We start from the raw sequence: 461,373 nt of genomic DNA on the forward strand, positions 1-461,373 counted from the left end.
CGCCACCGATAGCTTTCCCCGGTAATACCTGGCATAAATTGCCGTCTTTCGGATTCCAACCTTGCTCACGCGCCTGCTTTTTCGTGATATAAAAATCCGGCAACCGGTTGTTTTGTTTTAGGTATTTCACCACTTTTTCATGCTGGGTCAGTTGGTCGATAGAGTCAGTTCGGCTGACTTTATTACTCTGCTGATGGCTACGCGTCTGCTCCTGACTATCGGCCTGCGCTATCACCGGTGTTGACGTCGGCACAGAGGCCGGCGCTGTTCCCCGCTCGTTTCCCTGAATGACCGCGACAATTAATACCACCGCCGCCGCCAGAATTCCCACCAGACGTTTGTTCATGATTTTCCAAATCAATTTGCTCGGCTAAAAAAGAGAGCTGACGCCGATGAGCGCCAGCGCTTTTCCGTTGATTTATTGGCTATAAATTACCTAAATGTAAGGTTTTCACTTCCATAAACTCATCCAAACCCAGCACCGAACCTTCACGACCCAAACCAGATTCTTTCACACCGCCAAAAGGCGCTAATTCAGTAGAAACCGAACTATCGTTAATGCCGATCATGCCGCTTTCCAGCGTCTCGGACACGCGGAATACTCTTTTCAAATTTTGAGTATAGAAGTAAGCCGCCAGACCGAAAGGTGTGTTATTCGCGCGCTCAATCACCTCTTCTTCGGTCTTGAAACGGAAGCAGGCTGCCAGCGGGCCAAAAGTTTCCTCACTTGCTACTTTCATCTCTTCGGTAGCCTCGGCAATGACAGTAGGCTGGAAGAAGTTGCCACCCAATGCGTGACGTTCACCGCCCGCCAGCAGACGCCCGCCTTTCGCCAATGCGTCCTTGACGTGATCCTCAACTTTTTTTACGCCAGCAGAGTTGATTAGCGGCCCCAGGTTTACCCCTTCATCCATCCCGTTGCCGACTTTAAGTTTTTTCACTTCGGCAGCCAAACGGGTGACAAACTGTTCGTAAATACCATCCTGAATATAGAAGCGATTGACGCAGACGCAAACCTGACCAGCATTGCGGAATTTGCAAGCCATAGCTCCGGCAACTGCCGCATCCAGATCGGCATCGTCAAAGACGATATAAGGCGCATTTCCCCCTAATTCCATCGAGATTTTCTTCATGGTTTCTGCGGCGTTGCGCATTAGGGTTTTGCCAACCTCGGTGGAGCCGGTAAAGGAAATTTTACGCACTTTCGGGCTGGCCATAATGACATCGCTGATGGCGTGAGTGTCGCCAGCAACGCCATTTAACACGCCGGCCGGCACACCGGCTTTCTCTGCCAGAGCCAGCAGTGCGAAAGCAGAAAGCGGAGTGTTATTGGCAGGTTTAATCAAACCGGTACAGCCCGCGGCTAACGCAGGACCCAGCTTGCGAGTTAGCATCGCCAGCGGGAAGTTCCACGGCGTAATCGCTGCGACTACGCCCACCGGTTCACGAGTGGCAAAGATACGCGCGCCGGTTTTTGCCGGAGGAATAATTTCACCGTTGGCACGTTTAGCCTGCTCACTAAACCACTGAATGAAGCTGGCGGCATAATCTACTTCACCCAAAGCTTCTTTCAAGGGCTTACCTTGCTCTGCGACCATTAATTCGGCCAGATACTGACGGTTTTCGACGATAAGCTGATACCAGCGCTGTAGAATCTCGGCACGCTGTTTGGCCGGCGTTTTACGCCAGGCAGGGAAAGCCTCATGGGCTGCTTTGATCGCCGCCTCGGTTTCACTTTTACCGGCTTTAGCCACCTGAGCCACCAATTCACCCGTGGCTGGGTTCAATACATCAAAGGTTTCTGCGGCCTGATACCATTTTCCACCGACATAGTAGCCAGTTTTAAACAATTCATGTTTCTGTAACGGATTATCCAGATGTGTTGAAGCGGACATCTTTAGGCCTCCTGATCGGCAAAGGGCTGCCCACAATAGGCAACGAGGAAGGGGGGAGCGTGAGTTGAGTATAGCCCTTGATGGTGGCAGGAAAACAGGCTCCCTGCCGCCAATAGCTTATTGAATGAGCGCGTGCTGGTATCTGTGCAACATATCTGCAAGACGTTTGACCGTTTGAGTAACAGAGACAGGAGCATGATATTCAACCAGTTTTTGCTGGTAATCACTTAATTCCTGTAGCAGACGGAAAAAGTAGTGGCGTCGCTTTTGCTCGTTTTTCGACGTCATCACCCGATCGGCGGTATGGCGAATCTGTTTATGGAAGGCGCTTAACTCGGCGTTGACTGGAATCTCGGTATTATTCAGCCTTTGATGAGCGACAATCAGCAACAGAGCCAAACGGTACTTGGCGATATCACCGGGGAACATCATCAGCAATTGGTTGAGCTGCTGATATAACGCTGGCAAATGGTTATCGCTGCGGCGGGCTTGGTTAGTGGTCAGAGCCGCCACCGCGCTGTACACAAAACGGTTGAGCAACGTTCTACCGGTACGCACTTTAGCGTTATCACGAATCAGCAGCAGCACGATCAGAGAAACAAAACAGCCGACCATCTGGCCGAGGGCGCTATCCAGAAACAGGCTAACGTTGAATTCCATGGGGTTGCTGAGCACCAAAATGTTAATAGTACCCGCCAGCGTGCCCAAGGAGCCCAGCCGCCGTTTCTGCACTTCCACGCCGATAATAAATGCCAGTAACCCCAAGCTAATGCATAACAGCAGTAAACTTTGCTGAGTCGAAGGCAGAATAAACATGAAGTACAGCGCTCCCATCGGCAACGCCATTAACATACCGATGAGAAAGTCCATCGCCACCATGCGCGGATTGGGCGTTCGCATCGCCAGAGAGGTTACAACCGCTATCATGACCATACAGCCCGCCCCCGATGTCCAGCCGGTCCACAACCAGAACAGGCCGCCGATCGCAGTAGCAATACCGGTGCGTAGGCCATTGATCATCGCGTGATGGCCCTCCGCCGAGGTGTGTTTTATTTCAGGCTCGGTGGTTAACAGCTCTTCTTCAACGCTGCTAATACTGCTGTTGGTATGAATGCCCTTCGCCAGCAACAAATAGCGAGTGGCGGCACCAACCCAGCTACTGATGGTCAAAGGCACGGCACTACTGTGACTACCCGCGAAATGCTGACGTAACACTTTCATTTGCTTATGAATATCGCCGCAGTTATCTGCGGGTGTACTCAGTAGCGCTTTCAGTTCATCGGTTAGATAATCAGGATGATTAATCAAAATCAAATAGGTTTCACAGGCCTGAGTAATCATAGCGAGGGATTGGCCGTGTAACGCCTGTAAGCGGCGATCGCAGCGCTGCCAGCGTGAGGATTCCATCATCAGATAGCTACGCATCCCTTTCAATGCACTGGTATTTTTCACCAAATCATTCCACGCACGGTCGATATCTTCTTTATCCGCAGAGTGGATGCACAAATGCAGCAGGTGATACTGATCCACCAGCAGTTTATCGATCAGTCGATCGATATCCTGTTTGATGGATCGCGGAGAAAACAGCAGATCCGCGATCACCGCACAGACGATCCCCAGCACAATCTCGCTACAGCGTTCCACCGCAAACTGCGGCGTTAGCAACGGCGTTTCTCCGGTAGTCACAATGATGATCAATGCGGTGTAGCCAGCTAGACCGAAAGCGTAGGAATTCTCGACTTTCACCAGCGAGGAAATCCAGGTACAGACACCAGCCCAAACACAGCACAGTATTAGCGTCAGTACCGGTGCTCTTATGGTCAGAACGATAATGATCAGGCCACCAATACAGCCAATGAATGTGCCAATAATCCGCAGCCAGCCGCGGTGACGAATAGCGCCGGAAAAAGGTTCGCCACCGGCAGCAAAGGCTGGTCCAGCAGCAACAATCGCCGCCGTCATCACCGACCAACGCGGAGTTTCCAACTGAAAATGGAAGCCCAGAAACAGCGCCGCTATAATGGCAAAGCTCAGTTTGAACGCAAAGCGATAGCGGATAAACCTTTGGCTAGTGAACATACTTCCCCTTAGCCGAACTCACGCAGGCGATGCATTAGCTGAATCAAACCCGAAGCATGGCTTGGCTCGCGACCATTCGGCCCGGTAATCACTACGGTGGCAGTGGTGCCCGCAGGATACGGATGCTGTTGATCTTCCTCATCTAAACGAACTTTTACCGGCACACGCTGAGCTAAACGAACCCATTCCAGATTATTATCGATCGTCGCCAGCCCCTTACTATCGGCCTTGCTGCTGCTGTTAGTCACCCCTGCGGATACGCTATCGACGGTGCCGTGCATAATACGATGACTACCCAACGGGGTGATTTCGACGCGATCCCCTCTGCGTACACCTTCCAGCTTGGTTTCTTCCAGATAGGCCAGTACGTAAAACGTGTCTTTTTTCACTAGCGCTACCGCAGTAGCGCCTCGGGTAATAAATTCACCAGCATGAACATTCAAGTTAGTGACCCAACCCTGAGCTGGCGCACGCACCGTGGTTCTTTCCAAATCGAGTTTTGCCAGATCGCGCACCGCGATGGCTTTTGCCAGTTGGTGTCTGACGGTTTGCAACACGTTGGTGGACTGATCGATTTCTTCCTGTGACAAAGCCTGCACCCCTAAACGCAGACGACGGCTGGACTCACGCTGTTTCTCCGCCGCTAATGTTTGATAGTAGGCCACATCGGCTTCGGCACTGGCCAACGCCTGCTCGTAACGGGGACGATCGATAACAAACAATACCTGACCTTTTTCTACCAATTGGTTATCCACCACCGGCACATCGGTAATTAAACCGCTGACGTCGGGCGCGATGGCGACCACGTCGGCGGTAAATTTGGCATCACGAGTCCAGGGGGATTCGGTATAAAACGCCCAGATTTTAAAAATGGCCATTACGGCCAGCAGTACCACAACCAAGGTGATACCGATTCGGATTATTTTTATCAGAAATGTACTCACGGTAACCTCAGGAAAAGAAACGAGACGTTAAATAAAAAAGGCAACAGAACAGCGCCGTATTAAACAAAGCCGGGTGCCAGACAAATTCATAAATACCCGTCGGCTGTAAAACCCGACGCAGCAGAAAAAACAGCGCCAGAGAAATCAGCAACTCGAGAAATATCGGTGGAAAAGACAGACCGAAAACAACCATCACCGGAAGCAAACTCATTCTTTTATCCTTATTTTTTGGGTACCGGTTGGTTTACCCTACCGCTGGATTTATACCGTCGAGTGAAAGGTCACCGTTCGCTCGACCGATCGCGGCACTAACCTGAAATAACTATCAGGTGCCTGAAGTGTTAAACTTGCTGGTATCTGTCAGAGGAAGGTGCGAGGACAACTGAGGCGGTGCGTATTAACACCGAAGGTTATTTCTCCCGACCCCTTATATTAGCCTGCTTATTATCAACTGATCTACAATCTGTGATCTAAATCACTTTTAAGCCAGAGTTAACAATTCATTCAGAGAGAACAATGGAACGATTAAAACGGATGTCGGTTTTTGCCAAAGTCGTCGAGTGTGGTTCCTTTACCGCCGCCGCCCGGCAGTTAGGCATCAGCGTTTCTTCCATCAGCCAGACCGTATCCAAACTGGAAAATGAGCTACAGGTCAAACTGCTTAACCGCAGCACGCGTAGCATTGGGCTGACCGAAGCGGGTCGTATCTATTATCAGGGCTGTCGCCGCATGCTACAGGAAGTGCAGGAAGTGCATGAGCAGCTCTATGCTTTTAATAATACGCCAACCGGCACATTACGCATTGGCTGCTCCTCAACCATGGCACAAAACGTGCTGGCAACCATGACCGCAGATATGCTGAAAGCTTATCCTGGCCTATCGGTCAATTTGGTTACCGGGATTCCGGCTCCGGATCTGATCTCCGACGGGCTGGATGTGGTGATCCGCGTTGGGGCTTTGCAGGACTCAGGCCTATTCTCTCGTCGTCTGGGATCGATGCCGATGGTGGTTTGCGCCGCAAAAAGCTATCTGGCTCAACACGGTACGCCGGAGAAACCCGCGGATATGGCGAATTTTTCCTGGCTGGAATACAGCGTTCGCCCTGATAGCAACTTCGAACTGACCGCACCGGAGGGAATTTCCACCCAGATATCGCCGCAGGGACGTTTTGTCACCAATGATTCGCAAACCATGATTCGTTGGCTCAAAGCCGGAGCCGGTATCGCCTATGCGCCGCTGATGTGGGTTATTGATGAAATTAAACGGGGAGATGTGGAAGTGCTGTTCAACCGCTACCATTCAGAACCACGACCGGTTTACGCTTTGTATACCGAAAAAGACAAAATGCCGCTGAAAGTGCAGGTATGTATTGATTATTTGACGGAATACTTCAAGCGCGTGGCTGAAATTTATCAAGGATACCGCTGAGTAAATCTGGCCTCCACAAGCGAGGAGGCCAGCGAAAATCAGGCCGTGCCGCCGACGGTCAGATTATCCAGTTTCAGCGTCGGCTGGCCGACACCCACTGGCAGACTCTGCCCTTCTTTACCACACACGCCCACGCCTTTATCCAGCGCCAGATCGTTGCCAACCATCGAAATTTGCTGCATCGCCTCAATGCCCGAACCAATCAGCGTGGCACCTTTCACCGCGTTGGTGATTCGGCCATTTTCGATCATGTAGGCTTCCGAGGTAGAAAACACAAACTTACCGGAAGTGATATCAACCTGCCCACCGCCAAAATTCGGCGCATACAGACCGTATTCCACGCTAGCGATGATGTCTTCCGGCGTGGATTTACCAGCCAGCATGTAAGTATTGGTCATACGTGGCATTGGTAAATGCGCGTAAGACTCACGACGGCCGTTGCCGGTCGGCGCGACACCCATCAAACGTGCGTTCAGCTTATCCTGCATGTAGCCTTTCAGAATGCCGTTTTCAATCAATACGTTGTATTGACCCGGAACGCCTTCGTCATCGATAGCCAGTGAGCCACGGCGGCCTTGCAGAGTGCCGTCATCCACCACAGTGCATAGCTCTGAGGCCACGAGCTGCCCCATTTGACCGCTGAATACCGAGCTGCCACGACGGTTGAAATCGCCTTCTAGACCGTGACCAACCGCTTCGTGCAGCAGCACGCCCGGCCAGCCTGCGCCCAATACAACCGGCATAGCGCCAGCCGGAGCCGCCACAGCGAACAGATTCACCAAAGCCATACGAACAGCTTCTTTGGCATAGGCGTCGGCACGGACATCCCCATCAACCGGTTCTAAGAAATAGTCATAGCCGAAACGACCGCCGCCGCCGCTGGCACCGCGTTCACGTTTGCCGTTGTCTTCCACCAGCACACTGACAGACAAACGCACCAGAGGCCGCACATCGGCGGCCAGCGTGCCATCTGTAGCCGCAACCAGAATCAATTCATATACGCCGGTCAGACTGGCGCTCACTTCCTGCACCCGCGCATCTGCGGCGCGCGCCACTTTATCGACCCGATGCAATAGCGCGATTTTTTCTTCACGCGGCAAGCTTTGCAGCGGATCGAGCAGAGGATACAGCGAAGCGTGGGCAATCTCGCCCAAGGTGTGAACTTTACCGTTCCCATTATCACGCACAATACTGCGGGCAGCCTGCGCACTTTGGTGTAAAGCATTCAGGGTAATTTGGTCGGCATAGGCAAAACCGGTCTTTTCACCGCTGACCGCACGCACGCCAACCCCTTGATCGATATTGTAAGAGCCATCTTTGATGATGCTGTCTTCCAACACCCATGCCTCGTGATAGCTGGACTGGAAATATAAATCCGCATAATCCAGGCGGCGTTCAGCCAACTGACCCAGAACTGAGGAAAGATCCTGATGGGTCAGTTTGTTAGCAGCGAGTAACTGCTCACTGACAAACGAGAGGCTCATATTATTTTCACTCTTTATTGGATGAAACTTCATTGAATGGCGGCACCAGACTTGGCTGGAAGCGATTATGCTGCATCACCGGCATCTGCTTACGTATTTTTTGCAGGCCATTAGCCTCGACCCTCACTTTCAGGGCAGAAACGTTATCTGGATTCTCGATTAATACCTTGCCCCAAGCGTCAACGGCCATCGAATGACCCCAGGTTCGACGGGTTAACCCATGGCTGCCAACCTGTGCCGGCGCCAATATCATACATTGGTTCTCAATAGCCCGCGCCCGCAGTAACACTTCCCAGTGAGCTTCACCGGTAACCCGGGTAAATGCCGCCGGAACGGAAATAATTTCCGCCCCTTGCGCGCGCAACGCCTGGAATAACCCAGGGAAACGCAAATCGTAACAAATGGTCATGCCCAAACGCCCAACCGGCGTATCGACTACGGTTAGATGCTCTCCCGGCTGATAGGTATCAGACTCACGATAGTGTCCGTGTGTATCATTGATATCCACATCGAACATATGAATTTTGTCGTAGCGCGCCTGCAATTCACCCTGATCGTCAAACAGCAGGCTGCTCGTGGTAATGCGATCCGGAGACTCACGGCTAATCATCGGCATCGAGCCAACCAGCAGCCAGACGCCGTAACGGCGCGCCATTTCACGGATGGCCTGCTGTAACGGGCCATCATTGTGACGCTCGGCCTGTTTACGATAAGCCGCAGAATCGGCAAATAACAGCGCATTTTCTGGCGTCATCACCAATTTAATGCCCGAATTCAACTGCTTAATCTGTTGCTCTATCTGAGCTAGGTTAGAACGGGTTTGCTCACCGCTACAAAGCTGTAAAAGTGCAACATTGGCATTTTTCATGGTGCCTTATTCTCCTTTAGCTGGCGTAACACCTCATGGATATCCGGCTGATCCAGACTACCGGTTATCTGATATCGAATCAGAGATATTTTACTCCACAACGGCCCGAGCACTTTGGTGGCCGCAAAAACCGCCGCCCCAATCACCGGGTTAATCACAAATGCCGTAGCCACACCGACGGTCGCGGATATTTCCGGCGTAATAACGGCTTCCATGTTGATTTGGCGTTTCACCAAATCAACACTGCCGTTCATGGCGATATCTGCCGCCAGACCGTCGATCAAAAGATCGTTAGTATGCACCACGCCAGATTTCACGCTGGCGGTGCCGCGAATCGAATCAAAGGCAAAGTCACGGCTGAAGGTATCGCTGAAATCCAGCTGTAGTTTACGCAACAATGCGTCGAAGCTGACCAGCCGCAGCAGTTGCCCGGCGCGGCCTCCGCCCAGATTCACCATGGCACCTTTGCTTAGTTTGGCGCTCAAATTGCCATTAAGGGTTTCAATTCGCGGCTGCCAAGGCACGCCCTGCCACGCCAGCGTTGCGTTGCCGTCAAAAGGTGCATCTTTGAGCGGCGTGCTAATACCGAAGAATGACAGAGTGTCATCGATTTTACTGCCAGAAACCTTCATCCTAACCGACGTGTTATTGCCTTCCGCACTTTGCTGCCATTCGCCGTTAACCGCCATGTGAGCCTTAGCGACCTCAATCAGGCCATTCTTAAGACTTAACACTTTGTTGTTATGGGAGATATCGGCGCTCACTTTGCCAATATTCTGCCCCATAACCCAGCATTCTTGACAGCGAAGCTGCAACGCTGGCCAATCGCGGAACGAAACATCATGACTTAGTGGAGAATCTTGCAACGCCGCTTTTGACAAAGGTTTATCAACATCTTGCGCCGTCCACTGCGGGTTGTAGTAGAGATAGCGAATATCTGCCCGCCACGGCCCGCTGCTGGCTACGCGCACGCTGCCATCCACTTCGCGCCCTTTGGCGCTAATATTTGTCCCATTCAGCTGCGGCTCAATCCGCAGGGTCAGATTATGCCAAGCCTGGCCGCCCAGCAGCAGTTCTGGCGTTTGTAGCTCAATGCGAGAAGGTAATGTGAACTGGCTCTGGCTGGCAGATTTTTTACCGATCATGGATGACGCCTGCGGAGAGGCTGATGCTAGCGCAGGGCCAATTAGCGCCAGCCAACGTTCCCCATCCAAAGGGGGCAAATTCACCACCAACCCTTTTTCAGCAGGTAATGGCGGGACTTTTTTGCTGTCGGTTTGCCAGACCGCTTTACTCAATTCGACTTTCTGATCTTTTAACAACCATTGACTGTTAAAATGATTCGTTCCTGCCGCTGAACCAGAAAGCGTGAATCCATTGAGGCCACCTTTGGCCTGAACGCTCACCGGCAAAGATTCACCGCCTTGAGTATCTAGCGGCGGCGGTAAGCGACTGCTCACTTTCTTTAGGTCTGCGTTGACATCTACCAGATAACTTGGCTCCCCGTGCTTCGGCAACTGCACCGCAACTTTGCCCTGCCAACCGAAGCTACCCTTCAGCTGTTTGGCTATTTCAGCGGGAATCTCGGTGATTTTGGCTGGAATCCAGTCACCGCGCAGGTTAACCCCAACCTGAAAGTTGTCTTTTTGCTCTTCCGTGGTGAAATTTACCGTCAGCGGCTGACCAAACCAGTTAGCCGATATTTCATCGCTCGACAGATTGCCATCGCTAAAGCGGAATTTACCGCTGACATTTTCCAACTGACTTTGCAGTGGCTTAATCAATAAACTGTTGTTGTGCAGCGTCACTTCACCGGTAGCGTGCGTGATATTGCCTTCTACCAAGGGAATATCCAGATGTAAGCGCCCACTTACACCCCCACCAACCTGGAGTTCATCCAATGCACTCCCCACGGAATCATGTAGCGGCGTATCGTTAAAGTAATCATGAACATCCGAGCCTAGCCCCGCTACCTGCGCATCAACAAACAGGCGTTCTTTCAGATAATCAGGAATATTGGCGCTGATATTGGTGCCGGTGACGTTCCCCAGCATTGCCCGCGGTGCATTCATCCACAGGCCGTCATTGAGGAAATTCAGGTCGATAGCCAGATTTTCCAGCGCTGGCCATTCCGGTTGGAACTGGAAGGTCGCATTACGCAACGGAACATAAACCTGGAATTGACCCTCGTTATGGGTATAAGGGAAATAATGTGGATTACCGTTATAGACCAACGTGGCGTTATCCACCTGCCCGCCCTGAATCGCGCCGGTCAGATAATCCACCAACGCTTTCCCCATCAAAGGCTGAGGGAAGTAACGCCAGGCATCTGCGCCGTCATACAGGCGGATACCGGCCAGAATATTCAGCCACGGCTGGCCTTTTTCCGGCTGTTGATAACGGAAACTACCGTTTGCCCACAAAGACTTGGCTTTTACATCCAGCTTATCGCTCCACAGCTCCCAGCCTTTATCATCCATGCGCCAGTCAATGTCGCCCTGAGCGCTGCTGACTTCCAGCGGTGCGCCAAACATGTCACCGTAAGGCAAAATGCTGTCGTGCAGATTTACCGCCAGACGCCCATGGCTGACGGAACCGCTCAATGTGCCAGAGAAATGATTCACGCCCGGTAAGAGTTCCCAATGCTGCCAGCTGACATCTTGCCATTTAGCCTGAAAACGGGTCAATTCTGGCTGTTTTAGAGGAATATCCAGCGCCAGCGCATTCAAATGCCCCTGCGGTTTTAAATCTCCCCAACGGGCCAGTAAATCCGGGGTAAACAAAGAAATGGTCGGTAACAGCGGCCCAATTCGCTCTAACTGAAGGTCTTTGGCACGAAGGCGTAATTCTTCCGGCTGATCCGGGCCCAGCAGTTTATTATTTTCCGGCAACCACAGCGCCGACAGGCTCCCTTGCGGCCACGCCTGGCCGTCAGTGGTTAAATTCAGCTGTGGGGCATCAATCTGCCAGCCATTTCCCTGACGACGCGCGTCCACTACCAGTTGATCGACAGCGAGCTGATGGGGTTCACCTTGAGTAGTCCAAGCGGCTTGCCCTTGTTTTAGCAGCACATTCCCACTGTAAATATCGCCGCCTTTGAGCGTCAGCCAAGCTGCCAGACTAAATTCGGCGCTGTCTAATCCGGTATTATTATGCAACCAGCGGCTGATCCAAGGCTTCACGTCAATATTATCAGCCTGCATATATACAGTGCCGTTATTCAGAATGCCCTGATCGTCGTGTAAATCCATCCGTACCTGAACCACGCCGTGCTGGCCATTAATCGTCGATAGGCTGATCTGCCCTTCGGCGCGATGGCGGTTACGCGAGTTAAGCCAGGTTAACTGAGGAATTTCCAGCTCGGCGCTGGAACCAGAAGGGGTAAGAAATGAAATGCGGCTGTTACGCAGATCGAAATGATCCAACTGACGCAGAAAAATATCGGTGAAGTGGCTGGATTCAAAAGAACGGTTCTGATCACCCGGATTAATCAGCGGACGATCCAAATCCAGCTGTAGCTGATGGAACGTCATATCCCGTAGCTGCCAGCGCCAGTGCAGCAAAGATTGCCAGACATCCAGCGCTAGCGTGATGCGCTGAACCTGCAATTTGGTATCAGGCAACTGGGCGCGCAGATCCCGTACTTCCAGCGTCGGGCCAAAAGTTTCCCAACTGCCTTGAATAAAACCAATTTCCAGCGGAATTCCGCTGACGGCCTGAATCTTAGCCTGTAGCTGCGCACGATAGTCGTTGAGCTGCGGCAACATCAAACGAAGCCCACTCACCAACAATGCCACCACAACAATCATTGTGGCGCCTGTCGCTAACAAAATCCTGGGCAGTCGCCTCACGCATCTCTCCTTGCTTCCCGCTGCAAGGGGCGCAGCGGAAATTTATTACATCATCACCACGTCAAACTGCTCTTGGCTGTAGAGCGGTTCAATTTGAACTTTTACCTGCTTACCGACGAAAATTTCCACTTCGGCCAGCGCATGGGATTCTTCGCTCTTCAGCGCTTCCCCTACCGCAGGTGAGGCATAGACCAGGAATCTGTCGGTATCATAGGCATGGTGAACCCGCACGATTTCTCGCAGGATTTCATAGCATACCGTTTCGACGGATTTGACCGTGCCGCGACCGTGACAAGTAGGACAATCATTACACAGCACGTGCTCAATACTTTCGCGGGTGCGCTTGCGGGTCATCTCCACTAATCCTAGCTGAGAGAAACCGTTAATACTGGTTTTCACTCGATCTTTGCTCAGCGCCTGCTCTAATGAGTGTAATACACGGCGACGGTGCTCTTCATTACTCATATCAATAAAATCAATGATGATTATCCCACCGAGGTTACGCATTCGCAGCTGGCGAGCAATGGCCTGAGTGGCTTCGATATTAGTATTGAAAATGGTTTCATCGAGGTTACGGTGGCCGACAAATGCCCCAGTGTTGATATCGATGGTGGTCATAGCTTCAGTTTGGTCGATAATCAGGTAACCACCAGATTTCAATTCAACTTTACGCTCCAGAGAACGTTGAATCTCGTTTTCTACATCATACAGATCGAAAATAGGTTGTTTGCCGGAATAGTGCTCCAGCTTATTGGTCATTTCTGGAATATATTCGCGGGTAAATTCGATCAGTTGCTCATAGGTCTGGCGGGAATCGACCCGAATGCGATCCAAGGCCGCGCCCGCAAAATCCCGTAGAATTCGCTGCGCCAGAGCCATTTCGCCGTACAGTTTGCATTTAGTTTTATCACGTTTTTTACGCAGCTGTACTTTGGCCCACAGACGTTTTAAAAACGCCGCGTCCGCGGATAACTCTTCTTCACCAATACCTTCGGCGGCGGTACGGATAATAAATCCGCCCTGCTCATCGCAATAGCTGGCCACTGTATTTTTCAGACGATCGCGCTCAGCTTCGCTTTCAATACGCTGAGACACACCAACGTGCGCCGCTCCGGGCATCAACACCAGATAACGAGAAGGCAGCGTGATATCCGTAGTCAGGCGCGCGCCTTTGGTGCCCAGCGGATCTTTGACCACCTGCACCATGAGATCCTGCCCCTGACGTACCAGTTCAGCGATATCACGTACATTGAAATTCTTTTGCTCATCCCCAGCCACGCATTCGGTGTGGGGCATAATGTCTGAAGCATGAAGGAAAGCCGCCTTATCCAGGCCTATATCGACAAAAGCCGCCTGCATTCCAGGCAAAACCCGGCTAACGCGACCTTTGTAAATGTTACCGACGATGCCTCTTTTCGCTTCACGCTCAATGTGAATTTCCTGCAGGATGCCACCGTCGATGTAGGCAACCCGCGTTTCAGACGGTGTAATATTGACCAGTAATTCAGCTGTCATGTATTCCTCTCACATCACGTAGCGCGAAAAAATGACTCAGTAGTTCATGGGTTTCTACCAACGGCAGGCCGACAACGGCGTGATAACTGCCTTTAATCGCCCTGACGAAACAACCACCCTTGCCCTGAATACCGTAAGCGCCCGCTTTGTCCATCGGTTCACCGGTAGCAATATAGTCACTGATTTCTTGTTGAGATAACACGCGGAATGTCACATCTGTCACGACCATTGTGCCGAGTAAATCCTGTTTATCGGCTAATGCAACGGCGGTCATCACCTGATGCTGCTGCCCGGACAACGCACCCAACATTTGCGCGGCATGAACAGCATCTCGCGGTTTTTCCAAAACCTGTCCATTAAGCACCACAATGGTATCGGCACCGAGTACCGGTAAATCCCACTCGGCAACCGCCACTCCGGCGCGCGCTTTATCTTCAGCCAAACGTCGGACATAGTCCTCGGCGGCTTCCCCCGGATTACGCTGTTCCTCCACTTCCGTTTTCAGTATTTCAAACGGTAAATCGAGAAGCGCGAGCAGTTCACGCCGACGGGGAGAACCTGAGGCCAGATAAAGGGCTGTCATTGGAAAAATCCTTATTGCACCGCAAACTTACGGCGAATCTTACGCATTAATAAGAATAGCCACGGCCATAAGATACCGTTAATTAAACTACTCCAGAAAACTTCAGGTCGGAACGAAACGTTAATCACTAAGAATTCTGACCAGAACACCACAACATCCATCGTTAGCGACAGAAGCATCACGATTAATGCCTGCTGCCACAGCGCCATATTGCGGAATAACTGAAACTTAAAGGCCACCAGATAGGCAATGATGCTCAATGCCAACGCACGCACGCCAAGAGTTGAACCTAAAATCAGATCCAAAATCAGGCCGAGAATAAAGCCGCTGCCAACGTTAACCCGATGAGGCAATGCCATAACCCAGTAAATCAGGATCAACGTCAGCCATGACGGGCGGAACATATAAATTTCTTTTGGCCACGGCATCACCTGTAGCACCATTGCAATCAGGAATGATAGCCAGATAACCCAGCGCCCATTACTGGTGTAACGGTTCATGGCGTCGCCCTTACCGCTGGCGCGTTCGCCGGAGGCGGATTCAAACTGGCTGGTGCCGGTGGGCCGACCATTTCGCTGGCGCTTGGCAATACCTGAGGCATCATCTGCATCAGACGCTCATTAGCCACCCGATGTACTTCATTCGGCGGCAACGGCAAATCGCCATTGCGATCCGCGCCCCACAGCAACAGCAAATAACGCAGACGCTGTAAATCGGCCATTGGACGAGCCTGAATAACGGTATAGGCGCGCTGATTATCGACTTTAACCGAAGAAACCACCGCCACCGGATAACCTTCTGGGAAACGTCCACCGAGGCCAGATGTCACCAAAACATCACCAACACGAATATCAGTATTGCTTGGCAAATGTTCGAGCAATAAGTCGTCGCTACAGCCGCCACCGGCAGCAATAACGCGAATGTCATTACGCAAGACTTGAATCGGTAGCGCGTGGGACGCATCGCATATCAACAGCACGCGGCTGGTGAATTTGCTGACCGCCACTACCTGCCCGACCACGCCTTTATCACTGATCACCGGCTGGCCTTCATACACGCCATTATCGGTGCCCTTATCGATCACCACCTGATCGCTATAAGGATCGGTGCCGCTGGAAATAACCTGCGTCACCATTTTTTGTTCGTCCTGACGCAGCGGAGAGCCGAGTAACTCGCGCAGACGTGAGTTTTCCTGCTTAAACTGGCCAAGCAACTGTAGATCGGTATTTTTAAGCAACAGTTCCTGACGTAACGCACGATTTTCCAGCTCAAGCTGTTGGCGCGTTGCGATGGTTTCTGAAACGCTGTCTAAAACTTTACGTGGCCCATTGGCCAGAAAATAGAAGGGGCTAACTGCGGTGTCCATATAGGTACGAATTTTAACGAACGTACCGAGCCGGCTATCGACAATAACCAGCGCAATGGCTGCAAGAACGGCGAAGAAAAGTCGCAGTTGCAGGGATGGACCCCGGCTAAAAATCGGCTTCATAAATTATGCGTATTCCTCGACAACAAAAAGGAGGCACTAAACCTGATGATGCAATACCTTCATCCGATCCAGCCCTCCTTTTTTGGCTGACTATTCTTCGCTGAACAAATCGCCGCCATGCATGTCGATCATTTCCAACGCTTTGCCACCGCCGCGAGCTACGCAGGTCAGAGGGTCTTCTGCAACCACAACCGGAATGCCTGTTTCTTCCATTAACAAACGATCCAGATTACGCAGCAATGCGCCGCCGCCGGTTAACACCATGCCGCGTTCGGAGATATCGGAGGCCAATTCTGGTGGACACTGTTCCAGAGCAACCATAACCGCGCTAACGATGCCGGTCAGTGGCTCTTGCAGAGCTTCCAGAATCTCGTTGGAATTCAGAGTAAAGCCGCGCGGAACACCTTCTGCCAGGTTACGGCCACGGACTTCGATTTCCAGCACTTCATCACCCGGATACGCCGAGCCGATGCTGTGCTTGATACGTTCAGCCGTTGCTTCACCGATCAGAGAGCCATAGTTACGACGCACATAATTAATGATCGCTTCATCAAAGCGGTCACCACCGATGCGTACAGAAGAGGAGTAAACCACACCGTTCAGTGAGATCACCGCCACTTCCGTAGTACCGCCACCGATATCCACAACCATTGAACCGGTTGCCTCGGAAACCGGCAGGCCAGCACCGATTGCAGCCGCCATTGGCTCTTCAATCAGGAACACTTCGCGAGCACCGGCACCCTGGGCTGATTCACGAATTGCACGACGTTCTACCTGGGTAGCACCGACTGGCACACACACCAATACGCGCGGACTTGGGCGCATAAAGCTGTTGCTATGAACCTGTTTGATAAAATGCTGAAGCATTTTTTCGGTCACGAAGAAATCGGCGATAACGCCGTCTTTCATCGGGCGAATCGCGGCGATATTGCCAGGAGTACGCCCCAGCATCTGCTTGGCATCATGACCCACAGCTGCAACGCTTTTGGGGGAACCGGCACGATCCTGGCGAATAGCAACCACCGAGGGTTCATTCAGTACGATGCCTTGTCCTTTTACATAAATCAGGGTATTGGCGGTACCCAAGTCGATGGACAAGTCGTTGGAAAACATGCCACGAAATTTCTTAAACATAACGAAAGGATAATCCTGCAAGCTGGGGGCGAAAAATAAAATCCGCCTACTTTACCAACCACACGGAGCAGCGACAAGGCGCAAAAACGTCCTACTCCGGTGAAAAAGTGGCTACGTTATTCCAATCAAGTTCCGCTGAATAAGGTATATGCACTAAAACCCTTGAATAAAGGCTCATTATACCCCCCAGTCGACGCGTCGAACGGTGTAACACAGCACATAAAATCTAACATTTAACCTGATTTACCGCCGGAAGTAAGTGCCTACCAACGGTCTACGGAAATGGCTGGGACATTCTACGTTAATTTTTGCTCAACGATCAGGCTAAACATGGCCCTGTTACGAATATTTTTTCTGCTCTGGGTTCAAAAGCATCGGCGCAGCAAAAAAATTGCCCTGTCCGCCATAAACCCCTTTCTGTAGCAGCGTTTCCCATTCTTCCCTGGTCACCACTTCTGCGGCAAAAACTTTAACATTCGTACCGGCACAGGCACCAGTAAGACTTTGCACAAATAGCTGATTTTCAAGGCGGACATCAATACTTCTTACCAATCCCGGATGTAACTTAATCATTTCCACCCGTAAAGACTTAATATATGAGGTACTGACCACCGTCAATCCGGCCTGCGAAACCATCAATCTACAACCTAACCCTAACAACAATCGAATCACAGGGCGTAGGGCCTCAATATGTTGGCAGACATCCGCCTCAGCCAGCTCAAAGATAATCCGCTGACGGTAACTTTTCCGGCACTGTAATAAGGTATCCCGTAGCCAACGCTTAAAGGAACGTTGCAATAATGAATCAACGCTTATGGAAAATGCCAGCGTTTCATCCGGCCACAGCGCCAACAAAGGAATTATCCGACCTATTTTCTGTCGATCATAACGTTCGGCCAACCCGAGCAAACGTACCAACGGAGTAAACTCCGCCGCTATCAGCTCTTGTTCGCCATCAAATATCCGGCTGATGATTTCACGGTGATGAATTTTTCCATCACAGGTAATGACCGGTTTCTGATACAACCTAGGGCCACCGTTAACCAGCGTTTTTTCCAGCAATGTTCGCCACTTAACGCTACCGCGTCCTTTCTCCGGCACCTGATTGTCATAGACATACCAGCTATTGCCTCCATACAACGCCGCATTTTTGGTAGCTTGTCCAGCATTATCCATAATTTGTTCCGCCGCCTGCCCGTGGCGATAGGCCACGATACCAATATTGAGCAAAGCGTCGCGATCGATAATCTGCGGCGCTGGCATGGCACCCGCCACATGAACCAACTGTGCCGCCATCACATCGGCGTCTTTCAGAGTTTTATGCGGTAATAAAATGGCAAAATCGCTGTTGGCGTAGTGAGCTAGCAGTGCGGAAGGATAACGGTCGACAAAAGTGGAAAGCAGATTCACCATCGAATGCATCAATTCCTGCACCCGTGATTTGTCGTAAACCTCACTTAACGCATCAAAATCGGGTAAGTGCACCATCATCACTACGCCGTGGGCACCGGGTTCTTCAAGCTGGGTAGTCAGCTGATTATCAAAAAACAGCGCGTTATTCAGGCCGGTTTTAGCGTCCTGTGCGGCATAGGAGCGAATCAAAGTATCCAATTGGCTGCGTTCTTCACGCATTTCCGCCAAATCCAGCAGCAAACGGTCGAGAGCATGGCTGGCATAAGGCGGCCACTCATGAGTTTCACCGCGCAGTACATTCTCACGCTCGCCGTTGAGAATACGTCGCGCTCGGTTCTCCAGTTGCTCCTCACCTGCCGTTTGTTCCCGCAGCCAGCGAAAACTTAAAAACAGAATGACCGCAATCATCGCCACCGCCAACGACAAAATCACCGCTGCATACATTGAACGAGTGTAACTGGTGAGCGGATCGATATAAGTCAGGCGCATCGAACTGCCGGGCTGCTGTAATAATGGAAGAGACAGTTCGCGATAGCCGCTATTGGTATCCCAGGCGGTATAAGTAGGAAGGACTTTCAGATAAAACAATTGATGCTGCGAATTTTCAACGCTGATTTCAACCACGCCAATAGCGCCCATCATCAACGGCAACCAGCTACGCGGAACTTCAGGTGGATCGGTTAGTAAGGATTGATCGTACGCGGTCACGATAGTATTAAGGCGATGTTCCATTTTTTTCTGGCATAAGTAGAAAAAACTGAACGTACTCCCTAACAACATTAAACACATGGCCAATACGACCAGTAATGCCATAAACGCAGAAAGTTTGGTTGTAAATCGCATCCCTCAGCCTTGCCTACCGCAGTTAAATGGAAAGTATTCCTCACTCCTTTAGGGCAGGTACTATATGATAAAACCGACCACGGACGCTGGTTTTTTAATGTTTTATACGACAAAAACGCAATTTTTTACGAAATTCGCATCCATTGCCTCATCCTTACCCTGCATAAAGCATAGTCACTGATATAAGCATCGAGGCCAAATTTGTCCTCGGTCAGCCTTCGAACTTGATGTTTCCGGTATAGTCACCCAACCTGATGAATACGAAATTTTCGATCGTTATTAGTCGATCGTTCGTTATTAGTCGATCATTGTTAACGGCACTTCTTAGGGAGCCTCTAATGCGCGCACTGTTACTCGAACAGCACGATGGCAAAACCTTGGCCAACGTCCGTGATATTTCACCGGAACAACTGCCTGCGGGTGAAGTCACGGTTGATGTCAGTTGGTCTAGCCTGAACTACAAAGATGCACTGGCGATCACCGGTAAAGGCAAAATCATTCGTCAGTTCCCTATGGTGCCAGGCATTGATTTCGCCGGAACCGTTCACAGCAGCGAAGATCCGCGTTTTCACATTGGCCAGCGGGTATTGCTGACCGGCTGGGGCGTAGGCGAAAACCATTGGGGCGGGCTGGCAGAACAGGCGCGAGTACAGGGTGAATGGCTGGTTCCGCTCCCCGCAGGTTTGGATGCGCGCAAAGCGATGATTATCGGTACCGCCGGTTTCACTGCGATGCTGTGCGTGATGGCGCTGGAAGAAGGCGGAGTCACACCAGAAAGCGGCGAAATTGTGGTGACCGGTGCCAGCGGCGGCGTGGGCAGTACTGCGATTGCTCTGCTTTCAGCTCTGGGCTATCAGGTAGCCGCTATCAGTGGCCGTGAAGCGAATAACGACTATTTACTGTCACTCGGAGCCAAACGGGTTCTGCCGCGTAGCGATTTCAGCGATGCATCTCGTCCGTTGGAAAAACAGCTATGGGCTGGCGCTATTGATACCGTCGGCGACACTTTACTAGCCAAGGTGCTGGCACAGATGAACTATAACTCTACCGTCGCCGCCTGCGGTCTGGCCGGGGGTTATAAACTGCCAACCACGGTAATGCCTTTTATCCTGCGCAACGTGCGTTTACAAGGTGTAGATTCTGTCATGACACCGCAACCGCGCCGTCGGGCTGCCTGGGAGCGTCTGTTGAAAACGTTGCCAGAAAGCTTCTATCAACAGGCTGGACGTGAAATTACGCTAGAACAGGCTCCTGCGGTAGCAGCCGAACTGATGGAAAATCAGGTTACTGGCCGAACCTTGGTTAAAGTTCGCTAATTAGCCCATTAAAATAGAGTCATTTCATTGGGCGGATGTTTCGTTCGCCCAATCTCAGAAATTTCATATTTTCTGCTAACCTCTCGCTTTTACAGCCTTTTCACACCATGCTTTATTCCATTACGGTCAGTATGACTTTCTCTGCCCGATGGAGTAATCACATGAGCAAACAACGCAAATTAACCGAATCTGACGTCACGCCGGAAAGCGTGTTTTATCAACGCCGTAAGGTGCTGCAAGCGCTGGGTATTACCGCCGCCAGTCTGGCATTGCCGGTTTCGGCTCAGGCTGACCTACTGTCTTGGTTTAAAGGTAAAGATCAGCCCAAGGCACCGGCAGGCAAGCCGCTCACCTTCAGTAAGCCACCAGCCTATCATCCTGACTGGGAACTGACGCCGGAAGACAAAGTGACTGGCTACAACAACTTCTACGAATTCGGTCTGGATAAAGCTGACCCGGCCGCTAACGCCGGTGGATTAAAAACCGGCGATTGGCAGATTCGTATCGATGGTGACGTCGCCAAACCAATGACGTTGAGCATCGACGATTTGCTCAAACGCTTCCCGCTGGAAGAACGCATTTATCGTATGCGCTGCGTGGAAGCCTGGTCGATGGTGGTGCCTTGGATCGGTTTCGAGCTAGGAAAACTGCTAAAGCTAGTCGAACCCACCAGCAACGCGCGCTATGTGGCATTCCAAACCTTGTACGATCCGGATCAGATGCCGGGACAGAAAGATCGCTTTGTGGGCGGCGGGTTGAAATATCCCTATGTAGAAGGTTTGCGATTAGATGAAGCGATGCATCCGCTGGCCTTTATGACACTGGGCGTGTACGGCAAAACGTTACCACCACAGAACGGCGCGCCGCTGCGTCTGATCACGCCGTGGAAATACGGTTTTAAAGGCATTAAATCTATCGTTCATATTCGACTCACTCGCGAACAGCCGCCAACGACCTGGAATCTCAGCGCGCCGAACGAGTACGGTTTCTACGCTAACGTGAATCCCAATGTGGATCATCCGCGCTGGTCGCAGGCTACCGAACGCTTTATCGGTTCCGGCGGGATTTTAGACGTTAAGCGCCAGCCAACCCTGCTATTTAACGGCTATGCCGATCAGGTGGCTTCGCTATATCGCGGCATGGATTTGCGGGAGAATTTTTAATGCGTCTGAGCCTGAAACAGGTCAAAGGGTTGAAAGTAGCAATCTGGCTGGCCGCCTCATTGCCCTTCTTCTGGCTAATTTTATCCGTCGATCAGGGCTGGTTCAGCGCCGATCCGTCCAAAGACATTCAGCATTTTACCGGGCGCATGACTCTCAAGCTGCTGCTGGCCACCCTGTTGGTGACACCGCTGGCTCGCTATGGCAAGCAGCCGTTGCTGATGCGCTGTCGCCGCCTGTTGGGAGTATGGTGTTTTGCCTGGGGAACCCTGCATTTAGCCAGTTATTCAGTGCTAGAGCTGGGGCTGTCCAATATCGGTTTGCTGGGGAAAGAATTAGTTACCCGCCCCTATTTAACTTTAGGTATTATTAGCTGGCTATTACTGTTCGCACTAGCAGTTACATCGACACAGTGGGCACAGAGAAAAATGGGACCTAACTGGCAAAAATTGCATAATTTCGTTTATCTCATCGCCATCCTGGCACCGATTCACTATCTTTGGTCGGTCAAAACTTTATCACCCTTGCCGATAATTTACGCAATCGCAGCAATTATTTTGTTAGCACTGCGTTATAAAAAATTTCGCCAATGGTGCCGCTAAATGCTGGGACTTCACCCTCTTCTACCCCAGATAATCCGTTAGGCTTTGTATAGTTCACCATGTTTCTTATTGAATATCTTCGCTGATAAGACCAGTATTTAGCTGCTAATTGCTACGATATCATTATAATGCTCCACCTTAGTTCCGATCGTAGTGGGAATTTCACCGTTAACAGGTGACAAATCGGTGGCATCAGGCTATTTTTGACGATGACGAACTAATTGCCGGAGATACCAGCATAATGGCGGACAAGTTTCACATTTTGCTTCTGAACGGCCCGAATTTAAATCTGCTTGGCTCTCGCGAGCCAGAAAAGTATGGTTACACCACGCTGGCAGAGATTGTTAACGGGTTGGAGACACAGGCTCAGAATTTGGGTGTTGCGTTATCCCATCTGCAATCCAATGCAGAACATGCGCTGATAGACAGAATTCATCAGGCACGGGGCAACACTGATTTCATCCTGATTAACCCGGCGGCGTTTACGCATACCAGTGTCGCTTTACGCGATGCTCTGTTAGGCGTTCAGATCCCGTTTATCGAGATCCATCTGTCTAACGTGCATGCTCGGGAGCCTTTCCGTCACCATTCATATCTCTCCGATATTGCGGTTGGCGTGATCTGCGGACTCGGCGCAGACGGCTACAACTTTGCTTTACAGGCAGCGGTCAATCGCTTGTCAAAATCCAATTAATTGCAACGCAAAAGAGTACGGAATCACACTCATGGATATTCGTAAAATCAAGAAACTGATCGAACTGGTAGAAGAATCTGGCATTTCCGAGCTGGAGATTTCAGAAGGTGAAGAATCAGTACGTATCAGTCGTGCTACAGCCGCACCAAGCTACCCAATGATGCAACAGCCTTATGCTTTTGCCGCGCCACAGCAGCCAGCATTGGCTAACGCTGTAGCACCGGCACCGGCTGCTGAAGCCGCTGCACCCGCAGCCATCAGTGGTCACATCGTGCGCTCCCCAATGGTCGGTACTTTCTACCGCACCCCGAGCCCAGATGCTAAAGCCTTCATCGAAGTAGGTCAGAAAGTTTCTGCTGGTGATACCCTTTGCATCGTTGAAGCGATGAAAATGATGAACCAAATCGAGGCAGACAAATCCGGTACTATCAAGGCCATTCTGGTCGAGAACGGTCAACCGGTTGAATTCGACGAGCCTCTTGTCGTCATCGAATAACGAGGCGTTCCATGCTTGATAAAATCGTTATCGCTAACCGCGGTGAGATCGCGCTACGTATTCTGCGAGCTTGTAAAGAGCTGGGCATCAAAACCGTAGCCGTTCACTCCTCTGCGGATCGCGATCTGAAACACGTTCTGTTGGCTGACGAAACCGTGTGTATCGGTCCGGCAGCGTCAGTCAAAAGCTATCTGAACATTCCTGCAATCATTTCAGCAGCAGAAATCACCGGCGCGGTGGCTATTCACCCTGGTTATGGTTTCCTGTCCGAAAACGCAGACTTTGCCGAGCAGGTAGAGCGTTCAGGTTTCATCTTTATCGGTCCTCGCGCCGAAACCATTCGTCTGATGGGCGACAAGGTTTCCGCAATCAGCGCCATGAAGAAAGCCGGTGTACCTTGTGTGCCGGGTTCTGACGGCCCGCTGAGCGACGACACCACGCAAAACAAAGCTTTCGCCAAACGCATCGGTTATCCGGTGATCATCAAGGCGTCCGGCGGCGGCGGCGGTCGTGGTATGCGCGTAGTGCGCAACGACAAAGATCTGGAAGAATCCATTAACATGACTCGTGCGGAAGCCAAAGCGGCTTTCAACAACGACATGGTTTACATGGAAAAATACCTTGAGAATCCGCGCCATATCGAAATTCAGATTTTGGCAGACGGTCAAGGTAACGCGATTTATCTGGCTGAACGCGACTGCTCTATGCAGCGTCGTCACCAGAAAGTGGTTGAAGAAGCGCCAGCACCGGGCATCACCAGCGAAATGCGTCGTTATATCGGCGAACGCTGTGCAAAAGCCTGTGTGGAAATCGGCTACCGCGGCGCAGGTACTTTTGAGTTCCTGTATGAAAACGGCGAGTTCTATTTCATCGAAATGAACACCCGTATTCAGGTTGAGCATCCGGTTACCGAAATGATTACCGGCGTCGATTTGATCAAAGAACAGCTACGCATCGCGGCAGGCCAGCCTCTCTCCATTAAACAGGATGAAGTGAAGGTTCACGGCCATGCGGTCGAGTGTCGTATCAACGCTGAAGATCCAAATACCTTCCTGCCAAGTCCGGGTAAAATTACCCGTTTCCATGCGCCGGGTGGCTTTGGTGTTCGTTGGGAATCTCATATCTACGCTGGCTATACCGTGCCTCCGTACTACGATTCCATGATCGGCAAACTGATCACTTACGGTGAAAACCGTGACGTGGCAATTTCCCGCATGAAAAATGCTCTGGCAGAGCTGATCATCGATGGCATCAAAACCAACGTTGAACTGCAACAGCGCATTATGAATGACGAAAACTTCCAGCACGGTGGCACCAATATCCACTATCTGGAGAAAAAACTTGGGTTGCAAGAAACCTGATTTTATTTCGCCTGAAAATCAAGGCCGGTTAATACCGGCCTTTTTTATTTTCTGATCAAACAGGGCTAGGCAAACGCCGCGCTTGCCGTAAAATCCCCTACCCTTGTTAAACTCAGAACCGTCAATACCCACGGGAGAATGAATGGACACGAGATTTGTTCAAGCCCACAAAGAAGCGCGCTGGGCCTTTGGTCTGACTCTGGCCTATCTGGCAGGCTGGTTATTGTGCGCCTATTTTCCTGGCGATGTGCCGGGGATGACCGGGTTACCCGCCTGGTTTGAAATGGCCTGTCTGGCCCTGCCACTGCTATTTATTGTGCTGTGCTGGCTGATGGTTCGCTTTATATTCCGCGATATTCCGCTGGAGGACAGTGATGCAAACTGATGTCGTCCTGCCATTAGTTGCCTATCTGGCATTGGTTTTTGGCCTTTCTATTTACGCATACACCCGGCGACAGACCGGTAATTTCCTCAACGAATACTTCATCGGCAACCGTTCGATGGGAGGGTTCGTATTGGCGATGACTCTGACCGCCACCTATATTAGCGCCAGTTCATTTATCGGCGGGCCGGGAGCTGCTTATAAATACGGCCTCGGCTGGGTATTACTGGCGATGATTCAGTTGCCAGCGGTGTGGCTGTCGCTAGGCGTACTGGGTAAGAAGTTTGCGATTCTGGCGCGTCGTTATAACGCCGTAACTCTGAATGACATGCTGTACGCACGCTATCAAAGTCGTTTACTGGTGTGGCTGGCCAGCCTGAGCCTGTTAGTCGCCTTTGTCGGTGCCATGACGGTGCAGTTTATCGGCGGAGCGCGTTTACTGGAAACCGCTGCGGGTATTCCCTACGATACTGGGCTGCTGATCTTTGGCGTTAGTATCGCGCTCTATACCTCCTTCGGAGGTTTCCGCGCCAGCGTATTGAATGATGCGCTGCAAGGGCTGGTGATGCTGGTAGGAACCATTTTACTGCTGGTTGCGGTGGTTCACGCCGCCGGCGGCCTGCATAAGGCGGTCGATACGCTACAACACATCGATCCGGCGCTGGTTTCCCCGCAAGGTGGCGACGGTATCCTCGATTTGCCGTTTATGGCGTCATTCTGGATTCTGGTGTGCTTCGGCGTCATTGGCCTGCCACATACAGCAGTACGTTGCATTTCCTATCGAGATAGCAAAGCGGTTCACCGTGGCATTATTCTGGGCACTATTGTGGTGGCGATTTTGATGTTTGGTATGCATTTGGCTGGCGCATTGGGCCGGGCGATCCTGCCAGATCTGAAAATTCCGGATCAGGTTATTCCTACGCTAATGATCACTGTGCTACCGCCGTTCGCCGCAGGGATCTTCCTCGCCGCGCCTATGGCGGCCATTATGTCGACCATCAATGCTCAGCTATTGCAGTCTTCCGCGACTATCGTCAAAGATTTGTACCTGAATTTCCGTCCGGAACAGATCAAAAACGAGCGTAAGCTGGCTCGTATTTCCAGCATGGCCACGCTGGTTCTCGGCCTGCTGCTATTGCTGGCAGCCTGGCGTCCGCCGGAAATGATTATCTGGCTGAATTTACTAGCCTTTGGCGGTCTGGAAGCGGTATTCCTCTGGCCGCTGGTTCTGGGGCTGTATTGGGAACGCGCTAACGCTCACGGTGCTCTTAGCTCAATGATCGTCGGTGCGGTATGCTATACGCTACTTGCCAGTTTCGACATTAAGATCGCCGGATTGCACCCGATCGTGCCGTCACTTGTGCTGAACTTGCTGGCGTTTTATATCGGTAACCGGTTTGGCGACAGAGCGCGGGCGCGACAGCCTGTCGTCGCCAACGCTGAATAAATCGCTATTTAACGGTATTATTTACCGAAACCTTATTGACAAAAACCGGTCCAAAAACGCAAGTTGCGGAGCGGTTTTAGAAGAGAAAAGCTATGCCTTGGATCCAATTAAAGTTAAACACTTCCGGTAATCAGGCCGAATCCCTCGGGGACGCGCTGGTTGAGAGTGGCGCAGTATCCGTCACCTTCCAGGATACCCACGATAATCCGGTATTTGAGCCGCTGCCGGGGGAAACCCGTCTGTGGGGCGATACTGATGTGATTGGCCTGTACGATGCCGAAACCGATATGGCTGAAGTGATCGCTGTGCTGGAATACAACCCGCAGTTAGGCAAAGGCTTCGCCCACAAAATTGAACAACTGGAAGACAAAGATTGGGAACGTGAGTGGATGGATAATTTCCACCCAATGCGCTTTGGCGAGCGCCTGTGGATTTGCCCAAGCTGGCGCGATGTGCCAGATCCAACCGCCGTTAACGTGATGCTCGATCCCGGTTTGGCCTTCGGTACCGGTACTCATCCCACCACCTCTCTTTGTCTACAATGGCTAGACGGGCTGGATTTGGAAGGTAAAACTATCATCGATTTCGGCTGTGGCTCCGGCATTCTGGCCATTGCGGCTCTGAAGCTGGGTGCCAGCCGCGCTATCGGCATTGATATCGATCCGCAGGCCATTCAGGCCAGCCGCGATAATGCGCAGCGTAATGGCGTTTCAGAGCGTCTGGAACTGTATCTGCCGAAAGACCAGCCGACGGATCTGTCTGCCGACGTCGTTGTCGCCAATATTCTGGCTGGCCCACTGCGCGAACTGGCTCCGTTGATTAGCGTGCTGCCGAAAGTCGGCGGTCATTTGGGTCTGTCTGGCGTACTGGCGACTCAGGCTGCCAGCGTTGCTCAGGCTTATGAAGATAAATTCGCGCTGGACCCAGTGGCAGAGAAAGAAGAATGGTGCCGCATTACCGGCGTCAGAAAATAATCCCCACGCTATTTATCCCCGCTTACGGCCTCACTACGCCGCTGGCGGGGTTATTTCCCCCGTCGTCATACCCAAGCCCGCCTTTTACACTTAATCGCTGTGTGAGCTTTCTGCTGCGTTAACATGTCTTTGTTGCAGCTGATAGCGACGCGTCATGTTTTTTCCTCAAAGTGAGAGCTTTCTCACAGGATTTATGGGGTTATTACTGTGGTTTAACGCAGTTTTGCTTACTAAATCAGCAGTATCGATCGGTGTTAAAAGAAGTTTCCAGTCAATAATCAGGGTGTTTAGCAGAAAATATTGTCGTACATAAAACAACCAATAATTTATAACTGCATGTTTAATATGAATAAATAATTATTATTACAAGATTAGCTGGCTATTTATTGCTATTTTTAAGCCAATTGGTCAAAGTTTGGCCTTTCATCTGAACGTAAAAATGCGTAATATACGCGCCCTTGCGGACACAGTATGGTCATTCTTTGTCTATGCACATTGGACACTTCCAGCTTAAAAATTGCCTGATTGCCGCCCCGATGGCCGGTATAACAGACCGACCCTTCAGAGCCTTATGTCATGCGATGGGGGCTGGGATGGCTGTATCTGAAATGCTCTCCTCCAATCCGGAGGTGTGGCGGACGGATAAGTCGCGTCTACGCATGGTCCATAGCGATGAGCCCGGTATTCGTACCGTGCAGATAGCCGGTTGCGATCCGGATGATATGGCAGCGGCCGCCAGAATTAATGTGGCGGGCGGCGCTCAGATCATTGACATCAATATGGGGTGCCCGGCCAAGAAAGTGAACCGTAAGCTGGCAGGATCTGCATTGTTGCAGTATCCCGATCTGGTTAAACAGATCCTCTCCGCAGTCGTTAATGCGGTAGATGTGCCTGTCACGCTGAAAATTCGGACTGGTTGGGCTCCGGAACACCGTAACTGTATAGAGATTGCCCAATTGGCCGAAAGTTGTGGTATACAAGCCCTGACAATTCATGGCCGAACCCGTGCTTGCCTGTTTAATGGTGAAGCGGAGTACGACAGCATTCGGGCAGTTAAGCAGAGTGTTTCCATTCCGATTATCGCGAATGGCGACATAACTGACCCGCATAAAGCCAGAGCGGTACTTGATTACACTGGGGCTGACGCCCTGATGATAGGCCGTGCCGCTCAGGGGAGACCCTGGATCTTCCGGGAAATCCAGCATTATCTGGACACTGGGGAACTGCTGCCACCGATGCCACTTGGCGAAGTGCAGCGTTTGTTAAACGGGCATATACGGGAATTGCACGACTTTTATGGTCCAGGCAAGGGATTCCGTATTGCACGTAAGCACGTATCCTGGTATCTCCAGGAGCACGCCCCAAACGACCAGTTTCGGCGCACATTCAACGCCATTGAGGATGCCAGCGAACAGCTGGAGGCGTTGGAGGCATATTTCGAAAATCTTGCGTAAACAGAAAAAAGAGCTGACAGAACTATGTTCGAACAACGCGTAAATTCTGACGTACTGACCGTTGCAACCGTAAACTCACAAGATCAGGTGACTCAAAAGCCTCTGCGTGACTCGGTTAAACAAGCACTGAAGAACTATTTTGCTCAACTGAATGGTCAAGATGTAAGTGACCTGTATGAGTTGGTACTGGCTGAAGTTGAACAGCCATTGTTGGACATGGTGATGCAATACACCCGTGGCAACCAAACCCGTGCTGCCCTGATGATGGGCATCAACCGCGGTACGCTGCGTAAAAAATTAAAAAAATACGGCATGAACTGATACTAGTCAGTTAGGTTGTTGTTTAAAAAGGCGTACTCCACACGGAGAACGCCTTTTTTATTGCCTGTAAACTGCCCGCTGTTCTGAGATAAGGAGAACAACCTCGCAAAAAACAAATGATTCCTTCACTAATTAAATGGTCAATCATACTTATACAATCACAACCCTTCGTAGTAAGGTATTTTTTAGAAAAAGTTATCGCAATGTTCTGATTTTATTATTTAAATTGGTAAATATCATGTATTCTTTGTCGTCCCCGCCCATCGGGCAACCTGATAGTGCTGTATCAATCTTATCGATTCACTCAATCACTTTTCAGTCATTCAATAAGTTTCTGGTTATTAACGAGCTATATTAATTACAGCCCAAATTCTGCCTATAGCGCGGACTATCGAATATAAGGTAGATACTATAAATAATAACGCCGGTGGTTGGACTATTAATGAATCGCTGAAGGCCTGTGAATTACCTGCAAATATCAAAACAGGTTTTGCTGGCGTGACTAAAAACCTGGTTGGAGCGGAATGCGTTCCGGTATTATATGCTGCCAAGCAGAGAGGCAACGGTACCAACCCTACGCTGATTTGTGTGCAACCCCTTTCAGAAAAAGGCACGAGCAAACATCTTGTGACATTTATCCTTCAGGAATCCTTGGATAAAAAGTCAGCAGCGCCCTATCACGCCTATCGTTAAATAATTCAGTTTATTGATGGAGTTAAATAATGGAGTTAAATAATGCAGGTAAATAACAGAGATAAATAATAGAGATAAATAATAGAGATAAATAGTCATTTTTATATTTTCAATTTGATTACCGCAACTAAATACACCCGCCCCTCGACAATTATTTTTGTCGGAATGGCTGCTTATTTTATTTATTAATGAAAAATCACTGCAACGACAGTCTCTTAGCAAATCAGACAACGTCATCCTAAATATCCTGCAATGGGTAGAACAGAACGTTATTTCCCCTTGAGTTTGATTAATTAATCTCTTTATTTCACTCAGGAGATATATGTTATACTTGCCCAAAGAGCCGCTTCTCGCCTGCCAACTGCCTCCGATTGAGACCCGAAACACCGCGCGATCCCCGCTTTTAATGTAAAGATTCTGTCAATTATTGGTTTGATGAAAACGATAAGCGACAACTGGTGTCTTAAATAATGTACCGCTAACGAGTTATTTCCTTATGCGTTACACATTCGCTCCTAACGCATAATGATTGAGTTAACATGATAAAACCCCAAAAGTTCCAGCTTTCGCTGCTTCATCCTCGCTATTGGCTAACCTGGTTTGGTCTCGGCGTCCTATTTTTACTGGTTCAGTTACCTTACCCACTGCTGCAAAAGCTCGGCGTGTGGCTGGGCCGGACTTCAATGCGTTTTCTGAAACGCCGCGTCTCCATTGCCCGCCGCAATCTGGAACTGTGTTTCCCGGATATGGATAAGCAAGTGCTGGAACGCACCATTGTCGGCAACTTTGAATCCCTGGGCATGGGGCTGATGGAAACCGGAATGGCCTGGTTCTGGCCTGATTCGCGGGTTAAACGCTGGTTCACCGTTTCAGGCCTGAATCACCTGAAGAAAGCGCAGGAAGGCAACCGAGGCGTGCTGGTTATCGGCGTACACTTTATGTCGCTGGAACTCGGCGGCCGCGTGATGGGCCAATGCCAGCCGATGATGGCGATGTATCGTCCGCACAACAACAAAGCAATGGAATTTGTACAGACCTGGGGTCGTATGCGTTCGAATAAAGCGATGTTGGATCGTAAAGATCTGCGCGGCATGGTACATGCATTGAAAAAAGGCGAAGCCGTCTGGTTTGCACCTGATCAGGACTACGGCCCGCGCGGTAGCGTATTTGCCCCGTTCTTTGCCGTCAATCAGGCCGCGACTACCAGCGGTACTTTCATGCTGGCTCGTCTGGCCAAACCGGCGCTGTTACCTTTGGTGCTACTACGCAAACCCGATGGCAGTGGTTATGACCTGCTGATTCAGCCAGCGCTAGAAGATTATCCGATTGACGATGAGCAAGCCGCCGCCTGTTATATGAATAAGGTGCTGGAAAAAGAGATCTTGCGTGCGCCAGAGCAATATCTATGGCTGCATCGCCGCTTTAAAACCCGCCCAGCGGGTGCGCCTTCGCTGTATTAGCACCATCTGAATAGCAAAAAACCGGCGGAGCCGGTTTTTTATTGTCTGAAGAACGCCAAATCGCGGCTACTTCGCCGTTTTATCTTCTACGCGATAGTCCGAAAGCGATGAGAACGTGCGGGTTGCTTCATCCAGCACATCAATAGAACCGGTTTCAATATCATAAACCCAACCGTGTAAGCGCAAACGCCCCTGCGCTGTCGCCAATGCCACCGACGGGTGAGTTTTAATATTCGCCAGCTGCGCAATCACGTTCTCACGTACCAGAGAATTCAGCCGATCTTTGGGTGAAACATGCGGCAACGCGGCATTGACCAGCTTGGCCGAATCCGCATGACGCAACCAGGCTGCGACCGCAGGCAGATGATCCAAACACTGACACTCGGCAATCGCGCTCATGGCACCACAGTTTGAATGCCCGCAAATTACCACATCGGTAACGCCCAGCACTGCCACAGCATATTCTACCGTCGCGGAAACACCGCCCGGCTCAGGCCCGTAAGAAGGCACAATATTTCCGGCATTACGAATGACAAACAGCTCTCCCGGCTCCCGTTGAGTCAGCAGTTCCGGCACCACGCGGCTATCAGAGCAAGTCACAAACAGCGCGCCGGGACTCTGTGTATCGGCCAGCTGTTTAAATAGCTCAGAACGCTGTGGAAACACTTCTCGTTGGAACTTCAGAAAACCGTCAATAATATCTTGCATCATATCTCTCCTCGCCCGTTCAACGCTGGCCCACGCCAGCACGCTGGCAAGTTTTGTCGCTTACCATAATAAATATCCTATCAGCGGCGCGCCTATTACGGTAATAATTCCAGCCAACATCATGACTAGGCTAGCGACTACCCCTTCCTGTTGCCCCATTTCATAAGCTTTGGCCGTTCCTGCACCGTGGGAAGAGGCGCCCAAACCGGCACCTTTTGCTAAACCGCTACGCACCGATAGCCGCAGAAACAGCAAATCGCCTACCGCCATACCGAATACGCCGGTAATCACCACAAACAGTGCGACCAAATCGGGCTGTCCACCCAACTGTTTCGCCGCTTCCAGCGCAAAGGGCGTGGTGATAGAGCGCACCGCCAGACTGCGCTGCACCTCTTCCGAGAGCGTCAGCAGCTTCGCTAGCCATACCGAACTGGCTACCGCAACGGTAATCGCAGTTATCACTCCTGCGCTGAGAGAAAGCCAGTGGCGACGAATAATCGACAGATTCTCATACACCGGTACCGCAAAGGCGATAGTGGCTGGACCAAGTAGCCATAACAACCAATGGGTTTCTCCAATATAATCCTGATAGGAAATATGAGTAACCACCAGCAATAACACCAAAATCATGGGTGTCAGCACGAGTGGCATGAGCAGCAAGGAACAGCGACGAAGATAGAGTTTCTTATTGGCAAAATAAAGCCCCAGCGTCGCCAAAAAGCACAGGATACTGATAATAAAGTCATTCATGATGAGCTGATTTACGCCGCTGTAGCCAGATTTCAAACCGATAGACTCGATCGACCACTAACCCGGTAGCGGCCAGTGTCAGCATGGTACTCACGGCGATAACGGCAAAAATCTTCCAACCCTCAACCATTAATAGCTGGGAATAATTCACCACGGCTACCACCGCCGGAACAAAGAACAGCAGCATTTCTGCCAATAACCAGCGAGAACCGGCTTTAACCCAGCCCATCGGCATAATGCGTAATACGATCAGCGTCAGTAGCAACAACATACCTACGATATTGGCTGGCAGTGGCAAATGGAAAACCCGAACTAATTGATCGGCAATCACAAAGAGCCCAACGTATAACGCCACTTGAACCGGCACCTGTATGCGTTGGAGGAAAGACGGCGCAAAACTGCGTAACGCCAATGACATGAGTGAACCCCAATGGGAAAGATTTTACAGCATCCAGTATAGGCGCGCGGAAAGCTTGCCAAAAATGAATTAAAATTATCTTAATCATGCCAAATTGGCATACTTAGGGTGATGCTCAAGCTACCAGCCAATTTTTGGGGAATACAGATGGATATCCGTACCTTACGCTACTTTGTCGAGGTCGTACGCCAGCAGAGCTTCACTCGCGCCGCAGAGAAGCTGTTTGTCACTCAACCAACTATCAGCAAAATGCTGCGCAATCTGGAAGAAGAGCTGGAATGCAGTCTGTTGATTCGCGAAGGTCGCCGCCTGCATTTAACCGATAGCGGTCAGGCCGTTTATCAGCGCGGTGTCGCCATTTTGGATCAGTTTCAGCAGTTAGAAGCCGAGCTGGAAGATATTGGTTCGCTGAAAAAAGGCCGCCTGCGCCTGGGCATACCGCCGATGGTCGGCACCCAAATGGCGGTATTAATCAGCGAATTTCGCCAAAGTTACCCCGGTGTAGAACTCCGTATTGCCGAATTCGGCGGCCTGACCGTCCAGCAGGCAGTGCTTTCCGGCGAGCTGGATTTAGCGCTTACCGCCCTGCCCGCCAATGCCGATTTGCCTCTGACTTCATTACCATTATTCAGCCATCCACTGTGCGTGGTGGTGCCGCGCACGCCCTTTTGGCTGAACCGAACCACCATTAGTATTCCCGAATTGGCAGAACAGTCGATCCTGATTTATAACGAGGATTTCGCGCTTTATCGCCAGTTGATGGACGCATTCTCCGCTAACGGATTTTCACCGAAAATTGCCGTTCGCAGCGGTCAATGGGATTTTCTGGCTGCGATGGTGCAGGCCAATATCGGCATTGCCATTTTGCCGGAGCCTATCTGTCAGCGGTTGGATAAGAGTACGTTACTGTGGCTTCCGCTGGAACCTTTACTCCCTTGGCAACTGGGGCTGATTTGGCGCCAGGGCAGCTATTTGTCCCACAGCGCGCAGGCGTGGATTGCCCGTTGTCGAGAATTCTGGCCCAACGGCTCGTTATTAGGAAAAAAACGGGAGAGTTAATGCGAGGCTGAGTGACGGGAGAAACGAGCGGAGCCTGACGACTCCGCTCATTAAGGGAATTAACCTTCTTTTTCTATCAGCAAGGCTTCCAGCAAATCCAAATCGTGCAGTAGCTTTTGCAGCGTTTCGTTGCTAATTTTCTGCGTCGCGCGCAAATGGTAAAGCTCGCCGCGTTCTGCCCGTAACGCGGTTAAACGGAAGCGACGCTCCAGATTCTCTATCAGCAAGGTATTTTCGATTTCGTCTTTACTGCCAGTGCGCCGCCGCAAAGTCCCGATTACCCGCGAACTGACCTCCTTCAGCAATTGCTCGTCAATATTCTCTTCCGTACTGGCCGCCAGACGTTCTTCCATCTTATTCAGGCTAACAATAGCCACTTCGGCCATTGCGGCCTTGGCGGCGCGAATTTCTTCACGGCTGACGCTTTTATCCCCAACCACGACGCCGCGTAGCAACAGCGGCAAGGCAATTACCCCCATAATCAGCGAGAAGAGAATGACACCGGTTGCGATAAATACCAGTTGGTAACGCGATGGGAACGCGGTGCCATCGCTCAGTAATAACGGAATGGACAACACACCGGCCAGCGTAATCGCCCCACGCACGCCAGCAAATGAGGCGACCCATAACTCACGGGTGGTGTACTCACTAAACAACAGCGGGCGTTTTTTCATGACTCGCTTACTGATGCGTTTCATCAGCCACAGCCAGCTAAAACGCAGCATCAGCAGCGCCACATAGATAATGGCGACGTCGGCAAACAGGTTCCAGGTTTGAATAGTTGGATCCAGCTCGGCCTGTAGAATCGAGGTTTCCAGAATCCCCGGCAGTTGCAGACCCAACATGATAAACACCATGCCGTTGAAGACGAATTCCAGCATCGACCATACGCTATCCGCGCGCAGGCGCATTGCCAAAGGCGCATTACGAATGACGCCGGACTGACTGATGGTCATCCCCGCAGCAACCGCCGCCAGAATCCCCGATACGCCAATATGTTCAGCAATCAAATAAGAGGCAAACGGCAGTAATAGCAGGAAAACGATTTGCGTCGCTGGATCGTCACCGCTCCAGCGGCTCATAATACGCAGCGATTTACTGTACAGCCAGGTTACGGCCACACCGGCCAACAGCCCGCCAATCGCCACTTTCAGGAACTCTAGCGTAGCGCCAGAAACGCTGAAGATCATGGTGCCCATCGCCACGGCAATAGCAAACTTCAACGCCACCAGACCAGAGGCATCGTTCATCAAGGCTTCGCCTTCCAGCACGCCCATGATGGATTTTGGAATGCGCCCTTTGCCCACAATACCGGACAGCGCCACGGCATCGGTTGGCGAAAGCACGGCAGCCAGCGCGAAGGCGGCAACCAGCGGAATCCCCGGAACCATCCAATAGATCAAATAGCCAACGCCAACGACCGTAACCAGTACCAACGCCAAGGCCAGACCGAAAATCTCCCGACCGTGATGAATAAACTCGCGGGTAGGCGTTTTCCAACCGTCGGCAAACAGCAACGGAGGAATAAACAGCACCAGGAATAGCTCGGGATCGAAATTAACGTGCAACCCAAAGTGGGGCCAGGCGAGCAAAGCACCACAAACGATTTGCATCAGAGGGAGAGGGATTTGAAACGGCAACATCCGGGTGACAACACCTGAGAGTGATACCACCAAAATCAGGATGAGGATTGTAAAAAAGATTTCCATGCTTTCCTTAGACTCAACGCGACTTAAGTTCTGATCTTACCCACACTCTTCAAGGGGCGGGGGGCCTGATAGGTGATAGTAGATCACTTTTTTCTTCGCGGGGAAAAAACCTGTTACTGACAGCAGCAAAAGCATAAACAGCGGGGAGTTTGACTAAAAATAGCGGTAAGGAGAGGCGATTACCGCTCCTTACCAGCCAGATGAAACAGTTAAATCAGATAGCCCAGCCGCCGGCATAGAATGCCACCAGCGCGATGGCAATAATCACGGTGCCGATATTCAGCTTACGCCATTCGCCAGAGAAAATACGGCCAATCACCAGAGAGCTGAAGCCCAGCATAATGCCGGTAACGATGTTGCAAGTCAGTACGATAAACACCGCACACAGCAGGCCAGACATCGCATCAACAAAGTCGCTGAAATCCAGTTTGGCTACGTTGCTCAACATTAATAAACCGACGTACATCAGAGCCGGTGCCGTAGCGTAGCCAGGAACCAGATAAGACAGCGGAGACAGGAACAGAATCAGCAGGAATAAAATACCGACTACCGTTGCCGTCAAACCTGTTTTGCCACCCGCAGCGGTACCTGCCGCAGATTCGATATACACCGCCGCCGGAGCCGCGCCGACCAAACCGGCAAAAATGCTGCTCACCGAGTCAGACGTCAAAGCTTTACCGCCGTTGATAATCTGCCCGTCTTTATCCAACAGATTAGCCTGCCCCGCCACCGCCCGAATCGTACCGGTGGCGTCAAACACCGCCGTCATCACCAGCGCCAGTACGCTTGGCAACACCACGGGCTGCAAAGCCCCCATAATATCCAGACTGAAAATCAGCGAGTCGCCGTTGGCATCAGCCAGACTTGGCATCGCAAACAGACCTTGGTAAGTCACGCTTGGATCAAAAATCAAGCCAATGATTGAAATGGCGATAATCACCAGCAGAATGCCACCTGGCACCCGCAGTTTCTCCAGACCAAAAATCACCGCCAGACCCAATAACGTCATGATCACCGGGAAAGAGGTGAAAGCGCCCAACGCCACAGGCAAACCTTCCAGCGGGTTTTTAATGACCAGACCGACACCGTTGGCAGCAATCAGCAGTAAAAACAGGCCAATACCAATCCCTGTACCGTGAGCGACGCCCATCGGCAAATTACGCAGAATCCAGGAACGAATGCCCGTTACCGAAATAATGGTGAACAGTACCCCCATCAGGAATACCGCGCCTAAAGCCACGGGAATACTGATGTGTTGACCGAGAACCAGACTGAACGCGGTAAAAGCGGTCAGAGAGATGGCGCAGCCAATGGCCATCGGCAAGTTCGCCCATAAACCCATTAACAGAGAGCCAAGCCCGGCCACCAGACAGGTTGCGACAAATACTGCCGTCGGCGGAAAACCGGCTTTGCCTAACATGGCTGGCACAACTATGACCGAGTAAACCATGGCCAAAAAGGTTGTCAGACCGGCCAGAACTTCTTGGCGCACATTGGTATTGCGTTCGCTCAGTTTAAAAAATGCATCCAACGCGCCTTTCGGCTTTATACCGTCGTTCGCTTGAGGATTGGTGCTAGACATGGTTATGTCCCCTGTGTGTCAACAAATAGCCTGCACGCGGTTCCGACAAAATCGCTTTCATTACTGAGCATCCATCGAGCTATTTCCCCGAAATAGTCACGCTGGAAAGAAAAGCAAACGATTAGCTGGCTGCGCGCATAACCGAAAAAAAGTAAGGTTTATTCAAGGCAAACGATTATCTAGCCATCCATAGTGACTAATCAACACCAGATAGCGACATTTAATGCATTTTATGACATTAAATAGCCATTCTCAGAAATGTGCGGGGGATCTCATCCATAGAACGCCATTTTTATGTCGTTAAAATTGGGCAAAAGCCTGGGTGAGAATAATAACGAAAATGCCAAACGGCACGAGCGGGGAATAATCTGGATCACCGGTTTCCACAAAGTTCGGCCAAAGCCGCCAAGGGGAAACCGGTTTTTTATCACTGGCTGACGAAACGGCTCTAGCGAACCAGTTCGAATTTACCGCCACGCTCTACCGCACGTTGGTATGCTGGCCGGCGGTGAATCCGCGCCAGAAAATCTTGCAGTTTCGGGTAGCGGGATAGCCCTTTTCCTGCATCGATAGCCTCAATGGGGAAACTCATCTGCACATCTGCCGCACTAAAATCTTTGCCAGCAAACCACTTATTGGTACTCAAGTGCTGTTCCAGATAATCCAGATGCGTGGCGATCTGCTTATCCAAATAATTTTTCTGCACTCCTTTGCCGATTGCTCCCGCCACCGGACGCAGTAACCACGGCATCGGCGGGTGTCCCAGACGACCAAAGATCAACTTCATCACTAACGGCGGCATCAGTGAACCTTCGGCATAATGCATCCAGTAACGATATTGTTGGCGGTCGTAATGATCCGTCGGCTTGAATTCACCTTGAGCATCATATGTTTCCTGCAAATACTCAATAATGGCTCCCGACTCCGCCAAAGTCATATCTCCATCGGTAATCACCGGCGCTTTTCCCAGCGGGTGAACCTTTTTCAACTCACGCGGAGCCAGCAGGCTTCCCGCATCACGCTGATAGCGTTTTAGGTCATAGGGTACTTGCAGCTCTTCCAGCATCCATAAGATACGCTGAGAGCGAGAATTATTCAGATGATGAACTATGACCATAAGAAAACTCCAGAGTAGAAAAGCAGAGATCGGAAAAACTGAGTATAGCCGAGGATAATCGCCAACTTTTATTACCTTGCTAATCAGCTGATAAAAGATTGTTCAGCCAGTCGGCCATAAAGGAACGCCACAGGCCAATATTCCGCTTCAATGTTATATCAGAGAGCATCGCTTTGCGGTAAACGGATTCGCCATGAGAATAAATAGGCGTTGGCGATATTTTACTTAGAGGAAGGAAGATCGATAAACTCTTGCTCAATCAGGTATTTCTTGTCACTTAGCATGGTTAGCGCGCCCTGAAGCGTTGCTGATATCCCAACCAGATCACGCCATTCCACCAGACTGTTTTTCCAGATATATTTCCACCCTTTCTTGCCTTTGATGTAGGTTAACTGGAGTAGCTCAATCTGCACCTTATCTACCGAAGCGGCTGATAAATAAATGCGCCGACCTTTCAGTTCATAAATCAGTTTAGCCCTAAGCCCAGCCGACAAATCCGCATTAAAGCTGGCGCAAAACGATGCCAGTATCCCTTCAAGATCATCTAATTCCTCCATACCGCTAATCATCCGCACTCCCCTTGCTTAACCTGCATGATTGAAAGCCTGTTTGCATCCTATCCTTGATGTTATTGAACTCCCGGTCTTCATCGGTCCTATCAAGATAGGGATCCTGAATACACCCGAGATGATGTTGGCCTGTTGTTATCTCTATAGTGGTTATGTCAGCCAGAGCCGCCTGAGGGTGTTATCATTGCTCAAAACTTATCATGACATCCAGCCCGATAAATGGAGTCCAGCGACCAATGACTGACGATTTTAACCGCACCGCCAAGGTATTATCCGTATTTGACTTTGACGGCACGCTGACACACCACGATAGTTTTATCCCTTTTTTGCAGTTTGCTTTCGGCAAAAGATACTTTGTCCGTCGTCTGGTAAAACTGGTATTACCTACCATTAAGTGTCTTCGACGAGAACTTACGCGGGATGAGCTGAAAGAAGTGCTGATCAAAACCTACCTGACCGAGGTTGAGGATACATGGGTCCGGCAAAAAGCCGAAGAGTTCTGTTCTCTTTACTGGAGCAAATTAATGCGCCCTGCCGGGCTGCTGGCAGTAGCCACGGAAGTGAACTCCGGAGCCGAAGTCACGCTATGTTCCGCTTCACCGGCAATGGTACTGCAACCTTTTGCCGACAAACTCGGCGTTAAACTTATCGGTACTCAGCTTGAGGTAAAAGACGGTTTACTGACCGGGCGCATCAGCGGCCATAACTGTCGCTGCGCGCAGAAGATCAAACGTCTGGAAAGTGTGTATGGAAATCTGGCTGATTATCACCTGAGAGCCTGGGGAGACACCCGAGGCGATTACGAGCTGCTGGCCGCCGCTCAGGAGCCGCACTGGCGGCATTTCCATCCAGTCTGGTCTAAAAAGAAATCTCGACTGGCGAAATTACGCCAGACCAGCTTAAACCCGCCGCATCAGTAATAGCTCATACCTATCAGATAATGCGTAATGCGCCCCGACTCAGGGGCGCCCAAAATTATAGAATGCGCTCAGCAACAGCGGCATCGTGCCAGTCCTTAAACTCCTCTAGGAGCAGGTCATAAAGCCGGTCTTCTTTTAACGTGGCAAAGTTATCGATAGCAAAGAAATGGGTGTTATCCATCCGACGCTCAGTAAAGCTATCCAACTTTTCCAGAATTCCGTAATTTGTCCCCCCCAGCCCAACGAACTTCCAAAAAATCGGGTAATTGGCCGAGCGTCGTATGGCATTCTTGATTTCTCGGGTTTTACTGATCCCACCGTCAGTAATAAAAACCACATACACCGGCAGCTCACTGCTTTTAAAGAAATCGACAATTTCTTCCATTACCGGTGGCTCATTGTTGACGCCGCCCAATCCAGGCAAATTCTCCCACGTCGTACGTTTAGATGTATTTTGAATAGAATCAATATAACCATCGAGATTATCTAGCGTGACATCCGGATATTTACGGTGCCGCTCAGCAAATCCCCAAACATCCATCGAGCCATCGTCGTCAAACTGTACGGCTAATACCGCGATACGATCTAGCACTGCCTGGACATTTCCTCGATTAAATTGCCCCTTCATCGAACCTGATGCATCCAGCACAAAAGCCACTTTTGCTTGCACTGATTGTAGTTTGTATTTATTCAGGCTAACGACGGCATTTTTTGCCAGATTGACCAAACGAGGCGCTTTTTGTTCGAGCTTTTTCTCCAGGCTTACTGTTGGCGTTGAGGTTGAGGTTGAGGTTGAACGAGCTGGCGGTGGTGTCGTTGCGATATCAACGCCAAAATTGATCGCCAGCGGTTCCAGCCCACCGTTGAATCCTTGCCCAAGTGCTCGCAGCTTCCAATGTCCGCTATATCTGTATATCTCCGCCACGATCAGTGCTTTTTCGCTACGCCCGGAGGTTTCTACAGTAAATAAAGCTACATTGTCAGTCTCTGTCTCAGCGGAAAAATGTAGTTGTTGAAGGCTGGCAATGGAGTCCTGCCCATCAATAACCAATGTAATGGCGACCTTGCTGATTTCGGCATCAATCTTGGAAAGATCCAACGTGATTACGCTGTTTTGCGCTGCACTTTGTAAAGTCAGACTCCCATCCGCCGCTACCGGATGATTGAAAAAGAAAAAATCATCATCTCCTCTCACTTTTCCGCTGGCGGTCAATAAAAAGGCTGAGGTATCAACCTCGCTTCGGAAAGAAGGAGTTGTTGGGTAAGAAAGTGTCAGTTTGAGTGAGTTCTGAGTTAACGCGATGTTCTGGCCAGCCTGAAGATGCATATCTAAAGTCCTTGGTTCCATATCAAACTACAGTGGTCATTTTCCTATTATTTACGGGTTTTACTCATAAAAAACCCCGGTAATCACCGGGGTTTTTTATCACTGCGGAAATTAGACGTTTACGCCGTGCTGGGAGGCCAGCGCAGATAAACCGCCAGCAAAACCCTGGCCTACCGCTTTGAATTTCCACTCGGCACCGTGACGGTACAGTTCGCCGAAGACCATCGCCGTTTCGGTAGAAGCGTCTTCAGACAAATCGAAACGAGCAATTTCAGCGCCAGAATCGTTGTTGTAAACACGCATGAAGCTGTTGCTCACCATACCAAAGTTTTGTTTACGACCTTCGGCATCGTAAATAGTGACGGCAAAGACCAGTTTCTTCACGTCAGCCGGAACTTTGGCCAGATCGATTTTAACCTGCTCATCATCGCCGTCGCCTTCACCGGTGCGGTTGTCGCCCTGATGTTCAACGGAAGCACAAGGGCTGAGTTTGTTATTGAAGAAAATGAAGTGAGCGTCAGACAGCACTTTACCGTCTTCACCGACCATAAATACGGATGCATCCAGATCGAATCCCTGACCGTCGGTCACACGAGAATCCCAACCCAGGCCAACCATAGCGATGTTCATGGTGGGTGCTTCTTTAGTCAGGGATACGTTGCCGCCTTTAACGAGAGAAACTGCCATTTTAAAGCTCCTGCTTATAATTGGATTATTGGGCAACGACTTGCTGCCCAAGTATTAAACGGTGGCGATTAGAACGCGTTAATACCGTACTGTGCGCAGACGGAAGCCAGACCGCCAGCGTAACCCTGACCTACTGCACGGAATTTCCACTCTGCGCCGTGACGGTACAGTTCGCCGAACAGCATAGCGGTTTCGGTGGAAGCATCTTCGGTTAGATCGTAACGAGCAACTTGAGTCTGGTTGTCATCATTGACCAAACGGATAAATGCGCCAGAAACCTGACCAAAGTTCTGACGGCGAGTTTGTGCGTCATGAATAGTGACTACGAAGACAATTTTGTCTACGTCAGCTGGAATATGATCCAGCTTGATTTTCAGGGATTCATCATCGCCATCGCCTTCACCGGTACGGTTATCACCGGTGTGAACCACCGAACCATCGGCAGATTTCAGGTTGTTATAGAAAATGAAGTCTGCGTCGCCGCGTACTTTTCCGTTTGCAGCCAGCAGAAATGCTGATGCATCAAGGTCGAAATCCTGACCATCGGTAGAACGTGCATCCCAACCCAGTCCAATCAGGACATTCTTCATGGTTGGAGCCGCTTTGCTCAGGGAGACATTACCGCCTTTAGATAAAGAAACGCTCATGTGAGTAACCTCTTGAGTTGATATTTTTCGAATTCAAATTCAGGAATCGGGGATCAGTTCCCCTTTTCTTCCTCAGGGTCCGGTTTGCCAGGGAACATTACGCTGGCAATGATACCTACCGCCAGCACACCCAGAACCACAAACAGACTCGTGGTGGCTGAAATGTTGTAACCGTGGTGCCAAATGTGATCTGTTGCATTCAAACCCAGTTTCGCGGCGATGAAGAACAGCAACGCAACAACGGCCTTTTCGAGGTGAACCAGATATTGTTTCAATGCTTCCAAAACAAAATACAGCGTACGCAGACCCAAAATAGCGAACATCATGGCGCTGTAAACAATCAGAGGCTCGCGGCTGACGGCAATAATTGCCGGTACGGAATCGAAGGCAAACATCACGTCAGACAGCTCGACTACCGCAACACACAGCATCAGCGGGGTTGCGTACAGTGCGGCTTTGGTTCCACGCCCTACGGTAACGTCCTGATTTTCCGGCTTCGCCAGTTCTTCATCAACTTCTTTCTGATTCAGCAAGAAAGCATGACCTTTCAACTTCGGCCAAATCGGGAAGAAGCGTTTTACCATGCGATAAGCCAGATGCTGCGAATAATCTTCAATTTCATCGCTTTCGCCGCCGCTTCTCAGCATCATCACCGCTGTCCAGGCCACAATCAGCGCAAACACGATTTCAACATAAGGCCCAAGGCTCAATAGCCCGGTACCGATAGCGACGAAAATGCCACGGAAGAAGATTGCCCCGATAATCCCCCAATAGAGAACCCGGTGACGGTAACGGTCCGGCACCGAGAACCAGGAGAAGATCGCCATCATGACGAACAGGTTATCGACCGAGAGGACTTTCTCCAACGCATAACCCGTAACGAACAGGCTGGCAACTTCCGCGCCGTGATGAAGATATAGGAAGCCGGCAAACACCATCGCCACAAAGATCCAGAAAATAGACCATAAAGCGGCGCTTTTCAGCGAAATAGGCTTGTCATGGCGGTGCATGAACAGGTCGATAAAAATGGCTCCCACAGACAAAGCAATAAAGACAATGACTGTTTCAGTTGGGAAGCCGATATGCGTGGATACCATATATAACCCTTACCAAATACTTATATTCAGAGGCCGAATTCAGCAGGCTCAAAGCCCAGTGCGACGGCGATTTCACGAACTGCCTGTTGTTCATTCTGGTCAAAGTCACCGTCACTTTTCGCGACGGCAATCCCGACTCGAATCGCCAACTGAGCGGCTTCAGGCTGATCTTTCAGAGCAAGAATGTGCTTCATGGTTTCCCCTTTGCCAATTTCGAGATCGAAATCGAAGCTGGAAACCAGTTTGTTAAAGAATTCAATAACCTCAGAGGTATCAAACACACTTAACTCATCGGATGCGCGCAGAAAACCAATCATCTTCTGTTTTTCTTCCGCGCTAACGCCGTCGCTGGAAACCGCAATACGTGCACACACGGCCACGGTACCTTGCATGAATTTTTTATTTTTGAAGCGACTAACCTGCTTAGTCAGCTCCGCACGACCCGTATTGAATGCGCCTTTAACTTTGTTGAAAAAACTCATTCTGTATTCCTTATTATTGTCTGAAATTACTTTGAACCCGCTTTCCAACGGAATCCCCAGCCAAGCGCTTTATCCATATCGCTGTGGTCTTTAAAGAACTGGTTGATACGTTCAACTTTGATCGTTCCCTGCTCGTTGACCAACCGGGCAATGGCACACATGTTGCGGCTGTTTTTCCCCTCGGTCATACGCGTTTCTATCGGCGGTTGATCTGGAATATGGATAGTGACGACGCCGTCGGTATTATCCCAGCTCGCGACACCTTCGTAGATAAAGGCGAAAACCAATACCTGACGAATATTCTTCCATTCCCGACCGTTGATATGCAGCCATTCGCCCTCTGATACATCCCCGGTACGATCGTCGCCCTGCAATTGCACGAAAGGTTCCTGATGGTACGAACCAAAGCCGTTCCCCAAAGCCTGAACCACCGACTTATGGCCATCATCCAACTCGACGAAAGCGCCTAAATCCAGATCAACACCTTTCTTCGCGCTAAACATGCTGCGCAGGCCGGAGGAAGAGCTGCCGCGATGCCAGTTCAGGTTAATGCGGATTTCGCCAAAGTTGTCACGCTTCGCGAGGCTTATCGCTGGTTTATCTTTGGTGAGGGAAACTTTGCTCAGGTTGATCTTAGCCGGAGCGGGCGTGGGTGCTGGAGCCGGAATCGGCGCAGGTGCAGGTGCAGGAGTATCCGCAATATCGACGCCAAAATGCTCAGCCAATGGCTTAAGACCGCCGTTGAAGCCCTGCGCGATGAAGCGGAATTTCCATTCGCCGTTACGGCGATACAGTTCGCCCAGAATCAAAGCGGCTTCCTGACGGCCAGTCAGTTCTACGTTGCCGCAGATCAGCACGTCGTTTCCATCCTCAACCTGCACCGACAAACGTTGCAGACCAGAAACGGTCTGATTGCCATCGCAGGTCACCGTAAACGCCACTTTCTCAACGTCTGAACGCAATCGCGTGACATCCACGGTAAACAGAGTGTCGTTGCCTTGAGCAACCAAACTAACGGTGTTGTCGTTATTAACAGGCTGACCGTAAAACACCATATCGGCGTCACCCTGCACTTTTCCGTTGGCAAACAGCCGAAATGCAGAGGCATCGACGGGTGCGCCGGATAACACTCTTACCGTCAATGACTTAGAAGGTACGGGGGCATTGCCCCCTGGAGTCATATTCATTAGCGCACCACGGTAGCAACAATATCCGAATGCATATCGTCAATAGTCCGACCGCGGCAGGCGTGACCATGAGCGGTAAAGTCCCATTGCCCGTTGTTACGGCGCAGTGACGCAATAACAATACCGGTATGAGCCCCCTGGTCGGTTAGCTGGTAACGAGCCATTTCTTTATTATTTCCCCGATCCACGACGCGGCAGAATGCGTTATCTACGTCATTAAACGTCTGGCCGCGAAAGCTGTTAACGGTGAACGCGAGGTATTCAACCTGATGTGGTAAGCGGTTCAAATCCACGCGAATGACTTCGTCATCGCCGTCGCCTTCACCAGTCAGATTGTCGCCGGTATGAACAACGGAGCCGCAAGACGACTCTAATTTACGGAACCAGATAGTATCGATGGTATTACCGGATTTATCCATTAATACACAACCCGCATCAAGATCAATGGAATTATTTCCGCCAAAAAGGCTGCCTAATAACCCTTTTTTCTTAATTGGATCCCAGCCTAAACCAAATTGAAGTTGGCTAAGAGAAGAAGATTGTTTACTCAGTGAGACCGTCTGGTTTTTGCTTAATGAAACCATATTTTATATTCCTTCAACAGGATATGAAAAATAACCACATTTTTTACATTAAAGTCGTGAATCCAAAAATCATATCATGATGAAGTTCTTGAACAAGTTAATTTTTAGTCATTATCGTTAACAAATCATTTATTTGAATGATATATAAGATATTTTATTTTTATACCCTTAGCGGAATAAGCTTTTTTGCCATCTAAAATCTTTTCATATCTTTACATTATAAACACAAAAAATATAAGTCATAATATGATTGACATACAAAAATAACGTCCATAGACTCTCGGCTATTTAATTCGCCTGTCGGCCCTGCGTGGAAATAGATATCAATGGCACATAAAATTTGGCTTATGGAAGGTTTGTCCTCCCAACGGGATATTATTCAGGGCATTAATACTTTCGCTAAAAATAAAGATACGGACATTTTCGTTATTGCTTCCCACCGTAATGAACGTAATGAAATTCTGTCGCAGGCGGACTTGGCAGTACTGGAGCCAAAAGAAGAAGAACAGCGCCTTTCTTTTATTCTCTCACTGGTTAAAAGACTTGATATTCAGGCCATCCATACCGGGCGCAATTCCCTATGGTTCGAATCCCATCGCAACGAAATTGAATGTTCCGGCGTAAAACTCACTACCGGAGCCCATAGCGTGGCGCGGCTTGAACTGGCGGATGACAAAGTGAGTTTTGCCCAGTTTATGGAGCAGCAAAACCTGCCGGTCGTGCCTTCTATTCGCGTGGAATCACTGTCCGAATTATTCCATTTCATCACCCACTCTCCCTTTGGTTTAAAACCTTTGTGCGTAAAACCGGTAAAAGGGATTTATGGCATGGGATTCTGGCGCTTCGATGACAAGGTTTCGGCTATGGCGGCGTTTACGCATCCGGAAAACCGCAGGGTGAATCCGCACTTGTATCTTCGCGCCCTCGAAGAATCGGATAGTTTTGAACCGCTGGTGTTGATGCCCTATCTGCCTGGCCCGGAGTACTCCGTTGATATGTTGGTTGAGCGAGGAAAAGTGCTGGCGGCGGTGGCTCGTCGTAAAGAAGGTGCTCTTCAGTCTCTGGAAAACGCAGGGGAAGCTTACGAGCTGGGGAGAGCCTGTGCCGAGGCCATGCAGGCTGACGGACTGGTCAACGTCCAAACCCGCCACAATGACAGCGGCAAACCCGAGTTACTTGAAATCAATATGCGCCCTTCCGGCGGCATCGGCTACACGCGATTCAGCGGCGTCAACCTGCCGGGTTTGTTTGCCCTGCGCCAACTGGGATTAATGAGCCAGCAAGAAGTGATGGACGAACTCCGTAGCGCATTCACCCCCGCTATCGTTCGATCCATTACCGACGTTGTGCGTTATAGCCCAACCTTGACCAACCTACTCCCGCAGGAATAGTCACCATGAATAATCACTCTGGCCTTCAGATATACCGCAGAGAGCTTTCCTGCGGCACTCTGAGTGTGACGCCAACCGGAGGCATCACCACCTTCGACGACCTGTTCGAAATAGCAGAAAGGCGTAATCCTAAACGGGCATTTCTTTTTGTCAGCAAAGTGCTTGGCAGACATATACCGGTTTCGCCGACGGTAATGCGTTCGGTTTACCGTCAGTTAGGGGAACAAATTCCCTCCCTGACGACAGGGCCGGTGCTGTTTATTGGCATGGCTGAAACCGCCGTTGGCCTAGGAGCCGGAGTGTTTGATGAAATTCGACACCGTGTGGCCGAGCCGGTCTATCTCACCTCAACCCGGCATCCGGTAGAGGGCGAGTTACTGTGTGAATTCAAAGAGAACCATAGCCACGCCACCGATCATTTGATTTACCTGCCGCAAGACGCCGAGCTGCGCCGCCGGGTATTACAAGCCAAAACCGTGGTTTTAATCGACGATGAAGCCACCACCGGAAATACCTTTATTAACCTGCTCGCGGCATTAAGAGAGACTGCGGGTCTACACCATATTCAGCAGGTGATTACGGTCACACTGACCGATTGGAGCGGTAGTTCCATCGCGGAACGCTGCCCGCTGCCGGTGCAAACCGTTTCCTTGGCGCAGGGAAACTGGCACTGGGAGAAAAATCCTGACGCACCTGTGCCAATCATGCCTTCTGTGAATATCACCGCTTCCGGCAACGTCCCGATAACCGGTAAACAAAGCTGGGGACGGATCGGAATGAATGAGCCTGAGAATGATCTTGGGCTATCCATTCAGACGACGGAAGGAGAAAAGCTATTGGTATTGGGAAGCAGCGAATTTGTCTGGGAACCCTTCTTACTGGCGGAGCGGCTGGAAAAACAGGGAGCAGAGGTCAAATACAGTTCAACGACCCGCTCACCGATTGCCACCAGCTTCGCGATCGAATCGGCCATTGCCTTCACCGATAATTACGGATTAGGCATCCCTAACTTTGTCTATAACGTGGCTCATCAGCGTTTTGACCGAATCTTGCTATGTATCGAAACGCCGACAGAAAGCGTCGATCCCGCACTGCTGGAGGCGCTGAAAAAAGTGGCTCCCTCCGTTGAGGTTATTTCCTATGAATAAGCCGGTTATTTTTTCCGATCTGGATGACACCCTGTTTCAAACGCGCCGCAAGATGGTGAATGAGCTGGATTTGCAGCCTTACCGCACCGGTGCCTTGGATCGCAGCCTGGAACCGCGCAGTTTTATGACGGAAGAACAGACCATGCTGGTGGATTGGATGCTAGAGCATGCCGAGCTGATTCCCGTCACCGCGCGAGGAACCGAGGAAATCGCTCGGGTCACTATTCCGTTTCGTTCATGGGCCGTGACCACTCATGGTGCCGTGATTCTCGATCCTCAAGGCCAGCCGGACGAAGGCTGGAAAACGCAGATGCTGGCGGCTTTACAGCCTTACGCAGAAAAGCTAGTCACTATGCAGCGTCAAATGACCGAACTCATGGAAGCCAGAAATATCAACGGCTGGGCGCGGCTCAATTACGAATATAACCATACGCCGATCTATCTGGTGATGAAGCATCGGGACAGCACCAAACTGGATGAGCTAAACGCGATTGGCGATGAAATTGAACAGATTTTCTCAACCGACGGTTTCTATATTCATCGCAACAGCAACAATATTGCCTGGCTACCGGAGCCGGTAGAGAAAGGGTTGGCGGTCACTTATTTACTGAACAAACTGCGGGAGGAACGGGGCGTATTTCCGGTTATCGGGCTCGGTGACAGCCTGAGTGACCACCGTTTCATGAAACTCTGCACCTGGTATGGATTGCCTCGCCAGAGCCAGTTTGCTGAAAGCATCGCCAGCAAAATCTTTGGAGAAAAATAATATGCATGATTTCATCCCTTTTTCCGGTTCCTATCTACCGGAAGACGTTCATTTCCTGCTGAAACCGGTCGAAATCGAAATGACACCGGTGGAACAAAAAGAACGGTTGATTCAGTCTGGCGCACGCCACTATTCGGAAATGCTGAGTCAGGAACCGGAGCCAACCTCTTGGCACTTAGATTTATTCACCCGCGCTCTCGATAACGGCGCAGATCGTCTTGCCAAAGAAGTGGTGATGCTGGCTAAGGCCTTGATTCAACGTTTCGGCGATACGCCGATTGTATTAACCAGCCTGGTGCGGGCAGGTGTCCCTCTGGGCGTTATGCTCCACCAAACGCTGCGGGCAATGGGAAAGGAATCTCATCATTACGGCATTAGTATTATCCGCGACCGCGGTATTGATACCGTTGCGTTAGATTGGATTGAAGCTCGCCACGGTACCGAAGGCATTGTTTTTATTGATGGTTGGACGGGGAAAGGAGCGATTACCGGCGAGTTAGTGCGTTCGCTAAAAGATCGGCCAGGCTATCCAGAACAGCCTCGTTTAGTGGTGCTGGCCGATCCCTGCGGATGTTCGTGGCTTGCCGCCAGCGACGACGATTGGTTGATTCCTTTCGGCATCATGGGCGCACCGGTTTCCGGCTTAATCTCTCGCTCGATCTGGTCGGCAGAAGGGCTGCACGGCTGCGTTCAATGCGATCACCTCAGCCAATATGAATGTAGCCGTAAGCTGGTGAATACCGTAGCGGCATCTCGCCAGACCTTAGATCTTGCCGCCATCCCCGCCAGCGATTGGGATTCTCAGCAAAAAACCTATCTAAAGCAGCGCAGCGCACAAGTTATCAGTGCGCTGGCAGAAAAATATCAGATTTCCAGCGTCAACCGTATTAAGCCCGGCATTGCCGAAGCCACGCGCGCTGTATTACGTCGTGTGCCTGATCATGTTCTGGTGCGCTCCGTCAATGACCCTGATGTCGCTTTGCTGGTTTATCTCGCCCGCGAGAAAGGAATAACCATTACCGAAGTCGGTGACGAGATTGGTCAATACCGCGCAGTCACAATCATTAAAAAGGTACTCTGATGAACAAACGGCTCTCCCCTTGGCATTTGGGCGCGACATTGTATATGCCTGCTACCCGCACAGACATTGCCGAGGCCATCTTACATAACAAAATTAGTGGGTTACGCTCGCTGGTTATCTGTCTGGAAGATGCGGTAAACGAAGCTGATATTCCCACGGCTTTAATCAATTTACGTGAGCTGCTAGCGGTTCTCGCTCAGGCCAAGGCTACTGATGGCAATAGCCATTGGCCGCTGGTTTTCATTCGCCCAAGGCATATTGAAATGGGGCAATGGCTAACGGAAAGTCTGGATCTCAGCCCGATCGATGGGTTGGTATTGCCTAAATTCACTTTGGCGTCATTGCCCGAGTGGTGGGCAATCATACGAGATAGCCATTTATGCATGATGCCCACGCTCGAAACCGAAGAGGTTTTCGACGTCGTTCAAATGCGCCAGCTTGCCAGTGAGCTACAAGCTCATCCTTGCCATCAGCGTATTATTGCTTTGCGTATTGGGGGCAACGATCTGATGAATGTGATTTCTTTGCGACGAACGCGTGATTTCACTTTGTACGACGGCCCTATGGGTTATGTGATTAAGATGCTGGTGGCCGTTTTTTCCTCGCGGGATTTTGCCCTAACAGCGCCGGTCTGCGAACACATTGATGACCATCAGGTGATGAATAAAGAGCTGGCTCTTGATATGGCTCACGGTCTGGTTGGGAAAACAGCCATTCATCCTAATCAAATCAGTAAGATAGAACAGGCCTTAATGGTATCACCCACGGATTATGCCGATGCATTACGTATCCTGAACTCAACCCAGGCCGTATTTAAATCTCAGGGATCAATGTGTGAACCCGCAACCCACCGTCGCTGGGCCTCCGGTATCCTCGCTCGCGCTCAGGTTTATGGTATTAGTGCGGAACCGGGGCAAGACGGCGTACGTCTCATGACCGTGACTCAGAACAGCTGAAGGGAACAGCATACTGATTTATCTTAAATTTAGGATCTTCCTGATATTATACACGCCGCAAAGATCGAAAATACCGAGTTGGTTGGCCTCCTGTGGCACAAAAAAACAGGGGAAACCATCTTGGCTCGAAACAGGATTATCTGTTGAGGCTGGCCGGAGTCGTCATTTATGCACTACTCTTTGAAGCGGTGAACATCTCAGGATTAACCAAATGCATCAGCAAGATAACGGGAAACCATCTGGTTATCAGGAAGATGTCCACCGTCTTTATCTTCCCGGCAATAGAATTCTTGACCATGAATGCAGGCGGTAACTAACTATGCAACTCAGCACAAAACAGGCTCGAATCTTCACACTGGCAAATATTCTGGGTTCGGGAAAACCAGTCTCTGCCATTCGAATTATTTCGTCCCTTGATTGTTCAGAGCCTACGCTGACCCGCGCGCTAAAAGAACTGCGTGAATCCTATTCAGCTGAAATAAAGTACAGCAAAGCCACTCATTCTTATCAGCTGGTTAGCCCCGGGAATCTGGATAAAAAAGCCTTACGTAGTATGGCCAAAGTACTAACCGCCCACGCGGAGTCAAAAAACAACGAGGTGGTTAGTCGAGTGTTTCTTGATAAGGATAAAAAGCGAGCGGTGTCGCTTTCGCTCAAAGGATCTATCTTACGTAAAATAGATAAACTGTCCCGATTGATCGAATCCACCCGTAGCGAAGCCGTAGAAATGCTTGCCAATAACTGCATTGATGATTTGATCCGTCATCTCCAAACCGCCAAAAAAGAGAAATAATTGCCGGTTTCTCAAAAAGAGGATGAATTAGTCTTTGAAGGCCAATTCATCTCCCCGGTACGCCTGTAATCTGCCCGTAACCTCTAGCGCCAAAACCAAGACTCTAAAAAAAGTGAAAGCGTATTGCGGCATTTCAGTCAAAGCCCGTATCCGATTGCAACTGCCAGAAACGAAAAAACCCAGCGATTACGCTGGGCTTTGATGTTTTATCTGTGTTTAGATGACGCCGATAAGAACCCGAGGATCAGAACGGGATATCGTCATCAAAATCCATTGGTGGCTCGTTGCCGCCCTGCTGCTGTGGCGCTGGAGCAGACTGCGCCTGACGTGGAGCCTGGCCGCCGCTGAACTGATTGCCACCCTGAGGTTGCTGAGGCTGACCCCAACCGCCCTGTGCGCCATCGTTGGAACCACCCTGCGCGCCGCCAGCAGGAGCACCGCCGCCTTGACGACCACCCAGCATTTGCATGGTGCCGCCAACGTTAACAACCACTTCCGTGGTGTAACGTTCCTGGCCGCTTTGATCCTGCCATTTGCGAGTTTGCAGTGCGCCTTCGATATAAACCTGTGAACCTTTACGCAGATATTCACCAGCCACTTCTGCCAGCTTGCCGAACAGCACTACGCGATGCCACTCGGTTTTCTCTTTCTGCTCGCCGGTTTGCTTGTCACGCCAGCTTTCGGAGGTGGCCAGTGTGATGTTGGCAACTGCCCCACCGTTCGGCATGTAACGGACTTCCGGGTCTTGGCCCAAATTCCCGACCAAAATCACTTTGTTTACGCCTCTGCTGGCCATGTGAACTCTCCTGATGAAGTAAATTTGTACAGTATAAACGAGTAAGTTTAACACGCTAGAGCCTAAACGGCACTGCCGATCGTTACTGCGGGACACATTCCAGTTTAGCAAAACAATCAGCCTGAATTGCAGCCATATACTGGATATTCATTCAGGTTTTTTTGTGTCATAATTATCCGTTTCGTACTGGCCGTGTCCTTTTTCTGGCGTTGCAAAGTGCATTTTTTACATTAGGCTGCGCAATAAAGGACACGGTGAGAGGCTCAGTTTAATCCGGGAAATGTTTGTATGGATAATATCGAAGTTCGGGGCGCTCGCACCCATAATCTCAAGAATATCAACCTGATTATCCCGCGCGACAAACTGATTGTTGTCACCGGCCTGTCTGGCTCTGGTAAGTCTTCACTGGCGTTTGATACCTTATATGCCGAAGGCCAGCGCCGTTACGTTGAGTCTCTTTCCGCCTATGCGCGCCAGTTTCTGTCATTGATGGAAAAACCGGACGTTGACCATATCGAAGGTCTGTCTCCGGCCATTTCTATCGAACAAAAATCTACGTCTCATAACCCGCGTTCCACTGTCGGAACCATTACCGAAATTCACGATTACCTGCGCCTGCTGTTCGCTCGTGTTGGGGAGCCGCGCTGTCCGGATCATGATGTTCCGCTGGCGGCACAGACCGTCAGCCAAATGGTTGATAACGTGCTGGCACAGCCGGAAGGTCGTCGTCTGATGTTACTGGCTCCGGTGGTGCAGGATCGCAAAGGCGAACACACCAAAACGCTGGAAAACCTGGCGACACAAGGCTATATCCGCGCGCGCATCGACGGCGAGGTTTGCGATCTTTCCGATCCGCCGAAGCTGGAACTACAGAAAAAGCACACCATTGAAGTGGTCGTGGATCGTTTTAAAGTGCGGGAAGATCTGGCTCAGCGTCTGGCAGAATCCTTTGAAACGGCGCTAGAGCTATCCGGCGGCACCGCGATCGTGGCCGATATGGACGATGCAAACGCCGAAGAACTGCTGTTCTCCGCCAATTTTGCCTGCCCAATCTGTGGCTACAGCATGAGCGAGCTGGAACCGCGCCTGTTCTCCTTTAACAACCCGGCCGGTGCTTGCCCGACCTGTGATGGCTTAGGCGTACAACAATTCTTCGATCCGGATCGCGTGCTACAAAACCCTGAGCTCTCGCTGGCTGGTGGTGCAATTCGCGGTTGGGATCGCCGCAATTTCTATTATTTCCAGATGCTGCGTTCACTGGCAGAGCACTATAAATTTGATATTGAAGCCCCGTTCAATTCCCTGAGCGCGGAAACGCAAAAAGCAGTGCTGTACGGCTCCGGCAAAGAAAGCATCGAATTCAAATACATGAACGATCGTGGCGATACCACGGTACGCCGTCATCCGTTTGAAGGCGTGTTACACAACATGGAACGCCGTTATAAAGAAACGGAATCCAGCGCAGTTCGGGAAGAACTGGCGAAATTTATCAGCAACCGCTCCTGTGCTTCTTGCCACGGTACTCGCTTACGTAGAGAAGCGCGCTATGTGTTTGTGGAAAACACCACGCTGCCGGAAATTTCCGAATTAAGCATCGGCCACGCTCTGACCTTCTTCCAGAATATGAAACTAAGCGGCCAACGCGCCCAAATTGCGGAAAAAGTCCTGAAAGAGATCGGCGACCGGCTGAAGTTTTTGGTCAACGTCGGTCTGAACTACCTTTCCTTATCGCGTTCCGCCGATACGCTATCCGGCGGCGAAGCCCAGCGAATTCGCCTAGCTAGCCAGATTGGAGCCGGTTTAGTCGGGGTCATGTATGTGCTGGATGAGCCGTCCATCGGCTTGCATCAGCGGGACAACGAGCGCCTGCTGGAAACATTGATTCACCTGCGCAATCTGGGCAATACCGTCATTGTGGTCGAGCATGACGAAGATGCGATTCGCGCCGCAGATCATGTGATTGATATCGGCCCAGGCGCTGGCGTTCACGGTGGGCAAGTGGTGGCAGAAGGAACCGTCGATGACATTATGGCGGCTCCAGAATCCTTAACCGGCCAGTTCCTTAGCGGAAAGCGGGAAATTGCGGTTCCAGCGCAGCGTGTTCCCGGCGATCCGAGTAAGGTGTTGAAGCTAATCGGCGCTACCGGCAACAACCTGAAAGACGTGACCTTAACTCTGCCGGTTGGCCTGTTTAGCTGTATTACCGGCGTATCCGGTTCGGGCAAATCAACGCTGATTAACGACACTTTGTATTCCATTGCACAGCGTCAATTAAACGGCGCTACCATTACCGAACCAGCACCATACCGTGATATTCAGGGTTTGGAACATTTCGATAAAGTCATAGATATCGATCAAAGTCCTATTGGCCGGACTCCACGTTCCAACCCGGCAACCTATACCGGTATCTTTACGCCTGTGCGCGAATTATTCGCCGGGGTTCCTGAATCTCGCACCCGCGGCTATAACCCAGGCCGTTTCAGCTTTAACGTGAAAGGTGGGCGCTGCGAAGCCTGCCAGGGCGATGGCGTAATTAAGGTGGAAATGCACTTCCTGCCAGATATTTACGTCCCTTGCGATCAGTGCAAAGGTAAACGCTATAACCGTGAAACGCTGGAAGTGAAATACAAAGGCAAAAACATTCACGAAGTATTGGAAATGACCATCGAAGAAGCGCGGGAATTCTTTGATGCGGTACCTGCGCTGGCGCGTAAGCTGCAAACCCTTATTGACGTTGGGCTATCCTATATTTGTCTGGGGCAATCAGCGACGACGCTGTCCGGCGGTGAAGCGCAGCGCGTGAAACTGTCGCGCGAGCTATCCAAACGTGGCACAGGGCAAACCCTGTATATTCTTGATGAACCGACTACCGGCCTGCATTTTGCCGATATTCAGCAATTGTTGGCGGTATTACACCAGCTGCGCGATCAGGGCAATACCATCGTGGTAATTGAGCATAATCTGGACGTGATTAAAACCGCAGACTGGATTGTGGATCTCGGCCCGGAAGGGGGCAGCGGCGGCGGTGAGATTTTAGTATCAGGTACACCGGAAACCGTTGCTGAGTGCGAAGCTTCTCATACCGCGCGTTTCCTGAAGCCACTTTTGACGCGTAAATAAAAGCGCAATAAAACGTGCTATCGGGGGGCGAGTTCATCGCCTCCCGCTCTGCTGACTCTCTAAGATCAAGCGCGTAATTCTTGCCGAATCTGTTCCGATAAACCTTGTAATACCAATTGATAAGAGCCATCAATCAACGCATAGAATTGAGAATTTGGCAGCTTTCCATCCAGAAACACCGTGTTCCAGTGCGCTTTATTCAAGTGATCACTCGGCACGATCTCCGGATGCTTTCCACGCAGTTGTTCTGCTAATTCCGGACTACTTTTCAATGAAATAGCAGGACGCCCCCGTACCTCGCTAACCATGGCAAACATCACATCGCCAACCTTAATCTGATTCGCCTGCCACTCTTCATGATCGCTTTGTTCCGCTCCCGGTTTAGACATACAGTATTCGAGTAATGTCGAATTATTCATTCGCTTATCTCCTGTTATCTGGCCGCATTCAGCCATAAAAACCGACTATTCCAAAGACGGATTTCCTCAGAATAGTAGCCAGAGAGCGTTAGATTTTCGCTATCCGGTTTTCTGATCATGCAGTAATGCCGTGAGATTTACTGTGATCGATAGATAGCCCTGACATTCCTGACATTAATGATGACACCTACTATCAGTATATTCTTTAATCATCCCACCACAACCCACGCATCAGGAATAGGCCATCACCTTCTGTTCCTCAATAGAAAAGGGCGATATCTCTATCGCCCTTAGGTACCCAACACAATCAGATCAGATCAGCGAAAATTCACTCGCCATCTGTTGAGTATTTAAACAAAACGGATTTACTGCACGGCGGCAAACGCAGCGGCTACCTGCTGAACATTTTGGTGATTAACCCCAGCCATGCACACACGGCCACTCGCGATCAGGTAAACACCGAATTCTTCTCGCAGACGATCCACCTGCTGTTCAGTAAAACCGGTATAGCTAAACATGCCGCGTTGAGTCAGCAAATAATCGAAGTTACGCTGCGGCAGCGCTACTTTCAGTGCCGCGACCAGAGTGTTACGCATTTCCAGAATACGGGTGCGCATTTGCTCGACTTCATTGCGCCACTGGCTGCTTAATTCTTCGTCATTCAAGACCTTAGCCACAACCTGCGCACCAAAGTTCGGTGGGCTGGAATAGTTGCGCCGAACAGTAGCTTTGAGCTGCCCCAACACGCGGCCTGCGGCTTCTTCGCTTTCACATACCACGGATAAGCCGCCAACACGCTCGCCGTACATTGAGAAAATTTTAGAAAAAGAGTTGCTGACTAAACACGGCAAACCTTCCGCGGCCATCTGGCGAATGGCATAGGCATCTTCATTCAGACCAGCACCAAAACCTTGATAAGCAATATCGAGGAATGGGATCAATTCCCGTTCTTTGGCGATCCTGATGATCTGATCCCACTGATCGTTAGTCAGATCCGAGCCGGTCGGGTTATGGCAGCACGGATGTAACAGCACAATGCTTCTTGCCGGTAACTGCTGCAAAGTGGCCGACATTGCCTCGAAATTAACGGCTAACTTTTCATTATCAAAGTACGGATAGGTGTTCACCTTAAAACCCGCACCGCTGAAAATTGCAATATGATTTTCCCAGGTTGGATCGCTGACCCACACTTGAGAATCCGGGAAGTAGTGGTACAGGAAATCAGCCCCTACATTCAACGCGCCAGACCCCCCTACGGTTTGAATAGTGGCTATACGACTTTGTTCCAGCATCGGGTGATCTTGCCCAAACAGCAAATGCTGAATAGCAGAACGATAAGCCTGCAAACCTTCCATCGGTAAATAGACCGACGCAGCCTGTGGCTGAGCGCTCATTTGCGCTTCCGCTGTGGCTACCGCCTGCAATTGCGGGATCACACCCTGAGCATCGTAATAAAGCCCAATACTCAGGTTAACTTTATGCTCTCTGGTATCGGCTTTAAAACTTTCCATCAGCGAAAGGATGGGATCACCTGCATAGGCATCTACATTCTGGAACACGGCATTACTCTCCTTAATTAGGTGCAACCAAAATAGCACTAACTTACCCTGCCAGGCTACTCAGGAATAAAAGCGTTTACTGAAAGTAATAAATAACTTTACCTCATGTTTTATAATGTAATTATTAGGATTCTCTCTCTAAAAAACTCAGGAATGAGAAAATAATAATCAGTGAGGTATTCGGCTCTGACTAAAACGAAAAAGGCGCACATATCGCTATGCCGCGCCTTCAGATGACTTGCTAAATCATGCTCGGTGAAACTATTCGCCGATATATTCCATTGATACGCGAGACGTTAGTTTGGTAATCAATTCATAAGCGCTGATACCGGTAGCGATAGCCACTTTTTCCACTGGCAAATCCGCTCCCCATAGCTCCACTTCATCACCCACTTTATCCCTAGAATCCGGGCCGAGATCGACAGAAATCATATCCATAGAAACTCGTCCAACGAGCGGCACTTCGCGACCATTCACCCACACCGGCGTGCCGGACGGCGCGCTTCGCGGATAGCCATCGCCGTAGCCCATCGCCACTACGCCTAAACGCGTATCCCGCGGGCTGATCCAGGTTCCACCGTAGCCAACCGGTTCACCGGTTTTATGCTCGCGTACCGCAATCAGACTGGATTTCAGCGTCATCACCGGTTGCAGACCAAAATCGGCTCCGGTTTTCTGCTCCATCGGGGAAACACCATACAATATAATGCCTGGGCGAACCCAATCGCGATGGGATTCCGGCCACAGCAAGATTCCGCCGGACGCAGCAATTGACTGTTTACCCGGTTTCCCAGTGGCAAACTCATCAATGCACTGAATTTGCAGTGTTGTTGCCGAGACTTCCGGTTCATCTGCGCGGCTAAAGTGGCTCATAATATTCACCGGCTGAACCACATTCGAGCAAGCGCTCAGGCGCTGATAAAACGCTTCGGCCTCCTCCGGACGCACACCCAGACGATGCATTCCGGTATCCAGTTTCATCCAGACATTAATCGGATAAGGTAAATCTGCCTGTTCTAATGCTTCCAATTGCTCAACGCTGTGGATGGCCGTTTCGATATGATTGACCACTAATACCGGTAAATCCTCAGCGGAAAAGAAACCTTCCAGCAATAAGATAGGTTTCACGATCCCGCCGGAGCGCAGCATAAGTGCCTCTCCGATACGAGCGACGCCATAACAATCAGCATCTTGTAACGTGCGCGCAGTTTCTAACAGCCCGTGGCCATAAGCGTTTGCTTTCACAACGGCAATCAGGCGGCTTTGCGGCGCCAGACGCCGAACCTGTTGCAAGTTATGTCGCAGAGCGCGGCGGTCGATTACTGCGGTTGCCGCTTTCATTTTCTATCCTTAATTATCAATATGTACCCAAGAAAATTGGAGCTTCAGCTCAATTGAAGACGAACCACCCAATAAGCTGAATTAAGCAAGAAATTCATGTAAATGAACGTTAACTAACTACCTTAAAACTCCAGATTCGCTGGGGATTATTCGTCGTCGTATTGCGGACCGGCATAATTATCAAAGCGCGACCACTGACCGTTGAAGGTCAAACGAACCGAACCGATCGGACCATTACGTTGTTTACCCAAAATGATTTCTGCGATGCCCTTCATATCGCTATTTTCGTGATAAACCTCATCGCGATAAATAAACATGATCAAGTCGGCATCCTGCTCAATCGAGCCAGATTCACGTAAGTCGGAGTTCACCGGCCGCTTATCGGCACGCTGCTCCAGGCTTCGGTTAAGCTGAGAAAGCGCCACCACCGGTACCTGTAGTTCTTTCGCCAACGCCTTGAGGGAGCGAGAAATTTCCGCAATTTCCAAAGTACGGTTATCAGAAAGCGCAGGTACCCGCATCAATTGCAGGTAGTCGATCATAATCATGCTCAGGCCACCGTTTTCACGGTAAATTCGCCGCGCTCGCGAGCGCACTTCCGTCGGCGTCAGGCCCGAAGAGTCATCAATATACATATTGCGTTTTTCCAGCAGAATACCCATGGTGCTGGAAATACGCGCCCAATCCTCATCATCCAACTGACCGGTACGAATGCGGGTTTGATCGACGCGAGACAGGGACGCGAGCATACGCATCATAATCTGGTTTCCGGGCATCTCCAGACTGAAGATAAGCACCGGTTTGTCCTGCATCATTGCCGCGTTTTCGCAAAGGTTCATGGCGAAAGTGGTTTTACCCATCGACGGACGCGCCGCCACGATGATCAAATCTGATTTCTGTAAACCCGCGGTTTTCTTATCCAAATCCTGATAGCCGGTAGAAACGCCGGTCACGCCATCATGCGGGCGCTGATAAAGTTGCTCAATACGCGCAACGGTATCTTCCAGAATCCGGTCGATACTTTTCGGACCTTCATCTTTATTGACGCGGTTTTCCGCAATCTGGAATACCTTGGATTCGGCCAGATCCAGTAGATCTTCACTGGTACGCCCTTGAGGATCGTAACCGGCATCAGCGATCTCGTTTGCGACCGAAATCATTTCGCGTACTACTGCACGTTCACGAACAATATCGGCATAAGCGCCGATGTTCGCCGCACTTGGCGTATTTTTTGACAACTCGGCCAGATAAGCAAAACCGCCGACGGACTCCAGATCCCCTTTCTGTTCCAATGATTCGGAAAGAGTGATCAAGTCGATCGGCTTGCTCATTTCCAGCAAGCGTTGCATTTCAGTAAAGATCCGGCGATGAGGGCGACTGAAGAAATCGTTGCTGGTAACTCGTTCGGAAACGTTGTCCCAGCGTTCGTTATCCAGCATCAAACCGCCCAACACGGACTGCTCTGCCTCCAGCGAATGAGGCGGGAGTTTCAGCCCTTCCATCTGGCGGTCTCGTGGCTCTGTCGTATTGTTGGTTGGTTTTTTTCCTGCCATGAAGAGTGTTCTTTACCCGGTTGAGAATAGAAAATATAACGACCCAGTATACGCGATGATAGGCAGCGAGTAATTATATACCCGTTGAATTAGCTATCGCATATCGGTATTAGCCTCATGGTTATAAAGGTGGAACCGCCAACATCTTAGCTGTAGGGTTAAATGACTTCCATTATGAGGATTTCACATGGCCAAGCGTATTCAGTTTTCCACAACCGGCGGTCCCGATGTGTTGCAATATATTGATTTTACGCCAAAGGATCCGGAAGAACATGAGGTGCAGGTGGAAAATAAAGCCATCGGCATTAACTATATTGATACCTACATCCGCAGCGGTTTATACCCGCCAGCCCAGCTTCCAAGCAGCTTGGGAACCGAAGGGGCGGGAGTTATCAAAAAGGTCGGTTCGGCGGTGAGCACTTTAAAAGTAGGTGATCGCGTGGTGTATGCACAATCAGCCCTTGGTGCTTACAGTGAAATTCATAATGTTCCAGCCGAAAAGATCGCTCTGTTGCCAGATAACATTTCTTTTGAGCAAGCAGCGGCCTCATTTCTGAAAGGGTTGACGGTGCAATATTTGCTACGTCAAACCTACGAAATCAAACCAGGAGAAACCTTCCTGTTTCACGCTGCCGCCGGTGGCGTCGGGCTGATTGCCTGCCAATGGGCAAAAGCGCTGGGAGCCAGACTGATTGGAACCGTAGGCTCTGACGAAAAAGCCGAGTTGGCAAAAGCGGCAGGAGCCTGGGCCACAATAAACTACGCTAAAGAAAATATCTCGCAACGGGTTATCGAGCTGACTCAAGGGGAAAAAGTAAAGGTTGTTTATGATTCCGTCGGAAAAAGCACTTGGATTGATTCACTCAGCAGCCTGCAAAAGCGCGGCTTACTCGTAAGTTTCGGTAACGCTTCCGGCCCGGTTACCGGCGTGGATTTAGGTATTCTCAACCAGAAAGGCGGACTTTATGTTACTCGGCCATCGCTAAATTGGTATGTTACCAATCGGCAGGAACTTGAGCAGGCCAGCAGCGAGCTATTCTCACTGATTGCCTGCGGCGCGATTAACGTCGATGTAGCACCAGAGCAGAAGTTTCCACTGAGTCAAGCCCAACGGGCGCACCTGATGCTGGAAGGCAGGAAAACCACCGGCTCCAGCCTTCTCATTCCTGGAAACTAACGATTAACTGACGTTTATTTTCGGCAATTATCCTGATTTCAGCCAGTAAAAAAGGGTTCCCGCAAAGGAACCCTTTTTTATAACGCATTGATACAGTGTAGGGGTACAGCAGTGTATTCCGACGGAAAAGAGTGCGGCTTATGCCACTATTGTTATTCCCGGCGAAGATGAAAATATTGATACAAGAAACTATCGATTCGCATCCTAGCAGCCAGTTCAGGCAAAAAAAACGCTTTAACCGCAAATTAGCGGATAAATGTTTCAAGCTGTGATCACAACCGCAAAACCTCTGTTCAACTTTTCTTCAGTTGCATTTATTTCATGTGGTTTACACAAGAAAAACTTATCTTAACATTTTGTTCTTTCTGCCATTTAGCCGACAGAAGCCGATCGATATTCCATCAATTATATTAGTAGCGACGAATAGTCGGATTCTGCATAGCGCGCCAGATCCATACAATCGCAACGGCTAAAATCAGCCACGGTAATAACTTAATCATCATCACAAATAACCCACCGACCATCATAAAAGCAGCCGCAACCAGCAAAGCACCTAAAATGCCCAGCAGGGAAATACCGGTCACCATCAGCATGATGAAAAAACCGATAACAAAGAAAATCTCTAACATGGTTGGCTCCTCAATAATTGTTATCATCCAAAATATTGGATAATGCTGATTGGGTATTACAAGAAGCGTGCCAGCTTATAGATAAGGGCTAATTGACTGAATTAAATAGAGATGAACAATTGTAGCCCGCTAAAGAACATAACGGGCTTGGTCATTTTGACTAACTTATAGTGAATTATGTTGAGGCTGTTTCACTAATGATAAGGCTTTCTCTACCACGGAAACATCGGCGCCAGGCTTATGAGCATTCTCGCTTAAATGGCGGCGCCACTGACGCGCACCGGGAATGCCCTGGAAGATGCCCAGAATATGTCGGGTGATATGGCCTAAATAAGCCCCACGCGCTAATTCTTGCTCAATGTAGGGATAGAGAGCCTCTACCGCCGCTACACTATCCGTAATCGCCGCCTGTGGATCGAAGAGTTCGCGGTCTACCTGCGTCAAAATACTCGGATTTTGATATGCCTCGCGGCCAATCATCACGCCATCGAGATATTTGAGGTGTTCTTTCGCTTCATCCAAGGTTTTCACGCCGCCGTTGATGGCGATGGTCAACTCGGGGAAATCACGCTTTAGCTGATAAACTCGCGGATAATCCAGAGGTGGCACTTCACGATTTTCCTTCGGACTCAAACCGGATAGCCAGGCTTTACGCGCATGAATAGTAAACATATCGCAACCGCCCTGCTCTGAGACTTTCTGCACGAAATCACACAAAAACTCGTAGCTGTCCTGATCGTCAATGCCGATTCGGGTTTTAACCGTTACCGGTATGGAAACCACATCGCGCATCGCTTTAACACAATCGGCAACCAGCTCCGCTTCCCCCATCAAACAGGCACCAAAGCGACCGTTTTGCACCCGATCGGAAGGGCAACCAACATTCAGATTAATTTCGTTATAACCACGCTGTTCCGCTAGTTTCGCGCAATGGGCTAACGCCTGCGGATCGCTGCCGCCCAATTGTAGCGCTACCGGATGATCTTGCTCACTGTAAGCCAGATAATCAGCCTTGCCGTGGATAATGGCACCAGTGGTGACCATTTCCGTGTAAAGCAGCGCCTGTTTGGTCAGCAAACGGTGGAAATAGCGGCAGTGACGATCCGTCCAATCGAGCATCGGCGCGACGGAGAAACGTTGTAATGGGTAGCCTGAATGACCAGTTTGGGCGTTAGATACAGTCTGATTTTCGTGCATGTGCGGTGAGTTTCATCGGTTGTTATTACGTCAATTCCCGCTGTTTTGGTTGCATAGCAAATCATCAGTGGGCTGGAATGCGGGATTATACCATAGAACCTAAGGACGCATTCCAGCGCAATAATCTTACGACTTAACCTATTGATCTATGCGGAAATGTGACGCGGATAGAGGTAACTCACGGCGCCTATCGGCGATCACGCGGAGATATGTTAAAATTGCACAAATAATAATGTTGCGGGACGATTATCATGACTTCAATCAACCAAGAAAAGCTGCTTGCTCAGGCCGAAAGCCTGTGTAAACAACGAAATGTACGGCTGACTCCGCAACGTTTGGAAGTTTTGCGTCTGATGGCACAGCAACCGGGCGCAATCAGCGCTTATGATCTGCTGGATTTATTGCGGGTTTCCGAGCCTCAGGCTAAGCCGCCAACCGTCTATCGCGCTTTGGATTTTCTTTTAGAACAAGGATTTATACACAAAGTTGAGTCGGCAAACAGCTATGTGCTGTGCCATCATTTTGAGGAGCCGCTGCACACCTCAGCGCTGTTTATTTGCGATCGCTGCGGTTTGGTAACGGAAAAAACCACCGTTGGTATTGAAGAAGCCTTAGCTTTGCTGGCGAAACAATCAGGTTTTGCGCTGCGTCACAGCGTGGTAGAGGCTCACGGCCTTTGCGCCACGTGCGGCGAAGTCGAAGCCTGTGATAGCCATGAACATTGCGATCACGACCATAGTCTAGTGGCAAAAAGAAAGTAACCTTGGAAAAGTAACCCCTGGTGCAGAAATCATTTCTGTCGTCATACGGCGGCAGAAATAAAATAAAAAATGGTTTGTCGTCATGACTCACTGTATTAATTAACATTGTATTGATTGACATTAATTATAACCAACACTGGAAGTGTCAGCACCTCCTTGTGCTTGCAACATCTTAATATAAAACATGTAAACTTGATGATATTAAATTATATTTTAATAAATAACTCTATTTATAAAATATCGACACATTTAATAACACCGTGGAGGGAGGTAAGTTTTATATTCATATATTAATACCAACTCAGGTTACCAGCGATATTTGGTATGATCTTCCCAAGCTTTCACTTCTTTTTCCGCAGCTTCCTTCTGATAACCGTATTTTTCCTGAATTTTACCTACCAGCTGTTCGCGTTTCCCTTCTATCACCTTCAGGTCATCATCCGTCAGCTTGCCCCATTTCTCTTTAATTTTCCCTTTAAACTGCTTCCAGTTACCGTCGGCTTGATCTTTATTCATAATATCTCCGTTAACTTTTGTTAGCTCAGTTTATTTAATTCCTATTAATATATAGGCTAATATAATTACCAGTAAATTAATAAGACAATCTTAAATTGAATCGTTGTCTTATTCTTACCGTGAAATAACTATAGCAGAGCATTCTGCCGATGGCTAAATTAGTACTATGGAATAGTAATGAAATAGTAGGCAGGCTAAGAAAACCTCATATTATTCTGTATTTAAATCAGCAAGTAACTCGTTATTATCGGATAGTTCTCAATATTACTAAAACACTGTCATGTGAGTGATTAACCAATATATATGCCTTCATTTCTGATGAGATACAGGATTATTTGAGTCGTAGCACACATAATAAAACCCCAATGAAGGGGCTTTATTTAAGGGATAAAATCAATTGCTATTAACGCTAACTACCGCAGGTAGGAATACGTGGTTCGTTAAATCCAGTCGCCATTGCGGATAACGCCAACGGCTAAACCTTCGATAGTAAATGTTTGCTCGCGCAGATCGACGACGATGGGCTGAAATTCACTGTTTTCAGGCAGCAACTGAACAATATTACCTTGTTTTTTCAGACGCTTAACAGTAACTTCATCATCAATACGCGCCACCACAACCTGCCCATTGCGCACATCCTGAGTTTTATGAACCGCAAGCAAATCACCGTCCAGAATACCGATATCTCTCATAGACATACCGTTTACCCGCAGCAGAAAATCAGCATTAGGCTTAAACAGCGAAGGATCAACTTTATAGTGACCTTCAATATGCTGCTGCGCTAACAGCGGTTCGCCCGCAGCAACCCGGCCAATCAGCGGCAGGCCTTCTTCGTCTTCCATTAATAGGCGAATACCACGAGAAGCGCCGGAGACGATCTCAATCACCCCTTTACGCGCCAACGCCTTTAGATGCTCTTCTGCGGCATTAGGCGAACGGAACCCCAGACGCTGCGCGATCTCGGCACGTGTCGGTGGCATGCCCGTTTGCGAGATGTGATCGCGAACCAAGTCGTAGACCTGTTGCTGTCTGGTAGTAAGTGCTTTCATTCCGCCCCCTGTTTGTTTATACAGTTTAGCTGTGAGTATATACAGCCAAACCCCTATTGGGAACCGAAGAGTGAATAAAAACAGGGATTAATGGCTGTATTGTTCTTCACCACTATTTGCTCTTTCCCTGAACTATGCCAAATTCAAGTATTGCCACAGCACAGTAGCCCAAATAAATACCGCCAGCAGGATAGTGATGAGCACTGCGGCGGACCCCATATCCTTTGCCCGACCTGAAAGGTCATGCAGCTCGCTGCCAATCCGGTCAACAACCGCTTCAATCGCACTGTTGATAATTTCAACCACCACCACCAAGACGACAGATCCGATCAATAAAATTCGCTCTATGACTCCCACATCAAGCCAGAAGGCCAGTATGATAGCGATGACGGCCACCACGGCCTCCTGCCGGAAAGCGGCTTCATTTTTCCAAGCAGCGGTTAACCCTTTCACAGAATAACCTGCCGCTTTATAGATACGGGTTAGTCCTGTTGATTGATTAGCCATGAGTTATGTACCTTTTTATTGGATTGATAATAGTTTCGCTGCTTCCATCAGTCTGATCACCACAGATCTCAAAACGAGTTTCTGGTATCCTTGCGGCGAATTGCTAACAAGAGGCTTCACGTTGTTATGTCAGGTTGGCGTAAAATATATTATAAGTTACTGAATTTACCACTTAAATTGTTGGTAAAAAGCAAGGTAATCCCCGCAGATCCTGTGACTGAACTGGGGTTAGACCCGTCACGTCCAATTTTGTATGTTTTACCTTATAACTCTAAGGCTGATTTGCTGACATTGCGAGCGCAGTGCCTGGCACAAGATCTTCCCGATCCGTTGATTCCACTGGAAATAGACGGTGCACAGCTGCCAAGTCACGTTTTCATCGATAATGGCCCACGGGTATTTCGCTATTATGCCCCGAAGCAGGAATCGGTAAAATTATTCCACGATTATCTGGATCTGCATCGCAATAATCCTGAGCTGGATATTCAGATGCTACCGGTATCAGTAATGTTTGGCCGCTCTCCGGGCCGGGAAGGTCACGGTACACCACATCTGCGCGTACTGAACGGCGTACAAAAATTCTTTGCCGTACTGTGGCTGGGTCGCGATAGCTTTGTGCGATTCTCGACTACCGTTTCCCTGCGCCGCATGGCCAGTGAGCACGGCACTGACAAAACCATCGCCCATAAGCTGGCCAGAGTCGCGCGTATGCACTTCTCTCGTCAGCGTTTAGCTGCCGTTGGCCCAAGTCTGCCGGCACGTCAGGAGCTATTTAAAAAGCTGCTGGCGTCAAAAGCTATCGAAAAAGCGGTGGCTGATGAAGCGCGTACCAAGAAAATTTCCCACGAAAAAGCGCAGCAAAATGCCATCAATTTGATGGAAGAGATTGCGGCAAACTTCTCTTATGAAGCCGTGCGTTTATCCGATCGCGTGTTGAGTTGGACCTGGAACCGTCTGTATCAGGGCATCAATGTTCATAACGCCGAGCGCGTGCGCCAATTGGCACAAGATGGCCACGAAATCGTGTATGTCCCCTGCCATCGTAGCCACATGGACTATCTGTTGCTGTCCTACGTGCTTTATCATCAAGGCCTGGTACCGCCGCATATTGCTGCCGGTATCAACCTGAACTTCTGGCCGGCTGGCCCGATTTTCCGTCGTTTAGGTGCCTTCTTTATTCGCCGTACCTTTAAGGGCAACAAGCTGTATTCCACCGTGTTCCGTGAATACCTAGGTGAGCTATTCACCCGTGGTTATTCCGTTGAATACTTTGTGGAAGGTGGCCGTTCACGCACCGGTCGGCTGCTGGAACCCAAAACTGGCACCCTGTCGATGACAATACAGGCCATGCTACGCGGCGGCTCCCGCCCTATTACTCTGGTGCCAATTTACATCGGTTACGAGCACGTAATGGAAGTTGGGACATACGCCAAAGAACTGCGCGGCGCGACCAAAGAGAAAGAAAGCCTGATGCAAATGCTGCGCGGTCTGCGCAAACTTCGCAATTTGGGTCAGGGCTATGTGAACTTTGGCGAACCTTTGCCATTGACTACTTATCTCAACAACAACGTGCCAGACTGGCGTGATGCTATCGATCCAATCGAAGCTCAGCGCCCAAGTTGGCTGACTCCGGCGGTTAACGATTTAGCCGCTAAAATTATGGTTCGTATCAATAATGCCGCAGCGGCTAACGCAATGAACTTATGTTCTACCGCGCTGCTGGCATCGCGTCAGCGTTCATTGACTCGCGAGCAACTGTTGGAGCAACTCGATTGCTACCTGCAACTGCTACGCAATGTGCCTTACGCCAAAGATGTGACCGTACCGGATAAAACGCCGGAAGAGTTGCTGAACCACGCGTTGAAAATGAATAAGTTCGAGGTAGAGAAAGACAACATCGGTGACATCATAATCCTGCCACGTGAGCAGGCGGTGTTAATGACTTACTACCGTAATAATATTCAGCACTTGCTGATGCTGCCTTCACTGATTGCTAGCATGGTGATGTACCATCGCCGTATTACTCGTTCCGAGTTATTACGCAAGATCGGTATGATTTACCCAATGCTGAAAGCCGAGCTTTTCCTGCATTATACCAAGGAAGAACTTGCGCCAACGCTGGATACGCTGGTTAACGAACTGGCGCGCCAACAGTTGATTTGCGATAAAGGCGATGAATTAGTGTTGAATCCAGCGCGTATTCGTCCGTTGCAGCTGCTGGCCGCTGGCGTGCGTGAAACTCTGCAACGCTACGCAATTACGCTCTCTTTGCTCAGCGCAAACCCAAGCATCAATCGGGGCGCGCTGGAGAAAGAGAGTCGCATCATGGCGCAGCGTCTTTCCGTACTGCATGGTATTAACGCGCCGGAATTCTTTGATAAGGCCGTATTCTCCACGCTGGTTGCAACTCTGCGCGAAGAAGGCTATATCAACGATATTGGCGATGCGGTGCAGGAACATACGCTGGAAGTTTACAATATGCTAAGCAACCTGATGACGCCGGAAGTGAAGCTGACGATTGAAAGCGTCAGTATGCCTGCCGAGACAAATCAGTTACCTGCTCCAGATAAACCAGCAGAATAATTTCCAGATAGCTGAATAAGCAAAGGGCCAGATAATATCTGGCCCTTTCTATTTGTATCATTTGGGGTTTAATTCAATGACCAATAGCTCAACAGAATCCCAAGGAACAGAACCAAACCAACGTAATTATTATTCAGGAAAGCCTGGAAACAAGGTTCACGCTGACGTTTAGCAATCATTTTCTGCTGATGAATAAATAGAGCGCCGGCTAATAAAACGGACCAATAGAACGCCCCGCCTAAATGCATCAGATAACCGATAATCACCATCAATAACAACGTAGCCAGTTGCAGCAACCCGACGATGAGGCGGTCATACTGACCGAATAGAATAGCCGTGGATTTGACGCCAATTTTTAGGTCATCGTCCCTATCTACCATCGCATACAGCGTGTCATAAGCGACGGTCCAGCAAATATTCGCCAACAGCAACAACCAACATACCAGCGGCAGGCTTTCGCTTACTGCGGCAAAACCCATTGGAATCGACCAGCCAAATGCCGTGCCTAACACCACCTGCGGCAAGTTGGTTACCCGCTTCATAAAGGGATAAATCCAGGCCAGTGCCAGCCCCACCAGAGATAGCCAGATGGTCATACTGTTTAAGGTCAGAACCAGCCCGAACGAGATCAGCACCAGTACGCCAAACAGGATTTTGCTTTCTTTTTCGCTCACAGCGCCACTGGGCAATGGCCGTGAAGCGGTGCGTTTTACGTGTCCATCGATTTTACGATCGGCGAAATCATTCACCACACAGCCTGCGGCACGCATCATAAACACGCCCAGCACGAACACGATCAGAATTTTTGCATCAGGAATACCGCGTCCTGCCAGCCATAACGCCCATAATGTTGGCCACAGTAACAGCAGTGAACCAATAGGCTTATCAATTCGCATCAAACGGCAATAGGCGCGCCATTTGCTTTGAAGAACACTTCCATCCAATTTATTTATCTCCCAAATCTTTGCTCATAGTCACACCCTGGAAAGCTGATATAACGGCGACGCTGGCAAGAATACTTCCGTCAGTAACAGGGGTTTCCCAGACAGGCGTAAAAGTGAACGGCGCGCCCAAAGCTTTTCCTGTAACCCCGTTTGGATATAGTCTCGCGTCAGAGCATCGCCACTGAACAGATAGCGCCCTAGAGGCACCGTTCCCAGATCCACCAGCGCACGATCGGAGCCAGAAAGGGTTTCTTCTGGCACCACCGTCCGCCCCAATAACCAAGGCTGAGCATCACCGAACAAAATAACTTCTCTCAGCCAATAACGCTGGCTTATCGGCAAATGTTCCGCCTCTTCACCCAGTTCATCGCGAGTAATAAAACATTCCAGCTTTGGTTCGATATGTACCCGTTGGCAATGTTGCTCAAAACGGCGGGTCATTGACCCCAGCTCCATCAACCAATCGGCAATATCGGCACTGAGATTAGGCTGATCAATAGATCGCCATTGAATAGGTTTTAGAATTGATACCTCGCCGTATGACATTCGGCTCGCTCCCGCCGGGGATACATCTGGCTCCCCGCAATTGGTCAACATGGGGCTATTGTAGCGCAGAAAGCCCTTGGGGTAACACGTCGAGTAGCATCTGATGATCATAACGACAACAGTGAGTTAACTGCGTCACATTTGCAGAATGCATTAGGTAAATTGATCTAATTAAGAGAAATAAGGTTTAGAAAGGGAAGAACGCGATAACCATCATAAATCATCGCCAAAGATGTCGCAGATAAAATCAGTCGGGGTATACATTCGTACGTAAACCAAAATCCACACGCGCAGTAGCCGCCATAGATCACAAAGAAAAAAGGTGCGCCACGGCGCACCAATCATCCAGCCACATTCGGCAGCGCTGGGTATCTAGCCCTTGCCTTTGACGCTGCCAATAAAGGTTTGACGCGCGGAGGTTGAGCCTAGTTTTTCCGCTTCATTCAGCAGTTTCAGCGCTTTATCCACATCGCCCGCTTTTACCGCATCTTTGATCGCCTGATTGAAATAGCTTTCGGTATCGTTAAGCATTGGCTCGGTCGGTTTACTCACCGTAGCCGGTGCGGCTGCCACTACGGGCTGAGTATTTCCGACCACGACAGGAGCGGGCGCGGCTGGCTGAGTGAAACCAATCATAATGTTGCCCATGCTTTGTTCCGCAGTGGCTTTGATTTTCAGCACACCAGTCGGAGCATGGCTGGCGATAGGATCGGGAATATTTGGTACTGCGTTACCTACGCCTTGGGCATAGGCTTTGGCCGGATCGAGCAGTTGAGTCGTTTTTGCCAGATCCTGTTTGGTGGTGTACACCAGCAGGTAGATTTGTTTTTGGCCTAATGCTGGAGTCAGTTTCAGTACGCCTTCAAGACGATCGAAACTCATGATGCCGGCTTTTTCGTAGGTAAAATAGCTGGCTGGATAGTAGGCCGCCGGGCGCATTTGTTCGTCCAGCACCACGACGCTTGGAGAGTAGAGTTTATTATCCACCACCTGACTACTCAGCGTGACTTCCATCGAACCGCGATCGGCTGGCAACGCGAAAGCGGCTACCGCACCTTCAATTTCACCCTGAGAAATATGCGGGCTGGCGTTGGTCAGTTTGATTTCCTGCGACGCCGGTGGAACTAACGGTTGCCACGGCAAGCTTTGTAAAGTCGATGGACTAATGCTCGGTGCAACCGAAACATTGGCCGGAGAAATAGTAGAAGCGGCCTGCACTGCCAGCGGCGCAGTCAAACCCAAGGCCAGAGACAAACAGAGTGACAGCAGATTCTTTTTCATTGTTATACCCTCATAGATTGAGCGTCAGCGCTAACTCCGCACGGGCAAGGTCGGCAAAGTTAACCAATCCATAACCCTTTATGTTTCAATCGGCTTTAAGGTGGCGATTTGAAATTTATCGGGTTATCACTTGATCTTGCTTTAAAAAATCAAACAGCCGCCCCGAAGGACGGCTGCGTCACTGCTGTTACCACCAGGCTTCGAATTGTGCGCCGAAGGTTACTTCGTTGTTTTTACCACGGCTATCGGTGCCGATAGTGCCGTTCTGCGCCAGCCCGAGGTCAGGACTGCCCTTAACGTTATCGTAGCCCCATTTCTCATCCCAGTTTGCATAGGTTGCAAACACGCGGATGGCCGGACGAGACCAGATGCTATCCCCCGCCTGCCATTGTTGAGCCAGAGTCAGTTTGTACTGGCCGTTACGGTCGCCGGTACGCTGAGATTTCACGTTGTCGTAGCCTGCTTCCAGTAAGGTGCTCATGATCGGCGTCCATTTATACATTGGGCGCACGCCCACACTGTACCAAGTGGTGCCGTTTTTGTTATCCCAATCGGTATCCTGGTATAAAGCGACGTACATCATGTCCCATTTTTCAGCCAGATTAATGGCACCGTGGTCAATAATACGCAGCATACTGCCGTTGTTATTCACCAGAGAGCCCTGTGAATGGCCGCTGTTCCATGAGGTCATCGAATCGGTGGCGTACTGAACCACAAATTTGTTAAAGCCGCCGAACATGCTTTGAGTATGTTCCGCCGTCAGCAAGACGCCGTCTTTGGTCGCATCTTGTGCCAATGCATAACCGTCCTGAGTATTAGCGCGACCGTAGTCCACACCGAACTCAAGCGTACCGCCTGGGTTGGTTTCCAATCCGGCTAAACGCACGTCAAACACGTCATTAATGGTTTTATCTGCATCTTTACGCTGATTATCGATCCAGGCGCTGGAGCCACCGGCTTCAGAGTTACGGGTTGCGGCCAAAGACAGCTTGCCGAAGCCCAGATCGATGTTTTCCAAACCTGCACCTGGGCCGGAGATATCCCAGTAGTAGAAGTCGATCATGTGAACGTCATGACGTTGATAGAAGCGTTTACCTGCCCACATGGTGGAACCCGGCAACCATTCGATCAGATTCTTACCCTGCACGTTGGCTTCACGGAAAGCGGGATCCGTTGATTCCCAATCGTCACGCTGTGATACGGAATAGGCTACGTTGGTATCGAAGTAGAAGCTTTTATCCCCTTCTTTCCACAGTTCCTGGCCTAATTTGATTTCCGCATAGGTTTCACATTCGTTGCCCAAACGGTATTTAGTTTGAGCGCCGGTGGTTTTGAAACATTGTTGCTCACCGCCGCTCCCTGTCCAACCGATACCAGAACGTGCATAACCGTGGAAATCTACGGCCATCGCTTGTGTTGACAGAACACCAGCGGCAACAGCCAGTGCTATCGGTAACTTGCGCAGAGTAGTCATCAGAAATCTCCTGTTTAATTTGCCTAACGGCGTGCGTGCTTTACATTCACTGTCAGTAGACGCCCGGCTCTTGATGCAGCCGTTGACACGCAGAGCCATCTTCACGGAACAGATGACAGCGATATGGCGGCAGCCCGATGGCGAATGTTGCACCTTCTTCTACCAGCACCACGTCGTTCTGGCGGTAAACCAGGTTCTGACGTATTGCGGGGATTTGGATATGAATCTGTGTTTCATTGCCCAGTTGCTCTACTACCTGAATCGGGCCTTCCAGCGTGACTTCCGATTCGCTGCTTGGCAGCAGATGCTCCGGTCGAATACCCAGCGACATATTGGCGCCGACCTGTACGCGATCGCCTTCCACCGGTAGCCAGACCAACTGGCGGTTCGGTAGCTCGATTTGTACCTGACGAGGCTCAACGGCGGTCACTTTCACTGGGAGGAAATTCATTTTTGGCGAACCGATAAAACCGGCGACAAAGCGGTTGGCCGGGTAGTGATATAGCTCCAGCGGTTTACCCACCTGCGCCACGTTACCGGCATCCAACACCACGATTTTGTCTGCCAGCGTCATGGCTTCGACCTGATCGTGCGTAACGTAAATCATGGTGCGTTGCAGGCGCTTGTGAAGTCGGGAAATCTCAATGCGCATCTGCACCCGCAGCGCGGCGTCCAGGTTGGATAAGGGTTCGTCCAGCAGGAACACATCCGGTTCAGCCACCAGCGTACGACCAATAGCGACTCGCTGACGTTGCCCGCCGGACAAGGCTTTTGGCCGACGATCCAATAGGTGCGCCAGTTGCAGCACTTCAGCGACCTGATTAACTCGCTGGTTAATTTCAGTTTTTTTGGCACCGGCCAGCTTCAGGCCGAAAGACATGTTTTCCGCCACCGACAGATGGGGATAGAGCGCATAAGACTGGAATACCATGCCGATGCCGCGTTCTGCGGGCGGCACTTCGTTCATCCGTTTACCGCCGATCAACAACTCGCCAGCGGTAATATCCTCAAGACCGGCTATCATGCGCAGCAGCGTTGATTTCCCGCAGCCTGACGGACCGACAAACACCACAAATTCACCATCTTCGATCTCCAGATTGACGTCTTTGGAGATCACGACCTCACCAAAGGCCTTATAAACGCCGCTTAGCGTTACGTTAGCCATGCGTTACTCCTTTGCTTGCGCAAACAACTTTTTCATGTGAATCCGATTGAAGAAAAATGGCGGAAGCAAAACCCGGCATAACCCAGCGATGACTCCCAGCACTCTGATGACTTTCTCTCTGCGCGCCGTGCCGCCATGCCACTGGCAAGGTTGCCTCGGACGGCGTCGCCGTCTGAGTATAAGGCTGCAAATTGATCAGCGCTTCAACACATTGATCTTGCTGGGTAATAAATAATCTGATTACGCCGTTCTGCTGGCTGATTTCAGCCAGTTGCCCTTGTTGAATCACCGGCTGACGGCGTAGAGCCAACAACGTTTGGCAAAAGCGCAGGGTGGAATCAGGATCCTGCTGCTGGCGGCTGATGGCCATAGCGCGATGTTCAATAGCCACACGCTGATACCAATGAATCTCTCCGGACGTAGCCTGCTCTGGCGCTTCGTGCCACGGCATCGGCGTCTGCGCACCTTGTGGTTCCTGTAGCGAAGCGGCGTGAGGCAAGCCCAGCTCTTCCCCTTGGTACAGCGCTATAGGCGCGGGCAATAGCGCCAGCAAGGTCAGAAAAGCGTCTGCGGAGCGAAGATCGCCCTGCCCCCAGTTGCTCACTACCCGTGGCCGCTCGGCGTCGCCGGTGCTCCACACGGACTGAGAAAGCGTGGCCCGACGCTCGGCTAATACCGACACCAGTTTTTCCGAACTGAACGGCACCACCTGCTGAGCCAAGGCACCTTGCAATAGCGGTTGCTGTAACGCCTCGGAGCCTGCGTTGCTCTGTGGGTTAATCCACACCGCCAGGCCTTGTTCGGCTAACCGCCGAGCCGTCTGCTCGCAGGGTTGCATATCCTGTGGCACAACCAGCCCATCAATCGATAAGGCGTTCAGATAAGTCAGTGCTCTCAACAGGCCGCGATAATCCCCCATGCCGTCGCCGTTTCCGTCACGGAAACTGATCGGGTGAACCCGATACAACGTAGGATGAGGAACGGCACGCGCTGGCAACATAGTCCTGGCCCTGCAAACTGTGGTTAAAATTGATGCTGCTGATACTGCGGGAATGCCGCAATTTGGTAATCATCCGTAACAAAGTTTTTCATGGGGGAGGAGATGGGAGGATGAGAGAGGTAAGGGGGTAAGCGAAAGTTCCCACCGAAAGACAAATTCGTGATCCTGCTTACAAATTTCGACCGGTATTTTTGTGGCTAACCCCACAGAATAGGCAGCAGTGTTAACTGGGTCACAATAACCTTGTCGGGGGCGTAGACGGGGGGAGGATGAGACTGTGTCCGGTTGTGACCCAATATGACAGCGTACTAAATTGCAGCGCACCCACATTATGACGCTGTCGCTGCCACCTCGCACTGTGACTCACAGCTACCCGATAAGCGGCTATTGATTCACACGAAAGTCGGTGCCCACAAAATTGGATAAAAGGATTGGATTATGACTCACAGTTTCATGAAGTCCGGCGTTGGTAAGACCGCTCGAGTCCTGGCGCTTTCCGCGCTGACCACGCTGGTACTTTCCTCTTCCGCTTTTGCCAAGATTGAAGAAGGTAAGCTGGTTATCTGGATCAATGGCGATAAAGGCTATAACGGTCTGGCAGAAGTGGGTAAAAAATTCGAGAAAGATACCGGTATTAAAGTCACCATCGAACATCCCGATAAACTGGAAGAGAAATTCCCGCAGGTTGCGGCCACCGGCGACGGCCCTGACATTATCTTCTGGGCTCACGACCGTTTCGGCGGCTACGCGCAATCCGGCCTGCTGGCCGAAGTCCATCCATCCAAAGCCTTCCAGGACAAACTGTTCCCATTCACCTGGGACGCGGTGCGTTTCAACGGTAAGCTGATCGCCTACCCAATCGCGGTGGAAGCGCTATCGCTGATTTATAACAAAGACATTATTAAAGACGCGCCAAAAACCTGGGAAGAAATCCCAGCGCTGGATAAAGAACTGCGGGCCAAAGGCAAAAGCGCCATCATGTGGAACCTGCAAGAACCCTACTTCACTTGGCCGGTTATTGCCGCTGACGGCGGTTATGCCTTCAAGTTTGAAAACGGCATCTATAACGTGAAAGACGTCGGTGTTAACAATGCCGGAGCCAAAGCTGGCCTGCAATTCATCGTCGATTTGGTGAAAAACAAGCATATCAATGCCGATACTGACTATTCCATCGCTGAAGCCGCCTTTAACAAAGGCCAAACCGCGATGACCATCAACGGCCCGTGGGCGTGGTCAAATATCGACAAGAGTAAAATCAACTACGGCGTCACGCTATTGCCGACTTTCCACGGCCAGCCGTCTAAACCTTTCGTCGGAGTATTAAGTGCCGGTATCAACGCCGCCAGCCCGAATAAAGAGTTAGCCACTGAATTCCTGGAAAACTACCTGTTGACCGACCAAGGCCTGGCTGAAGTAAATAAAGACAAGCCGCTGGGCGCCGTGGCGCTGAAATCCTTCCAAGAGCAGTTGGCGAAAGATCCGAAGATTGCCGCCACCATGGATAACGCCACCAAAGGCGAAATCATGCCGAATATCCCGCAGATGAGCGCATTCTGGTACGCCACGCGCAGCGCGGTATTGAACGCAATCAATGGTCGACAAACTGTAGAAGCCGCATTGAACGATGCCGCGACTCGTATTACCAAGTAACGGCTCTGCTCGTTAAAGGGGCACGGATTCCGTGCCCTGATAAATTCTTCACGTCAGATCGCAGTGCTGTAGTCGCTACAGAATGGCCAAATAGTCACAAAAGGGACCCGTTATGCAGTTATCCCAAACCGAAAGTTATGGACGCAAAAAGAAAGTCGCCTGGTGGCAGAGTGATGCGCTGAAGTGGCTGGCTATTGGCCTTATCAGCCTGTTTACCTGCTATCTGATCATATTAATGTATGCGCAAGGTGAATATCTTTTTGCCATAGTGACGCTGATTCTGGTTAGCCTTGGGCTGTACGTGTTTGCCAACCGTCGCGCCTATGCCTGGCGCTATGTTTACCCCGGCGTGGCCGGTATGGGGCTATTCGTCCTGTTCCCGCTGATTTGTACCATCGCCATCGCCTTTACCAACTACAGCAGCACCAACCAGTTAACCTTTGAGCGGGCGCAATCCGTATTGATGGATCGTCAGTTCCAGACCGGAAAAACCTACGGCTTCGGCCTCTATCCTGCGGGCAATCAATGGCGTTTACAGCTCACCACGCCGGATAGCGATCAACTTTTGATATCTGAGCCTTTCAGCCTCGATGGGCTGAGCGAGCAGCGAGTTAACGTCGCTCCGGCCAACACTGAAGCACAGGGTGAACGCGCCTCTTTGCGAGTGATTACTCAAAACCGTCAGGCGCTAAACCAATTGGTCGCGGTATTGCCTGATGGCGGCGAACTGCGCATGAGTTCACTGCGCCAATTTGCCGGAACCAGCCCGCTGTATGCGCTTGGTGCAGACGGCAGGGAGCTGATTAATAAGCAAACAGGCGTTATTTATCGGCCCAATATTGCAGAAGGCTTTTATCAGGCCGTCAACGCCGATGGACAGTGGGAAAATGAAAAACTCAGCCCCGGCTTTACCGTCACTATTGGCTGGAAAAACTTCCTGCGCGTGCTGCACGATGAAGGCATCCAAAAACCGTTTATCTCAATCTTTGTCTGGACCATTATTTTCTCGGTTCTGAGCGTGACCTTTACTGTCGCCGTGGGCATGGTGCTGGCGTGCGCAGTACAATGGGACGCATTGAAAGGCAAAGCTATTTACCGAGTGATGCTGATTCTGCCCTATGCGGTGCCGTCCTTTATCTCCATTTTGATTTTCAAAGGGTTATTCAACCAAAGCTTCGGTGAAATTAACCTGATGCTGAGCCACCTGTTTGGTATCAAACCGGCGTGGTTTAACGATCCTCTGACCGCCAAGAGCATGATTTTAATCGTCAATACCTGGCTGGGTTATCCCTACATGATGATTCTGTGCATGGGATTATTGAAAGCCATCCCTGACGATTTATACGAGGCTTCCGCAATGGACGGTGCCGGGCCGTGGCAGAACTTCACCAAAATCACCTTCCCGCTGCTGATCAAACCGCTCACGCCGCTGATGATCGCCAGTTTTGCCTTTAACTTTAACAATTTCGTATTGATTCAGTTATTGACTAACGGCGGCCCGGATATGATCGGCACCACAACGCCGGCAGGGTACACCGACTTGCTGGTCAACTACACCTACCGAATCGCTTTTGAAGGCGGCGGCGGGCAGGACTTCGGCCTCGCGGCGGCAATTGCCACCCTGATTTTCATATTGGTAGGCGCGTTAGCGATACTGAATCTGAAAGCCAGCAAAATGAATTTTGATTAAGGAGGAGAGGCAGATGGCCATGGTTCAACCTAAATCCCAGCGTTTGCGTCTATTGGGTACCCATTTTCTGATGCTCTGCTTTATCGCGCTGATTATGTTCCCGTTATTGATGGTTATTGCCATTTCACTGCGACCCGGCAACTTTGCTACCGGTAGCCTGATTCCAGACCAGATTTCCTGGGAGCACTGGAAGCTGGCATTGGGGATGAGCGTGACTCACGCCGATGGCAGCGTGACGCCGCCGCCGTTCCCCGTGATGCTGTGGTTGTGGAACTCGATTAAGATCGCGGTGATTACCGCCGCCGGTATTGTCACCCTTTCCACCACCTGCGCCTATGCCTTTGCGCGTATGCGTTTCAAAGGAAAAAGTAGCCTATTGAAAGGAATGCTGATTTTTCAGATGTTCCCTGCAGTGTTGTCACTGGTAGCGCTGTATGCGTTGTTTGACCGACTCGGCCAATATTTACCGTTTATTGGGCTGAATACCCACGGCGGCGTGATTTTCGCCTACATGGGCGGTATCGCGCTGCACGTTTGGACCATTAAAGGCTATTTTGAAACTATCGATAACTCGCTGGAAGAAGCAGCCGCGCTGGATGGTGCGACGCCCTGGCAAGCATTCCGATTGGTGCTGTTGCCGCTGTCGGTACCGATTCTGGCGGTGGTGTTTATCCTGTCGTTTATTGCCGCCATTACCGAAGTACCGGTGGCCTCTCTATTGCTGCGAGATGTGAACAGTTACACGCTGGCGGTCGGTATGCAGCAATACCTCAATCCACAAAACTACTTGTGGGGTGACTTCGCCGCGGCGGCAGTCCTGTCGGCCATTCCAATTACCGCGGTGTTCCTACTGGCACAGCGCTGGCTGGTGGGCGGATTAACCGCTGGCGGGGTGAAAGGTTAGTCAGAATCGTTTTGCTGGTACAGGTGTCTGTGTCGGGTGACTGCACCAGTTGGTTACAAAGCATGCCACTGCTTACTTTGCTGTAATTTACCCTGGTACTGTGTCTTTATGGCGGCCTATATGGCCGCCATTTTTTATGCCTATTATTGTTTACTCGCGTTTTAGTCGCTCGGTATTGGCCAGATATAACGTCACCACCAGCAGCAGAATCGACGCCGAATACACCAGCGTATCAATAGGGTTCTCGTGATCGACAATAATCAGCCGGATAATGGCAGTTATTCCGATATAGATAAAATAGCGTAGAGGGAAGTGATAACCTGACTCAAAGTACTTCACTATCAATGCGATAAACTCGAAGTACAGGAAGTAGATCACTATTCCTTCGATCAACTTATAGGATGAGGTTTCCTGATTATTGGTAAACAAAACCTGCCCAAGATGAAACGTCTCTTTAATCAGAAAGACCACCAAAATAGCGGCCAACGCGATCAAGCCAACGTTTAATAAACGCTGTAGATTTTTAGCTACCCATTGAGAACGCGAATTTTTCGCCATAGATACACCCAGAGAAAGAGGGGGAAACAGTCTGAGGCTAACACAAGGCCAAGCCTCAGACCGAAAAAAGGCCCCTTACATCAGTAAGAGGCCAATAATAAGCACGGATCAAAGAGCTTTAGCTCTCTAGCTTAACGCCAGTTCTTGAAACGGTTAATCAACGCATTGGTTGAGCTATCGTGGCTGGTCACCGGCGCATCATCCGCCAGCTCAGGCAGAATGCGGTTAGCCAGCTGTTTGCCCAGTTCTACACCCCATTGGTCGAAGGTGAAGATATTCAGGATTGCGCCTTGAGTAAAGATTTTGTGCTCGTACAGAGCAATCAACATCCCCAGGCTGAACGGAGTAATCTCGCGCAGCAAGATGGAGTTGGTTGGACGGTTGCCTTCAAAGACTTTGAACGGTGCAACGTGCGCCACTTGCTCCGGCGTTTTACCTGCGGCGGCAAATTCGGCTTCCACTTCTGCCCGCGATTTACCGAAAGCCAAAGCTTCGGTTTGCGCGAAGAAATTAGACAGCAACTTAGCGTGATGGTCGCTCAGCGGATTATGGCTGATAGCTGGCGCGATGAAATCGCAAGGAACCAATTTAGTGCCCTGATGAATCAACTGGTAGAACGCATGCTGACCGTTGGTGCCCGGCTCGCCCCAGATGATTGGGCCCGTTTGGTAATCAACCGGATTGCCATTACGATCCACATACTTACCGTTAGATTCCATGTTGCCCTGCTGGAAGTAAGCCGGGAAACGATGCATATACTGGTCATACGGCAGAATCGCTTCGGTTTCTGCGCCGAAGAAATTGTTGTACCAGATGCCGATCAGTGCCAATAGAACCGGAAGGTTTTTCTCTGCTGGAGTTTCGGCAAAATGACGGTCCATAGCATGGGCACCGCTCAGCAACTGCTCGAAATTCTCGAATCCAACGGACAGAGCAATAGACAGGCCGATAGCAGACCATAGTGAATAACGGCCGCCTACCCAGTCCCAGAACTCAAACATATTGTCGGTATCAATACCAAACTCGGCTACGGCTTTACCATTAGTAGACAGCGCAGCAAAGTGTTTTGCCACATGCGCTTCGTCCTGTGCAGCAGCCAGGAACCAGTCGCGAGCGCTGTGCGCATTGGTCATGGTTTCCTGAGTGGTGAAGGTTTTAGATGCGACCAGGAACAGCGTGGTTTCCGGGTTCAGCGGTTTCAACGCTTCGGCCATATGGGTGCCGTCAACGTTGGAAACAAAATGCATATTCAGATGATTTTTGTACGGCCGTAGCGCTTCGGTCACCATGTAAGGGCCAAGGTCTGAGCCACCGATACCGATGTTCACTACGTCGGTAATCGCTTTACCGGTGTAACCTTTCCATTCGCCGCCGATCACGCGGTCACAGAACTGTTTCATTTTAGCCAGCACCGCGTTCACTTCTGGCATTACGTCTTTACCATCGACCAGAATCGGGGTGTTGCTGCGGTTACGCAGGGCAACGTGCAGTACGGCGCGATCTTCGGTACGGTTAATTTTTTCACCGGAGAACATGGAGTTAATCGCACCGGCCAGATCGGTTTCTTTTGCCAGTGCCTGGAGTTTTTCCATAGTTTCAGTGGTGATGCGGTTTTTTGAAAAATCTACCAGCATCTGGTCGTCAAAAGTGGCAGAAAATTTCTCAAAACGCTGCTTGTCCTCGGCAAACAGATCGCGGATTTGCACATCTTTCATCTGTTCAAAGTGTTGTTCTAACGCTTTCCAGGCAGCGGTTTGACTAGGATTTACATTTTTCATAGCGACGCTCTTCTAGGCTTAAGGATAATGAAACGAATGCGTTAATTGTATCCTGTTAACCTGTGATTGAGATCTCTTTTCTTGCGATAGGTAATAACTCTCGATCAGAAAAGATCCCCATTCCCTTTTTAAGGGCAAAATTCCTATACTTCAGGATAACAACCTGTTACTGAGGTTGTGTAACTGTCACAGGTATGTGGCAGATTAAAACATACCCACTTTTGCTTAAGATTAAAAAGGTTGTCGCTATGGAATTATCTCCCCCGCTAATGTTGGTGGTGATTGGTCTGAGTTCATTATTGGCGCAGTGGGTCGCCTGGTTATTACGCTTACCGGCGATTCTTCCGCTGTTATTGATGGGTATTGTACTTGGCCCGCTGGTGCACTGGGTGCAGCCCGATTTGCTGTTTGGCGATTTGCTGTTCCCGCTTGTTTCCCTGTCCGTTGCCATCATTTTATTTGAAGGCGCGTTAACTCTGCGAGTGGAAGAGATTCGCGGTTTGGGCGGCGTGGTACGCAATCTGGTTACCGTGGGAATGTTGGTGACATTTTCGGTTATCAGCGTGGCCTGTTGGTGGCTACTGAATTTCCCTCCAGAATTGGCCGCGCTAATCGGAGCCGTCACAGTGGTGACCGGCCCGACGGTTATTGCTCCGTTAATGCGAGTGGTGCGCCCAAAATCTACGATTAATCAGGTGCTACGCTGGGAAGGGATTGTCATCGATCCGGTTGGGGCGATATTCACTCTGCTGGTTTTTGAATTTATTGTCCTGAAACAGAATGCAGAATCTTACACTCACCTGTTCTGGACGCTGGGTATTACCGCCGCGGTGGGTTTGATCGCCGGCGCGCTATTTGGCTATTTATTAGGATTGGCGCTGCGCCGCGTCTGGCTACCTCGCTATTTGCAAAACCTGGCGGTACTGGCAATTATGTTGGCCGCGTTTGGTATTTCTAACGCCATTGCCGATGAGTCCGGCCTGCTTACCGTCACGGTAATGGGCATCTGGCTGGCAAATATGCGCGATGTCGATACCAGCGATATTCTGGCTTTCAAGGAAGAATTATCTGCGATTCTGATTTCCGCTCTGTTTATTATTCTGGCGGCGCGGTTGGATATTCATGCTCTATGGAACATGGGTTGGCCGCTACTGATTTTACTGGCGGTAGTGCAGTTTATTGCCCGTCCGCTGTGTATCGCCGTTTCGACCTGGCGATCCAGTCTCCATTGGCGCGATCGTCTGCTGTTGTGCTGGATCGCTCCGCGAGGTATTGTCGCGGCGGCGGTCAGCTCATTATTTGCCCTAACTTTACAGCGTAATGGCTACGAAGGAGCGGATAAGCTGGTTACGGTGGTTTTTGCGATTATTATCGGCACCGTCGTGCTGCAAAGCCTGACCAGCGGAATGATGGCGCGCTGGCTGAGGGTTCAGCAGCAGAAGCCGCGCGGCGTACTGATTGTCGGGGCCAATAGCGTGGCGCGCATGCTGGCGCAGGCGTTGCTTAAACTGAATATTCCAGTGCTGGTCACGGATAGCAGTTGGGAATATTACCGCCTGGCGCGTATGGAAGGCATTCCGGCCTATTATGGTCACGCTTACTCAGAACATGCTGAAAACTATCTCGATCTGAGCGAAACCGCGCAGGTTTTGGCGCTATCTCCCAATCGCCACCAGAATGCGCTAGCGGTGTACCATTTTGGCCATATCTTTGGCGATAGCCATGTGTTCGCCATTCGTTCCGGCACGCTACAAAAAGGGCGAACCAATGCGGAAAGTAGCCGATTCCGCCGCCACGAAGTGCTGTTCGCGCCAGAAGCCACTTATGGCCGCTTAAGCAGCCAGATTGCCAAAGGTGCCACCATCAAAGCGACCAAACTCAGTGAAAACTTTGGCTGGCTGGAATATCTGGAGAAACATCAGGGCATTATTCCACTATTTTATCAGCGGGAAGACGGCACTTTGCAGCCAATTAGTGCCGGCGTGGCTCCCGCTGTGCCCTGCACTTTGATAGCCTTGGTACAGGACGATAATTCATCGGCAAGCCGCTGATTACCCAAGAAATCACTTCAACCAGAGGGAAGGCCAGGCGTCTTCCCTTTTTATTATAAAATTGACGAATAAGCGCTCGGTCAGAAAAAATTTTTATTGTTAACAATTGGTGACATCGTTGGAAAAACCGCTATTTTGCAGATAATCCCAATACATTGCCCTCGCCACGCCACAGATTCCCCCACTAGGCTGAAAACCGGCAGTATGAAGGTGAAAAAACCTCATTGTGCCGCCGTTGACAGCGGCCCGAGAACCCGTTATTCCTAAACACCTACTTACGCAGCATTGCGTAAGCCAGAAGAGGTGCGTCGCCCAGGTAGAGTGTCGGAGGAGCCGTAATCCGCTGAAGACATTTGAGGGGGAGCGACGCCGAGACGTGATGACTTCGGCTATCACCACGTCGACTACAGGGGCTGAATCCCCTGGGTTGTCACCGGAAACCGTTCATTTAGAATGGTTAGCAAGGTGGAGCGCTTCTGGGTGTACCCTAGCGTAACTCTTATGCTTGTGCCCCCTGTCTCCCGCTCTTCCCTTGTGCCAAGGCTTATGTATTTAGATGACCACCCTGCGCGGTGCATCCCTGACACGAGGTTTTTTAGATGATTCATGCAGCATCCCAACAGGCTACCGTCGTCGCCAAATTTGGTGGAACCAGCGTCGCCGATTTTACCGCCATGAGCCGCAGCGCTGACGTGGTTCTGTCTCATCCCGATGTTCGCCTGGTCGTTCTCTCGGCCTCCGCCGGTGTTACTAATCTGTTGGTCGCCCTTGCCGAAGGTTGCGAGCCAGAACAGCGCGCCTTTCATCTGGATGAAATTCGCCATATTCAATATGCCATTCTCGATAACCTGAAAGAATCCAGCGTAGTACGTGATGAAATTGACCGTATGCTGGACAATATCGCCATGTTGTCCGAGGCCGCCAGCCTGGCGACATCCACGGCGCTGACGGACGAATTGGTTAGCCACGGCGAACTGATGTCTACGCTGCTGTTCGTTGAAATCATTCGCCAACGCGACGTTGCCGTGGAATGGTTCGACGTGCGTAAAGTGATGCGCACCAATGATCGCTTTGGTCGAGCAGAACCCGATACTCAGGCATTGGCCGAACTGGCTCGAGCCCAGCTGGCGCCGCGTCTGGCCGAAGCTATTATTGTCACCCAAGGCTTTATCGGCAGCGAAGCTAAAGGCCGCACCACCACTCTTGGCCGGGGCGGCAGTGACTATACCGCCGCATTGCTAGGTGAAGCTTTGAGCCTCAGCCGCGTTGATATCTGGACTGACGTTCCAGGCATTTACACTACGGATCCGCGCGTGGTGCCTCAAGCTCAGCGCATCGATAAAATCGCTTTTGAAGAAGCCGCTGAAATGGCAACTTTTGGCGCTAAAGTCTTGCATCCCGCCACCTTATTGCCCGCCGTTCGCAGCGATATTCCCGTGTTTGTTGGTTCGAGCAAAGATCCGGCCGCCGGTGGCACCTTAGTCTGCAATAAAACCGAAAATCCGCCGCTGTTCCGCGCGCTGGCATTACGTCGTAAACAAACGCTGGTGACCCTACACAGCCTGAATATGCTTCACGCTCGCGGTTTTCTGGCGGAGGTTTTCAATATTCTGGCGCGCCATAATATTTCCGTTGATTTGATCACGACCTCGGAGGTCAGCGTGGCGCTAACGCTGGATACCACTGGCTCCACGTCAACCGGCGAAAGTCTGCTGACCACGTCTTTACTGACCGAGCTATCCTCCCTCTGTCGGGTGGAAGTCGAGGAAAATCTGGCTCTGGTGGCGATTATCGGCAATCAGCTTTCTCAGGCTTACGGCGTTGGGAAAGAAGTATTTGGCGTATTAGATCCATTCAATATTCGTATGATTTGCTACGGTGCCAGCAGCAACAATCTGTGCTTCCTGGTTCCTGGCGACGATGCCGAACAAGTAGTCAAAACCCTGCACCATAATCTGTTCGAATAGATAATAACAATCAGCCGGGTGGATACCGCCCGGCACCTTCTCTGCACAACATCACCAGATAACAGGACATCGCATGCTTGCCAAAGTCACTCGCTTGTTCCCGCTCTGGCCGGTTTTACTGTCTATCGCTGCCTATTACACTCCCAGCACCTTTACGCCGATCGGCCCCTATATCGGGCCATGACTTATGCTAATCATGTTTGCCATGGGCGTAACGCTGCGGTTAGAAGACTTCAAACAAGTGCTTTCGCGGCCTGCCCCGGTGGCTGCGGCAACTTTTTTGCATTATCTGATTATGCCGCTGGCAGCCTAGATACTGGCAATGCTATTCCGCATGCCGCCGGATCTTTCCGCTGGAATGGTTTTGGTAGGTTAGCGGAACAGCATCTAACGTTATGATTTATCTGGCCAAAGGTGATGTGGCTTTATCTGTCACTATCTCTGCGGTTTCAACGTTGGTTGGCGTATTCGCTACGCCGCTGCTCACCCGTTTATACGTCGATGCCACAATCAGCGTAGACGTAATGGGTATGCTGAAAAGCATCCTGCAAATCGTAGTCATTCCGATAACTGCCGGATTGGTTATCCATCACTGTTTTACCAAGACAGTTAAACGTATCGAACCCTACCTGCCCGCTCTCTCGATGGTATGCATTCTGACCATCATCAGCGCTGTAGTTGCGGGTAGTCAGGGACATATTGCATCTGTTGGATTCGTGGTGATTATGGCCGTTATTCTGCATAACGGTATCGGCTTGCTCAGTGGCTATTGGGGCGAAAAACTATTCGGCTTTGACGAATCAACCTGCCGCACATTAGCTATTGAAGTTGGTATGCAAAACTCTGGGCTAGCGGCCACATTAGGCAAAATCTACTTCTCTCCATTAGCTGCGTTTCCGGGGGCTCTTTTCTCCGTCTGGCACACTCTTTCCGGTTATCTCCTCGCCGGTTATTGGTCAGGACGAGCAATCAAAAAAGCAGCATCAAATGATAAATTAACTAAATAAAGTTGTCGTACCCGATAAATTTCAGGTGCGTTCTCGATCTAAATACAAAGACTTACGCGCGTTTACCTTAAATGTCCTCTACGAAATTTCACATTCCCATCTGCACGGGTTGTCAGCTATTACCATTTCCCCTATTATCCACCCCATAGAAATGAGTTAGGATTCTTCTGACTACAAAGAATAAGATTAATAGTAAAAACAAAATTAATCTTTATAAGAAAAAATAATACTTACTTTTCAATTTTTATAAATTTTACAAACACCATGGAATTAACCCTTCTAAAAAGAGTCATTCCATTTAGTCATTCTACGCATTTAATAAGTCATTAATTATCTGCGCCAACATCGCAGATAAAGGCTACCTGAAAAAGGTGAACTGACGCTTCAAGCCATTTGAGGCTTCTCTGTTATTTGCTATTTAACCTTTTCGAGCAAGAGGTAGTCTTGCCCCGACGCATTAAATAAAGGACAGAAACAGTACCAACGTCTTTATATGGCGTGACAGACTGTCTCTCATAATAGGATTAAATGATTAAAAGATACTCCGCATTTTTATTGCTTTTGAGCGCCAGCGCTCAGGGGAATACTTTGCCTAATATGGGTGACTTCTCCCCTATGAGCGAATCTCGTCGTGCATTGCAGGATAGCTCGCGTACCGTTCACGAAATAATGGATGAACGTCGCTACCAACAGTTAAAGAAACAAAACCTGTTGGATTCCGAAGCTGAAATGCATCACATGGCTTTACCTATGTCGGCGCAATGTTTACCGATCAATGGCGTTTATTTACGCGGCGTCACTCTATTAAAAAACAGTGACTTAGAATCGATCGCTACTTTACCTGAAAATTGCATCAGTAGTAACGATATTAATCAACTTACCCGTGAAATCACGCACTTATATATAAGCAAAGGTTACGTTACTGCCAGAGTTCAATTTATCCAGCCTAATCAGGATGGTGAACTGGGTATTAATGTCACCGAAGGTTTTATCGAGAAAATTATCGGTGGTGACCACTGGGTTAATAGTGATTTATTATTTCCTGATTTAGTCGGAAAACCGCTTAATCTGACACAGCTTGATCAAGGATTAGATCAGGCGAACAGGCTGCAATCCAATACAACTAAATTAGATATTTTACCCGGTAAAAAAGACGGTGGTTCTATTGTTCGATTGAACAATGTACATACCAAATCATGGCTTTTATCTGGAAGTATGGATAATTACGGCCAGAAAAATACCGGAAAATGGCTGGCTCGGACTTCTGCCAGTTATGATAGCCCATTGGGTTTATCTGACTTCGTTAGCTTAAATGTCAGTAGCACATTAAAAGATCCGCAGCAGCGCTATAGCCGTGCCTACACCATGCTGTATTCCATACCTTACGGTGCCTGGACATTTAGCGGATTTGCCAGTTTCTCTGATTATTTAAATCATCAGAAACTAGCGATTAATACCGTTAAATTAGACGGAAATACAAAACAATACGGCCTGCGTACGGATTATGTGTTTCACCGGGATCAAGACCAAATTGACTCACTGAGCGCACAACTTACCTACAAAAACGTTAATAACTATTTTGAGTCATCCAAGCTACATATCAGCAGCCCAACGCTGACGGTGCTGGAATTGGGTGCCAGTCATATGCAAATTCTACCGCGCGGCCTGCTTAGCCTGAATGCCACGGTAGAGCAAGGCATGCCGTGGTTTGGCTCAGAGCGGAGTAGTGGCCGCAAACCTGCCGGTTATCCGGACGCACAGTTTACCAAAGCCAAGGTTTTCGCCAGTTTAAGCCAGCGCTTTACCCTGTTTGATAACCCGTACCAATTGACTAACTCGTTCTACGGCCAGCACAGCAAAAACTCTCTACCGGGCGTGGAATGGATCAGCCTGACTGACCGCAGCGCAGTACGCGGCTTTAGTCATAGCACCCTTTCCGGCGATAACGGTTGGTATCTGCAAAATACGCTGTCTCGCACAGTTCCAGTGGGCAATACCACTTTTACTCCACGTTTAGGGGCAGATGTAGGGCGAGTACAGGCACGTCTTAGTCAGCAAAGCTGGCAAAGCAGCGCAGGCCTCAGCGCCGGAGTGACCTTCCGTTATCAACGGTCATTAATTGATGTGGAAGCCAGCCGTGGCTGGATTCTTTCCGAGCATAAAACCCCCGTTGATCCGGTACAGGTTCTGGCCCGTTTCTCGTACACCTTTTAACGATCCTTTTATTGATTAATAACACCAGTAGTTAACGTTATAAAAACGGAAATATCTAGGAGATACACGGATGAAAACTAAAAAATTCAAACTGTCACCCGCAGGAAAACTGGTTGCCTCTTTGGCGATTATTTTCGCCTCATTGGGTGCAGCCTACGCCGCCGATATCGTCGGGGCCGGTGACGCAGCCCATAACCCAACCATCAGCAGCGCTGCCAACGGCGCTGCGGTAGTCGACATTGTTGCTCCTTCAGCATCAGGTTTGTCTCATAACCAATACGATAGCTTTAACGTCAATAAACCCGGCGCAGTGCTAAATAACTCCTTAACCGACGGCACCTCTCAACTGGCCGGTCAGCTTAATGCCAACGCCAATCTGGGCAGTAACGCTGCAAAAATCATTCTGAATGAAGTGATTAGCCGTAATCCTTCTTTACTATTAGGGAAACAGGAAATCTTCGGCATGGCCGCTGATTATGTGCTTGCTAACCCGAACGGTATCACCTGTGATGGCTGCGGTTTTATCAATACCAACCGCTCTTCGTTGGTGGTAGGGAATCCGCTGGTTGAAAAAGGGGAGCTGAATGGCTTTAACACCTTCAACAATACCCATGCGCTCTCAATAGGCAAAGGCGGACTGGATGCGGATAGCGCTCTGGATCTGATTGCACCACGCATCAGCGCCGAAGGCCATATTTCCTCACCGGAGCAGGTTTATGCTCTGACCGGCGAAAACCGTGTCTCAGCCAAAGGCGAGATTCTGGAAAGCAGAAACACTCAAAAAGCGGGCGCATTAGACAGCTACTACCTTGGTAGTATGCAAGCTGGCCGTATTCGCCTGATCAGCACAGCCGAAGGAAGCGGTGTCAAAATCGGCAATGAAATCGATACCTTTCGTTTAGCTAACGGTCAGGTCACCGTTGGGGATATCGATGTTGCATCGAAAGGCAATCTCGAGTTAGAGGCAGCCAAATTAAAAGGCGCCGATATCAGATTAACGGGTAAAAACATCGTATCCAAAGGCAAAATCATCTCCGATAGTCACAGCCGTAATGATAGCGATAACTACGATACCTGGTGGAGCGGCAAATACGTTAACAACCGCGATAGCAGCCAGCGCCTTCAGGAAACCAGCATTTCAGGTAATGATATTTCGATTGTTGCCAAGCAAAACAATACGCTGACCGGCGCATATGTCCAAGGCCGCGATGTCACTCTGCAAGGCGCTAACCTTAAGCTAGATGGGCAAAAACTCACACAAACCGACGGCCATACTGATAATCGGGATCGTGGTGCCTGGCGTCGCAATACCAATAAAGAAAACGAGAAAGTTGAACAAGTTGGCACTGAGATTCATGCACATCGAAATGCAAAATTAATGGCTGACGAAGGCGATATCGTGATCAGCGGTAGCCAGGTCTATGCCAACAACGATCTCAGCATCAATGCAAAAAACGATCTGCATCTATCGGGTTTAACTGAATCACAAACCGTCCGCGAAAATGGCAAACGTAAAAATGACACCAGCAAATTACTGACGGGTAGCTGGTCCAATAGCACTACGACGGAAAATCTTAAAACCGCAAAACTCAACGCCGTAACCGGTAATTTAGGCCTCTCCGCGGGCGGTAATATCACCAGTAAAGGCGCGGAAGTTCGAGCTAAAAAAGACCTGATTGTCACCGCAGACAAACAAATCAATATCGATGTACAGAAAACAGCCAACCAGAAAACCGTGAAGAACGATATCGTGGTTTGGGGCGGTATCGGCGGCGGAGATGATAAGGATAATGGCAATAAGAAAGAAGTCAGCCATGCCTCTGATTTTTCTAGCAATGGGAAACTTCTGGTATCCGGTAATCAAGGCGTTAAGGTTACTGGTAGTAAAGTCACCGCCAAAGAAGGCGCATTCGTTGAAACCAAGAATGGCGGTCTGGTCATTGATAACGCCATTAGCTTAACCACCGAGAAAGTGGATCAACGCACCGGTACCGTTTTCAATATCACTAAAGATTCGAAGAAAGCGAATAACTCTACCGAGCAATCTACCGGTAGCGAACTGAAATCTGATGCAGATTTAAAACTGTTTAGTCAGCAAGATACGACTATCGTTGGCAGTCTGGTCAATAGCGCCGATGAGTTAGGGATTAAAACGCTGGGCAATCTGAATGTTAAATCAGCCGTTGAACAGCAAAAGATTGACGAAAAAACCACATCGCTGAAAGTCGATGCCTATGCCAAAGAACATAGCGATAAACAATATCGTGCCGGCCTGCGCATTGAGCATACCAGCGAAACAGAAAAAACCGACAGCACCAAGAATAAAGCGGCAACCCTCAGCGGCGGCAGCGTAAAAATCGAATCCGATAAAGACGTTACCTTTACTGGCTCGAAACTGGAAACGACCAAAGACGACGCTAAAATCAGCGGTAATAACGTTGCTTTTCTGGCTGCAGAAGACAAAACCACCAGCGACAAAACCAGCACAAAAGTTGGCGGCGGCGTTTACTACACTGGCGGTATTGATAAAGCGGGCAGCGGTGTAGAAGTTGGCTATGAAAATAGCAAAACTCACACTGACGCGAACAAAGCCGCGGCATCCAGCTCCAACGTAGCGGGAAACTTTACCGTTGAGGCAAAAGGCGATCTGACCAACCAAGGCACTCAGCATAAAGTGGGGGAGAAACTGACGCAGGAAGCAGCGAATGTGAATAACCTCGCAGCTAAAAATACCAAAAACAGCAAAACTGAAACGTTAACAATCGGTGCTGAAGTCGGCGCTAACGTTGATTACAGCGGCATTACTCGTCCGGCAGAAAAAGCGATTGATAAGATTGCTAAACTGGACATTCTCGGTGCCGCTAACGATTTGGGTGATATTGGCCTGCCGAACCTTGGTATCGATGTCGGAGCCAACGGCAGCAGCAGCGATGTCACTAAAAACAGCTCAAAAGCGCTCGTTACTTCCGTTCAGGCTGGCAGCGTTGCCACGAAAACCACAGGCACAGTGAAAGATCAGGGCACGCAATACGAAGCCACTAAAGGCGGCGTAACCATTGAAGCCCAAAGCCACACCAGCGAAGCGGCAGCCAATACTGAAACCGTTAATAGCCGTGAGACCAAAGGTAACGCAGATCTACGTGTTTATACCTCCACTGGCAGCGATATCAGTGCCGATGCTAAAGGCGAAGGCGGTACTACCCGTAGCGAAAAAGACGCCAGCAACGCGGTCACCGGCAAGATTAAAGCGGCCGATGGCATTAGTATCAAGGTCAAAGAGGACGCGACTTATCAGGGCACCTCTCTGGACGCAGGCGCGGGTAAAACCAGCGTCAAAGCCGGCGGGGACATCAAATTCGATCAGGCCACGGATACCAGCAGCGAGAACCATAAAGGCTTTAACGTTAAGCTTTCTGCCAAAGGCGGCAGCACGCCAGAGAGCAACAACTTCGGCATTGGTTTGGGCGGCGGTATAGACAACGGCAGCAGCAGCACTTCCGATGCCAAAGTGAGTCAGTTGGCGGGTAAACAAGGCGTAGAACTGGATTCCGGCCGTGATTTAACGCTGAAAGGCAGCCAGATTGGTAGCAAAGAGCAGCCAACCGGCAATGTCACGCTGAAAGCCGCGGGCAAGGTTGATTTGCAAGCAGCTGAATCCACCAGCAGCAAGGAAAATACCAAGCTGTCTGGCAACATCAATGTCGGCACCAGCAGTACCGATTCTGAAACCAAGAGCGGCGGTGGTTTCAATCTGGGCGGCGACGTTAACTTCGATAAAGTTGATGAATCAGCCACGACTCGTCAGGGTAGTAAAATCGACAGCAAAGGGACGCTGAAGATTGAATCCGGCAGCGATGACAAACAGGCTATCCATTTGCAAGGCACCGAAGTCACCAGTAAAGCAACGGTTCTGGATGCTAAAAAAGGTGGCATAGTGCTGGAGTCAGCGCAAAACGAAGAGAAGAAAAACAACTGGAATTTGGGTCTGAAAGGCAGCGCAGGCATTTCTCAATCTTATGATAAGAATGACAAAGGCGTAGTCGACAGCGAATCTGGCAAAGACTCTCATAACGTTAGCGCGGGTATCAACGTCGGCGTTGAGAAAAAAGATGCGGTTAAACAACAGAATACCAAGATTAATACCGGTAATCTGACGTTGAACAGCGGAAAAGACACCACGCTGGCTGGTGCCACAGTGACTGCGGATAAAGTGAGCGGGGATGTAGGTGGCGATCTGCGTGTCGAAAGCCGCAAAGATCGTGAAACCGGTGTCAACGTTGGCGTGGATTTAGGTTTAAGCCACACCAATAAAAAAGAAGATAATCTGGTAACTCGCGTTTCTGATGCCAGCCCGGTAGGGAAGGAAAAAATCAAAAACGCCTTGGAAACCAAAGCTAACAAAGCCTTTGATAAGGTTGAAGATAAGTACAATAAGTTCGCTCACAAAAACGACCCTAAGCAAGACACCACCAATGCCGTGAGCTTTAGTAAAGCCAACGATAAAGTGACCTTGCCAGAGAAATTGGTTGAGGAAAAAACTGACAGCGCGGTTTGGGATAAAGGCGCTCGTTGGGCGGGTAACAAAGTGAAAAACAAAGTCGTTGGCCCGGCAGAAGAAATTGGTCTGGATGGTCACTTCAAAGTTAACGCTAACGTGGTAAATAACGATGCCATTAACGAAACCTCAGCGATCAGCGGTAAAGAAGGCGTAACGCTGAACGTGAAAGGTAACACCTTGTTAAACGGCGGAAAACTGAGCAGTGATCAAGGCAAAGTTGAACTGAAAACCAAAGCTCTTGAGTTACAGGAAGTCAAAGGTAACAACTATCAGGGCGGCGGCGGCTTTAACCTTGCGCCAACCGTTTCTGGTTTGCTCACCGGCGGTGCGAAAGATGTATTGAGTGGCAACACTCCGTTTATTCAGGCCCATACCAAGTCTGAAAACCGTGATGTAAAGGGTGGAATTGAAGAAGGCAAAAAGGATGATAAGGCTGAAGAAACCGAGTAATCAAAGCTGAATCAAAGGGGTTTTAGGGACATTATCTGCGCCTAAAACCCCACCTGAACATGAAAAACCGGCGCTGCCTATCTGGCACGCCGGTTTCTTTTAGCACTCACACTCATTTATCAATCTGCATCGTAACCCAGATTAGGGGCCAGCCAGCGCTCGACTTCGGCTATCGGCATCCCTTTTCGCGCCGCGTAGTCTTCTACCTGATCTCGCTGAATCTGCGCTACGGCAAAGTATTTGCTTTCTGGATGGCTGAAATACCAGCCTGAAACCGAGGCTCCTGGCCACATGGCGTAGGATTCAGTCAGTTTCATTCCGGTGTGAGTCTCCACGTCCAGCAGCTTCCAGATTTGCCCTTTTTCCGTGTGTTCCGGACAGGCCGGATAACCCGGAGCCGGACGAATCCCCTGATAGTTTTCCCGCACCAATTCTTCATTACTCAGGTTTTCATTTGGCGCAAAGCCCCAGTACACCTTGCGCACCCGCTCATGCAGATATTCGGCAAAAGCCTCCGCCAAACGATCGGATAAGGCTTTAATCATGATTTTATTGTAATCATCATGCTGAGCATCGTAAGCCTCCGCCAGAGCATCTTCCTCCAGTCCACCGGTCACGGCAAAAGCGCCGATGTAGTCAGCTTTACCGCTGGTTTTTGGCGCAACGTAATCCGCCAGACAATAATTAGGGAAGTCATTTTTTTCCGTTTGCTGCCGCAAATGGTGGCTCACCAGCAGCACGTCATCGCGACGTTCATCCCGATAAATCTCAATATCATCACCCACCCGATTGGCAGGGAACAGACCCACCACGCCTTTAGGATGCAATGATCCTTCTGATGAGAGCTTATCCAGCATCTGATTTGCATCAGCAAACAGACGCTTAGCCTCTTCTCCCACCACTTCATCTTCCAAAATGCGCGGATACTTGCCGGCCAACGACCAGGTCATAAAGAATGGTGTCCAATCGATATAATTTCGCAGTGTTTCAATGCTGGCTTCGACCTGCTGAACCCCAAGCTTATGGACTACCGGCGGCGTATAATTTTCCCAGTCAATCACCGTAGCGTTATCCCGCGCAGCTTGCAGGCTGACCGGCGGCGTCCGCGGTTTTTTACGCGCATGCTGAATACGGACGGTTTCATACTCTTTGCGAGTTTTAGCAATAAATTCGTCCCGTTGCGCGTCCGAAAGCAACGCCGATACCACCCCAACACTACGAGAAGCATTAGAAACGTAAGTGGTTGAGCCGCTGTAGTTTTGCTCAATCTTAACCGCCGTATGCGCTTTGGACGTGGTTGCGCCACCAATGAGCAACGGCAAGGTAAAGCCCTGGCGTTCCATCTCTTTGGCTACGTTAACCATTTCATCCAGCGACGGGGTAATCAGACCGGATAAACCGATAATATCGACTTTTTCCTCTCGCGCAGTGCGCAGGATTTTCTCGGTTGGCACCATGACACCCAAATCGATAATTTCGTAGTTATTACACTGTAGAACCACGCCAACAATGTTTTTACCGATGTCATGCACATCGCCTTTAACCGTCGCCAGCAGGATCTTGCCGGCGGTGGTGCCTTTCTGCTTACTGGCCTCAATATAAGGTTCCAAATAGGCCACGGCCTGTTTCATCACCCGGGCGGATTTCACCACCTGTGGCAGAAACATTTTGCCCTCGCCAAACAAATCACCCACCACGTTCATGCCGGCCATTAACGGGCCTTCAATCACTTCAATCGGTCTGTCGGCTTCCTGACGAGCCTCTTCGGTATCCAGTTCGATAAATTCGGTAATGCCTTTCACCAACGAATATTCCAACCGTTTCACCACCGGCCAGCCTCGCCATTCCGCCTGCTGCACCGCAACTTCATCACTTTTGCTGCCACGAAACTTTTCGGCGATATCCAGCAGTCGCTCGGTGCTGTCATTACGGCGGTTCAGAATCACATCTTCAACCGCATCACGCAATTCATCGGATAAATCGTCGTAAATTGCCAATTGACCTGCGTTGACTATCCCCATATCCATGCCGCTGCGAATGGCGTAATACAGGAAAACCGCATGGATCGCTTCACGTACCGGGTCGTTGCCACGGAACGAGAAAGAAACGTTGGAAACGCCGCCTGAAATGAGGGCGTGAGGCAGCTCGCCTTTAATATCCGCACAGGCCTCAATAAAATCAACGGCATAGTTATTATGTTCTTCAATACCAGTAGCAACAGCAAAGATATTTGGGTCAAAAATAATATCTTCCGGCGGGAAGCCGACGGTTTCCGTCAGCAGCTTATAGGCGCGACGACAAATCTCGATTTTGCGCGCGCGAGTATCGGCCTGCCCAGCTTCATCAAAAGCCATCACTACCATGGCCGCACCGTAACGACGTACCAATTTAGCGTGATGAATAAAGGCTGCCTCGCCTTCCTTCATCGAAATCGAGTTAACAATTCCTTTGCCCTGAATGCACTTAAGCCCCTTTTCGATCACGTCCCATTTCGAGGAATCGATCATGATAGGTACGCGGGCAATATCCGGTTCACCGGCAATCAGATTCAGGAAACGCACCATCGCCGCTTCCGCATCCAACATGCCTTCATCCATATTGATATCAATGATTTGCGCACCGCTTTCTACCTGCTGGCGAGCCACATCTAAAGCTTCAGCGTATTTCTCTTCCTTAATCAGCCGTTTGAAACGAGCAGAGCCGGTCACGTTGGTTCGTTCGCCCACGTTGACAAATAACGTATTGGCATCAATGGTTAAGGGTTCCAACCCAGCCAGACGGCAGGCGACCGGAATCTGCGGTAATGCGCGCGGCGGCATGCCAGCGACGGCTTTTACCATCGCGGCAATATGACGCGGCGTAGTCCCACAGCAGCCACCAACGATATTCAGAAAGCCTGATCGCGCCCATTCAGCGATATGCTCAGCCATTTCTTTGGCGTCCAGATCGTATTCACCAAAAGCATTCGGTAAGCCAGCGTTGGGATGAGCACTAACGTAACACTCTGAAATTCTGGATAACTCAGCCACATACTGGCGTAACTCATCCGGCCCCAAAGCGCAGTTCAGGCCGAATGACAGCGGTTTTACGTGGCGCAATGAATTATAAAAAGCTTCGGTGGTTTGCCCGGAAAGCGTGCGGCCAGAGGCATCGGTGATGGTGCCAGATACCATTACCGGCAGCACCACGCCCAAGGCTTCAAATTCGGTTTCTACCGCAAAAGTTGCGGCTTTGGCGTTCAGGGTATCGAACACCGTTTCAATCATAATAATATCGACGCCGCCCTCCACCAGCGCTCGGGTGGATTCGCGGTAGGCTTCCACCAATTGATCGAAGCTAACGTTACGGAAAGCCGGATCGTTAACCTTGGGAGAAATAGAGGCAGTTCGGTTAGTCGGGCCAAGCACACCGGCAACGTAGCGCGGTTTATCCGGCGTTCGGGCGGTCCATTCATCGGCGCAGAGTCGGGCTAGTCGGGCGGCCTCGTAGTTAATCTCTGCCGAGAGCGACTCCATTTGATAATCCGCCATAGCAATGGTGGTGGAGTTAAAGGTATTGGTTTCAAGAATATCCGCACCGGCTTCAAGATAAGCATTGTGAATGGCGGTAATCACTTCGGGCTTGGAGAGAACCAATAGATCGTTATTTCCTTTCAGATCGCTCGGCCAATCCGCAAAACGTTCTCCGCGATAATCGGCTTCTTCCAGACGATAGCTCTGGATCATGGTGCCCATGCCGCCATCTAATACTAAAATACGTTTTGCCAGCTGCTGGTGCAGTTTTTCTACTCGATTTGTCACTGTCGCCTCTTCGCCTCGATGCCCTGCCAAATATCATCCCAGCCCATATTTCAGAGCCGTTTAACCTATCGGAACTGCTGCAAAAGCCAGCAAGCCATCCTAGCACAAGTTATAAGGCTAATGAGTCGACGGGAAGTTGAGACTTTTTCAGGTAGAAATCTGCACACATCGGATGAGCGTTTTGGCCCATTAGCATGCATAATTATAAAACGAAAATGAATTCCATTATATTTCCAGGGAGCTGATTTATGACGATACCGATTCCCATTAAACGGGGAAAGAAAACAAAGGCTAGTGGAGCTACATCAGCAGCGGCTACCGGTCAGGTTCAATCATTGACTCGCGGCCTTAAATTACTGGAATATATTTCCGAATCCCAAGGTCAGGTTGCTCTGACGGATCTGGCACAACAGGCCGGTTTACCTAATTCAACGACTCACCGCTTGCTGACTACTATGCAACAGCAGGGCTTCGTACGTCAGGTGGGAGATTTAGGGCTGTGGACCATGGGCGCGCAAGCGTTTGTCGTTGGCAGCAGCTTTTTACAAAGCCGCAATCTACTGGCCATGGTACATCCGATTCTGCGGCGTTTGATGGATGAATCCGGCGAAACCGTCAATCTGGCGGTATTGGATCACAGCGATTATCAGGCGATCATTATCGATCAGGTGCAATGTACCGCGCTGATGCGTATGTCTGCTCCTATTGGCGGTAAGCTTCCCATGCATGCTTCCGGTGCAGGAAAAGCGTTCTTGTCGACTCTGTCAGATGAAAAGCTGGTGCAGCTACTCCATAAAAAAGGTCTGCACGCCTACACCCAACACACCCGCACGAATCCGGTCAGTTTAAAAGAGAATTTGGCGCAAATTCGCAAGCAGGGCTATTCCTTCGATGATGAAGAACATGCGCTGGGCTTGCGTTGTATCGCTGCCTGTCTGTATGACGAACATCATGAAGCCTTCGCCGCTATCTCTATTTCTGGGCCGGTTTCACGCATCACCGATGACCGCGTGACCGAGCTAGGGGCGCTGGTTATTCACGCCGCCAAAGAAATTACGCAATCCTACGGCGGCGGTAATCGCTAAGTAAAATGCCTCACTCGCGCGCCGCTAGTGGGGCAAAAATCACCCTATAATCCGTTGTGAGAAGCGCTGCTTACGCCGATAGGCGAAAACATCCTCCACATGCCCATGACGAATACGCTGTTGCAAACCGCGCCAGTATTCAGCGTGGAATAAATCCTCGTGCATCTCTTCAAAGCAGGCTCTGACTTGCGGATCGCTGCAAAGAAAATGGCGGAACTCTTCAGGAAAAACATCATTTGGAGAAACGCTGTACCAAGGCTCGCTAGCCATTTCGTCCTCCGGATAGCGCGGCGGAGGAATATCACGGAAATTCACTTCGGTCATATAACAAATTTCATCGTAATCGTAGAAAACGACGCGTCCGTGGCGCGTGACGCCAAAGTTTTTAAACAGCATGTCGCCGGGGAAAATATTTGCTGCGGCTAGCTGTTTTATCGCATTGCCGTATTCTTCAATCGCGTCCCATAACTGCCGCTCATTAGCCTGCTCCATATAGATATTCAGCGGTATCATGCGCCGCTCCATATACAGATGCTTAATCACAATTTGGTCGCCTAAATCTTCCAGTTTTTCCGGCACTTCCAGCCGTAGCTCGGCCAGCAGTTCCTGACTGATACGATTCTTATCGATAACAAAATTTTCAAATTCCTGAGTATCCGCCATGCGCCCAACGCGGTCATGCTCTTTAACTAACTGATAGCACTCCTGCACTCGCGCCTGGCTGACCTCTTTTTGCGGAGCAAACTGGTCTTTAATCACTTTGAATACCCGATCGAAGGACGGCAAAGTAAATACCAGCATGACCATGCCTTTCACCCCTGGAGCAACAATAAACTGCTCATCGGATTGATGCACATAGGTGAGATATTCGCGGTAGCTTTCGGTTTTTCCGTGCTTTTGACAGCCTATCGCCATATACAATTCGGCGGTAGATTTGCCCGGTAAAATTTCCCTTAGCCATTCCACCATCGCCGCTGGCAACGGGGCATAAACCATGAAATAGGAGCGAGCGAAACCAAACACAATACTGGCCTCGGCTTTGCTGGTCAGGCAGGTGTCAATAAATAATGCTGCCGATTCATTGTGATGAATCGGCAGTAAGAACGGATGTACTCCGTCAGACAATCTGAGCTTTCCCACTAGCCACGCCGCTTTATTACGATAAAACAGTTCGTTGGCAATCTGGAAGCGAGCGGTAGCCAGTTGCTGCGGGCTAAATGCCTGTTGGAGCGCAGCAACGATATATTCAATGTCTCTGGGCAGATTTTCCCAAGGTAAACGAAGGGGTAAATCATTCAATATCGTCTGCAACATCGCAGATAAACCCTGCTCTGGCGTAAAATCCCGCGCCAATGGCCGTGGAATATCGCGAAAACGTCGTTCCGGCTGGGAGCTGAAAACAAAGAGCTTGTCCTGAGTTAACTCACGGTGTTTAAACAGGCGGCAATAAACCGAGTTAAAAAAGCTTTCGGCTATTTCGAAACGTGGATAATCCGGCAATAGATCGGTATAGATAGCTTTTACCCGCGCCAGAAATTCGGCGTCAAAACTTCCGCTGCCGGTAATGCGTTTTAGTTGCTCCACCACCAGTCCAACGTGGTGATCATAGAGATGAATTCGCTTTTTCATGGCTTGCTGAATCGCTTGCCAGTCGGCCTGCTCAAAGCGCTGCTGAGCGCCTGCGGTCACTTCCAGAAAGCGGCCATACTGTGCATCAAAACCCTGCAAAATAGTTTGGGCGATTAACTGCTCTAAGCTTATTGCCATGCTCACCTCCCGCTACACGGAACAGAGCCTGCATACGCAGGCTCCGGTTAACAATGATTGCTAGTTCGGCAGTAGGATTAGAACTGCTGCTCTTCTGTCGATCCGGTCAGCGCCGTTACTGAAGATTCGCCACCCTGAATGATATTGGTCACTTTATCAAAGTAACCGGTCCCTACTTCCTGCTGATGGGAAGCAAAGGTATAGCCACGATCCACCGAGGCAAATTCAGGCTGTTGCACTTTCTCTACGTAATGCTTCATTCCTTCGCCCTGAGCATAGGCGTGCGCCAGGTCGAACATGTTGAACCACATGCTGTGAATACCGGCCAGCGTAATAAACTGATATTTGTAGCCCATTGCAGCCAGATCTTCCTGGAAGCTGGCAATTTGCTTATCGCTAAGATTCTTTTTCCAGTTAAAGGACGGCGAGCAGTTATAAGCCAGCAATTTACCTGGGAATTTAGCGTGAACCGCATCGGCAAAACGCTTCGCCAGCGCCAAGTCCGGCGTAGAAGTTTCGCACCACACCAAATCTGCATAAGGGGCATAAGCCAGACCACGGCTAATCGCCTGCTCAATACCGGCGTGAGTGCGGAAGAAGCCTTCGGCGGTACGTTCGCCGCTGATAAATTCACGATCGTAAGGATCGCAGTCGGAAGTCAACAGATCCGCCGCATCAGCATCGGTACGAGCGATCAATAAGGTCGGTACACCCAATACGTCCGCCGCCAAGCGCGCAGCAACCAGTTTCTGAATAGCTTCCTGAGTTGGTACCAATACCTTGCCGCCCATGTGCCCACATTTCTTCACTGCCGCCAGCTGATCTTCGAAGTGAACGCCCGCTGCACCGGCTTCAATCATGGCTTTCATCAGTTCAAAAGCATTTAACACACCGCCAAAACCAGCTTCCGCATCAGCCACAATCGGCAGGAAATAATCGGTATAACCTTGAGTACCCGGCTCGATATTATTCGACCATTGGATTTGGTCAGCTCGGCGGAAACTGTTATTAATGCGTTTAACTACGGCAGGAACCGAATCTACCGGATATAAAGACTGGTCCGGATACATGCTGGATGCGGTATTGGCATCTGCCGCGACCTGCCAACCGGACAAATAAATAGCTTCCACACCGGCCTTAGCCTGCTGCAAAGCCTGACCGCCGGTTAATGCGCCCAAACAGTTGATGTAGCCTTTACGAGCGCCACCATGCAATAAATCCCACAGTTTTTGCGCACCGTGCTGCGCCAGCGTGCATTCCGGATTGACCGAGCCGCGCAATTTAATCACTTCTTCAGCGCTGTAAGGACGGGTAATCCCTTCCCAGCGCGCTGATTTCCAGTCTTGTTCCAATTGCTTGATTTGTTGAGCACGAGAGGTAGTCATTGTTCTTATCCTTATTATTAATTTGTAGGGTTATGCCAGCAGCGCGTAGCCAGGCAGGGTCAGGAAGTCGATCAGCTCGTCTTGTGTTGTTATACGTTCCATCAACTGAGCGGCTTCTTTAAAGCGGCCGGAATCAAAGCGTTCGGAACCAAGCTCTTGCTTAACAACCTGCATTTCTTCACTCAACATTGTGCGGAACAATTCTTTAGTGACTTTTTTCCCGTTACTCAGGGATTTTTGGTGGTGAATCCATTGCCAGATAGAGGTACGGGATATCTCAGCCGTCGCAGCATCTTCCATCAGTCCATAGATAGGTACGCAGCCGTTACCGGAGATCCAGGCTTCAATGTATTGCACCGCCACGCGGATATTGGCGCGCATACCTTCTTCGGTTCTTTCACCAGAACAGGGCTCTAGCAATTCAGCGGCGGTAATAGGTTTATCCTGTGCACGACTCACTTCCAATTGATTCGGACGATTCCCTAATACGCGATTAAATACTTCCATCACCGTATCTGCCAACCCCGGATGCGCAACCCAGGTGCCATCGTGGCCATTAGTGGCTTCCAATTCTTTATCGGCTCGGACTTTATCCAACACCCAAGCGTTCTTCTCTGCGTCTTTACTCGGAATAAAGGCCGCCATTCCCCCCATAGCCAACGCACCGCGCTTATGGCAGGTTTTTATCAGCAGGCGAGAGTATGCGCTGAGGAAAGGTTGAGTCATGGTGACGGATTGACGATCGGGCAAAACGCGATCGCTATGATTCTTCAATGTTTTGATATAGCTGAAAATGTAATCCCAGCGTCCGCAGTTAAGGCCAACAATGTGGTGACGCAGGTGATATAGGATTTCGTCCATCTGAAACACTGCAGGCAATGTTTCGATTAATACCGTGGCTTTAATGGTTCCCTGCGGCAAACCAAAGCGCTGTTCCGTAAAGGTAAAGACGTCGCTCCACCAGGCAGCTTCTTGGTAGGACTGCATTTTGGGCAGATAGAAATAAGGGCCACTACCATTCGCCAGCAGGTGTTCATAATTATGTAAGAAATAAAGGGCGAAATCGAACAGACCACCAGAGATAGCTTCTCCCTGATAAGTCACGTGTTTTTCAGGTAAATGCAGGCCGCGCACTCGCGCAATCAAAACCGCCGGATTTGGTTTTAGCTGGTAAATCTTGCCTGATTCATTGGTATAAGAAATAGTTCCTTTCACCGCATCATGCAGGTTAATTTGACCTTCAATCACTTTATCCCAACTCGGTGCCAGCGAATCTTCAAAATCTGCCATGAAGACTTTCACATTAGCATTCAGCGCGTTAATCACCATTTTGCGCTCTACCGGGCCGGTTATCTCAACCCGACGATCCTGTAAATCAGCAGGGATATTCTGAATTTTCCAGTCACCATTGCGAATGGAAGTGGTTTCCGAAATAAAGTCCGGCAATCCGCCATTATCAATGCCATGTTGCCATTTCTCGCGTGCAGCAAGGAGTTGACAGCGACGTTCTGAGAATTCAGCAACCAATTCCGTTAAAAACTCGATGGCCTGAGCGGTCAATACCTGACGCTCCGCAGTGGAAAACTTCTGCGTGAAGACTAACTCCGTGCCTACTAACTGTTGTGTCATTACCCTTTCCTCATCCCAATCTGACGGCATATACACCAACGCACAAGCGGCGTACTTACCGCCTGAGACGCATTTTATGAGTCATTGGCGGCAAGATTTTCTGGTCGTTTTTCACCCCAACAGAATTAAGAATAATCAATTAATCATGAAAATCAAAAACGATTTCCATTTTTATATTAAATATTTATTTAATCTTTATTTATCAATTGATTAACACAAATAACAAAATACACACTTCAGGAAAGGCATTCCATAAATGACAAAATTCCGTTGTAACATATTGTTTAATATAGAGATTAGACCAGTTGGAAAGGGATTGTTTATGCAGAATAGCAGAAGAAATGGTTAGGCGGCATCGATTCAGCCGCCATATAAAGATGAAATCAGTCGAGAGTCGGGTTCATTTGACGTAGATCGAACGGCGTAATCTGATAGACATAATAATTGAGCCAATTGGCAAATAATAAGTGTCCATGGCTACGCCATGAGGCTAATGGGCGCTGCGTAGGATCATTCTGTGGGAAGTAATTCAGTGGGACAGCAGGTTCCAGACCCGCAGCCCGATCCCGCGCATATTCCCCTGCCAGCGTATCCACATCGTATTCCGGATGGCCGGTAACGAAAGCGACTCTTTTATCCTTACTGGCAAACAGATAAGCACCGGCCTCATCGGAAGCCGCCAGAATATCCAGATCGGTGTATTGCTGCAAAATCTCAATCGGAAAATCTGCATAACGGGAATGAGGGGCAAAGAAGCTTTCATCAAAACCACGGGTCAATAACGCCAAAGGTTTCAGGGTTTGATGGCGATAAATCCCAGACAATTTTTCCTTACGAGTTAGTTTGGGAATCCCATAGAGAATGTTTAAGGCGGCCTGCACTGCCCAGCAGACAAATAGCGTTGATGTCACATGATCCTTGGCCCAGGTGATAATGCGTTCTATCTGCGGCCAATAGGCAACATCGCTGAAATCCACTAACCCAAGAGGAGCGCCGGTTACGATAAGTCCATCAAAATTCTGATTTTTAATCTCTTCAAAATCGCAATAGAAGTTATTCAGATGCTCCGCTGGCGTATTTTTCGATTCGCGGCTATCCACTCGTAGCAATTGAATATCCACTTGCAGGGGCGAGTTCGACAGTAAACGTAAAAACTGATTTTCCGTTTCTATCTTCTTAGGCATTAGATTCAGCACCAATACTTTTAGCGGTCGAATTTCCTGAGTTTTAGCTCTTGATGAAGTCATCACAAAAACATTCTCATTACGCAAGAAACTCACCGCAGGTAGTTCATCAGGGACCCGAATTGGCATGCCTACATCCTCAATATATCCGTTTATACGTTTAGACTTCCAGACACCTGAAGATAACTTTTTCCAAATACAAAGTCGAGTGATCAACAACAACCTGAAAATGTTTCATTGCGGTATTAAACCAATGCGCTGCTGTCCTTTACTTCCGCAGCGCGGCCTCGCATTTAGCCTGATTGCAAAATCACCCTCAATGATAGGAACAAATAACCAAAAAACATAAATATTATTTAGCTATTGGCGCACCAGTGAAATTGGTTAACATCGTATAAAGCTGACTAATCATGCATATTAACAACAATAAATAGACAAAATCAGTGAGTTATGGTGATTATGTTGGCAATATTGCATCATCAAAGGCGATACAGCCACTCAATATCCTAGCACCGGATTAATTAAAATAATTAATGCAGTTATTCTGGGCGCCAGAGAGTGACTCGTTACTTATAAAACCAAGGAAGTATTAAGATCTCACCAATGGCTCTATTTTATAAAGGTTTATATTTATAAGGTTGCTAGATTGTGGCGACAAGTGACGCCGATAAATCGAGGAAACTACTCAGAGAGTACTATATAGATTTAGAGAAAGTTAAAATAGGTGCGTATTACTGCTGATATTTTGACAAATTTCAGATACAAAAAAGGCCATCCGTTAGGATGGCCTCGTTTGTTTATTTGATACCTGGCAGTGTCCTACTCTCGCATGGGGAGACCCCACACTACCATCGGCGCTACGGCGTTTCACTTCTGAGTTCGGCATGGGGTCAGGTGGGACCACCGCGCTATTACCGCCAGGTAAATTCTTTTCTAAGTGCCGAACTTAAACCCATATAACTGGTGCTGATACCCAGAGTCGAACTGGGGACCTCACCCTTACCAAGGGTGCGCTCTACCAACTGAGCCATATCAGCACAACTAAATTTGATGCCTGGCAGTGTCCTACTCTCGCATGGGGAGACCCCACACTACCATCGGCGCTACGGCGTTTCACTTCTGAGTTCGGCATGGGATCAGGTGGGACCACCGCGCTATTGCCGCCAGGCAAATTCTGTTTCAATCAACCCGCCACGTGATTTACACCACACAGCCAGTCAATCCAATCTGTTAACAATGCTGAAAATCAAAACGCTCTCTAAAACACCTTCGGTGCTGTAAGGTTAAGCCTCACGGATCATTAGTACTGGTTAGCTCAATGCATCGCTGCACTTACACACCCAGCCTATCAACGCCATAGTCTTTAACGTTCCTTCAGGGGGCTTGAAGCCCCAGGGAAGACTCATCTTGAGGCAAGTTTCGCGCTTAGATGCTTTCAGCGCTTATCTTTTCCGCATTTAGCTACCGGGCAATGCCATTGGCATGACAACCCGAACACCAGTGATGCGTCCACTCCGGTCCTCTCGTACTAGGAGCAGCCCCTCTCAATCTTCCAACGCCCACGGCAGATAGGGACCGAACTGTCTCACGACGTTCTAAACCCAGCTCGCGTACCACTTTAAATGGCGAACAGCCATACCCTTGGGACCTACTTCAGCCCCAGGATGTGATGAGCCGACATCGAGGTGCCAAACACCGCCGTCGATATGAACTCTTGGGCGGTATCAGCCTGTTATCCCCGGAGTACCTTTTATCCGTTGAGCGATGGCCCTTCCATTCAGAACCACCGGATCACTAAGACCTACTTTCGTACCTGCTCGAGCCGTCACTCTCGCAGTCAAGCTAGCTTATGCCTTTGCACTAACCTCACGATGTCCGACCGTGATTAGCTAACCTTCGTGCTCCTCCGTTACTCTTTGGGAGGAGACCGCCCCAGTCAAACTACCCACCAGACACTGTCCTCACCCCAGATTATGGGGCCGAGTTAGAACATCAAACATTAAAGGGTGGTATTTCAAGGTTGGCTCCACGCAGACTGGCGTCCACGCTTCGATGCCTCCCACCTATCCTACACATCAAGGCTCAATGTTCAGTGTCAAGCTATAGTAAAGGTTCACGGGGTCTTTCCGTCTTGCCGCGGGTACACTGCATCTTCACAGCGAGTTCAATTTCACTGAGTCTCGGGTGGAGACAGCCTGGCCATCATTACGCCATTCGTGCAGGTCGGAACTTACCCGACAAGGAATTTCGCTACCTTAGGACCGTTATAGTTACGGCCGCCGTTTACTGGGGCTTCGATCAAGAGCTTCGCCTTGCGGCTGACCCCATCAATTAACCTTCCAGCACCGGGCAGGCGTCACACCGTATACGTCCACTTTCGTGTTTGCACAGTGCTGTGTTTTTATTAAACAGTTGCAGCCAGCTGGTATCTGCGACTGGCTTCAGCTCCGAGAGCAAGTCTCTTCACCTAGCGCCAGCGTGCCTTCTCCCGAAGTTACGGCACCATTTTGCCTAGTTCCTTCACCCGAGTTCTCTCAAGCGCCTGAGTATTCTCTACCTGACCACCTGTGTCGGTTTGGGGTACGATTTAATGTTACCTGATGCTTAGAGGCTTTTCCTGGAAGCTTGGCATCAACTACTTCTGCACCGTGGTGCATCGTCATCACGCCTCAGGGTTGATGGTTTTCCGGATTTACCAGGAATACCCCCCTACACGCTTAAACCGGGACAACCGTCGCCCGGCTAGCCTAGCCTTCTCCGTCCCCCCTTCGCAGTAACACCAAGTACAGGAATATTAACCTGTTTCCCATCGACTACGCTTTTCAGCCTCGCCTTAGGGGTCGACTCACCCTGCCCCGATTAACGTTGGACAGGAACCCTTGGTCTTCCGGCGTGCGGGTTTTTCACCCGCATTATCGTTACTTATGTCAGCATTCGCACTTCTGATACCTCCAGCAGTCCTCACAGACTACCTTCAACGGCTTACAGAACGCTCCCCTACCCAACAACACCTAAGTGTCGCTGCCGCAGCTTCGGTGCATGGTTTAGCCCCGTTACATCTTCCGCGCAGGCCGACTCGACCAGTGAGCTATTACGCTTTCTTTAAATGATGGCTGCTTCTAAGCCAACATCCTGGCTGTCTATGCCTTCCCACATCGTTTCCCACTTAACCATGACTTTGGGACCTTAGCTGGCGGTCTGGGTTGTTTCCCTCTTCACGACGGACGTTAGCACCCGCCGTGTGTCTCCCGTGATAACATTCTTCGGTATTCGGAGTTTGCATCGGTTTGGTAATCCGGGATGGACCCCTAGCCGAAACAGTGCTCTACCCCCGAAGATGAGTTCACGAGGCGCTACCTAAATAGCTTTCGGGGAGAACCAGCTATCTCCCGGTTTGATTGGCCTTTCACCCCCAGCCACAAGTCATCCGCTAATTTTTCAACATTAGTCGGTTCGGTCCTCCAGTTAGTGTTACCCAACCTTCAACCTGCCCATGGCTAGATCACCGGGTTTCGGGTCTATACCTTGCAACTAGACGCCCAGTTAAGACTCGGTTTCCCTACGGCTCCCCTATACGGTTAACCTTGCTACAAAATATAAGTCGCTGACCCATTATACAAAAGGTACGCAGTCACACCACGAAGGTGCTCCCACTGCTTGTACGTACACGGTTTCAGGTTCTATTTCACTCCCCTCGCCGGGGTTCTTTTCGCCTTTCCCTCACGGTACTGGTTCACTATCGGTCAGTCAGGAGTATTTAGCCTTGGAGGATGGTCCCCCCATATTCAGACAGGATGTCACGTGTCCCGCCCTACTCATCGAGTTCACAGCATGTGCATTTTTGTGTACGGGACTATCACCCTGTACCGTGCGACTTTCCAGACGCTTCCACTAACACACAAACTGATTCAGACTCTGGGCTCCTCCCCGTTCGCTCGCCGCTACTAGGGGAATCTCGGTTGATTTCTTTTCCTCGGGGTACTTAGATGTTTCAGTTCCCCCGGTTCGCCTCGTTAGACTATGTATTCATCTAACGATAGTGCAACGAATTGCACTGGGTTTCCCCATTCGGGTATCGTCGGTTGTAACGCTTCATATCAGCTTACCGACGCTTTTCGCAGATTAGCACGCCCTTCATCGCCTCTGACTGCCTAGGCATCCACCGTGTACGCTTAGTCGCTTAACCTCACAACCCGAAGGTGTCTTTCGACATCATCGTGCTGCGATTATTGAGAGACTCTACCTGCAGGTGACTCCTTGTCTCGGTAAATCTACGGAGAGACAAGTTTTAGCTGCAGTGTTTCAATTTTCAGCTTGTTCCAGATTGTTAAAGAGCAATATTTCACAACATACTGTCCACCTTGCGGCAGCAATATATTTTGAAATAGTTTTATATGGTGGAGCTAAGCGGGAGCGAACCGCTGACCTCCTGCGTGCAAGGCAGGCGCTCTCCCAGCTGAGCTATAGCCCCATATAAAAAGCAAATACCTTATTGCTGCAACTCATGTCCAGACAAGGCGCAGACACGCACGTTTATTGTTATAAACGAATGTGACGGTAACGCACTACAGGGATGAGTTGGTGGGTCTGAGTGGACTTGAACCACCGACCTCACCCTTATCAGGGGTGCGCTCTAACCACCTGAGCTACAGACCCAACAAGGTACTAAAGCCCGACTAATCTCTCAGCCCGGCCTTATTTGCTCGTTACTTTCTATCAGACAATCTGTGTGGACACTGCGCAATGCGTATCATTAGGTAAGGAGGTGATCCAACCGCAGGTTCCCCTACGGTTACCTTGTTACGACTTCACCCCAGTCATGAATCACAAAGTGGTAAGCGCCCTCCCGAAGGTTAAGCTACCTACTTCTTTTGCAACCCACTCCCATGGTGTGACGGGCGGTGTGTACAAGGCCCGGGAACGTATTCACCGTAGCATTCTGATCTACGATTACTAGCGATTCCGACTTCATGGAGTCGAGTTGCAGACTCCAATCCGGACTACGACAGACTTTATGTGGTCCGCTTGCTCTCGCGAGTTCGCTTCACTTTGTATCTGCCATTGTAGCACGTGTGTAGCCCTACTCGTAAGGGCCATGATGACTTGACGTCATCCCCACCTTCCTCCGGTTTATCACCGGCAGTCTCCCTTGAGTTCCCACCATGACGTGCTGGCAACAAAGGATAAGGGTTGCGCTCGTTGCGGGACTTAACCCAACATTTCACAACACGAGCTGACGACAGCCATGCAGCACCTGTCTCACAGTTCCCGAAGGCACCGAAGCATCTCTGCTACGTTCTGTGGATGTCAAGAGTAGGTAAGGTTCTTCGCGTTGCATCGAATTAAACCACATGCTCCACCGCTTGTGCGGGCCCCCGTCAATTCATTTGAGTTTTAACCTTGCGGCCGTACTCCCCAGGCGGTCGACTTAACGCGTTAGCTCCGGAAGCCACGCCTCAAGGGCACAACCTCCAAGTCGACATCGTTTACAGCGTGGACTACCAGGGTATCTAATCCTGTTTGCTCCCCACGCTTTCGCACCTGAGCGTCAGTCTTTGTCCAGGGGGCCGCCTTCGCCACCGGTATTCCTCCAGATCTCTACGCATTTCACCGCTACACCTGGAATTCTACCCCCCTCTACAAGACTCTAGCTTGCCAGTTTCAAATGCAGTTCCCAAGTTAAGCTCGGGGATTTCACATCTGACTTAACAAACCGCCTGCGTGCGCTTTACGCCCAGTAATTCCGATTAACGCTTGCACCCTCCGTATTACCGCGGCTGCTGGCACGGAGTTAGCCGGTGCTTCTTCTGCGAGTAACGTCAATCACTTCACGTATTAGGTGAAATGCCTTCCTCCTCGCTGAAAGTGCTTTACAACCCGAAGGCCTTCTTCACACACGCGGCATGGCTGCATCAGGCTTGCGCCCATTGTGCAATATTCCCCACTGCTGCCTCCCGTAGGAGTCTGGACCGTGTCTCAGTTCCAGTGTGGCTGGTCATCCTCTCAGACCAGCTAGGGATCGTCGCCTAGGTGAGCCATTACCCCACCTACTAGCTAATCCCATCTGGGCACATCCGATGGCGTGAGGCCCTAAGGTCCCCCACTTTGCTCTTGCGAGGTTATGCGGTATTAGCTACCGTTTCCAGTAGTTATCCCCCTCCATCAGGCAGTTTCCCAGACATTACTCACCCGTCCGCCGCTCGCCGGCAAAGTAGCAAGCTACTTTCCGCTGCCGCTCGACTTGCATGTGTTAGGCCTGCCGCCAGCGTTCAATCTGAGCCATGATCAAACTCTTCAATTTAAGATTTGTTTGATTTGCTACCGAAGTAGCGATGCTCAAAGATTACTTTCTGCAAATATGCATTCGAACCGAAGTTCAAATGTTCACTGCTTTGGTCACTCTTCAAGACTTGATATTTCTTCTGCCTGCCGAAACAGGCTTTGATATCGTCTTGCGAGTGCCCACACAGATTGTCTGATAAATTGTTAAAGAGCAGTGAGTTAGCAACCTTTCGGTGGGTAACTCGAGGTGCGCATATTACGCTTTCCTCACTCAGAGTCAACTACTTATTTCGTTGAATTTCTCTGTTCTCTTTGCCGGCCACTCAGTTACTTGATTCGCTGTGTGCCGTCTCGATGGATGCGCATTATAGGGAGTCGAATTTTTTGCACAACTCTTTTTTCGCCTTTTTCTACTGTTTGAATACTTTTCGCTCCTTACGGGTAGATCTTGCACGATCTCCGCCATTTTCGGCTCGATCCAACCGGCTGTCTGGTTGTAATTCCACCAGCAAAGGATAGTATTGCCAGTAAATTATGATCTTATTACGGGGCTTTGTTATGTCTGATTCTATTCGTCGTTACCTAAATTACACTCCGATCCTTGGCCAGAAGGTAATGATCGATAAATCGAGCGTAGTGATCGGCAATGTTTTGCTCGGTGATGACGTCAGCGTGTGGCCGTTAGTTGCTATTCGCGGCGATGTAAATCAGGTCAAAATTGGTGCTCGCACCAATATTCAGGATGGAAGCGTCTTGCATGTCACCCATCAGTCCGAATACAACCCTACAGGTCATCCTCTTATCATCGGCGAAGACGTGACCGTCGGACATAAAGCGATGCTTCACGGCTGCACGATTGGTAATCGCGTATTAGTCGGGATGGGTTCGATTCTGCTGGATGGCGCGGTTATAGAAGATGATGTGATGATTGGCGCTGGCAGTTTAGTTGCGCCCGGTAAAAGATTAGTCAGTGGTTACCTTTATATGGGAAGCCCGGCTAAGCAGATTCGTCCGTTAACCCCCGCAGAGCTGGAAGGATTGATTTACTCGGCAAACAACTATGTACGTTGGAAGGATGATTACCTGGCTGAAGAAAAGTAATACCCCCCTTCTTGTTCTCTATCTATATAGAGGGAAACAATAGACTCCCTCTATATAGACATATATCTGATGCCTAAATAAAACGACACCTATGCCAATCAGTGGCCGAGTTCTTCGCTCAAAAGCGCTAATACCGGCGTAATCTCCGGCATCACGCCATGCCAAAGATAAAACGCATGCGCCGCCTGCCCTACCAACATTCCTAAACCATCAGCATACTGCGTTGCTCCCAACGCGGAGGCCCAAGTAAGGAAGGGCGTATCTCCCTGTTGATAAAACATATCGTAACAACGAGTGTTTGGGGCAATAAGAGAAGCAGGGAGTGCGGGAACGTCGCCATGAATGCCCGAAGCTGTAGCATTAATAACAAGATCGAAGCACTGCCCTTCAAGATCTGCCATTTCTACTGCTTCTATTTCGCCAAGGTGCCTAAACACTTCGGATAACTGCTGCGCCCGACTAAAAGTTCGGTTAGTAATAACAATCTTACAACCAAAAGAAAGCAGAGGCAGGATAACGCCACGCGCAGCGCCACCGGCACCGACCAGCAGGATACGATCCTGCGGCTTGATCAGCTCCAAACGTTCCAGATCGCTGAGCAAACCGATACCATCGGTGTTATCTCCGAGTAAGCGGCCATCTTCCAAAACCTTTAAGGTATTCACCGCACCGGCAAATTCGGCACGCTCAGTTAACTCCGCCGATGCTGCATAAGCCCGCTCTTTAAATGGCGTGGTGATATTTGCACCTTTCGCCCCCTGAGCAAAAAACGTAGCCAGCGTTGTTTCGAACTCATCATGAGGAGCCAGCACCGTTCCGTAATGATGCTCAATACCCGTTTGGGCGGCAAAAAGGGCATGTATTCGCGGCGACTTACTATGGGCTATCGGATTGCCAAAAACTGCAAACGGTTGTTCCACTCTCTTTCCTTAACCTTGACGGAAACGCTCACCGGTGAGGGCATCACGAATTTCAGATGGATTTAAACGCCCGCCCACCAGCCCGGACAATACTGCCAGATCGGTTCCAAGCTGCTTTCGAACCTCTTCTTCCGTACGGCAAGGCTCTAACCCACTGAGGTTCGCGCTGGTTGAAACCAGAGGCTTTCCATAATAGGTACACAACTGTTGCACTAAGGGATGGTCGCTAACCCGAACGGCCAGAGAGTCAAAGTGCCCCGTCAGCCAACGAGGCGTCGTTTTCCTGGCTGGAATAACCCATGTCACCGGACCGGGCCAGCTGGCAAATATTGTTGCGCGTTGCGTTTCATCTAACTGCGAGTCATCAATATAAGGCAAGAGTTGCTCATAATTTGCTGCAATCAGAATCAGCCCTTTCTGCCAGGGACGCTGTTTTAACGCCAGCAAAGCATTTACCGCTTTTTCACTATCGGGATCGCAACCCAGGCCGAATACAGCCTCAGTTGGATAGGCAATAACGTCTTCTTGCTGCAAAGCTTGCAGTACACCTTCAAAAAGGGAGATATCTTCTTTACACATGGGTTCTTACTCGATTGCCACTGGTTTCCCACATAATTTGCTAGCACAAAAACGCTTCACGCCCTGCGCAGTGCGTTTTTCCATTAGAAGCGGGTAGTGGCAATGGGCACATTCTCCGGCTATAGGTTGCTGATTAAGCGCAAATTGGCAGTCAGGATAGCGATTACAAGCGTGAAAAACCTTTCCAAAACGGGATTTACGTTGCAACAGTTTTCCCTTACCGCATTGTGGGCAAGTAATAGATGTTTCATCTGGTTTATCGATAACTTCGGTATGGTCACATTCAGGATATTTGCTACAGCCAATAAACATACCGTAGCGCCCTTGTCGTAACACCAATACCGCCTGACACTTCGGACATTCCTGCCCTTCCAACACTTTAACTATGTGTCCGTCCGCCTGCGCCTTTAACGGCCGCATATATTGGCATTCGGGGTAATGAGAACAACCAAGAAACGGGCCATGACCACCGCGGCGGATCACTAATGCTGACCCACACTCAGGGCAGGACCCATTATCCTTCGCAGTTGCAGTTTTTGTCATAACGCTTTCTCTAATCGATTAATCTGCGCCGATATTACCACCTAGTGCAGATAACCCTCATTAACTTCAAAGAGCAATTCTTCCATCTGTTGATAGGCATTTTCATATTCAGGCACGTTGAACAGCACCATCAGCACCACCCATTTAAGATCTTCCAGATCAAACTCGGCTGAATCGAGCGCCATAATACGATCAATAACCATTTCGCGGGTATCGAGTTTTAGCACATTAATTTGTTCGAGGAATAGGATAAAACCACGGCATTCGACGTCCAACTTCATGATTTCTTCAGGAGTATAGATACGAAGCGCCAAAGGATCGGCACTGTACTGATAAGGCGCTATTTCACCTTCCTGTAAATCAGCCAACGCCTCCAGCCAATTCAAGGCGTTATAGATGTCTTCACGATAGAAACCCGCATCCGCTAGATCGTCAGTAATTTTGTCCTGATCGGCGAGCATTTCGGTGTCGTTATGCATGTATGTTTCAAATAGGTACATCAAAACGTCGAACATGGCCTGCCCTCCTTATTCGGACATAGCCGCCGGGTACAGCTGCGATCCACCCTGCTAACTCCAGCTCGAGTAATTTCACTACGATTTCTGGCACAGTATGGCCGGCACGTTCGGCGACGACATCAATGGGTGTCACCTCATATTCTACGTTAGCCAACACATCAGGAAATGGCAATTCAAGTTGCGGTTCTGGCGCAGAAATAATTTCTTCCATAGGCAAAGGTAGCCAATGTAAGGAACTCCCCAGCTGCTCAATGACCTCCCGCGGATGGCAAACCAGGTTCGCTCCTTGCTGAATCAGCCAGTGTGTCCCTTCACTCCCAGAGCTATCGAGTGAGCCGGGTAGAGAGAAAACTTCCCGGCCTTGCTCCAAAGCATACCGAGCCGTAATCAAAGAGCCACTTTTACGCGTTGCTTCAATGACGATCACCCCCGCGCTTAGCCCACTTATAATTCGGTTTCTCCGAGGGAAATGAGCGGCAATAGGTAATGCCGTAGATAAAAACTCAGAAACCAGCGCACCGCCATTTGCCTCAATTTCTTGCGCCAATCGTCCGTGCCGCTTGGGATAAATATTGGCAAGCCCACTCCCTAGAACCGCAATAGTTTTACCACCGCAACCCAATACTGCCTGATGGCAAATACCATCAATTCCTAACGCCAACCCGCTAGTAATCGCCAGGCCACTTTGAGCAAGTTCAGCAGCAAAATAACGCGCCCAACGCTCTCCGTAATGGCTGTAACTCCGACTGCCAACCATCGCTATCTGCGATGCAAGTAATAGCTCTTTATTTCCAGAAACAAACAACAGCAAAGGGGGCGATAAAATCGCCATTAACTGCGCTGGATAGCCAGGCTGACCATAGACCAGTAAATGGTGGCCAGGTTGTTCCAGCCAGGATAACGTCTTCTCGATATAACGCGGGTTTAGGCTCCAAAATTGTTGAATTTGTTTATCATAAAGCCCCGATTTCCGTAGGGCTTCTGCGCTGATATCACTGAGTTTTAGCAACCCAATCCCTAGTAAGCGACTTTTGCTGGTATCAAGCCCCTGAACTCCATTGATCCTTAGCCATAGCTCCGTTGCTAACATTCCCCCTCCCTGGCGGATTTGTCTGTCAACACCAATTTGTTCAATTGGTAGTCGATGCTGTCAATCGGAGCCAAAAATGTCTAGAATAGAGACTGAATATCATTCACCAATCGGACGCAGATCTAGATATTTATGTCAGTATTACAGGTGTTACATTACCCAGACGACCGGCTGCGCAAAGTTGCTGCGCCGGTAAAAGAAGTCAATGCAGAAATCCAACGCATCGTGGACGATATGTTCGATACCATGTACGCAGAGGAAGGCATTGGGCTTGCCGCTACGCAAGTAGATGTCCATCAGCAGATTATCGTTATCGATGTTTCTGAAAACCGCGATCAGCGCCTGGTCTTAATCAACCCTGAGCTGCTGGAAAAAAGCGGTGAAACCGGTATTGAAGAAGGCTGCCTCTCTATTCCTGAGCAACGCGCCCTGGTTCCTCGCGCAGAAAAAGTCAAAGTCAGAGCCTTGGACCGTGATGGGAAACCTTTTGAACTGGAAGCAGACGATCTGTTAGCGATCTGTATCCAGCACGAAATGGATCATTTGGTTGGCAAACTGTTCGTGGACTATCTGTCGCCTCTGAAGCGTCAGCGTATCCGCCAAAAGCTGGAAAAACTGGCTAAGCTCAACGCGCGCGCTAACTAATCCTTTTTTATGCAGGAAACCAAACGTGTCTGATTCATTGCGGATTATTTTTGCCGGAACGCCTGATTTTGCAGCGCGTCATCTTGACGCGCTACTTTCTTCCAAGCACCAGATTATCGGGGTTTTCACTCAACCCGATCGCCCTGCTGGCCGAGGTAACAAACTCACTCCAAGCCCGGTAAAGGTTTTAGCTGAGCAACACGATATTCCTGTTTTTCAGCCAAAATCTCTGCGGCCAGAAGAAAATCAGCATCTGGTAGCCGATCTTAACGCCGATATCATGGTCGTGGTGGCTTATGGCCTCATCCTGCCAAAAGCGGTGTTGGATATGCCACGTTTAGGTTGTATTAACGTACACGGTTCTCTGCTGCCCCGTTGGCGTGGAGCTGCGCCAATCCAGCGTTCACTCTGGGCTGGGGACAAAGAAACCGGTGTCACTATTATGCAAATGGACGTCGGGTTAGATACCGGCGATATGCTGTATAAAATTGCCTGCGATATACAGCCGGAAGATACCAGCGCGAGCCTATACGACAAACTCGCTGAACTTGGGCCACAGGGTATGCTGGCCACGCTACAACTGTTAGCGGAAGGTAAAGCCAAACCGGAAGTACAGGATGAAAGTCTGGTGACTTATGCGGAAAAACTGAGCAAAGAGGAAGCCAGACTGAACTGGTCACTTTCTGCTGCTCAGCTAGAACGCTGCATTCGCGCCTTTAATCCCTGGCCGGTTAGCTATTTTGTCATCGACGAACAGCCGATAAAAGTTTGGCAAGCTCATGTTCTACCCGCGGCATCTAATACTTTACCCGGCACCATAGTACAGGCGGATAAACAGGGTATTCAGGTGGCGACGGCTGACGGCGTGCTGAATATTACTCAGTTGCAGCCAGCAGGGAAGAAACCGATGTCGGCGGCAGATTTGCTCAATTCGCGACGCGAATGGTTTACCGTCGGTAATCAGTTGGCATAACCGACGAATTTTAACAACGACTTCATCGCCCGATACTTCACTATCGGGCTATTCTTTCCCTTTATTTTGCTGACATTTGTCAGCTTTTTTGGCTATGAAAAACACATATAACCTCCGCAGCATCGCTGCCAAAGCAATTAGCCAGGTACTGGATCAAGGGCAATCTCTCAGCACCGTCCTTCCTGGTCTCCAGAAAAATATCTCCGATAAAGACCGCGCGCTGTTGCAGGAGTTGTGTTTTGGGACTTTACGCGTGCTGCCGCAGCTGGAATGGTGTATTCAGCAGCTAATGGCACGTCCGATGACGGGTAAACAGCGGGTCTTTCATTACCTGATCATGGTGGGCATTTATCAATTGCTGTACACCCGGATCCCACCTCATGCGGCTTTGGCTGAAACGGTAGAAGGCGCCGTAGCCCTAAAGCGACCACAGCTTAAAGGTTTGATTAATGGCGTATTGCGCCAATTCCAACGCCAGCAGGTAGAGTTGTTGGAACGCGCAGCCAATCATGACAGCCGCTATTTGCATCCAAGCTGGTTACTGGCTCGAATTAAAAAAGCCTACCCGGAGCAATGGCAGCAAATCATCGATGCCAACAATCAAAAACCGCCGATGTGGCTGCGCGTTAGTCGCTTACACCATAGCCGAGCAGATTATCTGGAATTGATGCAACAAGCGGGTATTGAAGCGGAACCTCACGCTGAATACGCCGATGCCGTTCGTTTGATCACTCCATGTGCGGTAAACGATCTGCCTGGTTTTGCTCAGGGTTGGGTGACGGTGCAAGACGCCTCAGCTCAAGGCTGCGTTGATCTGCTCGATCCGCAGAACGGCGAACAGATCCTCGATTTATGCGCTGCACCCGGCGGTAAAACCACCCATATTCTCGAAGCCGCTCCCAAAGCGCACGTATTGGCGGTAGATATTGATGAACAACGTCTTAGCCGCGTAAAAGAAAATCTGCAACGCCTGCAACTGAATGCGGTGGTTAAGGTCGGTGATGGTCGTACACCTGATGACTGGTGCGAAGATAAGCTATTCGATCGTATCCTTTTGGATGCGCCTTGCTCTGCCACCGGCGTGATTCGTCGTCATCCAGATATCAAATGGCTGCGCCGTGACAGCGATATTGCCGATCTTGCCCAATTGCAGTCAGAAATTCTTGAGGCTATTTGGCCTAAGCTGAAGAAAGATGGCGTGATGGTTTACGCAACCTGCTCAATTTTGCCGGAAGAAAACCAACAGCAGATCGCCGCATTCTTGCAGCGCCATCCGGAAGCGCGTTTAGTAGAAACAGGCTCAGCGGCTCATCCCGGTAAACAAAACCTTCCTCACCCGGAAGACGGTGATGGCTTCTTTTACGCTAAGCTAATTAAAAGCTAATCAAACCTCAGAGTAGCGGTTATTGTTAGGCCTTCGGGCCTACTTTCAGGGTAAACAGAGAACGCGATGAAAATAATTATTCTCGGTGCGGGACAGGTTGGCGGGACGCTGGCAGAAAATTTGGTCGGTGAAAACAACGATATTACCGTTGTGGATACCAATACCAATCGGCTTCGTCAATTACAGGACAAGTTCGATCTGCGCGTAGTACAAGGTCACGGTTCGCACCCACGGGTGCTGAGAGAAGCCGGCGCAGAAGATGCAGATATGCTGGTTGCTGTCACTAACTCCGATGAAACCAACATGATCGCCTGTCAGATCGCCTACTCATTATTTAATACACCTAACCGTATCGCTCGTATTCGCTCTCCTGAATATATCCGTGAATCTGAGAAGCTTTTCCTACCGGAAGCTGTCCCAATTGATCATCTTATATCGCCGGAACAGTTAGTAATCGATTATATATATAAGCTGATTGAATATCCTGGCGCACTTCAGGTAGTTAATTTTGCCGAAGGTAAGGTCAGTATTGCCGCAGTAAAAGCTTATTACGGCGGTCCTCTGGTGGGCAATGCCTTATCTTCACTACGCGAACATATGCCGCATATTGATACGCGAGTCGCGGCTATATTTCGTCAAGACCGACCTATTCGTCCACAGGGTTCAACTATTATCGAAGCCGGTGATGAAGTCTTTTTTGTCGCCGCCTCCCAGCACATTCGCGCAGTAATGAGTGAATTACAGCGACTGGAAAAACCCTATAAGCGAATTATGATTGTTGGCGGTGGTAACGTCGGCGCCGGATTGGCATTACGATTAGAAAAAGACTACAGCGTAAAATTAATTGAACGTGACCAGCAGCGAGCGGCTGAATTAGCGGAGATGCTACACGACACTATCGTATTTTACGGTGATGCCTCAGATCAGGAATTATTAGCCGAAGAACACATTGAGCAAGTCGATGTATTTATTGCCATCACCAATGATGACGAAGCTAATATTATGTCTGCCATGCTAGCCAAACGTATGGGGGCCAAAAAAGCCATGGTGCTCATTCAACGCAGTGCTTATGTAGATTTAGTGCAAGGCAGTGTAATTGATATTGCCATTTCACCACAGCAAGCCACGATTTCCGCACTGCTCGGCCATGTGCGCAAAGCAGATATTGTTAGCGTGTCTTCACTGCGACGCGGCGTAGCAGAAGCTATCGAAGCTGTCGCTCATGGTGATGAAAGTACATCTAAAGTAGTAGGACGAGTGGTTGAAGATATTAAATTACCGCCGGGTACTACGATTGGCGCTATTGTACGTGGAGATGAAGTGCTTATCGCTAATAGCAGCTCGGTTATTCAACAAGGTGACCACGTTGTAATGTTTATTACCGATAAAAAATTCGTTCCTGACGTTGAACGCTTGTTCCAACCAAGCCCATTCTTCTTATAAGGCTATAATCTTAATTTCAGGGACGAGTGAATTAATTAAAACTATTCCCATGGGAAAGGATGAAAAATTTCCTATAATTCTTGAGGTACAGGGATTTCTGTTAGTTAAGATTGTTTCGTTTAATTTTGAAGGGGTGTTGCTATGAGCTTTATGAAAGAATTTCGTGAATTTGCCATGCGTGGGAATGTGGTTGATTTGGCGGTCGGTGTTATTATCGGTGCCGCTTTCGGGAAGATTGTTTCCTCGCTGGTCGCAGATATTATCATGCCACCTCTAGGACTGTTATTAGGCGGCGTGGACTTCAAACAATTCCATTTCGTACTACGTGAAGCCCAAGGTGCGATTCCTGCAGTTGTCATGAATTATGGTTCATTTATTCAAAGCATTTTTGATTTCGTTATCGTTGCACTGGCAATCTTCTCTGCAATTAAGCTGATGAATAAAATGCGTCGCGAAAAAGCAGAAGAACCAGCGGTACCACCGGCACCAACTACGGAAGAAAAGTTATTAGCCGAGATTCGTGATTTATTAAAAGAACAACAAACTAAATAATCACGATTTCAGTACGTCAAAAGCCATCGTAAGATGGCTTTTTTTATTCCTTAAAACCAGAAGGCCAGTGGTAAAGAATCTGCTGATTGTTTGCCACTGGCCTCCCAGTTACCGCCTTTCGCGTGTTTTGTTTTACGCTGATAGCTGCCTTTCCCTTTACTATTTTTCTCTATTCGCTGCCTGAACAGTGGGTCATGTAACAATGCTTCCAGAGCATTATCTTTAATTTTGCCTTTAGTGTGACGGTAAGTAGTCATGGTAGATCCTCATTGTAATAAACATTGTTTGAAAAACGTTCGAATCATACTGCTGTTCGTCCAGTAATGAAATAACTAGGCAAACAAATTTAGTTTCGCGAGGTTTCGTCCGTAGCGCCTTGCTCCAGCGCTTCTAAGATCGAACAGTAAGTGCTGGTATGGTGGCTACCGCAACAGGCATCGCTTAAACGTTTGAGAGATTCCCGCATTTTCTGCAATTCTTTAATTTTCCCCTCAACTTCACTGAGTCTGGAATCGACGATCGATTTGGATTCCTGACATGTATGATGCTCAGGATCGACTCGGATCGATAATAGTTCCGCGATCGTCTCCAGAGTAAAACCTAACTGTTTGGCATATCGGATAAAGCGTAAACGCTGTAAATCCTGTTCATTATATAAGCGATAACCGCCTTCAGTACGAATGCCATGTTCCATCATTCCCTGTTTTTCATAATATCGCACCGTATCAGGTGTGACATCGGCCAGCTTGGCCAATTGACCTATTTTCAACATCCTGATTCTCCAGACAGTTTTTCGGATAATGGCAGCTGATAATCACCGTGCAAAAAATCGGTATTCAATCCCGCTTGTTTCAACTTCAGTTCGAGTAAACCCAGCCGCTTCGATAATTTCTGATACTCCGCTTCATTGTGATCTAATTGCGCGAGTAGATGAATAATAGTCAGTGCTTCTTGCCGATCTTGTAACTCGACGGGAATATAGCCAGCATTCTTCAGAATTCGATAACTGACCCTAAGCTCAGTAGGAATATGAGTATCATCATCAAGTTCCAGGGGCACACCAAAACCGGGCAAATTTTCAAGTTCACCTTTTTTTGCGCATCCATTATGTGCCTTTCAGCCCATTCATCAATTAATGACATACACGTAGTTCCCAGCTTTAACCGATATACATAGCATAACGCATTAGGATGCAGATAATAAGCGAGGGAAATAATCACGAAGAACGGCTAAGACGGTCTTATTTTGGGCAGGGCTGTCAATAGACGTAAAAAAACCGGGCAAGCCCGGTTTTTTTACGCGTTCACAGATTACTCTGCAGCTACTACTTCTGCTTCAGACGCAGCACGATCAACCAGCTCGATGTAAGCCATCGGAGCGTTGTCGCCTGCACGGAAGCCACACTTAAGAATGCGAGTGTAACCACCGGCGCGGCTCGCGAAACGCGGGCCTAGCTCGTTAAACAGTTTTGCCACGATCTCGTTATCACGAGTACGGGCGAATGCCAGACGACGATTAGCAACGCTGTCGGTCTTGGCAAGAGTAATCAGCGGCTCAACAACGCGACGCAGCTCTTTCGCTTTCGGCAGGGTCGTCTTGATGATCTCATGACGAACCAAAGAGCCGGCCATGTTACGGAACATAGCCTGGCGATGGCTGCTGTTACGGTTCAGTTGACGACCACTCTTACGATGGCGCATGACCTTATCCTTCTCAGTAAAACCTTAACCTGTGATCCGGTTACTCGTCAGCAATACTTGCTGGCGGCCAGTTTTCCAGGCGCATGCCCAGAGACAGACCACGTGACGCAAGCACGTCTTTAATCTCAGTAAGAGATTTTTTACCCAGGTTCGGCGTTTTCAGCAACTCAACCTCGGTACGCTGTACCAGATCACCGATGTAGTGGATAGCTTCTGCCTTGAGGCAGTTAGCAGAGCGGACAGTCAATTCCAGATCGTCAACAGGGCGCAGCAAGATCGGATCGAACTCTGGCTTCTCTTCTTTGACTTCCGGCTGACGTACATCACGTAGGTCAACGAAAGCTTCAAGTTGTTCAGCCAAGATAGTGGCCGCACGGCGGATCGCCTCTTCAGGATCGATCGTACCATTGGTTTCCATCTCGATGACCAGCTTGTCCAAGTCGGTACGCTGTTCTACACGCGCTGCTTCAACATTGTAGGCAATACGCTCTACAGGGCTATAGCATGCGTCTACTAACAGACGACCAATTGGGCGCTCATCTTCTTCCGAATGAATTCGGGCAGAAGCCGGCACATAACCACGACCGCGCTGAACTTTGATACGCATGCTAATAGATGCGTTTTCATCGGTCAGGTGGCAGATCACGTGTTGCGGCTTGACGATTTCGACATCACCATCATGGGTGATATCGGCTGCAGTCACAGGGCCAATGCCAGACTTATTCAGGGTAAGAATAACTTCATCTTTTCCTTGAACTCTCACCGCCAGCCCTTTCAGGTTGAGCAGGATCTCCAGGATATCTTCCTGTACGCCTTCTTTGGTGCTGTACTCATGCAGTACACCATCAATCTCAACCTCGGTCACCGCGCAACCCGGCATAGATGAAAGCAGAATACGGCGCAGTGCGTTGCCGAGAGTATGGCCAAAGCCACGCTCTAACGGCTCAAGGGTCACCTTGGCGTGCGTCGAACTGACTTGCTCGATATCTACCAGGCGCGGTTTTAGAAACTCTGTCACAGAACCCTGCATTGTGTCCTCTCTTTGGTACTAAGCTTTACTTGGAGTAAAGCTCGACGATCAGGTGTTCGTTAATGTCCGCAGACAGATCAGTACGTTCAGGAATACGTTTGAACACACCTTCCATCTTAACAGCATCAACTTCCAGCCAAGTCGGCTTTTCACGCTGCTCAGCCAGCTCCAAAGCTGCCTTCACACGAGACTGCTTTTTAGCTTTCTCACGGATGCTGACTACGTCATTCGGAGATACCTGATAAGAAGCGATGTTAACAACGCGACCATTTACCATGATAGCTTTATGACTAACCAGCTGACGTGATTCAGCACGAGTTGCGCCAAAGCCCATACGGTAAACTACGTTGTCCAGACGGCCTTCCAGCAATTGCAACAGGTTTGCACCTGTGTTGCCTTTCAGACGTGCTGCTTCTTTATAGTAGTTACGGAATTGACGCTCCAGAACACCATAGATACGGCGAACTTTTTGTTTTTCACGTAACTGCACACCGTAATCAGACAGACGCGGTTTACGCGCACCATGCTGACCAGGTGGTTGTTCAATCTTACACTTGGTGTCAATCGCGCGAACGCCAGACTTAAGGAACAGGTCTGTGCCCTCACGACGGCTCAGCTTGAGCTTAGGACCCAAATATCTTGCCATTTTCTCTCTCCAACAAACCTAAAAGCAACGTTATACGCGGCGCTTTTTCGGCGGACGACAACCGTTATGAGGAATCGGAGTCACATCAGTAATATTAGTGATGCGGAAACCAGCCGCGTTTAACGCGCGAATAGTTGACTCACGACCAGGACCAGGTCCTTTAACCATAACTTCCAGGTTCTTAATACCGTATTCTTTCACTGCTTCTGCGCAGCGCTCTGCTGCAACTTGCGCTGCAAACGGAGTAGATTTACGAGAACCACGGAAACCGGAACCACCGGCTGTTGCCCAACCCAAAGCGTTACCCTGACGATCAGTAATGGTAACGATGGTGTTGTTGAAAGAAGCATGGATATGAGCCACACCGTCAGAGACTGTCTTTCTTACACGCTTGCGTGCACGAATAGGTGCCTTTGCCATTATTCAATCACCCCGATTATTTCTTGATCGGTTTACGCGGACCCTTACGGGTACGTGCGTTGGTCTTAGTACGCTGACCGCGAACTGGTAGACCACGACGATGACGCAAACCACGATAAGTCCCAAGGTCCATCAGACGCTTGATGCTCAGGGTCACCTCACGACGCAGATCACCTTCTACAACGTACTTGGCAACTTCGTCACGCAGCTTCTCGATTTGCTCTTCAGACAGCTCACTGATCTTAACATTTTCAGCAATACCCGCAGCGACACAGATAGCCTGTGAACGGGTCTTACCGATACCGTAGATCGCGGTTAAAGCGATAACAGTATGTTTCTGATCAGGAATGTTAATGCCTGCTATACGGGCCACTATGCACTCCTACTATTTTATACGGCAATACCATTCTGAAAAGCCCGTTTTCAGGATACTCAAATAGCATTGCTGTCACATACAAAAGATTGGCTGGCTAATCTAGCCAGCTCAACCCAACTTTGCAAGAAAAATATGCAAGATAAATCAGCCTTGACGCTGTTTATGCTTTGGTTCGGCACTGCAGATTACGCGAACGACACCGTTACGCTTAACAATTTTGCAGTTACGACATAATTTCTTGACGGAAGCACGAACTTTCATTTTTACTCTCCGTAACTTCTCAAACATATCTGATTAGCGATTATAGCCTTTCAGATTTGCTTTCTTCAATGCAGACTCGTACTGACTCGACATCATTAGAGTTTGCACTTGAGCCATAAAGTCCATGATGACCACAACTACGATTAGTAGTGAGGTACCACCAAAGTAAAATGGTACTTTCATCGCGTCACGCATGAACTCCGGGATCAGGCAGATGAAAGTAATATACATCGCACCAATTAAGGTCAGACGCGTCATTACTTTATCGATGTACTTCGCCGTTTGCTCTCCCGGACGAATTCCTGGCACGAATGCACCGGACTTCTTCAGGTTATCTGCTGTTTCACGCGGGTTAAACACCAACGCCGTGTAGAAGAAACAGAAGAAGATGATTGCAGACGCATAGAGTAACACATAAAGCGGCTGTCCCGGCTGCAAATACATCGAAATAGTCGTCAGCCAGTTCCAACCTGTCCCGCCCCCAAACCATGATGCAATCGTGGCAGGGAACAGAATTATGCTGGAAGCGAAGATTGCGGGAATAACCCCAGCCATATTCACTTTCAACGGTAAGTGTGTGCTCTGTGCTGCATAAACACGACGACCCTGTTGACGTTTCGCATAGTTAACGACGATACGACGTTGACCACGTTCAATGAAAACAACGAAGAAGGTTACTGCAAACACTAATACTGCAACCAACAGCAACAGGAGGAAGTGCAGGTCGCCTTGCCGAGCTTGCTCGATGGTATGACCAACTGCCGGCGGGAGACCCGCGACAATACCAGCAAAGATTATGATTGAGATACCGTTACCGATACCGCGTTCAGTAATCTGTTCACCCAGCCACATCAGGAACATAGTCCCGGTAACCAGGCTCACAACAGCGGTAAAATAGAAGGCAAAGCCTGGATTTAATACCAGACCTTGCATCCCAGGCATATTCGGCAGACCGGTAGCAATACCGATCGACTGGAATATAGCCAATACCAACGTGCCATAACGGGTGTACTGGCTAATCTTACGACGGCCAGCCTCCCCTTCTTTCTTTATTTCAGCTAACGCTGGATGAACCACCGTCAGCAGCTGGATAATAATTGACGCCGAAATATACGGCATAATACCCAGGGCAAAGATCGAAGCACGACTGAGAGCACCACCAGAGAACATGTTGAACATTTCAATGATGGTGCCTCTCTGCTGCTCGAGCAATTTGGCAAGCACAGTGGCATCGATACCAGGAATCGGAATAAAAGAGCCGATACGGAAAACAATAAGCGCACCGATAACAAACAAAAGTCTGCGCTTCAGTTCGCCTAATCCGCCTTTAGCACTTTGAAAATCTAATCCTGGTTGCTTAGCCATCTGCTACTTATTCCTCAATTTTACCGCCAGCAGCTTCGATAGCAGCACGAGCGCCTTTGGTGACACGCAGACCACGCAGAGTTACCGGACGAGTGACTTCGCCTGAAAGCATAACTTTCGCGAATTCAATCTGGGTACCAACAACGTTAGCGGCTTTCAGCGTGTTCAGGTCGATTACGTCGCCTTCCACTAAAGCCAGTTCAGACAGACGAACTTCTGCCGTGATCATTGCTTTGCGAGAGGTGAAGCCGAATTTCGGCAGACGACGATATAACGGCATCTGACCACCTTCAAACCCACGACGTACGCCACCGCCAGAACGTGAGTTCTGACCTTTGTGACCACGACCAGCGGTTTTACCCAGGCCAGAACCGATACCACGACCTACACGCTTAGGCGCATGCTTGGCACCATCAGCCGGAGACAGAGTATTTAAACGCATCTGTTACTCCTCAACTTTAACCATGTAGGAAACCAAGTTGACCATACCACGCACAGCAGGAGTATCCTCACGCTCTACAGTATGACCAATACGACGCAGACCTAAACCGAGTAGAGTTGCCTTATGCTTTGGCAAACGACCGATGCTGCTTTTTGTTTGAGTTACTTTAATAGTCTTTGCCATGGTTATTTCCCTAGAATTTCTTCGACGGACTTACCACGCTTGGCAGCGACCATTTCTGGGGATTTCATATCTTCCAGAGCTGAAATAGTTGCACGAACCACGTTGATCGGGTTAGTGGAACCATAGGCTTTGGCCAATACGTTATGAACCCCTGCAACTTCCAGAACGGCGCGCATTGCACCACCGGCGATGATACCGGTACCTTCGGAAGCTGGTTGCATGAATACGCGAGAACCCGTATGAGCACCTTTAACAGGGTGCTGCAGAGTGCCGCCATCCAGAGCAACGTTAATCATAGCGCGACGGGCTTTTTCCATCGCTTTTTGGATCGCTGCTGGAACTTCGCGTGCTTTGCCGTAGCCAAAACCAACGCGACCGTTACCATCACCAACTACTGTCAGTGCGGTAAAGCTGAAAATACGGCCACCTTTTACGGTTTTAGATACGCGGTTTACCGCGATCAGCTTTTCCTGCAGTTCGCCAGCTTGTTTTTCGATGTGTGACATCTTACACCTCTACCTTAGAACTGAAGGCCAGCTTCACGGGCAGCATCTGCCAGTGCCTGGACTCGACCATGATATTGGAAACCGGAACGGTCAAAGGATACTTTAGTAATCCCTTTTTCCAATGCGCGCTCAGCAATAGATTTGCCTACAGCTGCTGCGGCATCTTTGTTGCCGGAGTACTTCAATTGCTCATTGATAGCTTTTTCTAAAGTAGAAGCTGCTACCAAAATTTCAGAACCGTTTGGTGCAATAACCTGCGCGTAAATATGGCGTGGGGTACGATGTACCACCAGGCGAGTCGCACCCAGTTCTTTGAGCTTGCGGCGTGCGCGGGTCGCACGACGGATACGAGCTGCTTTCTTATCCATAGTGTTACCTTACTTCTTCTTAGCCTCTTTGGTACGCACGACTTCGTCGGCGTAACGGACACCCTTGCCTTTATAAGGCTCAGGACGACGGTAGGCACGCAAATCTGCCGCAACCTGACCAATCACCTGCTTATCTGCGCCTTTCAGCACGATTTCAGTTTGGGTCGGGCACTCTGCAGTGATGCCAGCCGGCAATTCATGGTCAACTGGATGAGAGAAGCCTAAGGCCAAATTCACCACATTGCCTTTAACTGCGGCACGGTAACCTACGCCTACCAGTTGAAGCTTTTTAGTGAAGCCGTCGGTAACACCAATAACCATTGAGTTCAGCAGTGCACGAGTGGTACCCGCTTGGGCCCAACCGTCTACAGCGCCTTCGCGTGGAGCGAAAGTCAGTGTATTTTCTTCTTGCTTAACAACAACGGAGCTATGGATGGTACGAGTCAGCTCGCCGTTTTTACCCTTTATCGAAATAACCTGACCGTTGAGTTTTACCTCTACGCCGGCAGGAATGACGACGGGTGCTTTTGCAACACGAGACATTCTTTCCTCCCGAATTAAGCTACGTAGCAGATAATCTCGCCACCAAGACCAGCCTGGCGAGCTGCACGATCGGTCATAACACCTTTAGAGGTAGAAATAACAGCGATACCCAAACCGGCCATAACTTTTGGCAGCTCATCTTTTTTCTTATAGATGCGCAGACCTGGACGGCTGATACGTTGAATGCTTTCTACCACTGCCTTGCCCTGGAAGTACTTAAGTACTAAGACCAGTTCAGGCTTGGTGTCGCCTTCGATTTTAAAATCTTCAATAAAACCTTCTTCTTTCAGAACCTTGGCAATTGCCAGTTTCAGTTTGGAAGAAGGCATGGTGACCGCTACTTTGTTCGCGGCTTGACCGTTACGGATACGGGTCAGCATATCCGCGATCGGATCTTGCATGCTCATCTGTATTTACTCCCGTGATTCAATTGGTGAAATTACCAGCTAGCCTTTTTAAGGCCCGGGATTTCACCGCGCATTGCGGTTTCACGGACTTTAATACGGCTCAACCCGAACTTCCGCAGGAAACCATGCGGACGACCAGTTTGGTTGCAGCGGTTACGCTGACGGGACGGGCTGGAATCACGCGGCAGAGACTGCAGCTTCAGAACAGCATCCCAACGTTCTTCATCGGATGAGTTCACACCAGAGATAATAGCTTTTAATTCCTCGCGTTTAGCGCGGTATTTGTTAGCTAGTTTCACGCGAACGACTTCGCGTGCTTTCATTGATTGCTTAGCCATCAGTAACCCTACCTTACTTGCGGAATGGGAAGTTAAAAGCAGCCAACAATGCACGGCCTTCATCATCGGATTTCGCAGTAGTGGTAATGGTAATATCCAAACCACGCACGCGATCGACTTTATCGTAGTCGACTTCCGGGAAGATGATCTGCTCGCGCACGCCCATGCTGTAGTTACCACGGCCATCGAATGACTTAGCGGACAAGCCACGGAAGTCACGGATACGTGGAACAGCAATGGAGATCAGTCGCTCTAAGAATTCCCACATGCGTTCGCCACGCAGGGTTACTTTACAGCCGATCGGATAGCCCTGACGGATTTTGAAGCCTGCAACAGATTTGCGGGCTTTGGTGATCAACGGTTTTTGACCGGAGATTGCTGTCAAGTCAGCTGCTGCGTTATCCAGCAGTTTCTTGTCAGCGATCGCTTCACCAACACCCATGTTCAGGGTGATCTTCTCGACCCGAGGGACTTGCATGACAGAGTTGTAGCCAAACTGAGACATCAGTTGTTTGACCACCTCGTCTTTGTAGTAATCATGCAGTTTCGCCATCGTATTACTCCAAATTACTTGATAGTTTCGCTATTAGACTTGAAGAAGCGTACTTTTTTGCCGTCTTCGAATCTAAAGCCTACACGGTCAGCCTTACCGGTTGTCGCGTTGAACAGCGCAATGTTAGAAACCTGAATAGCAGCTTCTTTTTCAACAATGCCGCCTGGTTGGTTCAGGGCCGGAACCGGCTTCTGATGTTTTTTAACCAGGTTGATACCTTCAACAATGACCTTACCAGCAGACAGGACATTCTTTACTTTACCGCGCTTACCTTTGTCTTTCCCGGTTAGCACGATAACTTCGTCATCACGACGGATTTTCGCTGCCATGGTTCGCTCCTTAGAGTACTTCTGGTGCCAGAGAGATAATTTTCATGAACTTCTCATTACGCAGTTCACGAGTTACCGGCCCAAAAATACGCGTGCCGATTGGCTGCTCGCTGTTATTATTTAAAATAACGCAAGAATTGCCATCGAAGCGAATGACAGAACCGTCCGGGCGACGTACACCCTTCTTGGTGCGCACCACTACCGCCTTCAGCACATCGCCTTTCTTCACCTTGCCACGAGGAATTGCTTCCTTAATGGTGATCTTGATGATGTCGCCGATGCCTGCGTAGCGACGGTGCGAGCCACCTAGAACCTTGATACACATTACGCGACGTGCACCGGAGTTGTCGGCCACGTTCAGCATAGTCTGTTCTTGGATCATGTTAGTGCTCCGCTAATGTCAACTACTACTTTAGGACCCAGAATAGGTCGTTTAAAAGCCCCACTAATGAGGGCGCGGCATTATAACACCGGTTCCAAATTATGGGTAGAAAAAATAAACGGCTCACTTTCTGAGCCGTTTATTCTATGCGAGTTGGCTACTCTATTACAGAATCGCTTTCTCTACAACGCGAACAAGGGTCCAAGACTTAGTCTTTGACAATGGACGGCATTCGCGGATTTCTACCACGTCACCGATTCCACATTCATTGTTCTCGTCATGTACATGCAATTTCGTCGTACGACGGATGAATTTCCCATAAATAGGGTGTTTCACCACACGTTCGATAGCAACAACCATGGATTTCTCCATTTTGTCACTAACTACGCGACCTTGCAGAGTACGAGTTTGGTCAGTCATTACGCACCCGCCTTTTCAGTCAGTAAAGTCTTAACACGTGCGATATTACGACGCACTTGTTTCGACAGGTGAGTTTGTTGCAGCTGGCCACTAGCCGCCTGCATGCGCAAATTAAATTGCTCACGCAGCAGGTTGAGCAGCTCAGTGTTCAGCTCTTCAACGCTTTTTTCACGCAGCTCTTGTGCTTTCATTACATCACCGTCTTAGTTACAAAGGTGGTTCCGACAGGCAGTTTTGCTGCCGCGAGCTTGAATGCTTCGCGAGCAGTTTCTTCCGGCACACCAGCCATTTCAAACAACATTTTTCCTGGCTGGATCAGGGCAACCCAATACTCTACGTTACCCTTACCTTTACCCATACGCACTTCGAGCGGCTTCTCAGTGATCGGTTTGTCCGGGAATACACGGATCCAGACCTTACCTTGACGCTTAATTGCACGTGTCATCGCACGACGGGCTGCTTCGATTTGACGAGCCGTCAGGCGGCAACGGCCACAAGCTTTCAGGCCGAACTCACCGAAGCTAACATCCGTACCCTGCGCCAGGCCACGGTTACGGCCTTTGTGCATCTTACGGAATTTTGTACGCTTTGGTTGTAACATCAGCGATTCTCCTTACTTGCGGCCTTTACGCTGCTGCTTTTTAGGTTGAGCAGCCGGTTCCGGTTGTTCAACAGCAGCCATACCACCCAAGATCTCACCTTTGAAGATCCATACCTTAACGCCGATTACACCATAAGTGGTGTGCGCTTCAGATGTGTTGTAATCGATATCCGCACGCAGAGTATGCAACGGAACACGACCTTCACGGTACCATTCGGTACGCGCGATTTCAGCACCGCCAAGGCGGCCGCTTACTTCAACTTTGATACCTTTAGCGCCAAGACGCATTGCGTTCTGTACAGCACGCTTCATAGCACGACGGAACATAACGCGACGTTCCAGCTGTGAAGTGATGCTGTCAGCAACCAATTTTGCGTCCAGTTCCGGTTTACGGACTTCGGCGATGTTAATCTGCGCAGGAACGCCAGCGATATCCGCTACGACCTTACGCAGTTTTTCGACATCTTCACCTTTCTTGCCGATAACGATGCCAGGGCGAGCAGTGTGAATAGTCACACGGATACTCTTCGCTGGACGTTCGATAACGATGCGAGAAACGGAAGCTTTCACCAGTTCCTTAGTCAGGAATTGGCGAACTTTAAAGTCGCTGTCCAGGTTGTCAGCGAATTCTTTGGTATTCGCATACCAAGTAGAGTTCCAAGGTTTGACAATACCCAGGCGAATACCGTTAGGATGTACTTTCTGACCCATTGCTAGTCTCCAGAGTCTCAGCGATCGGACACAACCACAGTAATGTGGCTGGTGCGCTTCAGGATGCGATCTGCACGACCTTTTGCACGAGGCATAATGCGCTTCATGCTTGGGCCTTCGTCTACGAAGATCTTCGTGACTTTCAGATCATCGATGTCAGCGCCATCGTTGTGTTCTGCGTTAGCAATGGCAGACTCCAGTACCTTCTTAACCAAACCAGCAGCTTTCTTGTTGGTATAGGCCAGAGTTTCCAGAGCTTGCGACACTTTCTTACCGCGAATCAGGTCCGCTACCAAGCGAACCTTCTGAGCAGAAGAACGAGCGTGGCGATGTTTAGCGATAGTTTCCATCTCTTCCTCCTACCTTAGCGCTTTTTAGCCTTTTTATCGGCCGCATGGCCGCGATAAGTACGGGTCGGCGCGAATTCACCCAATTTGTGACCGACCATTTCATCGGAAACAAAGACAGGAACGTGCTGACGACCATTATGGACAGCGATGGTCAAACCGATCATATTTGGAAAGACCGTTGAACGACGGGACCAAGTCCGAATAGGCTTCTTGTCTCCGCTTTCCACCGCTTTCTCTACCTTCTTCAGCAAGTGCAGGTCAATGAAGGGACCTTTCTTGAGAGAACGTGGCATGGCTTATCCTCTAATTATTTTTTACTACGGCGACGTACGATGAACTTATCAGTACGCTTGTTGCTACGGGTCTTCTTACCTTTGGTTTGAACGCCCCACGGGGTTACCGGGTGCTTACCAAAGTTACGACCTTCACCACCACCGTGTGGGTGATCTACCGGGTTCATCGCAGTACCGCGAACGGTAGGGCGAATACCACGCCAACGACTTGCACCTGCTTTACCCAGCACACGCAGCATGTGTTCAGCGTTACCGACTTCACCTAAGGTGGCGCGGCAATCAGCTTGAACCTTGCGCATTTCGCCGGAGCGCAGACGCAGAGTAACGTAGGAACCGTCACGAGCAACGATCTGAACGTATGCACCAGCAGAACGAGCCATCTGGCCGCCTTTACCTGGTTTCATCTCTACGTTATGAACCGTTGAACCAACTGGGATGTTGCGCATAGGCAGGGTGTTACCTGTCTTGATTGCAGCATCAACGCCAGATTGGATCTGGTCACCAGCTTTCAGGCCTTTTGGCGCCAGGATGTAACGGCGTTCGCCGTCTTTGTACAGAACCAGCGCGATGTTCGCGGAACGGTTCGGATCGTATTCCAGACGCTCAACCACTGCAGGGATACCATCTTTGTTGCGTTTGAAGTCAACCAGACGATAATGCTGCTTGTGGCCACCACCGATATGACGGGTGGTGATACGGCCATTGTTGTTACGACCACCGCTTTTGCTTAATTTCTCAAGCAGCGGGGCATAAGGTTTACCCTTGTGCAGCTCAGGGTTAACCACTTTAACAACGTGGCGACGACCCGGAGATGTAGGTTTACATTTAACAATTGCCATTGTTTACTCCTCCGACTTACTCTGCGCCGCCGATGAAGTCCAGATTCTGGCCTTCTTTCAGGGTGACGTAAGCTTTTTTCCAGTCGCTACGACGACCAACACGCTGACCGTGACGCTTACTCTTGCCTTTAACCAGCAAGGTGTTAACGTCTTCAACTTCGACTTCAAACAGTTTCTGCACTGCAGCTTTAATTTCTGCTTTGGTCGCGTCGATGGCAACTTTGAGAACGATGGTGTTACTTTTTTCCATCGCAGCGGACGCTTTTTCAGATACATGCGGCGCGCGCAGTACTTTCAGCAGACGTTCTTCACGAATCATGCCAGCATCTCCTCAACTTGCTTCACAGCATCAGCAGTCATAACCACTTTGTCGAAGGCGATCAGGCTAACTGGATCGATACCTGCTACATCGCGAACATCAACCTTGTACAGGTTGCGAGCTGCCAAGAACAAGTTCTCGTCAACTTCACCAGTTACGATCAGCACATCTTCCAGAGCCATATCTTTCAGTTTCTGTGCCAGCAGCTTAGTTTTAGGCGCTTCTACAGAGAACTTCTCGACAATGATCAGACGATCTTGACGTACCAATTCGGACAGGATGCTTTTCAGCGCGCCGCGGTACATCTTTTTGTTTACTTTCTGACTGTGGTCCTGAGGCTTCGCAGCAAAGGTCACACCACCTGAACGCCAGATCGGGCTCTTTACAGAACCTGCGCGTGCACGGCCGGTACCTTTCTGGCGCCACGGTTTTTTACCGGAACCAGTCACTTCAGCGCGGGTCTTCTGAGCGCGAGTACCTTGACGGGCACCTGCTGCATAAGCAACAACAACCTGATGTACCAGCGCTTCGTTGAAATCACGACCGAAGGTAGTTTCGGAAACAGTCAGCGCGCCTTGCGCGTCTTTCAATACTAATTCCATTGCTATCCCCTTACGCCTTCACAGCTGGTTTAACGATCAGGTTGCCACCGGTTGCGCCCGGTACAGCACCCTTAACCAGCAGCAGGTTGCGCTCAGCGTCAACACGTACTACGTCCAGGCTTTGAACGGTTACACGCTCGTCACCCAGGTGGCCAGCCATTTTCTTGCCTTTGAACACTTTGCCCGGAGTCTGGTTCTGACCGATAGAACCCGGAACGCGGTGAGACAAGGAGTTACCATGGGTAGCATCTTGGGTACGGAAGTTCCAGCGCTTAACAGTACCGGCAAAACCTTTACCTTTAGATGTACCTGTAACATCGACTTTCTTAACGTCTGCGAAAATTTCAACGCTAATTTCTTGACCAGCAGTGAATTCTTGACCTTCTGCAAGGCGGAATTCCCACAGGCCACGGCCAGCTTCTACGCCAGCTTTAGCGAAGTGACCCGCTTCCGGTTTGGTAACGCGGTTAGCTTTTTTAGCACCGGTAGTTACTTGAACGGCACGGTAACCGTCGTTCTCCAGGTCTTTGACCTGAGTTACGCGGTTTGCTTCAATTTCGATAACGGTTACTGGGATTGAAACGCCATCTTCAGTGAAGATACGAGTCATGCCCACTTTTTTACCGACTAAACCAATCATTGTTTCAACCTCTCAATCGCTCAATGACCTGATTAACCCAGGCTGATCTGCACGTCTACACCGGCAGCCAGATCCAGACGCATCAGAGCATCAACGGTTTTCTCGGTTGGCTCAACGATGTCAACCAGACGCTTGTGAGTGCGGATTTCGTACTGATCGCGCGCATCTTTATTGACGTGCGGAGAAACCAGAACGGTAAAGCGCTCTTTGCGGGTCGGCAGCGGGATCGGACCGGTGACCTGCGCACCAGTGCGCTTGGCAGTCTCGACGATTTCCGCAGTTGATTGATCGATCAAACGATGATCAAACGCTTTCAGGCGGATACGGATTCTTTGGTTCTGCATGAGACCAGAGCTCCAATTATTTATAAACATAAATGATTACTACTCAGACCCATTTCGATTGATGGGAGAGTGTAATCGTTCAACATATAACCCCCAAATCGGGAGTATTGTTCGGAAGTATCATTTAGCTACTCCCGACAGATCAAATTCAATCTGACCAACCAAGATTAGGTAGGCACGCGCATTATACGTAAATTCGGGCAGTAAGCAAGTCACTGTTGAAAATCTATGCGAGAACTTACGTATTTAGCCATTCATCTCAAGTTTTAGTGAATTTACTTATTATCACACTACGTTACTATAGGTGAGTAACAAATATTGACCAATACAGGGAGAGGGAGAGTTGGTCATCCATATATTCGCAAAAGGGACTATGCCATGGCTCATAATTGCCGGAGTATTCTACTACTTGTTATCGTATGTTTCATGACTCAAGCAATAGCGAGTACGCGCTCGATTTTTCCCCTGCAGGCCTACAACCAAAGCCCTACCTATTGGTTTCCACCCAACGCCCCCGATTATACTAAACCCTTAGTTTCCGCCAAACTTCAGCAGCAAGCTCATCAAAACCTACTCAAACACTATTTCGGCGGCAGCCCTACCTCTTCTTCGCCTTGGGATGAGCACTATGTTCAGCAAAAGCTATCGGATAAAGGAACGGATAGTATCGCTTCTTCTATAAAGAAAGTATTAGAGCGCTTTGACAATGTAGATGCCAAGGGAGATAGCATTAATTACGGCAGTAATTATCGTCCCTATACACAAACATGGATTGATAGCATTCGTACCAATGTGCCGCTAACTCAGTTCAAGAAGCTACATTTTCACGCTGCACAGAGAGGAATAACCGTAAGTCAAACGATGGTTAGAGTGCTCCCTACCAATGATCCTAGCTTTTATAGCGATGCTATCGCGGGTGAAGGTTACCCTTTCGATAACCTGCAAGAATCGCGGCTACACATTGGAACGCCCATTTATGTCATTGGGCATAGTGCCGATACTCTGTGGAGTTTCATTATGAGCCCAGACTTACAGGGATGGGTGCTGTCTAATTCTATTGCCTATGCCGATGAGGCTTTTATCCAACTATGGCGAAGTGCGGCAAAAAAAAAGATGGCGGTAATAACCGACTTCAACGTAGCGTTGACTGAGCCACATCAATCTCGTATTTATGCCAGTGATGACATGGGGAGCATTCTCCCACAGCTTGACGCCCAACACCTGATGATTCCGGTGGTTAACAATCGGCAACAAGCTGTTATACATATCGCCAGAGTAGCGCCCGACAAAATAAGTACCCTACCGCTCGCTGCAAGCCGTAAGAATTTTGCGTTACTGATTCAGCGTTCACTAGGTCGCCCTTACGGATGGGGAGGCTTGTACGGCTACAACGATTGTTCGAGCGAATTAAAAAATCTGATGACCGCATTCGGGTTTTGGCTCCCCACTCACTCTTCAAAACAAATCACTCAGGGAAAAACCGTTGATTTAAGCCAATATCCGCCAAACGAGCGCCTAGACTTTCTGGCTAAGCATGGTCGGCCTTTTATGACCCTCATTCATATTCGGGGACATATTATGCTGTACGTAGGAAACACTGATGAAGAACGGCCGATGACCTTTCAAAACATATGGGGCTTAGGGCCGAAAGATCGTAGCAGGAGATCTATTATTGGGCAGGCAGTTCTGTTCCCTCTATTGCTTTCTTATCCAGAAGATCGCTCTCTGGCATCTTTGGCGGCAGGCCCTATATTTCAGATCAGTTATCTCGACCAGCCTAGCTATATCGATAAATCTTAGTGCACAGTGTATATAGTGCTGGTAAGTAAGTACTGCGCCACCCTCAATTGAATAGACAAAAAGTGAGCACCGTTGAGATACTCACTTTTTTGTTATCCCAGCATTGTGGCACAACAGCTTAGTTAAGCTTCCCTAGCTGCGCCTGAGAGTAGTTCTGTATACCTAAACGTTCTATCAGGCTCAGTTCAGTTTCCAGCCAATCAATATGTTCTTCTTCATCGGTCAGAATTTCTTTAAGCAGATCGCGAGTAACATAATCATGTATCGAATCAGCATAAGCGATGCCTTCACGTAAATCTTTGGCGCCGCTTAATTCAAGAGCCAGATCCGACCTGAGCATCTCCTCGACGTCTTCGCCAATATTGATTTTGCCTAAATCCTGTAGATTAGGAATACCCTCGAGAAACAGAATCCGCTCAATGTAACGATCTGCATGTTTCATTTCATCGATGGATTCGTGGTATTCCTTATCATTCAGACGGATAAGTCCCCAGTTTTTAAACATTCGCGCATGCAGGAAGTATTGATTGATAGCAACCAGCTCGTTTCCGAGTAGTTTATTGAGATGAGAAATTATTTTTTTATCGCCTTTCATAGATAAGCCCTCCGCTTCCAGTACTAAAAGTGTAGTACCAGATGGCAAAGAGTGGGGAATCTTATCCCACCTATGTTTTAAGCAACGTCATTCATTTCTGGAATATTCGCACACTCCTCGATCAAAATTTCTCTCGCCTGCCGGATACATTTTCCGCAATCAGTTCCGATTGGAACCAGTTGGCGTAGTTGCTTCAAAGTATGGGGATGATGCTGGCGAACAGCATTGCGGATGACTTTATCAGACACTCCATTACACAAACATACGTACATATAAGGCTCACTTCTTAACCAATGCCGTAAGTGTAAATGGGAATGCTTTTTATTTCAATTAAGATTATTTTCTTTTGATATAAAAAAGGGCGCCGGAGCGCCCTTCTAACTTAATCAGTAAAGAAATTAAGAGATTACTTTAGCAACAACACCAGCGCCTACAGTACGGCCGCCTTCACGGATTGCGAAACGCAGACCGTCATCCATCGCGATTGGGTGGATCAAGGTAACTTTCATGTTGATGTTGTCACCTGGCATTACCATCTCAACGCCTTCTGGCAGTTCGATAGTACCGGTCACGTCAGTTGTACGGAAGTAGAACTGTGGACGGTAGCCTTTGAAGAACGGAGTATGACGGCCGCCTTCGTCTTTGCTCAGAATATAAACTTCTGAATCAAAGGTAGTGTGTGGTTTGATAGAACCTGGTTTAGCCAGAACCTGACCACGTTCGATATCTTCACGCTTAATACCACGCAGCAGAACACCAACGTTCTCACCAGCACGGCCTTCGTCCAGCAATTTGCGGAACATTTCAACGCCAGTACAAGTAGATTTAACAGTATCTTTGATACCAACGATCTCTACTTCTTCACCAACTTTAACGATACCGCGCTCTACACGACCAGTTACAACAGTACCACGGCCGGAGATGGAGAATACGTCTTCGATAGGCAGCAGGAACGGCTTGTCGATAGCACGTTCTGGTTCTGGGATGTAAGAATCCAGGAAGCCAGCCAGTTCGATGATTTTAGCTTCCCACTCAGGAGCGCCTTCCAGTGCTTTCAGCGCTGAACCGCGAACTACTGGGATATCGTCGCCTGGGAAATCGTAAGTAGACAGAAGTTCACGAACTTCCATTTCTACCAGTTCCAGCAGCTCTTCGTCGTCAACCATGTCGCATTTGTTCATGAATACGATCATGTAAGGAACGCCAACCTGGCGACCCAACAGGATGTGCTCACGAGTCTGTGGCATAGGGCCATCAGTTGCAGCAACAACCAGGATAGCGCCATCCATCTGCGCAGCACCGGTGATCATGTTTTTAACGTAGTCGGCGTGACCTGGGCAGTCAACGTGCGCGTAGTGGCGAGTCGGGGTGTCATATTCAACGTGAGAAGTGTTGATGGTGATACCACGAGCTTTTTCTTCTGGCGCGTTATCGATCTGATCGAATGCACGAGCGTTACCGCCGTAGGTTTTAGCCAATACGGAAGTGATTGCAGCAGTCAGGGTAGTTTTACCATGGTCAACGTGGCCGATAGTACCGACGTTTACATGGGGTTTGGTACGTTCAAATTTTTCTTTAGACACGACTATATTCCTTACTCTTGTGCTCTCCCACTTATGAGAGAGCACTGGATCATTGTTTTAAACCCGAAAGCTTATTTGCCACGGGCTTCGATAACGGCTTTAGCGACGTTGCTAGGTGCTTCAGCATACTCCAGGAATTCCATGGAGTAAGAAGCACGGCCCTGAGTCTGAGAACGCAGGTCAGTAGCATAACCGAACATTTCAGACAACGGAACCTTGACGCGAACGGTTTTACCGGTAGCAGTATCTTCCATACCTTCGATGATACCGCGACGACGGTTAAGGTCGCCCATTACGTCACCCATGTAATCTTCTGGGGTTTCGACTTCAACCTTCATGATTGGCTCAAGCAGAACTGGTTTAGCTCGTTTGAAACCTTCTTTAAAGGCGATAGAACCGGCTAATTTAAACGCCAATTCTGAGGAGTCAACGTCATGGTAAGAACCGTAATGCAGACGAATCTTAACGTCAACAACCGGATAACCTGCCAATGGACCAGCTTTCAGCTGTTCCTGGATACCTTTATCAACGGCTGGGATGAACTCTTTAGGAATAGAACCACCAACGATTTCGTTGACGAATTCATAACCTACGCCACCCGGTGGCAGCGGAGACATGTCGATAACAACATGACCGTACTGACCACGACCGCCTGATTGTTTAGCGTGCTTACCTTCCACGTCCTTAACGGTGTCGCGGATGGTTTCACGGTAAGCAACCTGAGGTTTACCGACGTTTGCTTCCACGTTAAACTCGCGGCGCATACGGTCAACCAGGATATCCAAGTGCAGCTCACCCATACCAGCGATGATAGTCTGACCAGATTCTTCGTCAGTCCAAACGCGGAATGATGGATCTTCTTTTGCCAAGCGACCCAGAGCCATACCCATTTTTTCCTGGTCGGCTTTGGTTTTTGGTTCAACAGCAACAGAGATTACTGGCTCTGGGAACTCCATACGTTCCAAGATGATAGGATTAGCTGGGTCACACAGGGTGTCACCAGTAGTCACATCTTTCAGACCGATCGCTGCTGCGATGTCGCCTGCGCGAACTTCTTTGATCTCTTCACGTTTGTTGGCGTGCATCTGTACGATACGACCCAGACGCTCACGCTGTGAACGCACTGAGTTCAACACGGTGTCGCCGGAGTTTACAACGCCAGAGTACACGCGGAAGAAGGTCAAGTTACCAACAAACGGGTCGGTAGCAATTTTGAACGCCAGTGCAGAGAATGGCTCGTTGTCAGATGAATGACGAACAGCCGGGGTATCTTTACCATCGTCCAGAATACCGTTGATAGCTTCAACGTCAGTTGGAGCCGGCAGGTATTCGATAACCGCATCCAGCATCGCCTGTACGCCTTTGTTTTTAAACGCAGAACCACAGGTTACCAGAATAATTTCGTTGTTCAGAACGCGTTGACGCAGAGCTTTCTTGACTTCAGCCTCGGTCAGCTCTTCGCCGCCCAAGTATTTGTCCATCAGCTCATCTGAAGCTTCAGCTGCAGATTCAACCAGGTTCTGGTGCCATTCTTTAGCCAGCTCAACCATGTCAGCAGGGATATCTTCGTATTCGAAGGTAACGCCCTGATCTGCATCGTTCCAGTTGATGGCTTTCATTTTCACCAGATCGATAACGCCGGTGAATTTCTCTTCTGCGCCGATTGCCAGTTGCAATGGAACTGGATTCGCGCCCAGACGAGATTTGATCTGACCAACAACTTTCAGGAAGTTAGCACCCATACGGTCCATTTTGTTAACGAACGCGATGCGTGGAACTTTATATTTGTTAGCCTGACGCCATACGGTTTCAGACTGCGGCTGAACACCACCAACAGCACAGTAAACCATTACAGCACCATCAAGAACACGCATGGAACGTTCTACTTCGATGGTGAAGTCAACGTGTCCTGGGGTGTCAATGATGTTGACGCGGTGTGGCTCAAACTGCTTAGCCATACCAGACCAGAAGGCCGTGGTTGCAGCAGAAGTGATGGTAATACCACGTTCCTGCTCCTGTTCCATCCAGTCCATGGTGGCTGCGCCGTCATGAACTTCACCGATTTTATGATTTACGCCGGTGTAGAACAGAATACGTTCGGTAGTGGTGGTTTTACCGGCGTCGATGTGAGCACTGATACCGATATTACGATAGCGCTCAATGGGTGTTGTACGAGCCATTTGATTCCTCTATTCCTAGGGCGTTCAAGTTCAGTTAACCCATGCGGGTTGGCTAATTGAAGCGCCCGCATGGTTAGCATTACTACTGCGTGGTAATTACCAGCGGTAGTGGGCGAACGCCTTGTTGGCTTCTGCCATGCGGTGAACGTCTTCACGTTTCTTAACAGCAGAACCTTTGTTCTCTGCTGCGTCAGACAGTTCATTCGCCAAGCGCAGAGCCATGGATTTATCACCGCGTTTACGAGCAGCATCAACGATCCAACGCATTGCCAGGGCATTACGACGAACCGGACGAACTTCTACTGGTACCTGGTAGGTTGAACCACCAACGCGGCGAGACTTAACTTCTACAGTCGGGCGCACGTTATCAAGAGCAGTTTCAAACGCTTCCAGGTAGTCTTTACCAGAACGCTGAGCCAGGGTTTCCAGCGCGGTATAGACGATTGCTTCTGCAGTAGATTTTTTACCATCTACCATCAGGATGTTTACAAATTTGGCCAGTAACTCAGATCCGAACTTAGGATCTGGCAAGATTTTACGTTGACCAATAACACGACGACGTGGCATGGAAATACTCCGTTGTTAATTCAGGGTTGTCCAAAACTCTAAGAGTTTATTTTGACATTAAAGTGAAAATGTTTGGCCTTACTTAACGGAGAACCATTAAGCCTTTGGCTTCTTCACGCCGTACTTAGAACGAGCTTGCTTACGGTCTTTAACACCTGAGCAGTCAAGCGCGCCGCGAACGGTGTGGTAACGCACACCTGGCAAGTCTTTAACACGACCGCCACGGATCAGGATCACGGAGTGTTCCTGAAGGTTATGACCTTCACCGCCGATGTAGGAGGTGACTTCAAAACCGTTAGTCAAACGCACACGGCAAACTTTACGCAGTGCGGAGTTTGGTTTTTTCGGGGTGGTGGTATATACGCGGGTACATACACCACGTTTCTGCGGGCAGGCTTCCAGTGCAGGAACGTTGCTCTTAGCAACCTTCATGCTACGTGGCTTGCGAACCAGCTGGTTAATCGTTGCCATTATTAAAAAAGCTCCTGGGTTTTTGCTTCGTAAACACGTGATAAATCCCCCTCGTATGCACTAAGGGCAGAGTACGAGGACGCAGAATTTTATGGCTGACTACCTAAGGTGTCAAGAAATATACAGCATTAGTCGTATTACCATGCCAAGTGTTGACGATGTTTAGTGGTTAAATCGACGAAGTGAGTATAGCCGATCGCTAGTATTTTGTCTGAATTTTGACCAACCAAACCACGCGCAGCCAGATCATTTTCCAGAACATAGAGAGAAGCTAAGTTATTTAACAATATGTTAAGAACATCGGCGTCTTTTAACGTCGCTAGCACTCCATCCTGCAAAAACAGAATGGCATCTTCGTCGGTGGTCAGTCTCAGCAGCGCGGATAAATCGCATTGAAAAGGTGAACGGCTGAAGGTATACAACATATTTAGTATCCTGATACGGTCAAAATGTCAGCACAACGTCGTAAGCGGCTAACTGTTGGCGTAACTTTTCAGGCGCTAACACTTCAACATCCAACACCCAATCTTTGGCCTGAGCCAGACCGCGTTGCCGTAATGCCTCTGCGCACATATAACACTTTTCTACGTCATAAAGTGGTAAGACACCGAAAGTGGCAATATAGTTTCTGGCCAGAATTTTTTCCGGCTGTTGTTGCGGAAGTAACTGGAATACGCCATCCGAGACAAAAAACACGCCGATATCTTCGCTGAGAGCCGAAGCCGCCAATAGCGCGTCTAGTCCTTCCCGGCCACTCGCGTTTCCGTGTGGGCCTTGAGTGAAAACAAAAGCGATAGATTTCATGCCCATCTCTAAAATTGCGCGATCAAAATTGAACAACGCGGTCACAGGTCAGCGCCGCTTCGGCCAGCGAACCCAATCCGCTCAGAGTAAAACCGGGCTGTAGATTGGCGGCGGCCAGATCAAGCTGCTCCGCCTCATGCCGATCGCAGATTCCTCGCCGCAACGCCGCGGCCACACACACATTGAGCTCAATCCCATTCTGCTGCGCCAGTTGTTGCCACGCGCGAACCAGATCAAACTCATCGCTGGCAGGCGAAGTCAGTTGATTGGCGTTCAGCACCCCTTCCCGATAGAAAAAAATGCTGACCAATTGATGGCCCGCCGCCAGTAACGCCTGAGCAAACTGATAAGCACTGCTGGCCTGCTGAGTACCATAGGCAGGGCCGGTAACCAATAGGCAGTAACGCAGCATTAGCGCTCGTGCCCGATAAGATCGCCGCTTTTGAACTGGCGAATATACAGATAAACCGTATGCTTCGAGATATTCAACCGCTCCGCCACTTGGTTAATGGCATCTTTAATATCAAAAATACCCTTCTCATAAAGATTGAGCACCACCTGGCGATTTTTCGCATTGTTAGACACATTGCGATCCGCATTCACCTCTTCAATGGTGAATTCCAGCGTTTGCGCCACCAGATCATCCACCGATGACGCAAAGTTGACGGAAGAAGGAACTTCCTGCGTTTCCGGTGGCATAAATGTCTGAATAATTTGTGAGAAAGGCACATCCAGATTCATGTTGATACACAGCAAGCCAATCACTCGCTGAACGCGATTACGAATAGCAATAGTGACGGATTTCATCAATACGCCGCTTTTTGCGCGAGTGAAATAGGCGCGAGAGACGCTACTGTCCGCACCGGCCATATCGTGCAGCATACGCAGCGCCAGATCGGTTATCGGCGAACCAATCTGACGGCCAGTATGTTCACCGTTGGCAATTCTGACGGCTGAACACTTAAGATCTTCCAGCGAATGCAGAACAATTTCACAATGTCCGCCAATCAACATGGCCAAGCCATCAACGACGGCCTCGTATGATTTCAGTATTTCATAATCTGTTTGACTGAACGGACGTTCATCCAGTAAATCCAGTTCACTGGTTTCGCCAGTTAAAAGCGAATTAGACATCGAAGACACCACCCTCTAGGTAGAGCCTGTCTCAATAGCAACGGGCAGACTCATAACTCAATATCTTGGAATATAAGCTTAGCAAATATGCCAAAGCTAAATCCTTGCGTTTGTGCGTGGTATTGACGTTAAGCCCACAACCCATAAGCGTCAAGTTATCCAAGAGCAGAAGCGCAAAATGAATCAGCAGAATACAAAAAAAAACCGCCGCGAAAGCAATTCGCAACGGTCTGTGCTGTTCGCCAAAGCGATACTAAGCTATTTCCGAATTATTTTTGGGCTTTTGCTTCAGCTTCTGCGGCGGTTTTTTCAGCAGCGACGTCGGCTTTAGGAGCAGCTTTCACATCCAGCAATTCCACGTCGAATACCAGAGTGGAGTTAGCGGGGATCCCCGGAACGCCGGTTTTACCGTAAGCCAGTTCTGGTGGGATGACCAGAGTGATTTTGCCGCCTTTCTTGATTTGTTTCAGACCTTCAGTCCAGCCTGGAATAACGCCGTCCAGACGGAAAGACAGTGGCTCGCCGCGTTTGTATGAATCATCAAAGACGGTGCCGTCAGTCAAAGTACCTTTATAGTTAACTACTACGGTATCACTGTCTTTCAGCGCGTCACCAGCACCTGGTTTTTCAACTTTATACAGCAGGCCGCTCGCGGTTTTCTTCACGCCTTTTTCTTTAGCAAAAGTATCGCGGTACTTGGTGCCTTTATCTGAATTTTCTTTCGCATCTTGCGCCATCTTGGCCTGAGCCGAGGATTTCACACGAGCTTCAAAACCTTGCAGAGTTTTTTCAATTTCTTCGTCAGTCAGCTTAGATTTATTGGCAAAAGCGTCCTGAACACCGGCGATCAACTGGTCTTTATCCAGTTTGATTCCCAGTTTTTCTTGTTCTTTCAGCGAGTTGTCCATATAACGACCTAAGGATGCACCCAGTGCATATGCAGATTGCTGGTCGTCATTTTTGAACTTGCTGTTAGTCGTTGCTGCCGCGTCAGGAGTTTTTACCGCGTCAGCAGCCATAGCCTGAGTTGCATTCAGGGTCAATGCCATGGTTGTAGCCAGCAAGGTTACTTTAAACAATGATTTCATCCATTTCTCCAATGGCTCAGGGCTTCTTACCCCAAGCAACGATTGTGTATGTTTCAGTACTATAACTGCCGGAGCGAAGACAAAACAATCTCCGAATCTACAGTATGCAGTGATATTTCGACTTTTTTTATCACAAGAAGTTTCCTTTTTATTGTTCTCACTCTCTGCGCAAGGCATTCCGCGGCGTTTACAGGTAGAATCTCTGACATCGCTGTCGCTCCGGCATGCGGCCATCGCGGCAGGAATCGATGACAGAATCGTCGTTAGCAGTTATGAGAGGAAATACTATGGAAGCGTCTTTGTTCGAACAACGGCTTGAAATGCTGGAAAGTCGTCTGGCGTTTCAGGAAGTGACAATTGAAGAATTGAATTTGATTGTGACTGAACACCAGATGGAAATGACCAAACTGCGGGAACACCTGCGTTTGCTGACGGATAAATTACGGGCCTCCCAGCCTTCAATGTTGGCATCACAGGCAGACGAAACGCCCCCACCTCACTATTGAGGTTTATTTGCGGCACAAAAAAGCCAGCCTTGCGGCTGGCTTTTTCATTGACGATCGTGATGCCTTAGTGGCAACCACAGCCGCCTTTACCGCAACCGCCGCCCTGTTGAGCGTGGTCATGGCCGTGGTCATGGTCGTGATCGTGGTCGTGACCGCCGCAGCAGCCGCCGCCGTGTTCATGGTGATGATCGTGCTCACCGTGTACGTGGCCGTGTTGCAGTTCTTCTGCAGTCGCTTCGCGAATGGCAACAACTTCAACGTTGAAGTTCAGATCCTGACCAGCCAGCATATGGTTACCATCAACCACAACGTGCTCGTCTTCCACTGCGGTAATTTCTACCGGTACTGGACCCTGATCGGTGTCAGCCAGGAAGCGCATACCGACTTCCAACTCGTCAACACCCATAAATACGTCTTTCGGTACGCGCTGAACCAGATTTTCATCATAGTTGCCGTAACCGTCATCAGCACTTACACGCACATCAAAACGGTCGCCCGCTTCGTGGCCTTCCAACGCTTTTTCCAAACCGGAAATCAGGGAGCCGTGTCCGTGCAGGTAGTCCAACGGCGCACTCACCGGAGACTCATCAACTAACACACCGTCTTCTGTACGTACCTGGTAAGCCAGGCTGACCACTAGGTCTTTTGCTACTTTCATGACATCTCCTACCCTTGGAACAAAAATTGGCACAGATTGTAGCGGAAATCTGAACCCCTGTACCCTTCAGCATAAAAAATCGCTGAGGATAACGCTACTTTGGATCAAAAATACCGATAACTTGCTCTTTCGGGCGGACATGCTGATTGACCTGCTCGTCAGTTTGACGCTGATGATGGCCACACTTCACACATTCCACGACTTCCACCTGATCTTCACGCCATAAAGCGAGAGTATCCATAGCCTTACACTGCGGGCAGGTAGCGCCGGCAATAAAACGTTTACGGGTTACAGACATGCTGATTTCTCCGGTTTACTCGTGTTCATCCCAGCCATCAAGCTGCCTGCTTTCATGCAGCATTTCTCGTTGGAAAATATCTTCCAGCTCGCGACGGGCCTCTTTGACTCTGGAAATCTGCGCCACATCGCCATGGTGCGGCGGCATCAGCTCACGCAGCATACGCATATCCAAACGACGGAAATGCTGCTGCGCCCGATAAGCCTGATGCGGGTGCATACCCAGTTGTCGTAATGTTTTACGCCCCAGTTCCAGCGCACTGGAGAAAGTTTCGCGGGTAAAATCCTTCACGCCGCTTTGCAATAATTCATGTGCTTCCACGCGGCCTCTGGCGCGGGCCAGAATATGTAAATTGGGGAAGTGTTGCTGACATAAATGCACCAATGTCATGGTGTCTTCCGGCTCATTACAGGTAATCACTATGGCTTTGGCTTTCTCCGCGCCGGCGGCACGCAGCAGTTCTAGTTCGGTTGCATCGCCATAATAAACCTTATAACCGTATTTGCGCATCACGCCTACGGCGCTAACGTCCCGTTCCAATACGGTAATACGCATTTTGTTTGCCATCAGCAGACGGCCAATAACCTGCCCGAAGCGCCCAAAACCTACAACGATAACCTGCGGATCGTTGTCTTCCACGAAAGGTTTTTCGTCGCTTTCTTCCGGAGCGTTATAACGGCGAGACAGAATACGATCGATACCTTGCATCAATAACGGTGTAGTCATCATTGATAAAGTCACGACCACCAGCAGCAGCGCGAGTTGATCGACACTTAATACATGCTGACTAAAAGCCGCAGAGAATAGTACGAAGGCAAACTCACCGCCCTGACTCAGCACACCGGCAAACTGAAGCCGCACTGAACGCCTCAGGCCAAAGGCTCTGGCCAACCCATAAAGTACCGTGGCTTTGATGGAAACCAGCGCCAATACGCCAAGTAATACTTCCAGCAGATGGGTAAAGATAACGCCAATATTCAGCGCCATCCCCACTGAGATAAAGAACAGGCCGAGCAATAAGCCTTTAAAAGGCTCAATAGCGATTTCCAGTTCATGCTGAAATTCACTTTCCGCCAACAGGATTCCGGCGATAAATGTCCCTAACGCCATCGACAGGCCCAGCGCATCCATAAATATTGCCGAACCTAGCACGACCAGAAGCGCGGCGGCGGTAAACACCTCACGCACGCCGGAGGCAACAATATAACGAAATAACGGGCGTAGCAGGTATCGCCCTCCGATGAGCATGCCAGCAAAAGCGGCCACTTTCAGAGCGATTCTCGCCCAATCGTTAGCGCCCCCACCGCCGCCCGCCAAAATGGGAATCAGCGCCAATGCGGGAATAACAGCCATATCCTGAAATAACAATACGGAGAAACCAAGTTGGCCGCCTTCGTTACGGTTCATCCCTTTTTCACGCATAAGCTGAAGTGCCATTGCGGTTGAGGACATGGCTAAACCGATGCCACCAATGACCGCGGCCTGCCAGGCAAACTGAGTGAAATAGAGCAGCGCGCCCAAAACCGTCGCGGTGATGATCACCTGCCCCGCTCCGACGCCAAAAATAGAGCGCCTCAATTGCCAGAGTTTGGCTGGATTAAGTTCCAGACCAATGATGAACATCAGGAAAACAACGCCTAGCTCAGAAAAATGCAGAATCTCATCCACATCGCGAATAAAACCCAGCCCCCACGGGCCAATGGCGATACCGGCAATCAGGTATCCCAATACCGCTCCAATACCCAATCGTTGTGCGATAGGTACCGCAACGACAGCTGCAAACAAAAACAGTAAAATTGCGGTTAATAGCGCCGAGCCTTCCATAATTATGGCCTCCCTTGTGGCAACGGAGAAGCTAACCACTCGGCGTAGGCCTGCGCATGGTTGGACAACACTTCCGGCTTTTGCCGACGCGCCCAGTAAACAATCATCGGATTTATCCAATGCATATGACACATAGACGCAGTCAATTCGAACGGGCGCAGAATGTCATCCATCGGATATTGGTTATAGCCGCCGACTCGATATGTCCCTTCCGGTTCGCCGGTGGTAATCACCGAACGCCAGTATTTTCCCCGCAGAGCATGGCCTCCGACGCCATTGGCAAACCCGCGCGCCAGTACGCGATCCAGCCATTCCTTTAATAAGGCCGGGCAACTATAGGTATAAAGCGGATGTTGGAAGACAATGACCTGATGCTCACGCAGTAGCTGTTGCTCGTGATGAACATCAATAAAGAAATCCGGATAATGTGCGTAAAGATCGTGCACAGTGACATGCGCTAGCTGCTTTACCGGTTGCAGTAAAACCCGATTGGCGACCGAGTCCTGTGATTCCGGATGGGCATACAGCAGCAAAACCTTCGGCGGCTGTGACATCATTCCCCTCCAAAGCGTCGTCAGGGTGCGGGTTTTCCGTTACCATGCGTCGCAAGACTTAAAATAGGGCGTTTAACGCCCTGTTTGTACCCAAAGTAGAAGTAGTGGGTATTGCAGATTAGGCTAGAAACTAATGCCTCTGCGACCTCAGGTACTAAGGGTTACCTTAATATAATGACAATTTAACATACTCTAAACATACGGCACTCTATGATTGTTTTCTCTTCGCTTCAAATTCGACGCGGGACTCGCGTCTTGCTGGACAATGCTACAGCGACCGTCAATCCGGGCCAGAAGGTCGGGCTGGTAGGTAAAAACGGCTGTGGCAAATCGACCCTGCTGGCCTTGCTGAAAGGCGAAATGAGCGCCGATGGGGGCAACGCCACTTTCCCCAATAACTGGGCGCTGGCCTGGGTTAATCAGGAAACCCCGGCGCTAGATATGCCAGCGATAGAGTATGTTATCGACGGCGACCGTGAATTTCGTCAGTTGGAATCCGAATTACAGGCCGCCAACGAAAAAAACGACGGTCATGCTATTGCTACGGTACATGGGAAACTCGATGCCATTCAGGCCTGGACCATTCAGTCTCGCGCAGCCAGTCTGCTAAATGGCTTAGGCTTTTCGCAGGATCAGTTGCAGCAGCCCGTTCATTCTTTCTCTGGCGGCTGGCGAATGCGCCTTAATCTGGCACAGGCTCTGGTATGTCGTTCTGATTTGCTGCTGCTGGATGAACCGACCAACCATTTGGATTTGGACGCCGTAATCTGGCTGGAAAAATGGCTGAAAAGCTATTCAGGTACGCTAATCCTGATTTCCCACGATCGGGATTTCCTCGATCCTATTATCGATAAGATTCTGCATATTGAACAGCAGTCGCTAAATGAATATACCGGCAACTATTCATCTTTCGAACGCCAGCGTGCGACCAAGCTCGCTCAGCAGCAATCGATGTATCAACACCAGCAGGAAAAAGTCGCGCATCTGCAACACTATATTGACCGTTTCCGCGCTCAGGCGACCAAAGCCAAGCAGGCACAAAGCCGAATTAAAATGCTCGAACGCATGGAAATGATTGCGCCAGCGCACGTTGATAACCCGTTCCGCTTTAGCTTTCGCACGCCGGAAAGCCTGCCCGATCCGCTATTGCGAATGGAGAAAGTCAGCGCCGGCTACGGCGATAAAACCATTCTGCAATCTATTAAGTTAAATCTGGTTCCCGGCTCCCGTATCGGTCTGCTCGGACGCAACGGGGCAGGTAAATCTACGCTAATCAAATTGCTGGCTGGCACGCTGGAACCACAAAGCGGTGAGATCGGTTTGTCGAAAGGCATCAAACTAGGTTACTTCGCTCAGCATCAGTTGGAATTCTTACGTGCGGATGAATCCCCGCTCCAGCATATGAGCCGTTTGGCGCCGAAAGAGCCGGAACAGCAACTGCGGGATTATCTGGGCGGCTACGGTTTCCAGGGTGATCAAGTCACAGATCCGACCGCTCGATTCTCCGGTGGAGAGAAAGCGCGTCTGGTATTGGCGCTGATTATCTGGCAGCGCCCTAACCTATTGCTGCTGGATGAACCGACCAACCATCTGGATTTAGATATGCGGCAGGCACTCACCGAGGCGCTAATTGATTTTGAAGGCGCATTGGTCGTTGTTTCCCACGATCGTCACTTATTGCGTTCTACAACTGACGATTTGTATCTGGTTCACGACGGCAAAGTCGAGCAATTTGACGGCGATCTGGAGGATTATCAGCAGTGGCTGGTCGATTTACAGCGTCAGCAGTCACAGCAAGGTAGCCCGGAAAAAGAAGTCTCTGGAAATAGCGCCCAGCAGCGTAAAGACCAAAAACGCCGCGACGCTGAGTTCCGCACGCAAACCCAGCCACTGCGTAAGCAAATCATGACGCTGGAAAAACAAATGGATAAGTTGAGCGCCGAACTAGCCGCCGTGGAAGATGAATTGGCAGATTCTGCGCTGTACGATATCTCCCGCAAGAGCGAGCTAACCGAATGTTTGCAGCGGCAAAATCAGGTGAAATCCAAACTGGAAGAAACCGAAATGAATTGGCTGGATGCCCAGGAGCAATTAGAGCATCTGACTAAGGAATTTGAAGAAAATTAAGCGTTTCCAAGCTGAAAACTGCCGCTATTCATGGATGATCGCGGCATGGAAAAAATTGATATCAGCATTATTGTGCCGGTGTTCAACGGCGAAGCCTATCTTGCCACGCTGCTTGATTCATTGAGCAGTCAGTCAGGCGTATCTTTCGAAATCATCGCTATCAATGATGGCTCCAGCGACGGCAGCGCCGCCATACTCACGGATCGCGCCCGCCGTCACTCTTTTCTGCGCGTCATACATCAACCCAATCAAGGTTTATCCATTGCCCGTAATCAGGGCATTGCTCAGGCAAAAGGGCAATGGGTCGCATTTGCCGATTGCGATGACTGGCTAGCGCCGAACGCACTGCAAATCTGGCTACAACAGGCCACAGAACAGCAGTTGGATCTACTGATTGGCAACGGCTATCGTTTCTGCGGCGAACCCACTCAGCAGAGCGTCAAACCTTTATTACCCGAACAACGCTGGCAAAAGACGCTCACCGGAAAACAATGGATTATCCACAGCGTCGCACAAAACAACTGGCTGCATTTTTGCTGGCTACAACTGATCCGTCGAGAGCTAATCCAGGCGCATCAATTAACTTTTACGCCTCATCAGCTCCATGAAGATATTTTATGGACCACTCGGCTGGCGTTAGCCGCACAGCGCGTAAATTACTGCCCTGAACCGCTTTATGGCTATCGCACCGCGCCCCACTCCATCACCAGAAAACACTGTTTTCATCTAAGAATGTTACGAGCAGCGAGTTATCTCGATATTATCAGCGAATTAGTCCGTATTGCGGCGCAATCAGAGCCAGTGCTGAGCAAGGCACTGCTACGCCACGCTAATCGAGAAAGCGGCCAGCTATTAGGCTTAACCCGTTGGCAAACCAGAACCTGCGCAGAGCGTAGCCAGCTTGCCAGACGTTTCAAAGAATTAGGATTGGAAATGCCCTTAATCCGGGGAGCGATCGGCCTGCGGGATTTCTGGCGGGCGCTACGTTGCATTATCATTTTCCGCCGCTACGCCAGACAAAAACCTTCACTTAAGGCCGATAAAAGGGTTTGTCACCGAGGATCGTGGCCCGATGCATAATCCGACGCTCCGGCAAATAATCCGCATTGGCGTAATGCTGGGTAACCCGATTATCCCAAATAGCCACGTCATCCTGCTGCCAACGCCAGCGCACCTGAAATTCGGGTTTCGTCGCGTGAGCAAACAGGAATCCCAACAAAGCCTCACTTTCTTTAGCGCTTAATTCATTGATTTTTGTCGTAAAACCTTCATTAACGAATAACGCCTGACGGCCACTGACCGGATGGGTGCGTACCACCGGATGCAAAAGCGGCGGATTCTTCTCTTTCGCCAGCAGCCAGCGTTGGTGATCTTCCAGCGTAGCCCGATGCTTATGCTCAGGGAATGATTTAGTAAAATCATGCTCGGCCTGCAATCCCGCCAGAAGCTGCTTAAACGGGGCAGATAGCGCCTCGTAGGCCGCGATGCCGCTGGTCCATAGAGTGTCACCGCCGGTAGCAGGTAGATGCTTCGCCGCCAGAATGGCACCCAACGGCGGATTGGCGATGAAAGTCACATCCGTATGCCAGTTATCATTATCCGGCGGATTATCATCGTGAGTATCCAGTACGATAATTTCCTCACACTCTTTGACGTGCGGATAAACTGGATGAATATGCAGGTCGCCAAAACGCCCCGCCAAATCTCGCTGCTGCAACGGCGTTATCGGCTGATTACGCAGAAAGAGCACCTGATGTTTGAGCAACGCATGATAAAGCTGCTCAAATTGACTATCGCCCAATGGGCGGGAAATATCGATATTTTCGATTTGTGCGCCGATATAAGGCCCAAGGGGATTAACCACTAAACGTTCGTTCATTGTTGCACTCCGTACCAAGGGGTTAAGCGGCGCTGAATGGCCCGAAGCCCTAATTCCATGCTGAAAGCGATTATTGCGATTACGCCGATACCGGCGATAACCACATCCGTTGCTAAAAATTCACCGGCAGACTGCACCATAAATCCCAGACCTCGCGTGGCTGCAATCAGCTCGGCGGCGACTAAAGTAGACCAACCCACGCCCAGACCAATGCGGATGCCGGTCAGAATCTCGGGTAAGGCACTCGGCAATACCACATGTCGTAATACCTGCCAACGGTTGGCACCCAATGCTTGCGCGGCTCTGACTCGCACCTGCGCTACGCTGCGCACACCGGCTACCGCAGCCAGAGTAATAGGCGCGAAAATGGCTAAATAAATCAGCAAAATCTTGGATGTCTCACCGATGCCAAACCAAATCACCATCAGCGGTAAATAAGCCAAAGGAGGTACGGGCCGATAAATTTCAATCAGCGGATCCAATATGCCGCGTACCGTCGGACTTAATCCCATAGCAATGCCGGTTGGGATTCCCAGCGCGATTGCCGCTAATAAAGCCAGCATAATCCGCCCAAGGCTGGCGGCTAAATGCTGCCACAGCGTAGCGTCCATAAAGCCTTGTGGGCTGGCAATGGTCATGAGCTGATGCAGCACTTGCTGCGGCGCAGGAAGAAAGAGCGGGCTAATCAGTTGCAGCGCCGTAACGCTCCACCAAATCACTAATATCAGCGCTAACGTCAGCAAACTTAACCCTAAACTGCGGGGCAATAACTGCCCGATAGAGCGAACGAATCGGCGGCTAATTCGCCCTGAAGATGCCGTATTCGGTGCCGAAGAACGCAATGTGCTGTGCAGGCTCATATCAAAGCCTCTCGCTGCTGGAATACTTTACTCAGCACATATTCACGCTGAGCAATGAATTCTGGATCTGACTTAATTGAGCGGCAGGCTTCGCCATTGGCATATCGCTGACCAAAATTGAGCGTCAACCGTTCCACCACCTGCCCCGGCCCTGACGATAACAACAGTAGCTCGCTGGCTAAAAAAACAGCTTCTTCAATATCATGGGTAATTAACAGCACCTGCTTACCGGTATCGCGCCAAATATTCAGTAACAGTTCTTGCATCTGCTCACGCGTGAATGCATCTAGCGCACCGAAAGGTTCATCCAACAGCAGCAAGCGCGGATCAACCGCCAATGCACGAGCTATTCCGACGCGCTGGCGCATACCGCCAGAGAGCTGCCAGATAAAGTGATGCTCAAAACCGCTTAATCCGACCTCGCCCAGCATTTTCAACGCCGTTTCACGTCGCTGCGAGGGATCCATGCCAGCCAGTTGAAGACCGAATTCCACGTTGCTAATCACATCTCGCCACGGCAGCAATCCTTCATGCTGAAACACCACGCCGCGATCGGCACCCGGCCCAGTAATCGGCACACCGTCTAAAGTGATACTTCCCGCCGAGGGTTGAATAAAGCCGGCAATCAGGTTCAATAACGTGGTTTTTCCGCATCCTGATGGCCCAAGCACCACCACCAGTTCGCCGGAGGCTATATTTAACGACACATTTTTTAATGCCGCTTTTCCCTGATATTCCGCACTCAGGCCGCTGACGTTTAGCATCTGGCCTCCTAAGACTGCGGCGCTGCTTGTACCGCTTTAACAAAGCGGTCGGTAACGTAATCGCTGTAATCCTCAGCAACCTGCGGAATTTTCCCCTGCGCTTTCAGGAAGGCGGCAGTATCGGCAATCGCCTTATCCACGGGTTTGCTCAGTTGGGTAATTTGCTCGGCTACCGGTAAATAAGTATTTCCCTTCACTAATTCGGGAATCTGAGCTTCCGGCACGCCGCTCAAACGGGAAAGCTGTTGTAGATTTTGCGCGTTTATCAGCCATTGGTTCGGTTGAGACAAATAAGCCTGCTGCGCATCCAGCGCGCTACGGGCAAAGGCGGTCACAACTTCAGGATGCGCCTTGGCGAAATCTTTTCTCACCACCCATACATCCAGCGTTGGTGCCCCCCAGCGCCCGACTTCCGCCGAATCGGTCAACACTTTGCCTGTTTTCGCTAATTCATTTACCGCAGGTGCCCAAACATAAGCGCCATCAATATCTCCGCGCTGCCACGCCGCCGCAATGGCCGGCGGTTGTAAATTCAGGATAGTGACCTGATCGGGCTTTATCCCCCAATGTTTTAACGCCGCCAACAGGCTGTAATGCGTTGTAGAGATAAAGGGAACCGCAATGCGTTTGCCGATCAGTTCCTGCGGCGTTTTGATGTCTTTTTTCACCACTAAAGCTTCGGAACTACCGAGTTGAGAAGCCAGCAAAAACACTTCAATGGGAACCTGCTGACTGGCAGCAACTGCCAATGGGCTGGAACCCAAATTGCCAATTTGTACATCGCCAGAGGCCAGTGCGCGCACCACGCTGGAGCCACTGTCAAATTTGCGCCAATCGACCTTGGCTCCGGAGAGTTTGGCAAAACTGTTTTCTGCCTGTGCCACTTTCGCCGGTTCCGCAGCCGTCTGGTAGGCCACGGTAACGTCCACCGCGTGGGCAGCAGTCGTTGCCAGCGACAACACCAATAAACTCAAAGAGAAAGGTTTGAACGCCATGGTTTGCTCCACTTGGATAAAGTTGCCATTCAGTGACATCACTGCAGCAGGAGCGCAAAGACGCTCGGTATCCACAGTTGTACCCAAGAGAGATAACGACATAAAAGAATAAAAAAATATTTTTTATTCTTTTGATGAATAAGAGATAAATAAAACGGCAGAGTGAAGCTCGAGCCAATAAGAGGATCTGGGGTGAGTATCGCTGTCACAGACCCGGAGGGAAATAACCTATGAGTCTGATTCAGCGCATAAAAATCGAGATATTAATTACAACACAATTGCGCCTTGCAGAAATATCTTGGCATAACCGGCAATCACCGTGCGATCGCCTTTCAAGGTACAGAAAAGCTCGCCTCCCCGATGCGATATTTGGCGGGCATGGAGACTATTTTTACCTAAACGCGCGGCCCAATATGGCATCAAAGTACAGTGCGCCGAGCCGGTCACCGGATCTTCATTTCCACCCAACGTAAAGAAGCGCGAAACGAAATCGACTTTATCGCCGGGGGCGGTAACGATCACACCACGCCCCATTTTTTCGATCAGTTCGCCAATATCAGGCTGCAAATCATGTACCTGCTGTTCCGACGCCAATACTACTAATAGTGATTTAGCCTGCAACACCAGCTGAATGTCCACGTCCAGCAGCTTAGTTAAAATGTCTGGTGTAGCAATAGCTTGCGGCGGTAGAGAAGGGAAATTCAAGGATAACAGTTCAAAATCTTCGGCTTCGCGCTTCACATAAAGCTCGCCGCTGGCAGAACGAAAGACAATGTCACTCAAGGCCGGATTGACATGGCTGAACATCACATGCGCCGCTGCCAGCGTTCCGTGTCCGCACAAATCCACTTCCCGCGTTGGCGTAAACCAACGAATCGCAGTTTGATCCCCATCATCCCAAATAAAACTGGTCTCAGGTAAATGCAATTCCGCAGCAATGGCTTGCATGTGCTCTGTCGTTAACGGACGTTTTAGCAGGCAGACGCCAGCCGGATTACCCAGCAGACCCTCGCCAACAAAGGCATCTACGTGAAAATAGTTAAAATCGCTCAAATCGATATCCTATAGCAGCAAAGTATTGATGTGATTAATGCCAGATCAGAAGCACACAGGCCGCCGTCAATATCCCCATCGAGACATTAAAGGTAAACCAGGCGCGGCGGCTACGCAGCATTTGGCCGATCACACTACCGAAGCCCAACCAGACGATACCGCACACCAGATTGACCAAAAACATACCCAAGCTAATCATCACGATGGAATGATCATAGGCGGCACCGGCCAGACTGAAACTAGCAACCGAGCCTAATCCCATCAACCAAGCCTTTGGATTAAGAAATTGTAGCAGCCAGCCTTGATACAGACGCATCGGTTTAGGCGGTGCAACGTCGGTTTCGAGTTTTTGATAGGCAGAAGTGGCAACTTTCCATGCCAACCACAGTAAATAGAGGCTACCCAGAACTTTCAATGCCAGATGCAGCGAAGGGTAAATCAAAATCAGGCTGCCCACGCCGAATGCCACGAACAACAACACACTTTGCATTCCCAGCATAATGCCCAACATCAGCCAAATGGAGCGAGTAAAGCCAAAGTTAGCGCCAGAAGCAGTCAACAACATATTATTTGGACCAGGCGTGATTGCGGCAACCCAAAGAAAACCTAACATCGAAAGAAATAAACTTAGCTCCATGAAACGGGTGCCTCTCACCCTTGAAATAGATGCGATATATCATTGAAGCTAACAGTGTGATATTGATCATACAAGAGCAATAGCATGATTTAAATTCATCTTATGTATGAGATCTTTCGCCCGCTAGCCGGTGCCAGTAACCCACATTTACAGACTCTGTTACCCCGCCTGATCCGGCGTCGAATACGTCTCCAGCCGTTTTGGCAGCGCCTAAACCTGCCCGATGGAGATTTTGTCGATCTCGCCTGGAGCGAAGATCCAGACCTCGCCAGAGAAAAACCCAGAGTCGTACTGTTCCACGGTCTGGAAGGCAGCTTCTACAGCCCTTATGCTCACGGCCTGCTGCATGCCTGTCGAGAACAGGGCTGGCTCAGCGTAGTCATGCATTTTCGCGGCTGTAGTGGAGAACCTAATCGTAAATCCCGCATTTATCATTCCGGCGAAACGGAAGATGCCCGTTTTTTCCTACAGTGGCTGAGGGACAGCTATGGTCAGGTACCAACCGCTGCCGTCGGCGTCTCTCTAGGCGGCAATATGCTAGCCTGCTATTTGGCGCAACAGGGGGAAAATAGCCTATTGGAAGCTGCGGTCGTGGTTTCCGCTCCACTCATGCTGGAACCTTGTGCCTACCGTCTGGAACAGGGATTCTCACGGGTCTATCAACGTTATTTGCTCGATCAACTCAAACTTAACGCGACACGTAAATTATTAAGCTATCCCGGCAGCCTACCGCTGGATTTATCCCAGCTAAAAAACTTACGCCGGATACGCGATTTTGATGACGTCATCACCGCACGAATACACGGTTTTACCGATGCGCTGGATTATTATCGCCGCTGTAGCGCCCTACCCCTATTACCGCAGATCCGTACACCGCTGCTGATTATTCACGCTAAAGACGATCCTTTTATGACGCCAGACGTTATTCCCGTTCAAACGGCATTACCGTCGAATATTGAATATCAGTTGACGGAACACGGGGGTCACGTTGGTTTTGTCGGCGGCTCTATAAAACAACCGAAAATGTGGCTGGAACAGCGTATTCCGGCCTGGCTATCCCCTTATCTGGAGCAAAAATGATTATTCCATGGCAACAAATAGACAGCGCTACGCTGGAAAATTTGATCGAAGCTTTCGTGCTACGCGAAGGAACCGACTATGGCGAACAGGAACGATCGTTGGAACAAAAAGTGGCCGACGTACGCCGCCAGTTAGTCAGCGGCGAAGCCGTATTGGTGTGGTCGGAACTGCATGAAACAATCAATATTATGCCTAAAGCGCTATTTCGTGCCGGCTCAGAAGAGCAAGAATAATCCGTCACTCACTCTGTTATTTCACCGTGGTGTCCAACGCGATACCACAGTGAAACAAGATGACAAAACCGCCGCTTTGCCCTAAAAGTAACTATCAGCTATTTTTCTTCGGCCATTATCCCCAGCTCATTACTGGCAGATAAATCATAATAATCCTTTGAAAAATATAACAATAACTCAGTACCCTACGGAGCAGAACCCCTATGTCAGCCAAACATCCGGTGATTGCAGTAACAGGCTCAAGCGGTGCAGGAACCACAACGACCAGCCTGGCTTTTCGTAAGATATTTCAACAACTAAACATACGAGCAGCCCAAATCGAAGGGGACAGTTTCCACCGCTACACACGCCCGGAAATGGATGCAGCGATCCGCAAAGCGCGGGATCTTGGCCGCCACATTAGCTATTTTGGGCCTGAGGCGAATGATTTCGGTTTACTGGAGCAAAGCGTGTCTGAATACGGCGAGCACGGCCGAGGACGCTCACGCAAGTATCTGCATACTTACGACGAAGCCGTTCCCTACCATCAGGTGCCTGGAACTTTCACTCCTTGGGAGCCACTGCCAGAACCCACCGACGTTTTATTCTACGAAGGTTTACACGGCGGCGTAGTGACCGAACACCATGATGTAGCTAAACATGTCGATCTGTTGGTTGGCGTTGTCCCAATAGTGAACCTTGAGTGGATACAGAAACTGGTTCGGGATACCGGTGAGCGTGGCCATTCACGAGAAGCAGTGATGGATTCCGTGGTGCGTTCGATGGATGATTATATTAATTACATCACACCTCAGTTTTCCCGAACTCATATCAACTTCCAGCGGGTGCCAACTGTAGATACATCCAATCCTTTTGCAGCCAAAGCTATTCCGTCTTTGGATGAAAGTTTTGTGGTGATCCATTTCCGCGGGCTGGATCAAATTGATTTCCCTTACCTTTTGGCGATGCTGCAAGGTTCATTCATTTCAAATATCAATACATTGGTTGTTCCCGGCGGAAAAATGGGGCTGGCAATGGAATTAATCATGGCGCCTTTGGTACAACAATTATTAGAAGGAAAGAAAATCGGCTGATTCCGGCAGAGCCAATCAATACGTAACCTCTAATAAATGAAGACGGCTATCATTTGATAGTCGACTCTTATCAGTGAATAATCCATATAAAAATAATAAACAAAATCATAATTAAATACATCAACAAATTAATCACTTTTATTTAAAATAAAACAGTGCTAGTTTTTATTCGCCCATTACTGTTTCATACCCAATAAGCCATGCTGGAAAAACTTAAGGAGTGTATAAATGGAAATAGCGGATATTGGCCGTACTGCACTTATAGAGACCGATAGATTAAGAAGAAATGGAAGCTGCGTATTTTCCACATGTGAATATAGCAACCCGACTGGCAGCCATACAGATAGAATATTCATTCATGCAATAAATGAATTGGAAAACAATATTATCTTCTTTCCCACGGGCTAAAAGATAATGGCTCAATTGCGAAAATTGAGTACGCAATCTTGCCCCTAGCTCTAATTACCGTTTTATTATGCTTTTCAATTTAGTTATCGGAAGCAGTGGGTTAGCAACCCCCTCTCCGGCTCAGCGTTTTATCGGTATTCCCAACATGATTCTCTGTGCTATTGGTACAGTTCTATACATCACAGTATCAAAGAAGGTGTTTCTATATGGCTGGCACACCCATGAGCGCCTAACGCTAAGGAATATCATTACATGACTAATCGCCGCTATTTATTTAAGCAACAATAGAAATTTATTACTGATAGATAAATATCACGCAGCACCTATTTCTAGGCTTATTATCGTAGAATATATTTTTGTTTTTTATCTTATTCAGATAACCATGTTCTATTTAACAGGTATTCAGGTGTCGCTAAATTTATTAACACTACCTATTTTCACATTGTTATTGTCGTACCTCGACGAACGTATTCTGATTTCATCAAGGAGTATTTTTTCATTAAGGTTCATACTGGCAATGTTGCTGTTTATGTCCGTTTATAAATTAAAGACCATTCGATAACATGGAGTTAAACATGATTAAAGTCGTCATTGTTGATGGTTTTTCTTCCGGAAAATTTCTGGCGAAGGAACTATTTGATGCGGGTTGCTTGCTATTACACATTTCGTCTAGCGCTGATTTACATGATTACTACTATTATGGGTTTGATTATTCGATCTATTCGTCGCTACTCACCCATCAAAACTTATCCGATACCAACCAGGATGTTGCGCTATTCGCCCCCGATTACATCATTGCCGGAGCTGAAAGTGGCCTTTTGCTCTGCGACGAACTCAATCATCGCTTTGGTTTGCCTTTTGCCAATGACTATAACCATAGCGAAGCCCGCAGAAACAAATATGCCATGATTGAAACCATTACCCATGCCGGTTTAGCTGCCGCACGACAAACCACCGCCAGCGAATGGCCAGCCGCCGAACGTTGGATTAAATCTCATCACGGCTACCCCGTCGTACTAAAGTCGTTGGCCAGCGCAGGCTCTGAAGGCGTATTCATTTGCCATTCTCAGGCAGAGGCTGAAGACGCATTTGTTCAAATAATGGGTAGCTACAGCAAATTAAATGCGGTTAATCAGCAGGTGTTAATTCAGGAATATCTCGAAGGCGCGGAATACGTGGTGAATATGGTTTCACTGATGGGCAGACCGCTGGTAACTGAAGTTGTCCGTTACACCAAACTTCGTCTTGCTTCAGGGCGGATTCTTTATGATATCGATGAAATTCTGGATGCATCCTTCGAGCATTATCAGGCGCTGGTTAGTTACACTCGCCAGGTAATTGAGTCATTAGGAATTCGCAATGGCCCTAGCCATGCAGAAGTGATGTTAACAACGTCGGGGCCTAAATTAGTCGAGGTGGCCGCCAGAACGGACGGAATTCTGCGTCCTACCATATCGGCGCGTACCACCGGATTGGGGCAAATTTGTGCCACGGTTATGGCAATCACCGCACCGACGCAGTTTCTGTCATTTACCGAATGCCATCCGTCATACCAGCTACAAAATTACTCTTACAATATCGGCCTGATTAATAGACATAAAGGTATCTTCCATCAGCAGGATTTTTTATCCGAACTTCTTACTTTACCGTCTTTTTCACTGGCTGATTTTTATGTAGAAGAAGGTGATGCTATTGGGGTCACTCAGGATGTTTTCAGCCAGCCAGGTGCTATTTATCTGGTTCATTCTGACGCAGAAACCATTCGCAATGACTATCTAACGATCAGGCGCCTGGAAAACGACGGCGTTTATCTTAAAAATGTATAGGAATAAATACGATAACAGCCTGATAGAAAATCAAAAAATTGAACCGCGGCGATTGACTGCGAAATATGAATCGCGGTGAGTAAGGGAACAGCGGGGGATTTAACGATTTAAGATGTTTGAGTCTTTGAGTCTTTGAGTCTTTGAGTCTTTGAGTCTTTGAGTCTTTGAGTCTTTGAGTCTTTGAGTCTTTGAGTCTTTGAGTCTTTGAGTCTTTGAGTCTTTGAGTCTTTGAGTCTTTGAGTCTTTGAGTCTTTGAGTCTTTGAGTCTTTGAGTCTTTGAGTCTTTGAGTAGCAGTTTCCGGATAAACAGGCAGTGATACAAGCAATTCTGTACGTATATGAATCCTATAAATACAACGCCCGGAGCGAATAAACCGGGCGTTGATAAATATGGTCAGGTTAGAGAGCGAATTTCAAAACTGTGGGTGATTTTGGCAGCCTTACCCAACATCAGGGCTACCGAGCAGTATTTCTCCGCGGAAAGCTCAACGGCTCGCTCGACGGCTTTTTCGGTCAAATCTTTACCACTGACGACAAAATGCAGGTTAATCAAGGTAAACAGGCGAGGGGCTTCCTCCCGACGCTCGGAGGTCAATTTTACTTCGCAGTCGTGCACATCGTTGCGCCCTTTTTGCAAAATGGACACCACATCGATAGCGCTACAGCCACCGGCCGCCATCAGCAACATTTCCATCGGGCTTGGGGCTTTATCTCCGGCGTTACCATCCATTAAAACCTGATGACCAGAGGCGGATTCACCCAAAAAAGTCAGACCTTCAACCCATTTTACTCGTGCCTGCATACCCGTCACTCCCTATTAGCTTTTCCGAATCAGACTACTCTTTCATTCATAAAGTGGCAATGTAACCAGACCCTCATCATGCTGAAGCGATACAACACAAGACACTGGCCTCATCCTGTGCTACAAACAGAGCCGAAGAGATGTTTCTTAGAATAAAAAGGGTAGAGATCAAGACTCAGTGAAGGGTCTCTATCTGAGATGTATATTGGCTATACCTTTCGGTAGTTGAGCAAATTAATATGCTAATAGAAAGTGTATTTTATAAACACGCCGTACAGGGAACTCTGAGCCCTGTTAAGTTAGGCAGCGATAACAACAGAGGATAACAGCGAATGGTTCTCGGCAAGCCACAAACAGACCCAACTCTCGAATGGTTCCTGTCTCATTGCCATATTCACAAGTATCCATCGAAGAGTACGCTGATTCACCAGGGTGAAAAAGCCGAAACGCTTTACTACATCGTGAAAGGTTCCGTTGCGGTTCTGATCAAAGATGAAGAAGGTAAAGAAATGATTCTCTCCTATTTAAACCAGGGGGATTTCATCGGTGAGCTTGGATTATTTGAAGAAGGCCAAGAACGTAGTGCTTGGGTTCGTGCAAAAACCGCCTGTGAAGTGGCTGAAATTTCTTACAAAAAATTCCGTCAGCTGATTCAGGTTAATCCAGATATCTTGATGCGTCTGTCTTCGCAGATGGCGAATCGCCTGCAAATTACATCCGAGAAAGTGGGCAACCTTGCTTTCCTTGATGTGACCGGGCGTATCGCGCAAACGCTGCTTAATCTGGCAAAACAGCCTGATGCAATGACACACCCAGATGGGATGCAGATTAAGATTACTCGCCAGGAAATTGGCCAGATTGTTGGCTGCTCCCGCGAAACCGTCGGTCGAATCCTGAAAATGCTCGAAGATCAAAACCTGATCTCTGCGCATGGTAAAACGATTGTCGTTTACGGCACCCGTTAATTACCTAAAAAAACCGGTTCCCTGTGCTTAACATGGCACCGGTTTTTTCTTTGTCTGCATATGGACGACGGATATTGACCTGATGTGGCGTCGGCTGATTTACCACCCTGAAGTAAACTATGCATTACGGCAAACGCTGGTGCTGTGTTTGCCTGTGGCTATCGGTTTGTTGCTCGGTAATTTGCAGCTTGGCCTGTTATTTTCCTTAGTCCCTGCCTGCTGCAATATCGCTGGCCTAGATACCCCCCATAAGCACTTCACCAAACGCTTAGTCGTTGGCGGAACTTTATTCGCCCTCAGCAGTTTTCTGATTCAACAATTCCTGCTGTGGCATATTCCCCTCCCCCTGATTATGTTTGGCCTGACTCTCATTTTAGGCGTTAACGGAGCCATCAGCCCCCTGCACGCCCGTTTATTGCCCGCTGCGCTAGTCGCTGCGATATTCACACTAAGCATGATTGGCCGCTTCCCAATTTGGCACACTCCGCTACTTTTCATCGTTGGCACCGCCTGGTACGGGCTATTTACCGGCCTGTGGTTCCGCCTGTGGAAAGAACAGCCGATGCGAGAAACCCTGAGCCAGCTATATCGCCAGTTAGCCGATTATTTAGAAGCCAAATACAGTTTGCTGACTCAACATATCGATCCGGAAACCGCATTGCCGCCGTTGCTACAACGCCAGCAGGGCGTAATGGATTTAATAACCCAGCTTTATCAGCAACTTAATATGCTTCCTCATACTCATAAAAGGGAGCAAAAGCGGCTACGATTAATGTTTCAGGTGGCGCTGGATTTGCAGGAGCACATTACTGTCAGTCTGCACCAACCGGAAGAAGTGCAAAAACTGGTGGAACAAAGCCATGCAGAAGCGGTCATCCGGCGGAATGCGCAGGTCATTGCTCATCGTTTGCGGGTCGTCGCTGATAATCTTCTGTATCACCGCCATGAATTACAGCGTTTTACCATGACCAACGAGCTGGCAGCGCTGGAAAAAATCGCCGGACAGCACCCGGATAATCCGGTTGGCCAGTTTTGTTATTATCATTTCCGTCGCATCGCGCGCTTGCTGCGTAACCAACGGCCGCTCTATCGGCGAGATTTAATGTCGGACCAACACCGGTTGCCGTTCTGGCCAGCGCTCGCCAGTTATCTTTCGTTTAAATCCGTCGCGCTGCGTAATGCCGGCCGTCTGGCCGTTACGCTAGCCGTCGGCAGCAGTTTGGGAATGGCATTTAATCTGCCTAAACCCTACTGGATTTTATTGACCGTGATGTTGGTCACCCAAAACGGTTATAACGCGACGCGGGTAAGAATTCAGCACAGAGCCTTGGGAACGTTGGTCGGGCTGGTTATTGCAGCCGGTCTGCTGCAACTTCAGCTTCCACAAGGTACCACGCTGACCATTATGCTGTTTATCACGCTAGCCGCGTATTTGGTTCTGCGGAAAAACTACGGCCTGGCGGTCATTGGGCTGACTATTACCGCCGTGTATACGTTGCAACTGCTGGCACTCAATGGCCTGCATTTTCTGGTTCCGCGCCTGATTGATACTCTGATTGGCTGTGCGCTGGCCTTTGGGAGCACCATCTGGCTGTGGCCGCAATGGCAAAGCGGTCTGCTGCGTAAAAACGCTCATCAGGCACTGGAAAGCGATCAAAATATCCTGCAGTTATTACTCAAAAAGACGCCTAACCTTGGCGAGCTGGCAAATGAACGAATGCAGGTTAATCAGGCACATAACGCGGTGTTTACTTCCCTTAATCAGGCAATGCAGGAACCGGGCTTTAACTCCCGTTATCTGGCCGATATGCGTCTGTGGGTGACTCACAGCCAGTTTATCGTCGAGCATATCAACGCGATGACAATTCTGGCGCGGGATCATTACATGCTGACAGAGAAACTGGCGGAAGAGTATTTACAGCGCTGTGAAATTGCGTTGCAAAGCTGTCAGCAGCGGTTGGAATACGACGGGCCGAGCAGCGAAAATAGCTTTATGCGTCCACCAGAGCTACATCCGGATATGCCAATCACCGAAATGGAACGCCATCTCAGGCGCATTTTGTCCCATCTAAGCGTGATGCACACCATCTCGTCTTTAGCCTGGCGACAACGACCACATCATGGCATTTGGCTGAGCAGAAAGCTTCGGGATAGCTGAGTGTTTAAAAAAACACTAGCGGAACATAATTGAGGAATAAATTACCGGGCTGATGAGGCGTCCTAATTACAGGACGCCACTGACTAACTTTTGGAGATGCACATCTTGCAGTTGCCCAACGCCAAGCCGATTCATACTGTCTCTGTGATGACCACGCAACAAAGCGGCGACTTGCCGTTATTCAGCGTCTAGAACTGCGGCAACAGCCTGCGCAAATCGCGCCATACCCTGCTCGATGTCTTCTAATTCAATCACTAACGATGGTGCAAAACGCAGCACATTCGGCCCGGCGTTTAAAATCATCAATCCGTTGGCCGCTGCTGCGGTCAGGAAATCACGCGCCCTCCCATGATACTGTGGCTTCAGCTCAGCGCCGATAAGCAATCCCATCCCGCGAATATCGGTGAACAGATCGTATTGCTTCCCGATAGCCGTTAATGCCTCCGCAAACAGGTCGTGACGCTGCGCTATGCCATCTAACACCTGTGGGGTATTAATCACATCCAGCGCCGCTTCTGCCACTGCACAGGCCAAAGGATTACCCCCGTAAGTCGTACCGTGGGTGCCAACGGTCATCACCGAGGCAATTTCCTCCGTTGTCAGCATTGCGCTGATTGGGAAACCACCACCCAGCGCCTTCGCCGTGGTCAGGATATCCGGCGTAATGCCGTAGTGCATATAGGTGAACAGCTTGCCGCTGCGTCCCATGCCACTTTGAACCTCATCGAATACCAACAATGCCTGATGACGATCGCACAGTTCACGCAGCCCCTGCATGAATACCGGATCCGCTGCGGTGATGCCGCCTTCTCCCTGAATCGGCTCCAATACGACGGCGCAGGTATGGTCGTCCATCACCGCTTTTACTGCGGCTAAATCGTTGAAAGGCACGTGGATAATATCAGCGGGTTTTGGGCCAAAACCGTCGGAATATTTAGGTTGCCCACCGACGGATACGGTGAACAACGTGCGTCCGTGAAAAGCATTATGGAAAGCGATAATCTTGGTTTTATACGGACTATGGCGCTCAATGGCGTAGTGGCGCGCCAGTTTGAAAGCGGCTTCATTGGCCTCGCCACCGGAGTTGGCGAAGAACACCCGATCGGCAAAGGTAGCGTCAATCAGCTTCTCAGCTAGGCGTAATGCGGGTTCATTGGTGAAAACGTTGCTGGTATGCCACAAGGCTTCCCCTTGCTGATGCAGCGCAGCAACCAACGCTGGATGGCAATGGCCTAGAGCCGTGACCGCAATTCCGCCAGCAAAATCGATATATTCATTGCCTTGCTGATCCCAGACCCGACTGCCTTTTCCTTTAACGGGAATAAACTGAGCTGGTGCATAAACCGGTAGAATCACTCGATCAAACGTGCTCCGATTTACCGCTGATTTTTCTGTCATTCCGCTGTCCGCCTTGATGATACGCGCTGATACCGCTCGCCATTAGTGAAAATATAATCACAAAATATGCATAAAAAATCACAAACAGGCAAACAAAAAACGCTACGAACACGAAAACAATCGTAATGCATTAATTTTTAAGGAAATTATCCAGCAGCTGATGACCTTGCTCGCTGAGGATGCTTTCCGGATGAAATTGCACGCCTTCCAGCGGAAGCGTGCGGTGGCGTATCCCCATAATTTCATCGAACGCACCGTTTCGCTCGGTCCACGCCGTCACTTCAAAGCAATCTGGCAGCGTTTCTGGCGCGATAACCAGAGAATGGTAGCGAGTCACAGTAAGTGGCTGATTTAATCCACGGAAGACACCCTGGTTATTATGGTTAATAGCCGTGGTTTTCCCGTGCATAACCTGACGCGCTCTCACGATGCTGGCACCCAAAGCTTGCCCCAGCGCCTGATGCCCCAAACACACGCCTAGAATCGGCATTTTGCCGGCAAAATGACCGATCGCCGCCAGCGAGATACCGGCTTCGTTCGGCGTACAGGGGCCGGGCGAAATCACCAGATGGGAAGGAGCGAGTTCTTCTATATCAGAGAGTTGCAGTTCATCATTACGCTTTACCAGCACCTCTGTACCCAATTCGCAAAAGTACTGGTAAAGGTTGTAAGTAAACGAATCGTAGTTATCAATCAGTAATAGCATTTTCAATCCAACCTAAATCATGACCCTGCCATCTTACTGATTTTCACGTCATTCGTTGATGAGTTTGTCGCAAAACCTAGCGTTTACGGCCACCGGTAATCGAACCCAATACACCGCGCAAAATTTGCCGCCCCAAATCTCGCGCCATGCTTTTAGCCGCAGTTTGGACAATACCATCACGCTTGCCGCCGCGCGGGCCGGTAGAACCAAACAGCAAATCGTTCAATCCAGCCATCAGCCCACCGCCAGCTGCCGGTTCATTAGGCGATGACGGCACAGTTTTGCCCGCTTCGGCAGCCTGTCCAACCGTAGAAAAACCGTCTGCGGCCAGTTTTTCATAGGCGGATTCACGATCCACCATTTCCTCATAACGACCGTACAATGGCGAATGATTCAGCGCATGATTTCGAGCGGCATCATCTAAAGCACCCATTTTCGATTGCGGCGCTATCACCATCGCCCGCTCCACGACGTTTGGCCGTCCCTTTTCATCGAGAAAAGAGACTAAAGCATCACCCACGCCCAATTCGGTTATGGCTTGTTCCGCGCTAAAAGCCGGATTGGCTCGCATCGTTTGCGCTGCCGATTTTACCGTTTTCTGATCGCGAGGAGTGAACGCGCGTAAAGCGTGCTGCACCCGATTACCAAGCTGGCCGAGAATTTTATCGGGAATATCTAGCGGATTTTGCGTAACAAAGTAAATTCCCACGCCTTTTGAACGAATTAAGCGCACCACCTGTTCAATTTTGTCCAGCAACGCCGTTGGCGCATCGTTGAACAGCAAATGAGCTTCGTCAAAGAAGAACACCAGCTTTGGTTTCTCTACATCACCCACTTCTGGTAACTGCTCAAACAGTTCCGCCAGCAACCACAGCAGGAAAATGGAATAGAGTTTCGGCTGATTAATCAGCTTATCCGCAGCCAGCAGGTTGATAATCCCCCGCCCATTGCTATCTACTCGCATTAAATCCTGAATATCCAGCATGGGTTCACCGAAGAACTGGTTCGCCCCCTGCTGCTCCAAGGTCAATAAACCGCGCTGAATCGACCCGATAGAAGCCGGCGAGATATTGCCGTACTGAGTGCGGAAATCTTTGGCGTTATCTCCCACAAACTGCACCACGGCGCGCAAATCTTTCATATCCAGCAGCAATAAGCCTCTGTCATCGGCAATTTTAAATACCAATTGCAGCACGCCGCTTTGCACATCGTTCAGATCTAACAAACGGCCTAGCAGCAAAGGCCCAAGATCGGAAATCGTTGCCCGAACCGGATGCCCTTTTTCACCAAAGATATCCCACGGAATAATCGAGCAAGCCTGCGGCTCCCAGTCATTGACGCCAATCGCAGCCAAACGAGCCAAGAGTTTTTCAGATCCCGCGCCTTCGGCACCAATACCGGACAAATCACCTTTCACATCGGCTAAAAATACCGGTACGCCAATGCGGGAGAATTGCTCGGCCATTTTTTGCAATGTCACCGTTTTACCGGTGCCTGTAGCGCCGGTAATCAAACCATGCCGGTTGGCCAAAGCCGGCAAAATCGCCAGCTCACCGGTTGCAGAAGCGGTTCGGCCTCCAGTTTTAGCAATGACTAACGGCTGCTCACTCATTTGCCTTCACCTTTTTTATTCTGAAACGATTTTATTCAGAAACGATAGCTTTATGCCGAAATTATAGGCGCGAATCTCAGTAACATCCTCTGTTTGCCAAACTGCAGCCCCCCGCTTGCGAGTAAAGTATCTAGCTATAAAAATACCGTACCACATGGAAAAACACCGGAGCGGCAAAACATAAAGAATCAATACGATCCATCATGCCACCGTGCCCTTCAATCATGGCGCCGAAATCTTTAATTCCGCGATCTCGTTTGATCGCCGACATACACAAGCCGCCGGCAAAGCCCAATAAGGTAATCAGCAACGAGATTAATCCGGCCTGCCAGAAGCTAAACGGCGTCGCCCACCATAAACTGGCGCCAATCAGGCTGGCGCTGAGAATTCCGCCGATAAAACCTTCTACAGTTTTATTCGGACTTAATTTCGGCACAATAGGACGTTTGCCAAAAAGCTTACCGAATACATATTGCAGAACGTCCGAAAGCTGCACCACTATCATCAAAAACAGCAGCAGTTTGATATTTTGATTTTCATAGCCGGGAATATTCAGCATCAGCAGCGCTGGCGCGTGGCTAATACAGTAAACCGCAATCATCATGCTCCACTGAATTTTCGCCGTTCGCTCGAGGAAATGCTGGGTATCACCGGATAAAGCAATGCGGGTTGGAATAAACAGAAAAGCGTAAACCGGGATAAATACCGCAAATATCCCGTAGGCTTCCATACCAACCAATAAATACTGTACCGGCAGCATAATGAAGAAACACCAAAACAGCGCTTCATGATCGCCGCGTCGGGTTGGCGTAAGAGTGATGCATTCTCGCAGGGCAAAAAATGACATCAGAGCAAATAACACCACAGAACCAATAGTGCCCAGCGCCATCGCCAGCACGGAAATAATACACATCAACCACCAGGCTCGAATGCGGGCATTCAGGTTTAAAATAGTGCTACGTGCCGCAGGAGAAACGTTCACGCGGGAAAGAATAAAGCCAATCAAACTGGCGATCGTCAATAAACCGAATAAACCGCACAGCAGCAATTTTAATTCATTATCAAACGCCATCATGGTGCCATTTCCTCTAGTGCCGCTTTAATTCGCGCCAGAAAAGCCGCTTTATCTTCTCCCGCCTGCAAGCCTGTCACCGGTACGCCAAAGGTCGCTGAGCAAATAAAAGGCACCACCAGTTTGGAACCTTTCGGTAATACGCGATTGAGGTTTTCCAGCCACACGGGAACTAATTCGACGTCTGGGCATTGGCGAGCCAAGTGATAAATCCCACTTTTAAAGCTTTGAATATTTTCTCCATCACCGCGCGTGCCTTCAGGGAATAAAATTAGCGACTGATTGTTCTCCAACGTTTCCAATAGCGGCGTCAGCGGATTTTTACGCGCTTCAGCGCGACCCTCCACCGTACGGCGCTCCACCAGCACCGCGTGAAAAACATACTTCGCCAGATAACGGCGTAACCGTGTTTTCGACCAATAATCCGCTGCTGCCACTGGATGAACCTGACTGCGCAAATGGCGCGGCATGCTCGCCCAGATCACCAGCCCATCTAAATGACTGGAATGATTGGCATAGTAAATTCTGACCTGTTTATCTGGTAACGGAGCAAGCCAGCGAGCTCGAATTCCGGTCAGCAAACGGCATAAAGACACCAGAATGGTCGCCACCAGTTTGCTACTGAGAATAAAAGGAAATTTAATCATTAGGTGGCAATTCCTTCCGCTGGAGTTCATTCATTACCGCGCGGGTACGTAAAATCGCGGTAACAATGGTCCCGAGGCCAATAATCCACAGGCAGAGATATAAAATCCATTGGTTATAGGCAGGCACAACTGCGGCAATCACTGTGCCGAGGGTTAACAGAGCCATGCGGTGTTGCTTAGCCATTGGCCCACTGAATTGTTGAGCTAAACCGCAGCTACCGCCCAAAACGCGGACATAGGCCGTCATTGCGGCGAATAGTGCTGCGGCCCAGCTTAGCGTTATTGCATCGGTAAAAGCGGTTAAACCGTAGCCCACGCCAATTAAAATCAAAGTATCGGAGATGCGATCCGGTAAATCGTTATATACCGCGCCCACAGGGCTTCGTAATCCGCCTTCTACCGCGACCATGCCGTCTAATAAATTGCAGATTAACCGAGCCTGAATCATGAAAGCCGCGGCGATAAGCAATAGGCCGCTGACCAGCGCTGAATCCTGACGAAAAGCGCAGAAGAAACTGAGCCCAGCCAATGCAGAAAAGAGAATGCTAAAGAGGGAAATGCCGTTGGGCGTTGCGCCGCGCTGTTGTAATACTCTGGCGAAGGTCGTCGCCCACGCTGTATTTCTGGCACGTATTGGCCGACGATCTTTAATATCCTGATTCATAGTCAATTAACTACCTTGTCACCGCAGAAAATAATCCATACAACCCTGCTCGGCTAATTACTCAGATACTATTGTGGTGATTCCTGGGCTATCCCAATATGGATTCTATTCCGGCCAACGTTATCCCTAACCAAGTTGGGTTAATATACAGCAAAGATGTGGCAATAATGAGGACTAAAAAAGCGGTGAGAGTCGCGCTTAATTCGATGCTAAGAAAGGGATGATTGGACGGAATTAACGCTGAGAGTAGTGAAAACCCCGCGGCTAGTTATTACAGCAACGGGGTGTCGAGAACTAAGGTAAAACTTTGGCTGACAGGATGGTAATAGGTTTAACCGGCACGTTTTGGTACGGCCCGATATTTTCCGTTTGCACTTGCGATATTTTATCGACGACATCCATGCCTTTTACTACCTTGCCAAATACCGCATAACCAAAATCACGTTGACCGTGATCGAGGAATGCATTGTCCGCCACGTTCAGGAAGAACTGACTGGTTGCGCTGTCTTTATCGGCGGTACGTGCCATAGAAATGGTGCCGCGCAGATTACGCAAGCCGTTATCCGCTTCGTTCTTGATTGGCTGATTGGTCGCTTTTTGCTGCAAATCCGCAGTAAAGCCACCACCCTGCACCATAAAGCCTGGGATTACACGGTGGAAAACCGTGTTGTTGTAATATCCGCTATTAACATAATTAACAAAATTCTGGGTGGAAACCGGTGCCTTCTGATTATCGAGCGCTAATTCAATATTCCCTGCCGAAGTGGTCAGCAATACATGGGGAGCAGCGGCTGCAGAAGCGGCTGGAGCCATGGCAGTCAGGGAGATCAGCGTAGCGAAGGTCACTAAAGTACGTTTAAACATTACGGTTCCTTTCTCTTAGAGACAAACAACGGAAAAGCGCCTTGATTCTAAAGAGCTGTCCCCCTCAGCGCTACCCATTTACCAATATTTACTTAACACAACGGACATTTCTGATAAAAACTCGTGTAATTGCGGTTAATGCCCGAAATAAGCCGTTTATACATCCAATATAAGTGAATAGTTTTGCAGGCCAGATCACGCCTTGCCCACCCATTTTCATTTCATCCGCCGTTTTTGCGAGCTTCATCTCGTTTTGATTTTGGTTAATCGTTAATCATCTACAAATGAGAGCGCTCTCATTTTGAATTTACCTAGTCAGAGTTACGCGATGAGGGACATGGCGACAGGATGATTAGTGCGGAATCTCTGTCGGTAGAAAACAGTAGCTACCCATAGACATTGGCCGAAAACCTCCTCGTAGCTTCCTCTGATACATACATGACGAAAAACCGGCGAGCGCAGCGGATACAACTCGATTAGATACAACTCGATTAATAGGTATGACCGAGGAAACGGCACATTGCTTATCGCTTTGGTTTATACCCGGCAACATTTATCAATGCCTTGGTCATGTGGGATTCAATCTTTACGTGATCGAACTTTACCCTCGCCAGAGCCGTTTGGAGGCCAACAGTGAAAAAGTTTAAAATCGCCATTATTGGTGGCGGCAGCAGTTATACGCCGGAGTTAGTTGACGGTTTAATTCAACGAATCAATGAGTTACCGGTGACAGAATTAGCACTGGTTGACGTCGAACAGGGCCGTCAAAAAGTCGAAATCATCGCCGCACTCACCGAGCGCATGCTGGCACGCCACGGCCTGGAGCAGGTTAAGGTCAGCGTACATTTCTCACTGGATGACGCCATTCGCGATGCCGATTTTGTTCTGACCCAATTCCGTGTCGGCCAGCTCCCTGCTCGCGCCACGGATGAACGTTTGGGATTGAAATACAACCTGATTGGGCAGGAAACCACTGGCGTCGGCGGCTTTGCTAAAGCGCTGCGCACCATTCCAGTGATGATGGACATCGCTCATCGGGTTGAACGTTTGGCGCCCAATGCCTGGATCATTAACTTCACCAACCCGGCCGGCATCGTCACCGAAGCGGTTTCCCGCTATACCAAAGCTAAAATCATTGGCTTGTGTAATGTACCAATCAGTATGCATCACATGATCGCCAATCTGCTTCACGCGCCTTACGAAGATATTCAACTGCGCTTTGCCGGACTGAATCATATGGTTTGGGTGCATGAAGTGCTGCAACGGGGCAAAGATGTGACCGCCGACGTGCTGAAAATGCTGTGCGACGGCGCGTCTCTAACCATGAACAACATTAAAGAAGCGCCGTGGCCACCAGAATTCCTGCGAGCAATGGGCGCAATTCCTTGCCCATACCACCGTTATTTCTACCAAACGCAGGATATGCTGACCGAAGAAGTGGCGGCAGCGGCCGAGCGCGGCACCCGTGCCGAGCAGGTTATGCAGGTGGAGAAAGAGCTGTTCGAACTCTATGCCGATCCAGAGCTGGATACCAAACCGGAGCAACTCAGTTTCCGCGGCGGTTCTTTCTATTCGGAAGTTGCCCTAGAGCTAATTCGGTCGATTTATAATAATCTGGGCACACAATTAGTAGTGAATACTGCAAACCGTGGTGCAATTCGCGGTTTAGCAGACGATGCTGTGGTAGAAACTAACTGTATCGTTGATGCTCAAGGCGCACATCCGCTGACATTTGGTCAATTACCTGACTCAATGCATGGATTAATTCAGCAGGTGAAAGCCTATGAGCGTTTAACGATCGAGGCTGCGGTCCATGGCGATCGCGGCAGCGCATTGCTGGCTCTGGTCACCAACCCACTGGTCGCCAATGCCAGTATCGCTCAGCCTCTATTAGAGGAGGTTTTGGAGGCCAATAAGCCTTATTTACCTCAGTTTAAATGATGTAAAGGGATAACAACCCGCTTTCAACCGCCAGTTTTGCTGGCGGTTGAAGTTTGGAAAAACAGGAGCAGCACATGGTTACGCTGGAAGACGTCGCGGTACTGGCCGGGGTATCCCGAGCTACGGTTTCCCGCGTGGTCAACGGTGATACCAACGTCAAACCCCTGACCCGAGAAAAAGTCGAGCAAGCGGTGGCCGTATTGGGCTATACCCCCAATCCTGCGGCGCGCGCATTGGCATCCAGTCACTCTAATACTCTCGGGTTAGTCACCACCTCTTACCGTGGTGGATTTTTTGGCGCGTTGATGGATTTTGTACAAACCGAAGCCGAATCTCACGGCAAACAATTACTGGTGACCCAAGGGCGAGATAACGCCGAGAAAGAATGGCAAGCTATTCAACGACTGTTTAACCTACGCTGCGATGGATTAATTCTGCACGTTCGCTTCCTCAGCGATGAGCGGCTCAGACAATTGGCGGCCACCCAGCGCCCTTTTGTGTTACTGGACAGACTGGTAAGCGGTCTGGAAGAACGCTGCGTTATCTTTGATCATCGCCGCGCCAGCCAGATTGCCACACAGGTTTTGATCGACGCCGGTCATAAACGTATCGCCTGCATCAGCGGCTCCGCTGAACGTCAGTCTAGTCAATTACGATTACAAGGTTTTCTGGATGCGATGGCCGCAGCCGACTTAACGCCGGTCGCCTGTCTGCAAGGGGTTTACGATCTGGAAAGCGGCTATCTGCGGGCGGATGAAGCGCTGCGCCAGTCTCAAGCTCCGACGGCGATTTATTGCTGTAATGAAGAAATGGCTCTGGGCGCATTGCTGGCTATCAATAAGCATCATTTGCAGGTTCCGCAAGATATCTCTCTGCTGTGCTACGACAGCGGCGAACGCGCGCCTTTTGTTTCTCCGGCACTCACCAGCCTACATTTTCCAATTGTCGAAATGGCTCAGTACGCCACGCGTTTGTTGATTAACCCGCAAACGCCCGCCATGAGCTTCGTCCCCACGGTGATAACCCGCGAATCCGTATTACCGCCGAAATAAGCCTCAGGCGTGACGGCAACCAAACCGCCACGCCCTTGGTTATCTATGCGTTTCTATCAGAAAGTGACGTTGAGCTTTGCCCAAATAGTTCGCCCAGGCTCATTCACCGGAGTATTGGCTGAATAGCCAAAGCCGCTATTACCCGCCAAATTAAGGTGCTCGCTGTAATCCTTATTCAGCAAATTATCGATACCAGTACTCACTTTTATCTGCGGGTTAAACTTATAGGCCACGTTGGCCGAAAGTACGCCAAAACCGGCGCTGCTGGCAAAATCCTTCCCAACCACGTTACCTTCGTTAATTGCGACCCGGTGCTGGCTACTGACCAAACGCCACAGCGCGGTGCTGCTCCAATTACCGTTCTCATAAGTCAGTCCAAATCGGGCTTCTAATGGTGAAATCTGCGGTAATGGTCGGCCGTCGGTATTATTTTGCCCACGGGCATAAGCCAGACTGGCATCGGTTTTCCAACGGTCATTAAAGGCATAAGCCATCCCAGCCTCACCGCCCATAATGGTGGCGTCGATATTGTCTGCCTGACTGATCCGCAGATTCTTAGGATCGTATTTGAACAGGATGAAATCATTAACCTTCCCAGCGTAGGCCGAAACCCAGGCGTTAAACTGCTCACCGCTATACTGACCGCCGATATCCAATTGGGTGGTTTTTTCACTTTTCACACCGTCAAAAGCGCTGGCAGAACCGGTAGGCCCAAAGGTCGGGGAAAATAGCTCCCAGAAATCGGGGAAACGTTCGGTATGACCGATGCCTGCATACAGCATCACCGGCGAATCAGCCAAATTATGCTCAAGGCGGATAAAACCGGCGGGTAGCGTGGCAGTGCGCTCCGGTTCATCAGCGCGTTTATAGTTAGTGACTGAATGATGATCGAGGCGAGCACCAACGATCGCTTTATCCTGCTCATTCATTTCCCAGGTCAACTCACTAAACACGCCGTAATGAGTGAAACTGGCGTTTTTGCTCCAGTGGGTTTTATTGTTTTTACGATGAGTATCGGTTTGCGCATCGCCTCCGGCCTCTAGTTTGATATCCTGCCAGAGCCAGGTTCCCATCATGCGCCCACCGAGGGTGCGGCGATCCAGATTACTGGACATCGCCATATGCGGTGGCGTACGTAAGGTACTGTTATCCATCACATGATTGACATAGTTGTAATAGATTTTGGCTTCAATTTTATCCAGCACTTCGCCAATATGATTTTTCTCAAGACGTAGCCCCAGGCTTTCTCGTTTAAACTGAGAACCATCCATACCGCGTCCGGCGTACCGCGCCTCGCCATCGCCTTTACCCATCGTCATTTCCAACAGCGTATCTTCATCCGGCGTCCAGCCTAGGGCAAGATCGGCATTCCACTTATCCCAGCGGGATGGCACCCGATTGCCTACACCGTCTTTATAGTCGCCAGCTTGGGATTGATTGCCCATCATGCGCAAATAACCCTGATCGCCGCCTAAACTCAGGTCGAGATTTTTGTCCCAACGGCCGTTGGAACCCACCAGCAGACTCCCATTACCGGTCACGCCGGTTTGCTCAAAGCGTGGTCGTTCACGTTCAAACAGCACGGTTCCCGCAGATGCTCCCGCGCCCCACAGTACCGACTGCGGCCCTTTTACCACGGTCAGCAAATCGTAGCTTTCTGGCGAAATATAAGAGGTTGGCGCATCCATTCTCGATGGACAGGTGCCAAGCGTCTCCGCACCGTCGGTTAGGATCTTCAAGCGGGAACCGAACATCCCGCGAAATACCACATCACCATTGGTGCCGCCGTTACGAATCTGAGAAAAACCGGGAATGGTTTTCAGATAATCAGCACCGTCGCTGGCCGGAACCGGTTGGCGCGGCGTTTTAGGCGATGTCACTATGGTTAATGGTGAATACTGCGGCGCGGTGACGGTAATCACTTCGGCATCATTCGGTTGATTCACAACATTCGACGCAGGCTGATGGCGAACGTCAGACGCACTGATAGCGCTGAAAGCCAATAATGAACAGGAGGACGCTATGGCGTAAGCCAGTTTGTTTTTTTTGCAGGTGTTATATTTGTTAGACATTATTATTCCTAAAACGAAATAGGTTCATCCGGCAAGGTTTTATCCATGCCATTAGAATGGTTATTTGGTTATTTTCACTATCAGGAATAAAAAACTGGCGGGGCGCGTGGCTGTAATTTGGAATAAACGTCTTTGGTGACAATAGGTTCTGAAATAAACAAAACCGGCAACGTCGCGGCCAATAAAGACACGCTGCGAATATCAGGTTTATCCGTCGCATTCAGTAACGGCAGATGGATCAGCAGCAGGCAATAATCACAGGCCGCATGGTTCATCATCGGCGAATGATTCGACATCGGCATAACGTCGGAATGATTCATTGCCGCCATCGCTACCGAATCATGATAAGAGTTGGATGGGTGTGAATGATAATCAGACATGGCCGAATCATCGGTGTCGATGTTCGGTAGCAGTGCGGCTGAATCGGCGTTTTGAGCAGAGGCCAGCGTTATAGACACCATCGGCGCTATAAACAGCATTAATATTGCGAATATCCCCAACCAGGCAGAAAAACGCCGTCGCTGATAACCTATCCGGCTCAACGTCACGCGCTGCCCAAGGGTGTCAATCCCTTCACCAAAACAATCCCTTTATCCAGATGAATAATAAAATATCGATATCATGGCCTCAGAGCATTCCAACCCTGAGTTTTCCCGCACTGAAAAATAGCGCTGACACGAACCATAATAAAGGCAAGAGCTTACTGGAGATAAGCTCATCCGGTGGTTATTAACGCATTTTATTTGTGATGACTCGCCATTTTTCATCACTAATTTTCATGTATTGCACTAAAATTCGGATACAAGTCACAAAAACGAGCCATGCCTGTGCTAGGATTCGCCGCCTTAGCGCTGAAAACCGGTTTGGTTCCGTTTTAGCCCTATGCCAGTTAATCCTAACTCGTCTTTTATTACTGACACGCAGGCCCTATCTATGAACAACAGCAATCGCATTCGGCTCACATGGATCAGTTACTTTTCTTACGCGCTGACCGGTGCGTTAGTTATCGTCACTGGGATGGTGATGGGCAACATCGCAGAGTATTTCAATCTGCCAATTGCCAGCATGAGTAACACTTTTACCTTTCTGAACGCCGGTATTCTGATCTCTATCTTCCTGAACGCCTGGCTGATGGAAATCATCCCGCTGAAACGTCAACTTATCTTCGGCTTTATTCTGATGCTGATTGCCATCGCTGGCTTGATGATTGGCCATAGCCTGATGATATTCTCCGCGAGCATGTTTATTCTCGGGGTGGTCAGCGGTATTACCATGTCTATTGGTACCTTCCTGGTAACCCATATGTACGAAGGCCGTCAGCGCGGTTCACGCCTGCTGTTTACCGATTCCTTCTTTAGTATGGCGGGGATGATTTTCCCGGTGGTCGCGGCGATGCTGTTAGCTCGCAGCGTTGAGTGGTATTGGGTTTACGCCTGTATTGGTCTGTTGTACCTGGCTATTTTTGTGCTGACTCTTTTCTCCGAATTCCCGGTTCTGGGCCACAAAGCGACCGACGCGGGCAAACCCGTAGCGAAAGAAAAATGGGGCATCGGCGTTCTGTTCCTGGCGATTGCGGCCCTGTGCTACATCCTGGGCCAGCTCGGCTTTATCCAGTGGGTTCCGGAATACGCGACCAAAACCTTCGGCATGGACATCGGTCAGGCTGGCCAGCTTGTCAGTAACTTCTGGATCTCTTACATGATCGGGATGTGGGTATTCAGCTTTATCCTGCGCTTCTTTGACCTGCAACGTATCGTTACCGTACTGGCCGCACTGGCTACCGGTGCCATGTACATGTTTGTGTCTGCCGAAAGCCCGGAGTACCTGAGCTACTACATTCTGACTCTAGGCTTTGTTTCCAGCGCGATTTACACCACCCTGATTACTCTGGGCTCACTGCAAACCAAAGTTTCCTCACCGAAACTGGTTAACTTTATCCTGACCTGCGGCACCGTGGGGACCATGCTGACCTTCGTGGTCACAGGGCCTATCGTGGCAGAGAAAGGCGTTCACGCCGCGCTGGCAACGGCTAACGGCCTGTATCTGGCCGTATTCGTGATGTGTCTGGCTCTGGGCTTCTTTACCAAGCACCGTAGCCACGGCCATGTGACTCACTAACCGTCGGTAATAAACTCATTACCCTCATCATAAAATAGTCACCATTATTACCGCCTTCCCAGCCAGCGCCGTGGGAAGGCGGTTTTATTTCTCGCGACGAAAATCAATAGGTTCTTCATTTCCCACATATATCCGGCTTTGCGCTGGCAGCGTCTGCGCGATAATTTCCCCCGCACGCAGAGAATAGCGCACCGGTACCTGCCGCCTCACCGCTTCAAACCCATTTTCAGCCGGAAGAATGATCAGATTAGCCTGATGCCCAATGGCTAAACCGTAGCCGCTTAAATTCAGCGTTCTGGCGCTATTGTGAGTCACTAGCTTCAGCCCGTCATTAATTTGCCCGTAGCCCATTAGCTGGCAAATATGCAGACCCATATGCAGCACCTGCAACATATTGGCAGTACCTAGCGGATACCAGGGATCAAAAACATCGTCATGGCCGAAACAGACATTAATCCCTGATTCCAGCATCTCTTTAACGCGCGTAATCCCCCGCCGCTTAGGGTAGGTATCAAAACGACCTTGCAGATGGATATTGACCAACGGATTGGCAACAAAATTAATGCCGGATAGCTTTAATAGCCGGAATAAACGCGAGGTATAAGCGCCATTATAGGAATGCATGGCGGTGGTATGGCTAGCAGTGACCCGAGCGCCCATCCCTTCTTTATGAGCCAGCGCCGCAACGGTTTCCACAAACCGCGACTGTTCATCATCGATTTCATCGCAGTGTACATCCACCAACCGCTGATATTTTTGCGCCAGTGCGAAGGTCTTATGCAAGGATTCCACGCCGTATTCGCGGGTGAATTCGAAATGCGGAATCGCACCCACCACATCGGCTCCCAAACGCAATGCTTCTTCCAGCAAGGCTTCGCCATCGGGATAAGATAAAATCCCTTCTTGCGGAAAAGCCACGATTTGCATATCGACCCACGGGCTAACTTCTTGCTTTATCTCCAGCATGGCTTTTAGCGCGGTCAGGGTGGGATCGGAAACGTCCACGTGGGTTCGCACATGCTGAATACCGTTGGCTATCTGCCATTTCAGCGTTTGCCAGGCACGCTGTTTAACATCTTCGTGAGTCAACAACGCCTTGCGCTCTGCCCAGCGTTCTATACCTTCAAACAGCGTGCCGGACTGATTCCACGCCGGTTCTCCCGCCGTTTGCGTGGTATCTAAATGAATATGTGGCTCAATAAAAGGTGGCAGAATCAGCCCGCCCTCCCCATCCAGCACCTCATCGCCGGAAGGCGGTTGAGTTAGCTGCTCATCAATGCCGATAATCTTGCCCTGCGACAGGTTGAACTGCCATAAACCGGGGCGATCGACGCGCCGCACACTGTGGATAATTCGCACCTTCTTCCCAGTCATCCTTCCTCCTGCTGCCCTAACCGCTTTGACGGTAAAAAATATCGCTTTCCTTTAGCTTACCTAACTCGCTTCCCCACGTTGCCTTTTATTTATTTAAGGTAAAAAAACCACAGAACTGACACCATTCAGCTAAAGATGAATAAAATCCACAACTTATCAAAAAACGTTATAAATCATCAATCTACCACCTTAGAGGTATATGAGGGGCAAATTGATTTGCATCAATAAGCGCAATAGCGGGGAGATTAAGGTAAGCGTAGAAAACTAAAAATTGAGGCAAAAATGAGCAAAGTCAAACTTGCCGTCATCGGCAACGGAATGGTCGGGCATCGCTTTATTGAAGATTTACTCGATAAAGCAGACAAAGACGCATTCGACATCACTGTATTCTGCGAAGAGCCTCGCATCGCTTACGATCGGGTTCATCTCTCGTCCTATTTTTCTCACCATACCGCTGAAGAGCTTTCTCTGGTGCGGGAAGGATTTTATGAGAAACACGGTATCAAGGTATTAGTAGGCGAACGGGCTATCACTATCAATCGTAAAGAGAAAGTGATCCACTCCAACAGCGGTCGCACTCTCTATTACGACAAACTGATCATGGCCACCGGCTCTTATCCGTGGATTCCACCGATTAAAGGCAGCGAAGGTCAGGATTGTTTCGTCTACCGTACTATTGAAGACCTGAATGCAATCGAAGCCTGTACCCGCCGCAGTAAGCGCGGTGCCGTGGTCGGCGGTGGTTTGCTGGGTCTGGAAGCCGCTGGCGCGCTGAAAAATCTGGGCGTTGAAACTCATGTAATTGAATTTGCTCCAGTATTAATGGCCGAGCAGCTTGATCCTATGGGCGGGGATCAACTGCGGCAAAAAATTGAACGCATGGGCGTTCGGGTTCATACCGGTAAAAACACTCAGGAAATCGCTCATAGCGGCACCGAATGCCGTAAAACGATGATTTTCGCCGACGGCACCTCGCTGGAAGTGGACTTTATCGTCTTCTCTACCGGTATTCGCCCGCAGGATAAACTCGCTCACCAGTGCGGTCTGGCTACGGCGCGCCGCGGCGGGATTGCCATCAACGATTACTGCCAGACCTCCGATCCCGACGTTTATGCCATCGGTGAATGCGCATCATGGCAGGAACGCACCTTCGGTCTGGTTGCTCCGGGCTACAAAATGGCGCAGGTTGCCGTCGACCACCTGCTAAACCGGGAAAATGCCTTCCAGGGCGCGGATATGAGCGCCAAGCTGAAACTGCTGGGCGTAGACGTCGGCGGCATCGGTGATGCTCATGGACGCACCGAAGGCGCTCGCAGCTACGTGTATCTGGATGAAAGCAAAGAAATCTACAAACGTCTGGTGGTCAGCAAAGACAACAAAACCCTACTGGGTGCGGTGCTAGTGGGCGATACCAGCGATTACGGCAACTTGTTGCAGTTGGCGCTGAACAAAATCACTTTGCCGGAAAACCCGGACAGCCTGATTTTACCGTCTCACGCAGGCAGTAAACCGGCTATCGGCGTAGACTCTTTGCCGGAAACGGCTCAGATCTGCTCCTGCTTCGACGTCACCAAAGGCGATATTATTCAGGCAGTCAATAATGGTTGCCATACCGTGGCAGCTATCAAGTCGGCGACCAAAGCCGGTACCGGCTGCGGCGGTTGTATCCCACTGGTCACTCAGGTACTTAATGCTGAACTGAGTAAGCAGGGGATCGAAGTTAATCACCATCTGTGTGAACACTTCGCTTATTCCCGTCAGGAGCTTTATCACCTGATTCGCGTTGAAGGGATTAAATCCTTTAGCGAACTGCTGAGCAAATACGGTAAAGGCTACGGTTGCGAAGTGTGTAAACCGACCGTTGGCTCGCTACTGGCATCATGCTGGAACGATTATGTGTTGCAGACTGAATTAACCCCGCTGCAAGACACTAACGACAACTTCCTTGGCAATATCCAAAAAGACGGGACTTACTCAATCATTCCACGCTCCGCCGGCGGGGAAATCACTCCAGAAGGTCTGGTCGCTATCGGGAATATCGGGCGGGAATATAACCTGTATACCAAAATTACCGGTTCACAGCGTATTGGCCTGTTCGGCGCACAGAAAGACGATTTACCCGCAATTTGGGCCAAGTTAATCGACGCTGGCTTCGAAACCGGCCACGCCTATGCCAAAGCCTTACGTATGGCAAAAACCTGCGTGGGTAGCACTTGGTGCCGCTTTGGCGTCGGTGACAGCGTAGGCTTCGGCGTGAAGCTGGAGCATCGCTATAAAGGTATTCGCACTCCGCACAAGATGAAGTTCGGCGTTTCTGGCTGTACCCGTGAGTGTGCTGAGGCGCAGGGGAAAGACGTCGGTATCATTGCAACGGAAAACGGCTGGAACCTGTATGTGTGCGGTAACGGTGGCATGAAACCACGCCACGCCGACCTGCTGGCCGCCGATCTGGACGAAGCCACGCTGATGCGTTATCTCGACCGCTTTATGATGTTCTACATCCGCACCGCCGACAAACTGCAACGCACCTCGGTGTGGCTGGAGAGTCTGGAAGGCGGCATCGCCTATCTGCGTTCAGTCATTATTGACGACAAACTCGGCATTAACGATCAGTTAGAGGCCGATATTGCCCGTCTGCGCGAAGCTGTCATCTGCGAGTGGAAAGCCACTGTGGAAAACCCTGCGGCTCAGGTACGTTTCGCTCACTTTATCAATAGTCCATTACGCGACCCGAACGTTCAGGTGGTTAGCGAACGCGAACAACACCGCCCTGCCCGCCCTGATGAACGCATTCCGGTGCGGATACTTGAACTGGAGAATAACCAATGAGCCAGTGGATCACTGTATGTCCATTAGAGGTCATTTTAACCGGCACCGGCGTCTGTGCGCTGGTCGGGGAAGAACAGGTGGCGATATTTCGCCCTTACGAAGATGAGCAGGTTTTTGCCATCAGTAACATCGATCCTTTTACCGAAGCTAGCGTGCTGTCTCGCGGATTGATAGCCGAACATCAAGGTGACCTGTGGGTCGCCAGCCCGTTGAAAAAACAGCATTTTCGTCTACATGACGGCTTCTGTCTGGAAGATGAAAGCCGCTCGGTACGTCACTTCGACGTTCGGGTTCGCGACGGCATGGTGCAAGTGAAGGCTTAAGCGATCTGATGCGGCGACACGGTAAAAATTATCGCGTCGTCGACGATCAAAATAATTATTTTTATCTTTTGGATCAATTATGTACGCAGATACTTTGAATAAATGTGCCGCTAATGCAGCGCGCATCGTAAAACTGGCAAAAGAAAGCCCGCTGGGCTTTTGGATTAGCTCGGCAATGGCGGGAGCCTATGTTGGGCTAGCCATCATTTTGATTTTCACCTTAGGCAACCTGATCGATCCGGCGCTGCGGCCTTTAGTCATGGGGGCAACCTTTGGTCTGGCGCTGACATTAGTCATTATCGCTGGCTCAGAGCTGTTCACCGGTCACACCATGTTCCTGACTCTCGGCGTCAAAGCAGGCACCATCAAATCCAGCCAGATGTGGGCCGTATTACCGCAAACATGGCTAGGTAATCTGCTGGGCTCGGTATTTGTCGCCCTGCTTTACTACTACGCTGGCGGCAGCCTGTTACCGGTAGATACCAGTCTGGTTCACGCTGCGGCATTGGCTAAAACCACCGCCCCAGCCATGGCCTTATTCTTCAAAGGTGTACTGTGTAACTGGTTGGTTTGCCTGGCAATCTGGATGGCAATTCGCGTTGAAGGCGCAGCCAAATTCCTCGCTATCTGGTGGTGTTTGCTGGCCTTTATCGCTTCAGGCTACGAGCACTCCGTCGCTAACATGACTCTGTTTGCTCTGTCCTGGTTTGGTAATCACAGCGAGGCTTACACCATGAGCGGCATCGGCCACAACCTGCTGTGGGTCACTCTGGGTAACACTCTGTCCGGTGCGGTCTTTATGGGTCTGGGTTACTGGTACGCTACGCCGAAAGATCAGCGTCCGGCAGCGGTCAGCGCCACTGCGCCACAAACCGCGAAGTCATAATTGCGACGGCCAGCCCTACTTCGGGGCTGGCATATGCCGCCACAGAATTAAGGATTGCTGATGGATTACCTACCGATTTTCTGCCAACTGCACCACAAAGACTGCCTGCTGGTAGGCGGTGGCGATATTGCCGAACGCAAAGCGCGCCTGCTGTTAGACGCTGGCGCATGGGTGACCGTCAACGCCTGTGAGTTTTCGCCCCAGTTTCACCTGTGGGCAGAACAGAACCGGATAACGCTGGTGCATGGGGAATTTGCCCCAGAATTATTGGCAGAAAAGTGGCTAGTGATTGCCGCCACGGATCGGGTTGAGGTTAATGCGCTGGTGTATCAAAGCGCCAATCAGCAACGAATTTTCTGCAACGTGGTGGACGATCCTAAACGCGCCAGCTTTATCATGCCGTCGATCATCGACCGCTCGCCGATCATGATTGCAATCTCCTCCGGCGGTAAAGCGCCAGTTTTGGCGCGCCTGCTGCGTGAAAAACTGGAAGCCATGCTGCCACAGCATCTCGGCCAGCTCGCTCGTATAGCCGGTAATCTGCGTCAGCGAGTCAAACGGCAGTTCTCCGCCATGACCGCCCGCCGTCGTTTCTGGGAAAAACTACTGTCTCACGACCGGTTGGCACAGTCTCTGGCCAATGACGATCAAACTCAGGCTAATCAATTAGTCGAGCAGCTCTTTAGCACGCCATTAGAAGATCGCGGCGAAGTGGTTCTGGTCGGCGCAGGCCCCGGCGACGCTGGTTTACTGACGCTGAAAGGTTTGCAGCAAATCCAACAGGCCGATGTAGTGGTTTATGATCGGCTGGTTTCCGATGAGGTGATGAATCTGGTACGCCGTGACGCCGAGCGCATTTTTGTTGGTAAACGCGCCGGACATCACTGCGTACCGCAAGATCAAATCAATCAAATCCTGCTGGAACAAGCGCAGCAAGGTAAACGCGTGGTGCGGCTGAAAGGCGGCGATCCCTTTATTTTTGGTCGCGGCGGCGAAGAGCTGGAAACCCTGTCCGACAGCGGCATTCCTTTCTCAGTGGTTCCGGGCATTACGGCCGCATCCGGTTGTTCAGCTTACAGCGGTATTCCTCTCACTCATCGGGATCACGCTCAGAGCGTACGTTTGGTTACCGGTCATGCCAAAGCCGACGGTCAGTTAGATTGGGCTAATCTGGCGGCGGAGGAGCAAACGCTGGTGTTTTATATGGGGTTATCGCAGGCGAGTGAAATTCAGCGGCAGCTGATTCGCCAAGGTATGAGCAGCGAAACGCCGGTCGCTCTGGTAGAAAACGGAACCTCGCGTCGTCAGCGTGTCGTCAGTGGGGAACTTAGTCAATTAGCGCTGCTATCTCAGCAGGTTAGCAGTCCAAGCCTGATTATTGTCGGCAGCGTGGTCAGCCTACGGGAAAAACTGAACTGGTTTTCATCCCAAGAACAAACCAACCCAAATATGCAGCAGGAACAGGCTGAACAAGCCGGTTAATCCTGATAGTTATAAAAATTGACCATGAAAAAAGGGACGAGCTTATCGTCCCTTTTCTTATTGATGCGATTCAGTGAGAAAACGCTCTTGAATCGTTACCGCTTACGGATGAGCGACAAAACCAATGGCTTCATACACTTTCGCCAACGTTTCTTGCGCACGCGCACGCGCTTTAGCAGCGCCATCACGCATTACTGACTGAAGGTAAGCCTCATCATTGCGATATTGATGATAACGCTCCTGAAGCTCGCTCAGCATGCCAGAAACCGCTTCTGCTACCGCACCTTTCAAATGACCGTACATTTGGCCTTCAAATTGTGCTTCCAGCTCAGGAATAGACTGGCCGGTCACGCCAGACAGAATATCCAGCAAATTGGAAACCCCGGCTTTTTCCTTCACGTCATAGCGAATTACCGCCGGTTCATCGGAATCGGTCATGGCGCGTTTGATTTTCTTAACCACAGATTTGGTGTCTTCCAACAGTTCGATAACGTTATTACGGTTATCGTCGGATTTAGACATTTTCTTGGTCGGATCTTGCAAAGACATCACTCGCGCGCCGGCTTTAGGAATAAAAGGCTCTGGAATCTTGAAGATGTCACCGTAAATCGCGTTGAAACGACCGGCGATATCGCGGCTTAACTCCAGATGTTGTTTCTGATCTTCACCCACCGGCACCTGATTGGTTTGGTACAGCAGGATATCCGCCGCCATTAGCACTGGATAGTCAAACAGACCGGCGTTGATATTGTCCGCATGGCGCAGTGACTTGTCTTTAAACTGAGTCATGCGGCTCAGTTCGCCAAAATAGGTATAGCAGTTCAGCGCCCAGCCCAGTTGAGTGTGCTCGGGTACGTGGGACTGAACAAAAATGGTACTTTTTTGCGGATCGATACCGCAGGCCAGATACAGCGCCAGCGTATCCAGCGTTCTTTTTCTCAGTAAAGTCGCGTCCTGACGGGCAGTAATGGCATGCAGATCCACGATGCAATAAATGCAATCATAGTCATCCTGCATCTGTACCCACTGACGCAGAGCACCCATGTAGTTGCCAATGGTCAGTTCACCGGACGGCTGAGCGCCGCTAAATACAATGGGTTTACTCATTTTACGCTTCCTGATTTTTTAAAGATGACAGCCCAATCGTGGGCAACAGATCGGCAAAGTGCGTTAAAACGCGATCCGGATGACTCGTGGCAATAGATTCGCCATAGTTATATCCGTAGGTCAGCCCTACGCAAGGGCAACCGGCGGCCTGAGCGGCCATAATGTCATTGCGGGAATCTCCGACAAACAGCAATTCGCTGGCGCGCAGCCCCAGTTTTCCCAGCATCAGATACAGCGGAGCCGGGTGAGGTTTCTTCTCGACAACATCATCCCCACCAATAACCAGTGAGAAATAATCTGCGATACCTAAAGAAGCCAGCAGCGGCGCGACAAACGGCGTCGGTTTGTTGGTAATCAGCCCCATCGGCAGACCGGAGGCGGCTAACTGTGCCAACGTGTCTTTTACCTGAGGAAACAATTGGCTACCGCGCTCAACTGTCTGGGCGTAGTAGCCATCAAAGAGTACGCGAGTGCGCTGGCAAATCTCATCCTGAGGCTCTACGCCAGCCCAACGCAGCGCGCGCTCAACTAAGACGTCGGCACCGTTGCCGATCCAGGTGGAAACTCGCTCCAAACCTGCTTTAGGCAACCCCTGATGCTCTAATGCCATATCCATCGCGCTGGCCAAGCCCGGCGCACTGTCAACTAAAGTGCCGTCCAGATCAAAAGCCAGACCGCGGATAGAGTTAAATTCAGTCATGAGCCGCCATCGCCAACTCGCTGCGCATTGCGTCAATCACCGCAGCGTAATCAGATTTACCGAAAATAGCCGAACCGGCAACAAACATGTCTGCACCTGCGGCGGCGATTTCACGAATATTATCGACCTTCACGCCGCCATCGACTTCCAGACGAATGTCATAACCGCTGGCATCAATACGTTGGCGCACTTGACGCAGTTTATTCAAGGTTTCAGGAATAAACGACTGACCGCCGAAGCCTGGGTTAACGGACATCAGCAAAATCACATCCAGTTTATCCATGACATAATCGAGGTAGCTCAAAGGCGTTGCAGGGTTAAATACCAAACCGGCCTTACAGCCGTGGTCTTTAATCAGTTGCAGAGTGCGATCGATGTGTTCGCTGGCTTCAGGATGGAAAGAAATATAGCTGGCGCCCGCTTTGGCAAAATCTGGAACGATGCGATCAACAGGTTTAACCATCAGATGCACGTCAATCGGCGCGGTAATACCATAATCACGCAGCGCCTGGCACACCATGGGACCCATCGTCAGATTGGGAACGTAATGGTTATCCATCACGTCAAAATGAACCACATCAGCGCCCGCAGCAATCACCTTCGCGGTATCTTCACCTAACCGGGCAAAATCTGCCGACAGAATGGACGGGGCAATCAAAAACTTTTTCATCCGCTTCTCCAAACTTTTTATCTGCCCCACAAAGCTCACATAGGCTTCGGGAAGCACGAGGGTTTGTATCCTTACCAGGCGGGAAATCCCACTTAGCTGTACAGCGCCAAAAGCTCGTTCACTTTGCTACGACCAAGAATATTACGGCTGATAGTGCGGCGCGCTTTCACCACATGTAATGACGCCTGATGATACCAATCTCGCGTCAATTCAGTATCGTGATTAGAAATAAGCACTGGAATCCGGTTTTCAGATGAAAGCTGATAAGCCAGACGAGCCAGATTTTTTTGATCTGCAATGCCAAAGTTATTGGTGTGGTACGCCGTAAAGTTCGCCGTTGCAGATAGCGGCGCGTAAGGCGGATCGCAATAAACAACGGAGCCGGAAGCTGCTTTTAGCAAGGTTTCCTGATAGTGCTCGCAGACAAAAACCGCATTTTTAGATTTTTCCGCGAACCAATACAACTCGGCCTCAGGGAAATACGGTTTTTTGTAACGCCCGAAAGGTACGTTGAACTCACCGCTCAAATTATAACGACACAGACCGTTATAACAATGACGATTCAGATAGAGGAACAACAATGCGCGCCGGTAAGGATCTTCACAGGCATTAAACTCATGCCGAATCAGGTAAAACTGATCGGAATTGTTGTACTCATCGGTAAATAAAAGACGAGAGTCACGCACAAAATCATCCGTGCGTAACTTCACTATGTTGTAGAGGTTGATTAGGTCGCTGTTGATATCGGCCAAAATATACGATTCATACTCAGTGTTCAAAAACACTGAACCCGCACCTACGAATGGCTCAATCAAGCAGTCTCCCGCTGGCAGATGGCGTCGAATGTCATCAACCAGCGGATATTTCCCACCAGCCCATTTTAAAAAAGCGCGGTTTTTCTTCATGCCGTCAGTTAGCTACTTAATAATTCAGAGCCGCAGATTGTACTCTGTTTCAGACAGCACATCAGCGCACAAATAAAAATGATTTATTTTTTCAGGTCTTGCTGCACTTGGTGCACAGGTTTGACCCACGGTTTTTTCGCCTGAACGTCGGCTGGCAAACTCGAAATCGCCTTCTTCGCTTCCGCTGAAGTAGCATAATTTCCACTGACCAACACGTACCAAGGCTTACCATCACGTTTAGTTTCGTAAACCTGATAGTGAGTTAATTTTTGCTGTTTCGCATAGGCATTCAGCGTATCGGAACGAGAGGCGCTGCTTAACTGTAAGGTAAAGTGGCTACCTGGCGCGTTCTTCAATGCCCCACCGCTGCTGGCTGGTGCTGCAGTATTTTTGGCCGCTGTACTACCAGTACCCGCTGCTTGGGTATTTTTATGCGCATTAGCCACAGGTTTAGCGGCAGTTTTCTGCGCGGGACGCGTGGTGTTATCACGTACTGCTGGCGTTTTGATCTCTTTTGAAGAAGATACGGTAGCCGGTGCCGTTGGCAACGTCGATGTCACCGCGCCATTCATATTCTGTGAAACCGAATCCACCTGCCCCTGCTGCTGAGACAGTGCATCAGACATGTTTCCCGGTAAATCAACGCGCTGGGTTGGCGCATTACCATTCGCCATTGGCTGTGCTTCAGTAGGGGTGGATGAAACCGGCGGAGCCGTCAACTCTTGCGGCTGGCCACTATTCTGTACGCCGTTGCCGTCATGACCATCGCTGGTGTTGCTCGCCGTACCCGGCTGAGCGCCACTGCCGTTGGTCAGTGAAGAGGAATCAGAAAGATTGATATCTCTGGCCGCAACGTTAGGATTCTGCTGAGAAGCTTCATGCTGCGTTGGCGCTTTTAACGCGGAACCGATAGCAATGATGATCAACAGCAACACCAAAATACCAATACCAATCATCAAATGCTGGCGTGAGAGAGCAATTTTGGGGCCGTTCGAAGTCTTGCGCGAACGCGTAGGACGGCGATCGCTGGTATCAGGCTTCAGATCGTCTTCCGGTTTTAACTCATCCATCTAAACCCTCCAACTCGAGGCAAAAGCCTACCGTTGCATACAGCGACGGTCCGGCAGATTAAGTTGACTGACAACAAAGAGACCAGAACGGACCTTTGCGAAGAATATGATGTTTATAGCATACAACATCATAATACTTATGCCATTTACCCTGCCAGACACTCGGCAATAGAAGCAAGGACTATCTCGTGAGAGATGCCGCCGCGTACCTCTGATTTGCCAATAGCAGTAGGCAGTACCAGCCGGAGTTCACCCGCCAATACTTTTTTATCGCGCATCATGTGCGGCAGATAAGATTCTGGTGCCATCTCCTGCGGGCCGCTGACCGGTAAACCGGCACGAACCAACAGTCGTTTAATTCGTTCAATATCACTGGAAGAGAACTGCCCGATTAATCGGGCGGTTTCCGCAGCCATAACCATACCTGCGGCAACGGCTTCGCCGTGCAACCACACTCCGTAGCCCATTTCGGCTTCGATAGCATGGCCATAAGTATGACCTAAATTGAGTAGCGCACGCAGCCCATTCTCTTCTCGCTCATCGGCAGCAACCACTTCGGCTTTCAGCTCGCAGCAGCGGCGGATGCAGTAACCCAGCGCATCCATATCCAGCGCCAGCAACGCGTCGATGTTGTTTTCCAGCCAGACAAAGAATTCGGAATCAAGAATGATGCCATATTTGATCACTTCGGCCAGGCCAGAAGCAAGCTCACGAGATGGCAGGGTTTTCAGGCAATCGAGATCAACAATGACCGAAGCGGGTTGGTAAAACGCTCCGATCATGTTTTTGCCTAACGGGTGATTAACCGCAGTTTTTCCGCCCACAGATGAATCCACCTGAGAGAGAAGTGTGGTAGGGACTTGAATAAAGCGGACGCCACGCTGATAACAGGCAGCGGCAAAACCGGTCAGGTCGCCTACTACACCACCGCCTAAAGCAATAAGCGTAGTATCACGACCGTGCGGTTTTTCCAGAAGGGCAGAAAATACCTGCTCCAGAACGCTGAGAGATTTATACTGCTCGCCATCAGGCAGAATCACCTGATCAACTCGAATACCGCCTTCCTCCAGCACTGCCCGGATAGAATCCAGATAGAGAGGAGCAAGCGTTTGGTTGGTAACCAGCATTACCTGATCACCCGCCTTCAGCGGTTTAAAAGAGGCCGGATCGTTAAACAATCCTGCGGCTATCGTAATAGGGTAGCTACGCTCCCCTAACGTGACAGTAATCTTCTCCATGTCGCGCTCAGTGACCTTCTTAACGTAACTTAACTGACACCCGAAGGCATAAGTAGAATGCTAAAATCAATTACTTTCCAGCATGTTGATGATCTGGTTAGCAACAACTTTCGCGCTTTGATCGTCAGTGCGGATGGTGACATCTGCAATTTCTTCGTACAGCGGATTACGTTCTTTTGCCAGTGCTTCAAGCACTTCACGTGGAGGCGCATCAACCTGTAACAACGGACGTTTTTTGTCGCGTTGAGTACGAGCCAGTTGCTTCTCGATCGTGGTTTCCAGGTACACCACAACGCCACGGGCTGACAAACGGTTACGGGTTTCCTTAGACTTCACAGAACCCCCACCGGTCGCCAGAACAATGCCCTGTTTTTCCGTTAGTTCATTAATAACTTTTTCTTCGCGATCGCGGAAACCTTCTTCGCCTTCCACGTCGAATACCCAGCCCACGTCAGCTCCGGTACGTCGCTCAATTTCTTGATCGGAGTCGAAGAACTCCATATTGAGTTGCTGAGCTAACTGACGACCAATAGTGCTTTTGCCGGCACCCATAGGCCCAACCAGAAAGATATTGCGTTTCTCTGCCATGTTTTTGGTATTACTAAGACTATTCGTTAATGATAACCCGCCCCGCCAATCACACCAGCGGCGGGACCTAAACTGAAACCTCATAAGCGATAGTGCGAGATCAGACGGAAAATTATCTCAGCACTTCTGGTAGTTTGGCAACCGAATAAATCGTTGTACACGTCGTGGGAGGGAAACCATACGTTTTTATCGGCGTATCAACGTTACTTAAAACCTCGGAGCTCAATTCGGTAACCCTTGTAAGCTAAATACGTCGCAGCGTCAAACTTAGAAGTCCCCAATCACACAAAAAGTTGTAGATCATCATCAAGAATAGACTCTTTTTATCTATTGCCTACCCAAGTGCGCTAAGTGTTAATTAATCGGGGTGTGATGAAAATGACCAACTCCCGCCTGCTCTGCGCGTTGGCATCCTGTTTAAACAAATTGCCCAGCAGAGGGATATTGGACAAAACCGGCACTTTATTTGCACCCTGAGTATTTTTTTGCTGAAAGATACCACCCAGAACAATCGTCTCACCGTCATGAACGGTAATTTGCGTTTTAATTTCCTGTTTATCGATCGCCAGTGCCTCACCTTCACCGCGTTTAATCGCCATTCCGGGCATATTCTGGCTAATTTTTAATTTCAGGGTAATTTTTCCCGCAGCCAAAATTCTCGGCGTGACCTCCATTCCCAATACGGCTTCCTTAAATTCAATAGTGGTTCCCCCGTTTTTGCCATTGGTGACATGATAAGGAATATCGGTACCTTGTTTGATGCTGGCGGTTTGCTGGTGAGAAGTCATCAGCCGCGGGCTGGCAATGATTTCCACCTGATTTTCTTGCTCCAAAGCGCTTAGCTCCAAATCCAACAGGCGGCCACTAATACGCGCCACGTGAAACCCGGCGGTCAACGCGCTGTTTTGAATAGGTAAACCGACGTTAAAATTATTTATTTTGAGTGGGGCACTTTGCCCTTCACTGGCAGGTAGCCCCCAGCGAACACCCAGTTCATGCAGGCTTTCACTGCCGATGGTGACGATATGGGCAGCAAGTTGCACCTGCTGTAGTGGCGAATCCAATTCTGCCAGCCAAGATTTCATAACTTCTATCGATTCTGCGGTATCACGAATCAGCAATCTATTGGTACGTTTATCCGCCATTACCCGCCCCTTATCGGACAGTAATCCGCCCTGCCCGTTGTTCAGGCTGGCGGCAACATCTTCTACGTTGGCATGCTGCAAAATATGCGAATAATTGCTGAGTAAATCAGGTTGCACTGCTTTTCTGGCCTTAGCCGCAGCTTCATCAACCATTAACCTTTCTGAAGCTTCCTGTCTGGTCATCACCAACAGGACATTCCCTTCCTGTTCGGCAACCAGATTACCCATGCGCATGACGGTTTTTAACGCCTGCGACCATGGAACGTTTTCCAAACGTAAACTCAGGCTACCGCCGACGCTGGCGGACGTCACCAGATTCATATATTGATAATCGGCTAAGGCTTGCAATATGACGGATACCGGGGTCTGTTGAAATGTCAGAGACACCGAGGGTTCACGAGCTTCACTGCGTGTTAATAAGCAGAGGATAAATAGCAGAGATAGCCCCGCCCAACGCAAAAATGTTATTAAATACAACGTGGTTAAATACAATATTGGTAAACACATAGGCAAACATCCTTTTAATACCGTTGTTTCATCCTTTATTACCCGGTTCCATTAGAAACCAGGATACCGGCGGTGACATCATCTTGCAGGAACCGTCCATTCCGCTGTAACTCATATTGATTTGCCGCAGCCCTATGTGCGTTACGCGCCAGTGACTCTGAATAAATTCGCCTTCAGCCAAACGACGCCATTCGCCATCCGACTTTTCCAACCAGACACGATATTCACCCGGTGCGCCGACTATCCCTCGCAGCGACCATTGGCTCATAGCAGCATCAGCACGCTCTCGGCAGGAAAGCGTGATGACCGGTTGGAACGGATTACGGAGTGGAACAAACTCAGAAGTGGCTCGACTGACCGCCATCATCGATGCCATTACCATCACCGACGCTATTAATAGTAAGTTTTTCTGACCGTTTCTTGTCATTCTCATCCTCCTCGTACTGCCCTCTTAACCTCAGTCTGAGGTTTAATCCCGACGCTTCCGCAGTAATATGTAAATGCTCTATCAAAAAGGGGGGATAAAGAGCTTTGAGGCTCCCCAGCAAGTGAATGGCTCCAGAGTAATCCATACTGAGAAGCCCCTCCCATTGCGATACTCCTACCTTATTTTTGTTTTTTACCTCTAACTGTTGCCATCGTAATACCTGGCCACCGGTTGCAACCACCCACTCCCCAATATGGCTGATTAAAGATTTAGTCGGGTTTTCAGCCGTTTTTAGTTGCTGATACAAATGCCACGCTTCGCGCTGCTGTCCAAGCTGATCCAGCGTGGGCATCTGGGCGATATCCTGTTGCCGCTGCGCCAGAGAAATTCGTTGCGTTTCAATGTGTTCCCTTTCGTTGACTCTGAGCAACAGCTCCGGTCTGATGAGCACGGCGTAGCACGTAAAACCGATAAATAAGGTTGTAATGATTAGCCAGAGATAAAGCACCCCGCCCGATTGACTCATCCAGCGTAGATAATAATTATTCATCGACCAGACTCCCCGAAATCCAGCGAACCTTGATCGCAAAACCCCCATTGTTTTCTCGCTGCTGTATATCGTGAACCTGCGCGTTATCCCAATGGTTTGCGGTTTTCTCCTTTGTCTCCGTTAATTTTTCATATAGCTGACCAATTGCTGGATAGTCACGACAGATGGCATCAAAATCCGTCGTTTTTTGGTCATGTACTAATTGTGTGATCCAACAATCTGTCGGCATGGATTGAGACAGAGTATTCAACAACACAAGATAATGCTGAGTTCGGCGGGAGATTTGCCTATCGCGATGGTGATGTTCTTTGAGTTTTTGCAACTCAGTCACCCGTTTTTGAATTCGTTGATGCAACGAGTCCAGCGCTGATTGACGATGGGATAATTTGCCGATCTCCGCCCCACGCTCAACCCTTTCATAACGCAACAAAAAAGTAATACATGCCAATATCAAGGCTGTCATCGCTAAATGTCCTATCAGCAAATTTCGCCATAAACGATAGCGTGCCTGTTGTCGGCTAACGCGCCAGGGCAAAAAGTTAACTTGATACATCGGTGTCCTCCGGGCGAATAGCCAACCCTCCCGCTAAAGCAAAAGCTCCGGGCAAAATAGGAAGTGGCGGCTGTTGCTGTCTAAAAGCAATAAAAGGAGACCAGGGAAGCGTATTCTCAGGGATAGGTTCATCGCCAATACTGCTGTAATAAACACCGAAAGCTGGCTCACCGGTTGGCGGGTTCAACCGATGTAATTCCGTCAAAATAGCCTTGGTATCGCTTCCCTCCTGCGCCGTAATCAAACCATAGCGAAAAGGCATATCCGCAGAGGTAGTCCATAGCCATTCCCGCTCAATACGGTGAAGTAGTAGATGTCGAGGCGGTAATTTGGCGGCTACGGCCATATAACGAAGCGCGCAGGGTGAAATATCAATCGCATCAGGCATGAAGTTTGCCTGCTGCAGGCAATCCTGCCAGCGAGAAATATCCTGCTGGCGAGCCGCAGTGATTAACAGCTGCCGTTCATCGGCGCTATTTGTGCGGTAATCCAACGCCAGAGTTTGGCCACTCAAAGGAAACTGCCGAGCGGCGGCGTTATAAATAAACTGGCTGCGCTCAGGTTCTCTCAGCCGTTTATCCGGGCGAGGAAAGCTTTGCTGTAATATGCGCTGAACCGGCAAGGCAATACGTAAAGAAATATGTCTTGGTAATTGCCGGCGTAAATGCGAAAGCAACTCGCTCAACGCCTCTAAATGTTGTAAATTCCCATTCAGTAAAACGCCGTCCGGTAATGGCTGTTGCCACCAATGGCGCAGTTGCCAGCCATATCGTCGCCTCAATACCGCTAACGCCCGGACGCAGTTCATTTGAATATCCAGCCCAACCTGCCATATTTTCTGTGCGCACATCTTCATCGACCTCCATATCGAGAGAGCATAAAAGAACGTATCCACGGTGCATGGCTTGCCTTTATACTACGGCGCGGTTGTTTATAAACTGCCCAAATGACATTGAATGGGAAATCTCAGGTGAAGTTCGTAAAGTATTTTTTGATCCTTACGGTGTGTTGCATTTTACTGGGAGCAGCCTCGATATTTGGCCTGTACAAATATATTGAGCCTCAGCTACCCGACGTTGCCACGCTGAAAGACGTCCGGTTACAAACACCTATGCTGGTGTATAGCGCCGATGGCGAATTGATCGCCCAATTTGGTGAGAAACGCCGAATTCCGCTGTCTTTAAAGCAAATTCCGCCTGAAATGGTGCACGCCTTTATTGCGACGGAAGATAGCCGTTTCTATGAGCACCACGGCGTTGATCCGGTCGGTATATTGCGTGCCGCATCCATCGCTTTAGTTTCTGGCCGCGCCTCTCAGGGAGCCAGTACCATCACCCAGCAGCTGGCGAGAAACTTCTTCCTTAGCCCGGAACGGACTTTGATGCGTAAAATCAAAGAGGCCTTTCTGGCAGTGCGTATTGAGCAGTTACTGACTAAGGATGAAATTCTTGAACTGTATCTGAACAAAATTTATCTTGGTTACCGCGCCTATGGCGTTGGTGCTGCGGCGCAGGTATATTTTGGCAAAGAAATTAATCAGTTAACTCTGAGCGAAATTGCCATGATCGCCGGTTTGCCGAAGGCGCCGTCGACCTTTAACCCGCTTTATTCGCACGATCGTGCCGTATCGCGTCGTAATGTTGTGTTATCCCGAATGCTGGATGAAAAATACATTACTCAGGCGCAATACGATCAGGCACGCAGTGAACCTCTAGTCGCTCATTATCATGCGCCAGAAATCGCCTTCTCAGCGCCTTATCTGGCTGAAATGGTGCGTCAGGAAATGATCAAACGTTATGGCGAGAATGCCTATACCGATGGTTATCAGGTTTACACCACTATCACCAAAAAACTCCAGTTAGCCGCTGTGGATTCTCTACGAGCCAACGTTTTGGCCTATGACATGCGCCACGGTTATCGCGGCCCGTCAAACGTACTGTGGAAAGTGGGTGAAGCCGCCTGGACGCAGCAACAGATTGTCGATTCTTTAAAAACTCTGCCGGTTTACGGCCCGCTGCGCCCTGCGGTTGTGACTCAGACGACGGCTGAACAGGCGACAGCTATATTAGCCGACGGCAGCAGCGTCACGTTGCCAATGGCCGGGATGCGTTGGGCGCGAGCGTTTAAATCCGATACGGCTCAAGGCCCTACGCCGAAACGCGTGACTGATGTAGTACAAGCTGGACAACAAATCTGGGTGCGTCAGGTCGGCGATATCTGGTGGCTGGCGCAGGTGCCGGACGTGAACTCCGCATTGGTTTCAATCGACCCCAATAACGGTGCAATTAAAGCGTTGGTTGGCGGTTTTGACTTTAACCAAAGCAAGTTTAACCGTGCAACTCAGGCATTGCGTCAGGTTGGTTCGAATATCAAACCTTTCCTGTATACCGCTGCGATGGATAAAGGCTTAACGCTGGCGACCATTCTCAACGATTTGCCGATTACTCGTTGGGATGCCGGTGCAGGCACTGACTGGCGGCCGAAAAACTCCCCGCCGAGCTACGATGGTCCAATCCGCTTACGTCAAGGCTTAGGTCAATCGAAAAACGTCGTTATGGTGCGAGCCATGCGCGCCATGGGCGTCGATTATGCTGCGGAATATCTGCAACGCTTCGGTTTCCCTGCGCAGAATATCGTACATTCCGAGTCGCTCGCGCTGGGTTCCGCGTCCTTTACTCCATTGCAGGTCGCGCGCGGTTACGCGGTGATGGCAAACGGTGGTTATTTGGTTGACCCTTACTTCATCACTAAAATCACCGATGAAGCCAATAATGTCCTGTTCGAAGCCAAACCGAAGATTGTGTGCAATGATTGCAATTTGCCTGTTATTTACGGCGACACGCAGCGTTCTGTGGTGCTTTCTGACGACAACGTAGAGAACGTGGCAACCTCGCAGAATAATACCGCAAGCACCGTTCCGATGCCGGAGCTAGAGCAGGTTTCGCCGTCTCAGGTTAAACAAGATAGCGATCAGCAGTATGCACCGCACGTTATCAGCACTCCGCTGGCGTTCCTGATTAAAGATGCGATGAATACCAACATCTTCGGCGAGCCAGGTTGGATGGGAACCGGCTGGCGCGCGGGCCGCGATCTGAAACGACACGATATTGGCGGTAAAACTGGTACTACCAACAGCTCGAAAGATGCCTGGTTCTCTGGTTATGGCCCAGATACCGTAACGTCAGTGTGGATCGGCTTTGATGACCATCGACGTAACCTCGGCCGCAGTACCGCTTCTGGCGCTATTCCAGACCAGATCGCCGGCGGTGAAGGTGGAGCGAAAACCGCTCAGCCTGCGTGGAATGATTTCATGAAAGTCGCTCTGGAAGGTATCCCTGAACAGAAAACAACGCCGCCTCCGGGCGTGGTTACCGTGGTGATCGATAAACGTACCGGCAAGCTGTCTGACGGCGGTTCGGGTAGCCGACCTGAGTACTTTATCGAAGGAACGCAGCCGACGGAACACGCGGTTCAGGAAGTGGGTACGACGCTCATGGACAACGGCCAGAGTCAGGAATTGTTCTAGTTGGGAGCCGCGCTAGCCGGAAACAGTTTTAACGGTATTCGCGAATAAAAAACCGGCCAGTCTTCAGGATTGGCCGGTTTTTTTTATCATTCCAAAAGAGAAAGTTAACGTGAAAGAGTCGAATTAAAGAAGGCCTGAGCGAGGAATAACGCGCTCACATTACGCGCCTCATTAAAATCAGGATCTTTCAGCAACGCCATCATATTCGCAATCGGCCAGCGCACCTGCGGCAAAGGTTCTGGCTCATCCCCTTCCAGACTTTGCGGGTACAAATCTCGTGCGACGACAATATTCATTTTGCTGGAAAAGTAAGATGGGGCCATCGTCAGCTTGGTCAGATAATCAAAACGCTTGGCACCAAAGCCAACTTCTTCCATCAATTCACGGTTCGCCGCATCCAGAACTTCTTCTCCCGGATCGATTAACCCTTTAGGGAACCCCAGCTCATAGGATTCAATTCCCACGGCATATTCGCGAATCAGCAACAGATCTTCGCCGATAATCGGCACGATCATAACCGCTTCGCGATTGGAGGGGCGCATTCGTTCGTAAAGACGACGGACGCCGTTACTAAACTCAAGATCGACCGCCTCTACGTTAAATAAGCGGGAGCGGGCAACCGTTTCGACATTAAGAATTTTAGGTTTTTGCAGGTGTTTCATGATAGCCCCGAATGAATAATTCACCTCTAATATGACGTTTTATTAGGGCGTACCAGCCTGCCAAAATGTGCTTCAGGCCAATCTTTTCCTGTCCAGAATAATGCTAACGTCTTGGGTGCAGGGATAGTTTTAAAACTTGATCACATTGTGCGTTAATGAGAACCTTTATCGCAACGCCGTTAGATATAATTTACCCGTTTTTAACATGACAATCGGTTTAGTCAAAATTTAGTCGGTTAGAAACTGGCCTATTTAGGCAGCAAGAACGTTAAAGTATGAAGATGAAAATAGGAATATGCTGATATTACCCGCGTATTACCCCTGTTATCTTTGTCGCCTAACAGGCAGTTGAAGAGCCCCTACACCAGATCATATCGCTGAGCAGAATGCCGCTATACCCGCTCACGAAATAACTCTTCCGTATGCCTCGACACGATTTTTATGCATAATATGCATTCTTTCATAGAGTTAACGAGGTTTGGTAGCACTCGGATGGGGATGGGATGAGCACAATAGTGTTGATATTGGCCTTACTCTTGACCAGCCTTGTCGCTGTTGCATTGCTATGGTGGTTCAAATATCACCAAATCTCTGCCGTTCCCGTGGCGCTCCCGTTTGTCAAACCCACGCATCGTACCCTTACGCCTGAAGAACGCGTCGCCGTCGAGAATTACCTGCTTAATCAATCCGAAAATGGCACCTTTAAAAAGCTGCCGGGTCTGGATTCACATCTGGATCAAGGGCATTCGTCCTCGTCTAACGAGCTGGCGTTGATCCCGGAAAGCGATAATGTCTATGCCGTCACCCGCGCTATTACCCGCTACGGCGTGGCTAGCGATGAACCGAATAAATGGCGTTACTACCTTGATGCCACCGAAGTGCATTTACCCCCGTTCTGGGAACAATTCATCGCGCAGGATAATTACGTCGAAGTCATTCAGACAAAAACTATCCCATTGGTGATCTCTTTAAATGGTCACTCCCTTAAAGATCACACGTTGGAAGCCCCAACGCCGCGAGTCGCCCAGTCTGCGCCACAAAATGCGTCTATCCGTAAAGAAGACAGCGAACACGTCGCCTTGGTCAATATTCGCAAGGAAACGCCGGAAGAACATGCGATTTACGGGCCTACCGGCCTGAGAGAAGCGGCGACTATCTGTTTGGCTTTGCTGCTTCTATTCCTCAGCCTTATTAGTCCTGGGGTAGTATTGCCATGGCTGATTCTTGTCTCTATCGCCCTGCTTTCCTGGGCCTGCTGGAAGTTATTCCGACCACTTTCAGAATCGGATTTAAAGGAAGTTCATTGCCTGAGTGGCACGCCAAAGCGTTGGGGATTATTTGGCGAGTCCAATCAAGGGCAGATGAATAACATCTCTTTGGGCATTATCGACTTGATTTATCCGCCTCACTGGCAGGCTTATTTCGCCCACGATCTGGGTAAGAAAACCAACGTTGATATTTATCTAAATCGGCAGGTCGTCCGTCAGGGACGCTATTTATCCCTGCATGATGAAATGAAAAATTTTCCATTGCAGCGCTGGGGCAAAAACCTGACGTTAATGCTCGGTTCATTAGCGATTCTGATATTGCTGGTCGTTTATGTTCCGCTCGGTCTGCCGCTAAAACTCAGCATGGCGTGGATTCAGGGTGCACAAAGCCAGCAGGTCACTAGTGTACAAGCTTTGGAAAAGATGCCGCTTCGCATTGGCGATATGCTGAAAGCTCAGGGAACGGGTATGTGCTATGTGCCGCCTAACGCTCTCGGCCCGCATAATTTTGCTTTTACGCCTTTCGATTGCTCTAGCATTTACTGGAATACCGCATCTACGCTACCACAGCCTGAGTCGGAAACTATTGAAAAAGCCGCTGCACTGCTGGCGACGGTCAATCAGCAATTGCACCCGCAGGACAGCAGCGATCCTAACGTTAACCCACAGTTAGCGACAGCGATTGAAAAGTCCGGGATGATTCTGCTGAATAACTTTTCCGATATTGTACTGAAAACCAAAGAGTTATGCAGAAGCGAAGCCGATTGCGTACGTCTGAAAAACGCCTTGGTCAATTTAGGCAACGCCAAGAACTGGGCGGCGCTCACCAAAAAAGCACAGTCTGGCGCGCTCAAAGGTATGAACGTGTTATTACGTCCGGTCAGCGCCGATGCGTTGGAAAGTTTGGTGAATACCGCTACCTCTTCCTTCGTTTACCGCGAAACTCATCTGGCTACCGAGGCATTAAATAGCCCGCCGCCGGGCGGTTTCCTGATCAGCAGCGATGAAGGCAAACAGCTGGTCAACCATCCTATTCCTGCCGTTCCGCTGTTTGATTACAGTGCGTTAGAGCAGTGGCGAGAACTTCAGCGGCTCTCTGGTTTGCTGCTGAATACCCCGTTTAAAGCTGAAGGAGTCATCACCAGCATTACCGTTGATGCCAACGGTACGCGTCATGTTACTTTGCATAGCGAACCGGACGTTATCACGCTCAGCCGCTATTTAGGCACCAGCCTGTTGTTATTCGCCTTGATTATTTGCCTGTCCGTCAACGGCTACCTGGTCATTAAGCGTATGCGCCAAAATCGCACCCGCATGGAAGATATTCAACGCTATTATGATAGCTGCTTTAGCACTCACCTTACCGCTACGCCTTATCTTCGCTAAGCGCCAGAATCCGCCTACGCAGCATCAGCCACGCGCAGACCTTGTCATTTTGGTATGCTAGGCTAAATATTATCTGCTAAATCGTCCGTCGCTGTTCCCCCTCAAACAGCCAGAATGCCTGCTTATTTTATTGGAGTGACCATGCCACTGAATGTTAACTGGCAAGATATCGATACCGTATTATTGGATATGGACGGTACTTTGCTGGATCTGGAGTTCGACAGCTATTTCTGGCTAAAACTGGTGCCTGAAGCTCTAAGCCAGCAGCGGAATATCCCTTTGGAGCAGGCCAAGGCAATTATTAACGATGAATACCACGCGGTGCAGCACACCATGAGCTGGTATTGCTTCGATTACTGGTGCCAACGACTAGATCTGGATATTTATGCCATGACGACGCAGGTCGGGTCGCGCGCCAGTTTGCGTCAGGATACACTGCCGTTTTTGCAGGAATTACGCGACTCCGGGCGGAAAACCATTTTACTGACCAATGCTCATCCCCATAGCCTGAATATTAAAGTTCAGCATACCGGTCTCGATCAGCACCTTGATTTGTTACTTTCCACCCATATATTTGGTTATCCGAAAGAAGATCAGCGTTTGTGGCAGGCCGTGGCTCAACATATCGATTTTGACCCCGCCAGAACCTTATTTGTGGATGACAGCGAAGCCATTTTGGACGCGGCAAAAACCTTTGGTATCCGTTACTGTTTGGGCGTTGAAAACCCTGATTCAAGCTGCGCGGGCAAAGTGTTTCAAAGCCATCCCGCCATCAGCGACTATCGCCAACTGTTGCCAGCCATTCGGCACCACAGCGCGGCTTAGCAGACAGGAGATTCTGTGAAAGAAAAATCCGCTCCCGATGACGCCGTTCGTCTGGATAAATGGCTATGGGCTGCGCGTTTTTACAAAACCCGCGCAATGGCCAGAGAGATGATTGATGGCGGTAAAGTTCATTACAACGGCCAGCGGGGGAAACCCAGTAAACTGGTTGAATTGAATGCGGAAATTCGGTTGCGACAAGGGAATGACGAGCGCACGGTTCGAATTCTGTCCATACACAGCCAGCGGCGCGGTGCGGCGGAAGCGCAGGCAATGTATGAAGAAACGGAAACCAGTATCGCCAACCGGGAGAAAGTAGCTCAGGCACGTAAACTCAATGCTCTGACCATGCCCCATCCGGATCGACGGCCGGATAAAAAAGAGCGTCGCAATCTGATCAAATTTAAATACGGCGAGTCGGAATAACCGGCTGCTTTTAAGAGAGAAAACTATGTCTAATCACGACCAATTACACCGCTATCTATTCAACCATCATGCGGTACGCGGCGAGCTGGTAACCGTTAATGAAACTTATCAACAGATTATCGCGAACCATGATTACCCCGCGCCGGTTAAAAAGCTGCTGGGTGAACTGTTGGTCGCTACCAGCCTGTTGACCGCTACTCTGAAATTTGACGGCGATATCACCGTACAGCTGCAGGGCGATGGCCCGTTGACTCTGGCCGTAATCAACGGCAATAACCAGCAGGAACTAAGAGGCGTGGCTCGCACCAACGGCGAAATTGCCGAAGACAGCTCGCTGAAGCAAATGATTGGTAATGGTTATATGGTGATAACCATTACACCAGCTAAAGGTGAACGTTATCAGGGTGTTGTTGGCTTGGAAGGCGACACTCTGGCCGAATGTCTGGAAAGCTATTTCATGCAGTCCGAACAGCTACCGACCCGCCTGTTTATCCGTACCGGTGAAGTCGAAGGTAAAGCGGCGGCAGCGGGTATGCTGTTGCAGGTTCTGCCTGCCGAAGAGCGAAATGAAGACGAATTCGACCATTTGGCGCAGCTGACAACCACTATCAAGGCGGAAGAACTGTTCACCCTGCCAGCCAATGAAGTGCTGTATCGCCTGTATCATCAGGAAGAAGTGACTATTTATGATCCGCAGAATGTCAGCTTCCGTTGCACCTGTTCCCGTGAACGATGCATGGACGCTTTAGTGACTCTGCCTGTTGAAGAAGTGCAGGAAATGCTTGAGCAGGATGGTCAAATTGATATGCACTGCGAATATTGTGGCACTCACCATATTTTTGACGCTGTAGATATCGCCAATTTGCTCAGCGGAAACAGCCCGTCTGACGATCAAATCCATTAATTATTCTGTTCTTTCCGGGCACATTTACTGTGCCCGGTGATTCCTGCCGTTTCACGCTTGCTATAATTCGTGTGCTATCTCTCATAACCTAGCTAAAAATAGGTCATTTATTAAAATCTTTGATAGCAATCGCTGTTAATCGAGGCTGAGGATTTACAATCGGTGGCATAAAAATAAGACGACCCTAGGAGTTAGACATGAGTGTTAAAGGAATCACCCCGCAAGAGCTCGCCGATTATGGCATCCATAGTGTAAGCGAGATTGTTTACAACCCTAGTTATGAGCTTTTATTTCAGGAAGAAACCAAGCCTGATCTGCAAGGCTATGAGCGCGGGACTGTCACCAATTTAGGCGCTGTCGCCGTTGATACCGGCATTTTTACCGGCCGCTCCCCGAAAGATAAATACATCGTTCGCGACGCCATCACTCAAGATACCGTGTGGTGGGCCGATCAGGGCAAAGGCAAGAATGATAATAAACCGCTGAGTCAGGAAACCTGGACCCAGTTGAAAGGGCTGGTTACCGAACAATTATCCGGTAAGCGTCTGTTTGTGGTTGATACTTTCTGCGGTGCGAACGCTGATACTCGTCTGAAGGTTCGTTTTATTACCGAGGTTGCGTGGCAGGCACACTTCGTGAAAAACATGTTTATCCGCCCTACTGATGAAGAACTGGCCAATTTTGAGCCTGATTTTATCGTGATGAACGGCGCTAAATGCACGAACCCGAACTGGAAAGAGCAGGGTCTTAACTCCGAAAACTTTGTGGCATTCAACCTGACCGAACGCATGCAGCTGATTGGCGGCACCTGGTACGGCGGCGAGATGAAGAAAGGTATGTTCTCAATGATGAACTACCTGCTACCGCTGAAAGGCATTGCTTCCATGCACTGTTCTGCCAACGTGGGCGAGAAAGGCGATGTAGCGATCTTCTTCGGCCTGTCTGGCACCGGCAAAACCACCCTGTCTACCGATCCTAAGCGTAAACTCATCGGCGATGATGAACACGGCTGGGATGATGACGGCGTGTTTAACTTTGAAGGCGGCTGCTACGCCAAAACCATCAAACTTTCCGAGGAAGCCGAGCCAGATATTTATCACGCTATTAAGCGAGACGCTCTGCTGGAAAACGTCATGGTACTGGCCGATGGTACCGTTGATTTTAACGATGGATCGAAAACGGAAAATACACGAGTTTCCTATCCGATTTACCATATCGAAAACATCGTTAAGCCAGTATCCAAAGCTGGCCACGCAACCAAAGTCATTTTCCTGACCGCCGATGCGTTTGGTGTTTTACCACCGGTATCTCGTTTAACCGCTGATCAAACCCAGTATCACTTCCTGTCTGGCTTTACCGCCAAGCTGGCCGGTACCGAACGCGGCGTAACCGAACCAACGCCAACCTTCTCTGCCTGCTTCGGCGCGGCTTTCCTGTCGCTGCATCCAACTCAGTATGCCGAAGTACTGGTAAAACGCATGCAGGCGGCGGGCGCTCAGGCCTATCTGGTTAACACCGGCTGGAATGGCACAGGTAAACGTATTTCGATTAAAGATACGCGTGGGATTATTGATGCCATCCTGAATGGCGATATTGATAAGGCTGAGACATTCACCTTACCAATATTTAATCTGACGGTACCGACGGCGTTGCCGGGCGTGAATCCAGAGATTCTGGACCCGCGTCAAACCTACGGCAGTCTTGAGCAGTGGCAGGAAAAAGCGGAAGATCTGGCAAAACGCTTCGTCACCAACTTCGATAAGTATACCGATACCCCTGCTGGCGCAGCTTTAGTCAGCGCCGGGCCGAAAATCTAATCTGTTTTACTTATGCAAAAGGGCACGATATTCGTGCCCTTTTTTGATCTTGCTGATTCTTAATGATATTAGTCGCTCACACCGTCAACCGTGTTTGCCCGGTGCCACCGATTTCACGTCTAAGGGCAATGGCAGGTAAGCGCGAATGCACAGCCCGCCCTTCTCACTGGTGCCGATATCCAGCATACCTGAGTGAGCATCAAGAATACGCTGTACGATTGCCAGTCCCAGACCGGTGCCGCTGGTGCTACGAGCGCTATCGCCGCGAACGAATGGCTGGAACAGATGCTTCAATTCTTCCGGTTTGATACCCGGCCCATCATCTTCCACTTGGAACCAGGCGCGCTGTAACTCAGTGCCGCTGCTTACTTTTATCCAGCCATTACCATAACGAGCTGCGTTAACCACCATGTTCGCCAACGCACGTTTAATCGATAACGGATGCACTTCGACCTTCACTTCGCCGTCGCATAAATCTGTTTCAATTTCCCGCTCATATCCGCTTTCTGCCGCAATGACTTCGCCCAAAATGGCGTTCAGATCGCAGGTTTCCGTCGGCATTTCCTCCCCGGTGCGCAGGTAATCAATAAACTGTTCGATGATGGCATTACATTCTTCAATATCTTTATTAATGGATTCAGAGAGATAACCATCCTCTTCTGCCATCATTTCCGTCGCTAGGCGAATACGGGTCAGCGGTGTACGTAAATCATGGCTGACGCCCGCCATCAGAAGCGTGCGGTCATCTGCCAGCAGCTTTACTCCGGAGGCCATTTGGTTAAATGCCCGGGTTACCGAGCGCACCTCAGATGCGCCATATTCCCGCAGCGGCGGCGGAATATGGCCTTTCCCCACCTGTAGCGCCGCGTGCTCTAGTTCCACCAAGGGCCGATTCTGAATGCGGATAAACAGCCAGGCTCCGCCGACCGCCAGCAGCATAATCGCTAGCGTATAACGGAACAGCGGCGAGAAATCACCCTGATGAATTTCAGTCAGAGGAACCCGCACCCAGATGTCTGGCGATAGCCAGGTTTTCAGCCAGACGACCGGCGAGTTTTTATTAACCTCAACCCGCACATCCGTTGGCCCTCCAAGCTGCTGGGCCATTTGATCGCTGAGAAACTTGTAATGCTGAGCCCAACGCAGGCCACTCTCCTCCGCCGCAGCATTGGTATACAAAGAAATTCCCAACTCACGGTAGATTTCACGCCGAAAAGCGGGCGGGACCTCCAGTAGCGTGCCGTCTTCCAGTTGCAGCCGGTCGGTCATCAGCATACGAACTTCGTAAGCCAGAACCTTATTGAACTGCTGCAAACTAGGCAAAATGGCAAAGTTTAGTACCACTAAATAAGTTGTGACCAAACTGACGAACAGCAAGGTCACAATCAATAACAGGGTACGGGCAAACGAGCTACGCGGAGAAAAGCGCCATCGCCTCATGCTTTACTGCCGTCCGGTACGAATACGTAGCCCAAGCCCCAAACGGTTTGGATATAACGCGGATGAGCAGGATCTTCTTCCACCATACGGCGTAGACGGGAGATTTGAACATCGATGGAACGTTCCATGGCGCTGTACTCACGGCCACGAGCCAGATTCATCAATTTATCGCGGGATAACGGCTCACGCGGATGGCTCACCAATGCCTTCAGCACGGCAAACTCGCCGCTGGTCAATGGCATAGGTTCATCTTCGCGAAACATTTCGCGGGTTCCCAAATTCAGTTTGAATTTGCCGAAGGAGATAATCGCCTCTTCCTGAGAAGGTGCACCCGGTAGTTCATTGGCCTGACGGCGCAACACCGCACGAATACGCGCCAACAGCTCACGCGGGTTAAACGGCTTAGGAATATAGTCATCTGCACCGATTTCCAGACCAACAATACGGTCAACTTCTTCGCCTTTCGCGGTCACCATAATGATTGGCATTGGGTTGCTCTGGCTACGCAGGCGGCGGCAAATAGATAGCCCATCTTCGCCCGGCAACATCAGGTCCAGAACCATCAGGTGGAATGATTCACGGGTTAGCAAGCGGTCCATCTGTTCAGCATTGGCTACGCTGCGGACTTGAAAACCTTGCTCAGTCAAATAGCGTTCCAAAAGCGCACGCAGGCGCATGTCATCATCGACGACCAGAATCTTGTGATTCTCTTGCATTTTAGTACTCCCAAAGGCTGTATTGCCCGACCTGAATATTGTTAGAAAAACTCACGCTAACAGACAGCTATTTATGGTATATATTCTAGTCGAAATTGTTACAAAGCTTATTGTTCTACCTAATAATCAACACTTTTCGTCAAATGGCCGGTACCGAATCTCTAATATCCAGTAGGTTGCCTCGCCGTTGGGTGTCTGAACCGTGATTTCATCATCTACCTGTTTACCAATCAAGGCTCGCGCCACCGGCGAGTCAATTGAGATCCATTTTTTGGCCGGATCGAATTCATCTGGGCCAACCAATCGAAAAAACCGCTCTTCTCCCAGTTCATTTTCCACCCTAACCCAAGCGCCAAAATAAACTTTTCCTTCCTGACGCGGATCGGGATCGACGATTTTCAACACATCCAGACGTTTGGATAAAAAACGCACCCGACGATCGATTTCCCGCAGGCGTTTTTTCCCATAAATATATTCGGCATTTTCAGAACGGTCGCCCATTGCGGCTGCTTCTGAAACTGCCTGCGTCACCCTTGGCCGTTCTTCTCGCCATAGATATTTTAGTTCGAGGTCCAGAGCCTGCCAGCCTTCGCGGGTGATGTAATTACTTTTCGACATTCTCTTATCCACTCAACACGGGTTGGGTATTCAGTCATCCAATATAACGTAACTTATCATCAATACGTTGTCTTCCCTCAGATTACGCCAGGTTGTTTACTCGAGCCATGCCTCAAACTTTACCTATCTCGACGGTCATAACTTCACATTAAGACAGACTGTGTTGACTTTTTATACGGCGAGTTATAAAGATTAATACGCGCAGAAAAGCGCTCAAGTAACATTGATTAACATGATGTTATATATGGATTTATTTAAAATCACGGAGGATTTTAAAATGGAAATTATTATTCTTGAAACCAAGCTACCAGAGCAGAATAAACCTCGACCAGCAGCCGAACAATAACGGTCAAGACCTCCCTAAAATATTAGGGAGGTTAGCTCATACTGACGTTTATAAAACAATTTATGATCTGGAGAGCGAATCATGGAAGGTATCAACAAGCCTTTATTACTGCCCAATACGGTAGTTTTAGACAAGACGGCCTCGCGAGCGGGAGTGACGCTAACTATCGCAGACCTCAATCAATGGGATAACTTCAAACGCCTGCTTGAATGCTGTGACGGCACGCAAACCCCACAACAAATCGCTACACACCTATCACTCGACATCACCACCGTTAATCATACTTTGGCATCTCTGGAGTCCGCAGGCTTCATCTGGTGTCTGCCAGCGTATCAGGCGATTCCTACGCCACTTTTTTTGACGGAATTCAACCGCTGGCTGCCCATTTGGGTGCATAAGATGTATGACCAACAGATATGGCAAGATTTGTATGATGGTAAAGAATCGCCGTCGGTGCTTATCGGCTGGGCGCAGGAAAATATGCATTACACTCGCAGCGTTATGTCGCATATGCCTCGGGCTATTCACTATGCCGATGACCAAATCGGGCATGGCATCCAATTTCGTCATCTCAGCGAAGAGTGGGATCATTACCGGTTATTTATGGCCGCTTGCCACGATGTGGGTATCGATCAGGCTCAGTTGGATCAAAGCCCGCCCCTAGCCAGTACCACCAGCATTACGCGTTTTATGGCCAATGTGGCTCAAATGGGAACGCTGGTGTACAACGCCTGCGAAGCCTTGCTGGAAGCCACCACCCAAAACGGGCAATCGGTGATCGATTTCTATCAAACGGCCGGCGAGCGGCTAGAACTCCCTCAGGCATTCACCGATAAGCTGATTCATCATTTGATGGCAGATCAGAAGTTTGAACATATCGATATCTTCGAACACCTACTGGAAGGTCATTCGACATTACCGGCACAGAAAGTTACTCAGATTTTCACTAGCTGTCATCGGCTCGCCAATTGGTTTGAGATATGGCATGACGATATTTATCGGCATTATCACTCATTGCCGCTTTCTGGCGCTCAGTGTGTTTCTACATCATCCGACCAGCTTTCTGGTACCCACTACGCAAGTTCAACCATATAGGAAAGGGTTAACTTTATGGATAATACCGCGACAGCCCCAGCACTACCCCTTCTGACTCCTAAGGACTTATCCTTTCCCGCTGACGCTTGGAACATGATTCAGCCCGAAGAGATGAATGAACAGTTTATCGCCGTGACGACTTCGCTGCGTGGCTGGCTGAAAGGCGGCGCAATGAGCGAATACTATGGATTAACGCCTCACTGCTGCAAACTCGCCGTTGAAATGTGCCACCTGCTGTATGGATTAGATAAAGCGCTGGTACGATGCGCTGCGGAAACCGAAGATAAGCAGCTTCAGGAGCTTTTTATTCTGCATGCTTTCCACGCTCATCGAATGAAAAAAACCTGGGATAACATTTGTCATGAGCTGACCCAAAAACCTCTGGCTGAACTGGAGCCACTGACCTCAACCTTAATGTTGCAGCTCACACTGGAGAATATCGCCGCTAAAGATCCTCTGGCTTTTGCCTACGCCATCGATCTATTTGGATCACCTGGCTACATCGAATCTATCGAACCGGTAGTGGCGTTCTTTAGCGAGCTTTTGGATAACCCGGAAATCATTGCTCACCTTGCTACGTGGAAATCAGAGTCTATTGATAATGACACCTCTTTCGCCAGTATTCCCCTGACCAAAGTCTACGGATATCCCCTTGCGGGCAGCTATGGCAAAGCCTGTTGCGATTTTATCGGTCCGCGCCTGCAACGAGATATCGATACCAGCCTGATTAATCTGGCGGCTCTGGGGGATCAATTTCATTTGTTTTATCGCGGTGTGCAGGTTTTTTACGTCGAGAAGGCATTCTCCTTCCCTCAATTGCACATGAATTGGTTACACAGCGCCTAATGCCACCAGCACCACAATCGGTGAATACTGGAGAAAATCATGCTGTTAAAAGATTCCGTTGTGGTTGAATATGTTCGCGAACGAGTTTTGCGCCTCACCTCCCGGCTACAGGTAGTTGAGCTGGTTCATGATGATATCAATGCATTTTTTGTCGAAATGCTGTCGAGAAACCGAGACCCAGAATCCGCTTTGATAGAAACAGGGTGCAGCGCCGATTTCAGCCGAGACTTTATGGCATTCCTGCATAAAAACGTTCTGCTCTATGCCATTCCGATTAATGCTGATTATATTGCTGCCGCAGATGCCGCTGACCTGATAAACAACGAGCTGAATCATTGGGCGGATATACTTTACTTCGACCCATTCTGGTCAACGATGGAAAACCCGACGGCAGCGACAGATCTGAATACGCTTTATGCTTGGGCAATAGAAAACTACCACCATACTCACAGTGTGATCCGACATTTAGGAGCCGCGCTATCTCATACTCAGAATCAATTGGTCGCGGACAAACTCATTACACATTTGTCTGAGGAATGGGATCACCCTTATCTGTTCAAACTTAGCGCAATACGTTTTCGCCGTGCTCATCTGCTACCCGCACTAGAAGAAACGCTGTTGCCGTTACCCTGCACTCAGTCTCTTTGCGCGCTGTTGCAATTGGCCGCCAGACGAGGTTGTTTCGCCTACAAAAGCTGCGTAGCCGTACTGGAAAACACCGCTCGACGAGTCAATGAAACCCGAACATTTTATCGAAATATTGCCGAGCGAAACGCGTTAGATTATAGCGTGGTTGAACCCTTCGTTATCCACGCAGAAACGGATGAAAACTATGATCATCTTAATTCGTTAAGTCAGTTTTCTGCTCACAGTCCGCCTTTAGCCGTAGCTTGCGTGGAAGAAGCCTTAGGGTTGGCTTATCGTTTTGCAGAGGCACTCAATCTGTGGCAACGCCATATGATGGATTTGTACCTCACTCGCTCTTTAGGTGAAGGCCATCGAACTCGACAAACAGCCTAGGAGTGGCTGGGTATATGCCGTTGTGGATAAATACTCGGCCGTTACTATCAATCTCTATTATTTTTGCCGGATCGTCATTGGCCTATTACATGCTGATGACGACTCTCGCCACTTATCTCTATGATTATCTGAACTTATCCGTAGCCACCGTTGGCACCATCATTTTTGGCTACGTTTTTACCTCACGTCTGGCAAAGGTCGCTTTGGGGCCGTGGTTCGATCGATTAACTCTACGCACTAGCCTGATGCTTTCTTTAAGCATTGCCGCCGTCGGTTTTTTACTGGCTGCATCAGATAAGCTGATAGGTATCCTTGCTCCTTGGTGCCTCTGTATTGCTGGCGTGGGCGTTTCTTCCATCGTATTGCTAACCCACTCTGCTATCGCGCGCCAAAAACAGTCTTCATCCGACGCTTCTCACGCTCCTGCCGATTATTCATTTATCTACGTTCTTATGCATGGCTCGGCATTAATCGCCCCTGCCATTGGTTTTAATATATTGCTCAATTATCCTGGTCAGCTGTATTGGGTTATTGCTAGTTTCTATCTCGCTCTGCTGCTATTTTGCCGGTTTTTTCTCTCTGAACCTCACCACCAGTCAGTTGAGAAAGCCAAACCGATCGTTATAGATTTTCTGATCGCCTTCAAAAAACAGCATTACTGCCGATTCTTGCTGATCAATAGCCTGCTATGGATGCTTTATGCTCAGCTTTTTTCCACCATTCCACTCTACGTGCGCGAAGTATTAGGCGCAGAAAGCCATATCACGCGGTTCTACATGGTCGAAGCCTTGTCTGTGATGGTGCTGCAATACTGGGTCAGCGCCCATATTAACCCGCGGATTCAGGCTTATTTTCCCAAGGTGACATTAGCGGCGTTTTCTCTATCCTTCCTGCTGATTTACTACGCTCATAACATGTTTTTCATCCTGCTGGCAGGCTGTATTTTTGCCTTTGCACTAATGGTATTTATGCCGTGCTCAAACGCGGCTAATGCCTCATTCGCCGAGCCAGGGCGTTTCGCTACCTACTTCGGGCTGGTATCACTGTCTGCCACTCTGGGAGATTCGCTCGGCAGTATATTGGGAATGGTCTGCTTTGATTTGTTACTGCAAAACGAGATGCTAAAACACTACTTTCTCTGGCTCGCCGGCATTACCGCAGCACTGGCAATTCTCTGTCGCAATCCGTATAACTGTCCTTTCTGATTTCCCTATTCATCTATCGAACTGATACCAGACTTATGAATGAACCACTGAGCCGCATTATTGCAAGCGAACTACAGGCCCGGCCGGAGCAAGTCATCTCCGCTATCCGCCTGCTTGATGAAGGTAATACCGTGCCCTTTATTGCACGGTATCGTAAGGAAGTTACCGGCGGGTTGGATGATACCCAGTTGCGCCAGCTGGAAACCCGTCTGGGTTATCTGCGTGAATTGGAAGACCGCCGCCAAACCATTCTCAAATCCATTGAAGATCAAGGCAAGCTAACTGAGCAACTCGCCGGTGCCATAAACGGCACTATGAGTAAAACCGAGCTAGAAGACCTTTATCTGCCTTATAAACCGAAGCGTCGCACGCGCGGACAGATTGCGATTGAAGCCGGTCTGGAACCTCTGGCCGATAGCTTGTGGAACAATCCGCAGCAAGAGCCTGAATCCGTTGCCGCCGCCTATATCGATGCTGAGAAAGGCGTTGCCGATACCAAAGCCGCCTTGGATGGCGCGCGTTACATCCTGATGGAGCGTTTCGCCGAAGACGCCACGCTGCTGGCTAAAGTGCGTCAGTATCTATGGAAAAATGCGCACCTCGTCTCAAAAGTAGTTGAAGGCAAAGAGCAGGAAGGGGCAAAGTTCCGCGATTACTTCGAACATCATGAACCTATCGCTCAGGTACCTTCGCACCGCGCATTGGCTATGTTCCGTGGCCGCAATGAAGGCGTGCTTCAACTGTCTCTGAATGCCGATCCGCAGTTTGAAGAACCGCCGCGTGAAAGCCAGGGCGAACAGATTATTATCAATCATCTGGATCTGCGCCTGAATAATGCGCCTGCCGATGCGTGGCGGAAAGCCGTCATCAACTGGACATGGCGCATCAAAGTTTTACTGCATTTGGAAACCGAATTGATGAGCACCCTGCGCGAGCGGGCGGAAGAAGAAGCCATCAACGTGTTTGCCCGTAATATGCAGGATTTGCTGATGGCAGCACCTGCCGGCATGCGCGCCACCATGGGTCTGGATCCAGGATTACGTACCGGAGTCAAAGTCGCCGTGGTTGATGCCACCGGTAAATTAGTGGCTTACGACACGGTTTACCCTCATACCGGTCAGGCCACCAAAGCCGCCGCCACTGTCGCGGCGCTATGCATCAAGCATCAGGTTGAACTGGTGGCAATTGGTAACGGCACCGCGTCTCGGGAAACAGAGCGCTTCTTTACCGAATTGCAGCAGCAATATCCGGCGGTTACCGCACAGAAAGTGATTGTCAGTGAAGCCGGAGCCTCCGTGTATTCCGCATCTGAGCTGGCGGCACTGGAATTCCCCGATCTGGATGTCTCTATCCGTGGCGCGGTGTCAATTGCCCGTCGCCTGCAAGATCCGCTGGCCGAGCTGGTTAAGATCGATCCAAAATCTATCGGGGTTGGCCAGTATCAGCATGACGTTAGCCAGAGCCAATTGGCTAAAAAACTGGATGCGGTGGTTGAAGACTGCGTAAACGCCGTTGGCGTGGATCTCAATACAGCGTCGGTGCCATTACTAACCCGCGTTGCCGGTCTGACGCGCATGATGGCGCAAAATATCGTGAACTGGCGTAATGAAAATGGTCGTTTCCGTAATCGTGAACAGCTATTGAAAGTCAGTCGTTTGGGGCCAAAAGCCTTTGAGCAGTGCGCCGGTTTCCTGCGCATCAACCACGGCGATAACCCGCTGGACGCCTCGACGGTGCATCCCGAAGCCTATCCGGTAGTCGAACGTATTCTGGCTGCGACCGAGCAGGCGTTACAGGATTTAATGGGCAATCCAACCGTACTGCGGAACCTGCAAGCCAGAGATTTTACTACCGAGCGTTTCGGTGTGCCGACGGTGACAGATATTCTTAAAGAGTTGGAAAAACCGGGTCGCGATCCGCGTCCTGAGTTTAAAACCGCAACCTTCGCAGACGGCGTTGAAACCATGAACGACCTCACCGTGGGAATGATTCTGGAAGGTTCGGTGACTAACGTCACCAATTTTGGAGCCTTTGTTGATATCGGCGTCCATCAGGATGGTTTGGTGCACATTTCTTCACTGGCAGACAAATTTGTCGATGACCCACATAAAGTGGTGAAAGCCGGCGATATCGTCAAAGTGAAAGTAATGGAAGTAGATTTACAGCGTAAACGTATTGCTTTAACGATGCGTTTAGACGAGCAACCGGGAGAAACCAATGCCCGACGCGGCAGCGCTGACAATAGTGCTAAACCTCGTCAGGGAGGACGCAATAGTCAGGATTCTCGCGATAGAGCGCCAGCCAAAGGACGCACTGCTAGCGCTACCGGCGCAGGCAACAGCGCCATGAGCGACGCGCTAGCAGCGGCCTTAGGCAAAAAACGCTAATCCAACCGCGCCGCTGACTCTTGTCAGCGGCGTTTTTCCTTCCCAGTTCGCGCCACTCTCTCCCTTTTCTCACTGCTATTCTGTGATATGCCTTTCATAATCTTTTGGTCTATAAATATGAAATTTTATATTCATAGATGATTAGCAGAAGCTAAACATCTATTTTCTGAGTCCATCATATTTTTTCTATTTGTGTTGGACCTCTCAAAATAAATGAGGCGACTGACGCAACCCTAAGGATTTATTAAGAAACATAATAAATAAGATTAACTAAATATAAATCCAGATATTAATTGATTCAAATCATGGTGAATTGCAGATAGTGTAAATTAGAATTATTATCCTTAAGGCTGGTCGTATATGTAAATTGAAATACAATTCATTAACCATTTTAACCAGCCATTCTCGTTTGCGAACGCCACACTTTGGTGCTAAAAAAAGAAGATATCGGCCTAGAGCATATTATTCCTAATGTCGTAACGAATATTTACCATTAGGCTTTTGATCGCTGTTGAATACGATAACGATTCTCACTATCATTATTGTGTCTATTATCGCTTAGCGCTACCGCCCGCAGTTCAATGGCTAGCGCTAATAGCCCGATTCCTCTGGCAGATAATGTGATATTCGCACCTGGCGTTGAGCTGGTTAGTCCGCCATTTTGTTGCCGATAATGTCATCTTTTATTATCACGAGGGTTATATGCATCTTCTTCCTCAACGCGCTTATAAGATTTTGGGATTCTCTCCTGAAATCAGCCCGGCTTATCGACAAAAATTATTGTCGCTCGGCATGTTACCCGGTTCATCATTTAATGTTGTGCGTCTCGCACCATTAGGCGATCCCATTCAGATAGAAACTCGCCGCGTTAGCTTGGTCTTGCGTAAAAAAGATTTAGATTTTCTGAATTTGGACCTACAGCCTTAATTTTTAGGTTCCTTTCATTTTATTTTCTCTGCGGCTCGGTTGGGTATATCACCTGGTCTAGATTAATTTTAATTTACTCATATTACGTTGGATCATGAAAGCACTCACAATCGGCTTAATTGGCAACCCCAATGCAGGTAAAACTACACTGTTCAACCAACTGACCGGAGCACGTCAGCGCGTAGGTAACTGGTCTGGGGTCACGGTAGAACGGAAAGAAGGTCATTTTTCCACGGCGCAGCATCAGGTGACTTTGGTTGACCTGCCCGGCACCTATTCCCTGACGACCATCTCTGAACAAACCTCGCTGGATGAACAAATTGCCTGTCACTACATTCTCAGTGGCGAAGCCGATCTGTTAATCAACGTAATAGATGCGTCGAATCTGGAACGCAACCTCTATCTGACATTGCAGCTGCTAGAGTTGGGCATTCCATGCATTATCGCGCTGAATATGCTGGATATTGCCCAAAGTCAACGAATCAAAATTGACGTGGATGCGTTGTCTAAGCGCCTTGGTTGCCCGGTCATTCCACTAGTTTCGACTCGTGCAACAGGTATTGCCGAACTGAAAACCAGCATCGACCAATATCAGCCGAACACCGATAACGCTCTGGTGAACTATCCGCCGCTGTTGCTGGAAGAAGTTGAAAAACTGACTTCGGCCATGCCCGATAGTCTGCCAATGCAGCAACGGCGCTGGCTGGCGTTACAAATGCTGGAAGGTGATATCTACAGTCTGGCACGCTCCGGCGTTTCGCCCGCTTTGCTGGCAGAGTCCCGCCAACGGCTTAAAGATCAACAACATGAAGATCCCGAACTGGTGATTGCCGACGCTCGTTACCAAAGCATCGCAACGCTGTGTGATGCGGTTAGCAACGCGCAACAGGCTGAACCTAACCGTCTGACTCAAATGCTAGATAAAGTGATTCTGAATCGTTGGCTCGGCGTGCCAATTTTCCTGTTTGTTATGTATTTGATGTTTGTATTGGCGATCAATATCGGCGGGGCGCTACAGCCAATTTTTGATATCGGCTCATCGGCGATATTTATTCAGGGTCTACAATGGGTTGGCTATACCCTGCACTTCCCCGAATGGCTGACGATATTTTTAGCTCAGGGGATTGGCGGCGGGATCAACACTGTTTTACCGCTGGTACCGCAAATCGGCATGATGTACCTGTTTCTATCCTTCCTCGAAGATTCTGGCTATATGGCTCGGGCGGCTTTCGTTATGGACCGCCTGATGCAGGCTCTGGGGCTGCCGGGTAAATCCTTCGTGCCGCTCATCGTCGGGTTTGGCTGTAACGTGCCGGCAATTATGGGCGCACGTACCTTGGACGCTCAGCGCGAACGCCTGATAACCGTCATGATGGCGCCCTTTATGTCCTGTGGTGCACGTCTGGCTATTTTTGCCGTCTTCGCCGCCGCTTTCTTCGGGCAGGACGGTGCCAGCATCGTATTCTCCCTGTATTTGCTCGGCATCGTGGTCGCCATTCTTACCGGACTGCTACTCAAGTACACCATTATGCGCGGCGAAGCCTCTCCCTTCGTGATGGAACTGCCGGTTTACCACGTTCCTCACTTAAAAAGCCTGCTGCTACAGACCTGGCAGCGCCTGAAAGGCTTTGTGCTGCGCGCCGGTAAAGTCATCGTTATCGCCAGTATTTTTATTGGTGGATTGAACAGCTTTACCTTCGGCGGGAAAGCCGCCGATAGCATTAATGACTCAGCTTTGGCCTCGGTCAGTAAAGTACTCACGCCGTTGCTGACGCCAATGGGCGTACACGCCGATAACTGGCAGGCCACCGTGGGCTTGGTTACCGGGGCTATGGCGAAAGAAGTCGTTGTGGGGACATTAAACACTCTGTATACCGCCGAGCAAATTAAGAACGAACCTTTTGATGCAGAAGGCTTTAATTTGCTGGATGAACTCGGCGGAGCGGTAAACGAAACCTGGCAGGGATTAAAAGATACCTTCAGCCTGAGCGTACTTTCCAACCCGATCGAAGCCAGCAAGGGTGACGGTGAAATGGAAGCTGGTTCAATGGGCATGATGAGCAGCAAATTTGGCTCCAGCGTGGCGGCTTATAGCTACCTGATCTTTGTTTTGCTCTACGTTCCCTGCGTTTCCGTTATGGGCGCGATCGCCCGTGAAACCAGCCGCGGCTGGATGACCTTCTCAATTCTGTGGGGACTAAACGTGGCTTACTCACTGGCAACGCTGTTCTATCAGGCCGCGACCTTTAGCAGCCATCCACAGCAAAGTTTGGGCATTATCGCGGCGGTCATCGTCTTTAACATTTTGATATTCTTCGGCCTGCGCCGTGCTCGCAGCCGGGTAACCTTCCGCCTACAGAATCGACAGCCCGCGAGTGGCTGCCAAAATGGCGGCGGTCACTGTCATTAATCAGGGAGAAATCAATTATGGCCAGTTTGATGCAACTGCGTGACACCCTTGCCCTGAACGGCTGCATGGAAGCTAGCCAGCTAAGTCAGCAGTTGGCCGCACCGCTACCTTTGGTAGAAGCTATGCTAGAACGACTGATTGCTATGGGAAAACTGGAGCGTATCGAGCAGGATAACACCGGATGCCTGAGCGGTAGCTGTAAAAGCTGCCCGGAAGGCCAGAAATGCAATACCGTGGTGTATCAGTTAAAAACCCACTAAAGAAAAAGGTGATGTCAGCAATGGCATCACCTTATTGTTATTCAACGATAATTACTTATAAACATCTGCGGTAGCGTTAAATTTTTTCTTTTCATTTTCCGAGATGATGACGTAGTACTTGCCGCCTTTTTCGTCGGCTTTAGCCGACAAATCCTGTTTCACATCCAGTGGAGACATGGCTTCGCCAGAAGAAGAAATGGTGCCAATTTTTTCGTAGCCTTTGTCTTTCGCTTCTTGTCTTGTAATTTCTTTCGCTGCCAAAGCGCCAAAAGACAACCCACCAACAACCAGAGCAACCGCTACATTTTTCAATAATTTCATGGTAATACCTCGCATTAAAGTGATAGGTGCGTGTACAGAAAAATTGAGCCAAGTAATAACGATATGAGTTAGATTTGATTTGTATTGATGCGCCTACAGGAAAGGTTCATCCCCAGAGGAAGGGTTACAGAAAAATCGGCGCGATGAACTGCCCGTTCTGTAGCACCTGATCTAACGCTTCTAATTATTGAGTAGATTCAGTATTTAGCCAATAAATGACCAATATATTTCGATCCCGTCGAGGTAATGGCAGAGATAGCCCTTCTCCCGACGGCGTGACTCCATTAAGAACTCTGAGCAGTCTCAGCGGCAAAATTAATGATTAACTCTGCAAAATCATCAGGGTGAGAGATAAATGGAGCATGAGCCGAGCCTTTCATCACTACAGAGCGACTTTGAGGTAAAGCATCATCCAGCAACGCGGCAACTTTGCGCGGCACCAGACCATCCAGATAACCATAAATACGCAGTAACGGGACAGAACAAGCAGCCAGCTCCTGACGTAAATCCACCGTGCGCAAAATTTCCAGGCCACCGGTCAATACTTCCACCTCAGGCATTTGATGATTCAATACCACCGATTTCAGCAAGCGTGCATCCTGACGGGCGCTTTCCGTCCCCAGCGTTTGTAACGCCAAAAAACGCTCAACGGTGCGTTGAAAATCTTCCGTTAGCTGCTGTTGGAAACCCGCCAGCACTTCTGGGCGAATCCCCGGCCATTCGTCATGGGCGGTAAAACAGGGGGAAGAAGAGACCGTAATCAGGCCGCTCACGCGCTCCGGGTGACTCAGGGCAATCTGACTCGCCACCAACCCGCCCATTGACCACCCCAGCCACAGCGCCTTCGCTGGAGCCTGTTTCTGTACAATATCAGCCATCTCATCCAGCGACATCGCACCATAATCTCGGCTGCGTCCGTAGCCCGGCAAATCGACCAGATGAATACGAAAATGCGGGGCAAGCCGCTCAATCATGCAACGCCACACCTCGGCGTTCAGTCCCCATCCGTGCAGCAGCACAAGATCGCGATCGCCTTCGCCGCAGGTCTGCCAATAAAGCTTTGTCATCAGTTATTATCCTGTTGCCTTCAACATCAAGGAAGATGCCTATGCTAACAATCACCGGGCTATGTTGGCTATGCCGACAACCGTTACATCTGGCTTTTCACGGAATTTGCTGTTTCTGTTTACGTCATTTACCCATGCCGCCACCCTGCTGTTTTCGCTGTGGCTTGCCCTCATCACAGCCCGAACTACCCTGCGGTCGCTGCCTACAGCAACCACGGCCATGGCAGCGGATACTGTTCATCGGGGATTATCAACCGCCGTTAAGTACGCTAATAAAAATGCTGAAATTTAAGGGTTTTTCACAATTAGCGCCGGTTTTGGCTCGCTTGATATTCTTACGCTGGCGAACGATAAAATACGCCGATAGTGCGGCAATCAAGCCTCAGCGGTTGATCAGCGTGCCGTTACATCACCAGCGCTGCTGGCAGAGAGGTTTTAATCAAAGCGATTTATTGGCGCGACCTTTGGCTCGCTGGCTAGGCTGCGATTATCATCCTGACAGTCTAAAACGCCTGTCTGCCGCGCCACCGCAGCGGCAGCTCACCGCCAGCGCGCGCCGGAAGAATCTAAGGGGAATATTTCGCCTTACCGAAGATTTTTGCGGTCAGCACGTCGTATTACTGGATGATGTTGTGACAACGGGCAGCACGGTTGCCGAGATAGGCGCTATGCTGCGGGAACAGAAGGTAAGCTCATTGCAGGTCTGGTGTATTTGCCGCACCTTGTAGTCACGGCGTCAATGGGCGTATTATAACCGACAAGAGCAGTCAACTATTGAGCTAATGCCATGATCAAAATAACAGATGCAGCACAATCTCATTTTGCCAAATTGCTGGCAAATCAAGAAGAAGGTACCCAAATCCGCGTATTTGTGATCAACCCAGGTACTCCAACGGCGGAATGTGGTGTGTCCTATTGCCCGCCGGATGCGGTTGAGGCCACAGATACCGAGCTAAAATTCGAGCAATTATCCGCCTATGTGGATGAATTGAGCGTACCTTATCTGCAGGATGCTGAAATCGACTTCGTTACCGATCAGTTAGGCTCGCAGTTAACCCTGAAAGCGCCTAATGCCAAAATGCGGAAAGTGGATGATTCTGCACCGCTGATGGAACGGGTAGAGTACGTTTTGCAGTCGCAGATTAACCCACAGCTGGCTGGCCACGGTGGTCGCGTTACGCTGATGGAAATCACCGATGACGGGCTGGCAATTCTTCAGTTCGGTGGCGGTTGTAACGGATGTTCGATGGTCGATGTGACCCTGAAAGAAGGCATCGAAAAAGAGCTGTTACAGAAATTCCCTGAATTGAAAGGGGTAAGAGACCTGACCGAGCATCAGCGCGGCGAGCATTCTTATTACTGATTCCGTTGTCTTAAACTGGCAATGGCAACTCTCACTGCCGTTGCCTAATTGAGAAACGCTGGAAAATAAAGGGGGTCGACTCATCATCGGCTCCCCTTTTTAATTTCTACCCTTCAACGAATGGCATCGGATAAACGCTGATGGTTAACCCGCAGAGACATTCTTGCGCCGCTTATCCAAATCCTTCAAAAGACGGTTAACCCGCTGATCGGCAAACATCTCCTCTAAAGAATGGGTCAGCTTACGACGCCAGTTCGGATACTCATCGCTGGTGCCGGGAATATTGACCGGCGCTGCCATATCTAACCAGTCTTCCGGCTGTAATCCCAACAACGCGCTGGCGCTATCTGCCACATAGCGTTGTAGACCTCTATTTAACGTTGGACTCATCGCTAGCAGCGCCGCCTTGCGGCCGACTTTCTTCGGTACGCAGCCATAATGGTGCAAACCTTCCAGCAGGCCTTGCTTGGCTCTTTCCCGATCCGCATACAACTGTTTGAGAATCTGCTGGTCTGGGTACAAACCCAGCTTATTGCCCAAAGTCAGATCGTCACTTTGCCAGTAGCCACGCAGCGTCGGTAAATCATGAGTAGTAATAGTCGCCATCGCCTGCACCGGATAAGACTGAGGCGCACGGAAAGTGTTTTCGCTATCTCTTTCAAAGTAGAGCACTTTGTAAGAATAAACACCGCTATCCCGCAGCTTGCTGACTATTTCCACCGGCACCGTCCCCAAATCCTCTCCGATCACCATGCAGCGATGACGCTGGCTTTCCAGCGCCAGTACTGCCAAAAGATCGTCAACCGGATACTTCACATAAGCGCCCTGATCTGCCGTTTCACCATAAGGAATCCACCACAGGCGCAGCAGTGCCATAACATGGTCAATCCGCAATGCGCCACAGCTGGTCATATTGGCACGCAGCAAATCAATAAATGGCTGATAGGCTCTGGCTACCATCACGTGAGGATCCATCGGCGGCAACCCCCAGTTTTGACCTAAAGGGCCAAGAATATCTGGCGGCGCGCCAACCGAGGCTTTCAGGCAATAGAGTTCGCGATCGCACCAGGTTTCCGCGCCGCCTTCGGCTACGCCAACCGCCAAATCCCGATACAAACCTATCGGCATTTTTTGCTGCTGGCTGTGGCGGAAACACTGGGAAAACTGGCTGGCTGCCAACCACTGCAACCACAGGTAGAAAGTCACCTCATCACTATGCTGCTGGCAAAACTCCGCCACACCTTCGCCCTGTCCATCGCGGTATTGTTCTGGCCACACCGGCCAGCCCCACATAGCAGAATCCTGTTGGCTTAAATGAGCATGTAAAGCATCGAAAGCGGCCTGTTGCTGCAAACTTTTACCGCCCTGCTCCACAAACTGCCGGAAGTCCTGCATTTGCTTATCATTGGCTGCTCGCGCCAAAAACAGCGGGAAAGCCAGACGTAAACCGGCCAGTTTCAGCTCTGTCACTTTGGCGTAATCGACCCATTCGGCGGTGCGGATCGCAGCCAGCGTGCTTTGGGTTTGCGGCAGATGCCACCAGCGCTGAGCTGCTTCACTCTGCTGAAATTCCTCCACGTTGTTCACGTCGATATAAACCACATTCAGCCAGCGACGGGACGAAGGGCTATATGGGCTGGCGCTATTGGGATTGGCCGGATACAACGCATGAATCGGATTTAAGCCGATAAATGCACCGCCACGCCCTCCGACCTGTTCAACCATTCGGTCTAAATCGCCGAAATCACCGATACCCCAATTACGCTCCGAACGTAAAGTGTAGAGCTGTACGCAGGCGCCCCAGAGCTTTTTTCCGGTCAGCAACGCGTCTGGCTCATAGCAACGTTTCGGTGCCACAATGATTGAACATTGCCATTGCTGCGTACCTTGCTCCAACGCTAGATGATGGTAACCAAGGGGTAACGATGCCGGCAACGTCAGGGTTTTTTGGGCGCTAACGCGCCCTTGATGTGAAATACCCTCTTCTGTCACCAGTTGCCAGTGATAATCACCTTCACCGCCGATAGCCAGAGTCATCGGGCTTACGTGAGTAAAGACTTTCACCACCGGTAACGGCGTTTTCTCACCCAGCGAAGGCTGAACGGAATCCGGGCTTCGTCCCATGGCTACCAGCAGTTTCTGCTTGGTTTCCATCGGTATAGCCTGCTGTTTACCGTGGGCATTAATGTAGCTGGCGGCTATCCCTGCCAGCGTAGCTGCCTGATCGAGCGATTTACGATCCATGCAGTCTCCTTAACGTTTGGCTTGCCAGATTCGCTGCTGATAATCGCGAATCGAACGATCGGAACTAAACATTCCTACCCGCGCGGTATTAAGAATGGTGCGACGAGTCCATTCCTCTTTATCACGATACAGTGCATCAATCTGCTGTTGAGCCTCACAATATGAAGCAAAATCAGCCAGTACCAGATATGGATCGCCCCCTTCACGCAGGCTATGCAGCATCATATCGAAAGCGTGTTTATCACCGTTGCTGAAGGCACCGCTGGCCAGTTCGTCCAAAATACTCTTCAGATGCGCATCGGCTTTCAAGACTTTCAGTGGCTGGTAGCCTTTCGCCAAAATAGCTTTAACCTGCTCGACGGTGTTACCAAAGATAAAGATATTCTCATCACCGACCTGCTCGGCAATTTCAACGTTAGCGCCGTCCAGCGTGCCCACAGTTAAAGCGCCGTTCAATGCCAACTTCATGTTACCGGTGCCCGATGCCTCTTTACCGGCAGTGGAAATCTGTTCAGAAACATCTGCCGCCGGAATCATCAGCTCGGCTACGGAGACTTTATAATCAGGAATAAATACAACTTTCAGACGATCTTTGACGATCGGATCGTTATTGATCTTCTCGGCCGCCTGATTAATGGCGTAAATGATATTTTTCGCCAGGTAATAGCCCGGTGCCGCTTTTGCACCAAACAGGAAGACCCGCGGGGCAATATCCAGATTAGGATTATCGCGAATCTGGCGATACAGCGACAGAATATGCAGTAAATTCAAATGCTGCCGCTTGTACTCGTGCAGGCGCTTAATCTGCACGTCAAAGATGGCATCTGGATTCAGCGTAATTCCCATAGTGCGATGGACGTATTCGGCAAGTTTTACCTTGTTGTCGTACTTAATCTGCTGATAGCGCGCACGGAATTTTTTATCCTCGGCGTAGGGCTCCAGCCCTTCCAGCACATCCAGATTGTTCGCCCATTCCACTTTTAAAGTTTCGTCGATCAACGAAGAAAGGGCCGGATTACACTGTTTTAGCCAGCGGCGCGGCGTAATACCGTTGGTTACGTTATGGAATTTTTCTGGCCACAGCTGGAAGTATTCCGGGAACAAATCTTTAACCACCAAATCCGAATGTAGTTGCGCCACGCCGTTCACCGCGAAACCGCTGACCACACACAGGTTTGCCATACGTACCTGTTTATCATGATGTACGGCCAGTTTTGCCCACACCGCTTTATCCCCAGGCCACTGTTTATCCACCCGTTTTTTAAACTGAGCGTTGATTTGCTTGATGATGGCAAAGTGGCGCGGCAACAGGCTACGCACCAATTTTTCATCCCAACATTCAAGGGCTTCCGGCATCAGTGTATGGTTGGTATAAGCGAAGGTTTTACTGGTAATAGCCCAGGCAGCATCCCAGCTCAACTGATGTTCATCCAACAGCACTCGCAGCATTTCAGGAATAGCGATGGTTGGGTGGGTATCATTCAGCTGAATCACTTCATATTCAGGCAGATCGGCCAGTGTACGTCCGGCGGCGTGATGTTTGCGTAAAATATCTGCCACGGAACAGGCGCACTGGAAGTATTGCTGCATCAGACGCAGACGCTTTCCGGCCAGATGATTATCGTTGGGATACAGAACCTTAGTCAGTTTTTCCGCATCAATACCGTTTTGTTCGGCTAGCAGGAATTTACCGTCGTTAAACTTAGTCAGATCAAACGGATGAACGTGGGTTGCCTGCCATAAACGCAGGGGCTGAGTCACCCCATTGCGGAAGCCCAATACCGGTAAATCCCAGGCTTCACCGCGCAGCGTAAAATCTGGACGCCAAAGCTGACGACCATCGGCCTGTTTTTCCAGCTTGCCACCGAAACTCACGTCCACCGCCAGCGCCGCATTATGACGGAACCACGGGTAGCTCTCGCGCTCCCAGTTGTCTGGCGCTTCCTGCTGCTTTCCTTCGCTAAATGACTGACGGAACAGCCCATATTGATAGTTCAGCCCATAGCCCGTCGCCGGTTGCTCCACCGTTGCCATCGAATCGAGGAAACAGGCCGCCAAACGTCCCAGACCACCGTTACCCAAAGCCGGATCGGTTTCCTGCTCCAGCAAGTCGGCCAGATTGACCTGCTGCTCTGCCAGCAGTTTCTCAACGGTTTCATACCAGCCGAGGTTGATAAGATTATTTGCCGTCAAGCGACCAATCAGGAATTCCATTGAGATGTAATTCACATGGCGCTGCGTTTTTTGCACTTTAGTCGGCGCCGGTTGAGCCGCCAACTGTTCGGCCAATGCCGCGCTGACCGCCTGCCACCATTGGTGCTGGGTCATCTGCTGGGCCGAACTGAGGCCAAAGCGCTGCCACTGACGGGTCAGTGCTGCCAGAAAATCATCCTTCTTTAGCATGGGCTGTGACATAGGGAAGTCTCTATCCTGTGAGTGGGGTAATTTTACCCTTATCCTGCCGAGGAGAATCGGCAAGAGCATCATCCTGGTAAGGGATTAGCTGGGGATGAGTCGCAGGGCGTAGCTAAAAATGTGATCAGGTGCAACTTACGACCATAGGAAGTATTAACGTTATTGCAATAATTTGGCCGTTATCAGACCTTAACAGGGCTGATTAATTACGAGGCTTAAAATAATTATCCCTATGAATCCGCCGGTCTGTCGTTGCCATTTGAGTCTGGAATAATATGCTGATCCCTTCAAAACTGAGCCGCCCGGTACGGCTGCAAAATACCGTTGTGCGCGATCGCCTATTGGCCAAACTTTCTGCGGCAGCGAACTATCGCCTGACGCTGGTGAATTGCCCGGCGGGGTACGGTAAAACCACGCTGGTTGCCCAATGGGCAGCGGGGCAATCCAACCTCGGCTGGTATTCACTGGATGAAAGCGACAATCAACCTGAACGTTTCGCTACCTATCTGGTCGCGGCGGTGCAACAGGCCACCGGTGGACATTGCAGCAAGAGCGAAGCGCTCAGCCAAAAACATCAATATGCCAATCTTTCGGCGCTGTTCGCCCAATTATTTGTGGAACTGTCCGACTGGGACGGGCCGCTGTATCTGGTGATTGATGACTATCATCTGATCACCAACGACGCCATTCATGAAGCCATGCGCTTTTTCCTGCGCCATCAGCCTGAAAACCTCACGCTGCTGATTTTGTCCCGCACGCTGCCGCCTTTGGGCATCGCCAATCTGCGGGTGCGCGATCAGTTACTGGAATTGGGTATTCAACAGTTGGCGTTTAATCATCAGGAAGCGCAGCAATTCTTTGATTGCCGCTTGCCAGTACCATTAGATCAAGGAGATAGCAGCCGCCTGTGTGACGAAGTGGAAGGTTGGGCTACGGCTTTGCAGCTTATCGCCCTTTCCTCTCGTCAACCCAATTCATCGGCGCAAAAATCCGCTAAACGTCTGGCTGGGTTAAATGCCAGCCATCTATCCGATTATCTGGTAGATGAAGTATTGGATCAGGTTGATGCTAATGCTCGTGCATTTTTGCTACGTTGTTCGGTGCTGCGTTCAATGAACGATGCGCTGATTGTGCGTCTGACCGGCGAAGACAACGGCCAGCAACGGCTGGAAGAATTGGAACGACAGGGGCTATTCATTCACCGAATGGATGACACTGGCGAATGGTTCTGTTTCCATCCGCTGTTTGCCACTTTCCTGCGTCAACGCTGCCAGTGGGAACTGGCGTTGGAGCTACCGGATCTTCACCACGCCGCGGCTGAAGGTTGGATGGCGCTGGGTTATCCCGCTGAAGCTATTCACCATGCGCTAGCGGCTGGCGATGTGGGGATGCTGCGGGATATTCTGCTGCAACACGCCTGGTCACTTTTCAATCACAGCGAATTGGCGCTGCTAGAACAATGCCTTAGCGCACTACCTTATTCTTTGCTGATACAAAATCCTGAACTGGCGCTGCTACAAGCCTGGCTGGCGCAAAGTCAGCATCGCTATAGTGAAGTTAACACTCTGCTCGGTCAGGCCGAAACGGCGATGCTGGAACGTAAAATTCCGATTGATGCTGCGCTCAGCGCCGAATTTGACGCACTGCGAGCGCAGGTAGCCATTAACGCAGGCAAGCCAGATGAAGCGGAAAAACTGGCAACCGATGCGCTGAAATACCTGCCGATGGCCAGTTACTACAGCCGAATTGTGGCAACCTCCGTCACAGGTGAAGTGCATCACTGCAAAGGTGAACTGGCTCGCGCGCTGCCAATGATGCAGCAAACTGAGCAAATGGCGCGCCGCCACCAGGCCTATCACTACGCGTTGTGGGCTCTACTGCAACAGAGTGAAATTCTGATTGCCCAAGGCTTCTTGCAGGCAGCGTTTGAAACTCAGGAAAAAGCCTTCGAGCTGATACGCGAACAGCACCTTGAGCAATTGCCGATGCATGAATTCTTACTGCGTATTCGCGCGCAGGTGCTGTGGTCGTGGTCGCGACTGGATGAAGCAGAGGAAGCCGCACGTCAGGGCATCGCTATTCTCGCCAACTATCAGCCACAGCAGCAGTTGCAATGTCTGGCAATGCTCTCCAAATGCTCGCTGGCGCGGGGCGATTTAGATAACGCCCATATGTATATTCAACGCTGCGAAGCCTTGATCCACGGCACTCAATACCATCGCGACTGGGTAACCAATGCGGATAAGCCCAGAGTGATTTACTGGCAAATGACCGGTGATAAAACGGCTGCGGCTAACTGGCTGCGTCAGGCGGAAAAACCGGGCATGGCCGATAACCATTTCCTGCAAGGCCAGTGGCGTAATATTGCCAGAGTGCAGATTATGCTCGGTTATTTCGATGAGGCCGAAGTGGTACTCGATGAACTCAACGAAAATGCCCGTCGCCTGCGCCTGACCAGCGACCTCAACCGCAACCTGCTGTTAAGTAATATTCTTTACTGGCAAACCGAACGGAAAGGCGAAGCGCAAAAAGCGCTGATAGAATCTCTGACATTGGCAAACCGCACCGGTTTTATCAGCCACTTTGTGATCGAAGGGGAAGCAATGGCACAGCAGTTACGTCAGCTTATCCAACTGAACGCGCTGCCGGAACTGGAACAACATCGTGCTCAACGCATCCTGAAAGACATCAACCAGCATCATCGCCATAAATTTGCTCATTTTGACGAACGCTTTGTCGATAAGTTACTGACCCATCCGCAGGTGCCAGAATTGATTCGTACCAGCCCGCTGACTCAGCGGGAATGGCAGGTTCTCGGGTTGATTTACTCCGGTTACAGTAATGAGCAAATAGCCAGTGAACTGGACGTCGCCGCCACCACAATCAAAACCCATATTCGTAATTTGTATCAAAAATTGGGCGTGGCGCACCGTCAGGAAGCGGTGCAACAAGCGCAGCGATTGCTGCAAATGATGGGATACGGCGTTTAACCGACCGCTGATTTTATCTGGCGGACATTTATCCATACCAACCAATGGGTCTTTATTGGCATAAAATTGATTACAATAGCGGCATAACCACATTAATCGCCAATAAAAGGGTGTCAGCAGTATGGAACAATTTGAAGCAATCGACGTTGAGCAAGCCTACACTCGCTGGAAAGAGGGTCAGGCGGTTCTGGTGGATATTCGCGATCCGCAGAGCTACGAAGCCGGCCATGCGCCGGGCGCATTTCATTTGACCAACGGCAGTTTGCAGACTTTTATGCAACAAACCGATTTTGACCAGCCGGTGATGGTGATGTGCTATCACGGCAACAGCAGCCGCGGTGCCTCTCAATACCTGCTGGAGCAAGGTTTCGATGCTGTTTACAGCATTAACGGCGGTTTCGAAGCCTGGGCCAGAAATTACCCGCAAGATGTCGCTACAGACAAAGCCTGATTTACCCCTTTTCCCAATGCAAGAGGCCGCCGCTGGCCTCTGCCTTGCGCCATATTGCATCACCCACAAGAATGATATTAAGCCGACATATTCACCTGTCTCGGCGGTTTTCGTTGTTGTGAACTCTGGCTTTTTTTAAACAACAGATGACATCCCTACAGCGAAAAGGGAGAATCAGTTTGCTAACATGCTAAATTGCTACGATAAAGCTTTAGATATTTTATAAATCATAACGTTAGACGGTAAATTATAAATATGATTCGTGTGATAGTAATTTCTAACCTACGTCTGGCGCAGGCCTTTGTGGACTATATGGCCACGCAAAAGGTGATTTTGGAACTCCGACACCAGAGCCAGGATGCAGAAATCTGGCTAAATGAGGATGAAAAACTGCCTCAGGTTCAGCATGAGCTGGAACAATTTTTATTAGACCCACTCAACCCGCGCTATCAGGCGGCGAGCTGGCAATCGGGCAATCTTCACACCGATATGCCTTATCAGCGTGTTTCGCTGTTGCAGAATTTACGTAGTCAGGCTGGCCCACTCACCCTCGGTCTGATGGCGGTATGTATTGCAGTCTATATTCTGATGCAAATCGTTGGCGATAATGCGGTTATGAGCTGGCTGGCCTGGCCGGTAAACAGCAGCCAGTATCTGGAAATCTGGCGTTGGGTCAGCCACGCTGTTCTACACTTCTCGCTGATGCATATCCTGTTTAACCTACTGTGGTGGTGGTATTTGGGCGGCCAAATGGAAAAACGCCTCGGCACGGGAAAACTAGTGGTATTAACCCTTGTTTCTGCCGTATTTAGCGGCTGGGGACAATCCTTATTCAGCGGCTCAAATTTTGGTGGCTTGTCCGGCGTGGTCTACGCCCTGATGGGTTACGTTTGGCTGACCGGCCAACGGGCGCCGGAGCGGGGAGTCTCTCTCCCTAACGGGTTGATGGCTTTTTCTGTTCTGTGGTTAATCGCCGGATATTTCGATATTTTAGGTCTGTCGATCGCCAATGCCGCTCACGTTTCTGGTCTGGTCATTGGATTACTGATGGCATTTTGGGATACGCGTAATAGCACCCGAACCACACAATAACGGTCCGTAAACCGGGCAAATTAGGGGATTATCGTGAAGCAAACGCAGCGACATGATGCGATTATTGAACTGGTGCGCCTTCAGGGTTATGTCAGCACTGAAGAACTGGTAGAACACTTTGCTGTTAGTCCGCAAACCATTCGGCGTGACCTGAATGATTTGGCCGATCAAAATAAAATTCATCGCCATCACGGCGGCGCAGCGCTGCCTTCCAGTTCGGTCAACGCGGCCTATAACGACCGAAAAGTCATGTGGTCTGAGGAAAAAGCGCGTATTGCTCAACGAGTTGCCAGCCAGATTCCCGATGGCGCAACGCTGTTTATCGATATCGGCACCACGCCAGAAGCCGTGGCTCACGCGCTGCTCAATCATAAAAATCTTCGCGTCGTGACCAATAATCTAAACGTTGCGACCTTACTCACCGCTAAAGAAGATTTCCGCCTGATTCTGGCCGGTGGCGAAGTGCGAACCCGTGACGGCGGCATTATTGGCGAGGCCACGCTGGATTTCATCTCCCAGTTCCGTCTGGATTACGGCATTTTAGGCATCAGCGGTATCGATATGGACGGCTCTTTGCTTGAGTTCGATTATCACGAAGTACGCACCAAACGCGCGATTATCGAAAACTCCCGCTGCGTGATGTTGGTCACCGACCACTCCAAATTTGGCCGTAATGCGATGGTAAATCTGGGAAATATGAATTTAATCGACTACCTGTTTACCGATCAGCAGCCCCCTGCCAGCGTGATGAAAATCATTGAGCAGCATGATGTGCAGCTAGAACTGTGTTAATTCCCGCCCTCTGGCTCACCCAATAAGACTTGAACTACAATCAGGGGCTTCGGCCCCTATTGACGATATTTACCCACACTTTCGCCGCTATTCCCTGCCATTTCTCTCAAGTTAGACACCCAAGACTTCACCTATAATCTATCTATAAGACGGTAAAAACGCTTCCCGCAAAGGAAGTTTGCTTCGCTGCACTGATTACATCTTTAAAATGAACCCGCAACAAAACTGTTACCTTCATCACGCATAAATGTTTTTCTTTGGTTAACTCTTGGCTTGTTTGTTGGTTTTTGATTACAATCGTGAGCGAAAACGAACATTAAAGAGCTGTTTCGAACATCTGGAGGAAGGTTACATGGAAACCAAAGACTTGATCGTGATCGGTGGCGGCATTAACGGTGCCGGTATCGCTGCGGATGCTGCCGGACGTGGCCTGTCAGTACTGCTGCTGGAAGCGCAAGACTTGGCCTGTGCTACGTCTTCCGCCAGTTCCAAACTTATCCACGGTGGCCTGCGCTACCTGGAACACTACGAATTCCGTCTGGTTAGCGAAGCTTTGGCCGAGCGCGAAGTGCTGCTAAAAATGGCACCGCATATCGCCTTCCCAATGCGTTTTCGCCTGCCACATCAGCCCCATCTGCGCCCTGCCTGGATGATTCGCGCCGGTCTGTTCCTGTACGATCACTTGGGTAAACGTACCACTTTGCCTGCCAGTAAAGGCCTGCGTTTTGGCGCAGATTCCGTCCTAAAACCGGAGCTGGTGCGCGGTTTCGAATATTCCGACTGTTGGGTGGATGATGCGCGTCTAGTGGTGCTTAACGCTCAGGAAGTGGTTGAACGCGGTGGCGAAGTGCGTACTCGCACTAAAGTGACCCGCGCCTGGCGTGAAAACGGCCTGTGGATGGTAGAAGCAACCGACGTCAATACTGGTAAAACCTTCACCTGGCGTGCCAAAGGTCTGGTTAACGCCACAGGTCCTTGGGTAAAACAGTTCTTTGACGATGGTCTAAAACTGAAATCTCCTTACGGTATCCGCCTGATTAAAGGCAGCCATATCGTTGTTCCACGCGTACATAACCAGCCGCAGGCTTACATTCTGCAAAATGAAGATCACCGTATCGTTTTCGTCATTCCGTGGCTGGATGATTACTCCATTATTGGTACCACCGACGTGGAATACCACGGCGATCCTAAAGATGTGAAGATCGACGATCAGGAAATCGATTATTTACTGAAAGTGTATAACGACCACTTTAAGAAACAGCTTGGCCGTGACGATATTGTCTGGACATACTCTGGCGTGCGTCCGCTATGTGACGATGAATCCGACTCACCGCAGGCCGTGACCCGCGATTACACGCTGGACGTGGCTGATGAACAGGGCAAAGCCCCGTTGCTATCGGTATTCGGCGGCAAACTGACCACTTATCGTAAATTGGCAGAACATGCACTGGAAAAACTGACTCAATACTACCCGAAAGTCGGCCCAGCCTGGACTAAGAACGGTTCGCTGCCGGGTGGCGATATCGGCGGCGATCGCGACAGTTATACCGTTAAACTGCGCCATCACTATAACTGGCTGCCGGAAGCTCTGGCGCGCCGTTATACCCGCACTTACGGTAGCCATAGCGAGATTATTCTGGCCAATGCCACCAGCCTTAAAGATTTGGGCGAAGATTTCGGCCATGGCCTGTACGAAGCCGAGTTGCGCTATTTGGTTGAGAAAGAGTGGGTTGTCGAGTTAGACGATGCCATCTGGCGCCGTACCAAACTGGGTATGTGGCTGGATGAGGCGCAGAAACAACGCATTGCCGAATGGTTGGCGGCAGTTCATGCCGAGAAAATGAATACGCTGTCACTGGTTTCCTGATTCGACAGACGCGCCGCAATGAAAAAAACCGCCTGCTTCCTGATAGAAGCGGCGGTTTTTTCTTAGAGTTTTATCGGTTTAATGTGCCAAATCTCATCGGCATATTCCTGAATCGTCCTGTCAGATGAGAAATACCCCATATTGGCGATATTTAATACCGCACGACGAGTCCATTCATCCGGTTGTAGATATAGCTCATCCACCGCGTCCTGCGTATCCACATAGCTACGATAGTCAGCCAATAACTGATAATAATCGCCCAGATTAACCAACGAATCGAACAGGCTGGTATAGCGATTGGGTTCTTCTGGGCTGAAAATTCCGGTGGCGATCTGCGTCAACACTTGATGAAGCTCAGGGTCTTCATCATAGTATTTCCGCGGGTTATAACCACTGCGGCGTAATTCTTCAACCTGCTCAGCGGTGTTACCAAATATGAAAATATTATCCTCACCGACGTGCTCTCGGATTTCCACGTTAGCGCCATCGAGGGTGCCAATCGTCAGCGCACCGTTCAGGGCAAATTTCATATTACTGGTGCCAGAGGCTTCGGTTCCGGCTAGTGAAATCTGCTCGGATAGATCCGCCGCCGGGATAATCATCTGCGCCAGACTAACGCCATAGTTCGGAATAAACACGACTTTCAACAGGTTGTTCACCCTAGGATCGTTGTTTATTACTTTAGCGACATCATTGATCAAGCGAATAATCTGTTTCGCATTGTAATAGGCCGATGCCGCTTTACCGGCGAAGATCACCACTCTTGGTACCCATTTCGCCTCTGGATCCTGCAAAATACGGTTATAGCGCGTGATCACATGTAAAACATTCAGCAACTGCCGTTTGTATTCATGCATTCGCTTTATCTGCACATCAAACAGTGCCGCGGGATTGAGCACAATATTCAGGTTTTGTGCGACATAAATTGCCAGCCGCTTTTTATTTTCCAGCTTGGCTTTCTGTATCGCCTGTAAAAAGCTCGGATAATCAATATTGGGTTTGATATCGCTCAGTTGGCTAAGATCGGTACGCCAGTTATGGCCAATGCTGTCATCCAGCACCGCCGCCAGCGGGCGATTCGCCAGCCCAAGCCAGCGACGCGGCGTCACTCCGTTGGTTTTATTGCAGAAGCGAGTCGGGAAAATACGAGCAAAATCAGCAAATAGAGACTGAACCATCAACTCAGAATGCAACGCCGATACGCCGTTCACTTTATGGCAGGCAATCACGGCCAGCCACGCCATGCGCACCCGCCGCCCGTTCCCTTCATCGATAATCGACACTCTGGACGGTAATTCATTATCGTCCGGGAAGGCTTCCTGCACTTGTTTGAGGAAGTGATCGTTAATATCGAAAATAATTTGTAGATGGCGCGGCAAAATCTTACCAATCATATCGATCGGCCAGGTTTCCAGTGCCTCAGCCATCAAAGTATGGTTGGTGTAAGAGAAAATGGTTTCCACCATTCCCCAAGCTTTGATCCAGGTAAATTTATGCTCATCAATCAGCAAACGCATTAATTCAGGGATAGACAACACCGGGTGCGTATCATTCAGATGAATGGCAATCTTCTCTGCCAGATTGTCGAAGGTATGATGCAGCGCCCAGTGGCGGGCTAAAATATCCTGAACCGTGGCTGAAACCAGGAAATACTCCTGCCGTAGACGAAGTTCTCGTCCGGAATAGGTCGAATCATCGGGATACAGCACTCGCGATACGTTTTCCGAATGGTTCTTATCCTCTACCGCCGCAAAGTAATCCCCCTGATTGAATTTACCCAAATTGATTTCATTACTGGCGCGCGCCGACCATAAACGCAATGTATTAGTCGCATCGGTATCAAAACCAGGAATGATTTGATCATAGGCGCAGGCCAGAATTTCCTCAGTTTCCAGCCAGCGGGTTTTTGTCCCTTCCTGCTGGATACGACCACCAAAGCGCACTTTATAACGTGTGTTATGACGCGGGAATTCCCAGGCATTACCGTATTCCAGCCAGTTATCTGGGGATTCCGCCTGCTGCCCATTGACGATTTTCTGGCTAAACATGCCGTATTCGTAGCGAATGCCGTAGCCCCGCCCCGGCATGGCTAAAGTCGCCAGTGAATCCAGAAAACACGCTGCCAGACGCCCTAAACCGCCGTTCCCTAGCCCTGGGTCACTCTCTTCGGCCAGCAACTCATTGAAATCGATACCCATTTCATCCAGCGCGGCTTTGATATCATCATAAATACCCATAGATAACAGCGCGTTGGACAATGTTCGACCTAACAGAAACTCCATCGACAGGTAATAAACCTGCCGGACATCTTGAGATAATTGTGCCCGATTGGAGCGCAGCCAGCGTTCCACCATACGGTCACGCACTGCGAACAGCGTGGCGTTCAGCCAATCGTGCTCAGTGGCGATGGAAGGATCTTTACCGACAATAAACATCAGCTTATAGGCAATAGAGTGTTTCAGTGCTTCCACACTGACTACGGGTGAGGTGTAGCTAAAGGGTGTCGTCATTAGCGGTATTTCCCTAATTTGTGGTTACAACAAGTGTTGATAAAGCGACCGGTAGTCTGCTGCCGCTACCTGCCAACCAAAATCAAGCTCCATCCCATGACGCTGTACGTGACGCCAATGTTTTGGACGAACCCAGAGCACAAAGGCACGGCGAATTGCCCGCTCCAGTTCCGCTGCTTCACATTCATCAAACACAAACCCCGATGCGCTACCATCGGCCAGATTTTCTAAAGCACAATCCACTACTGTATCCGCCAGCCCGCCGGTATGGCGCACTAACGGCAGAGTTCCGTATTTCAAACCGTATAACTGCGTCAAGCCGCAAGGCTCAAAACGGCTGGGAACCAAGATCACATCGGCACCGGCAATAATCCGGTGCGAGAACGCCTCATGATAACCAATCTGAACGCCAACCTGATCTGGATAATCCGCCGATGCGGCCAGAAAAGCCTCTTGTAGCAGCGCATCCCCCGCGCCTAGCACCACTAACTGGCCACCCAGCCTGAGTAACTCGGGTAACGCCTGTAGCACCAGATCCAAACCTTTTTGCGCCGTTAAGCGGCTAACCACCGCGAAAATCGGTTTTTTATCAGTAACCTGTAGCCCCATGGCTTTCTGCAAATGGGCTTTGTTGACCGCCTTGCCTCGCAAATCTTCAGAATCATAGCGCTCTCCCAACAGAGCATCTGTGGTCGGATCCCAAATTTCTTCATCCACACCGTTGAGAATGCCGCTCAATCGCCCTTCCCGCGCTCGCTGTTGCAGCAATCCCTCCATTCCGTAACCAAAGGCAGGCTGGGTAATCTCTTTAGCGTAGGTCGGGCTAACGGTTGTCACATGATCGGCGTAAAACAAACCGGCTTTAAGGAATGAAATCTGACCGTAGAATTCCAAACCGTAGATATTAAAGAAGGACGGCGGAAGCTGTAGCTCAGCCATATGGTGAGCGGAAAATAGCCCTTGGTAGGCCAGATTATGTACCGTAAAGACCGAACGAGCCGGACGTCCCCGCGCCGCCAGATAGGCGCAGGCCAAACCCGCGTGCCAATCGTGAGCATGCACAATATTGGGGCGCCAGTAGCTATCCAGCCCGCAGGCCAGTTCGCAAGCCATCCAACCAAGTAGCGCGAAGCGCCGATGATTATCACCGTAAGCATTCAACCATTGGTCGTGGTAAGGGCTGCCGGGGCGATCGTATAAACCTGGCACATCAATCAGGTAGATTCCAACGCCATTGTAAGTGCCATAACTCAATTCCACCCGCCCGGCGAAGGTATCAATTTCTTTGACTAATACTCTATGGGGAATGCCGTTTTTCAGGTCGGGAAACGCCGGTAAAATCACCCGAACGTCGGTGCCATCGGCAATTTGAGCCGCAGGTAAAGCGCCGACAACGTCCGCTAATCCTCCGGTCTTTAGTAAGGGAAACATCTCAGAACAGACATGTAAAACCCGCATCATTACTCCTGGTATCTCATCAGCTACCAATAGGCTTACAGACAACATACGGCTTCGGCCAGAATATCAGGCTCACGTTTTCACGCCAGCCTGAAGCTAAATTACAACTGAGCCAGCATTTCCCTTGTGACGAGTACAATTCCGCCTTCCGAACGGTAGAAACGTGCACTATCCTCTTCCGCATTCTCACCGATCACCATCCCTTCTGGAATTTGGCAGGCGCGGTCGATAATGCAGTGCCGTAAACGACACGATCGGCCCACATTAACGTCTGGCAGCAGCACCGCTGAATCTATCGTACAGAACGAGTTAATCCGCACCCGAGGGAATAGCACTGAATGCACCACCACGGAACCGGAAACAATACAGCCGCCAGAAACCAGTGAATTCATGGTCATACCGTGGCTACCGGAGCGATCCTGCACAAATTTTGCCGGCGGCAGTGGTTCCATATGCGTGCGAATCGGCCAGGAGCGGTCGTACATATCCAGTTCCGGCGTTACCGAGGCTAAATCCAGGTTAGCGCGCCAATAGGCATCCAGTGTCCCGACATCACGCCAATAAGGCGGTAAGTCGCCGTTGGAAGTCACGCAAGACAGAGTAAACGGATGCGCCCAGGCTTCTCCCCGCTCGGTAATTTTAGGTATCAGGTCTTTACCAAAATCATGGCTGGACCCCAGAGTATTCATATCCTCGAGCAATAATTTATACAGATAATCCGCATTAAAAATATAGATCCCCATGCTGGCCAGCGCCATATCGGGATTTCCAGGCATTGATGCCGGAACTTCCGGCTTTTCTGTAAACGACTTGATCTGATAGTCCAGAGACACTTCCATAACACCGAATCCCGAAGCTTCGCTTAGCGGCACCGGAATACAAGCCACGCTACATTTCGCCCCTTTTTCAACGTGGTCAATCAGCATGCGCGAGTAATCCATTTTATAAATGTGATCACCCGCCAGAATGACGATATATTCCGCATTGTATCTGTGAATAATATCCAGATTCTGATACACCGCATCCGCGGTTCCCTTGTACCATTCTTCAGTGCTCAAACGTTGCTGAGCCGGCAGCAAATCGACAAACTCGTTCATTTCTTCGTTGAAGAACGACCAACCGCGCTGGATATGCTGAACCAAAGAATGGGACTGATATTGGGTAATGACGCCGATCCGGCGAATGCCCGAGTTTAGACAGTTAGACAGGGCAAAATCGATAATGCGAAACTTACCGCCAAAATGTACCGCCGGTTTGGCACGAGTGGCCGTCAGGTCTTTCAAGCGCGAACCGCGCCCTCCCGCTAAAATCAGAGCTACCGATTTAAGCGGCAGTAGTCTGGCTAACATCAACGGATCTCTATTTTCGAATTTAACCATAGCGGATTCCTTAGATTTTTTGTTCAAACACACGCACTGAAAATGCGGCGCTATGCCCCGTAAGTAATTCTGTCTGTTGCGGCTCAGCGACATCGCGCGAAGCAAAAGGAGGTACAGGCAGCCATTTCCCGGCGGGTAAAGTCAATTCACAGGCTTGGTCGGAGGCATTAATCACCACTAGCCAACGTTGAGATAAACAAATCTGGAGCTTTCTTTGAAAGCCCTGCTCCCAGGCTAAGGCACTCATTTCCTGCCCCTGCATGTTCAACCATTGCACACTGCCATCGCCTTCCTGCCACCAGCGGTCTTGCGTAAGCGCCGGTATTTTTTGCCGCAGGCGGATAAGTTCGGCAGTAAAGTTCGCCAGATCGCTATCTGCCTGTGTCCAATCCAACCAGGTCATAGCGTTGTTCTGACAGTAGGCGTTATTGTTACCTTGCTGACTGTGGCCATGCTCATCACCGGCCAGCAGCATTGGCGTACCTAGTGAAAGCAGTAACGTGCTGAGTAACGCCCGCTGGCAGGCCTTGCGCCTATGCCAGACCGCCTCATCCGCCGTTAATCCTTCATTCCCGAAGTTATTGCTGAAATTACTATCCGTACCGTCGCGGTTGTCTTCACCATTAGCCAGATTATGTTTTTGGTTGAAACACAGGAGATCCAGTAAGGTAAAACCATCGTGTGAAGTGATCATGTTGATACTGGCGGAAGGCAAACGCTCCCGCTGAGCATAGATATCGGCAGAGCCGGAAAAACGTTGGGCAAATTGCCCCAAAGAGAATTGATTGTGTAGCCAGAAACGTCGCATTCCATCGCGATATTGGTCATTCCACTCGCTAAAACCGCGAGGGAAATGGCCTACCTGATAACCGCCCCAGCCGATATCCCAAGGTTCTGCGATCATTTTGCAATGAGCCAACCGCGGCTCCGCTTGTAACGCTTGGAAAAAGGGTGCGTCCTGATGAAATTCAGGCGTGCGCCCCAAAATCGCGCCGAGATCGAAGCGAAAACCGTCGACGTGGCAACTCTCAACCCAATAACACAGGCAGTCGATTACCCAACGAACCACTTCCGGATGATCCAGCTTGAGCGCGTTACCGCAGCCGGTTTGATTCTCATACTCTCCCTGCGCGTTCAGCCAGTAATAGCTGGCATTATCGATCCCTCGCAGCGATAGCGTTGGCCCTTCAGCGTCCAGCTCGGCGCTGTGGTTAAACACCACGTCCAGAATGACCTCAATGCCTGCACGATGCAGGGCTTTTACCGCATCCCGCAGTTCCCGCAGCGGTGAGAAACCTTCCCGCCCGGATGCATAATCCGGCTCTACCGCATAGGGCGCTAATACGTTGTAGCCCCAATAGTTGGTTAGCCCCAGTTTCTGCACTCGAGGTTCATCCACATGATGCTGAATCGGCAGCAATTCCAGCGCGGTAATACCGAGCTTTTTCAGGTAATCAATCATCACAGGATGAGCCAAAGCACCATAGCTGCCACGTAGCGTCTCGGGAATGTCGGGGTGTAGCTGAGTTAATCCGCGAACGTGAGCTTCATAAATTATCGTATTGCCCCAAGGCACCGCCGGCGGGCAATCGCCCTGCCAGTCATATTCCTCATGTACCACCACGGATTTTGGCATCGCATCGGCGCTATCCTGCTGATCGGCATGATCCATTCCGCCGAACAGGCGCGGATCGTCATCAACGCGTCCTTCCACTGCACGAGCACAGGGATCGAGTAGGAGTTTCTGCGCATTAAAACGATGTCCCGATTGGGGATCAAACGGCCCGCTAACGCGAAATCCGTAACGCTGACCAGGCTGACCGCCGGGTAAATATCCATGCCAGATATCGCCGCTGCGAGCGGGCAACGGCAAGCGAACCTCCCGCCCCGCTTCGTCGAACAGGCACAGTTCTACGTCATAGGCATGAGCCGAAAACAGGGTGAAATTAATCCCTGAACCGTCAAAATACGCGCCAAGAGGAGTAGGAGAACCAGTCTGTAACGTGGTCATGCTATCCCTCCCTCAGCAGATAAAGAGTGGCGAGCGGCGGTAGAGTCAGCGATAAAGATTGATCCTGGTTATGGCTGCCAATCTGTTGAGTATCAATCGCGCCCTGATTACCCAAATTACTGCCACAATAATAGGTTGAATCGGTATTCAACACTTCGCGATACCGTCCGGCGCGGGGCACGCCTACTCGATAGTTATAGCGCGGCACCGGGGTGAAGTTACTGATGGCGATCAATTCATTACCTGCCGCATCACGGCGCAGGAAAGCAAAAACTGAGTTTTCATGGTCATCTACCACCAGCCATTCAAAACCTTCCGGCTGATAATCCAGTTCGTACAGCGGCGCATTATCTTGATAACAATGGTTAAGATCTCGCACCAAACGTTGAACGCCGCTATGCCAGCCGTTTTCGTCATCGAGCAAGTGCCAGTCCAGACTGGTGTCAAAATTCCACTCCCGCCCTTGAGCAAATTCGCATCCCATAAACAGCAGTTTTTTGCCGGGATGCGCCCACATAAAGCCGTAATAAGCGCGGAGGTTAGCGAATTTCTGCCAGGCATCGCCGGGCATCCGATCCAGAATCGAGCGTTTGCCATGTACCACTTCATCATGGGAAAGCGGCAACACGAAATTCTCGGTATAGGCATACAACATGCCAAAAGTCATTAGATTATGGTGGTATTTGCGGTGAACCGGATCGAGCTGCATGTAATTGAGCGTGTCGTGCATCCAGCCCAGATTCCATTTGTAATTGAAACCTAAACCATTGGCTTCTGGCGGCAAGGTTACGCCGGGATAGTCGGTGGATTCTTCCGCTAACGTCACCGCGCCGGGTCGTTCTACGCCGAGGGTATGGTTGGTGTAACGCAGGAAAGAAATAGCTTCCAGATTGTCTCTGCCGCCATATTGGTTAGGCACCCACTCGCCTTCGGCCCGGCTGTAATCCCGATAAATCATCGAAGCGACCGCATCTATTCGCAGACCATCGATACCAAAACGTTCCAGCCAGTAAAAAGCGTTTCCTGCCAGATAGTTGCGAACTTCATTTCGTCCGTAGTTATAAATCAGGGTATTCCAATCCTGATGATAACCTTCACGCGGATCGGCATATTCGTACAGCGCGGTACCGTCAAACTGCGCCAGACCGTATTCATCACTAGGGAAATGACCTGGAACCCAATCCAGAATCACGTTTAGCCCCGCCTGATGGGCTTTCTCAATGAATTGCCTGAAATCCTGTGGCGTTCCAAAGCGGCGGGTCGGTGCATACATGCCCAACGGTTGGTAGCCCCAACTGCCATCAAACGGATGCTCACTCATCGGGAGTAATTCGATATGGGTAAAACCCATATATTTGACGTAATCAACCAGTTGTTCAGCTAGTTCGCCGTAGCTCAGCCAGAAATTGTTTTCGGTATGTCGCCGCCAGGACCCCAGATGAACTTCATAAATAGAAACTGGCGCATTGAGCGCATTGGCTTTTTGTCGAATGGGAGAGTTCTCAACAATATCAGGCAGTGGGCTAATCAGAGAGGCCGTTTCTGGTCGCATTTGCGCTTCAAAAGCGTAAGGGTCTGCTTTTAGGCGAATATTTCCATTACTGTCTATTATCTCGTATTTATATAGCTGTCCGGCCTGTACACCCGGTAAAAAAACTTCCCAAATACCGTTTTCTTTTCTCAGCCTCATTGGTTGGCGGCGGCCATCCCAGAAGTTAAATGCACCAACAACCGACACTCGCTTGGCATTAGGTGCCCAAACCGCAAAACTGACGCCTTCCACCCCGTCTAAAGACATCAAATGAGCACCTAAACGTTCATAGGGGCGCAAATGCGTACCTTCCGCCAATAACCAGCTATCTATATCCTGCAATAAGGGGCCAAATCGATAAGGATCTTCGATAATTTCAGTACTATCCGCCCAAATAACAGCTAACTGGTAGCGAAATGGATTTTTACGACGAGGAATGACAGCGGCAAAGAAGCCCCTGGAATCGATACAATCGAGCCGAGTGACTTTCTTATTGGTTTTGCAGTCAACTACCCATACTTCTTTAGCATCAGGCAGCAGAGCACGCACTTGCAGCATATCGGCAACTTTGTGCATACCAAGAATGGAAAAAGGATCTGAATAATTACCACAAATAACCTGATTAATCACATTTTGCTCGGGAAGTGCTGACATTTTATCTTTCCTATGACTAATAGCATGATTTACAAGAAAAAATCATTAAGATAAATAAAAATTCAACTTATCTATCATGCAATCCATTTACCGTATAAATCATGACGACGATCAAAATGACGATTTTTTTAGCTTAAAATCTCAAAAAACCACCCTGATAAATTTCAATCCCGGCTCAGAGTTACCCTTGTGACAATGCGCGCCCCAAGCTATAAGCATAGTCAAAGGTGAGTAAAAAATGGTTAAGCAATCAAGGAAATCCCTTTCCAGCACTAAAAGGAATAATCCGGTTAATTTATTTCGGGTTAGCGGCAGTTATTCACTCAAATTGGCACTTTGGTAGCAGATCTCACGGTCTGTGTTTTTTTATATTTAGTTGTTCGAGTTAAAATTTTCTCATTCATGCCTTCGTTATAATGGCCTCGGAAATAACGGAGGCAATACAGCATGGGCGTTAGCCAGACCGAACTGATTTTTTCATTACTGCAACAAATGTGCGTATATCTGGTTATCGCATACCTGCTCAGTAAAACACCGCTTTTCATTCCATTGATGCAAGTCACCATCCGCTTGCCGCACAAGCTGGTGTGCTATCTCACCTTTTCCATGTTTTGCATCATGGGGACTTATTTCGGCCTGCATATTGATGATTCCATTGCCAATACACGTGCTATTGGTGCGGTTTTAGGCGGCGTACTGGGGGGACCATCCGTCGGTTTTCTGGTCGGCTTAACCGGCGGATTACACCGTTATTCTCTGGGAGGAATGACCGCGACCGCCTGTATGCTCTCCACGGTCGCGGAAGGTCTGATAGGCGGCTTCCTTCATAACTACCTGATTCGTAGGAATCGGCTGGATTTACTGTTCCAACCTTTAGTGATTGCTGGCATGACGTTAGTGGCGGAAGTGCTGCAAATGCTGATTATTCTGGCGGTTTCGCGCCCCTTTTCCGAAGCGGTGGAACTGGTTGAAAATATTGCATTGCCGATGATGATCACCAATACCATTGGCGCAGCTATGTTCATGCGCATCCTACTGGATCGGCGCGCTATTTTCGAAAAATACACCACGGCATTTTCGGCTAAAGCCTTACAGATCGCCGCCAGAGCAGAAGGACTATTGCGACACGGATTTGATCAGCAAAACAGTATGCGAGTAGCGCGGATTCTGTATGAGGAATTGGGCGTTGGGGCGGTGGCGATTACCGATAGAGAAAAGCTTCTGGCCTTTATCGGCACCGGCTCAGATCATCATATTGTCGGTTCCGCGATTACTTCACACCACACTCATCGAGCCATCGGAATGGATCAGGTGGTTTATGCCGACGGCAACGCGGTGCCCTATACCTGTTCGATTTCACCCACTTGCAAACTAGGCTCTACGCTGGTTATTCCTCTACGAGGAGAAGAACATCGCGTCATCGGCAGCATTAAACTGTATGAACCGAAAACCAAGCTGTTTTCCAGTATCAACCGCACGCTAGGGGAAGGCATTGCTCACCTTCTATCGGCGCAGATTATGGCGGGTAGATTTGAGCAACAAAAACAATTATTAGCCCAGTCGGAGATCAAACTCCTCCACGCTCAGGTAAATCCGCATTTTCTATTCAACGCCCTCAATACCTTATCGGTTGTGATTCGTCGCGATCCCAATCACGCTCGCAAACTGGTGCTTTCACTTTCCACCTTCTTCCGTAAAAACCTGAAGCGCAGCCACGATGTCGTTACTCTGAGCGATGAAATTGAGCATGTGAATGCTTACCTGGAAATTGAAAAAGCGCGCTTTGCCGATCGATTGAACGTCAATATCGCCCTGCCAGAAAATATTCTGGCTGCCCGACTACCCGCGTTCTCTTTGCAGCCGGTGGTAGAAAATGCCATTAAACACGGAATTTCTCAGATGTTCAGCAATGGAAATATTACCCTACGCGGCAATATGCAGGATGGAATCCTGACGTTGGAAGTAGAAGATAATGCGGGATTGTATGAATCCAAGCCCGACGGGGACGGATTGGGCATGAATCTGGTCGACAGACGTATCAAGGTGCGTTATGGCCAGCAGTACGGCGTGACCGTGACCTGTGAGACGGACATATATACCCGTATCTCGATTAAATTACCGTTCCATACCGCAGCAGAAAATTGAATTAATCCGCTGATATTTAGCGATAAAAAAAGGTTGCTAGCATCGCAACCTTTTTGATTTTTTAGCGACTTCAGAACTACAGTTTTAGAGCGGCAGCGATTACGCCAGAATCCGCAGCATACGGCGTAACGGTTCTGCCGCGCCCCAAAGCAATTGGTCGCCAACGGTGAAGGCGGATAAATACTCCGGCCCCATGTTCAGCTTGCGCAAACGGCCTACCGGCGTATTCAACGTGCCGGTCACGGCGGCGGGAGTCAGCTCACGCATCGTCAACTCGCGATCGTTCGGGATGACTCGTACCCAATCATTGTGGGTTGCCAGCAACGCCTCGATTTCAATGAGCGGAAGGTCTTTTTTCAGTTTCAGAGTAAATGCCTGACTATGACAGCGCAGAGCGCCAACACGCACACATAACCCATCCACCGGAATAACGCTGCTGGTATTCAGAATTTTGTTCGTTTCCGCCTGGCCTTTCCACTCTTCCCGGCTCTGGCCGTTATCCAACGCTTTATCAATCCACGGAATCAGGCTGCCAGCCAATGGCACACCAAAGTTATCGGTTGGCAACGTGCCGCTGCGTGTCGCCGCCGTCACTTTACGCTCAATATCCAAAATGGCAGAAGCAGGGTTCTGTAGCTCTTTGGCTACGCCAGCGTGCAGCATACCCATTTGGGTTAGCAACTCACGCATATGACGAGCACCGCCGCCGGATGCAGCCTGATAAGTGGCAACAGACGCCCATTCGACCAGGTCATTGGCAAACAGGCCACCCAGTGACATCAACATCAGGCTAACGGTGCAGTTACCGCCAACAAACGTTTTGATTCCCTGATTTAACCCTTGCTGAATCACATCATTGTTTACCGGATCCAAAATAATAATGGCATCGTCTTTCATGCGCAGAGAAGAAGCTGCATCGATCCAAAAACCCTGCCAGCCGCTGGCACGCAGCTGAGGATAAATTCCGTTGGTATAATCCCCGCCCTGACAACTAATGATAATATCCAGAGCACGCAGCGCGTCGATATCATAAGCGTCTTGCAAGGTGCCCTGCTGACCGGTAAAAGTAGGCGCAGCCTGACCGTGCTGTGAAGTAGAGAAAAAGACCGGGCGGATGCCGTCAAAATCGCGTTCTTCGATCATGCGCTGCATGAGCACAGAGCCGACCATACCGCGCCAGCCGATAAAACCAACGTTTTTCATGTTTACTGTCCTGCCTTGGAAGAGGTGACAACCGATTAAGGGATGCCTGTCTTGTGGCGCTGCGCCGCCGAAAATGGCATGGCAGACTGACTCTAAGAGAGACCTGATACCACCTTACAAAATATGTAAAAAGTGGCAAGTTAATTTAATCGATGCCGGAGGAATTCACAGTAATCCTCCTAATACCCGAGCGTCTCTGGTTTGATATACCGGAAACTTTTAGTCCGTTGAGGTCACAATGACAGAAATGATTGCGGCAACCGTGTTGCTGTTTTTGATAATGGATCCTTTAGGCAATTTGCCCATTTTCATGTCGGTGCTCAAGCATCTGGAACCGAAGCGGCGACGGGTAGTGCTGATTCGCGAGCTGCTTATCTCACTTATCTTGATGTTGATTTTTTTGTTCGCGGGCGAGAATATTTTGGCGTTTTTGAACTTACGCACTGAAACCGTTTCGATTTCCGGCGGAATCATTCTGTTTTTAATCGCCATCAAAATGATTTTCCCTTCCAATGAAGGTCACTCAACCGACTTACCTGCTGGAGAAGAACCATTCCTGGTTCCACTGGCAATTCCGCTAATGGCTGGCCCATCAATATTGGCCACACTGATGCTTCTTTCTCATCAATATCCAAATCGCATGAGCCATTTGGTGTTAGCGCTGCTGATCGCCTGGGGTTTATCCTCAGTTATCTTGTTGATGTCTGGTGTATTTTTACGTCTGTTGGGGGATAAAGGCGTCAGCGCATTGGAACGACTGATGGGATTGATTCTGGTGATGTTATCTACCCAGATGTTTTTAGATGGCGTCAGAGCCTATCTCACGGCCTAATTCATCGGCGACGACGATAAAAACACACAAGGGGCCACGATTGGCCCCGATAACCAAGCGGTGCCGAAGCTAGACTTTATGGCTCAGCGCCGCCACGCAGCGACGTACTACTTCATCAATATCGGCATCGATATCCACGCAAATCACGTCTTTCTCGTCTGCCAGAGGCTCTTCCAAGGTTTCAAACTGGCTTTTCAGCAGATCGGTGGGCATAAAATGACCCGAACGAGCTTTTAATCGCTCCATAATCACGTCAAAGCTGCCTTTCAGATAGAGAAAAACCATATCTTTATTGCCTTCCCGCAGGCAATCGCGGTAACGACGTTTTAGAGCAGAACAGACAATAATACCGGTTTCGTTTTTATGGTTCAGGCTGTAGGCCGCGTCGCTCAAACGTTCCAGCCACGGCATTCTGTCGTCATCATTTAACGGATGCCCGCTGGCCATTTTTTGAATATTGGCGCGCGGATGCAGATCATCACCGTCAATAAATTTGGCGTGAATTGCATGAGCAACGGCTTCACCCACCGTCGTTTTTCCGCTGCCCGATACGCCCATCACAATGATGCTATGTCCTGCCATAAGTTTGATCTCTATCTCAGAATGGGAATTTTACCCTGTTTGACGGTTCCGTATTTTAACATGTTACCGGTATCATGATACCGGTAACAAATGGAGATGTGACTTTTATCACAAAGGGAAGAACACCGGGTTTTGTACTCAATCGCGCAATCACGCCAGCCTGTTTAAAGACTGAGCGTAATAATAAAAGGAAGGTTCTTATCCCGTTACCTGTCCTGGATAAGCACCCTACCCCACTAATTTCGCGTTGCAGCAAAATGAGCAATATCAATACCTATAGCTTTCAGATTACAGCCAAACGGCAATTGGCCTCCATCCGAGGAGCTTAGTCCGCTAAGTGAATCGAGATAGCCAAAACAGCCGGTGTCGCTGCAACGGGAAAGAGACAAGGTACAAAGTCAGAAAACGCCGCTGCGGCGAGAAAAAAGCAGGGTAAATAAATCATAACTAAAAGCGATAAATAGGTTGGAGAAATGCTATGCCATTAGTCATTGTCGCGGTTGGCGTTGCCATGCTGCTGTTACTGATGATCCGTTTCAAGCTGAACGGGTTTATCTCGCTGATTCTGGTCGCTCTGGCGGTCGGAATTATGCAGGGTATGCCGGTTGATAAAGTGGTCGGCTCGATTAAAGCCGGGGTTGGCGGCACGCTTGGCAGCCTGGCGCTAATTATGGGCTTTGGTGCCATGCTGGGTAAACTGCTGGCGGACTGCGGCGGTGCTCAACGCATCGCTACCACGCTGATTGATAAATTCGGCAGACAACATATTCAATGGGCCGTGGTACTGACAGGTTTTACCGTCGGTTTTGCCCTGTTTTATGAGGTCGGTTTCGTACTATTACTACCGCTGGTATTCAGCATTGCGGCGTCTGCACGCATTCCTTTGCTGTATATCGGTGTGCCAATGGCTGCTGCGCTTTCGGTCACTCACGGCTTTCTGCCTCCTCACCCCGGCCCAACGGCGATTGCGACCATTTTCCATGCCGATATGGGTAAAACCTTGCTGTACGGCACCTTACTGGCTATTCCAACGGTCATATTAGCTGGTCCGGTTTATGCTCGATTCCTGAAGGGCATTGATAAGCCGGTTCCTGAAGGTTTATACAACCCAAAAACCTTTACCGATGAAGAAATGCCGAGCTTTGGCGTCAGTGTTGCGACCGCTCTGGTGCCGGTTATTCTGATGGCGCTGCGTGCCGTAGCCGAGATGATTTTGCCAAAAGGGCATCCGGTTCTGGCTTATGCCGAATTCTTCGGCGATCCGGTTATTGCGACCCTTATCGCTGTATTAATCGCTATTTTCACCTTTGGCCTGAACCGCGGGCGCTCCATGGAATCGGTAATGGATACCGTAACCGACTCCATTAAAATCATCGCTATGATGCTGTTGGTTATTGGCGGTGGCGGCGCATTCAAGCAGGTATTGGTGGACAGCGGCGTTGAACAATATATTGCCGGTATGATGAGCGGCAGCGGTGTATCACCAATTCTGATGGCTTGGTCTATCGCGGCACTGTTGCGTATCGCGCTGGGTTCTGCCACGGTCGCGGCCATTACCGCCGGAGGTATTGTTGCTCCATTGATTGCCACCACCGGTGCCAGCCCAGAGCTGATGGTTATTGCCGTCGGTTCCGGCAGCGTGATTTTCTCTCACGTTAACGATCCGGGCTTCTGGCTGTTTAAGGAATATTTCAATCTGACCATTATGGAAACCATTAAATCCTGGTCAGTGCTGGAAACCATCATTTCAGTATGTGGATTAGTCGGCTGCCTGTTATTGGCTATGGTGATTTAATTCGCTGAGTTTGAAGGTTAGTTCACACAAAAAAGGCCTGCTGTCGAAAGATAGCGGGCCTTTTCTTTAACGCCATTATTCAGATACTGCCACCGGGCAGAATAGTGAAGCCGACATCGACCATTTTGGGTGACACCGATTCACCACGCAGCCTGGCAATCAGACGTTCTGCACCTATTTGCCCCATTTTTTCGCGGGGAGTCAGTACGCTAGCCAAACGCGGCACCATCGACTGCCCAATATCATGGCCGTGGAAACCAGCAATCGCCATATCCTGCGGGATAGATAATCCCTGGCGTTGACATTCGAAAAACGCGCCGATGGCCAAGTCATCATTGGTACAGAAAATACTGTCGATCTGCGGATAACTAACCTGCGCTTCACGCAACAGCTCGCCACCGGCAGAATAGGAAGATGAGCGGCTGGTCATAATACTGACCGGCTCTAAACCCGATTCTCTCATCGCCTGCTCGTAACCCTGCTGCTTAATCACCGTTCGCTCATCCTGACGCGCACCGAAATAGACTACGTGACGGTGGCCCTGAGTGATAATTTGCTGAGTCATCTGGCGAGCGGCTTCAAAATTGTTAAATCCAACCGCCAGATCGATGCAGGGGGAAACACAATCCATCAATTCGATCACCGGAATACCGGACACCTGAATCATTTTTAAGGTACGGGGAGTGTGATTCCGTTCGGAGAGAATCAGACCGTCGATGTTATAAGACAGCAGCGAGGTCAGGCGTTGTTCTTCCAGCTCTTTCTGATAACCATAGTGAGCCAGCATGGTTTGATAGCCGTGAACGTCTGTGACGCTCTCAATACCGCGTAAAACCTCGGCAAATACCTGATTAGTTAATGAAGGCAATAATACGCCAATCGCCCGGCTGGTGGCGTTTGACAGAATATCCGGCGCACGGTTGGGGATATAGCCCAACTCATCCAATGCCACCGCAATTTTCCCCTGTAGCACGGCGGAAACCTGCTGCGGATTACGCAAATAGCGGCTAACCGTCATTTTCGTGACGCCAACCATATCAGCTACATCTTGAAGCACTGGCCTTTTTTTCTTCATTATCAATGAACTGGCGCAAGAGAGACGGGCGGGGATTTTAACAAAAAAAAGGGTATAACGCGATGCGCATACCCTTTTTAGCCGATAAATGAAGGTTAAACCGGTGGCAGATCAAATAACAATATCTCACTGTCTTCATCGGCATGAATCGACAATGCGGTTTCATCCCAAATGGCGAAAGCATCGCTGGTGCCTGCGTGATGACCATTGATAGCAACCTTGCCACGTACTACCTGAATCCAGATTCTGCGCTCCGCCTGAATCTGATAAACAGATTGTTCATCTTTTTTCAGCGCCCAGCGCGATAGCGTCATATCTTGGAACACTTTCAGAGAACCGTCGCGAGCATCCGGAGACAGCACCAACTGGCGCCCCTGTGGGTTATCAAAGCGCTTTTGTTCATAGCGCGGTGGTAAACCATTAGTTTCAGGAATAATCCAGATTTGATATAGGTGCAACGGCTGGTCACTACGACCATTGTATTCAGAGTGGCGCACACCCGTGCCGGCACTCATAATCTGGAACTCACCCGCATGGATTTGTTCTTTATTGCCCATGCTGTCCTGATGTTCTACGGTTCCCGATAGTACATAGGTTAGAATTTCCATATCCTTATGGGGATGAGTACCGAAACCCTGCCCAGCGTCGATCACGTCTTCGTTAATCACCCGCAGCGCCGAGAACCCCATAAAGTTAGCGTCATAATAATCAGCGAATGAGAAGGTATGCCAGCTATCTAACCAGCCGTGATTAGCGTGACCGCGTTCTTCTGCTTTGCGTAGATAAATCATATTCAATTCTCCTCAACGTTTTCTTTAGTCTAGATGTCGCAGGAAAATATGAAAGCGTAAAAAACTCATCCCTCTGTTCAAATAATTCGACAAAGAAAAAAGCATAAAAACAAAGCGTGTGCAGAGGCAGAAAATGCGGAAATCAAACAAGCCGTTGCGACTATTCCACCGAGAAAAGGCAAAAAAAAAGCCAGCACCCGGCTGGCTAAGTAAACACTGGAAGCAATGTGAGCAATGTCGTGCCTTCGTCATGTGAACACCTAAACTTTGATGGTCTCACTTGAAAGCATGACAATGATAATCATTATCACTCTCAACTGTAAAGCATTATTTTTAATCAATGCGAATATAATTGACTGCGATGAATAAACCGATACTTTGTTAGGTTATTCAAACACTAATCAATAGGAAAAGCCCTATGTCTCATGCGCAAATACGTCCGGTAGAACCTTCTGATTATTTGGCTCTGCAACAGCTATATGCACATCCGAAGGTGTATCGCGACACCTTACAGCTTCCGCTACCTGCTCCGGATTTGTGGGCGAAGAAGCTGGGGACTCCCGCGCCAGGTATCTATTATTACGTTGCCTGTATCGACGGACAAATCGCAGGCCAGCTCAGCCTTGAGACAATACAAAGACCGCGCCGCAACCACGTTGCCACCTTCGGCATTGCAGTAGACGCGGGTTTCTTGGGCCAGGGAGTTGGCAGTGCGTTGATGAAAACCATGATTGATTTATGTGATAACTGGTTGAACATCAATAGAATTGAACTAACGGTATTCGTTGATAATGATACTGCCGTAGCGCTGTACAAGAAATTTGGTTTTGAAATCGAGGGAACCAGTAAACGCTATGCCTTACGCGACGGTAAATATATCGACGCTTATCATATGGCCAGGGTAATAGACCCAAAATAAATCACCTGAACACGCAATTAGCGGAACTTTCCTCTCACTTATTTACACATCAGCCCGAAGATCGTGACCGATCGCGTCACGATCTGTTTCCATCTCTCCTTGAAATAAAACACGACAGCGATCACACTCCGCTGCCATAAATCAACGAAACGGCGTAGAATACTGCTCGCTTTTAATGGACAGATTTCCGACAGAATAGTCGCTCACAGCGTGAATTGATGATGAGGTTGTTGTGTTTGAGAGTTATGGAGTACTCAATCTTTGGACGTATGTCCTAGGTGCCATTTTCATTATTATCGTGCCGGGGCCAAACACCCTGTTCGTTCTGAAAACAGGCATTACCCGCGGTGTTAAAGAAGGCTATAAGGCTGCATTAGCGGTGTTTATTGGCGATGCAGTACTGATATTTTGCGCCTATGTGGGAATTGCCTCCCTGATCCGCTCTTCGCCTTTCCTGTTTACGCTGGTCAAAATGCTCGGTGCCATTTACCTCTTGTATTTGGGGCTTAAAATCCTCTACAGCACCTTGGTGAAAAAAGGTCAGAGCGAAGCAACCGAGATCGTGGAACACACTTTCCGCAAAGCGCTGACCCTGAGCCTGACCAATCCCAAGGCCATTTTGTTCTACGTTTCGTTTTTTGTGCAGTTTATCGATCAAAGTTATGCCCACACCGGCCTGTCCTTCGTGATACTGGCGGTGATTCTGGAAATGATAAGCTTTGTCTATATGTCGCTGCTCATTTTTGCTGGCGCAGCACTAACCCACTTCCTGAGTGAGAAAAAACGTCTCGCCAAACTGGGTAATTCGATGGTTGGGCTGCTTTTCCTCGGTTTTGCCACCAAACTGGCTACCGCAGCCTAAAACCTACCGATATAAGCCGATATCAATAGAAATGGCGCCATCATCAGGCGCCATTTTTGTTGTGCACAGAAAACCTCCAGCTAGGCTGGAGGTTCCGTAAAGCTTTCAGCTTTGAGCCAGTTATAAAAACCCCTTTTGATTTGTTAAAACAGTTTGCGGTCTGGCAACTGCAAATGTTCAACAAGAAATCAAAAGKGGGTCCCTATGAGGGATGAAAAGAGCTTAGCGCACACGCGATGGAACTGTAAATATCACATGGTTTTTGCACCGAAGTACCGAAGAAAGGTGTTCTACGGGGAAAAGCGCAAAGCGATAGGCAGTATCTTAAGAAAGCTGTGCGAATGGAAAAACGTGAATATTCTGGAAGCAGAATGCTGTGTGGATCACATCCATATGCTTCTGGAAATCCCGCCCAAAATGAGTGTGTCGGGTTTTATGGGATACCTGAAAGGAAAGAGCAGCCTGATGCTTTATGAGCAGTTTGGCGATTTGAAGTTCAAATACCGTAACAGGGAGTGCTGGTGTCGAGGGTATTACGTTGATACGGTTGGGAAAAATACAGCCAGGATACAAGAATACATAAAGCACCAGTTGGAAGAGGATAAAATGGGTGAGCAACTCTCGATCCCCTATCCGGGCAGCCCGTTTACGGGCCGTAAGTAATCCATAAATGCAAATGTCAGATCGCGATGCGCCTGTTAGGGCGCGGCTGGCAACAGAGCCTTATAGGCGCATATGAAAAACCTCCGGCTATGCCGGAGGATATTTATTTATATCCATCGGTTCTTTAGATGCAAAGCTAGCGGGCTATTTGCTCGCCAGCGCCTGTGCGCACGCCCAGGCGGAGCTCCATGCCCACTGGAAGTTGTAGCCGCCCAGCCAACCGGTCACGTCCACCACTTCTCCGATAAAATACAGCCCCGGAACTTTATGAGCTTCCATAGTTTTGGAAGACAGCTCCTGCGTATCTACACCGCCGATGGTAACTTCTGCGGTGCGGTAGCCCTCAGTACCATTAGGTTGCACCCGCCATTCTTGCAACGTCACCGCCAGCGCTGCCTGCTGAGGCACATTAAGCTGTTTTAAGGTGACGTCAGGTATCTGACCTAACAGCTGTAAGCACTCCACCAAACGTTTCGGAAGCAGCTGCGCCAGCGTGTTCTTCAAACTTTGATTCGGATGTGCCTGGCGCTCGCTATTCAGGAAAGCGTCCAAATCGGTATCAGGAAGTAAGTTAATGCTCACATATTCGCCAGGCTGCCAATAGCTGGAAAGCTGAAGAATGGCCGGGCCAGACAGGCCGCGATGAGTAAACAAAATACTTTCGCGGAAACTGACGCCGTTTTCTGCCGTCACTACCGCGGGCACTGAAACGCCGGAGAGAGTTTGTAGATGCTCCAGCAGAGGTTTATGCAGTGTAAAAGGCACCAACGCGGCGCGGGTCGGCAAAACCTTCAGGCCAAACTGTTCGGCGATTTTATAACCGAAAGGCGTCGCGCCCAGCCCCGGCATCGACAAGCCACCGGAAGCGATAACCAGTGAGGAAGTGCTCACTTTATGTTCATTTATCTGTAATTCAAAGCCCGCGTCGATTTTCTCGACCGCCAGAATCTCGCTGCGTAAACGGATAGTTACCTGACCTGATTCGCACTCTTTCAGCAACAGTTCCACCACTTGCTGCGCGGAATCATCACAAAACAGCTGACCGAGGGTTTTCTCGTGATAGGCAATACCGTGTCGATTGATCAGATCAATGAAATCCCATTGGGTATAACGCGCCAGCGCAGATTTACAGAAATGAGGGTTTTGCGAAAGATAAGCCGCAGGTTCCGCGTAGAGATTGGTGAAATTACAGCGCCCGCCGCCAGACATCAGGATTTTACGCCCAGCCTTTTTGCCGTTATCCACCAGCAATACCCGACGCCCTAATTGCCCTGCCTGAGCCGCGCAAAATAGCCCTGCGGCACCCGCGCCCACCACCACTACGTCAAACTGTTCCACTTTCGGCCTCTCTCTGTAAAATCATTATCGCCGCAAAATTGCTCATATTTCGCAATTTTACCGCAGTGTTCACCACAAATAACCGAATAATCAGCGGCGGAGGATTGTAAGGCCCTAACAGAAAGATCGCTATAGTAAGAAAATGTTAGATTCAGTAAATCAGAGTAACTTGCTGATATCTCATGGTTATGTTCATGGTTATGATGCATCTATCCACATTTATATCAAAGAAAGGTCATTTTTTCCTTTTCCCCAACCCCTATTGTCACCGATAATGCGCCGCGTTCATGTCCACAAACTGGCGTAACGCTTATGCTACATCTTTTCGCTGGCCTGGATTTCCATACCGGCCTTATGTTAGTTCTTGCTCTTTTGTTCGTGCTGTTTTACGAAGCCATCAATGGTTTTCATGATACAGCCAATGCGGTTGCTACCGTAATTTACACCCGTGCCATGCGTTCACAGATCGCTGTGGTTATGGCGGGGGTATTCAACTTTCTTGGCGTGATGCTGGGCGGTTTGAGCGTGGCCTATGCCATCGTTCATTTATTGCCTACAGATCTCCTGTTGAATGTCAGTTCGGCTCATGGGTTGGCGATGGTCTTCTCCATGTTGTTGGCGGCGATCATCTGGAATCTGGGAACCTGGTACTTCGGTATTCCTGCTTCCAGCTCACATACGCTGATTGGTGCCATCATTGGGATCGGCCTAACCAACGCGGTGATGACTAGTACATCCGTGGTGGATGCACTGAATATTCCAAAGATGATACAAATCTTCCTATCACTGATTTTGTCGCCGTTAGTGGGCTTAATTATTGCTGGGTTGATGGTATTCCTGCTGCGTCGTTACTGGAGCGGAACCAAAAAGCGAGCTCGTATTCACTTAACGCCTGCTGAGCGTGAAAAGAAAGATGGTAAACGCAAACCACCGTTCTGGACCCGTACAGCTCTGATTTTATCGGCTATCGGCGTGAGTTTCTCTCACGGCGCTAACGATGGTCAGAAAGGTATCGGCCTGATTATGTTGGTGTTGATTGGCGTCGCACCGGCTGGTTTTGTCGTTAATATGAGCGCGACTGGTTACGATATTGCCCGTACGCGGGATGCCGTAACTCATTTGCAGCAATATTATCAGCAACACAGTGAAGCCTTGCCGCACGCTATCGCGTTGAAGCCTTTGGTCCCCGCACCAGAGACTCTGCCTGATACACCGGCGCAGTTCCATTGTGACAGCTCTCGCGCCATGATTGCTATCGACCATGCGCAGGCACTGTTGGCTAACCTGCAAAGCTACGACGACCTGACTGTGGAGCAACGCAGCCATATGCGTCGCTTGCTGATGTGTGTCGCCGAAACGGCTGGCACGGTTGCCAAGTTACCGGAAACCAGTTCTGCGGACAGGCGTTTCCTGAACAACCTGCGTAAAGATTTGCTGGAAACCGTGGAATACGCACCTACCTGGATTATCGTTGCAGTAGCTTTGGCGCTCTCTCTGGGCACTATGGTTGGCTGGAAACGTGTTGCAGTGACCATTGGTGAGAAGATTGGTAAGAAAGGAATGACCTACGCGCAAGGGGTTTCGGCCCAGATGACCGCGGCGGTATCTATCGGTATTGCCAGCTACACCGGTATGCCGGTTTCCACGACCCAGGTTCTCTCCTCAGCCGTTGCCGGTACTATGCTGGTCGATGGCGGTGGCGTACAGGGTAAAACCATTAAGAGCATCATGCTGGCCTGGATTCTTACTCTGCCAGTATCGATTCTTCTTTCCGGTTCACTGTACTGGATAGCGTTGAAATTCATCTAAGCCTGGCTGGATGACTCCACGTTACCGCAAATAAAAAGGCGGCCTCATCATCGGGGTCGCCTTTTTTAGTTGGCTATCATCAAAAATCATCTCAGTACCATAGAGCCAGCGCCATCAAGCTGACAACGACCAAGCCGCACAGGGCGCTGGTGAGAATGAACTGGCCGCGCAGTCTTTCACAGCGACGGATAAATTCCGGATCGTGGTGGTCGGTATAACGCTGGGCGTAGATATAACGCACTAGCCGAATTTGTTTACTGGGTTGTCCGTGAGAGGTGAAAAAACCGCCCCCATCCACATATTGATACAGCAATGGATCACAGCCGCGTAACACCACTAATAGCGCACGTAGAGACGAATAATAACGCGCCATATTCACCACGCACACCACACATAAAGCCCAGAAAAGCGCGACGGTACTGATCATGATTCCCCCTCCAGCGATATTTCGCGTTAACGACACCTTTGATTCGCCGTTACGCCATCGCCCGCTCTAGCCATTACAACCATCCCCGAGGCGCAGAAACATGCCTCTCCATCACCTTTTTTATATATGAGCCGACGCTACCGCTAAAATTTTGCCTAACCCATTTACCAGTGTAGGAAATGAAATCAGAAATAGCCTGATAATCTCTGATTTATCCGGTCACATTTTGTACGCAACTGATGCTTTTAGGCGCAAATTTCAGTGAAAAACCGCCAGAAACAGCTCAAAATAGTTAGTCTCTCTTAACTTAAATGCAGAGATAAAAGCTAGCGAACCGGCGTTTTTGATCAATACTCACTGCTTTATCAGTACTATAATTATGGATATAGCGAGCCAAATGATTACCGGATAAACGGCCAAATATTTGACAACAGCGGTCTGAGCAATAGGATTAAGCCGTCTATTGGTGTAAAACAGTGACTTAAGCTTTAACGCGTACAATTAAAAGCCTGCGTTGTGATCGGTGAAACACTTCGCTTATGGATCATAGTGATAGTATCTAGACATAGCCTTAGCGCCCGTTCAGTTACCTGAATGATTGCTTACCCATTAATTAGCATTATGGAAGGAGTTTACTTATGGCTTACAAACACATTCTGATTGCGGTAGACCTGTCTCCGGAAAGCAAGGTGTTGGTTGAAAAAGCGGTCTCCATGGCCAAACCATACAATGCCAAAGTGTCCCTGATCCATGTGGATGTTAACTATTCGGATCTCTATACCGGCCTGATCGACGTTAATTTGGGCGACATGCAGAAACGTATTTCTGAAGAAACCCACAGCGCGCTGACCGAGCTATCCCAAAATGCAGGTTATCCAATCACTGAAACCTTAAGCGGTAGCGGCGATTTGGGCCAGGTTCTGGTTGATGCGATTAAAAAATACGATATCGATCTGGTGCTGTGTGGTCACCATCAAGACTTCTGGAGCAAGCTGATGTCCTCTGCTCGCCAGCTGATTAATACCGTTCACGTCGACATGTTGATCGTTCCGTTGAAAGACGAAGATGACGAATAATAAACCACGATTGAATTAATATACATTTAGAACGCCTGCCTATGCAGGCGTTTATCATTATATAACCCCAAATCCCTTTGTCCCCCGCCCTAATAACTTCGTTATATTTCAGTGAGAAAACCCTTGCGGTATGATTATAAAGCGGTGATATAGTCAAGAAAGACACAACATCGCCCTCTCACTATTTCGCCATACTCATTCCAATAAGAAATCGTTAGCGGGGATCTACCATGTACAAAGGAATCTTTTTTGATGAATGATTTAGCCTCTCTGGAGTCGTTTCTAGAATCTTTACAACAACGTGATGCCCACCAGCCGGAATTCCTTCAGGCAGTCCGTGAAGTTTTCACCTCCCTATGGCCATTCCTGGAACAGAATCCGCGCTATCGCGAGCAAAGTCTGCTGGAGCGTCTGGTTGAACCTGAGCGAGTCATCCAGTTCCGCGTATCGTGGGTTGATGATAAAGGTCAGGTACAGGTTAACCGCGCGTGGCGGGTGCAGTTCAGCTCCGCAATCGGCCCTTACAAAGGCGGGATGCGCTTCCATCCATCGGTAAATCTTTCGATTCTGAAATTCCTCGGCTTTGAGCAAACTTTCAAAAATGCTCTCACCACCCTGCCAATGGGTGGCGGAAAAGGTGGATCCGACTTCAACCCTAAAGGGAAAAGTCAGGCTGAAGTCATGCGTTTCTGTCAGGCATTGATGACCGAACTCTATCGTCATCTTGGCCCAGACACCGACGTGCCAGCCGGTGATATCGGCGTTGGCAGTCGTGAAGTTGGATTTATGACCGGCATGATGAAAAAGCTGTCCAACAACACCGCCTGCGTGTTCACTGGCAAAGGTTTGTCCTTCGGTGGCAGTCTGATTCGCCCAGAAGCTACCGGCTACGGTCTGGTTTATTTCACCGACGCTATGTTGAAACGCCACGGTTTGGGATTTGAAGGCATGAAAGTGGCAGTATCCGGCGCGGGTAACGTAGCGCAGTATACCATTGAGAAAGCAATGGAATTGGGCGCGCGCGTGATTACCGTTTCCGATTCTGGCGGCACTCTGGTAGATGAGGCTGGCTTTACGCCAGAAAAACTGGCCCACCTGTCTGAAATCAAAAACCAACGTTATGGCCGCGTGGAAGATTATGCCCGCGAGCGCAATCTGACCTATCTGACGGGTGAGCAGCCTTGGAACGTGCCGGTAGACATTGCTCTGCCTTGCGCGACCCAAAATGAATTGGATCTGCCCGCCGCTCGTCAGCTTATCGCCAACGGTGTGAAAGCCGTCGCGGAAGGCGCAAATATGCCAACGACCATTCAGGCCACTGATGCTTTTATCGAAGCTGGCGTGCTGTTTGCTCCGGGTAAGGCTGCCAATGCCGGCGGCGTTGCCACATCGGGTTTGGAAATGGCGCAGAATGCGGCACGCCTGAGCTGGAAATCAGAGAAAGTGGATGTGCGTTTACGTCACATCATGCTGGATATTCACCAGTCTTGCGTGGAATTCGGCGGAGAAGGAAAACAAACGCAATACGTTCACGGTGCCAATATCGCAGGCTTTGTAAAAGTTGCTGATGCCATGCTGGCGCAGGGCGTGCTTTAAGTTAAGGTCGGATAATAAACCCCATTCTGGCAAAAACGTCGCGCTGGAATGGGGAGTTTAGACAACGAATTTAAACGATATCGCCTAAGGCAAATACAGATCGAAACGGTGACTTTTGGTCGTAATGGCGGCCTGAGCGGGCACGCCAGCCAAAGGTTCAGCGTAGTCAGGCCGCTTCACTACCACTCTTTTGGTGGCCAGTGCGCGCGCCGGGGCCAATAGTCCATCAGCATCCTCATCCGCGCCAACCAATGACTGAAACACTCGCATTTCTTTCTTCACCAACGCGCTTTTCTGCCGGTGCGGATACATAGGATCGAGATAAACCACTTCTGGACGCGGATCGAGATCGGCCAACGCCGTTAGGCTGGAAGCATGTAGCAAAGTCATACGTTCCTGTAACCAGCCACCGATTTCAGGGTCCTGATAACCCCGCCGCAGGCCATCATCCAGCAACGCAGCCACTACCGGGTTCCGCTCCAGCATCCGGACTTTGCAGCCCAAAGCCGCCAAAACAAAAGCGTCGCGCCCCAAACCGGCGGTTGCGTCTACCACGTTCGGCAAATAGCCTTTTTTGATACCAACGGCTTTCGCCACCGCCTCACCGCGTCCGCCGCCAAACCGACGGCGATGAGCCAGAGTACCGGAAACAAAATCGACAAAAATCCCGCCGAGCTTGGGTTCATCCAACTTACGCAGCTCCAATTGCGTTGGCGTTAACACCAGCGCCATCGTCGCCTGCTCGTCAGAAATCAAACCCCAGCGTTCAGCCAGAATAGATAAGGTGCCGGGATCGGCACCTTCTTCACAAATTAAACGAATACTCACGCGGGATAATGCCCTTCAGACTTAACCTTTAATACCGTAGTGGCGCAGCATAGCATCCAACTGCGGCTCGCGCCCACGGAAGCGTTTGAACAACGTCATCGGCTCCTCGGAACCACCGCGAGATAAAATATTGTCGAGGAAAGATTGGCCTGTTTCAGCGTTGAAAATGCCCTCTTCTTCAAAGCGGGAGAACGCATCCGCCGACAGCACTTCTGCCCACAGATAGCTGTAATAACCCGCCGCATAACCACCGGCAAAAATATGGCTGAAAGCATGGGGGAATCTACCCCAGCTTGGTGATGGCACTACGGCAACCTGTTTTTTCACTTCCTGTAAGGTTGACAGAATCTGCGCACCTTTAGCCGGATCAAACTCGAAATGCATACGGAAATCAAACAGTCCGAATTCGAGCTGACGCAGGATAAACAGCGCCGCCTGATAGTTTTTCGCCGCCAGCATCTTATCCAGCATTTCCTGCGGCAAAGGCTCATTGGTTTGATAATGGCCAGAGATAAACGCCAGCGCCTCCGGCTCCCAGCACCAGTTTTCCATAAACTGGCTCGGCAGCTCGACCGCATCCCAAGGCACACCGCTGATGCCGGAAACACCGGCGGTATCAATTTGGGTCAGCATATGGTGCAAACCGTGGCCAAATTCATGGAATAGAGTCGTGACTTCATTATGGGTAAACAGCGCCGGTTTATCACCGACCGGGCCATTGAAGTTGCACACCAGATAAGCCACCGGCTTTTGCAGCTCACCGTTAGCCAGACGCAGACTGTCGATACAATCGCCCATCCACGCACCGCCGCGTTTGTGTTCGCGAGCGTACAAGTCCAGATAGAAGCTGCCGCGCAGCTCGCCCTGAGCATCAAACAGATCGAAGAAACGCACGTCCGGATGCCAAGTATCCACGCCCTGCCGCTCTTTGGCGGTAATACCGTAAATGCGTTTCACGACCTCGAACAGACCTTCTACCACGCGCTGTTCCGGGAAGTAAGGGCGCAGTTGCTCGTCGCTGATGGAGAATAAATGCTGCTTTTGTTTCTCGGAATAGTAAGGAATATCCCACGCCGCTAACTCGCTGACACCGAAGTGTTGTTTGGCAAAAGCACGCAGCTGCGCCAGCTCTTCTTCTGCCTGCGGACGTGCACGTTTGGCCAGATCATTCAGAAAATTCAGCACTTGCTGCGGATCTTCAGCCATTTTGGTCGCCAATGAATGATCGGCATAGCTTTCAAATCCTAATAACTGAGCCAGTTCGTGGCGCAGAGTCAGGATTTCAGCCATGATTTCGCTGTTATCCCACTTACCGGCGTTCGGCCCCTGATCGGAGGCCCGGGTTGCAAACGCGCGATACATTTCTTCACGCAGCGCGGCGTTATCCGCGTAAGTCATCACCGGTAGATAGCTCGGCATATCCAACGTCAGCAGCCAGCCATCCAGCTCTTTGGCTTCGGCCATCGCGCGAGCGGCGGCCAGAGCGCTTTCCGGCAAACCAGCCAGCTCTTTCTCATCGGTAATCAGTTTGGTCCAGCCCATAGTGGCATCCAGCACATTATTGCTGTAGGTCGAACCCAGCTCGGACAGACGCGCCACGATTTCACCGTAACGTTTTTGCTGCTCTTCCGGTAAACCAATACCGGACAATTGGAAATCACGCAGCGCATTCTCCACCGCTTTACGCTGCGGCGGAGTCAATTCGGCAAAGCCGGGGCCTTCTTTCAGGCTGACGTAAGCCTGATATAAACCTTTATGCTGGCCAACCCAGGTGCCGTATTCAGACAGCAGCGGCAGGCTTTGCTCGTAGGCGGTACGCAATTCCGGGCTATTTTTTACCGCGTTTAAATGGCCGACAGGCGACCAGATGCGAGAGAGACGGCCGTCGGATTCTGCCAGCGGCTGGCACAGATTATCCCAGGTGAAAGGACCCGGTTGGGCCACAACCCGCTCCACCGATTGACGACATTCATCTAAAGCGGATTGCACCGCAGGCACGATATCTTCAGGGCGGATAGCCGAAAACGGCGGCAAGGAGAACGGAGTCAACAGCGGATTTGTCATAGGGTGTCCTGATTATAGTTGTCGTCCTGACGATGGTTTACTCATGATTTTCCTACCGTCAGATGATAAATGCGGATGAACATTTAACATGAGGTCTGTCGCGCGGAAAATCAATGGCTGGCGGCATCATTCCCTTTGATAGATAATGCTGCCTAAGCCGCAGGAGAAGCCGCAAATGTTAAGTTATCGCCACAGTTTTCACGCAGGCAACCATGCCGACGTACTCAAACATACTGTTCAAAGCCTGATTATTGAGTCTTTGAAAGAAAAAGAAAAACCTTTCCTTTATCTAGATACCCACGCTGGCGCAGGCCGCTATCAGCTAAGCGGCGAGCACGCCGAACGCACTGGGGAATATCTGGAAGGTATCGCCAAGATTTGGCAACGAGATGATTTACCGGCTGATTTAGCTCCGTATATGAGCGCCATTAATGCGTTGAATCACAACGGGCAGCTACGTTATTACCCTGGTTCGCCGCTGATCGCCCGTCATTTGCTACGTGAATATGACAAAATCAGCCTAACCGAGCTGCATCCCAGCGATTACCCGATGCTGCGTAAAGAATTTGCCAAAGACGAACGCTCCAAAGTGCAACGCGCCGACGGTTACCAGCAACTGAAAGCTCAGTTACCACCGCAGTCTCGCCGCGGTTTTGTGCTAATGGATCCGCCTTATGAAATGAAAACCGATTATCAGGACGTGGTAAAAGGGATTCAGGAAGGTTATAAGCGCTTTGCGACCGGTACTTACGCTTTATGGTATCCAGTGGTATTACGCCAGCAAATCAAACGATTACTGCGTGAACTAGAAGCCACGGGCATCCGCCGGATTCTGCAAATCGAACTGGCGGTACGTCCGGATAGCGATCAACACGGTATGACTGCCTCTGGCATGATCGTAATTAACCCGCCGTGGAAGTTGGAAAAACAAATGACCGATCTGCTACCTTGGCTGCATAAAGCGCTAGTACCCTCTGGTCACGGCCACACCTTGGTAAAATGGGTCGTGCCGGAATAATCGCCGCGCCTTTCGCTCCTGGCCGGGCTGCAATCCATGCTGTCCGGCTCATTCAATATTACCCAATTTTTATCACCGTTTAGCGCAAAAGCTTTCTCGTCTTCCAACACCTATCACAGCCATCGATGCAATCTTTGCGACAAAGTGGGATCTGGCGTTAAACTCTTTGCTTCTATAAAACTACACTCATGGAAATGATCCTGATGACCAAACATTACGATTATCTGGCAATTGGCGGCGGCAGTGGCGGGATCGCATCGATCAACCGGGCAGCCATGTACGGTAAAAAATGTGCGCTGATCGAAGCTAAACAGCTCGGCGGCACCTGCGTCAACGTCGGCTGTGTGCCGAAGAAAGTGATGTGGCACGCGGCACAAATCGCTGAAGCGATTCGCATGTACGGTCCGGACTACGGTTTTGATACCACGGTGAACCACTTCGACTGGAAAACCCTGATCGCCAACCGTACCGCCTACATTGATCGTATTCATCAGTCCTACGAGCGTGGTTTAGGCAATAACAAAGTTGATGTGATTCAGGGCTTCGCTCGCTTTGTCGATGCTCATACCGTTGAAGTCAACGGCGAGAAAATCACTGCGGATCACATCCTGATCGCCACCGGCGGCCGCCCTAGCCATCCAAATATTCCCGGCGCGGAATACGGTATTGATTCCGACGGTTTCTTTGAGCTAGATGAAATGCCAAAACGCGTTGCCGTCATTGGCGCGGGTTATATCGCCGTCGAAATCGCTGGCGTACTGAACGGTTTAGGCACCGAAACTCACCTGTTTGTACGTAAACACGCGCCGCTGCGCAGTTTTGATCCGCTGATCGTAGAAACCCTAGTGGAAGTCATGAACACCGAAGGGCCAAAACTGCATACCGAATCCGTGCCAAAAGCCGTGATTAAAAATGCTGACGGCAGTCTGACGCTGCAACTGGAAAACGGCACAGAAGTGACCGTTGATCATCTGATCTGGGCGATTGGCCGCGAACCTGCGACCGACAACCTGAATCTGGCCGCCTGCGGTGTGAAAACCAATGAAAAAGGCTATATCGTCGTCGATAAATTCCAAAATACCAATGTAAAAGGTATTTATGCCGTTGGTGACAACACGGGTGCAGTGGAGCTGACTCCGGTTGCCGTGGCTGCAGGTCGCCGCCTGTCCGAGCGCCTGTTTAACAACAAGCCAGACGAGCATCTTGATTACAGCAATATTCCAACCGTGGTATTCAGCCACCCACCCATTGGCACTATTGGTTTAACCGAGCCGCAGGCGCGTGAGCAGTTTGGCGACGATCAGGTAAAAGTCTATAAATCCTCCTTTACTGCGATGTACAGCGCCGTCACTCAACATCGCCAGCCGTGCCGTATGAAGCTGGTATGCGTGGGCGCAGAAGAGAAAATCGTCGGTATCCACGGAATCGGCTTTGGTATGGATGAAATTCTGCAAGGTTTCGCCGTAGCAGTAAAAATGGGCGCAACCAAGAAAGACTTCGACAATACCGTAGCTATCCACCCGACCGCCGCGGAAGAATTTGTCACTATGAGATAATCATTTAGAGATGAGTTTCTCTATTTGAGTCATGGAACGTGAAGCCGAAATGCAAATTTCGGCTTTTTATTGCTTGGAATTCAGCTTCGCTACACCCCCTCTCCTTTCTTACAGCTATATCACCACCGTCTACATCAGCGCGATTAAATAGAAATGACGATAAAAAGAGGCGTTGAGTCACTTACCGAGTCTGAACATCATTGCATCTTACAACATAGAAACTTGATGAATACATAAAGACAGTGTATGAAAATTGACATATAGAAATTATCAATACTTACTGAGGTAACGATCAAATTGCATTTATTCTTACTTGTTCGAATTACCCAGCTCTAAGACATTAATCAGGTCGAAAAAATAAATTAAATACCCTTTAAAATCAAAATATTAAAAAGAAAACCTCCGGCGGGAAATAAATTTAAATAAACTATCACTTATATAAAATAATATGAAAATAAAAAGAATAATTAAGTCAATGATGATTCACAAAATTAATTTATTGATGCGATACTTTGTTTCTAAATTTATCCCAAGCGAATCAGATAACTTTATTTTCTTTTTATTACTCACGATCAATGAGAATAAATAGCTCATGAAAATATATTCGCCGTTCGCAGCGGTTAATTTAGAACCTAAAAATTCATTTAAAATATAAAAAGGAACATCTATGAAACCTATCAATTGTAAAAATAGTCTGATTACGATTCTGACTCTATGCACCCTGTTTGGTTTTTCTCATTCCTCCGCGTTTGCCGCCTCGGTTAATGATGACGCGTCGGTTATGCCAAGCCTGGTAAATAAAAAGATTATGGCGGGTTTCTGGCATAACTGGGACAGCCAAGAAAGCCGTGGCTATCAAGGTGGTTATCCGAAGAATCTAAAAATAAACGAAACACCCGCGGCCTTTAACGTTGTCATTGCCTCCTTTATGAAAGGCAGCGGTATTCCAACCTTTAAGCCGTACAACGCAACGGACGCAGAGTTTCGCGCACAAATCGGTGAGTTAAATAAACAAGGCCGCGCTGTGCTCATTTCATTGGGCGGCGCTGACGCACACGTGGCATTGAATAACGGTCAGGAACAGGCTTTCGCAGACGAGATTATTCGTTTGGTTGAAACCTATGGTTTTGACGGGCTGGATATCGATCTGGAACAAACGGCTATTAATGCAGCTAATAACACCACCGTTATTCCCGCCGCGTTGAAAATTGTTCGGGCGCATTACGAACAACAAGGTAAACACTTTATCATCAGTATGGCACCAGAATTCCCATATCTGACAACCGGCAGACCTTACACTACCTATATCAACGCCTTGGACGGTGTGTATGACTTTATTGCCCCTCAGCTCTACAATCAAGGCGGTGACGGCGTATGGGTCGAAGAAGTAAACCTGTGGCTGGCGCAAAACAATGACGCCAAAAAATATGAATTCCTGTATTACATGGCCGATTCTATTGTTAATGGCAAACGCGGCTTCATTAAAATCCCAGCCAATAAATTAGTATTGGGTTTACCAAGTAACGTTGACGCTGCGGCATCAGGTACGGTAAAAAATCCGCAGGACGTTTATCGTGCCTTTGCTGATTTAGAGAAAGCGGGAACGCCAATCAAAGGCCTGATGACCTGGTCGGTCAACTGGGATCAGGGTAAAGATAAAGCGGGGAATGCTTATAATCAGGCATTCGCCAAGGCTTATACCGACTTGATTCACGGTAAATAATATTAACCGCTCATAAAGTTGTTCCGTAAGGCAGTTTTATTAGCCTGGGGTACAAATCTACAGCCGGAGCTCTTGTTCCGGCTGCTTTATATCAATACTCTTCAATTTGCCTGAATGCGAAAATAAATATCAGCCAATTAATCGATTGAAGCCGGCTTCCAAATCAGCAATTAAATCATCGACATTTTCCAGTCCAATATGAACACGTACCAAAGTACCCTCAAAACCTACGCCGCCTACCGGACGAATTTCGTCCAGTTCTTCCGGCTGATTAGCCAGAATCAGAGACTCAAATCCACCCCATGAATACGCCATGCTGAAGTGCTCAAAATTATCCAGATAATGAGCCACTTGCTCATCACTGAGACGAGATTTCAACACAAAGGAGAACAATCCGCAGCTCCCAGTGAAATCACGTAAATAAAACTCATGGCCGGGGCAGGATGGCAGTGCTGGATGGTTAACCTGCGCCACTTCCGGACGAGCGGCCAGCCATTTGGCGATCTGGATACTGCTGGTTTCATGCTGCTTTAGCCGTACGCCTAAGGTGCGCAGACCGCGGCTAGCAACGTAAGCGGTGTCTGCATCGACCATTTGCCCCAGCAAATACGAATGTTCCCGCAATTGATCCCAACAGCGCGCATTAGATACCGCCGTGCCCAACATAGCGTCTGAGTGACCGACGATATATTTGGTTCCGGCCTGAATAGAAATATCGATGCCAAACTCCAGTGCGTTAAATAGCACTCCGGCAGCCCAGGTATTATCGATCATAATCACGATATTGGGATTAACTGCCCGAATAGCCTGCACCATGCCGGGAACATCCTGAACTTCCATTGTGATGGAGCTGGGAGATTCTAAAAATACCACTTTGGTATTTGGCTGAATAAGCTCGGCAATTCCAGCGCCGATCAGTGGAGAATAATAAGTGGTGGTGACACCCAGTTTGGACAGCACTTTATTGCAAAAATCCTGCGTTGGCTCATAAGCAGCACCGGTCATTAATATATGATCGCCGGTGGCCACAAAAGACAGAATGGCATTGGTCACCGCTGCGGCGCCGCAAGGATAAAGCGCACAACCTGCGCCGCCTTCCAATTCCACCATCGCTTCTTGGAAGGAAAAATGGGTCAGCGTACCGCGACGACCATAAAACAATTCGCCTTTTGCCCGGTTTGCTGTGGCAAATTTTTTCGCCTTTACGGAATCAAATACCAGGGAAGAGGCTCGTTGAATAATGGTGTTTACCGATCCTTGGGTAAATTTTTTCGCCCGACCGGCAGTCACTAACGCTGTTTCTAATTTTTTAGATTTCATTATTTTTTCCTTTTCTGGTGCTGGCATACTCAAATATTCACAGCGACTTACGGACAATCCGCCACGCTGTGTCGTTATGTATTAACAAGTAGGTTCATTCACCGCAGGAAGCTCAGCCTGCCGCTTGGAGGATTTTTTACCGGTATATCTTTCGATAATTTGGGCTGCATTAAGGTCATGAATGACGTTAATTAGCGTTGCAGGTGCATCGGTAATGGTGCCAATAACAACCAGCATTGGAATAGTTTCAACCGGTAGCCCCAGCGTGGTGACAATAAATATTTCACCGAGGAAAGCGCCACCGGGAACGCCGCCGACAATAATGGCGGAGAGCACCGAAATCAGCATGGTCAGGAAGAAAGTCTCGGTGGTGAAATCCAATCCCAGTACCGAGAAGATAAAGACGATTTTCAGCGCGGCAATCATTGCCACGCCGCCTTTATTTAAATTAACCAACAGCGGCAGAGAAATATCTACGATTTCAGGGTTAATGCCCATCGCTTTGGCCGCTCGAATAGTCACTGGCAGCGATCCCAATGAAGAGCAGGTGCCTAAGGCGGTGGCTGAAGGTTCAATAGCGTGTTGCCAGAAAGCCCTTACCGCTTTCATGCCGCCGCCAATCCAGGAATAAAAGATAGAGCCGAAAACGTAATACAGCAGCGAGGCGATAAAGAATAAGCCGATGGCTCTGGCGAAAGTCATCAGTAATTGTGGATCCTGACTGGCCATCGTCGCGGCGAAATAACTGCCCAAACCAACGGGTGCCGCTTTCATGATGATTGAGACAATCTTCATAATCACGGTATTTAAGCCCAACAAAGACAGGGCAATTTGTTTACCTTGCTCGCCCGATTGCCCAATCGCAATACCGGCGATAACCGACATAATAATCAGCGCCAGAATATTGGATTTAGACAATAAACCAACAAAATCATTAGTGGTGACCATATTCACAAAGTTCATTTCGCCGCTGCCGGCCTTGAACTCTTGGGTTAATTCAATAGTGACGCCCTGAGCCGGATCAAATAAGGTCGCTAGCCCAACGATTCCTGCCGCCGGAATGAGCGCCATAATGATAGAGACTGCAAAAATCAGCCCCATTATGCGCCCCAGTTTTTTCAAATCCGTCATACCGGCAATGGACGACATAACGCTTACGCTCACCAATGGAACGATAATCATAAACAGCAAATTCAGGAAAATTTTACCGATAGGCTGTAATTTGAGAGCCAGAGAAGGGGCATAAATACCTATAACCCCACCGAGAATCAGTGCAAATAAAAGAATAATAGAGGACTTGTAGGGTTCCAAACGTTTCCACATAGGATTTTCCTTGGTGTATTATTTAAATTTCATGTGACTTCAGTCACCTTTTATTTTTCTTTCGGCAAGCAAATATCTTATCTGTGATTAAGCTCACCTTTTTATTTCTTATTCTTAATATGAATAACATATCGCTATTGGTAATAAATGATTACATTTGTAGTCTACAAATGAAATACGACATTGATGCCATTTACTAAAATCACTAATGAGCTGAAGGAAAGAATGAGTAATATCGCATCGCTAAAACAGCTGGAAATACTGGTCAAGATCGTTGAGTGTGGTGGGCTGTCTGAAGCCGCAGCTCAGCTGAACATCTCGCCTTCTGCGGTCAGCAAGAGTCTGTCTCATCTGGAATCACAGCTGGGCACTATGCTGCTAAAAAGAACGACGCGTAGCCTGACGTTAACCGACGCGGGGAAATATCTTTATCATCGGGCAACTAAATTATTATTAGATTTTGACGAATCTCTTAATACTACCGCTGGATTTTATAACCACCCGCAGGGTGAATTACGCCTCACCTGTTCAATTGCCTTTGGTTATTCTCACCTCATCACTTTGGTTAATAAATATCGAGAGCGTTACCCCGATGTTGAGTTATATATAGATCTAAACGATAACTTTGTTAATTTAAATGAGAGTAACTTTGATATCGCTATTCGCGTTGCATCAACTCCGCCAGATAATTATTCGTTAAGAAAACTGTCGACTATCCACTGGGCTTATTGCGCTAGCCCCACTTATCTGGAAAAAATGGGGACACCAACTTCCGTCCAACAATTATCAGACCATCAGTGTTTGTTATATCCCGGTTTGACACCGGTATTAAAAGATACCGACGAAAGCGGCAGCGCTCATTTACTTAAGTTACGCTCACCGATTCAGGCAAATAGCAGCCTGGTATTGCTGAAAGCGGTGCTGGAACATCAGGGTGTTGCCTATTTGCCGACTTATTTACTCGGCGATGCTATTCAACGAGGTGAAATTACTCCTCTGGCGCTTGATGGGGAAATAACCCACGCGACTCATGGCCTGTATGCCTTGTATTTCCCCAGCCGTTATAGCAATCCCAAGGTTCGTTCTTTTATTGATTATCTGGTGGAAACTTTGCAGCCCGTACCGGTATGGGATAATTGGATCACCCGAAGGCCCTGACGTTAATGACGAATTAAATGAGGCAATCAGGATGAATTGGGCTGGCTGCAATCCCTTTTGTCGTTCTCTTTATCGGCCTAGCCTCTGCCTTAGCCGCCGTTTGTGATAAGCCATGACTCTGCTATCATCAACAGAGTTAGCCGTCTTTGTAGGATATTCTGTAGGATAATCATCTGCATAAGGCATGAATTTAGGCCATGAGGAATATTATGCCGAACTCATTCAAGGATAATCAGACTTCATCCAGCGCAGATACTGATTCGCAGCAGAGCAAAACAGCGCCGTTAAGTGCAGGAATTGAAAACGGAAAAAAAGCTATTTCCGTATTAACCCGTCTTGGCAATCGGATTAAAACCTATCCCAGTGTTGCGCATATTATTCGCGCTACCGATCGCTTTAACGATCGATTAGGCAGCCAGTTTGGCGCTGCAATCACTTATTTTTCCTTTTTATCGCTCATTCCCATTTTGATGGTTTCTTTCGCCACCGTGGGTTTTGTATTGGCATCTAATCCAGATTTGCTGGCCGAGTTGATCAATAAGATCGTGAATAGCATCAGCGATCCCAGCCTGGCTGCTACCTTGAAAAATACGGTAAATACCGCTATTCAGCAGCGTACTACCGTTGGATTAACCGGTTTAGCCATTGCGCTTTATTCCGGTATCAGTTGGATGGGAAATTTACGAGAAGCAATTCGCGCTCAGTCCAGAGACGTTTGGGAGCGTAATCCGCAGGATCTGGAAAAATTTTATGTGCGCTACACCCGTGATTTTATTTCGCTTACCGGTTTGGTGCTGGCGCTGATTATTACTCTCTCTCTTACATCAATTGCCGGTTCTGCGCAGTCTGTGATTGTGAATGCGTTAGGGCTGGGTGATATTGAATGGCTACGACCGGCCATGACGCTAATTGCGCTGTCTATTTCCATCGCCGCGAACTATTTATTGTTCTTATGGATATTCTGGATTTTGCCGCGTCATAAACCAAAAAAGAAGGCCTTGCTGCGGGGAACTCTTATTGCCGCTATCGGCTTCGAAATCATTAAATTCATTATGACCATGATGCTTCCGCGTCTTGCCAGCTCGCCTTCGGGCGCGGCTTTCGGTTCGGTCATCGGGCTAATGGCTTTCTTCTATTTCTTCGCGCGTTTAACCTTATTTTGCGCCGCCTGGATCGCCACGGCGAAATATAAGGATGACGAAACCTTGCCTGAACGCCATGCCTAAGCGGCTGTCAGATGCCCGCCGTCAACGTGCGAGAGGTTTTTCTCCTATCGGCGATGAAGCCTTTGCCGCGCGTTGGAATTTAACCCTATACTGCTGGCTACTTAATCGATCATGGAGGGTCAGTTAATGCCACTTTTATCTTATCGTCGATGGATTGCTTTGGGCGTATTGGTACTGATCGCCGCCATTGCGGTGTATGCGCTGCAACCCAAAATCGGGAATCCAGATGCTCTGTGGCAAATTGTTAGCCAACAGTGCGTTCCCCATCAGCGCCAGCTGAATTCCCCTCAACCTTGCGCCGAAGTGAATACTCAGGCCGGTTTTGCGGTGTACAAAGACCGTAACGGACCGCTGCAATACTTGTTAATACCAACTGAAAAAATTACCGGTATCGAAAGCCCCGAGTTGTTATCCGCAGCAACGCCTAACTATTTTGCTCTGGCATGGCAAGCCAGGGATTACATGGCGCTAAAATACGGTCATCCTATTGATAATCAAAATATCTCTCTGGCGGTGAATTCAGAATTGGGCCGCAGTCAAAATCAGCTGCATATTCATATTTCCTGCCTATCACCGAAAGTGAAAAAAGCGCTGGCAGATCAAAGCGATTCGTTCCGCCCAAGCTGGCAGCCATTGCCGAAAGGATTGCTCGGTCATGATTATCTGGCAAGGCAAATCACCCCCAGTGAACTCCAGGAACAAGGCGCGTTCCGCCTGCTAGCCAGCGGCGTACAGGGCGCTGCGGAAAATATGGGCAAATACGGCTTAGCCATGACCTCTCTGCCCAACGGCGATTTCTTACTATTAACCACGAAACGCGATTTGACCGGCCTGAATCTTGCCTCGGTCGAGAGTATCCAGGACCACAGTTGCAGCGTGCTGCCCGTGCCTCCTCACTAAAACTTACTTCTGCTTCATGCTTTTCAGCAGCGGCGTGCATTGGTTTTCTTCACCTTCACTAGGCGAAATCAATGCCAACAACGCCGCCGCTGGCGTTAAAGCCACGCCCAACACAGCCGCCACCGCACCGCGAGCAATTAACGGCCCGGTCTTCACACCCGCGTCCGGATTTTTAAACGTGCCTTTAACGTACAGAGGCGAACGCAACGTCAGAATACGTAACCCTTTGCTTTGCGGGTCGATTGAGAGATCCAACCGTTCGGTGGCGAAATTAGCATTACCGGTAATATTGATGATGGCATTTTCCGTGTCGAAGACGAACAGCCGCGGCGTAGCCAGACCGTTTCGCATCACGATATCCGCAGCAGCACAGTTAATTTTTACTTCGTCATCACCGAAGAGTTTTGCCACTATGTAGTTACCCACGTTCAGCCCCAATAATTCCATCAGGCTGCGGCTGATTAGCCCCTGATTCAGCAATATTCGCAGGCTACCATTACTGGTTCCCAACAGCGCCGCCACCGAGTTACCCCGAGCCGTGAAGGAAGCGTCGCCATTGAGCTGCCCCAGACTGTTACGCATCGACTCGACTTCCGGCAGCAGCTGCTTTAACTGGAATCGACGCGCGTGAAGGTCGATGCGCCCTTGCATCGGATTTTTATTACCATTCAGGCGTAAAGTGGCGTTGAGATTGCCACCGGCAATACCGAAGCGCAGCGGATCGAGTAACAACTCACCGTTTTTCATCACCACATGAGTAGAAAGATCGCTGATAGGTAAGGCTTTATCCCGCTCGATACGTTTAGCGGCGTAGGTCACATCTGCATCCATAACGTTCCAGCTTTGGGTTTCAAAAGCCTCTACCGGCAGAATTTTATCGGATGGCTGGCGACTTTTCTCACCGCGCCCTTTTTTCTGTTGATTGGAATCAGCGCCGATTAAAGGAGCCAGATCGGCAAAACGCAGTTGATTGGAGACAACCTTTCCTAGCAGTTTGGGTCTTGGCTGACTGGCGGTATAGGTGAGATCGCCGTGAATATCGCTGTCGCCGATTTTACCGTTGAATTTTTGATACTGATAAACCGCACCGCCCGATTGACGCAACCGAGCAATCAAATACCCATCGGTGGCATAAGGTGGTGTATTCGGTAAAAGTACACCAATCAACGGATATAAGTTACCCAGACTATCGCCGGAGAATTTCAGCCGTAGATTGATATCCGCCAGATTGCTCGGATCATTGAGCGTACCGACGATAGCCACTCGCGTAGAGCCGGAGCGCACATCTGCCTGAATAGGGAAAGGAATATCAGCGTTAGTCAGAGAAAGCATCCCCCCGATTTTTCCGCTGCCGCTCACAGGTTGCCCTTGGTATTTGCCTTCTACCTGCCAGCCGAAAATATAATCCACCGACGTACTTCTAACCTTGCTGTCCTTCACTTCACCCTTGTCGCCAATCACTTCGGAAAAAGGAAGAGGCTTGCCCAAAGGGTCGATTTTCGCCCGTAGATCCGCTTTCAATACCGAATCTTTAAGCGAAATCTGGCCGCGATCGAACACAATATCGCTGATATTCACCGACCAATCGGAAGATGCTTCACCCTTAGCTTTGTCGCGATTGGCGAGATTAAAGGTCCAGTTGTTTTTACCGTTGGCCAAGCGCTGCAAATTAGCATCGGGTTCCGTCAGCCAAATTCTGGGAATGCGAACCTGCTTACCCAACAATGCCAGTGGAGACAAATTAGCCTCAACTCGCTTTAGGGTCATCATATTATCCCCAGGAATATCTGGCGGGTTGCCGAGTACCAAATCTTCTGCATGAATCTGCGGCCAGGGAATCCAGGCACGCCAACCGCGATCGTCCGTTTTGCGCGACCAGTCAACGCCCAATTCGCCACGAATGGCAAAGGGACGCTGCAATTCAGCACTAACCTTTTGGTTTATTGTGGGTTTTATGCGATTCCAATCGAACGTAAGAACGAAAATCACTAAAACAGCCAGCAATACCAGCACAATTCCGGCCACCCAAAGCAGTACCTTCCCGGTTTTTGTCATAATCGCTCCACAAAATTTATCAGAAGCTAAATCCGGTTCGGCAATAAACAAAACGGCTATGGGTACTACCGCTCAGCCTGTCAATGTAGAAAAAAGAGTTAATCGATGAGGAACGCGGACTTAGACGCTTGTATTAACCATAGTTGAGGATCAACTAACGTCCATTATTATTGGCCTGATGAAAAGCAGCCAATAGATATAAACGTCAATTTATCAGACGGTTAATGATCAAACGACTCATCGGTTTTGACGATTATTTCACCCGGACGTTACCCGGCGAATAACAGGGGAAGTGACTGTAAAGTATCAAAATGTGCGGGTCTGGAAAGATAGTAACCTTGCGCAGCACAGGCATCAGATCGTTTAACCAGCGCCCATTCTTTGTCAGTTTCCACTCCTTCTACAATCACGCCTTTACTGTAGCGGCTCATCAATGTTACCAGCGTAAAGAACAGCTGCTGCCCTACCTCACTTTGCTGTAACAGAATAAATAAATCGCGAGCTATTTTGATGTATTCATAGCGCCAACTGACAAAAGACGAGAAGTTAGCCACACCGCTGCCAAAATCATCCAGCCATAATCGATCGGCCTCAGCGATTTGAGCAAACGGAGTAATACAGGCGGTATCCATATGTTCGACCAGCTCAAAACGCACATAAGGCATAGAATCAATAAGCTGCCGCGCTTCGGGATCGTTTTGCATCTCCATCAATGCCTGACCGTCGATATTGATCGATACCAACATTGAGCGATGGGTAAAAATACCGTGCCATTGCTTCACTAATTCCAACTGTTCTAACACCACGTTCAGACGCGCCCGAATGCTGATAGAGGAGAAATAATCCTCTGGTGAGAGTCGGGTTTCCGGCGAGGAGGGATGATAAACAGCCGTCAATAATTCTATCGCCAGTAACTTCCCTGAAGTGCGATAAATAGGTTGGAAAGTATACCTACGCTGACATTGCCGCCAAAAGTTGAATCCCTTATTACAATCCTGAGCGGCAAGGGATGGCGCAAGTAAATCTGATATTTTGTTAGTTAGCATCAGTTTTGTCGCCATATGTCGGGGTATCAGGCAGTCAAAGCTCATACTATGCTTACTGCCATAAAGACGCTCCCCAATGAGAGCGTTCTTCCTTCTGGAGATGTTATCGACTCGTTCGACCAGAACTTTATATGTGAGCCAGGCAGATTCTCAAAACTGCGAAATCGCCTCCAACTGAGCAACGAACGACAAACCGGCAAACGTGATTGAGTTAACGCTAACATTAGGATAAATGGAGAAAATAATGCCATACGTAAATATTAAAATTACCCGTGAAGGTGCCACCGCCGAACAAAAGAAGCGGCTGATTGCCGGTGTTACGCAACTGTTAGTCGATACCTTGGGCAAAAATCCGGCTACCACCGTCGTGGTCATTGATGAAGTTGATACCGATAACTGGGGTATTGGCGGGAAATGCGTAACCGAACTGCGAAAAGCCCCCTAATTTTAACGGAACAAACGGGAAACCTGTCAGTTTCCCGACCTAGGTCATAAAAAATATAAAACGCCATTTTAATTCTATTGACTCACGCAGAACCAGCAGAGAGACTAAGCCTATATCCCTCATATCGAGTTTTCTTTAGAAATAGGCCGCTTTCCATGACCAGCAAAAAGATTGCCGTTATCGGCGAATGCATGATTGAACTGTCGCAAAAAGGTAACGATTTGAACCGAGGTTTTGGCGGCGACACGCTAAATACTGCGGTTTATATTGCCCGTCAGGTTGACGAAGAGGCGCTGGAAGTCCACTACGTTACTGCCTTGGGCGCTGACAGCTTCAGCGAAGACATGTTGGCGGCATGGCAGAAAGAGAAAGTTAAAATCGATTTGATTCAGCGTATGGATGATAAGTTGCCGGGCCTCTATTTTATTGAAACCGACGAGACCGGTGAGCGTACTTTCTATTACTGGCGCAATGATGCCGCCGCCCGTTTTTGGCTCACGGGGCCGCAAGCTGATAAAATTTGCCAGAAGCTGGAAAACTTCGATTATCTCTACCTCAGTGGTATTAGCCTGGCTATTCTGGACGCCTCCAGCCGCCAGCGCCTGTTGAAACTACTGCAAGCCTGTCGTACCAATGGAGGTAAAGTTATCTTTGATAACAACTACCGCCCGCGCCTGTGGCAGAGCAAAGAAGAAACTCAGGAAGCCTATCGCGCTATGCTGTCCTGTACTGACACCGCGTTTCTGACGCTGGATGATGAAGATATGCTGTGGGGCGAGATGACGCTGGAGCAGGCTATCGATCGCACTCAAGCTTTGGGCGTTAACGAAATCGTGATCAAACGAGGTGCAGATTCCTGCATTGTCTGGAATCGGGAATCCGATAGCCAGCGGCCCGCGGATCAACATGTGGTACCCGCCGTAACCTTGCCAAAGGAAAAAGTCGTCGATACCACCGCAGCGGGAGATTCATTTAGTGCAGGTTATCTGGCCGTTCGCTTAACCGGAGGCACACCTCAGCAAGCCGCAGTGCGTGGCCATTTGACGGCCAGTACTGTGATTCAGTATCGGGGGGCGATTATTCCCATCGCGGCAATGCCAAAAGTCTAAGCCAAACGAGATGTATTGACGGGAGAGATAGAAACAATATTCGGGACCAGAAAGGCCCCGAATATCTGATTTGAACACCCGGTTTTACTGCGCGGTCGAAGCTTCCGGCGGCGTCCCTTCTGGCGTGGTGCCTTCTTGCGTCGTTCCTTCTGACGCAACGCCTGGCGTAGCTTCCGGTTTCACTTCTTCCGGCGCAGCCATTGGCGTACCCGATGTCATAATGCTGTTATAGCTTTCCTGCAATGCTTTCACGCTGACTTCTGGCTCACCTTTCGGCTGAACCAGAACCAAAGTGGTATCTTGCGAAAGCTGTTGTTTTAGCTCCTGATTCAGATTGGCCAACGTTAAGCCGGACAGGAAGGTTTGTCGCAGCTTCTGATATTGCTCAGGTGCGATATCCACTACACCGCTCTGCTGAGAACGCAGGCGCTGACTCATCAACACATCGGTATCAGTACGGGCATAAGTCGCGAACAGCTTGCTTAACTGATCGTTTTTCTGCGCCATCAGTCCATCAAATTCAGCCTGACTCAGCCCATTAGCACGAATACTGGCTAATTCATTAGCAATAAACGTCATGCCGGAATTCAGATTTTCCGTTGGCGTATTCAGATGAATCGCACACTGAGCACGTTGGTATTGCACCCGGCAATCAAAGCCCAGCTTCATATTCTTCTGACCGCTTTTTTCCAACGCCTGCTGCATATGCCAGAACAGCGCTTCTCGCGCTAGATCACTGCGCCAATAGCGGCTAAGTGCCTGGGAGTCCTGTATCGGATGCCACGGGGTATCCCAAATTAGCGACAAAGTGTCCTGCGTCACCTGCTCGCTCATCAGGTTCACCGGCTGAGGCGGTAAAGGAGCCAGCATCGCGATAGAAGACGGGGTCTGTCGCTTCCCTTCCAACGAAGAGAAGGTTTTACTGATTTGCGCCACCAAACTACGGCTATCGACATTGCCCACGACATACAGCGTCATCGCATCTGGCGTGTACCACTGTTTGTAGAATTGCTTCAGTTTTTCCGCATCAACCGGACCATTTACCGGCTGCCCAGGATCGTGACCCAGCAGTGAAGACCCTTTTAGGCGATAGCGCCACCAAGTGTCCTGTACATTTTGCGGGAAAGTAGCAATGGGATCATTAGGAAGATTCAGCGCAGCATTCACCGTTTGCTCGCTGATGGCCAGCTTACCGCTGGTATCAGATAGCCAAGCCAAAGCCTCTTTAATCAAATCAGGGCGATTGTTTGGCAGGCTCAGGCTGTATAGCGTGAAATCATAAGAAGTAATCGCCGGTGGTAAAGGGCGCTCGTTATCGACCCCTTGCTGCCACAGCGATTGGAGTTGTGCCGGAGTAAAGCTCTGGCTGCGAATAAGCGCCAAACGAGGTAACAGATGGGCAAAGCCAACCTGCTGTGCGCTTTCCGACAGAGATCCGGTATTGACCACCAGACGCATCTCTACTCTATCACTTGGGCGCTGCGGCGTTGCCAGCAGCTGCCATGTAAACCCGTTTTCTAACTTTCCCTGCTGCCAGGCAGGATCGGGTTGTAGTGCTTCAGCTTGCACATTGCCGCTGGCCGCCGCCAACAACAATCCACCAACTATAAGACGAATTCTGGTGCCCTGCATGTGAACCCCTACTTAATAACTATCCAATTTAAAACTATCCAACTTTCAAAGAAATTACACGCTCAAAACAGCCCAATGATACGAAACTCATCGGCGTGTGCTTATGTTGGATAAAAAAACTACGCTCATCACAGTTATGACCGCGGAAAAAGCAAGTGTACCATTCTGTTAGACCGCATGCTTTTGCCGATATCACCCATCACTGCGAAAAATAATGTTCAACGGGCAATACGAGCGAAAAATGGTAGTGATTGACTATGCAGAAACCACCGGTAACGATGAGCTACCGGTGGCTGATTGACTAATCTGGTGACCTAAAAGAATCAGGAAGAGGATATCTGCCCTTCTGATTTACCTGCCGGACTCTTATTCGACAATGTCGCCTGCAGTTGATCGTTATCCAACTGGTTACACCATTTCGCGACCACAATGGTCGCTACGCCGTTACCGACCAGATTGGTCAGCGCCCGCGCCTCAGACATAAAGCGGTCAATACCCAGAATCAGTGCCAAACCGGCCAATGGTAAATGTCCAACAGCGGAGATAGTCGCAGCCAGAACGATAAAGCCGCTACCGGTCACGCCAGCTGCGCCTTTAGAGGACAGCAGCAATACCACCAGCAGCGTCACCTGATGCATGATATCCATGTGGGTATTGGTTGCCTGAGCAATAAATACCGCCGCCATGGTGAGGTAAATGGAAGTCCCATCGAGGTTAAATGAATAACCTGTCGGAATAACCAAACCCACTACGGATTTTTTACAGCCCGCACGTTCCATTTTCTCCAGCATCCGCGGTAATACGGATTCTGAGGAAGAGGTTCCCAGAACAATCAGTAATTCTTCTTTGATATAGCGAATAAATTTGAAGATATTGAAGCCGTTAGCGCGCGCAATGGAGCCTAGCACCACCACCACAAACAAAATACAGGTAGCGTAGAAGCAGACAATCAATTGGCCCAGTTGCAACAACGTACCCACGCCATATTTACCAATAGTAAACGCCATCGCACCGAAAGCACCCAGCGGAGCCAGGCGCATAATCATATTGATGATACCGAAGATTACGCGGGAGAAACTTTCAATTACGTTAAAGATAAGCTGACCTTTTTCGCCTAAACGATGTAAGGCAAAACCAAACAGTACGGCAAACAGCAAGACTTGCAGAATATTACCGCTGGCAAAGGCGCCAATCACGCTTCCGGGAATAATATCCAACAGGAATGGAATTATTCCTTGCTGAGAAGCTTGCTCCGCGTACATGGCAACCGCTTTAGCATCCAAAGAGGCAGGATCGATATTCATCCCTGCTCCAGGCTGCACCACGTTCACAATAACCAGGCCGATCAACAGTGCAATCGTACTTACAATTTCAAAGTAAAGCAGAGCAATGGCACCTGTTCGCCCGACCGCTTTCATACTTTCCATTCCGGCAATACCGGTCACGACGGTACAAAAAATAACCGGAGCAATAATCATTTTAATTAATTTAACAAATCCATCGCCCAGAGGTTTCATCTGAGCACCGATGTCAGGATAAAAATGGCCTAATAGGATACCTAACGTGATTGCCGTTAATACCTGAAAGTAAAGGCTTTTAAAGATGCTGGTTTTCATATCAATGTCCTTTTGGAGAATGCACGGCAATGTGTCGTTATGGTCTCCGCAAATGAAAGGGACGCTTCATTTTTCTATCCGCGCTAGCGCGAAAAATAACACCCCAATAACAATATGTAAGTCATTTATTATCGTAAATTGTCCCATTAACACGAAACTAAGAACTGAAACGCTTCAAGAAAAGGTAACTGGAGTGGAGCAGTGAAATATTCTTTGCTACCGAGCCGGTCTGAGAGACCTGATAAGGGAAAGGATAAATAAGAGAAGGTGGGGATATTGCGAACCAACGTTGACCGGACAAACCCGATCAACGTGGCAGGAAACTGGCCTCAAACTCTTCGCGCGGCACCGGACGGGAGAACAGGAAACCCTGCCCGCTCGTCACACCGTGGTCTAACAACCATTGACGCTGAGCTTCATTTTCTACGCCTTCGGCCATCACGCGCAGTTTGAGCACATTGGAGATACTGCCGATAATTCGCGCCATCGCATCATCCTGCGGTAGCGTGTGGACGAAACTTTTATCGATCTTAATCATGTCGATGGGCAGACATTTTAGGCGATTGAGATAATGCAGGCTGGAATAACCCATACCGAAATCATCCATTGCGATGGAAACGCCGAGTTCATGCAGCTCACGCAACAGTAGCAACGCCTCATCCAGATCGGGAATACGGGCAGTTTCGGTGATTTCCAGCATTAACTGGCTGGCATCAATTTTGTAATGACTGAGGATAGTTTTGAGGTGCGGTAAAAACGTCTCATGCTGCACCTGCAAACCGGAAATATTCACCGCCAAGGGCAATTTAATGCCTTGTCGCTGCCAGTCTGCCAGTATCCGGCAGGACTCTTCCAATACCCAATTACCCAGCGGCACCATAATGCCTTTTTCTTCCACCAGCGGAAGAAAATCCACCGGCGAGAGGTAAGTACCATCGGCCTGATTCCAGCGCAGCAACGCCTCCGCGCCTATGACTTTTTCATTACGCATGTCCCACTGCGGCTGTAGGTGCAATATAAAATCACGTTTCTCAATGGCTCGAAGAATGTCATTTTCGTAAGTCAGATGCTTTTGCGTTTTTTCCGACAAATGCTCTTCGTAATAGAGAATCTGATTTTTACCCTTATGGTGGGCTGCCACCATGGCAGAGCTAGCACTGCGCATTAAATCTTCAGCGCTTTCATGCTGATTAAGATATTGCACGATGCCAATACTGGCTTTCGGACGCAACTGCATGTTTTCAAAGGTCAGAGGAGCGGTAATCTGCGCCATAATCCGCCGGGCAAGCTGCATCGCCGGGAAAGGTCGCGATATCTCTTTTGCCATGACGGCAAACTCGGTTTTACTCAAATGGCCCAGCAAGCAGTTCTGGTCAATGCACTGCTCAAGCTCCTGCACTATGGTCAGCAACAGCTGCTCATGCTGATGTTCCGTCATGACGCCGGACGCTTCATGCAGCGTTTCTATGCCAATAACCAAGAGGTGAAATTTTTCTGGTCGAACAGGGGAATCAATGTGCTCATTCAACATGGCTAAAAACAGCGTGCGATTCGGCAATTCAGTCACCGGGTGGCGGCTGCTGATACGGCTCATTTCCGCATAGGCTTTCGCTAACAAATGCTGGTTACGATTATAATTTCGCGCCAATACCCCTAATTCATCATCAAGATGACGAGCGGGCATGGAAAGCTGATGATCTAACACCTGATCCTGAGAGATATTCTCCAGTTCACGAGCCATTGAGCGCAATGGATGCACGATTAACCGGTTAATACACCATGTAATTGAAACGGAAAGAATCAATGCTAACAACAGATAGGTTGAAAGCATGGTGGATAAGGTATTAAGAATAAATTGATAAATACGGTAAGAATCAGCCTGTAACACCAGATAAGCCAGGGGCTTAGGGTTGGCGGGGACTCTTTCTAATGAATAGAGCGGAACGGTAATTTGCACCGGCAGATTAAATACCCGGTTAACCCAATTGGGTACCGGCTGCTCTGGCTTAAAATTAGCGTGTAATACCTGTAGCTCATTAGGCAACACCACATCTGCCCGACTCAAAATCCCAATCGGCAATGTGCTCTCCAGCACACGTTTAGCACCTGGAATATCGACGCTGAGTATGGCCGAAGAAAGGGGGTTTTTAACGGAATACGCGATACTCTCCAACTGCTTGGCGTAGTCATCTTTGCGCTGCTGCACAAAATGGAACAGTTGAATGACAATAAAGATACAAATCGTCACCAGCGCCACACCGGACACCGTTGCCATTTGCTTTATCGTTAACGAATGCCTAACCCGCAAACTTTTTCTCCGCCTATCGTACCCGTAAAAAAGCGGCTTTATCATCAAGCCAACCGCCAACTCAGTCTGAGTATACTCGATCGTCTGCCGATTTTATCTTGCGAGACTAAACTGATGGGCAAGAATATCGCGGGTTTTGGCGTTTTCCTATCAGGATCCTGCTTTTTATAGCGTAAAAATCACTTTTAGAGCAGTTTTTCACCAGGTAAACCGCCCCGAAAGATTATTTAAAATCGGCGTAAGGTACCAACGGCTGCGGCGGCATATCCAGATCGCCCTGCCAGCCCGCCATTGAGTATCGCAGATACACCAGTGCATGACTTGGGGTGTAGTCTTTCGCCTGCTGAATATCAATACCGGCACCCAGCGTCCAGTGAGAACTGAGTCGCCGCTCTATCAGCGCTCGCAGGGTATAACCCACGCCGCTGCTGCTGTCGCCGAACTCGGTTGCGTTGCGATCTCTGATTTCCTGCAAGCTTGGCGACAATAAACCTTTCAGCGGATAACGCGGCTCATCGCTGGTTGCCGAATGAGAAAGAGAAATCGAGCCACCCAGTTCCCATGACCAGTTTTCCGTGCGCTGGCGATAATTCACCGGAATAGCCACAGACAGGTATTTTTGCGGACTGTAATAGCCCCCTTGCCCCAAGGTGTAGCCGCTGAGGTCTTTTTGATAGTGCCACCACATTCCGTTCAGACCCACGGAAAGGCGGCGGTTATCTTCGTTAATCAGCTTGTAGTAATAGCCGGTCATCAAACGCAGGCGTTGGTTATCCGCAACGTTTTGCCCCGTCAGATAATGGTAACTGACATCGCTCCAGACTCCGTGCGCTTCGCCACGATCGTAACTGGTACCCAAGCTGACGCCGTTGGCGCGAACGCCGCCCCAGGTCACATTGGTATTGGGATCTTTTGTTCCGGCAAACGCCAGTAATGAACTGGAAATCGGGCGGCGAGATGCCGTTGCTGTCCAGCCAATATGGTTCCAATCGCTGCTATAACTGACGCCACCGACCACATCAACCACATCAAAACCCATCGGAGTGGTACCGATATCCGTTTCCCAGCTATCGTTTTGCCAACCGGCGGCAATACTGGTACCGGTTGCCCGCTGGCGCATGTTAGCTACACAAGGATTTTCAACGTCATAGCAGGTGCCAGCCTTATAGCGTTCATTGGCATTGAAAGTACCTGCATCCATTTGAATGGTATCAGCACGGAAGAACGCCCGTCCATCAGACAGCGGCGTATCCACCTGTAACATGGTGTTGTGGGCATTCAGATCGGAAATACCTTCTGTTCCGCTGGAACGAACATAATCATGATCCAGCGTGACCCGCGTATCTTGTTGACGATACAAATCGGCGGCATCGGAACGGATACCGCGTTTCAGCCAGTCATCCGTAGCCTGATTGCGCGTAAGAAGCGTGTAGCTGTCGTTATCCGCTGGCAGCGTTGGCGTGATGCCGCTACCAACCATGGCCCGCTTATAATCCTCCTGCGCCAACTGCGGATCGCCCAGTTTTTGCGAAAGACGCGCCGAATCACGGAACACTAACGCGTTAGCCTGAGATGGGCCTTCTTTCTCAGCCTGTGGTTTAAGCTGCTGGAAGATGGCCGATGCCTTTTGTGGATCGCCCACGCCGCTCCAGGCATTCGCTACACGCCGCTGGGTATTTAGTGTTGCATCTTTCGCCACCAGAGAATCGCCTTGCAGAAGCTGGCGCGCATCGTCGGTTTTCCCCTGAGCCACCAGCGCTTCGATTTCTCCCAAACGAGCGTCTGGATTATTGGGTTCACGAACACGAATACCGCGATAGCCGGCTAGCGCCTGCGCGTAGTCGTTACGCTCCAGCGCCCAGTCCGCCAGCGTCATATCAATACGCGTACTCGGCGGCTGCTGACGTAATAAAGCTATCGCCGACGGTTCATCCCCGCCAGTACGTAGCCGTTGGGCATTTTCCAATACTCGTTCGAATTGAAGTCGTTGATCCAATTCGCGAATATCATCATTCCATTGGCCCTTAGGAAGCGTGGCCAGGTGGCTAAGTGCTTGATTGTCTCGCTCGGTGCTAGAAAGATATAGCGCATAAGCATAAACCTGCTGGGGATCGGCCGGTTTGCGTACCGCCAACCCGGCGAATTCCCTGTCAGCCTGCTGCGGCTGCCCGCTTTGATACAGCGCCTGCGCCAAACGATAAGTCAGCCAGACATCGTCCGGCGCCATTTTCTGCGCCTGTCGGTATTTTTCCGCTGCCTGATGCCACTGTTGCTGCGCCGCGAGTTGCTCGGCCTGCTGTTTCAGCATATCCAGCTTCAGCCCGTTCAGCGTGTCGCGCATTTTCGCCTGTTGTCCCGCCGGTAAACCGCTGAGGTAAGCCATAGCTCTTTCCGGAGACTGACGCTGGTAGATATTTGCTAGACCGCGCACCGCACTGCTGTTACCGGGTTCCAGACGCAACGCCTGCTGGTAAAGCTGTTCAGCGGTTTTATCATCATGGCGCGCTACGGCAACGTCGGCTAAACCCAGTACCGCGTAGCTGTCGCTGCTATTAAGCTGGCGCGCCTGCTGATATTTCTGCTGTGCCAAATCAGGGTTACCCGCTTTCAGGGCTTTATCTCCCTCATCCGCGAGTAACCAATAATGGTTGGTTTTAATCAGGCTGGTCCATTTATCGCTGTTCAGCCCAGTTTTATCGACTTTCTGCGCCTGTTCAAACAAACTAGCAGCTTTTTGCCGATCTCCGGCTCGCGCATAGGCGATACCTAATGCGCCCAAAACGTCGGCGTCATTGGGGGCAGTAGAAAGCGCCTGTTTCAGATCAGGAATGGCATTGCGGCTCTCGCCACTATCCACTCGGGACAATCCGGCCAAGCGTGCCTGATAGCTGGGATCGGACAACATTTTTTCCTGCCGAGCCAATTCGATACGCGCTTTATCACCCGCGGTACCACCGGCGAAAACATCGAGAAAACGATTCAACAGAGAAATACTCTGCGGGCTAACAGGCAACGCTTTGATTTGATCCATCCACAAATCGGCAGCCGGTGAGTTACCCGCAGGATCCGCAGCCATTTTTTGGAGTAAAGCATAGGCCTGATCATCCTGTTTTTGACTAAACAGCATTCTGGCTAATGCCATACGCAGCGGAATATTACCGGGGAACTGTTGATCCAAACGCTGCAACTGCTTCATCGCCGTCTGCTCTTGCCCCGGCAAACGTGCCACCAGCCGCCAGTATTCCACCGCTAAATCCAGCGTTGGCAGCTCACCTTTCAGTAGCAGGTCATATTGGACTTTCGCTTCCTGAACGCGGCCAGCGGTGGCCAGCAATCGCGCCTGCTGTAATTTCTGCATGACTTCGGGCTGCGTAAGCGCCAGCGCCATTTTTGACTGGCGATAAATATCGGAATTCGGGGCAAGCTGTTGCAACCTATCCAGCTGTTTTTTCGCCTCTTCCGTGTTCCCTTGGCGCAGTGCCTGACGTATTCCCGCCGCAGCAACTTCCGGGTTATTTGGATCCATCAGGCTGAGGCGATACAAGGATTGGCGCACCAGTTCATCTTTATGGGTAGCTTCCCCCAGACGAACCTGTTCCAGAAGAAATTGAGCGGGAGCAACGGCCTCTGCGCCTTTAGCCTGGGGCAATAACGCCAGACTAAAAGGAAATACGCTCAGCCAGTTTAATTTGAAGTTACGCATTGACTGCCCCAAGAGGGTAAAAGCTCACCCTGCCGATTAAAACGATAACGATTCTGTGCCCATCCCTGACCATAAAGCGTCAAAACGGAACTGTAATAAGCGTCGGAGCCGGGAGGTGATTCTTCCACCCGCTGCGTCTGTTTTTTCAATATTTGTGAGCCACTTGCCGTTGCGCTGGCGCTTAACAACGGCAATAGGGCGGCCGAGAAACCTACAGGCCCGTTGCCCGTCGTTTTGCCACTGGCGGTATCGGTTTTCTCTGGTGGAAGCCCTTGCTGCTGCGTCACTTCAACCATCGGCTGAAAACGTTCGATTAGCGCCGCTTTCTGTGGGCTGTCGTCCGCTAACATACCGGCCCAGAGATAAACTCGAATGGCATCGTAGCTGCCGATATTGGGTTTCACTTTATCCGGCTGCCAGCCGTTGGTTTTGCGCCACACCACCCAATCCGGCGAGAATCCTTTCGGTGCTGTTTCCAGCCAGAGTCGCTGATTTACCGACTCCATTGCCTGCCACGGCCCTTTTTTCATACTGGCAAACCGCGCCAATAACTGTGGCGGCTGATAGCTGGGATTGACGCGCCAGGTATCTTCGTCAACAAAACCCACTTTTCCCGGTAATAGCATTCGGCCTAAACCCGGAATATGCGCCACCTCTTCTTTGGCAATCCGCTGCAATAGCAGAGTCCCCATTGTGGTGTAGCGGCGACTATTCCACAGCCGTCCGGCCTCCAGCAGATCGTAGGCAATCCACAGATCCGCATCGGAAGCGGAATTGCTATCCAGCACGCCCCAGGTTTTATCCTTTTTCTGCCCCCACGACCAAGCGGGCAGGCGAGCGGTTAAATCTCCCGCCGCCAGATTGTTTTCCGTCCAATCCAACAGCAGGTTAAAAGCCGCGCGATCGTTAGCTACCAGCGCAAAAAATAGCGCATAGCTTTGGCCTTCCGAAGTGGTCAGCATTTCGGGGACGCTAGCATCAATAACGCGCCCCCCTTGGCTTATATAGTGTTGTTTGAACTGCTGCCATGCGGGCCAATGACATTCTGCCGCTGTTGCCCCGCTATAGGCCAACAGCAACAGGCTGCATATCAGTCGGTTAAACATCACAACCATAAAACCTAGTCCCTCTCATCTGGAGATAAACGACGGCGGCTCACTGCGCGCAGAACCCGCCACAACATCACGGCAATCAGCACGACAACCAGCACCGCAACCGCAGCCAGCAGCACTGGATGGGTGGATAAGGCGTACCAGATGCGTTCCCACCACGGCAGATGGCCGACGCTGTAGGTATCGCCAACCCGCAGACTGTTAACGCCGGAATCACGAATCACCGCCACGGAACCGAACACGGCCGCACGTTTGCCAGTATCCAGCAAAGCATCATTCAGCAATTCATAACCCTGCGGGCTATCAGCCAGTAATGCGACGATGCTGCGTTGATCGTAATAAGGAGATTGAACCCCGATAATCGCCGACATGGCGCCTTCGGAGCTGATGGCCGTTTTACTATCAGGCACCGCATCCGTTGGATCGATAGTTGCCGCCGCGACAATCGACTGGCGATTCGGCATTTTCACCCAGCTTTGAGTCGCATCAACCAACAGGTTGATTTTCTTATCATCCCGCAGTTCTGGCGGAATAGAGCCAATCATCAGAATATCGGCATCTTTGTCCTTCGCCTGGCTCCAATCATCGGTAATGCTGATGCCCACCGCAGGATAACCGACCTGCGCACCGATATTCCCCACCGTATTCAACAGTGCGGTAACCTGAGCGGGCTGCGGCTTAGGCTGTACCAAAACCAAGGTTTGGGATAAATCGGCCATACGGCTGAATGGGAAGCCTGCATTGGCAAATGAGCGCAGATCCGGCATTTCCATAAAGTGGCGATAACCGGAGAAATCGATCGTGGAGTTTTCGTCGATCACCACATGGTTAGGCGAGGTGGTGAAGGTTTCGCAGCGCCCTCCGGCATTGCTGGCAATAAGCGTGCTGTAATCGAAATCAAAGCGCAGTTGATTGGTCATACCCAATTTCAGCGCCGGGATCGTCACCGCTCGCGTGCCGTCTTGTAGACCCTGAATCAATGGTAAACGCAGAATTTTGGCGCTTTCCTGACGATTAGGCACTAGCGGATAATCGGTAAAGAACTGATCATTCAGGCTGACGCTTAAGCGTGAGCCGTCTTTCAGGATCGGTGCCGTATAACGATATTTCAGCTGCATATCGATACCGGCACTGCGCAGCAAGAACAGATCCGGCGGCAGATTCATCGAAAGCAAGATCGGTGACGGCATCAACCCACTACTTTGTAACTGTTCAGGATATTGCTGTAGCTCGGCAAAGGTCATGGGTCTTTCGGTACGCACCCAGTTTGGCGCATCGTAAGGCACACGCGGAGCCAGCTGCTCAACTTTGTCTACGGTCACATTTTGACCGCGGAACAGAATGTTACCTTGAGCAATACCCGTTGCCGCCGCAATCAGATCCTTGTCATCCCGCCCGAGAACCAGCAGTAGCTTCACGTAAGGATTATCCGGGTGACTGATCATTTCCACCGTTGGCGCATTCACCGCCGGATAATCTTTCAGAAAATCAGGCCGTTTGTCATTGGTGGCAAAAATCACCCCGTGACGATCGGGAATCTGATTGAAAACTGCAGGGAAGTGTTGACCGCGCCACTGAGCTTGCTCACCAAACCAGGAAGCCAGAATTGCGGCCGCTTTTTGCTGAGCCACATCAGGAGCCGCTGCAAAAACAATTGGCAATGTTAGCGGGCGGTTATCTCGCGCATCGAAGAAAGGCTCAGGGAAATGAGACAAATCATTCTTCAGCGGCAGTGACTGATAGCGTAAGTCCAGCGAGCTATTCTTACCGATATCCAGCCACAGCGTACTGTTTGCCGGATTTTCACAGTCATTCTGATAATGCCCGATAAAGACCAGCCGCAGACGGTTGAAGTCGGTAATGTAACGAGGATCGATGGATAGCTGGATGCGATTCGGTTTACCCAATTGTTCGCGGGTAATAGCCGTCACGTTCATTAGCTCATCGTTCAGGTAGACTTTGAGCTGCGATTCGATCGGCGTTAGCGACGGCGACGGGGTAAACTCCAGATTCAGAGTTGCCTGTGTCACCACTTCATCGCTACGTACGCCAAATTCCAACTGACCGTCCGGCTTAACGCCCCCTAGGGAGAAATTGCCCGGCGGCGGAGCCAATTTGGCAAAAGGATGCACCACATCCCTCACCGGCGCGGCCTGCGGTATAGCACTATCCGCAGGCGTAACGGCCAACGAAGGATCGACTGCCGCGGGAGAGGCCAACGTCGGCTGTTCGGACGCCGTAACGGTTGGGGTCGTTTCGGCATGAGACAGTGTCGTTAGCCCCAAAGCCATTGCTGTAAACCAGGTTATTTTTCTAATCATCATATCATCATCAATGTTGAGCCACTGTCTGGTCCTGACTCCGCAGAGTCTGACCCTGTCCTACGCCATGAGGAACAAATGACGCTACCCACGCAAGCAAAGAGGTAAATCCAACCAGTACATTACGAATAAGCGGCGGCGCGTAATTCGCCATACGAACATAACCCCGGAAACCCAACGCCAGAACATCGCGCAGACTTTCGATAGGTTTATCTTCAGGGAAACTGTCCTGCCACAGCGCCCAGGTATCGGCGCGGGCAAAAGTACACTGGATAAAGTCGATGTGCTGAGCCACGCTCAGTTCGTCAATACGCATCCCGACTTTTCTGCCAAATGCCCGAGTGACCTTGCAGGGGAAGATGTATTCTTGCTGACCGCGCTTCAGTAGCAAATTGACCGCCTCGCCGTCCTGTAATAGCCCTTCGTTACGCATTTCAATCCCTACGCCACCGTCGGAATAGTCACGCAATGTACAGGCAAACAGGTGACCGTCTTTTCGCTCAACCGCCGCGGGCATAGCAATTTCCACCCGGTGCGCCTGACGAACCTGTTTAGCTTCAACCGCCACGGCCACGGCACCACCCAGAATCGTCATGTTGTAAATAACCCACACCAAACTGATTATCACCGTCATGATTTCGTTGGTCGGCCCATTCCCCAAACGCCACAACCCGGCAATCAATCCCGCCAGATTGAGCAGCACCAGCGCGATATAAGGACGGGTGATAACCCAATCCACATGTTGCTCTTCTATCAAACCGCCTTTGGCCGTTACGTTAAACTTCCCTTTATGCGGATTCAGTAGCGCGACCGTGGTTGGACGGGCGATATACCACGCCAATACGGTTTCGTAGATTTCACTCCAGAACGAGTGGCGATATTTACCCTGCAAGCGGGAGTTGGTCAGGCTGGCGTGAATCATGTGTGGCAAGACGTACAACGCAATCGCCAGCGCCGGAGCAAAAATGATGTACGCATGCATCAGCAAGAAGGCTAGCGGTGCGGTTAGGAAGATCAGCCGCGGAATACCGGCCAAAAAGTGCAGCATGGCGTTGGCATAACACAACCGCTGGACAAACTTCAGCCCCTTGCCAAACAACGGGTTATCCAGCCGGAAGATCTGCACCATGCCTCGCGCCCAACGAATACGCTGGCCGATATGCGCCGAGAGGTTTTCCGTCGCCAGCCCCGCCGCCTGTGGAATACGAATATAAGCCGAAGTATAGCCCTTACGGTGAAGTCGCAATGAGGTGTGGGCATCTTCGGTGACGGTTTCGACGGCAATGCCGCCCACATCATCCAGCGCGCTGCGGCGCAAAACGGCGCAAGAACCGCAGAAGAAGGTCGCGTCCCACATGTCATTCCCGTCCTGCACCAAACCGTAGAACAGCGTGCCTTCGTTTGGCGTCTGACGGAAACGTCCAAGGTTGCGTTCAAAAGGATCCGGCGAGAAGAAATGGTGCGGCGTCTGCAACATACCCAACTTTGGATCTTTGTAGAACCAGCCCAGCGTTAGCTGTAGGAAAGAGCGGGTTGGCACATGGTCGCAGTCGAAAATCGCCACAAACTCGCCTTTAGCCTGCTTCAACGCATGGTTGATATTACCGGCCTTGGCGTGCTCGTGGGTTGGGCGAGCGATATAATTCACGCCAACCTGATCGGCAAAGGCTTTAAATTCCGGTCGATTACCATCATCCAGAATATAGATATTCACCTTATCCTTCGGCCAATCTATGCCTAACGCCGCGTAAATTGTGGGTTTTACAACACCCAGATCTTCGTTGTAAGTCGGCACCATAAGATCGATGGTCGGCCAGGTCGAAATATCCTCCGGCATCGGTACCGGCTGGCGATTAAGCGGCCAGATAGTTTGGAAGTAACCCAGAATCAACACTACCCAAGCGTAGGTTTCTGCCAATAGCAGCAGTAAACCGCAGACCAGGCTCACCGGGTCGTCCCAATTTAGCGTTTCGGTATAGCGCCACCACAGATAACGGCAGGAAACGGTAAGCGATAGCACAATCAGCATTAGGGTAGGCAAACGCCCCGGAATACGCCGAACCACCATCGCGATCGCCCATAGCAGCAGAACAAACACAAACTGCGCCATCAAACCAAAAGGTTGGGAAATACAAATCAGCGCCAGAATTCCGGCAAAAATACCCAATGAGATAAACAGAATGCGTCGGGTACGCTGCTGCAAACGACCGACCCACGCCACTAACGCCTGCTCCCAGCGACTTTTTTTGACTTTTTCCGGCAATATATTCAGCCAGGAGCGATAGCTCAGCTTTTTGGTGCGAACCCAGCCCGGAGCCATATCGACGGGCTTCGGTTTTTTCTCCCGCGGTTGAGACGAACGCGTCAACACCAGCCACAGGCCTTGCAGCAAATAACGCACCGCATCTGCCAAGCGCGGACGGCGATTAGCAATATGCGGGAACCAGTAACGACGATTCTGAATTACATTTTGCCAGCTCGGAGATTCAAGACGCAAAAATAGCCACCCCAGCGCCACCGCGAACGTGGTCAAAAAAGCGGTCAGAATCGTGCAGCCCTGGTCCAGATAGTGGTTATATCGGTGCTGTAGCCTCTGATAGACCGGAGGCATAAAAAGTCCCCGAATTAACAGGCTCATAGATTTTTTTCCGCGCCGTGAATCAGACACCAATTTGCCAGCGTATTGATTTCTTCCGCAGCCAGACTTTGCGGCGCATATTCACCCAACGGCTGCTTCGCCGCTAACGCTTCCGCAACGGCTTCATCACGATGAATAAATAGCGGCAATAAATTGCGCAAACTTTGTAGCCACAATTGATGCATATCTTGCTGTAAGTGGCTGGCAGAAGAGAATTGATTCAATAGGAAATGACAGCCAACCGGCAGCGCCTGTTGGTGCAAACGAGCATGAATCGCAGCATCGGCGGCGATCAGCAACAGCACGTGATCCGCCAACGCCAGCGCTTGCTGAGTGAGCGGGCTATCTCCTGCGGGAACATCCAGCAAAATCCAGCGGTGATCGCCAGCTGCCTCTAGGTCAGCCAGCTTTTCCTGCCAGTCGAACGAAGCTAAAGAACCGGACAAATGGCGCTGCTCATTCATATTGAGCTGGCCAAAAGGCAGGAAATCCAGCAAAGGCATATAACGCATGGCTTGCTGCTGCCAGCGATTACCATCCATTGCCGCCCGCGCCCAGCCGTTCGCCTGTTCGTAAGGCATATTAAAATGGAGACGTAATAAATTATCAGACGAGAAATCAATGACCAGCACCGATTCCTCAAGCTGTTGTAATGCCCAAGCGAGTGCAGCCGTAATGGATGTCGCACCAACACCGCCTCTTAGCCCTTGCACCGCAATCACTGGCATAAGCTATTTGCTCCCCGAGTTTTGCGCCAATTCGGCTAATAATGGCCAGCGCGCCATCATTTGCGCCATACGTTCCTGACGGACAATATCGATATAACTTAATTTGGGTAATGCGAATGCTCGGCTTAATGCTAGTAGATCGTCCTGAACCTCGGGAGATGAATTCACATAAAACCGATTGATTGAAGTATTCATTCTGCTGCCCTTGAAAAATAGGCTAGTGTAATAAAGTATTTTGATTATTAGAGTATACTTTGCCTAATAAGATAAGTCTTAATTTAATATCCTAGTACAGAGTTGGTTAATGTGAGATGCGATGATACAATTAAAGCATAGCATTTCTTTTTACATTGACCTGTAGAACTTCAACAAAATTAGAAGCATAAAAATCTATGTTGAGAACATTCTCGTTAGGTATTGATAAAATTTGGGATGAATTAGCCGTTGTGCAGGCTTCAGGTCTCTATTGGATCAATATAGACCGCGAAAGTGACGCTAATCTATTCTGCCAACAGATAATTAGAGACCAGCCCAAAGATACCCGCTCGGCATTGATTTGTTCTGGCCAAAAACCCTCGAATTTACTAGAAAATATTGTCGGCTACGGGCCGGAAAAACTCCCTTTATTTACTCTGCCGGAAAAAAAAGCCGCCGTTAAAAATCTCGTCAATGATTTGATGCGCTCATTAAGACCACAGCGACGTTTTTTTATTTTATTGGCCCATGCCAGCTTATGGCAAACATTTACAACGGAAGAAATTCAGCGCTGGGTAAAGGAATTAAATAACTGGCTGGAAAAATATCAGGCCACATTAGTGATTCTGAGTCATGGCAGCGGCGTCAGTAAACTTAAAACGCAATTAGTTAACCAACATCGAGCATTGCAAGGACTTGCCAGCCTGCAATGGCAGCACGATCACGCCCAATATATGGTTTCCTGGTGGAGCACCCTCAGCGGCGTTACCGCAAACCAATTGGTAAAATTGCAGCCAAGCCCGGAAGGCTGGCAGATGGCGGAAGAGAAAGAACAGCAGCCATTGGCGCAATCTCGTAACGACGAGTATATCTATTTGGCTGAAGCCAGCGTGCTGGAAGGCGCTCCGCCGCTATCTACCAGCTGGCAACTGTTTGAAAACAATCTTTTATTGTCTGAGAAAGCCTTTAATGCTCACGCAGCAACGCTGATTTTTTCGCTTCACCAAAGCGATCAAATAGATGAACTGGCGCACCAGATACACAGCCTGCGCCGCCACCGCGGCAATGCGTTAAAAATAGTGGTGCGGGAAATGGATTCCAGTCTGCGTTATAGCGATGAGCGCCTGTTACTCGCCTGTGGCGTCAATCTGATTGTGCCACATGTCGCTCCGCTATCCCGCTTTCTAACCATGATCGAAGGTATTCAGGGCCAGCGTTTTTCTCGTCATATACCTGAAGATATTAATAATTTACTGGCTTCTCTGCGCCCATTGCAGCTAAAGGGCTATCTCTCACCGGAGCAATTCTGCCAGTCGGTGCTAGCCTTGATGAGTAACACCCTATTGCCAGAAGACGGCAAAGGCGTGCTAGTAGCATTACGCCCGGTTCCCGGTTTATCGGCGCGTCAGGCGCTGACTCTGTGCCATATGCGTCGCTTTGGCGACATCGTCACGTTGGCTGGCGATCGGCTGGTCGTATTCTTATCCACGTGCAGAATCAATGATCTGGATACTGCCCTGAACTTTATTTTCCACCTTCCGGTGAATGAAACCTTCACTAATCAGCTGGTGTGGCATCAGGATCAGGAAATCATCTCTGAAATCAATAAGATGAACAATCCGGACTATTTACAAAATGTCGGAGAAAATAAAATCCATAAACTGAACAAAACTCAGCAGAAATTAACGCCGTCAGCGCGCAGAACCCCCGTAGCTTTGACGCTGAATCTGGGTAGCCGCAAGGAGAACGTTTAATGAATCTCAGCGATATTTTTCAGGTTATCTTACTGGCAGCCATCGTCTTTTTCCCTTTGGGTTATTTTGCTCGCGGCCGCCTGCCCGCATGGTGGGCGAAGAAACAACACTTTTTTCTCTCAGCACGCTATCTGAAATCAGAAGGGATCTGGTTGCGTGACGGCTCTTCCTTACATATTAAGAAATAACCATGAACCTGAAAAAAAATGCGCAAGAATCGCAGGCGCCATGGCGTTATTGGCGCGGCCTGGGCGGCTGGAACTACTATTTTCTGCTAAAATTTGCCCTACTCTGGTTTGGCTACCTTAACTTTCATCCATTAGCCAACCTGGTATTCGTCGCTTATCTGGTTTTCCCTATTCCTTCTGAGCGGCTACATCGTTTGCGCCATTGGGTCGGTATTCCTATCGGTCTGGGGCTTTTCTACTACGATACTTGGCTGCCGGGCATCAATAGTATTTTCAGCCATGGCTCGCAGGTTGCCGGGTTTAGTTTCAACTATTTCATAGAGTTAGTTGAACGCTTCATCAACTGGCGCATGATCGGCGCAGCCTTCGTGATGCTGGTTGGTTATCTGTTCATTTCCCAGTGGATTCGCGTCACCGTGTTTATCGTAGCGGCAATGATCGGGCTAAACGTGTTGACCATCGCTGGCCCTGCGTTTTCGCTGCTGCCGACTACCACAACAGCCGCTGATACCACGGCGTCCTCGAGTCAGACCAATGGGTCGGGCGCCACGACCAGTGCGCAACCCGCGGCTGATGCGCCGCCAACCAGCGCAAACCTGACGGCGTACTTAAACAGTTTCTACGAACAGGAAAAAGGTCGCATCACTCAATTCCCGACTACGCTGCCAGCTGATGCTCAACCATTTGATTTACTGGTAATTAATATCTGTTCCCTATCTTGGTCAGATATAGAAGCCATTCAGTTGGAAAAGCATCCGCTGTGGAGCAAGTTCGATTTAGTGTTCCAGAACTTCAACTCGGCCACCGCCTATAGCGGCCCGGCATCCATTCGCTTGTTGCGCGCCAGTTGCGGCCAAGAATCCCATCACGACCTGTATCAACCCGCCGAGCAGCAGTGCTATCTGTTTGATAATTTAGCCAAACTGGGCTTCAGCTCTCAATTAGTTATGGATCACTCCGGCGCATTCGGCAACTATCTGCAAAATCTGAGAGAAGATGCCAATATGCGCGCGCCGCTGATGTCTCAGACTGGTATTAGCAACCAATTGATTTCCTTCGACAATGAACCGGTTTACAACGGTTTAGAGCTACTGAACCGCTGGCTGGAGCAGCAAAAGAACCAGGCAGGAGATGCGCGTAGCGCGACTTTCGTCAATATTGTGCCGCTACACGATGGCAACCGTTTTACGGGAACAAGTAAAACCGCCGATTACAAAGCCAGAGCGCAAACCTTGTTCGATCAACTAGATAGCTTCCTGAATGAGTTAGAAAAATCTGGCCGCAAGGTAATGGTCGTGGTGGTTCCTGAGCACGGCGCAGCGCTGATCGGAGATAAAATGCAGATGTCCGGCCTGCGTGATATCCCAAGCCCGAGCATTACTCACATTCCTGTTGGCGTGAAGCTGATCGGTATGAAAGCACCACAGCCAACTAGCCCGCTGGAAATCAAAGCGCCAAGCAGCTATCTGGCAATTTCAGAGCTGGTTTCTCGCGTCGTGGACGGCAAAATATTTACCGCACCGAGTGTAGATTGGCAGACACTGGTTAAAGGATTACCGGAAACCGCCATCGTTTCAGAGAATGATAATGCGATTGTTATGCAATATCAGGGTAAAAGTTACATTCGTCTGAACGGTGGAGATTGGGTGCCGTACCCGCAATAAATCTGATGCGGTATACAACCTAAAAGGGGCGTAATAATACGTCCCTTTTTTATTTCGTCTGGACGAATAATCTATATTCCCTGATTAGCATTACGCTAACAAAGATAAATTTACCCATTTATTAATCAATGTCAGACTATTGAAGTGAATAAATATCCTAATCAAGTGAATATGCCAGATGTGAATAAATTTATAATTTATATCCTCAATTCCTTGATGTTTATTGACGACAGACAATAAAACTCATTTGCTTATAGAGTTATTCATCTTTTATCAATTCTTTATTTGTTTTTGTTATAAAAAAACGCCGGCAGCAACATCACCGGCGTTGTTATTAACTTCCTCAGTCCATATTAACCGGCCGCTTCGGCTTCATCCTGCTCGATAGCAAAACACGCCACCATTTGATCGCCATACTGTTTAAGCTGCGGCTGTAATTGGCTACAGGTGCCAAAGGCCCGACGGCAGCGAGCATTAAACGCACAGCCCGGAGGCGGATTCATCGGGCTGGGTAGCTCGCCAGTTAGCTTGATACGTTCCCGGCGCATATCCGGATTCAGCCGTGGCGTAGCCGATAGCAGCGCCTGCGTATAGGGATGACGCGGATTATTAAAGATGGCCTCTTTGCTGCCTTTTTCCACGCAGCGACCGAGATACATCACCATCACTTCATCCGCAATATGTTCAACTACCGACAGGTCATGGGAGATAAAGACATAAGACAGCCCCATTTCCTGCTGTAAATCCATCATCAGGTTCAATACCTGCGCCCGCACCGACACATCCAGAGCAGACACCGGCTCATCGGCAATAACCACATCCGGATTCAACATCAACCCTCTGGCAATCGCAATACGCTGGCGCTGGCCACCGGAAAACATATGAGGATAGCGATCGTAATGCTCAGTTTTCAGGCCAACTTTCGCCATCATTGCCAACGTTTTCTCACGGCGTTCCTTACTGCTCAACGTCGTGTTGATTTGCAAAGGCTCTTCGAGAATCTGCCCCACTTTTTTACGCGGATTAAGCGAGCCATAAGGGTTTTGGAAAACGATCTGAATCTTCTGGCGCCGTAGTTTCTCTGCGCTTTCATCCGGCTTCAGCAAATCCTGCCCTTGGTAATACAGCTCACCGCCGGTAGGTATTTCGATCATGGTCAGCAAACGGCCTAGCGTCGATTTACCACAGCCAGATTCACCAACTACCGCCAACGTTTTGCCGCGTTCCAAAGTGAAGGAGACACCGTCCAGCGCTTTTACCAAGCGTTCCGGAGCAAAAAAGCCTTTCTTCACTGGATAGTATTTTTTCAGGTCAATCGCCTGCAAGAGCGGCTTGGCCGCCTGGGATTCAGGCTTCATTTCAGTTTCATTGTGGTTCATAGGGTCGGCCTCCCCGCATCATCCAACGGTGTATGGCATTTAACCTGACGTCCCGGCGGGCCGAGCAGTTCCGGTTCTTCGCTGCGACAGCGTTCGTTGGCATATGGGCAACGAGGATTGAGCAAACAGCCGTCGGGACGGTCATATTTACCCGGCACCACGCCCGGCAATGATGCTAACCGTGCTTTATCCTGCGCAAATTCCGGCAATGCACGCAGCAATGCCTGAGTGTAAGGATGGCGCGGCGCACGGAAGATTTCCGAGGCTTTACCGGTTTCCACTACCTGCCCGGCATACATCACAATAATATAGTGCGCCGCCTCGGCTACCAGTGCCAGATCGTGAGTGATCAGCAACAGAGCCATATTTTCCTGCTGCTGCAACTCCAGCAATAGTTCGATGATCTGCGCCTGAATAGTCACATCCAGCGCGGTAGTTGGCTCATCGGCAATCAGCAGTTTAGGGCGACAGGCAATCGCCATGGCGATCATCACCCGCTGGCTCATCCCGCCGGAAAGCTGATGAGGATAAACATCCAGACGTGAAGCCGGATCGGGAATACCCACCAGCGTGAGTAAATCTACTGCTCGCTGATGCCGAGTACGACGATTGCCGCCCTGATGCACCTTCAGCGCTTCCATAATCTGGTAGCCCACGGTGTAACACGGATTCAGGCTGGTCATCGGGTCTTGGAAAATCATCGCCACTTCTGAGCCAACCAGTTGGCGGCGTTCGTTTTCCGAAATTTTCGTCAGATCGCGACCGTTAAACTCCAGTTTGTCGGCCATGACTTTGCCGGGGTAGTCAATCAACCCCATAATCGCCAGAGAACTGACCGACTTACCGGAACCGGACTCACCCACGATACCCACAACCTGACCTTGCTCAATGCTATAGCTGATACGGTCTACGGCTTTAAACGGCGCTTTTTCATCACCAAAATGCACCGACAATTTATCTACTTTTAAAAGTGCCATCTCTCTCTACCTCTACTGCTTGAGTTTGGGGTCGAGAGCATCACGCAGGCCGTCCCCCATCAGGTTAAACGCCAGAACCGTCAGCAGAATTGCCACGCCGGGGAAGGTCACCACCCACCAGGCACTCTGCGCGAACTGCAACACGTCGGAGAGCATGGTGCCCCACTCCGGCGTTGGTGGTTGCGCGCCCATGCCCAGAAAGCCGAGTGCTGCCATATCCAGAATGGCGTTAGAGAAACCGAGAGAGGCTTGTACGATCAAAGGTGCCAGGCAATTTGGCAAGATATTGATAAACATCTGACGCAGTGCGCCAGCGCCGGCAACGCGGGAGGCGGTCACATAGTCGCGATTGACCTCCACCAGCACCGCCGCGCGAGTCAGACGCACATAGTGCGGCAGTGCCACAAAAGTCAGCGCCAGAGAGGCATTCACGATTGACGGCCCAAATACCGCCACCAGCACCAAAGCCAGCAACAGGCTCGGCAGTGCCAGCATGATATCGACGAGACGCATGATAATGGCGTCAACTACGCCGCCAAAATAGCCCGCCAATAAACCTAAAATCACGCCCATCACCAGCGATAGCGTAACGACCAGGCAGCCAACCAACAGGGATAAACGTGCGCCATACATCAGGCGGGATAGCACATCACGCCCTACGTCATCGGTGCCAAGAATGAATTTCCAACTGCCCCCTTCCTGCCACACCGGCGGTTTCAGCAAAGCATCGCGAAACTGTTCTGCCGGCAGATGCGGCGCCAACCAGCCAGCGCCAATCGCGACCACCAGCATGATAATGATATAGAACAGGCCGGCAACGGCCCCTTTGTTGCGCTTGAAATAGTGCCAAAACTCCTGCATCGGGGTCATTGGCTTCGGCGCACTTTTTACTGCTGACTCGGTAAGTTGAGACATTCTGCGCCCCTTATTTCTTATGGCGAATACGCGGGTTAACCACGCCGTAGAGCACATCTACCAGCAGGTTAACAACAATAATCATGGTCGCGACCAGCAATACACCGCCCTGCACCACTGGATAATCGCGGCGTTGCAATGCATCTATCAGCCAACGCCCCAGCCCCGGCCAGGAGAAAATGGTTTCGGTCAGAATCGCTCCAGCCAGCAGAGTGCCAACCTGTAAGCCAATGACGGTGACAACCGGCAGCAAAGCGTTACGCAGGGCATGTACCACAATCACGCGCATCCGGCTCAATCCCTTGGCGCGCGCGGTACGAATGTAATCTTCCCCCAGCACCTCCAACATGGATGAGCGGGTCATTCGCACAATAACCGCCAACGGAATAGTGCCCAGCACGATGGCAGGCAGGATCATATGCATCACGGCGTCTTTGAAATCGCCTTCTTCACCCCAAATCAGGGTATCTATCAGCATAAAACCGGTGAGAGGATGACTGTCGTCGAGGAAAATAGTATCGCTGACTCGCCCGGATACCGGCGTCAGATTGAGCTGCACCGAAACCAGCATAATCAGCATGATGCCCCACCAGAAAATCGGCATCGAATAACCCGTCAGGGAAATACCCACGGCGGTATGATCGAATATCGAACCCCGTTTGACTGCGGCCAAAACGCCAACCGGAATCCCGACGCTGATGGCAAATAGCATCGCGCACAACCCCAGTTCTAGCGTAGCTTTAAAGCGCGGCACGAATTCTTCCCATACGGAAATACGGCTTTTAAGGGAAATCCCCAAATCGCCGTGCAACACGCCGTTAACGTAATGGAAGTATTGTTGATAGAGAGGCTTGTCCAGCCCCATTTCTGCCATGATTTGCGCATGACGTTCTGCGGATATACCGCGCTCCCCAGCCATGATGGTCACCGGATCGCCGGGGATCATATGGACAAAAGCAAAGGTCAGCAATGTTATGCCGATAAACGTTGGGATCACTAATCCCAAACGTCGGAGTATGAACTGAAACATATCCCGAGCTCTCTGTGTAAAGTGCCCAACAGCTCATAGGCCGTCAGGCTTATTAAAAACCCGGCCCCGGAGCCATCCGCACAGGCTCTGCTCTCAGGGATGGGTTTAAGGCTCACATCTAAAACGATGTCTTAACTATCTGGAATGCCAGACAAACGAGGGCACCTTAGCGCCCTCATTCATGAACCGCATTGACAGGTTATTTATCGATATCCACTTGCTGGAAGTAGTGGCCACCCAATGGATCGACGATGTAGTTTTTTACTTCTTTACGCACAGGTTCGTACACGGTGGAGTGAGCCACAATCAGCGCCGGAGCCTGATCGTGCATAATCACCTGAGCCTGTTTGTACAGTTCGGCACGTTTAGCCTGATCGGATTCAGCACGCGCAGGTTGGATTACGTCTTCAAACGGCTTGTAACACCATTTGGAGTAGTTGGAACCTTGCTTGGCCGCATCACAGCTAAACAGCGTAGCGAAGAAATTGTCCGGATCCCCATTGTCCCCAGTCCAGCCCATCATCACGGTCTGATGTTCACCTTCTTTGGCGCGCTTCAGATACTCGCCCCACTCGTAGGTGACGATTTTGGCTTTCACACCAACTTTCGCCCAATCAGACTGGATCATCTCGGCCATACGACGAGCATTCGGGTTATACGGGCGCTGTACCGGCATCGCCCACAGATCGATAGAGAAACCGTCTGGCAAACCAGCTTCTTTCAGTAACTCTTTCGCTTTTTCTGGGTCATAGGCGTAATCTTTGATTTCATCGTTGTAGCCCCACATTGTTGGTGGGATCAGGTTTTTAGCCGGCTGACCAGCCCCCTGATAAACTGCTTTGATGATCGCGTCCTTGTTCACGGCCATAGTCAGCGCCTGACGAACCTTGACGTTATCCAGCGGTTTTTTCTCAACGTTAAATGACAGGTAACCCACGTTCAGGCCAGCCTGCTCCATCAGATTAATTGATTTGTCTTCTTTCATGCGGGCAATGTCAGCCGGATTCGGGTACGGCATGACCTGACATTCGTTTTTCTGCATTTTGGCGTAACGCACAGAGGCATCTGGCGTAATAGAGAAGACTAAACGATCGATTTTTGGTTTGGTGCCCCAATAACCGTCGAAGGCTTTATACAAAATGCGTGAGTCTTTTTGATACTGCTGTAGCTGGAACGGGCCAGTACCGATTGGATTCAGATCGACTTTCTCCGGCGTACCGGCTTTCATCATGTTATCCGCGTATTCGGCAGACAGGATTGAAGCGAAGTCCATCCCCAGATCGGCCAGGAAAGGCGATTCCGGACGAGTCAGCACGAAGCGAACGGTATGATCGTCAACTTTCTCAATGTTGCTGATTAACTCACCCATCCCCATCCCCTGGAAGTACTCATAGCTGCCGCCAGAGACTTTATGGTAAGGATGGTTGGCGTCTTTCTGACGCATGAAGGTGTAGATCACGTCATCCGCGTTGAAAGTGCGGGTAGGTTTAAAATCTTTGCTGCCCTGCCACTTCACGTCTTTACGCAGATGGAAAGTGTAGGTTTTGCCGTCTTCGCTGACTTCCCATTTCTCAGCCAGCGCTGGCTGAATTTCTGTTGTACCAATCTTGAACTCAACTAAACGGTTATAAATGGCACGAGAGCTGGCATCGTAAGTAGTGCCAGAGGTGAACAACTGCGGGTTAAAGCCTTCCGGCGAGCCTTCTGAGCAATACACCAGTGTTTTTGCCTGAATCCCGGCAGAAACAGCCAGCGCAACCAGCCCAATACCGAATTTTACTATCCCTGCCTTTCCCAAGGAAATCGTCATCGCTTGTGCTCCATTGTGGTGATGTGTGTTGTGTGTACAGCCAGACCCTATAATTTTTTAGTCCGCGGTCTGTGCTGTTCTGGCCTGATGGCCGCAGGAATGGTGGAATGCGATGCCGAATAGAAACCTATTCAGGCGGTCGGTTTGAAGAGGTTAAAACCCCAAAACTTCTGTCGCTAACTACCCCTGAGGGTACCAATTTGGCAACAGTTAACAGCAACGTCAATATGGCTGATGGGGTTTTATACAGAGTATGAGAAACAGCAAGCAAACATAAAAAAAACTTTTTATTAACATAATTAGCATTAAAAATTATGCTACTACTAATTAGTCAGTGTTATCCACTGGGTAAAATTCATACTCCAGTGGTAATACCCAGAGATAATCAGAAAAACTTTGTTGCTAAATGATGAAAATCTGCTCAATTATTTTTGTGATCTCACAGCAAAACAGGATGAAATGCTGCCTTATACCCATAAATAGGTGACGACTAGACTCATTTCATACATGGTTCATTCATCTTTACCGACTGGTTCGCGAAAGGAATAAGGTCAGGTCAATCAAAAGCAGATTTGAGATCGTTGGGCGTCTAGCCTTCGCGCACCAAAGCAAAGCACCAAAATAGTGCGTCCGGGCAAACCGCTTTAATCACTTCGCATTGGCCGCATAAAAATATGTCTTTGCGCCGCCATAAATCACCCGGCGCTTCAGGAAAATTAAAATAGTCCTCCATCAAGATCTGAACGTTTTCTTCACCCCTAAGCCGCCTTGGATCAGACCCGAATCACTGGTCAGCCTTTCGACGTCCTCAAAACGACAACCATTACATAAAAACCCTGACCTGTTAGCGATAACTACATAACACGCGCTCTTTTCCCCGCGATGCCCAGCTCGCCGTCTCTCTAACTCCTTTTCATTAATAATAATCTTGGCTTGATCGCCCGTTAAATAAGGGTTTCCAATGGGAGAGGTAGCCAGAATATTGTTAATATATTATCTGATCATGCTTTTTACGATCCTTCACTTCAGATTTAGTCAATTTATTGTATGAAACGCCATCTTTACTCGGAGTCTGAATATTTATTATCGTACTTAATCCTCCCTGAAAATATCTATCCTGACATTTACATTTTTTTCTTTTCTCGCTGATATTAATCCAGCTATTTGGCTCTCAGCCGCTTTTTTATCGACCACGATTTCAGCTCAAACATTTGACAAGAATAAAAGAAAGAATATTGGTGTATAAATATCTATGGCGTTGAATGGCATGTTGAAATAAGCATTGAAACATTGAGCGCGCTCGTTCGCCCTCCTTAACTATCAACAAAGTCAAGTGACAACAGAGGTCCGGCGTCTGGCAGGTGAGAGTCAACGGTTGATGGAATGCGGGTCTATAACTGAACTCTTGGTTTGCTGGTATAAAAGGTTTACTCGCTGAGCCTGAGAGCTAAGAGCTAAGAGCTAAGAGCTAAGAGCTAAGAGCTAAGAGCTAAGAGCTAAGAGCTAAGAGCTAAGAGCTAAACAATGTTCACGGGTTCTTGTGTAAATGCTAATGTATAGTTAAACATCGCAAGCAAAGTGAGCCACTCTATTTCTTGCTGGTAGCTGATATTGCCGTCCAATTGCCAATCACCCAACCGGCGGCCAAGATTACAACCCCAAACTCCATCGGCTCAAACGTCGTCTCTGTATTACGATCCCCGTATCATTGAGAAAAAAATGACATAACACTTTGTATGAGAACCGAGTAAAACCTTTTCTCTATTATTATCCTCAAATTGCCTATCAAGTATATATTCATCCAATAACATTAGATGATTCCAAATTTATAATTACGGATTAACATCAAATATAATATCCAAGATAAATAAAAATCCTATCGAGATAAATTTATGCCATCGAGTATTAAATATTTTTATTTATAGTAATAATACTATATCTCAGTCCTGACAATGGGATGTATATCATTAAAATCAATGATAATAAATAGAGGTTTTTATTTATACTGAAAATATTCACACCGTAAAAAAACCTTTCATATAATATTTATTAATGCCTGATGCATTACCAATAAAAATTAAAACTTATCCGATAGATTGATTGGTTACCTTCCACTGAAGTCAGCGAGTTAATAGCCAAAAGATCCCGCGGGAACAGACAGAAGATTTATTGTAGGAAAAGGTTGGAGTCTTGGAGTCTTGGAGTCTTGGAATCTTGGAGTCTTGGAGTCTTGGAGTCTTGGAGTCTTGGAGTCTTGGAGTCTTGGAATCTTGGAATCTTGAGAATATTGAGGTCTATAAACGAAAAAACCCCGGCCAAAAAGCCAGGGTTCTTAAATGTGGTCGGCGAGAGAGGATTCGAACCTCCGACCCACTGGTCCCAAACCAGTTGCGCTACCAAGCTGCGCTACTCGCCGAATCGGGGCGCATCTTACTGCTACGCTCCTGGGGCGTCAATCACTTTTTAACAACCCTGCGCCGAGTGTTGATAAAATCACCGGCGCTGACTAAAAAGTGACTTACCTCCCCCTTTTCTACCTCTTTGATCAGGCGTTGGCTTCAACCTGACGCGGTGACTGCGCGCGTAGGAATGGCAACAGGAACAACGCGGACATACAGGCAGCAATAGAGATAACCACGAAGAAGCCGTTCCAGTGCCACACTTCCATGATGCGTGCAATCGGGTAGCCAGATAATGCGGCCCCCAGATAGGCAAACAGACCAACAAACCCGGTAGCCGCACCGGCAGCGTCTTTATGGGAGCATTCTGCCGCCGCCATACCGATTAGCATCTGTGGCCCGAAAATGAAGAAACCAATCGCGAAGAAGCAACCTGCCTGAAGTACATAGCTGATGCCCGGCATAATCCACAGGGACGCCACGGACAGGAAGATACCGATAGAGAAAATCAGGTTCATTGGCCCACGGTTACCGCGGAACCATTTATCAGAACCCCAACCGGCGACCAGAGAACCGATAAAACCGCCGACTTCAAACAATGAAATTGCCGAGTTTGCGGTCATCAGGGAATAACCTTTTTCCTGAGTCAGATACAGGTTACCCCAGTCATTAATCGCGGTACGCACGATATAAACCAGCACATAAGATACCGCCAGCAGCCAGATGTATTTGTTCGTCAATACATAGCGTTTCACGATTTCTTTGTTGGTCAGACCCAGACCTTCAGATTCCTGTACCAGTTCCATGGCGTCATTACGCCATTTACCAACGCTCGGCAGCCCCATGGTGCTTGGCTTATCACGCAGACGCCAGCACATCAGCAAACCAATCACGACGCCAATAATGCCAGGAATGATCATGCCGTAACGCCAACTGAAATGCAGAGAAATACCGCCCACCAGCAGTGGGATTAAAGCACCACCAAAGTTATGAGAAGTATTCCAGATCGCCCACCAGCCGCCGCGCTCAGAGCGGGAGTACCAGCTAGTCAGAATTTTGGAACACGGCGGCCAGCCCCAGCCCTGAAAGAAGGCGTTTAAAATCCATAGCGCGCCAAATAGCAGCAGGGAAGAACTCATACCAAATAGAATATTAATTATCCCCGTCATAATCAGGCCGATACCCATAAAGTAGCGCGGGTTGGAACGGTCACTGATCATGCCGGAAATAAATTTGGAACAGCCGTAGGTGATATAAAATAGCGTGCCTAAAATGCCGACGTCAGACATGGTCAGGCCTAAATCGCTGAGCATTGCTGGCATGATGAAGTTGAAACTTTTGCGGGTGAAGTAAAAGGCGGCATAGCCAATGTACATCGTCCACATCAACTGAATACGCCAATATTTGTAGGTCGCATCAATTTCTTTTTGATCCGTTACCGGCGGCACGTTATCGCGGCTTTTAAAGAAAGACCACATGTTGAACCTCAGACATTAATAAAAGTGTGGTCATCATGGCGCGCGCGCGTAGGAAAGAAACGGGGTACATTCCCACCGGCACCGAGAGTATTTCCTAGTTTTGCTTAGTTAGCGAAGGAACTGTGGGCAGGATCACACTCAAACAGGTACCGTTATCCACCTGAAATTTGAAGTGCCCGCCCAGCGCGCTAACCCGCTCCTGCATCCCACGTAAACCGTAGCCAGGCGTGAACTTCTCCAGATTCACCCCTTTTCCGTTATCGCGAATAGTCAGATGCACCTGCTGCTTAACCTGCCGGGCATCGACCTCGATGCGACTGGCTTCGCCGTGGCGATAAGCGTTCGTCACGCCTTCCTGACAGATGCGATACAAGGTGATTTTCAGGGTTTCATCCAATTGCCCATCGCTCAGTTGCCATTGCAATACGCCAACCACAGATTCATCCTGCGGAATAAGTTCGCGCATCAGCGCCGCCACCGCCGCAGAAAGCGGTAAATTGTTCAGCGCTGCTGGCCACAGCTGCTTCAGAACATCATGAACGCCGTCATAAACCCGCAGCGCCAGAGTCTCAATCACGTCAGAACAACTCACTACCGGTGCCTGATCCGTCAAGCGCCGGATGATGGTCGCCTGAGTGCGAATGACCGTAATACTTTGCCCTACTTCATCGTGCAGCTCGCGCGCGACTTCCCGCCGGGTTCTTTCTTCGGCAATCACTAAGTCTCTGGCTAATCGGCGATTTTCACTCAGACGCGCAGAAAGTTGCTGATTCAGTTCCCGCTGACGTTGAATGCCCGCCCCCAACAATAAGCCAGTCAGACTTTGTGCCAACAGAGAAAGCAATAAATCCCGATGAGAATCAAGCTGGGCGGGTTCATTAACCATCAGCGCGACACCGTTTAGCAAGGTCGCCACTAATGCCCCCTGCCAGCCATAGCGATAGGACATAAACACAATGGGGATAGCCAGACAAAATGGTGCAAAACGCCTTAATTCCGCTTCGCTAACCTGATGTTGCAGCCAGATACTCAGAGCAAACAGCAGCAAATACCACACCAGATGGCGCAAACGCAGGTTAATAGGCTTGTGAATCAGCCCCGGCTCCAGCGGCAGCCAGATTTGTCGCGCCAGATAGTGCCACAGCAACAGGCAGGTGGGCGCTATGGTAAATCCTCCCGCCAGCCCCAAAAGTAGCGCCATCGCGCCCTGCGCGGTGGAAAGCTGCCATATCAATGCCTGAATCAATGCGGCGATAGCAACCACCGAACCTTGCATCAACGGCCACTGCCACTCGCTATCGCTCTGCTGGTGCCGCAATAGCCAAGGGGAGGCAAACACTGCCAGCAACGTGGTAAACAGCAATACGGGTAAGGCAGTCCACAGTAATATCAGGCTATCGAATTGATCTGCCAGCAACCATAACAGCAAAGTGTCGGCCAATAAGATTCCCGGCCAGTAACCGCGCGGGCTTTGCAGTAAAATGCCTAAACGCAGCCCGAAGGGGAAGAGCAATAATGCCTGTAATGGCTGTTCGACCAGCAGCGTCCCAATGCTCCACAGACAAAATGCAGCGGTGAAATAGATAAAAAACAACGCTAACAGCGTAATCAGGCGCTGCATCATAAATTCAAAACTCGCTTCGCTAATTCAACGTTATTACTGACACCTAATTTGGCGAACAGATTAGCCCGATGCACATGTACGGTTTTAGGGGATAAACCCAAAGATTCGGCAATTTCCCTCACTTCCATCCCCTGAGCCAGTAAAATAGCCACTTCTCGTTCACGGCGTGTCAGCGGATCGACCGCGACTTGCACCAGCCGCTGGGCAATTTCCGGCATCAGATAAACGCCACCGCCGCCCACGGTGCGTACCGCCGTAATCAGGTCATCCGGCTTGCAGCGCTTGGACAAAAAGCCCTTGGCACCGCGTTCTAGCGCCATTTCAACTAGCGCCGGACTGTCGTGCATCGACAGCATGATCACGCCGATACCGGAGGGAATGTCTTTCAACAAATCCAAACCGCTTTGATCTGGCATGGAAATATCACAAATACAAATATGCGGATTCAGCCCCGGCAAACCTGCGCGCGCCTGCTCTGCCGAACTAAATTCCCCAACCACCTGGATGTCGTCCTCCATGGATAACAGCTGCACAAAGCCCGATCGCACAATGTCATGATCGTCAATAAACGCCACGCGATAAGTCATGGAGGTCTCCAGTTACTGGGGGGAAATATGGCGAGGAGTATACAACAAGCGATGCTCAACTGCGGAAGGAAACAGGATTAACGCCGGATAGCATAACTAGCCGGCGTGGATGATTAATTAGCGCGACGAATTTTCTTCTCTGGCGCATGACACCAGTTATTTTTCTGCGCAATTCCCCCGTCTGGCGAGGTATAACCCAGACAACCCAATATGGAATCAAACAGCTCTTCATGACGATGTTGGGTTCCCAGGCGTTGTTGGGCCTGTAAATTCTCAAACGCATTTTGGTGCTGCGGTTCCGCCAGGAATTTATCGGAAGCCCACACCAACAGAGGAACACGGAATTGCTCTACAGGAGCCATTTCACGAGGAGTACCGTGGAAATGAGCGTTGGCGGCAATGGATTCGCCATGATCGGCGGCGTAAAATACCAACGCTTTTTTATCTCTTACCTGATCGATAACGTTAGCAATGAAAGTATCCGTATATAACACGCTATTATCAAAGGCATTGACCAATTGCTGACGAGTACAGGAATCGTCTACGCCCATACATTCCGGCGTGTAGCGAGCGTAACTGCGGGGATAACGTTGAGAATATAAATAATGAGAACCTTTGGTATGTAATACCACCAGATGCTTTCCATCCGGATAGCGGCCCAGTGACTCTTTCAGTTCATCTACTAACAACATGTCATCCACCGGTTTGCCGTCGTTGCGTTTCTCAGAGGCAATGATTTCACGGAATGAGTAATTATCCGCATTGGCATTATTGTAGAACCACACTTCGCTTTGCATCGCGAACAGTTCAGAGCTGAAGCCCAGTGATTTCAGCACGGAGAAAATATTCTGTTCCTTCAAAGTACGCTGCGGGTTATCTGCCGCCCCGCCTTCCCGAACAAACATGCAGCGCAGAGAAAGTTTTGTCGAGGTATCGCAAGACGTCCCCTTGAAAGCCACCAAATTCTTTTCTTTACTCAGGCGCGGCGTGGTATCACGCGGATAGCCCAAAATTCCCATATGATCCCAGCGGGTCGTTTCGCCAATAATAAAGACGACATAGGTTTGATCGATATCTGCGGGGGCAACATAGGTAAATTCTTTGGTGGGATCGAGTAACGTAGCTGCATCGTGGCTTTCGTCATATTGGGTGTAAGCATATAAACCCAAGGCAGCCAGCCAGTTAGACGGTAAGTAAGAGTGAGCCACCACGCCGCCATAACTCGGTAAATCTACCGTCTTTAGCTGTTCATCCAGTTTTTGCGCCTTATCCAGATAGCGTAAAGGCAACCAAACCAAAGCCACCACGGCGACCAGTAATAACAATGGCTTAATACGCTGACCCGGCGTGCGACACTGCTCTAGCAACGTTAATCGCAAAGCGTTCTTCCAAATCAGCAGCAACGGTAAGACGCTGACCAACGCCATCCATAGAACGAAATGCAGACCAATGACTTCTTTCGAGAGGTCGATATCCGTCGTCATCACCGACACCACGATGCCGTAACCAATCACTACGTTGAAGAACGTCATGTAATAGCTGGCAGCAACGGAAATCAGCACTAACAGGCTGGCAGTAATGCGGTAAAACAAACGGCCACCCAGCGAAATCAGGCGCATCACAAAGAAGGTAAACAGAATAATAGCCACCACCTCAGTGACGGCGGAAAGCACCTTTATGCCTTGAATACCCTGGGAAAATGAGTCGAATCTACGGTAAAAGACCGAAATATTCAGGAAAATACCAATATAGATAGCCAACAACAAAGACATGTTTTGCTGCGATAAAGACTTAACTCTGTCCATAAAAAATGGGATCCCGGGGGCAAACTATTTACAACTTGAATGTATCAGACAGTAATCATCACTGCTGGTTCCGTTTACAGGTGATAAGCACGCTATTGATTTCACCAGCAATAAATATCTTATGGATTATCACGCGAGCAGACATGCGCCGGAACAAAGTTATGGCGAGAAAATCAGGAAAAAAACAGAGGAATGGCGAGAGAAAGGTAAATAAAAGAGGGGAATAGATAAATCATCCATAAAGGACATTTCGCCCTTTATGGATGCATAAAATCCAGACGAGCCTATTACTTCAGGTTCAGCGTCACGTCGATATTGCCGCGAGTGGCATTAGAGTAAGGGCACACAATGTGGGCTTTTTTCACCAACTCTTCCGCTACGCTGCGCTCAACGCCCGGCAGGCTGATATCCAGCTGGACTTCAATGCCGAAACCAGTAGGAATAGCGCCAATACCGACGGTTCCTTCGATTTGCGCATCATCAGGAATTTTCACTTTATCCTGAGCGGCGACAAACTTCAGCGCGCCAAGGAAGCAAGCAGAATAGCCAGCAGCAAACAGTTGCTCTGGGTTGGTGACTGCGCCGCCAGCGCCGCCCATTTCCTTTGGCACACCCAGTTTAACATCCAGTACGCCGTCAGAAGAGGTCGCACGGCCGTCACGGCCACCGGTAGCTTTGGCTTTCGCACGATAAACAACTTTCTCAATAGACATAATATTTTCCTTTTTAGGTAATCATTGGCCTAGTTTATGTTTCAAGAAATAACATTTAAATAAGTTACTATTAAATCGCACACTATTTAAATGGTTTTACAATAATAAGTGTAGAACAGATTGGAGCCATGTCATTGTGGCTCTCATCTATGGAAATCAGATTTCCTGCAACAACTTCTCTCGCAATGATTCAAGCTGTTGTTTTATATCTACTAATTTATCAAAATCACAGTCTGCAGCGCACATCACCGCTTCTGGAATACCCTGAGCCTGCTCGCGCAACGCACGACCTTGCTCGGTCAAACGGATGATCACCTGCCGCTCATCATTGGATGCGCGGGTGCGGATCAGCAGTTCTGCGTTTTCCATACGTTTTAACAATGGCGTGAGAGTCGCGGAATCCAAAAACAGCCGTTGTCCAATATCCGATACCGTCACTTCATCCCTTTCCCACAGCACCAGCATCACCAAATATTGCGGATAGGTCAGACCCAGCTTCCCCAACAGCTTACGATAAACTTTATGCAACGCCAGATTGGCGGAATACAGTGCAAAGCACATTTGCTGGTCAAGCAGTAACGGATTCTTCAACGTCAGGCGTCCAATTCAAAAACTATGGATTCAATATATATAGTGTGCGATGTAATCGCAAGCAATTTCAGCTCAAATAAAAAGCCCCCAGTAAATGGAGGCTTTCTGCGCTTACTTTACTTAGTTACTTAGCTGGCGCGTCTATTTTGGCATCAATGCGTTGCAGCATATACGGATAGAACGGATTTGATGAAATACGCATCAGAGAATCTAATCCCACTACCAGCACCGCTCGCTCCCCGCGCGCAGCAAAGGTGCCCAAGCTGATACCGTACTGATCCCGAGGTTCCGGATAGCGGCCATACAGCGAATCGCTCATTGGGAAAGGCAAAGCCACGTGAGACAGCGAGAAAATGTCCGGTGGATAAATCAATCCGGTCGGTACTGACGTTTCCGTGGTTTCACCGGCCAGAGTGGTTATGGCCAAAGTGTCGTTACTTTCCGGTGACACATTGGTAATTACCGTGGTGTTGTAGTTACGCGGCGGCGGCGGCAACAAACGAGCCAACGCGGTATAAGACGACGTGCGTAATAACGGGCCAAAGCTAGCGGCGCGGTTTAAATCAAACAGCACCACTTCACTGCCATTTTTTGGCAGGTGATTGTACAACGCGGTAACCACAGCGCGGGTACTAACGGTGGAATCCATCAGCGACTGGAAGGTCAGAATGGGCGGCAGACTTTCCAGTTTGTTATCTCGCGCATCGCGGGAAATCTGCTGTTGCAGCGCCGCCGTCAACAGGTAGGATTGTCGAGCCGCATTTACCGGGAACGAATTGTATTTAAACGGGTTAAACTCCGGCACTATGCCCAACCAGGACGCTTTTGCAAACGCGGGGAAAATAGCGGGCCAGCCAGCGATACCGGCAAAACGGGCAAAACTGGTGACGCCAATCATCGGTGAAATCAGGATCACTCGCTCAGGTTTCGCTAACTGCGGATCTTCCAGAGAATCCAACGCATACTTCATCGCCAGCGCGCCGCCGTTGGAAAAGCCCACAACATGCAGCGGCAACTCTTTTCCGCTCAATATCTTGGCTTCACGAACCGCCAAACGGGTAGCGGCCATCCAATCCTGCCAATCCACATCCGTCAACGCCGCAGGTACAGAACCATGAGCCGGCAAACGAATACCGACAGCCACGTAGCCTCGTTGACGATAATTTTCGGCAATATGACGTAGGCTGTATGGCGTATCGGTTAAACCGTGTAATAAAACCACCGCCCCTTTCGGCGTGCCTTCCGGATTCAATATATAAGAACGGTTCCAGTCATTGGCAAAATGCGGGGAATAAATAGGGCTACCGGAATAGTAACGGTTTAACGGCACCTCAACTCTGGGTTCCAGCTTGTCCGTCACATTAGCTTTAACTTCGGCAAAAACATTGTCTTCCGCTTTCAGATAATCCGCCCAGTTGGCTTTATCTATTTCTCCCGCCCGCATTTCATGGGGAACAAAGGTATGCCAAAGCTCAAGTTTAGGGCCTCTTTGCGTATCGTAAATTCGCACGGCCAATAGGGTAACGGCAATCACCACCACTACCAGTACAATTCGTTTAATCCACCGCGTAATAGCTCTGGTAGGCATGCGTCGCTACTCCCGACCTGTATTAGGAATCAATATAACATTGAGTTTATCACCATTCGGCAATCCCAGTATCTTAACCGGATTTCATTCGGCTAGAATAGAAGTTAACGTTGAATAAATAAGCAATTGGTTAATTAAACGACTAAAACAACCTGCGCTATTTTCCACTAAGGTAAATAAAGACCCTAGTTAAAATTGAATCTCACAAATTCACTATATGGATAAAACATATGAATAGCCCTCAAACTGAGCCAACGACCAAATCAGGTAGCGGCTCGCGTCGTGATTATCTTCGCTTCCATCACACTCACGAGCATCTGTCCGGCCCCTTTGGCAACGGCTGGTTTGCGCTAAAAGCAGAGGCTTTCGCCCGATTTTTTGGCACTCCGCTTTTTCTGGGAGCACAAACGCTGATTGTTGTTCTGTGGATCGGTGCCAACGTTATGGGTTTCGCCAAATTTGATATCTATCCCTTTATCTTGCTGAATCTGGCGTTCAGCTTACAGGCCGCCTACGCTGCGCCGCTGATCCTGTTGGCTCAAACTCGTCAGGCTGAACGTGATAAAGCCAATGCCGAAGCTGACGCACAGCACCGGGAGGCGCTGGCTATCGCCAATGAGGAACGACAGAAAATGGCCGCGACCATGGCCGAACAAATGCTGGAATTATTGCGCCAAAATACCGAATTGACGAAGTTAACACATCAGCTGGCAGCGAAAATTAATGCGTCAACGGCGGGGAAATCAAAAGAGAGTTAAAACGAAAGTGAAGTAGTGAAGTAGTGAAGTAGTGAAGTAGTGAAGTAGTGAAGTAGTGAAGTAGTGAAGTAAAACAGGCTGCATCAAGCAGCCCGTTCATTCCTTTCCTCAACGTAGTTTAAGACTCGCTACGCTCTGTCAGGTCAACCGGTGTTGCCGACGCTTTTCGCGCCCAAATCCACCATGCCAGCGTCATTAATATAATCCAGCCTAATCCTACATACATCGCAATCCGAGTATCCGGGAAATAGCCCAACACCATAATAATAAAGCCCATAAACAGAATGGCCAGCATTGGTGCTACCGGCCAGAATGGCACCGGGAATGCCAGACGAGAGGCACTTTCCTTACTCATGGAGCGGCGCATGGCTACCTGCGAAATCAGGATCATCAGCCATACCCACACGGTGGCAAAAGTGGCGATAGAGGCAATAATCAGGAATACATTCTTCGGAATCAGATAGTTAAGAACCACACCGCACAGCAAAGCCACTGACATCACTAAAATCGTCATCCAGGGCACGCCATTACGCGTCAGGCGGCTAAAACATTTAGGTGCCAATCCTTCCTGAGACATACCAAACATCATACGCCCCGCGCCGTAAATATCGCTGTTGATCGCGGATATTGCGGCAGTGATCACCACCAAATTAAGGATATTTGCCGCAGAACTGATTCCCAGACTGCTGAAAATCTCAACAAAAGGGCTCCCATTCTGCCCAATGCTATTCCACGGATAAATCGCCATCAGCACTAATAACGTCAGAACGTAAAACAGCAAAATGCGCACCGGCACCGTGTTGATGGCCTTCGGAAGCACTTTTTCCGGATTCTTCGCTTCGCTGGCGGTAACCCCAATGATCTCAATACCACCAAAGGCAAACATCACGACGGCAAATGAAGCTATCACGCCACTGATGCCATTCGGCATAAAACCCTGATGCGACCACAAATTACTTAAGCCAGTGCTTTCATGCCCGGCACCAAAGCCAAACATCATAATGCCCAAACCTGCGGCGATCATGGCGATAATTGCGGTGACTTTCAGCAATGAAAGCCAAAATTCCATTTCGCCAAATACTTTAACACTGCACAAATTCAGCGCGCCGATAAAGAAGATAATGCTGAGCACCCACACCCACTGCGGCGCGTCTGGGAACCATAACCCCATATAGATACCGAACGCGGTAACGTCGGCCAGCGCCACGATGACCATCTCAAAAGTATAGGTCCAGCCGGTCAGAAAGCCTGCTAACGGCCCGAGGTAGCGACCGGCATAATGACCAAAAGAACCTGCCACCGGATCGTGCACCGCCATTTCACCCAACGCTCGCATCACCATGAAAACGGCTGCGCCACCAATTAAGTAAGCCAGTAACACCGCCGGGCCAGCCAGACGAATCGCCTCAGCCGAACCATAAAACAGCCCGGTACCAATGGCCGAACCTAACGCCATAAAGCGAATATGCCGCGCGCTAAGACCGCGTTTGAGCGTGGATGAATCATTTTTCATGGTGCATTCTCGCAATGTTTAAGCCCTTTCAGGCAGGGGTTCAGAGAGGGTGATACCAGTATTTGGAATCACCCATAAGATCTGTTTTTATTATTTTATGAAAGGCTTGGAAGCAATCCGGCAGGCATCAACGCATTTAAATGGCGCTGAGACAGCAGTTGACTGGCGGCTTCAATGTCGGGAGCGAAGAAGCGATCTTTATCATAATAGGCCACCTGTTCTCGGAGCAAATGGCGCGCAGATTCCAGCGTATCAGACGTTTTTAAGCCCTTACGTAGATCCAGCCCCTGACAGGCCGCCAGCCACTCAACCGCCAGAATCCCGCGCACATTTTCGGCCATTTCCCACAGGCGCTTACCGGCTCTCGGTGCCATAGAAACGTGGTCTTCCTGATTCGCAGAGGTCGGGATGCTATCCACGCTTGATGGAAAAGCCAGCCCTTTATTCTCACTGGTCAGCGCCGCGGCGGTCACCTGTGCAATCATAAAGCCGGAGTTAACGCCGCCGTTATCCACCAGGAACGGCGGTAACTGGGACATATGTTTATCCATCATTAACGAGATACGACGCTCAGACAAAGAACCTATCTCGGCCAGCGCCAGCGCCAAATTATCTGCCGCCATCGCCACCGGTTCCGCATGGAAGTTACCGCCAGATAGCACGTCGCCCTGTTCGGCAAAGACCAATGGGTTATCAGACACTGCGTTCGATTCAATCGCCAGAACTTCGGCAGCCTGACGCATTTGGGTCAGACACGCGCCCATAACCTGCGGCTGACAGCGCAGAGAATACGGGTCCTGCACTTTTTCGCAGTTTCTATGGGAATCAGAAACCTGGCTCTTTGTGCCGAGCAAGTGACGGTAAGCATGGGCGGCGTCAATTTGCCCTCTCTGACCACGTACCTCATGAATGCGAGCATCGAACGGACTACGCGAACCCAACGCCGCTTCAACCGTCAGACCGCCACATACCGTCGCGGCCGCATACAAATCTTCCGTTTCAAACAAGCCGCGCAGCGCATAAGCGGTAGAAACCTGAGTCCCATTGAGCAGCGCCAGCCCTTCTTTCGCCGCCAACGTCAGCGGCTTAAGACCGGCTTTTGCCAGCGCATCGGTGGCTGACAACCACGCCCCCTGATGACGAGCCTTGCCTTCACCCAACAACAGCAAACTCATATGCGCCAGAGGTGCCAAATCGCCTGAAGCGCCGACGGAACCTTTTAACGGAATATGGGGGTAAACCTCGGCATTAATCATCGCAATAAGCGCCTGAATCACTTCCAGACGAATACCGGAAAAACCGCGAGCCAGACTATTTACTTTCAAAACCATAATCAGGCGCACGATAGCGTCATCATTGGCTTCACCGACGCCAGCCGCGTGAGAGAGTACGATTGAGCGCTGTAAGTTTTCCAAATCTTCCGTCGCAATACGGGTTGAAGCTAGCAATCCAAAACCGGTGTTAATACCATAAGCGGTGCGTTTCTCGGCCAAAATGGCCTGCACGCAATCCACACTTTTCTGAATTGGCCCATAGGATTCATCATCCAGGATGATGCGTACCGGCTGCTGATAAATATGGCGCAGATCGGCCAGCGTCAACTGACCCGGACGCAGTGTCAGAGTTTTCATGCTTTTTTCCCTTGAGTGGCGGCAACCATCGGCAAGTTAAGCCCTTGTTGTTGCGCGCAATTGATCGCAATCTCGTATCCCGCATCGGCATGACGCATCACGCCGGTGGCCGGATCGTTATGAAGAACTCTGGCAATACGTTCTGCGGCCTCATCGCTTCCGTCGCATACAACGACCATGCCGGAATGCTGTGAGAAGCCCATGCCTACGCCGCCGCCGTGATGCAGAGAAACCCAGGTCGCGCCGCTGGCGGTGTTGAGTAATGCGTTAAGCAACGGCCAGTCAGAAACTGCATCGGAGCCGTCCTGCATCGCTTCAGTTTCCCGGTTCGGGCTGGCGACCGAGCCGGAATCCAGATGATCGCGGCCAATAACGATAGGGGCAGACAGCTCGCCACTGCGAACCATCTCATTGAAAGCCAGGCCTAATTTTGCCCGCTGACCTAAACCGACCCAGCAAATACGCGCCGGTAATCCTTGAAAACTAATACGTTCGCGCGCCATATCCAGCCAACGATGCAAATGCTCATCATCTGGAATCAGCTCTTTTACTTTGGCATCAGTTTTATAAATATCTTCCGCCTCTCCAGAGAGCGCAGCCCAGCGGAATGGTCCAATACCGCGACAGAATAATGGACGAATATAGGCAGGAACAAAGCCAGGGAAATCAAAAGCATTACTGACACCCATGTCTTTGGCCATTTGGCGTATATTGTTGCCGTAATCGAAAGTCGGGATACCCATTTTTTGGAAAGCCAGCATGGCTTCAACATGCTCGGCCATAGAGGTTTTAGCCGCGTTGACGACTAAAGTTGGTTCGCTTTGCGCGCGCTGACGGTACTCTTCCCAGCCCCAACCTTTCGGCAAATAACCATTAAGAGGGTCATGGGCGCTAGTTTGGTCAGTCACCATATCCGGGCGAACGCCACGGCGTACCAATTCCGGCAGAATTTCGGCGGCGTTACCGCACAAAGCAATAGAAACGGCTTCGCCAGCAGCGGTATATTTTTTGATTCGCGCTAACGCATCGTCTAAATCCGTTGCTTGCTCATCCACATAGCGCGTTTTTAAACGAAAATCGATGCGGCTTTGCTGGCACTCGATATTCAACGAGCAAGCGCCCGCCAGAGTGGCCGCCAGAGGCTGCGCGCCGCCCATCCCGCCTAAACCGGCGGTGAGAACCCAGCGCCCTTTTAGGCTACCGTTAAAATGTTGGCGGCCTGCTTCCACAAATGTCTCATAGGTGCCCTGTACGATGCCTTGACTACCGATATAGATCCAACTGCCTGCGGTCATCTGACCGTACATTGCCAGCCCTTTCGCATCCAGTTCGTTAAAGTGCTCCCAATTGGCCCAATGTGGCACCAGATTGGAATTGGCGATCAGCACTCGTGGCGCGTTGCTGTGAGTTTTAAACACACCAACGGGCTTACCGGACTGAATCAACAGCGTTTCGTCATCATTAAGCTGTTTCAGGCTTTCAACAATTTTGTCGTAACATTCCCAGTTACGAGCCGCTCGGCCAATTCCGCCATAAACCACTAATTCCTTAGGATTTTCAGCCACCTCAGGATCCAGGTTGTTCATTAGCATGCGCAGTGGCGCTTCGGTAAACCAGCTTTTGGCATTCAGTTGCGTACCACGCGGGGCGCGAATTTCACTATCACGAAATCTGTTTTCAGCAGTCACGGCAATTTCCTTCAACAGGGTTTCTGAGTGCCAATAGGCACTGCTCGCTTTGGATGTTTATTAACATATACTCGTATAGACAAGTATAAGCAAGCTAAGGAATAACAACTGACTTTTGAAGATAAATGACGGTGTGAAATTACAAAAACACTTTATAATCAATTAGTTATATTTGTATCAAAATTGATATATATCGGTTCAAAAGAATATTAGACGTGATATCACTAACAAAACCAGCATAAAATTGGTCTATTTTTGCGCACAAAATCACATATATTTCACATTTGGTTCACATAAATCACTATAACATTTAACGCAAATGATAATTATTCACGTTAAATGGCCATCCCATCGACAAGCTATTTAACATAATATTATTGGCAGTGAACAACCTTCGGCGGTAATTGGAATGACCATGATGCCATCGATTGTTGCGGATTTATGTCCAAAGAATGGCGCTGGCGAAGACCATCCGAATCGGCCTTCAAAGCCTTATCTTGCTGGCTTTTCGGCCAGGGCTGCTGCATATTTTTTCTAGCAACATTGGCTGTGGTATTTTCTCTTTGCGACAAGGTTCCGAGCAATCCGAGAAAACCCGGCGTTAAAGCGGCAGATTTCCCCTGATAGTGGTTAATCTGTGGCCCTTTCTCACTCATGCTCAAAATCGCCTGAGCCGGACCAGCTAAAAAGTCTGATACATACTGCCACGCCAGCGCCTGCCGCTCATCGTAGCTCAGCCCTTTCCCATTCTGGTTCATTGGCTCCAATACCTGATCCTCCCACTGTTTCTGAACCCAGCATCCAGTACAGCGAATAGCATGAGCTAATAGAAAATCACCGTCGCTTTGATACAGCTTCCACACCGCCATTATTCCCAAATCCTGCGCATGATTACCGGCTCCTTTTTGCAGTTCGACATAACGTTGAAACAGCCGTTGCAGCGGATTACTCGTCGTTTCCTCCTGTTGCTGGAACAACCCTTCGGTCAAATTACGGCTATCCTGCGCAGTCTTGATACTTTCTTCAACCGCAAAACTTAATGCCTCTCGCCAAGCCTGCCATGCGCGGAGCGACACTTTGGTTGAAGCCGCTGCCGACCGAGGCTCCGGCATCAGCCACCGCTCGATACGCTGCTGCCATTGTTGCTTTATTTTGTGCAGATATCCCATGTTCGGTGATCGCGTAGTATATTGATCGAGAATGATTAAACGCCGGTGTTCTTGTAACCAAGGCTGGCTCTGCGCTTCGGAAATATCAGATAATTGCAGATTCATTTGTCTGGCAAATTCCATCGACGGACTACTACCCTGCCTGATACTTAACAAACGATCCTGCCACTCCTGCGCGCTCAATGGCGGAAAATCCTCATTAACCACGTTAAATAGAAGCTCTAGCCAGTTTTCCTGCCGAATAGATGGCCATTGCTGGCGAAAAGCGGTAAACGTTGTCAGTGCAATATCATCGCCAACCGCCTGTTCAACGGTTTCCAGCCAATCATTTACCTGCTGTACGCGGACTAACGTCCAAAGATCGGGAAAATCGTCCATAGACAAAGAATGGAGCCAGATGTTAACTGCAGGCTTTACCGAAGCATTAGATGCACTGGCCAGCAACCAGCGCCATTGGGGATCGCTTTCTACTAACCGAGCCAATAATTGCCGTAGCTGAGTTAACTCGCTTTTTTCCGGTTGTAATCGCCATTGCGCACGCTGCAAAGCTAATTGGATGTAAGGTAATAAAATAGGAGCGGCAACATCAGAAACTGGTTTTTTGACATAACGTAGCCGTTCAAAAGAATCGACAAGATAATCGTGCTCGAAAAGGCTTTGTTTAACCAAAATATACTGAGCCAACGCCAGTATCATTTCACGCTGCCGTATTGGTGCTTCAGTGCGGAAGCGGTCATAATAGCGGCGAAATTCCTCTGTGATATTTCCCAAATCAGCAGGAGCGCTTTCCAATAGCGCTTTTTCAATAGTTCGATGCTGCCATTTCAATATGGGGATAAAAGGGAGATAACTCAGCGGCGAATCTTGCCAGCGCTCGTTGATCTGTAATTGAGTAACCAACGCATTTGGATCGAGACTTTTTATTTTAAAAGTGATTAATGCCCAGCTCCGCCATCCCCAGAGAACCATTAATCCGAATAGCATGACTAATAATCCTATTCTGGCCTTTTTATGGCAAAATCCCCGCCATAGCGTAATAAAGATACGCAAAGCTAAAGACCGCTGAGCCCACATTCCCGCCCCGTGGAGGAGCGTTACTTTCTTAATCATAGGTCGAGCCTGTAAGCATCAAAAAAACTCAATCCACGAAATAACAGAGAAAAAAAGGAGTACAATAATAGATGCTGACCATCTCCTATTAATAACTCGATTTAATATCAACTTAATTATTGATTTTTTCCTGGAACACATCAGTTTATGGCTAATATCAACTAATTTGAGATAACAATACTCAGGCAAGCATTTTTCTTCATTGGCAATAGTTTTATCCAGGAAAATATCGTTGTCCTTGTTATATTTCCCATGAAATCCTAGCCGCAGGCAAAGTAAATAGACCATTCGAAGCTCATTTTCATTTTTATCAATTTTTTCTAGCTGGTTGAAAAAAACATCCCCACCGGTAGTGGTCTGAAATAATTGTGTTTGCAGCAAAATATCTTTCCATTGCTTAGCATAAGAGAGCGAGGAGGATAAAATAAACTCATCAAACCAAACCATGACAGCCAATAATGCCCGATCGCATTCAGAATCACTATAGCCCTGCGACTCCGCGGCTTTCGCCGCCCTTTCAAAAACCTCTGTGGTTTTTTCACGAACATACTGATAATTATGGTTAAAATCAGGCTGTTTTTCCAGAATCAAAGCGAAACGAAAAACATCTACATAACAGTCAATTAATGTCTTCATAATGCCACCGAGCACATAATCTCATTTTCCTGAGTTAATAGTGCGCTTAACAAATAAGGTATAATCCACTGCCTGTTAAAATACATGTTAATCCACTCCCTGCTTATCCTTGATTTATCCTGCTGAAAGCAGCCATAGCCAAATATCTCATAACGCAACGGGACTTATCTGATAGATTCACAAATAATATTAAAAGAGTACATCATTGCTAGATATTCGACAGATTAATTATCATTAAAATACATGTAAAAACATTAAGGACCGATTTAATACTTAATTATTTAACAAACTGAGCCGTAGCATAAAAAACTCATTACTCATTATGAAGGTATGGCAACGTAACTCTTACAAAAAAAGGTTATTTAATTCATTAAGCGTGCCACTTTTAATTATTATATAGAACAATAATTTAATTTCTTTCTAACCGCTAAACCTCCAATTTATAGCTGAATCCTACTTACCGGATTAGACAGCGACCCGAATTGCTCCTGCCAGAAGAAAACAGAGAATGTGTTTTGGACGATTTTTTTGGATGGGTATTTGTAACTAAAAAATCACCATGAAATTCTATACACATTTGTGGCAGATTTAAGGGGGGCGCGGAACATCACAGACGTGAAGTGACAGTATCATAATGATATATGATGGTTTTCTAGACTGTTTTGGAGGTAACGGGAGAAATTGTGGCGATGGCGGGAATGTAGGTGTAGCGAGCGCTACGAGAATACGCTGGGTACATGACGGGCCAATCCATATTGGTTAACAGACGGTCACGGCGAATGGTATTCACCGCACCAAAGCGGAATCGAGCTGGGTCATATTTCTTATCCTTCAGTGAATTACCTAACAAGCTCAAGGCGCAGTAATGCGCGTATCGTCTAGAATTACTGCAGTAATATGTGTATGAAATTTGATTGAATGCCAAAAAAACGTCTTTTCATTGAGGAGATTAGCCTAGGCAGTTGTATAAGTGGCTTCACTTCTCTCATGATTCAGTGAACCAACTTGTTTCCTACCTCAATATAGTGATTGATTTGCTTAGCCAACATCCCCCAAGGAACGAAACATGTTACGAGGTTCTGAAAAAAAGAAGCGCTGAAAAGTTTAGATCGCGTACGCCAGTACTACGAATCACAAGTTGAAGCCACCCAAACAGAGGTTAACAATCTCAATCTGCTACGTCAGAAATGCAGCAAGACCTTAATGGCTCATATTAAAATCTGTGTTAACGATCTGACAAATATGCCAAAAACATTCCACAAGTCATGGAATGAATTCAAATAGGCAATCTCTATATTCGACAATACTGAGGAAAAAATCGAAACCGAATATCGTAACACCCATATTGAACCAGAAAGAGTTAGATATTAATATTTGAACTCATCATGCACCAGCCTTCAAAGACTCTATTCTATTAATTAGTAATTCAATATCATCATAGATGAATTTAGAATAGAATATCCTTCTGGGATAATTCTTCAATTCTGCATGAGCCACGTTCTCAACTGGAGATGATATTTGCCACAAGATATTACCCTCACCAGACTCATCCCTGAAAGAAAAAACAGTGAAATCATCAAGAAAAGTACCAAAACTTACAGAGTAGCTTCTCGCTAAATCACTTAAATCGTTCTTTTCATCGTCATAAAAATCATCATCGGATATACACAACGCTTCATTTAACTTACAAAATATCGCCTCTTGAGATTCACCCCCCAAAATAGGTTGTAACCTTTCCTTTTTCATTATATCCATAAGACCGCCAACCAAGTAACCATCAAGATATATTAACTCTGACAATGCGCCTAAACTATTACCCTCAAACCATAATCTGGCATACCCCATAAATAATTTTGAATCAGAAATGTCATATTCAATTCCAACAGTCGATTTTGTTCCTATCATATTAGGCATACTCAACATCCCTTCATATTTCTTGCGTACTTAGGTACGTTTTTCTTATCTATGGCACGAGGGTTTCCGCGTATATCTACACCATCGGTTGAACCATTCCAATGGAAGGCACCTGAACCATCAGCAGCACTACTTTGGAACCTATGCCAATTAGCTTTCTTCCCCTCACCTACTTTTGTCCAACTTGTTTTAGGATCATTAGGATCTAGCTGGCTTTGTCTAAACAGCTCCTCATGATTCGAAGGCAATACACTTTTCGATGAATTTTGCCCAGAATAAACGGGACGGCTACAGCGATGGTCAGCCGGTGGATATTCCGCATGGGCGATGGGTGGATTTGCGGTTGGAGATGCCAGTGGGTGAAATCGAGGGTTCAGAATAGGCTCATATGATACGTAAAGGGCAACTTCAGCACCCTGCCGGAGAGCATCTATCACCGGCAGAACAATTTTATTTGTTGGCCGCCTAAAAAACAGGCAACACAATTTTTGCCGACACAGCAATGTTAATGCGACACAACCTTTTCATTGTCAGTTAATGTGAGCTCAAATTTGCGCTGATTGCGAGCCCGACCGTTTTCGATTGCAAGCCGTTACACCTAAGCATGATTCTTGGCTTCTTATCCCACCCCCAAAACTCGCTAGTCGCCATTGAATAAACCAATATATTTTAGCCCATTATACTGATCTTTAATTGGTCGTTTTATCACTAAGTTGGGATCTTGATACCAAAATATTGCATTAGCTTTTTTAATACCCAAATTATCACATTCACTTTTTACTAATGATAATTCATCCTGATCAACAGCAGCATCGAGTAGTATCTCATCTAAAGACACTTCTTGCTTATGTCTAGGTATCATGCCAATGAAGTCATCATCATACCATTGGATGCCGATGTCTTTGCAAAACGCACACTGCCTATAATTAGGGTTATTAAAGTCTCCCTCAACAGAATAATCCAACTCAAAGTATTCCATGTATTCCTCTTCTGAGGAGAAATTAGTTCCAATCCAAACGTGTACTTTATTTTCCATATTTAACACCTGCTTAGTTTCATGTGACCTTTATGATGTCTAGCTATTATCTTCTTAGCATCAGCTTTAGACGTTGCACCTTCTAAATCAGCAATTAACTTATTATGGAAATGTCTACCAGACCGGCTACCATGGTGCCCTCCATCCGGCACAGGAAGTCCTTTAGAATCAGTTACATTAGTGAATGTGATTCTATCCGTGTTTACAGCGTATTTTTTTAACTCCTCAGCGCTAAAACCTAACTCTTTGGCTTTAGCTGCTAACGAAACAGGGAATAATTCATGTTTTCCGCCGCTTCCCCTTAAGGCCGATGATACTGACGCTTTATTGTCTATAACATCTTGAACTGAATCAGCATTAAACCATTCGTTAAACTTACCGAATCCCCAAGGAGTCAACCCCGCGGATCCGTTCAAGTTAACAGAGCATTCACATACTTATAAATTCATTTCGTCCGCGAACAAGATAATGATTCGGGCGAAGCAGAGGGAATAGAAGACCGCTGTTCGAGATGCGAACTAATGTCAATATCACCATGATTTCATATCATTTATAGAGCTAACTTCTAAAAATTCGATACCATAATTCAATGCGCAATTCTTTAAAGAAGATACTAGTTCTCTATCAAACAATATAAAACTGTCCCCTGCTTCTGGCATGTAATGGTGATATATAAAAAAACCACAACCAAAACTTATTATTTTTTTTATAACATCACTTTCGTATCCATGATTGTTGGATAGATTTGAAATCAGAGGCTTTGCAGGTGGCGGGTCTAAACTAAGCGATTTTCTCATTTTTATTTCATTTTTCTTTTCAATTATTTGATATTTATCTAATTCCACACTTAAGTGCTCAATTTTTTCATTACTACCATATAGATAAGCACCTTTATTTTTGACATTTCCCACACTAATTAATTTCACATTTGTTGAATTATCTGCATTTTTATAGAAATACATATTAGGGAATGTATCATTAATGATTTTCAAAGAAGTACTAGTAGTAAATCCATAAGGCCCGTAGTTATTGATATCAACATCATATTGATAACACAAGCAATAAGCTATTGAGTCAAGATCAGAGCTTATTACTCTATTCCAATCAGGAACCGGAAATTTTATTAATCGCTCTTTGATTACCATGTAAATATAACCTCTTCGCCTTTAGTGTTAATTGAATGAATATGTCCGGAGTCATGGTGTTTAGGTATATTTGGCATGCCAGCGTCAGGATGTCCATCGGGATGTTCAAACCATTGGTTTTTTCCATTAGGATTCCGGCGACCTAATTTTTGAGCACCATCAGCTTTCATCTTTCCCCATTTATCCCCACGGCTAGTTGGATTTAAATCATTCAAGCTAATGTCTTGACCGCCGCGAGAAACCCTCGGAACTTGTGCATGATTTTGAGCTTGCCTTAAAGCATCATTTCGACTTTTAGCCTTTATGACTCTACAACTTGCCAAGCCCCAAGGGTCGATCCAACTCAGCGGATTCGGCGCATATTGATATAAATTCAGTCCGCCCAGTAACCCGATCGGGTCAGGCGTGATAAACCGACCGACTTCCGGTGCATAATAGCGGTAAGTATTGTAGTGTAACCCGGTTTCTTCATCCAGATATTGCCCGGCATAACGCAGCGGCTGCCTGAACTGCCCCAGCGGTTTGCTGAGGTTGCGCCACATCGCCTCCGTCTGGCGGGTCACCTGCCCAAACACCCCATATTGCCCTGACCACACCATGTCGCCCTGTTTGTTGGTCACTTCCTGCGGTGAGCCGTTCAGGTCGGTATGATACCAATACAACTGGTCTTCACCGTAGCGCCGTTCAATGCAGGCCAACGGCGTATAGGCTTCGTTCGGGTCGTAACAGTAGGTTTGTTGGCTGTCTGCGGTGCGGCTTTGCAGCAACCGCAGTCCTTGCCACAGAAAATGCGTTTCGTGCCGCTCCTGCCGGGTGCTCACGCTCTTGCTCAACCGGCGGCCTAGCGCATCATAGTGGTACTGCGCCTCAAACAATCCCTTCGGCCCGTCCCCCTTGGCCCCCACCAACCGGTTATCTCCGTCGTAGCGATAACGCTGGATACGGGCGCTGTCCTGCCTGACCACCATATTGCCAAAGGCATCATACTGATATTGCCACTGCTCCCAGCGGGTGAGGCGGTTATCACGGTAAGGCTCGCTGCCACCGGTATGGGGTGAACTCTCTGGCGTCTGTAGCGGCACTATCAGCGCATTGTCGGCCCGGTCATAACGCACCGAGGCTTGCCCACTGTGTGCCGAGTAGACGTGACGTAGCCGTCCCTCTTCATCGTAACCATAGCTCACGGTGCCCCGGTTGCTGTCTTCCACCGCAGCCAGTTCATGCATATCGTCATAATGATAAGCTCGCCACAGAATCCCTTGCTCCGGGGAAGTGAGTGCCTCGGTAATCCGATGGCTGACGCTGCTCTGCCACTGGCGACGCCCCAGACGGTCATACTGCCGGTGCTGCGTCAGGGTGCCTTGCGTGCGGCTGGTTTCCCGGTGCAACGCATCGCGCTCAAATTCACTGACTATCTGGTCATTGAAGCGGATGGCGGTGACATGCCCGGAGCCGTAGTGGTGCCAATGGAACTGGTCGTCATTTGGCAGTCCCAACGTGGTCAGGTTGCCCAACGCATCGTATTGGTAGGTCAGCGCCTCGACGCCGTTATGCTCCCTGACGACCCGGCCCAGTTTATCCCGTTCAAAAGTGACGGTATTAGGCTGGATACCCAGTTTTTCACCCTGTTCGGTGGGGGTACGGCGGGCGCTGAGCAGATTGCCCATCACGTCCCACTGGTATTCCACCCGTTCGGTCTGTGTCTGGCGTTCAATCACACGGCCTGCGGCATCATAGACAAGCTGACTGGGTTTCTCGGGCCGTTGGCCTTCATCGTCTGCCGTGCCGCGTTGGGTGACCGCGCTCATCTGCCCATCGGCATCGTAAGTGTAGCCATAACGTGTATCGTCCGGGCGCTGTTCTTCCTGTAAGCGGCCTTCCGCATCACGGCTAAAGCGATACACCCCGCCATTGTCGTTATCCAGACTGAGCAAACGCCCTTCAACATCGTAGTTGTAGCGGATAGCCCGGTTCAGGCGGTCGGTGGTACTCAGGGTTTGCCCACGTGCGTTGTAATGCCAATGGCGAGGCAGGTTGTTCCCCAACTGGTGGCTGAGCAACAGCCCAGCTTCAGACCAGCCAAACTGCTCGGTGGAGCCATCCGGCAAGGTCAGTGTGACCAGTTGGCCTACATCGTTATATTCGTAGTGGGTTTCCTGCTGCAACGCATCCCGGCGGGAAAGCAGTTGACCCAAGGTATCGTAGCGCCAGGTCGTCGGCTGGCCGGAACAGTCGGTGTAAAGGGTCATCAACCCCAGCATGTTCCAGTCTAAGCGGCTCTCCCCACCCCGCGCATCGGTCATGCTATCCGGCAACAGCGTGTTGTCACGGGGGTAATGATACTGAGTTGACTGTAACAACCGATCGGTTTCCTGTACTACCCGTCCTTGTTCATCCCATTGGGTACGTTCTGACGTGCCATCCGGCCAGAACACAAAGGTCTGTCGGTCGCTGTTGCGCTGATACTGCCAGCGCGTTTTCGCACCATTGGCCTCGGTGACCGACACCAGCCTACCCAGTTCATCCCACTGGCACTGGCGCAGATGCCCCAGCGGCGAGCGGTAACCGGCGGGTTGCCCTACGTCGTCCCACAACAGATGATGCGTGTTGCCAGAGCGGTCGGTGTAACGGCTGACACGACGGTGTTCGTCCAACGCCCACACCGTCTGGCTGCCATCCTGCCAGGTGGCAATACGTTGACGCTGCTCTTCATCATAGGCCAGTCGGTAGCCATCGCCTTCACTGGTGTGCTGTTCAACCACACACCAGATGTCGTCAATCTCTTGCCACTGATAGTCACAGCGCAATCCCGTGGCATTCTCATGCCATAACAGCAAACCGTTATGTTCATCCCAGCCAAAGCGGCGCATCACCGCCTCACCCCGGTGCTGTACCGCCACCAGTTGCCCTTTCTCGTTATACTGGTAACGGGCACGCAGCACCTCACCAGACACCGTGTGCTGCCAGACTGCCGTCAGACGATTCAGTTCGGGATGGTACTCACAGCGCAGGGTTTGCCCACGGGTACAGGTGACGCTCTCCATCTGCCGTTGTGCGTTGTAGTGGAATGACTGCTGGTTACCGACATTATCGCTGATGACACCTAGAGGAGCACGGCCCTCGGCATCAAAGGCCGGGTAGTGGTAACGCAGTTCGCCCGCATCGTGGACAGACCAACGGCCATCCTCATGATGCGTGAGCCAGCACTGCTGGTCAGGGCAGAACGTCTGGTGGCCTGCGGGCACATCCGGGAAGGGAATGAAGTCGCCATAGGTGTTACGCCACAGAATACCGTCTTCCACCTGCCGCAGTTCACTCTCCCAGAACAGGCTCCAACCGCGTCCCAGCACGCCCTCATAGACATGGCTGCTGAGATAGCGACGCTGCCAGAACAGGGGTAATTCACCGTCGAGAGTAAAATCCAGTTCGTCGTCATCATTGAGGAATTTCTGCCCGGTCGTCACGTCCACCGGTTTAGCCAGAACGCCTGCCACCGACGCTACTATTGCCAACGGGGCCAACCGACAGGCGATTTTGGCTATCTTGTCCGCGCCCGGCAGTTTGGCAAATAACTTTTGAATCGCGCCCGGCCCCTTGCTGGCCGCCCCCCCAAAGCTTATCAGGCCCGCCGCAAACATCGTCAGGTCAGACACGGTGTAGGCCCATTGGGGAATTTCAGTTGTGATGCTTTCCGTGGTGGTCGTACCGCCACCAATAAACACGTTGGGTGACCCCGCCATGATGGTGGCATCACAGGTGGTTTTATCGCTCTTGCGGGCGGCTGGCAGGCCATTGATAAACACAGAGGATGAGCCCTGAGCCACCTGCTGAACCTTGTCCTTGTCGCAGTTCACCGTGCTGAGTGACGAAACAGCCGCCGCTTTGCCATTGGTAAAGACATTGCCCGAGCCGGTGATAATGGCACCGCTGGGACTCATCGAACCGGCTCCAGCCTCAACACCGGCATCCCGCGCTTTCTCCCCCAGGGCGTTCGCCGCCATACCGACGGCAATCGAGGCCCCAATCAGCAGAATACCGACACCGAGACACGCAGACGCGCACCCGGCAGCAAACAGCATCCCGCCCAGAATGCCCCCGGCAACGTTGATGATTCCGCCTAAAATCGTTCCACCAATCAACCCGGCGATAGCCTGAGAATGGCCGATGGGATCACCGACGCGTGCCGCTTCCAGCATGAGTATTCGCTCCTGTCCGTGTGCGAAAGATTAGGGGTGTTGGTAACTGTTTAAGCAATCAGAGAAGAAGGCTTCATCCTGTTCACTCAGGGCATGAGCACTGGTCAGCGTGAAAATCAGCACGGTGGAGGCCGAAACCAAAAACGCCGCCTGACGTTGATGCAGTGTCTGGCCTTTTTGCGGATGGTAACGGTAAAGCAGCGTGATGCCATGGAACAGGCTATCGCCCAAGACTGCGGGCTGTTCGTCGAGAGCCTGGTACTTGCGCAGACCTTTTTGCAATACCTCACGCTGGCGAGCGAGATAGGCTTCAAAGCTTTCGTCCGGGCGTAACTGGTCACGGGAAACATTGAGTGAGGGCTTTTGCGGGGCAATCAAAATATTGACGGTCTGCTCACGGTAATCAGCAGGCAAGGCGATACTGCCTTCAGTGAACACACAGCGTAGGTCTGACACCTGATTCATCCTTGAAATCCATTCAATATCCTTATCAATGTCATGTATATTTATCATACTGCGATGGAAAAATCAGGAAAATCGATAAAAATGCGGCTGGTTACATCATGCTGGCTGATGTGTCAGTGTCAGTACATTTCTAGGATTATCTGATGAGAATGTAAGTATCCCAGCTTTAGTTCCACACACTTTTTGAGATTTCCGGTTTCTCAGCCATCAGCCGATATTCTTCCGGCGTCAGATTATTCAGGGATTCATGAGGCCGCTCACTGTTGTATTCATTCAGCCAGCGCTCCGTTATTTCCCGTGCTTCATTCAGTGTTCTGAACAGATAAAAATCCAGTATTTCGGTCCGGTACGTTCGGTTAAACCGTTCGATAAACGCGTTCTGTGTTGGTTTGCCGGGCTTGATAAATTCCAGCATCACGCCATGGTCTTCAGCCCATTGTGCCAGCGCCAGTGATATCAATTCCGGCCCGTTATCCATCCGCATCTTCAGCGGATAGCCACGGTTTGCCGCTATTCTGTCCAGCACCCGCACAATGCGCTGCGCCGGAATATTCAGGTCAATTTCGATAGCCAGAGCCTCGCGGTTAAAATCATCCACGACGTTGAAAGTCCGAAAACGTCGGCCACATGTCAGCGCGTCGTGCATAAAATCAATCGACCAGCTTTGGTTGAGGGCTTCCGGCGTGGCCAGCGGCGCCGGATTACGCACCGGCAGGCGTTGTTTCCCTTTACGACGAAAATTCAGTTTTAGCAGACAGTAAATCCGGTGTATGCGTTTGTGGTTCCAGGCGTATCCCTGCCTGCGAAGCACCTGAAAAAGCTTCTTAAATCCAYAGCGGGGATAGCGTTCAGCCGCCTCAGTCAGCCTCTGGATCACCGGTTCATCACGTCGTGTATTCGGTTGATAACGAAACACCGTCCTGCTCAGCGATAACGTCCTGCATGCCTGGCGTATGCTCATCGTAAACTGCGTGGTCAGATAGTTGACGAGCTCACGCTTTATCGCTGGTTTTAAAGCTTTTTTTCGATGACGTCTTTCAGCGCACGGCATTCCAGACTCAGGTCGGCAAACATCTGCTTCAGACGGCGATTCTCGTCTTCTAGATCTTTGATTTTTTTGATATCAGCGGCTTCCATCCCGCCATATTTCGCCTTCCAATTGTAATAGCTGGCTTCGGAAATAGCAGCCTCGCGGCACACATCTTTGACGGTCCTACCCGCTTCGACGGACTTCAGTACGGCGATGATCTGGTGCTCGGTAAATCGGATCTTGCGCATAAGGATCTCCTCAGGTGACATCATCAGTATGTCGGAAGATCTCTAAAAATGAATGGGCCGTTTAAGCGGGATACTTACAAACAGTTTTTATAAAACTATTATCTTTAAGACCTTATTTGAACTGATGTAGAGCGTGTGTTGTATAGGAAATGGTACAACGAGCATGGATTGAGACGTTGTGTGAGAGCTTACAAAATGACCCCACCTTGACTGAAACGGAGTTATAACTAGATGAGCCAAACAACCCCACACCCAATTACACCCGTTCTTGAAAGTTTTAAAGTGGCGAAAGCGCAACACCTGAAGAATGAAGAAACCTACGAAGAAATTATTGCGTCCATTGCCCGCAGCCAGCAAAAGCAACGCGACGCCGAAAACCAGAGCCAACAGGCTGACGGCAGTTGGCGCAAACTGTTTCGTAGCCTGCGTGGTGAAATGACGGATGAGCTGCAAACCGAGCATATCCGCCGGATTTCACAGCGGGAGCTGGCGCAAGAATTCGGGCATCTGATTGAAGAACTGGAACTGGATAAAGATTACACGTCACTGCAATTATGTGCTTCTGCAAGACCCTATAAAGACACGCATAAAGTAGCGTTGATGGAATATGCGAAGATGGAAATGTCTGCCGCAATGAAAACCCTGTCACCCGAACTCATCCGGGCAGTGAAATTAAAGGTCGCTGTGAACGAACTCTACACAGATACATCATCGGAGAAGGCTTTGGGTACACTTACAGCGACTCTTCTTTCATTGGCGGGACTCTATACGTTTGATATGGAAAAAGAATCGATATTAGCCGAACTCACACTACAGCCACCACAACCGGGTTATGTTGACTCTGCTCTGAACAATAGTCCGATAAAATGTGCGCGGTTATTTGAAGCAATAAAGGTAAAACGGGAAAAACTAAACCCAGCCGGGGAGCAATAATTATGATGCGTTGTCCTGTGTGTAAACATGCGTCTCATACGCGTGCCAGCCGCTATTTATCTGAGCAGACCAAAGAGGCGTATTATCAGTGTCAGAATATAGAGTGTTCTTGTACCTTTAAATCGATTGAGAGTGTGGATAAAATAATTACCCGCCCTCCGATTAAAGAGCCTGAAATAATACCAGAGGTTATTCTACCAGAACGAAAAGTATTAAATCGCTACGGTTCTAACGCACGAATTCATTAATAATCCCGCTCCGCCTGTAACCTCTCAAGGCAGGGACTTTTCTCCGACTCTCGCCACTTTGCCCTTGCCGTTTAAGGGCTTTTTCTCTGGCTAGCCTGCCAAAATGAGCACTGCATGCATATAGTGCATGATTTTGCATGCAACGCCCTTGCATCAAAACATCTGAAACACCGCGCTACAAGGGCTTGTAGGCTCTTTATGTCATGCATGAAAAGTGCATGATAAAGTCAGAGCGCGTAGGCGGGGGACCATTGCGCGCGGATGTGTTTGACACCTATTTTTCAAGCTCACATTACACTTCGTTGAGAATTCTAAAAGGTGTTATCTCAATCGTTGATATTGACCAACATATTAAATAACATACTACATTTTAGCATTTTTGAATTGTTATACTTACTCTTCTAAAGCGAGTGAAGGCAGACTATAAATCTGCCTTCTTTATGAGATTAACAAGCAATTTTTAACTGAGGGTAAATTACACCGCGAAGTTCATTCGGAATAGTGTCTTTTATTACTTCAATTAAACTATCTCTACTTGAAACCAAAAGTGCTAATTCATCAAGTAAAATGTTTAATTTACTGTTACGATCCCATTGCGTTTTATAGGGTGAAGAATTTATCTTTTGATCAACTATCTGCAATCGTCTCTCATTATCATATATGTACCTCGTTTTCACGATGCTATGAGAATCTTCGATAGATTCCTGATACGTGATAATTAGATGAACCATTCCATTTTTCTTAATAGTTTCAATGCTTTCGTATTCGTTATCAAAAATAGCAGTAACCAACTCTTCTGGCTGAACTCCCTTCACCATGCAAAAGGCTATTATTTTATTAATAATATCTTTTATTTTCAATTGGTTAGTCATCTTATCATCCTCTCAACTTCTTTTAAAATACCGGGCAACGCATCTATAGACTGTAGCAGAGTTTTATTATCACGCTCATCCACACGCCCAAAGGCTTTTGACAATTTTAAATTAATATAACGCATCAAGATACCATCATTGGCGTCCGTTGGTGCTATATACTGCATATGACGACCAAAAATATCATATAGTTCTGAACTCTTCTCACCAATACCTTTATCATTCAATAGATTAGCAACTTCATCTTGGGTTCTTGTCTTAAGGATTTCTCGCATTCTTTTTCTTGCGATATGTGGTCGTTTTTCAATTAGCTCAGGATCTATAATATCAGCAACTTTACGCGCCTCCTCCTCTACTAATGACTTTTTCAACCCTTCAATTGCTGAATCGGATAATGTAATACCAGCTAATCTTATTTTTTCTATTTGGCTAGAAACAGCTTCACTTATTTCAGCTCTTTTCTGCTCAAAAAGAGCATTAAAATCGATATCATCTAAATATGAATCGGTTTCACTTACATACGCACCATCACTAGCAATTCCCGCTAGAGCTTGCTCTCTCTCAACATAATCACGATCGCTAAATATATATTCTCTAACACTAGCTCTTTTTGCCCTGTCCACTTCCTTTTGGAAAGTATCCCACATTACATTTAGACCAATTTCCTCATGAAAGATAACCAAACCATTATTATCTATTTCAAAAGCAGCAATCTCATTATCTGGTATGGCCCTTAATATACGCCCTACAACCTGTGCGAATGCATTAAGACTTCTATATGGTCTAAATATTGCCAATATACTTAAATACTTATGGTCATACCCCTCCATTAGCATATTTACTGATATAACCACATCACAATTATTATTGTCTATCTCTTTAAACGAGGTGGCGATTCTTTCAGGCTCCATCTCACTATGAATTATAGTAGCTCTCAGCCCTTTTTCTGTATACCACTTATATAGATCTTCCGCATGAGTGATACTACACCCTACAGCTAATATCTTATGTGGCACAGAGGTTGATATTTTTTTTAGCTCATCTAACCGACGGATGCTATGTTCAATCACATCTTTAGAGCATTCCTCTGATAACGCTACGCTCTTTTCAATCCATTCTTTATCTTTAAGCGCAAGAACATCATCTTTAGATAACTTAACACCTGGCATATCTGGCGTATAAAAGAATAACTCACTAGCATTAACCGTTTCTTTCCTTAGCCATTTAACATATTTATCTTTCATGACCTCAGACAATGGCGTTTCATGTATTTTCACTCCGGGAACTTCCTGATTATCCCCCCGATAAGGCGTTCCCGTAACATGAAGAATCTTAGCATTAGAAAAATATTGTATTGCGTCACGCCAGCTTTGTGCTGGGGCATGATGAGCCTCATCTACAATAATTAAATCAAAGTAATCAGGAGCGACTCGATTAATAAGAGTTGTACTTCTATTACCAGAAATTCTATGAATATTAGAATAAACAATATGACTACTTTCTAAGTGTTCATCTGATATATCTGAAACATATTCATTTACAATCGGAATATCTTTACTGCTAAACATAACATCGCAATTAACCCAAAAATTATCTTCTAACACTTCTTGGGTTTTCCTGATGCTGTCTTTCGTAACCAAGCCGGGTGTAATAATTAATACTCTTTTCTCTGACACACCATAGGGTGCAATCGATATCAACCCACTTTTTCCTGTACCTGTAGGCAACACAACCAAGGCCTCACGATTTTGCGGATCGCTAAAAAACTCCCTAATCTTTATGTATGCTTCTACCTGTGGTGTTCTAAGCTTTTTATTTCCTTCAATATTCACTGCTGTGTCAAAAAAGTAAGACATTTATCTTTTCCTTGATTACACCAAATATAATTTATATGAATACCACTGCAACATATCTCTTCGCTTTTCAAGATACTGTGCATGATTATAAGTACCGCGAATACTATTCTTATCAACGTGAGCCAATTGTAGCTCTATCCATGCACTATCATAGCCTTGCTCATGCAAAATCGTTGACATGGTATGTCTAAATCCGTGACCCGTCGCACGGCCTTTATAACCCAGTAATTCAATGACCTGATTGACTGTTTCTTTACTTATAGGCTTTTTACGGTCATTTCGTCCAATAAAAATATAAGGATAATGTCCGGTGATAGGTAAGAGCTGTTTAAATAGCGCTATAACCTGCGTAGACAACGGCACGATATGAGGGCGACGCATCTTCATTCGTTCTGCTGGAATCTCCCACAAGCCGCTCTCAAGATCGATTTCCTGCCAAGTAGCAAAACGCATTTCCTTAGTTCGTACACCCGTTAAAATAAGTATCTTCGCGGCGTTCTTGGTTATGATGCTGCCGGTATAACCCTCTAGATCACGAATAAAATATGGCATCTCTTCGGCAGACAGGAACGGGTAATGCTGTTTCTTTGGCGTACTTAATGCGCTGGCAAGGTCAGGGGCGGGATTATATGCAGCCCGACCGGTAATAATGGCATAACGAAATACTTCCCCGCAGCGCTGACGTACTTTGCGCGTTTTTTCTAACGCTCCACGCTTTTCGATACGTTGAAGCACATCAAGTAACTCCAGCGGTGTGATTTCTGCAATTGGCCGTTTACCAATATACGGAAATATATCCGCCTCAAAGGTACTCATGATTTCTTCCCTATATCCCAAAGACCAACGATCCGCTTTAGCTTTATGCCACTCACGGCTAATGGCCTCAAAAGAGTTTTCCGATGAAAGCCGCTGCGCTAACTTCTCAGCCTTTTTCACCTCTGCGGGATCTGTTCCATCTGCAACCAGTTTACGTGCCATATCTCGCTTAGAGCGAGCTTCAGCAAGGGATATCAAGTCATAAGTCCCTAATGACATTAATCGGGCTTTACCGGCAAAACGATAGCGAAAGCGCCAGCCTTTGCTGCCATTAGGTTCAATTAAGAGTGATAGCCCTTGCCCGTCACTCAGGGTATAGGCTTTTTCTTGTGGTTTAGCACGGCGAATCTGGATATCGGAAAGTGGCATGTGTATAGCTCAAAAAGGTATAGGGTAATTCTATACCCTTTACTATACACAATTGTTACGAATTTAGAGAGATAAGCTCGGACACCTACGGACAATAAAACGCTCTATCTATTGGTTTTACTGGGGTTTTTAGGACTTTCGGGGAGTAATACGGAAGAGCTTTGGCGGAAGATCACAGGAGTCGAACCTGCCAGGGACCGCTGGCGGCCCCATCTGGATTTGAAGTCCAGCCGCCCCACCGGGAGCGATGATCTTCCATAGATAATCTTTATGTAAGCTAGCGATTATAACGCGTTTATTCAACAAGGTATTAGAAATCAGTCAGGCATTTTCAACATTGTTAAGTTGAGCAGAAATCTGCGTAACCCTTGGTAAAAGTGAGTTTTTCTCCGTATGGCAACCATACAAAAGCCTACTGTTGGCAGCCTTTGCCCGTAAACCATGGCGACAGTCTGCCCAAATATTCCCCAAATATTCCCCAAATTCGCTGCAACCTTATGAACCAGAGATAATCGCACGGCAAATTGCCCCGTGGCAGCTAAAGCTCAATTCTGGATGAGCACCGTAATCATTGATATAAGTGATAACCGGCGAGGGGTAATTTTCTGCAACCAGTTCGCTGCTGGACATAGGTGCGACCATGATTGCAGGAAAATCCTCTTTTGCCGCCGCTCCGCTTCTGGCCGCCAAGCCGATTACCGTCAGATAATAGGGCGTCGGATTCTCGAGCCGATATCCCTGAGCAGTTTTGTGCAATATGACGCGCTGCTGCCAGATTTCATCGGGCTGCGGCACAATACTCAACGGGCGGTAAAACAGCTTTATTTTGGTTTGTAGCGCTACCTGTATCGCATCGGGAATATCGCTACGCGGCGGTATTTCTCGCAACGTGTAATAAAACAGCGATTCGCGATCCTGAGGCAATGTTTTCGCATCCAGTGTGGCATAAATGCGGACGATATTTTTTTCACCCGAATTCACCCTCTGTATTTCCGGTGAAACCGCCAACGGCACAGAGGTGCTCTGCGGAGCTACATTTTCGATCCACGATTGAGCCAGATAAGGCAGAGTTTTATTCTCATTCCGAATACTCAGGTTAACGAATCCGACATCAGCCGTATAAATAACTCTTGTACGATCCAGTACGATAGCGGCATTCGCCTTGTAACCAACGACCATCAAACAGGTCAATAGCGCCATTAATTGTATTTTTTTCATAGCGAGCCCATCCTTGCTTCAAATCATACATAACAGGACGCTATATCATTCCTCATATCATCAGTAACTAATCCGCCGTTCAGCATACTAATTGCAGCTTATATCAGTTAATGCATGGTTATTGTCATTAGCCTCGAAATAACCTGATATAAATAAGTAGAAAGAGGCGAATAAGTTAACGAAAGCGAATTATTTTTGATGACTGGAACGGGCCTGTGACATGTCTAAAAAACAGAAATTAGGCAGAAAAAAATATTTAAAACAACAAATTACCTACATCAACTCATTCAGATGGCGATTTCATAATGCGGTGAAACCCCCAAACTCTTTAGCCCGCAGTTATCTACGGGCATAGCTTGATCAACTGACTAATCTTCTTTTATCAATACGCTGTAATCCTATAGATAACAACATGCTACCACCCAACGCGAAAGCGAAAACATAGAAAATATCCAGCGCCGGATAGGCGGTAAAATCAAAGTGGTGGGTGCGCACAAAGTGAATAATAAGCGCGTGGAAACCATAAATCGCAAGAGAATGACCCGAAAGCCAGGTTAACCAGGCTCGTGGCTGGGAAAGGCAGTTTTTAAACCAGATTAGCAGAGACACCGCCGCAATAAAGACCAGCGGACTACAGTACATGTAGAAGGTATCTGCAAAATTTCCATTGATAATACTTTGTTTTTTTGTCGAAATGACGATCAATCCTACGCTCACGATAAAAGCGAACGCTGCTGCCCAACTTATCGATTTTCCTTCCGTATTCAGCATACCAATCGCCCGGCCTAGCATTGCGTATAGCAGGTAATAGAAAGTATCTCCGGAGATATACAGGTTTACAGGCAGTAAATGGAAACCATCGAGAGAGAACTTACCGGTATAAGGATTGGCAACCACCGCCAGCAACAGTATGACTACGGCAACGTAACGGCCGGATACAGGCTTGACGTTAATCAGCGGAGAAACCAGATACACCACGATTATGGCGTAGAAAAACCACAGGTGATAAAACACCGGCTTTTGCAAAATATTCTTTAATGAAGCCCAGCCGCCTATCGGCGTCAGTGTGGATATATAAATTAGAGCAATAGCACTATAAAAAGTCAGGCATAGACCGATGCGTATAAAATGCTTCTTACCGGCACTTTTTTCACCCAAAAACAGATAACCCGAAATCATAAAGAACAAAGGGACGCCAACCCGAGACATGGAATTCAGTAAGTTAGATAAATCCCAGCTGAATTCACCGACCGCTGCTCCGCTGGTGAGATAGTAAGTGGTGGCGTGAATCATAACCACCATAATGCAAGCCACTGCCCGCAAATTATCAATCCATCCAATTTTATTGGTCATGCCTATTCTCTGTTGCTCATGCATTTGGGCCAAAAAAGTTAACGATAAGTTATATACTAAGGGCGCTAAAAGTAACTCAAAAAGAAATACTCGCCCAAGGTAATTAAGAATCTACCTGCATGTAAATCGTTGCCATTATTCATTATTGGCGGCAAAATAGCCGTCCTAACTCGTCTCGACAGCTTTTCTCGCTGAGGCAGTTCCACTTTTCTTATTAATTATTAATAACTTAATCTATGCAAACTACGTTAACACCCGCGAAACCTTTAGGCCGCCGGGCGCTGTTGTTTCCCCTGTGTTTAGTCCTATTTGAATTCGCAGCCTATATTGCCAACGATATGATTCAGCCCGGTATGCTGGCAGTCGTCGCTGATTTCAACGCCAGCATAGAATGGGTTCCCACATCCATGACCGCCTATTTAGCCGGCGGTATGTTCCTACAATGGCTGTTGGGGCCGCTTTCCGATCGCCGTGGCCGTCGTCCGGTAATGCTGGCAGGCGTGGCTTTCTTTGTCATTACCTGTCTGGCTATTCTTTTGGTCAATACCATAGAACAATTTATTGCTATGCGCTTCCTGCAAGGCATTGGCCTGTGCTTTATCGGCGCCGTAGGTTACGCCACCATTCAGGAATCATTCGAAGAAGCAGTATGTATTAAGATCACCGCGCTGATGGCAAACGTGGCTCTGATCGCTCCGCTACTTGGCCCTTTAGCCGGTGCAGCCTTGATTCACGTTGCGCCGTGGCAAAGTATGTTTGTGCTTTTTGCGGTTCTGGGGGCAATTTCGTTCATTGGCTTATGGCGAGCAATGCCAGAAACTGCGGTGTTGAAAGGTGAAAAGCTCTCGCTTTCGGCCATGTGGCATGATTATAAGCAAGTGCTGGCTAACCGTCGCTTTCTGTGCGGAGCATTGGCATTAGGCTTTGCTAGCCTGCCATTGTTGGCTTGGATTGCACAATCGCCGGTTATTTTGATCAGTGGCGAGCAGCTATCGACCTTTGACTATGGTTTATTGCAAGTGCCTATTTTCGGCGCATTAATCATTGGTAACCTGACGCTGGCGCGTTTGAGTGGTAAAACCAGCATTCCTAAACTGATTAAACTCGGCGCAGGCCCGATGATCGGTGGGTTGATATTGGCCGCTGTTTCAACGCTTTATTCATCTCACGCCTATTTGTGGATGACGGCGGGTCTCAGTTTGTATGCTTTTGGTATTGGTGTAGCAAATGCCGGTTTGGTGCGTTTGACCCTGTTTGCCAGCGATATCAGTAAAGGTACGGTTTCTGCCGCAATGGGGATGATCAGTATGTTTGTCTTCACTTTGGGCATAGAGTTGGCGAAAGTCGCCTATCTGTGGGGAAACAGCGGTATCTTCAATCTTTTCAATTTAATCAGCGGCCTGCTGTGGCTGTCGCTGGTAGCAATATTTATTCGTAAACAGCCTGAAGCTGTAGCTGCGGAATAATAAACCTGGCACTGATGATGTGAACAGATGGGTTCGGCTAATGCTGAACCCATTTTTAATGGTCATGGAATCTATAAAGCATCGGTAGGAATGTATTCATCACAAAATACATCACTATTGATGTGTAATCTGGTAGTTACATCAGCACCGATGCACTAACAAAACATACCTCGGTCGCGCAGAATATGGTCGTTGCCACGGCGGCGGGTAAAGCCGCTGCGATCGAAAAATTCCAGAATTTGAATCGCTAACTTACGGCCGACGCCAAGGCTGTCGCGGAAATCCGCTGCGCTGGCGCTACCTTTGCTGGCATCCAGAGTACGAATCAAATCGGCAAACTGATAGATTCTGCGATTCAGATAGTAGCGATCCGGCACAATCGCGGTGATATGGCCCAAACGCGCGGCTTTACGCAATAATCCACGCATCGACTCTTCATCCATTTCCAGCGCTACGGCCAGATCCCGCACCCACCAAGGGTCACTTTCAAAATAAACCCGCGCACGCAGCCACTGTTTTTCCTCTTCAGCTGTAAACGCCAAACTGTGTTCAGGTAAATGCAGCCAGCCGCGCGTATTCGCTAATTCGCCGTCGGCAACTAATTGATCGATAACCCGATTAACCAAAGCCTCATCAAGCGTCGGTAAAGCCATGCGGCGCAGGCGGGCGCGGCCCAAGCCCAACTGATCGCTGTGCTGCTGATGGTAACTGGCGAGCACTTGCAGCAGGTTTTGCCGGGCATTTTCAGCCATCGCAGAGGAAAGTACGCTATCGCCAGCCACTAACTGTTGGCTGTCTGCCAATAGTTTATCGAGTTGTCCATCGGATAATTGACGTGCCCAGGCAAACTGTTGAATCGATACCGGCCTTTTATCCAATTGAAGGTTAAGGACTTCCGCATCTGTCGTGGCCTGAGCTAGCGCAGTCAGCCACGCCAAAAACGCCGGCTGCCGCTTACCTCTTTTCGGGGAAGACAGAGCGATGACTCGAGCGCCACCCAGGGTGTGCTTTGCCGCAATGTCACGCAGGATAAAGCGATCGTTTTCTGCCAGATACAGCGGTGTATCCAGCAATAATTCGGCCAACATCGGGGTTTCTGCGCCATTCAGCATGGAAACTCGACCGGTAATATGGCTAGCACCTTGATGTAAATGCAGAGATTGCCAATGATGCATCGGTGTATCCGTTGTGACTTCCACCAGCACCCGATCCTGCGCTTCCGGCGGCTGTCGCTCCAATAGCCAATCGCCGCGAGAAATTTGCTGTTTGCTGGTATCGCCAGTGATATTCAGCGCAATCCTTTGGCCAGCCTGTGCATGAGTGGCTGGCTCATTCTGCGAATGAATACTTCGTACCCGAACCGGACAATCGCTGCCGGTTAACCACAGAGTATCGCCAACGGCTACTTGCCCCGCTAGCAGCGTTCCCGTCACTACTAATCCCGAACCTTTCAGGCTAAAAGCCCGATCGATTGCCAGACGGAACCGCCGTTGAATACGTTGAGCATCGCTAGCCTGCTGGCTAAGCTGCGTCAGATGAGCGCGCAGTTCGTCAATACCGACTCCGCGGTTAGCAGCGGTGATAAACAGGGAAATCTGATCGGCAGCCCAGCCTTGCTGTGCCAGTTCGGTCAAAACCTGCTGGCGAACCTGCTCAATCTGTTGCTCATCGGCACGATCGGCTTTGGTTAACGCCACTGTCAGTTTTGGATGGCCACTGAGGCGTAAAATGGCCAAATGTTCATGTGTTTGCGCCATTACGCCATCGTCACAGGCCACTACCAGCAGAGCGTGATCGATACCGCCCATTCCTGCCAGCATATTGGACAGAAACTTCTCATGACCGGGAACATCAATAAAACCGAGACTACTGCCGTCGGGCTGTGGCCAATAGGCGTAGCCCAGATCGATAGTCATACCACGCTGTTTTTCTTCCGGCAAACGATCGGCATTTACGCCGGTTATAGCCTGTAATAGCGTGGTTTTACCGTGGTCAACGTGACCGGCGGTGGCAATAATCATCAAACAAGCTCCCTGAGCAAAGCATCTTCATCATTTAAACAACGTAAATCTAGCCACATGCGCCCATCCCGAAGATGACCGATCACCGGCTGATTCAGACGGCGCCAGCGGTTAGCCAGCGACAGCAGCGTACTACCCCGCCCGTCTTTAGGTGTGAAAGTTATCGCCCAACTGGGCAAACGATCGACCGGCAAGGAACCACTGCCAATCTGCGACCAGCATTCTTCGCTGGCAAGGTCAAAATCCGGATAATGCGCGCTAAGCTGCACTAATAGGCGCTCGGCGCTGTCACGCATCTCTTGCTGCGGACGAGTGAGTATGCGCAGCGATGGCAGTAAATCTGCCAACCGATCCGGTTGTTGATAAAGACGTAGTGTAGCTTCTAATGCTGATAGGGTCATTTTATCGACCCGCAGAGCGCGTTTGAGCGGGTGCTGCTGAAGTTTGGCGATCCAGTGCTTTTTGCCCAGAATAATCCCCGCCTGCGGCCCTCCCAACAATTTATCTCCGGAAAAAGTGATCAAATCGACGCCAGCGGCAATCAGTTGCTGCGGCATTGGCTCGGCAGGTAATCCGTATTGGGTCATATCGATTAGCGAACCGCTGCCCAAATCCGTTGCCGTCGGCACAGAAAATTCCTGCCCCAAGGCTGTTAGCTGAGATTCCGTTACCGCGGCGGTAAAGCCTTGAATACTATAATTACTGGTATGAACTTTCATCAGCAGACCGGTATTTTCGCCGATTGCCTGCCGATAATCCTTCAAATGAGTGCGGTTGGTTGCGCCAACCTCAACCAATTGGCAACCCGCCTGACGCATGACGTCAGGAATACGGAAAGCGCCGCCGATTTCCACCAGCTCACCACGTGAAACCACGACTTCTTTGCCCGCCGAGACCGCCGCCAGCATCAGCAGTACCGCCGCCGCATTATTGTTAACAATACAGGCGTCTTCTGCGCCGGTCAGTTCACAGAGTAAATCCGCTACCGCCCGATCCCGATGCCCGCGTCCAGCGTCACCGAGGTCATATTCCAGCGTCACCGCGCCGCGCATCGCCGCCGTCACTGCGTTAATAGCAGATTCAGCCAAAGGCGCGCGGCCAAGATTGGTATGCAATACCGTACCGGTCAGGTTGAATACGGGTTTCAGGGCGGGTTGGCGTTGGTTAATCCGTTGACGTAGTTCGGTAATCCAGCAGCTATGCCAGTGCGGCAGCGTCTGAGTCTGGCGGATAATCTCGCGGGCCTGCGTTTGCATTTTCCGCAGGATATCAGTGAGTAGCGTCGCGCCATATTCATCCAGCAAAGGAGCCATTTCTGGCTCCCGCAACAGACGGTCTATGGCAGGTAATTGGCTATAAAGTTGCTGAGGTTCTGCGCTCATAGTCACTCAAATCAGGGAGATAACGGAAAGTTATTCGCCGGGGAACAGGAACGGATTAACGCTACTGCGGGCGAAACCTTCTCCTTCCATTTTGGCATCCAGAATCAGCGAGGCCAAATCATCAGCCACCGCTTCAACCTGCGGATCTTTTTCCTGATACAGAATTTTTAGATAAGTGCCGCAATCACCACAACTTTCTGCTTTTACCGCTGCCAGTTCGCTATCCAGTGACCAATAATTCAGATCGCGGCTTTGCTCGCAGTTACTGCATTTTATCCGCACGACGTGCCATTCGCTTTCACACAGATTGCAGTGCAGGTAACGCAGGCCGTTCACCGTACCGATATGCACCACGCTGGAAACCGGAATACTGCCGCAGACCGGGCAGAACTGACGGTGTTCACCATATTCCGCACGAGCTTTACCGGGAATCTGGCTGGCCATTTGCGCCCAATACAGCGATAGCGCCGCCCAGATAAACGGGGATTTCTCACTGCCGATCTTGCCGAATTCGCGATTCAACAATGCGTCAGCGTAGAGCTCCAGCTCATGTACCGATGATTTTTCCAGATTATCCAGCACGACCTGAATATGCTCAGGCGCATCTGGACGCAGTTCGGCAATCAGCGCCGACAGCAACAAACGCCAGTGCTCAGTACGAGGAAATACGCTCGCATCCAACGGCGGCTTGCCGCTAGCGGCCGAGTGCTCCAGCTCCGCCCGCATATCCAACGTCAGCGGGTGATCGTGCAGCGCTTTTTGCTGCGCTTCGGTAATTCTGGCGGCAAAATCCAGATAATCAGACAACGGATTATCTAGCGCCAGTTGCCGTAAACGTTCGGTTCGGCGGGTATACAGGCTTTTTAAATTCGCGAAAAGTAACGGCGGGATTGTCCCCGCCGTTGATGCTCTTTCGCTTTGTTGACTAAGTTGGTCCTTAGGGACAATGCGAATACTCATTTCAGGGTTTCTCTTCCTGTTTTTTCTGACGGATTTCCCGATACCAGCGCGGATGGTGCTTTTTCGCCCATGCCGCAGGTACCCAGCCTTCCACCATCGCCGTTATCGTGCCTTTCACCCAAATGGCCGCATAAATGTGAACCATGATGACGATGATCAGCCCCACCGCTGCCAATGAGTGCACCAGTAACGCCAGGCGAATCAATGGAATCGGGAAATACTCGGCGAAGTAAGGCCGCCAGATAACCACACCACTGGCCACTAACAGCACCAGACTTATAATTGCTGCCCAGAATACGCATTTCTGACCAAAATTATAGCGTCCCGTGTCGCCCACTTCCTCATTCATGGCAATTTTGTGGATATTTTTCGCCCAGACCAGGTCTTCGCGGTTGATCAGGTTGTGTTTCCAGTAACGGAAAAACATGATCATAAACGCAGCGAACATAATCACCCCGGCAAAGGGATGAAGAATTCGCGCCAGCTGCGGCGTACCGAAGATGTTCATCAGCCAGTTAAAGGAAGGGAAGAAGAATCCCAGCCCACTAATGGCCGCCAGCATAAAGCAGAAGGCCACTATCCAATGGTTGATTCGCTCCGGTGCGCTGTAGCGCTGGATCGGCTTTTCTTTTTTCATTTCCGCGTCTCCCCGTCTTGCTGTTCGGAAGATGGCTGAGTAGATGACGATGAATCTGACGATGCAGGGACGGATTTATCCTCTTCATCCTCATCTTCTTCCACCCGGTTCGGGCCAACGCCAACATAGTGGAAAATACTGGCGGCAAAGGTGGCAGCAAAGCCCACCGCAGCCAATGGTTTCCAAATGCCTTTCCAGAAGGTAACCGTCGGGCTAATGGTCGGATTTTCAGGTAAACCGTGGTAAAGCTGCGGTTTATCCGCATGGTGCAACACGTACATAACGTGAGTACCGCCAACGCCAGCCGGATCGTATAAACCTGCGTTATCAAACCCACGGGTTTTCAATTCTGCCACGCGCCCAGCCGCCACTTCCTTCATCGACTCTTTAGTACCAAAGTGAATAGCGCCTGTCGGACAGGTTTTCACACAGGCCGGTTCCTGACCCACATTAACGCGGTCAACGCATAGGGTACATTTGTACACCCGATTGTCGTCCTTGTTCATGCGCGGTACATCGAAAGGACAGCCGGCAATGCAGTAACCACAACCAATACAATGCTCCGATTGGAAATCCACGATGCCATTGGCGTACTGAATAATAGCCCCTTCCGACGGACATGCCTTCAGGCAGCCCGGATCGGCACAGTGCATACAGCCATCCTTACGGATCAGCCATTCCAGCTTGCCGTTTTCCTCCACTTCGGAGAAACGCATTACCGTCCATGATTTAGCGGTTAAATCGGCGGGGTTATCGTACACCCCGACGTTATGACCGACTTCATCACGGATATCATTCCATTCCGAGCAGGCGACCTGACAGGCTTTACAACCGATACAGGTGGTGACGTCGATAAGCTTCGCCACTTCAGCCTGATAGTTACGATCCTGCGGCGGTGGCGTCAGGGAATGAGTACCGGAGCGCCGAATAATGTCTTGAGATTGCAGTGACATAGTTGTTCTCCGTTACACCTTTTCCACGTTAACCAGGAACGCCTTGAACTCTGGCGTTTGCGTATTGGCATCGCCAACGAACGGCGTCAGGGTATTAGCAATAAAGCCTTTTTTCGCTACCCCTTCATAACCCCAGTGAATAGGAATACCAATGGTATCCACTTCCTGTCCGTGAACCCTCAGCGTGCGAATACGTTTGGTCACTACCGCCTTAGCTTTGATATAGCCTCGGTTAGAGCTGACTTTCACCGTATCCCCGTGCTTAATGCCTTTCTTCTCGGCCAGTTTTTCACCGATTTCCACAAATTGCTCCGGCTGGGCAATAGCGTTCAATAACGCATGCTTAGTCCAGTAGTGGAAATGCTCGGTCAGACGATAAGTGGTGCCCACATAAGGGAATTGCTCATGGGAGCCCATACTTTCCAAATCGTCTTTAAATACGCGAGCGGCCGGATTGGAAATCACGTTCGGATGCAGCGGGTTGGTACCCAGTGGCGTTTCAAACGGCTCGTAGTGTTCCGGGAACGGCCCTTCCGCCATTTTGTCGATGGCGAACAGACGCCCCATCCCTTCCGGCTGCATGATAAACGGCCCGACATCACTGCCTGGCGCGGCGGCGCTGTAGTCAGCAACATCGACTCCAGTCCATTTCGCTCCGTCCCATTCCAGCAGCTGGCGTTTCGGATCCCAAGGTTTACCCTGTGGGTCAGCCGAGGCGCGGTTGTACAAAATACGGCGGTTCAACGGCCATGCCCATGCCCAACCCAGCGTATTACCGAGGCCAGACGGATCGGCGTTATCACGGCGTGCCATTTGGTTACCCGCTGGCGTCCAGCTACCGGCAAAGATCCAACAACCGCTGGCGGTAGTACCGTCATCGCGCAGATGAGCAAAGGTACTCAATTGCTCGCCTTTTTTCACCAGCACTTTGCCGTCGGCATCGGTAATATCTGCCAATGCGCGACCGTTGCTTTCCATCGCCACTTCTTCCGGCTCTGGATTGTCTGGCGTCAGGTAGTCCCAGGTCATATTGAGCACCTGTTCCGGCACCGCACCGCCTTCACGCTGATACATCTCGCGCAAGCGCATCAGAATACCCGCCAGAATGCCACCGTCGTTCATGGCTTCGCCGGGGGCGTCTGCGCCTTTCCAGTGCCATTGCAACCAGCGGCCGGAGTTCACGATAGAGCCGTTTTCTTCAGCAAAACAGGTAGATGGCAGACGGAACACTTCGGTCTGAATTTTTGACGGATCGACGTCGTTAAACTCGCCGTGGTTCTGCCAGAAATTCGAGGTTTCCGTATTCAGTGGATCGATAGTGACCAGGAACTTCAGTTTGGACAGTGAAGCTATTACTTTGTTTTTATTCGGGAACGAAGCAACCGGGTTAAAACCTTGGCACAGATAGCCGTTGACCTTACCCTGCGACATCATCTCGAAGTACTGTAGTACGTCGTAGCCTTTATCCCATTTAGGTAGCCAATCGTAGCCCCAGCTATTTTCCTTCTGCGCTTTATCCCCGTAGAAACTTTTCATCATGCTGACGAAGAATTTCGGATAGTTACTCCAGTAGTTCACCTGACCCGGCAACAGGGTTTTCGGCGTATTGGCAGCAAGATAGGTTTCCAGATCCGGCTGTTTTTCGGACGGCAGGTTCATGTAACCCGGCAGGCTTTGCGACAACAGGCCAAGGTCAGTCAGACCTTGAATATTGGAGTGACCGCGCAAGGCGTTAACCCCGCCACCGGCCATGCCCATATTGCCGAGCAGCAGTTGGATCATTGCCATGGTACGGATGTTTTGCGCGCCGACGGAATGCTGAGTCCAGCCCAGTGCATACAGGAAGGACGCGGTTTTATCCGCAGCACTGGTTTCGGCAATGTATTCACAAACTTTGATAAAATCTTCCTGCGGCGTACCGCAGATATTGCTAACCACTTCCGGCGTGTAGCGGCTGATATGTTCTTTCAGCAGGTTCCAAACGCAGCGCGGATCTTGCAGGGTGACGTCCCGTTTGGCGTAGCCGTTTTCATCCAACTGATAGTTCCAGCTGGTTTTATCATATTTACGGTTATCGGCGTCGTAGCCGCTGAACAGGCCGTCTTCAAAGGCAAAGTCTTCCCGCACCAGCAGGCTGGCGTTGGTGTAAGCCTCGACGTATTCGCGGTTAATTTTTTCGTTGGTGATCAGATACAACAGTACGCCGGATAGGAACGCAATATCGGTACCGGAACGGATTGGCGTATAGAAATCAGCCACCGATGCAGTACGAGTAAAGCGCGGATCTATCACGATCAGCTTGGCATTGTTGTGGATCTTGGCTTCCATCGCCCAGCGGAATCCCACTGGATGCGCTTCAGCCGCGTTACCGCCCATGACGATAACTAAATTCGCGTTCTTAATGTCAACCCAGTGGTTGGTCATCGCACCGCGACCAAATGTTGGAGCAAGACTTGCTACCGTTGGTCCGTGTCAGACACGTGCTTGGTTGTCTACGGCAAGCATGCCGAGAGCGCGACTGAATTTTTGAGTCAGATAACCCGTTTCGTTACTGGATGCAGAGGCACACAGCATACCGGTGCTGAGCCAACGGTTAACGGTCACGCCCGCTTCGTTGGTCTTAATGAAATTCGCATCTCGGTCTTCTTTCATCAGTTTGGCGATACGAGTAAAAGCATCATCCCAACTGATTCGCTGCCATTTATCGGAGCCTGGCGCGCGGTATTCTGGATATTTAAGACGACTTTCGCTGTGGATAAAGTCAATCAGGCCAGCACCTTTCGGGCAAAGTGCACCACGGTTGACCGGGTGATCCGGATCGCCTTCAATGTGGAAAATACTCTCTTTGGCGTTTTTTGCACCGTCGCCGAGGCTATACATCAATAGCCCGCAACCAACGGAGCAATATGTGCAGGTATTACGGGTTTCGCGGGCTCGCAGCAATTTATACTGTCGCGTTTCCGCCAACGCCACCGCCGGCGCAAAGCCGAGTGCCGCCGCCGTGGTTCCTGCCATACCGCCAGCGCAGATCTTAAAGAACTGCCTTCTGCTGACCTGCATGGGTCTCTCCTCAATTCACGATTGTCACAGTGTTTTTAACAGGCGCTTTCCCCGATAAAGGCGTCAGCGCTAAAATCGTTATCTCACTACCGCTTTGCCGCGATAGAGAATAAGGTTCACAGCCTTATCCTTACCGTGGAATACTACCACACTGTCATTATGGGATATAACACTCAGGATCGCATCAGTGAGCCAGATCAAACCAGCACAAACAGCCAATTCGACCGATGTTTGCGGTGCCAGACAACTCAAGCTGTGGCAGCGGCAGGACTTAACCACCACTCAGCCCGACTGGCTGGCGGAAGAAGTGCCTATTGCTCTGGTATATAACGGGATTTCTCATGTCGTCATGATGGGAACGCCGAAAGATCTGGAGGCTTTTGCCCTCGGTTTTTCCTTATCAGAAGGGATTATCAGTCGCCCGCAGGATATTTACGCTATCGACGTTAATCCCACCTGCAACGGCATCGAGGTCGCAATTGAGCTATCCAGCCGCCGGTTTGCCGGTTTGAAAGAACGACGCCGAGCCATGGCGGGCCGCACTGGCTGCGGCGTGTGTGGCATCGAGCAACTGGCCGATATTTTCCGCCCAATAACGCCTTTGCCCTTCAGCCAACGTTTTGATTTAAACCATTTGGATAGAGCATTGGGGCAGCTAAAACAGGTACAAACCGTGGGCCAGCTCACCGGTTGCACCCATGCGGCGGCCTGGATTAACCCAGAAGGCGAATTATTAGGTGGCTGCGAAGATGTCGGTCGCCACGTCGCCTTGGATAAACTTTTAGGACTACGAGCCAAACAGCCGTGGCAGCAAGGCGCGGTATTGGTTTCCAGCCGCGCCAGCTATGAAATGGTGCAGAAATCCGCCATGTGCGGCATCGAGATTCTATTTGCCGTGTCTGCCGCCACCACGCTAGCCGTTGAGGTCGCCGAGCGTTGCAATCTCACGCTGGTCGGTTTTAGCAAACCCGGCAGAGCCACGGTATACACTCATCCGCAGCGGTTAATCTAAAGGCGGTGGCTTTTATTGGCTCAATACTGAGTTAAAGCTGCACATAGAGGATCGAACCACGCGGTGACCTTATTTCGCTTTAGTGCGGGGAAGAGGGGGCAGCAGAGAAAGCCATCATTCTTGAGTGTGAAGCACAAAAAAAAAGTGCCCGTCGTATCGAAGAGTGATTGAATTAAAAAGAATATTAAAAGTTTCGTCACACATTCATTTTATCGAGAACACGCAGTAACCACACAAAAACTACGGCATTGATAATCATTTTCAATATCATTTATTTAACTATAATGATCCGAATGCTTACGTGGCGCTCACTTTTTTTGCGCCGCTCTACACTACGGAGACGATGAATATGAGTTACTCACTGCCATCACTGCCTTATGCTTACGACGCACTAGAACCACATTTCGATAAGCAGACGATGGAAATCCATCACACCAAACATCATCAGACTTATGTTAACAACGCGAACACCGTGCTAGAAGCTTACCCGGAGCTGGCTAGCCTGAGCGTGGAAGAAGTTATCAAAGACCTGAGCAAAGTTCCTGCTGACAAGCGCACCTTCATGCGTAACAACGCCGGTGGCCACGCTAACCACAGCCTGTTCTGGAAAGGTCTGGCGCTGAACACCACGCTGGAAGGCGACCTGAAAGCCGCTATTGAGCGCGATTTCGGTAGCGTAGACAAATTCAAAGAAGAATTCGAAAAAGCTGCGGCAACGCGTTTCGGTTCTGGCTGGGCGTGGCTGGTGTTGAAAGACGACGGCAAACTGGCCGTAGTGTCTACCGCTAACCAGGATAGCCCGCTGATGGGCGAAGCGGTTTCTGGCGCATCTGGCTTCCCGATTCTGGGTCTGGATGTGTGGGAACATGCTTACTACCTGAAATTCCAAAACCGTCGCCCAGACTACATCAAAGCATTCTGGAACGTGGTTAACTGGAACGAAGCGGCTAAACGTTTCGCTGAAGCGAAAAAATAAGCCCGATTAGCCAGAGTCAGCGCGGGTTTCCGCCCTTTCTCGCTAATGACCATGCCGGCAGCTGGATTGCCGGCATTTTTTTGCCTATAGAATTCCCGCTGATGGCGCAGATACATCCTAAGCACATCGCTATTTCCACGAGTATCTCCCCCATCTCACCGCAGGGAATAGCACCAGAACGGCTATTAACAGCGCTTTTTATTGCTAAAGTTTAACCATGAGTTGCCGATAGATTGTACAAGAAGAACTATTGCCCACATCGCTATTGAGAAACAAAGCCTGAGTTAAACAGGCTAGTTACTGCTCAATAGTTAAACCAGCAATAATCATTCCCCAAATAACTAGACCCTTCCCTGAATTCACCAGCGCTGATTGATCTGTCTTAGGAATACCGCATAACGGAGAATAGTATGGCTGCAATGAGCAATTTATTTGGAAGCTTTGAGAACGTAAAAGTAGGGAAAAAACTGGGATTAAGTTTTTTCATTATGCTGCTGCTGGTTAGCATCATCGCAGGTACCGGGGCTTACCACTTTTCCGAGATCGAAGCGCGCGCCTATAAGGTTGACCTGAGCTATCAAATTAACGATGAAGTGAACCAGGCAAAGTACAATCGGGCGCTGTACGAACGATCTTACGATCCCGCGTTTATGACGGTTAACGCCAAACATATCAATAATATCCTTACACTGTTGGCGCAAAAAGAGAACATGAACTGGAGCGCTGAAAACCGCAAAAACATCGATCGAATTATCGAAGTGATTAAAGCCTATCAGCTGGAACAGAGAGAGTTTCTGGCTACGGTTGAACGAAAAGATAACGTCCGCAAAAGCTGGAACATTTCTGAAACCCAGAAATACCTGAATCAGCTTGAACAGAACTTCCTGAATGAAGGGGCAGATACCAACACCCGCATCCTACTGGCAGAAATGAACCAGAAACTGATGGCGGTACGCTATAATGCCCGTGGGCTGCTGCTGGATCGTAATCAAGAGGCAGAAGACTCGATGATTACCGCGATTGATGTGGCGCAAAACGCCGCCAACGCATTCCTGCCGGTACTGTCTACCGAACAACAGAAAATGATGGCACCGGTTATCGACAGTTTGAAAGCCTATAAAGCGAATATTCTGGCTTACTTACCGGCTTACGAACAGGAAATTGCCGCAGGAAAACAGTTAGAAACTAAAGCTATCGAGCTGAATTCTCTGGTTAAAAATCTGTTTGTTCAGGAGTTACAAGGCACTCACGATGAAATCGACAATGCGCAGACGCAGATGACCGTTGTCGCAATGGTGGCGCTTTTAGTTGGTTTGTTAATCGCCTGGCGTATTACCCGCCAGATTACCGTGCCGTTGCGTACCACGCTGGCGATGGCAGAACGTATTGCCACCGGCGATCTGACCGCGGCCACCACCTCATCTCGTTCCGATGAACTGGGTCTGTTAATGAACGCCGTGGCGCGCATGAATGAAAATCTGCGCAGCATGATTGATGATATTCGCATTGGCGTCAGTCAGGTTTCTCATGCCTCTGGCGAGATTGCTGCTGGTAATACCGATCTATCATCGCGTACCGAACAACAGGCCGCCGCGGTAGAAGAAACTGCCGCCAGTATGGAGCAGCTAAACGCCACCGTGAAACAGAACGCCGATAACGCACATCATGCCAATCAGTTAGCCACCGAAGCTTCTGATACCGCGCAGAAAGGCGGAAAACTGGTAAATGACGTAGTGCGAACCATGAGCGATATTTCCAGCAGCTCTAAGCGCATCTCTGAAATTACCTCGGTAATCAATAGCATCGCTTTCCAAACCAACATACTGGCACTGAATGCGGCGGTGGAAGCAGCGCGAGCAGGCGAACAAGGGCGCGGTTTTGCCGTGGTCGCTAGCGAAGTACGCAATCTGGCGCAGCGCAGCGCACAGGCGGCAAAAGAAATCGAAGGGCTGATCGCCGAGTCGGTTTCACAGGTCAATAACGGCACTTCTTTGGTGCAAAATGCCGGTCAAACCATGGAGAATATCGTTCGTTCGGTGACACATGTGCGCGATATTATGGCGGAAATTGCCTCTGCTTCCGATGAACAAAGCCGTGGAATTACGCAGGTCAGCCAGGCGATATCTGAAATGGATAGCACCACGCAGCAAAACGCCGCACTAGTAGAAGAATCCGCTGCCGCTGCCGATTCGCTGGCCGAGCAGGCGATTCTATTGGCGCAGGCCGTCGCCGTATTCCGTTTATCGGAAAACACGGAAGCCGACGATTCGGCTCAGGTTGCGACTAACACATCGCCAGCCGCATCTCGTCCGGCATCAGATAATGTAAAAACAAATCAGCAGGATAACTGGGAAACCTTCTAATCCTCGCACTACGGGAGCCGCTTCGCGTGGCTCCCGTCCATTCACTCATACCGATTAACCCTAAGTTATCCATACAATTTTGCCATTGGTAGCCAGACTGATTGCAAGGTATTCTGAATCTTACCCCGCGTAAGCAGACAAGGAGAGCTTAATGGTTTATCCGCAGGTCTATATCGGTAATATCGAGCCTTACCCCGGCAGCAGCCCCAGCGCCATTGGTAAGCGCCAAACGGACGGCAGCCTGATGCTGAAGCCGTTAGGATTAGAAGGTGATGAGCAGGCTGAAACACGCTTTCACGGCGGCCCGGATCGCGCTCTGTGCCACTATCCCCGCGAACATTACGCTCATTGGCGCCAGCAATTTCCAGAACAGGCGGATAACTTCAATGCACCCGCTTTTGGCGAGAATATCTCTACGGAAGGCTTAACCGAACAGAATGTTTATATCGGTGATATTTTCCGGTGGGGAGAAGCGCTGATTCAGGTTACGCAACCGCGATCGCCTTGCTACAAACTCAATTTTCACTTCGCTATTGAGGATCTTTCGGTATTGATGCAGCAAACCGGTCTGTGCGGCTGGCTTTACCGCGTGATATCACCGGGAAAGGTGAGTGACGAACAGCCGATGGCGCTAGTTACCCGTTGCTGCGATATTTCGGTCGCTGAGGCGATTGCCATTGCTTTCCATATGCCGTTTGATGAAGAAGAATATCGCCGTTTACTTGGTGCCGCCGGGCTGTCTGCTAGCTGGAGCAAAACCATGGTGACGCGATTGATTCATGGCGAAATAGAGAATTTCAATCACCGCCTGTTGGGCCGGGCGAGAGCCTAAAGATTTGATCTGCGTGTTTCACAAAAAACATCTAGATATCTGACTAATACATTAGAAAAAACCGGGTTGATAGCATGGCCATCAACTCGGTTTCTATTACACCGCTGATAAAAATCAGAACGCTTTTTTCGCGTAACCGGTCACTTCTTTCAGCCCCATTTCACGGCCTAGCGCCGTCATTGGGTGCACCACGATCAAACCACGAGCCACTTTTTTCAGTGAACCCATATCGGCCTGTTCTTTTTTGGTGATGGCTCGGCTGAATGGCATTTTGGTCAATTCCTGCGCCTGAACGCTCAGGTTTTTTACCCGAACCTCTTTCAAACGCTGAATTTCAGCAGCCAGTTTTTCTTTTTCTTTCATATGCTGGGCGATCAAATCAACGTTACCCTGTTGAATGACTGCGGTATCTTTGTGGTTCAATGCATCCAGCATGTCGCTCAGACGTTTGATTTCTGCTTGTTCTTTCATAAAGTTGGCCCGTACATGCCACTGATGGGCACGAAAATTCGCTAAAGTTGGAAATAGGATATCACCTATAGTGTATCAGGATGCGCTTCTTTCGACAGCCCGCACCTGAGCAGATCACCAGCCAACGCCTGCGGGTAATCCACTGATCTCACAGGCTGCCGCTCCTACCACCGCCAAAGCCTGGGTATAACTATCGTTAAACGGATAGCAGCATGACAGGCGGAAAGCGTGACGATAGCGCCCGCTGGGTGAATATAGCGTGCCCGGAGTCAGGCAAATATGCTGTTGCAGCATTTGATGATACAACGCAACGGTGTCCACCGAGGGAGGCAATTCTACCCAAAAAACGAAGCCGCCGGCAGGTCGGGTCGCTTTCGTTCCCAGGGGAAAGTGTCGATTAATCAAGATACGCGCCTGCTCCACCTGAGTAGCGTAGCGGCGGCGCAATCCGCGTAAGTGGTGATCATAACCGCCGGACTCCAAAAACAGCGCTAGCGTTTCCGATAACAACGCCGGTTCTGCCATCGAAGAAACGGCTTTTAGCTTGTGTAACGCTTCGGAAAAACGACCACCGTCAATCCAGCCGATACGAAAATCAGGTGCCAGCGTTTTTGTAAAACTAGAGCAAAATAGTATCCAACCATCCCGATCGAAAGCTTTCACCGCTGGCGACAAACTGCTGCCAAACTGAATTTCAGCGTATAAACCATCTTCAATAAGCGGCACCTGATGATCGTTCATCAGGCGGGCCAACCGTTTTTTGGCCGCCAAAGGCATTGTGTAACCAAGCGGATTTTGCACCGTCGGCATTGCAATAACCGCATTCAGCCGCCCTTCCTGAAGCAGCAATTCCAACACATCCAACGATAACCCTTGCAGCGGATCGGTCGGAATTTCAATGGTTCGCAAACCTAAACTGGCTAACAATGGCATCAGATAGAAATAGGTCGGCGATTCCAGTCCAACGCAGTCTCCCGGTTTAGTGGTGACACGCAACGCCAGCTGTAGTGCCTCCATACAACCGTGAGTAATGGTTATCTCTGCAGGATTTGTCACCATCCCCAAAGTTAGCCCTCGACGAGCAATTTGCTGGCGCAAACGCTGACTGCCAGGTGGTAATGCGTATTTGCTGATTAAATCCGGCTGGCGGCGTAGCAAAGAAGCCATCACACGCCCTAGCTTGGCGCTGGGATAAAAATCAGATGTTTGTGGGCAAGCCAATGAAATATTAGTAAAAGCCGGGTTGGACTGAGCGGCAAACACCGTTTCTATCAAATCCAGCACCTCGTCCACCGGTTTACTAGCCGAAACCGTTGGCACCAGCGCACTGGAAGGAGTGCAAACATAAAAACCGGACTGCGGACGTGCCTCGATCAGGCCACGATCTTCCAACGTACGATAGGCGGCCACCACGGTATTAATGCTGACCTGATGGCTCTGGGCGCAGCTTCGCACCGACGGCAAGCGGCTTCCCGCAGATAAACTGCCATTATCTATCGCTTTGGTTAACCCATCTGCAAGTTGTAAATAGCGGATTTTATTAGTAATAGTAGACATAGTGACAATTCTCCACTGTTTCGATGGGTACAGTTTAAAGTTTGCTTTACTGTACCCATCAGAATAGAGAACTTCTGGTTCTGCCGCCACCGTCCATTGCTGGTTATGCTAATTCCTTTGTTTTATTTCACTGAGGAATCCCCATGCTGGATAGCGCATTTATCAGTTATGTCACCGTTATGTCCATCACGCCCGGTCCGAATAATCTGCTGCTGGCTGCATCCGGCGTCAATTTCGGCCTGCGAAAAACCGTACCTATGATGTTAGGCGTGACCTTCGGCAGCGCCTTTCAATGCGCGCTGACCACAACGCTATTGGCATTGGTACTAAGCTGGGCCACGGTGATTCGCCTGCCTTTGGTGACAATCGGTTGTGCCTATTTACTTTGGCTATCGTGGAAGATTTATATGTCTGGCGCACCGGGAAGCCGGGAAAAACAGCAGCCAATGAGTTTTATTCAGGCCTCACTATTTCAGGCCATCAATCCCAAAGCCTGGCTGATGAGCATCAATGTCGCGATTCTATTTACCCCTAGTCCCGGAGAAATGCTCAGCCACACGCTGCTACTGGTGAGCGGGTTTGCCTTACTCAATTTGCCGTGCGTGGGCGTCTGGGCAGTCATGGGGGATAGGTTGCGTCATGCCCTCACGGTGAACTGGAAATTGCGGTTATTTAACGGGTTAATGGCAGGAATGATGGCAACTACCGCCCTGTGGCTATTAGTCGATGAATGGATGGCGGTCTACCAATAAAAACTCAGGAAGGCAGAATCGGCGACAGTTTAGACACTTTCTTTAAGCTGATACGGGAAATGAACTCGGTAATCGACAAGACCATCGTTGAACGCAAAACCTGCTGATAGCGTTGGTGTTGCATAGCAATAAGAGAAGGCTCGGCTTCTTCTGGTGTGAGAAATGTGGGAACGGGCGGTAACGCGGTTACACAGTGCAACTCCCCAAAGGGGCCGAGAATCTCATCGTCGGTGAAACGATATTCCGCGCCGTCGTGGTTCATTTCTTCACGCAGCGCCATTAAAAGTTCGGCATCTTCATATTCATGACGTGAAATCACGCCCAAGGCATAAACCAGCTTCAAACGCACAGATAATTCGCCCAAGGGACCGTCAACAATTAATAGCGGTTCCACGGCATACTTCACCGCATAGTCGTCCTTTCGGAAAACCTGCACCACTAAAATGTTTAAGGCTTCGGCCAGTAGATCAACGGCGGCGATAAGGAAACTTCGGACGGTTTTACCGGCGTTAAGCTGTTCCAGAACCCTATTTTCAAATGCCTGTGCTTTTTCAATCATCTGTTATCTACTACAGTGGTTGGTTAATGGCCATCCTGCGGACTTTCCCCCACGCATTTCACACGGTCGCAGCCCCGCGACAATGCAAAATCTACTGGGTTATACCCCACTCACTGAGATAAATACCCTGTTGTTAAGCCGATATTTAGAGCAGAAAGACTCGTCCCTCTGCTCTTATCATCATTAACAAGCATCCGTGGTTACTGACGCGGTATTTATCTCCCGACTCAGGCCGGGAGGGCAAATCCGTTGGCATATCCCGTCGTGAGCCGCTTTTGCCAGCTTAACGCGCCAGGTTTTCCTGCATGGCGTTATACACATTCACCGCCTGTTCGACAACCTCGCTATTCGCAGGCAGGCCAGAAACTTGCGCCAGTGCAGCTTTTGCGCCTATTTTATCCAGTAATTCGCTCCATTCCTGCGCCTGCGGGTCCTGCTCACTGCGATAGCTCATTGCGGCGGCAATACCTTTCACCAGATTATCGTGAGGCAGATGATATTCCAGCGTGCCCACTAACGGTTTAATCAGACGATCGCCCGCGCCCAGCTTACGTAACGGCTGACGGCCCACTCGTTCAACGTCATCATGCAGGTAAGGGTTTTCAAAGCGTGATAGGATTTTATTGATATAGGCGGCGTGTTTTTCAGGGTCGAAGCCATAGCGCTTGATCAGCACTGCGCCGCTCTCTTCCATTGCCCCTTTCACAACCTGACGAATTTCGGCGTCAAGAATGGCATCGCGAATGGTCTGTAGGCCAGAAAGTTGCCCCAGATAAGCGGTAATGGCGTGGCCGGTATTCAAAGTGAACAGTTTGCGCTCCACAAACGCCATCAGGTTATCAGTCAGTTCCATACCGGCGATTTGCGGTGGTTGGCCTTTAAACTGGGTTTGATCGACAATCCACTCGCTGAAAGTTTCTACCGTCACCGCCAACGGATCGGTGCTGCCTTCTGCGGAAGGAGGCACGATTCGGTCTACGGCTGAATCGACAAAACCGACATGTTCTTCCACCCAGTTCTTTTCATCTTCCGGCAACGCGGCCCAAACATGCTGCTTGAACTGGCTGGTGCCGCGCACCATATTTTCACAAGCGATAATATTCAGCGGCTGATTATTACCGGCCTGATGGCGGGCAACCAACCCCTGCGCCACGATACCGGCAATTTTTGCCAAAACCTGCGGCCCAACGGCTGTAGTGACAATATCGGCCTCGGCAATCAGCCCCACAACTTCCGGGCTACCGCTATGTACCGCGCTGACGTTTTTCACGTCTTCAATGCGCGCCTGCTCACCGACAACCGTGACCTGATAGGATTTACGACGATTCAGTTCATCCAGCAAAGGCTGGTTCACGTCAGCAAAGGTCACCTGAGCTCCGGCATCGGCCAACAATTTGCCAATAAAACCGCGGCCAATGTTACCTGCGCCAAAATGTAATGCTTTCATAGTTTTTTACCTTGAATTTGCCGTTGGAAAACGGGGGCCATTGGAGAATTCCGGCCCCGATTCGGGCTGCGCAATTTGCTGCGCAGCCGGACAACACTCACCGCCCTCAGGCAGATTTCTTACCGGAGAGCAGGTCTAAAACTTCCTGCACACTTTCTGTTTTGCTCAGGCGCGCGATGACGGAATCATCATCCAGCGCATTGGTCAGGCTGGTGATAACCTGAATATGCTCGTTATTACGTGCGGCAATACCGATGACCAGACGCGCAATTTCATCTTCTTCATCGCCAAAACGTACGCCATTCGGGTATTGGCAGAACACTACGCCGGTACGTAATACGCGGTCTTTGGCTTCGATGGTGCCGTGCGGTACCGCGATAGATTCCCCTAAATAAGTGGAAGTCAGTTTTTCGCGTTCCAGCATGGCGTCAACGTATTCCGGCTCAACATAACCCCCCTTAACCAACTGCTCACCCGCGAAGCGAATGGCCTCTTCTTTGGTCGCCGCATGCAGATTCAGGAAGATGTTTGCTTTACCCAGCTTGAATAGTTGCTCTTCAGAAGCTTCAAAACTGTCATCCAGGGTTTCGATCACTTTCTGCACTAGCGGTGCGCTTTCCGCCTCTTTACTGGCTTCCAGCAGGCGAGTCGTCAGATTGGTATACAGCTGGCTATCGAGGAAGTTGGTCAACGAAATGTGCTGTGCCTGCGGGGCGTGACGCATTGCCCGCTCAGTCAGATCTCGGTGGGTAATAACCAGATCGACATCTTCCGGCAAGTTATTGATTGCACAGTTAGTCACGGAGATATGCTTCAATCCGGCATCCTGTACTTTTTTACGCAGAACCCCGGCACCCATCGCGCTCGAACCCATACCGGCGTCACAAGCCACAATAATTTTACGCACGGTAGTCAGATCGCCCGCGGCGGCAGCAGCGTTAGCCGCCTGAACGCCTTTGGACTGTTGCTTCATGTCCTGCATGCGGCGAGTCGCTTCTTCCAAATTGTCTTCATCATCTTTAACTTTGGTGTTTTTCAGCAAGATGGCTGAGACCACGAAAGAGACAGCGAAAGCAGCGGCAACCGCAGCAATGTTAGCGAAGTAAGCTCCTTTAGGCGTCATCGCCAATACGGCCAGAATAGAGCCTGGAGAAGCAGGAGAAACCAGACCGCCGTTCAGCAAAGTCAAAGTGAACACGCCGGTCATACCGCCCAAAATCACCGCCAACAACAGGCGCGGATTCATCAGTACATACGGGAAATAAATTTCGTGAATACCGCCGAAGAAATGGATGATGGCTGCGCCGCCAGCAGATTGCTTGGCATTGCCTTTACCAAAGAACATATAGGCCATCAGCACACCCAAACCTGGGCCTGGGTTGGCTTCAATCAGGAAGAAGATTGATTTGCCGGTTTCCGTCGCCTGCTGGATACCCAGCGGAGAGAAGATACCGTGGTTGATAGCGTTGTTTAGGAACAGGATTTTCGCCGGTTCGACGAAGATAGAAGCCAACGGCAGCAGGTTATTTTTAACCATAACATGCACGCCAGCAGCCAACATTTTGGACAGGATTTCGACCAGTGGGCCGATCGCCATAAAGGCCAGAATAGCCAGTAGCATCCCGATAATACCGGCAGAGAAGTTGTTAACCAACATCTCAAAGCCGCTTTTGATTTTACCGTCAACCCAACGGTCAAAGCGCTTAATAGCCCAACCGCCCAACGGACCCACGATCATCGAGCCGAGGAACATCGGCATATCCGCACCGACGATGACGCCCATGGTGGTTATAGCACCGACGACGCCACCGCGTTCGCCACCAACTAAGCGACCACCGGTATAACCGATTAATAACGGCAATAAATAGGTAATCATTGGGCCAACAAGCTTGGCTAAAGTTTCATTTGGCAGCCAGCCAGTCGGAATAAATAAAGCGGTAATAATACCCCAAGCGATAAATGCGCCAATATTTGGCATGACCATATTACTTAGGAATCGGCCAAAGTTTTGCACTTTAACCTTAATGTCTGGTGAAAGCATAAAAACACCCCTATTGGTACGCGCTAACAATAAGAGCGCGAGATAATTATTAAGGCGGCACTGCGAAATCCGCCGAATTGCTGTATGCAATTTAAACTCTAGCATGGGCTGTAATGAGGGCGTAATCCGCAAAATATTTGTGATGCAGATCACCACAAACACCCCAAAATAGCGTGCTAATTAGTGATATCAGTCACATTTATGCCAATCAATTAAGTGAAATTAGTGCAACAATTAATCACCACATGGAATAAATGTGATTAAGATCACCCTTAGTCCCGTCTATTTTGTTTTGGAAATGTGATGTTTATCACAATAAATTTTTCATCAAAAAAGGAATTAGAGGCGATGTTCGAGGGGAGCCAGACTTATTAAGCCGCTTTACCAGGGAGGAAGTATTTAAACGTGAATTAGTCAAATAGCCAGTTGAGTTAAATAATATTAATTAATCAATTGAAATTTATAAATAAAAATATAATTAAAGAATTTCTTAATTCAGCAATCTCGAGCCAACGGATCTAAAATTGATAATTAATGAGTAAGGCTGTCACTTTTACATTTGGTGAGCTTGAAATTTACCCAAGGCTAACCTAGGGTTTAATCATAAAGAACAACCGATTAAGCAGTAAGATTTCATTTTTATAAAAATAGATCTGGCCAGCTAATTTAAGGGTAAATGATGAAAAAATATTATCTTATCTGTGGCATCGGTATACCTATGATTCTTCTCAATTCTGCTCTGGCGGCGACCACAACGGGCAGCATTAATGCCACATTAACGTTGACTAACGGCTGTTTGGTTAACAACAGTGCAGCAACCAGCGGCCTGACATTAGGTGTCTTAAGCTTTGGTTCATTCACCACCACCGGATTTACCGGTGGCTCGGCAACTCTTTCGGGAGCTTCAGGTACGGGAAGCAGCGCCATCAGCGTGAAATGTTCCCCTGGTATCACCCCTGTGCTAACCATTACCGGCAGTAATGCAGCTCCGGCCAACATACACGGCACTGTGCCGTCTACCGGCCCGCGCTATCTGGTCGGTACAACCAACACGACTCAGGCGATTGCCTATGGTCTTTATACTTCGAATTCTTTTACCACACCGATTGTCAACGCCACTACAGTGACGCCAACCACCACCGGCGATGCCACCTACGGCAACCTGTATACCTTCTTCGGTAACATAACCGGCGTAACCGGCGGCACTGACATTTACCCGGATATTTACACCGATACTATCGGCGTACAGGTAACTTATTAACGTCTGGGAGAATGGAGAGGCTATGTGCCATAGAAAATGGGGTTTTGCATTTTTTATCTATCATAGCCCAGCAATATTAGTATTTTTGGTCTTTCCGGTATTGGCATTGCCGACACAATCTTTTCAGGTCGGGGCAATTATTTCCAATGGCTGCCTGATCAGCGGCACTAATACCGGCGTATTTGGGCAGATTAATTTCGGAACTTACCCCGGCACGTCCACCGCTCAGGTCAACGGTACTTATACGCAAAGCTCGACTATTACTCTCGCCTGCACGCCTGGTACCCTTCTCAATATGAGTATTAACGGTGGAGCTAATTACACTTCGACCCGTAATCTTAAAATCAGCGGACAATCCTATTTAGTGCCCTATTCACTTTATAACAGTACAACCAATGCGGCTATTCCGGTCAATAGCAACGTCGCCGTCACCTTTAGCAATGCGAATAATATTACTTTGCCAATTTATGGGCTGTTAACTCTGAATGGAAATAACTATTCAGGGCTTTATACGGACACCTTAACAGTGACTTTAACCTGGTAATAAATACAATGAAAAAAATAAACACTCTCGCTAAAAAATGTTATAAGCCATTTATTTTATTAATTTTAACCGGGTTTTCCTTCAATATTTTCGCAACCAATAATGTGTTGATTTGGCCTATTGACCCGGTCATTCCCGCCGATCAAAAGTCCTCTAGCCTATGGGTTGAAAATAAAGGCGATCAGGCCACTATGATGCAGGTTCGTATTCTGGGCTGGCAGCAAACGGCGGGCAAAGAAGGTTATCTCAATCAACAAAACGTTATTGCCAGCCCGCCAATTATTCGTATTGAAGCCGGTAAAAAACAGTTAATTCGTTTAATTAAACAGGTGAATCCTACTGCAGGGCAAGAGCAGGCCTACCGCATTTTGATTGATGAAATTCCGACTCCAACGCTTTCTGCCAAAGCGCAGGAAGGTGCAGGCGTTAATTTTCAGATGCGTTACTCCATTCCACTCTTCGTCTACGGTGATGGATTGGATTACGGCAATGTGGCCGCAGACAAGAATACCCATCAACCACAGCTAAGCTGGCAATTGGTGGAGCTACAGGGAAAAAAAATGCTGGAAGTCACCAATAGCGGTGCAATTCACGCGCGTCTGAGCGATGTGAAACTTCAGCAAGGCGGCCAAAATCATCAGGTGGCAGAAGGACTATTAGGCTATGTTCTGGCGAATTCCAGCCAACGCTGGCCTGTCAGCGTGAGTTCCGCCAGCTCGCTGACCATGCAAGTCAATAATCAAAAAAACGTCAAACTCAGCATGAAGTAATTTAATAGGGACGATCAGACCGCATACTGATGAAAAACTACCGTAATTCTCCTTTTTGGGGGCTGGTTATCATTACGACAGGTTTTTCTGGTTTTTATACTGAAGCGCGGGCAGATGAGGTGATGTCCGAGCTGCCTCCACCGCCGAGCGCGCTATCGGCCGATGGGGCGATTCAGTACCAGCTGGAACTTGTTATTAATCAATATGCAACGGGGCAGGTCGTACCGGTTGAGTTTCAGCGTGGGCATTATTTGGTACAGGGAAAAGATCTAGAACAGGCAGGCATTATCGCCGAGCACCTGACGTTCCCAACGACTGATATCAGTACCAATCCGAATATTAAACTAAAATATGACAGCGAAAACCAACGCCTGCTGCTCGATGTCCCTACCCATTGGCTGCCTAATCAGGCGCTATCGAATAACATGGGAAACCCAAAATATCAGGCTGTTAGCAGCACCGGAGCGTTATTCAATTACGATATTTATGCCTCCCGCTACCAAGGTAATAGCCAGTTGGCGGCATGGAGTGAACAACGCCTGTTCGGTACTCAAGGCTACCTGTCTAATTCTGGGGTGATAAAGCAGACGCTGGCCGGTGAATCTATCGATAATAACGGCGGCTACCTCCGCTATGACACCCGGTTTTCCCACTTCGACGAAACCAATGCCGTTCGCTGGCAGGCAGGGGATTTGATCACAGATTCACTGGCCTGGAGCAACAGCATCCGCGTAGGTGGGCTCAGCGTTTCCCGCGATTTTTCTATTCGTCCCGATATCATTACCTTCCCATTGCCGCAGTTTTCCGGTCAGGCGGTCGTCCCCACATCCGTTGATTTATTTATCAACGGCAATATGACCAGCAGCAATAACGTTCGCCCCGGCCCTTTTACTCTGACCAACGTGCCTTTTATCAACGGTGCGGGAGAAGCGACGGTCATCACCAATGACGCGTTGGGGCGGCAGATTTCGGTCTCTTTGCCATTTTATGTCGCCAGTACCTTGCTCAAACCGGGTTTGTCCGATTACGCATTTTCTATCGGAGCCATACGTCGTGGTTATGGAGTGGATAGTTTTAATTATGGCTCTGCCGCCGTGAGTGGCTCTTATCGCTATGGCGTAACCAATTATCTTACTCTGGAGAGCCACGCCGAAGGTGCGGAATCACTCGCTTTGGGTGGCGTAGGCAGCGTGTTTAAACTTGGGAATCTCGGCGTAGTTAACGCGTCTTACAGCCAGAGCCAAATGCGTGGCCAGAATGGCGATCAGATAAGTTGGGGCTATCAATATAATACCGGCCTTTTCAATTTAGGAACTCAGCAGACATACCGCAGCGATACTTTCGGTAATTTGGCAATTTACGATAATCAGGACGCCAACAGTACCAACAGCGGCAGCAATAATAACGGTGCGATTTATTCCCTTAGCCGCCGCAGCGCACAATACTCCGCCAGTATTATGCTGAATGAATTCGGCAATCTGGGTGCCGCCTACATTGACGTCAGCGGAAGAAATGACGAGCGGACGCGATTGTTGAATCTCTCATGGAGCCGCACGCTTTTCTCCGGTAGCAATCTATATATTTCAGCCACGCGAGATATTGGTGCTAACGGTTGGTCCGGCGCAGTTTCGTTGGTCATTCCATTTGGCGCATTATCCAATACCAGTATTTCCAGCCAACGTAGTATTGACGGACAGGCTCGTCAGCAGGTGAGCTACAGCCGCGGAATGCCTAGCGATGGCGGCCTGAGCTGGGATCTGGCCTACGCTCATCAATCCGATCAGAAAAATTATCAGCAGGCCAGCTTGAACTGGCGCAACGCCAGCTTTGAATCCAGCATCGGCGCCTATGGAAATACCGGAGACTACACTCAATGGGCAGATTTGAGCGGCTCGTTAGTATTAATGGATAAATCGCTGTTTGCGACCAACCGTATCAGCGACGCTTTTGTATTGGTCAACACCAACAATTATCCCAATGTGAGAGTGCGATATGAAAACCAACTGATTGGCGTGACCGATAGCGGCGGCCATCTTTTGGTACCCAGAGTCACGTCTTATTATCCGGCTAAATACGAGATTGATACCACCGACCTCCCGGCGGGTATCCAAATTTCCAATACAGAAAAACGGTTTTCGGTGCAGCGAAACAGCGGCTATATGATTAATTTCGACATTAAAAAGTCAAACTCGCTCAGTTTCGTCGCCATTGACCAACAGGGGAAAAATCTGCCCGTTTCCAGTCGCGTGTTGAAAAATAATCAAACGCGCACTTATGTCGGCTGGGATGGCATTGTGTATCTGGAAGATCTCGAAGCTAGCAATAGTTTGAAAATCATCACCCCAGACGGTCGTCAGTGCCAAATCACTGTGCCTTTTGACGCTTCGGCGCCTCAGCCGGTCATACTCAAAAGCCCGATAGTCTGTACACTTAATCCGGCTCAGGTGAATTAAATGAAAAAAATCATTGGTCTCGCGGTTCTTACTATCGGCTCACTGGTGGGCGGAATCCAAAGCGCTCAGGCGGCCTGTAGCACTGCGTCAACCAACGGTTCCTTCGGTAGCGCCACCTCTTTTGCCGTCAATACCACGGCTAGCAATACCTCGGGTTCCGTTACAGTAACCTGCGCGGCTCTGAGCATAGGCTTGCTCACTCAAGACTCCATCACCTTATCGCTGGTTAGCTCCACCGCCGTCAACGGCACCTATGCTGCCATGACCGCCGGTGGAACCGATACGATCCCGGTAACGGTCTGCGCGGCCGTTCCTACAGCGACAACCTGTGCTTCTCCGCTGCCGTTAAATGGCGCTAGCGTCACTTTTGCCGGTGCCAGCCTGATCAATCTCTCTTTGACTCAAAAACAATTCACTCTACCAATTTATATACAAACGGTGATCGGCTCAAACGTAGCGGCGGGAACTTATACAACCACGTTGGGAATCAAAACCAGCTACTCAATCTGCACCGCACTAGTCTGTCTGGGTACCGCAGGAAATACCAACGGGCAACCAATAGTACCGGTCACTGTGACCATCATCGTCACTAACGACTGCACGACGATCACCGCGCCGCCCGTCAGTTTTGGCACTCAACCCTTGCTCAGCAGCTTTGCCTCCGTCAGTAACCAGGCTATCAACGTAATCTGTACCAAGGGCAGCATTTATACTGTCAGTCTGGATAATGGGCAGCACGCGGTGAGCAATGTGCGCTATATGTCGAACGGAACCTCTTCTATCGCTTACGACATTTATCAGGGTGCAACCAGCAACCGTTGGGGCAGTCTGGCGGCTGGTCAAAGTTGGTCCAGCAGCACCTCCACCAGTATTAGCACCGATTTACTGACGCGCACTTTTGCCTATACGGCAACGATCTTACCAGGCCAAACCACACCGCCAGCCGGTACGTATACCGATACCATTATGGTTTCATTGTCTTTTTAGCTGCATATAAGGGAAGTCGAGAACTGGTGCAAAGAGTCGAGGAACGAGAAGAAGGGAAAGCGAAAAAGAACAAAGGGAAAGGCGTTATACCAAACGGAGTAAATTCTGTCAGGCCACCATCATTATGGCCTGACATTCACTAAACTGATTATTCTAGAGCAGCCTGAACGCTTTTCTTCGCGGCAGCCATCGCCGGATACTTAGCCACCAGATTGGTCATCATGGTGTTGTACTGCACGGCCTGAGCCTGAGTCGGGAACTGCACGCCACCGTTATTAAAGGTCACCTGTGCGCCCTGCTGTTGCAGGAAATCACCCACTTGCACCAAATCCTGCACGAAGGCAGCAACGGTCGGAATAGCGGGAATCAGTGTGGCAGATGGCTGAGTCACCAACTTGTCGTAAACCTGATTGTAAACCGCCTTCAGATCATCCGGCTGTTTCAACGCCGCATGGGCGCTATCGGCCTGATGCTTGGCAGTTTGAATTTGTTGAGTCAATAAATTGAGCGTGCCTGCCGCTTGCTGTAGCGCCGCACGTTTATTCACGTAATCCTGCGCCACGCGAATTTCATCAATCTGAGTGACGGCTGGAGTAAAGCCCGCTTCGATTGATTTATTTAACTGCTGCGTAAAGGTCACTAAAATCGCGTAATCACCAGCATAGTTACCGAATTTCTGCTTTTGATCTTCGCTCAGCGTTGGCAGTTTCATCCCGCTGCGCATGACGGTATTTTGCAGATAGTCGATGAAAGCCTTGCGTTGCTCAGGCTCTTTATCGCCACATGCAGTGAGCTGGAACACCATAAACAGCGCCAAAATTGACGTTAACCAACGAGAATACCTTGTCGTATTCAGTGCAAAAGCCATGTGGAATTACTCCTGTAATAAGCGTTTATTTTCACTAGTGTCCGTTCTTATTACCCATCCCTGAATCAATAAGAATAGCGCAAAGGGAGAGGTTTTCTCCCCCTTTGCTTTGACCGCAGGACCGTTACTGTAGCAGCGAGATATCCGCTACCTGCAAGAACAGCTCACGCAATTTACTTAACAATGTCAGACGGTTGATACGTACGGCATCGTCTTCGGCCATGACCATCACGTTATCGAAGAAGGCATCGACGTTTTCACGTAACGCAGCCAGTTCAACCAATGCTTCCTGATAACGCCCTTCGGCAAACAGCGGCTCCAGCTGATCGCGCAGCACCACCAGATGCGTTGCCAGCTGCAACTCTGCGGTTTCTTTCAGTACCGCAGCGTTCACGCGATCGTTCAGCGTATCGCTAGATTTCGCCAGAATATTCGATACGCGTTTATTGGCCGCAGCCAGCGCCGCTGCCGCTTCCAGAGTACGGAAATGGCTAACCGCTTTCACACGCGCATCAAAATCTGCCGGTTTGGTCGGACGACGAGCCAACACCGCCTGAATGGTATCAACGCTGTGGCCTTCTTCCTGATACCAGGCGCGGAAACGACCCAGCATGAATTCAACCACTTCATCCACAACCTTGCCGTTAGTCAGCTTGCTGCCATACAGGCGCACCGCTTCTTCGGTCAGGGTTTGCAGATCCAACGGCAAGTTCTTCTCAACGAGAATACGCAGTACGCCCAGTGAAGCACGACGCAGCGCAAACGGATCTTTATCGCCTTTTGGATGCTGACCAATACCAAAGATACCTGCCAGCGTGTCCATCTTGTCGGCTATCGCCAGTGCACAAGCGACCGGGTTAGACGGCAGATCGTCACCGGCAAAGCGCGGTTGATACTGTTCGTTTAACGCAACGGCAACGTCTTCAGCTTCGCCATCGTGGCGGGCATAGTGCATTCCCATCACGCCTTGGGTATCAGTGAATTCGAATACCATGTTGGTCATCAAATCACACTTGGAAAGCAAGCCAGCGCGCGTAGCATGGTTAACATCCGCACCAATTTGTTCTGCTACCCAACCGGCCAGAGCCTGAATACGGTCGGTTTTATCACGCAGCGTCCCCAACTGCTGTTGGAACAGCACGGTTTCCAGACGCGGCAGATTATCTTCCAGACGCTGTTTACGGTCAGTCTTGAAGAAGAATTCGGCGTCAGCCAAACGCGGGCGAACCACCTTCTCATTACCGGAAATGATTTGCTGCGGATCTTTAGATTCGATATTGGCAACGAAGATGAAGTTAGGCAGCAATTTGCCCGCGGTGTCATACACCGGGAAATATTTCTGATCCCCTTTCATGGTGTAAACCAGCGCTTCCGCAGGAACAGCGAGGAATTTCTCTTCAAACTTCGCCGTCAGAACTACCGGCCATTCAACCAGCGAAGCCACTTCTTCCAGCAGGCTTTCACTCAGATCGGCAACGCCGCCAATCTTCTGCGCAGCCAGCTCGGCATCACGTTTGATAATGGATTTACGCAATTCATAGTCAGCGATAACTTTGCCGCGTTCCAGCAGGATCTGCGGATACTGATCGGCATTATCGATGGTGAATTCGGCTTCACCCATAAAGCGGTGGCCGCGAATCACGCGATCAGAATCAATGCCTAACACGGTGCCAGCAATCAGCTCATTCCCCAGCAACAGCGTCACGGTATGCACGGGACGAACGAATTGGGTTTCTTTATCACCCCAGCGCATCAATTTAGGAATCGGCAGTTTGCTCAGCGCGGTATTGACCATACCGGCCAGTAACAGCTGCGCCGACTGGCCTTTAACGTGGGCACGATACAGCAGCCATTCACCTTTATCCGTAGCCAGACGCTCGGCCTGATCCACGGTAATACCGCAACCGCGCGCCCAACCTTCGGCAGCCTTGGTTGGCTTGCCTTCGGCATCGAACGCCTGAGAAATGGCAGGGCCACGTTTTTCAACTTCACGATCGGCCTGAGCCGCGCTCAGATTGGCTACTTTAACCGCTAAACGGCGAGGAGCGGCAAACCAGCTGACGTCACCGTGAGATAAATTGGCGTTATCCAGCTCGGCGGTCAGGTTGGCAGCAAAAGATTCCGCCAGGGAACGAAGAGCCTTCGGCGGCAATTCTTCCGTGCCGATTTCCACCAGGAAAGTCTGTTGAGTCATGACAGCCTCTTAGTTCTGATTCTTTTTGCACATAGGGAAGCCAAGGGCTTCGCGGGAAGCGTAGTACGCCTCGGCGACAGCTTTGGTCAGCGTACGGATGCGCAGAATATAGCGTTGACGCTCGGTCACGGAGATCGCTTTACGTGCGTCCAGCAGGTTAAAAGTGTGGCCTGCTTTCAAAATGCGCTCGTAGGCCGGCAACGGCAGCGGATTTTCCAGCGCCAGCAATGACTGGGCTTCTTTCTCATACTGCTCGAAGCAGGAGAACAAGAAATCCACATCGGCGTATTCGAAGTTATAGGTTGATTGCTCAACTTCATTCTGATGATAAATATCGCCGTAGGTGGTTTTACCCAATGGGCCATCGCACCAGACCAGATCGTATACGCTGTCCACGCCCTGGATATACATCGCCAGACGTTCCAGACCGTAAGTGATTTCACCCGTAACTGGCTTGCACTCCAGCCCGCCCACTTGCTGGAAGTAGGTAAACTGGGTGACTTCCATACCATTCAGCCACACTTCCCAGCCCAGCCCCCAGGCACCCAGCGTTGGGTTTTCCCAGTTATCTTCGACGAAGCGAATATCGTGAATGGTCGGATCCAGACCCAACTCTTTCAAAGAACCCAAATACAGTTCCTGAATGTTGTCTGGTGAAGGCTTAATGATCACCTGGAACTGGTAATAATGTTGCAGGCGGTTAGGGTTCTCACCGTAGCGACCATCGGTCGGACGGCGGGAAGGCTGTACATAAGCAGCAGCGATTGGCTCTGGGCCAAGCGCCCGCAGGCAGGTCATTGGGTGGGAGGTACCCGCGCCGACTTCCATGTCCAATGGTTGAACAATGGTGCAGCCTTGGCGCGCCCAATATTCCTGTAACGTCAGGATCAGGCCCTGAAAGGTCTTGGTATCAAACTTTTGCATGTTGGATTCGCACGCGATACAAGTGGATAAAATGGAATGAATCAGTATACCCGCTGACCGTAAGATATACAGCCAGAATCCGGCGAGATGTGTAAATCAGAGGGGGTTTGTTGATTAAATATCCAGTTAAAGGACGTGAAATAACGTAGTAAAGCGGAAATAACCGGCGAGAACCTTAGGTAAAATAATAGAATTCCGATGAACTAATGGAATCAATCTATGACTCGCCTGCGGAAATAGCACGGTCAGAACCGTATCCACTGATATAAACCGAGCGACAAGAAGTACCGGTAAGATACGGTCTGAAACTGTTAATCACGACAAGCTCTTTCACCGCCAGCCCCTTATTTTAATAACCAATCCAGCAGTGCCATGCCAACGGTGACCACGCGACTGAATCGGTATTCTGGTCACGGCGGCGCCCTATCGGAGCAGCAGGGATCGGTTCCCTAGAGCCATACTCGATAAAACAATGATCTGATTTTTGGTCATCGCACAGAGATGGGTAGGTATCACATGAAAATGCCCCTCCGCCTAAGGGATAAGCGGCAAGAGTATGAGAGCAACCGAGGAGCAACCCCAGCCCAAAGGTACACACTGACGACATCCTTAGAATATTTCGCTTAGATGACATAATATACACTCCTATATAATTACACATTGCAACAATAATGGTGTTTAATGCTGCAATTGATCAATTATTAACCAATGGTTATCTGCGTCAAGTTTCTGCCCAAATATAAAATGAGTAGGTTGCTTATCAGGCACCGAACGGCGATTATCCTCCTGCCGAGCATCTCATAGAGGAAACAGTAAGATGGCTTTAGAACGCTGTGGTTGGGTCACTGCCGATCCGTTATATCTTGCCTATCACGACAAGGAATGGGGAATTCCTCAGCGAAACAGTCAGGCGCTGTTTGAGATGATCTGTCTGGAAGGACAACAAGCCGGCTTATCTTGGATTACCGTCTTAAAAAAGCGTGAAAATTACCGAAAAGCTTTCCATAATTTCGATCCTCATTTGGTAGCCAAAATGGGGCCGAATCAGGTGGAAGCATTAGTGCAAGACAGTGGCATTATTCGCCATCGCGGAAAGATTCAGGCCATTATTACCAATGCTCAGGCATATCTGGCTATGGAGGCTAACGGCGAAGATTTCTCCGAATTTATTTGGAGTTTTGTCGATAATACGCCGAAAGTTAATCACTGGTGGAGCCTGGCAGAAGCCCCTGCAACCACACCCGTTTCAGATGCAATGTCCAAGGCGCTGAAAAAGAAAGGCTTTAAATTTATTGGCTCAACTATCTGTTATGCCTTTATGCAAGCCACAGGCTTGGTGAACGATCATATGTGCAACTGTTTCTGTCATCCGGATAACGCCAATAAATGATCCGTAAGGCGAATGCTGAAGATCATAATGCGTTGATCGAGTTATGGTTACCAAGCACCATCGCTGCTCACCCTTTCGTGCCAGAGAGCTACTGGCGCGAAAGCCTTGATTTGGTAAGCAATACCTATATTCCTCAGGCTAGCAATTGGCTATATGAAACACCGAATGGCACCGTTGGATTTATCAGTGTACTGAACGAACAATTGATCGGGGCGCTGTTTGTTGAGCAAAACTACGTCGGTCAAGGCGTTGGCCATGCTCTTATGCAACATGTGCAAACTCGTTATCCTGCGTTAATCCTTGAGGTTTACCAAAAAAATCAGCGAGCCTACCGCTTTTACCGTAAGCATGGGTTTAACGTTTCAGAGCGATCTTATAATGAAGAAACGGGAAATTATGTTTTAACCATGCATTGGGTAAATCATCAAAGATAAAAATAAATATTATTGGCTATTTTCCTACTAAGACTATTAAATTTTAATTACTGACTACAATTGGCCTCGCCGCAAATAAAAAAATAAATGTTATTGGATAGGTTAATATTCAAACCTCCACCTTATAAAAAGGCACAATATAATAAATCATTTTTATATAGGCCTACACTTTCCGCGTCGATGAAAAACCCAAGATGATAATGGAATATTATTTATATAAACATTCATATTTCATTCAGAACAGCAACTTAATGGTGCTATGACTATGGTCGATAAAACTAAGCCCCCGTTATTTTTGTTCTTGCTTTCATCCACTCCATCCTTAGCCGAAGACGGGTTCTATTTCGAATAGTATATATCAAAATGGATGCGTGTATGAAACCCCAAATAGGCAAAATGAATAAAACATGCTTTTATTCAAACGATTACTTCAGTTGGAAACCATGATGTTTACTCCCTAATAGCAAACTGGATCAGAAATCTCCCGCCGCTGATCTGGGCATAAAGTCTATACTGGGACCAGGTTACGCTTTACAACGTTGTCATTCATGGGCGTTATAATCAGGTCGAACCGCCTGGCGCGGTATAAAAAATTTTTCCCGGTAAAGATATACTTTGCTCAATAAACGGGGAAATTGTTAGCCTGAGTATGACTGACTATAACTGTGATAATAACGAAATTGCAGATAGAAACAGCATTGAACTCGCCCTATCATTAACGAACCCACTTTTTTATTGGATCTACCCGCGAAGGTACTATAAGAAGAAGTGAAACGAACGGCGCAAGTTCATTCTCTAACCACATGAAATATAAAACAAAGAGATGGAAAGGAAAGGAAAGGAAAGGAAAGGAAAGGAAAAACTATTTTCTCTGGTAGTTTCAAGCCATCAGAAAAAGTGAGAATTGGATTCAAATGTGATGAACGACAATATTAATAAAGCAACTCTACCAGCCTAATATCTCTATCACCTGCATCTTTATTTTTTGATAAAGACACCTTTAGTGATTCCCTGTTAATAACTACTCATCATGTATTTAAAATCATATTTAACTTATCACCCTATCAGGATGACAAGTTAAATTGTTTACCTAGTAATAATAAAGCCATTTTCCACACCATAAATAACAAAACAATTAAAAGGGATTAATATGTATAAGAATATACTGATTATCATCCTGTCTTCATTTTTATTAACAGGAGCGCCAAGCATAGTTTTATCTCAGGACTTACCGTACACAAATAGGATAAATGATATTGGGCCAATTTATGATTATGATGAACCAGGAATTGAAAGTGGCTATACGTTAATTCAACCGGAAGAGATAATTTATCTGGACATCAATGATATTTTTTCACAACACTGGCAATCAAGAAAAGAAACCTCCGTCAGTAATCCCTATCTGGATTGCGATACAGACTGCACAATATTACAGAAAAAAATTATCCCACTAAACGAAATTTTTACTCAAGCCGCTATTGATCCGAACCATTCCAGCCAGCAAGTTTTATTAAGTTTTGCCCTAACCGAAACCAATGAGTTCAATTTTAGCATTGGACAATATCTGGATATCATCGTTGATAAAAATAGTGTCCGTCTGCTTGGCGGAGCTGTGCCAAAAGGCATTGAAACCCCTCTTAATCATCACTCCAATCAGCTCACTTTTCTTTTCCACGTTCAAGACCAGCAACTCTCTATGAGTTATATGGAGAGCGACAGCACGCAACAGCGCTACCTTTCACCAACAATAAATCTGGAAATAAAAAAATCAAAAGAAATAAATTATTGGCCGGATATCGAGATATTCAACCCCAATCCTGGCAACCCTATACTAGTAAAGAAAATACTATTAACTAGCCAGAGCACTCATAGCCGCTTTAAACGCGGCATCGCCGGGAAAATAGGCTGTTATCTGTCTGGCCCGCTGGCACTCTACAATCTGGTGGTGCAAGGGCATTGCACTCAGGTTGAATCTGCATGGTCGAGCATAAAGTCCTTCTTTGCCGGAAAGGACAGCACCAAAATGATAGTGATTGCAGGGAATCCCATTCCGCTAAAACCGACGGTTACCCCACCCTCTGAGCAGACTGATAACCTGAATGCATTCGAACTCAGCGTTTTGAATACCCACCTGCATCACCAAGCGCTAACGTTGCCTGCCGCAGCCGATTTCTGCCATACATCGATAGATGAAATCAAAGGTGCTCGCTATCCGCGACAAATCAGACACACTTGCGCCAACTGGCTATCCGTCGTGTTACAGGATTTCACCCTGCTATTCGGCAATAGCCTGCGTACCTGGTCCGCAGAGTATCTCACCCAAACGCTAAATGGTATTTTGGATCGCCAGGCAATTGATAATGATAACGACGCCCAAGATGCTTTTATTCGCCAACCTGCCGCTGGCGTGCGACTCATCCAAACCATTGCAGATATTGCTGATAGAGAAGGCCGAGCCGAAGTTATTGAGCAAGTTAGCGGGGCATTTACTCATGCGGTACAGAATTATGCCAACTATGTGATGACTCAACCTTCCTCCGGCCCCTGTACTCCTTCCTGTAGCGATTCAAGTTCAAGTCATAGCAGCTGTAGTTGTTCCGATTGCGATATAGATTCGCCATTAGCGGCTCAGGAATTGCCGCTCGGTACTTATCAGTTAACTCTCTCCGCCTATATTCCTCAACATACGCAACCGCTGATTTTACAAAATGGATTATGGGTAGAGCCAGCGCAAGGTTTTGATATCGAAATAATCCGAGGTACTTTTGCTGAGACTCGCCAACAACGATATGAATTGATGGAAACAATCCAGCTATGGCGAAATGCTTATATCGAAAAAAGAGTGTATTGCAATAAATACGGGAATTTCCCCACGCAAATAGATACGGCACGCTTCGCCGGGCAGTCCACCAGCACTCTGCTGCGCAGTACCTTGCGGTACTTTGACGAAAATAACCTGATTGCAGTAGTCCGATTTAATAACCAAATTATTAATGTGAGCGCGGTATCTCGTTTTTCTGATCCCGATGAAGACGCAAGCATCATACAAGCGAATATTATTGCTACGTTGACTCACCCGGCCTACGTTTTAACCCCCAATAATGAAGGTACCGTTCGCCGCGCTGGCACGGCTGCTCTGCATCAACTTATTCAGCAACTGATTGCCGATGGCGTTCAAACGCTTAGTTCACATGTCATTTCAACGCCTTCCGCTATTGTGAAAAAGCGCCTTGGCTTCAGTTTTATCCCTGACAAACCCCATAGCATCACGCCAACACCTAATAGCGATCTTTAGCCACCGGCTCTCCGCCCTGATAATTTCTTATTCTGGGCGGACAACCATTTCAATATTTGATCAACAGACTTTTCGTGCGCTCTTTGACGATAAACCGGCCAAAAAACCACATTGCGCGGCACTATCAGAGTTTTCTCAATAGTATTCTGCGACGTTTTACCGGATAACGATGCCCATCATTTTCAGCTTCCGAACCCTTAGCGGGAGCTTGCTTCAGGTTTTAGCGACGGTGGATAATTTCTTTACGAAATCCACGTTGATAAACACATTTAAGGACATCACATGCAAAAACGCACACTTGCCATTGTTGCTGCACTCTGCGCAACTTTGACTCTTTCGGCCTGTACCACTAACCCTTATACCGGCGAATCTCAAGCTGGAAAGTCTGGCTACGGTGCCGGTATCGGAGCCTTAGTGGGCGCTGGCGTGGGGGTTTTATCTTCCTCCAAAAAAGATCGCGGCAAAGGCGCACTGATTGGCGCAGCGGCAGGCGCAGCACTGGGTGGTGGTGCCGGTTACTACATGGATGTTCAGGAAGCCAAACTGCGTGACAAAATGCGTGGAACCGGCGTAAGTGTCACTCGTCAGGGTGACAATATCGTACTGAATATGCCAAATAACGTTACCTTCGACACTGATAGCAGTAATTTGAAACCAGCAGGTGCCAATACCCTGACTGGCGTGGCTATGGTATTGAAGGAGTACGAAAAAACGGCGGTCAATGTTATCGGTTATACCGATAGTACCGGCGCTCGCGCTCACAATATGAAGTTGTCCCAGCAACGTGCCGACAGCGTAGGCAGCGCATTGATCACTCAGGGCGTAGCGGCTAACCGTATTCGTACCATTGGCGCAGGCCCGGATAACCCAGTGGCAACCAATAGCACTGCGGCGGGTAAAGCACAAAACCGTCGAGTCGAGATCACACTTAGCCCGCTGTAAATGACAAAAAGGGTGACGGCTCATCACTTTCTGGCCGTCCCCCCTTCACCCCCAAATCTTTCTCGCCCCAGAACATCCCCGATAAACACCGCCACCGCGCAAAGATAATCTATATCACTACCCTATGGATTTCACTTTGTGGCAAGGCGGCAACCGAAAGAGTCGCCAAGAGCTTAGTCCACCAAGTGACTCGGGCGAGTGAGGGAAGCCAACACCGCCACGGCGTGAAAGATGACGGGTATTTGTGATAATCTGCCGCCAGTTACCCTTCCAGGACTAAACCGTGAGCAGTACGAAAGGACCGCGCCCATCTGGGCGAGCAACCATCAATGATGTCGCTAAGAGTGCTAAAACTGGCAAGACTAGCGTCTCTCGCTATTTGAATGGCGAACATAACCTGCTGTCCGATCGATTAAAACTGCGTATTGAAGAAGCTATCGCCAAACTAAATTATCGACCTAGTCAGGTTGCCCGCAGCCTGAAAAGGGGGCGAACCCGATTGATCGGCCTGATTTTGGCGGATATCACCAACCCTTATTCTATTGACGTTATGCGTGGTATTGAAGCCGCTTGCCGTGCTCATGGCTTTACCCTGCTGATGTGCAATACCAACAATCAGGTCGAACAAGAGCAGCATTATCTGCAACTGTTGGGCAGTTATCAGGTGGAAGGGATTGTGGTTAATGCCGTTGGAATGCGGGAAGAGGCGCTGTCGATGCTGCAACAGTCGCGCCTGCCGATGGTGTTGATCGATAGGAAGATCGCCGGTTTCTCCTGCGACATGATTGGCTTGAATAATGCCGAAGCGGCAATCATGGCTACCAATCATTTAGTCGAGCAAAACTATCAGTCTATTTTATTTCTTAGCGAGCCTTTGGGGCTGGTCAATACCCGCCGAGATCGTCTGATGGCGTTCAAAGCAGCGATGGCGGTGCATCCTGAGCGAGCGTCGGAACACGCTGAAGTCACGCTGGAAGATAGTCAGCGAATCAATAACATTGTCGACCAGTTCAACCAGAAACATGGGGATAAACGCCGTGCCATTTTAGTGGCCAACGGCAGCCTAACGCTGCAACTGGCACGCACCTTACGCCACAATAATATTCAGTGGGGCATCGATATTGGCCTGCTCGGATTTGATGAGTTACCTTGGGCGGAACTGGCTGGCGTAGGGATTACCACACTTAAGCAGCCTACTTATCAAATAGGTTACGCCGCACTCGAACAATTAGTGAAACGCATGCAGGGGAGTGATGAACCTCCGGCTGATATCATGTTTTCTGGCGAACTGGTGATACGCGGCTCGACACAGCTTTAGTCCGTCACTTTTGGCTCGTCACAATTCGATAAACACAGCGGCGGGAGCCAGATAAAATATGCTCAGTACGCTCAACCGGTACTTGTAAAGCCTGCTGGAAAACCTCTAACTCCGCGCGACAAAAGCCCTGACAACTGGTCGCAGCGGCGCAAATCGGGCAATGGTTTTCAATCAGTAAGATAGAGCCATCTTCCTGCATTTCCCATTCGGCCATATAGCCTTCGCGCGTACGAATAGCCACCAGGCGCTCCACCCGTTCACCAATATTACTGGCTCCTTTCATAGCCTGAAAGTATTGATCGCGGGTTTCCTGTTCGCGGGTATCAATCAGCAAATTAAGGGCATCTTCACCTAACTTAGTGCGAACCATACGCAGTAATTGCACGGTTAATTCGCCGTGAGCATCGGGAAATCGCGCGTGGCCAGCATCGGTTAATTGCCATAGTTGAATCGGCCGTCCGACGCCTTTAGCCTGTGCGACCGCAATCACCAGACCTTCTTTGGCCAGCTTGACGAACTGCTGACGCGCCGCTTCCCCGGTGGTTCCAAGGATCTTGCCCGCATCCGTTGCCTGTAGTGGGCCGCGGGTTTTCAGCAGCATCAGCAAGCGCTCGGAGACGGATTGCGTGCTTATTACCCCATGGTCGGTGGTATTCATATTACTCCCGATATTAAAAACACATTGGCATTTACCAAGCATATACTTGACTTATTAACCCTGCACGGCCACAGTTATTCCAAGTTAACGCTTGTTTAACTCAGTCTATCATCAAATCTTACTCAACAACCAGTCGTACTGGTTAGGATAACCACTGTGCTAATGAATGATGCGAGCCGCTGGAGCGATCTATTCTCCGGGGAAAATGCGGTTTTTGCCTTTGCGCTGTCGGCGGGTGTCGCGTTACACGCCATTAATATTTATATCGTGACAACCATTCTACCTTCAGTGGTGCTGGATATTGGCGGGCTTAATCTCTATGCCTGGAATACCACGCTCTTTGTTACTACGTCGATTCTTGGCTCGGCGCTCTCCGCTCGCCTGTTAAGTCGCTATGGCCCACGCGCGGCCTATAGCTTAGCCGCTTCGGCCTTTATGCTCGGCAGCCTGCTGTGCGCTATTGCGCCAACTATGCCGATGATGCTGGTAGGCCGCGCAGTTCAAGGACTTGGCGGCGGTTTTCTGTTCGCTCTCTCCTACGCCATGATCAATCTGGTCTTCCCGCAATCTCTATGGCCACGGGCGATGGCGCTAATTTCCGGAATGTGGGGCGTAGCTACGTTGATTGGCCCGGCAATAGGCGGCGTGTTTGCGGAAATGGGGGCCTGGCGTTTAGCGTTTTGGCTATTGCTGCCGGCTACACTGCTGTTTGCAATATTCACCTGGAGAATTCTACCGGCGGGAACAAAACGTACCGAACCGTCCTCATCCCTACCGATAATCCAACTGATACTGTTGACGACTATTGTACTAACCGTTTCCGCCAGCAGTATTGCCACCGATTTGCGCTATAGCGCTGCAGGCATTACCGTCGCTGCCCTGCTACTCACATTGATGATCCGCATCGAGCGCCGCTCCACCATTCGTTTATTACCGCAGGGCGCACTGCGTCTAGGTTCGCCGTTAGCGGCTTTGTACATCACTATGTCGTTACTGGCGCTTACCATAACCAGTGAGATTTTTGTGCCCTACTTCTTACAGACTCTTCATGGCCAATCGCCGCTGGTTTCCGGCTATCTGGCCGCCACAATGGCCGCAGGCTGGACAGTGGCGGAAGTACTGAGCTCTGGCTGGAAGAAAAACGGGATAAGCTTGGCAATTATTAGCGGGCCAATTATCGTTTTACTGGGGTTGATCGCTCTGGCGATTTTGCTCCCACACAGATCTGTCGGCGATTGGCTAACCCTCGCCCCTATCGCTCTCGCTCTGACGTTGGTCGGTTTTGGCACCGGCTTTGGCTGGCCGCATTTGCTTACGCGCATTCTACAGGTCGCAGCGGATGAAGATAAAGACATAGCCGGTGCCTCTATTACTATGGTGCAGATGTTTGCTACCGCTCTGGGCGCCGCGCTGGCAGGTTTGGTAGCTAATATTTCTGGTTTAAACGATCCCGGTGGCGTTGCCGGTGCAGCCAATACCGCATATTGGCTATTCGCTCTATTTGCCATCGCGCCGCTACTGGCGATTTTCACCGCAATCCGCTGTGCGGCCATTCGTCAGCCGACCGCGACTCTTGCCACATCCGAACTGCACTAACTCATAGCCCGTAGACGCTGGTCATACCCAGACAGCCATTACTCCTTGATCTCTAGGGGGCAATGGCTGTTATGCTGGCTGAGCTTGAAACTTACTTATTCTTAGTTAGCCGGAGTGTGTAATGAAGCCTTCTGTCGTGTTGTATAAGCCCCTCCCTGCCGAACTGCGCCAACGTTTAGAGCAACATTTTACCCTACACTGCTTTGACGGCCTGACATCGGAAAACTCGCAACCATTCCTTTCAGCATTGGCAAACGCCGAAGGCATTATTGGTTCTGGTGGCAAAATCGACCCGGATTTTCTCGATAAAGCCCCACGCCTACGCGCCGCCTCCACGATTTCTGTTGGCTATGACAATTTCGACGTCGAGGCACTCAATCAGCGGGGCATCGTCTTGACGCACACTCCAACCGTGCTAACCGAAACCGTTGCCGATACCATCATGGCGCTGGTTCTGGCTACCGCTCGACGGGTAGTGGAAGTTGCTGAACGGGTTAAAGCCGGCGAATGGCAGGATAATATTGATTCCAGCTGGTTTGGCGTCGATGTACACCATAAAACCATAGGTATCTTGGGCATGGGTCGTATTGGTCTGGCAGTTGCTCAGCGCGCTCATTTCGGTTTTAGTATGCCTGTGCTCTATACCAGCCGTCGGTCCCATGCAGAAGCCGAATCACGCTTTAACGCCCATCGTTGCGATCTGGATACTTTACTCGCTGAATCAGATTTCTTGTGCATCACCCTGCCTTTAACAGAACAGACGTTCCATATGATTGGGCCGGAACAATTGGCAAAAATGAAGTCAAGCGCCATTCTGATTAACGCGGGGCGCGGTTCGGTAGTCGATGAACAAGCACTGATAGACGCTCTGCAAAACGGTACTATTCACGCCGCAGGGCTGGACGTTTTTGAGCAAGAACCGCTGTCACAAAACTCGCCGCTGCTGAAGCTCAATAACGTTGTTGCCCTACCGCATATTGGCTCCGCTACTCACGAAACTCGCTACGCCATGGCCGCCTGCGCCGTAGATAATTTGATCGCCGCGTTAACCGGCACGGTGACTGAAAACTGCGTTAACCCACTCGTTATTGAAAAATAGCCAAGAGAGATAGCCGCTACCCAAATAACGTCAATCAACCGAAATGGCCTATAATTGCTTATAGGTCAGTCGGTTATTTTGACGACTGATGATAAGAAAGCCCCCTCATCCAGCCTTCTCCTCCCTGAAAAAACAATATGAGGATGAGGCTATTTTTCCACCGGCTGACACACTTAACTCGCCTCAAACCCTACAAAATCAAACGATCAGGAAGGCGCGTCATGAAACGTCTCACACTGCCCTTATTGTTAGTATTTTCTCCCGCAGCCCTAGCCACCTGGACGTTGCAGGGCTTCCCTGCATTTTCCGAGCAAAGCAACGGTATTTTCAGCAGCGCGGCCTCGCTAACTAAAGGCCAATATCCGCTTAAATTTTATCAGGATAAGCAATGCTGGCAGCCAACTGATACCGTCAAACTCAATCAAACCTTTTCTCTACAGGCTTGTGATAATCAGCCTGAAATCATGTGGCGACTATTTCGAGATGGTCAGTATCAGGCACGTATAGATACCCGCAGCGGTACGCCAACGCTGACGCTGAGCTTAAAACAGCCCGTTGTTGATGAATCCCAAGCCGTTACCCATATTTGCCAGCGCTGGAACGGTCAACCCGTAACCGTAGACGTCAGCCAGACCTTTGCCGAAGGGGAAAAACTGCGTGATTTCTATTCGGGCCAAACCGTTATCGTCGCAAACGGCAAAATCACGCTGCAACCGGCAGAGCAAAGCGGCGGCCTGTTGTTGCTAGAACTCGCGCAAACTCAAGGGCCTGCTCCATTTAGCTGGCAAAACGCCACGGTTTACTTTGCATTGACCGATCGTTTTAACAACGGCAATCCTGCCAATGACCATAGTTATGGCCGCAGAAACGATGGCATGCAGGAGATCGGCACTTTCCACGGCGGCGATTTGGCCGGATTAACTCAGAAGCTGGATTATTTACAGCAGCTTGGCGTAAACGCGCTGTGGATTAGCTCACCGCTGGAGCAAATTCACGGCTGGGTTGGCGGCGGCACCAAGGGAGATTTCCCGCACTACGCCTACCACGGCTATTACGCGCTCGATTGGACCCGGCTCGATGCCAATATGGGTGATGAACAGGACTTACGCCAACTGGTGGATCAAGCTCATCAGCGCGGCATCCGCATAATATTTGATGTAGTGATGAATCATGTGGGTTACGCCACTCTGGCAGATATGCAGAGCGGCCAATTTGGCTCACTGTATTTATCCGCAGAACAGGCGGAGAAAACGCTGGGCAAGCACTGGACCGACTGGAAGCCAGGCAGCGGCCAAAATTGGCATAGTTTCAACGATTTTATTAATTTCAGTGATAAATCCAGTTGGGATAACTGGTGGGGTAAAAACTGGGTTCGCACCGATATCGGCGATTATGACTCACCCGGTTTTACCGATCTGACGATGTCACTGGCTTTCCTCCCGGACATCAAAACCGAATCCACACAGGCCAGCGGTTTGCCGCTGTTTTATCGCCATAAATCCGATACGGCAGCCAGAGAAATTCCCGCAGCTACGCCTCGGGATTACCTTACTCATTGGTTAAGCACATGGGTTCGAGATTATGGCATTGATGGATTTCGAGTCGACACGGCCAAACACGTAGAAAAAGCGGCTTGGCTGCAGCTCAAACAACAGGCTACGTCAGCATTAGCAGAATGGAAAACTGCTCATCCCGATCGGGCGCTGGATGATGCTCCATTTTGGATGACCGGCGAGGCTTGGGGGCATGGCGTAATGAAAAGCGATTATTATCAGAATGGTTTTGATGCCATGATTAATTTTGATTTTCAGGATCAGGCTAAACAGGCGCTGGACTGTTTCTCAACCATTGACAGCACATATAGCCAAATGGCTGAAAAATTGCAGAATTTTAACGTACTGAGCTACCTTTCCTCTCACGATACTCGCCTTTTCTTTCGCGATGATGCGGCTCAATCATTAGCAAAACAGCGGCGCGCCGGAGATTTGCTGCTGCTGGCTCCGGGAGCGATTCAGATCTTCTATGGTGATGAAAGTGGCCGAGAATTTGGCCCAACCGGCTCCGACCCGCTGCAAGGCACTCGCTCGGATATGAACTGGAATGAACTGAACGGCTCGAAAGGAGCGCTGCTGGCTCACTGGCAAAAAATCAGCCAGTTCCGCGCGCGTCATCCCGCGATTGGTTCCGGGATACAACAGTCACAACAAACTGCTGATTATTATGCGTTTAGCCGTCAGCATTTAGACGATAAAGTCCTTATTGTCTGGACGGGGGATAAAAAACAGTAAACCAGACTATTATCCTGACATATCGAGTTTTATTGATATATCTGCGCACAAGGTAGAATTATGGGTACGTTGCACCCGCAATTATCTGGCTGTATGGTGCTCCTTTACCTCCGATAACAATTAGTCAGCATTTATGAAGTTTTCACTTTTTGGCGATAAGTTTACCCGCTACGCGGGCATTACACGGTTGATGGATGACCTGAATGAAGGATTACGCACGCCGGGCGCTATCATGCTTGGCGGTGGCAATCCGGCTCAAATTCCTGAGATGGATGCCTACTTCCGGCGGCTATGTCAGGAGATGCTGGATAAAGGACAGCTCACAGAGGCGCTATGTAACTACGATGGCCCGCAGGGTAAGAATCTGCTGCTAAACGCGCTGGCAAAAATGCTGAGTGATGAGTTAGGTTGGCAGGTCGAACCACAGAATATTGCACTAACAAACGGTAGCCAAAGCGCGTTTTTCTACTTATTCAATTTATTCGCTGGCCGCCACGCCGACGGATCGCTGCGTCGGGTATTATTCCCGCTGGCACCTGAATATTTAGGCTACGCCGATGCCGGTTTGGATGAAGGGCTGTTTGTTTCGACTAAACCGAATATTGAGCTACTGCCGGAAGGCCAGTTCAAATATCACGTCGACTTCGATCACCTAAAGATTACCGATGATATCGGGCTGATTTGTGTCTCTCGACCGACTAATCCGACCGGAAACGTCATTACAGATGAAGAATTAATTCGTTTGGATGCTCTGGCACAGCAGCATGATGTGCCGCTACTGATCGATAACGCCTACGGCGTGCCTTTCCCCGGTATTATTTTTAGCGACGCAACCCCCCTGTGGAACCCGAATATTATTCTGTGCATGAGTCTGTCAAAGCTTGGCCTGCCGGGTTCTCGCTGTGGCATCGTTGTCGCCGATGAAAAAGTGATTTCCGCCATTACGAATATGAATGGCATTATCAGCCTGTCTCCGGGCAGCATGGGGCCAGCGATAGCGGCAGAAATGATTCAACGCGGCGATCTGCTAGACTTATCCAACAATGTAATTCGTCCGTTCTATTCTCAACGCGTGCAGCATACTCTTGAAATTATTCGGCGTTATCTTCCCGCCGAACGCTGTCTGATTCATAAGCCGGAAGGCGCGATTTTCCTATGGTTATGGTTTAAAGACCTGCCGATTACCACGGAAATACTCTATCAACGCCTGAAGAAACGCGGCGTATTGATGGTACCCGGCCACTACTTCTTCCCCGGTTTGGAACATGATTGGCCTCATACTCATCAGTGTATGCGGATGAACTACGTGCCAGACCCAGAACAGATCGAAAAAGGTGTCGCGATTCTGGCAGAAGAAGTGGAATTGGCTTATCAGGAAGCGCGCTAACAACGATGAAGCGCGGAGAGAAATAAGGCGATGTTCGCTATCGGTATAGTGAGCAGCAATCAATATAGTAAACACTGGCATAGCAAAACTGCGCTAGGTGGCTGAATAACTTAACTTCTCTCTCAAACCCCAAAGAACAACCTCGGTTGTCCTTTGGGGTATTTAGCGACCTAAAAGCGCTACAACGTCCAGAACAGTACGGCCAGTATCTGCGGAGACATAATCCTTAGGAACATTGCTAGCGGATACACGGTGGCATAAGACAGCGCCGCAGCACCACTGGTTGGGTGTAAGCCATTGGCGAAAGCCAGCGCCGGAGGATCGGTCATAGAACCCGCCAACATGCCGCATAGCGTCAGGTAATTCATTTTAGTGAGAATTCGCGCCAGAATCCCGACGGTTAGCAGGGGAATCGCGGTAATCATCGCGCCATAGCCAATCCACGCCAGCCCATCGCCATAAAGCAGCGTATTAATAAAATCACCGCCTGATTTCAGCCCAACCACCGACAGGAAAAGGACTATACCTAGCTCACGCAGCGCCAGATTAGCGCTAGGCGGCATAAACCAGTACAGTTTACCGATGCTACCGATACGCCCTAAAATCAATGCGATAACCAGTGGGCCACCTGCCAATCCCAAGCGTAAAGCCGCAGGAAAACCGGGAACAAACAGCGGTATTGACCCCAGTAACACCCCTAATCCTACGCCGATAAATACCGGCAACATTTGTACTTGTTGCAGTTTTTGTTGAGCGTTACCTATAACCGCAGCGACCGCCTCAATGGATTCCGGTCGCCCTACCAGATTTAAAATATCACCGAATTGCAGGCTGGCGTTGTTGCTGGCGACTAGCTCGATACCGGCTCGGTTTAACCGAGTAATAGCGACGTCGTATTTCTGTTTCAGGTTTAAATCGCGAATTTTTTTGCCTAAAACAGCCTCGTTGGTCACCACCATCCGTGCCGATTGCAGCGCGCTGCCGGCGGTGGAAAGCGCCACATCCACCTCTTCACCAAGCACTAAACGCACTTTTTCCAGATATTCGCGCTGTCCAACTAAATGCAGGTAATCGCCTAACTCAATTAAGGTAGCAGGCAGCGGTACCATCAATAAATCACCGCGTTTCAGGCGAGAGCACACCACATCATCGCTATTTAACAGCGGAATATCCTGCATCGCCAAGCCATCCAAATTAGGATTGCGTACCGCGACGTTCATGGTTTGCAGCAGTTCACGGTTTTGTCCGCTCCTGCTATCAAAATCTTTAGCTTCACGATCGACATTTATCTTAAATCCTAGCCGGATCAGCCACATAACCAACAGAATCCCGCAGATACCAAAAGGATAGGCCATGGCATATCCCATCCCCATTTGCCCAACCAACTGAGGAGAAGATCCTAAATCCGTCAATACCTGCTGAGCCGCGCCCAGCGCCGGAGTGTTGGTAACTGCACCGGAAAAAATACCGAGAATGATCGGTAGAGGCACGTTGAAAAGTTTGTGGATAACCGCCGTTACCAGACAACCCATCACTACCATTAATATGGCGAAAGCATTCAGGCGCAGTCCGGAAACTCGTAGAGAAGAGAAAAACCCCGGCCCAACCTGAATACCAATGGTATAAACGAACAGAATCAGGCCAAACTCCTGAATAAAGTGAAGCATGTCACCGTTGAGACTGACCTGATAAGTTTGGGCGAAATGACCAACAATAATTCCGCCAAATAATACTCCACCAATCCCTAACCCAACGCCATATATCTTCCAATTACCGATCCATAACCCCAATACGGCGACCAGCGCCAACATACTGACGGTAAGGGCGATATCAGTCATAAATCACTTCCTTGCCTAAGTTTAAAATCCGGTCAACCGACCTCGGTCTTAAATTCTTACAATTAGTAGGGATTCTGGCAGAAGGGCAACGAAGGGACTGTGGGATGCACCACAAAATGCGCCGGATAACAGGAATGTTTCCGGCGCCAAAAGCTAGGGAGGAGGGTTTTACTTTTTTTATTATCTGCACCGGCTCCCGGAAGGGAGACCGGTGCGAGTTGGGTCACTGCAAATTACTGCTGAACGGTTTCTGCGTTATCCAATGCCGGGCGATCTTCTACCGGACGACCGATAGTAATACGCTGTGGCTGGAGTGCTTCAGGAACCTGACGCAGCAAGTCGATATGCAGCAGGCCGTTTTCAAACTGCGCGTTATCGACGTTCAGGTGCTCTGCCAGAGTGAAGGTCAGATTAAACTCTTTACGAATCAGACCCTGATGCAGATATTCCACCTGTTTCTCCACGGGTGCTGGCTTACCACGAACCGTCAAGCGAGGGCCTTCAACTTCGATCTCCAGTTCACTTTGCTTGAACCCAGCCAGCGCCAGAGAGATACGGTAGTGGTTATCATCACTTTTTTCGATGTTATATGGAGGGAACCCCTGTGCCTCGGTAGAACCCTGCATAGTGCTCGCCAATTTATCAAAACCAATCCACTGACGAAGCAGAGGTGACAAATCATAATTACGCATAGTGTTAACTCCTTCTTTGAAGCGAGGTAATAGGCTGCCACGGCCGCGTTAATAACTTTTTTTTTCAAATCAAAGTCTGCTGTTAAATAACAAACAGGCGTTATTAACCCGTGACAAGTTGGCCCCCGATTACGGCAGACCAAACTCTTGATTAATAATGTGCCTAATGCACATTATTTAAATTTTATTTAATCTCAATCCGACGAGGTTTCATACTTTCAGGAACAATTCGTTCCAGATCGATATACAGCAGGCCATTCTCTAAATTGGCGCCTTTAATTTTAATGTGTTCAGCCAATTGGAATTTGCGTTCAAAGTTTCGTTCCGCGATCCCTTGATATAAATAAGTGCGCTGTGCTGGAGCTTCTACGTGAGAACCACGGACAATCAACAGGTTGTCCTGAGTGACTATCTCCAGTTCCTGCTCGGCAAAACCGGCAACGGCGATAGCAATACGGTAGTTATTTTCATCTACCAGCTCGACATTATACGGAGGATAGCCGCCGTTATTCTGGCTCTGACCAGTTTCTAATAAGTTAAACAGACGATCAAAACCAATAGCAGAGCGGTATAATGGAGCAAGATCTGAATTACGCATAACAACTGCCTCCTAAATTCATTAGCAAGGTTAAATAGGTCTTCCTTAATGGACAGACTCTTGGCCAGAATACCCTGACGGCATATTCTCTCTCGGCCTGATAATAAGATGGGATCGAATTTTTTCATTTCAACTGTCAAAATGAAAAAATTTTTTTTAACTAAAGATTTTTGCTCTAAAAACAGAGTTATCGCATACACTGAATTGGGAGCGCCGCCACATCTGCGTGTAATTATTATATTAAAGCGACAGCAAAATGTTATAACTCTGAGAGATCGCTTTTATGTTGGCTGACAACCTGAACACTGCCAAATGAGATGTAACGATATGATAAGAGCTACCGTTCTTCCTATGGTCACTGGCTGTACCCTGCTGTTTACCAGCGGCTGTTCCAGCATTATGACTCACACCAGTAGCAGTCAGGGCTACTATTCCGGCACCCAGGCTAACGTCGCCATGCTCAAGGATGACAACACCGGCTGGGCGTTGCGCCCGCTGCTAGCCGTTGATTTACCCTTTTCTGCCGTAATGGACACGCTATTTCTGCCTTACGATTATCTGCGTTCAGATAACGACCCTGCGCCCGGCTCGCCCCGAGAACGTATCCGTCAGGAAGAAGCGCAAAATATGGCCGCCAGCGCTCACCCCATTCAGTGAATTTATTATTTATCGATTAATATAGGACTTACCGGTTAATGATCAATTAGCCGGCTTCAACCACAAAAATCTGCGACCAACCGTCGACCTCCCGCATATAGGCAACTTTCGTCCCATCAGGGGAAAAGACCACCGCGTCTCCCAATGGGGGGACCGCGGTTCGCTGAGTTAGCCGCTGAACCTGGCCGCTGCCAATTTCGCAACACACCACACTGTTATCTCTGACAAAAGCAATTCTGTCGCCCTTAGGACTCCAACTGAAAGCCGATTGCACGCCGTGCCCGCCATGAGTCAATTGCCGTGATTCGCCGCCCAGCGGAGAAACCAGATAAAGCTGTACGATTCCCGCATCATCCCTCATCAAACAGGCAATGGCGCTACCGTCCGGGGAGGAGCGTAACCAGTGGCGTGGCGTGATCGCCAGCCCTGGATATCTGCGTTTTTCCGTATAAGTCAACCGCCGTTGATTTACCCCCAACGGAGGCGCTGGAAGACGGTATTCATCTCCCTCCAAGGGGCTCGAACCTGCTCGGGCGAATTCTCGGTTTTTTTCCGGTAAATCAACAATAAAGACTTCAGGCAGTTTAGAACCATCCGCCGCGACCGTATCGCCAATAAACGCCAGCGCCCAGCGTTGTCGGCTGCCGTCGGCTTTCAAGTAGCCCTGTTTGCCAATCCAGCCTTCTTCATAAGCGCGGTTGATTTCATCACTCCCTGGCCGGGGCATTGACGTGGTACGGCTGACCAGAACGCAGAAATGGCTGCCATCATATTCACGAGGATGATGCTTTGGCGGATTAACCCCATGCAACGGCACGGCAACGCCGACGTTACGTAAATCCAGCGCGGGATCGCGTTCATGCAGCACATGGTCGTTATAGGTAAAACTCAGACGCGAGCCGTCGGGGCTAAAAACGTGGACATGAGTCCCGCCACGCAAAGCGCCGGGAGTATAAGGCGCAGTGATATCCATAGCGTCCAACGTAATGGCCAACTCCCGATCCGGCTCGCTGACAATCACACCGCGCCGATGATGAAAATCATAATGCCATTGGCTATCCGGATGTTCCGGGCCGTGGATAAATACGTAGCGAGAGGGATTATCAGGGCTGGCGGTCACTACACCAACGTGAGCGCCGTGCTGAGCACGATAAATAACCTCAATCACTCCCGTATTACAATTGACTCTTTCAATAGTTAAACCGGTGAAAGAAGCCCCGTTTGGCCGGACGTCATATACCAGCCACTGGCTGTCCGCCGTCCAGACATTGATATTGGTGAGCTGATGACCTCGAGGATCGAAAGTTAACTGTTTTTCCTGATGGCTCATATCGCTTCTCGCTGATAACCCGTATAGCGCTCATCCTGCCCCATTCGCCGCACTCCGTCATCCGCGATATACCATCCGCGCGACCCAACGGGCGATTTATTCACCTTCGTCGCTTCCAATTTAGAATTTAATGTCTAATATAGAATTTAAAGTACAAATAGATTGAGTATAAATAGAGATACCTATGCTGAGCCGCTATCACACCATTGCCGATGCTATCGCGATCCTTTTTGCCCCCTATGCCGAAGTCGCTATTCACGATATGGCCAGTCAGACGCTGGTTTATATCGCCAATAACTATTCACATCGTCAATTGGGAGAGGATTCCAATTTAAGCGAGCTGGCGTTCGACCAAAGTGCAAAGCTGCTGGGACCTTATCAAAAACGCAATTGGGATGGTCGTCAGCTTCGTTCAATTAGCTCGGTGCTGCGGGACGATGACGGGAAAATTATCGGGTTACTGTGTATCAATCTGGATATTACCGTGTTTGAAAACGCCAAAATGGCGTTGGATATATTCCTCAATAACAGCGGGTTACAGCCTCAACCTGCAGTTTTATTTCAGGATGACTGGCAGGAACGTATCAATACTTTTATTCACCAGTGGTTGCAGCAACAGCAGCTTTCTCTCTCAACGCTGAATAATCCTAGCCGCCGCGCCTTAGTTGAAGCGCTTTATCAGCACGGCGGATTTAAAGGCAAAAATGCCGCGGGCTATGTAGCGAAAATCCTCGGAATTGGCAGAGCAACGGTTTACAACTACCTAAAAAATAATAAGGAATCCCTATGAGTTCGCTATTTGATGCCATTCAGGAAGCCCATCAGATTCTGCGTCCGCAGGTACGCATTACGCCACTGGATTACAGTCCGTTGCTCTCGCAGCACACTGGTTGTGAGGTTTATCTCAAATGCGATCATCTTCAGCACACCGGTTCCTTTAAATTTCGTGGTGCCAGTAACAAACTGCGCCTACTGAGCGAAGAACAACGCCAGCGCGGCGTGATCGCCGCCTCTACCGGCAATCACGGTCAGGGCGTGGCGCTAGCCGCAAAACTGCTGGGCGTCGAAGCCACTATTTATGCCCCAGAACAGGCTGCAGCCATCAAATTAGACGCCATTCGCGCGCTGGGCGGAAAAATCGAGCTGGTAGCCGGTGATGCCTTAAATGCAGAACTGGCCGGAGCCAAGGCGGCTCAGGAACAGGGGAAAGCCTATATTTCCCCCTACAACGACGAGCAAGTTATCGCCGGACAAGGCACCTGCGGCATGGAAATCGTCGAACAGCAGCCGAATCTGGACGCGGTTTTTGTTTCCGTTGGCGGTGGCGGCTATATCGCCGGAATCGCAACCGTATTGAAGAAGTTGTCGCCAAATACGCGGATTATCGCCTGTTGGCCAGCGAATGCCACCAGCATGTATAGCAATCTGCTAGCCGGCGAAATCTATGAAGTGGAAGAGCAGGAAACGTTGTCTGACGGCACCGCTGGCGGCGTAGAAACTGGCGCGATAACTTTCCCGCTATGTCAAAAACTGATCGACGATAAAGTACTGGTTACCGAAGAAGAGATCAGACAAGCCATGCAGTTAATTGCCCGCAGCGACCGCTGGATGATTGAAGGGGCGGCGGGCGTGGCGCTGGCGGCAGCATTGCAACAGGCACCACAATGGCAAGGCAAAAAAGTGGCGGTTGTACTGTGTGGTAAAAATATCGTACTGGAAAAGTACCTTAAGGCCGTTTCCTGATGCTTATCCTCAATAAACAGCAAATACTCGACAGTTTCGCCGCCGATCGTACCACTTTACTGCTAAAACAAGGATTTATCGCGTTCAGCCAGCAGCAGGTTCAGATGCCGGCGGTACAGCATTTGTTATTCACACAGGCTAATGGCGATTGCTGTATCAAAAGTGGCTATCTGGAAGGAGACGACAGTTTTGTCGTGAAAGTTTCCAGCGGATTTTACACCAATCCATCATTAGGATTATCCAGCAATCAAGGTTTGATGATGGCCTTCTCGGCCAAAACCGGTGAGCCACAGGCGCTATTAATGGATGAAGGCTGGCTAACCGCTCTGCGCACCGCATTAGCCGGTCGAATTGTTGCCGAACTTTGTGCCCCAAAACACATTACAGCTATTGGCATTGTGGGCACCGGCTTACAGGCTCGCTTACAGTTGGTGCACCTGAAGGCCGTAATTAATTGTCGGGATGTCTGGGTTTGGGGACGAAATCCTGAAGCATTATACGATTATCAGTTATTTGCTGAATCAGAAGGTTTTCGCGTACAGATCACGCAAAATGCCAGCCAGTTAGCGGAAAAGTGTCAATTTATCGTGACGACTACGCCGAGCCGCGAACCTATTTTGCGGGCTAAAGACATTCAACCCGGTACTCACATCACCGCAGTCGGCGCTGATGCTACTGGCAAACAAGAGTTGGAAATCCAACTTGTGGCCAAAGCAGATAAGATTCTGGTGGATTCATTGGCGCAATGCCGCGCATTCGGTGAGATTTCCCATGCTTTTCAGCAGCAGTTACTTCAGGCAACACCCATTAGCGAGATCGGTGAAGTATTGGCGCTAAATAAACCCGTTAGAGAAAATGATCGTCAAATCACGCTGGCAGATTTAACTGGCTTGGGCATTCAGGATGTACAGATCGTAAAAAGCATTCTGCTTTCCTGCCCCTGAGCCTCAGAACAGGAAGGGGCCACTAATGGCCCCTAAAGCGTTTTTTACGTTATTTAGCAGCAAATTAACGTTGATTCAGCACAAACTTTTCAATGGCTAGCGCTACGCCATCTTCTTCATTAGTTGCCGTCACGTACTGGGCAATCTCTTTTAGCTCGGGAATAGCATTCCCCATCGCCACGCCCAGGCCAGCATATTCAATCATCGCGTAATCATTACTCTGATCGCCTAAAGTCATCACATTTTCCTGTGCGATGCCTAGATGCTCCGCCAGCATTTTAACACCGGCACCTTTATCAACGCGTTTACTTAGAATTTCCAGGAAGTAAGGCGAGCTTTTCATAATAGTGAACTTCTCGAACACTTCGGCAGGAATCTGTGCGATGGCGCGATCCAAAAGCTCTGGTTCATCGATCATCATCACTTTAGGGAAACGCATTGTTGGGTCCATTTCACTGACACTACGGTATTTCAACGAAATTCCCGTCAGAACAGTTTCGTGAATGGTGTACTTACTGATGTCTTTGTTAGCGGTATACAACGTATTGTAATCAAAAGCGTGGAAATGCACGCCTAACTGCCGCGCCAGAGCTTCGAAATAAAGATAATCATCAAAGCTTAAGGTTTCCTGCAACACACATTCACCGGTCGCGGCTTTTTGAACTAATGCACCGTTATTGCTAATGCAATAATCGTTGCTGTTTTCCATATTCAGTTCGCGCAGATATTGAGTGACACCGATATAAGGCCGGCCGGTAGCCAGTACCACCACCACGCCTTTTTTCTGTGCGGCCTCGATGGCCTGCTTTACTCTAGGGGTAATTTGGTGAAGCCCGTTAAGCAGCGTACCGTCCATATCAATCGCAATCAATTCAATAGCCATGACACCCTCATATATTTACATCGTCTTGCATCATGCTAACGCGATTCAGCGAACGAATGCTAGCAAGGGTTTACTCAACCGCCTGCTTGCCTATGAAACCTGGCTCGAAGCAGCAATATTGGCTGCAAATCGCGCCTAAACTGGCTTTTCAGGCAAAAAAAAACCAGAGACAGTCGCCTGCTCCGGTTTTCTTATTGCCGCAATTTATCAGATATCGATATTTGCTGCTTTTAAGGCGTTTTCTTCGATAAAGGCACGGCGTGGTTCCACTGCATCACCCATCAGAGTGGTAAACAGTTGGTCTGCGGCAATGGCATCTTTCACCATTACGCGTAGCATACGGCGACTTTCTGGGTCCATAGTGGTTTCCCAAAGTTGATCCGGGTTCATTTCCCCCAGACCTTTATAACGCTGAATTGCCAGACCACGGCGGGATTCTTTCACCAGCCAATCCAATGCTTCTTCGAAGCTATCGACCGCGAAACGACGCTCGCCGCGCTCAACGTACGCACCTTCTTCGATCAGGCCACGCAGTTTCTCACCCAGCGTACAAATCTTGCGATATTCACCGCCGTGAATGAATTCGAAGTCCAGATCGTAATCGGTATCAACCCCGTGGGTACGAATGCGCAGAATCGGCTCAAACATCTGACGCTCACGGTTTTCACGAACGATCGAGCTGTAGCTGCTACCGTGCTGTTCATTTTCATTCAGCAAGTTCACCAGAGAATCGATCCACTGCTGTACCGCTTCTTTATTGTCTAAATCGTCTTCCAACAGCGTTGGCTGATAAATCAGGTTATTCAGCAGCGCACGCGGATAACGGCGCTCCATGCGAGTAATGGTTTTCTGCACGCTGTAGTGTTCAGCAACCAGTTTCTCCAATGGTTCGCCAGACATTGCTGGTGCATTAGCGTTGATATGCAGAGCCGCGCCATCCAATGCCAGAGACATTTGATATTGCTCCATCGCATCATCATCTTTGATGTACTGCTCCTGCTTGCCTTTCTTCACTTTATACAGCGGCGGCTGAGCAATAAACACATGGCCACGCTCAATAATTTCCGGCATCTGACGATAGAAGAAGGTCAATAGCAACGTACGGATGTGAGAACCATCGACGTCGGCATCGGTCATGATAATGATGCTGTGATAGCGCAGTTTGTCCGGGTTATATTCATCCCGGCCAATCCCGCAGCCCAGCGCAGTAATCAAGGTAGCGACTTCCTGCGAAGACAGCATCTTATCGAAACGCGCTTTCTCAACGTTAAGAATCTTACCTTTCAGCGGCAGAATCGCCTGATTCTTACGGTTACGGCCTTGTTTAGCCGAACCGCCCGCTGAGTCCCCTTCCACTAAGTAGAGTTCGGACAGCGCCGGATCGCGTTCCTGACAGTCTGCCAATTTGCCCGGCAGACCGGCCAAATCCAACGCGCCTTTACGGCGAGTCATTTCACGAGCTTTACGCGCTGCTTCGCGAGCACGAGCGGCATCAATGATTTTACCGACCACGATTTTGGCGTCGGTTGGGTTTTCCAACAGATATTCGACCAGCTTCTCATTCATCAGCGTTTCAACCGCGGTTTTCACTTCGGAAGAAACCAGCTTGTCTTTGGTCTGAGAGGAGAACTTAGGATCGGGAACTTTTACCGAAACTACGGCGATCAGGCCTTCACGAGCATCGTCGCCGGTAGCGCTGATTTTCGCTTTTTTGCTGTAGCCTTCTTTATCCATATAGCTGTTCAGGGTACGGGTCATCGCCGTACGGAAACCAACCAAATGGGTACCGCCATCCCGCTGAGGAATGTTGTTGGTAAAGCAGTAGATGTTTTCCTGGAAACCATCGTTCCACTGCAACGCCACTTCCACGCCAATATCGTCTTTTACCGTAGAGAAATAAAAGACTTTTGGGTGAATCGGGTTTTTGTTCTTGTTCAGGTACTCGACAAACGCCTTGATCCCACCTTCGTAATGGAAGTGGTCTTCTTTATCGTTACGCTTATCTTTCAACTTAATGGAAACGCCTGAGTTCAGGAATGACAGCTCGCGCAGGCGTTTCGCCAGAATTTCATACTGGAATTCAGTATTATTGGTAAAGGTCTGGAAACTCGGCCAGAAACGTACCATGGTGCCGGTTTGTTCGGTTTCACCGACAACTTTCAGCGGCCCCTGTGGCTCACCCATTTTATAAGTTTGCTCGTGAACTTTACCTTCACGACGAATGACCAATTCCAATTTTTCAGAAAGGGCGTTGACAACCGAAACCCCAACGCCGTGCAGACCACCAGACACTTTATAGGAGTTATCATCAAACTTACCGCCGGCGTGAAGCACGGTCATGATGACCTCTGCCGCGGAAACCCCTTCTTCTTCATGCAGACCGGTAGGAATACCACGGCCGTCATCCTGTACGGATACGGAGTTATCGGCGTGAATAGTCACCTGAATTTCTTTACAGTGACCCGCGAGGGCTTCGTCGATAGCGTTGTCCACAACCTCGAATACCATGTGGTGCAGACCGGTACCGTCATCAGTATCACCGATATACATGCCCGGACGCTTACGAACCGCATCCAGCCCTTTTAATACCTTGATACTTGAGGAGTCATAAGTATTCGACATCAACGTTTCTCGCTCATCTTTAATCCTGTGGTTGAACCTCTATTTTGCCATGTTCCACTCGGAACATCTTGCCCTTTTCACCTACCATGTCGGTTACTTGTTCAGCGCTAACCGCACTGACAAAAACCTGTGCCTGGGTGGCTTTCAAACGCTCAGCCAATAAACGGCGTCGGCCGGTGTCCAGTTCAGAAGCAAAATCGTCAAGCAGATACAGGCAACGCCGCCCGCTCTGTCGGGTGAGAAACTCACCCTGCGCTAACCGCAGCGCGCACATCAGCAGTTTTAGCTGACCGCGCGATAGCAAATCTTCTACCGGCGTACCCTCGGCCCGAATGCGGAAATCCGCTTTATGCGGGCCGACGGCGGTATAGGTTAGCGCTCTGTCACGCTCAAACTGGCGTTCCAGCAACTCACCGTAGTCGCTCTCTTTGTCCCAGCCACGCTGGAAAGAGAAACTCAGGGCGAACTCTGGCAGGAACAGGGCGCATGTCGCAGCAATATCTGCGGCAATGGCGTCACTGTATGCCGCTCGCCATTCGCTAATACGCTCAGCCAGCGGGATAATTTCCTGATCCCAAGGCCGTATTTGCGCATAGCGATTCACCTGGCGCAGCGCGGCGTTGCGCTGCTTAAGTAACCTTTTCAGGTTGCTCCAGGCAGTAAAGAAACCGGGTTCATTATGAAAGCAACCCCAGTCTAAAAAAGCGCGCCGAAACTTCGGCCCGCCGTTCAATAAGGTAAAACCTTCTGGCGTGATCAGCTGCATTGGCAACATTTGCGCCAGCTCAGCCACTTTATGGCCGTCACTGCCATCAATCCGCACTTTACTTTCGCCCTGGCGACTCTTGCTTAACCCAACGGACAACTCACGCTCACCGCCGTCTACCCGCCCATGTAATACAAACTCAGGACAGTCATGGCGAATCACTCTTCCTGCCTGTAGGCTACGAAAAGCCCTACCATGACCAAGGGTATATACTGCTTCGAGTACGCTGGTTTTGCCGCTGCCATTGGGGCCGACGAGAAAATTAAATCCCGCGGCCGGTGCCAGATCTGCAGATTCGATATTACGAAAATCTTTTATCAGTAAACGCGTCAAAGCCATGAAGCTGGTTCTTATTCTTATGATCGAGGACGTCATTATCGCCGGCAGACTGGATGTGAGCAGAGTTCAGCCTCATCCATGCAGGCAAATAGACAGCCCGATAAATACTACAAACGCATTGGCATGACTACGTAAGCCGCCGCCTGACTCGCGCTATCTTCAATCTGTACGCTTGAAGTCGAATCCGTTAGCAATAGGCGAACATCTTCACATTTCAAAGCGTTAAGCACATCCAGTACGTAGCTGACGTTGAAACCGATTTCCATTTCCTCGCCTTCATAGCTAACGTCCAGAATCTCTTCGGCTTCTTCCTGCTCAGGGTTGTTTGCCGTGATCTTGAGCTGATTATGGCTAACATAGAGGCGAACACCGCGGAATTTCTCATTCGATAAAATAGCGGCGCGGGCGAAGGCCTGCTTCAGCAAATCACAGCCTGCTTCCAGCGTTTTATCCGGATTCTTCGGCAATACACGGCGATAATCAGGGAAACGGCCGTCAACCAGCTTGGAAGTGAAAATAAAATCACCCACGTGAGCACGAATGTTGTTACTGCCAATTTGCAGACGCAGTGGCGTGTCGCCGCCGTCCAGCAATCGAACCAGTTCCATGACCCCTTTACGCGGCACGATCACCGAATGTGAAGGCAAAGTCTGGCCAATAGGCATTGAGCACACCGCCAAGCGATGGCCGTCGGTGGCTACGGTGCGCAGTTCTTCACCTTCGGTTTCAAACAGCATACCGTTCAAGTAGTAACGCACATCCTGATGGGCCATTGAAAACTGGGTTGACTCAATCAGACGCTTCATCGTGGCCTGAGGCAGCATAAATTCTACCTCACTTTGCCAGTCATCCAGATTCGGAAAATCAGCGGCAGGCAGCGTAGACAACGAGAAGCGGCTGCGACCAGAACGCACCAGCAGGCGATCGCCATCCAGCGCCACGGTAATTTCAGCCCCTTCCGGCAACCCACGCCAGATATCAAAAAACTTCCGCGCAGGCACGGTCGTTGCGCCCTGTTCATGGGAGTGGGACAAGGCGACTCGCGCCACCATTTCCATTTCCAGATCGGTACCGGTCAGCAGCAAAGAGCCTTCCGTGACTTGCAGCAACAGATTGCCCAGAATTGGCAACGTCGGACGTCCACCCAGCGGGCTACTGACCTGTTGCAGGGGTTTTAGCAGATGCTCACGTTCAATGATAAATTTCATAGCGCTAGGAGGATAATGTTCTGATTAAGTTAGAGAAATCTTCTTTGATGTCGTGACTTTCTTCACGCAACTGCTCAATTTTCCGGCAGGCGTGCAACACCGTGGTGTGGTCGCGGCCACCAAACGCATCGCCGATTTCAGGCAGGCTGTGGTTGGTTAGCTCTTTGGCCAATGCCATCGCCATTTGGCGTGGGCGAGCCACCGAACGAGAACGCCGTTTGGAGAGCAGGTCTGCGACCTTGATTTTATAATACTCGGCCACTGTCTTCTGAATATTATCGATAGTGACCAGTTTTTCCTGTAACGCCAGCAAATCACGCAGCGCTTCACGCACAAAATCAATGGTAATGGCGCGTCCGGTAAAGTTCGCGTTGGCAATGACGCGGTTCAGCGCCCCTTCCAGCTCACGAACGTTAGAACGCAGGCGTTTGGCAATAAAGAACGCCACTTCTCCTGGCAGACGAATATCATTTTCATCCGCTTTTTTCATCAGGATCGCAACGCGGGTTTCCAGCTCCGGCGGCTCAATGGCGACCGTCAAACCCCAACCAAAGCGTGATTTCAGACGATCTTCCACGCCATTTATCTCTTTCGGGTAGCGATCCGAAGTCAAAATGATTTGTTGATTACCTTCAAGCAAGGCGTTGAAAGTATGGAAGAACTCTTCTTGTGAACGCTCTTTATTGGCAAAGAACTGGATATCATCGATCAGTAACGCATCTACTGAACGATAATAACGCTTAAATTCTTCAATTGCGTTGTTTTGCAACGCTTTTACCATGTCCTGCACAAAGCGTTCGGAATGCATGTAAACCACTTTGGCATTGGCTTTACGCGCCATGATGCCATTCCCCACCGCGTGTAACAGGTGAGTTTTACCCAAGCCGGTGCCGCCGTAGAGGAATAGAGGGTTATAGGCACCACCCGGATTATCCGCAACCTGACGGGCTGCCGCGCGGGCCAGCTGGTTAGATTTACCTTCAACAAAGTTATCGAAAGTGTGCTTAGGGTTGACGTTAGAGCGATAAGAAAGCTCTGGCTGCGCCGGTGAGCTGTCCCAACTCGGACGCATCGGCGCACTGCGAATCACCGGAGCGGCGGGCGCACTGACGCTGGCGGCGGTAACCGGTTGATTCTGTGTTTGCACCATGGGTTTGCTGCCAACTTCAAAGCGAAGCAAGGGTACGTTTGTACCGCAGAAGTCATTAAGCAAACCATTGATATTGTTTAAGTACTTATCACGTACCCAGTCCAAAACAAAACGATTAGGTGCGTAAAGCGCCAGAGTATTGTCACTCAGTTCCGCCTGTAGGGGGCGTATCCACATACTAAATTCTGTGGCAGGTAACTCATCCTGCAATCGGGCAAGACACTGCTGCCAAAGCGAAAGTGACACGGCGGACTCCACTCGAACAAGATCAATAAAAGAAAGAAATCAGGATATTGTGTAAATCATCGTTTTTGACACACGCCAATTGGCCTGTAGCAGGCCGAAGCGACATGCGAACCGTTTTTACGGTTGTTTTTTTACGATTAACATCCCCCCACGATCCCAGAGTAGAGATCGCGATCGGAATGGCGGATCATAGCGCAAAAGGAGCAATAGATCCTCCCCTTCCTCACAGATTAGATCCTTTTTATCCACAGGTGTGGCTTGACAAACAAGTGTAACCCACCGCGCCGCATTTGGTTGAGCACATCAGCATTAATCAAGAAAAATTTCAGACTTTCCTGAAATAACCCACAGCCTGCCCACAATCCGATCCCCTGATGAGAACAAAGGATCTTGATGCGATCCTTGCGATTTATCAGGGAGTCCGTATAATCCTCAGCCCTACGTGTGATGCCTGTTTTCCAGATGGCTTTGGCCAAACGGAATCCTTCGGTAAACACGGGCAGGCTCCTTGGTAAACTCCCGGTTTGGAAAACTTCCTTACTGGCTTGCGCAATGTGAATTGACTCAGGACTGTACAATTATTACAATCCCGCTTCTTTATATGTTGCGATTGAGGCGTCGGTGGTCTTCACTCCGAGCAGCCAAACGCGTTTACTGAATCAGTAATAATTTTAAGTTTAGGTAGAAATCGCTATGAAACGCACTTTCCAACCGTCCGTATTGAAGCGCAACCGTAGCCACGGTTTCCGTGCTCGTATGGCCACCAAAAATGGTCGTCAAGTTCTGGCTCGCCGTCGTGCGAAAAGCCGTTCTCGTCTGACTGTTTCTAAGTAATAAAGCTAACCGACTGAGTGGTTAAGCTCGCTTTCCCTAGGGAGTTACGTTTGTTAACTCCCAGTCATTTCACTTTCGTCTTCCAGCAGCCACAACGGGCTGGCACGCCGCAAATCACCATCCTCGGCCGCCTGAACGAGCTGGGGCATCCCCGCATCGGTCTTACCGTCGCCAAAAAACATGTCAAACGTGCTCACGAACGTAACCGGATAAAACGCTTAACACGCGAAAGCTTCCGGCTGCATCAGCACACGTTACCGTCTATGGATTTTGTGGTGTTGGTTAAAAAAGGTGTGGCTGACCTTGATAACCGTGCGTTGACGGAAGCTTTGGAAAAATTATGGCGCCGCCACTGTCGCCAGGCTCCCGCATCCTGATCGGCCTGATTAGGGGCTATCAGCTCGTAATCAGTCCGCTGTTGGGGCCACGCTGTCGTTTCCATCCGACGTGCTCTCATTACGGAATTGAGGCATTGCGCCGGTTTGGCATGATAAAAGGCAGTTGGTTAACGCTGAAACGCGTATTAAAATGCCACCCTTTGAACCCAGGTGGCGATGATCCCGTGCCGCCGAAACCCGACGATAACAGAGAACACTAACGATGGATTCGCAACGCAATCTTCTCCTCATCGCGCTGCTGTTCGTGTCTTTCATGATCTGGCAAGCATGGCAAGTGGATAACAACCCACAAACCGCCGCCCAGACCACGCAACAGACTTCGAACGCAGCTAACGGTGATACCGCAAGCCAGGCCGTGCCAGCCAGTGGCCAAGGCCAATTGATCACGGTTAAAACTGATGTGCTGTCTCTGACCATTAATACACGTGGTGGTGACATTGAGCAGGCTAACCTGCTGGCTTACCCGGATTCTCTGGGTTCAGACAAAACATTTGAGCTGTTGGAAACCACGCCAGCCTTTGTTTATCAGGCGCAAAGTGGCCTGACAGGCAAGAATGGCCCGGACAACCCGGCAAACGGCGAACGTCCGCTGTTTGAAGTGGCGCAAAACAGCTTTGTGCTGGCTGACGGTCAGGATGAACTGCGTATCCCTCTGACCTTTACCGGCAAAGATGGCTCGGTCTTTACGAAAACGTTCATCGTTAAACGTAACGATTACGCAATTGGCGTGGATTACCACGTTAAAAACGCCTCTGCCGCACCGCTGGAATTGACGTTATTTGGGCAATTGAAGCAAAGCATCAACCTGCCTAAACACCGTGATACCGGTAGCAATAACTTCGCACTGCACACTTATCGCGGCGCGGCGTACTCCTCTGATCAAGATAATTATCAGAAGTATGCTTTCGATAAAATCGAAAAAGAACCGCTGAATATCACCACCAAAGGTGGCTGGGTTGCGATGTTGCAGCAGTATTTTGCAACCGCGTGGATTCCAGCGGCTAACGAAACTAACACCTTCTATTCTGCCGATCTGGGCAATGGACTGGCGGCTATCGGTTTCAAAGGTGCGCCTGTTGTCGTACAACCGGGTGAACAGAAACAGCTGGGAGCAACCCTGTGGGTTGGCCCGGAAATTCAGGACAAAATGGCCGCTATCGCGCCGCATCTTGACCTGACTGTTGACTACGGCTGGCTATGGTTTATCTCTCAGCCACTGTTCAAACTGCTGAAGTTCATTCACGGTTTCGTCGGTAACTGGGGCTTCTCCATCATTGTCATCACCTTTATCGTGCGTGGTATCATGTACCCGCTGACGAAGGCGCAGTACACTTCGATGGCGAAGATGCGTATGTTGCAGCCTAAACTGGCCGCGATGCGTGAGCGAATCGGCGACGATAAGCAACGTATGAGCCAGGAAATGATGGCGCTGTACAAAGCTGAGAAAGTGAATCCTCTGGGCGGCTGCTTACCGTTGATCATCCAGATGCCAATCTTCCTGGCCTTGTACTACATGCTGATGAGTTCCGTTGAGCTGCGCCATGCGCCGTTTATCCTGTGGATCCATGATTTATCGGCGCAAGACCCGTACTACATCCTGCCGATTCTGATGGGTATAACCATGTACTTCATCCAGAAGATGTCACCGACTACCGTGACTGACCCGATGCAGCAGAAGATCATGACCTTTATGCCGGTAATTTTCACAGTGTTCTTCCTGTGGTTCCCAGCAGGTCTGGTACTGTACTATATCGTCAGTAACTTGGTGACCATCCTTCAGCAGCAGTTGATTTACCGTGGCCTGGAAAAACGTGGCTTACACAGCCGCGACAAAAAGAAATAATGTGTATCGGTAATCATCTGTAGTAATAGCCTAAGGCGGTCAATTGACCGCCTTATTCTTTTTTAGTAGAAACCACTTTTACGCCGTCCAAGAGAGAGATAACCATGAGCGCAACGGATACGATCGTCGCACAAGCTACCCCACCGGGACGCGGTGGCGTTGGCATTTTACGTGTTTCAGGCCGTGCCGTGGCGGCCGTCGCCGAGGCAGTTTTGGGTAAATTACCCAAGCCGCGTTATGCCGACTATTTGCCTTTCCGCGATGCCGACGGCACCACGCTGGATCAGGGTATAGCTCTCTACTTCCCCGGCCCGAATTCTTTCACCGGCGAGGACGTGCTTGAATTACAAGGGCATGGTGGCCCTGTAATACTGGATTTATTGCTTAAACGCGTCTTGGCCCTGCCAGGCGTGCGTATTGCTCGCCCGGGGGAATTTTCCGAACGTGCGTTTCTCAATGACAAACTGGATTTGGCACAGGCGGAGGCTATCGCCGATCTGATCGACGCCAGTTCTGAGCAGGCCGCGCGTTCGGCGGTCAACTCGCTACAAGGCGCTTTTTCAGTCCGAATTCATCAACTGGTGGAAGCACTCACTCACTTGCGAATCTATGTGGAAGCTGCGATTGATTTTCCTGATGAGGAAATCGACTTTCTTTCTGATGGCAAAATAGAAGGCCAGTTGAACGGCGTAATGCGTGATCTGGAAAACGTACGCGCCGAGGCTCGTCAAGGCAGCCTGCTGCGAGAAGGGATGAAAGTGGTCATCGCTGGTCGCCCAAATGCAGGAAAATCCAGTCTTCTCAATGCATTAGCAGGACATGAAGCCGCCATTGTTACAGACATCGCCGGTACCACCCGCGACGTGCTGCGGGAACATATTCATATCGACGGTATGCCGCTACATATTATTGATACCGCTGGCTTACGGGAAGCAAGCGACGAAGTAGAGCGAATTGGTATCGAACGTGCTTGGAACGAGATCGAACAGGCTGACAGAGTGCTGTTTATGGTCGATGGCACAACCACTGATGCTACTGAACCTGCGACAATCTGGCCAGAGTTTATGGCTCGTTTGCCCGCAACATTACCGATTACCGTCGTACGTAATAAAGCCGATGTGACAGGCGAGACGCTTGGTTTAACCGAAGTGAATGGTTACTCACTTATTCGTTTATCAGCCCGAACCGGCGACGGAATTGACCTGCTGAGAGATCACTTAAAACAAAGCATGGGGTTCACCAGCAATACCGAAGGGGGCTTCCTGGCTCGGCGCCGCCATTTACAGGCGCTGGAAGCCGCTGCACAGCATCTGGTTCAAGGTCATGAGCAACTGGTTGGCGCACAGGCTGGCGAGCTTCTGGCTGAGGAGTTACGCCTTGCTCAACAATCACTTAGCGAAATAACCGGTGAATTCAGCTCTGATGATTTGCTGGGCCGAATTTTCTCAAGTTTCTGTATCGGTAAATAATCAAAACCGAATCGGGCTAAGCCAAATACAGTGCTTATCCCGATAATTTATGATGGCATTTTATTCAGAGGCCATCATAAAGATCAAAGAACATTGCAATAAGTGGTGAGTGAGCACTCACCACTTACAGAGTTCTAGCTAATAAAGGCGCTCAATCGGCAAAAGCATACTTTTACCTCATCTACTCCCTATCGCGCTGCTGCTATTGCGCCCTTAAATTAAGGTTATTTATAATTGACGGTGAAAGTAGCCGTAGTCATCAGACTGCCAGCAGCAATTCTATTCTCGGTTTGATAGAATCTGGCCTTATAGGGCAGTTGGGTTAAAGTAGAGAGACTCCCAAGCGGTTGTTCTGTATCAAAAACCAAAGGAGCATCCCGCTCAACTATTTGAATGCCCACCCCCGCTGAAGTAGATGTCGAATCCGCTTTGATGACGCCGTTGCTACTTCCACCCTGCCAGATAATAGTCGCTTGAACCCCTCCACTACACTGCACTTCAATATCAAAACTTCGCTCACCGCTAGTGCTGCCGACACCTTTAAAGGTATTTTTCAATACAGCGCCCATTGGAACATCAATTTGGGGCGTCCTGACTTCACAGGTTTTTGCCGTTACTTTAAAACTGGGAATTTCGTAGCTAAATAAAATCTCATCGGTATTGAATCCCTTCTCATCCTGACGAGCTAATATTATTTTTATTGGATTAACCACACCAGAGTCGGCATTCTTATCAACTGATATATAAAATTTACCGGTGAAGTTTTTTCTGACACCGATCCCTCTCATACTACCAACATTCATTTCCTGAGGGCTTAAATTATTTGGTTGGAGGCTCCACTTTATTTTCACTCCTAACAGATTGGTATCAAAATAATTATTTATGCCAATACTAGACACACCCAGCATAGACTTAACATAAATTCCCTGATGGGTTTTCCCCGGACAATTTACGTTAATTCCACTTACAGTTTTAACTATTATTTTCGGTGAATGAGCCATATCTCGACGAATAGAAATATCATCAAAATTAACTACCCCTACAGCTCTGTTAGCGTTACATACAGGGGATTTTGCAGCTTTCGCTCCATTTAAATAACTACAAAAAATAATAGATATAACTAACATCAATCCTGTTTTATTATATTTTCGGCTAAGAAAAATATAATTAATAGAAGCAAACATAAAAAATCCTTTTAATAACGACACTGGGCCACAAGCCGTAAAACACCTGATTTATCTGACATCTTTGATAAATCTAACTTTGCATAACAGTGCTGAGCAGGCTCTTTTCCCCATTGCACCTTTATTTCCGCATTTTCTGGAACGGCGTTTAAGTACAACTCACCTTCATCACCAACAATTCCACTGCTATCACCGTTTACCAACGTGGCACTGGAACCAAAAGGTACAGGCTTATTATCACTAAGTAATGTCACCAGTATTCGGTGCCCCTGCCGGACGCGAAAATCAGCGGCAACCACCGCGCCACGGGTTGGTACAACTTGCTGCACTGACTCATCCAAATCGAGGCCGTCAGCCAGTCCTTCTGTATCTAAAGCCACGCGGTTATAGGCATAAGGTTCAATAGACGGAATAACTGCATAACCTCTCGAATCAGTTTTAATGCCTCTCTGATTTAATATTTTTGCTTCCGCAGCGCCTTCTGCTCTAACCAATGCCACCGTCTCCCCTAAAGATTGAGAGAAAGTAATACCATCACGGTGAGCAACAATACCGCCCGATAATCCGTAATTTAGCATTCTGCTATTATCGCTATGGCTATATGCCATATTCATGCGTCCAGCATTATGAACATATTCCAACGACGCGCCGGCGCTGGTTGTCGCATAATTATTACTTTGATCCATGCGGATACCGTATAACAGCGCACGATCTTCCAAAGCACTTCCATTAAACGCTACCTGTTGTGTTCCCTGTCCACGATCGTTTCTATTAATACCGTAGGTTAGGGTTCCATTTGATATCCATTTATCCAAAGGAATAGAAACGTTAAAAGAAACCTGTTTATCCCTGGCGGCGGTATTTTCACGACTATCGCTATAAGAAAGGTTTAATCCATATCCAATACCCGCGCGATTAATAGTATATCCGGCGGATAATGATTGGTTTTTTCCCTGCTTTCCCCAGTAGTCCTGCTGGTTGGCTGACAAATAAACACTGCCCAAATCACCCATTCCCTGATTTAGAGTTAACTGTATTTGGCTACGTTTATTTAGCCCAGCGTTAACTGATTTTTTCGCTGTATATTCGTTTGCTTCCGCAAATGAGTAGTAGCCCGATGTAGAATAGCGATAGCCAGCTAACGTCAGCGAAGTTCCCGTGGTTTCAATACTTTTTGCATATTGAATACGATAAGACTGCCCTTGTTTACGCTGATTATCTTTCAGTCTGGCATCGGCCAGAGTCGTATCCAGAGAGATAGCACCGAAATTACCTAAGCCGAGTCCAAATCCGGTATTTAACGCGCGATAATTATCAGCAGCCTGTATACCAGAAAGTAAACTAACTCGATTAGAAAGCCCATAAATAAAGGAGCCTTCACCAAAATAAGGCTGATAAATATTGGCCCCAGAACTTCTGTAACGGCCAAAAGTTACCTGGTATTTTAATTGCCCTTCTCTTTGCATCATCGGCACTGAAGAGAATGGCTGGACAAATTTACGCTGTTGCCCGTTCTTTTCGGTGATCGTAACCTCTAAATCTCCGGAACCAGAAGTTGAATAGAGATCGGATATAACAAACGGCCCAGGCGGCACATAACCTTCATAAATAACATAATTATTTTGGCGAACCGTTACCCGAGCGTTGGTTTGAGCGATACCACGAATAATGGGTGCGAAACCTCGCTGGCTTCCTGGCAGCATTAAACTATCGGATGAAATGGATGCACCCGTGAACTGTATACTGTTAAATACATCCCCGTCAGTGAAAGCTTCACCGAGAATCATTTGGCTCTTTAACCGATGAATATCTCGCTGAACGTAACTGTTAATAGATGAGAAACGGCTACCCCCCTTATTTTCTTCAGAGTCATGACTATAGGTAGATTGGTTTCTGATACGCCAGGAACCAATATTAATTCCACTTCGTACATTTAAAAAATAGCTTTGGTTTTTACTTGTTCCATTATGATTATCCGAGCCGGTTAAATCATAGTTCACTAAAAATGAAGACAGCCCCTGTTGCCATAAATGCGATGAAACGGCATCTCTGACCTGAACATCTAGCGCAGCCTGCGGGATGCTGATATCCAAACGTTGAGAATAAAAATCAAAAACAACAGACGCCTGAGGAATATATTCTTTAAGGTCATCAATAATATGTTTTGAAGGAAGATCACTCAGCGTCGGAGTTGACGATATTTTTACGCCAAAGCGGCGGAGGTCATCCACGGTTAACTGTGGTAATAATGCTTTATCCGCCGTCTGAATAAATCTGACCCGCCTGGTTTCTTTCTCATTTCCGTTAAGAAATATAACCACCTGATACTCACCGGGTAATTGACCACCAGAGTTTGAAAAAGCGCTTAAATCAATAACAGCTTGCTCTGCATCACTTAACTCCAACGCAGATAATCGAAAATGGTCTTGCGCCAGAACCGAAGATGATAAGCATAAAAAAAAGGCTGAAATGAGCGTACAAAATAATAACTTTAGCGCACCTGGATTTATATTTAACATAATACTTTTCAGCCTCCTGCTGATCGTTCATCTTCCTTTTACCGCAGTTTTTGAGTGATCTCCGGGCTGACACCACCGTAGCTATTAATGCTGCTCCACTTTACGGCACAACCCGCTAAGCCCGATGGAAGTAAGAAGTGGGAAACACCCTGCGGAGCTATCATGTCCGCGCCTGCCAAAGCTTTACCATTAACCCTAATTTGTCCTAGAGTGACGTAATAATTGCTGGGGTTTTTCACCTCAAGCTGGTTACCAATACGACGAAACATCAATGATTTATAAGCCTCTTCCGCATCTCCAATGATGCCTTTAGGCCGGTAAAACAGTTTGATCCTCGTTTTAACCGCTATTAATAAAGTACTTTGTTCATTTTCTTGCACCGAAGGAATAGATTTCACATTCAGGTAAAACACCGATTCCCTATCTTCCGGTAAGTGACCACCGGTGCGCACAATTCTGAGCGTACTTTCTTTACCTGCATCCAAACGAAATAATGGAGGCGTCACGACAAAGGGAGGTTTCTCACCTTTTGTATTGCTATTGATAAAGGATTGAATTAAATAAGGCTTTGTTTCATCGGAATTAATTACCGAGATTGACGCCTCTTTTTTATTTCCATCATAGATAACTCGTGTTCCTCCAACGGTGACACCTGCCCAAGCCGGATATATGAATAACATTGATAATATCAACGTTATTTTCCTAATAAAAAGACACAAATTAAATAAATCATTTATTTTAGATTTCATAACAACTGTCCATGGTGTTAATTATCCCTGGCAAATAGCCATCACAATTCGCCTGCTGCCAGGGAATAAATTTTTATGAAAATTAATTTATATTTTTATTTATAAGAAATGTCGAAGTTTAGAGTAGCCTCTGCCTTTCCTGCTACGCCAGATTGACCATTAGCGACATAAGCGACTTTAAAAGGAATGTTTACATTAGCGCTATTAATAGCATCCGGGTATTCATAGCTAGCTGAATTTAAAGATATTTGATTTCCATCTTTGTCGTAAAGACCTATACCGATCCCTTCAGCGCCTGTTGCATCTAATTTTAACAACTTGTCGTCCTCGAGATCTGCCGTACCGGTAAAAGCGATAGACATAAGAACCGGAGCTCCAGTAACAACCGGGCAACCCGTTAATTTAATATCGAAATCTCTCTCACTTCCGCTAACTTTATCGCCTTTATTTTTTATCTCGCTTTTTAAAAATGCGCCCATTGGGACAGAAAGTGCTGATCCGCCAGAAATGGTACAGGTTGTTTCCATAATTTTACCGGTAAATTTTACCGTTCCGTTTGTTACCCCATAAGTCGTGCTACTTAAAGACATCAACGTCCCAGTAATTAATGATAAAACCACCCTTCTTTTCATTTACATCTCCTTGACAAATAAAATAAATATCCATTTTTTAAACTTCAAAATAAAAGCGTAAATAATTTATGACAAAAACAACTTTCCAGTACAGATATAAATCTGTACTGAGATAACAATGACAAATAACTTAAAAAACCAGAATAAAATTTTCGATAAAAACAAGAAATAAGAGCTTTAAATAGCTCCTATGTTTTTACTTTTAAATAACCATTAGCGATTTGTAAAATCCATTTACTTTCTTAATTAAGATTCCATCCTTAGCCTTTTAATTAATATCTTTTAAGGAGAAAATTATATGGGATTTTATGATTCAGATCAAACTTTAATCTATTTACAGTAAAACAAGAAAATGACTTAAGTTAAATTGTTTTTTTACAATAAGTTAAAGTTTAAAGTAAATAATTCTTTACACTTAGAAGTTAATTATCTCTACCTTCATCTGGTCTGGCCTGTGGGAATTTTCTGCTTTATTTAATTAATAATCTCCCAAAACTTAATCATCTTTGTTATCTATTCCGATATAAAATGAAATAACCTACTTTATTAGTATATTTATTTCGAGCTATTAACCTGTTTAAACCGAGGTATTATCCTTAAAAAAACCAGATAACCACATTATTTATATGTGTAACATTAGATAATGTCTCATCTACTCATGCTAAGAAAACCTTGTTTTTCTTCATTTCTCCCACTGGATCTAATAGCCGGGATAACTGAGTATTCTTCAGTTACATCCACCGAGGAGCCTTGTTTTGATGGCAATATCAATGAGTAAACTCTCTCAATCCAACCTTTCCTGATTGAAGTTATTGATGGCTGCACTAAGTTACTAAGTTACTAAGTTACTAAGTTACTAAGTTACTAAGTTACTAAGTTACTAAGTTACTAAGTTATAGACATCCATTTTGCTCAAAGAATACAGCTCTACTGTTGCAAGCCAATTAACGTTTTTTTAGATTATTATTAGTACGATAGAAACAGCATGACCCTTTTTATTATCAAACCCAAGCCTTACACCAAGTCACTCTTAGGTAGCGATATTTTTATTGATATTCAGCAAGATAAGCAGACAAATACCTATTGTTTAATTCGAGTAAGCAAGCCTAATCTAGTTCAAGACAATATTATTTCACCAATTAACAGGAGTGAGTCATGTCACAGCAGCCGCTTAAACTTGTTACCTTACTGGGTAGTCTGCGTTCCGGTTCCTATAACGCTATGGTTGCCAAAGCCTTGCCGCAATTAGCTCCCGCTGGAGTGACTATCGAGGCCCTGCCTTCTATCCGCGATATTCCTCTTTATGATGCTGATGTTCAACAGGAAGATGGCATTCCAGCTAGCGTAGAAGCCATTGCAGAGCAAATCCGCCAGGCCGATGGCGTGATCATTGTGACACCAGAATATAACTATTCGGTTCCCGGCGGTTTGAAAAACGCTATCGATTGGCTTTCTCGCCTACAAAACCAGCCCTTGGCTGGCAAACCCGTGTTAATTCAAACGAGTTCAATGGGCCCTATCGGCGGCGCACGCTGCCAATATCACCTGCGCCAGATTTTGGTCTTCCTCGACGCTATGGTGATGAATAAACCAGAATTTATGGGCGGCGTAATTCAGAGCAAAGTCGATGAAGAGCGCAGAGAATTAACCGATCAGGGAACCTTGGATTTTCTGACTAAACAACTCGCCGCGTTCAGCGCTTATATTGAGCGAGTTAGAGTGAAGTAAGCCCCATTTTGCATCAGACCCGGATAAAAAAAGCCCCGATCTCTGCAGATTCGGGGCCATTTTTATTACTCGATCAAATAATTAATGATCGACAAAGGCAATTTTTAGCACAAAGAGTAACGCCACAACGACGACGCAAGGGCTGATTTCACGCCAACGCCCGGTGCCCAGCTTCATTACGCAATATGCGATAAAGCCTAAAGCGATACCTTCAGTGATTGAGAAGCTGAATGGCATCATGGCGGCAGTCACAAAGGCCGGAACCGCTTCGGTTAAATCATCCCATTTCACTCGAGCCAGGCTGGATGTCATCAGAACCCCAACATAAATCAGCGCGCCAGCGGCCGCATAAGCAGGCACCATCCCGGCAAGCGGTGAGATAAAGATCACCAGCAAGAATAGGATACCCACCACAACAGCGGTTAAACCCGTGCGGCCGCCGACGGAAACACCAGAGGAGCTTTCGATATAAGCGGTTACCGAAGAGGTTCCTACCAGCGCCCCTGCTACAGAGCTGATACTGTCGACGTAAAGCGCCTGTTTCATTCGAGGGAACTTGCCGTTTTCATCCGTCAGACCCGCTTTATCTGTTACACCAATCAGCGTGCCAGATGAATCGAAAAGATTAACCAGCATAAAGGAGAAAATGACGCCTGCCAGACCCAGATTCAACGCACCGGCGATATCCACTTGGCCAACAACGCTGGTGACGCTGGGTGGCATGGAGAAAATACCGTGATACTGCACATCGCCCAACGCCCAGCCGATCAGCGTAGTTACAACGATGGATACCAGCACTGCCGCATGGATATTACGCGAAGCCAATACCGCAATGATAAAGAAGCCTAGCGCTCCCAATAGGACGCTGTGGGAGCTCAGATCGCCCACGGCGACCAGTGTGTCCGGATTTGCTACCACTATACCGGCATTTTTCAGACCCATCATCGCGATAAATAGACCAATACCACTGGTAATACCGACACGAAGGCTCAATGGAATGTTGGCAATCATCCAATAGCGGATGCGGAAAATGGTCAATAGCAGGAAACCGATTGCGCCCCAGAAAATAGCGCCCATCGCCACCTGCCATGAAATACCCATAGCGCCAACGACGACAAAAGCGAAGAAGGCGTTCAGCCCCATAGCGGGAGCCAAAGCAACAGGTAAGTTCGCCAATAATCCCATTAAAATACTGCCAAAAGCGGCGATCAAGCAGGTAGTGACAAAAACAGCCTGCACATCCATACCGGCAACCCCTAGGATTTGGGGGTTAACAAAAACGATATAGACCATGGTCAGGAAAGTCGTCATACCGGCGATCAGCTCAGTGCGCGCCGTTGTTCCATGTTGTTTTAGCTTAAATACGCGTTCGAGCATCCCCTGCTCAACATCAAGGTTTGGTTTACTCATTATCAGAGTCCACAATAGGGGGTGAATAGTCGGCTGCTATCCTATAACAAAACGCGTCAATGTTGAGCCGGATCACACTCTTTTTTAGCTATTTTTCGCAGAGGTTTGTATCAAATAGCCCCGTTTTTACGGCTACTCCACTTAAAAAAAACCGCTGATTTTGACGATTTTCTTACTCAATCGACTGTATTTATTAAATTTGTTATTAATTACTACGCTAATCATGACAATAAACGTCGCAATATTAATCCGTGACGTTAAAGTGGGTTTAAGCGATTTTTACAGCAAGGATTGGTGCTATGTCTCAGATTCAATGCGTCATGTTTGATTGCGACGGAACATTAGTAGACAGCGAAGTGCTATGTTGCCGAGCCTATGTGCTACTTTTTGCCCATTATGGTATTCACCTTTCTCTGGAAAGCGTCATTAAGCGCTTCAAGGGCATAAAACTCTATGAAATTATTGAGTGTGTCAGCGATGAATATCATTTAAATCAGCCAGTTACTGAAATGGAGAGAATATATCGACAGGAAGTCGCGCGGCTGTTTGACAGTGAATTGCAACCTATTACCGGCGCTAACTCACTGTTAAAAAAAATAAATGTGCCAGTCTGTGTGGTATCTAACGGACCGGTCAGTAAGATGGAGCACTCACTGGGACTGACAGATTTACGCCATTTCTTCGCTAATCATTTATATAGTGGCTACGACATTCAGCGCTGGAAACCCGATCCCGCCTTGATTCACCACGCGGCCAATAAAATGCAGGTTCCCGTTGAAGCCTGTATTTTAGTCGAGGACTCGCTGGCAGGCGCTCAGGCCGGCATCGCGGCGGGCATACCGGTTTTTTACTATTGCGCCGATCCCCATAACCAGCCAATCGATCATCCATTAGTCACCACTTTTTACTATATGCAGCAACTTCCTGAGTTATGGCAGCTAAAAGGCTGGAAACTGACGAAAAATTAGCTGGCAGACAGCGCCGGTTTATTCCTCCACCAGCGCCATGTTCGTTTAATTGCCCGCGTTTGCGGGCTGAAACGGCGATTGATAACGTTGGCCGATACATCCAAAGTCAGACAAAAAACAAAGTAAATCAGGGCAACGAACAGGAATACCTCCATCGGGTACACCATGCTGCGATTATTAACCTGAGTAGCCAGAAATGTCAGTTCATTCACGCCAACTATATAGGCCAGCGAAGTATCTTTTATCAATGAGATCCATTGATTGATAAACGACGGCACCATCATGCGCAGCGCCTGCGGTAAAACCACGTAAGCCAATACCTGCCAACGGTTAAATCCGAGGGATAACCCCGCTTGCCATTGGCCTTCTCCTATCGCTAGAATGCCCGCTTTTACCGCGTGAGCCAGATAGGCCGAGGCAATCAGCGCCAGCGCACACACCACGGTGGTAATTTCCGGAATATCTACGCCAAAAACGATCGGTAGTAAAAAATAGGTCCAAAAAATCAGCATAATAACGGGGATAGCACGGAAAAACCCTAAAACCGCCGCCAGTATTCCGCCCCATACGCCCCGCGACATCGCCAGCGCTACACCAAGAATAATCCCCAGAGCTGCCGACGCCGCTCCCGCCATCAGGCTAATCGCCAGCGTCAGCGCCGCGCCGCCTAATGGGCCATCGGGGAACGTTCCCCACAACAAATAGCGCCAGTTATCCGCAATAATCGTAAAATCCATCTTAATGCCCTCGCGCAATCAATCGCTGTTGACGCCACATTCCCCAAGCCTCAATCAACGCAATAACCGAGATATACAACAGAGTCGCGACACCGAAGGCCTGAAAGGTGCGTAAAGTTTCAGTTTCAACCTGACGAGATGCATAAGAAAGTTCCGCGACGCCGATCGCCATCGCTAAAGATGAGTTCTTGATTATATTCATGTATTGCCCCAATAACGGCGGCATAGCTATTTTTAGCGCCTGTGGCAAAACGACGTAACGCATGGATTGCCAACCCGTTAACCCAAGAGCGTGAGCAGCATTTTTTTGCCCTTTAGCGACGCCGCTAATTCCCGCACGTAATTCTTCCGCAATAAAAGCCGTGGAATACAAAGTCAGGCCAATAAATCCGGCCAGAAACTCAAATGAAGGCCAGGGCAGTCCCCATCCGGGCAAGGATAATTCATGGGGTGTATTTAACCACTGCATCCATAATGCAGGCAGTAACTGACCGGCGGCGAAATACCAGAAAAAAAGCTGTATTAACAAAGGAGTATTGCGAAATAGCGTACTGTAGGCGATTGCCAACCACAGAAGCAGTTTTAGGTGGCTGTCTCTGGCTGCAGCCAGTACAAAACCCAGCAAAGTCGCAGCGACGACCGTACAGGCGGAGATCCATAGGGTCAGTAAAAAGCCGTCCCATAGCCAGCCAATATAGGGTGAAACCAGCAACCAATCAGTTAACCGATGAAAATTCATATACTTCCGTACCCGTCGGGTTATCGTTCAAATCCATTTGGCGCGACTCTCCCTGTCCTGCAAATAACGCCCTTGCGTAAAACAAATAACCCCGCATTGGCTATCAATACGGGGCATCCAGGCTCAGTGCATCATCGCAAAAAATCAGGCTTTAGGCTGTTGATCCAAAGGTGCAAACTTAAAATCACCGCGCGGCTGGGCAGATTTGGTTTCCGGCCCGAACCAGTGGTTATAAATCTTCACCGCGTCACCGTCTTTCTCCAGTTTTTCCAACGTTTGATTTACCACTGCAGTCAGACGATCCTCACCTTTAGGAATCCCGATGCCTTGGTATTCTTTGGTAATACTGAACGGAGATATTTCAAAATCAGCTTTTTGCGCGGCGGGGACGTTACCCAATAACCCAACTAATTTGGCATCATCCTGAGTAATAGCCTGAACGTTACCATTACGCAAAGCGGTGAAAGCCAGCGGCGTATCATCGTAGGAAATCACTTTAGCTGTGGGATAACGCTCCCGCAGGGTAATTTCTTGTACCGTACCTTTATCCGCGCCGATACGCAGTTTTCCGATGTCTTCCGGCGTTTTTAGTACCCCTTTGCGGGCTATGAATTTCTGTCCCGTGGCAAAATAAGGCAGGCTAAAGTTCACTTGCTTAGCACGTTCATCGGTAATGGTGAAGTTGGCAGCGATCAAATCAACTTTTTTCGATGCTAATAGCGGAATGCGGTTAGCTGGGTTTGTTGCCTTTAGCTCTAGCTTTACGCCTAAATCTTTCGCTATCGCATTCGCCACATCCACATCGTAGCCCACCAGCTTTTTACTTTGCTCATCGATATAGCCAAACGGAGGATTGCTATCAAAAACCGCAATTCGCACCACACCAGCCTGTTTAATATCATCCAGTTTATCGGCGTGAGCCATGCCGGAAAGCGTAGCCAAACTGGCCAACAGCGTTAATGTGATCGCCTGGTGTTTCATGGATAGCTCCTAAGTGATTGATGTGCTGCATTGGCTATAAGCTATCAATTTGTTCTTAGGTCAGGAAATAATATAAAACGCTATATTTATAACCATTTTAACCAAACGAGGAATTTTGAGTATATTGGGCGGGGAGTCAGCGTTTGGGGCAATAAAAAGCCCGGAGAACCGGGCCGATAGCGTTACTTTTTACCTTCGGAAAGCAATTTTTCCAGATCGTCCCCGCCCAAATGACGGAAATCATGACCTTTGACGAAGTAAAAAATAAACTCACAGATATTCTGGCAGCGATCGCCAATACGCTCAATGGAACGAGCGCAGAACAGAGCGGTTAGCACGCTGGGAATAGTGCGAGAATCTTCCATCATATAGGTCATTAGCTGACGAACGATGCCTTCGTATTCCTGATCTACCTTTCGATCTTCACGATAAATTCGGATGGCTTCGTCCAGATCCATACGCGCAAAGGCATCCAGTACGTCATGTAGCATTTGCACCGTGTGGCGCCCCAGAGATTCCAGGCTAACCAACAGCGGCTGATGCTGGTGGGAGAATTTCTCCAACGCCGTGCGGCAAATTTTGTCCGCTACGTCGCCAATTCGTTCCAGTTCGGAAATAGTTTTGATGATCGCCATAACTAAACGTAAATCGCTGGCGGTAGGCTGACGTTTAGCGATGATGCGCACGCAGGCTTCATCAATCGCCACTTCCATCATATTGACCTTTTTATCGCCTTCAATCACTCGCTTTGCCAGTTCACCATCCTGGTTATGCATCGCGGTGATAGCATCGGTCAATTGCTGCTCGACCATGCCGCCCATGGTTAACACCTGGGTACGGATATGCTCCAACTCAGCGTTGAACTGGCCAGAGATATGTTTATTCAGATTCAGGTTATCCATAATACTTCCCGTACGTATAAGCCTATCCCAATAGGCGTAATGAACGCGATCCCGTTGCGGGCGCTCTGGCCGAAAGTCAATCTTCGACCAAATTAACCCGCAGGGTCAGTGTAATAGCCTAATCAGTCAGGCAATCAACCATAGCGGCCGGTGATGTAATCTTCCGTCTGCTTCATCTGTGGCGCAGTAAACAGGGTGTCTGTATCACTGAACTCAATAAGCTCACCCAGATACATAAATGCCGTATGGTCTGAGCAACGCGCCGCCTGCTGCATATTATGGGTCACAATCACCACGGTATAGTCAGACTTCAGCTCGCTGATCAGCTCCTCAATACGCCCGGTAGAGATAGGATCTAGCGCCGAGCAAGGCTCATCCAGCAGTAATACATCAGGGCGAATAGCGATACCGCGCGCGATGCAAAGACGCTGCTGCTGGCCGCCGGACAGACTGTAACCGCTCTGATGCAGCTTATCTTTGGTTTCATTCCACAGCGCCGCTTTGGTCAGCGCCCACTGCACCCGCTCATCCATATCGGCGCGGGACAGATTTTCAAACAGTTTCACGCCAAAAGCGATGTTATCGTAAATCGACATCGGGAACGGCGTCGGTTTCTGAAATACCATACCGACCTTGGCGCGCAGCAGAGCGATATCTTGCTTATCCGTCAGGATATTTTCGCCATCCAGCAGAATGTCACCTTCTGCACGCTGATCCGGATACAGCTGATACATCTTGTTAAAGGTGCGCAGCAAGGTTGATTTGCCGCAGCCTGATGGGCCGATAAAAGCCGTGACCTGATTTTTAGCAATATCCAACGAAATATTCTTCAACGCATGGAATTTACCGTAATAGAAGTTCAAATCGCGAACCTGAATTTTGCTGTTGGTGGTCTCAGTAGCCATACTCATCAAGACTTCTCTCTTTTAGCTAACGCAGCCTAAGCTACGCTTTTGAATTTGGGTGACGTATCAGTATTTTTTCTTCGCGAAAATAACCCGCGCCAGAATATTCAATAGCAGAACGCACAGGGTAATCAGCAGCACACCGGCCCAGGCCAACTGTTGCCATTCGGCAAAAGGACTCATGGCAAACTTAAATATGGTAACCGGTAAGTTGGCTATCGGCTGGCTCATATCGGTACTCCAGAACTGATTGGAGAGCGAAGTGAACAGCAGCGGTGCCGTTTCGCCGGCGATACGGGCTATAGCCAACAGTACGCCGGTAAGGATGCCGGAGATTGACGCCTTCAATGTAATTGCAGAAATCATGCGCCATTTAGGTGTTCCCAAGGCGTAGGCCGCTTCACGTAGGCTATCCGGTACTAGCTTCAGCATGTTTTCCGTGGTTCGTATCACAATAGGCACCTGTAACAGCGCCAGCGCAATAACCCCTGCCCAGCCGGAAAAGTGCTCCATTCTCGCCACAATAATGGTGTAAACGAACAGACCAACCACAATCGACGGCGCAGATAGCAAAATGTCATTGATAAAACGAATGATCTCCGCCAACCACGATTTGCGCCCATATTCAGCCAGATAGATACCGGCCATAATGCCCAGCGGAGTACCGATAACCGTGGCCCATAGAATCAGGAGTCCACTACCGGCAATGGCGTTAGCCAGCCCACCACCAGCGGTATTCGGCGGCGGCGTCATTTCGGTAAACAGCGCCAAAGACATACCGTCTACGCCTTTGGTAATTGTGGAAAATAGAATCCACACCAGCCAGAACAGGCCAAAAGCCATGGTCGCCAGGGATAAAATCAGCGCGAGGCGGTTCTTTTGACGGCGCCACGCCTGTTTCTTGCGACGAGTTTCCAGCAAGGCTGCGTTAGTTTGCATATCCATAGTGGTCATATTAGCGCCCCTCTTTCTTAGCCAGACGCAGAATCATCAGCTTCGACAATGCCAGAACAATAAAGGTGATGACGAACAGGATTAACCCTAGCTCCATCAAGGCTGCGGTATGCAGGCCAGATTCAGCTTCGGCAAACTCATTGGCCAGCGCAGAGGTAATACTGTTGCCCGGCATAAACAGTGAGAAGCTGTCGAGTTGGTAGGTATTACCGATGATAAAGGTCACTGCCATGGTTTCCCCCAGCGCGCGCCCCAGCCCCAACATAACGCCGCCGATCACCCCATTCTTGGTGAAGGGCAGCACAATACGCCAAATCACTTCCCAAGTGGTGCAGCCAATGCCGTAGGCAGACTCTTTCATCATCACCGGCGTTTGTTCAAAGACATCACGCATAACGGAAGCAATGTAAGGAATAATCATAATGGCCAATATCACACCGGCAGCCAAAATGCCGATGCCGAACGCCGGGCCAGAGAACAGCACGCCAACGATCGGAATACCTGAAAGGACATTACCGACAGGTTCCTGAAAATACTTGGCAAACAGCGGCGCAAAGACAAACAGGCCCCACATGCCGTAAACGATACTTGGGATAGCCGCCAGCAGCTCAATAGCGACGCCCAGCGGGCGTTTCAGCCAGTTTGGTGCCAACTCTGTCAGGAATAACGCAATACCAAAACTAACGGGAACGGCAATAATTAACGCAATTAACGAAGTGACCACCGTACCGTAAATCGGTACCAGCGCCCCGAATTGCTCGGCCGGAGCGTCCCACTCTTTGGTCCACAGAAAGGCAAAACCGAATTTTTCGATACTCGGCCAGGAGGCAACAATGAGGGAAATAATGATCCCGCCCAGCAGGAATAGGGTTATTAACGCAGCCAGTTTTACCAGCGCGCCAAATATGATGTCACCGTGCTTGCTCGGTGCTTTGATAGTCGGCTTATAACCAGCCATAGACTCTCTTCTCATCCGGGTGTTATTTCCCTCCCCACACGGGGAGGGACAATTAATGGAACCAATTACAGTTTTTTACTGCTTTATTCGTTTCTATCGAGCTTAGAACAATGCTTTGCCTGAACTGTCTTTTATCTGCGTTTTCCAGGCTGCACGTACCTGCTCAACCACTTCGGCTGGCAAGGTTGCATAATCCAGTTCGCTGGCCTGTTTTGCGCCGTGGGTGTAAGCCCAGTCGAAGAATTTCAGGACTTCAGTGCCTTTTTCAGCATTTTTCTGGTTTTTGTGTAACAAAATGAAGGTAGTAGAAGTAATTGGCCACGCGCCTTCAGCATTCTGGTTAGTCAGGTCCTGAGCGAATGTTTTGCTCCAATCAACGCCTTTCGCCGCTGCACTGAAGTTTTCTTCCGTTGGGCTAACGGCTTTACCATCAGCACCAATGAGTTTGGTGTAAGCCAGATTGTTCTGTTTGGCGTAAGCGTATTCCACATAACCAATAGAACCCGGTAAACGCTGAACGAAAGCAGCAATGCCGTCGTTACCTTTACCGCCTAAACCGGTTGGCCAGTTAACCGTAGAGCCAGCACCGATTTTTTCTTTCCATTCCGCATTCACTTTAGCCAGATAGCTGGTGAAAACGAATGAAGTACCTGAACCATCGGCACGACGAACCACTGCAATATTTTGATCCGGCAGTTTTACGCCTGGGTTCAATTTAACAATAGCTGGGTCATTCCACTTTTTCACATTGCCCAGATAAATATCGCCCAGCGTTTTGCCGTCTAACGTCAATTCACCGGATTTCACGCCCGGCAGGTTGACTGCCAGCACCACACCACCAATAACGGTAGGGAACTGGAACAAACCGTCTGCCGCTAGCTTGTCGTCAGACAGCGGCGCATCAGAGGCACCGAAATCAACGGTATTGGCGATGATTTGCTTTACGCCACCCGAAGAACCAATCCCCTGATAGTTCACTTTGTTACCTGTTTCTTTCTGATAAGAATCTGCCCACTTGGCATACACCGGCGCGGGGAATGTCGCACCTGCACCCGTCAGGCTTGCAGCAGCGAACGCGGACACAGTTGTCATAGATAAAGTCGCTGCCACAATGCTGGCTACGGTGGTACGCATCAGTCTCATAATCCCTCCTAATGGGATATAGGTATCAAACTCAAAATTGTTTTCATCAGATTAAGTATGGTGCAGGAGGGAAAATAGGACAGTTTAGTGACAGAAAAATGTATGAAATATGACAGTTTTATGACAAATCAGAAAAGCAGCGGCAAAACCACCAACAGTCATAGGTTTCATCAAGACATTTTGCCTACCAGCCAGAAATGAACAAAAGCACAAAGCGTGATTTAGAAATCGACGATGACAAACACTATTTAACTAACCGATAAAACGCTATTTATTACAGAATGTGACCAGATACTCTCATAGTATAGTCAACGCCTAAAATTCAGAATATTAGAGGATAAAACCATGAGTATATCTATGGAAAGAGTACAACATGAAATTAGAACCATTCATAGCACTGCAGTGGACCAGAAAAAGGTAACATCCCAAAGTGCCAAAAAGTTATATAACTTAATGAAAGAAATAAAAAACTCACCTCTTAGCTGTAGTCAAGGGTGTAAAACAAACGCAATCAATGATTTAAATAATTTAAATAAAATACTCACTGAACAGAATTCAAAGTTGGTTAATAAAAAAAGCAAAGGAATAAATGCATTACTGAAGAAAATAAATACAGCAAAAGTAGAAGAAAACATAATAAATAATAGTATTTATAGCGTTGGAAAATCATCATACGTACCAATAAATAATGAATTATATGCTTCACAAGAACATATCTATGAATCAATAAGTGATGATATTAATGGCCCAGCAGAACCTATCTACGAATCAATAAATGATGATGTTAATGGCCCAGCAGAACCTATCTACGAATCAATAAATGATGATGTTAATGGCCCAGCAGAACCTACCTACGAATCAATGTATCATGACGTTAATAGTTCACCAGAATCCATCTACAAATCAATGAAAGCAGTAATAACAAATACCGAAAAAGGTACATATTCCAAACCATTTGATAACTATAGTGACAATATATATCAAGAGCCATTTTATGATAAACAAAAATACAGCAACTCGTTACCAATAAATGAATTAAATAATATTGAGAAATACATAGACGAATTGGCGGAAATTGCTGATGATATTATTTTCATCAGAACGCCACCAGGAATACGCCCCCCCAACACCTAATAAAACCCCTGCATCAAGTAATAAAGAACACTTTATACAGATTGTTAAAAATAATAAAATACATATATTAAAAGCAAAAAATTAATATATAAATAAGATATAGCGATATTTACAGTCAGCTCTTAGAGGCTAAAAAATTTTTTGATAATCAACGAAGCGATACGCAATGAATTTTCATTAGTAGATAATAAGTTGGGTAAAAAAATGCTGTTCAGCAGATCGAGATCTCGCTGAACAGCATATTCATTAGATTTATAGCCCGAAATTACTCAACGGTAACCGATTTTGCCAGGTTACGCGGCTGATCCACATCAGTGCCCTTGATCAGAGCAACGTGGTAAGACAGCAGCTGTAGCGGCACGGTATAGAAGATTGGAGCAATAATGTCTTCTACGTGTGGCAGTTGGATAATTTTCATCCCTTCACTGTCGGTGAAACCCGCGTCCTGATCGGCAAAGACGTACAGCAAACCGCCGCGAGCACGTACTTCTTCGATGTTAGATTTCAGTTTTTCCAACAGATCGTTGTTTGGCGCAACCACAATAACCGGCATATCAGCATCAATCAGCGCCAGAGGGCCGTGTTTCAATTCACCAGCTGCGTAAGCTTCCGCATGAATATAGGAGATTTCTTTCAGCTTCAACGCGCCTTCCATTGCAATCGGGTATTGATCGCCACGTCCCAGGAACAGAGCATGATGCTTATCAGAGAAACCTTCCGCCAGCGCTTCGATAGTTTTATCCAGAGACAGCATCTGCTCAATACGCGCAGGCAGAGCCTGTAACGCATGAACCACATCGTGTTCCAGGCTTTCCGGTTTACCCTTCAGGCGGCCAATTTTAGCCACCAGCATCAGCAAAACGGTCAACTGAGTGGTAAAAGCTTTGGTCGAAGCTACGCCGATTTCAGTCCCAGCTTTGGTCATGAGTGCCAAATCAGATTCACGAACCAACGAAGAGCCTGCTACGTTACAAATAGCCAAAGAACCCAGATAGCCCAGTTCTTTAGACAAACGCAGGGCTGCCAGCGTATCCGCCGTTTCACCAGACTGAGAAAGCGTAATCAACAGACTGTTTGGACGAACCGCTGATTTGCGGTAACGGAATTCAGAGGCAATTTCCACGTCGCAAGGCACACCAGCCAAGGCTTCGAACCAATAGCGAGAAACCATGCCTGAGTTGTAAGAAGTGCCACAAGCGATAATTTGGATATGCTGGACATCAGAGAGCAGCTTATCTGCGTTCGGGCCAAGTTCAGACAGATCGATCAAACCGTGGTTCAAACGGCCTTCCAGCGTGTTTTTAATCGCCATCGGCTGTTCGTAGATTTCTTTCTGCATGTAATGGCGATAAACACCTTTGTCGCCTGCATCATATTGAACCTGAGATTCAATTTCCGCACGTTCGACGGCGTTACCGCTTTTATCGAAGATTTTCACGCTGCGGCGAGTCACTTCAACCACATCACCTTCTTCCAGGAAGATAAAGCGACGAGTTACCGGCAGCAAGGCCAGCTGGTCAGAGGCGATAAAGTTTTCGCCTACGCCACAGCCGATCACCAGCGGGCTACCGGACCGCGCTGCTACCAGCGTACTTGGGTCACGGCTATCCATCACTACGGTACCGTAGGCACCACGCAGCTGAGGAATAACGCGTTTCACCACATCCAGCAAAGAACCGCCCTGTTGCTGCTCCCAGTGCACCAGATGAGCAATAACTTCGGTATCGGTCTCAGAATTGAACTTATAGCCGCGGCTAATCAGCAATTCACGTAATGGTTCGTGGTTTTCGATAATGCCGTTATGAACGACGGATATATATTCAGAAACATGCGGGTGAGCATTCGATTCTGAAGGTTCGCCGTGAGTCGCCCAACGCGTGTGCGCAATACCTGTGCCACCGTGCAGTTCCGTGCTTTCTGCCGCATCGGACAAAGCCTGAACTTTCCCCACGCGACGCAAACGGGTCATATTACCTTTGGCATCAACTACCGACAGACCGGCAGAGTCATAGCCACGGTATTCCAAACGGCGCAAGCCTTCGATCAGAATCTCAGCAATATCACGTTGCGCTACTGCGCCAACAATTCCACACATCAGTTTAATTCCTATTTAAGGTTCTTTGAAAAGAACCCATTCGATGCCAGTGACCTGATTTTCCGGATTTTCCGGGTTCCCCGAGCCTGTAGAGTTTGGGGATTATTATGTTTTGCTCGATATTCTCAGCCGTTAGTCGCTAAAAAAATCGAGCAAAACATTCCTTTCATGGCATGACACCATGAAAGGATATTAATCAGCTTTTTTTGACCGGACGCTTCCAGCCTTGGATATTGACCTGCTTAACGCGGCTCAATACCAGCTCATTTTCAGCCACGTTACGGGTGACAGTAGTACCAGCGCCGATAGTGGCACCTTTTTCGACGGTAACAGGGGCTACCAGTTGGGTATCAGAACCAACGAAGACATCATCGCCAATAATGGTTTTAAACTTGTTCTTACCATCATAGTTGCAGGTGATGGTTCCTGCGCCGATATTCACATCTGCGCCGATTTCAGCATCGCCTAAATAAGACAGGTGGCCAGCTTTAGAGCCTTTACCCAAACGCGTTTTCTTCAGTTCGACGAAGTTGCCCACGTGAGCCCCCTCAGCCAGCTCAGCGCCAGGACGAAGACGGGCAAACGGCCCAACGGTACAGGCGTTATCCAAACGAGCATCTTCCAGCACGCTGTAAGGACTGATTTCGCAATCATCGCCAATCACGCAATTTTTCAACACACAGCCGCTGCCGATGCGAACCCGATTGCCTAACGTCACTTTGCCTTCGATGATAACGTTGGTGTCGATGGTGATATCACGGCCATGAGTTAACTCACCGCGCAGATCAAAGCGAGCAGGATCTAACAGCATTACGCCCGCCAGCAGCAGTTTTTCCGCTTGTTCAGACTGGAAATCACGTTCCAAAGCAGCCAATTGCAGACGGTTATTAACGCCTTCAACTTCACTTAGGCGGGAAGGATGTACGGCTTCAATCTTTTTACCGTCAGCATGTGCCAGAGCGATAATATCGGTGATGTAAAACTCACCCTGCGCGTTGTTGTTATCCAGCATAGACAACCAGCGCTTCAGATCGCGCCCGTTAGCCACCAGAATACCCGTGTTAACTTCGTTAATATCACGCTGGGCTTCGCTGGCATCTTTATGCTCAACGATACCGACCACTTCGCCGTTTTCACGCACGATACGGCCATAACCGGTTGGATCGTCCAACTTAACCGTCAGTAGCCCGATACCGCCTTCTGGTTTAGCCGCAACCAAACGCTGCAAGGTATCCACAGAGATCAGTGGTACATCGCCATACAGCATCAAAATATCTTCATCATCAGAGAAATGAGGCGCAGCCTGCTGCATCGCATGGCCCGTACCCAGTTGCTCAGCCTGTAACACCCAGTTTAATGCCGGATCGCTCAGCGTCTTTTTCAGTAAATCGCCACCGTGACCATAAACCAGATGAACATTGCTGGAACCCAGCTTCATCGCAGCATCAATAACATGCTGAACCATAGGCTTGCCGGCCAATGGATGTAATACCTTGGGAAGGTCGGAATACATGCGCGTTCCCTTGCCTGCGGCAAGAATAACTACGCTCATTGTGCTGTTAGACATAAGCAACCTGATAACTCCAATTGAATTGACGGAAGTAAACCCGTTTACCGATAAAATTACTACATATTTCTCAGCGAAAAACGCCGCAAACCCGCACCGTTAAAGGATTGTTTCACTTAGCGAAAATCCAAAAAAAAAGCGAGAGATACTGTCTGCGATCGACGACGTTTTACCACTTTTATCGGCTGAGAAAACCTAACTCTATCGCGCAATAAAACACTTATTTTACGGCAAGAAACAAGATAATTCAGAAAGAAAACGCCTTCCTCATAATCAACTCTCGCCGAAATAAGACATCCCCCCAAAGGCTAACGATGCTTTTGCATCGAAACATCATTACCGACTTTATATATCCGATAATAGTTATACGGATCGCACCTTATTAAGTAAGGTTTAACAATCTTAAAAACACAATGAAATGACCGATTGAATAGGAAAAACCGAGAGGCGAGATCGAAGAATAAAGAGAATCATGGGATTCGCAGAAAAGAAAAATGCCAGTCAGCTTGCGCTAACTGGCACCTTATTACTCTATCAGTCAGGCCGCTTTAGGCAACCTGACTCGATAAAGTTACATCGCTTTACGGGTCAGTTCGATTACGCGTAATTTCGCAATCGCCTTCGCCAGTTCAGCGGATGCCTGAGCATAGTCGACATCACCGTGGGAATTGTTGATATGGGCTTCGGCTTTGCGCTTAGATTCCAGCGCCTTAGCTTCGTCCAGATCGGTTCCGCGAATAGCAGTGTCAGCCAATACGATCACAACGCTCGGTTGCACCTCAAGGATGCCGCCAGAAAGATAGATAAACTCTTCCTCACCGAACTGTTTAACAATACGTATCATGCCAGGCTTAATGGCAGTGAGCAGCGGGGCATGGCCAGGGAAAATACCCAGCTCACCTTCACTACCCGTCACCTGAATCTTTTGCACTACGCCTGAGAACATTTTCTTCTCGGCGCTCACAACGTCCAGATGGTAAGTCATTGCAGCCATGTCACCCTCCAGTCAACAGCGTTACAGTTTCTTGGCTTTTTCCACTGCTTCTTCAATGGTGCCAACCATGTAGAACGCCTGCTCCGGCAGGTGGTCATAGTCGCCATTCATGATGCCTTTGAAACCACGGATGGTATCTTTCAGCGACACGAATTTACCCGGAGAACCGGTGAAGACTTCTGCCACGAAGAACGGTTGAGACAGGAAGCGCTGGATTTTACGCGCACGGGATACAACCAGTTTGTCATCTTCTGACAACTCGTCCATACCCAGAATCGCGATGATATCTTTCAGCTCCTGGTAACGTTGCAGAATAGACTGCACGCCACGCGCTACATCGTAGTGTTCCTGACCAACAACCAATGGATCAAGCTGACGGCTGGTGGAATCAAGCGGGTCAACCGCCGGGTAGATACCCAGAGAGGCGATTTGACGGCTCAATACCACTGTTGCATCCAAGTGAGCAAAGGTGGTTGCTGGTGATGGGTCAGTCAAGTCATCCGCAGGTACGTAAACGGCCTGTACGGAGGTGATTGAACCCGTCTTGGTGGAAGTAATACGTTCCTGCAACACGCCCATCTCTTCTGCCAGCGTTGGCTGGTAGCCTACCGCAGATGGCATACGACCCAGCAGTGCAGATACTTCTGTACCGGCCAAGGTATAACGGTAAATGTTATCGATGAACAGCAGTACGTCACGACCTTCATCACGGAATTTCTCCGCCATGGTCAGGCCGGTCAATGCTACGCGCAGACGGTTACCCGGTGGCTCATTCATCTGGCCATAAACCAGTGATACTTTGTCCAGAACGTTGGAGTCAGTCATTTCGTGGTAGAAGTCGTTACCCTCACGAGTACGTTCACCCACGCCGGCAAAGACAGAATAACCTGAGTGCTCGATCGCGATGTTACGGATCAGCTCCATCATGTTTACTGTTTTACCTACACCCGCACCACCGAACAGACCGACTTTACCGCCCTTAGCGAACGGACAAATCAGATCCATTACCTTGATACCGGTTTCCAACAGATCCTGCGAGCTGGCAAGCTCTTCGTAAGAAGGCGCTTCGCGGTGGATTGCCCAACGCTCTTCTTCACCGATGGCACCTTTCATGTCGATTGGGTCACCCAATACGTTCATGATACGGCCCAGAGTAGCTTTACCTACTGGCACTTCAATTGGGTGTTCCAGGTTGATTACTTTCAACCCACGGCTCAGACCATCGGAAGAGCCCATTGCGATACAACGAACAACACCGCCGCCCAGCTGTTGCTGAACTTCTAGCACTAGCTTGGAAGCCGTGCCTTCGACCTCAAGGGCGTTGTACACTTTTGGTACAGCGTCTTGGGGGAATTCGACGTCCACTACGGCGCCGATTACCTGGATAATCTTTCCAGTAGCCATCTTGAATCCTCTACGTAATACATTTACCCGTCATACTTCACATTGCTGACGCGTTGGCTGTCTTCTTTCACTCCCGCTGCTTACTTCAAGTAAACACCCGGAGGCTCGCTCAGTTGCCGCCTTCCCGCAATATGAACTATTTGGGGTAATAGCCTGGTTAAACCGCGGAGGCTCCCCCGACGATCTCGGTGAGTTCCTGAGTGATGCTGGCCTGACGAGCCTTGTTGTAAACCAACTGCAGCTCTTTGATCAGGCTACCGCCGTTATCGGTGGCGGCTTTCATCGCTACCATTCGCGCGGCCTGTTCGCTGGCCAGGTTTTCAACGACGCCCTGATAAACCTGTGATTCCACATAGCGACGCAGGAGGGTATCCAGCAACGCTTTAGGATCGGGTTCATACAGGTAATCCCAGGATTTCTTCTTCAGCTCGCCGTCTTCCGCAGGCGGAAGAGGTAACAGCTGCATGATCCGTGGTTCCTGAGACATTGTGTTGATAAACTTGTTATTTACTACATACAGTTTGTCCAGGCGGCCTTCATCGTAGGCTTGTAGCATCACTTTCACCGGCCCGATCAGTTCTGACAGAGAAGGGTTATCCCCCATGCCAGTAACCTGAGCAACAATATTGCCGCCCACGGAACCGAAGAAAGATGCCGCTTTGGAACCAATCAGGGCAAGATCGCACTCAACGCCTTTCTCGGACCAAGCTTTCATCTCAGCCAACAGTTTTTTGAACAGGTTAATGTTCAAACCACCACATAGACCACGGTCTGTAGAAACCACCAGATACCCGACGCGTTTCACTTCACGTTCGTCCAGGTAGGGGTGTTTGTATTCCAGATTACCTAACGCGAGGTGACCAATCACACTGCGCATCGTTTCTGCATAAGGACGGCTGGCCGCCATGCGTTCCTGCGATTTACGCATTTTGGAGGCGGCGACCATCTCCATGGCTTTGGTGATCTTTTGCGTGTTTTGCACGCTGGCGATCTTGGAACGTATCTCTTTTGCGCCGGCCATTTCTGCTTCTCCTCATTGCCAGACGGCCTGCTTTCCTAACGAAAAGCAGGACCGAATAGCGTTACCAGGACTGGGTTGCCTTGAATGTGTCGAGGATGCCTTTCAGCTTGGCCTCGATCTCATCGTTATACGCGCCAGTTTGGTTGATTTGTTGCAGAAGCTCAGCGTGCTCACGGTCAGCAAAAGCTAACAGCGCAGCTTCAAAGCTACCCACCTTCGCCAGCTCGATATCACCCAGATAACCACGTTCAGCTGCGAACAGAACCAGAGACTGCTGTGCGACAGACATCGGCGCATACTGTTTCTGTTTCAGAAGCTCGGTCACTTTCTGACCGTGGCTCAGCTGTTTACGTGTTGCATCATCCAGATCGGATGCGAACTGGGAGAACGCGGCAAGTTCACGATACTGTGCCAGAGCGGTACGGATACCACCGGACAGTTTTTTCATGATCTTGGTCTGCGCTGCACCACCCACACGAGATACGGAGATACCTGGGTTTACCGCAGGACGAATACCGGCGTTAAACAGGCTGGATTCCAGGAAGATCTGACCATCGGTAATCGAAATTACGTTGGTCGGAACGAACGCGGAAACGTCACCTGCTTGCGTTTCGATGATCGGCAGAGCGGTCAAAGAACCGGTTTTACCTTTCACTTCACCCTTGGTGAATGCTTCAACGTAGTCCGCGTTGACACGCGCAGCACGTTCCAGCAAACGGGAGTGGAGGTAGAATACGTCGCCAGGATAAGCTTCACGGCCTGGTGGACGACGAAGCAGCAAGGAGATTTGACGATATGCAACGGCCTGTTTGGACAGGTCATCATAAATAATCAGCGCATCTTCACCGCGATCGCGGAAATATTCACCCATGGCACAACCGGAGTAAGGTGCCAGGTATTGCAATGCTGCAGATTCAGACGCGGTAGCAACAACCACAATGGTGTTAGCCAAAGCGCCGTGTTCTTCCAGTTTGCGCACTACGTTTGCAACAGTAGAGGCTTTCTGGCCGATAGCAACATACACACATTTGATGCCGGAATCGCGCTGGTTAATGATCGCATCAATCGCCAGAGCAGTTTTACCGGTTTGACGGTCACCGATGATCAATTCACGCTGACCACGACCAATTGGAATCATGGCATCAACGGATTTATAACCAGTCTGAACGGGTTCATCAACGGATTGACGTTCGATAACGCCAGGTGCAATAGCTTCAACGGCTGAGAAGCCGTCGTTTTCTACCGGACCTTTACCATCAATAGGTTCACCCAGAGTATTGACAACGCGACCCAACAGGCCACGACCGACAGGAACTTCCAGGATACGGCCAGTACATTTAACCTTCATGCCTTCAGCAAGATCGGCGTACGGACCCATAACGACTGCACCAACGGAGTCTCGCTCCAGGTTCAGTGCGATAGCGTAACGGTTGCCTGGCAATGCGATCATCTCGCCTTGCATAACTTCAGCCAAACCGTGCACGCGGATGATCCCGTCGCTGACGGAAACAATAGTACCTTCATTGTGAGCTTCGCTCACCACATTGAACTGAGCAATGCGCTGCTTGATCAGTTCGCTGATTTCGGTGGAATTCAGTTGCATATGCTCCAGTCCCCTTAAGACTGCAAGACGTCTGCCAGGCGTTCAAGACGACCGCGAACGCTGCCATCTATCACCATATCGCCTGCGCGTATTACGACGCCGGCCATTACAGACTTATCAATTTTGCAATTCAGCTTAACTTTGCGTGACAGACGTTTTTCCATCGCAGCGGCAATCTTAGCCTGCTGTTCGTCACTCAGTGCACTCGCAGAGGACACTTCAACGTCGACGGTAGACTCTAACGAGGCACGCAGTTGAATAAACTGCTGCAGCACCTCAGGAAGAACCAGTAAACGGCCATTCTCCGCCATAACTCGGATAAAGTTCTGTGCGGGCACATCGAGTTGATCACCACAAACGGCAATAAACGTTTTCGACATTGATTCAGGTGCAACTGCACCTGAAAGCAATTCGGCAATCTGTTCATTGCGCGTTACCTGAGCGGTAAACGCCAGCATTTCCTGCCAATGTTCAACCGCCTGGTGCTCAACAGCAAAGTCAAAAGCTGCTTTGGCGTAGGGGCGAGCTACAGTTACAAATTCAGACATCAGCCCCTCCCTCCTTACAGTTCAGCGACCAGTTTATCAACGATGTCGCTGTTAGCAGCTTCATCCACGGAACGTTCGATGATCTTCTCGGCGCCAGCTATTGCCAACATCGCGACTTGCTTACGCAACTCTTCACGAGCGCGCTTACGTTCGGCGTCGATCTCTGCCTGCGCTTGCGCCACGATTTTGTTACGTTCCTGTTCAGCTTCAGTTTTAGCTTCATCAAGGATCTGAGCTTTGCGTTTAGACGCCTGCTCGATGATCACCTGAGCTTCTGCTTTCGCTTTCTTCAGTTGGTCGGTCGCATTGGCTTGCGCTAAGTCCAAATCTTTTTTGGCACGCTCTGCAGAAGAGAGACCGTCAGCAATTTCTTTTTGACGCTTCTCGATGGCAGCCATAATTGGCGGCCATACGTACTTCATACAAAAGATGACAAACAGGACAAACGCGATGGCCTGGCCGAGGATTGTTGCGTTAAGATTCACAGCACAATGCCTCTTTCAAAGTTAATAGTTTGGTGTAGTTTCACAGTAGAGAAAATCTCTACTTACGCGACAGCAAACATCACGTACAGACCCAGACCAACAGCGATCATTGGGATGGCGTCAACCAGACCCATGACGATAAAGAACTGTGTACGCAGCAGAGGAATCAGGTCAGGCTGACGTGCAGCGCCTTCCAAAAATTTACCACCCAGGATGCCGATACCGATCGCAGCACCGATTGCCGCTAAACCCATCATCACAGCGGCAGCCATGTACAGCAGATCCATATTCAGGTTTTCCATGACAGTCTCCAGTTATTTCAGTTAAAACGCAGTAGTGTTATAAGAAAATCAGTGCTCTTCGGATGCCATCGAGAGATAGACAATCGTCAGAACCATGAAGATAAAGGCTTGCAACGTAATAATCAGTATATGGAAAATGGCCCAAGGCACACTTAACAACCACTGAGACCACCACGGCAGCAGGCCAGCAATCAGGATGAAGATCAACTCACCCGCATACATGTTGCCGAACAGTCGCAGACCGAGTGAAACCGGTTTGGACAGCAGGCTGACACCTTCCAGGATCAAGTTGACTGGAATGAATACCGGGTGATTGAACGGCTGCATCGTTAATTCTTTTACGAAGCCGCCTACACCTTTCATTTTGATGCTGTAGAACAGGATAAGGATGAAAACACCCAAAGCCATAGACAAGGTAATGCTTACATCGGCAGTAGGTACCACACGCAGAGCCGGTAATCCAAAGACGTGTTCACCGATGAATGGCAGTAAATCGATTGGTAGCAAGTCCATCATATTCATCAGGAAGACCCAGACAAACACGGTCAACGCCAGAGGAGCGATCACTTTGCTCTTGCCGTGATACATGTCCTTCACGCTGCTATCGACAAAACCGATAATCAATTCAACGGCGGTCTGCAGTTTACCCGGGACGCCACTGGTGGCACCTGCAGCAACTTTGCGGAACAAAAGCAGAAAAGCTAACCCCAGCACGACAGAGAAGAACAATGAGTCAATGTTCAACGTCCAGAACGATGCAGGGCCAGTAGAGTGGGGATTGACCAACTCGAAGGTACGCAGGTCCAACTGAAGGTTATTCAGATGGTGGCCTATGTAGTCCCTTGGAGTAGAGATTTCTCCTGATGCAGACATGATGCCTCTTACCCTTTTTTAGTTAAATACGATAACTGTTTTAAGTACGGTAACCGCTAATTACGGCCGGTGCCAATATCTGCACAATCAGCACCGATAAATAGGTTAAACCGAGTGGGACAAACGCCGCTTTAAACAGCCCCAAAGCCACAATCAGTAAAATTATCGTAATGATAACTTTTAACCCTTCGCCAATGGCAAACGTCCAAGCAACACGACCCGGAGCCGCTGTTTTTGCCTGATGGCGGCAAGCAAACAGCATGAACATGGCATTTGGCAACCAGGCCGCCAAACCCCCTGCGAATGCAGAAGCACTCCATTCCAAGCCTTTCAAACCGAAAGCAGCGCTGAGAACAACAAAAGTCATTAACTGCAAAAACAGCAACTTTCGCGCAATTTTCCCGTTGTAAAGGGATACAGGCATGACGTTTGTTCTCTCCCTACCCCTCGATGGGTATACTGAGTGACGTATAAAACTGCCTTTGCCCCAGAGAGTCAAGCAGCAAAAAACGAGCAAATTATACGGTGCACACCAACGAATTCAATCGATAAGTAGCGAAAAGGTGAACAATTATTTAAATTTTCTTCTTTCGGACTCTTTTCACAAGAAATCCCTCGGAATAAATCTCACATTATTTTGTCTGACTATTCCACTGGCTCTCAATAAAGCGTGCTGTTGCTCACAGAACTTAATATTATCTATTTATATCGAGAACGCTTTTCTTTGTCTTTAACCAAAAGAGCCATTAAATACATATATAAATCAAAGAATTGAATTTAAACACACCGTAAACATCTTATCTACCGAACCAAAACCTTCTGTTGACATTTTCGATAATAATATTGCAACAAGTTAAACACATAAAAACGAAGAATAATGAATCAAAGTAGTTTCATTCGTGATTATATCCCTGCGTCCAACCTGATATGTCAATTCCCGGATACATTCTTGTAATAATCAGGTGAATATTTACACATCCACCGAATTAATTAACTCAGACAATTAACCCGGGTGAAATACCTAATTCCGAAAAACTTTATTGCTTTTTTTGATAAATAACAAACTTAGTTTGGTTTAAGGATAACCAAATGCCGTTCGCCATCTAACTCAGGAACCTGTAGTCGAATCACAGACTCCAATTCAATACCTTGTGGCAAAGTCGATAATTCATCATCAGGGCGTACGCCTTTCAGCGCGTAAAAACGCCCTTCAGGCCTGGCTGGCAGGTGATGGCACCAAGACAGCATATCGTCCAAAGAAGCAAACGCACGGCTTATCACGCCATCAAACCCAGGTTGGCCGCTAAAGTCTTCCACACGGCTCTGCACAGGCTCGATATTAGTCAACCCCAACTCATGTTGTACCTGACGCAAAAAGCGCACACGCTTTCCGAGGCTGTCTAGCAGAGTGAAATGTGAATCAGGGCGCACGATAGCCAGAGGAATGCCAGGTAAGCCCGGCCCGGTTCCAACATCGATAAACCGCTGACCTTGCAAATGAGGGTTAACCACAATGCTATCCAGGATATGGCGAACCAGCATTTGTTCAGGGTCGCGGACAGAAGTCAGGTTATAAGCCTTGTTCCACTTGTGCAATAGCTCAACATAGCCAATAAGCTGCTGTTTTTGTTGATCGGGTAACGAAATTCCCGCGCTTTTAAGCAAGGATTCTAATTTTTTTTGCACCACAATTTCCTCTGGCCATAAGCGGCGTAGCCAGCGTTAATAAGTCATCGAAAAAGAGATTTGCCTGCGTTAGCAGGCGGTCGCTGGTGCGCTAAGTCTAGCGCACCGCAGAATACATTCAGGCACTACGACGAAGTAAGCCCTGTTTTTTCAACCAGACCAGCAAGATAGAGATTGCAGCTGGCGTAACGCCAGAAATACGCGATGCCTGGCCGATCGAGTTTGGTTTATGATCGTTCAGTTTTGCCGTGACTTCATTCGACAAACCTGAAACCTGACTGTAATCCAGATCCGCAGGCAGCAACGTGTTCTCATTGCGCAGCTGGCGTTCGATTTCTTCCTGCTGACGGGCAATATAACCCTCGTATTTTACTTGAATTTCAACCTGATCCGCAGACTGAGGATCGCTCAATGCTGGGCCGAATTTGTCCAGTGAAGTCAGCATGCGGTAATCGATTTCAGGGCGTCGTAACAACTCTTCGCCGTTGGCTTCTTTGGACAAAGGCGCTTTGAGCAACGCGTTGATTTGCTCGATGTTCTCTGAGTTCGGATGCACCATGATATCGCGCAGACGCTGGCGTTCTCTCTCGATTTGCTCGATTTTCTGGCTGTAATGAGCCCAGCGAGCGTCATCGACTAAACCAAGCTTACGTCCAGTTTCAGTCAGACGCAGATCGGCATTGTCTTCACGTAACATCAAGCGGTATTCAGCCCGAGAGGTAAACATGCGATAGGGTTCTTTGGTGCCCAAAGTGCTCAAATCGTCTACCAGCACACCGAGGTAGGCTTCATCACGGCGCGGTGACCAGCCTTCGTCTTCGTTGGCAAAGCGACCTGCGTTGAGGCCAGCAAGCAAGCCTTGAGCCGCCGCTTCTTCGTAACCGGTGGTGCCGTTGATTTGCCCTGCAAAGAACAGCCCCTGAATATATTTACTTTCCAGAGTCGGCTTCAAATCACGTGGATCGAAGAAATCATACTCAATAGCGTAACCAGGACGAATGATTCTTGCGTTTTCCATACCTTTCATCGAACGAACGATTTGCATCTGCACATCAAATGGCAAACTGGTGGAAATCCCATTTGGGTAAATTTCGTTACTGGTTAAGCCTTCTGGCTCAAGGAAAATCTGGTGCGCATTACGATCGGCGAAGCGCATGACTTTGTCTTCGATCGAGGGGCAATAGCGTGGGCCGATCCCTTCAATGATCCCAGCATACATTGGGCTACGATCGAGGTTATTACGGATAACCTCATGGGTTTTTTCATTGGTGTAGGTGATATGGCAAGCCATTTGCTCAGGATGCTGTGAGGCATTCCCGAGGAATGAAAATACCGGCACCGGATCGTCACCTAGCTGCGGTGTCAATTGGCTGAAATCGATAGTTCTGGCGTCAATTCGCGGTGGTGTACCGGTTTTCAGGCGATTCACTCTCAACGGCAGTTCACGCAAACGCTGTGATAGCGAGATCGATGGAGGATCGCCTGCACGGCCACCGCTGTAGTTTTCCAGCCCGATGTGAATCTTACCATCCAGGAAGGTCCCTACGGTCAGCACAACGGCTTTGGCGCGGAATTTAAGCCCCATCTGGGTGACAGCACCGACAACCCGATCGTTTTCCACAATTAGATCTTCGACAGGTTGCTGGAAGATCATCAAATTTGGCTGATTTTCCAATGCGGTACGCACCGCCTGACGGTAAAGTACCCGATCGGCCTGCGCACGAGTTGCCCTGACTGCGGGGCCTTTGCTCGCGTTTAGTATCCTAAACTGAATGCCCGCCTGGTCTGTTGCCATCGCCATCAACCCGCCGAGGGCATCGATTTCTTTTACCAGATGCCCCTTTCCAATACCGCCGATCGCTGGGTTGCAAGACATTTGCCCCAGTGTGTCGATATTGTGCGTCAGCAAGAGGGTCTGACGTCCCATGCGTGCCGCTGCCATTGCAGCCTCTGTGCCTGCATGACCACCACCGATGATGATGACGTCAAATTGATCTGGATAAAACATGGTACTGCACCTCGCCGTTATGCGAATGATCGTTGGTTTGCCCTGGGGTGGGGGATTCTACTCAAGTTTAGACGATCGACCAAGTGCCTTGGGATCGCCCTTAATTAAAAGAAGATCTTTTTATTTAAAGATCTCTTTATTAGATCTTCTATTAGGATCGCGATCATCTGTGGATAAGTGATTATTCACAAATAAGATCATGGGATTAAGGAGGATCGTTTGCTGTGCATGATCGGTGATCCTATTGCGTATAAGCTGGGATCTAAATGCCATGTTATGCACAGGTCACAATACGTACGAAGGTTGTTATAGGGATAACTACCGGTTTTACCCTGCTTATAAGCATAGTTATCCACAATCGTTCGCGTGATCTTTGAGCGAATTAGAGTAAATTAATCCACTTTTTAACCCATTCCTCAGCTGGATCCTCAGGAATCTCATGTTGAGTGACGTCGATCTCGAGTATTTCACCGATCCGTTTAGCCCCTTTTGCGATCAACTGTTGATCAAGAGAGCGGATCGCACCGCAAAAAGTGTCGTACTCGGAACTGCCAAGACCAACGGCTCCAAAGCGAACCTGAGATAAGTCGGGTTGTTGTTGCTCGATTTGTTCAAGCAAAGGCTGAAGATTGTCTGGTAGATCACCCGCTCCATGAGTCGAGGTCACCACCAGCCACAGGCCTTGCGGCGTTAATTCATCTAATTCCGGGCCATGCAAAGTTTCAGTGGAGAAACCCGCTTCTTCCAGCTTCTCAGCCAAATGCTCAGCGACATACTCTGCGCTGCCAAGAGTGCTGCCACTGATCAACGTAATATCAGCCATAAACAACCCAACCAAAGTAAAGAGGCGGTATTGTACTCTGTGAATCAGCTGGGATCTACCTGTGGACAATATGGGTATAGTTATTTCTTCATTATGGCACGATGGTACGCATAATGGGGTTCTGTAGTGAAATTAACGTCTCGGTAGACTGGATCTCATCAATAGTCTGGATCTTGTTGATAAGTACCTGTTGCAGCGCATCAATGGATCGACACATGACTTTAATAAACACGCTGTAGTGCCCAGTGGTGTAATAGGCTTCTACGACCTCTTCCAGGCTCTCCAGTTTTTTCAGCGCTGAGGGGTAGTCTTTGGCACTTTTTAAAATAATGCCGATAAAACAACACACATCATATCCCAACCGTTTTGGGTCAACGTGAACGCAAGCCGCGGTAATGATGCCCGCCTGCTTCATTTTCTCGACCCGAACATGAATAGTGCCTGGGCTAACGGCAAAGTTTTTGGCTAATTCGGCATAAGGTGTCCGTGCATTTTCCATTAATGCGTTCAGGATGCCGCGATCGAGATTATCGATCTGATATATTTCGCTCATATTTACCCCCTATTTTTATCGATAATGCGTATTTAACCGATAAAAAATGAATGATTAAAAGTGAAAAGGCAATATTAGTTATTGGATATTGAATTATAGGTCTGTTCTGTTGCTTAATCGATGTCAAGCCAAACGGCATCCTGATAATCAAGCATTGAGAAAACAGCCATGAAAAAACAATTTATCCAGAAACAGCAACAAATCAGCTTCGTAAAATCCTTCTTTTCTCGTCAGTTGGAACAACAACTGGGTCTGATTGAAGTACAGGCTCCTATTCTTAGCCGCGTGGGTGATGGTACTCAGGATAACTTGTCTGGTTCTGAGAAAGCGGTTCAGGTAAAAGTGAAAAGCCTGCCTGATGCGACTTTTGAAGTGGTTCACTCTTTGGCTAAATGGAAACGTAAAACCTTAGGTCGTTTCGATTTCGGTGCCGATCAGGGTCTGTACACTCACATGAAAGCTTTGCGTCCTGATGAAGATCGTCTTAGCGCTATTCACTCCGTTTATGTGGATCAGTGGGATTGGGAACGCGTGATGGGTGACGGCGAGCGCAACCTGGCTTACCTGAAATCCACGGTTAACAAGATTTACACTGCTATTAAAGAAACAGAAGCCGCAGTGAGCGAAGAGTTTGGTATCAAGCCTTTCTTGCCTGAGCAGATTCATTTCGTACACAGCGAATCCCTACGCGCTCGCTTCCCGGATCTGGATGCTAAAGGCCGTGAACGTGCGATTGCTAAAGAGTTAGGTGCCGTATTCCTGATTGGTATCGGTGGCAAGTTGGCAGACGGTCAATCTCACGACGTTCGTGCACCGGATTATGATGACTGGACGTCGCCGAGCGCTGAAGGCTTTGCTGGTCTGAACGGTGACATTATTGTCTGGAACCCCATTCTGGAAGATGCGTTTGAGATTTCTTCCATGGGTATCCGTGTGGATGCCGAAACGCTGAAACGCCAGCTGGCGCTGACCGCAGATGAAGATCGCCTGAAACTGGAATGGCATCAGTCACTGCTGCGCGGTGAAATGCCTCAGACTATCGGCGGCGGTATTGGTCAATCCCGTTTAGTGATGTTACTGCTGCAACAGCACCATATCGGTCAGGTTCAGTGCGGCGTCTGGGGCCCGGAAATCTGCGACAAAGTAGAAGGCCTGCTGTAATTAGGCGTAGCTTTAACCGATAGAATTATCAGGCAGCCCGGCGTTATCGCCGGGTTATCTATTTTGTTTCCTGTCAGGGTGTTCTTCGTCCCTATTATAGTTTCCTCTTTTTTATCTTCTAACTGTCTATTGCTACTTCAATCTCTTGCCTTTTTAATCACTTATTCGCCGAGGCAATAAAGAATAGTTCGGCTATGCCGATAGTTTCTGCGATTCTGGAACTTATATCTTATATACAGTCGACCTGACGCTCAGATGCCCTTTCCTGCGCTAAGGCAAATAAGGAAATTGACGAAGATGGCATCCACCTTCCGCTCCCTTGCTCCATATATAGAACAACGTGAACATTTACGCTTATTACTGGCTTCCCATCAATTTGATGAGCTTGATTCTCTGCTGGATGCCTCAGCTCAGCGTTGGCTGGATAGTTCTTCTCAACCCTTTGATTATGATTGGATCATTAGCACTTTTTTCGATCCGGCTGAGGTTGCTACAGACACGCTTTCAAACCTGAATGCCTGGATTAAACACAAGCCCATGTCTTATCACGGGCGTTTGCTGCATGGCTGTTATTGGGAGGCAGCGGCGGCGCGGATTCGTACCTCCAACGGCGGAGAATACGTCTCTAACGATCGCTGGGTTGGCGCTCAACTCGCGCGTGATTTAGGGCTGATCTCCTATCTGCGGGCTATTTCGCTGCATGAGCGCCCGGCTTACGCATTGCGTCGGATGTTACGTTTAACCGCGTATCTGGGCGAGCCGCAGTGGTTATACGATTTGGCTCATGGGCATGAACCAACAAATTACGTGCAACTCCAGGCTGAAACCGAGTCGGAGGTATGGGAAGCGGGTCTACGTCGTCTGTTGGCTGAAGGCGGCGATTTGGCGTCTATTCCACAGGCATTGCCTGGGAGTCTTCCTGCCCGTCGGTCTGAGAATGTTAAAACCTATTGGCTCAACGCGACCTTGGCTATTCGTCCTCAGGACGTCGGCGTTCGCAATGAATATCTTTACTTCCTTTATCCGCGTTGGGGCGGGAGCCATGAGCAAATGGCTGAATTTATCGAAGGGCCGGTTTGTGCCGAACTCAGCGAGCAAAACCTCAATCTTCTTTGGGTCACCAAGGCTTGGGATTTCCTCGGTTATTCCATTTATTTCCCTGATAAAGAGCAAACCGACGATATTGCTTACTGCTGTGATGCGTTTGAGCAACTGTTAGCGTTGGATCTTGAAGAAGATCAGCGTGCGAGACTGTTGTATCAATATGCTAATTTCCTCGCTTATTATGGTAATCAGGACGGTGTCTGGCAGCCGGAAAAAATGCAGCGTTGTTACGATCTGTTAGTGCAAGCCTGGCAAATCAACCCAGCTATAGCCAATCCGCAAACGGGGCTGGATACATTGATGAGCTGCATTAATTTCGCGAATATCAATGATAGCCATAATTTATTACCGCAATGGTTGGAACGGTTACAACTATGGGGAAACGATAAATACGCGGTGATGTTGGCGGGGATCGCCAGTAAATTCGGTCTGTACGGCATAAAGAAAGGCCAGTTTAATCATCAGAGGTTATTGGCTCGAGCAGCACATCTGGACTCTGAAGATGTGGATGTCGGGCAAGCCGCTGCGAACCTGTTTGGTTCGGTATCTGAAGAGGCTGGAATATATCTGCTACAACAGGCCTGCGAGTGGGGCGACACTTCGGCAATGGCGACGTTATCAGACGTCTACGCCGGTGTGTTATCCCGCCAGAATGGCCGTGATATGGAAGCCTATAAAAATAGCGAATTAAGGACGTACTGGATGGAACGAGCCGCAGACGGCGGCGACGCGACCTGTCAGTACAATTTTGCCTATGAAATTATTGAAGATAATGAGCAACTCAGCCCAGAGCAGTATCAGCAGGCTAGAGCATTACTGCTAAATGCCATGAATACGCCGAATGTGCGCCGAGACGTATGGGAACGTTCGGCGCGTCGATTAGCGACATTATTGATGTTTAGCGATATTCAATATGATATGGAACTCTGTCTCGACGTTGTGCTGCCTGCGCTGTGGAGTGATGAAGAAGAGCCAAACCGCGTCTTTGCTGCCGGTTATTATGCGCTGGCATTTCATTTGGGCGCAGGATGTAATCGTAACAGCTATCTGGCGAAAGTCTGGCTGGAACGTGGGTTGGAAATCGATCCCGATGACAGCTATCTAGCTGACCGCGCTACCGAAATATTCCGCTATAAAGAGTTGTTGGGCGGCGTTCGCGCCAAAATGGGGTTCGGCAAAGATAAAAAACTGATGGATCAACGCGGATATAATCTGACATTTAATGAGTAAGCCGCAGGTTCAGGCTATTGCAGGAAAAAATAGTCTGCTCTGTTTCATCATCATTACTTCTCTATAGTGAAAACCAATATCAATATATAGAGAAAATCAGCCCGGTTATTACCACCAGCGTCATTTCCGGGCTGTTTGTTATCTGGTTGGAGGCAGTTTCAGTCTGCTTTCTTATTTATCGCCTATCCTCATCATAGTTAGAGATTTAAAAACCATATAAACAACATGGAAGGTTAAATGCTCGCTATGGCTCTATCACACGCTATTCGCCACTATTTACATGCTCGTCCGCGTTTTTTGCTTTCCGTCGGCGCTGGCGTAGTCAGCTTTTTAGTATTGCCGTCTGATTTGAGCGTTCTGTTCCGTTTGATGGCTAGCTGGAATCTAGGGGCGTGGATATATCTGATTTGCCTGTGGTTGCTGATGTTACGCACTGAGTCGACGCAGGTCAGGCTGGTAGCCAAAGTTCAGGATCAAAGCGCCAGCGCCGTGCTGGCTATTGTCTCTATGGCCTGTTTGGTCAGTATTCTGGTGATTCTGTTTGCTCTGAGCAAAGCCAATACGTTATCCGATGGGATGAAGGCGCTGAATCTGTTGCTAACGGGAACTACGTTATTTGTGTCCTGGTTGCTGTTGCCAACCGCTTTTACCATGCACTATGCCCATCTTTTTTATCTGGAAAGGCCAATACCAGAAAAAACGCTGCCGCTGATTTTCCCCGGGGATATCACCAAACCTACTTATTGGGATTTCCTTTATTTCACCTTTACCATCAGCGTGGCGTCGCAAACGGCCGATGTGTCTATCGGCAGCTCAGATGTTCGCCGTATCGTTTTGCTTCAGTCGGTTTTATCTTTTATTTTTAATATGACGATTCTGGGGCTGTCGATAAACGTCGGTGCCGGATTGCTGAATTAAGAATATACGTCGATTAACGCTGCCAGCGGCGCATCAGGCGACTTTTTAATCCGGTATCAAAGCGCCAGATATGGTCGAATATCCGCATGATTCCTGGCTTGCCATAGGCTGACATCGCAACCGCATGGAAACGATGTTGGTGTGCTTGCTGTTGGATTTTGATGCGTCGGATTAATTCTTCCGGCAATCGCTGCGCCACAAAATCGGAAATAATCACCGCGTCGGCGTCATACCATTCTCTGTCGTCCATTTTGGTCAGCGTTGCGGATAAGCAGGCTGCCAGATCTGTTCCACCGCGAAAACGCTGGCTGAGGAAGCGAATTGCCTGTTCGAGTCCGCTGGACGCGGAGAGCTCGTAGTGAATGATTTCTGTCGCGAATAACATAATGTAGCAACGGCGGTTGTCTTCCAATGCGATGCGTAGCAACGCCAGGCAAAAGGCTTTAGCGCACTGTTCATTGAATCCGCCCATCGATCCGGAAGTATCTACGCAGACAATAAAAGGGCCGCGCGGCTGTTGATCGCTATTTTTCAAACTGACTGGCCGCTGTAACTGCTGTTCTTGCCAGGCATCGCCCTGTAGCCGATAAGTCAGCAAGCGGCGTTCCAACAGGCGACGGTAAAACTCGAATTCCAGCTCGCTCATGCCTAGCATCACCAGTTCGGTCGGCAGTAAACGTAGAATGTCATTACTTTGATGAATACCACTGACTTCCTCAGGCACGGCGTCTGGCATTCGCACCATCACTGAGTAAGGTTCGAAGCGAGCATCTGGCGTCGGTAATGCCTTAGCTGAACGGCTACGCCCCAACTGTTCGGCCAGTTTTTGTAATTCCGGCTGTTGCTGCAAAAAATCACCGTACTGCAGTAATAACTGATAATCCCCGCGCTGTAATTGTCCCTGACTCATATCCCACAGTCTGCCTGCGGCGGTGTCGTTATCTGCCAGTATCGGCTCCAAGGCGCCGGTCAGCGCCAGCCGCTGCTGCAATTCGGCCAGTAGCTGCTCACGTTCCTGTTCTAACAGCTGGTGGTGCAGCGTAACGGTTTGTACCGTTAAACTAATGCGCCAGCGTTGTAAAAACAGCGTTTGCAGGCTATCGCCGTGGGGAGGATTATTGGCCAGATCGGCGGCTTCCAGCATGGATCGCGCCTGAGTCGCGAAAGGAGAATGGATCTTCTCCATATTTTCCGCCACTTCCCAAACCTGCTGATAAAAGGTCACGCTGTCCTGAAGTTGGCAGCGCTGATAGAGCGTAAATTCGTTCGCCAGCGCCGGTGGCACCTTTGCTTCCTGAATTCGTTGCTGCAGTTTGAGTTTCCAGCCGGGAATATCTTTCATCAGGGCGCGTTTCATTCGAGGGAACTTCTCAAAGAAAATAGCCAGCTGTGGCGCGGCCAACAGACCGATCACCAGTTCATCTATCAGTTGGTTTTCACTGATAGACAGCAGCATATCCAACGTTGCCAAGCTGAGCACGGCTATTGCCCACGCATTTTTTGGTGTTGCTGTTTCACCTGCTCAGCAACTTGTAGCAAGCTGGCTTCAATTTTCGCCAGCCAGCTTGAAGGTGTGAACAGGCAGGGTTGGTGCTGGCTAAACTGTCTGCGTTTTTCTGAGAGACGAATTTCCAACTCACTCATTTGAGTTAATAACGATTCTGGTACAGCTCCGGCGGATTCACCCGGCAGAGAAACAACCGCGCCCTGACGACTAACGTCCAAAATAACCAGGTGCTGGCGGTCGTCAATTTCGGCATCAATGCTCTGTGCGAAACCGACGCCATTCAGTTTGGCACGCAGTACGCCGCCTTTGTTTAGCCATTGCACCAGAGCGTCCCGCTCGATTTGCAGATGATTGACTTGAATATCGTGCAAATTCAGCGGTTTTTGTAGGAAAAATGTCAAAGTTGCATCGGTCAGATTTTCTGGCAAAGAATATTGGGGCTTACGGCTGAATATGCCGCTTTGCTTTATCAACGTGAGCGCTTGCCGATCGCTTTGCTGTTGCTGATGTTGCAGCCATTGAGCCTGAATATGTTGGAGCTGAGTGATAAGCAGCTGTTGCTGATAGCTTTGCTCACATAACAGTTGTTCCAACTGCTGCTGGAGTAGTTTGAGAGAGTTAAGGTCATGCCACAGGCAATCTTTCAGTAAAATCATATCGATAGGCGCAATGGCATCGCGACCGCTGAAAAAGGCGCTGGCTTGCAGCAAGCGCAGGGCTTTTTTCCAACGTCGATCAGAAACATAAGGCGCCTGCTCTAAGGCACCTAAGCGTTGACGTAATTGAAAAATAAGTTCGAAACAATTATCTGGCAGCGTAATTTTATCTATCTGTGGCTGCCACTGATGAAACTCTTCATCGGTGATACTAAGATTTTCCGCCACCGGATTATGGTTTTCGTTTTGACGCGTTAATAGCAATGAGCGGAAGTTTTGTTTTTCCTGCACTCGATCTAACCACAGGCGAATTAGCATACGGTCATAAAGAGCCTCCAAACTGCTATCGGCATCGGGCAGTTCGTTGGATGCCGTAACCAACAGACGCATTGGAATGCTTTCTTCTTTGTCACCGTTGCGAAAACGCCGTTCGTTAATCGCTGTCAGCAAAGTATTCAGAATCGCCGGGCCAGCTTTCCAGATTTCATCCAGAAAAACGATTTCCGCTTCCGGCAAATAACCGTGGGTCATTCGCTGGTAACGCCCCTCTTCTTTCAGTGCCTGAATGGATAGCGGGCCAAAGACCTCTTCCGGCGTTGAAAAACGCGTCATCAGGTATTCAAAAGCCCTGGCATTACGGAAGGCAAACTTCAGGCGACGGGCAATCAGACTTTTAGCAATTCCAGGTGGGCCAAGTAAAAACACGCTTTCTCCGCTCAACGCGGCGAGCAGGCATAAGCGTATCGCTTCCTGCCTTTCATACAGTCCGGTTTCCAGCGCATTACTTAAACGGGATATTCTGTCTGCTAATTGCGTTGATTGCGCCATAATTATCCTAAACGGTCGATGCGTGAACTGATATTTACCCAAGAGGTAGAGATTAAACCACTTTTTTTAATGTTATAGCTTCTTGATTAGTAAAATTTTTATGTTATTGATGATGCTTACCTCATCATTTATTGCCTTCTTTATCTCCCGATTTAAGGGTAGGCAATCAGTTTAAATCGTGCATACTGTGCGCCTTTTGGTGAGCGTCAAGGGACAGAGAACCGTCGGTTGGGTTCTTAAACGCACGCATCAGCTTATGGATGTTCTAGCAAAAAGAAACAAATTATGAGCACAGAACATAAACGATCTTTATCGGCAGTAACCCTGGCAGCAATAGGGGTAGTGTACGGTGATATTGGTACCAGTCCTCTTTATACCTTAAGAGAATGTTTTTCTGGTCATTATGGTTTTGACGTGCGTCCTGACGTCGTATTTGGTTTTCTCTCTCTGATATTCTGGATGTTAATCCTGATTGTCTCGCTAAAGTATCTTACCTATGTGATGCGAGCCGATAACGCCGGTGAAGGCGGGATTTTAACCCTGATGTCTCTGGCCGGCAGAAACACGTCCTCCCGCGCAACGTCGATATTGGTCATACTTGGCCTGATAGGCGGCAGTTTTTTCTATGGCGAGGTCGTGATCACTCCCGCGATCTCGGTGATGTCGGCGATAGAAGGTTTGGAAATAGCCGCCCCCGCCCTCGATCCTTATATCGTTCCCTGTTCAATTGCCGTTCTGACTTTATTGTTTGTCATTCAAAAACACGGTACCGGTAGCGTGGGCAAACTCTTTGCGCCGGTCATGTTAGTTTGGTTCCTGACGTTAGCGGTGCTGGGTATTCGGGGCATTATGGATAACCCGGAAGTGCTCAATGCGATGAATCCTAAGTGGGCGCTGGCCTTCTTTGCGGAATACAAAACGGTTTCTTTCTTTGCCTTAGGTGCGGTAGTGCTGGCAATTACCGGCGTAGAGGCACTGTATGCGGATATGGGGCATTTCGGTAAATTCCCTATTCGTCTAGCTTGGTTCACCGTGGTGCTGCCTTCGTTGGTGCTGAACTACTTTGGTCAGGGCGCACTGTTGCTGAAAAATCCGGAAGCGATAAAAAACCCCTTCTTCCTGCTAGCTCCCGATTGGGCGCTGATTCCATTGTTGGTTCTGGCAACGTTAGCGACGGTTATTGCCTCGCAGGCCGTGATTTCTGGCGTATTCTCCCTGACTCGTCAGGCGGTGCGTTTAGGCTATTTACCACCAATGCGCATTATCCATACTTCAGAAATGGAGTCTGGCCAGATCTATATTCCCGTAATTAACTGGACGCTATATATCGCCGTAGTATTGGTGATTATCGGCTTCGAACGTTCCAGTAATCTGGCCGCGGCCTACGGTATTGCCGTTACCGGCACCATGGTATTGACCAGTATTCTGTTCTGCACCGTGGCGCTGAAAAACTGGCACTGGAATCGGGTATTCGTAGCCTGCTTATTGATGATATTACTGATCATCGATATCCCGATGTTCTCCGCCAACGCCTTGAAGCTGTTCTCCGGCGGTTGGTTACCTCTGACGCTGGGTCTGGTGATGTTCATCATCATGACCACCTGGAAAAGCGAGCGTTTCAGCTTACTACGTCGGATGCATGAGCACGGTAATTCTCTGGAAGCGATGATCGCCTCACTAGAGAAATCGCCACCGGTGCGGGTTTCAGGTACGGCGGTATATATGTCGCGTGCCGTGAATGTGATTCCTTTCGCGCTATTACATAACCTCAAACACAATAAAGTGCTGCATGATCGCGTGGTATTGCTGACTCTGCGCACTGAAGACGCGCCTTATGTACACAACGTTCGCCGTGTGACAATTGAGCAGCTCTCACCGACCTTCTGGCGTGTGGTGGCCAGCTACGGCTGGCGAGAAACGCCGAACGTGGAGGAAATCTTCCACCGCTGCGGTCTGGAGGGGCTGCCTTGCCAGATGATGGAAACCTCCTTCTTTATGTCCCACGAGTCGTTAATATTGTCGAAACGGCCTTGGTATTTGTTCCTGCGCGGTAAACTGTTTATGGCTCTGAGCCGCAACGCTCTGCGCGCGCCGGATCAGTTCGAAATCCCGCCTAATAGGGTGATTGAACTGGGAACTCAGGTAGAAATCTAGTTACTAAGGCCGTCATTCCGACGGCCTTTTTACTTCTTGTACTGATACGCACTGACTTTTTATCCGCAGATTTTCCCTACCACTTATTTTCCCGAAGTATTTAGCCAGTTTATTCATCCTTGTTTAATAGTGCAGCGAAACGTTTCGATGGCGATCACAAATTCACCACATTAGGTTTGCCTTCTGCTGTCTTTTTTTTAAACTTATCCATCAGCGAAACGTTTCGCTGTCGGAGCAAAAAATGAAAAAAGGCGTATTACTGAATTCTGATATTTCCGCGGTTATCTCCCGATTAGGTCATACGGATCAAATCGTCATAGCGGATGCTGGGCTGCCGATTCCGGCCAGTACCACCCGCATCGATTTGGCGCTAACACAGGGTGTACCTGGCTTCCTCCAGGTGCTGTCGGTGGTGACGCAGGAAATGCAGGTAGAAAGCGCTATTTTGGCGGAAGAGATCGCGAAGAATAATCCGCAGCTCCATGAAGCTTTGCTGACACAACTTAAACAACTTGAGCAACACCAGGGAAACTCCATTGCTTTGCACTATGTCAGCCATGAGGCTTTCAAAGAGCAAACAAAACATAGCCATGCGGTCATCCGTAGCGGGGAATGTTCACCTTTTGCGAACGTGATTCTCTGCGCTGGCGTAACTTTCTGAGGCATTTATGCAACCTTTGCTGCAATTGAAAGGGATTGATAAAGCCTTTCCCGGCGTCAAAGCGCTCTCTGGCGCTGCACTCAGTGTTTACCCCGGACGGGTAATGGCGCTGGTGGGTGAAAACGGCGCAGGGAAATCGACGATGATGAAAGTGCTGACGGGCATTTATACCAAAGATGCCGGTAGCCAGCATTTTCTCGGTCAGGAAGTGGTATTCAATGGTCCCAAGGCCTCGCAGGAAGCGGGTATTGGGATTATTCATCAGGAACTTAACCTGATTCCACAGCTGACCATTGCCGAGAATATCTTTCTTGGTCGTGAATTCGTTAACCGTTTTGGCGGCATCGATTGGAAAAAGATGTATGCCGAAGCGGATCGCCTGTTATCCCGCCTGAATATTCGCTATAGCAGCCATCGTTTGGTCGGTGAGCTTTCCATCGGCGATCAGCAAATGGTCGAAATTGCCAAGGTGCTGAGCTTCGAATCCAAAGTCATCATTATGGATGAGCCAACGGATGCGCTGACAGACACAGAAACCGCCTCGCTATTTAACGTAATCAACGAGTTAAAAGCTGAAGGGCGCGGCATTGTCTATATCTCTCACCGTCTGAAAGAGATTTTTGAGATCTGCGACGATGTGACGGTTTTCCGCGACGGCCAGTTTATCGGTGAAAAGCCGGTAAGCGAGCTGGAAGAAGATACATTGATTGAAATGATGGTTGGCCGGAAGCTGGAAGAACAATATCCACGCCTGAATTTGCCTTTGGGCGATGTGCGCTTGCAAGTGAAGGAACTTTGCGGCCCAGGGGTGAACGACGTCAGCTTTACGCTGCACGCCGGTGAAATCCTCGGTGTGGCCGGGTTAATGGGCGCAGGGCGTACTGAACTGATGAAAATCATTTACGGCGCGCTGCCGCGTAAATCTGGTTATGTGATGCTGGATGGTCGTGAAGTGGTGACCCATACCCCGCAGGACGGTTTGGCTAACGGCATTGTTTATATTTCCGAAGACCGTAAGCGTGATGGTTTGGTGTTGGGAATGTCGGTCAAAGAAAATATGTCTCTGACGGCATTACGTTATTTTAGCCGCAGCGGCGGATCGCTGAAACATGGTGAAGAACAGCAGGCCGTGGCTGACTTTATTCGTTTATTCAATATTAAAACGCCATCAATGGAACAGCCTATAGGTTTGTTGTCCGGCGGCAATCAGCAGAAAGTGGCGATAGCCCGAGGATTAATGACTCGACCTAAAGTCTTGATTCTGGATGAACCTACCCGCGGTGTAGACGTAGGGGCGAAAAAAGAGATCTATCAGTTAATCAACCAGTTCAAGCAAGAAGGGCTCAGCATCATTCTGGTTTCTTCAGAAATGCCAGAGGTGATAGGCATGAGCGACAGAATTCTGGTGATGCATGAAGGTCATTTAAGCGGTGAGTTCTCTATTGAACAGGCCACTCAAGAAGTGTTGATGGCAGCCGCCGTCGGCAAGCGTGATTTATTTATGAGTAGTAGCGCGCAAAGCAGGAGTAATCAGATATGAGTTCCCAGACTATCCAGACCAAACGCTGGTTCAGCAAAGAGTGGCTACTAGAACAAAAATCGCTGATTGCGCTGCTGGTGCTGATTGCCGTGGTTTCGTCCCTCAGCCCGAATTTCTTCACGCTAAATAACCTATTTAATATTCTGCAACAGACCTCGGTGAACGCCATTATGGCGGTAGGGATGACGTTGGTTATCCTGACGTCAGGCATCGATCTTTCCGTGGGTTCCTTACTGGCGCTGACCGGCGCAGTCGCGGCATCGATTGTCGGATTGGAAATGAACGCGCTGGTGGCCGTGGGTGCCGCGTTGGCGGTAGGAGCCTTTGTTGGCGCCTGTACGGGCGTCATCGTGGCAAAAGGCAAGGTGCAGGCCTTTATCGCCACTTTGGTGATGATGCTGCTATTGCGCGGCGTGACCATGGTGTATACCAACGGTAGCCCGGTGAATACCGGATTTACCGATGCCGCCGACGCCTTTGGCTGGTTCGGTATTGGCCGCCCGTTAGGGATACCAACGCCTATCTGGTTGATGGCTATCGTTTTTGCCGGTGCCTGGTACATGCTGCACCATACCCGTTTAGGCCGTTACATTTATGCTCTGGGCGGCAACGAGTCTGCCACCCGTTTGTCCGGTATCAGCGTTGATAAAGTTAAGATTATTGTTTACTCACTGTGTGGCTTATTAGCTGCACTGGCTGGCATTATCGAAGTTGCGCGTCTATCTTCAGCCCAGCCAACTGCCGGTACCGGCTATGAACTGGATGCGATTGCTGCGGTGGTATTGGGCGGCACAAGTCTGGCGGGAGGCAAAGGACGCATTGTTGGGACGCTGATCGGTGCCCTGATTCTTGGCTTCTTGAATAACGGTTTGAATTTATTGGGTGTCTCCTCCTATTACCAAATGATCGTTAAAGCAGTAGTCATCCTGCTGGCGGTATTGGTAGATAACAAAAAGCAGTAGGCGACGTTGCAACAATAACGCCTGCAAAATTAACGATGCTCTCTCCCTACAGGAACTGCGACCATGAAAATGAAAAAACTGGCTACTTTGATCTCTGTTGTTGCCCTGAGCGCCACGGTGAGTGCCAATGCGCTGGCAAAAGACACGATCGCGCTGGTAGTTTCCACCCTGAATAATCCGTTCTTTGTTTCAATGAAGGATGGCGCACAAAAAGAAGCGGACAAACTGGGCTATAACCTGGTGGTGCTGGATTCACAGAACAACCCGGCGAAAGAGTTGGCCAACGTACAGGATCTGACGGTTCGTGGCACCAAGCTGTTACTGATTAACCCAACTGACTCAGATGCAGTGGGTAATGCGATTAAAATGGCAAATCAGGCCAAAATTCCGGTAATCACGCTGGACCGTCTGGCTTCTAAAGGCGAAGTCGTTAGCCACGTCGCTTCCGATAACCGCTTTGGCGGTAAAATGGCCGGTGACTTCATCGCCAAAAAACTGGGTAACGATGCCAAAGTGATTCAACTGGAAGGTATCGCCGGTGCTTCCGCTGCTCGTGAACGTGGCGAAGGCTTTAAACAATCGATGGAACAACATAAATTCCAACTGTTAGCCAGCCAGCCAGCAGATTTTGACCGCACCAAAGGCCTGAACGTGATGCAGAATCTGCTGACCGCACATCCAGCGGTACAGGCTGTTTTCGCTCAGAACGATGAAATGGCGCTGGGTGCGCTGCGTGCATTGCAAACTGCAGGTAAAACCGATGTATTAGTGGTTGGTTTTGACGGCACTGACGACGGCATCAAAGCGGTTGAAGGCGGCAAGTTGGGTGCAACTATCGCTCAACGCCCTGACCAAATCGGCGCTATCGGGGTTCAAACTGCGGATAAAGTGCTGAAAGGCGAAAAAGTACAGGCCATCATCCCGGTTGATTTGAAGTTAGTGACCAAACAATAAAAGCAGAGAATTTAGGTATCACGCCGCCGCAGCAATGCAATGTTAGCGGTGGCGTTATCTACAAAGGAATAGATGCGATGGAAACAGGTAAGCTAGTGGTTCTTGGCAGTATCAATGCTGACCATATTCTGAATATTGAGCAATTTCCACGTCCGGGTGAAACGGTGATCGGGAAGCAGTATCACGTTGCTTTCGGTGGGAAAGGTGCCAATCAGGCGGTTGCCGCCGGCCGCAGCGGAGCGGATATCGCATTTATTGCCTGTGTGGGTGAGGATGATATTGGTGAACGCGTTCGTCAACAGTTGGCTAAAGACCGTATCGATACCACGCCGGTGGAAGCTATCGCAGGCAAAACTACCGGTGTAGCACTGATTTTCGTCAATGGAGAGGGGGAGAACGTTATCGGCATTAATGCCGGAGCAAATTCTGCCGTGACACCCGAATACCTTCAACGTTATCAGCAGCAAATTATTGATGCGCAAGCAGTATTGATGCAGCTGGAATCTCCGCTGGAAACCGTGATAGCCGCTGCGAAACTGGCGAGAGAAAGCCAGACGCAGGTGATTCTGAATCCAGCACCGGCGCGCGAGCTACCGGATGAGTTATTACAGCTGGTGGATATGATTACACCGAATGAAACCGAGGCCGAGCGCCTGACAGGTATTCATATCGAAAATGAGGAAGACGCCAATCTGGCGGCTCGGGCATTACATCAGAAAGGCATTACGACGGTTATTATCACCTTGGGTAGCCGCGGTGTATGGCTTAGCCAGCAAGGTCAGGGCAAACTGATGCCGGGTTTTAAGGTGAATGCGGTCGATACTATTGCCGCCGGTGATACTTTTAACGGCGCACTGCTTACAGCGTTATTGGACGGTCAGGAAATGGCATCGGCGATACGTTTTGCTCATGCAGCGGCCGCGATTGCCGTGACTCGCCCTGGCGCACAACCCTCCATTCCATGGCGGGCCGAAATTGATGCCTTCTTGCAAAACCAGAGGTAATTTTGGCGACCATGAAAGATGTCGCCCGTTTGGCGGGCGTTTCTACCTCGACGGTTTCTCACGTCATCAACAAAGATCGTTTTGTCAGTGAAGCGGTACGCGACAAAGTCGTTGCCGCTATTAAGCAACTCAATTATGCCCCTTCGGCTTTGGCGCGTAGCCTCAAGCTTAATCAAACCCGCACTATTGGCATGTTGGTTACGGCCAGCAGCAACCCGTTTTATGCCGAGGTAGTTCGCGGCGTGGAGCGCAGTTGCTATGAGCGCGGCTACAGCCTGATTTTGTGTAATACCGAAGGCGATATCGATCGGATGAGCCGTAGCATGGAAACCTTGCTGCAAAAGCGCGTTGATGGCTTGCTATTAATGTGTACCGAAAATCATCGCCCGTCTCAGGATGTTCTCCGCTGTTACCCTTCTTTACCTATTGTCATGATGGATTGGGCTCCTTTTGAAGGTGTGAACGACACCATTCAGGATAACTCGCTGTTAGGTGGGGATATGGCCACGGATTTCCTGATTGCCAAAGGCTATAAACGCATTGCCTGTATCGCCGGACCACAGGATAAGACTCCGGCCAGAGAACGGCTGGAAGGTTACCGTCAGGCGATGAAGCGTGCCGGCTTGCCGATCTTGGCTGGATATGAAATTGCCAGTGACTTTGAGTTTGCGGGTGGTTTGGAATCAATGAAGCAGTTATTGGCTTTGCCCGAAGTGCCGGAAGCAGTATTTACTGGTAATGATGCGATGGCAGTTGGGGTTTATCAGGCGTTGCATCAGGTTGGATTATCCATCCCGCAGGATATGGCGGTTATTGGTTACGATGATATCGAGATCGCCCGTTATATGACGCCGCCGCTTACGACTATTCATCAGCCGAAGGATGATTTGGGTGAATTGGCCATCGATACATTAATTCATCGTCTGAATAATCCATTTGCAGAACCGCAGATTCTCACGCTCACACCTGAGCTGGTGGAGCGTGGTTCTGTTGCTCAGCGCTAGACTTTGCTTTTCCGCGCGCTGCGGCCTTTAATCAGGTTATCGCCATCTTTAGGTTTGAGTAGCAAGAACACTAGGGATGAAACCAATGTCACTGCGCCCATGGTAATAAAGGTGTAGTGGAAATGGTCGATGTGATTGCCAAACGGTAATTCCTCGTAGAAACGCAGTACGGCGGCGCTGATAGCGACGCCAAAGCTGATGGAAAGCTGTTGAGTGACGGCCAGTACGCTATTACCGGAGCTGGCGTTGTTATCGGTCAGGTCTGCCAGCGTAATGGTATTCATGGCCGTAAATTGGGTAGACATCGCCATTCCCAAAATGAATAGTGGCACGATCATTAGCCAGACAGACATGCCCGGCGTTTGTAATGAAAACAATCCAATCAGTGTGCCAATAATCAACGTAATGCTCACCAGCACCTTTCTATAGCCCAACCAGCGCAAAACCTGAGTCACGGTAGATTTTGCCATCATTGAGCCGATAGCCGTCGGCGCCATCATGCAACCGGCAATGATGGCCGAGTAGCCAAAGCCAACTTGTAGCATCAATGGCATCAGGAAAGGTACACAGCCAGTTCCCAATCTGGAAGCGATATTACCGGCTATCCCGACGGAGAACGTTCTGGTTTTGAATAGAGGTAATCCGATTAATGGATTTGGGTGTCCCTTGGCGTGGAAAATATAACCGACTAGCAGGAGCAATCCCCCAAGCATCATCGAGGGAGAAAGATAGCCCGACACTTCCGCTTTCCCCATCATCTCCAGACTGATAGAAATCATGACCAAACTAAAGCCGAACAGTAGGAAGCCACTAATATCAAAGGCTCGCTTAGGCATAGTGAAATTAGGCATGTATTTCAGCGCATAAAAAATGCCTAACAGGCCAATGGGGATATTGATAATGAAAATCCAATGCCAACTGGCGTAAGTCACCAGCAGGCCACCCAGCAAGGGGCCCATAATGGGGCCGACTAAACCGGGA

391 protein-coding genes, 5 tRNA genes, 4 rRNA genes, 4 pseudogenes and 1 riboswitch (2 of these 405 only partly in view) are annotated in these 461,373 nt (G+C 49.3%); of the genes and pseudogenes, 145 read left to right on the plus strand and 259 right to left on the minus strand.

Going from position 1 to position 461,373, the window contains the following annotated elements:
* From PL78_RS10690 to aaeX, 5 genes are all read right to left on the minus strand, one after another.
* On the minus strand, window positions 1-346 hold the 5' portion of the coding sequence (locus tag PL78_RS10690; protein ID WP_064515409.1) for a ribonuclease. Its footprint begins 173 nt before the window's first position; only the first 346 of its 519 coding nucleotides appear in the window; it begins with the start codon at window positions 344-346; the stop codon falls past the left edge of the window.
* 79 nt (window positions 347-425) lie between these two features.
* Complete coding sequence (locus PL78_RS10695) at window positions 426-1,895, minus strand: NAD-dependent succinate-semialdehyde dehydrogenase (RefSeq protein ID WP_064515411.1); 1,470 nt, start codon at window positions 1,893-1,895, stop codon at window positions 426-428.
* 117 nt (window positions 1,896-2,012) lie between these two features.
* Entirely contained in the window at window positions 2,013-3,974 is a 1,962-nt protein-coding gene (gene aaeB / locus PL78_RS10700; RefSeq protein WP_064515413.1) for a p-hydroxybenzoic acid efflux pump subunit AaeB, read from the minus strand.
* A gap of 8 nt (window positions 3,975-3,982) precedes the next feature.
* Window positions 3,983-4,918 carry a p-hydroxybenzoic acid efflux pump subunit AaeA gene (aaeA, locus tag PL78_RS10705; protein WP_064515415.1) on the minus strand — a complete coding sequence of 312 codons (936 nt, stop codon included), beginning with the start codon at window positions 4,916-4,918 and terminating at the stop codon, window positions 3,983-3,985.
* 7 nt (window positions 4,919-4,925) lie between these two features.
* Window positions 4,926-5,129 carry a p-hydroxybenzoic acid efflux pump operon protein AaeX gene (aaeX, locus tag PL78_RS10710; protein ID WP_064515417.1) on the minus strand — a complete coding sequence of 68 codons (204 nt, stop codon included), beginning with the start codon at window positions 5,127-5,129 and terminating at the stop codon, window positions 4,926-4,928.
* Window positions 5,130-5,434: 305 nt separating this feature from the next.
* Here aaeX and aaeR point away from each other — a divergent pair, with 305 nt between their 5' ends.
* Window positions 5,435-6,346 (plus strand): HTH-type transcriptional activator AaeR, encoded by a 912-nt coding sequence (gene aaeR, locus PL78_RS10715; RefSeq protein WP_049597964.1) that lies wholly within the window; start codon window positions 5,435-5,437, stop codon window positions 6,344-6,346.
* Window positions 6,347-6,384: 38 nt separating this feature from the next.
* Here aaeR and tldD read toward each other — a convergent pair whose 3' ends face one another.
* The 9 genes from tldD to csrD form a co-directional block, all read right to left on the minus strand.
* Window positions 6,385-7,830 (minus strand): metalloprotease TldD, encoded by a 1,446-nt coding sequence (gene tldD / locus PL78_RS10720; RefSeq protein ID WP_064515419.1) that lies wholly within the window; start codon window positions 7,828-7,830, stop codon window positions 6,385-6,387.
* 7 nt (window positions 7,831-7,837) lie between these two features.
* Entirely contained in the window at window positions 7,838-8,698 is an 861-nt protein-coding gene (gene nit1 / locus PL78_RS10725; protein WP_064515421.1) for a deaminated glutathione amidase, read from the minus strand.
* Complete coding sequence (yhdP, locus tag PL78_RS10730) at window positions 8,695-12,549, minus strand: AsmA2 domain-containing protein YhdP (protein ID WP_071925584.1); 3,855 nt, start codon at window positions 12,547-12,549, stop codon at window positions 8,695-8,697. The genes nit1 and yhdP overlap by 4 nt, the downstream gene beginning before the upstream one ends.
* Before the next feature lie 45 nt (window positions 12,550-12,594).
* The gene (gene rng / locus PL78_RS10735; RefSeq protein WP_064515425.1) at window positions 12,595-14,064 is read right to left on the minus strand and encodes a ribonuclease G; all 1,470 of its coding nucleotides are present in this window, start codon (window positions 14,062-14,064) and stop codon (window positions 12,595-12,597) included.
* The gene (locus PL78_RS10740) at window positions 14,054-14,647 is read right to left on the minus strand and encodes a Maf family protein (RefSeq protein ID WP_064515427.1); all 594 of its coding nucleotides are present in this window, start codon (window positions 14,645-14,647) and stop codon (window positions 14,054-14,056) included. The genes rng and PL78_RS10740 overlap by 11 nt, the downstream gene beginning before the upstream one ends.
* A gap of 11 nt (window positions 14,648-14,658) precedes the next feature.
* Window positions 14,659-15,147 carry a rod shape-determining protein MreD gene (gene mreD / locus PL78_RS10745; protein WP_049597977.1) on the minus strand — a complete coding sequence of 163 codons (489 nt, stop codon included), beginning with the start codon at window positions 15,145-15,147 and terminating at the stop codon, window positions 14,659-14,661.
* Window positions 15,144-16,136 (minus strand): rod shape-determining protein MreC, encoded by a 993-nt coding sequence (gene mreC, locus PL78_RS10750; RefSeq protein ID WP_049597978.1) that lies wholly within the window; start codon window positions 16,134-16,136, stop codon window positions 15,144-15,146. The genes mreD and mreC overlap by 4 nt, the downstream gene beginning before the upstream one ends.
* 90 nt (window positions 16,137-16,226) lie before the next feature.
* Window positions 16,227-17,270 (minus strand): rod shape-determining protein MreB, encoded by a 1,044-nt coding sequence (gene mreB / locus PL78_RS10755; RefSeq protein ID WP_002228205.1) that lies wholly within the window; start codon window positions 17,268-17,270, stop codon window positions 16,227-16,229.
* 339 nt (window positions 17,271-17,609) lie between these two features.
* Window positions 17,610-19,526 (minus strand): RNase E specificity factor CsrD, encoded by a 1,917-nt coding sequence (csrD, locus tag PL78_RS10760; RefSeq protein WP_064515429.1) that lies wholly within the window; start codon window positions 19,524-19,526, stop codon window positions 17,610-17,612.
* Between the two features lie 338 nt (window positions 19,527-19,864).
* Between csrD and acuI the strand changes: the two genes are divergently transcribed.
* From acuI to lpxP, 12 genes are all read left to right on the plus strand, one after another.
* Entirely contained in the window at window positions 19,865-20,842 is a 978-nt protein-coding gene (gene acuI / locus PL78_RS10765) for an acrylyl-CoA reductase (NADPH) (RefSeq protein ID WP_064515431.1), read from the plus strand.
* Window positions 20,843-21,003: 161 nt separating this feature from the next.
* Window positions 21,004-22,005 carry a protein-methionine-sulfoxide reductase catalytic subunit MsrP gene (gene msrP, locus PL78_RS10770; RefSeq protein ID WP_064515433.1) on the plus strand — a complete coding sequence of 334 codons (1,002 nt, stop codon included), beginning with the start codon at window positions 21,004-21,006 and terminating at the stop codon, window positions 22,003-22,005.
* Window positions 22,005-22,604 (plus strand): protein-methionine-sulfoxide reductase heme-binding subunit MsrQ, encoded by a 600-nt coding sequence (msrQ, locus tag PL78_RS10775; RefSeq protein WP_064515435.1) that lies wholly within the window; start codon window positions 22,005-22,007, stop codon window positions 22,602-22,604. The genes msrP and msrQ overlap by 1 nt, the downstream gene beginning before the upstream one ends.
* A gap of 241 nt (window positions 22,605-22,845) precedes the next feature.
* Entirely contained in the window at window positions 22,846-23,298 is a 453-nt protein-coding gene (gene aroQ, locus PL78_RS10780) for a type II 3-dehydroquinate dehydratase (protein ID WP_049597986.1), read from the plus strand.
* 31 nt (window positions 23,299-23,329) lie between these two features.
* Window positions 23,330-23,794: an acetyl-CoA carboxylase biotin carboxyl carrier protein gene (gene accB / locus PL78_RS10785; protein ID WP_064515437.1), complete on the plus strand. Its 465-nt coding sequence runs from the start codon at window positions 23,330-23,332 to the stop codon at window positions 23,792-23,794.
* Between the two features lie 11 nt (window positions 23,795-23,805).
* Window positions 23,806-25,155 carry an acetyl-CoA carboxylase biotin carboxylase subunit gene (accC, locus tag PL78_RS10790; protein WP_064515439.1) on the plus strand — a complete coding sequence of 450 codons (1,350 nt, stop codon included), beginning with the start codon at window positions 23,806-23,808 and terminating at the stop codon, window positions 25,153-25,155.
* 142 nt (window positions 25,156-25,297) lie between these two features.
* Window positions 25,298-25,540 carry a YhdT family protein gene (locus PL78_RS10795; RefSeq protein WP_064515441.1) on the plus strand — a complete coding sequence of 81 codons (243 nt, stop codon included), beginning with the start codon at window positions 25,298-25,300 and terminating at the stop codon, window positions 25,538-25,540.
* Window positions 25,530-26,984 carry a sodium/pantothenate symporter gene (gene panF / locus PL78_RS10800; RefSeq protein WP_064515443.1) on the plus strand — a complete coding sequence of 485 codons (1,455 nt, stop codon included), beginning with the start codon at window positions 25,530-25,532 and terminating at the stop codon, window positions 26,982-26,984. The genes PL78_RS10795 and panF overlap by 11 nt, the downstream gene beginning before the upstream one ends.
* 92 nt (window positions 26,985-27,076) lie before the next feature.
* Window positions 27,077-27,958 carry a 50S ribosomal protein L11 methyltransferase gene (prmA, locus tag PL78_RS10805; RefSeq protein ID WP_064515445.1) on the plus strand — a complete coding sequence of 294 codons (882 nt, stop codon included), beginning with the start codon at window positions 27,077-27,079 and terminating at the stop codon, window positions 27,956-27,958.
* Window positions 27,959-28,446: 488 nt separating this feature from the next.
* Window positions 28,447-29,412 (plus strand): tRNA dihydrouridine synthase DusB, encoded by a 966-nt coding sequence (gene dusB, locus PL78_RS10810; RefSeq protein ID WP_071925585.1) that lies wholly within the window; start codon window positions 28,447-28,449, stop codon window positions 29,410-29,412.
* Between the two features lie 24 nt (window positions 29,413-29,436).
* Window positions 29,437-29,733 carry a DNA-binding transcriptional regulator Fis gene (gene fis, locus PL78_RS10815; protein WP_002210061.1) on the plus strand — a complete coding sequence of 99 codons (297 nt, stop codon included), beginning with the start codon at window positions 29,437-29,439 and terminating at the stop codon, window positions 29,731-29,733.
* A 1,232-nt stretch (window positions 29,734-30,965) separates the two neighbouring features.
* A complete protein-coding gene (gene lpxP, locus PL78_RS10820) occupies window positions 30,966-31,886 on the plus strand; it encodes a kdo(2)-lipid IV(A) palmitoleoyltransferase (protein WP_064515448.1) in 921 nt (306 codons plus the stop codon).
* A 66-nt stretch (window positions 31,887-31,952) separates the two neighbouring features.
* Here the strand turns inward: lpxP and PL78_RS10825 are convergent, their stop codons facing one another.
* From PL78_RS10825 to PL78_RS10835, 3 genes are read right to left on the minus strand one after another with little or no spacing between them, the layout of a single operon-like run.
* Window positions 31,953-32,594, minus strand: a complete 642-nt coding sequence (locus PL78_RS10825) for a carbonic anhydrase (RefSeq protein WP_064515450.1) — start codon at window positions 32,592-32,594, stop codon at window positions 31,953-31,955.
* A 60-nt stretch (window positions 32,595-32,654) separates the two neighbouring features.
* Window positions 32,655-33,344, minus strand: a complete 690-nt coding sequence (locus PL78_RS10830) for an LrgB family protein (RefSeq protein ID WP_064515452.1) — start codon at window positions 33,342-33,344, stop codon at window positions 32,655-32,657.
* Entirely contained in the window at window positions 33,337-33,762 is a 426-nt protein-coding gene (locus tag PL78_RS10835; protein WP_064515454.1) for a CidA/LrgA family protein, read from the minus strand. Before PL78_RS10835 ends, PL78_RS10830 begins: the two co-directional genes overlap by 8 nt.
* Window positions 33,763-33,909: 147 nt before the next feature.
* Between PL78_RS10835 and PL78_RS10840 the strand changes: the two genes are divergently transcribed.
* Complete coding sequence (locus PL78_RS10840; RefSeq protein ID WP_064515456.1) at window positions 33,910-34,821, plus strand: LysR substrate-binding domain-containing protein; 912 nt, start codon at window positions 33,910-33,912, stop codon at window positions 34,819-34,821.
* A 59-nt stretch (window positions 34,822-34,880) separates the two neighbouring features.
* Here the strand turns inward: PL78_RS10840 and PL78_RS10845 are convergent, their stop codons facing one another.
* The 4 genes from PL78_RS10845 to PL78_RS10860 form a co-directional block, all read right to left on the minus strand.
* The gene (locus PL78_RS10845; RefSeq protein WP_064515458.1) at window positions 34,881-36,530 is read right to left on the minus strand and encodes a Na+/H+ antiporter; all 1,650 of its coding nucleotides are present in this window, start codon (window positions 36,528-36,530) and stop codon (window positions 34,881-34,883) included.
* Between the two features lie 214 nt (window positions 36,531-36,744).
* Window positions 36,745-38,112: an NCS2 family permease gene (locus tag PL78_RS10850; RefSeq protein ID WP_064515460.1), complete on the minus strand. Its 1,368-nt coding sequence runs from the start codon at window positions 38,110-38,112 to the stop codon at window positions 36,745-36,747.
* A gap of 448 nt (window positions 38,113-38,560) precedes the next feature.
* Window positions 38,561-39,229, minus strand: coding sequence for a glutathione S-transferase family protein (locus PL78_RS10855; RefSeq protein WP_064515462.1), 669 nt, complete (start codon window positions 39,227-39,229; stop codon window positions 38,561-38,563).
* Window positions 39,230-39,450: 221 nt separating this feature from the next.
* Window positions 39,451-39,798, minus strand: coding sequence for a hypothetical protein (locus tag PL78_RS10860; protein WP_064515464.1), 348 nt, complete (start codon window positions 39,796-39,798; stop codon window positions 39,451-39,453).
* Between the two features lie 236 nt (window positions 39,799-40,034).
* Here PL78_RS10860 and PL78_RS10865 point away from each other — a divergent pair, with 236 nt between their 5' ends.
* Window positions 40,035-40,718 carry an HAD family hydrolase gene (locus PL78_RS10865; RefSeq protein WP_064515466.1) on the plus strand — a complete coding sequence of 228 codons (684 nt, stop codon included), beginning with the start codon at window positions 40,035-40,037 and terminating at the stop codon, window positions 40,716-40,718.
* Between the two features lie 55 nt (window positions 40,719-40,773).
* Here PL78_RS10865 and PL78_RS10870 read toward each other — a convergent pair whose 3' ends face one another.
* From PL78_RS10870 to PL78_RS10900, 7 genes are all read right to left on the minus strand, one after another.
* On the minus strand, window positions 40,774-42,045 hold the full coding sequence (locus PL78_RS10870; RefSeq protein WP_064515468.1) for a VWA domain-containing protein: 1,272 nt from the start codon (window positions 42,043-42,045) through the stop codon (window positions 40,774-40,776).
* A gap of 111 nt (window positions 42,046-42,156) precedes the next feature.
* Window positions 42,157-42,732, minus strand: a complete 576-nt coding sequence (locus tag PL78_RS10875; RefSeq protein ID WP_064515470.1) for a TerD family protein — start codon at window positions 42,730-42,732, stop codon at window positions 42,157-42,159.
* A gap of 68 nt (window positions 42,733-42,800) precedes the next feature.
* A complete protein-coding gene (gene terD, locus PL78_RS10880) occupies window positions 42,801-43,379 on the minus strand; it encodes a tellurium resistance membrane protein TerD (protein ID WP_064515472.1) in 579 nt (192 codons plus the stop codon).
* A gap of 53 nt (window positions 43,380-43,432) precedes the next feature.
* Complete coding sequence (locus PL78_RS10885; protein ID WP_064515473.1) at window positions 43,433-44,476, minus strand: TerC/Alx family metal homeostasis membrane protein; 1,044 nt, start codon at window positions 44,474-44,476, stop codon at window positions 43,433-43,435.
* Window positions 44,477-44,502: 26 nt separating this feature from the next.
* A complete protein-coding gene (locus PL78_RS10890; RefSeq protein ID WP_064515475.1) occupies window positions 44,503-44,958 on the minus strand; it encodes a tellurite resistance TerB family protein in 456 nt (151 codons plus the stop codon).
* 26 nt (window positions 44,959-44,984) lie between these two features.
* Window positions 44,985-46,145 carry a TerD family protein gene (locus tag PL78_RS10895; protein WP_064515477.1) on the minus strand — a complete coding sequence of 387 codons (1,161 nt, stop codon included), beginning with the start codon at window positions 46,143-46,145 and terminating at the stop codon, window positions 44,985-44,987.
* Window positions 46,145-46,729: a TerD family protein gene (locus PL78_RS10900; protein ID WP_064515478.1), complete on the minus strand. Its 585-nt coding sequence runs from the start codon at window positions 46,727-46,729 to the stop codon at window positions 46,145-46,147. Before PL78_RS10900 ends, PL78_RS10895 begins: the two co-directional genes overlap by 1 nt.
* A gap of 326 nt (window positions 46,730-47,055) precedes the next feature.
* Here PL78_RS10900 and PL78_RS10905 point away from each other — a divergent pair, with 326 nt between their 5' ends.
* The 6 genes from PL78_RS10905 to PL78_RS10935 all read left to right on the plus strand — a co-directional run bounded on the left by PL78_RS10905 (window position 47,056) and on the right by PL78_RS10935 (window position 52,864).
* Complete coding sequence (locus tag PL78_RS10905; protein WP_064515480.1) at window positions 47,056-48,120, plus strand: ATP-grasp domain-containing protein; 1,065 nt, start codon at window positions 47,056-47,058, stop codon at window positions 48,118-48,120.
* A gap of 5 nt (window positions 48,121-48,125) precedes the next feature.
* Window positions 48,126-49,268: a phosphoribosyltransferase domain-containing protein gene (locus PL78_RS10910; protein ID WP_064515482.1), complete on the plus strand. Its 1,143-nt coding sequence runs from the start codon at window positions 48,126-48,128 to the stop codon at window positions 49,266-49,268.
* A complete protein-coding gene (locus tag PL78_RS10915; protein ID WP_064515484.1) occupies window positions 49,261-50,034 on the plus strand; it encodes an HAD family hydrolase in 774 nt (257 codons plus the stop codon). The genes PL78_RS10910 and PL78_RS10915 overlap by 8 nt, the downstream gene beginning before the upstream one ends.
* Before the next feature lies 1 nt (window position 50,035).
* Entirely contained in the window at window positions 50,036-51,115 is a 1,080-nt protein-coding gene (locus PL78_RS10920) for a cysteine protease StiP family protein (RefSeq protein WP_064515486.1), read from the plus strand.
* Window positions 51,115-52,071 (plus strand): HpcH/HpaI aldolase/citrate lyase family protein, encoded by a 957-nt coding sequence (locus tag PL78_RS10925; protein WP_064515488.1) that lies wholly within the window; start codon window positions 51,115-51,117, stop codon window positions 52,069-52,071. Before PL78_RS10920 ends, PL78_RS10925 begins: the two co-directional genes overlap by 1 nt.
* A 319-nt stretch (window positions 52,072-52,390) precedes the next feature.
* The gene (locus tag PL78_RS10935; protein WP_064515492.1) at window positions 52,391-52,864 is read left to right on the plus strand and encodes a hypothetical protein; all 474 of its coding nucleotides are present in this window, start codon (window positions 52,391-52,393) and stop codon (window positions 52,862-52,864) included.
* Window positions 52,865-53,108: 244 nt separating this feature from the next.
* On the opposite strand, the gene ssb1 is transcribed toward PL78_RS10935, so the two are convergent.
* Window positions 53,109-53,660, minus strand: coding sequence for a single-stranded DNA-binding protein SSB1 (gene ssb1 / locus PL78_RS10940; protein ID WP_049598032.1), 552 nt, complete (start codon window positions 53,658-53,660; stop codon window positions 53,109-53,111).
* A gap of 288 nt (window positions 53,661-53,948) precedes the next feature.
* On the opposite strand from ssb1, the gene uvrA reads away from it, so the two are divergent.
* Complete coding sequence (uvrA, locus tag PL78_RS10945) at window positions 53,949-56,780, plus strand: excinuclease ABC subunit UvrA (protein WP_064515494.1); 2,832 nt, start codon at window positions 53,949-53,951, stop codon at window positions 56,778-56,780.
* 65 nt (window positions 56,781-56,845) lie between these two features.
* Here uvrA and PL78_RS10950 read toward each other — a convergent pair whose 3' ends face one another.
* From PL78_RS10950 to dnaB, 4 genes are all read right to left on the minus strand, one after another.
* Window positions 56,846-57,199: an MmcQ/YjbR family DNA-binding protein gene (locus PL78_RS10950; RefSeq protein WP_064515496.1), complete on the minus strand. Its 354-nt coding sequence runs from the start codon at window positions 57,197-57,199 to the stop codon at window positions 56,846-56,848.
* Window positions 57,200-57,564: 365 nt separating this feature from the next.
* Complete coding sequence (locus tag PL78_RS10955; RefSeq protein WP_064515497.1) at window positions 57,565-58,758, minus strand: amino acid aminotransferase; 1,194 nt, start codon at window positions 58,756-58,758, stop codon at window positions 57,565-57,567.
* 261 nt (window positions 58,759-59,019) lie between these two features.
* Window positions 59,020-60,099 (minus strand): alanine racemase, encoded by a 1,080-nt coding sequence (gene alr, locus PL78_RS10960; protein WP_064515499.1) that lies wholly within the window; start codon window positions 60,097-60,099, stop codon window positions 59,020-59,022.
* Window positions 60,100-60,245: 146 nt separating this feature from the next.
* Entirely contained in the window at window positions 60,246-61,652 is a 1,407-nt protein-coding gene (dnaB, locus tag PL78_RS10965) for a replicative DNA helicase (protein WP_049598040.1), read from the minus strand.
* A gap of 187 nt (window positions 61,653-61,839) precedes the next feature.
* Between dnaB and PL78_RS10970 the strand changes: the two genes are divergently transcribed.
* Entirely contained in the window at window positions 61,840-62,829 is a 990-nt protein-coding gene (locus PL78_RS10970; protein ID WP_064515500.1) for a quinone oxidoreductase, read from the plus strand.
* A gap of 410 nt (window positions 62,830-63,239) precedes the next feature.
* On the opposite strand, the gene pspG is transcribed toward PL78_RS10970, so the two are convergent.
* Both pspG and dusA read right to left on the minus strand, forming a co-directional pair.
* The gene (gene pspG / locus PL78_RS10975) at window positions 63,240-63,458 is read right to left on the minus strand and encodes an envelope stress response protein PspG (protein ID WP_064515502.1); all 219 of its coding nucleotides are present in this window, start codon (window positions 63,456-63,458) and stop codon (window positions 63,240-63,242) included.
* 165 nt (window positions 63,459-63,623) lie between these two features.
* Entirely contained in the window at window positions 63,624-64,655 is a 1,032-nt protein-coding gene (dusA, locus tag PL78_RS10980) for a tRNA dihydrouridine(20/20a) synthase DusA (RefSeq protein WP_064515504.1), read from the minus strand.
* Between the two features lie 251 nt (window positions 64,656-64,906).
* On the opposite strand from dusA, the gene zur reads away from it, so the two are divergent.
* The gene (gene zur / locus PL78_RS10985) at window positions 64,907-65,416 is read left to right on the plus strand and encodes a zinc uptake transcriptional repressor Zur (protein WP_064515506.1); all 510 of its coding nucleotides are present in this window, start codon (window positions 64,907-64,909) and stop codon (window positions 65,414-65,416) included.
* 306 nt (window positions 65,417-65,722) lie between these two features.
* Here the strand turns inward: zur and PL78_RS10990 are convergent, their stop codons facing one another.
* The 3 genes from PL78_RS10990 to PL78_RS11000 form a co-directional block, all read right to left on the minus strand.
* Complete coding sequence (locus PL78_RS10990; protein ID WP_049598049.1) at window positions 65,723-65,932, minus strand: CsbD family protein; 210 nt, start codon at window positions 65,930-65,932, stop codon at window positions 65,723-65,725.
* Window positions 65,933-66,372: 440 nt separating this feature from the next.
* The gene (gene lexA, locus PL78_RS10995; RefSeq protein ID WP_049598050.1) at window positions 66,373-66,981 is read right to left on the minus strand and encodes a transcriptional repressor LexA; all 609 of its coding nucleotides are present in this window, start codon (window positions 66,979-66,981) and stop codon (window positions 66,373-66,375) included.
* A gap of 132 nt (window positions 66,982-67,113) precedes the next feature.
* Window positions 67,114-67,488, minus strand: coding sequence for a diacylglycerol kinase (locus PL78_RS11000; RefSeq protein WP_064515508.1), 375 nt, complete (start codon window positions 67,486-67,488; stop codon window positions 67,114-67,116).
* 126 nt (window positions 67,489-67,614) lie between these two features.
* Between PL78_RS11000 and plsB the strand changes: the two genes are divergently transcribed.
* Window positions 67,615-70,071: a glycerol-3-phosphate 1-O-acyltransferase PlsB gene (gene plsB, locus PL78_RS11005; RefSeq protein WP_064515510.1), complete on the plus strand. Its 2,457-nt coding sequence runs from the start codon at window positions 67,615-67,617 to the stop codon at window positions 70,069-70,071.
* 68 nt (window positions 70,072-70,139) lie between these two features.
* Here plsB and ubiA read toward each other — a convergent pair whose 3' ends face one another.
* From ubiA to PL78_RS21090, 6 genes are all read right to left on the minus strand, one after another.
* Window positions 70,140-70,967 carry a 4-hydroxybenzoate octaprenyltransferase gene (ubiA, locus tag PL78_RS11010; RefSeq protein ID WP_420822910.1) on the minus strand — a complete coding sequence of 276 codons (828 nt, stop codon included), beginning with the start codon at window positions 70,965-70,967 and terminating at the stop codon, window positions 70,140-70,142.
* A gap of 78 nt (window positions 70,968-71,045) precedes the next feature.
* Window positions 71,046-71,561, minus strand: coding sequence for a chorismate lyase (gene ubiC, locus PL78_RS11015; RefSeq protein ID WP_064515513.1), 516 nt, complete (start codon window positions 71,559-71,561; stop codon window positions 71,046-71,048).
* A gap of 372 nt (window positions 71,562-71,933) precedes the next feature.
* Window positions 71,934-72,842 (minus strand): maltose operon protein MalM, encoded by a 909-nt coding sequence (malM, locus tag PL78_RS11020; RefSeq protein WP_064515516.1) that lies wholly within the window; start codon window positions 72,840-72,842, stop codon window positions 71,934-71,936.
* 187 nt (window positions 72,843-73,029) lie between these two features.
* Window positions 73,030-74,316: a maltoporin gene (locus tag PL78_RS11025; protein ID WP_064515519.1), complete on the minus strand. Its 1,287-nt coding sequence runs from the start codon at window positions 74,314-74,316 to the stop codon at window positions 73,030-73,032.
* A 52-nt stretch (window positions 74,317-74,368) separates the two neighbouring features.
* Window positions 74,369-75,481: a maltose/maltodextrin ABC transporter ATP-binding protein MalK gene (malK, locus tag PL78_RS11030; protein ID WP_064515521.1), complete on the minus strand. Its 1,113-nt coding sequence runs from the start codon at window positions 75,479-75,481 to the stop codon at window positions 74,369-74,371.
* Window positions 75,474-76,481: an alpha-amylase family glycosyl hydrolase gene (locus tag PL78_RS21090; protein ID WP_120805615.1), complete on the minus strand. Its 1,008-nt coding sequence runs from the start codon at window positions 76,479-76,481 to the stop codon at window positions 75,474-75,476. Before PL78_RS21090 ends, malK begins: the two co-directional genes overlap by 8 nt.
* 438 nt (window positions 76,482-76,919) lie before the next feature.
* Between PL78_RS21090 and malE the strand changes: the two genes are divergently transcribed.
* From malE to malG, 3 genes are all read left to right on the plus strand, one after another.
* Window positions 76,920-78,131 carry a maltose/maltodextrin ABC transporter substrate-binding protein MalE gene (malE, locus tag PL78_RS11040; RefSeq protein WP_064515523.1) on the plus strand — a complete coding sequence of 404 codons (1,212 nt, stop codon included), beginning with the start codon at window positions 76,920-76,922 and terminating at the stop codon, window positions 78,129-78,131.
* Between the two features lie 112 nt (window positions 78,132-78,243).
* Window positions 78,244-79,821: a maltose ABC transporter permease MalF gene (malF, locus tag PL78_RS11045; RefSeq protein ID WP_064515525.1), complete on the plus strand. Its 1,578-nt coding sequence runs from the start codon at window positions 78,244-78,246 to the stop codon at window positions 79,819-79,821.
* Window positions 79,822-79,834: 13 nt separating this feature from the next.
* On the plus strand, window positions 79,835-80,725 hold the full coding sequence (gene malG, locus PL78_RS11050; protein WP_049598118.1) for a maltose ABC transporter permease MalG: 891 nt from the start codon (window positions 79,835-79,837) through the stop codon (window positions 80,723-80,725).
* A 150-nt stretch (window positions 80,726-80,875) separates the two neighbouring features.
* Here the strand turns inward: malG and psiE are convergent, their stop codons facing one another.
* Window positions 80,876-81,283, minus strand: a complete 408-nt coding sequence (psiE, locus tag PL78_RS11055; protein WP_064515527.1) for a phosphate-starvation-inducible protein PsiE — start codon at window positions 81,281-81,283, stop codon at window positions 80,876-80,878.
* Window positions 81,284-81,414: 131 nt separating this feature from the next.
* Window positions 81,415-83,061, minus strand: a complete 1,647-nt coding sequence (gene pgi, locus PL78_RS11060; RefSeq protein ID WP_064515529.1) for a glucose-6-phosphate isomerase — start codon at window positions 83,059-83,061, stop codon at window positions 81,415-81,417.
* A gap of 248 nt (window positions 83,062-83,309) precedes the next feature.
* Here pgi and PL78_RS11065 point away from each other — a divergent pair, with 248 nt between their 5' ends.
* The 5 genes and pseudogenes from PL78_RS11065 to PL78_RS11085 all read left to right on the plus strand — a co-directional run bounded on the left by PL78_RS11065 (window position 83,310) and on the right by PL78_RS11085 (window position 95,308).
* Window positions 83,310-85,112 carry a cation:proton antiporter gene (locus PL78_RS11065; protein WP_064515531.1) on the plus strand — a complete coding sequence of 601 codons (1,803 nt, stop codon included), beginning with the start codon at window positions 83,310-83,312 and terminating at the stop codon, window positions 85,110-85,112.
* A gap of 290 nt (window positions 85,113-85,402) precedes the next feature.
* Window positions 85,403-85,596, plus strand: a riboswitch (Lysine riboswitch).
* A gap of 115 nt (window positions 85,597-85,711) precedes the next feature.
* On the plus strand, window positions 85,712-87,079 hold the full coding sequence (gene lysC / locus PL78_RS11070) for a lysine-sensitive aspartokinase 3 (RefSeq protein ID WP_064515533.1): 1,368 nt from the start codon (window positions 85,712-85,714) through the stop codon (window positions 87,077-87,079).
* 73 nt (window positions 87,080-87,152) lie between these two features.
* A pseudogene (gene panS, locus PL78_RS11075) lies at window positions 87,153-88,086 on the plus strand (ketopantoate/pantoate/pantothenate transporter PanS).
* A 528-nt stretch (window positions 88,087-88,614) separates the two neighbouring features.
* Window positions 88,615-90,300 (plus strand): ShlB/FhaC/HecB family hemolysin secretion/activation protein, encoded by a 1,686-nt coding sequence (locus PL78_RS11080; RefSeq protein WP_064515534.1) that lies wholly within the window; start codon window positions 88,615-88,617, stop codon window positions 90,298-90,300.
* Window positions 90,301-90,370: 70 nt separating this feature from the next.
* Window positions 90,371-95,308 (plus strand): hemagglutinin repeat-containing protein, encoded by a 4,938-nt coding sequence (locus PL78_RS11085; RefSeq protein ID WP_064515536.1) that lies wholly within the window; start codon window positions 90,371-90,373, stop codon window positions 95,306-95,308.
* 119 nt (window positions 95,309-95,427) lie between these two features.
* Here PL78_RS11085 and metH read toward each other — a convergent pair whose 3' ends face one another.
* Complete coding sequence (gene metH / locus PL78_RS11090; protein ID WP_128821803.1) at window positions 95,428-99,108, minus strand: methionine synthase; 3,681 nt, start codon at window positions 99,106-99,108, stop codon at window positions 95,428-95,430.
* Between the two features lie 248 nt (window positions 99,109-99,356).
* Between metH and iclR the strand changes: the two genes are divergently transcribed.
* Entirely contained in the window at window positions 99,357-100,193 is an 837-nt protein-coding gene (iclR, locus tag PL78_RS11095; RefSeq protein WP_064515540.1) for a glyoxylate bypass operon transcriptional repressor IclR, read from the plus strand.
* 39 nt (window positions 100,194-100,232) lie between these two features.
* Here the strand turns inward: iclR and aceK are convergent, their stop codons facing one another.
* The 11 genes from aceK to PL78_RS11150 form a co-directional block, all read right to left on the minus strand.
* Window positions 100,233-101,960 (minus strand): bifunctional isocitrate dehydrogenase kinase/phosphatase, encoded by a 1,728-nt coding sequence (gene aceK / locus PL78_RS11100; protein WP_064515542.1) that lies wholly within the window; start codon window positions 101,958-101,960, stop codon window positions 100,233-100,235.
* Window positions 101,961-102,037: 77 nt separating this feature from the next.
* A complete protein-coding gene (gene aceA / locus PL78_RS11105) occupies window positions 102,038-103,345 on the minus strand; it encodes an isocitrate lyase (protein ID WP_064515544.1) in 1,308 nt (435 codons plus the stop codon).
* 30 nt (window positions 103,346-103,375) lie between these two features.
* On the minus strand, window positions 103,376-104,974 hold the full coding sequence (aceB, locus tag PL78_RS11110) for a malate synthase A (protein ID WP_064515547.1): 1,599 nt from the start codon (window positions 104,972-104,974) through the stop codon (window positions 103,376-103,378).
* Between the two features lie 383 nt (window positions 104,975-105,357).
* The gene (gene metA, locus PL78_RS11115) at window positions 105,358-106,287 is read right to left on the minus strand and encodes a homoserine O-acetyltransferase MetA (RefSeq protein WP_064515549.1); all 930 of its coding nucleotides are present in this window, start codon (window positions 106,285-106,287) and stop codon (window positions 105,358-105,360) included.
* A 677-nt stretch (window positions 106,288-106,964) separates the two neighbouring features.
* Window positions 106,965-107,080, minus strand: a 5S ribosomal RNA gene (rrf, locus tag PL78_RS11120).
* A gap of 39 nt (window positions 107,081-107,119) precedes the next feature.
* Window positions 107,120-107,195: transfer RNA gene (locus PL78_RS11125), tRNA-Thr, on the minus strand.
* Between the two features lie 15 nt (window positions 107,196-107,210).
* Window positions 107,211-107,326 (minus strand): 5S ribosomal RNA (gene rrf, locus PL78_RS11130).
* Window positions 107,327-107,437: 111 nt separating this feature from the next.
* Window positions 107,438-110,344: ribosomal RNA gene (locus PL78_RS11135) — 23S ribosomal RNA — on the minus strand.
* Between the two features lie 209 nt (window positions 110,345-110,553).
* Window positions 110,554-110,629: transfer RNA gene (locus PL78_RS11140), tRNA-Ala, on the minus strand.
* 108 nt (window positions 110,630-110,737) lie between these two features.
* Window positions 110,738-110,814 (minus strand) — tRNA-Ile (locus tag PL78_RS11145).
* 102 nt (window positions 110,815-110,916) lie between these two features.
* Window positions 110,917-112,459, minus strand: a 16S ribosomal RNA gene (locus PL78_RS11150).
* Together the 16S, 23S and 5S rRNA genes with 3 tRNA genes alongside form the textbook arrangement of a ribosomal RNA operon.
* A 539-nt stretch (window positions 112,460-112,998) precedes the next feature.
* Between PL78_RS11150 and PL78_RS11155 the strand changes: the two genes are divergently transcribed.
* Window positions 112,999-113,541, plus strand: a complete 543-nt coding sequence (locus PL78_RS11155) for a gamma carbonic anhydrase family protein (RefSeq protein ID WP_064518392.1) — start codon at window positions 112,999-113,001, stop codon at window positions 113,539-113,541.
* A 98-nt stretch (window positions 113,542-113,639) separates the two neighbouring features.
* Here PL78_RS11155 and aroE read toward each other — a convergent pair whose 3' ends face one another.
* The 5 genes from aroE to dprA are packed head-to-tail and all read right to left on the minus strand — an operon-like array spanning window position 113,640 to window position 117,191.
* Complete coding sequence (gene aroE / locus PL78_RS11160) at window positions 113,640-114,461, minus strand: shikimate dehydrogenase (protein WP_064515551.1); 822 nt, start codon at window positions 114,459-114,461, stop codon at window positions 113,640-113,642.
* Window positions 114,462-114,470: 9 nt separating this feature from the next.
* A complete protein-coding gene (gene tsaC / locus PL78_RS11165; RefSeq protein WP_064515553.1) occupies window positions 114,471-115,040 on the minus strand; it encodes an L-threonylcarbamoyladenylate synthase type 1 TsaC in 570 nt (189 codons plus the stop codon).
* Between the two features lie 6 nt (window positions 115,041-115,046).
* Window positions 115,047-115,583 (minus strand): DNA topoisomerase family protein, encoded by a 537-nt coding sequence (locus PL78_RS11170; protein ID WP_064515555.1) that lies wholly within the window; start codon window positions 115,581-115,583, stop codon window positions 115,047-115,049.
* 41 nt (window positions 115,584-115,624) lie between these two features.
* A complete protein-coding gene (locus PL78_RS11175) occupies window positions 115,625-116,098 on the minus strand; it encodes a DUF494 family protein (protein WP_064515557.1) in 474 nt (157 codons plus the stop codon).
* Complete coding sequence (gene dprA, locus PL78_RS11180) at window positions 116,070-117,191, minus strand: DNA-protecting protein DprA (protein WP_064515558.1); 1,122 nt, start codon at window positions 117,189-117,191, stop codon at window positions 116,070-116,072. The genes PL78_RS11175 and dprA overlap by 29 nt, the downstream gene beginning before the upstream one ends.
* A 132-nt stretch (window positions 117,192-117,323) precedes the next feature.
* On the opposite strand from dprA, the gene def reads away from it, so the two are divergent.
* From def to mscL, 5 genes are all read left to right on the plus strand, one after another.
* Entirely contained in the window at window positions 117,324-117,836 is a 513-nt protein-coding gene (def, locus tag PL78_RS11185) for a peptide deformylase (RefSeq protein ID WP_049597199.1), read from the plus strand.
* Window positions 117,837-117,861: 25 nt separating this feature from the next.
* Complete coding sequence (fmt, locus tag PL78_RS11190; protein ID WP_064515560.1) at window positions 117,862-118,809, plus strand: methionyl-tRNA formyltransferase; 948 nt, start codon at window positions 117,862-117,864, stop codon at window positions 118,807-118,809.
* A 94-nt stretch (window positions 118,810-118,903) separates the two neighbouring features.
* Window positions 118,904-120,193 carry a 16S rRNA (cytosine(967)-C(5))-methyltransferase RsmB gene (gene rsmB / locus PL78_RS11195; RefSeq protein WP_064515562.1) on the plus strand — a complete coding sequence of 430 codons (1,290 nt, stop codon included), beginning with the start codon at window positions 118,904-118,906 and terminating at the stop codon, window positions 120,191-120,193.
* Window positions 120,194-120,259: 66 nt separating this feature from the next.
* Window positions 120,260-121,636: a Trk system potassium transporter TrkA gene (gene trkA / locus PL78_RS11200; protein WP_064515564.1), complete on the plus strand. Its 1,377-nt coding sequence runs from the start codon at window positions 120,260-120,262 to the stop codon at window positions 121,634-121,636.
* 141 nt (window positions 121,637-121,777) lie between these two features.
* A complete protein-coding gene (gene mscL / locus PL78_RS11205; RefSeq protein ID WP_064515566.1) occupies window positions 121,778-122,188 on the plus strand; it encodes a large-conductance mechanosensitive channel protein MscL in 411 nt (136 codons plus the stop codon).
* 50 nt (window positions 122,189-122,238) lie between these two features.
* Here mscL and PL78_RS11210 read toward each other — a convergent pair whose 3' ends face one another.
* From PL78_RS11210 to rpsJ, 31 genes and pseudogenes are all read right to left on the minus strand, one after another.
* Complete coding sequence (locus PL78_RS11210) at window positions 122,239-122,445, minus strand: alternative ribosome-rescue factor A (protein WP_064515568.1); 207 nt, start codon at window positions 122,443-122,445, stop codon at window positions 122,239-122,241.
* Window positions 122,446-122,534: 89 nt separating this feature from the next.
* Window positions 122,535-122,960, minus strand: coding sequence for a Zn(2+)-responsive transcriptional regulator (gene zntR / locus PL78_RS11215; RefSeq protein WP_064515570.1), 426 nt, complete (start codon window positions 122,958-122,960; stop codon window positions 122,535-122,537).
* A pseudogene (locus PL78_RS11220) lies at window positions 122,954-123,330 on the minus strand (DnaJ family domain-containing protein). The gene zntR and the pseudogene PL78_RS11220 overlap by 7 nt, the downstream one beginning before the upstream one ends.
* 168 nt (window positions 123,331-123,498) lie before the next feature.
* Complete coding sequence (rplQ, locus tag PL78_RS11225; protein WP_064515571.1) at window positions 123,499-123,888, minus strand: 50S ribosomal protein L17; 390 nt, start codon at window positions 123,886-123,888, stop codon at window positions 123,499-123,501.
* Window positions 123,889-123,928: 40 nt separating this feature from the next.
* Window positions 123,929-124,918: a DNA-directed RNA polymerase subunit alpha gene (locus PL78_RS11230; RefSeq protein ID WP_002438685.1), complete on the minus strand. Its 990-nt coding sequence runs from the start codon at window positions 124,916-124,918 to the stop codon at window positions 123,929-123,931.
* A gap of 25 nt (window positions 124,919-124,943) precedes the next feature.
* A complete protein-coding gene (rpsD, locus tag PL78_RS11235) occupies window positions 124,944-125,564 on the minus strand; it encodes a 30S ribosomal protein S4 (RefSeq protein WP_002218949.1) in 621 nt (206 codons plus the stop codon).
* Between the two features lie 30 nt (window positions 125,565-125,594).
* The gene (gene rpsK, locus PL78_RS11240; protein WP_002218948.1) at window positions 125,595-125,984 is read right to left on the minus strand and encodes a 30S ribosomal protein S11; all 390 of its coding nucleotides are present in this window, start codon (window positions 125,982-125,984) and stop codon (window positions 125,595-125,597) included.
* 16 nt (window positions 125,985-126,000) lie between these two features.
* Complete coding sequence (gene rpsM / locus PL78_RS11245; protein ID WP_004702348.1) at window positions 126,001-126,357, minus strand: 30S ribosomal protein S13; 357 nt, start codon at window positions 126,355-126,357, stop codon at window positions 126,001-126,003.
* 147 nt (window positions 126,358-126,504) lie between these two features.
* Entirely contained in the window at window positions 126,505-126,621 is a 117-nt protein-coding gene (gene rpmJ / locus PL78_RS11250) for a 50S ribosomal protein L36 (protein ID WP_002227352.1), read from the minus strand.
* Window positions 126,622-126,654: 33 nt separating this feature from the next.
* Window positions 126,655-127,986, minus strand: a complete 1,332-nt coding sequence (gene secY / locus PL78_RS11255) for a preprotein translocase subunit SecY (protein ID WP_004718611.1) — start codon at window positions 127,984-127,986, stop codon at window positions 126,655-126,657.
* 7 nt (window positions 127,987-127,993) lie between these two features.
* Entirely contained in the window at window positions 127,994-128,428 is a 435-nt protein-coding gene (gene rplO / locus PL78_RS11260) for a 50S ribosomal protein L15 (RefSeq protein WP_004718608.1), read from the minus strand.
* 3 nt (window positions 128,429-128,431) lie between these two features.
* Window positions 128,432-128,611, minus strand: coding sequence for a 50S ribosomal protein L30 (rpmD, locus tag PL78_RS11265; protein WP_012147215.1), 180 nt, complete (start codon window positions 128,609-128,611; stop codon window positions 128,432-128,434).
* Window positions 128,612-128,613: 2 nt separating this feature from the next.
* Window positions 128,614-129,117, minus strand: a complete 504-nt coding sequence (rpsE, locus tag PL78_RS11270; RefSeq protein ID WP_049597207.1) for a 30S ribosomal protein S5 — start codon at window positions 129,115-129,117, stop codon at window positions 128,614-128,616.
* A gap of 14 nt (window positions 129,118-129,131) precedes the next feature.
* A complete protein-coding gene (gene rplR, locus PL78_RS11275; protein ID WP_049597208.1) occupies window positions 129,132-129,485 on the minus strand; it encodes a 50S ribosomal protein L18 in 354 nt (117 codons plus the stop codon).
* Window positions 129,486-129,494: 9 nt separating this feature from the next.
* Entirely contained in the window at window positions 129,495-130,028 is a 534-nt protein-coding gene (rplF, locus tag PL78_RS11280; protein WP_064515574.1) for a 50S ribosomal protein L6, read from the minus strand.
* Window positions 130,029-130,042: 14 nt separating this feature from the next.
* On the minus strand, window positions 130,043-130,435 hold the full coding sequence (gene rpsH, locus PL78_RS11285; RefSeq protein WP_049597210.1) for a 30S ribosomal protein S8: 393 nt from the start codon (window positions 130,433-130,435) through the stop codon (window positions 130,043-130,045).
* A gap of 32 nt (window positions 130,436-130,467) precedes the next feature.
* Window positions 130,468-130,773: a 30S ribosomal protein S14 gene (gene rpsN, locus PL78_RS11290; RefSeq protein WP_049597211.1), complete on the minus strand. Its 306-nt coding sequence runs from the start codon at window positions 130,771-130,773 to the stop codon at window positions 130,468-130,470.
* Between the two features lie 13 nt (window positions 130,774-130,786).
* The gene (gene rplE, locus PL78_RS11295) at window positions 130,787-131,326 is read right to left on the minus strand and encodes a 50S ribosomal protein L5 (RefSeq protein ID WP_004718595.1); all 540 of its coding nucleotides are present in this window, start codon (window positions 131,324-131,326) and stop codon (window positions 130,787-130,789) included.
* A 14-nt stretch (window positions 131,327-131,340) separates the two neighbouring features.
* The gene (rplX, locus tag PL78_RS11300) at window positions 131,341-131,655 is read right to left on the minus strand and encodes a 50S ribosomal protein L24 (RefSeq protein WP_004709242.1); all 315 of its coding nucleotides are present in this window, start codon (window positions 131,653-131,655) and stop codon (window positions 131,341-131,343) included.
* A 10-nt stretch (window positions 131,656-131,665) separates the two neighbouring features.
* Window positions 131,666-132,037: a 50S ribosomal protein L14 gene (rplN, locus tag PL78_RS11305; RefSeq protein ID WP_049597212.1), complete on the minus strand. Its 372-nt coding sequence runs from the start codon at window positions 132,035-132,037 to the stop codon at window positions 131,666-131,668.
* A 165-nt stretch (window positions 132,038-132,202) separates the two neighbouring features.
* Window positions 132,203-132,457 (minus strand): 30S ribosomal protein S17, encoded by a 255-nt coding sequence (gene rpsQ, locus PL78_RS11310; protein WP_004718590.1) that lies wholly within the window; start codon window positions 132,455-132,457, stop codon window positions 132,203-132,205.
* Window positions 132,457-132,648 (minus strand): 50S ribosomal protein L29, encoded by a 192-nt coding sequence (rpmC, locus tag PL78_RS11315; protein WP_005159843.1) that lies wholly within the window; start codon window positions 132,646-132,648, stop codon window positions 132,457-132,459. Before rpmC ends, rpsQ begins: the two co-directional genes overlap by 1 nt.
* On the minus strand, window positions 132,648-133,058 hold the full coding sequence (rplP, locus tag PL78_RS11320; protein ID WP_038242806.1) for a 50S ribosomal protein L16: 411 nt from the start codon (window positions 133,056-133,058) through the stop codon (window positions 132,648-132,650). The genes rpmC and rplP overlap by 1 nt, the downstream gene beginning before the upstream one ends.
* A gap of 12 nt (window positions 133,059-133,070) precedes the next feature.
* Window positions 133,071-133,769: a 30S ribosomal protein S3 gene (gene rpsC / locus PL78_RS11325; protein ID WP_004718588.1), complete on the minus strand. Its 699-nt coding sequence runs from the start codon at window positions 133,767-133,769 to the stop codon at window positions 133,071-133,073.
* 17 nt (window positions 133,770-133,786) lie between these two features.
* Complete coding sequence (gene rplV, locus PL78_RS11330) at window positions 133,787-134,119, minus strand: 50S ribosomal protein L22 (protein WP_004391423.1); 333 nt, start codon at window positions 134,117-134,119, stop codon at window positions 133,787-133,789.
* A 14-nt stretch (window positions 134,120-134,133) separates the two neighbouring features.
* On the minus strand, window positions 134,134-134,412 hold the full coding sequence (gene rpsS, locus PL78_RS11335) for a 30S ribosomal protein S19 (protein WP_002213430.1): 279 nt from the start codon (window positions 134,410-134,412) through the stop codon (window positions 134,134-134,136).
* 14 nt (window positions 134,413-134,426) lie between these two features.
* Window positions 134,427-135,251 (minus strand): 50S ribosomal protein L2, encoded by an 825-nt coding sequence (rplB, locus tag PL78_RS11340; RefSeq protein ID WP_025376653.1) that lies wholly within the window; start codon window positions 135,249-135,251, stop codon window positions 134,427-134,429.
* A 16-nt stretch (window positions 135,252-135,267) separates the two neighbouring features.
* The gene (gene rplW / locus PL78_RS11345; protein ID WP_049597213.1) at window positions 135,268-135,570 is read right to left on the minus strand and encodes a 50S ribosomal protein L23; all 303 of its coding nucleotides are present in this window, start codon (window positions 135,568-135,570) and stop codon (window positions 135,268-135,270) included.
* Entirely contained in the window at window positions 135,567-136,172 is a 606-nt protein-coding gene (gene rplD, locus PL78_RS11350) for a 50S ribosomal protein L4 (protein WP_064515576.1), read from the minus strand. Before rplD ends, rplW begins: the two co-directional genes overlap by 4 nt.
* A gap of 10 nt (window positions 136,173-136,182) precedes the next feature.
* Window positions 136,183-136,812, minus strand: coding sequence for a 50S ribosomal protein L3 (gene rplC, locus PL78_RS11355; protein ID WP_049597215.1), 630 nt, complete (start codon window positions 136,810-136,812; stop codon window positions 136,183-136,185).
* A 32-nt stretch (window positions 136,813-136,844) separates the two neighbouring features.
* Window positions 136,845-137,156: a 30S ribosomal protein S10 gene (gene rpsJ, locus PL78_RS11360; protein ID WP_004718576.1), complete on the minus strand. Its 312-nt coding sequence runs from the start codon at window positions 137,154-137,156 to the stop codon at window positions 136,845-136,847.
* 426 nt (window positions 137,157-137,582) lie between these two features.
* Between rpsJ and PL78_RS11365 the strand changes: the two genes are divergently transcribed.
* Entirely contained in the window at window positions 137,583-138,956 is a 1,374-nt protein-coding gene (locus PL78_RS11365) for a C40 family peptidase (protein ID WP_158513762.1), read from the plus strand.
* A gap of 118 nt (window positions 138,957-139,074) precedes the next feature.
* Here the strand turns inward: PL78_RS11365 and bfr are convergent, their stop codons facing one another.
* The 11 genes from bfr to fkpA form a co-directional block, all read right to left on the minus strand.
* Window positions 139,075-139,551 (minus strand): bacterioferritin, encoded by a 477-nt coding sequence (bfr, locus tag PL78_RS11370; protein WP_064515579.1) that lies wholly within the window; start codon window positions 139,549-139,551, stop codon window positions 139,075-139,077.
* A gap of 77 nt (window positions 139,552-139,628) precedes the next feature.
* On the minus strand, window positions 139,629-139,823 hold the full coding sequence (gene bfd, locus PL78_RS19640) for a bacterioferritin-associated ferredoxin (protein ID WP_071665759.1): 195 nt from the start codon (window positions 139,821-139,823) through the stop codon (window positions 139,629-139,631).
* Window positions 139,824-139,949: 126 nt separating this feature from the next.
* Entirely contained in the window at window positions 139,950-141,134 is a 1,185-nt protein-coding gene (gene tuf, locus PL78_RS11375) for an elongation factor Tu (protein ID WP_064515581.1), read from the minus strand.
* Between the two features lie 71 nt (window positions 141,135-141,205).
* Entirely contained in the window at window positions 141,206-143,314 is a 2,109-nt protein-coding gene (fusA, locus tag PL78_RS11380; RefSeq protein WP_064515583.1) for an elongation factor G, read from the minus strand.
* 96 nt (window positions 143,315-143,410) lie between these two features.
* Entirely contained in the window at window positions 143,411-143,881 is a 471-nt protein-coding gene (rpsG, locus tag PL78_RS11385; protein ID WP_004702306.1) for a 30S ribosomal protein S7, read from the minus strand.
* A gap of 96 nt (window positions 143,882-143,977) precedes the next feature.
* A complete protein-coding gene (gene rpsL, locus PL78_RS11390) occupies window positions 143,978-144,352 on the minus strand; it encodes a 30S ribosomal protein S12 (RefSeq protein WP_004718567.1) in 375 nt (124 codons plus the stop codon).
* 137 nt (window positions 144,353-144,489) lie between these two features.
* Window positions 144,490-144,777, minus strand: coding sequence for a sulfurtransferase complex subunit TusB (gene tusB / locus PL78_RS11395; RefSeq protein WP_064515585.1), 288 nt, complete (start codon window positions 144,775-144,777; stop codon window positions 144,490-144,492).
* Between the two features lie 19 nt (window positions 144,778-144,796).
* On the minus strand, window positions 144,797-145,162 hold the full coding sequence (gene tusC, locus PL78_RS11400; RefSeq protein WP_120805418.1) for a sulfurtransferase complex subunit TusC: 366 nt from the start codon (window positions 145,160-145,162) through the stop codon (window positions 144,797-144,799).
* A 16-nt stretch (window positions 145,163-145,178) separates the two neighbouring features.
* Window positions 145,179-145,568 carry a sulfurtransferase complex subunit TusD gene (gene tusD / locus PL78_RS11405; protein ID WP_064515587.1) on the minus strand — a complete coding sequence of 130 codons (390 nt, stop codon included), beginning with the start codon at window positions 145,566-145,568 and terminating at the stop codon, window positions 145,179-145,181.
* A complete protein-coding gene (locus PL78_RS11410) occupies window positions 145,568-146,290 on the minus strand; it encodes a helix-turn-helix transcriptional regulator (protein WP_064515590.1) in 723 nt (240 codons plus the stop codon). The genes tusD and PL78_RS11410 overlap by 1 nt, the downstream gene beginning before the upstream one ends.
* A gap of 269 nt (window positions 146,291-146,559) precedes the next feature.
* Window positions 146,560-147,378 carry an FKBP-type peptidyl-prolyl cis-trans isomerase gene (gene fkpA, locus PL78_RS11415; RefSeq protein WP_064515591.1) on the minus strand — a complete coding sequence of 273 codons (819 nt, stop codon included), beginning with the start codon at window positions 147,376-147,378 and terminating at the stop codon, window positions 146,560-146,562.
* Window positions 147,379-147,665: 287 nt separating this feature from the next.
* Here fkpA and PL78_RS11420 point away from each other — a divergent pair, with 287 nt between their 5' ends.
* Window positions 147,666-147,884 carry a protein SlyX gene (locus tag PL78_RS11420; RefSeq protein WP_049597224.1) on the plus strand — a complete coding sequence of 73 codons (219 nt, stop codon included), beginning with the start codon at window positions 147,666-147,668 and terminating at the stop codon, window positions 147,882-147,884.
* A gap of 64 nt (window positions 147,885-147,948) precedes the next feature.
* On the opposite strand, the gene slyD is transcribed toward PL78_RS11420, so the two are convergent.
* The 4 genes from slyD to kefG all read right to left on the minus strand — a co-directional run bounded on the left by slyD (window position 147,949) and on the right by kefG (window position 151,218).
* The gene (gene slyD / locus PL78_RS11425; protein ID WP_064515592.1) at window positions 147,949-148,542 is read right to left on the minus strand and encodes a peptidylprolyl isomerase; all 594 of its coding nucleotides are present in this window, start codon (window positions 148,540-148,542) and stop codon (window positions 147,949-147,951) included.
* A gap of 94 nt (window positions 148,543-148,636) precedes the next feature.
* Window positions 148,637-148,840 carry a YheV family putative zinc ribbon protein gene (locus PL78_RS11430; RefSeq protein WP_049597226.1) on the minus strand — a complete coding sequence of 68 codons (204 nt, stop codon included), beginning with the start codon at window positions 148,838-148,840 and terminating at the stop codon, window positions 148,637-148,639.
* Window positions 148,841-148,855: 15 nt separating this feature from the next.
* Window positions 148,856-150,664 carry a glutathione-regulated potassium-efflux system protein KefB gene (gene kefB, locus PL78_RS11435; RefSeq protein ID WP_064515593.1) on the minus strand — a complete coding sequence of 603 codons (1,809 nt, stop codon included), beginning with the start codon at window positions 150,662-150,664 and terminating at the stop codon, window positions 148,856-148,858.
* 2 nt (window positions 150,665-150,666) lie between these two features.
* Entirely contained in the window at window positions 150,667-151,218 is a 552-nt protein-coding gene (gene kefG / locus PL78_RS11440) for a glutathione-regulated potassium-efflux system ancillary protein KefG (RefSeq protein ID WP_064515595.1), read from the minus strand.
* A 210-nt stretch (window positions 151,219-151,428) separates the two neighbouring features.
* Here kefG and PL78_RS11445 point away from each other — a divergent pair, with 210 nt between their 5' ends.
* Both PL78_RS11445 and PL78_RS11450 read left to right on the plus strand, forming a co-directional pair.
* Window positions 151,429-153,345 carry an ABC transporter ATP-binding protein gene (locus PL78_RS11445; protein ID WP_064515597.1) on the plus strand — a complete coding sequence of 639 codons (1,917 nt, stop codon included), beginning with the start codon at window positions 151,429-151,431 and terminating at the stop codon, window positions 153,343-153,345.
* Window positions 153,346-153,390: 45 nt separating this feature from the next.
* Entirely contained in the window at window positions 153,391-154,425 is a 1,035-nt protein-coding gene (locus PL78_RS11450; protein ID WP_064515598.1) for a glycosyltransferase, read from the plus strand.
* Here the strand turns inward: PL78_RS11450 and tauD are convergent.
* The 6 genes from tauD to PL78_RS11480 form a co-directional block, all read right to left on the minus strand.
* Complete coding sequence (gene tauD, locus PL78_RS11455; RefSeq protein ID WP_064515599.1) at window positions 154,376-155,224, minus strand: taurine dioxygenase; 849 nt, start codon at window positions 155,222-155,224, stop codon at window positions 154,376-154,378. The two genes, PL78_RS11450 and tauD, sit on opposite strands and share 50 nt — an antisense overlap.
* Window positions 155,221-156,084 carry a taurine ABC transporter permease TauC gene (gene tauC, locus PL78_RS11460; protein WP_064515600.1) on the minus strand — a complete coding sequence of 288 codons (864 nt, stop codon included), beginning with the start codon at window positions 156,082-156,084 and terminating at the stop codon, window positions 155,221-155,223. Before tauC ends, tauD begins: the two co-directional genes overlap by 4 nt.
* On the minus strand, window positions 156,081-156,848 hold the full coding sequence (gene tauB, locus PL78_RS11465) for a taurine ABC transporter ATP-binding subunit (protein WP_064515602.1): 768 nt from the start codon (window positions 156,846-156,848) through the stop codon (window positions 156,081-156,083). Before tauB ends, tauC begins: the two co-directional genes overlap by 4 nt.
* A gap of 8 nt (window positions 156,849-156,856) precedes the next feature.
* On the minus strand, window positions 156,857-157,843 hold the full coding sequence (gene tauA, locus PL78_RS11470; protein ID WP_064518396.1) for a taurine ABC transporter substrate-binding protein: 987 nt from the start codon (window positions 157,841-157,843) through the stop codon (window positions 156,857-156,859).
* A gap of 267 nt (window positions 157,844-158,110) precedes the next feature.
* A complete protein-coding gene (locus tag PL78_RS11475; RefSeq protein WP_064515603.1) occupies window positions 158,111-158,896 on the minus strand; it encodes a PhzF family phenazine biosynthesis protein in 786 nt (261 codons plus the stop codon).
* A 34-nt stretch (window positions 158,897-158,930) separates the two neighbouring features.
* A complete protein-coding gene (locus PL78_RS11480) occupies window positions 158,931-159,533 on the minus strand; it encodes a LysE family translocator (protein WP_064515605.1) in 603 nt (200 codons plus the stop codon).
* A gap of 102 nt (window positions 159,534-159,635) precedes the next feature.
* Here PL78_RS11480 and PL78_RS11485 point away from each other — a divergent pair, with 102 nt between their 5' ends.
* The 4 genes from PL78_RS11485 (at window position 159,636) to PL78_RS11500 (ending at window position 164,153) form a co-directional block, all read left to right on the plus strand.
* On the plus strand, window positions 159,636-160,613 hold the full coding sequence (locus PL78_RS11485; protein ID WP_064515607.1) for a hydrolase: 978 nt from the start codon (window positions 159,636-159,638) through the stop codon (window positions 160,611-160,613).
* Window positions 160,610-160,846 (plus strand): YheU family protein, encoded by a 237-nt coding sequence (locus tag PL78_RS11490; protein WP_049597236.1) that lies wholly within the window; start codon window positions 160,610-160,612, stop codon window positions 160,844-160,846. The genes PL78_RS11485 and PL78_RS11490 overlap by 4 nt, the downstream gene beginning before the upstream one ends.
* Before the next feature lie 203 nt (window positions 160,847-161,049).
* A complete protein-coding gene (locus PL78_RS11495) occupies window positions 161,050-161,919 on the plus strand; it encodes a phosphoribulokinase (RefSeq protein WP_064515610.1) in 870 nt (289 codons plus the stop codon).
* A gap of 983 nt (window positions 161,920-162,902) precedes the next feature.
* Window positions 162,903-164,153 carry an ATP-grasp domain-containing protein gene (locus tag PL78_RS11500; RefSeq protein WP_064515612.1) on the plus strand — a complete coding sequence of 417 codons (1,251 nt, stop codon included), beginning with the start codon at window positions 162,903-162,905 and terminating at the stop codon, window positions 164,151-164,153.
* A 394-nt stretch (window positions 164,154-164,547) separates the two neighbouring features.
* On the opposite strand, the gene PL78_RS11505 is transcribed toward PL78_RS11500, so the two are convergent.
* Window positions 164,548-164,955 (minus strand): OsmC family protein, encoded by a 408-nt coding sequence (locus tag PL78_RS11505; protein ID WP_064515613.1) that lies wholly within the window; start codon window positions 164,953-164,955, stop codon window positions 164,548-164,550.
* A gap of 332 nt (window positions 164,956-165,287) precedes the next feature.
* Here PL78_RS11505 and crp point away from each other — a divergent pair, with 332 nt between their 5' ends.
* Together crp and PL78_RS11515 are read left to right on the plus strand one after the other, a co-directional pair.
* Window positions 165,288-165,920, plus strand: a complete 633-nt coding sequence (gene crp / locus PL78_RS11510) for a cAMP-activated global transcriptional regulator CRP (RefSeq protein ID WP_002212297.1) — start codon at window positions 165,288-165,290, stop codon at window positions 165,918-165,920.
* 82 nt (window positions 165,921-166,002) lie between these two features.
* A complete protein-coding gene (locus tag PL78_RS11515; RefSeq protein ID WP_064515614.1) occupies window positions 166,003-168,078 on the plus strand; it encodes a YccS/YhfK family putative transporter in 2,076 nt (691 codons plus the stop codon).
* Window positions 168,079-168,255: 177 nt separating this feature from the next.
* On the opposite strand, the gene argD is transcribed toward PL78_RS11515, so the two are convergent.
* The 7 genes from argD to ppiA all read right to left on the minus strand — a co-directional run bounded on the left by argD (window position 168,256) and on the right by ppiA (window position 175,041).
* Window positions 168,256-169,476, minus strand: coding sequence for a bifunctional acetylornithine/succinyldiaminopimelate transaminase (argD, locus tag PL78_RS11520; protein ID WP_064515616.1), 1,221 nt, complete (start codon window positions 169,474-169,476; stop codon window positions 168,256-168,258).
* 130 nt (window positions 169,477-169,606) lie between these two features.
* A complete protein-coding gene (locus tag PL78_RS11525) occupies window positions 169,607-170,182 on the minus strand; it encodes an aminodeoxychorismate synthase component II (protein WP_064515618.1) in 576 nt (191 codons plus the stop codon).
* Window positions 170,183-170,258: 76 nt separating this feature from the next.
* Window positions 170,259-171,794, minus strand: a complete 1,536-nt coding sequence (locus PL78_RS11530) for a helicase HerA-like domain-containing protein (RefSeq protein ID WP_064515620.1) — start codon at window positions 171,792-171,794, stop codon at window positions 170,259-170,261.
* A 130-nt stretch (window positions 171,795-171,924) separates the two neighbouring features.
* Window positions 171,925-172,869: a phosphatidate cytidylyltransferase gene (locus tag PL78_RS11535; RefSeq protein WP_064515622.1), complete on the minus strand. Its 945-nt coding sequence runs from the start codon at window positions 172,867-172,869 to the stop codon at window positions 171,925-171,927.
* On the minus strand, window positions 172,866-173,513 hold the full coding sequence (locus PL78_RS11540; protein WP_064515624.1) for a lysophospholipid acyltransferase family protein: 648 nt from the start codon (window positions 173,511-173,513) through the stop codon (window positions 172,866-172,868). The genes PL78_RS11535 and PL78_RS11540 overlap by 4 nt, the downstream gene beginning before the upstream one ends.
* Entirely contained in the window at window positions 173,506-174,177 is a 672-nt protein-coding gene (locus PL78_RS11545; protein ID WP_064515626.1) for a CDP-alcohol phosphatidyltransferase family protein, read from the minus strand. Before PL78_RS11545 ends, PL78_RS11540 begins: the two co-directional genes overlap by 8 nt.
* Before the next feature lie 294 nt (window positions 174,178-174,471).
* Window positions 174,472-175,041, minus strand: a complete 570-nt coding sequence (gene ppiA, locus PL78_RS11550; protein WP_064515627.1) for a peptidylprolyl isomerase A — start codon at window positions 175,039-175,041, stop codon at window positions 174,472-174,474.
* Between the two features lie 633 nt (window positions 175,042-175,674).
* Here ppiA and PL78_RS11555 point away from each other — a divergent pair.
* Both PL78_RS11555 and PL78_RS11560 read left to right on the plus strand, forming a co-directional pair.
* Window positions 175,675-176,982, plus strand: coding sequence for a 6-phospho-beta-glucosidase (locus PL78_RS11555; protein ID WP_064515628.1), 1,308 nt, complete (start codon window positions 175,675-175,677; stop codon window positions 176,980-176,982).
* A gap of 74 nt (window positions 176,983-177,056) precedes the next feature.
* On the plus strand, window positions 177,057-178,034 hold the full coding sequence (locus PL78_RS11560) for a LacI family DNA-binding transcriptional regulator (RefSeq protein WP_064515629.1): 978 nt from the start codon (window positions 177,057-177,059) through the stop codon (window positions 178,032-178,034).
* 56 nt (window positions 178,035-178,090) lie between these two features.
* On the opposite strand, the gene PL78_RS11565 is transcribed toward PL78_RS11560, so the two are convergent.
* Together PL78_RS11565 and PL78_RS11570 are read right to left on the minus strand one after the other, a co-directional pair.
* Entirely contained in the window at window positions 178,091-180,106 is a 2,016-nt protein-coding gene (locus PL78_RS11565) for a TonB-dependent copper receptor (RefSeq protein WP_064515630.1), read from the minus strand.
* Between the two features lie 80 nt (window positions 180,107-180,186).
* The gene (locus PL78_RS11570) at window positions 180,187-180,585 is read right to left on the minus strand and encodes a DUF2946 family protein (RefSeq protein WP_084414326.1); all 399 of its coding nucleotides are present in this window, start codon (window positions 180,583-180,585) and stop codon (window positions 180,187-180,189) included.
* 454 nt (window positions 180,586-181,039) lie between these two features.
* On the opposite strand from PL78_RS11570, the gene tsgA reads away from it, so the two are divergent.
* A complete protein-coding gene (gene tsgA / locus PL78_RS11575; RefSeq protein WP_064515632.1) occupies window positions 181,040-182,224 on the plus strand; it encodes an MFS transporter TsgA in 1,185 nt (394 codons plus the stop codon).
* 84 nt (window positions 182,225-182,308) lie between these two features.
* On the opposite strand, the gene PL78_RS11580 is transcribed toward tsgA, so the two are convergent.
* The gene (locus tag PL78_RS11580; protein WP_064515634.1) at window positions 182,309-183,598 is read right to left on the minus strand and encodes a cytosine deaminase; all 1,290 of its coding nucleotides are present in this window, start codon (window positions 183,596-183,598) and stop codon (window positions 182,309-182,311) included.
* Between the two features lie 282 nt (window positions 183,599-183,880).
* Between PL78_RS11580 and nirB the strand changes: the two genes are divergently transcribed.
* From nirB to cysG, 4 genes are all read left to right on the plus strand, one after another.
* Window positions 183,881-186,427: a nitrite reductase large subunit NirB gene (nirB, locus tag PL78_RS11585; protein WP_064515635.1), complete on the plus strand. Its 2,547-nt coding sequence runs from the start codon at window positions 183,881-183,883 to the stop codon at window positions 186,425-186,427.
* Window positions 186,424-186,750: a nitrite reductase small subunit NirD gene (nirD, locus tag PL78_RS11590; RefSeq protein ID WP_064515636.1), complete on the plus strand. Its 327-nt coding sequence runs from the start codon at window positions 186,424-186,426 to the stop codon at window positions 186,748-186,750. The genes nirB and nirD overlap by 4 nt, the downstream gene beginning before the upstream one ends.
* 79 nt (window positions 186,751-186,829) lie before the next feature.
* Complete coding sequence (gene nirC, locus PL78_RS11595) at window positions 186,830-187,636, plus strand: nitrite transporter NirC (RefSeq protein ID WP_064515637.1); 807 nt, start codon at window positions 186,830-186,832, stop codon at window positions 187,634-187,636.
* Window positions 187,637-187,696: 60 nt separating this feature from the next.
* On the plus strand, window positions 187,697-189,118 hold the full coding sequence (gene cysG, locus PL78_RS11600) for a siroheme synthase CysG (protein WP_064515638.1): 1,422 nt from the start codon (window positions 187,697-187,699) through the stop codon (window positions 189,116-189,118).
* Between the two features lie 102 nt (window positions 189,119-189,220).
* Here the strand turns inward: cysG and trpS are convergent, their stop codons facing one another.
* The 12 genes from trpS to pilM form a co-directional block, all read right to left on the minus strand.
* On the minus strand, window positions 189,221-190,225 hold the full coding sequence (gene trpS, locus PL78_RS11605; RefSeq protein ID WP_064515639.1) for a tryptophan--tRNA ligase: 1,005 nt from the start codon (window positions 190,223-190,225) through the stop codon (window positions 189,221-189,223).
* A gap of 1 nt (window position 190,226) precedes the next feature.
* Window positions 190,227-190,925, minus strand: coding sequence for a phosphoglycolate phosphatase (locus tag PL78_RS11610; protein ID WP_064515640.1), 699 nt, complete (start codon window positions 190,923-190,925; stop codon window positions 190,227-190,229).
* Window positions 190,918-191,595 carry a ribulose-phosphate 3-epimerase gene (rpe, locus tag PL78_RS11615; RefSeq protein ID WP_064515641.1) on the minus strand — a complete coding sequence of 226 codons (678 nt, stop codon included), beginning with the start codon at window positions 191,593-191,595 and terminating at the stop codon, window positions 190,918-190,920. The genes PL78_RS11610 and rpe overlap by 8 nt, the downstream gene beginning before the upstream one ends.
* Window positions 191,596-191,687: 92 nt before the next feature.
* A complete protein-coding gene (gene dam / locus PL78_RS11620) occupies window positions 191,688-192,500 on the minus strand; it encodes an adenine-specific DNA-methyltransferase (RefSeq protein WP_064515643.1) in 813 nt (270 codons plus the stop codon).
* Between the two features lie 83 nt (window positions 192,501-192,583).
* Window positions 192,584-193,570 carry an SPOR domain-containing protein gene (locus PL78_RS11625; RefSeq protein ID WP_064515644.1) on the minus strand — a complete coding sequence of 329 codons (987 nt, stop codon included), beginning with the start codon at window positions 193,568-193,570 and terminating at the stop codon, window positions 192,584-192,586.
* A 146-nt stretch (window positions 193,571-193,716) separates the two neighbouring features.
* On the minus strand, window positions 193,717-194,808 hold the full coding sequence (gene aroB, locus PL78_RS11630; protein WP_064515646.1) for a 3-dehydroquinate synthase: 1,092 nt from the start codon (window positions 194,806-194,808) through the stop codon (window positions 193,717-193,719).
* Between the two features lie 66 nt (window positions 194,809-194,874).
* The gene (gene aroK / locus PL78_RS11635) at window positions 194,875-195,396 is read right to left on the minus strand and encodes a shikimate kinase AroK (RefSeq protein ID WP_004718471.1); all 522 of its coding nucleotides are present in this window, start codon (window positions 195,394-195,396) and stop codon (window positions 194,875-194,877) included.
* A 347-nt stretch (window positions 195,397-195,743) separates the two neighbouring features.
* Window positions 195,744-197,048: a DNA uptake porin HofQ gene (gene hofQ, locus PL78_RS11640; RefSeq protein WP_084414327.1), complete on the minus strand. Its 1,305-nt coding sequence runs from the start codon at window positions 197,046-197,048 to the stop codon at window positions 195,744-195,746.
* A 28-nt stretch (window positions 197,049-197,076) separates the two neighbouring features.
* Entirely contained in the window at window positions 197,077-197,424 is a 348-nt protein-coding gene (locus PL78_RS11645; protein WP_158513763.1) for a DNA utilization family protein, read from the minus strand.
* Window positions 197,387-198,025: a hypothetical protein gene (locus PL78_RS11650; protein ID WP_064515648.1), complete on the minus strand. Its 639-nt coding sequence runs from the start codon at window positions 198,023-198,025 to the stop codon at window positions 197,387-197,389. The genes PL78_RS11645 and PL78_RS11650 overlap by 38 nt, the downstream gene beginning before the upstream one ends.
* Complete coding sequence (locus PL78_RS11655; protein WP_064515649.1) at window positions 198,018-198,578, minus strand: PilN domain-containing protein; 561 nt, start codon at window positions 198,576-198,578, stop codon at window positions 198,018-198,020. Before PL78_RS11655 ends, PL78_RS11650 begins: the two co-directional genes overlap by 8 nt.
* A complete protein-coding gene (gene pilM, locus PL78_RS11660) occupies window positions 198,565-199,434 on the minus strand; it encodes a type IV pilus biogenesis protein PilM (protein WP_084414328.1) in 870 nt (289 codons plus the stop codon). The genes PL78_RS11655 and pilM overlap by 14 nt, the downstream gene beginning before the upstream one ends.
* 114 nt (window positions 199,435-199,548) lie before the next feature.
* On the opposite strand from pilM, the gene mrcA reads away from it, so the two are divergent.
* Window positions 199,549-202,104, plus strand: a complete 2,556-nt coding sequence (mrcA, locus tag PL78_RS11665) for a peptidoglycan glycosyltransferase/peptidoglycan DD-transpeptidase MrcA (RefSeq protein WP_064518400.1) — start codon at window positions 199,549-199,551, stop codon at window positions 202,102-202,104.
* A 104-nt stretch (window positions 202,105-202,208) separates the two neighbouring features.
* Here the strand turns inward: mrcA and nudE are convergent, their stop codons facing one another.
* The gene (gene nudE / locus PL78_RS11670) at window positions 202,209-202,766 is read right to left on the minus strand and encodes an ADP compounds hydrolase NudE (protein ID WP_179207946.1); all 558 of its coding nucleotides are present in this window, start codon (window positions 202,764-202,766) and stop codon (window positions 202,209-202,211) included.
* 503 nt (window positions 202,767-203,269) lie between these two features.
* Between nudE and PL78_RS11675 the strand changes: the two genes are divergently transcribed.
* From PL78_RS11675 to pckA, 5 genes are all read left to right on the plus strand, one after another.
* Window positions 203,270-205,420, plus strand: a complete 2,151-nt coding sequence (locus PL78_RS11675; protein ID WP_064515652.1) for an intracellular growth attenuator family protein — start codon at window positions 203,270-203,272, stop codon at window positions 205,418-205,420.
* 141 nt (window positions 205,421-205,561) lie between these two features.
* Window positions 205,562-206,245, plus strand: a complete 684-nt coding sequence (gene yrfG / locus PL78_RS11680) for a GMP/IMP nucleotidase (protein ID WP_064515653.1) — start codon at window positions 205,562-205,564, stop codon at window positions 206,243-206,245.
* A gap of 15 nt (window positions 206,246-206,260) precedes the next feature.
* Window positions 206,261-206,668, plus strand: coding sequence for a ribosome-associated heat shock protein Hsp15 (hslR, locus tag PL78_RS11685; protein WP_064515654.1), 408 nt, complete (start codon window positions 206,261-206,263; stop codon window positions 206,666-206,668).
* Between the two features lie 25 nt (window positions 206,669-206,693).
* Window positions 206,694-207,572: an Hsp33 family molecular chaperone HslO gene (hslO, locus tag PL78_RS11690; protein WP_064515655.1), complete on the plus strand. Its 879-nt coding sequence runs from the start codon at window positions 206,694-206,696 to the stop codon at window positions 207,570-207,572.
* A gap of 197 nt (window positions 207,573-207,769) precedes the next feature.
* A complete protein-coding gene (gene pckA, locus PL78_RS11695; protein WP_064515656.1) occupies window positions 207,770-209,389 on the plus strand; it encodes a phosphoenolpyruvate carboxykinase (ATP) in 1,620 nt (539 codons plus the stop codon).
* 84 nt (window positions 209,390-209,473) lie between these two features.
* On the opposite strand, the gene envZ is transcribed toward pckA, so the two are convergent.
* The 3 genes from envZ to greB all read right to left on the minus strand — a co-directional run bounded on the left by envZ (window position 209,474) and on the right by greB (window position 212,163).
* Window positions 209,474-210,829: a two-component system sensor histidine kinase EnvZ gene (gene envZ / locus PL78_RS11700; RefSeq protein ID WP_064515657.1), complete on the minus strand. Its 1,356-nt coding sequence runs from the start codon at window positions 210,827-210,829 to the stop codon at window positions 209,474-209,476.
* Window positions 210,826-211,545: an osmolarity response regulator transcription factor OmpR gene (gene ompR, locus PL78_RS11705; protein WP_049597277.1), complete on the minus strand. Its 720-nt coding sequence runs from the start codon at window positions 211,543-211,545 to the stop codon at window positions 210,826-210,828. Before ompR ends, envZ begins: the two co-directional genes overlap by 4 nt.
* 126 nt (window positions 211,546-211,671) lie before the next feature.
* Entirely contained in the window at window positions 211,672-212,163 is a 492-nt protein-coding gene (greB, locus tag PL78_RS11710) for a transcription elongation factor GreB (protein ID WP_064515658.1), read from the minus strand.
* Window positions 212,164-212,590: 427 nt separating this feature from the next.
* On the opposite strand from greB, the gene PL78_RS11715 reads away from it, so the two are divergent.
* The 8 genes from PL78_RS11715 (at window position 212,591) to feoC (ending at window position 222,659) form a co-directional block, all read left to right on the plus strand.
* Window positions 212,591-213,604 carry a hypothetical protein gene (locus PL78_RS11715; RefSeq protein ID WP_064515659.1) on the plus strand — a complete coding sequence of 338 codons (1,014 nt, stop codon included), beginning with the start codon at window positions 212,591-212,593 and terminating at the stop codon, window positions 213,602-213,604.
* A 15-nt stretch (window positions 213,605-213,619) separates the two neighbouring features.
* Entirely contained in the window at window positions 213,620-214,450 is an 831-nt protein-coding gene (locus PL78_RS11720) for a hypothetical protein (RefSeq protein WP_064515660.1), read from the plus strand.
* Between the two features lie 39 nt (window positions 214,451-214,489).
* Entirely contained in the window at window positions 214,490-215,470 is a 981-nt protein-coding gene (locus PL78_RS11725; protein WP_064515661.1) for a hypothetical protein, read from the plus strand.
* Window positions 215,471-215,484: 14 nt separating this feature from the next.
* On the plus strand, window positions 215,485-216,675 hold the full coding sequence (locus PL78_RS11730) for an MFS transporter (protein WP_064515662.1): 1,191 nt from the start codon (window positions 215,485-215,487) through the stop codon (window positions 216,673-216,675).
* Between the two features lie 35 nt (window positions 216,676-216,710).
* Complete coding sequence (locus PL78_RS11735) at window positions 216,711-219,062, plus strand: Tex family protein (RefSeq protein ID WP_064515663.1); 2,352 nt, start codon at window positions 216,711-216,713, stop codon at window positions 219,060-219,062.
* 702 nt (window positions 219,063-219,764) lie between these two features.
* On the plus strand, window positions 219,765-219,989 hold the full coding sequence (gene feoA, locus PL78_RS11740; protein WP_049597284.1) for a ferrous iron transporter A: 225 nt from the start codon (window positions 219,765-219,767) through the stop codon (window positions 219,987-219,989).
* A 94-nt stretch (window positions 219,990-220,083) separates the two neighbouring features.
* Window positions 220,084-222,399 carry a Fe(2+) transporter permease subunit FeoB gene (feoB, locus tag PL78_RS11745; RefSeq protein WP_064515664.1) on the plus strand — a complete coding sequence of 772 codons (2,316 nt, stop codon included), beginning with the start codon at window positions 220,084-220,086 and terminating at the stop codon, window positions 222,397-222,399.
* Window positions 222,400-222,416: 17 nt separating this feature from the next.
* A complete protein-coding gene (gene feoC / locus PL78_RS11750) occupies window positions 222,417-222,659 on the plus strand; it encodes a [Fe-S]-dependent transcriptional repressor FeoC (RefSeq protein ID WP_064515665.1) in 243 nt (80 codons plus the stop codon).
* Between the two features lie 51 nt (window positions 222,660-222,710).
* On the opposite strand, the gene PL78_RS11755 is transcribed toward feoC, so the two are convergent.
* Together PL78_RS11755 and bioH are read right to left on the minus strand one after the other, a co-directional pair.
* A complete protein-coding gene (locus tag PL78_RS11755) occupies window positions 222,711-222,980 on the minus strand; it encodes a YdgH/BhsA/McbA-like domain containing protein (protein ID WP_064515666.1) in 270 nt (89 codons plus the stop codon).
* 284 nt (window positions 222,981-223,264) lie between these two features.
* Window positions 223,265-224,047 carry a pimeloyl-ACP methyl ester esterase BioH gene (gene bioH / locus PL78_RS11760; protein WP_064515667.1) on the minus strand — a complete coding sequence of 261 codons (783 nt, stop codon included), beginning with the start codon at window positions 224,045-224,047 and terminating at the stop codon, window positions 223,265-223,267.
* 41 nt (window positions 224,048-224,088) lie between these two features.
* Between bioH and gntX the strand changes: the two genes are divergently transcribed.
* On the plus strand, window positions 224,089-224,775 hold the full coding sequence (gene gntX, locus PL78_RS11765) for a DNA utilization protein GntX (protein ID WP_064515668.1): 687 nt from the start codon (window positions 224,089-224,091) through the stop codon (window positions 224,773-224,775).
* 59 nt (window positions 224,776-224,834) lie between these two features.
* Window positions 224,835-225,410 carry a Fe-S biogenesis protein NfuA gene (gene nfuA, locus PL78_RS11770; protein WP_064515669.1) on the plus strand — a complete coding sequence of 192 codons (576 nt, stop codon included), beginning with the start codon at window positions 224,835-224,837 and terminating at the stop codon, window positions 225,408-225,410.
* 144 nt (window positions 225,411-225,554) lie between these two features.
* Here nfuA and malQ read toward each other — a convergent pair whose 3' ends face one another.
* On the minus strand, window positions 225,555-227,654 hold the full coding sequence (malQ, locus tag PL78_RS11775; protein ID WP_064515670.1) for a 4-alpha-glucanotransferase: 2,100 nt from the start codon (window positions 227,652-227,654) through the stop codon (window positions 225,555-225,557).
* Between the two features lie 9 nt (window positions 227,655-227,663).
* A complete protein-coding gene (gene malP / locus PL78_RS11780; RefSeq protein WP_064515671.1) occupies window positions 227,664-230,069 on the minus strand; it encodes a maltodextrin phosphorylase in 2,406 nt (801 codons plus the stop codon).
* Window positions 230,070-230,344: 275 nt separating this feature from the next.
* Between malP and malT the strand changes: the two genes are divergently transcribed.
* The 5 genes from malT (at window position 230,345) to glpD (ending at window position 237,261) form a co-directional block, all read left to right on the plus strand.
* Window positions 230,345-233,059, plus strand: coding sequence for an HTH-type transcriptional regulator MalT (gene malT, locus PL78_RS11785; protein WP_064515672.1), 2,715 nt, complete (start codon window positions 230,345-230,347; stop codon window positions 233,057-233,059).
* Window positions 233,060-233,180: 121 nt separating this feature from the next.
* Complete coding sequence (gene glpE / locus PL78_RS11790) at window positions 233,181-233,510, plus strand: thiosulfate sulfurtransferase GlpE (protein WP_064515673.1); 330 nt, start codon at window positions 233,181-233,183, stop codon at window positions 233,508-233,510.
* 255 nt (window positions 233,511-233,765) lie between these two features.
* Window positions 233,766-234,602, plus strand: coding sequence for a rhomboid family intramembrane serine protease GlpG (gene glpG / locus PL78_RS11795; RefSeq protein WP_064515674.1), 837 nt, complete (start codon window positions 233,766-233,768; stop codon window positions 234,600-234,602).
* 33 nt (window positions 234,603-234,635) lie between these two features.
* Entirely contained in the window at window positions 234,636-235,394 is a 759-nt protein-coding gene (locus tag PL78_RS11800; protein ID WP_064515675.1) for a DeoR/GlpR family transcriptional regulator, read from the plus strand.
* 352 nt (window positions 235,395-235,746) lie between these two features.
* Entirely contained in the window at window positions 235,747-237,261 is a 1,515-nt protein-coding gene (gene glpD, locus PL78_RS11805; protein ID WP_064515676.1) for a glycerol-3-phosphate dehydrogenase, read from the plus strand.
* A 62-nt stretch (window positions 237,262-237,323) separates the two neighbouring features.
* Here glpD and glgP read toward each other — a convergent pair whose 3' ends face one another.
* The 5 genes from glgP to glgB form a co-directional block, all read right to left on the minus strand.
* The gene (gene glgP, locus PL78_RS11810) at window positions 237,324-239,771 is read right to left on the minus strand and encodes a glycogen phosphorylase (protein WP_064515678.1); all 2,448 of its coding nucleotides are present in this window, start codon (window positions 239,769-239,771) and stop codon (window positions 237,324-237,326) included.
* A 24-nt stretch (window positions 239,772-239,795) separates the two neighbouring features.
* Window positions 239,796-241,229, minus strand: coding sequence for a glycogen synthase GlgA (gene glgA / locus PL78_RS11815; RefSeq protein ID WP_064515679.1), 1,434 nt, complete (start codon window positions 241,227-241,229; stop codon window positions 239,796-239,798).
* Between the two features lie 101 nt (window positions 241,230-241,330).
* Window positions 241,331-242,608: a glucose-1-phosphate adenylyltransferase gene (gene glgC / locus PL78_RS11820; protein ID WP_064515682.1), complete on the minus strand. Its 1,278-nt coding sequence runs from the start codon at window positions 242,606-242,608 to the stop codon at window positions 241,331-241,333.
* 10 nt (window positions 242,609-242,618) lie between these two features.
* Window positions 242,619-244,619, minus strand: coding sequence for a glycogen debranching protein GlgX (gene glgX / locus PL78_RS11825; RefSeq protein WP_064515684.1), 2,001 nt, complete (start codon window positions 244,617-244,619; stop codon window positions 242,619-242,621).
* Window position 244,620: 1 nt separating this feature from the next.
* The gene (gene glgB, locus PL78_RS11830) at window positions 244,621-246,804 is read right to left on the minus strand and encodes a 1,4-alpha-glucan branching protein GlgB (RefSeq protein ID WP_064515686.1); all 2,184 of its coding nucleotides are present in this window, start codon (window positions 246,802-246,804) and stop codon (window positions 244,621-244,623) included.
* A gap of 447 nt (window positions 246,805-247,251) precedes the next feature.
* Between glgB and PL78_RS11835 the strand changes: the two genes are divergently transcribed.
* Window positions 247,252-248,949, plus strand: a complete 1,698-nt coding sequence (locus tag PL78_RS11835; RefSeq protein ID WP_064515689.1) for a sensor histidine kinase — start codon at window positions 247,252-247,254, stop codon at window positions 248,947-248,949.
* A gap of 99 nt (window positions 248,950-249,048) precedes the next feature.
* On the opposite strand, the gene asd is transcribed toward PL78_RS11835, so the two are convergent.
* Window positions 249,049-250,152 carry an aspartate-semialdehyde dehydrogenase gene (gene asd, locus PL78_RS11840; RefSeq protein WP_064515692.1) on the minus strand — a complete coding sequence of 368 codons (1,104 nt, stop codon included), beginning with the start codon at window positions 250,150-250,152 and terminating at the stop codon, window positions 249,049-249,051.
* 238 nt (window positions 250,153-250,390) lie between these two features.
* Here asd and PL78_RS11845 point away from each other — a divergent pair, with 238 nt between their 5' ends.
* Window positions 250,391-250,984 carry a YhgN family NAAT transporter gene (locus PL78_RS11845; protein ID WP_064515694.1) on the plus strand — a complete coding sequence of 198 codons (594 nt, stop codon included), beginning with the start codon at window positions 250,391-250,393 and terminating at the stop codon, window positions 250,982-250,984.
* Window positions 250,985-251,053: 69 nt separating this feature from the next.
* Here the strand turns inward: PL78_RS11845 and PL78_RS11850 are convergent, their stop codons facing one another.
* The gene (locus tag PL78_RS11850) at window positions 251,054-251,566 is read right to left on the minus strand and encodes a gluconokinase (protein ID WP_064515696.1); all 513 of its coding nucleotides are present in this window, start codon (window positions 251,564-251,566) and stop codon (window positions 251,054-251,056) included.
* Window positions 251,567-252,044: 478 nt separating this feature from the next.
* On the opposite strand from PL78_RS11850, the gene gntT reads away from it, so the two are divergent.
* Window positions 252,045-253,361: a gluconate transporter gene (gene gntT / locus PL78_RS11855; protein WP_064515701.1), complete on the plus strand. Its 1,317-nt coding sequence runs from the start codon at window positions 252,045-252,047 to the stop codon at window positions 253,359-253,361.
* 79 nt (window positions 253,362-253,440) lie between these two features.
* Here the strand turns inward: gntT and gntR are convergent, their stop codons facing one another.
* Both gntR and PL78_RS11865 read right to left on the minus strand, forming a co-directional pair.
* Window positions 253,441-254,436 carry a gluconate operon transcriptional repressor GntR gene (gntR, locus tag PL78_RS11860; RefSeq protein WP_064515704.1) on the minus strand — a complete coding sequence of 332 codons (996 nt, stop codon included), beginning with the start codon at window positions 254,434-254,436 and terminating at the stop codon, window positions 253,441-253,443.
* 95 nt (window positions 254,437-254,531) lie between these two features.
* Complete coding sequence (locus tag PL78_RS11865; protein ID WP_064515706.1) at window positions 254,532-255,227, minus strand: pirin family protein; 696 nt, start codon at window positions 255,225-255,227, stop codon at window positions 254,532-254,534.
* A gap of 418 nt (window positions 255,228-255,645) precedes the next feature.
* Between PL78_RS11865 and PL78_RS11870 the strand changes: the two genes are divergently transcribed.
* The 3 genes from PL78_RS11870 (at window position 255,646) to tnpA (ending at window position 257,671) form a co-directional block, all read left to right on the plus strand.
* Window positions 255,646-256,146 carry a GNAT family N-acetyltransferase gene (locus tag PL78_RS11870; RefSeq protein ID WP_064515708.1) on the plus strand — a complete coding sequence of 167 codons (501 nt, stop codon included), beginning with the start codon at window positions 255,646-255,648 and terminating at the stop codon, window positions 256,144-256,146.
* A 232-nt stretch (window positions 256,147-256,378) separates the two neighbouring features.
* On the plus strand, window positions 256,379-257,008 hold the full coding sequence (gene leuE / locus PL78_RS11875; protein ID WP_064515711.1) for a leucine efflux protein LeuE: 630 nt from the start codon (window positions 256,379-256,381) through the stop codon (window positions 257,006-257,008).
* A gap of 204 nt (window positions 257,009-257,212) precedes the next feature.
* On the plus strand, window positions 257,213-257,671 hold the full coding sequence (gene tnpA / locus PL78_RS11880; RefSeq protein ID WP_064515712.1) for an IS200/IS605 family transposase: 459 nt from the start codon (window positions 257,213-257,215) through the stop codon (window positions 257,669-257,671).
* A 144-nt stretch (window positions 257,672-257,815) separates the two neighbouring features.
* Here tnpA and PL78_RS11885 read toward each other — a convergent pair whose 3' ends face one another.
* Window positions 257,816-259,009 carry a BaiN/RdsA family NAD(P)/FAD-dependent oxidoreductase gene (locus tag PL78_RS11885; protein WP_064515715.1) on the minus strand — a complete coding sequence of 398 codons (1,194 nt, stop codon included), beginning with the start codon at window positions 259,007-259,009 and terminating at the stop codon, window positions 257,816-257,818.
* A 312-nt stretch (window positions 259,010-259,321) separates the two neighbouring features.
* Between PL78_RS11885 and pitA the strand changes: the two genes are divergently transcribed.
* Complete coding sequence (pitA, locus tag PL78_RS11890) at window positions 259,322-260,818, plus strand: inorganic phosphate transporter PitA (protein ID WP_064515718.1); 1,497 nt, start codon at window positions 259,322-259,324, stop codon at window positions 260,816-260,818.
* Window positions 260,819-260,909: 91 nt separating this feature from the next.
* Here the strand turns inward: pitA and uspB are convergent, their stop codons facing one another.
* Complete coding sequence (gene uspB, locus PL78_RS11895) at window positions 260,910-261,245, minus strand: universal stress protein UspB (protein WP_004722620.1); 336 nt, start codon at window positions 261,243-261,245, stop codon at window positions 260,910-260,912.
* 638 nt (window positions 261,246-261,883) lie between these two features.
* Between uspB and uspA the strand changes: the two genes are divergently transcribed.
* Together uspA and gdhA are read left to right on the plus strand one after the other, a co-directional pair.
* Window positions 261,884-262,321, plus strand: coding sequence for a universal stress protein UspA (gene uspA / locus PL78_RS11900; protein ID WP_064515721.1), 438 nt, complete (start codon window positions 261,884-261,886; stop codon window positions 262,319-262,321).
* Between the two features lie 252 nt (window positions 262,322-262,573).
* A complete protein-coding gene (gene gdhA / locus PL78_RS11905; protein ID WP_064515724.1) occupies window positions 262,574-263,917 on the plus strand; it encodes an NADP-specific glutamate dehydrogenase in 1,344 nt (447 codons plus the stop codon).
* Window positions 263,918-264,001: 84 nt separating this feature from the next.
* On the opposite strand, the gene rsmJ is transcribed toward gdhA, so the two are convergent.
* Both rsmJ and prlC read right to left on the minus strand, forming a co-directional pair.
* On the minus strand, window positions 264,002-264,745 hold the full coding sequence (rsmJ, locus tag PL78_RS11910; RefSeq protein WP_064515726.1) for a 16S rRNA (guanine(1516)-N(2))-methyltransferase RsmJ: 744 nt from the start codon (window positions 264,743-264,745) through the stop codon (window positions 264,002-264,004).
* Between the two features lie 21 nt (window positions 264,746-264,766).
* Entirely contained in the window at window positions 264,767-266,809 is a 2,043-nt protein-coding gene (prlC, locus tag PL78_RS11915; protein WP_064515729.1) for an oligopeptidase A, read from the minus strand.
* Window positions 266,810-266,984: 175 nt separating this feature from the next.
* On the opposite strand from prlC, the gene PL78_RS11920 reads away from it, so the two are divergent.
* From PL78_RS11920 to PL78_RS11930, 3 genes and pseudogenes are all read left to right on the plus strand, one after another.
* Window positions 266,985-267,827: a 23S rRNA (adenine(2030)-N(6))-methyltransferase RlmJ gene (locus PL78_RS11920; RefSeq protein ID WP_064515731.1), complete on the plus strand. Its 843-nt coding sequence runs from the start codon at window positions 266,985-266,987 to the stop codon at window positions 267,825-267,827.
* 203 nt (window positions 267,828-268,030) lie between these two features.
* Window positions 268,031-269,383: a glutathione-disulfide reductase gene (gene gorA / locus PL78_RS11925; protein WP_064515734.1), complete on the plus strand. Its 1,353-nt coding sequence runs from the start codon at window positions 268,031-268,033 to the stop codon at window positions 269,381-269,383.
* Window positions 269,384-270,164: 781 nt separating this feature from the next.
* A pseudogene (locus PL78_RS11930) lies at window positions 270,165-271,100 on the plus strand (glycosyl hydrolase family 18 protein); the annotation flags it as partial.
* Window positions 271,101-271,235: 135 nt separating this feature from the next.
* On the opposite strand, the gene metC reads toward PL78_RS11930, so the two are convergent.
* The gene (gene metC / locus PL78_RS11935; protein WP_064515739.1) at window positions 271,236-272,426 is read right to left on the minus strand and encodes a cystathionine beta-lyase; all 1,191 of its coding nucleotides are present in this window, start codon (window positions 272,424-272,426) and stop codon (window positions 271,236-271,238) included.
* Window positions 272,427-272,507: 81 nt separating this feature from the next.
* A complete protein-coding gene (locus tag PL78_RS11940) occupies window positions 272,508-273,749 on the minus strand; it encodes a dicarboxylate/amino acid:cation symporter (protein WP_064515742.1) in 1,242 nt (413 codons plus the stop codon).
* A gap of 225 nt (window positions 273,750-273,974) precedes the next feature.
* On the opposite strand from PL78_RS11940, the gene PL78_RS11945 reads away from it, so the two are divergent.
* The 3 genes from PL78_RS11945 (at window position 273,975) to PL78_RS11955 (ending at window position 277,033) form a co-directional block, all read left to right on the plus strand.
* The gene (locus tag PL78_RS11945) at window positions 273,975-274,907 is read left to right on the plus strand and encodes a LysR family transcriptional regulator (protein WP_064515745.1); all 933 of its coding nucleotides are present in this window, start codon (window positions 273,975-273,977) and stop codon (window positions 274,905-274,907) included.
* A 209-nt stretch (window positions 274,908-275,116) separates the two neighbouring features.
* Window positions 275,117-276,133, plus strand: a complete 1,017-nt coding sequence (gene yhjD / locus PL78_RS11950) for an inner membrane protein YhjD (protein WP_235600967.1) — start codon at window positions 275,117-275,119, stop codon at window positions 276,131-276,133.
* 126 nt (window positions 276,134-276,259) lie between these two features.
* Entirely contained in the window at window positions 276,260-277,033 is a 774-nt protein-coding gene (locus PL78_RS11955; protein WP_064515747.1) for a CDP-diacylglycerol diphosphatase, read from the plus strand.
* A 3-nt stretch (window positions 277,034-277,036) separates the two neighbouring features.
* Here PL78_RS11955 and PL78_RS11960 read toward each other — a convergent pair whose 3' ends face one another.
* A complete protein-coding gene (locus tag PL78_RS11960; protein WP_064515750.1) occupies window positions 277,037-279,088 on the minus strand; it encodes an AsmA family protein in 2,052 nt (683 codons plus the stop codon).
* Window positions 279,089-279,357: 269 nt separating this feature from the next.
* Window positions 279,358-280,134: a cyclic-guanylate-specific phosphodiesterase gene (pdeH, locus tag PL78_RS11965; protein ID WP_120806929.1), complete on the minus strand. Its 777-nt coding sequence runs from the start codon at window positions 280,132-280,134 to the stop codon at window positions 279,358-279,360.
* 244 nt (window positions 280,135-280,378) lie between these two features.
* On the opposite strand from pdeH, the gene PL78_RS11970 reads away from it, so the two are divergent.
* The gene (locus PL78_RS11970) at window positions 280,379-280,579 is read left to right on the plus strand and encodes a 2-hydroxymuconate tautomerase family protein (RefSeq protein WP_049597327.1); all 201 of its coding nucleotides are present in this window, start codon (window positions 280,379-280,381) and stop codon (window positions 280,577-280,579) included.
* Window positions 280,580-280,734: 155 nt separating this feature from the next.
* Entirely contained in the window at window positions 280,735-281,688 is a 954-nt protein-coding gene (gene kdgK / locus PL78_RS11975; RefSeq protein WP_064515756.1) for a 2-dehydro-3-deoxygluconokinase, read from the plus strand.
* An 84-nt stretch (window positions 281,689-281,772) separates the two neighbouring features.
* Here the strand turns inward: kdgK and PL78_RS11980 are convergent, their stop codons facing one another.
* From PL78_RS11980 to bcsR, 9 genes are all read right to left on the minus strand, one after another.
* Entirely contained in the window at window positions 281,773-283,320 is a 1,548-nt protein-coding gene (locus PL78_RS11980; protein ID WP_064515758.1) for a M16 family metallopeptidase, read from the minus strand.
* A gap of 323 nt (window positions 283,321-283,643) precedes the next feature.
* Window positions 283,644-284,936, minus strand: a complete 1,293-nt coding sequence (locus PL78_RS11985; RefSeq protein WP_064515761.1) for a dicarboxylate/amino acid:cation symporter — start codon at window positions 284,934-284,936, stop codon at window positions 283,644-283,646.
* Between the two features lie 307 nt (window positions 284,937-285,243).
* Window positions 285,244-287,244, minus strand: coding sequence for a biofilm formation regulator HmsP (gene hmsP / locus PL78_RS11990; RefSeq protein WP_205582787.1), 2,001 nt, complete (start codon window positions 287,242-287,244; stop codon window positions 285,244-285,246).
* Window positions 287,245-287,467: 223 nt separating this feature from the next.
* Entirely contained in the window at window positions 287,468-290,947 is a 3,480-nt protein-coding gene (bcsC, locus tag PL78_RS11995; RefSeq protein WP_064515766.1) for a cellulose synthase complex outer membrane protein BcsC, read from the minus strand.
* Complete coding sequence (bcsZ, locus tag PL78_RS12000; RefSeq protein ID WP_064515768.1) at window positions 290,929-292,062, minus strand: cellulose synthase complex periplasmic endoglucanase BcsZ; 1,134 nt, start codon at window positions 292,060-292,062, stop codon at window positions 290,929-290,931. Before bcsZ ends, bcsC begins: the two co-directional genes overlap by 19 nt.
* 5 nt (window positions 292,063-292,067) lie before the next feature.
* Complete coding sequence (gene bcsB, locus PL78_RS12005; protein ID WP_064518408.1) at window positions 292,068-294,380, minus strand: cellulose biosynthesis cyclic di-GMP-binding regulatory protein BcsB; 2,313 nt, start codon at window positions 294,378-294,380, stop codon at window positions 292,068-292,070.
* A 10-nt stretch (window positions 294,381-294,390) separates the two neighbouring features.
* Window positions 294,391-297,018: a UDP-forming cellulose synthase catalytic subunit gene (bcsA, locus tag PL78_RS12010; RefSeq protein ID WP_064515771.1), complete on the minus strand. Its 2,628-nt coding sequence runs from the start codon at window positions 297,016-297,018 to the stop codon at window positions 294,391-294,393.
* Window positions 297,015-297,746: a cellulose biosynthesis protein BcsQ gene (gene bcsQ, locus PL78_RS12015; RefSeq protein ID WP_064515773.1), complete on the minus strand. Its 732-nt coding sequence runs from the start codon at window positions 297,744-297,746 to the stop codon at window positions 297,015-297,017. The genes bcsA and bcsQ overlap by 4 nt, the downstream gene beginning before the upstream one ends.
* Before the next feature lie 3 nt (window positions 297,747-297,749).
* Window positions 297,750-297,941 carry a cellulose biosynthesis protein BcsR gene (bcsR, locus tag PL78_RS12020; RefSeq protein WP_064515776.1) on the minus strand — a complete coding sequence of 64 codons (192 nt, stop codon included), beginning with the start codon at window positions 297,939-297,941 and terminating at the stop codon, window positions 297,750-297,752.
* Window positions 297,942-298,138: 197 nt separating this feature from the next.
* Between bcsR and bcsE the strand changes: the two genes are divergently transcribed.
* From bcsE to bcsG, 3 genes are read left to right on the plus strand one after another with little or no spacing between them, the layout of a single operon-like run.
* Window positions 298,139-299,695, plus strand: coding sequence for a cellulose biosynthesis protein BcsE (gene bcsE, locus PL78_RS12025; RefSeq protein WP_064515778.1), 1,557 nt, complete (start codon window positions 298,139-298,141; stop codon window positions 299,693-299,695).
* Window positions 299,695-299,883 carry a cellulose biosynthesis protein BcsF gene (bcsF, locus tag PL78_RS12030; RefSeq protein ID WP_064515781.1) on the plus strand — a complete coding sequence of 63 codons (189 nt, stop codon included), beginning with the start codon at window positions 299,695-299,697 and terminating at the stop codon, window positions 299,881-299,883. Before bcsE ends, bcsF begins: the two co-directional genes overlap by 1 nt.
* A gap of 2 nt (window positions 299,884-299,885) precedes the next feature.
* Window positions 299,886-301,547, plus strand: coding sequence for a cellulose biosynthesis protein BcsG (gene bcsG / locus PL78_RS12035; RefSeq protein WP_064515784.1), 1,662 nt, complete (start codon window positions 299,886-299,888; stop codon window positions 301,545-301,547).
* Window positions 301,548-301,900: 353 nt separating this feature from the next.
* On the opposite strand, the gene dppF is transcribed toward bcsG, so the two are convergent.
* The 13 genes from dppF to PL78_RS12100 all read right to left on the minus strand — a co-directional run bounded on the left by dppF (window position 301,901) and on the right by PL78_RS12100 (window position 318,443).
* Window positions 301,901-302,905: a dipeptide ABC transporter ATP-binding subunit DppF gene (gene dppF / locus PL78_RS12040; protein ID WP_064518410.1), complete on the minus strand. Its 1,005-nt coding sequence runs from the start codon at window positions 302,903-302,905 to the stop codon at window positions 301,901-301,903.
* A 17-nt stretch (window positions 302,906-302,922) separates the two neighbouring features.
* On the minus strand, window positions 302,923-303,903 hold the full coding sequence (dppD, locus tag PL78_RS12045) for a dipeptide ABC transporter ATP-binding protein (RefSeq protein ID WP_064515786.1): 981 nt from the start codon (window positions 303,901-303,903) through the stop codon (window positions 302,923-302,925).
* Between the two features lie 12 nt (window positions 303,904-303,915).
* Entirely contained in the window at window positions 303,916-304,818 is a 903-nt protein-coding gene (gene dppC, locus PL78_RS12050; RefSeq protein WP_064515789.1) for a dipeptide ABC transporter permease DppC, read from the minus strand.
* Between the two features lie 10 nt (window positions 304,819-304,828).
* Complete coding sequence (gene dppB / locus PL78_RS12055) at window positions 304,829-305,848, minus strand: dipeptide ABC transporter permease DppB (RefSeq protein WP_064515792.1); 1,020 nt, start codon at window positions 305,846-305,848, stop codon at window positions 304,829-304,831.
* 199 nt (window positions 305,849-306,047) lie between these two features.
* Window positions 306,048-307,658 (minus strand): dipeptide ABC transporter periplasmic-binding protein DppA, encoded by a 1,611-nt coding sequence (gene dppA / locus PL78_RS12060; RefSeq protein ID WP_064515795.1) that lies wholly within the window; start codon window positions 307,656-307,658, stop codon window positions 306,048-306,050.
* Window positions 307,659-309,997: 2,339 nt separating this feature from the next.
* A tRNA-Pro gene (locus PL78_RS12065) sits at window positions 309,998-310,074 on the minus strand.
* A gap of 129 nt (window positions 310,075-310,203) precedes the next feature.
* The gene (uhpC, locus tag PL78_RS12070; RefSeq protein WP_064515798.1) at window positions 310,204-311,535 is read right to left on the minus strand and encodes an MFS transporter; all 1,332 of its coding nucleotides are present in this window, start codon (window positions 311,533-311,535) and stop codon (window positions 310,204-310,206) included.
* A gap of 94 nt (window positions 311,536-311,629) precedes the next feature.
* Window positions 311,630-313,159, minus strand: a complete 1,530-nt coding sequence (uhpB, locus tag PL78_RS12075; protein WP_064515799.1) for a signal transduction histidine-protein kinase/phosphatase UhpB — start codon at window positions 313,157-313,159, stop codon at window positions 311,630-311,632.
* The gene (gene uhpA, locus PL78_RS12080; RefSeq protein ID WP_064515803.1) at window positions 313,156-313,746 is read right to left on the minus strand and encodes a response regulator transcription factor UhpA; all 591 of its coding nucleotides are present in this window, start codon (window positions 313,744-313,746) and stop codon (window positions 313,156-313,158) included. Before uhpA ends, uhpB begins: the two co-directional genes overlap by 4 nt.
* A 113-nt stretch (window positions 313,747-313,859) precedes the next feature.
* Window positions 313,860-315,551: a kdo(2)-lipid A phosphoethanolamine 7''-transferase gene (gene eptB / locus PL78_RS12085; RefSeq protein ID WP_064515805.1), complete on the minus strand. Its 1,692-nt coding sequence runs from the start codon at window positions 315,549-315,551 to the stop codon at window positions 313,860-313,862.
* Window positions 315,552-315,838: 287 nt separating this feature from the next.
* Entirely contained in the window at window positions 315,839-316,264 is a 426-nt protein-coding gene (locus PL78_RS12090; RefSeq protein ID WP_064515808.1) for an organic hydroperoxide resistance protein, read from the minus strand.
* 156 nt (window positions 316,265-316,420) lie between these two features.
* Window positions 316,421-316,825, minus strand: a complete 405-nt coding sequence (locus PL78_RS12095; RefSeq protein ID WP_064515810.1) for a MarR family winged helix-turn-helix transcriptional regulator — start codon at window positions 316,823-316,825, stop codon at window positions 316,421-316,423.
* Window positions 316,826-316,979: 154 nt separating this feature from the next.
* A complete protein-coding gene (locus tag PL78_RS12100; RefSeq protein ID WP_064515813.1) occupies window positions 316,980-318,443 on the minus strand; it encodes an alpha/beta hydrolase in 1,464 nt (487 codons plus the stop codon).
* 230 nt (window positions 318,444-318,673) lie between these two features.
* Here PL78_RS12100 and PL78_RS12105 point away from each other — a divergent pair, with 230 nt between their 5' ends.
* The gene (locus PL78_RS12105; protein ID WP_064515816.1) at window positions 318,674-319,201 is read left to right on the plus strand and encodes a DUF1003 domain-containing protein; all 528 of its coding nucleotides are present in this window, start codon (window positions 318,674-318,676) and stop codon (window positions 319,199-319,201) included.
* Window positions 319,202-319,319: 118 nt separating this feature from the next.
* Here PL78_RS12105 and PL78_RS12110 read toward each other — a convergent pair whose 3' ends face one another.
* From PL78_RS12110 to PL78_RS12135, 6 genes are all read right to left on the minus strand, one after another.
* Window positions 319,320-320,714: an amino acid permease gene (locus PL78_RS12110; RefSeq protein WP_064515819.1), complete on the minus strand. Its 1,395-nt coding sequence runs from the start codon at window positions 320,712-320,714 to the stop codon at window positions 319,320-319,322.
* Window positions 320,715-320,809: 95 nt separating this feature from the next.
* A complete protein-coding gene (hutH, locus tag PL78_RS12115) occupies window positions 320,810-322,345 on the minus strand; it encodes a histidine ammonia-lyase (RefSeq protein WP_064515822.1) in 1,536 nt (511 codons plus the stop codon).
* Entirely contained in the window at window positions 322,342-324,033 is a 1,692-nt protein-coding gene (gene hutU, locus PL78_RS12120; protein ID WP_064515825.1) for a urocanate hydratase, read from the minus strand. Before hutU ends, hutH begins: the two co-directional genes overlap by 4 nt.
* A gap of 374 nt (window positions 324,034-324,407) precedes the next feature.
* Window positions 324,408-326,312, minus strand: coding sequence for a hypothetical protein (locus tag PL78_RS12125; protein ID WP_128821877.1), 1,905 nt, complete (start codon window positions 326,310-326,312; stop codon window positions 324,408-324,410).
* Window positions 326,313-326,330: 18 nt separating this feature from the next.
* Complete coding sequence (locus PL78_RS12130; RefSeq protein ID WP_064515829.1) at window positions 326,331-326,948, minus strand: DotU family type IV/VI secretion system protein; 618 nt, start codon at window positions 326,946-326,948, stop codon at window positions 326,331-326,333.
* 1,383 nt (window positions 326,949-328,331) lie between these two features.
* Window positions 328,332-328,862, minus strand: a complete 531-nt coding sequence (locus PL78_RS12135; protein WP_064515830.1) for a hypothetical protein — start codon at window positions 328,860-328,862, stop codon at window positions 328,332-328,334.
* 259 nt (window positions 328,863-329,121) lie between these two features.
* Here PL78_RS12135 and PL78_RS21185 point away from each other — a divergent pair, with 259 nt between their 5' ends.
* Window positions 329,122-329,244 (plus strand): phage tail fiber protein, encoded by a 123-nt coding sequence (locus PL78_RS21185; RefSeq protein ID WP_256966713.1) that lies wholly within the window; start codon window positions 329,122-329,124, stop codon window positions 329,242-329,244.
* Window positions 329,245-329,247: 3 nt separating this feature from the next.
* Window positions 329,248-329,331 (plus strand): annotated as a pseudogene (locus PL78_RS20285) (IS6 family transposase); the annotation flags it as partial.
* 171 nt (window positions 329,332-329,502) lie between these two features.
* On the opposite strand, the gene PL78_RS12140 reads toward PL78_RS20285, so the two are convergent.
* The 6 genes from PL78_RS12140 to PL78_RS12165 form a co-directional block, all read right to left on the minus strand.
* Entirely contained in the window at window positions 329,503-329,898 is a 396-nt protein-coding gene (locus tag PL78_RS12140) for an immunity 22 family protein (protein ID WP_064515833.1), read from the minus strand.
* Between the two features lie 2 nt (window positions 329,899-329,900).
* Entirely contained in the window at window positions 329,901-330,296 is a 396-nt protein-coding gene (locus PL78_RS12145) for a hypothetical protein (protein WP_064515836.1), read from the minus strand.
* A gap of 132 nt (window positions 330,297-330,428) precedes the next feature.
* On the minus strand, window positions 330,429-331,043 hold the full coding sequence (locus PL78_RS12150) for a hypothetical protein (RefSeq protein ID WP_064515839.1): 615 nt from the start codon (window positions 331,041-331,043) through the stop codon (window positions 330,429-330,431).
* A complete protein-coding gene (locus PL78_RS12155; protein WP_084414330.1) occupies window positions 331,037-335,239 on the minus strand; it encodes an RHS repeat-associated core domain-containing protein in 4,203 nt (1,400 codons plus the stop codon). The genes PL78_RS12150 and PL78_RS12155 overlap by 7 nt, the downstream gene beginning before the upstream one ends.
* Before the next feature lie 30 nt (window positions 335,240-335,269).
* Window positions 335,270-335,704: a DUF1795 domain-containing protein gene (locus PL78_RS12160; protein ID WP_064515843.1), complete on the minus strand. Its 435-nt coding sequence runs from the start codon at window positions 335,702-335,704 to the stop codon at window positions 335,270-335,272.
* A 166-nt stretch (window positions 335,705-335,870) separates the two neighbouring features.
* Window positions 335,871-336,982, minus strand: a protein-coding gene (locus PL78_RS12165; RefSeq protein ID WP_145933962.1) for an IS3 family transposase whose coding sequence is annotated in 2 segments (ribosomal slippage) — window positions 335,871-336,721 and window positions 336,721-336,982 — 1,113 coding nt in all. Because the reading frame shifts where the segments join, the coding sequence is not laid out codon by codon here.
* A 231-nt stretch (window positions 336,983-337,213) separates the two neighbouring features.
* Between PL78_RS12165 and PL78_RS20650 the strand changes: the two genes are divergently transcribed.
* Together PL78_RS20650 and PL78_RS19655 are read left to right on the plus strand one after the other, a co-directional pair.
* Window positions 337,214-337,915 (plus strand): aldehyde dehydrogenase, encoded by a 702-nt coding sequence (locus PL78_RS20650; RefSeq protein WP_084414331.1) that lies wholly within the window; start codon window positions 337,214-337,216, stop codon window positions 337,913-337,915.
* A gap of 2 nt (window positions 337,916-337,917) precedes the next feature.
* Window positions 337,918-338,163, plus strand: a complete 246-nt coding sequence (locus PL78_RS19655) for an ogr/Delta-like zinc finger family protein (protein WP_042817718.1) — start codon at window positions 337,918-337,920, stop codon at window positions 338,161-338,163.
* Window positions 338,164-338,609: 446 nt separating this feature from the next.
* On the opposite strand, the gene PL78_RS12180 is transcribed toward PL78_RS19655, so the two are convergent.
* The 6 genes from PL78_RS12180 to PL78_RS12205 all read right to left on the minus strand — a co-directional run bounded on the left by PL78_RS12180 (window position 338,610) and on the right by PL78_RS12205 (window position 344,647).
* Window positions 338,610-339,035, minus strand: coding sequence for a hypothetical protein (locus PL78_RS12180; RefSeq protein ID WP_064515849.1), 426 nt, complete (start codon window positions 339,033-339,035; stop codon window positions 338,610-338,612).
* A complete protein-coding gene (locus PL78_RS12185) occupies window positions 339,032-340,891 on the minus strand; it encodes a DEAD/DEAH box helicase (RefSeq protein ID WP_064515851.1) in 1,860 nt (619 codons plus the stop codon). The genes PL78_RS12180 and PL78_RS12185 overlap by 4 nt, the downstream gene beginning before the upstream one ends.
* Before the next feature lie 15 nt (window positions 340,892-340,906).
* Entirely contained in the window at window positions 340,907-342,076 is a 1,170-nt protein-coding gene (locus PL78_RS12190; protein ID WP_064515853.1) for a tyrosine-type recombinase/integrase, read from the minus strand.
* Between the two features lie 162 nt (window positions 342,077-342,238).
* Window positions 342,239-342,333, minus strand: a tRNA-Sec gene (locus tag PL78_RS12195).
* A 238-nt stretch (window positions 342,334-342,571) separates the two neighbouring features.
* On the minus strand, window positions 342,572-343,294 hold the full coding sequence (locus PL78_RS12200) for a fimbrial biogenesis chaperone (protein WP_064515855.1): 723 nt from the start codon (window positions 343,292-343,294) through the stop codon (window positions 342,572-342,574).
* 360 nt (window positions 343,295-343,654) lie between these two features.
* Window positions 343,655-344,647, minus strand: a complete 993-nt coding sequence (locus tag PL78_RS12205) for an acyltransferase (protein ID WP_064515857.1) — start codon at window positions 344,645-344,647, stop codon at window positions 343,655-343,657.
* Window positions 344,648-344,883: 236 nt separating this feature from the next.
* Here PL78_RS12205 and PL78_RS12210 point away from each other — a divergent pair, with 236 nt between their 5' ends.
* Window positions 344,884-346,113, plus strand: a complete 1,230-nt coding sequence (locus tag PL78_RS12210; RefSeq protein WP_064515859.1) for an MFS transporter — start codon at window positions 344,884-344,886, stop codon at window positions 346,111-346,113.
* Between the two features lie 155 nt (window positions 346,114-346,268).
* Here PL78_RS12210 and selB read toward each other — a convergent pair whose 3' ends face one another.
* The 6 genes from selB to fdnG are packed head-to-tail and all read right to left on the minus strand — an operon-like array spanning window position 346,269 to window position 355,126.
* Window positions 346,269-348,134 carry a selenocysteine-specific translation elongation factor gene (gene selB / locus PL78_RS12215; RefSeq protein WP_064515861.1) on the minus strand — a complete coding sequence of 622 codons (1,866 nt, stop codon included), beginning with the start codon at window positions 348,132-348,134 and terminating at the stop codon, window positions 346,269-346,271.
* Window positions 348,134-349,516, minus strand: a complete 1,383-nt coding sequence (selA, locus tag PL78_RS12220) for an L-seryl-tRNA(Sec) selenium transferase (protein ID WP_064515862.1) — start codon at window positions 349,514-349,516, stop codon at window positions 348,134-348,136. The genes selB and selA overlap by 1 nt, the downstream gene beginning before the upstream one ends.
* A 30-nt stretch (window positions 349,517-349,546) precedes the next feature.
* On the minus strand, window positions 349,547-350,476 hold the full coding sequence (gene fdhE, locus PL78_RS12225) for a formate dehydrogenase accessory protein FdhE (RefSeq protein WP_064515864.1): 930 nt from the start codon (window positions 350,474-350,476) through the stop codon (window positions 349,547-349,549).
* 1 nt (window position 350,477) lies between these two features.
* On the minus strand, window positions 350,478-351,113 hold the full coding sequence (fdoI, locus tag PL78_RS12230; protein ID WP_064515866.1) for a formate dehydrogenase cytochrome b556 subunit: 636 nt from the start codon (window positions 351,111-351,113) through the stop codon (window positions 350,478-350,480).
* Complete coding sequence (fdxH, locus tag PL78_RS12235) at window positions 351,110-352,066, minus strand: formate dehydrogenase subunit beta (RefSeq protein ID WP_064515870.1); 957 nt, start codon at window positions 352,064-352,066, stop codon at window positions 351,110-351,112. Before fdxH ends, fdoI begins: the two co-directional genes overlap by 4 nt.
* Window positions 352,067-352,078: 12 nt before the next feature.
* Window positions 352,079-355,126 (minus strand): formate dehydrogenase-N subunit alpha, encoded by a 3,048-nt coding sequence (fdnG, locus tag PL78_RS12240; protein ID WP_120806512.1) that lies wholly within the window; start codon window positions 355,124-355,126, stop codon window positions 352,079-352,081.
* Between the two features lie 187 nt (window positions 355,127-355,313).
* Here fdnG and fdhD point away from each other — a divergent pair, with 187 nt between their 5' ends.
* The 4 genes from fdhD to yiiM all read left to right on the plus strand — a co-directional run bounded on the left by fdhD (window position 355,314) and on the right by yiiM (window position 360,309).
* The gene (gene fdhD / locus PL78_RS12250) at window positions 355,314-356,138 is read left to right on the plus strand and encodes a formate dehydrogenase accessory sulfurtransferase FdhD (protein WP_064515875.1); all 825 of its coding nucleotides are present in this window, start codon (window positions 355,314-355,316) and stop codon (window positions 356,136-356,138) included.
* A gap of 349 nt (window positions 356,139-356,487) precedes the next feature.
* Window positions 356,488-357,114: a superoxide dismutase [Mn] gene (gene sodA / locus PL78_RS12255; protein WP_064515876.1), complete on the plus strand. Its 627-nt coding sequence runs from the start codon at window positions 356,488-356,490 to the stop codon at window positions 357,112-357,114.
* A 410-nt stretch (window positions 357,115-357,524) separates the two neighbouring features.
* Window positions 357,525-359,477, plus strand: coding sequence for a methyl-accepting chemotaxis protein (locus tag PL78_RS12260; RefSeq protein ID WP_064515878.1), 1,953 nt, complete (start codon window positions 357,525-357,527; stop codon window positions 359,475-359,477).
* A gap of 151 nt (window positions 359,478-359,628) precedes the next feature.
* Complete coding sequence (gene yiiM, locus PL78_RS12265; protein WP_064515880.1) at window positions 359,629-360,309, plus strand: 6-hydroxyaminopurine reductase; 681 nt, start codon at window positions 359,629-359,631, stop codon at window positions 360,307-360,309.
* Window positions 360,310-360,423: 114 nt separating this feature from the next.
* Here the strand turns inward: yiiM and PL78_RS12270 are convergent, their stop codons facing one another.
* Together PL78_RS12270 and PL78_RS12275 are read right to left on the minus strand one after the other, a co-directional pair.
* Window positions 360,424-360,780 carry a YibL family ribosome-associated protein gene (locus PL78_RS12270; RefSeq protein ID WP_064515882.1) on the minus strand — a complete coding sequence of 119 codons (357 nt, stop codon included), beginning with the start codon at window positions 360,778-360,780 and terminating at the stop codon, window positions 360,424-360,426.
* Between the two features lie 114 nt (window positions 360,781-360,894).
* Window positions 360,895-362,337, minus strand: a complete 1,443-nt coding sequence (locus PL78_RS12275) for an aminotransferase-like domain-containing protein (protein ID WP_064515884.1) — start codon at window positions 362,335-362,337, stop codon at window positions 360,895-360,897.
* 143 nt (window positions 362,338-362,480) lie between these two features.
* Between PL78_RS12275 and PL78_RS12280 the strand changes: the two genes are divergently transcribed.
* Window positions 362,481-363,089 carry a LysE family translocator gene (locus PL78_RS12280; protein ID WP_064515886.1) on the plus strand — a complete coding sequence of 203 codons (609 nt, stop codon included), beginning with the start codon at window positions 362,481-362,483 and terminating at the stop codon, window positions 363,087-363,089.
* Window positions 363,090-363,093: 4 nt separating this feature from the next.
* Here the strand turns inward: PL78_RS12280 and PL78_RS12285 are convergent, their stop codons facing one another.
* The 3 genes from PL78_RS12285 to PL78_RS12295 form a co-directional block, all read right to left on the minus strand.
* Window positions 363,094-363,648 (minus strand): MltR family transcriptional regulator, encoded by a 555-nt coding sequence (locus tag PL78_RS12285; protein ID WP_049597379.1) that lies wholly within the window; start codon window positions 363,646-363,648, stop codon window positions 363,094-363,096.
* A 283-nt stretch (window positions 363,649-363,931) separates the two neighbouring features.
* The gene (locus PL78_RS12290; RefSeq protein ID WP_064515888.1) at window positions 363,932-365,095 is read right to left on the minus strand and encodes a mannitol-1-phosphate 5-dehydrogenase; all 1,164 of its coding nucleotides are present in this window, start codon (window positions 365,093-365,095) and stop codon (window positions 363,932-363,934) included.
* Window positions 365,096-365,201: 106 nt separating this feature from the next.
* Window positions 365,202-367,136, minus strand: coding sequence for a PTS mannitol transporter subunit IICBA (locus tag PL78_RS12295; protein ID WP_064515890.1), 1,935 nt, complete (start codon window positions 367,134-367,136; stop codon window positions 365,202-365,204).
* A 718-nt stretch (window positions 367,137-367,854) separates the two neighbouring features.
* Between PL78_RS12295 and PL78_RS12300 the strand changes: the two genes are divergently transcribed.
* The 5 genes from PL78_RS12300 to PL78_RS12320 are packed head-to-tail and all read left to right on the plus strand — an operon-like array spanning window position 367,855 to window position 373,151.
* Window positions 367,855-368,397, plus strand: a complete 543-nt coding sequence (locus tag PL78_RS12300) for a spore coat protein U domain-containing protein (RefSeq protein WP_158513764.1) — start codon at window positions 367,855-367,857, stop codon at window positions 368,395-368,397.
* 22 nt (window positions 368,398-368,419) lie between these two features.
* A complete protein-coding gene (locus PL78_RS12305; protein ID WP_064515893.1) occupies window positions 368,420-368,941 on the plus strand; it encodes a Csu type fimbrial protein in 522 nt (173 codons plus the stop codon).
* Between the two features lie 8 nt (window positions 368,942-368,949).
* Complete coding sequence (locus tag PL78_RS12310) at window positions 368,950-369,711, plus strand: fimbrial biogenesis chaperone (RefSeq protein WP_064515897.1); 762 nt, start codon at window positions 368,950-368,952, stop codon at window positions 369,709-369,711.
* Between the two features lie 29 nt (window positions 369,712-369,740).
* On the plus strand, window positions 369,741-372,164 hold the full coding sequence (locus PL78_RS12315) for a fimbria/pilus outer membrane usher protein (RefSeq protein WP_064515898.1): 2,424 nt from the start codon (window positions 369,741-369,743) through the stop codon (window positions 372,162-372,164).
* Complete coding sequence (locus PL78_RS12320) at window positions 372,165-373,151, plus strand: Csu type fimbrial protein (RefSeq protein ID WP_064515901.1); 987 nt, start codon at window positions 372,165-372,167, stop codon at window positions 373,149-373,151.
* Between the two features lie 148 nt (window positions 373,152-373,299).
* On the opposite strand, the gene PL78_RS12325 is transcribed toward PL78_RS12320, so the two are convergent.
* The 3 genes from PL78_RS12325 to glyQ all read right to left on the minus strand — a co-directional run bounded on the left by PL78_RS12325 (window position 373,300) and on the right by glyQ (window position 377,137).
* A complete protein-coding gene (locus PL78_RS12325) occupies window positions 373,300-374,019 on the minus strand; it encodes a DUF3053 domain-containing protein (RefSeq protein ID WP_064515902.1) in 720 nt (239 codons plus the stop codon).
* A 124-nt stretch (window positions 374,020-374,143) separates the two neighbouring features.
* Window positions 374,144-376,213, minus strand: a complete 2,070-nt coding sequence (gene glyS / locus PL78_RS12330) for a glycine--tRNA ligase subunit beta (protein ID WP_064515904.1) — start codon at window positions 376,211-376,213, stop codon at window positions 374,144-374,146.
* Window positions 376,214-376,222: 9 nt separating this feature from the next.
* On the minus strand, window positions 376,223-377,137 hold the full coding sequence (gene glyQ, locus PL78_RS12335; RefSeq protein ID WP_049597387.1) for a glycine--tRNA ligase subunit alpha: 915 nt from the start codon (window positions 377,135-377,137) through the stop codon (window positions 376,223-376,225).
* Window positions 377,138-377,954: 817 nt separating this feature from the next.
* Between glyQ and PL78_RS12340 the strand changes: the two genes are divergently transcribed.
* The 5 genes from PL78_RS12340 (at window position 377,955) to PL78_RS12360 (ending at window position 384,516) form a co-directional block, all read left to right on the plus strand.
* Window positions 377,955-378,527 carry a DNA-3-methyladenine glycosylase I gene (locus PL78_RS12340; protein WP_064515907.1) on the plus strand — a complete coding sequence of 191 codons (573 nt, stop codon included), beginning with the start codon at window positions 377,955-377,957 and terminating at the stop codon, window positions 378,525-378,527.
* Entirely contained in the window at window positions 378,524-378,961 is a 438-nt protein-coding gene (locus PL78_RS12345; protein WP_064515909.1) for an N-acetyltransferase, read from the plus strand. Before PL78_RS12340 ends, PL78_RS12345 begins: the two co-directional genes overlap by 4 nt.
* A gap of 1,150 nt (window positions 378,962-380,111) precedes the next feature.
* The gene (locus PL78_RS12350; RefSeq protein ID WP_064515910.1) at window positions 380,112-382,256 is read left to right on the plus strand and encodes a hypothetical protein; all 2,145 of its coding nucleotides are present in this window, start codon (window positions 380,112-380,114) and stop codon (window positions 382,254-382,256) included.
* 282 nt (window positions 382,257-382,538) lie between these two features.
* On the plus strand, window positions 382,539-383,198 hold the full coding sequence (locus tag PL78_RS12355) for an OmpA family lipoprotein (RefSeq protein ID WP_064515912.1): 660 nt from the start codon (window positions 382,539-382,541) through the stop codon (window positions 383,196-383,198).
* A 283-nt stretch (window positions 383,199-383,481) separates the two neighbouring features.
* Entirely contained in the window at window positions 383,482-384,516 is a 1,035-nt protein-coding gene (locus tag PL78_RS12360) for a LacI family DNA-binding transcriptional regulator (protein ID WP_064515915.1), read from the plus strand.
* Between the two features lie 4 nt (window positions 384,517-384,520).
* On the opposite strand, the gene PL78_RS12365 is transcribed toward PL78_RS12360, so the two are convergent.
* Complete coding sequence (locus tag PL78_RS12365) at window positions 384,521-385,174, minus strand: helix-turn-helix transcriptional regulator (RefSeq protein ID WP_064515917.1); 654 nt, start codon at window positions 385,172-385,174, stop codon at window positions 384,521-384,523.
* A 162-nt stretch (window positions 385,175-385,336) separates the two neighbouring features.
* Between PL78_RS12365 and PL78_RS12370 the strand changes: the two genes are divergently transcribed.
* The 4 genes from PL78_RS12370 (at window position 385,337) to PL78_RS12385 (ending at window position 391,544) form a co-directional block, all read left to right on the plus strand.
* Window positions 385,337-386,770 (plus strand): MFS transporter, encoded by a 1,434-nt coding sequence (locus PL78_RS12370; protein WP_064515919.1) that lies wholly within the window; start codon window positions 385,337-385,339, stop codon window positions 386,768-386,770.
* A 121-nt stretch (window positions 386,771-386,891) separates the two neighbouring features.
* A complete protein-coding gene (gene ghrB / locus PL78_RS12375) occupies window positions 386,892-387,869 on the plus strand; it encodes a glyoxylate/hydroxypyruvate reductase GhrB (RefSeq protein ID WP_064515921.1) in 978 nt (325 codons plus the stop codon).
* A 221-nt stretch (window positions 387,870-388,090) separates the two neighbouring features.
* On the plus strand, window positions 388,091-390,157 hold the full coding sequence (locus PL78_RS12380) for an alpha-amylase (protein ID WP_064515923.1): 2,067 nt from the start codon (window positions 388,091-388,093) through the stop codon (window positions 390,155-390,157).
* Window positions 390,158-390,290: 133 nt separating this feature from the next.
* Entirely contained in the window at window positions 390,291-391,544 is a 1,254-nt protein-coding gene (locus tag PL78_RS12385; protein ID WP_064515926.1) for a valine--pyruvate transaminase, read from the plus strand.
* A 179-nt stretch (window positions 391,545-391,723) separates the two neighbouring features.
* On the opposite strand, the gene PL78_RS12390 is transcribed toward PL78_RS12385, so the two are convergent.
* The 3 genes from PL78_RS12390 to ibpA form a co-directional block, all read right to left on the minus strand.
* On the minus strand, window positions 391,724-393,382 hold the full coding sequence (locus PL78_RS12390) for a putative transporter (RefSeq protein ID WP_064515927.1): 1,659 nt from the start codon (window positions 393,380-393,382) through the stop codon (window positions 391,724-391,726).
* 233 nt (window positions 393,383-393,615) lie between these two features.
* Window positions 393,616-394,074: a small heat shock chaperone IbpB gene (gene ibpB, locus PL78_RS12395; protein WP_064515929.1), complete on the minus strand. Its 459-nt coding sequence runs from the start codon at window positions 394,072-394,074 to the stop codon at window positions 393,616-393,618.
* 184 nt (window positions 394,075-394,258) lie between these two features.
* Complete coding sequence (gene ibpA, locus PL78_RS12400) at window positions 394,259-394,672, minus strand: small heat shock chaperone IbpA (protein ID WP_064515931.1); 414 nt, start codon at window positions 394,670-394,672, stop codon at window positions 394,259-394,261.
* 327 nt (window positions 394,673-394,999) lie between these two features.
* Here ibpA and PL78_RS12405 point away from each other — a divergent pair, with 327 nt between their 5' ends.
* Window positions 395,000-395,329 carry a YceK/YidQ family lipoprotein gene (locus PL78_RS12405; RefSeq protein WP_371112909.1) on the plus strand — a complete coding sequence of 110 codons (330 nt, stop codon included), beginning with the start codon at window positions 395,000-395,002 and terminating at the stop codon, window positions 395,327-395,329.
* A 46-nt stretch (window positions 395,330-395,375) separates the two neighbouring features.
* Here PL78_RS12405 and PL78_RS12410 read toward each other — a convergent pair whose 3' ends face one another.
* Window positions 395,376-396,659, minus strand: coding sequence for a YidR family protein (locus tag PL78_RS12410; protein WP_064515932.1), 1,284 nt, complete (start codon window positions 396,657-396,659; stop codon window positions 395,376-395,378).
* 184 nt (window positions 396,660-396,843) lie between these two features.
* On the opposite strand from PL78_RS12410, the gene PL78_RS12415 reads away from it, so the two are divergent.
* Genes PL78_RS12415 through PL78_RS12425 form a run of 3 tightly spaced genes read left to right on the plus strand, consistent with a single transcriptional unit; the run spans window position 396,844 to window position 399,346 of the window.
* Entirely contained in the window at window positions 396,844-397,449 is a 606-nt protein-coding gene (locus PL78_RS12415) for a helix-turn-helix transcriptional regulator (protein ID WP_064515934.1), read from the plus strand.
* Complete coding sequence (locus PL78_RS12420; protein ID WP_064515936.1) at window positions 397,446-398,402, plus strand: threonine/serine dehydratase; 957 nt, start codon at window positions 397,446-397,448, stop codon at window positions 398,400-398,402. Before PL78_RS12415 ends, PL78_RS12420 begins: the two co-directional genes overlap by 4 nt.
* Entirely contained in the window at window positions 398,402-399,346 is a 945-nt protein-coding gene (locus PL78_RS12425) for an ornithine cyclodeaminase family protein (RefSeq protein WP_064515937.1), read from the plus strand. The genes PL78_RS12420 and PL78_RS12425 overlap by 1 nt, the downstream gene beginning before the upstream one ends.
* A 64-nt stretch (window positions 399,347-399,410) precedes the next feature.
* Here PL78_RS12425 and yidA read toward each other — a convergent pair whose 3' ends face one another.
* From yidA to PL78_RS20540, 6 genes are all read right to left on the minus strand, one after another.
* Entirely contained in the window at window positions 399,411-400,229 is an 819-nt protein-coding gene (gene yidA / locus PL78_RS12430) for a sugar-phosphatase (RefSeq protein ID WP_064515939.1), read from the minus strand.
* A gap of 207 nt (window positions 400,230-400,436) precedes the next feature.
* Window positions 400,437-402,851, minus strand: a complete 2,415-nt coding sequence (gene gyrB, locus PL78_RS12435) for a DNA topoisomerase (ATP-hydrolyzing) subunit B (protein WP_064515941.1) — start codon at window positions 402,849-402,851, stop codon at window positions 400,437-400,439.
* Window positions 402,852-402,870: 19 nt separating this feature from the next.
* Window positions 402,871-403,956 carry a DNA replication/repair protein RecF gene (gene recF / locus PL78_RS12440; protein ID WP_064515944.1) on the minus strand — a complete coding sequence of 362 codons (1,086 nt, stop codon included), beginning with the start codon at window positions 403,954-403,956 and terminating at the stop codon, window positions 402,871-402,873.
* A 107-nt stretch (window positions 403,957-404,063) separates the two neighbouring features.
* Window positions 404,064-405,164 (minus strand): DNA polymerase III subunit beta, encoded by a 1,101-nt coding sequence (gene dnaN, locus PL78_RS12445; protein WP_064515947.1) that lies wholly within the window; start codon window positions 405,162-405,164, stop codon window positions 404,064-404,066.
* 4 nt (window positions 405,165-405,168) lie between these two features.
* On the minus strand, window positions 405,169-406,560 hold the full coding sequence (gene dnaA, locus PL78_RS12450) for a chromosomal replication initiator protein DnaA (RefSeq protein WP_049597411.1): 1,392 nt from the start codon (window positions 406,558-406,560) through the stop codon (window positions 405,169-405,171).
* A 230-nt stretch (window positions 406,561-406,790) separates the two neighbouring features.
* A complete protein-coding gene (locus PL78_RS20540) occupies window positions 406,791-407,057 on the minus strand; it encodes a hypothetical protein (RefSeq protein WP_064515949.1) in 267 nt (88 codons plus the stop codon).
* A gap of 196 nt (window positions 407,058-407,253) precedes the next feature.
* On the opposite strand from PL78_RS20540, the gene rpmH reads away from it, so the two are divergent.
* From rpmH to mnmE, 5 genes are all read left to right on the plus strand, one after another.
* Complete coding sequence (gene rpmH, locus PL78_RS12460; protein ID WP_002220736.1) at window positions 407,254-407,394, plus strand: 50S ribosomal protein L34; 141 nt, start codon at window positions 407,254-407,256, stop codon at window positions 407,392-407,394.
* Window positions 407,395-407,411: 17 nt separating this feature from the next.
* Window positions 407,412-407,771, plus strand: a complete 360-nt coding sequence (rnpA, locus tag PL78_RS12465; RefSeq protein ID WP_025380108.1) for a ribonuclease P protein component — start codon at window positions 407,412-407,414, stop codon at window positions 407,769-407,771.
* A complete protein-coding gene (yidD, locus tag PL78_RS12470) occupies window positions 407,735-407,992 on the plus strand; it encodes a membrane protein insertion efficiency factor YidD (protein WP_049597413.1) in 258 nt (85 codons plus the stop codon). Before rnpA ends, yidD begins: the two co-directional genes overlap by 37 nt.
* A 2-nt stretch (window positions 407,993-407,994) precedes the next feature.
* Window positions 407,995-409,635 carry a membrane protein insertase YidC gene (yidC, locus tag PL78_RS12475; protein ID WP_064515951.1) on the plus strand — a complete coding sequence of 547 codons (1,641 nt, stop codon included), beginning with the start codon at window positions 407,995-407,997 and terminating at the stop codon, window positions 409,633-409,635.
* 104 nt (window positions 409,636-409,739) lie between these two features.
* A complete protein-coding gene (gene mnmE / locus PL78_RS12480; RefSeq protein WP_064515953.1) occupies window positions 409,740-411,104 on the plus strand; it encodes a tRNA uridine-5-carboxymethylaminomethyl(34) synthesis GTPase MnmE in 1,365 nt (454 codons plus the stop codon).
* Window positions 411,105-411,328: 224 nt separating this feature from the next.
* On the opposite strand, the gene PL78_RS12485 is transcribed toward mnmE, so the two are convergent.
* The 4 genes from PL78_RS12485 to PL78_RS12500 form a co-directional block, all read right to left on the minus strand.
* The gene (locus PL78_RS12485; protein WP_064515955.1) at window positions 411,329-412,288 is read right to left on the minus strand and encodes a fimbrial protein; all 960 of its coding nucleotides are present in this window, start codon (window positions 412,286-412,288) and stop codon (window positions 411,329-411,331) included.
* Window positions 412,289-412,299: 11 nt separating this feature from the next.
* A complete protein-coding gene (locus PL78_RS12490; RefSeq protein ID WP_064515957.1) occupies window positions 412,300-414,807 on the minus strand; it encodes a fimbria/pilus outer membrane usher protein in 2,508 nt (835 codons plus the stop codon).
* 38 nt (window positions 414,808-414,845) lie between these two features.
* Window positions 414,846-415,556, minus strand: a complete 711-nt coding sequence (locus tag PL78_RS12495; RefSeq protein WP_235600968.1) for a fimbrial biogenesis chaperone — start codon at window positions 415,554-415,556, stop codon at window positions 414,846-414,848.
* A gap of 95 nt (window positions 415,557-415,651) precedes the next feature.
* A complete protein-coding gene (locus PL78_RS12500; protein ID WP_064515960.1) occupies window positions 415,652-416,188 on the minus strand; it encodes a fimbrial protein in 537 nt (178 codons plus the stop codon).
* A 1,155-nt stretch (window positions 416,189-417,343) separates the two neighbouring features.
* Here PL78_RS12500 and PL78_RS12505 point away from each other — a divergent pair.
* Window positions 417,344-417,916, plus strand: coding sequence for an NADPH-dependent FMN reductase (locus PL78_RS12505; RefSeq protein WP_064515961.1), 573 nt, complete (start codon window positions 417,344-417,346; stop codon window positions 417,914-417,916).
* A gap of 81 nt (window positions 417,917-417,997) precedes the next feature.
* Here the strand turns inward: PL78_RS12505 and PL78_RS12510 are convergent, their stop codons facing one another.
* Window positions 417,998-419,326, minus strand: coding sequence for an NCS2 family permease (locus tag PL78_RS12510; protein ID WP_064515965.1), 1,329 nt, complete (start codon window positions 419,324-419,326; stop codon window positions 417,998-418,000).
* A 299-nt stretch (window positions 419,327-419,625) separates the two neighbouring features.
* On the opposite strand from PL78_RS12510, the gene yieH reads away from it, so the two are divergent.
* Window positions 419,626-420,294: a 6-phosphogluconate phosphatase gene (gene yieH, locus PL78_RS12515; protein WP_064515967.1), complete on the plus strand. Its 669-nt coding sequence runs from the start codon at window positions 419,626-419,628 to the stop codon at window positions 420,292-420,294.
* On the opposite strand, the gene PL78_RS12520 is transcribed toward yieH, so the two are convergent.
* From PL78_RS12520 to pstS, 8 genes are all read right to left on the minus strand, one after another.
* On the minus strand, window positions 420,291-421,031 hold the full coding sequence (locus tag PL78_RS12520; RefSeq protein ID WP_064515969.1) for an amino acid ABC transporter permease: 741 nt from the start codon (window positions 421,029-421,031) through the stop codon (window positions 420,291-420,293). The two genes, yieH and PL78_RS12520, sit on opposite strands and share 4 nt — an antisense overlap.
* Window position 421,032: 1 nt before the next feature.
* Window positions 421,033-421,770, minus strand: coding sequence for an amino acid ABC transporter permease (locus PL78_RS12525; protein ID WP_064515971.1), 738 nt, complete (start codon window positions 421,768-421,770; stop codon window positions 421,033-421,035).
* A gap of 144 nt (window positions 421,771-421,914) precedes the next feature.
* On the minus strand, window positions 421,915-422,751 hold the full coding sequence (locus PL78_RS12530; protein ID WP_064515973.1) for an ABC transporter substrate-binding protein: 837 nt from the start codon (window positions 422,749-422,751) through the stop codon (window positions 421,915-421,917).
* Between the two features lie 182 nt (window positions 422,752-422,933).
* Window positions 422,934-423,653, minus strand: a complete 720-nt coding sequence (gene phoU / locus PL78_RS12535; RefSeq protein ID WP_049597424.1) for a phosphate signaling complex protein PhoU — start codon at window positions 423,651-423,653, stop codon at window positions 422,934-422,936.
* Window positions 423,654-423,787: 134 nt separating this feature from the next.
* Window positions 423,788-424,564, minus strand: a complete 777-nt coding sequence (pstB, locus tag PL78_RS12540) for a phosphate ABC transporter ATP-binding protein PstB (protein ID WP_064515974.1) — start codon at window positions 424,562-424,564, stop codon at window positions 423,788-423,790.
* A 60-nt stretch (window positions 424,565-424,624) separates the two neighbouring features.
* The gene (gene pstA, locus PL78_RS12545) at window positions 424,625-425,512 is read right to left on the minus strand and encodes a phosphate ABC transporter permease PstA (protein WP_064515976.1); all 888 of its coding nucleotides are present in this window, start codon (window positions 425,510-425,512) and stop codon (window positions 424,625-424,627) included.
* 1 nt (window position 425,513) lies between these two features.
* Window positions 425,514-426,470 (minus strand): phosphate ABC transporter permease PstC, encoded by a 957-nt coding sequence (gene pstC, locus PL78_RS12550; RefSeq protein ID WP_049597427.1) that lies wholly within the window; start codon window positions 426,468-426,470, stop codon window positions 425,514-425,516.
* A 102-nt stretch (window positions 426,471-426,572) separates the two neighbouring features.
* A complete protein-coding gene (pstS, locus tag PL78_RS12555) occupies window positions 426,573-427,613 on the minus strand; it encodes a phosphate ABC transporter substrate-binding protein PstS (RefSeq protein WP_064515978.1) in 1,041 nt (346 codons plus the stop codon).
* A 345-nt stretch (window positions 427,614-427,958) separates the two neighbouring features.
* Here pstS and PL78_RS12560 point away from each other — a divergent pair, with 345 nt between their 5' ends.
* A complete protein-coding gene (locus PL78_RS12560; RefSeq protein ID WP_064515980.1) occupies window positions 427,959-428,747 on the plus strand; it encodes a hypothetical protein in 789 nt (262 codons plus the stop codon).
* Window positions 428,748-429,012: 265 nt separating this feature from the next.
* On the opposite strand, the gene glmS is transcribed toward PL78_RS12560, so the two are convergent.
* From glmS to asnC, 15 genes are all read right to left on the minus strand, one after another.
* A complete protein-coding gene (glmS, locus tag PL78_RS12565; protein ID WP_064515982.1) occupies window positions 429,013-430,842 on the minus strand; it encodes a glutamine--fructose-6-phosphate transaminase (isomerizing) in 1,830 nt (609 codons plus the stop codon).
* 196 nt (window positions 430,843-431,038) lie between these two features.
* Complete coding sequence (gene glmU / locus PL78_RS12570; RefSeq protein WP_064515984.1) at window positions 431,039-432,409, minus strand: bifunctional UDP-N-acetylglucosamine diphosphorylase/glucosamine-1-phosphate N-acetyltransferase GlmU; 1,371 nt, start codon at window positions 432,407-432,409, stop codon at window positions 431,039-431,041.
* Between the two features lie 571 nt (window positions 432,410-432,980).
* Entirely contained in the window at window positions 432,981-433,403 is a 423-nt protein-coding gene (locus PL78_RS12575) for a F0F1 ATP synthase subunit epsilon (RefSeq protein WP_038242203.1), read from the minus strand.
* Between the two features lie 21 nt (window positions 433,404-433,424).
* The gene (atpD, locus tag PL78_RS12580) at window positions 433,425-434,807 is read right to left on the minus strand and encodes a F0F1 ATP synthase subunit beta (protein ID WP_049597432.1); all 1,383 of its coding nucleotides are present in this window, start codon (window positions 434,805-434,807) and stop codon (window positions 433,425-433,427) included.
* Between the two features lie 157 nt (window positions 434,808-434,964).
* Entirely contained in the window at window positions 434,965-435,828 is an 864-nt protein-coding gene (gene atpG, locus PL78_RS12585) for a F0F1 ATP synthase subunit gamma (RefSeq protein WP_049597433.1), read from the minus strand.
* A 61-nt stretch (window positions 435,829-435,889) separates the two neighbouring features.
* Window positions 435,890-437,431 carry a F0F1 ATP synthase subunit alpha gene (gene atpA, locus PL78_RS12590; RefSeq protein WP_004393033.1) on the minus strand — a complete coding sequence of 514 codons (1,542 nt, stop codon included), beginning with the start codon at window positions 437,429-437,431 and terminating at the stop codon, window positions 435,890-435,892.
* Window positions 437,432-437,445: 14 nt separating this feature from the next.
* A complete protein-coding gene (gene atpH / locus PL78_RS12595) occupies window positions 437,446-437,979 on the minus strand; it encodes a F0F1 ATP synthase subunit delta (RefSeq protein WP_064515986.1) in 534 nt (177 codons plus the stop codon).
* 14 nt (window positions 437,980-437,993) lie between these two features.
* Window positions 437,994-438,464 (minus strand): F0F1 ATP synthase subunit B, encoded by a 471-nt coding sequence (gene atpF, locus PL78_RS12600; protein WP_049597435.1) that lies wholly within the window; start codon window positions 438,462-438,464, stop codon window positions 437,994-437,996.
* A gap of 62 nt (window positions 438,465-438,526) precedes the next feature.
* Window positions 438,527-438,766 (minus strand): F0F1 ATP synthase subunit C, encoded by a 240-nt coding sequence (atpE, locus tag PL78_RS12605; protein ID WP_000429386.1) that lies wholly within the window; start codon window positions 438,764-438,766, stop codon window positions 438,527-438,529.
* 48 nt (window positions 438,767-438,814) lie between these two features.
* Window positions 438,815-439,639 carry a F0F1 ATP synthase subunit A gene (gene atpB / locus PL78_RS12610; protein WP_049597436.1) on the minus strand — a complete coding sequence of 275 codons (825 nt, stop codon included), beginning with the start codon at window positions 439,637-439,639 and terminating at the stop codon, window positions 438,815-438,817.
* 40 nt (window positions 439,640-439,679) lie between these two features.
* Entirely contained in the window at window positions 439,680-440,063 is a 384-nt protein-coding gene (atpI, locus tag PL78_RS12615) for a F0F1 ATP synthase subunit I (protein ID WP_064515988.1), read from the minus strand.
* Window positions 440,064-440,704: 641 nt separating this feature from the next.
* Window positions 440,705-441,325: a 16S rRNA (guanine(527)-N(7))-methyltransferase RsmG gene (gene rsmG / locus PL78_RS12620; RefSeq protein WP_064515990.1), complete on the minus strand. Its 621-nt coding sequence runs from the start codon at window positions 441,323-441,325 to the stop codon at window positions 440,705-440,707.
* 118 nt (window positions 441,326-441,443) lie between these two features.
* Window positions 441,444-443,333, minus strand: coding sequence for a tRNA uridine-5-carboxymethylaminomethyl(34) synthesis enzyme MnmG (gene mnmG, locus PL78_RS12625; protein ID WP_064515992.1), 1,890 nt, complete (start codon window positions 443,331-443,333; stop codon window positions 441,444-441,446).
* A 382-nt stretch (window positions 443,334-443,715) separates the two neighbouring features.
* On the minus strand, window positions 443,716-444,156 hold the full coding sequence (mioC, locus tag PL78_RS12630) for an FMN-binding protein MioC (RefSeq protein ID WP_064515994.1): 441 nt from the start codon (window positions 444,154-444,156) through the stop codon (window positions 443,716-443,718).
* Between the two features lie 91 nt (window positions 444,157-444,247).
* Window positions 444,248-444,709 carry a transcriptional regulator AsnC gene (asnC, locus tag PL78_RS12635; protein ID WP_064515996.1) on the minus strand — a complete coding sequence of 154 codons (462 nt, stop codon included), beginning with the start codon at window positions 444,707-444,709 and terminating at the stop codon, window positions 444,248-444,250.
* A 168-nt stretch (window positions 444,710-444,877) separates the two neighbouring features.
* Here asnC and asnA point away from each other — a divergent pair, with 168 nt between their 5' ends.
* The 3 genes from asnA (at window position 444,878) to PL78_RS12650 (ending at window position 449,122) form a co-directional block, all read left to right on the plus strand.
* A complete protein-coding gene (gene asnA, locus PL78_RS12640; RefSeq protein ID WP_064515998.1) occupies window positions 444,878-445,870 on the plus strand; it encodes an aspartate--ammonia ligase in 993 nt (330 codons plus the stop codon).
* Between the two features lie 297 nt (window positions 445,871-446,167).
* Window positions 446,168-448,204 (plus strand): DUF4034 domain-containing protein, encoded by a 2,037-nt coding sequence (locus tag PL78_RS12645; RefSeq protein WP_064516000.1) that lies wholly within the window; start codon window positions 446,168-446,170, stop codon window positions 448,202-448,204.
* Window positions 448,205-448,450: 246 nt separating this feature from the next.
* Window positions 448,451-449,122, plus strand: a complete 672-nt coding sequence (locus tag PL78_RS12650; protein ID WP_064518415.1) for a DUF1345 domain-containing protein — start codon at window positions 448,451-448,453, stop codon at window positions 449,120-449,122.
* A gap of 13 nt (window positions 449,123-449,135) precedes the next feature.
* Here PL78_RS12650 and viaA read toward each other — a convergent pair whose 3' ends face one another.
* Both viaA and ravA read right to left on the minus strand, forming a co-directional pair.
* Window positions 449,136-450,602 (minus strand): ATPase RavA stimulator ViaA, encoded by a 1,467-nt coding sequence (viaA, locus tag PL78_RS12655; RefSeq protein ID WP_064516002.1) that lies wholly within the window; start codon window positions 450,600-450,602, stop codon window positions 449,136-449,138.
* 2 nt (window positions 450,603-450,604) lie between these two features.
* The gene (ravA, locus tag PL78_RS12660; protein WP_064516004.1) at window positions 450,605-452,113 is read right to left on the minus strand and encodes an ATPase RavA; all 1,509 of its coding nucleotides are present in this window, start codon (window positions 452,111-452,113) and stop codon (window positions 450,605-450,607) included.
* A 285-nt stretch (window positions 452,114-452,398) separates the two neighbouring features.
* On the opposite strand from ravA, the gene kup reads away from it, so the two are divergent.
* From kup to rbsR, 7 genes are all read left to right on the plus strand, one after another.
* A complete protein-coding gene (gene kup, locus PL78_RS12665) occupies window positions 452,399-454,267 on the plus strand; it encodes a low affinity potassium transporter Kup (protein ID WP_064516007.1) in 1,869 nt (622 codons plus the stop codon).
* A gap of 241 nt (window positions 454,268-454,508) precedes the next feature.
* Window positions 454,509-454,928 carry a D-ribose pyranase gene (gene rbsD, locus PL78_RS12670; protein ID WP_049597449.1) on the plus strand — a complete coding sequence of 140 codons (420 nt, stop codon included), beginning with the start codon at window positions 454,509-454,511 and terminating at the stop codon, window positions 454,926-454,928.
* 7 nt (window positions 454,929-454,935) lie between these two features.
* A complete protein-coding gene (gene rbsA / locus PL78_RS12675) occupies window positions 454,936-456,468 on the plus strand; it encodes a ribose ABC transporter ATP-binding protein RbsA (protein ID WP_064516010.1) in 1,533 nt (510 codons plus the stop codon).
* On the plus strand, window positions 456,465-457,430 hold the full coding sequence (rbsC, locus tag PL78_RS12680; RefSeq protein WP_064516012.1) for a ribose ABC transporter permease: 966 nt from the start codon (window positions 456,465-456,467) through the stop codon (window positions 457,428-457,430). The genes rbsA and rbsC overlap by 4 nt, the downstream gene beginning before the upstream one ends.
* Window positions 457,431-457,493: 63 nt before the next feature.
* Window positions 457,494-458,384, plus strand: coding sequence for a ribose ABC transporter substrate-binding protein RbsB (rbsB, locus tag PL78_RS12685; protein ID WP_064516014.1), 891 nt, complete (start codon window positions 457,494-457,496; stop codon window positions 458,382-458,384).
* Between the two features lie 77 nt (window positions 458,385-458,461).
* Window positions 458,462-459,388 carry a ribokinase gene (gene rbsK / locus PL78_RS12690; RefSeq protein WP_064516016.1) on the plus strand — a complete coding sequence of 309 codons (927 nt, stop codon included), beginning with the start codon at window positions 458,462-458,464 and terminating at the stop codon, window positions 459,386-459,388.
* A 2-nt stretch (window positions 459,389-459,390) separates the two neighbouring features.
* Window positions 459,391-460,392 (plus strand): ribose operon transcriptional repressor RbsR, encoded by a 1,002-nt coding sequence (rbsR, locus tag PL78_RS12695; RefSeq protein WP_064516018.1) that lies wholly within the window; start codon window positions 459,391-459,393, stop codon window positions 460,390-460,392.
* Here rbsR and mdtD read toward each other — a convergent pair.
* Window positions 460,389-461,373, minus strand: partial view of a multidrug transporter subunit MdtD gene (gene mdtD / locus PL78_RS12700; protein WP_064516019.1) — the 3' portion only. The gene runs 422 nt beyond the window's last position; the window shows 985 of its 1,407 coding nt (coding positions 423-1,407); the start codon falls outside the window, past its right edge — the gene reads right to left on this strand; its stop codon occupies window positions 460,389-460,391. The two genes, rbsR and mdtD, sit on opposite strands and share 4 nt — an antisense overlap.

This window comes from Yersinia entomophaga (genome assembly GCF_001656035.1).
In the GTDB taxonomy this organism is placed as follows: Bacteria; Pseudomonadota; Gammaproteobacteria; order Enterobacterales; family Enterobacteriaceae; genus Yersinia; species Yersinia entomophaga.

Coding starts and splice junctions, on each gene's coding strand:
- PL78_RS10695 (WP_064515411.1), bottom strand. CDS start 1,895: ATGTCCGCTTCAACACATCTGGATAATCCGTTACAGAAACATGAATTG.
- aaeB (WP_064515413.1), bottom strand. CDS start 3,974: ATGTTCACTAGCCAAAGGTTTATCCGCTATCGCTTTGCGTTCAAACTG.
- aaeX (WP_064515417.1), bottom strand. CDS start 5,129: ATGAGTTTGCTTCCGGTGATGGTTGTTTTCGGTCTGTCTTTTCCACCG.
- aaeR (WP_049597964.1), top strand. CDS start 5,435: ATGGAACGATTAAAACGGATGTCGGTTTTTGCCAAAGTCGTCGAGTGT.
- tldD (WP_064515419.1), bottom strand. CDS start 7,830: ATGAGCCTCTCGTTTGTCAGTGAGCAGTTACTCGCTGCTAACAAACTG.
- nit1 (WP_064515421.1), bottom strand. CDS start 8,698: ATGAAAAATGCCAATGTTGCACTTTTACAGCTTTGTAGCGGTGAGCAA.
- rng (WP_064515425.1), bottom strand. CDS start 14,064: ATGACAGCTGAATTACTGGTCAATATTACACCGTCTGAAACGCGGGTT.
- PL78_RS10740 (WP_064515427.1), bottom strand. CDS start 14,647: ATGACAGCCCTTTATCTGGCCTCAGGTTCTCCCCGTCGGCGTGAACTG.
- mreD (WP_049597977.1), bottom strand. CDS start 15,147: ATGAACCGTTACACCAGTAATGGGCGCTGGGTTATCTGGCTATCATTC.
- mreC (WP_049597978.1), bottom strand. CDS start 16,136: ATGAAGCCGATTTTTAGCCGGGGTCCATCCCTGCAACTGCGACTTTTC.
- mreB (WP_002228205.1), bottom strand. CDS start 17,270: ATGTTTAAGAAATTTCGTGGCATGTTTTCCAACGACTTGTCCATCGAC.
- csrD (WP_064515429.1), bottom strand. CDS start 19,526: ATGCGATTTACAACCAAACTTTCTGCGTTTATGGCATTACTGGTCGTA.
- acuI (WP_064515431.1), top strand. CDS start 19,865: ATGCGCGCACTGTTACTCGAACAGCACGATGGCAAAACCTTGGCCAAC.
- msrP (WP_064515433.1), top strand. CDS start 21,004: ATGAGCAAACAACGCAAATTAACCGAATCTGACGTCACGCCGGAAAGC.
- msrQ (WP_064515435.1), top strand. CDS start 22,005: ATGCGTCTGAGCCTGAAACAGGTCAAAGGGTTGAAAGTAGCAATCTGG.
- aroQ (WP_049597986.1), top strand. CDS start 22,846: ATGGCGGACAAGTTTCACATTTTGCTTCTGAACGGCCCGAATTTAAAT.
- accB (WP_064515437.1), top strand. CDS start 23,330: ATGGATATTCGTAAAATCAAGAAACTGATCGAACTGGTAGAAGAATCT.
- accC (WP_064515439.1), top strand. CDS start 23,806: ATGCTTGATAAAATCGTTATCGCTAACCGCGGTGAGATCGCGCTACGT.
- PL78_RS10795 (WP_064515441.1), top strand. CDS start 25,298: ATGGACACGAGATTTGTTCAAGCCCACAAAGAAGCGCGCTGGGCCTTT.
- panF (WP_064515443.1), top strand. CDS start 25,530: ATGCAAACTGATGTCGTCCTGCCATTAGTTGCCTATCTGGCATTGGTT.
- prmA (WP_064515445.1), top strand. CDS start 27,077: ATGCCTTGGATCCAATTAAAGTTAAACACTTCCGGTAATCAGGCCGAA.
- dusB (WP_071925585.1), top strand. CDS start 28,447: ATGCACATTGGACACTTCCAGCTTAAAAATTGCCTGATTGCCGCCCCG.
- fis (WP_002210061.1), top strand. CDS start 29,437: ATGTTCGAACAACGCGTAAATTCTGACGTACTGACCGTTGCAACCGTA.
- lpxP (WP_064515448.1), top strand. CDS start 30,966: ATGATAAAACCCCAAAAGTTCCAGCTTTCGCTGCTTCATCCTCGCTAT.
- PL78_RS10825 (WP_064515450.1), bottom strand. CDS start 32,594: ATGCAAGATATTATTGACGGTTTTCTGAAGTTCCAACGAGAAGTGTTT.
- PL78_RS10830 (WP_064515452.1), bottom strand. CDS start 33,344: ATGAATGACTTTATTATCAGTATCCTGTGCTTTTTGGCGACGCTGGGG.
- PL78_RS10835 (WP_064515454.1), bottom strand. CDS start 33,762: ATGTCATTGGCGTTACGCAGTTTTGCGCCGTCTTTCCTCCAACGCATA.
- PL78_RS10840 (WP_064515456.1), top strand. CDS start 33,910: ATGGATATCCGTACCTTACGCTACTTTGTCGAGGTCGTACGCCAGCAG.
- PL78_RS10845 (WP_064515458.1), bottom strand. CDS start 36,530: ATGGAAATCTTTTTTACAATCCTCATCCTGATTTTGGTGGTATCACTC.
- PL78_RS10850 (WP_064515460.1), bottom strand. CDS start 38,112: ATGTCTAGCACCAATCCTCAAGCGAACGACGGTATAAAGCCGAAAGGC.
- PL78_RS10855 (WP_064515462.1), bottom strand. CDS start 39,229: ATGGTCATAGTTCATCATCTGAATAATTCTCGCTCTCAGCGTATCTTA.
- PL78_RS10860 (WP_064515464.1), bottom strand. CDS start 39,798: ATGATTAGCGGTATGGAGGAATTAGATGATCTTGAAGGGATACTGGCA.
- PL78_RS10865 (WP_064515466.1), top strand. CDS start 40,035: ATGACTGACGATTTTAACCGCACCGCCAAGGTATTATCCGTATTTGAC.
- PL78_RS10870 (WP_064515468.1), bottom strand. CDS start 42,045: ATGCATCTTCAGGCTGGCCAGAACATCGCGTTAACTCAGAACTCACTC.
- PL78_RS10875 (WP_064515470.1), bottom strand. CDS start 42,732: ATGGCAGTTTCTCTCGTTAAAGGCGGCAACGTATCCCTGACTAAAGAA.
- terD (WP_064515472.1), bottom strand. CDS start 43,379: ATGAGCGTTTCTTTATCTAAAGGCGGTAATGTCTCCCTGAGCAAAGCG.
- PL78_RS10885 (WP_064515473.1), bottom strand. CDS start 44,476: ATGGTATCCACGCATATCGGCTTCCCAACTGAAACAGTCATTGTCTTT.
- PL78_RS10890 (WP_064515475.1), bottom strand. CDS start 44,958: ATGAGTTTTTTCAACAAAGTTAAAGGCGCATTCAATACGGGTCGTGCG.
- PL78_RS10895 (WP_064515477.1), bottom strand. CDS start 46,145: ATGAATATGACTCCAGGGGGCAATGCCCCCGTACCTTCTAAGTCATTG.
- PL78_RS10900 (WP_064515478.1), bottom strand. CDS start 46,729: ATGGTTTCATTAAGCAAAAACCAGACGGTCTCACTGAGTAAACAATCT.
- PL78_RS10905 (WP_064515480.1), top strand. CDS start 47,056: ATGGCACATAAAATTTGGCTTATGGAAGGTTTGTCCTCCCAACGGGAT.
- PL78_RS10910 (WP_064515482.1), top strand. CDS start 48,126: ATGAATAATCACTCTGGCCTTCAGATATACCGCAGAGAGCTTTCCTGC.
- PL78_RS10915 (WP_064515484.1), top strand. CDS start 49,261: ATGAATAAGCCGGTTATTTTTTCCGATCTGGATGACACCCTGTTTCAA.
- PL78_RS10920 (WP_064515486.1), top strand. CDS start 50,036: ATGCATGATTTCATCCCTTTTTCCGGTTCCTATCTACCGGAAGACGTT.
- PL78_RS10925 (WP_064515488.1), top strand. CDS start 51,115: ATGAACAAACGGCTCTCCCCTTGGCATTTGGGCGCGACATTGTATATG.
- PL78_RS10935 (WP_064515492.1), top strand. CDS start 52,391: ATGCAACTCAGCACAAAACAGGCTCGAATCTTCACACTGGCAAATATT.
- ssb1 (WP_049598032.1), bottom strand. CDS start 53,660: ATGGCCAGCAGAGGCGTAAACAAAGTGATTTTGGTCGGGAATTTGGGC.
- uvrA (WP_064515494.1), top strand. CDS start 53,949: ATGGATAATATCGAAGTTCGGGGCGCTCGCACCCATAATCTCAAGAAT.
- PL78_RS10950 (WP_064515496.1), bottom strand. CDS start 57,199: ATGAATAATTCGACATTACTCGAATACTGTATGTCTAAACCGGGAGCG.
- alr (WP_064515499.1), bottom strand. CDS start 60,099: ATGAAAGCGGCAACCGCAGTAATCGACCGCCGCGCTCTGCGACATAAC.
- dnaB (WP_049598040.1), bottom strand. CDS start 61,652: ATGGCAGGAAAAAAACCAACCAACAATACGACAGAGCCACGAGACCGC.
- PL78_RS10970 (WP_064515500.1), top strand. CDS start 61,840: ATGGCCAAGCGTATTCAGTTTTCCACAACCGGCGGTCCCGATGTGTTG.
- pspG (WP_064515502.1), bottom strand. CDS start 63,458: ATGTTAGAGATTTTCTTTGTTATCGGTTTTTTCATCATGCTGATGGTG.
- dusA (WP_064515504.1), bottom strand. CDS start 64,655: ATGCACGAAAATCAGACTGTATCTAACGCCCAAACTGGTCATTCAGGC.
- zur (WP_064515506.1), top strand. CDS start 64,907: ATGACTTCAATCAACCAAGAAAAGCTGCTTGCTCAGGCCGAAAGCCTG.
- PL78_RS10990 (WP_049598049.1), bottom strand. CDS start 65,932: ATGAATAAAGATCAAGCCGACGGTAACTGGAAGCAGTTTAAAGGGAAA.
- lexA (WP_049598050.1), bottom strand. CDS start 66,981: ATGAAAGCACTTACTACCAGACAGCAACAGGTCTACGACTTGGTTCGC.
- PL78_RS11000 (WP_064515508.1), bottom strand. CDS start 67,488: ATGGCTAATCAATCAACAGGACTAACCCGTATCTATAAAGCGGCAGGT.
- plsB (WP_064515510.1), top strand. CDS start 67,615: ATGTCAGGTTGGCGTAAAATATATTATAAGTTACTGAATTTACCACTT.
- ubiA (WP_420822910.1), bottom strand. CDS start 70,967: ATGCGAATTGATAAGCCTATTGGTTCACTGCTGTTACTGTGGCCAACA.
- ubiC (WP_064515513.1), bottom strand. CDS start 71,561: ATGTCATACGGCGAGGTATCAATTCTAAAACCTATTCAATGGCGATCT.
- malM (WP_064515516.1), bottom strand. CDS start 72,842: ATGAAAAAGAATCTGCTGTCACTCTGTTTGTCTCTGGCCTTGGGTTTG.
- PL78_RS11025 (WP_064515519.1), bottom strand. CDS start 74,316: ATGACTACTCTGCGCAAGTTACCGATAGCACTGGCTGTTGCCGCTGGT.
- malK (WP_064515521.1), bottom strand. CDS start 75,481: ATGGCTAACGTAACGCTAAGCGGCGTTTATAAGGCCTTTGGTGAGGTC.
- PL78_RS21090 (WP_120805615.1), bottom strand. CDS start 76,481: ATGTTGCCAGCGCGTGCCGTTCCTCATCCTACGTTGTATCGGGTTCAC.
- malE (WP_064515523.1), top strand. CDS start 76,920: ATGACTCACAGTTTCATGAAGTCCGGCGTTGGTAAGACCGCTCGAGTC.
- malF (WP_064515525.1), top strand. CDS start 78,244: ATGCAGTTATCCCAAACCGAAAGTTATGGACGCAAAAAGAAAGTCGCC.
- malG (WP_049598118.1), top strand. CDS start 79,835: ATGGCCATGGTTCAACCTAAATCCCAGCGTTTGCGTCTATTGGGTACC.
- psiE (WP_064515527.1), bottom strand. CDS start 81,283: ATGGCGAAAAATTCGCGTTCTCAATGGGTAGCTAAAAATCTACAGCGT.
- pgi (WP_064515529.1), bottom strand. CDS start 83,061: ATGAAAAATGTAAATCCTAGTCAAACCGCTGCCTGGAAAGCGTTAGAA.
- PL78_RS11065 (WP_064515531.1), top strand. CDS start 83,310: ATGGAATTATCTCCCCCGCTAATGTTGGTGGTGATTGGTCTGAGTTCA.
- lysC (WP_064515533.1), top strand. CDS start 85,712: ATGATTCATGCAGCATCCCAACAGGCTACCGTCGTCGCCAAATTTGGT.
- PL78_RS11080 (WP_064515534.1), top strand. CDS start 88,615: ATGATTAAAAGATACTCCGCATTTTTATTGCTTTTGAGCGCCAGCGCT.
- PL78_RS11085 (WP_064515536.1), top strand. CDS start 90,371: ATGAAAACTAAAAAATTCAAACTGTCACCCGCAGGAAAACTGGTTGCC.
- iclR (WP_064515540.1), top strand. CDS start 99,357: ATGACGATACCGATTCCCATTAAACGGGGAAAGAAAACAAAGGCTAGT.
- aceK (WP_064515542.1), bottom strand. CDS start 101,960: ATGGCAATAAGCTTAGAGCAGTTAATCGCCCAAACTATTTTGCAGGGT.
- aceA (WP_064515544.1), bottom strand. CDS start 103,345: ATGACTACCTCTCGTGCTCAACAAATCAAGCAATTGGAACAAGACTGG.
- aceB (WP_064515547.1), bottom strand. CDS start 104,974: ATGACACAACAGTTAGTAGGCACGGAGTTAGTCTTCACGCAGAAGTTT.
- metA (WP_064515549.1), bottom strand. CDS start 106,287: ATGCCAATTCGGGTCCCTGATGAACTACCTGCGGTGAGTTTCTTGCGT.
- PL78_RS11155 (WP_064518392.1), top strand. CDS start 112,999: ATGTCTGATTCTATTCGTCGTTACCTAAATTACACTCCGATCCTTGGC.
- tsaC (WP_064515553.1), bottom strand. CDS start 115,040: ATGTGTAAAGAAGATATCTCCCTTTTTGAAGGTGTACTGCAAGCTTTG.
- PL78_RS11170 (WP_064515555.1), bottom strand. CDS start 115,583: ATGACAAAAACTGCAACTGCGAAGGATAATGGGTCCTGCCCTGAGTGT.
- PL78_RS11175 (WP_064515557.1), bottom strand. CDS start 116,098: ATGTTCGACGTTTTGATGTACCTATTTGAAACATACATGCATAACGAC.
- dprA (WP_064515558.1), bottom strand. CDS start 117,191: ATGTTAGCAACGGAGCTATGGCTAAGGATCAATGGAGTTCAGGGGCTT.
- def (WP_049597199.1), top strand. CDS start 117,324: ATGTCAGTATTACAGGTGTTACATTACCCAGACGACCGGCTGCGCAAA.
- rsmB (WP_064515562.1), top strand. CDS start 118,904: ATGAAAAACACATATAACCTCCGCAGCATCGCTGCCAAAGCAATTAGC.
- trkA (WP_064515564.1), top strand. CDS start 120,260: ATGAAAATAATTATTCTCGGTGCGGGACAGGTTGGCGGGACGCTGGCA.
- mscL (WP_064515566.1), top strand. CDS start 121,778: ATGAGCTTTATGAAAGAATTTCGTGAATTTGCCATGCGTGGGAATGTG.
- PL78_RS11210 (WP_064515568.1), bottom strand. CDS start 122,445: ATGACTACTTACCGTCACACTAAAGGCAAAATTAAAGATAATGCTCTG.
- zntR (WP_064515570.1), bottom strand. CDS start 122,960: ATGTTGAAAATAGGTCAATTGGCCAAGCTGGCCGATGTCACACCTGAT.
- rplQ (WP_064515571.1), bottom strand. CDS start 123,888: ATGCGCCATCGTAAGAGTGGTCGTCAACTGAACCGTAACAGCAGCCAT.
- PL78_RS11230 (WP_002438685.1), bottom strand. CDS start 124,918: ATGCAGGGTTCTGTGACAGAGTTTCTAAAACCGCGCCTGGTAGATATC.
- rpsD (WP_002218949.1), bottom strand. CDS start 125,564: ATGGCAAGATATTTGGGTCCTAAGCTCAAGCTGAGCCGTCGTGAGGGC.
- rpsK (WP_002218948.1), bottom strand. CDS start 125,984: ATGGCAAAGGCACCTATTCGTGCACGCAAGCGTGTAAGAAAGACAGTC.
- rpmJ (WP_002227352.1), bottom strand. CDS start 126,621: ATGAAAGTTCGTGCTTCCGTCAAGAAATTATGTCGTAACTGCAAAATT.
- secY (WP_004718611.1), bottom strand. CDS start 127,986: ATGGCTAAGCAACCAGGATTAGATTTTCAAAGTGCTAAAGGCGGATTA.
- rplO (WP_004718608.1), bottom strand. CDS start 128,428: ATGCGTTTAAATACTCTGTCTCCGGCTGATGGTGCCAAGCATGCGCCT.
- rpmD (WP_012147215.1), bottom strand. CDS start 128,611: ATGGCAAAGACTATTAAAGTAACTCAAACAAAAAGCAGCATCGGTCGT.
- rpsE (WP_049597207.1), bottom strand. CDS start 129,117: ATGTCACACATCGAAAAACAAGCTGGCGAACTGCAGGAAAAGCTGATC.
- rplR (WP_049597208.1), bottom strand. CDS start 129,485: ATGGATAAGAAAGCAGCTCGTATCCGTCGTGCGACCCGCGCACGCCGC.
- rplF (WP_064515574.1), bottom strand. CDS start 130,028: ATGTCTCGTGTTGCAAAAGCACCCGTCGTCATTCCTGCCGGCGTAGAG.
- rpsH (WP_049597210.1), bottom strand. CDS start 130,435: ATGAGCATGCAAGATCCGATCGCGGATATGCTGACCCGTATCCGTAAC.
- rpsN (WP_049597211.1), bottom strand. CDS start 130,773: ATGGCTAAGCAATCAATGAAAGCACGCGAAGTCGTTCGCGTGAAACTA.
- rplE (WP_004718595.1), bottom strand. CDS start 131,326: ATGGCGAAACTGCATGATTACTACAAAGACGAGGTGGTCAAACAACTG.
- rplX (WP_004709242.1), bottom strand. CDS start 131,655: ATGGCAGCGAAAATCCGTCGTGATGACGAAGTTATCGTGCTAACCGGG.
- rplN (WP_049597212.1), bottom strand. CDS start 132,037: ATGATCCAAGAACAGACTATGCTGAACGTGGCCGACAACTCCGGTGCA.
- rpsQ (WP_004718590.1), bottom strand. CDS start 132,457: ATGACTGACCAAACTCGTACTCTGCAAGGTCGCGTAGTTAGTGACAAA.
- rpmC (WP_005159843.1), bottom strand. CDS start 132,648: ATGAAAGCACAAGAGCTGCGTGAAAAAAGCGTTGAAGAGCTGAACACT.
- rplP (WP_038242806.1), bottom strand. CDS start 133,058: ATGTTACAACCAAAGCGTACAAAATTCCGTAAGATGCACAAAGGCCGT.
- rpsC (WP_004718588.1), bottom strand. CDS start 133,769: ATGGGTCAGAAAGTACATCCTAACGGTATTCGCCTGGGTATTGTCAAA.
- rplV (WP_004391423.1), bottom strand. CDS start 134,119: ATGGAAACTATCGCTAAACATCGCCACGCTCGTTCTTCTGCTCAGAAG.
- rpsS (WP_002213430.1), bottom strand. CDS start 134,412: ATGCCACGTTCTCTCAAGAAAGGTCCCTTCATTGACCTGCACTTGCTG.
- rplB (WP_025376653.1), bottom strand. CDS start 135,251: ATGGCAATTGTTAAATGTAAACCTACATCTCCGGGTCGTCGCCACGTT.
- rplW (WP_049597213.1), bottom strand. CDS start 135,570: ATGATTCGTGAAGAACGTCTGCTGAAAGTACTGCGCGCGCCGCATGTA.
- rplD (WP_064515576.1), bottom strand. CDS start 136,172: ATGGAATTAGTATTGAAAGACGCGCAAGGCGCGCTGACTGTTTCCGAA.
- rplC (WP_049597215.1), bottom strand. CDS start 136,812: ATGATTGGTTTAGTCGGTAAAAAAGTGGGCATGACTCGTATCTTCACT.
- rpsJ (WP_004718576.1), bottom strand. CDS start 137,156: ATGCAGAACCAAAGAATCCGTATCCGCCTGAAAGCGTTTGATCATCGT.
- PL78_RS11365 (WP_158513762.1), top strand. CDS start 137,583: ATGACTCAAGCAATAGCGAGTACGCGCTCGATTTTTCCCCTGCAGGCC.
- bfr (WP_064515579.1), bottom strand. CDS start 139,551: ATGAAAGGCGATAAAAAAATAATTTCTCATCTCAATAAACTACTCGGA.
- bfd (WP_071665759.1), bottom strand. CDS start 139,823: ATGTACGTATGTTTGTGTAATGGAGTGTCTGATAAAGTCATCCGCAAT.
- fusA (WP_064515583.1), bottom strand. CDS start 143,314: ATGGCTCGTACAACACCCATTGAGCGCTATCGTAATATCGGTATCAGT.
- rpsG (WP_004702306.1), bottom strand. CDS start 143,881: ATGCCACGTCGTCGTGTTATTGGTCAACGTAAAATCTTGCCAGATCCT.
- rpsL (WP_004718567.1), bottom strand. CDS start 144,352: ATGGCAACGATTAACCAGCTGGTTCGCAAGCCACGTAGCATGAAGGTT.
- tusB (WP_064515585.1), bottom strand. CDS start 144,777: ATGTTGTATACCTTCAGCCGTTCACCTTTTCAATGCGATTTATCCGCG.
- tusC (WP_120805418.1), bottom strand. CDS start 145,162: ATGGGCATGAAATCTATCGCTTTTGTTTTCACTCAAGGCCCACACGGA.
- tusD (WP_064515587.1), bottom strand. CDS start 145,568: ATGCTGCGTTACTGCCTATTGGTTACCGGCCCTGCCTATGGTACTCAG.
- PL78_RS11410 (WP_064515590.1), bottom strand. CDS start 146,290: ATGTCTAATTCGCTTTTAACTGGCGAAACCAGTGAACTGGATTTACTG.
- fkpA (WP_064515591.1), bottom strand. CDS start 147,378: ATGAAATCATTGTTTAAAGTAACCTTGCTGGCTACAACCATGGCATTG.
- PL78_RS11420 (WP_049597224.1), top strand. CDS start 147,666: ATGGAAGCGTCTTTGTTCGAACAACGGCTTGAAATGCTGGAAAGTCGT.
- slyD (WP_064515592.1), bottom strand. CDS start 148,542: ATGAAAGTAGCAAAAGACCTAGTGGTCAGCCTGGCTTACCAGGTACGT.
- PL78_RS11430 (WP_049597226.1), bottom strand. CDS start 148,840: ATGTCTGTAACCCGTAAACGTTTTATTGCCGGCGCTACCTGCCCGCAG.
- kefB (WP_064515593.1), bottom strand. CDS start 150,664: ATGGAAGGCTCGGCGCTATTAACCGCAATTTTACTGTTTTTGTTTGCA.
- kefG (WP_064515595.1), bottom strand. CDS start 151,218: ATGTCACAGCCGCCGAAGGTTTTGCTGCTGTATGCCCATCCGGAATCA.
- PL78_RS11445 (WP_064515597.1), top strand. CDS start 151,429: ATGATTGTTTTCTCTTCGCTTCAAATTCGACGCGGGACTCGCGTCTTG.
- PL78_RS11450 (WP_064515598.1), top strand. CDS start 153,391: ATGGAAAAAATTGATATCAGCATTATTGTGCCGGTGTTCAACGGCGAA.
- tauD (WP_064515599.1), bottom strand. CDS start 155,224: ATGAACGAACGTTTAGTGGTTAATCCCCTTGGGCCTTATATCGGCGCA.
- tauC (WP_064515600.1), bottom strand. CDS start 156,084: ATGAGCCTGCACAGCACATTGCGTTCTTCGGCACCGAATACGGCATCT.
- tauB (WP_064515602.1), bottom strand. CDS start 156,848: ATGCTAAACGTCAGCGGCCTGAGTGCGGAATATCAGGGAAAAGCGGCA.
- tauA (WP_064518396.1), bottom strand. CDS start 157,843: ATGGCGTTCAAACCTTTCTCTTTGAGTTTATTGGTGTTGTCGCTGGCA.
- PL78_RS11480 (WP_064515605.1), bottom strand. CDS start 159,533: ATGGAGCTAAGTTTATTTCTTTCGATGTTAGGTTTTCTTTGGGTTGCC.
- PL78_RS11485 (WP_064515607.1), top strand. CDS start 159,636: ATGTATGAGATCTTTCGCCCGCTAGCCGGTGCCAGTAACCCACATTTA.
- PL78_RS11490 (WP_049597236.1), top strand. CDS start 160,610: ATGATTATTCCATGGCAACAAATAGACAGCGCTACGCTGGAAAATTTG.
- PL78_RS11495 (WP_064515610.1), top strand. CDS start 161,050: ATGTCAGCCAAACATCCGGTGATTGCAGTAACAGGCTCAAGCGGTGCA.
- PL78_RS11500 (WP_064515612.1), top strand. CDS start 162,903: ATGATTAAAGTCGTCATTGTTGATGGTTTTTCTTCCGGAAAATTTCTG.
- PL78_RS11505 (WP_064515613.1), bottom strand. CDS start 164,955: ATGCAGGCACGAGTAAAATGGGTTGAAGGTCTGACTTTTTTGGGTGAA.
- crp (WP_002212297.1), top strand. CDS start 165,288: ATGGTTCTCGGCAAGCCACAAACAGACCCAACTCTCGAATGGTTCCTG.
- PL78_RS11515 (WP_064515614.1), top strand. CDS start 166,003: ATGTGGCGTCGGCTGATTTACCACCCTGAAGTAAACTATGCATTACGG.
- argD (WP_064515616.1), bottom strand. CDS start 169,476: ATGACAGAAAAATCAGCGGTAAATCGGAGCACGTTTGATCGAGTGATT.
- PL78_RS11525 (WP_064515618.1), bottom strand. CDS start 170,182: ATGCTATTACTGATTGATAACTACGATTCGTTTACTTACAACCTTTAC.
- PL78_RS11530 (WP_064515620.1), bottom strand. CDS start 171,794: ATGAGTGAGCAGCCGTTAGTCATTGCTAAAACTGGAGGCCGAACCGCT.
- PL78_RS11535 (WP_064515622.1), bottom strand. CDS start 172,869: ATGATGGCGTTTGATAATGAATTAAAATTGCTGCTGTGCGGTTTATTC.
- PL78_RS11540 (WP_064515624.1), bottom strand. CDS start 173,513: ATGATTAAATTTCCTTTTATTCTCAGTAGCAAACTGGTGGCGACCATT.
- PL78_RS11545 (WP_064515626.1), bottom strand. CDS start 174,177: ATGAATCAGGATATTAAAGATCGTCGGCCAATACGTGCCAGAAATACA.
- ppiA (WP_064515627.1), bottom strand. CDS start 175,041: ATGTTTAAACGTACTTTAGTGACCTTCGCTACGCTGATCTCCCTGACT.
- PL78_RS11560 (WP_064515629.1), top strand. CDS start 177,057: ATGGTTACGCTGGAAGACGTCGCGGTACTGGCCGGGGTATCCCGAGCT.
- PL78_RS11565 (WP_064515630.1), bottom strand. CDS start 180,106: ATGTCTAACAAATATAACACCTGCAAAAAAAACAAACTGGCTTACGCC.
- PL78_RS11570 (WP_084414326.1), bottom strand. CDS start 180,585: ATGCTGTTTATAGCGCCGATGGTGTCTATAACGCTGGCCTCTGCTCAA.
- tsgA (WP_064515632.1), top strand. CDS start 181,040: ATGAACAACAGCAATCGCATTCGGCTCACATGGATCAGTTACTTTTCT.
- PL78_RS11580 (WP_064515634.1), bottom strand. CDS start 183,598: ATGACTGGGAAGAAGGTGCGAATTATCCACAGTGTGCGGCGCGTCGAT.
- nirB (WP_064515635.1), top strand. CDS start 183,881: ATGAGCAAAGTCAAACTTGCCGTCATCGGCAACGGAATGGTCGGGCAT.
- nirD (WP_064515636.1), top strand. CDS start 186,424: ATGAGCCAGTGGATCACTGTATGTCCATTAGAGGTCATTTTAACCGGC.
- nirC (WP_064515637.1), top strand. CDS start 186,830: ATGTACGCAGATACTTTGAATAAATGTGCCGCTAATGCAGCGCGCATC.
- cysG (WP_064515638.1), top strand. CDS start 187,697: ATGGATTACCTACCGATTTTCTGCCAACTGCACCACAAAGACTGCCTG.
- trpS (WP_064515639.1), bottom strand. CDS start 190,225: ATGAGTAAACCCATTGTATTTAGCGGCGCTCAGCCGTCCGGTGAACTG.
- PL78_RS11610 (WP_064515640.1), bottom strand. CDS start 190,925: ATGACTGAATTTAACTCTATCCGCGGTCTGGCTTTTGATCTGGACGGC.
- rpe (WP_064515641.1), bottom strand. CDS start 191,595: ATGAAAAAGTTTTTGATTGCCCCGTCCATTCTGTCGGCAGATTTTGCC.
- dam (WP_064515643.1), bottom strand. CDS start 192,500: ATGAAGAAAAACCGCGCTTTTTTAAAATGGGCTGGTGGGAAATATCCG.
- PL78_RS11625 (WP_064515644.1), bottom strand. CDS start 193,570: ATGGATGAGTTAAAACCGGAAGACGATCTGAAGCCTGATACCAGCGAT.
- aroB (WP_064515646.1), bottom strand. CDS start 194,808: ATGGAGAAGATTACTGTCACGTTAGGGGAGCGTAGCTACCCTATTACG.
- aroK (WP_004718471.1), bottom strand. CDS start 195,396: ATGGCAGAGAAACGCAATATCTTTCTGGTTGGGCCTATGGGTGCCGGC.
- hofQ (WP_084414327.1), bottom strand. CDS start 197,048: ATGTGTTTACCAATATTGTATTTAACCACGTTGTATTTAATAACATTT.
- PL78_RS11645 (WP_158513763.1), bottom strand. CDS start 197,424: ATGGCATCGATGATGGCGGTCAGTCGAGCCACTTCTGAGTTTGTTCCA.
- PL78_RS11650 (WP_064515648.1), bottom strand. CDS start 198,025: ATGAATAATTATTATCTACGCTGGATGAGTCAATCGGGCGGGGTGCTT.
- PL78_RS11655 (WP_064515649.1), bottom strand. CDS start 198,578: ATGTATCAAGTTAACTTTTTGCCCTGGCGCGTTAGCCGACAACAGGCA.
- pilM (WP_084414328.1), bottom strand. CDS start 199,434: ATGAAGATGTGCGCACAGAAAATATGGCAGGTTGGGCTGGATATTCAA.
- nudE (WP_179207946.1), bottom strand. CDS start 202,766: ATGAAACACCTGCAAAAACCTAAAATTCTTAATGTCGAAACGGTTGCC.
- PL78_RS11675 (WP_064515652.1), top strand. CDS start 203,270: ATGAGCACAATAGTGTTGATATTGGCCTTACTCTTGACCAGCCTTGTC.
- yrfG (WP_064515653.1), top strand. CDS start 205,562: ATGCCACTGAATGTTAACTGGCAAGATATCGATACCGTATTATTGGAT.
- hslO (WP_064515655.1), top strand. CDS start 206,694: ATGTCTAATCACGACCAATTACACCGCTATCTATTCAACCATCATGCG.
- pckA (WP_064515656.1), top strand. CDS start 207,770: ATGAGTGTTAAAGGAATCACCCCGCAAGAGCTCGCCGATTATGGCATC.
- envZ (WP_064515657.1), bottom strand. CDS start 210,829: ATGAGGCGATGGCGCTTTTCTCCGCGTAGCTCGTTTGCCCGTACCCTG.
- ompR (WP_049597277.1), bottom strand. CDS start 211,545: ATGCAAGAGAATCACAAGATTCTGGTCGTCGATGATGACATGCGCCTG.
- greB (WP_064515658.1), bottom strand. CDS start 212,163: ATGTCGAAAAGTAATTACATCACCCGCGAAGGCTGGCAGGCTCTGGAC.
- PL78_RS11715 (WP_064515659.1), top strand. CDS start 212,591: ATGGAAGGTATCAACAAGCCTTTATTACTGCCCAATACGGTAGTTTTA.
- PL78_RS11720 (WP_064515660.1), top strand. CDS start 213,620: ATGGATAATACCGCGACAGCCCCAGCACTACCCCTTCTGACTCCTAAG.
- PL78_RS11725 (WP_064515661.1), top strand. CDS start 214,490: ATGCTGTTAAAAGATTCCGTTGTGGTTGAATATGTTCGCGAACGAGTT.
- PL78_RS11730 (WP_064515662.1), top strand. CDS start 215,485: ATGCCGTTGTGGATAAATACTCGGCCGTTACTATCAATCTCTATTATT.
- PL78_RS11735 (WP_064515663.1), top strand. CDS start 216,711: ATGAATGAACCACTGAGCCGCATTATTGCAAGCGAACTACAGGCCCGG.
- feoA (WP_049597284.1), top strand. CDS start 219,765: ATGCATCTTCTTCCTCAACGCGCTTATAAGATTTTGGGATTCTCTCCT.
- feoB (WP_064515664.1), top strand. CDS start 220,084: ATGAAAGCACTCACAATCGGCTTAATTGGCAACCCCAATGCAGGTAAA.
- feoC (WP_064515665.1), top strand. CDS start 222,417: ATGGCCAGTTTGATGCAACTGCGTGACACCCTTGCCCTGAACGGCTGC.
- PL78_RS11755 (WP_064515666.1), bottom strand. CDS start 222,980: ATGAAATTATTGAAAAATGTAGCGGTTGCTCTGGTTGTTGGTGGGTTG.
- bioH (WP_064515667.1), bottom strand. CDS start 224,047: ATGACAAAGCTTTATTGGCAGACCTGCGGCGAAGGCGATCGCGATCTT.
- gntX (WP_064515668.1), top strand. CDS start 224,089: ATGCTAACAATCACCGGGCTATGTTGGCTATGCCGACAACCGTTACAT.
- nfuA (WP_064515669.1), top strand. CDS start 224,835: ATGATCAAAATAACAGATGCAGCACAATCTCATTTTGCCAAATTGCTG.
- malQ (WP_064515670.1), bottom strand. CDS start 227,654: ATGGATCGTAAATCGCTCGATCAGGCAGCTACGCTGGCAGGGATAGCC.
- malP (WP_064515671.1), bottom strand. CDS start 230,069: ATGTCACAGCCCATGCTAAAGAAGGATGATTTTCTGGCAGCACTGACC.
- malT (WP_064515672.1), top strand. CDS start 230,345: ATGCTGATCCCTTCAAAACTGAGCCGCCCGGTACGGCTGCAAAATACC.
- glpE (WP_064515673.1), top strand. CDS start 233,181: ATGGAACAATTTGAAGCAATCGACGTTGAGCAAGCCTACACTCGCTGG.
- glpG (WP_064515674.1), top strand. CDS start 233,766: ATGATTCGTGTGATAGTAATTTCTAACCTACGTCTGGCGCAGGCCTTT.
- glpD (WP_064515676.1), top strand. CDS start 235,747: ATGGAAACCAAAGACTTGATCGTGATCGGTGGCGGCATTAACGGTGCC.
- glgP (WP_064515678.1), bottom strand. CDS start 239,771: ATGACGACACCCTTTAGCTACACCTCACCCGTAGTCAGTGTGGAAGCA.
- glgA (WP_064515679.1), bottom strand. CDS start 241,229: ATGCGGGTTTTACATGTCTGTTCTGAGATGTTTCCCTTACTAAAGACC.
- glgC (WP_064515682.1), bottom strand. CDS start 242,608: ATGGTTAAATTCGAAAATAGAGATCCGTTGATGTTAGCCAGACTACTG.
- glgX (WP_064515684.1), bottom strand. CDS start 244,619: ATGACCACGTTACAGACTGGTTCTCCTACTCCTCTTGGCGCGTATTTT.
- glgB (WP_064515686.1), bottom strand. CDS start 246,804: ATGTCAGCACTTCCCGAGCAAAATGTGATTAATCAGGTTATTTGTGGT.
- PL78_RS11835 (WP_064515689.1), top strand. CDS start 247,252: ATGGGCGTTAGCCAGACCGAACTGATTTTTTCATTACTGCAACAAATG.
- asd (WP_064515692.1), bottom strand. CDS start 250,152: ATGAAAAACGTTGGTTTTATCGGCTGGCGCGGTATGGTCGGCTCTGTG.
- PL78_RS11845 (WP_064515694.1), top strand. CDS start 250,391: ATGACAGAAATGATTGCGGCAACCGTGTTGCTGTTTTTGATAATGGAT.
- PL78_RS11850 (WP_064515696.1), bottom strand. CDS start 251,566: ATGGCAGGACATAGCATCATTGTGATGGGCGTATCGGGCAGCGGAAAA.
- gntT (WP_064515701.1), top strand. CDS start 252,045: ATGCCATTAGTCATTGTCGCGGTTGGCGTTGCCATGCTGCTGTTACTG.
- gntR (WP_064515704.1), bottom strand. CDS start 254,436: ATGAAGAAAAAAAGGCCAGTGCTTCAAGATGTAGCTGATATGGTTGGC.
- PL78_RS11865 (WP_064515706.1), bottom strand. CDS start 255,227: ATGATTTATCTACGCAAAGCAGAAGAACGCGGTCACGCTAATCACGGC.
- PL78_RS11870 (WP_064515708.1), top strand. CDS start 255,646: ATGTCTCATGCGCAAATACGTCCGGTAGAACCTTCTGATTATTTGGCT.
- tnpA (WP_064515712.1), top strand. CDS start 257,213: ATGAGGGATGAAAAGAGCTTAGCGCACACGCGATGGAACTGTAAATAT.
- pitA (WP_064515718.1), top strand. CDS start 259,322: ATGCTACATCTTTTCGCTGGCCTGGATTTCCATACCGGCCTTATGTTA.
- uspB (WP_004722620.1), bottom strand. CDS start 261,245: ATGATCAGTACCGTCGCGCTTTTCTGGGCTTTATGTGTGGTGTGCGTG.
- uspA (WP_064515721.1), top strand. CDS start 261,884: ATGGCTTACAAACACATTCTGATTGCGGTAGACCTGTCTCCGGAAAGC.
- gdhA (WP_064515724.1), top strand. CDS start 262,574: ATGAATGATTTAGCCTCTCTGGAGTCGTTTCTAGAATCTTTACAACAA.
- prlC (WP_064515729.1), bottom strand. CDS start 266,809: ATGACAAATCCGCTGTTGACTCCGTTCTCCTTGCCGCCGTTTTCGGCT.
- PL78_RS11920 (WP_064515731.1), top strand. CDS start 266,985: ATGTTAAGTTATCGCCACAGTTTTCACGCAGGCAACCATGCCGACGTA.
- gorA (WP_064515734.1), top strand. CDS start 268,031: ATGACCAAACATTACGATTATCTGGCAATTGGCGGCGGCAGTGGCGGG.
- metC (WP_064515739.1), bottom strand. CDS start 272,426: ATGAAATCTAAAAAATTAGAAACAGCGTTAGTGACTGCCGGTCGGGCG.
- PL78_RS11940 (WP_064515742.1), bottom strand. CDS start 273,749: ATGTGGAAACGTTTGGAACCCTACAAGTCCTCTATTATTCTTTTATTT.
- PL78_RS11945 (WP_064515745.1), top strand. CDS start 273,975: ATGAGTAATATCGCATCGCTAAAACAGCTGGAAATACTGGTCAAGATC.
- yhjD (WP_235600967.1), top strand. CDS start 275,117: ATGCCGAACTCATTCAAGGATAATCAGACTTCATCCAGCGCAGATACT.
- PL78_RS11955 (WP_064515747.1), top strand. CDS start 276,260: ATGCCACTTTTATCTTATCGTCGATGGATTGCTTTGGGCGTATTGGTA.
- PL78_RS11960 (WP_064515750.1), bottom strand. CDS start 279,088: ATGACAAAAACCGGGAAGGTACTGCTTTGGGTGGCCGGAATTGTGCTG.
- pdeH (WP_120806929.1), bottom strand. CDS start 280,134: ATGCTAACTAACAAAATATCAGATTTACTTGCGCCATCCCTTGCCGCT.
- PL78_RS11970 (WP_049597327.1), top strand. CDS start 280,379: ATGCCATACGTAAATATTAAAATTACCCGTGAAGGTGCCACCGCCGAA.
- kdgK (WP_064515756.1), top strand. CDS start 280,735: ATGACCAGCAAAAAGATTGCCGTTATCGGCGAATGCATGATTGAACTG.
- PL78_RS11980 (WP_064515758.1), bottom strand. CDS start 283,320: ATGCAGGGCACCAGAATTCGTCTTATAGTTGGTGGATTGTTGTTGGCG.
- PL78_RS11985 (WP_064515761.1), bottom strand. CDS start 284,936: ATGAAAACCAGCATCTTTAAAAGCCTTTACTTTCAGGTATTAACGGCA.
- bcsC (WP_064515766.1), bottom strand. CDS start 290,947: ATGCGTAACTTCAAATTAAACTGGCTGAGCGTATTTCCTTTTAGTCTG.
- bcsZ (WP_064515768.1), bottom strand. CDS start 292,062: ATGGTTGTGATGTTTAACCGACTGATATGCAGCCTGTTGCTGTTGGCC.
- bcsB (WP_064518408.1), bottom strand. CDS start 294,380: ATGATTAGAAAAATAACCTGGTTTACAGCAATGGCTTTGGGGCTAACG.
- bcsA (WP_064515771.1), bottom strand. CDS start 297,018: ATGAGCCTGTTAATTCGGGGACTTTTTATGCCTCCGGTCTATCAGAGG.
- bcsQ (WP_064515773.1), bottom strand. CDS start 297,746: ATGCCAGTGATTGCGGTGCAAGGGCTAAGAGGCGGTGTTGGTGCGACA.
- bcsR (WP_064515776.1), bottom strand. CDS start 297,941: ATGAATACTTCAATCAATCGGTTTTATGTGAATTCATCTCCCGAGGTT.
- bcsE (WP_064515778.1), top strand. CDS start 298,139: ATGTTGAGAACATTCTCGTTAGGTATTGATAAAATTTGGGATGAATTA.
- bcsF (WP_064515781.1), top strand. CDS start 299,695: ATGAATCTCAGCGATATTTTTCAGGTTATCTTACTGGCAGCCATCGTC.
- bcsG (WP_064515784.1), top strand. CDS start 299,886: ATGAACCTGAAAAAAAATGCGCAAGAATCGCAGGCGCCATGGCGTTAT.
- dppF (WP_064518410.1), bottom strand. CDS start 302,905: ATGAAGCCTGAATCCCAGGCGGCCAAGCCGCTCTTGCAGGCGATTGAC.
- dppD (WP_064515786.1), bottom strand. CDS start 303,903: ATGGCACTTTTAAAAGTAGATAAATTGTCGGTGCATTTTGGTGATGAA.
- dppC (WP_064515789.1), bottom strand. CDS start 304,818: ATGTCTCAACTTACCGAGTCAGCAGTAAAAAGTGCGCCGAAGCCAATG.
- dppB (WP_064515792.1), bottom strand. CDS start 305,848: ATGTTTCAGTTCATACTCCGACGTTTGGGATTAGTGATCCCAACGTTT.
- dppA (WP_064515795.1), bottom strand. CDS start 307,658: ATGACGATTTCCTTGGGAAAGGCAGGGATAGTAAAATTCGGTATTGGG.
- uhpC (WP_064515798.1), bottom strand. CDS start 311,535: ATGTGGTCTTTCTTTAAAAGCCGCGATAACGTGCCGCCGGTAACGGAT.
- uhpB (WP_064515799.1), bottom strand. CDS start 313,159: ATGATGCAGCGCCTGATTACGCTGTTAGCGTTGTTTTTTATCTATTTC.
- uhpA (WP_064515803.1), bottom strand. CDS start 313,746: ATGACTTATCGCGTGGCGTTTATTGACGATCATGACATTGTGCGATCG.
- eptB (WP_064515805.1), bottom strand. CDS start 315,551: ATGGACAGAGTTAAGTCTTTATCGCAGCAAAACATGTCTTTGTTGTTG.
- PL78_RS12090 (WP_064515808.1), bottom strand. CDS start 316,264: ATGTCTATTGAGAAAGTTGTTTATCGTGCGAAAGCCAAAGCTACCGGT.
- PL78_RS12095 (WP_064515810.1), bottom strand. CDS start 316,825: ATGTGCTTTGCACTGTATTCCGCCAATCTGGCGTTGCATAAAGTTTAT.
- PL78_RS12100 (WP_064515813.1), bottom strand. CDS start 318,443: ATGCCTACCAGAGCTATTACGCGGTGGATTAAACGAATTGTACTGGTA.
- PL78_RS12105 (WP_064515816.1), top strand. CDS start 318,674: ATGAATAGCCCTCAAACTGAGCCAACGACCAAATCAGGTAGCGGCTCG.
- PL78_RS12110 (WP_064515819.1), bottom strand. CDS start 320,714: ATGAAAAATGATTCATCCACGCTCAAACGCGGTCTTAGCGCGCGGCAT.
- hutH (WP_064515822.1), bottom strand. CDS start 322,345: ATGAAAACTCTGACACTGCGTCCGGGTCAGTTGACGCTGGCCGATCTG.
- PL78_RS12125 (WP_128821877.1), bottom strand. CDS start 326,312: ATGATTAAGAAAGTAACGCTCCTCCACGGGGCGGGAATGTGGGCTCAG.
- PL78_RS12130 (WP_064515829.1), bottom strand. CDS start 326,948: ATGAAGACATTAATTGACTGTTATGTAGATGTTTTTCGTTTCGCTTTG.
- PL78_RS12135 (WP_064515830.1), bottom strand. CDS start 328,862: ATGCCTAATATGATAGGAACAAAATCGACTGTTGGAATTGAATATGAC.
- PL78_RS21185 (WP_256966713.1), top strand. CDS start 329,122: ATGAATTTTGCCCAGAATAAACGGGACGGCTACAGCGATGGTCAGCCG.
- PL78_RS12140 (WP_064515833.1), bottom strand. CDS start 329,898: ATGGAAAATAAAGTACACGTTTGGATTGGAACTAATTTCTCCTCAGAA.
- PL78_RS12150 (WP_064515839.1), bottom strand. CDS start 331,043: ATGGTAATCAAAGAGCGATTAATAAAATTTCCGGTTCCTGATTGGAAT.
- PL78_RS12155 (WP_084414330.1), bottom strand. CDS start 335,239: ATGCTGGAAGCGGCACGCGTCGGTGATCCCATCGGCCATTCTCAGGCT.
- PL78_RS12160 (WP_064515843.1), bottom strand. CDS start 335,704: ATGAATCAGGTGTCAGACCTACGCTGTGTGTTCACTGAAGGCAGTATC.
- PL78_RS20650 (WP_084414331.1), top strand. CDS start 337,214: ATGAGCCAAACAACCCCACACCCAATTACACCCGTTCTTGAAAGTTTT.
- PL78_RS19655 (WP_042817718.1), top strand. CDS start 337,918: ATGATGCGTTGTCCTGTGTGTAAACATGCGTCTCATACGCGTGCCAGC.
- PL78_RS12180 (WP_064515849.1), bottom strand. CDS start 339,035: ATGACTAACCAATTGAAAATAAAAGATATTATTAATAAAATAATAGCC.
- PL78_RS12185 (WP_064515851.1), bottom strand. CDS start 340,891: ATGTCTTACTTTTTTGACACAGCAGTGAATATTGAAGGAAATAAAAAG.
- PL78_RS12190 (WP_064515853.1), bottom strand. CDS start 342,076: ATGCCACTTTCCGATATCCAGATTCGCCGTGCTAAACCACAAGAAAAA.
- PL78_RS12200 (WP_064515855.1), bottom strand. CDS start 343,294: ATGAAAAAAATACAATTAATGGCGCTATTGACCTGTTTGATGGTCGTT.
- PL78_RS12205 (WP_064515857.1), bottom strand. CDS start 344,647: ATGACCAATAAAATTGGATGGATTGATAATTTGCGGGCAGTGGCTTGC.
- PL78_RS12210 (WP_064515859.1), top strand. CDS start 344,884: ATGCAAACTACGTTAACACCCGCGAAACCTTTAGGCCGCCGGGCGCTG.
- selB (WP_064515861.1), bottom strand. CDS start 348,134: ATGATTATTGCCACCGCCGGTCACGTTGACCACGGTAAAACCACGCTA.
- selA (WP_064515862.1), bottom strand. CDS start 349,516: ATGAGCGCAGAACCTCAGCAACTTTATAGCCAATTACCTGCCATAGAC.
- fdhE (WP_064515864.1), bottom strand. CDS start 350,476: ATGAGTATTCGCATTGTCCCTAAGGACCAACTTAGTCAACAAAGCGAA.
- fdoI (WP_064515866.1), bottom strand. CDS start 351,113: ATGAAAAAAGAAAAGCCGATCCAGCGCTACAGCGCACCGGAGCGAATC.
- fdxH (WP_064515870.1), bottom strand. CDS start 352,066: ATGTCACTGCAATCTCAAGACATTATTCGGCGCTCCGGTACTCATTCC.
- sodA (WP_064515876.1), top strand. CDS start 356,488: ATGAGTTACTCACTGCCATCACTGCCTTATGCTTACGACGCACTAGAA.
- PL78_RS12260 (WP_064515878.1), top strand. CDS start 357,525: ATGGCTGCAATGAGCAATTTATTTGGAAGCTTTGAGAACGTAAAAGTA.
- yiiM (WP_064515880.1), top strand. CDS start 359,629: ATGGTTTATCCGCAGGTCTATATCGGTAATATCGAGCCTTACCCCGGC.
- PL78_RS12270 (WP_064515882.1), bottom strand. CDS start 360,780: ATGAAAGAACAAGCAGAAATCAAACGTCTGAGCGACATGCTGGATGCA.
- PL78_RS12275 (WP_064515884.1), bottom strand. CDS start 362,337: ATGTCTACTATTACTAATAAAATCCGCTATTTACAACTTGCAGATGGG.
- PL78_RS12280 (WP_064515886.1), top strand. CDS start 362,481: ATGCTGGATAGCGCATTTATCAGTTATGTCACCGTTATGTCCATCACG.
- PL78_RS12285 (WP_049597379.1), bottom strand. CDS start 363,648: ATGATTGAAAAAGCACAGGCATTTGAAAATAGGGTTCTGGAACAGCTT.
- PL78_RS12290 (WP_064515888.1), bottom strand. CDS start 365,095: ATGAAAGCATTACATTTTGGCGCAGGTAACATTGGCCGCGGTTTTATT.
- PL78_RS12295 (WP_064515890.1), bottom strand. CDS start 367,136: ATGCTTTCACCAGACATTAAGGTTAAAGTGCAAAACTTTGGCCGATTC.
- PL78_RS12300 (WP_158513764.1), top strand. CDS start 367,855: ATGATTCTTCTCAATTCTGCTCTGGCGGCGACCACAACGGGCAGCATT.
- PL78_RS12305 (WP_064515893.1), top strand. CDS start 368,420: ATGTGCCATAGAAAATGGGGTTTTGCATTTTTTATCTATCATAGCCCA.
- PL78_RS12310 (WP_064515897.1), top strand. CDS start 368,950: ATGAAAAAAATAAACACTCTCGCTAAAAAATGTTATAAGCCATTTATT.
- PL78_RS12315 (WP_064515898.1), top strand. CDS start 369,741: ATGAAAAACTACCGTAATTCTCCTTTTTGGGGGCTGGTTATCATTACG.
- PL78_RS12320 (WP_064515901.1), top strand. CDS start 372,165: ATGAAAAAAATCATTGGTCTCGCGGTTCTTACTATCGGCTCACTGGTG.
- PL78_RS12325 (WP_064515902.1), bottom strand. CDS start 374,019: ATGGCTTTTGCACTGAATACGACAAGGTATTCTCGTTGGTTAACGTCA.
- glyS (WP_064515904.1), bottom strand. CDS start 376,213: ATGACTCAACAGACTTTCCTGGTGGAAATCGGCACGGAAGAATTGCCG.
- glyQ (WP_049597387.1), bottom strand. CDS start 377,137: ATGCAAAAGTTTGATACCAAGACCTTTCAGGGCCTGATCCTGACGTTA.
- PL78_RS12340 (WP_064515907.1), top strand. CDS start 377,955: ATGGCTTTAGAACGCTGTGGTTGGGTCACTGCCGATCCGTTATATCTT.
- PL78_RS12345 (WP_064515909.1), top strand. CDS start 378,524: ATGATCCGTAAGGCGAATGCTGAAGATCATAATGCGTTGATCGAGTTA.
- PL78_RS12350 (WP_064515910.1), top strand. CDS start 380,112: ATGTATAAGAATATACTGATTATCATCCTGTCTTCATTTTTATTAACA.
- PL78_RS12355 (WP_064515912.1), top strand. CDS start 382,539: ATGCAAAAACGCACACTTGCCATTGTTGCTGCACTCTGCGCAACTTTG.
- PL78_RS12365 (WP_064515917.1), bottom strand. CDS start 385,174: ATGAATACCACCGACCATGGGGTAATAAGCACGCAATCCGTCTCCGAG.
- PL78_RS12370 (WP_064515919.1), top strand. CDS start 385,337: ATGAATGATGCGAGCCGCTGGAGCGATCTATTCTCCGGGGAAAATGCG.
- ghrB (WP_064515921.1), top strand. CDS start 386,892: ATGAAGCCTTCTGTCGTGTTGTATAAGCCCCTCCCTGCCGAACTGCGC.
- PL78_RS12380 (WP_064515923.1), top strand. CDS start 388,091: ATGAAACGTCTCACACTGCCCTTATTGTTAGTATTTTCTCCCGCAGCC.
- PL78_RS12385 (WP_064515926.1), top strand. CDS start 390,291: ATGAAGTTTTCACTTTTTGGCGATAAGTTTACCCGCTACGCGGGCATT.
- PL78_RS12390 (WP_064515927.1), bottom strand. CDS start 393,382: ATGACTGATATCGCCCTTACCGTCAGTATGTTGGCGCTGGTCGCCGTA.
- ibpB (WP_064515929.1), bottom strand. CDS start 394,074: ATGCGTAATTATGATTTGTCACCTCTGCTTCGTCAGTGGATTGGTTTT.
- ibpA (WP_064515931.1), bottom strand. CDS start 394,672: ATGCGTAATTCAGATCTTGCTCCATTATACCGCTCTGCTATTGGTTTT.
- PL78_RS12405 (WP_371112909.1), top strand. CDS start 395,000: ATGATAAGAGCTACCGTTCTTCCTATGGTCACTGGCTGTACCCTGCTG.
- PL78_RS12410 (WP_064515932.1), bottom strand. CDS start 396,659: ATGAGCCATCAGGAAAAACAGTTAACTTTCGATCCTCGAGGTCATCAG.
- PL78_RS12415 (WP_064515934.1), top strand. CDS start 396,844: ATGCTGAGCCGCTATCACACCATTGCCGATGCTATCGCGATCCTTTTT.
- PL78_RS12420 (WP_064515936.1), top strand. CDS start 397,446: ATGAGTTCGCTATTTGATGCCATTCAGGAAGCCCATCAGATTCTGCGT.
- PL78_RS12425 (WP_064515937.1), top strand. CDS start 398,402: ATGCTTATCCTCAATAAACAGCAAATACTCGACAGTTTCGCCGCCGAT.
- yidA (WP_064515939.1), bottom strand. CDS start 400,229: ATGGCTATTGAATTGATTGCGATTGATATGGACGGTACGCTGCTTAAC.
- gyrB (WP_064515941.1), bottom strand. CDS start 402,851: ATGTCGAATACTTATGACTCCTCAAGTATCAAGGTATTAAAAGGGCTG.
- recF (WP_064515944.1), bottom strand. CDS start 403,956: ATGGCTTTGACGCGTTTACTGATAAAAGATTTTCGTAATATCGAATCT.
- dnaN (WP_064515947.1), bottom strand. CDS start 405,164: ATGAAATTTATCATTGAACGTGAGCATCTGCTAAAACCCCTGCAACAG.
- rpmH (WP_002220736.1), top strand. CDS start 407,254: ATGAAACGCACTTTCCAACCGTCCGTATTGAAGCGCAACCGTAGCCAC.
- yidD (WP_049597413.1), top strand. CDS start 407,735: ATGGCGCCGCCACTGTCGCCAGGCTCCCGCATCCTGATCGGCCTGATT.
- yidC (WP_064515951.1), top strand. CDS start 407,995: ATGGATTCGCAACGCAATCTTCTCCTCATCGCGCTGCTGTTCGTGTCT.
- mnmE (WP_064515953.1), top strand. CDS start 409,740: ATGAGCGCAACGGATACGATCGTCGCACAAGCTACCCCACCGGGACGC.
- PL78_RS12485 (WP_064515955.1), bottom strand. CDS start 412,288: ATGTTTGCTTCTATTAATTATATTTTTCTTAGCCGAAAATATAATAAA.
- PL78_RS12490 (WP_064515957.1), bottom strand. CDS start 414,807: ATGTTAAATATAAATCCAGGTGCGCTAAAGTTATTATTTTGTACGCTC.
- PL78_RS12495 (WP_235600968.1), bottom strand. CDS start 415,556: ATGAAATCTAAAATAAATGATTTATTTAATTTGTGTCTTTTTATTAGG.
- PL78_RS12500 (WP_064515960.1), bottom strand. CDS start 416,188: ATGAAAAGAAGGGTGGTTTTATCATTAATTACTGGGACGTTGATGTCT.
- PL78_RS12505 (WP_064515961.1), top strand. CDS start 417,344: ATGTCACAGCAGCCGCTTAAACTTGTTACCTTACTGGGTAGTCTGCGT.
- PL78_RS12510 (WP_064515965.1), bottom strand. CDS start 419,326: ATGAGTAAACCAAACCTTGATGTTGAGCAGGGGATGCTCGAACGCGTA.
- yieH (WP_064515967.1), top strand. CDS start 419,626: ATGTCTCAGATTCAATGCGTCATGTTTGATTGCGACGGAACATTAGTA.
- PL78_RS12520 (WP_064515969.1), bottom strand. CDS start 421,031: ATGGATTTTACGATTATTGCGGATAACTGGCGCTATTTGTTGTGGGGA.
- PL78_RS12525 (WP_064515971.1), bottom strand. CDS start 421,770: ATGAATTTTCATCGGTTAACTGATTGGTTGCTGGTTTCACCCTATATT.
- PL78_RS12530 (WP_064515973.1), bottom strand. CDS start 422,751: ATGAAACACCAGGCGATCACATTAACGCTGTTGGCCAGTTTGGCTACG.
- phoU (WP_049597424.1), bottom strand. CDS start 423,653: ATGGATAACCTGAATCTGAATAAACATATCTCTGGCCAGTTCAACGCT.
- pstB (WP_064515974.1), bottom strand. CDS start 424,564: ATGAGTATGGCTACTGAGACCACCAACAGCAAAATTCAGGTTCGCGAT.
- pstA (WP_064515976.1), bottom strand. CDS start 425,512: ATGACCACTATGGATATGCAAACTAACGCAGCCTTGCTGGAAACTCGT.
- pstC (WP_049597427.1), bottom strand. CDS start 426,470: ATGGCTGGTTATAAGCCGACTATCAAAGCACCGAGCAAGCACGGTGAC.
- pstS (WP_064515978.1), bottom strand. CDS start 427,613: ATGAGACTGATGCGTACCACCGTAGCCAGCATTGTGGCAGCGACTTTA.
- PL78_RS12560 (WP_064515980.1), top strand. CDS start 427,959: ATGAGTATATCTATGGAAAGAGTACAACATGAAATTAGAACCATTCAT.
- glmS (WP_064515982.1), bottom strand. CDS start 430,842: ATGTGTGGAATTGTTGGCGCAGTAGCGCAACGTGATATTGCTGAGATT.
- glmU (WP_064515984.1), bottom strand. CDS start 432,409: ATGTCTAACAGCACAATGAGCGTAGTTATTCTTGCCGCAGGCAAGGGA.
- PL78_RS12575 (WP_038242203.1), bottom strand. CDS start 433,403: ATGGCTGCAATGACTTACCATCTGGACGTTGTGAGCGCCGAGAAGAAA.
- atpD (WP_049597432.1), bottom strand. CDS start 434,807: ATGGCTACTGGAAAGATTATCCAGGTAATCGGCGCCGTAGTGGACGTC.
- atpG (WP_049597433.1), bottom strand. CDS start 435,828: ATGGCCGGCGCAAAAGAGATACGTTCCAAGATCGCCAGCGTGCAAAAC.
- atpA (WP_004393033.1), bottom strand. CDS start 437,431: ATGCAACTGAATTCCACCGAAATCAGCGAACTGATCAAGCAGCGCATT.
- atpH (WP_064515986.1), bottom strand. CDS start 437,979: ATGTCTGAATTTGTAACTGTAGCTCGCCCCTACGCCAAAGCAGCTTTT.
- atpE (WP_000429386.1), bottom strand. CDS start 438,766: ATGGAAAACCTGAATATGGATCTGCTGTACATGGCTGCCGCTGTGATG.
- atpB (WP_049597436.1), bottom strand. CDS start 439,639: ATGTCTGCATCAGGAGAAATCTCTACTCCAAGGGACTACATAGGCCAC.
- atpI (WP_064515988.1), bottom strand. CDS start 440,063: ATGCCTGTATCCCTTTACAACGGGAAAATTGCGCGAAAGTTGCTGTTT.
- mnmG (WP_064515992.1), bottom strand. CDS start 443,333: ATGTTTTATCCAGATCAATTTGACGTCATCATCATCGGTGGTGGTCAT.
- mioC (WP_064515994.1), bottom strand. CDS start 444,156: ATGGCTGATATTACGTTGATCAGTGGCAGCACTCTTGGCAGCGCAGAG.
- asnC (WP_064515996.1), bottom strand. CDS start 444,709: ATGAGCGAAATATATCAGATCGATAATCTCGATCGCGGCATCCTGAAC.
- asnA (WP_064515998.1), top strand. CDS start 444,878: ATGAAAAAACAATTTATCCAGAAACAGCAACAAATCAGCTTCGTAAAA.
- PL78_RS12645 (WP_064516000.1), top strand. CDS start 446,168: ATGGCATCCACCTTCCGCTCCCTTGCTCCATATATAGAACAACGTGAA.
- PL78_RS12650 (WP_064518415.1), top strand. CDS start 448,451: ATGGCTCTATCACACGCTATTCGCCACTATTTACATGCTCGTCCGCGT.
- ravA (WP_064516004.1), bottom strand. CDS start 452,113: ATGGCGCAATCAACGCAATTAGCAGACAGAATATCCCGTTTAAGTAAT.
- kup (WP_064516007.1), top strand. CDS start 452,399: ATGAGCACAGAACATAAACGATCTTTATCGGCAGTAACCCTGGCAGCA.
- rbsD (WP_049597449.1), top strand. CDS start 454,509: ATGAAAAAAGGCGTATTACTGAATTCTGATATTTCCGCGGTTATCTCC.
- rbsA (WP_064516010.1), top strand. CDS start 454,936: ATGCAACCTTTGCTGCAATTGAAAGGGATTGATAAAGCCTTTCCCGGC.
- rbsC (WP_064516012.1), top strand. CDS start 456,465: ATGAGTTCCCAGACTATCCAGACCAAACGCTGGTTCAGCAAAGAGTGG.
- rbsB (WP_064516014.1), top strand. CDS start 457,494: ATGAAAATGAAAAAACTGGCTACTTTGATCTCTGTTGTTGCCCTGAGC.
- rbsK (WP_064516016.1), top strand. CDS start 458,462: ATGGAAACAGGTAAGCTAGTGGTTCTTGGCAGTATCAATGCTGACCAT.